We start from the raw sequence: 355,632 nt of genomic DNA, 5'->3' as shown, positions 1-355,632 counted from the left end.
ATCTGCAGCGCCCTGACATCGTTTCAACTGTTCTGGACCCCGCTAAGCGGAGCGAATCTCAGGCCAGTGCCTTCACGCGTGCGGACAGACGCGAGATTTTGCGGGAAGCGGTGTTTTTGTGATACACGCCCTTGGTGACGCCGCGCATCAGTTCGGGCTGAGCTGCGCGCAGAGCGGCAGTTGCAGCATCCTTGTCGCCGGAGGCGATAGCTTCTTCAACTTTACGCAGGTAAGTGCGGATGCGCGAACGACGGGCTTTGTTGACGGAAAAGCGCTTTTCGTTCTGACGTGCGCGCTTCTTGGCCTGGGGCGAATTTGCCATGGTGTTTGACCTTATCTCGGGTTCTGTTTCAATCGGACGCAATGCCAGCCGAACCCGGGTCACTAAACCGGTGTGATTCTAGCCAGAGCGGGCTGCACGCGCATGTATGGGGCGGCTGATACCCAACCCGGCGAAGAATTGCAAGGGCGCCAGCCCGGATAGAAAGGCGGCGGGCCTATCTGCCCGCCGCTTCGTCACTCTAATCCCCTGCTAGCCTCACTTGTCCCGGAACTGCGCTTCGCGCTTTTCCAGGAAGGCTGCCATGCCTTCTTTCTGGTCTTCGGTGGCGAACATCGAGTGGAATACACGGCGCTCAAACAACAGCCCCTCGCTCAGCGGCAGCTCGTAAGAGCGGTTCACAGTTTCCTTCACTGCCATCGCTGTCAGCAGCGATTTTTCGGCAATCTTCTGCGCTGCTGCGGTGGCTTCCTCGATCAGCTTCTTGGCCGGCACCACGCGCGACACCAAGCCGGCGCGTTCGGCTTCCTCGGCGTTCATGAAGCGGCCGGTGAGGTTCATGTCCATCGATTTCGACTTGCCCACAAACCGGGTCAGACGCTGTGTCCCGCCGATTCCCGCGACGACGCCAAGATTGATCTCAGGCTGTCCGAACTTGGCGGTTTCCGCTGCGATGATGAAATCGCACAGCATTGCCAGCTCGCAGCCGCCGCCCAGCGCATATCCCGCGACCGCCGCGATCACCGGTTTGCGGATTGCGGAAATGCGGTCGTTGGCATCGGCGAACAGGTTGGTGGAGAACACTTCGGTGAAGCTCATCTCCGACATCTCCTTGATGTCGGCGCCGGCGGCAAAAGCCTTTTCCGAGCCGGTGAGAACGATGCAGCGCACCTTGTCGCTGGCATCGGCCTCTTCCAAAGCGGCGCACAGCTCGCCGATAAGTTCCTTGTTGAGCGCGTTCATCGCCTCTGGGCGGTTCAGTTTTATGAGGCAAACGTGGTCCTGCACATCGACGTTGATCGTCTCGTAGGCCATGATTTCTCTTTCGGTTGTTCCGTTCAAATCCGAGTCCTTACCAAAAGGGGCACTCTGATCAAGCTATCTTTGGCACTTTACACAATAGAAGGTAGAGCGTCCTGACTGAGTGATTCTGACAATTGACCCGTCGCAACCCGCGCGGCGGCAGGGTTCGCCTTCGCGCCCATAGGCATCGAAACTGTGTTGGAAATATCCAAGTTCACCAGAGGCTTGCCGAAAATCCTTGAGAGAAGAACCCCCGGCGCGGATGGCATCTTGCAGCACTTGGCGGATGATCGGCACCAGCGCGGCAACCCGGTGCGCAGCAATCTGCCCAGCCTTGCGGCGTGGCGAAATTCCCGCACGGAACAACGCTTCACAGACATAGATGTTACCAAGACCCGCAATGATTCCCTGATCCAGTAATGCGGATTTCACCGGCGTGTTACGGCCCTGGAAAGCGGCTACCAGGTGATCTTCGTGGAAATCATTGCCCAACGGCTCCGGGCCCAGCGCCGCCAGCAGTTTGTGATTCCCGGCTGTCGCAGTATCCAGCAAATCCATCGCCCCGAACCGGCGCGGATCGTTGAAGGTGATGCGGGCATCGTTGTCCATGTCGAACACCACATGGTCGTGTTTTTCCGCCTGCGGGTGCTCATGCGCGAACTGCCCCAGCGGATCACCCGACACCGTCATCCGCCCGGACATGCCCAGATGGATCAGCAAGGTCTCATCCGTGTCGAGGTCGGCAAGAATGTATTTCGACCGCCGCCGTAAACCATTCACCCGCGCGCCGGTAAGCCGCTCGGCCATCCGCTCTGGAAACGGCCAGCGCAGACCAGGCCGGTTCACAGACGCTTTTATGATCACCGCCCCCTCCATGGCCGGCGCCAATCCGCGTTTCACCGTCTCGACCTCGGGCAATTCTGGCATTACACCCCTCCTGAACCAACGGGCCGCATTGTGCCTGCCCCACAGCGCCTTATAACAAGGGCGGAAATCAGCAAACGGCAAGCCTCATGAGCGATAGCAGCGACAATACCACCCATTTCGGGTTCGAAACCGTCCGCGAGGCGGAGAAGGCGGGCCGCGTGCAGGGGGTCTTCAACTCGGTCGCTTCGAAATACGACATCATGAACGATGTGATGAGCGTTGGCATCCACCGGGTCTGGAAAGACGCGATGATGGATTGGCTGGCGCCGCGCCCCGGCCAACGGCTGCTGGATGTGGCGGGCGGCACCGGCGACATTTCATTCCGCTTCCTGAAACGCGCAGGCCACGGCCATTCCACCGTGCTGGATCTGACCCGCCCGATGCTGGAGGAAGGCCGCAAGCGCGCCGAAGCCGAACAGATGGCCGGCAGCCTCGACTGGGTCACCGGCGACGCTATGAAGCTGCCGTTCAAGGACAACACTTTCGACGTCTACACCATTTCCTTCGGCATCCGGAACGTGACCCGGCCGCAGGAAGCGCTGAACGAGGCCTACCGGGTACTGCGCCCCGGCGGGCGGCTGATGGTGCTGGAATTCTCACAGCTGCCGAACGACGGGCTGCAGAAACTTTATGATCTTTATTCCTTCAACGTGATCCCGCGGATGGGGCAAATGATTGCCGGCGATTACGACAGCTACCAGTATCTGGTAGAATCGATCCGCAACTTCCCGGATCAGGAGACCTTCCTGGGCATGGTCAAACAGGCGGGTTTTGAGAACGCCAAGTACCGCAACCTGTCGCTGGGCATCGCCTGCTTGCATTCCGGCTGGAAAATCTGACCCATGCGCGGCCCTCATAATATTTTGCGCCTGATCCGCACAGGCGCCACTTTCGAGCGCACCGGTGCCATGCATTCGGTGCTGGAAGCGTTCGAGGCGCCCAAGCCGCTGCGCATTCTCGCCCGGACCCTGGGCTGGCCGTTCAAATGGCTGGGCTACAAGGGCGATCCATCAATGCCGCCCGAGACCCGGGCGCTGAACGCCCTGGGGCCAGCCTACATCAAGTTCGGGCAAGTGCTCTCGACCAGGCCGGATGTGGTGGGCAAGGACCTAGCCCGCCAGTTGCGCGTTTTGCAGGACAAACTGCCGCCGTTCTCCCGCGCTGAGGCCCTGGCCGAAGTGGAAAAGGAATTGGGCCGCCCCGTCTCCGAGATATTTTCGGACTTCAGTGACCCGATTGCCGCCGCCTCCATCGCCCAGGTGCACCGCGCAACGCTGGCCGAAACCGGAGAGGAAGTTGCCGTAAAGGTGCTGCGCCCGGGTATCGAGCGCGCTTTCAACAAGGACGTGGACGCCTTCTATTTCGCCGCCCGCATCGTGGACTTGTTTGCGCCCGGCGCCCGGCGCCTGAAACCGATGGACGTGATCGAACATTTCGACGGCGTGGTGCAAGGGGAATTAGACCTGCGGCTTGAGAGCGCCGCCGCGTCGGAATTTGCCGCCAATACGGTGAATGACGAGGGCTTTCAGCTGCCTGAAATCCGCTGGGGCTATTCCGCCCGCCGGGTGATGACGATGGGCTGGGCGGACGGCGTCGCGCTCGGCGACAATGACGCGCTGGATGCCGCCGGGCACGACCGCCGGGTGCTGGCCGACCGAGTGCTGTCGCTGTTTTTGCGCCATGCGCTGCGCGACGGTTTTTTCCACGCCGACATGCATCAGGGCAACCTGAAGGTCGCCGCCAATGGTGACATCATCGCCTATGACTTCGGCATCATGGGCCATATTGATGAGTACACGCGCCGGGTCTATGCCGAGATCCTCTACGGCTTCATCAAACGTGATTACAAACGCGTCGCCGAGGTGCATTTCGAAGCCGGTTATGTATCCGCATCCCACGATGTAGACGAATTCGCCCGCGCCCTGCGCGCGGTGGGAGAGCCAATATTCGGCATGGATGCCTCGCAGATCTCCATGGGGCGGCTGCTGAACTATCTGTTTGAAGTGACAGAGCGTTTCGGAATGGAAACCCGCACGGAGCTGATCCTGCTGCAGCGCACCATGGTGGTGGTCGAAGGCGTTGCCCGCTCGCTGGATCCGCATATCAACATCTGGGAGGCCGCCCGCCCAGTGGTCGAGGGTTACATCAAGAAATCCATCGGTCCGCGCGCGGTGGTAAGCGACCTTCTGGACACCGCCAAAGTGATGGCCCGGTTTGGCCCCCGGCTGCCCGCGTTGGTGGAACAGGCGCTGATCGCGCAAGCGGCGCAGAACGGCACACAAAAGCGCAGCGTGAAAAGCTGGGTAACACCGGCTGTTCTGGGGGCAGCCGGCGGAATAAGCCTCTATGCGGTGATTGCCTTGCTGCTTTGACCACGCATAGGCCCCAATGGCCATGGTTTTCTTTCTGGTCTGAAATACTCCAGGGGTGAGTGCCGCAGGGCGCGAGGGGGCAGCGCCTCCCTCCCTTTCAATTACAGCCGCTCGATTGCCAATGCGATGCCCTGGCCACCGCCGATGCACATGGTGATCAGCCCCTTAGACCCGCCGGATCTCTCCAATTCATAAAGCGTTTTCAAGGTGATGATAGCGCCTGTTGCTCCCACAGGATGGCCCAGGGCGATCGCTCCGCCGTTCGGGTTCACCTTCGCGGGATCCAGCCCCAGTTCCTTGTTCACCGCCAGCGCCTGCGACGCAAAGGCCTCATTCGATTCGATCACATCAAAATCACTGGGGGACAGGCCGGTTTTCTCCAGCAGGCTCTGCACCGCGGGCACCGGGCCGATGCCCATTACTTCCGGGCGCACTCCGGCATGGGCATAGCCCAGGATCCGTGCCTTGGGTTTCAAACCTGCCCTCTCTGCAGCGGAGGCCGTAGCCAGCACCACCGCCGCAGCGCCGTCATTGATTCCGCTGGCATTGCCAGCGGTTACCCGGCCGTCTTTCCGGAACACCGCCTTCAGCCCGGCCAGCACATCCAGGGTGGTGGCCTTGGGGTGCTCGTCCACCTCAAAAGGCACCAGGTCGCGTTTGACCTTCACGTCAACCGGGGTGATCTGCGTTTTGAAATGCCCGGCTTCGATCGCCGCGGCGGCGCGGGTCTGGCTGATGACGGCGAACTCATCCATCTGGGCGCGCGTGATGCCGTGCTCATCGGCGACGTTTTCGGCTGTTACCCCCATGTGGCCGGTGCCGAACGGGCAGTTCAACGCCCCCAGCATCATGTCCAGCGATTTCACATCGCCCATCTTGGCGCCCCAGCGGCTTTGCTGGTTAATGTAGGGGCTGCGGGACATGTTTTCGGCGCCGCCGGCCAGTGCGAATTCCGCATCGCCCATGGCAAGTGATTGGACGGCCGAGATTATTGCTTGCACGCCAGATCCGCATAACCGGTTCACGTTCATCGCCGGCACCGCATCAGGCACCCCCGCCTGCATCGCCGCAACCCGGCTCAGGTACATGTCCCGCGGCTCGGTGTTGATGATGTGTCCGAACACCACATGACCGATTTGGCCGCCATCCACTCCCGAGCGCTGCAGGGCAGCCTTGGACACGGTGGTTGCCAGATCAATCGGAGCGGTGCCCGCCAAAGCACCGCCAAAAGTACCGATGGCGGTACGGGCGCCGTCCAGGATCACGATATCAGTCATTGTCTTTCTCCTCACTCCTGCGTTGCCGTCATTATGCGCCTGCAGCATGGTCCTGTCTGCCGGGACGTGCCGTCATGAAAATGCCACGTCACGCTCTGTGCACTCCCCATGCCTCCCTTGCGCACCGCCGCGGTTCAGCATTCCGGATGACAGGAAGGTTTGACAAATCCGGTCTGACGGCGCAGAGAATCCGTCATGACGGAAAACACAGACGATATTCTGACCTTGCTGCCCGCCCGCCTGAAAGAGGCCCGCCGCACCCAAGGGCTGAGCCTGGAAGCGGTGGCGAATCTCTCCGGCGTCAGCCGCTCCATGGTAAGCCAGATCGAACGCGGCGAAAGCTCGCCCACCATCGCAACGCTGTGGAATCTCACCCGTGCGCTGCAGGTAGATTTTGCCGGGTTGCTGGAAACAGGTGACATGAAGGACCGGATTGAGGTTCTGCGCGCAACAGATGTGCCCAAGATCGAGAACATGGGCCAAGGCTGCCGGATCCGCATTTTGTCGCCGCCGGAGGAAGCCGGCGGGCATGAGGTCTATGATATCCGTTTCGACATGGGCGGCGCATTGGTCAGCCAACCCCACACCCGCGGCACAGTGGAACAACTAACTGTTCTGGAGGGGGAAATTGCACTTTCCTCAGGCAATGCCAACGACTTGCTGCAAACAGGCGACACCGCCCGCTATGCCGCTGATGTCGCGCATTCGGTCACCGCACCGAAGGGTTCGGCGCGGGTATTTCTGATTGTGAAAACGGCTTGAGGTTGGCGTTCAATCCCGGTCCTGCTCCTCCTCTCGAAATTAGTGCAGGCATTAGCAGACCTTCCGAACAGGCGGGAAGCTTCAAGTTTAAGCCAGTTCTTTTCCACTAAACCTGCGTGAACGAACCGGCAAGAAAGCCCCTCTTACCACCTTTCCAGAACAAACCCCTTGAAAGACTCACGGCATCGGACCATATGTGGATCGCTAACGTTATTCTTGTCGATCCACTGTCTCCCGCTTTGCGGCGTTTTCAGTCTCTCGATCCAGACCGACTACGCCAGGCTGCCGCACTTCCGCGGGCAGCATTTACTAGGAGACTACGGATATGGCCACCGGCACCGTAAAATGGTTCAACACCACCAAAGGCTTCGGCTTCATCGCACCCGACGGCGGCAGCAAAGATGTGTTCGTGCACATTTCCGCTGTTGAGCGTTCGGGCCTGACCGGCCTGGCGGACAACCAGAAAGTCACTTTCGACATCGAGCCCGGCCGTGACGGCCGCGAGTCGGCTGTGAACCTGGCGCTGGCATAAGCTTTTCAGCTTTTCAGTTCTGAAACGCGGTCCCTGCAAAGGGGCCGCGTTTTTTTGTGACTGCTACTAAGGCAGTCAGGGGCGGTCAGCCCATGTTGTGTCACCCCACAGTTTCGGCTCGCACAGCTCCACCTTGTTGTCCTCAGGATCCATGATCCAGGCAAAACGGCGGTTCTTATGGACTTCCGGTCCCTGCTGAATGGGAATGCCCGCCCTGGTCAGCTGTGCAATCAAACCGTCCATGTCATCAACCCGGTAGTTGATCATGAGGCTGGAAGCACTGGCGGCGAACCAAGTTCCGTCCGGATCGGCAGTGGCCCGGACGTTGAGGCCGCCGTCTTCGGCCCTATGCTGCTGCCAATTGAGGATGGCGCCGCCGAAATCCTCCAGCTCCAGCCCTAAGCGGCCGCGGTACCACTCTGCCAGCGCTTTGGCATCACCACGCGCCTTGATGAACACCCCGCCGATACCCATGATGGGTGCCATGGCGTTTCCCCCGTTTCAGGATCAGATAGTCCGGCCTGGCCAAACTCCCGCCTCAAATCCGGTTTTGCGGAAAATTTTCCGTGATACTGAAATCCCGTATTTCGGAAACACATCCGCTATGCTAGACACGCGACTCGAGGCACCCAGGGAGTTAGCTCATGTCCAACGCATTTCTGACCGACATCTCCAGCACGCTGGCCCAGATCGAGGCTGAGGGGCTGTACAAGCGTGAGCGAATGATCACCTCTCCCCAAGGGGGCGAGATTACGGTCGGCGGCCGTGAGGTGATCAACCTTTGCGCCAACAATTATCTGGGGCTGGCCGATCACCCCGCCCTGATCAAAGCCGCCAAGGACGCGATGGAGCCGAAAGGGTTCGGCATGGCGAGCGTGCGGTTCATTTGCGGGACGCAAGACATTCACCGGGAGCTGGAGAGCCGTCTGGCCAAGTTCCTTGGCAAGGATGACGCGATCCTGTTTGCCGCCTGCTTCGACGCCAATGGCGGGTTGTTCGAGCCGCTGCTAGGACCGGAGGATGCGATCATTTCGGACAGCCTGAACCATGCGTCAATCATCGACGGCGTGCGCCTGTGCAAGGCCAAGCGCTACCGTTACCTGAACAGTGACATGAACGATCTGGAGGCCTGGCTGAAACAGGCCCGCGAGGACGGCGCGCGCCATATCATGATCGCCACCGACGGCGTGTTCTCGATGGATGGCTATCTGGCCAAACTGCCGGAGATCCGGGCGCTGGCCGACAAATATGATGCGGTGGTGATGGTCGATGACTGCCACGCCACAGGTTTCATGGGCGCTACGGGCGCCGGCACGCCGGAGCATTTCGGGGTGGACGCGGATATCGTCACCGGGACATTGGGCAAGGCACTTGGGGGGGCCATCGGCGGTTATATCGCCGGGCCGCAGCCAGTGATCGACCTGCTGCGGCAGCGGGCGCGGCCCTATCTGTTCTCCAACTCGCTGCCGCCATCGATTGTTGCCGCCGGGCTGGAGGCGATCCGGCTGGTGGAAAAAGGGGACGGTTTGCGGGCGCAGCTGTTCGAAAATGCGAAGTACTGGCGCGCGGGGCTGGAAAGCCTGGGCTTTGACCTTTTGCCCGGTGAGCATCCGATTATCCCGGTGATGCTGGGCGAGGCGCAGCTGGCGCAGGATATGGCGTCGCGGTTGTTCGACGAGGGCGTTTATGTCTCTGGCTTTTTCTTCCCGGTGGTGCCGCGCGGCCAGGCGCGGATCCGGACGCAGATGAATGCAGCGCTGACACGGGATGAGCTGGACCGTGCGCTGGCCGCATTCGGTAAAGTTGGCAAGGAACTGGGGGTAATTTCATGAGCCTGCCCAACACGATGAAGGCACTGGAGAAATCGCATCCCAAAGAAGGCCTGTGGGTGGTGCAGGCACCGGTGCCGGAAATCGGCCCGGATGAGGTGCTGATCAAGGTTAAAAAGACCGGCATTTGCGGGACCGATATACATATCTGGAATTGGGATGACTGGGCCGCGCACACCGTGCCGGTGCCGATGATCACCGGGCACGAATTTGCTGGCGAGATCGTTGAAATCGGCCGCAACGTGAAAGACCTGACAGTGGGCCAGCGGTGCTCCGGCGAGGGGCACCTGATCAAGACGGATTCGCGCCAGTCGCGGGCCGGCAAGTTCCACCTGGACCCCGGCACCCGCGGCATCGGGGTGAATGAGCAGGGCGCCTTTGCACAATATCTGAAACTGCCCGCCTTCAATGTGGTGCCGCTGCCGGATGACATCCCGGACGAGATCGGCGCCATTCTCGACCCGCTGGGCAATGCGGTGCATACCGCTTTGAGCTTTGATCTGCTGGGGGAGGATGTGCTGATCACCGGGGCCGGCCCCATTGGCATCATGGCGGCGGCGGTGGCGAAACATGCCGGCGCGCGGCATGTGGTGATCACCGACATCAATCCGGACCGGTTGAAGCTGGCCGCGCATGTTGTGCCGGCGGTGCGTACTGTGGATGTGTCCAGGGAAGAGCTAAGTGATGTGATCCAGGAGCTGGGCATGAAACAGGGCTTTGACGTCGGGCTGGAGATGTCCGGCTCGCAAGCGGCCCTGGATCAGATGGTCGAGGCGCTGGTGATGGGCGGGAAGATTGCGCTGCTGGGCATTCCGCCGGGCAAATCACCGGTGGATTGGAGCCGCATCGTGTTCAAGGCAATCACCCTCAAGGGCGTCTACGGCCGTGAGATGTTCGAGACCTGGTACAAGATGATCGCCATGCTGCAAAACGGGCTGGATGTGAGCCGGGTGATCACCCATCGCTTTGCAATGGAGGATTTTGCAGAAGGGTTCGCGGCAATGAAATCCGGGTCAAGCGGCAAGGTGGTGCTGGACTGGAGCTGAGTGCGGATTGAGAGGGCGTTGCCCACTTGGCCTTGCGGCCGCAGCCCCAGAATACTTGCAACCAGAACGAGGCCGCGGTTCAGGGTGTCAGCGGCTGGCGCCCGTTCTCAGCAAGCAGCCAGCAGCTGCGGCCTTCGAACACGGCCGTGCTAAGTGGGCGGCCGTAACCCGCACCGCTGTCGAGATTGATGCGGTTGCCGTAATGACTGGGCCTGTCCACCGGCGTGTGGCCATGCACAATCAGTTTCGGATGCGCACCGGTGTGGTCGTGGAACAGCTGCCGGATCCAGACCAGATCATCCTCTTTCTGCCGGGCCAGCGGTACACCGGGCACGATTCCGGCGTGCACAAAGGCCAGCTCCGGCGTCTCGTGAAGGGGCGTGAGGCTGCGCAGGAATTCAGCATGCCGCGGGGGAATCACCTCTTTGGCTTCTGCATGCAGATCGTCGAGCCGGGTACGGTCCTTGAATGTCAGCCCGTAGCTGGCCAGGGTTTCAGTGCCGCCGATCCGCTCATGCAGCCAGTGGTATCCGATCAGAAGATGCGGGTCATGGCGCGGTATGTCCTCCATAAACCATTCAAACATCCGGTCGTGGTTGCCCTTGAGGCAGATCCAGTCCCGGCCCTCCTCCTGGGCTGCGATCAACCGCTCGATTACTCCGCGGCTGTCGGGACCACGGTCGGTGTAGTCGCCCAGGAAAACGATGCGGGCCTCGGGGCCGCCATCAACCTCGATCCGGGCCAGCGCCTGCTCCAGCATCTCCAGCTGGCCGTGGATGTCACCGATGGCGTAGAGGGGGGCGGTCATAACAGCTCCTTTGCGCGGTTTTGGCGATTTGATGGTGTATTACGGCAAGGGGTTCAACCCCCGGGACGTCTGCCCTCCGACTGGCAATCCGGTTTCACCGCACCAAGTTACCGGGGAAGTTGTCTTATGAACAAACTGAACCGGGAGGACTGAAAATGGAAGGAATTGCGCGGTGGTTCATGCTGGCGGCGGTGGCATCGGCGCTTGGCGGCATGGTCTGGGGAATCCAGATGTCGGCAAGCCAGGACCACCTTCTGTCGCCGGCCCACGGGCATCTGAATCTGCTTGGCTGGGTCAGTTGTGCGATCTATGCGTTTTATTACCACCTGCTGCCGCAGGCCGCCGGGGGCCTTTTGCCACGGCTGCACCTGGGAACCGCTTTACTGGCGCTGGCGCTGCTGGTGCCGGGCATCCCGCTGGCCATTCAGGAAAGCACCGACCTGCTGGCGCAGGCGGGATCGCTGGTGGCGCTGCTGTCGATGCTGATCTTCGCGGCGGTGGTACTGCGCAGCCGGCCGGAAAAGTCAGTCTTCGTGCAGCAAAGGTGATGTAAACCTGACAAGGAAAAAGCCCCCGCAGAGCAAGCGGGGGCTTTTCCAGTTATTCACCAGACCGGTCAGGCAACGTCGAATGCCAACGGCTTGATCTGGTTGAACAGTCCGGTGTCGGCCAGCTTGGCGCGGACCCTGGCGGGCACTTCGTCATCCACATAGAGCAGTGCGATGGCTTCGCCGCCGGCTTCGGAACGGCCCAGGGTGAAGTTGGCAATGTTCACATCGCTTTCGCCCAGGGTGTGACCCAGGGTGCCGATGATGCCGGGCACGTCCTCGTTGGTGGTATAAAGCATGTGGGCGCCGACCTCGGCCTCAATATTGATGCCTTTGATCTGGATGAAACGCGGCTTGCCGTCGGAAAACACGGTGCCCGCCACCGAGCGCTCGCGCTTGGAGGTCACGGCAGTCACCTTGACATAACCGTCGAATGTGCCGGATTTGTCCTGGTTTGTGGTCGAAATCTGGATGCCGCGCTCCTTGGCGACCACCGGGGCGGAAACCATGTTCACCTCGGGGTTGACGCGCTTCATGATACCGGCAATCACCGCACAGTTCAGGGCGTCCAGGTTCATCTCCGAAGCAACGCCATCATAGAGGATGTTGATTGCCTTGATCGGCTCATCCGTCATCTGACCCACAAAGCTGCCCAGGTGATCGGCCAATTTGATCCAGGGGCCCATGATCTTGGCTTCCTCGGCAGTCACCGAGGGCATGTTGAGCGCATTTTCCACGGCGCCGGTCAACAGGTAGTTGGACATCTGTTCGGCCACCTGCAGGGCGACGTTTTCCTGCGCCTCAGTGGTGGCGGCACCGAGGTGCGGGGTGCAGACCACGTTGGGCAGGCCGAAGAGGGCGTTGTCCTTGGCCGGCTCCACCGAGAACACGTCGAATGCAGCACCTGCTACATGGCCGGAGGTCAAGAGTTCCGCCAGCGCACCTTCGTCAACCAAACCGCCGCGGGCACAGTTGATGATGCGCACGCCCTTCTTGGTCTTCTCCAGGTTTTCCTTGGACAGGATGTTGCGGGTCTGATCGGTCAGCGGCACATGCAGGGTAATGAAGTCGGCACGGGCCAGAAGTTCATCCAGCTCAACCTTTTCGACGCCCATCTGATCAGCCTTATCAGTGCTAAGATAAGGGTCATAAGCCACTACCTTCATCTTGAGGCCGCGGGCGCGGTCGCAGACGATGCCGCCGATGTTGCCGGCACCGATCACGCCCAGGGTTTTGGCGGTCAGTTCGGTGCCCATGAACTTGGACTTCTCCCATTTGCCGGCATGGGTGGAGGCGGACGCCTCTGGCAGCTGGCGCGCGGTTGCAAACATCATGGCGATAGCATGTTCAGCAGTGGTGATCATGTTGCCGTAGGGCGTGTTCATCACAATGACGCCGCGCTTGGAAGCGGCTTCCTTGTCGATGTTGTCGGTGCCGATGCCGGCGCGGCCGATCACCTTGAGGTTTGCGGCGTTCTCCAGAATCTTTTCGGTCACCTTGGTGGCGGAGCGGATGGCGAGGCCGTCGTACTGGCCGATGATTTCCGCCAGCTTATCCTTGTCCTTGCCGACATCGGGAAGAAAATCGACGTCGATGCCGCGATCGCGGAAGATCTGTACGGCGGCTTCAGAGAGCTTGTCAGAGATGAGGACTTTGGGAGCCATTTTTGTGGTCCTTTTTCAAACGGGGGCCTGTGCGGCCTGATATGGTGAGGGATCCCTCGGAGGGAGGAGCCGGGGCCGGAGCCCCGGAACAGGGCCTGGGTCAGGCCGCTTCGGCCTGGGTGGCGATCTCGGCCTCAAAAGCCCATTTGATCCAAGGCATCAGCGCCGCCACGTCAGTGGCTTCAACCGTGCCGCCGCACCAGATGCGCAGGCCTGCTGGCGCGTCGCGGTAGGCGCCGATGTCATAGGCCACGCCTTCGCTTTCCAGCCGCTTGGCCACGGCCTTGGCAAAACCGGCGCCGTCCTGGATGCGCGCATCGGTGAACTTGAGGCAGACCGAGGTGTTCGAGCGGTATTCCGGCTGATCCGCCAGAAAGGCGATCCACGGGTTGTCCTGCACAAAGCTCTGGACCGCGGCAAGGTTGGCATTGGCGCGATCGCGCAGGCCTTCCAGCCCGCCGACCGAGCGCGCCCAATCCAGTGCCAGCAGGTAGTCCTCCACCGCCAGCATCGAGGGCGTGTTGATGGTCGCGCCCTGGAAAATGCCGTCGATCAGCTTGCCGCCCTTGGTCAGGCGGAAGATCTTGGGCAGCGGCCAGGCGGGTGTGTAGCTTTCCAGCCGTTCGACCGCGCGGGGGGACAGGATGATCATACCGTGCGCCGCTTCACCGCCCAGCACCTTCTGCCAGGAGAAGGTGGTCACATCCAGCTTGTCCCAAGGCAGGCGCTGCGCAAATGCGGCCGAGGTGGCATCGCAGATGGTCAGCCCCGCACGGTCGGCCGGGATCCAGTTGCCGTTGGGAACCCGCACGCCCGAAGTGGTGCCGTTCCAGGTGAAGACAACATCATTGCTGAAATCAACAGTGCCAAGATCGACGATCTGGCCGTAATCCGCGGTTTTGACCCTGGCGTCCAGTTTCAGTTGTTGCACCACGTCAGTGACCCAGCCGGAACCAAAGCTTTCCCAGGCCAGCATCTCAACCCCGCGGGCACCCAGAAGGTTCCACATCGCCATTTCCATCGCACCGGTGTCGGAGGCGGGCACGATGCCGATCTTGTAATCAGCAGGGATGTTCAGGATCTCACGTGTGCCTTCGATCGCAGCCTTAAGCTTCTCTTTGCCCACCGCAGCGCGGTGCGATCGGCCCAGCGGCGCGCCGGACAATTTGGCCAGGTCAAAAACAGGGGGTTTGGCGCAAGGGCCAGAAGAAAAACGCGGATTTGCCGGCCGCGATGCCGGTTGTGCAATAGCCATTAATGCTACCCTTCCAGATAAGCGCCCCTCGTTGGGGAGGGGTGTCCCGCCATCAGAGCTAGGCTGCTGCAGCGCGGCATGCAACAGGGAATGCGGAAAAATACGGCCATTCCACCTTTTTTTGCGACACGTTTTTCTATCATCGGAAACAGCCGCCCGAAATACTCCCGGAAGGCCGGGCCTTATAATACCCCCTTAAATCTGCGGCGCGCCGCAGGCTGGCCGTTCCCGCGGCGGGCCGCTATGACAGGATAAACCCGATGGAACGGAGCCCGCCGATGTTTGTTGCCACCCTGCTTTGCAACCCCGCCAATCCTGTGCTGGAGCCCGCGCTGCCGGAATCGCTGCGCAATGCCTGGGGCGGAGGGGAGGCTGACTGGCTGGCACCGGGTGTGGCGGCTGAGTTTTCGCTGGCGCAGATGCCCGGAAACCGCTGGGATGTTTGGGCGGATCTGCAGAAAATGGGGGTTGATCTGGTCATTCAGCACAGCGCCGGACGGAAGAAGAAGATGCTGCTGGCTGATATGGACTCCACCATGATCCAGCAGGAATGTATTGATGAGCTGGCCGAAGAAGCGGGCGTTGGCGCCCGGGTCAAGCAGATCACCGCCCGGGCGATGAACGGCGAGCTGGATTTTGAGGGGGCGTTGACCGAACGGGTCGGGTTGCTGAAGGATCTTCCGGCAGCGGTGATCGGCAAGGTGCTGGCCGAACGTATCACTTTCATGCCCGGCGGCAGTCAGCTGCTGGCCACGATGAAGGCAGAGGGCGCCTATGCGGCGCTGGTCTCGGGCGGGTTCACTGCCTTCACCGCACAGGTGGCGGCACATCTGGGGTTTGACGAAAACCGCGCCAATACCTTGGAGGTGGCAGACGGCAAGCTGACCGGAAAGGCCGGCAGGCCAATATTGGGCCAGAAAGCCAAGGTGGAGGCACTGGAGCAGATCACCGCCCGGCTGGGGATCGATGAAACGGATGTAATTGCGGTCGGCGACGGCGCCAATGATCTTGGGATGCTGAAACGCGCAGGGGCCGGTGTGGCGCTGCACGCCAAACCCTCGGTCGCAGCGGAATGCGATATCCGTATCAATCACGGCGACTTGACCGCGCTCCTCTATATCCAAGGCTACGGCCAGAATGCATTCAAAGGCTGACCAGTCTGATCTTTGAAGCGGTGATAGCGACCCTGCTTCTTTTGCTGGCAGCAGGTTTGCCGCGGGTTGCATCGACGCGTTTGCAGGCGACGGCGGACTGGCCGCATTTCCTGTTCTGCAGCTGGCGGTTGCCAGCCCGGTAACGGCACTGGCGACTCGCAAACTGCGGTGCCGTTCGGGGCCGCTACTGCGGCGGCCGCCTTTGGCTCCGACCTCCAAGCGCGCGTTTTTTGTGTCCGCAGACAGGGATGCTTTGTGGCCAGCTTTATTACTGGACGGATATTTTTAACTTACCACTTAATTAACAAAAGTGATAAAAAGAACCATGGCACCGATTCTGAAATCCTTTGCCGCGCTGTCGGATGAAACCCGCATGTCGATCGTGGACCAGCTGATTGCAAAAGGCGAACTGCCTGCAGGCGATCTGGCACCGGGCGCGGGCATCTCGGCCCCTGCGATCTCGCGCCATCTGAAGGTGCTGCGCGAGGCCGGGCTGGTCACACAGCGCGCCGATGGCACCAAGCGGCTGTATTCAGCCCGGCCCGAAGGCCTGCGGATGATTGCCGAGTGGACCCAGTCCCGGCGTGCCTTCTGGGAAGGCGGCCTGGACCGGCTGGAGACGGCCTTGATGGAGGATGACACCTGATGGAGGGAACGGCATGAGTGATCTGCAGCTGAAAAGGGTATTCCCGGTCAGCCCGGAAAAGTTGTTCGCTTGGGTGACAACGCCAGACAAGCTGCTGAAATGGTGGGGGCCGGAAGGCGTGCATATCCCGGAACATAATCTAAACCTCAGCCGTACCGGCCCTTGGTATTCCATCATGCAGAACCGCGACGGCCAGCGGTTTCATGTCTCGGGCCAAGTGACCCATGTGGATGGACCGATATCCGTCGGCTTCACCTGGGCCTGGCATGATGAGGTCGGCACCCGCGGCGCCGAAAGCCATGTGACATTCACAATTGCTGCCACCGAAGACGGCGCCATGCTGCTGATTGATCACCGGGATCTGGACGGCAGCGACACTGCTGCACGCCACGAACAGGGCTGGACCTCAACCCTGCGCAAGCTGGAAGCGCAACTGGCCGAACTAACCTGAACTACATACACCGCAACCAAGGGAGAAGACCAATGCCACAGTTCATTTTTGCCTATCACGGCGGCAAGACACCGGAGAGCGAGGAGGAAGGCGCCAAGGTCATGGACGCCTGGAAGAACTGGATGGGTTCCATGGGCGAAGCGCTGAAGATTCCCGGAGCGCCGGTGGGCATGTCCAAGACAGTCAGCGCCGGCGGGATTGCTGACAATGGCGGCGCCAATCCGGTCTCCGGCTACACTGTGGTGGAGGCTGCCGATCAGGACGCAGCCTGCGAGATGGCCAAGGGCTGCCCGATGGTGGTGGATGGCAGCGGTTCGGTGGAAGTGGCCGAAGTCATTGAAATGGGGATGTAAAGTGAATGCCCCGGCCAGAGACCGGGGCATTCATCTTTAGAACAGCAGCTCGGCTGCAGGGCGGATCGCCCCGCACTCCAGCCCCCGGCGGCTGTACAGTGTCTTGTTCATGTACTTGCGGGTGGCGGGATGCTCGGCCTCCAGCACACCGAGGCTGACCATCAGCGCGGCAATTGCACATTCACTGGCGCGGGTTGCCCCATCGGTGATTTTCACGGCCACGCCCATTTGCTGCTCGGGCAGGATGGCGATGAACACCGCCTCGGCGCCAGTCTTGATCGCTACTTTTCCGCCCATGGCGCGCATCAGATTGGTGCAGGCGCGGGTCTCGCCTGCCACCAGCTCGGGGTGCGCGGTCATTGCCGCAACCAGTTGCTGTGCAGCTTGCGATGCGCGGTCAGAGCGGTCGCCGGCGCTGGCAAACCAAGCCATAGAACGCGCCAGCCCGGTGACCGTGGTGGCAAAATTCGGCGCCGAGCAGCCGTCGATGCCATAGCCGGGGCTGTCCTGGCCGGTGGTTTCCTCAAACGCAGCCAGACACGCCTGTTGCACCGGGTGATCGACTTCGATGTATTCCGTCCCCGCCCCAAGGTACTGCGTCAGGGTCAGAAAGCCCGCGTGTTTACCGGAACAGTTATTATGGACTTGGCAGGGGCTGTTGTCGGATTTGATCAGCTCGATGCGGGCCGGAATGTCATCCGGCAGCTGCGGACCGCAGCGGAAATCGTCATCGCCAAGACCTAGCTGATCCAGCCAGGAATTCACCCGCACCGTGTGGATATGCGCGCCATTGTGGGAGGCGCAGGCGAGCGCCAGCTGTTCGGACGTCAGCCCATAGCGCGCGGCGGCGCCGGAGGTGATCAGCGGCAGTGCCTGGATCATTTTAACCGAGCTGCGCGGATAGATCACCGCATCCGGGTCACCCCAGCTGCGCACCACTTGACCGGAGGCGTCGCAGATGACGGCATGGCCCAAATGCAGGCTCTCCAGCAGCGGGCCGCGCCAGACTTCGGCCATGGGCACAGGTTTCGCCATGATGTCTCCCCTTATGTTTTCTTGGCGAAATCCTGCCAAAACGCACTTTCGCCCGTGGTGCTAGTTACGTTAGTGTGCTTGTGTAGCGCAAGCGAGGGGATCGGGACCAGACGGCGGTTGAAACGCTGCAGGCCCTTTGCTTGGTATTTGAGGTTTAGAGAACAGTCTTGGAGTCGGGACAAATGGCATTGAAACTTGCCCGCGTGGTTGCGGGCCTGTGTCTGGCAGCATTGGCATCCACCGCAACAGCGCAAGCAACCTCCAACAACCGGGTTGCGGCCAAGGTGGACTGGAGCGTCTTTGAGGGCGACAACCCCAACGAGTGCTGGGGGGTTTCCGCACCAAAGGAAACTGTGAACACCCGCGACGGCCGCGTCGTGGCAGTGCGCCGCAGCGAGATCCAGCTGTTTGTCACTTTCCGCAGCAGCGATGCCCCCAAAGGCGAAGTCAGCTTTACCGGCGGGTATCCGTTTGCGCCGGGATCCACCGTGAACATGGCCATTGGCGAATCCGAGTTTGAATTGTTCACTGAGGGCGAATGGGCCTGGCCGGCAACTCCTGCGGATGATGCCAAGATCGTCACAGCCATGAAACGCGGTACCAATGCGGTGCTGACCGCGCGGTCGGCCCGGGGCACCCAAACCAAGGACAGCTTTTCGCTGCTGGGCTTCACGGCTGCCTTGGAAGATGCGGAAAAGCGCTGCAGCAAGTAACCTCTGCCGCCTAGCGGAAACATACCAAGCCCCGGCCTGTGCCGGGGTTTTCTTGTTTGAAGGCTGCAAGCGGCGTAGCATGACAGGCAGGAGGTGCTTGCCATGCCGGACTCAGCCAGTCTCCCGTGCGCTTGCCTCGCAGTTGCGTTGCTTTTGCCACCCGCTTTTGCCAATCCAGCGCTGGAATGCGGTGCGGGCAGCCAAGAGGAAATCGGCACCTGCGTGGCTGAAGATGAAGAGGGTGTTGAAGCTGCACTGTTCAACGCGCTGGAAGCCGCAATGGTTACCGCTGCGGAACGCGACAATACCAAGGGCGGGACAGAGATGGAGGCTGCGCTGATGGCGAGCCAAACCGCATGGGAAGCGTTCAGGAGTGCGCATTGCGCCTTTGCCGGCCAAGCCCATGCGGTGCGCGAAGACGCAGGAATTGCAACGCGGGCCTGCTGGACGACCTTAGGGCGTGCCCGCGTGGAGGAACTGGTGCGGTTTTCCAATTAGGCACTGGACAGTGCTGCGGCCTGAAACTTGTTTTCAAGGATTCCTTTTGATCTTCCGCGGGAATCCTATATAGAGCCGCATCCGCCCACCAGCACCGAGGCTAAAGCCAATGACCGCCAGCGCGCCGATCACCCAAGACGTATTGACCCTGCCCCGCAAGGATCCCGAGGGCGGCAAGGTCAATCTTGTCGGCCTCACCCGCGAGCGCATGCGCGAGGTTCTGATCGAACATGGCACCCCGGAAAAACAGGCCAAGATGCGGGTCGGCCAGATCTGGCAGTGGATCTACCAGTGGGGCAAACGCGATTTCGCGGATATGACCAATCTGGCCAAAGCTTATCGCGCGGAACTGGCGGATATATTCGAAGTCCGCATCCCCGAAGTGGTAAGCAAACAGGTTTCCACCGACGGCACCCGCAAGTATCTGGTGCGGATCAATGGCGGCCATGAGGTCGAGGTCGTCTACATCCCCGAAGACGGCCGCGGAACGCTGTGTATTTCATCCCAGGTGGGATGCACCCTGACCTGCACCTTCTGCCATACCGGCACCCAGAAGCTGGTGCGCAACCTGACCCCGGCCGAGATTGTCGGCCAGGTGATGATGGCGCGCGACGATCTGGAGGAATGGCCGGTGCCGGGTGCGCCCAAAGACGAAACCCGCCTGCTCTCGAACATCGTGCTGATGGGCATGGGCGAACCGCTGTACAATTTCGACAACGTGCGCGATGCGATGAAGATTGCGATGGACCCCGAGGGCATCTCATTGAGCCGCCGCCGGATTACGCTTTCGACCTCCGGCGTTGTTCCCGAGATTGCCCGCACGGCAGAGGAAATCGGCTGCCTGCTGGCGATTTCCTTCCATGCGACCACTAATGAGACCCGCGATGTGCTGGTGCCGATCAACAAGCGCTGGAACATCGACACGCTTCTGCAGGCGCTGGCCGACTACCCGAAGGTCTCGAACTCCGAACGGATCACCTTCGAATATGTGATGCTGGACGGGGTCAACGACACTGACGAGGACGCGCACCGGCTGATCGACCACATCAAGCGCTACAATATTCCGGCCAAGATCAACCTGATCCCGTTCAACGAATGGCCCGGCAGCCCGTACAAGCGGTCCTCGAACAACCGCATCCACGCCTTTGCCAATATTGTCTATCAGGCCGGCTATGCCTCGCCGATCCGCAAAACCCGCGGCGATGACATCATGGCTGCCTGCGGCCAGCTGAAATCGGCGACCGAGCGCGCCCGCAAAAGCCGCAAACAGATTGAGGCCGAAGCCGGGTTGAAGTAACCCCGGCTCCGGCCCCGGCCCGGCAGGGTCCCCGGCTGCCGTATCAGGTAAACAGGAAGTGGTCCTCAGTAAGCGTGCCCGTGTAGCCGGTCAGCTCGATATTGAAACTGCCGTAATAGTCGATCAGCGTGTTGCCATTTACTTGCGTGATAGTCAGATCGCTGAAATCGTCTATTGAGGTGTCCAAGAACTCGATCCGGTCATCGCCCTTGCCAAAATCTTTTATGACTTGGTCATCCCAATAATCGGCAGACACGAACACAAAGACATCCGCATGTTTGCCGCCCGTCAGGACGTCAGCCCCTTCGCCGCCGACAAGGCGGTCTTTACCGTGGCCACCGATCAGCCTGTCATCCCCCTGACCGCCGTAAAGCGTGTCCCTGCCGCCATTTCCTTTCAAAATATCGTCTTCACCGTTGTCGCCAGAATAATCGGTCTCATCCAAGCCGCCGATCAGAATATCCGAGCCCTTGCCGCCCGCTAGCCTGTCTTCGCCATAGCCGCCGATAAGACTGTCAGCGCCGCCGCCGCCGAACAGGCGGTCATCCGCTTCGCGTCCGATGACGGTATCTTCGCCGCCCTTGGCATAAATATTGGTATCCTGCCCGGTCGCCAACACAGTTTCTGCGCGGCTGCTGGCCTTGATCACCACGTCGCCCGCCGAATTGGCGTAAGCTCTCCATCCAGCGGTTCCGCCGGTATCGCCGTAAAGATGGGTCAGAGCTTGCACGTCAAAAGTCCCCAGCTCCGTGACGCTATAGCCGGCATAGTTGTAGGTCATCACGGTATGTTCCTGGTCGTCCAGGTGGTCGGCCAGCGTCTCTTCACCGTCATGCGGATGCTCCAGACCGAGTGCATGACCGATCTCATGCAGCACCGTTTCATATCCATAGGAGCCCGGCGCCATGCTGCTTCCCTCGATCGCCAGCTCTCCCTCATTGGTGGAGTAGGAGCTGGACCAGGCAAGATCCGCCCAGCCTGCAGCAGAGCCGCCGTTGTACCCAAAGGCGTTGATCATAGCCGGTCCGTCCATTTCGACAAACAGCAATCCGCATGCGTCCTCATACTCCGCGAGGGCCTGGCGGAAATAGTCGCGCTGCGTGCTGTTGAAGGACCAATAGCTGGTGGCATTATAAGGGTCGTCTGCCACATTCCCAAGGTCGCCGCTTTCAACAAAGCGGTATGTCACCACAGTTTGTGTCCCGAGATCAGTCAGGCTGTTCCAGCGGATTCTGAAGTCCGATGTATATGCTAAAAGAGCCGTGTAATCTGTAACTTCGGACATCAGCTGCCTCCACTATTCTGTCACCGGTAAGTTTTTGTTTGCAAATGTGGCCGAGTTTGGCCCGCTTTTAGCTTCAAGCCGAGCGAAGAATGACAATTTGCGGCAAATGGCAACTTACTGCATGAAATCTGCCTGCTGACTTCTGCTTTCCCGCCGGTTCTCCGGCCGACATTATCACGGCGTCTCGATGTCTGATGTCAGGCACACCATGAATTTTCCGAAATTCACACTATCTGTTTTCCGGGTTGAAGAATGAGCCATAAAATAAAGGGCGGAGCACAATGCTCCGCCCTTTGTCGTTCGGACGCTGACTTTGGCCTTAGCTTTTTGGGGACAGTACTTTCTCACGCAGGTAGAGGTTGCCAAAGTCCGCTCCATCCGGCGAGAACGGCTCGATCGCCCTTGCTCGAACTTCGGCGCTCACGCCTTTCCAGCTGCGCCCTAGGTCCTTGGCCAATGTACGCGGTGTCAGACTCTTGCGGTGGAAGGCGTCAATGTTCTCTGACGTGGAGGAAAATAGTTCGGCATTTGTCCTTGGGGTTTTCATTTTGGTTGCAGGCGTGTGCCCGTTGATCACTAGGCGTCGCATCCGGCTTGGCCGGCTCACGCCACCCCATTTTGCGAAAACTTCAATGGGCTTGCCTGGAGAGGAATTTTTGCCCAGCACTCCCGAAACCTCGGCGTGATCCACAAAGACGGCGGCGTAGCCTTCGAAACCTGTGTGGTTACCGGTACGTATGAGACGGCCATCCCGGATCGCGGATATGATCTCATCAGGCCGGATCTTCAATTTTTGGGCAGACCGGGAAATGTGAATCCAATTGCTTGGCGCGTTCCGCAGTGGGACATCCGTGGTGAGCAGACTCTCAACGAAAGCCTGCCCGTCTGCTGGTAGTCAGACCGTTTTAACATTTGTGCCAGTCAGAAGGGGGTCCAATACCCGGTCGTCGACGAGAATATCGAACTGCGACCGGGATGCCCCAATGAGGCTGGCGAACGCGTGGGCTTGAACAAGTGCGATCAACTCTTCTAGAATAGGCTTTGCTGCATCTGCATCAAAGACCTCCCATGCATCTGGCAAGCCTTTGCCTTGATCAGGAACCAGTCCCGCATCGGAGATGCGTTTTACGCAGCCCTTTCCGGTCAACGCGTGTTGCACGGCATGCCGTGCTGATGGAATGCAGGCGACGCTTCGAAACTGGCTCTCCCGTAAGCTCTTCACCTTTGCCGATCGCCCAAGTTTACTGCGTGTGAGCGCAGAGTATTTCTCGAAAAGGCGCGAAGTCGGGGTTGCCGCGACATTGGTACCAGAGCCGTTCATACAGCAAAGGGAAGGTTCGCTTGGGGCCGAAGCGTGGAGGACATGCGGTCATCTGGTGGGTCTGAAGGGCATCGCGGATTGCCTGCTCCCCCCCTACGCTACTTCATATCCCTTCTGGTAGAGGAACCTTCGATTTCTCATATTGCGGTCGATTGGGGCACTTTCATCATGTGGTACAGGCGTGTTGCCCAGAAGAAAACAAAAGGTCGCGGTCGCATGGAGCGGCATTCCGTCGAGCCAGTTGCCAGATGTAATGTCCAACAATCTGTCGTCCAGCCAAAAGTCGAAAGTGGTGGTAGGACGGCGGTCCCCGTCCAAAGATCCTGACTATACATCATTTACTATCCTAGCGGGCGATCCTCCCCCACTGGAGTGGTCTGCCGCTTTCGTTAGGAAAGGGAGGATCAAAGATGGGAGACAAACGGCAAAAACCGGAAGAGATTGTCACGAAGTTACGGCAGGTTGAGGTGCTGTGCGGCCAGGGAATGCCGCGCGTTGATGCAATTCGACAGGTGCAGATTACAGAGCAGCCCTTCTATCGCTGGCGTAAGCAGTATGGCCACATGGGAACAGACCAACTGAAGGAACTAAAGCGGCTTCAGAAGGAGAATGACCGGCTGCGTCGAGCGGTGTCTGACCTGACGCTGGACAAGCTTATCCTGCCGGGACCCGCCCAGGAAGGAGAGGTTGTGGCTGAACGGCGGCTCATGCGTTCGTTTGCGGCCAGAGTATGGCGACCCTGTTTGGCCGCACGGCTTCGTGCATCACCGGACAGATGATGGCAGGGCGTTCAGGACATTGAACATTCTGGATGAACACAGCCGGGATTGCCTGGCCATCCGTGTGAAGCAGAAGCTGAACCCGACCGAGTTTATCGGCGCGTTGACGGAGCTGATGATCCTTCGCAGGGTTCCGGCCCGCATCCGGTCAGACGACGGCCCTGAGTTCATTGCCCAGGCCGTCCAAGATCGGATCGCTGCCGCCGGGGCCAAGACCGCCTGCATCGAGCCGGGATCGCCATGGGAAAACGGCTATTGTGAAAGCTTCAACGCTCGGTTCAGGGATGAACTGCTGAACGGCGAGGTCTTCTACGCGCTACGGGAAGCACAAATTATCATCGAAAGCTGTAGGAAATACTACACCACCAAACGTCCGCACAGTGCCTTGGGCTATCGCCCGCCGGCCCCGGAAACCATCATCCCGATGGAACCCAGGCCGGTCATGCACTAACATTCAAACTGGACCACTCAGGTGGGGCTGATCAGGCTGACACCTGAGAGGTGTTGCGCAAGAGCCGCCCTCCGGTGCGCAGGTCAGCCCGACGCATTCTTTCCACAATGCAGCTTAAATTCCGCCGCCTGCAGGCAACAGCTTCCTACACGCGGACAATCCACTTTCAGAAGGGCTCAACAATGGCTCCGATGGAACGCAAGACTGCCCCGATCGACCCCAGCGTGCTGGACTTTATCTGCAGCGAACGGGAAAAGGCTCTTAGTCCGCGCGAATAGAAATTCCGCCTGCGCGGTTACGGCTATTCCGTAAAAACCATTGAAGGCGCCCAGATCCTCACCCCGCTCAACACCGGTGACGAGATCGGCAGACTGCCGCCGGAATTCGCCTGATCCTGGCAGCAGCTGCATTGCAGACGGCGCTTAGCGGTCGCGCCCGGGCAGGCTATCGCGCGGCGGCGCGGGCTCCCAGTTGTCGATAATCTCCACCGCTTGTTGGGCGGTGTCGACCACGCGGAACAGGTCCAGATCCTGATCCGAAATGGTGCCGGCATCGGCCAGCGCTTCCCAATTAATGATTTTGTCCCAGAACGCCTTGCCAAACAGCAGGAACGGAACCCGTTCCATCCGGCCGGTCTGGATCAGCGTCAGGCTCTCGAACAGCTCATCCAAGGTGCCAAAACCGCCAGGGAACACGGTTATAGCCCGCGCCCGCATCAGGAAATGCATCTTACGGATCGCGAAGTAGTGAAAATTAAAGCTGAGGTCCGGCGTCACGTACCCGTTGGGCGCCTGCTCATGCGGCAGCACGATTGACAGGCCAATGGACTGGCCGCCTGCTTCTAATGCACCGCGATTGCCCGCCTCCATCACACCAGGACCGCCGCCGGTTACGATCACATTCTGGCGGCCGCCGCTTTGCTTTGACTTCTCAGTCATCAGCCGGGCGAACTCGCGCGCCTCATCATAGAAATGCGACAGATCCGCCAGCGTTTGGGTCCGCGCCTGATCCTTGTGCTCGGGATCCGGAATGCGGGCGCCGCCGAACATCACGATGGTGCTTTCAATGCCATGCTCGTTCAGCATCAACTCCGCCTTCAGCAACTCCAGCTGCAGCCGCACCGGGCGCAGTTCCTTGCGGCACAGAAATTCTTCATCGGCAAAGGCAAGCCGGTAGGCAGGCGCCTGGGTCTGCGGCGTGGCAGGCACATGTTCGGCTTGGTCCCGGTCGGAATGGGCATCGCGGAAACGGCTGTGGCGGTCTTCGGTCATAGAAAATCCCAAATTAATAGACAGGACTCCCTTTGTAGCCGCCATTAGCCGTTAGCGCCAATCAAGAATACAGGAAATGCTACTGCCCGCTTGCACCCGGCGGCCGCGCGGCTAAGGTTCCACCGCGGCACACAAGGAGCACGGAAAATGGACTGGCAGGTAGAAATCAGGGACGCGGCAGAACGCATTAGCCCCTATGTGCAGCAGACCCCGGTGATGCAGACGCAGGGCTTCGGATTGGGTTTCCCAGTGGCGCTGAAGCTGGAGCACTTGCAGCATACCGGCAGCTTCAAGGCGCGCGGAGCCTTCAACACATTGCTAAGCCAGCCAGTGCCCCCGGCCGGATTGGTGGCAGCTTCCGGCGGCAACCACGGCGCCGCGGCGGCCTTTGCCGCGCATCAGCTGGGCCACAAGGCCCGGGTCTATGTGCCCGAAATGGCCGGCCCTGCAAAAATTTCCCTGATCGAAAGCAACGGCGCCGATCTGCAGGTCGTGCCTGGCGCCTATGCCAACGCATTGGAGCAAGCGCAGTCCTACGAAGCTGCAACCGGCGCAATGCAAGTCCATGCCTATGATGCACCCGCCACCGTTGCGGGCCAGGGCACCTGCTTTGCCGAATGGCAGGCCCAAGGCCTTGAGGCGGATACCCTCCTGATCGCGGTGGGCGGCGGCGGGCTGATTGCCGGCGCGCTGGCTTGGTTCCGTGGCACAAAGAAGATCGTTGCGGTAGAGCCCGGAACCTCCTGCGCGCTGCATGCGGCATTGCAGGCCCGCCAACCGGTGGATGTGGATGTCTCCGGCATTGCGGCCAACGCCCTTGGCGCAAAACGCATCGGCGCCATCTGTTTCGAGCTTGCATCGGCACAAGACCTGACATCGGTGACCGTACCGGACAGCGCCATCGTCAAGGCCCAGACCGCACTGTGGCGCGAACGGCGCATCCTGGCCGAACCCGCAGGCGCCACCGCTCTGGCTGCGCTGATGTGCGGCGCCTACCGCCCTGCGCCCGGCGAGCGTGTGGCAGTGCTGATCTGCGGCGGCAATATAGCCCCGGACCCCTTGGGATAACCCTTGCGGGCAGGAAGCGGCCCCGGTATCGCCAATACATGTCCGAAACCATTGCCGACACGATTTATCAAAGCTTGAGCGAGCGCATTATTACGGGCGGCCTCCCTGCCGGCGAAAGGCTGCGCCAGGACCATATCGCACGCGAGTTTGAGGCAAGCCATGTGCCCGTGCGCGAGGCCTTGCTGCGGCTGGAGGCGCATGGGCTCGCCAAATCCGAACCCCGCCGCGGCACCCGTGTCAGCGCCCTGGACCCTTCCGAAATCCGCGAAGTAATCGCGATGCGGGTCGCGCTGGAGGTCCTGGCCCTCACACACGCATTCGCCCGCCTCACACCCGAGGACATCGAAGCCGCCGAGTCCGCCCGCCTGGCCTGTGATGCGGCTGAGGATATGGCCAGTTGGGAGCGGTTAAACCGCGCCTTTCACAAGGTGATACTGACCCCCTGTGCAATGCCGCGGCTGCTGGCCTCGATCGACGATCTGCACATCGCTGCCGCCCGCCATCTGTTTGCCAACTGGCAGCACCGATGGACCCGCCGGGTGGACAGCGACCATGCCGCAATCGTGCAGGCTATGGTCCGCCGCGACGCCGCCGGAGCCTGCGAAATCCTGCGCCGCCACTTGCGCCGGGTGCGCTGACAGCAGGCAAAACGCCGTGCAGAGAGGCAATTTGGACGCAATCCGGACATGACCTGCGGGCAGATTGCCGTTATGTAACCCCGAATCTAACGGATGCCGGAGGAACCCCCATGTCCAACGCCCAGCTGGAAGCAGCAATCGAAGCCGCCTGGGAGGCGCGCGACACCATCACCCCGGCCACCACCGGCGAGACCCGTGAAGCCATTGAAGACACCCTGAACGCGCTGGATTCCGGGTCCCTGCGGGTGGCCGAGAAGCTGGACAGCGGCGACTGGCACGTGAACCAATGGGCCAAGAAGGCAGTGTTGCTGGGCTTCCGCATCAAGGACATGGAAATCCACGAAGGCGGCCCGCAGGCCGGCGGCTGGTGGGACAAGGTCGACAGCAAGTTTGCCGGCTGGGGCGAGGACCAGTGGAAATCCGCTGGCTTCCGCGCAGTCCCCAACTGCGTCGTCCGCAAATCCGCCTATGTCGCGCCTGGTGCTGTGCTGATGCCCTCCTTCGTGAACCTCGGCGCCTATGTCGGCGAAGGCACAATGGTTGACACCTGGGCCACCGTCGGCTCCTGCGCGCAGATCGGCAAGAACGTGCACCTTTCCGGCGGCGTCGGTATCGGCGGCGTGCTGGAGCCGATGCAGGCCGGCCCGACCATCATCGAGGACAACTGTTTCATCGGCGCCCGTTCCGAAGTAGTCGAGGGCTGCATTGTGCGCGAAGGATCGGTTCTGGGCATGGGCGTGTTCATCGGCAAGTCGACCAAAATCGTCGACCGCGAGACCGGCGAAGTGACCTATGGTGAAGTGCCGCCCTATTCGGTTGTGGTGGCAGGCTCGATGCCCTCCAAGAACAACATCAGCCTCTACTGCGCGGTGATCGTGAAGCGGGTTGATGAGAAAACCCGCTCCAAGACCGGCATCAACGAACTGCTGCGCGACTGACCCGCGCCACAGTTCAGACCTCATAGAACGCGCCCCTCACCGGGCGCGTTTTTCGTTTCAGCAGATGCACCAGATTCATTCTGGTTGCCAATACTCCGGGCTGAGGCCGCCAGGCCGAGGGGCAGCGCCCCTCCTGCGCAATACTCTTGCAGCACATTAAACATGCCGCTATTAATATTATATCTACACATAAGAGGGTCTCATGCAGACGATATTCGCCCAGCACGCCCGCCTGCCCCAGGGGTGGGCAGAGAACCTCCGGCTGACGGTTGACAACGGCCGGATTTCCTCCCTGGAAACCAATGCCCAGGCGCAGCCAGGCGACACACTGGCAGATGTGCTGCTGCCGTCGCTGGGTAACCTGCATTCCCACACCTTCCAGCGCGCAATGGCCGGTATGACCGAATACCGTGCTGCCGGAAAGGACAGCTTCTGGACCTGGCGCGAGCTGATGTACCGCTTCATGGACCGCATCACGCCTGAGCAGTATGAGGCCATTGCCGCGCTGGTCTTCATGGAGATGCTGGAGGCAGGCTATGCCTCCGTGGGTGAATTCCACTATGTCCATCACCAACCGGGCGGCGCCCATTTTGCTTCACTGACCGAGCTCAGCGAGCGGGTCTTTGCCGCTGCCAGCCAGACCGGTATCGGCCTTACCCATCTGCCGGTGCTCTATACCTACGGCGGAGCCGGAAAACAGGCTTTGAATGGTGGTCAGCAGCGGTTTGGCAGTTCTGTGGCTGAGTTTGCTGATCTCGTCGCCCGCGCCCGTGATATTGCGGCACGGGATCTGCCGCAGGACGCCTGCGTCGGTATCGCACCGCATTCCCTGCGCGCCACATGCCCCGAGGATCTGGCCGAGGTCCTGCAGATCCAGGGCAGCCTGCCGGTGCATATCCATATTTCTGAGCAACCCAAGGAAGTGGCCGACATCAGCGATTGGCTGGGCGCGCGGCCGGTCGAATGGCTGCTGGGCAATGCTCCGGTTGATGGCAAATGGTGCCTGATCCACGCGACTCACATGACCAGTGCCGAAACCATCAGCATGGCACAATCCGGCGCCGTGGCCGGCCTGTGCCCGATCACCGAGGCAAACCTGGGCGACGGGCCGTTCAATGGGGTGGAATACCTGGCGCATGATGGCGTTTTCGGGGTCGGATCAGACTCTAACGTGCGGATTTCGCTGCCGGAGGAGCTGCGCACGCTGGAGTATTCCCAGCGCCTGCGGGATCTGGCACGCAATGTGCTGGTGCCCGGCGAAGGCTCGGTGGGCGAGACGCTGTACTTGGGCGCAGCCAAGGGCGGTGCGCAGGCCCTGGGCCGCGATGCCGGCCGGATCGAAGAAGGTGCATTGGCGGATCTGGTGGCCCTTGACAGCGGCGTGCCCGCGCTGTGCGCACTGAAGCCGGAGCAGATGCTGGACGGGCTGTGTTTTGCGGCGGGTGACGACACCGTGACCGATGTCTGGAGCGGCGGCCGCCATGTGGTGCAGCAGGGCCGCCACATCGCCCGCGACAGCGTGGTTGCCGGCTACCGCAGCGCAATCAAGGAGCTGCTGAACAGTCTCTAAACTGGCAAAAACTGCACTTGGATGATCGCGCCGCCATCGGAAACCACTCCGCTGGCGGCGTTCTCCATTACGATCCCCTCACCCGGGGTAAAATGCCCCTTGCCTGCTATTTCCAGCCTGCCGGCAACAACAAACAGCACGTGGCGGTTCCCAACGGCAGGCAGCGCGCCATCCTTCAAAATCCCGGCGTCTGCCGTGACCCTTGCCGGATCGTAGATCACGTTGAACGCCTTGCTGGGCCCGTCGCGCAGGCGGCATTCCAGTTCCAGCCCGCCGTCAAACGGCAATGGTTGCAGCGGGCGGGCTTCCAGCCGCGTCCCGCTGTTCGACAGGATGTGACCGGCCCCCTCGACGATGCAATGGATGCGGGAAAGGCCCGGAAAGGCGGAAAACGGGCCGTCGCGCGAAATATCCGCCAGGCTGAGGCGCCAGACCATTGTGCCGTTTTCTTCGTGCACGGCCAGCTCACGGGTCACGCCGCCGCCGTTTTTCCAAGCCACCGGCCGGGCCTTAAAAGCGGAGATGAGCATCGGCGTGTCCTCTTGGTAAGCGAATAAGCATAGACATAATATACGGCCCCCAGCCGCCGCAACCCATCTGTTCGCTCAGGCACCAAGCCCCGCAGCCGCTATTTGATTGACCATCCCCCTGCCCCGGCGCTATGGCGGCGGCATGGAAAAGAAGAAACCCTCCCGCCAGCAAGTTTATACCCTGCTTGTCCAGATCGGGCGCAAGGACGGCGACGGCCTGCCAGACGGTGCCACCGGTGCGGCGCTGATGATCTATGCCTCCGGCGTGGATGAGGCTGAGGCGGTGCGCGAAACCGTGGCGATCCTCAAGCAGGCCGATACCGCGCCGCTCGATGTCACCGGCTATGGCACCCTGGAAGAACGCGAAGCCGAAGGCCATGAGATCGGTGACGAGGAACGCGCGCTGATGCAGCGGGCGCTGGAAGAAAACGCGGTGATCGTCGCCCAGATGACGCCGTTCTTCGACGGCGAGGAGCCGGTCTTTCACTAACCGCGGGCGTCAGTTCCGGCCGCCGAACCATTCGCGGTAAAGGGCGTCATAGCTGCCGTCCTCCTGCAATGCCAGCAGCGCCCGGTTGACCTCTTCCACCAGCGGTGAGCCAGCCGGAAACACCAGCCCGTAATTCTCGCGCAGAAAGGGCTGTCCAATAGTATGGCCGTACTGATGGCCGCCCTGCCGGACGTAGAAGTTCAGCACCGGCGCATCAAAAACCAGCGCCTTCACCTCGCCGGTTTCAAAACCGGTCAGCATTTCCTCCAGCCCGGCATAGGCGGAATAGTCGATCTCACGACGGTCAAGGAATCCCGCAGCGGTCGATCCGCCAATGGTTCCTACGGATCTTCCATAAAGGTCGTTCACCGAGTTCACTGAGCCGCTGATCGCCTCCACCGTCATCACAGCGGTGATCTTGGCGACAAAGACCGAAACGATGAACAGCGAAGACACGACCAGAACCACGCCGAACATCCGGCCCACCGGCGTGCGCGGCACCCGTTCCTCAAATCCGCCGTTCACCACCAGGTTCAGCGCCCACCAGAAGGAAGGGAACCAGGCCTCTTTCAAGGGGCGGTCGAAATAGGGCTGGGCGCGGCGCTCGACGGCCCACATCAGCATGCCGCCGCCGAACAGCAGCAAGAAGGCGATGCCGATGGCCGCGGCCAGGTCCCAGGACAGCAGCGCCCGCATCAGCGACGGCTGACGGACTTCATCAGCCTGGACCATGATCTGCAGGCCGCTTTCGAAAATGGGGTGGCTGAAGTCCATCACCACTTCGCGCGCGGCAGTGATGGAGATATTGGCAGCGGCCAGATCCGCCTCGCCTCTTCGCACCCCGTCCAGCATCTCCGCAAAGCTGTTTTTGCGGTTGACTTGATAGTCCCACTCCAGCCGCTCCGCCAGAATTTTCAGGAGTTCCATGGAAAAGCCGGTGTCGCGCCCTTCCTCTACCATCGAAAACGGCGGCCGGGTGACCGTGTTGACCGTCAGCACCTGCGCAGACAGCAATTGCCCCCATATCAGGAACAGGGCTGCGATTGTCAGGCGAAGATACAGCACGGGAACGCTCGGGGCAGGCCTCTGGGACGGTTTTAACGTCCTTATGCGGTTCCCCTTTTTCACGCAAGCACATTGGCGGCAAAGGCCGGAGTCGAAGCTGCGGCCGTATCAGACCGTCCGCCGTACGGCCGGCACCGCCGCACCGCTGCTGGTCAGAACCAGATCGCCTTGCTGCAATCCGCTCAGCTTACGGTAGCCTTCGGACGTGGCAACAGGGGGGAAGGCAGCAGCGCCGGGGCCGGACCCGCGGGCTCGATACCGCTGGAGAGCGCCAGATACTCCGCCGCCGATGACCGCAATCCAGCCCACATGTGCAGGCCCCCTGGATCGCCGCCTGCAACCGCCCTTCATAGGCTTTAAGCGCAGGCCGCGCCCCGGCGCTGCAGCCCGCGCCGGTTTCCGGGTCCAGCTCGGGGAACAGCGCGCAGATCTCCACTGCCACCGGCCGGTTAAACAGGTTGACGATCTGCGGGCCAGGCAGGAAGGTTTCAGTGGCATGACCTTCGGAATAGCTCACCTGATGACGGTCGAACATCAGATGCACATAGGTAACCTCGCCGCCCGGACAGCGTGCCACGCTGCGCCCGTTGACCAGATCTTTGGCCGCCACCAGCACCTCTTCCCCGCCAAAGAACAACTCGGCATGGGCCCCGCGCACCAACACCCGGTGCTGCGGCGATACCATCAGTTCGCCATGCCGGCCAAACCTATCCGCGGCAATGCGAATCGGTGCAAAACCACTTTCCGCCGTCACGGGTTTCCACCAGATCGCCAGGCGCCAGATCTTCCAACGGCACCTCGCCATAGGGGGGCCGGATCCGGGTACCCGCCACAAAACAGGGGATCGAGCTGGCGTTGACAAAGCCGTGTCGGAATTGACGCCATTGCTTACCTGATTGGTAAAGACGAAATCCTCGACATCGCCGTTCCCCGCCAGGGTCAGCGTGCCATCTGCATTCAGCTGCACTTCCTGCCCGCTGTTGAGCGTCACCACTGACCCGGCCTCCACCTCGGTTCCGTTAATATGGGTGACCGTCAGGGTGCCCCGGACTTGTTCACATCATTGGCCAGCCCATCGATGGTCTTGCTGCTGTCCGGCGCCCCATAGACATCGCCGGTCATTGCCACCAGATCGGTCTGCACCGTGTCTGCGGCGATCAGCAGGTTGCTGTCGTGGCGGCTGTCACCCACATCGGCGATGCCGATGCGGGTGTCGTTCAGCTCACCGGGGTTGACGCGCAGCGCCAGCGTCATGGTCAGAGTAGGCCGGTCCATCTCGGTGTTGAAATCGTCGCCGGCATTGTCGAGATACAGATTCTCGTTGATAGAGGAACTGATATTGCTGGGATTGGCCTGGCCGTTCCCGGCCGCCATCAGAACCTGCTCGCCGTTGACCCAGACCGCGACCACGCCCTGATAAACCGAATTCTGGAAATCCGGGAATTCCTCGGAGGACAAGTCGAATTGCATCGTCATCAGGTCCGGATCGGGAATGAAGCTCACATCCAGGTAGGAGGCATCCTAGGTATTGGTGCCGGCAGCTGCATTGAAGTCGGGATTGTTGTTTTCGCCGGGCGTATCGGCCGACGTCTGAGTGGAGCGATTGGGGTCGCCACCGGAGCGGGTGAAGTGACTGGCCGCCCGGTGGACAGGATCACGCCGGTTTCGCTGGGCGTGGCGCCGGGTGCCCGGGCGTCCCCCTTTGAATAGATCGCCGAGGACTGGCTCCACCCCGAATAGCAAGCGCCGGCAACAGTGGCCCCGTCCCCGAATATGGTCTACGCATCTGCTCTGCAGTGGCGTTGGTCTGATAAGTAAGCTCGCGTGCCTTGACCATAGTTCCGGCTGCTCCCGCATTCCGGGCAAGCCACCCCGCAGACAGGCTGGCCTGCTGCCTGGCCAGCAGTTCCGCCGCCAGTCAATTGCGCGCCCCGCTGTTACGGTGGTGCTGCTCTCGGAATACCTTGCCTCGGGTCAATTGCGATTAACAGGTTATCAACACTACTGGAGGTGCCGGCAGGGCGTGTGCGCGATCATCCGTGAAACCGCTGCTTTTGCGCCACATTTTCTAAACGCTCTGTGAATTGCACCGCGCCCCGTTCCACGCTAGGCCTGTGCCAACCGGAAAGTGAGGAGCCCGTCCATGCCGCAAACCGATCCCGCCCGCCTGACCGCCGATTTGATCCGCTGCCCGTCAGTGACGCCCGAAGAAGGCGGCGCGCTGGTGCTGCTGGAGAAACTGCTGAGCGAAGCTGGTTTTCAGTGCACCCGGACAGACCGCGGCAATGTCAGCAACCTGTTTGCCCGCTGGGGTGCCAAAGGCCACGCCAAAACCTTCGGCTTCAACGGCCATACTGATGTCGTGCCGCTGGGGGATAAGGCTGCCTGGACCATGCCGCCCTTCGGCGCCGAAGAAAAAGACGGGTTTATGTACGGGCGCGGATCCACCGACATGAAATCGGGGGTTGCCGCTTTCGCCGCCGCCGCCATTGATTTTGTGAAGGACACCCCTCCGGACGGCGCCATCATCCTGACCATCACCGGCGACGAGGAAGGCGATGCTGTGGACGGCACCACCGCGCTGCTGGACTACATGGAGCGCACGGGTGAACAGATGTCCGTCTGCCTGGTGGGTGAACCTACTTGTCCCGACGAGATGGGTGAAATGATCAAGATCGGCCGCCGCGGTTCGCTGACCGCCTGGTTCACGGTGACTGGAGTGCAGGGGCATTCGGCCTACCCGCACCGGGCCAACAACCCGCTGAACGCGATGGTGCGGCTGATGGATCGGCTGGCCAGCCATAAACTGGACCAGGGCACCGATCATTTTGATGCCTCGACGCTGGCGGTCGTTACCATTGACACCGGCAACCCGGCCACCAACGTGATCCCGACGCAGGCGGCCTCAACCGTCAACATCCGTTTCAATGACTCCCACAGCGGCGCCAGCCTGACAGAGTGGCTGCAAGGCGAGGCTGGCAAAGTGGCGGCGGAGTTCGGCGTTGAAATCGGGATCGATGTGCAGGTCTCCGGCGAAAGCTTTATCACCCCGCCAGGAGCGCTGTCAGATCTGGTTTCAGCATCGGTCGAGGCGGAAACCGGCCGCAAGCCCGAACTGTCGACCACCGGCGGCACCTCCGATGCGCGCTTCGTCAAGAATCACTGCCCGGTGGTGGAATTCGGCCTGGTCGGCAAAACCATGCATCAGGTGGATGAACGGGTGGAAGTGGCCCAGATCCACCAGCTGAAATCTATCTACACCCGGATCCTGCAGGATTATTTTGCATGAACCTGAACATCGCTGTCACGGACGATCTTGAAACCTGCTTTTCCCTGCGCCACCAGGTGTTCGTGGTGGAGCAAGGCGTGCCGGCGGACATGGAACAGGACGCGCTGGATGACGCTGCGACGCATCTGCTGGCGGTTCAGGACGGCATCCCCGTTGGGGCCGCGCGGATTGTCTTCAACGGTGACACTGCCAAGATCGGCCGGGTCTGCGTGCTGCCGTCCACCCGCGGCACCGGCCTCGGTGCCAAGCTGATCGAGGCGGCGGTTGAAACGGCTCAGGCCCGCCCCCGCACTGCCAAAGCCAAACTGGGCGCGCAGCTCCATGCCATCGGGTTTTACGAGAAGCTCGGCTTCACCGCCTTCGGTCCGGTCTATGACGATGCCGGCATCGATCACCGGGACATGGTGCTTGATTTCACGTGAAACGCACCCTGATCATCATGGTTAAGGAACCACGGCCTGGCCGGGTGAAAACCCGGCTGGCCCGGGACATCGGCGTGATCCCGGCAACCTGGTGGTTCCGCCACCAATCCGCCCGGCTGATGCGGCGATTACGCGATCCGCGCTGGCAGATTGTGCTGGCGGCAGCTCCCGACATCGCGGTGAATTCAAAGGTCTGGCCTGCTGATCTGCCCCGCTTGCCGCAAGGCGGCGGCGACCTGGGACAGCGGATGAAACGGATGCTGCAATCTGTCCCCGGCCCTGCCTGCCTGATTGGCGCCGACATCCCCGGCATCACCCGCGCCCACATCGCCCGGGCCTTCACGGCCCTTGGCGGTCACGACGCCGCCTTTGGCCCCGCGGACGACGGAGGCTACTGGCTGGTTGGTGCAAAACATCCTGCCCGACTGCCGCACAGACTGTTCGAAAACACCCGCTGGTCCAGCGAACACGCGCTGGCAGACACGTTGCAAACCCTGCCCGGCTGGCGCATCGCGCTGACCGATACCCTGCGCGACGTCGACACGGCCGCGGATCTGCCGCAGCGCTGACGGCACGCTTTTCACCATGACGCCGCCCGCCCGCCGTGCTAGGGCGGAACACATGAGCCGTATTCCCTCCAAGGCCGAAATCCTCGACTGGATCTCCGCCAACCCGACCCATACCTCCAAGCGCGACATCGCCAAGGCCTTTGGCATCAAGGGCGCCGACCGCATCGACCTCAAGCGCATCCTCAAGGAGCTGGAGGCCGAGGGCCACTTGCAAAAGCGCAAGAAGACCTACCGCGACCCGGACCAGCTGCCGCCTGTGACCGTGCTGCAGGTCAAGGCACCGGACGCGGATGGCGATCTCTACGGGCGCCCCCTGGAATGGCATGGCGAGGGCGTGGAGCCAATCATTCTGATCCTCCCCCGCGCCTCGGATCCGGCTCTGGGTGAAGGCGACAAGATCCTGGTCAAGCTGCAGCAGGTGCCGGATCAGGACCACAACTACGAAGCCCGGCTGATCCGCCGCATCGGCAGCAACCCGAAACGGGTGCTGGGCATCTTCCGCGCAGGCTCCGAAGGCGGGCGGATTGTACCGATCGACAAGGCCGCGTCCAGCGAATGGATGGTGGCACCGGACGCCATCAAAGGCGCCAAGGACGGCGAGCTGGTCGAAGCCGAACAGGCTGGTCCCAAGGGCCGCATGGGTCTGCCGCGCGCACGGATCGTGGAACGGCTGGGCGACCCGGCAGCACCAAAGGCGGTGTCGCTGATTGCCATTCACCAGCATGGTATCCCTGACCATTTCCCCGATCCGGTCATGGCCGAGGCTGATGCAGCCAAGCCGATGGGCCTCAAAGGCCGCGAAGACCTGCGCGAACTGCCCTTGGTCACCATCGACCCGGCGGATGCCCGCGACCATGACGACGCCTGCTATGCCCATGCCGACGACGACCCGGAAAACCCGGGCGGCCATGTGATCTGGGTGGCGATTGCCGATGTGGCCGCTTATGTGCGTCCCGGCTCTGCACTGGACCGCGAAGCCCGCAAACGCGGCAACTCAAGCTATTTTCCGGACCGGGTTGTGCCGATGCTGCCGGATCGGCTGTCAGGCGACCTCTGCTCACTGCATGAAGGGGTACCGCGTGCCTGTATCGCGGTGCGTATGCAGGTGGACACCGAGGGCAACAAGATCGGGCACCGGTTTGTGCGCGGGCTGATGCGCTCGGCCGCCTCGCTGCATTACGCCGAGGTGCAAGACGCGCAGGACGGCAATGCAAATGAAAAAACCGCGCCCTTACTGGAAGATGTGATCAAGCCGCTCTATGCTGCGTATGAGGCTCTAAAAAGGGCAAGAGCCGTGCGTGAGCCGCTGGACCTGGACCTGCCGGAACGCAAAATCATACTGGATGACGCCGGCACTGTAACCTCGGTTGCCTTCCGCGACCGGCTGGATGCGCACAAGCTGATCGAGGAGTTCATGATCCTCGCCAATGTCGCCGCGGCAGAGACTCTGATCAAGAAACGCTCGCCGCTGCTGTTCCGGGTGCATGAAGAACCGGCACAGGAAAAGCTGGAAGCACTGCGTGAAACCGCCCGCGCGGCGGGGTTGAACCTGGCCAAGGGCCAAGTGCTGCAGACCCGGCATCTGAACGCGCTGCTGAACCACGCGGCGGGAACCGATGAGGCGGAGCTGATCAACATTTCCACACTTCGGTCGATGCAGCAGGCCTATTACAACCCGGAAAACTTTGGCCATTTCGGCCTGGCACTCAAGAACTACGCGCATTTCACCTCGCCGATCCGGCGCTATGCTGACCTGATCGTGCACCGCTCGCTGGTCTCCTCGCACGGCTGGGGCGACGATGGGCTGGATGCGGCCCAGATCGAACGGCTGGAGGAGACCGCCACCCACATCTCCGACACCGAGCGGCGGTCGATGATTGCGGAACGCGATACCACGGACCGTTATCTGGCCTCATATCTCAGTGAACGCGTGGGGAGTGAATTCGAGGGGCGGATCAGCGGCATTGCCCGCTTCGGGGCCTTTGTGAAACTGGACGAGACCGGCGCCGATGGTCTGGTTCCGGTCCGCTCGATCGGGCGGGAGTTCTTCCATTTCGACGCCCAGGCCGGCACGCTGATGGGGGCCGATACCGGCATGACCCTGGCCATCGGCCAGCGGGTAACCGTGCGGCTGGTTCAGGCGGCCCCGGTGACCGGCGGGCTGGAGCTGGAGCTGCTTGCGATCGAAAACCTGGAACTGCCCAAAGGCGGCGGATCCCGTAAAGGCGGACGGCGCAGCCCGGCAGGCCGGACCGTGAAGCGCAAAGCAGCAAAATCCAAGCACAAGGCCGCCAAAGTCAAACGCAAGGTAGAGCGCAAGCGGCGGGAATAAGCAGCTGTCCCCGCGGGGACAGCCGGGCATTGTGTCAGGCCGGCACCTCCAGCGGCGGCCGGATACGGTACGTCAAAGCGCGCTTAATCAGCCAGCCATGACGAATGGGTTCGACCTCGGCAGGATCATCGAACAGAACTGCACGGGTGCCCTCAAACCGGTCCCAGGCCGGGAAGACCGCGGCAAACTCCGGGATCAGCCGGCTTTGGCAATGCACAAACAGCGCAAAACGCGCGCCCTTCGGAACCCCCAGCCTGATGGCGGAACCCGTCTTGGTTTCTGGCGTTATGAAGGATGGCTGCCCCCAGCGCAGAACTTCTTCCACCCGCCCGGCTTCTGGTGTTTCGGCGGCTGTTCTAAATATCAGTTGCCGGAGCCGCAGCAGCCCCTCCCGCGCAAGCGGGTCAAAGACCGCAAACGCGGCCTCAATCTCCGGGGAGGAATAGGCAGGTTTCATGGCAAGGGCACCATTTCGAACACACGGCTCAAATAGGCGCACAGAACCTTGTCCTCTCGCAAGCGTTTGCTGACCGCCGAAGCCTCAGAGGTGTGCAGCATGGAGATCAGAAACGGCGCTACGCTTAAATCTGCCGAGGTGATCTTGCCGCTCATCAGAAATCCGCGTCTGGCGGCAAGCGCGGCGATGGCCTTCAGATCCTGTTCAAGTCGGCGCAACCGCTCCGCATTGCTAAACCGGGCGACGCCCTGCCAGTGCAGCCCGTCCTGGACTCCTTTTCTGATCGGGGCGCTAATCTCTTCCCGCATGGGTTCGGGAACCGACTGGAAGATCTGATCACGCACTTCCGGCCAGACTGTGTCGTCGTTCCAACGCATCTGCAGCAGATGCAGGCCCAGATGATATTCTGCCAGCCGCACCCAAGCGCGCGCCTGGGCGCAGGACGCCGCATCCAGCCCTGTGTCGAAATCGGCACCCTGCGCTTCCAGCCAGTCGCGGATGCCGTCGCTGTCGGCAATTTGGCCTTCCGGGGTTTCCAGTACCGGCAGTTTCCGGTGTGGCATTTCAGTGGGATCGAGGAGGTCGCTGCGCTGCCATGGCTGTCCGGACAGTTCCAGCATCATCGCGGACTTAATGCAGAAAGGGCTGATGCTGAACAAACCGAAGCCGGTCGGGAATGTGAGGAGGGAAAGCATTGCTGAAAACCTGTTCGTTGCGTTTATAAGGCCTTTCTCTAAACCTTGCTGATGACAATTAATGTCACTAGTCCATAGAATGATCACACATGTCCCGTACCCATCGACTCTTTCAGCTGATGCAGGCCCTGCGCCTGGGCCCCGGCCCGCATACCGCGGCGCGGCTGGGCGGTGAATTAGGGGTATCCGCCCGCAGCATCCATCGTGATATTGCCACCCTGCGCGAAATGGGCGCGGTGATTGATGGCGCCGCGGGCTATGGGTTCACCCTGATCGAGGACAACGCCCTGCCGCCGATGGGGTTTCGCGATACGGAACTGGAAGCGCTGGTGCTGGGCCTGCGCGAAGTCGAGCAGATCGGCGATCCGGAACTGGCCACCGCGGCTTCGGAAGCGCTGCGCAAGCTGCAGGCGCGGCTGCCGCAGCGGCAGGCGCACCGGTTGCGCCACGCGGTGCTGGCACCCTACCGGTTTGACCGGCCTATCCCGCCCGCAATTTCAGCGCAGGAGTTGCGCCAGGCCACCTGGGACGAGGTGGAGGTGCGCTTTGGCTATACTGACGGGCATGGCGCGGTGACCGAGCGGCAGGTAAAACCGCTGAGTGTCGTCTATTTCGACCGCTCAACCGTGCTGATTGCCTGGTGCTGCCTGCGTGAAGCCATCCGTGTGTTCCGGCTGGACCGAATGCAGGGGTTGCAGATCACAGAGCAAAGCTTCCGTCCGCACCGGGTGCCGATGCTGCGGGACGCGCTGGAGCAGTTCCGCCACGAACACCGGCAGGCGGCCCGCCGCACATGCAAGGACTGACCTCTTTACCAGAACCGCACCTCGGTTAGACTGAAAGGGAGCAGTGATAATGAGGTGCATCATGCGCAGATGGCTTGCAGCGTCCCTGGTAGCAGGCGGCGCAATGGCGGCAGAAGCCGCACCGGACAGTTCCCTGAGACCCGCCCAGCGTCCTGTGCTTTTTGATCATGGGGGGCAAGGTGAAGGCATTCAATTGGCTGTGGCCACTGCCCTGAGACCCGCAGCAAGGCCAGCGGTTCCTCCCCCCCTGGAGCCGGAGCTTGCCGCTGCGGACCTGAACTTTCAAGGCTGGATCAAGGCGTTCCGTGACCGGGCAATTTCGCAGGGGGTCAGCGCGCCGGTGCTGGACAGTGCGTTTTCCGGGGTCAGCTATGATGCTGAGGTAATCCGCCGCGACCGCAACCAGTCGGAGTTCACCAAGACGATCTGGGACTACCTGGACAGCGCCGTCTCGGACCTGCGGGTTAAAAACGGCAAGGCGGCGATGCAGGCACAGCGTGCCCGGCTGGATCAGATCGAATCGGCATATGGCGTCGAAAAAGAGATCGTGGTGGCGATCTGGGGGCTGGAAAGCAGCTATGGCACGTTCCGTGGCAAGATGGATGTGGTTCGGTCCCTGGCGACGCTGGCCTTCGACGGGCGGCGCGGGGCATTCTTCGAGGGCCAGCTGGTCGCGGCGCTGAAGATCCTGCAGGCCGGCGATGTCGCCGCCCGCAAGATGACCGGCAGCTGGGCCGGCGCCATGGGGCACACCCAGTTCATCCCGACGTCCTACCTGGATTACGCCGTGGATTTCACCGGCGATGGCAAGCGCGATATCTGGTCGGACAACCCGGCTGATGCGCTGGCCTCAACCGCGGCTTATCTTAAGAAGTTCGGCTGGGTGAAGGGGCAGCCCTGGGGTGTGGAAGTCTCCCTGCCCGAAGGATTTGACTACACACTGGCGGATCGGGAAATCGAGAAGCCGCCTTCGGAGTGGGCCGCGCTTGGCATCAAGGGACTGGACGGGCGCCCGGTGGCAGATCATGGTCCCGCAGCGATCCTGCTGCCCGCCGGCAGTGCCGGGGCTGCCTTTATGATCTTTGGAAATTTCGCCGTTCTGGAACGCTACAACACGGCGGATGCCTATGTGATCGGTGTCGGTCACCTGGCGGACCGGATCAAGGGCGGCGCTCCGATCCACGGCAGCTGGCCGCGCGGCGACCGGGCTCTGACCCTGTCCGAGCGGGAAGAAATGCAGCAGCGGCTGACCCAGGCGGGTTTCGACACTGATGGCATTGATGGCAAAATCGGACCAAAGACCATCGGCGCCGTGCGCGCCTTTCAGGTTGCCAAAGGATTGACCCCGGACGGCTATGCGTCCCTGCAGCTGTTGCAAAAGCTGCGGTGACAACGTTTTGAGGCGGCCGCCCCGCCACTTTGGCCTTACGGCCAAATCACCCCTGGAGTATTCCCGGAAAGAAAAAAGGCCCCGGATCGGGGCCTTTTTTATTTAGTTTTCTGCGGATTGATCAGCTGGGCGACATGCCGCGCAAACGCTCTGAGCGGCGGCGCAGCATTTCCACCGTAGCCAGCAGCATGATGGAGATCGCCACCAGCAGCGTCGCCACAGCCAGAATGGTTGGCGAAATCTGCTCCCGCAAGCCGATGAACATCTGCCAAGGCAACGTCTTCTGCCCGGCAGAACCAACAAAGAGCACGACGACGACCTCGTCAAAAGAGGTGATGAAGGCAAACAGGCCGCCCGAAATCACCCCGGGCAGGATCAGCGGCATCTGCACCCTGAAGAAGGTGGTGACCGGATCCGCGCCCATGTTGGCCGCAGCCCGGGTGAGCGACCGGTCAAAGCCGACCAAGGTTGCTGTCACCGTGATGATCACGAAGGGGATGCCCAGCGCCGCATGTGCCAGCACCACGCCGATGTATGTGCCCTGCAAGCCAATACGGCTGTAGAAGAAGTACATGCCGGCTGCAGAGATGATCAGCGGCACAATCATTGGCGAGATCAGAATCGCCATGATCGCCCGGCGGAAGGGGACATGCGGCTGGCTGAGTCCGATCGCTGCCAATGTTCCGAAGGTCACCGAAACAATAGTCGCCATCGGCGCGATCTTCAGCGAGTTCCACATCGCGGACTGCCAGGAGTCATTGCTGAAGAAGTCGCGGTAGTGCTTCAGCGAGTATCCTTCGGGATCCAGCCGCAGCATTTCAGGCGTGAAGGTGAAGAAGTCCTGCGCGTTGAAGCTGAGCGGAATGATCACCACGATCGGCGCGATCAGAAAGAAGAACACCAATCCGCAGATGACCCGGAAGGAATAGTACCAAGCACGCTGGCCGGTGGTTGCATAAGGAGGAAGTGCACTCATGTCCGTTACCCCAGCTTCACGTTGTCGATGCCGACGATCTTGTCGTAGACCCAGTAAAGGGCCAGAACCACCGCCAGAAGGATTGCGCCCAGTGCCGCGCCCAAACCCCAGTTGCCCGAAGTCGAGATGTGGTAGGCGATAAGGTTCGAGATAAAGGTGCCCTTGGTGCCGCCAACCAGGGCCGGGGTGATGTAGTAGCCCACAGCCAGGATGAAGACGAGGATCGACCCGGCGCCGATTCCCGGCACGGTTTGCGGAAAGTAGACGCGCCAGAACGCCGTCCAGTCCGTGGCCCCCAAGGATTTGGCGGCGCGGAGATATGTCGGGTTGATGGTCTGCATCACCGAGTACATCGGCAGGATCATGAAGGGCAGCAGGATATGGGTCATCGCAATAATGGTGCCCAGCTCGTTGTTGATGAGAACCAATCGGTTGGCGTCATCCACAAGCCCGATCCAGACCAGTGTATCGTTGATAACCCCCTGCTGCTGCAACAGGATTTTCCACGCAGAGGTCCGCACCAGAAGCGATGTCCAGAACGGCAGCAGCACCAGGATCATCAGCAGGTTTGCCTTTCGGGCCGGCAGGTTCGCCAGGATCCAGGCAACCGGATACCCCAAAAGGATGCAGCTGAAGGTGATGATCAGAGACATCCGCATGGTCCGGATCAGCATGGTATTGTAGATCCGTTCATTTTCCGGCCGGATCTCGGGGCCATCAGCCCCCAGCCGCATATCGACGGCGTTCAGGAAGTAGCCGGACGTGAAGCTGCTGGAATAAGTCTTGATCGTCCGCCAAAGCTCGACATCGCCCCAGCCGTCGTTGAGATCGATCAGTTTTTCGCGGAAGGGGCCGTCGTTTGCGATATCCCAATTCTTGACCTTGCGGCCGGACTTGCGGAATACAGATGAGAGACCCGGGTTTTCATAGTTAAGACGCTTGGCAACTTTGGTGTGGGTTTTCACATTAGCCGCGTCTTTAAGGTCGGCGGCCAAAGCGGCAAAAGCTGCCTCCTCCGGCAGTTGACCCGATGCAGGGTCCCAGTCAGCCAGTACCTCAACCGTGCGTGGTAATGTATCCTGGACAATCCGGTTCTCTACCGACCGGAACAGCATGTCCGCCACCGGGAGGATGAATGTCACTAGGATGAACAGCAAGAGCGGCGCGATCAGCAGCAGTGCGCGCAGCTTCTGCATGCGCAGTGCACGCGCCAGACTGCGCTTGAGCGGCCTGCCGTCGGCGGCCAGCACCGGGCCGGATTGGGTAATATCACTCATTGGGTTCCCGTCGGGTCTTATTTTTTTGTGGGCGGGGGGCCCGGTCAAGTCAGGCCCCCCGCAGCATCAGGTGTCGGTCAGATTACTTAGCCAGCCATGCCTGGAACTTTGCGTTCAGGTCATCGCGGTTGTCTGCCCACCATTCGTAGTCATAGACATGCACGTTGCCTGCATTAGCCGGGTCAGTCGGCATATGCGGGGCCATATCGATGCCCAGTTCAGCGTGCTTGCCAACCAGCGGTGCCGAGGATGCACGGGCCGGGCCATAGGAGATGTAAGCGGCCTGATCAGCCAGACGCTGAGTGTCGGTCGCAAACTTCAGGAAGTCCATCACGCGCGCCTTGCGGTCTGCAGGCAGACCGGCCGGAACGACCCAGCCATCCAGATCAAAGGACTGCATGTCCCAGAGCATACCGATCGGCTGGTCCTGTTCGGCAATTGCCGAGAACAGACGGCCGTTGTAGGTCGAGCCCATCACCACTTCGCCGTCCGCCAGCAGCTGCGGGGTTTCCGCGCCGGCAGTCCACCAGACGACCTGATCCTTGATGCTGCCGAGTTTGGCCAGCGCACGCTCCACACCTTCGTCGGTGCCGAGAACATCGTAGATTTCATCCTTCGCCACGCCGTCGCAATAGAGCGCCCATTCCAAGTTGTCGATCGGGCGTTTCTGCAGCGAGCGCTTGCCCGGATACTTTTCGGTATCGAAGATGGCGCAGACAGTTTCCGGCTTGTCGATCAGATCGGTGCGGTAGCCGAATGTGGTCGAATAGACGATCTGCGGCACAAAGCAGTCGCTGACGATCAGATCGCCGAAGTCTTCGGAGGCCGGGGTGCCATCGGGCGCGGCGGCCAAATCTTCGTCATGGTTGATTTCTTCGGCCAGGCCTTCATCGCACAAGCGCATCGAGTCGGAGGCCACAGCGTCTACCAGGTCCCAGGTCACATTGCCGGCTTCGTTCATGGCGCGGATCTTGGCCACAGCCTCAGCAGAGCTTTCGTCCCAGATCACCTTAACGCCGGGATTTTGGGCCAGATAGGGTTCCACATAGGCTTTCTGCTGGCTGGCCTGATAGGCACCGCCCCAGGATACCAGTGTCAGCTCATTGGCCATTTCTTCGGCAAAGGCCGAAGGGGCGCAAAGCGCAGTGGTCACCGCCAGTGCAGACAGTTTGCTGATTTTCATAGAGTGTCTCTCCTTGTTGAAATTCACAGACGTGAGAATCCCCCGGTCATTCGTCCGCCGGGGGTTTTGCGCGTGCGGATCAGGCGTCCAGCGCGCGGCAGTCTTCCGGCAGCCAGCCGATTTCAATCTGCTGACCGGGCTGAAGACGGACTTGGTCCGGGGCATTCCGGGTTTTGATGATGAACTCATCATTGCCGGCCACCCGCAGACGGGTGCGGAAGATGTCGCCCATATAGATGAACTCCAGAACTTCCGCCTTAAGCGTATGAACACCTTCCTGCAGGCGTTCCTTGTTGTATTCCACCCGTTCGGGGCGGATCGACACACGGGTGCGCTCGCCGGGGCGGGACACGTTGACCGGCTTGCAGTCAATCAGTCCGCCATCGTCAAGCTGCACCAGGGCGATACCGTTGTTGATTTCCTTGACGGTGCCTTCCAGCGTGTTGTTTTCACCGATGAACTGGGCAACAAAGCTGTTTTCCGGGCTTTCATACAGCTGGTCCGGCGGAGCAATCTGCTGGATCCGGCCATCGTCAAACACAGCGACACGGTCCGACATCGTCAGCGCTTCAGTCTGGTCGTGGGTCACGTAGACCACAGTAATCCCCAGGCTGTGCGCCAGATGGGTGATTTCGAACTGCATCTTTTCGCGCAGCTGCTTATCAAGCGCGCCCAGCGGCTCGTCCATCAGAACCAGTTCCGGTTCAAACACCAGCGCGCGGGCCAGGGCGACCCGCTGCTGCTGGCCGCCAGACAACTGCGACGGGCGGCGGCCGCCAAAGGCGCCCATTTCAACCATGTCCAGCGCCCGCTTCACCTTGGCTTCACGCTCGGACTTGCCCATTTTGCGGACTTCCAGCGGGAACGACAGGTTTTCCGCAATCGTCATATGCGGAAACAGCGCATAGTTCTGGAACACCATACCGATGCCACGCTTGTGCGGCGGGATGTTGTTGATCGACGTTCCGCCAAGGCGAATGTCGCCATGGGTGGCGGTTTCAAATCCTGCCAGCATCATCAGGCAGGTGGTTTTGCCCGAACCGGACGGGCCGAGCATAGTCAGAAACTCGCCCCTGGGCATTGTGAGGTTGAGGTCTTTGACAACGAGATTTTCGCCGTCATAGCTCTTTTGGACGCGTTCGAATTCAACGAACGCATCGACGTTTGACGCATCAGCCAAAGCAGGCTCCCCGTAGTTTTGTCATTCTGGCAGATTTTCTCTGCGCTTATTCGAAGTTAAACACACCAAAGCCACCAAGCGCTAGGTATGAAAAAATATTCTTTCCTTGGCGAGAGTGCGAAGTTCCTGCTTCGGCCGCTCCCCAAAAGGAAATGAGCATCCTTAGGGAAGCCTAGACCCGTTCCGGCCGGCAGCATCGGACTTTTTGCGACGTCGCTTGGGCATATTGCGACACCTCCTGCAAGGCGACATCCTGAAAACGACACTTTCATCCTCTCCACCGAAAAAACAGCCCGGCAACAATGTTGCCGGGCTGGGATGAGTCGCTGACGGGAACAGCACTGTTGCGCTGCCCGGGAGAAGAATCAGGCGCTGTGCAACAAGTCTTGCTTCTTCAGCTCGGCATAACACTCATCCAGGGATTTGGAGGCGCGTTCGATCATCACGTCGATTTCCGCAGGAGTGATCACAAGCGGCGGCGAAATGATCATCCGGTCCCCGACGTGACGCATCACCAGGTTGTTGGCAAAGCAGCGCTCGCGGCAGATATAACCAACCGTGCCCGCCTCCGCGGCAAAGACCGCGCGGGTCTCCTTGTTCGGCGTCAGTGCAATGGATCCCATCATGCCGGCGATCCGGGCCTCTCCCACCAGCGGATGATCCGCCAGCGCTTCCCATTTTTCTTTCAAGTACGGCGCGGCGACATCGCGCACATGGCCGAGAATGTTCTCCTCTTCCATGATGCGCAGGTTCTCCAGCGCAACAGCCGCCGCCACCGGATGGCCGGAATAGGTGTAGCCGTGGTTGAATTCATCCCCGGCAATCACCGAGGCGACCTCGTCGCTGACAATCGAACCGCCGATCGGCGCGTAGCCCGAGCTGAGCCCCTTGGCGATGGTCATGATGTCAGGACGGATGTTCAGGGTCTCGCTGCCAAACCAGTTGCCGGTGCGCCCGAACCCGCAGATGACTTCATCAGCAATCAGCAGGATTTCATACTTGTCGCATATACGCTGGATTTCCGGCCAGTAGCTGTCCGGCGGCACGATCACCCCGCCCGCCCCCTGCACCGGCTCCGCAATAAAGGCGGCAATGCGGTCTTCGCCAAATTCCAGGATTGCCTCTTCCAACTCGCGCGCGCGCTGGAGGCCGAAATCCTCCGGCGGCATGTCGCCGCCTTCGGACCACCAATGCGGCTGGTTGATGTGGTGGATGTCCGGGATCGGCAACCCGCCCTGGGCGTGCATTCCGCTCATCCCGCCCAACGAGCCGCTGCCGACCGAGGAGCCGTGATAGGCGTTCTTCCGGCTGATAATGACAGTTTTCGCGGGCTTGCCTTTCAGCGCCCAGTAATGGCGTACCATGCGGATGTTGGTGTCATTGGCCTCGGAGCCGGAACCGGCAAAGAACACATTGTTCAGATCACCCGGTGCCAGCTCGGCAATCTTGGCGGCCAGGGCGATGGCCGGAACATGCGTGGTCTGAAAGAAGGTGTTGTAGTACGGCAGCTCGCGCATCTGGCGCGCGGCCACCTCGGCCAGTTCATCCCGGCCATAGCCGATGTTGACGCACCACAGGCCCGCCATTGCATCAAGGATCCGGTTCCCCTCGCTGTCGGTCAGATGCACGCCGTCGGCGCGGGTAATTATGCGCGCACCCTTCTGCGACAGCTCGCCATTGGCGGTGAACGGGTGCATGTGATGGGCAGCGTCCAGCGCCTGCAACTCGGCCGTTGGCATGTGGTTGGTGATAACGGTCATGGGACTCGCTCCTGAGAATGACTGATTGGCACAAGAATATGATCAAATTCTCAGGTGTCAATCGAATCAGTTCGCGGCCTGCAGCCCCTGAACCACATGCTCCATACCCTCGAAGACGTCCCGCTCCATCGCCAAAGCAGCCATTTCCGGGTCCTGCCGCCGCAGTGCCTCCAGGATATCCTTGTGACGGTCGGGGAAGCTCTGAGTGCCGAGCCGCCCGCTGACCACCCGCAGCGAGGGGCCGAAGCGCAGCCACAGCCGATCCGCAATGTCGCTGAGAATGGGCGCATCCGCATGGGAATAAAGCTCGGTGTGAAAGCTGTAGTTTTGGACCAGGTACCCCGCCACATCACCTGTCGATATGGCCTTGTCCAGCGCATTGTCGATGATAACCAGCTGCTCGATATGCGCTGTGGAAACGCGCAGTGTTGCACGGCGCGCAAGCTCGCATTCTATTGTTTTTCTTGCAAAAATAAGTTCTTCTAGATCACCTGGGCCCAACAAGGGCACCGAAACGCGGCGGTTGCCCTGGAACACCAGCGCCCCGTCCGAAATCAACCGCCGGATTGCCTCGCGGACCGGTGTCATGCCGGCCCCCAGCGTCTCCACCAGCCCCTGGATTGTCACCGCTTGGCCGGGCACCAGTTCGCCGAACAGAATCTGCGACCTGAGCGTCTGATAAACGATCTCATGCGCGGGCAGTTTTGCCGGGCTGTCTTGTGCAGCAACGGGTGGTGAAGTGGTCTCAGTCACCTGGTGTTTTCCTCCTCAATTTCGGCCAGCTTGCACCATCCTGAGCCAAGTGAAAACACAAAGAGTCTTGCCGAACGCGACAAAACTTGATCAAATCCTTCCACAGCCGGACCCGGAAGCCGGCATGCACAGGGAGAAATTCATGACACTGAAAACGATGACCATGACCGCCGTCGTTGCCCTTGGCACGGCCGCCGCCGCTACTGCGGAGGAGGTGCGCGTCTACAATTGGTCGGACTACATTGATGAGAGCCTGCTGGAAAAGTTCGAGCAGGAAACCGGCATCGACCTGATCTATGACGTATTCGACAGCAACGAGGTTCTGGAAACCAAGATGCTGGCAGGCGGCTCAGGCTACGATGTGGTGGTGCCCACCGGCTCCTTCCTGGCGCGCCAGATCCAGGCAGGCGCTTTCCAGCAGCTCGACTTCTCCAAGCTGCCCAATTCGGAAAACCTGTGGGATGCGATCCAGGAGCGGACCGCCCGTTATGATCCCGGGAACGCCTATTCAGTCAACTACATGTGGGGCACCACCGGCATCGGCGTGAATGTCAGCAAGGTCAAGGAAGTGCTGGGAGAAGATGCCCCGATCGACTCTCTGGAACTGGTTTTCAACCCGGAAAACATGGAAAAATTGGCCCGCTGCGGTGTGCATTTCCTGGACGCACCGGACGAAATGATCCCGGCGGCCTTGCAGTACATCGGTGAAGATCCCAACAGCGCGGACCCGGACGTTGTGGCTAAAGCCGAGCCGGTGCTTCTGGGCGTCCGGCCCCATATCACCAAGTTCCACAGCTCCGAGTACATCAATGCGCTCGCAAATGGCGATATCTGCGTGGCCTTCGGCTGGTCCGGCGACATTCTGCAGGCCCGTGACCGTGCGGCCGAAGCGGACAATGGCGTTGAGATCGAATTCAACGCTCCCAAGGAAGGCGCGCTGATGTGGTTCGACCAGATGGCAATTCCGGTCGACGCCCCGAACCCCGAAGGTGCCCATAAATTCCTGAATTTCATCATGGACGCGCACAACATGGCGGCGGCATCCAACTATGTCTATTACGCCAACGGCAACAAGGCGAGCCAGGAGTTCCTGGAACAGGATGTGATCGGCGATCCGGCAATCTATCCCGGCGCCGAGACCGTTAAGAACCTGTATATCAAGGAAGGCTACCCGCCGAAAGTGCAGCGCAAAGCCACCCGCATGTGGACCAAAATCAAATCCGGCACCTGACCAGCTGGACCTGACTTGCGGGGCGCATCCGACGCCCCGCAATTCCTGACGCGCCTGGGCGGTCCCGCGCGCGCCCCCACCCATACATCCGTGCGAGCATTCGCAGAAGAGGCCCGGCTTGACTGCTTCCGTATTCGAACCTTGGAATGATCCCGAGGCGAAGCCCTTGATCCACTTTCAGAACGTCACCAAACGTTATGGCGATTTCACCGCCATCGACGATTTGACCATCGGCATCTACGAAAAAGAGTTCTATGCCCTGCTGGGCCCGTCGGGCTGCGGCAAGACCACGCTGATGCGCATGCTGGCCGGGTTTGAAACCCCGTCTGAGGGCACCATCCTTCTGGCCGGGCAGGATATTGCGCCGGTGCCGCCGAACAAACGCGCCGTGAACATGATGTTCCAGTCCTACGCGCTGTTCCCGCATCTTTCGGTCTGGGAAAACATCGCCTTTGGCCTGAAGCGCGAGAAAATGCCCAAGCACGACATCAACGACCGCGTCGACGAGATGCTGCGGCTGACACGCCTGGAGAAATTTGCCCGCCGCAAACCGCATCAAATCTCCGGCGGCCAGCGGCAGAGGGTCGCCTTGGCGCGGTCGCTGGCGAAACATCCGAAACTTCTTCTGCTCGATGAGCCGCTGGGGGCGCTGGACAAGAAATTGCGTCAGGAAACCCAGTTTGAGCTGATGGATATTCAGGAGAAGACCGGCACCACCTTTGTGATCGTGACCCACGACCAGGAGGAGGCCATGACAGTCGCCTCCCGCGTGGCGGTGATGGATCACGGCAAGATCATTCAGGTGGCCACGCCAGACCGGATCTATGAAACCCCGAATTCCGTCTATGTGGCTGATTTCATTGGCGACGTGAACCTGATCGCAGGCACGGCCAAACTCACTGGCAGCGACACCTACGCGATGTCCTGGCACGAAGGCCATGCGCCGCTGACCGTGCAGTCCCCCAATGCTCTGTCCGATGGGCAGAATTGTCAGCTGGCAATTCGGCCGGAGAAGGTCGCGATCAGCGCCGAAAAACCCGAACAGGCGGACAATGCCGTTCAAGGCCGCATCCTGGATATCGCTTATCTGGGCAATATCTCCACCTACCATGTGGAACTGCCGACCGGCGCGGTGATCAAGGCCCAAACCGCCAACACCCGCCGAATCGCCCGCCGCGCCTTTACCTGGGAAGACACTGTCTGGCTGTCATGGACCGCCACGGCAGGCGTTCTGCTGGCAGACTGATGCGCCGCTTTGTTCTGATCGCCATTCCTTATGTCTGGCTCTTGGCGCTGTTCCTGGTGCCTTTTGCCATCGTCTTTAAAATCTCCCTGTCGGATTACGCGGTTTCGATCCCGCCCTATGTACCGAAATTTGATCCGGAAAACGGTCTCAGGGCCCTGATCGCGGCGCTCGATTTTGAAAATTTCATCTGGCTGACCGAAGATGACCTGTACTGGAAGGCCTATCTCAGCTCGCTGAAAATCGCGCTTATCTCAACCTTTTTCACCCTGCTGGCGGGGTACCCGATCGCCTATGCCATGGCGCGCGCGCCAGCGGAATGGCGGCCGACCCTGATGATGCTGGTGATCCTGCCGTTCTGGACGTCGTTTCTGATCCGCGTCTATGCGTGGATGGGGATCCTGTCGAACGAAGGGTTTCTCAATCAGTTCCTTATGTGGACCGGGGTGATCTCCGAACCGCTGACAATCCTCAATACCAACTCCGCCGTCTATATCGGTATCGTCTACACTTATCTGCCCTTCATGATCCTGCCGGTTTATTCGGCGCTGGAACGGCTGGACGGCTCATTGATCGAAGCCGCCGAAGATCTCGGCTGTTCGCGTCTGTCGGCGTTCTGGCTGGTGACCATTCCCTTGTCCAAGACCGGCATCATTGCCGGCTGCTTTCTGGTTTTTATCCCGGTGCTGGGCGAATTCGTCATTCCCTCGCTTCTGGGCGGCTCGGACACGCTGATGATCGGCAAGGTTCTGTGGGAGGAGTTCTTCTCCAACCGCGACTGGCCGGTGGCCTCAGCTGTGGCGGTGGTTCTGCTGCTGCTACTTGTGATCCCGATTGTGCTGTTCCAGCGCAACCAGCAGAAACAGCAGGAGGCAGGCCAATGAAGCGCCTAAGCTGGTTTAACGCCGTATCACTGACCCTTGGCTTTGCTTTCCTCTACATCCCGATGGTGATCCTGGTCATCTTCAGCTTTAACGAAAGCAAACTGGTCACCGTCTGGGCCGGGTTCTCGACCAAGTGGTACGGCGAGTTGTTTCAGAACGAGGCGTTCCTGAACGCCGCCTGGGTCACCATCAAGGTGGCGGTTTTCTCCTCCACCATGGCCACCGTGCTGGGCACCATCGCCGCCTATGTGATGGTGCGCGGCGGGCGGTTCATGGGGCGGACGCTGTTCTCGGGGATGATCTATGCGCCGCTGGTGATGCCCGAAGTCATCACCGGCCTGTCGCTGCTCTTGCTGTTCATCGGCATCGGGCTAGACCGCGGCGTGCTGACAATCGTGCTGGCCCATACCACATTCTCGATGTGCTATGTCTCGGTAGTGGTGTCGTCACGTTTGGTGACTTTTGACCGGTCGCTGGAGGAAGCTGCGCTGGATTTGGGCTGCTCCCCGGCGGAAGCGTTCCGGCTGGTGACCCTGCCAATCATCGCGCCCGCAGTGATTTCCGGCTGGCTCTTGGCCTTCACCCTGTCGCTGGATGATCTGGTGATTGCCTCATTCACCTCCGGCCCCTCGGCAACTACCCTGCCGATCAAGATTTTCTCGGCCGTGCGCCTGGGCGTCAGCCCGGAGATCAACGCGCTGTCGACAATCATGATCGCAATCGTAACCGTGGGGGTGATCACTGCTTCGCTGGTGACCAAGCATCAGATGGTCCGCCAGAAGCGAGAGGAACAGGCTGCGGAGCGCGCCTGATGCGCAGGATTTTCTCCAGCTACGCCTACGGACCCGGCCCCCGCACGAACTGCTGGTGGGACGAGACCATTGCAGCACCGGACTGGCCGGTGCTGCAGGGCGGGAAATCCGCCGACGTTGCTGTCATCGGCGGCGGATTCACCGGCATGTCAGCCGCTCTGCATCTGGCAGAAAGCGGCCTGTCCGTTGCGGTGCTGGAGGCAGAAACGCCGGGTTGGGGCGCGTCGGGGCGCAATGGCGGCTTCTGCTGTTTGGGCGGTTCAAAGCTGTCAGGCGGCACGATGCGGCGGGTCTTTGGCAAATCTGCGGCTGATACGTATCACGCCGGCGAGGAGGCCGCGGTGCATCTAGTCCGCGGCCTGCTGCAGTCCCATGGTATCGATGCCGACACCCATTCAAATGGCGAAACCCAGTTGGCGCATACAGAAAAGGCGGCGCGCCGCCTGCAGGCAGAAGCCGAGAAACTCCGCCGGGCTGGAGGAGAACCGGATTTCCTGACCCGCGATCAGCTTGCCGGCAAGGGGCTGAATGGCCGTTTTCATGCAGCGTTGACAACACCTGTAGGTTTTGCGCTTAACCCGCGCAAATACCTGTTCGGGCTTGCCAAGGCCGCGCAGAATGCTGGTGCCCGGTTGTACCAGCGCAGCGCGGCGCAGTCGGTACAGCAGGCAGGCAGGGGTTATGTAATAGAGACTGACCAAGGGATTCTAAGCGCAGCCAAAGTCATTATCGCGACCAATGGATATTCCTCGGAGGACCTGCCGGGCTGGCTCGCAGGGCGTTACATGCCTGCGCAATCCACTGTTATGGTGACCCGGCCGCTGACCCGGGCGGAACTGGACGCGCAGGGCTGGTTTTCGCATCAGATGGCCTATGACACCCGCAATCTGCTGCACTATTTCCGGCTGATGCCGGACAACCGGTTCCTGTTCGGAATGCGCGGCGGGCTGCTGGCCTCCCCCCGGGCCGAAGCGGGGATACGCCGTAAGCTGCGGCAGGACTTTGAGGCGATATTCCCGGCCTGGCATGATGTGGAAACCACTCATTTCTGGTCAGGCATGGTTTGCCTGTCGCGCAACCTTGTCCCCTTCATTGGCCCGGTACCGGAGCGCCCCGGCATGTTTGCGGGACTGTGCTATCACGGCAATGGTGTGGCGATGGGCAGTTATGCCGGACGGCTGCTAAGTGATCTTGTACAGGGGCGTGGGCCGACGCTGCCCTACTCACCCATAGTGCAGAAAATGTCACGCTTTCCTTTTGGCCGTGCCCGCCGGATGCTGATGCCGCCGGCCTATGCGGTTCTGGGCCTGATGGACTGAAGCGCCGAGCGTTCCAGCCGCAAGGCCTGCTGGTCCTGCGTTCCGCCGCGTTCGGCCCGCCACTGGCAATAGGCTGCCATGCGCCAATGGAACCAGGGCTTCAGCGCCAATGCCCTTCCCGCGATCCGCGGATCCGGATAGGCTCGCAGAAAGGCGTCTTCTTCAGCCTTGGACAGTGGCGCGCCCCGGTACATCAGCTGCATCGCAGGCGACAGGAACAAAGCCAGATCCTCTGCCGGGTCGCCGATTTGCGGGCATTGCCAATCAATCAGCGTCAGAGTGCCGTCATGCGCCAGCAGGTTGCCAGGCACAGGATCGCCGTGAATAAGCACCAGCTGAGGCAGCGGCGGGATCCGGCCCAGCGGGCGGAGCGCCGCCAGCCGATTGCGATCGCGGCAGTTTTTCAGAATTTCAACGGTTTGCTGTTCCAGCGCCGCGCTGCCATTCACGCCAAAAGGCAGGCCCGGCGGGGGCGCCAGATCATGCAATCGCCCCAACAGCTGCGCCACATGGCCGGTGTCCTGCCTCCATGGACTGCCGTTAACATGCGCATAGCCCAGCCACTTCCTGCCTTCAAACTCACCAGTCTGGACCAGCGGCGGCACCATACCGGTGCCGGACAACGCCGTCAGAACAGCAACCTCGCGGGCCGGATCATTGGCAAACAACGGGTTGGCGCCCTCGGCTGAAAAAAGCTTGATCACCAGCGCGCCGGCCCGCCAGACATGATTGGACCGCCCGCCAGCCAGCCGCCGGGGACCAGGCACATGCAGCCCTAAGGCCGACAAATGCGCAAAAAAGCGGGGTTCGAACTGATCAGAAAGCGGTTGCAGGGCGGTCTCCGGTGTTATGCCGCCCTGTTCTTAGACAGTTTTTCCGCCTGCGCATACCTCAGGATCAGGCATCAGGGTCGCGAAGCGCGTTCACCGTCGAGGCCAGAACCACGGAACCGCCTTCAGTGATCAATCCCACTTCGCCGCCCTGCATCCGGGTTTCGTTCACCTTGAAATAGATTTCGGCATACTCCTGCAGCACCAGCTCGTCGCCTTTCCTGCTTTCGATCACAAAGGCGTATTCCCCCGCCTCAATTGGGTTGCCGTCATCATCCAGACCGGTCCACTGATAGGGCTCAGCCGAGACCGGCAGGGCAACGCGCTGCACTTCGGTGCCGTTTTCGTTCTGCACGACCAGCGTCACAGAATCCGCGGCAGCAGCCGGGTTAGGCGAAACAGTAATTTGATTGCTGCCATCAAAGTAGCCGGGGGCCACGGCCCGGACTTCCATACCGACCCAGCCTGAAAGTGCAGCCATATTGGCCAAGCCAAGCTGTGATTGCAGCCCTTCCAGCAGGTTGTTGCTCTTGGTCTGTTGCTCGACCATCGAGAATTGCGCGAGCTGAGCCGCATATTCTGTCGAATCCATCGGTTCCAGAGGATCCTGATGCCTTGCCTGCGCGGTCAGCATCTTCACGAAAGTTTCAAAGTCGGATGTCAGGCCGGAAGCTCTCTGCGACGATGGCGTCAGCGGATTGGATTGCCCTGCGGCGGCACCTGCGGATGTAACTGCTGTTGTCATGTGATCAGACCCTCATATCCACGCCGGCTGCTCCGAGCCGGAGGTTTTGTGTTGCTGCGTCGCCGGCGTCCGTTGCATCAGAACCGCGCGTCTCTGCTGTTCCGCCGGACAGGCCGGAACCGCCGTCTGCATCGTCTCCGGGATGACCGGCACCGGCCTGTCCGCCGCTGAATTCAAAGGAGATGTCTTCATATCCCATCCGGCGGAACTCCTCCGCCAGTTCATGGATGTGCCGGCGCATCAAATCTCCGGTTTCCGGACGTTCCGTCTGGATGATCATGGTGATTCCCGTTTCGCTGGCCACCACGCGCATTTTCACTTGGCCTAACTCCTGAGGGTTCAAACTCACCTCAACCTTTTGCTCGCCTTTGGCTGCAAAGGCCTCGGCCATCTGGGCCGCAATCATGCGCGGTGCTTCGGGCCGGTGCGCCCCGTGTGTGCCGATCGAGGCTTCGGTAAGGAGTTGCGTCAAACCGGGCGTTTCGCTGGTTAAGCCCAATGTGCCGGCCAGCGCTTCATCGGTTCCAGACAACAGCTCTGCCGCCGTTTTTCCGGCGGTCATCCCGCCGGCCAGCAAAGGCTGCAGCTGAGCAGCTGCCGTCTGAAGGGGCTGCGGCGCTGCAGGCAATGCAACCGTCCGGGCCTCACTGCCTCTAAAGGGGTCCGCTAAGGGGCTCGCAATTCCGGCTGGGTCCGCTTTCACCTGCATTCCATTTCCGTTCAAAACGGATGAAGAACTCTGGTCGCTTTTCAGCCCGGGCGATTTAACAGCAGCCTGGCTGACTGTAATGCCAGGACTTCCTCCTTGCGAAACCGGATGGCCCGCCTTTGCTGTGCCGTCAGATTTTCCGCCAACAGATTGAAGCGCCGCATGGATGCTTGAACCAGTTTCGGAAGATCTGGATTGCGCCGCGCTGATTGATTTTCCGTTATTGCTTTGGTCAGAGTTGTCGCTGGCCTGTGCCCGTTCAACCTGAACCTTTTCAACGGCTGGCAAAGCCGCTTGAGCGGCAGTTTCAGACGATGCGCGGGCAGTATTTGGGCGCCGATCGCCGGCGACCCTGACATCAGCCATGCGGGCCCCGTGTTCAATATCCCCCTCCTGCAGCTTTGTGGCTGCGTTCCCTGGCACAGCTGCCGACCTGTCTGCAGCTGCCTGTGCTGGCGTTTGTATCGTAGACGACGTTTTCTCTGCGCTTCCAGCACGCCCGGCCTTCTCAGAAAGTTGCAGGTTGCCTGCAACTCCCGGGCCCTGGCGAACCGCTTCCCCCGCTTTGCCGCCCGCAACCTGTTCAGTGGGATTTGCAATGGGGTCCGCCTTTGACTTAGCATTTGGCTGCTCGGTTTCGTCGCCAGGTGTCGCGGCTTCGGTTTTAACACCTGTGTCCGCGCCAGAATCCCCCGCAACCGGCAGTCCACTCCACTGCTCTGCAGCCTGTGCCTCAATCCCCTCTCCGGTTGCGGACCTGCCGCTGTGGCGGGAAATATCATTGCCCCCCGCGGCACCGCCCTGTTCTGCGGCCGTATCTCCAGCTTTCTGCAACCTGGAAGCTATTTCCGCATCGGTTTTCTGAAATTCAGAAGCCGCTTCCGCTTCGGGTTTTTGAAACTCGGGCGCTATTTCCACATCGGTTTTCTGAAACCCAGAAGCCGCTTCCGCTTCGGGTTTTTGAAACCCGAAAGCTATTTCCGCATCGGTTTTCTGAAACCCAGAAGCCGCTTCCGCTTCGGGTTTTTGAAACTCGGAAGCTATTTCCGCATCGGTTTTCTGAAACCCAGAAGCCGCTTCCGCTTCGGGTTTTTGAAACTCGGGCGCTATTTCCGCATCGGTTTTCTGAAACCCAGAAGCCGCTTCCGCTTCGGATTTTTGAAACCCGGAAGCTATTTCCGCATCGGTCTTCTGAAACCCAGAAACCGCTTGCGCTTCGGTTTTTTGGAACCCGGAAGCCATTTCGGCTCCGGAAACTACCATTTTTGCCCCAGAGGTTTCCGATGATGGTACACTTTGAATTCGCTCATCGGAGGCGTACTGGCTGTTCTGCGCAAATGCATCCGGCTCCGGTTCAATGGGTGTGCCCAGGCTTGCCTGAAGCGGTACGCCCCGGCTTTTTTCAGCGGGTCCATTCTGCCCCGTCTCCACGCGTGTGCCTGGGATTTTCTTGCCGTCCTCAACCATACTCTCCCGCAACCGGGGATCAACTTCGGCCTCAGCTGATTCGCTCTCGGCTGATGGCCGTTCCTCCACCGGTTCACCAGGGTCGGATTGAGCAGACATAAAGTCTGAGAAGTCTTTGGAAGTGTTGGATTTCTTAGCCCCATCCGGAGAGGCGGATGGGGGCTTACCGGCAGAGCCGGCTTCCAATCCAAGAAGCAAGTTCATATTCATGATCGTTTTCCAGACATTCTATCTCGACCCGGACAGATATACCCCAAAGCGGTTACGGCAATTTTAACCGGTTCCTGCGCAGTCTTAGAAAAATCGATGGAATGCGACTTTCAACCGGAGAACCGGACATGTCAGATCTTTTGCCAAACCCGCTTCAGGCCATACCTGCAGCCACTCCGGTGCGTCCAGCAATCAGCGATCCCCTTCGCGAGGCCGCAATTGAGCTCGAAGCCTCCTTCCTTGCAGAAATGCTGAAGTCCGCAGGGCTCGGTGAAGCCAGCGAAGGCTTCGGCGGCGGCGCAGGAGAAGAACAGTTTTCCAGTTTTCTGATCCGCGAACAGGCAACGCAGATCGCCCGCTCTGGCGGGATCGGTTTGGCTGAATCACTTTATCACGCATTAAAGGAGACCCAAGATGAGTGAACCGAAACCTCAGCAGCTCATTGATGAGCTTGATCAGATACTGGACCGCGAGCGCAAGGCGCTGATGTCCGGCGACCTTGGCAAGCTGGAAGATCTTCTTGCCAGGAAAGAGAAAGTCATCGGCAAGCTGAATTCCGTGTCAGAGCTTGAACGTGAGTCGCTCGAGCAAGTGCAGGCCAAGGTGTCGCGGAACCAGCAGCTTCTGGACAGCGCCATGGACGGTATACGTGCCGTCGCCGCCCGAATGGCGGAGACCCGCCGCATCCGCAAGGGATTGGATGTCTACGACCAGGCCGGCAAGCGGGCCCGTTATGACGCCCGTGGCAGCGGCAAACTGGAGAAGCGGGCCTGAGTGCAATTTGGGGAAAATTCTAGGAAATCAAATTCCAGCATTAGCACTCCCTTAGCAACTTCTGCGCCAATGTCGCCTTGCACCTCATGAAGGGTGGCGCGGAAGCCGGACAGCGGAACGCACAGTCAGAAAGACGTCACACAGCGCCCCTCGGGGCAAGTAATATTGGGGCCAAAGCGCCCTCAGCTAAAGGAAAAAGCTATGACCAGCATTCTGACCAACAACGGCGCAATGGTTGCTCTGCAGACTCTGCGTTCGGTGAATGACAACCTGGAAGAAACCCAGAACCAGATCTCGACCGGTAAGGAAGTCGGCTCTGCCAGAGACAACTCTGCAGTGTGGTCGATCTCCAAAAGCCTGGAATCTGACGTGCAGGCTTACGAAGCCGTGTCTGACAATCTGGCCTTTGGCGAAGCCACTGTCAGCGTAGGTGCTTCCGCAGCAGAACAGATCGTTGAAAAGCTCAAGGAAGTTAAAGAGCTGATCATCGGGGGGACTTCTGAGACTGCTGACCACGCTGCGATTCAGGATGACATCGGCCACAAGATGGACCAGATCGAAGCAATTATCGAGACCGCTGAGTTCAATGGTGCCAATTTGCTCAAGGCAACTATCGACGGCACTGCGACCAGCCTGACCATTGCCGCGTCGGAAGACGGCTCTACCACCATTTCGGTAGATCGAATCGACTTCGAAACCGCCACATTCGACTCTCAGCTGACCGACATCACTGATGCAACCACTGCAGCAACCGCACTTGGCGAAATCGACGGTCTAATCGACGATGGTGTCACTGCTGCAGCTGCGCTGGGCTCGTCTTTGGCACGAATCTCGGACCAGAGCGAATTTGTCAGCAAGCTGACCGACTCGCTGAAAAATGGTATCAGTGCAATGACCGATACCAACATGGAAGAGGCATCCGCCCGCCTAAAGGCGCTGCAGACCCAGCAGCAGCTGGCCGTGCAGTCGCTGACCATTGCGAACCAGTCGCCGTCGACCCTGCAGCAGCTGTTCCGTTAACAGCCTGATCCGGGGCGCCCTGCGCGCCCCGGTCTTTCCTCTCAGAGAATCTGAAGAATAATACGTTAGGAAAACACGTGAATGCCCTTCTAAAGGCGAAGAGTGCCTATTCGGCGGCACAGGCCCCGACCCGGACAGCTAAGAACCTAGAATACGAAGCTATAGCCCGTGTCACTCGGCAATTGGTTCTGACCGCGCAAAAAGGCCGGGACGGGTTTCCGGAGCTAACGAGCGCGCTGACAAAGAACCGAAAGCTCTGGACGATTTTTGTGAGCGATCTGGCCTCAAAGGACAATCCACTGCCCGCCGATTTGAAGGAAAACCTGTTTTACCTCGCAGAATTCACACGACAGCACACCAGCAAAGTGCTTCAGCGCAAGGCCGATGTCCGGCCGCTGGTGGAAATTAACACGGCCATTATGCGTGGCCTCCGTGGCGGAGCTTCCTGAATATGACCGGACTTGTCCTGAAACTTGCCCCCAAGGAGCGTGTCCTTGTAAATGGCGCGGTGATTGAAAACGGCGACCGCCGCAGCCGCCTGTCCATTGTCACCCCCGATGCCAACATCCTGCGGCTGCGCGATGCGATCCATCCGGAAGAAGCCAATACGCCGGTGCGCCGGGTGTGCTATGCCGCGCAGCTGATTCTGTCCGGTGACGCCGATCCCGAAGAAGAGCGCCTGCCAATGCTGCGCCGGATCGAAGAGCTGAGCCAGGTCTTTACCGATCCGGACAGCCGCGCCTCCATTGCCGAGGCAACAGAGGCACTGATCAGCAATAACCACTACCGCTGCCTGAAGGCGCTGCGCACCCTGCTGCCGCGCGAGGACAGGCTGTTTGCGGTCAGACCGTCCTAGTCGCATCCAGCTTCTCCAGCCTGCCTCACGACTTGCGGGCTGGAAGTTCCGTCAGGCTGTACCTGAAAAGCAGCTCGAAGCATTATACGGGACGCAAGCGGCTTTGTTGCATAAATCGGGTTCTGATCGCAGATGCGCTTTCCCCGGACGGATATCTCCACCGCCTCTGTGACAGGCATTCCAGGTGCGGTGTAGCGGCAGAGCACGGCAAAGCGGAGGTGAATTTCCGCAACCTGCCGATCACAGTCTCTTGCCATGAGACTTGCCCCAGAAGCTTCACACAATGCATCTTCGTTTCGACAGGGCTTCGGCGCTGGTATCCCCTCCATCGCTGCCGCAAGGCTTGTCCAAGGCATTCCGAGACATAAACCGCCTCGTTGTGGGCGATGGCGCCCGGACTTGCCGCCTACCAGGGCTTGGCGTTATTGCGCGGCGGAATGACGGCATGGGCGCTACGAGACACGACCGCGCCGAGGCATTTTCGGGTGCCATAGGCCCCGTCCACTGCCCGGCAGTGCAAGTTTACATGCACGAGAGGGGGCGTCACTGATCCGATGTTTTGGCCGGGTGGGATTTGGCCCAGCAGCTCTGGCAGCATGGGAGCTTCAGCGGCATTGCTGGCCGTGGCTTCGATCGCGCACGCCTCCAGCGTTTCCTCGTCGATCCCTATATGTGTATTGCGCCAAATGCGGCGTTTGGGGCCGCCATGCTTGCGCGTTCACCGGGAAACAGCACCCTGTGCTGTTTGCTTATCCGCCTCACTCCATTCGCCTTCGCCCTCGGATTTTATGCCTGTGCTATCAATAAGAAGGGGCAACAGGACGGTGCCGCCACGATACAGAAGGTTCACGTTCAACGTTCTTTGGCCTCTCTCGGCAGATTTGCCATGCAGATCGCCTGCCTGGCCGCGGGACGGCACAGCGTGCTGAAATCCGGCACCGCCTAATCCCGCCCGGCCAGCTGCAACAGGCCTTCGGCGAACCTGGCTCTCTCGCGCAATGGCATGCCGATCAGGACTTTCATAGTCAGACGGGTCTGCATCGCTGATCTGCTGCGGTCGACCGCGCTGGCAGGTCGGCTGTGGCTGCCATGTCATCCCGGGATCAAACCAGATCGCCAACGATCCACGCCGGTTCAGCCCATCATTGCAAGCCGGCCAGTGCGCAGTCTTGTATTTCGCCGGGATCCAACTGCTCATCCCTCGCGGCTATCATACTGAATACTTCCAGTGATTTCCCGCCAGAGGTTGTGCAACAAAGTCACCCCGAAGAAGCCTGTTTTGTTCTTGTATTCTTGAAAATTACCGGGTCACCGTCCGGCCTTGGCGCGACGCAGCAAAAGAAGCAGCCGGTTGAAACTGCTGGTGATCCCTTCCGGATCTTCGCGGCCAAAGAAGCCGTCCAGCTCTGGCCAAAGTTTCACAGCCTTGTCCAGCACCGCATCATTCCCCTCGGCATAGAGACCGGCCCTGATCATCACTTCCGACTGTTCATAAGCGCCCAAAAACTTGCGCACATCCTGAATTGCCGCGTTTTCATCGTCTGTGGCCGCAGCAGGCAGGCTGCGTGATACTGAGCGTGAAACGTCAATCGCCGGGAATCTGCCGCGTTCGGCGATTTCCCGGTTCAGCACAATATGACCATCCAGAACACCGCGAAGAATATCCGCAATCGGTTCGTCCATGTCTGAACCAGCCACCAGAACGCTGAACACGGCGGTGATATCTCCCTGCCCGTCTGCACCAGGCCCAGCCCGTTCGCACAGACCGGTGATCAGCGGCGTTACGGATGGTGGATATCCGCGCAGTGCAGGCGCTTCGCCCGAGGCCGCCGAAATTTCCCGGTGCGCCTCGGCGAAGCGGGTAACCGAATCGGCCAGGAACAGAACATTCTTGCCTTGATCGCGGAAATGCTCGGCCACTGTCATGGCGGCCCAGGCGCAGCGGCGCCGGACCAGCGCGGACTGATCCGACGTGGCCGCCACCACAACCGCCCGGCGCATGCCATCGGGGCCCAGGACCTGTTCGACAAAGTGGTTCACCTCCCGGCCGCGTTCCCCGATCAGCGCCATGACCACTACATCCGCTTCCATGCTTTTGGCCAGCTTTGCCAGCAGCGACGATTTTCCGACGCCGGAGCCCGCGAAAAGACCCACCCTTTGGCCGCGCACAATAGGGAGAATCGTGTTCAATACGGCCTGTCCCGTCGCCAATCGCTCCCCCATCGGCCGCCTGCCGGCGGCTTTGGGCGGAGACGCCATCAGATCCCGGGGCACGGCCCCCGGCAGCATCGGGCGGCCATCCAGCGGCTCGCCGAAAGGATCGATCACCCTGCCGATCCAATGATCGCTGGGCAAAAACTCCGGCGAAGGGCGCAGCACCACCGGGTCGCCAACCGCGGCACCATCAGGTGCCCTGTCAGGCAACATACTGATATTAGTTCCATTAATTTTCAGAACCTCGCCATGCAACTCATCCTGCGGGCCGCGCCGCAGCACCAGCCGGTCACCGATCCGCGCGGCAGCAGCCAACCCGCTGACTTCGATTTCCCCGCCAGAGATCGCGGTCACCCTGCCCATCTGCGTTGCCAGTCGTTTTCCGGCTATTTGACGGGTCAGTGCTTGCAGCTCTGCTTTCATTGCAGCGGCCTCCATTTATGTCCTGCAAACAATTTCTAAAGGAATCGGGGTTAAGCCTTGATTGAAATCGATCAAGGGAGAAGCCCTGGTGTTCACAGAACTGAACGTATTCAAAATTGCTCATTCCATGGCGGTCCATGCCGGCAAGCGCCAGGCATTGGTGTCCCAGAATATCGCCAACGCCGATACGCCCGGTTACCACGCCAAGGATATCAAGCCATTCAAGGACGTCTTTGCTGCCGGGGCCCGCCCGAGCAGCATGATGGCAACCCGCGCCAGCCATCTGAACGGCACCGCCGATGGTGGAATGGACTGGGCTGTCACCTCAAGCGAGGACGGCAGCGATCCTAATGACAACTCAGTGTCTGTCGAAACAGAACTGCTGAAAGGTGTCGAAGTTTCCCGGCAGCACAAGCGGGCCCTGGCCATCTACAAATCCTCGATGAACATCCTGCGCGCAAGCCTTGGCAAAGCTTAAGGAGGATGAGAGATGAGTGAATTTTCCAGAGCCCTTTCCGTCACTGCCAGCGGTCTCAAGGCGCAAGCCTCGCGCCTGCGCCATGTGTCCGAAAACATCTCCAACGCTGATACACCGGGGTACCGGCGCAAGACCGTGCCGTTTGAAGCTGTGCGCGAGCTGCAGACGGACGTGGAGCATGTGCGCACCGGCCGGGTCACACTGGACCGCAGCGATCTGGAGGAAGTTTACGACCCTTCGCACCCGATGGCTGATGAAAGCGGGCATTACGACGGTTCCAATGTCGATCTGATGATCGAGATTGCGGACGCCCGTGAAGCCCAGCGCAGCTATGAAGCCAACCTGAAGATGTTCGAGCAGACACGCACGATGTCCGCTTCACTCATGGACCTATTAAGACGTTAACCAAAACATTTGGAGATCCAGAATGGATATTCGCAGTCTTTCCGCCGCAACCGGCTATGCCGCTGCCCGTCCTGCCACCAAAGCCGATCCCGAACATGCAGGACCCGGCGCAGGCGGCCGCCTGAAAGAGAGCTTCGAGAATTTCGCGGCGACTCTGCAGCAAAGTGAACAGGTCTCAATGCAGGCGATGACCTCAAACGCCGACCCGCACGCTTTGGTGCAGGCCCTGGCGCAGACCGAACTGGCAGTCGAAACCGCAGTGACGGTGCGAAACAAAGTCGTCGAAGCTTACCAGGAAATCCTGAGGATGCCGGTTTAAGCCATGATGAGCGAAAGCCTCTTCTATGACACGCTGCGCCAGGCACTGTGGGCCGCCGTCACCATGTCGACGCCGATCCTGGTTGTCGCACTGGTTGTCGGTCTGGCCATCGGCCTGTTTCAGGCTCTGACGTCGGTGCAGGAAATGACCCTGACCTTCGTGCCCAAGCTGACAGCAATCCTGGTCGTGTTCTGGATGACAATGGGCTTCATGACACAAACGCTGGTGGCCTTCTTCCACGGCCACGTTATTCCGATGATTGCCGGAGGCTCATAATGGAAAATGCAGGCTACGCAACTTTGTCACGCCAAACGGGCCTGATGCGGGAGATGCGCGTCATTGCCAACAATATCGCGAACTCGGCCACCACCGGTTACCGCCAGGAGGGCCTGATCTTCTCGGAATTTGTGCAGTCCTCGCCCGGCCAGCAGTCGCTGTCGATGTCGCGTGCGAATATCTTCAATACCTCGATGGAGCAGGGCCAGCTGACCAAAACCGGCGGCACTTTCGACTTTGCGATCGAGGGCGACGCCTTCTTCATGGTGGAAACACCGCAAGGCGAACGGCTGACCCGATCCGGCGCCTTTTCTCCCAATGCCGATGGCGACCTTGTGACCATGGACGGATACCGGGTGCTGGATGCCGGCCGCGCGCCGGTCTTTGTTCCGCCGGATGCCGGCAAGATCGAAGTCGGGGCGGATGGCTCGCTCAGCGCAAACGGGCGGCTGCTGGGACAGCTTGGTCTGTTCAAACCGATGGAGCAGCACACGCTGGTGCGTGAGGACGGTGTGATGTTCCGCGTCGACGGCGAGATTGAGGACAATTTTGACGCGAAGGTGCTGCAAGGCTTTCTCGAAGGTTCCAACGTGAATGCGATTTCCGAAGTGACCCGGATGATCGAAGTCCAGCGCGCCTATGAAATGGGCCAAAACTTTCTGCAGGCGGAAGACGAACGCATCCGCAATGCCATCAAAAACCTGATCAAGACCTAGGAGAATCCAGATGCGTGCCTTGAAAATCGCAGCGACCGGCATGAGCGCTCAGCAATTGCGGGTGGAGACTATCTCCAACAACCTCGCCAATATGAACACCACTGCCTACAACGCCCGGCGCGCCGAGTTTGCCGATCTGCACTATCAGCAGATCTCGCGGGCCGGCACCGTCAACGCGTCGGATGGCACTGTGCTGCCGACCGGGGTCCAGGTGGGTCTGGGTGTGCGCCCCGCCGCCGTCTCGGTGCATCTGGCGCAAGGTGCGCTGCAGCAGACCAACAATGACTTGGATCTCGCCATCGACGGCAAGGGCTATCTTGAAGTCACACTGCCGTCTGGCCAGACCGCCTATACCCGCGACGGCGCGTTGAAACGCTCGGCAGAGGGGCTGATCGTGACATCGGACGGTTTCGCGGTGTCGCCGGAAGTGACCATTCCCGATGATGCCACCAGCATCTCCATCAACGCTGAGGGCGAAGTTTACGGCTACTTTGCTGAAACCTCGGCAGGTCAGCTGCTGGGACAGTTCACTCTGGCGGGTTTTACCAACCCCAAGGGCCTGGAAGCGATCGGCAGCAATCTGTTCACCGAGACGGAAGCTTCAGGCGCTGCCACTGTGTCCACGGCCGGCGAAGACGGGCTCGGCACCCTGCGTCAGGGCTATTTGGAAGCCAGTTCGGTGGACGCGGTGCGCGAGGTCACTGAATTGATCGAAGCCCAGCGCGGCTATGAAATGAATGCCAAGGTCATCTCGGCTGTCGACCAGATGATGGGTGCAACGACACAGGTGCGCTGATGAAACTTGCTCTTGCCTGTCTGACCGCCGCCGCCCTGTGCGCACCGCCTGTCTGGGCGGAATATCTGATCCCGCTGCGCACCATCCGCGCAAAGGCGATCGTCAATGCCGAAGACCTGGCCCTGAAGAAAGGCGAGATCCTTGGCGCACTGTCAAACCCGGCAGCGGTTGTCGGTCAAGAGGCGCGCGTCGCCTTGTACGCTGGTCGGCCCTTGCGGGCCGGCGATATCGGCCCGCCGGCCATTATAGAACGCAACGATCTGGTCACTTTGACCTTCCGCCAGGGGGGGCTGACCATAGCGGCCGAAGGCCGCGCCCTGGGGCGCGGTGCCGCTGGTGAGGCCGTCCGGGTCATGAATCTTAATTCCCGCACCACCGTCACCGGGCGGATCGCGGCAGACGGTTCCGTTGAGGTAAACTGATGAACAAGAAACTTTTCCCCGTCAAACCGCTGCTCTTCGGGCTTGCTCTGCTGGGTGCCTGCGGCCGGATGGATCATATGGGCAAGCCTCCCTCCTTCACCCCGTCCAATGAAAGCTCCGAACATGTTGCGATGCTGTACCAAGGGCTGCCTGCGCAGACACAGAACCGGCGCACTGTTGACGGCGCATCGCTGTGGAGCGGCTCGCAGCAATCGCTGCTGGGCGACCGCCGCGCGATCAAGCGCGGCGATATTCTGACCGTGGTGATCGAGATCGATGAAGAGGCAGAGATTTCCAACGACACCCAGCGCTCACGTTCGGGGTCCGAAAGCCTGAACATGCCGCAACTTCTGGGCCTGCCGCAGCGTCTGGACAGAAAACTGCCGGAAGGCGCCAGCTCTGCCGAAGCCGTGGAACTGGGCAGCTCCAGCTCTGCGGGTGGCAAGGGATCCGTCAAGCGCAGCGAAAAGCTGGAACTGCGGGTTGCGGCGACTGTTGTCGACGTTCTGCCCAACGGCGTTCTGGCAATCAGCGGCACCCAGGAACTGCGGGTGAATTTCGAACTGCGCGAGCTCTTGGTGACCGGCTATGTCCGGCCGCAGGACATCAGCCGCCAGAACGAGATCACCTATGACAAGATCGCCTCGGCCCGTGTGTCCTATGGCGGCCGTGGCCAGATCACCGATGTTCAGCAGCCGCGTTACGGCCAGCAGCTGCTCGACGCCATTCTGCCGTTCTGAGGGTTGATATGTTTTCCAAACTCCTTCCAGTCATCCTGCTGATCATCGGGACCGGGGGCGGCATTGGCGCCGGCATCATGCTGGCGCCTCCGCCTGAGGAACATAAAGCTGCTGCCGACGGCAAGGCCGTCCCAGCCCCGAAAGAGGCCAAAGTGGAAACCGCCGCCGAAGAAAGCGAAGAGAACCAGCGCGAATACATCAAAGTCGGCGACCAGTTTGTGGTCCCGATTGTGGAACGCGACCAGATGACATCCTTGGTGGTGATCTCGCTCAGCCTTGAGGTCAAGAAAGACATTGCCGAAAAGGTGCATTCCTACGCACCCAAGTTGCGGGATGTTTTCCTGCAAGTTCTCTTCGACCATGCCAATATGGGCGGTTTCCGCGGGGCGTTCACCCGCTCAGATGTGCTGGAGCCCCTGCGTACAGCGCTGCGCGAAGCGGCAAAGAAACATCTCGGCAAAGGCGTCTATGACGTTTTGATCATGGAAATATCGCGGCAGGACGTCTGACCGGCATACAGCAGATCCAGCAAAGGTAAGGCCGCTCCTGCACGGGAGCGGCCTTTTTGTTTGCGCCGTGCTCAGGTTTTCTCAGCCGTCCAGAAGCCGCTCCATAAAGGCCTTTGCCTGATCCGCCTTGCGCCGCTTGCGTTCGGACCCTGCCATGGTTTCCACCGCGTGTTTGCGCCCAAAAGCTTTGCGCAGCTGATCCATCATCCGCAACTTTTGCGCCGTGGCCTGCGCCAGCTCCAGGTTCAACTGGCGCCTGGTGCGGCTATGCCAGCCTTGCCACAACAGATCTGCTCCTAAGGCCTTCATTGTGTGATCGCCGTCCGCCTGTGCCCGGGCGGCCTGCACCTGGCTGTTCAGCTTGGCCAGCTGGCCGCGGAGCTGCGCCTCCCTGGCCAGCGCCGGCTGTATCTTCGCATGTTCCTGCATATACTGCGCGGCGGTCACAGCCGCCATCTGATCCAGCATTTTCTGCTTCATGTGATTTTTCCTTTTGCACGCTTGCGCATCTCTTCGGCAAACCGGATGGCCGCCGCCACCGGTGCGTAATGCTCCTCCAGAATTTCACCGCCGATCTCAATCGTGGCATGCATAGCCCGCGCCGTTGGCGGATCACTGTGAATCGGGACACCGTTTTCATTGGCAACACGCCGGATTGCCGCGGCCACTTCATCAACGCCCTTGGCAACGCAGACCGGCGCGGATCCCTTCTCACGGCTCCATTGCAGCGCCACTGCATAGTGTGTCGGGTTGACGACCACGACGTCGGCCTTGGGCACATCAGCCATCATCTGCCCCATCGCGATCTGCTGGCCGCGCTGACGGCGCTGGCCTTTCATATGGGGATCGCCTTCCGATTCTTTCATTTCGTCCTGGATTTCTTTCCGGGACATCATGTTCTTGCGGTGGTGCTCAGCATGTTGAAACGCGGCGTCCACAACACCAATGGCCAGCGCGATGACTAGCGCTAGAAACAGAAACTCCATCGCCAGCTGCGTCAGCATCAGGACAACTGATTGCGGACCGGTACCGGAAGAAGCGATCATCTCCGGCAACCGGAAAGACAGGTAGACGCCCAGGCAGACCGAATAGAGCACCAGCTTCACAAAGCTTTTAAAGAACTCGAACAGACCGGATCTGCCGAATTTGTTCTTGGCCCCCGAGATGAAAGAAATACGGGACAGCTTCGGCTCCAGCTTGCTGGGCGCAAAAACCAGCGCACGCTGGCCGACGATCGACAGCAGCACCAGCCCAAAGGGAACCAGAAACCACGGCAGAACAGGGCGGATGGAACTTCCGATAAAACCACCGACAGGTGCTGCGGCGGGCCCATCGAAGAACAGCGGCGCTAGCTTGTCCGGCTGGTCCAGAAAGGCCATCAGAGCGGTGCCGATCCCCTCGACGCTGCTGCTGCCGGCAGCATGGGCTGCGATGATCAGGCCCAGATATGCTGCGGCTACGGACAGATCCGTGGATTTGGCAACTTCGCCTTTCTCCCGGGCCTTGCGGAGCTTCTGTTCCGTCGGCTCGAATGACTTGTCTGAATCGTCGTCCTGACCGCTCATGGCATTCCGCCTCCAGGGTTCGACATAAAGGTCATCAGAGCCGCAGACCAAACATCCAGAATCATCGGACTGCCAACCATCAGGATGAACAGACCGCCGAAGGTGATAGCCGGCGCACCGACCATTGCCACCATCAGCTGCGGCATGGCCCGGTTAATCACACCCAAGGCTAAATTGTAGATGACAGCTGTAATGACAAAGGGCGCCGCCAGGGTAAACGCCAGGGAAAAGCTTTGCGAAACCCGGTACACACCCCATTCCGTCAACCCAGACGCTGCGGGGAACTGACCAGCGGGAAACAGCTGGTAAGAGCCGATAAGCAGTTCCGCCGCCCGGATATGCAGCCCCATCATGACAGCAAGGGTCACGCCGGAAATCATCAGAACGGCACCCAGAGCCGGCATCGGTTCTGCTCCGATGCCGCCCAGAACCTGTGACAACGACGTGCTTTGCGCCGCCATTGTGCCAGCCGTCTGCAATGCCAGAACAAAGATCCGGACGCCAATGCCCAGAGCCAGGCCAATGATCGCTTCGGCGGCAGCAAACCGGGCAAAGTCTACAGCGCCATCCGGTTCAGGGAGAGCCGGAAGAGCAGGCGCCACCACAAAAGTAAAAGCCGCAGAAACTGCAAGCTTGACCCGGGTGGGGACATATAACTCCCCCACCGCAGGCAGCACCGATACCATGGCCGACACCCTCAGAAAAACAAGTGCAGCATGCCAGAACCCTGCCCCCAGCAGCGCAACAAGCTCCGGCGGCAGAAAGTCCAGGTTCATGCCTGCACCATGCCAACCAGGGCAGGCCGCGCCTCAAGACCGATTTCTTCGAAGGAGAGGACCGGGTTGGTGATGCCCCGCGATTTCAGAATGGTCTTCAGATAACGGCGGCGGCGGGTCGAGGTCACTACGGCGGCAAACACACCTTGGTCGGTGATTGCCGACAGCTTTTCGGTCAGCCCGTCCGCAAGCATATTGAACAAGTCGGGCGGCAAGGCAATGTCCAGCCCGGCACCCTGCGAGTCCACTTGATACGTCGAAAATTTATCTTCCCATTCCGGCGCCAGCTGAATCAACGGAATGGTCCCGTCCTCGCGTTTCATCTCGGCCACCAGCTGGAAACCCAGCCGCTGGCGCACATGTTCACAGATCAGTTCAGGCTGGTTGGTGTGCAGCCGGGCTTCGGCGATCGCTTCCAAAATCAGCGGCATATTGCGGATGGAAACCCGCTCCTCCAGCAGCAGACGCAACACTGAATGAAGTGTATCCATCGGAACCTTGTCCGGCACGAGCGCATCCAGAAGCTTGCGGTTTGCCTCAGCCCGGAAGCCATCGGAAAGCTGCGTCATTTCATCCAACAGGCGGCGCAGCGACTTGAGAGTCAGAAGGCGGGAGAAATTCTGCTTGATGATCTCCAGCAGATGGGTCGCCAGGATTTCCGGCGGGGTGACCACGGTAGCCCCGGCCAAGGCAGCCTGCTCCTGCGCCTTGGCAGAAATCCAGCGGGCCGGCGCGCCGTATACCGGCTCGGTCACATCGGTGCCGGGCGGCAGCGCGTCATGATTGTCGGGCATCAAGGCCAAAACCATGTCTGGATGCAGAGTGCCGCGCACCTGCTCAACCCCCTGCACCTTGACCACATAGGTGCCTCTTTCCAGATCGTGCTGGTCGGTCAGCCGGATTTCCGGCAGGATCAGGCCAAAGGTGGTGGCAATATGGGACCGCATGTTGGCAATCCGCGCATCCAACCCGGTTCCGGTATCAAGTACCATGCTGACCAGATCCGGGGAAAACTCCAGATGCAGGTCATCCAGATCCAGAATATCTCCGAGCGGCCGGCTTGCATTGGGATCTGCAGCTTCTTCGATCTTTTCCTCGATCTCCGCCTCTGCGTCATCCTGCTTTTTCTTCGCCATTCGGAAAGCTGCGTACCCCAGCACGCTGCCACCCGTCACGAAGGGCAGAAACGGCAGACCCGGAACCAGTGCAAACAGGATCATCAGCACGGCAACAGTTGTCAGCGCGGCGGGATGGCGTCCGAATTGCTCGAACAGGGCGGTATCGGTGGCGCCGGTGGTGCCGCCGCGCGCCAGCAGCAGAGCCGCAGCAATAGAAATGATCACAGATGGGATCTGCGACACCAGTCCGTCGCCCACGGTCAGGATGGCATAGGTTTCAAACGCGCTGCCAACAGGCATGCCATGGACCAGAACGCCCATGATCAGCCCCATGACCAAGTTCAGCAAGGTGATCAGAAGCCCGGCAATAGCGTCGCCTTTGACAAACTTCGAAGCACCGTCAAGCGAGCCGAAGAAAGTGGTTTCCTGCTGATCACGCTCACGGCGTTCCTTGGCGGTCTGGTGATCGATGGCACCGGCCGACATGTCGGCGTCAATCGCCAGCTGCTTGCCGGGCATTCCGTCCAGTGCAAACCGGGCGCCCACTTCGGCCATCCTGGCGGCCCCCTTGGTGATCACCATGAAATTGACGATCAACAGAACCCCGAACACCACCAGACCCAGGAATACGCTGCCCCCCATCACAAACTGGGCGAAACCTTCGATCACATTGCCGGCCGCGTCGGTGCCGGAATGCCCCTGGCCGATGATTAGCTTGGTAGAGGATATATTCAACGACAGCCGAAGCATCAGCGAGGCCAGAAGAACCGTCGGGAAGGAGGAGAAATCCAGCGGCCGCTCGATGAACAGGGTGATGGTAAAGATCAGGATGGCAAGCCCAAAGGAGGCCGCCAGACCAACATCAAGAACCCAGGCCGGCATCGGCAGGATCATCATCACAATGATTGCCATCAGCGCCAGCGCAAGCAGGACGGTCGGACTGAAAAGTTGTTCGGTGGTGAGCTTAGGCACAGTTCAGGCCCCGCAAATTGCTGGTTACCGATTGATGGAATGGCTGGATCGCTGCCCAAGGAACCAATTTGAGGCGCATATGCGTTGTCCGGGGCGCTGTCATCGCCAGCGAGTGCCGCCCAGACAGCGGCCGGTCAGCCAGCCGATGCAGACGATCAGGCGTTGCAATACCAGCTGCCGGCAGTCGGCGCCTGTCACTCTCAATGAACTGAGGTTTCTGAACGGCACTCGTCACTGAGCCCGCCGTGAATTCTGCGACCGTTGCGCGCAGAAACAGCCCCTTCGGGCAAAGTCTTAAATAGTATTCCGGCATTCTGCCCATTCCAAATCAGGATTCACCCGATCATCACGTTACCGGCGGCCAGTTGACAAAGTGTTATCAGCCCAAACAGGGGCCGCCTTTGATCGAGGCAGCCCCTGTTTGTGTAAATGGTCTCGCAGACCGCCGGAAACCCTATGGGCGCGCCAAGTCGGTGCCAACTTTGGTCAACAGATCAGCAATGCCGCCGCGGGTGCCCTCGCTGCTTTCGACCAAGGCCCGTGCATGCGCCAGCGGAGACAGACCTTCCGGATCTTGCGCAGTTTCGCCAATTTGCGTGGTGACGGAGGCAACCGCGCCGAATTGCGCGTCATCTCCCGCCTCCATTGCTTCTATGGCTCCCAGGTTTTCTGAATGCCAGAACCCCCGGGCAGCTGCATCGGCCTCATCTTCGGCAAGAAGGTACTCTCCAGCCCGGCCGTATTCACCATTGCGCCACAAAGCTTTCGCACGCATCCGGTTGGCTTCGGAACCGTCCAGCCCCATCAGCTCGACAAGGGCCCGATGCGGTTTGTCCAATTCCAATGCGGCCTCGGCCATCATCAGGCGCCTGGCTTCGTTTTCCGGCTCCAGCGCGAGCTTGGTCAGCAGGCTCTGCGCTTGTTCGGCAAATCCAAGGTCCAGCAGCCGCCGGGCGACGGCCGGTGCTACCGGCGCAGCTTCCGGTGCGCTTGCCTGACCCGAGAAAATCAGTGCGTACTGCAAGAATGTCACGTCATCCGCACGTTCCGCCAACAGCAGCATCAACGGTTTCAGCGCTGCCGACCTCGCATTCGGGCCGTCCTGCTCAGACAGGCTATTCAGTTCTTCAAATGCATTCTGAAACTGCCCCATCAAGGCCAGCGAAGCGACCTGCGCCTGACGCAACTCTGCCCCAAGCTCAGTGCTGCGGTTTTCAAGTTCATAAGAGGCAATCAAATCTGGCACATCAGGAGACAGCGCCTTGCGCTCCTTTACGCTGAGGGCAACCAGATCAATCAATGCCGCCGGTGCATTTCCGGTCCGTTCCGCAACCTCGCTGGTCAGCTCTTCGGCCATCTTTTCGGTATTGCCCGCCAATTCTGCGATGGCCGCCTCAGCCAAATTGATTTCCGGAACGTCCTCGACCCCGGTACGGTCAACCGCTCTCAGCACCGACTCGGCGATGTGATGATCTCCGGCTTCGGCAAACATCTTGCTGATCCGCGGCCCCAGGTGCACCCGCAGGTGGGCCGGCATTTTGGAAAAAGCTTGCTGTATGGCATCGGTATTGGCGCTTTTCTTGACCATACCATCCGCCAGGGCGCCCCACAGGGCACTGTCGCCTCCGCAGGCTTGCTGTCCTGAGAACGGATGATTCACCGGCAGAACGGCCCCATCCATCAGCTCCGCCATTGCATCAAGGAACGCAATATCCGGCGCATCCTGATCTTCCGGCGGGAGAATCGTCAGAATGGAGCGGGCTTCTGCGCCAAAACCGAAATAGAGATACATCCGTGCAAGCGCAAATACACTTGCTGGATTCACATCATCAAATTCCCGGACCAAGGCGCTGCGCACCGGTGCCAGCTGATCCGCAAACGGGCTTTCATTGCCCCAAGCATGGATTGCAACACTACGGTCTTGCAAACAATGCTCTGCTTCACCGCTGCCATCAGCCAGGGCAGCCATCAGCCCGGTTTCCCGATCGATTGCGGAGGTGACGGAGATGTGATCCAACGGGTTCAATGGCCTGTCTGTACGGCCCAAGGGATCCAATCCAACGGCGCGGTCCCCATTTGGAAACCCATTTGCTGCCACATTCAAAAGACCTTGGTTTGCGGCCCGTCCGATCTGTTGCAGCAGCCGCTGCTCGGAATCCTTGACCGCTGCCGCGCGCTCGGTCTCTTCCATGTTGAGCAGCATTCCGGTCTCAGGCAGCCCGGATGCCGAATTGGCTTTCGCGGTTTCTGTCTGAACCGGGACGCTGTTGCGATCCAGCGGCAAAGCAACGTCCCCAGCTTCTTCTTGCTGTTCGGCGGCGCCCGGATCCGGCGCGTCTTCGGTATCTTGCGGCCGGACCGATTGCGCCGGATCCGCCCGTCCGGCAACAGCCGCTGCCAGTTCCAGCGCCATCCGCGCGTCGGCCGCGGCCGATTGAGAGAAACTGAACCTGTAGCCAGTTTGCGCGGCCCGCGGGGTGAGCGGCAGAATACTCCCCGCAGCAGAGTACTGGGGCTGTGTTTCCGGCTTCCCTCCGTTACGGATATCGAGCACCAGGTAGCCATTCTCCTGCACATAGGAAGTGACTGTGCAATCGCAGCCCAGCTGCATCCGCAGCGGCTGACCGGGCCCGTTCTGCACCAGCGATTGCAGGCGGGTGCGAGGGATCAGGTCGAAGACCCGCGATGTATCGAAAACGGCCTCCGGCGCGTCAAGGTTCACGGTCGCCGTGGTGCCGCTTTGCGCCAGCGACCAATCCGCGCCATCCGGCAAGCGCATCACCAGGCGGGTGAAACCATTGTGCTCACCTGAACGGGTCACAATTGTCTGCGCCTGGACAGTGCCGGCCGTCAGAAGCGCGGCCGCTGTGGCAAGTGCTCGCCAAATCATGCTGCGTCCTGTTTCACCGATTTAAGGGCTTCTTCAAGCTCCGCAAAGCCGGGACGGAAATGCGAAGGTGTGTTCTGGCGGCCCACCTCAATGCAGATTGCCGCTGCGTGGTTATGCAGATTGGCTACCAGAACCTCACGGATAAGCTGGTAAAAATGCGCGTCTTCTTCGGTTACCGCTTTCACCTTGGTCGCAAAGGGGCCCACGAGGCCATAGGCCAGAAACACGCCAAGAAAGGTACCGACCAGAGCGCCGCCAATCAGCTTGCCCAGAACTTCCGGGGGCTGATCAATGGAGCCCATGGTTTTGATGATGCCAAGCACCGCCGCAACAATCCCCAGCGCCGGCAGCCCGTCTGCCAAGGTTTGCAAGGCATGGCTGGAGTGCATTGCATGGTGCAGGTTGGCCTCCATCCGCTTTTCCAGAACTTCTTCCACCTGGTGCGGATCGTCATAGTTCATCGAGGCCGACCGCATGGTGTCGCAAATCAGGTTCACGGTTTCCTTGTCGGCCAGAATCTTGGGGTATTTATTGAAGACAGAGGAGTTTTCCGGATCTTCGATGTGCTGCTCCACTTCGACCGGGTTGGCCCGCGCGATCCGGATCAGGGCAAACAGCAGGCACAGCAGGTCGCGGTAGTCATCCGGCTTCCACTTCGGTCCCTTGAAGACCTTACCGATGTCCTTCAGCGTATGCTTGATACCGCCCATGTCATTGCCGATCAGAAAAGCACCAGCTCCAGCACCACCGATCATCATCAGCTCAAAGGGCATGGCTTTAATAATGATCGCCATCTTGCCGCCGGCCAGGAGATAGCCGCCGAAAACCATGACAAAGATCACCACAATGCCTACAATCCCGATCATGGGTCCACTCCGAATTCCATTTATTTTTATTAGCTTAGGTGAGTCTTCCTAAGGAAAGACTAAGCGGCGGCGCCAAATCATTCCTTCGGCACGGCGCCGTTACGGCCAGCCAGGACAACACTGATGGTATAGGCGGCTTCCGGGCTCAGACCTGCCATGATTCCCGCCGCAGCCTCGGGCTGCATCCGGGCGAGGAAACCGGCCGCAAAGGCAGGGTCCATTTCCTCAAACAGGGCCGCGGCCTCTTTGGGTTTCATCTGTTCATAGACCGACGTCAGACGCGTCACATCCGCTTCGGTGGCACCATCCGCTAACGCGAGGGTTGCCCGTAAATTTTCTTCTGCCTGTTCCAGCGCAGCCAATTTCCTGTCGATCGCCTGATCAGCAATTTCCAGGGCTTTCATCCGGTCCTGAATTTCGGCTTCGCGGGTGGCCAATATCTGTTCCCGCTCCTTAAAGGCTGCCAGCATCGTTTGCAGCTCTGCAGAAGTGGGCATCGAGTCGCGCTGCGGTTCCCCCTTGTGAGGCTGCATTTCGCCGCCAGGTTCTTGCAGGCTGGCCACTTCGCGGGCAATAGCAGGCCCCGCTTCAAGAGCCAGCCGCACAGCGGCAGAGCCCATCAGCAGCACCGCCAGCATCATCAATGTGCCGCTGCGCCGGAACCGCCTGGTTTTCTTTGCTGCCTTTGCCATTACGCCACCCGGTTCTGGCTGCGGTTATGACGGACGAACATCAAGCCGGAAGGCTTTGCCTCGTCCTGTTCTTCAGCAGACGGCTGCGAATCGGCTTCATAGGCGGCAGCCATCGCTTCGTCCTCGGCAGGGGGGCTGGCTGCCGGAGCAGCAGTTCCGGCCTCGGGGATGTCATGCATGGATGCCATCATCAGCTCCAGCCGTTGGGCCACCGATTCGGCCCGCCCTGTCAATTGCTGCAGCGCCTTGCTGGAGCCATCGGACACCTGTTGCGCCGATTGCAGTGACTTGTTCAGATCATCGACCTGGGCAGACAGCACGGCAACTGCACCGCCCACGCCTTTTTCCAGGTCATTGAACCGCTTCAGCCTGCGCGACAGCACCAGACAATAGAATCCGGCACCCAGCGCACCAGCCGCAAGCAGGATATCAGCAATAATCTCCATCCTGTCCTCCTAGTTAAGTACGAAATCCATAATCAGCAGATCACGCACCCGGCCCTGGCCGGTTGCAATATTGATCCGCCGCAGCATCTGCGCCCTCAGTTTCGGCAGCGCCATCGGATCGGTCAGATCCTCCAGCTCCAGTGCTCTCAGATAGCTGTTCAGAACATCGATAACCCGCGGCAGGATTTTCTCGACCTCAGCCTGATGAGCCAGGTCGACTTCTAGTTGCGCGCGGAACCGCAAGTGTTTGATACCGCTGCCTTTGCGCAGGGTAATCACAATCGGGTCCATTTCGATAAAGGCGAGATTGGCGATATCCTCCGCCGTCTCACCACTGTCCACGCCTTCTGGCGCCACTTCGGCCACATGCACCGGTTCCGGCGCTGCTTTCTGACCAAAGGGAAGAAGGCCTGACTGAACGGCAAAGAATCCTCCGCCTGCCCCTGCCAATGCCAGCACCACCCCGATGATCAGGGGCATTTTGCTTTTCTTGGTCCGGGCTTCTGCTTCCGTATCTACTGCAGCGTCTGTCATGGCTATCCCTAAAACGTCGTGCAGCATCTTCATAGCCTGCGAGGAACTAACCGAATGTTAAGGCCGATCCGTCAAAAGGGTTGCACGCCGGAGAGAACGCCGGTGCGACGGAGGTTAATGTGCAGCAGATCAAGAATGTCTGGGCTGAAATGGACATGCGAAAGCGTCTGATTGCCGTGGGTGCCACGGCAATCATGATTCTCAGCGTGATCGCGATGTCCCATGTGGCAAGCAAGCCAACAATGACACTGCTCTATGCCGGGCTGGAAAGCGGTTCGGCAGGAGATGTGGTGCGGGCGCTGGAACAGCGCGGCGCCAAATACGAAGTGCGTGGCAGCTCAATCTACGTGCCGTCAACGCAGCGTGACGAACTTCGGATGACACTGGCCAGCGAAGGCCTGCCCGCCAACGGCGGCAAAGGGTACGAGCTGCTCGATTCGCTCAGCGGTTTCGGCACCACTTCGCAGATGTTCGACGCTGCTTACTGGCGCGCAAAGGAAGGCGAGCTGGCCCGCACTATTGTTGCCGGCCCGCATGTGAGCCAGGCACGGGTGCATATTGCCAATACCGGCTCGAATCCCTTTCAGCGCACCGTGGAACCCACCGCATCGGTTTCGGTCGTGCCGATGGGATCCCCCATAACACCTGCGCAGGCCAACGCCATCCGCTTTCTCATTTCGTCAGCGGTGACCGGTCTTGCCGTTGAAAACGTTGCAGTGATTGATGCCAACGGCGCGTTGATCGGGTCTTCGGATGCCACCGCAGCGGCCGGAGCCGGGACGGACGACCGCTCCCAGACGCTTCGCGACCGGGTGATGCGCCTGGTTGAGGCGCGCGTCGGCCATGGCAATGCGGTGGTCGAAGTGAGTGTCGCGACCGTCACCGATACCGAATCAATCCGGGAAAAGCGGGTGGACCCGAAAAGCCGTGTCGCCGTCAGCACTGACGTCGAAGAGCGCGCCGACTCCTCTACCAACCAATCCGGAGAGGTCACGGTCGCCTCCAATATTCCCGACGGCGACGCAGCCTCTGGCCAAGGTTCAAAAGCCAATACCAGTGCCACCCGGGAGCGAATCAACTATGAAATCTCGGAAACCGAGAAAGAGATCCTTCGCGGCCCCGGGGCCATCAAGCGCCTGACCGTCGCGGTGCTGGTCAATGGCTCTGCAGTGACGAATGACGCTGGTGAAACTGTCTTCCAGCCCCGGCCGGAGGATGAACTGGCCGCTTTGCGGGAGCTGATTTCCGCCGCTGTCGGTTTTGACGCCGACCGCGGGGATGTGATCACCCTCAAATCCATGGAACTGCCGGCGGTGGAGCCGCAGGGTTCCGTGGCCACCGCGTCCTTTATGGATAACTTCTACTTTGATGCGATGTCGCTGATCCAGATCGCGGCACTGGCCCTTGTCAGCCTGATCCTGGGCTTGTTCGTTGTACGCCCGATCCTGTCGAATCAGGCAGTTCCGGTGGCAGCGCTGCCTGGTCCGGACGGTGGCGGGCTGCCCGGGCTGCCAGGTGTCGGCGGCGGCGGCTTCATGACCGCGCCGGATCTTGGTGCGGGACTCGCACTTGAGGGCGAAATTGAAAACAACGAAACCGGACAGTTCGAACCGTTGGGCGAGCTGCCGGCAATGGGTACCGGCGGCGACATGATGGGAGCGGCCGGCTTTCCGGCACTGGGCGGCAGCATGGATGACCCGGTCGACCGTCTGCGCAACCTGATTGGAGAGCGGCAGGAAGAAACCGTCCAGATCCTCCGCGGCTGGCTGGAAGAAAACAAGGAGCAAGCCTGATGACGATTGCACATTTGCTCGAAGACTTCGGCATGAACACCTCTGCAGAGCCGGCCCTGCCGGCAGTTTCCGAGGAACTCATAGAAGAACAGCGGCTGGCGTCATTTGAGAACGGCTACAGCGCCGGTTGGGATGATGCCGTGACGGCGAAAGACCAGGAAAGCAACCGGGTTTCGGCCGAGCTGGCCAATTCGCTGGAAGATCTCAGCTTTACCTATCACGAAGCGCAAAATCAGCTGCTCGATTCGCTGGACCCGATGTTCAAGGTGCTGACCAGTGCGGTTCTGCCGGATGCGATGGCCGCGTCGTTCGGGCATCATATTGTTGATCAGCTTTCTGATATGGCCAAGGGCCAGACCGACCAGCCGATGCAGATCGTGGTCTCTCCCGGCGAGGCGGCACCGGTGCGCAGCCTGCTGCCGGACAATTTCTCCGTTCCGGTCACCGTGCAGGAAGACAGTGTGCTGTCTCCCGGCCAGGCCTATCTGCGCATTGGCAGCACCGAATGCGAAATCAATTGCGACGCCCTTCTAGAATCGATCCAGGACTCGATAGAGGCCTTCACATATCACGCAAAAGAGGACAGCCAGTATGGATGATGCTGCCGACCTGAACATGAAATCCGCTGATGCAAACAATCCCTTTGTCTCGGTTCCCGTCGAAGTTGTTGTCTCAGTCGGCAAAGCCCGGCCGCTGATCCGTGATCTGGTCAACCTTGGCGAAAATGCAATTCTGACTTTGGACAAGCGTGTCGAAGACCCGGTGGACCTTTATGTCGGAGACCGGCTGGTCGCTCGCGGCCAGCTCGAAGAGCTGGAGGGAGATCAGGCTGGCCAGCTGGCCGTGCGCCTGACAGAAATTGCTGATCTTCAAAGCGGTTTGGGATGACACAAAAGACTTTTGTGCGGGCGGCCCTGGCTGCAGCAATCCTGCTGGCCATGCCGCACACCGCCCTGGCTCAAGAACTGAGCCTTTCGCTGGCAGACGGCGAATCGATCTCCGCCCGCTCGATCCAGCTGATCCTGCTGATTACCGTGCTCAGCCTGGCTCCTGGCCTGCTGATCATGATCACCTGTTTTCCGTTCCTGGTGACGGTGCTATCGATCCTGCGCCAGGGTATCGGGCTGCAGCAGGCACCGCCCAACATGCTGATCATCAGCCTTGCGCTGTTCCTGACCTATTTCGTGATGGAACCCGTGTTTACCGAGGCCTGGACCACTGGCATCAATCCGCTGCTGGAAGAACGGCTGGAACCGGGAGCAGCCATCACCCGCAGCTTGGAACCTTTCCGTGCTTTTATGGCCAACCGGCTGGATCCGGACACGTTTTACGCAATTGCGGACCTCAGGCCGGAAACCCAAGGCATGGACCCGGTGCCCGAAGCGCCGCTGTCGGCGCTCGTCCCCAGTTTCCTGCTGTCGGAAATATCGCGCGCCTTTCAAATCGGTTTTCTCGTCTTCCTGCCATTCCTGGTCATTGATCTGGTTGTTGCGGCAGTCCTGATGTCCATGGGGATGATGATGGTGCCGCCTGCCATCGTGTCTCTGCCCTTTAAACTGGCATTTTTTGTTGTCGCAGATGGCTGGAGCCTGATCGCCACCGCTTTGGTACGCAGCTACTATCCCTGAACCCTGCCAATGATCCGGGAAAAGCCCAGGCACCTGTATGCTGGCCGGGCTTTCCCCGGATCGCAGTCACTGCAGACAGGCCTTCAAATTTGGGTCTGAAGCAGATCCGCTGCAGCTCCGACATGCCAAACACTATATTTCGGCAGGCTTTGCCGCAGGCTGCCGGTGGCCTCACAGTTTTCACGGCGGGTTGTTCTGCGGCAGCTCACAAGGCCGCTCAGGCCGAACGTGTTAGAATCACCTTCCGGATCCACTCGCGTTCCACCAAACCAGCAGCGGCGTGTCCGCGCTGCGGCACGGTTTCATACCGTGGTCACAGCAAATACCGCCGACAGCCAGCCAACCTTCCCGCGCAGCATCCGAAACATGGTGGAAACCGCCTGCAGCGAACTCGGCGCCGTTGCCACTGGCGACTGGACATAACACGCAGGACAGCGCTACTGGCGCGGCTCGGCCATGTTCACCAGCCAGCTGCTCGTCTCGGCCTGGCAGGGCGTAGCCGGAGGACCCACAGACGCCAATGCGATCCTCGGCTGCATAGTCCACAACACCTGCCGCATCAAACTTCAGGGACAGTCCATGCGTAAAACCATCGCCGAGAAGGATGACGAAACGCTCCGGCCTAGGGTTCTGAAACTTGTGCCTCACGGCACTGCGTCAAAGGTGGGCAAAACGCCGGGAACAGGCCGGTGCCTGCTGCCGGAATGAGCAGGCGGATGCTCCGGAATACGCACGGCCTTTGCCGGTGTTCCTGAAGTATATGATTCTTGGCAACCTGGCATTTCCATATGGACTGGCCCGCTGATCGTCTTTCGCCAAACCGCCGAAGACCGGCCCCTGCTGTGCCAAAAGGGCTTGGGCATCCTTCGCCACTACCAACAAGAAACAGGACAGGTCAAAATGCGGATCCGTTGAACGCCAGTGTAAAGCCCTGCGAACCCATGCAACGCTGCCCCTTGGATCCCTGAAGAGGATCAAAGTATTACCGGGTTTTCAGTGGATATAGGGAAGGAAGTGGTGAGCCGTGCAGGATTCGAACCTGCGACCCACTGATTAAAAGTCAGTTGCTCTACCAACTGAGCTAACGGCCCACTTCTTCGTCGCTGTCTAAGTGTTTTTCCCAGAAGGATCAAGCACTTATTTCGCTTCGGAACTGCCTGGCAGCCTGTGTCTTGCTGTCCCGATAGGCGGCGTATCTAGGGCCAGTGCGGCGGGGGGTCAACCCCTTTTTTCAACTTTTCCTGCCGAAGGCTGGATTCATCTGCAGCACAGGTCTATATGCCCGGAATGAACACCCAAGCAGATACCGCTCTCCCCTTCATGAAGATGCACGGGCTAGGCAACGACTTCGTTGTTGTCGACGCGCGCGCGCAGGACATTGCCATCACTCCGGCTATGGCAAAGGGAATCGCCCACCGCCAGTTCGGCGTCGGGTTCGACCAGCTGACCGTGATTTCGAACGGTCCGGGTGATGCGCATCTGACCTTCTACAATGCCGATGGCTCCACCTCCGGAGCCTGCGGCAATGCCACCCGCTGCGTGGCGCGCCACCTGATCCTGGAAAGCGGCAAGTCCGGGCTGCATCTGACCACGGACCGCGGCGACCTATATGCCCGCGACGCCGGCAATGGCCTTACTTCGGTCAATATGGGACAGCCGCAGCTGGACTGGCAGGATATCCCGCTGGCCGAGGAAGCGGACACGTTGGAACTGCCGATTGAAGGCGGCCCAACCGCCACCGGCATGGGCAACCCGCATTGCACATTCTTTGTCGAAGATGCCGAGCTGATCCCGCTGGAAGAATTCGGGCCCCGCTACGAACACCATCCGCTTTACCCGCAACGCACCAATGTGCAGGTCGCCCAGGTGACCGGCCCTGACCGCATCCGCATGCGCGTGTGGGAGCGCGGCGTGGGGGTGACACTCGCCTCCGGCTCCTCCTCTTGCGCCACCGCTGTTGCCGCCGCCCGGCGCGGACTGACGGGCCGCAAGGTGCAGGTTGATCTGGATGGCGGAACTCTGTGGATCAACTGGGCGGAAGACGGCGTCTGGATGACGGGCGAGACGATGCATGTGTTCGATGGCACCTTCACGCGACAATTCCTGGAGAGCCTGAAATGACCGCGCCCAAGTTCACCACCCTGGGCTGCCGCCTGAACGCTTATGAGACCGAGGCAATGAAGGAGCTGAGCCAGCAGGCCGGGCTGACCGATGCTGTGGTGGTGAACACTTGCGCGGTGACGGCAGAGGCGGTGCGCAAGGCACGCCAGGAAATCCGCAAACTGCGGCGCGAAAACCCGGAGGCGCCAATCATCGTCACCGGCTGCGCGGCCCAGACCGAACCGGAGACCTTTGCCGCGATGGAGGAGGTCACCCGCGTTATCGGCAACACCGAGAAGATGCAGGCAGACACATGGCAGCAAATTGCCAAAGGGCCTGATTTCATCGGCACCACGGAAAAGGTTCAGGTCGACGACATCATGTCGGTGACCGAGACTGCCGGCCATCTGATTGACGGCTTCGGCACCCGCTCCCGCGCCTACGTGCAGGTGCAGAACGGCTGCGACCACCGCTGCACCTTCTGCATCATCCCCTATGGCCGCGGCAACTCACGCTCGGTGCCTGCGGGCGTGGTCATCGACCAGATCAAGCGGCTGGTGGACAGAGGCTATAACGAAGTGGTGCTGACCGGGGTGGACCTGACCTCCTGGGGGGCCGATCTGCCCGCCACGCCGCGGCTGGGGGATCTGGTGATGCGGATCCTCAAGCTGGTGCCGGACCTGCTGCGGCTGCGGATTTCCTCGATCGATTCGATCGAAGCGGATGACAATCTGATGCAGGCCATTGCCACCGAACCGCGGCTGATGCCGCATCTGCACCTGTCCTTGCAGCATGGCGATGACCTGATTCTGAAGCGCATGGCGCGCCGCCACCTGCGTGACGACGCGATCCGCTTCTGTGAAGATGCCCGCAAACTGCGCCCGGAGATGACCTTTGGCGCGGACATCATCGCGGGCTTTCCGACGGAGACCGACGCCCATTTCGAAAATTCGCTGAAGCTGGTGACCGACTGCGACCTGACCTGGCTGCACGTCTTCCCCTACTCAAAACGGGACGGCACACCCGCCGCAAAGATCCCCAACAAGGTGAACGGCACAGTCATCAAGGAGCGCGCAGCCCGGCTGCGCGCAGCTGGCGACGCCCAGGTCGCCCGCCACCTGGCTGAACAGATCGGCCGGACTCACCGCATCCTGATGGAAAACCCGCATATGGGCCGCACCGAGCAGTTCACCGAGGTGGCCTTTGCCGCCCCGCAGGCAGAGGGCAGCATCGTCTCTGCCGCCATCACTGGCGTCGCAGGCTCCCAGCTTTTGGCCTGATACCGATACTAACAGCATTAGCGCCCACGCATGCGGCCCTTCATTGCTGCCTTCACTGTCTTTGGTTCCAGGACATAGAAAACGCACAGCATCAGGATGGTGGCCAGCATGAATGTTAGCATACCTAACACGGCCATTCCGGGCAGCCCTGCCACACGCGTTTCGGCAAATGCAGCCTCGCCTGCGGTAGTATAGCGCCACAAAGTGTGCTCTACGGCTGCCGGGAACAGAGTTAATGCCGCTGCTGCCATCCCGCTCAGCGCGGTTCGGTCTTTGCCAAAGCGCAACAGCCAGTACCCATCGCGCAACAACAGGTACACGACAAGCAAAACAGCCAGACACAGCAGCACCGCCATGCCCATGACCAGCTCAAACAGGGCTGCCGCTTGCAGCTGGTCGGCCTGGCAATCTGCCAGTCCGGGACCGGCCCCGGCACAGACACTTTGAGCGGCAAGAAGTCTGTTCCAATCGATCAGGACAAAGCCGAAAGCGTGAAAAAATAGTTGGCACCTGCCAGCAATGCCATCCAAAGGCCTACAGTTCGCGTTCTTGTAGTGACTGTCTTCATCAGCTCATTCCACAAACTAGCTCAGCCATCAGCCGATCCCGTCAAATGCCCCGGCGCTTTCAGCTTCTTTCCGGTCCAAAATACTCCAGGGTGAATGCCCGCAGGGCAGAGGGGCAGCGCCCCTGAGCCCCTGAGCCCCTGGCAACGAAAAACCCCCGCAAGCGGCACTTGCGGGGGTTTGATGTATCTTGCTGTCAGTCAGACAAGGGTCAATCTTTGCCCTTGTGCGGCGCCCACAGCTTCTTGTTGGTCAGATACAGCAGAACCGACAGGACGGTCAGGAACAGCACGCCGACAAAGCCAGCCTGCTTACGTGCCATCATCTTGGGTTCGGCGGTCCACATCAGGAAGGCCGCGACGTCCTGCGACATGGCTTCGACGTCGTTGGCATGGCCGTCAGCAAACTCCACCTGCTCATCCGACAGCGGCGGTGCCATCGAGATCCAGCCGCCTGGGAAGGCAGTGTTTTCATAGAAGGTGGTGCCCGCTTCTTCCTTGCTTTCGCCGGTGTAACCGGCCAGCAGCGAGGCGATGTACTCGGCGCCGCCCATGCCCTTGAACAGCTGGTTCAGACCCGAGCCGTAGGGGCCGTGGAAACCCGCACGCGCCTTGGCCATCATGCTGAGGTCCGGGGCGCCGGCGTTGTTGTTCTCCGGGAAGTGGTCGACCGGCTTGGCCGGGCGGTCCTCATCCAGTTCCGCATCATAAACGCTGAAGTTGTCAGCCGCGTAGGCACGCACCTGATCTTCCGGCAGCTGCGGGCCGCCCTCGTCGCTTAGGGTGCGCAGCGGCACCAGCTTCAGCCCGTGGCAGGCTGAGCAAACCTCGGTGTAGATCTGCAGACCGCGCTGCAGCTGGTTGCGGTCATAGGTTCCGAACGGGCCTTCAAACGAGAAGGCGTAGTCGGTGATGTGCTGCTCGCCGCCGCCTGCTGCGTATGACGCAGCAGGGATCATGGCCAGAGCGAAGGCGGCACCGGTTGCCAGTTTCTTGAACATTGTCAGGTGTTCCTTCTTCTTACTCGGCAGGAGTGGCTTCAGCAGAAGTTTTCTTGCCGTAGTGGGCGTCGAAATCCTCTTCGATGGTGGCAGGCTGAGCCGTCGGTTTTTCGATCACACCAAGCAGCGGCAGGATCACCAGGAAGTAGCCGAACCAATAGGCCGATGCGATCAGCGAGAACGATGCATAGGGCTCTTCCGCCGGCATCGCACCCAGCCACATCAGGGCAAAGAAGTCGACAACCAGCAGGGCAAACCACCATTTGAACATCGGACGGTAACGGCCCGAACGGACCCGCGAGGTGTCCAGCCAGGGCACCAGCGCCATCACGGCAATCGCACCGAACATCGCCAGAACACCAAAGAACTTGGCGTCAACAATGCCGCCGGTCACGAAGGAGGCGAACTGAACGACCCAGACTTCCGAGGTAAAGGCCCGCAGGATCGCGTAGAACGGCAGGAAGTACCATTCCGGAACGATATGCGCAGGTGTCACCAGCGGGTTGGCTTCGATGTAGTTGTCCGGGTGGCCCAGGTAATTAGGCATGAAGCCGACGATCGCCCAGAAGATCACCAGAACCACGGCCAGACCCAGGAAGTCCTTGATCACGAAGTACGGCCAGAACGGCAGGGTGTCTTTTTCGGCTTCGGCTTTGGACCCTTTGCGGACGTCAACACCGGTGGGGTTGTTGTTGCCGGTGGTGTGGAAGGCCCAGATGTGCACGATCACCAGCGCCGCAATCACGAAGGGCAGCAGGTAGTGCAGCGAGAAGAAGCGGTTCAGCGTGGCGTTGTCCACGGCCGGTCCGCCCAGCAGCCAGGTCTGGATCGGCTCGCCGATGAACGGAATCGCGCCGAACAGACCGGTGATCACGGTGGCGCCCCAGAAGGACATCTGCCCCCAAGGCAGCACGTAGCCCATGAAGGCCGTGCCCATCATCATCAGATAGATCAGCATGCCGACAATCCATGTGATCTCGCGGGGCGCCTTGTAGGAGCCGTAGAACAGACCGCGGAAGATATGGATGTAGACAGCAACAAAGAACAGCGAGGCGCCGTTCATATGCAGGTAACGCAGCATATGGCCGCCGTTGACGTCGCGCATGATGTGCTCGATCGAGGCAAAGGCCAGGTCGGCGTGCGGCGTGTAATGCATCACCAGGACGATGCCGGTGACAATTTGCAGCGCCAGGCAGAAGGCGAGAACGATGCCCCAGATCCACCACCAGTTCAGGTTCTTGGGGGTGGGGATCATGATTGTGTCGTACAGGAGACCGACGATGGGCAGGCGGCTGTGCAGCCACTTTTCTGCGCCTGTCTTCGGCTCGTAATGGTCGTGCGGAATACCGGACATGAGCGCGTTTCCTTATCCCAGCTTGATGGTGTTGGCGTCGGTGAACTCAGCCACCGGCACATGCAGGTTCTCAGGCGCCGGGCCTTTGCGGATGCGGCCTGCGGTGTCGTAGTGCGAACCGTGGCAGGGGCAGAACCAGCCCTGGAAATCCCCAGCGCCATCGCCCAGCGGCACACAGCCCAGGTGGGTGCAAACACCCATCATGACCAGCCATTCGCCGGCCTCGTCCATGGTCCGGTTGGTGTCAGCCGCGTCGGTGCCCGGCTTATTCGGGTTTTCCGACCGCGGGTCGATCAGCTCGGACAGCTCCACGGCACGGGCTGCCTCGATCTCTTCCGGGGTGCGGCGGCGGATAAACACCGGCTTACCAAGGAACATGACCGAGATCTGCGTGCCTACTTCCACGCCGCTGACATCGACCAGGATCGAGGACAGCGCTTTCACGTCGGCGGAGGGGTTCATCTGGTTGACCAGGGGCCATACGGCGGCACCCGCGGTCACTGCCCCGGCGCCGGCAGTGGCGTAGTAGAGGAAATCTCTCCGGGTTCCTTCGTGGTCTTCTGCGTGGGACACGAGGTTTTCTCCAATTCCAGCGCCCGTTTAGGGCAAACATGCGCATGCACCGCGATCGCTCGCAGTGACTCTGGCGCGTGTCTAGCGGGGAGAAGGGCATTCGTCCAGCGGTCATAGGCGCGCAGAAAGCCCCAAGGGGTCATTTCTGTTACGCCTGTGTGACAGTGCCGCACCGATATCGGTGCGGCACTGGCCGGTTTCAAGGTCCGGCCTCAGGCTGCCGGTGGTTTTGTCGCTTGCATCGAGGGCCGCGATTCGAACCCTGCAAGCCACCCTGCCAGCGCTTCGTTGCCCTGACGCCAGCCCGCATCCGGATGGCGGTAGTCCACATAGCCCAGCGCGCAGGCGACCGCGATCTGGCCAATATCAAGCGGCCCCTGCAGATGGCTCATCCAGCGCGCATTCAGCGCGGCACAGCCGCCCAGCACCTTGCTGCGCTGCGCTTCAATCCAACCGTCCCACTGCTTATCCTCTGGGCGCAGCCGCCTTTCATAGGCCATCAGCACTGCCGCATCCATGATCCCGTCGGCGGTGGCTTCCAGCACCTTGCTGTCCCAGCCGCCGCCATAGAGCTTGCTGCCGGCCCGGTCGTCAAGATAGGCGCAGATCACCCGGCTGTCGTACAGCGCAGGTCCGTCATTGCGCTCCAGCGCCGGGATCTTGGCCAGGGGATTGCTGGCCTTCACTTCTGAGCTGGGGTTGAGAGGGGTGGTTGTGACATCCTGGATTTCAATATCATCCAACTGCCCGGTTTCATGCAGCAGCACCATAACCTTGCGGGCAAAAGGCGACGTCGGTGAATATGTTAGCTTCATGGAAAATCCTCCTTTGTTTTGCAGCAGACTACTGCAAGTCCAGCCGGGTGGAAGGGCCAATCACAGCCCTGTGCTATGCTGGGCCCGCGTCACCAGTGAAGGGAGGGACCCCAAATGATCATGCGGGTATTCCAGGTTGTCATCCGGCCCGGCAAGGAAGCCGAGTTCAGCAAGTTCTTCCATGAAACCGCCATTCCGTTGATGAAAGGCACCGCTGGCATCGTTTCCGTCCTGCCCGGCGCGCCGCGCGCCGAAACCCCGCGGGAGTTCAGCTTTGTGATGGTGTGGAATGACCTGGCATCGCTCAAGGCCTTTGCCGGCGAGGATTACACCAGTCCGCACATCGACCCCGCCGAGGCTGAACTGGTCGAGTCGCGCACCATAAGACACTATGATCTGGTGGAAACCTGACCTGCCCCGCAATTCCCGCTTGCAGGAATCTTCTCCGCTTGGCACAGTCCCGCCGTTCTCAGGGCGGGGCGGAATTCCCCACCGGCGGTAAGCGGGCCAAGCCCCGCAAGCCCGCGAGCGGCTTCCGGAAACCGGAAGTGTCAGCAGATCTGGTGCAACTCCAGAGCCGACGGTCACAGTCCGGATGGAAGAGAACGTGCGTCAGGACCGTTTCGGGCTGCCCAGCCCCGCGCGTGCCTGCCGTTCGTGATCGCCTTGGGTGACGTGTCAGAGCCAAAGGAGATTACGACATGACACACACCCGCTATGCCTTCATCAAGGCGCAATGGCACGCCGATATTGTGGACCGTGCGCTGGAAGGATTTCAGCAACTGATTCCGGCGGATCAGATTGATGTTTTCGATGTGCCCGGTGCCTTTGAAATGCCGCTGCTGGCGCAGGAACTGGCCAAAACCGGCAAATACGCCGCCGTGGCCTGCGCCGCCTTTGTGGTGGATGGCGGCATCTACCGGCATGATTTCGTGGCGCAAGCGGTGGTCGACGGCCTGATGCGCGCCGGAATGGACACCGGTGTGCCGGTGCTGTCGGTGTCGCTGACACCGCATCAGTATCAGGAAACCGAGCATCACAACGCGATCTACCGCGCGCATTTCGTGGACAAGGGCCGCGAAGCTGCCAATGCTGCACTGATGATCGGTAATACGCGGGCTGCGGTGCAGGCCGCTTAGCCCAAATACGCCTTTAGCGCGGGCGGCGGATTGTCCAGCAATTCCGCCGTCCCCTGCGGCGGATGCGCCTTGCCATCCGCCACAATCACCACTTGGCCCGCAATCCGGCGCGCGTCATTCGGGTCGTGGCTGACCATCAGCACGGTCGCCCCGCTTTCGCGCGCCAGTTCCGCCACCAGATCCAGCATCCCGGCCTTCAAAGCCGGGCCAAGTGCTGCAAAAGGTTCATCCAGCAGCAGAATATCGCGGCCCTGCACCAGCACCCGCGCCAGGGCCACCCGGCTTTGCTGCCCGCCGGACAGCGCCGCTGGTTTTCGCCCCCCCATGCCGCCAAGGCCAACCCGGATCAGCGCTGCGTCAATCGTTTGCCACTCCGCCTGATTGAGCCGCAGGTTCGCATGCAGCCCCAGGCCGACGTTCTGCGCCACGGTCAGATGCGGAAACAGATTGCCGTCCTGAAACAGCATGGCGACCGGCCGCTTGCCTGGCGCCCTGCTGGTCAGGTCCGAGCCGTTCCAGGAAATGCGCCCGCGGGTGACGGGCAGGAAGCCGGCCACCGCCTCCACCAGCGTGGACTTCCCGGCACCCGAAGGCCCGATCACCGCGACGCAGGCACCCGGCGCAATCTCCAGATCCGCCTCCACCGCATAGCCGCCGTTCATGATACGGCAATTCTCAAGCTTCAGCATGCCAGCGCCCTCCGCGGTCCAAAATCCAGAACGCCCCCATCGAGAGCACCAGCAAGAGGAGCGCTGCCCCTGCCGCCGCTTCCATCCGGTATGCCCCCATCAGCCGGTAGATTTGCAAGGGCAGAGTGGCGAAATCTGGATCGGCAAACAACGCCACCACACCCAGATCCCCCATCGACAGGGCCGCGGCCAAACCCGCGGCAAATCCGGTCTGTGCGCGCATCCGGGGCAGATAGACCCGGCGCACAAAGGCCCAGCCCTGCATATCCAGCGACAGCGACAACCGGCCATAGCGGCCCAGCACCTCCCGCGCCCGCGGGACCAGGATACGCATGGCAAAAGGCAGCGCCATCACCGCATTGACCAATGCGGTGACCGGCAGCGCCAGGGCAAAGGGGTCTGCAACCGGGTAGATCAGAATGAACAGCCCGGTACCGATCACCAAAGGGGAAGCCGCAAGGCCAAGTATGCCCGACAATTCGGTCAGGCTGTTCCGGCCAGCCGCAGTGGCAGCCGCCATTGGCAAAGCCAACCCCAAAAGGATCACAGTGCTGATTGCAGCCACCAGGATGGAATTTCCCGCGGCCCGCCATACCGTGCTGTTCAAATCAGCAAGGCCGGGCAGTCCAGACAGCACAATCGCTGCCAGCGGCAGCAACAGGAAACCGGCTGAAAGAGCGATCCAGGCGGCGTCAAGACAGCGCGCCGCAGCCCCCTGCCCGTCCCAGCGCCGCACCGCGCGGTCAAGGCCGGCGCCGAAACCTTCGCCTGCCGACACCCGCAGCGCCGCCAGTGCCGCAGCGCCGGTCAGCAGCAACTGCACCCCCGACAAAAGCGCGGCGCGGCCCAGATCGAAATCAAATCGGAATGCCTGGTAGATCGCGAGCTCGATCGTGGTCGCCCTGGGGCCGCCGCCAAGGGTCAGCGCAACCGCAAAGCTGGAAAGGCAGATGGCAAAAACGACAGCCAAAGCACCCGGCGCCACCCGCCTCAGCATGGGTCCTTCCAGCAACCGCCACATCGCCAACGGCCCGGCCTTCAATTGCGCTGCCAACCGGAAGCGTTCAGCCGGTATTTCCTGCCAGCCCTGCAGGATCAGCCGAGTGGCCAGCGGCAGATTGAAGAAGACATGCGCCAGGACCACCCCGTGCAGGCCGTAAATTTGCACCGGCTCCAGCCCGAGCAGGCCGAAAAAGCTGCTCAGCCAGCCAGCCCGGCCAAACACCGCCAGCAGGCCCAGAATGGCGACGATCACTGGCAGGATGAAGGGGGCGCCGAGCAGGGCAATCAGCAGAGCCCGCCCCGGAAACCGCCGCCGCGCCAGTGCGCGGGCCACGGGAACCGCCAGACCGACGCTCAGCAGCGCCGACAGGCTGGCCTGAGCGAGCGTGAACCGCAACGCCGCCCAGTCGCTGGCACCCAATCCGGTTCCGGCCTCGGCCCTGAGTGCCACAGCACCCAAGGTTCCCAAGATCAGCGCGACGACAAGCAGTGCCGCGCTGATTCCAGGAAAGGCGCTTACTGGCTGAGCGTGTCCAGCCATTCGCCCAGCGCCGCATCCCGCAATTCTGCCGCTTCAGTCTCGCTCAGCAGCAGCGATTTCTCCGGCGCGATCAGCGTCTCAAAACCCTCCGGCAGACCCGCTGCCGGTGTCACGGCAGGATACATCCAGTTGGTAGTCGGAATGATCGACTGAAAGGCGTCGGACACCATGAAGGCCAGGAACTGATCGGCCAGCTCAGGCTGATCGGTGTTTGCCAGCTTGCCCGCAACTTCGACCTGCATGTAATGGCCTTCGTCGAAAGCGGCTGCTGATTTGGAACCGTCTTCCTCGGCGATCAGGTGATAGGCGGGCGAGGTGGTGTAGGAGAGCACCATGTCGGCCTCGCCTTCGAGAAACATACCGTATGCCTCGGACCAGCCCTTGGTCACGGTCACGATGTTGTCTGACAGGCCCGTCCAGATTTCCGGCGCCTCGTCGCCATAAGCGGCCTTGACCCACATGAGCAAACCCAGACCGGGGGTTGATGAGCGCGGGTCCTGGATGACGATTTTTTTGTCGCTGGCGGCCAGTGCCCTGAAGTCCGCGGGCGCCGCTGCATCAGCGTTATGGACAAAGGCGAAATAGCCCCAGTCATACGGCACGAATGTCGCGTCGTTCCATTCGACCGGCAGCGCATATTCGGCACTGACCGCATGCTCGGCAAACAGGCCGGTTTGCTTGGCTGCGGCGGTCAGGTTGGTGTCGAGCCCCAGCACCACATCGGCGTCGGACCGTTCACCTTCCAGCTTCACCCGCGCCAAGAGCGCGGCGCCGTCGCCCGCACCGACCAGCTTCAAATCGCAGCCGCAGACCGCTTCGAACGCTTTTTCGACTGCCGGGCCGGGGCCCCAGTCGGAGACAAAGCTGTCGTATGTATAAACGGTGAGTTCGGGCGTTTCGGCAAAAGCTGCCGAGGCGCCAAGCAGTCCCGCTGCAAATGCAAGATGTTTCATGCCATCCTCCTTTGCGGCTTTGGGCAAGGGTGGAGGCTGTCCAGTACCTTCCCTCCGCCGGTGTGATCCGGTTCAGGTTCAACGGGTGTCATCTCAGCGCTGCCGCGCACCCCGAGGTCGCGCGGACCTTAGAGTTTAGTGCAAGGAAAGACAAGCAGAAGGCCCGTCTGACCTTGGTGTTCAGGGCGTCCGGACTGCCCTGCGGCACCCCAATAATAGGTCATCAATACTGACCAAATGTTTCGCGCGCGAAACATTTGGTGTGACTCGCTGTCCTTTCTGCCCTGTTAACCCTTGAGCCTGTGCGCGGCCTTGTTTGCAAGGGATGTTCGCGGGCGTCTGCTGACAGACAGCGCCGCTGCGGCAACGGATGCCCCTTGAGGCGTTGCGCCGGGACGGGTAAGCACGTCCCGCAAAGGAGACCGCGCTTCATGTCGATGAACAGCTTTGGACACCTCTTCCGTGTCACCACCTGGGGCGAAAGCCACGGGCCTGCGCTTGGCGCCACCGTGGACGGCTGTCCGCCGAATGTGCCGCTGGAACCGGAAATGCTGCAGCAGTGGCTCGACAAACGCCGTCCCGGCCAGAACAAGAACACCACCCAGCGGAATGAACCGGATGCGGTGAAGATCCTGTCCGGCGTGTTCGACGGCATGTCCACCGGCACGCCGATCCAGCTGATGATCGAAAACACCGACCAGCGGTCCAAGGATTACGGTGAAATTTCCCAGACCTTCCGTCCGGGCCATGCCGACATCACCTATTTCCAGAAATACGGCAACCGCGACTACCGCGGCGGCGGGCGGTCTTCGGCACGCGAAACCGCGGCGCGGGTTGCGGCCGGCGGTGTTGCACGTGAAGCAATCAAGGCGCTAGCGCCGGGGCTGGAGATCAAGGGCTATATGACCCGAATGGGTGAGCTGGAAATCGATCGCAGCCGGTTCGACTGGGACGCGATCGAACAGAATGATTTCTGGATCCCCGACGCTGGTGCGGTGCAGGAGTGGGAGGACTATCTGCAGTCCCTTCGCAAGGCGCATGACTCGGTTGGCGCTGTGGTTGAGGTTGTCGCCCGGGGTATCCCTGCAGGGATCGGCGCGCCGGTTTATGGCAAGCTTGACACCGACCTGGCGGCCGCAATGATGTCAATCAACGCTGTGAAGGGCGTGGAGATCGGCGAGGGCATGAATGCGGCCCGGCTCAAGGGTTCGGAAAACGCCGATGAGATCTTCATGGGAAAAAACGGTCCTGAGTATTCCTCCAACCACGCCGGCGGCATTCTGGGCGGGATTTCTACCGGGCAGGACGTGGTTGTGCGCTTTGCGGTGAAGCCGACATCGTCGATTCTCACCCCGCGCCAGTCGATCCGTAAGGACGGCTCGGCCGTGGAAGTCATCACCAAGGGCCGTCACGACCCCTGCGTCGGCATCCGCGCGGTGCCGGTGGCCGAAGCGATGATGGCTTGCGTGATTCTGGACCACCTGCTGCTGCATCGCGGCCAGATTGGCGAGAATCAGGGCCACATCGGCTGAAAACAGGCACTAAATAGGCTGAATGCCCGCATGCCTGCGCAGGCTAGTCGTGATTTGTGGCGCATTGGCTGTGATCGCCGAGCGCGGTCAGCACCTTGCAGCAGCCGCCGTTGCCGCCGTCGCAGAGGTGGCTGATCCGCTCCAGCTCCGAGGCCAGCTGTTCCAGTTTGCGGATGCGGTCGCGGATATTGGCAAGCTGGCTGCGGGCGATGCGGTCTGCCGCGGCGCAGTCGTCGCCCAGTTGGCCGTCCAGCCCCATCAGCAGCTTGATGTCCTCCAGTGAAAACCCAAGGTCGCGGGCGTGCTTGATGAACCCCAGCGCATCCATCCCGTCCTGCCCGTAACGCCGCTGGTTGCCGGCATTGCGGCCCGGCGATGGCAGCAGGCCGATTTCCTCGTAGTAGCGGATGGTGGGCACCTTCACGCCGGTGGCCTTGGACAGCTGGCCGATGGAAAACATCGCAAAACCTCTTGAAGCTCTAGTGACTAGAGCCCTTAGGTTGATCCCGAATCAGAATTGAGGACAAGTGAAATGGCAGGCTGCTGCAACCATGAAGCAAAATTCGACGGGGTATCTGCGGACTACAAACGCAGGCTTTGGCTGGTGATCGCCATCAACGCCGGGATGTTCGCGGTGGAAATGGGGGCTGGCCAGCTGTCCGGCAGCCAGGCGCTGAAAGCAGACGCGCTGGATTTTCTGGGCGACGCGCTGACCTATGGCATTTCTCTGGCGGTGATCGGGGCAACCCTGCGCACCCGGGCGCTGGCGGCACTGGGCAAGGGGATCAGCCTGTTGCTGATGGGGGCCTGGGTGTTCGGCTCCACGGTGTATCAGGTGTTTTATGTCGGTGTGCCGCAAGCGCATATCATGGGTGTAATCGGATTTATGGCGCTGGCGGCGAACTTGATTTCGGTGATGTTACTGGCGCGCTACAAGGACGGCGACGCCAATGTGCGCTCGGTCTGGCTGTGTTCGCGCAATGATGCGATCGGCAATGTCGCGGTGATGATTGCGGCGCTGGGAGTCTGGGGGACAGCCACTGGCTGGCCGGACCTGATTGTGGCGGGGATCATGGCCGGTCTATTCCTCAGTTCGGCCTTCCAGATCCTGGTGCAGGCGCTCCGCGAACGGCGCGAGGAAGAGGCCCACGCAGAGGCGCATCTGCAGTAGACGGCTGTGCCGCCTTCGGCACGGGTTGCACCCGCGGACACCGGTACTGGCCGTTGCCGCTTACCCAAACAGCCCTGCGCATTGGTCGCGCAGGGCTTTCTTTTGCACCTTGCCCATGGTGTTGCGCGGCAGGGCGTCCAGCAGAATGATTTCCTTGGGCTGCTTGAACTTGGCCAAGCGGCCGGCCAGCGACGCCATGATGGCCTCCGCGCTGGTCCCCTCATTTTCCAGCACCACAACAGCCACCACGGCCTCGCCAAAGTCGGGATGCGGAGCGCCGATCACCGCGCTTTCCAGCACGCCGGGCAGATCGTCGATCAGGCTCTCCACCTCCTTGGGATAGACGTTGAACCCGCCGGTGATGATCAGATCCTTCTCGCGGCCAACGATTGTTACATAGCCATCGGCGTCAATCCTGGCCAAGTCGCCGGTGATGAACCAGCCGTCCGCCTGCAGTTCCTCGGCGGTTTTCTCCGGCATCTGCCAATAGCCCTGGAACACGTTCGGCCCGCGCACTTCCAGACCCCCGATGTTTCCGGCCGGCACTTCGGTGCCGTCCTGCATCACCCGCGCTTCGACCCCGGGTAACGGGAAACCAACGGTGCCGGCCCTGCGCTCTCCGTTATAGGGGTTCGAGGTGCTCATATTGGTTTCGGTCATCCCGTAGCGTTCCAGAATGCGGTGGCCGGTGCGGGCCTCCCATTGCTCGTGGGTGTCTACCAGCAAAGGCGCGGAACCGGAAATGAACAGACGCATGTTCGCGGCCCGCTCTTTCGTAAGGCGCTCATCCGCCAGCAAGCGGGTGTAAAAGGTCGGCACCCCCATCAGCGCCGTGGCGGAGGGCATTGCCTGCAGGATCGCATCGGCATCGAACATAGGCAGGAACACCACCTGGGCCCCCGAAAACAGCGCCACATTGGTCGCCACAAACAGCCCGTGAGTGTGGAAAATCGGCAAGGCGTGGATCAGCACGTCTTCTTTGGTGAACTGCCAATAATCCCTAAGGGTCAGCGAGTTGGACGCCAGGTTTTCATGGCTCAGCATCGCGCCTTTGGAGCGGCCGGTGGTGCCGGAGGTGTAGAGGATCGCTGCCAGATCATCCGGTTCGCGGGCAACGGGGTCAAACCCGGGCTGCCCGTCCGCCAGATCGCGCAAAGATCCCTGCCCCGCCGCATCCAGCGTCAGAACCTGCGCCGCCCCGCAGATAGTGCGGATCTCCTTCAGCCGCGCGGGATCGCAGATCACGACGCGCGGCGTTGTGTCGCCCACGAAATAGGCCACCTCAGGCCCGGTGTAGGCAGTGTTCAAAGGCAGGAAGATGCCGCCGGCCATGACGGTGCCGAGGTACAGTTCGATCGCTTGAATGGTTTTCTGCACCTGCACTGCCACCCGGTCCCCGGGCCGCACGCCCTGCGCCGCCAATGCCGCCGCCATCCGCTCCGCACCCGCAAACAGCGCCCCGAAAGTGACCGTGCCGCCATCCGGCTGCCGGGCAAAAACATCATCGTCGCGCCCCAGCGACGACTGGCGCAGCAGGCGGATCAGGTGATTGGCATCATACATCGGCGGCTCCCGTCTAAACCGGCGCCATTTGCGCCTTCTCCCCGCCCGAAATCAAGCCATTGATCTTTGCGGCGCTTGGGCGCAGGGTCGCGCCATGGCAAACTCCTTAACATCGCATCGGCCTGCGCTGGCAGTCCTGTTGAAAGTAACCGCCATTGCGCTGTTCACTGCGCTGTCCGGGATCATCAAGGCAACATCTGAAACTGTGCCGGCAGGGGAAGCGGTGTTCTTTCGCTCCTTTTTTGCGATTCCGGTAATTGTCGCATGGCTGGCCGCGCGCGGCGAGCTGCGGCACGGGCTGATCACCACAAAGCCGATGTTTCACGTGTGGCGCGGGCTGGTCGGAACCTCGGCGATGGGGTTGACCTTTATGGGGCTGGCGCTGCTGCCGCTGCCGGAGGTCACCGCCATCGGCTATGCCACCCCGATTTTCACCCTGATCCTGGCGGCGCTGTTCCTCGGCGAAACCATCCGCCTGGTGCGGATCAGCGCCGTTGCGATTGGCCTGCTTGGCGTGCTGATCATGATCTGGCCGCGGCTGGGCGGCGATCTGGAGGATGGCGCTATGCTGGGCGTGCTGCTGGTGGTCGGCGCCACGGTGGCCCGCGGTTTTGTACAGATTCACATCCGCCGGATGGTGCAGTCGGAACACACCGCGGCGATCGTGTTCTATTTCTCACTGACCGCCTCGGGCCTGGCGCTGCTGACCGCACCCTTTGGCTGGGTGATCCCGGACCCGCAAACAACCGCGCTGCTGATCAGCGCCGGGCTGGTCGGCGGGGTGGCACAGATCCTAGTTACCTCTTCTTATCGCTTTGCGCCTGCGTCGATGCTGGCGCCCTATGACTATGCCTCTATGATTTTTGCAATCGTCATTGGCTATGTCTGGTTCGAGGAATGGCCGACGCTGGTGATGCTGGCCGGGGCAGCGCTGGTCATTTCCGGCAATGTTCTGGTGATCTGGCGCGAACACCGGCTGGGCCTGCAGCGCGGCAAGGCCAAGCCGATGATCGACCCCAAGGGCGGATAACAGGCTCTAACTGGACCAGATGCCGGAAATCATCGCGCCAAGCGCCACAAGGTGGATCAGCATGATCGCCCGGTCGTTCCACAGCACGCCAACCAGGAACCAACCCGTGAGACCAGCCAGGAACAGATAGATGTTCCAGGGGTGCAAGCCCCACGCGGTGGCAGAGTATCCAAGGATCTGCACGATGGACGCGGCCCATTTCAGAACAAATGCCGGGTTGAGCGTGGTTGCTTTTGGCAAGGCCTGAGCGTCAGACGGCACGGGTCAGCCCCCCGTCGACGCGTATGTTCTGGCCAGTTGTGTAAGCGGCTTCTTCCGAGGCCAGATAAGCAATCAGCGCAGAAATCTCACGCGAGGTGCCGTATCGGCCCATAGGAATGCGGGCTTTGCGGTCCTCGGTTTCGGGCAGGCTGTCGATGAAACCCGGCAGCACGTTGTTCATCCGCACGCCCCGGGCCGCGAATTTGTCCGCAAAAAGCTTGGTAAAGCTCGCCAGCCCGGCCCGGAACACGCCGGACGTGGGGAAAAGCGGATCCGGCTCAAACGCTGCAAACGTCGAGATGTTGATGATCGAGCCTTGCCCCTGCGCTGCCATGATCGGGGCCGCCAGCCGGACCGGTCGGATCACGTTCATCAGGTAGTATTCCATCCCCAGATGCCAGTCGTCATCGCTGATTTCCATAATGTCGCCCTTGGGCCCGTGACCTGCGGAATTGACCAGAACGTCGATCCGTCCCCAGCGGTCCATCGCCTTGTCCACCAGCGCCTGCAGGACCTTTTGCCCAAGGTTAGAGCCGGTATGCCCCACCCCGCCCAGTTCCTGCGCCAGGGCCTCGCCCTTGCCAGAGGAAGAGAGAATGGCAACCTCATACCCCAGTTCGTGAAGATGGCGGGCGGCCTCGGCGCCCATGCCGCTGCCTGCGGCGGTGAAGAGAGCAACTTTGGTCATGTCCATACTCCTTTGCTTGTTCTCAAGATGGAGGTTGGCGGCGCGCTTGACCAATCATGTCTCATCGCGCGAGACTGCAGAAAAACTACTGCCTTGGATCTGATGCGCTTGCCCAACCTCAACGCCCTGCGGATGTTTGACGCTGCTGCCCGCCACCTGAACTTCGGCCGTGCGGCCGAGGAGCTGCATCTGACCCAAGGTGCCGTTGCCCAGCAGGTGCGCAGGCTGGAGGCGGATCTGGGACATAAGCTGTTCCACCGCCATGCACGCGGGCTGACGCTGACGGATACCGGGCGCAGTTACCACGCGCCGGTGAGTCAGGCTCTGACGCTGGTTCGCGACGCGACGGACAAGCTGTCGCCGGCGGTGCAGCGGGTGATACTGTCAGTGCCGCCTTCCTTTGCGTCAAAATGGCTGGTGCCGCGGCTGCCGGAGTTCGAAGCAACGCATCCGGATATTGAATTGCGGGTGGTGGCCGAGGAAAGCCTGACTGATTTCAAACGCGATGGGATCGGCATTGCTATCCGTCAGGGCCGCAAGCCGCAGGAGAGAGGTTTGAATTCCGCCCTTCTTTCGCTTGTCGATCTGGTCGCCGTGGGACGGCCGGATATGGCTCTGACTTTGGGAAAAACTCCAGATCTCGCTGACTTGGCGCAGTACACGTTGATCCAGGACGGGCACCGGCATTGGGATCTGCTGCTGCGTCACGAGGGGCTTAGTGCAACCGGACGGGTCCTGCAATTCAACCAGACCGCTCTGGCGATGGATGCGGCCATCAACGGCCAGGGCATCGCACTGGTGCCGCGGATATTTCTTGGCAGTCAGCCGCTGGAGGTCCTGTGGCAAGCACCCCGTCTGGGGGACCAGGGATTTTATGTGCTGTGGCCTAGCGCAAAAGGCCGGGCCAAGGCAGTGGTGGACTGGCTGCTGCGCCAGTAGGGCTCTGGCAAAGGCAGCCGCGTGCTGCTGCCGGCAGGCTGCAGACGACATACCGACCTGTTTGCGGAACACCCGTGAACAGGCCGCCTCGGACGCTTAGCCGGCAATTTCCGCGGCATCGGCCACTGTCAGCCCCTGTTCCGTCAACCCCTGGCCGGCGATCTGCAGCCGCCGGCCGGTCAGGTATTGCATCGGTGTCACCTCCATCTTGGCGGCAAACTCCTGAGCGAAGGCAGTGTGCGACATGCATCTCTGATCCGATTATCCGCAGGGTCGCCTCAATCCAGGCTCCGGCCTCCTTGCCATGGTTCTTGATCACAATGAAGGGCGGCAGCGGGTCGATCAGCATATGCCCGGTGCCGCGCTGACCCGGCATGCCCGCGAACGAAAAATGGCCGCAGATCAGCTGCGTATCGCGCCCTTGGCCTGCACCGCCGTAAACCAGCACCCCGCCACCGTCATAACCTGCCTCTTCACGCGGCGGCTTGGCTGTCTCGCACTGCATGGTCAGTCACGGACATCCGGCCGGTCCTCCCGGCCGCGGTTGCTCATCAACCGGCTCAGGGCCAGAATGCCGGCGGCGAGCAGCGCCAGCAGCACCGCATGAACATAATAGCCTAGCCCCGAGGCCATGCCGACACCCCCGGCCGCCCAAAGGCTGGCCGCCGTCGCCATCCCTCCGACCCGCTCATCGCCATGTATGATCGCACCGGCGCCTAGAAAGCCTATCGCTCCGACAATCCCCTGCATGATGCGAGTCGGGTCAGTTCCCATTTCAAGGGTCTGCGCCTCCATCGCCAATTCCATGGTGATCAAGGTAAAACCCGCCGCCCCAAGCGAGACAATCATATAGGTCCGCATGCCCACCTTGCGATGCCGCAGTTCCCGGTCGAGGCCCAACAGCGCCCCGGCAGCAGCAGCGCAGATCAGGCGCAGACACAGCTCCCAATAGCTCACATAAGCAATACTCAGGTCCATCGCGTTCCCGTTCCTCCGTGGCGGGCAGCAGCACGCAGCGAGCCCCGGAATGATTTTTCATCAATATGCCCGACTATGGCACAGTACCGGAATGAGTGCAGAAAAATGGCTTTGGCCGCTATGAACCGTGAAAGGCAGTCCGGCGCCGCAAAGAAAAAACCCCGCACGCAGGCGGGGTTTTCCGTGCCGTATTGGCGTGCGCTTACGCGCGGACCAGTTTTTCGTAGTCCTCAGCGATCTCACGGGTCAGCGCGCCGACCTCGAATTTGTAGGGTCCGATCTCGCCAACCGGTGTAACTTCGGCGGCGGTGCCAGTCAGCCAGCACTGCTCGAAGCCTTCCATTTCCTCCGGCTTGATACGGCGCTCATGCACAGTGATGCCCTTGTCTTTCAGCATCTGGATCACGGTCTGGCGGGTGATGCCATTGAGGAAGCAATCCGCCAGCGGGGTGTGCACCTCGCCATCCTTCACGAAGAAAATGTTGGCGCCGGTCGCCTCGGCCACATACCCGCGCCAGTCCATGAACAGCGCGTCCGAGCAGCCCTGCGCGGTCGCTTTGTGCTTGGATATGGTGCAGATCATGTAAAGGCCTGCCGCCTTGGCATGGACCGGGATGGTCTCCGGCGACGGGCGTTTCCATTCGGCAATCGCCAGCTTGGCGCCCTGCATTTTGGCGTCGCCATAGTAGGCGCCCCAGCCCCAGACCGCGATTGCCATCCGCACCGGGTTGGCAGCCGAGGCCACGCCCATATCATCACCGGACCCGCGCCAGACCAGCGCCCGCACATAGGCATCCTGCAGGCCGGAAGCCTTCAGCGCCTCATCCTTGGCCGCCTCGATCTGATCGACCGTGTAAGGCATCGGCATGTCCAGCGCCTCGGCCGATGCGATCAGGCGTTCGGAATGCTCGCGGCTCTTGAAGATCTTGCCGTTATAGGCGCGCTCGCCTTCGAACACGGAGGAGGCATAATGCATGGCATGGGTCAGAATATGCACCTTGGCATCCCGCCACTCGACCAATTCCCCATCCATCCAGATAACACCGTCGCGGTCGTCATAACCTGCCATGCCGCACCCTCCTAAAACTCTGCGGGATTTCCATTTATTGCGCTAGTTGTGACCGAACCGGACACAATCTTGCGTCAAAGCTGAGATTCGATACATCTTCACCCTTGGAATGTCAACAACACTGACATAAACTGGCCGGCAATACAGACGAGGGGGCACCGAATGCCTGAAGGCCGGACAGGGCAGGGATACGGCGGCGAAAGCCTGCTGTTTCTGACGGATGAGCAGCTGCGCCAGGGGATCGAGGCAATGTTTTTTGCCTACCGCGGCTTTACGGCCGATCCGGACCGGATTCTGGCAGAATTGTCCTATGGCCGGGCGCATCACAGGGCGGTCCACTTTATCAACCGTTCGCCCGGCACGACAGTGAACAACCTTCTCAGCATACTGGGTGTCACCAAACAATCGCTGAACCGGGTGCTGCGCACATTGATCGGCGACGGCCTGGTGATCAGCAAGGTGGGTGAGCTGGATAAGCGCGAGCGGCATCTGTACCTGACCGATCAGGGCGCGGCTCTGGAGGCCACGCTGTCGGATGCCCAGCGCTCCCGGATGCGCGCCGCCTTCAAGGATGCAGGCCCCGAGGCAGTACAAGGCTTCAAGAAAGTGCTTGAGGCAATGATGGATGCGGATATGCGCCGTGCCTATGCCAAGCTGCGGGATTGAGCCACATGAGCATGAATGACGCCCATCTGCTGATCGTCGACGACGACGAGCGCATCCGCAGCCTTCTGAAAAAATTTCTGATGCGGTCCGGCTTTCTGGTAACGGCAGCGCGGGATGCGGCCCATGCCCGGCGGGTGCTGGCGGGGCTGGATTTTGACCTGATCGTCATGGATGTGATGATGCCCGGCGAGGACGGTATCTCGCTGACTAAATCGCTGCGTGAGACCATGGCCACACCGATCCTGCTGCTGACTGCCAAGGGCGAAACCGAAGACCGCATCGCTGGCCTGGAGGCCGGTGCAGATGACTACCTGCCCAAACCCTTTGAGCCGAAGGAGCTGCTGCTGCGGGTGAACGCGATCCTGCGGCGGATGCCGGACACGGTGGCACAGGAAAGCGCCCTCAAAGTGCTGCACCTGGGCGCCATCCGCTATGACATTGAACGCGGCGAGATGTGGCAGGGCGACGAGCTGATCCGCCTCACCGGCACCGAAAGCCAGCTGATGAAGATCTTCTCGGCCCAACCCGGCGAGCCAGTGTCCCGCACCAAGCTGGTCGAAGATCTGGGCCGCGACCGCGGTCAGGCGCAGGAACGCGCGGTGGACGTGCAGATCACCCGCCTGCGCCGCAAGATCGAGCCGAACCCGAAACAGCCGCAATATCTGCAGACGGTGCGCGGCGCGGGCTATATGCTGGCACCCGACTAGGACCCGGCCGGCCATTTCCTCATGTCCGAAACATCCCGGGGTCCGGAGCAGAGCTCTGGGATTCCCCTTGCAGCACAGCGCCGCCGCCCCCTAGGGTCGCGCCAAGACCCGCTGCAGGAGGAAACCGCCATGACCACCGCCCTGATCACCCATGCCGACTGCCTGAACCACATCACCCCTGACGGTCATCCGGAACAGGTCGCACGGCTGGAGCACATCCTGCACGCGCTGGACCCCTTGGAGCTGAAACGCGTCACCGCGCCGATGGCCGCCGAAGACGATATTCTGCGCATCCACCCGGCGTCCTACCTCTCGGACTTGCGTAAAGCCTCCCCTGCGGAGGGCTGGGCACAGATAGACGGCGACACGTTCATGTCCCCCGGATCTCTGGATGCGGCCTTCCGCGCAGCGGGCGCGGCGGTGCGCGGTGTCGATATGGTGCTGGGCGGCGAGGTGCAGAACGCTTTTGCCGCCGTGCGCCCGCCGGGACACCACGCGGAGACCGGTACTGCCATGGGATTCTGCCTGTTCGGCAATGCCGCGCTGGCCGCCAAACACGCGCTGGACCATCACGGCCTCAGCCGGGTCGCGGTGGTGGATTTCGACGTGCACCACGGCAACGGCACCCAGGATCTCTTGTGGGACGAACCGCGCGCTCTGGTGATCACCAGCCAGCAGATGCCGCTCTGGCCCGGCTCCGGCCGCCCGGATGAGGACGGCGCCCATGGCACTATCCTGAACATGCCGCTGGCGCCGGGCTCCGGCCGGGCGGAGATGCAGGCGGCCTATGAGGGTCAGGCCTTCCCGCGCCTGCGCGCGTTCAAACCGGAGCTGATCCTCATCTCGGCCGGCTTTGACGCCCACCAGGACGATCCCCTTGCCAGCCTCAACTGGGCCACAGCCGATTTCGCCTGGATCACCGCCGAGCTTTGCAAACTCGCCAGTGATCTCTGCCAGGGCCGTATCGTCTCGACTTTGGAAGGCGGATATGATCTGAACGCGCTGGCCGCCGCAACGCGCGCGCATGTGGAAGAATTGATAAAGGCACCGGCATGACTGAGACCCCCGTAGACCAGATGAGCTTTGAACAGGCGATGCGCGAGCTGGAAGGTGTGGTGGACCAGCTTGAGCGCGGGGACGTGGCGCTGGATGCCTCGATCGACCTCTATACCCGGGGCGCCGCGCTGAAGAAGCGCTGCGAGGACGAGCTGAAACGCGCCGAGGAAAAGGTCGCCGCCATCACGCTGGACGCGAACGGCACTCCCAAGGGCACCCAGCCGCTGGACGCCGGCTAAGCGATGACCGCCGCAGCAGACACCCAAACGCGCCCCTTTGCACAAGCGCTGAAGGACGCACAGGCCCGCATCGCCGCACATATGGAACTGCGGCTGGCGGGCCGTGACGAGCTGCACGCCGCCATGCGCTACGCCGTCACCGGCGGCAAGATGCTGCGCGGATTTCTGGTACTGGAAAGCGCCAGTCTGCATGGGGTTTCAATGGAGGCCGCAATCGAGGCAGCCCTCGCCATCGAATGCATCCATGCCTACTCGCTGGTGCATGACGACTTGCCCTGCATGGACGACGATGATCTGCGCCGCGGCCAGCCCACCGTGCACCGCAAATGGGACGAGTCAATGGCGGTGCTGGCAGGCGACAGCCTGCAAAGCTTTGCCTTTGAACTGCTGGCGGACCGCAAGGTTGGCCCCCATGCGCTGACCCTGATCCGCGGCCTGGCGCAAGCTTCCGGCAAGGACGGCATGGTCTCGGGCCAGATGCTGGATATTGCAGCGGAAACCGCGGCCGGGCCACTGACGCTGGAGCAGATCACCCGGCTGCAGGGCCGCAAGACCGGCTGCCTGATCGAATGGTCCGCCTCCGCCGGCGCTGTGCTGGCGGGCGACGACACGGCACCGCTACGGCAATACGCACGCGCCCTGGGCCTTGCTTTCCAGATCGCAGACGACATTTTGGATGTCGAGGGTGATGCCGCCAAGGTCGGCAAGGCCGTGCGCAAGGATGCCGACGCCGGCAAGGCAACCTTTGTCTCGTTGCTGGGCCTGACAGAAGCCAAAGCACGTGCAAGGGAACTGTGCGAGGAGGCCTGTGCCGCCCTTTCCCCCTATGGCGCGGCCGCCGGAACCTTGAAGGAAGCCGCGCGCTTCGTTATTGCGCGCGACAGCTAACCCCGTGCCACGCCCCGGCATCCTGCCTGGCGCAGCCCAAGGAGACATCATGTCCGACCGGCCGAACACTCCGCTTTTGGACCAGATCGCGCGCCCCGCGGATCTGAAGGGTCTGTCTGACACACAGTTGGCTCAGGTCGCCCACGAGCTGCGGCAGGAAACCATTGCGGCGGTTTCTGTCACCGGTGGCCATCTGGGCGCGGGTCTCGGTGTGGTCGAGCTGACCACTGCATTGCACGCCGTCTTTGACACCCCGCGGGACAAGGTGATCTGGGACGTCTCCCACCAGTGCTATCCGCATAAGATCCTGACCGGGCGCCGCGACCGCATCCGCACCCTGCGCATGAAGGACGGTCTCAGCGGTTTCACCAAACGTTCCGAATCCTCATATGACCCCTTTGGCGCCGCCCACAGTTCCACCTCGATCAGCGCCGCGCTGGGTTTTGCAGTAGCACGCGACCTCGGCGGCGTGATCCCCGAGGGCATCGGCGACGCCATCGCGGTGATCGGCGACGGGTCAATGTCGGCAGGCATGGCGTTTGAAGCGATGAACAACGCAGGCCATCTGGGCAAGCGGCTGATCGTCATCCTGAACGACAACGAGATGTCGATTGCACCGCCGGTGGGCGCGCTGTCCTCCTATTTGTCGCGGCTCTATGCGGGCGAGCCTTTCCAGGAGCTGAAAGCCGCCGCCAAAGGTGCGGTCTCGCTGCTGCCCGAGCCCTTCCGCGAAGGTGCTAAACGCGCAAAGGATATGCTTAAGGGCATGGCCGTCGGCGGCACAATGTTCGAGGCACTCGGCTTCTCCTACCTTGGACCAATCGACGGCCACGACATGGACCAGCTGCTGCCTGTGCTGCGCACGGTCAAAGCCCGCGCCACTGGCCCGATTCTGGTCCATGTCCTCACCAAAAAGGGCAAAGGCTACGCCCCGGCGGAAGCCGCTCGCGACAAAGGCCACGCTACCGCCAAATTCGACATGGTGACGGGTGAGCAGACAAAAGCGCCCTCCAACGCGCCTTCCTACACTTCGGTCTTCGGCAATGAACTGGTGAAGCTGGCCGCCAAGGACGACAAGATCTGCGCCGTTACTGCGGCCATGCCCGACGGCACCGGGCTGAACCTGATGGCAGAGCGCTACCCCTCGCGCACCTTCGACGTCGGTATTGCCGAACAGCACGGCGTGACCTTTGCCGCGGCGCTGGCAGCCGGCGGCATGAAGCCGTTCTGCGCGATGTATTCCACTTTCCTGCAGCGCGGTTACGACCAGGTGGTGCACGATGTGGCGATCCAACGCTTGCCGGTCCGCTTTGCCATCGACCGCGCCGGGCTGGTAGGTGCGGATGGCGCCACCCATGCCGGCAGCTTCGACATCGGTTTCATGGCCAACTTGCCGGGCATGGTGGTGATGGCCGCCGCCGACGAGGCTGAACTGGCCCGTATGGTCGCCACTGCCGCCGCCCATGACGACGGCCCCATCGCCTTCCGCTATCCGCGCGGCGAAGGCGAAGGCGTCGAGATGCCGGAGACCCCCGAAGTGCTGAAAATCGGCAAGGGGCGGATGATCCAGCAGGGCAAACGCGTCGCGCTGCTGTCCTTTGGCACACGCCTGGGTGAAGTCAAAAATGCTGCCGAGGCGCTCGCCGCCAAGGGCATCACCCCCTCAATCGCTGACGCCCGATTTGCGAAACCTCTGGACCGGGACCTGATCCTGCAGCTGGCTGCAGACCACGAGGCGTTGATCACCATCGAGGAAGGTGCGGTGGGCGGCTTCGGATCCCATGTGGCGCAGCTTCTGGCCGAGGAAGGCGTTTTTGACAGCGGCCTCAAGTTCCGCTCGATGGTTCTGCCTGATACCTTCATCGACCAGGCCAGCCCCGCGGACATGTATGAGACTGCAGCGATGAACGCACCGCAGATCGAAGCCAAAGTGCTGCAAGTGCTGGGCGTCGCAACGATTGGCGAAAAGCGGGCTTAACTTATCCCTGCACCAATCCTGGGCGGCCGCAAATGCGCCTATCCGATTTGGCAGCGGCAAACCGCCGGATTGACGGGCCGGCAGGCGCCGGCCGGGACATTGGCGCCCCGGCAATCTGCTTCAAACGCCCGGCGGCTCCGCAGGCGGCACGAAACTCTCCATATCCTCGGCTTCCAGCACCGCCCGCAACCCCTCGCGGTAGGTGGGATAGAGCAGTTCCACCCCCAGCTCAGCTTTGATTCGACGGTTCCGGACCCGCTTGTTCTCGCCGTAAAAACTGCGCGCCATCGGCGTCATGCCCGCCTCGTCAAAGGGCACTTCGGCCGGCACCGGCAAGCCCAGCAGCTCCGCCGCATAACCCAGCACATCCTGCGGCGGGGCCGGGTCGTTGTCGCAGACATTGTAAATGCCACCGGGCTCGGGCCTCGCGATGGAGGCCGCCAGCACCTGGGCGATGTCCTCGACGTGGATGCGGGAAAATACCTGCCCCGGCTTTATGATCCGCCGCGCTTTACCTGCCATCAGCTTGGCAAAGGGACCGCGGCCGGGGCCGTAGATCCCGGCCAGGCGGAAGATATGCAGCGGTAACTCCGGGATTGCCTGCCATTGTGCTTCTGCCTTGGCCCGCCAGTAGCCGCGCTGACTGGAGGGAGCGACCGGCGTGTCTTCATCCACCCAGGCGCCGTCGTGATGGCCATAGACCGCCGTTGTGGACAGATAGCCAACCCACTCCAGATCAGTGGCAGCGGTGATCTGATCACCCAGCGCAGCAAGCACCGGATCGCCCTCTGCGTTCGGCCCGATCGAGTTCAGAATGTGGGTTACACCATCCAGCGGCACGTCCTGCCCGGGCCAGGTGATCATCTCCACACCATCGGCCGCCACAGTCTCGCGGGAGGTGCCTATGACCCGCCATCCCTGCGCCAGGAGGCGCGGCGCAAGCGCCCGCGCGGTATAGCCAAATCCAAGACAAAGCAGTGTTTTCCTCATGGCTCCTAGATGCGTTGGCCGGACCCGGGGCGCAAGGGTTGATTCGAATCCCGATCCGCCTTTTCATGGCGTTCATGGACAAACAGAAGCCGGGACTTTCAGACGCCTATGCCGTGCAGACGCCTGCCGATTCCAAACGCCTTTACGGCGACTGGGCCAGCACATACGATCAGGATTTCGCCGCCAGGCAGGGATATCTTCTGCCCGGGTTGACGGCCAAGGCTTTTGCCGCCGCCGGGGGAATGGGTCCGGTGCTGGACGCGGGCGCTGGCACCGGCCTCTGCGGCCAGGCGCTGCAGCTGCTTGGAGTCGGCCCCATCGACGCCACCGACTTGAGCGCCGCCATGCTGGCCGAAGCCTTGCGCAAGGACGTCTACCGCGACGTGATCGAGGCCGATCTTCTGGAAGGTATCCCAGTGCCGCGCAACAGCTATCGCGGCGTAGTGTCGTCCGGCACTTTCACCCATGGCCACCTCGGCCCCGAGGTTCTGCCCGCCTTGTTGCGGGTGGCCGCACCTGATGCCTGGTTTGCGCTGTCTGTGAATGCCAGATTCTACAAAAAGGCGGGGTTTGCTGAAGCCTTCGACCGGCTGCTGCGCGGGCAATGGATCAAGGGTCTGACTCTGCCTGAACTGTGCATCTATGGCCCAGGAGCATCGGGCGCACACAAGGACGACACCGCCCTGATTGCGCTGTTTCAAAAGGTATAGCGCTCCTGTGCCATTTCGCCTTTGAACGGGCGGAGCCCCAAACGCCGCGCAAAGCGCGGCATTTGGGTGCAACTGAGCCGGGACAACTTCAGGTATTCCAGAAGCAGGCGGGGGCGCCCGCGCTTTTGCGCGGCATCTGCGATGCCATCCGCAGCCTTAGGCCTGGCAGCGCAGCTGACGGCGCGCTGCGTCAGCGCCCCTTCCAGACCGGATCGCGCTTTTCAGCAAAGGCGCGGGCGCCTTCCAGATTGTCCTCGGACCCATAGAGAACATCCACCGTCGGCAGCTGCCGCCGGGTGATCCGGTTCATGGCGTCCTGGAATTTAGAATCCTCAGCGTCGCGCACCACCTCCTTGATCGCAGCATAGACCAGCGGCGGACCGGAGGCGAGCAGCCGCGCCAGCTCCCAGACCCGGTCCATCAGCTGATCCGCCGCCACGATCTCATTCACCAGACCCCAGCGGTTCGCCTCTTCAGCATCAAACCATCGGCCCGTAAGCAGCAGCTCCATCGCAATGTGATAAGGAATACGCTTGGGCAACTTCACACTCGCCGCATCCGCGACGGTGCCGGAGCGGATTTCCGGCAATGCAAAGGTGGCGTGACCGGCAGCGACGATCAAATCCGCCGACAGCGCCAGCTCGAGCCCGCCGCCGCAAGCGATTCCATTCACAGCGGCAATCACCGGCTTGTTCATATCGCGCAGCTCCTGCAGCCCGCCAAATCCGCCGACGCCGTAGTCGCCGTCCACAGCATCCCCGTCAGCTGCGGCTTTCAGATCCCAGCCAGGGCAGAAGAATTTCTCTCCGCCACCGGTCAGGATCGCGACCCGCAGTTCCGGATCATCCCGGAAATCACGGAACACCTCACCCATGACCCGGCTGGTCTGAAGGTCGATGGCATTGGCCTTAGGCCGGTCCAAGGTCACTTCCAGAATGGCGCCGTCGCGGCGGGTTTTCACGGGGCTCTCGATCATCTCAATTCCTCCTGGCACGGGCAGTGCCGTTCATGTTTGCGGCCGAAGCCTTAGTATTTCCGCCTCATCAGCGCGTCTGCCGCAACGGCGTCAGACGGCGTGCAGAGAAGCGGGTTGATTTCGATCTCTTCCAGACCCAGTGCGTTTTCCGTCACATAGGCCTCCACCGCACGGATCGCCCGCAGAACTGCTTCACGGTCCGCCGCCGGGGCGCCCCGGTAGCCATCCAGCAGCCTGGAGATTCGCAGAGCGTTGAGCGCCGCGTTGATCTCCGCATCCGAAGCCGGCAGCAGGAAGGAGGCGCTGTCCTCCATCAGCTCGGTCAGAGTGCCGCCTGCGGCCAGCGTCATGACAAAGCCATGCGCCGGGTCCTTGACCACACCGATCAGCAGTTCCGCAACTGCACCAATGACCATTTCTTCAACGAGGAACCGCGATGCCGGCATGTTGAAGGCCGCATCGCTTACCTCCTGACCAGTTGTCAAATTCAGCGCGACCGCACCGGCTTCTGTCTTATGGGCAACGCCCTCGCCTTTCAGAACAACGGGGAAGCCGACATCCACCGCCACCGCCCGCGCATTGGTCGCCGAGGCAGCGCGTTTCGAGCGCGGTATACGCAACCCATAATCCGCAAGCTGCCGTTTGGCTTCCGCTTCGGGCACCAAATCGGGTTCCACCACGGGCGTCGGCAGCAGCAACGGCGCCGGGGCTGGCAGCTGCGGCAGGCTCGCGGCCTCACATGCCGAAATCGCCTCACTGAGTCCGCAAAAGGGGACCACACCCGCTGCCATCAGCCGGGCCGCTACATCCTCGGGCATCAGCTCCGGTAAAGTCGCCACCAAACCGACATTGGCGCCGGTCCGCTCGCGCGAGCCAATGGCCGCCTGAATGGCGCATTCCCAGTCGGATGCATCACAGCGGTCTTCGCGCGGGAAATCCACGATCAGCATCGTCATTGCCAGCTGCGGGTCCATCATCGCGGAAAACGCCCGGGTCATCGCCTCGGCATCCCGCCAGATATAGGTGTGGTAGTCGAGCGGATTCGCCAGGGCCACCATCGGCCCAAGCGCCTCACGCAGGTCGGTCTTCTGCCGTTCGCTCAGCGCCGGGAACTCGACATTGCGCGCATGTCCGGTATCTGCGGCCAGGCTTGCTTCGCCCCCTGAGCAGCTGATGGTTGCAATCCGGTTCGAAGGCAGCCGACCCGTCACATGCAGTAGTTTCAGCGTCTCCAGAAAGGACGGCAGATCATCCAGACGCGGGATGCCGAGGCGGGAGAGCAAAGCCCCGGCCCCCGCGTCACCGCCTGCAAGCGAGGCGGTATGAGAAACAGTTGCGGCCCGGGCCTCGGCTGATTTGCCCACCTTCAGCGCCACCACCGGCTTTCCCAGTTCACGGGCGCGTGCTGCCAAAGCCTCCAGCGCGCGCAAATCTCCGAACCCTTCAATGTGCAAGCCAAGTGCGGTGACACGGTCATCTTCCAGCAGGGCTTCGCCAATCGCGGCGATGCCGGATTGCGCCTGATTGCCTGCGGTCACCGCATAGGCCAGGGGCAGCCCGCGTTTCTGCATGGTCAGGTTGATGGCAATGTTGGAGCTTTGGGTGACCAGCGCCACGCCTTTCTCCACCCGCGCGCCCCCATGCTGGTCCGGCCACAACAGCGCACCGTCCAGATAATTGATGAAACCATAGCAGTTGGGGCCGAGAAAGGGCATTTCCCCTGCCGCGTCCAGGAGGAGCGCCTGCAGATCTGCGCCTTCCGCATCCTCTGCAGCAGCCTCCAGGAAACCGGAGGCAAAGCACACCGCGCCACCAGCGCCGCGTGCCGACAACGCCCGCACCACCTCAATGGTGGCAAAGCGGTTCACCCCGATGAAGGCAGCATCGGGCGCCTCCGGCAGGCTGTCCACATCCTTGAAGGCAGGCAGGGCCGCGACCTCGTCTGCCTTGGGGTGAACGGGCCAGATGGTGCCCTCAAAACCCATCTTCTGGCATTGCTCGATCACCAGACGGCACCATGCGCCGCCGCCAATCACAGCAATGGATTTTGGGCGGAAAAGCCTGTTTAGAGACTGCATTTGATCTTATTCACCGGTCTTGCCACGGTCCAGATGGCCGAGGTCTTGTTCAGGATTGATCCGGTCGCGCACGCGGGTCTTCAGCTCTTTCACATCAGGAAAGCCGCCGTCCTGTTTGCGTTCCCAGATCAGCTCCTTATCAACATGGATCTCAAAGATCCCGCCTAAATCTCCAGGAACCAGAGTTACCCCGCCCAACTGATCCTGGAAGGTTTGCAGCAGCTCCTGCGCCATCCAGCCCGCCCGCAACAGCCAGTTGCAGCCGATGCAATAAGTAATTGTGACGGTGGGTTTCCCGGATGGGGTCATGGATCAGCCTCCGACGGCGCGCAGCATCTCGCGGCTGATGATGTGCCGCTGGATTTCACTGGTGCCTTCCCAGATACGCTCGACCCGCGCGTCCCGCCAGATGCGTTCCAGCGGCAGTTCGTCCATCAGGCCCATGCCGCCGTGAATCTGGATCGCCTCATCCGCGACCATGGCCAGCATTTCGGTCGCTTTCAGCTTGGCCATCGACATGTCGCTTTCGGTGACAGTGCCTTGATCAAACTTCCAACCGGCTTCCCAGGTCAGAAGATTCGCCGCCTTTAACTCCAATGCCATATCGGCGAGTTTGAAGGAGATGCCCTGGAACTTGCCGATCTGCTGACCGAACTGCTTGCGCTCGGCGGCGTATTCAACCGAATGCCGCAACGCGCGTTCCGCCCGGCCCAGGCAAGTGGCGGCCACCTGCAGCCGGGTGGCGCCCAGCCAGGTGTTGGCAACCTCGAACCCCTTGTCGACTTCACCCAGAATCGCGGAGGACGGCAGGCGGCAGTCGTCGAACTCCAGCACCGCGTTGGTGTAGCCGCGGTGGCTGACATTGCCGTAACCGTCGCGCACCTCGAAGCCCGGCGTGCCCTTGTCGACAAAGAACGCGGTGATCTTTTTCTTCGGCCCGCGCGGGGTATCTTCAACGCCGGTCGCCATGAAGCAGATGGCAAAATCGGCAATATCGGCGTGGCTGATGAAATGCTTGGTGCCGTTCAGGATCCAGTCACCGCCGTCCTTGCGCGCCGTCGCCTTCATGCCGCGCAGATCCGATCCTGCATCCGGCTCGGTCATTGCCAGGCAATCCCATTTCTCACCCTTCATGCAAGGGAACAGGTACTTTTCCTTCTGCTCCTCCGTACCCGCCAGCAGAATGTTCGACGGCCGCGCCACCCCGGTCCAGTGCAGCGCGTAATTTGCGCGGCCCAGTTCCTTTTCATACAGCAGCCAGGTCAGAGTATCGAGGCCGGCGCCGCCGGCTTCCTCAGGCATATTGGCCGCATAGAGGCCCGCTTCCATCGCTTTCTTCTGCACATCGCGGATCACGTCCATATCCAAATGGCCGCTGCGCTCGATCTCCGCCTCATGCGGATACAGCTCCTTTTCCACAAAGGCGCGGGTGGTCTCGACGATCATCGATTGTTCTTCGGTCATCCCGAACTGCATGGCGGTCTTCCTTTGCAAATCTGTTGCGGATCAGGTTAAGCGGCTTGCGCGCATGTATCATGCAAAGTTAGAGTTTTTCATGCGAAGTTGGATAAATCATGACGCTGCGGCGCAGCAACTGGATGTGCTGCTGTTCGATGCCTTCTCGGCCCATTGCCTGGCCAATACGGTGGAGCCTCTGCGCGCCGCCAACACATTCGCCGGGCGGCAGGTCTATGCCTGGCGGTTCCTGACTCTCGACGGCGGTCCGGCAGTCTCTTCATCGGGGATGGAAGTGCGGGCGCATGGACGGCTGGCAGATTGTAGCGGCGACCTGCTGATTGCCATGCCGTCCTACGATTTCCTGCGCCATGCTACGGTTGCCACCGCCCGCGCGCTGAAGTCTGCCGCCCTGCGCTACAAAGCTTTGGCCGGCTTCGATACCGGCGCCTGGCTGCTGGCGCAGGCCGGTCTTCTGGAGGCGCGGCGCGCGACCATTCACTGGGAAGAGCTCGGCCGTTTCACCGAGGCCTTCCCGGACGTGCAGGCGGAACGCGCACGGCAAGTCTGGGACGGCAACCGCATCACTTGCACCGGCGCTCTGGCGGCCTTTGACACCATGATGGAACTGATCGGGGATCAGCATGGTGCCGCACTTCGGCTGGAGGTGGCCACGCTGTTCATGGCGCCCGAGGCAACAGAAACTCAGGACCCGATCCTTGTGCGCGGCAAATCCGTGGCCCGCGCAGTTGCGGTGATGCAGGCCAATCTGGAGACGCCTTTGCCGATTGCTGCCGTGGCCAGAAAGGCAGGCCGCAGCCAAAAGGATCTAGAGGCGCGAATGAAGGCCGAACTGGGCGCGACACCGCAGGCGGTCTACCGGCGGCTAAGGCTGATACACGCCAGAAAGCTTGTGTTAGAAACTGTTTTGAGTGTCTCAGAAATTGCCCTGCGCTGCGGCTATGACGACCCTAGCGCGCTGACCAGGGCCTTCAAAGCCGAGTTTGGAACCACCCCGCGTGCCTTGCGCTCTAGTAACTAGGCCTGCGTGACGGCCATCCACTGGTTCAGCCGCCAAAGCCCCCAGGCCAACGGGATCGCCGCCAGCCCGCCAACCACATAGGCCAGCGGCTCATCAGCAAAGGATTCGAACATCTGCGTGTAGGCATGGATCGCGGCAAAGGTCAGCGCTGCATTGAACAGCCCGCGCTGGTGACGCTGGGCCGCCCAGAAGATCACCGCCGCCAGCACCGCCGCCCAAAGCACCGAATAGACGCCTTCGGAGATGAACAGCGCACTGTCGCGGAAGGCATCACGAGCAGTGGCATAGGCATCCCAATCCGCATAACCATCGCTGTAACGGCCCGGCCCCCAGACGGTTTCGCCCACCACATCGCCCCACAGCGAGCCGACGAGAGCACAAAGATTGGCCACAACAAACCCCAGGATCGCCAGAACACGCAAATGCCGCGCGTCACGCTCAGCCAGCCGCGCTGCGCCCCAGACGCACAGCAGAATCAGCAGGACCATCTGCAGAATCGTCAGCGTCGATTCCGGCGAATAGAACACATAAGCCGCGTGAAAATAGCCGGTGCCGGTCTCCAGCATCTGGGCAAATGGCGCAATCGCCAGAGCAGTGACAAAGCGCACATCCACCTGCCAGCCTGCCAGACCAAGTGCCAAAGTGTAATAGAGCAGCACGATATTCCGGATTGGCGAGCCTATTTCATACTGCTGCAGCAGCAGTTCGATTCCGGCCAGATGCATCGCCAGCCCCATCAGCAGGATCGTCCCCAGGACAAATCCAGTGGACCAGGCCCCGCTCCGCCAGCGCCAGACGCAGATCGCTGCCACCAGTGCGCCGGCAGGCAGCATCACCCAGCCGGCAAAGTCCTCGTATTTGTCTGCCAGCTCAATGCCGGCGCCGCCCATCAGCATCCCGGCGCCGATCAGGGTGGCGGAATTGCCGAACATCCGCAGAATCTCCTTGCCGCGCGCCAGCACCGCCAGACCGCCGCCCAGCATGAGTATACCGGTGACAGCTACGGCTAGCGGATCTGCCAGCCAGAAGATGAACCCCGCCGTGGTCGCGATGATGCCGAAAAACAGAACCGCATTGACTGCCAGCAACACCATCACCTCGCGCGAGCGTCCCTCGATTTCGCGGGCCTGATCCGGTGTCAGGATGCCCTCCTCAACCAAGGCATTCGTATCGGCAATAGCGTGCATCAGCGGTCCTTCGCAAATTTGCTGCGGTTCCGCCCAGCATGGACCGGAGACCGCCCCGACGGAAAGGGAGGACTTCCCGCCGCTTACCCCTTGGGCCGGCTTGGCACCCCGGCATAACCGTTTTCACTCAGGATATACGCTTCCCGCAGACCGTGCGGCTTATCCGCAGGCAGTTGAAGGACGGTATGGCCCAAAGCCTCAGCCCGAGCCGCAGTGTGATCCTGGTCGCTGTCATACAGCAGGATCTCCACCCCGGCGCCGCGCGGCGGGTTTTCCGGCAAAAGAGTCAGCAGTGGATTTTCGGCATAGGTGCCGTCGCTGTGCAGTTGAAACATCTGTCCGCCGTAGGTGACGATGGCAAAATCCTTGCTCACTTGATGGCGCCTCATAGAAAAGGCGGTCTCTAAAAAAGAAATTTCAGCTGGAACATCCCGCACCGGCAGGTTCAGCCCGATCCCGCGCAGGGACCGACCGAAACTGTCTGCATCTGCATTCTCATAGTCCATAGGCCAATGTTTCCCGGAAACTGCAGGTCCAGCGATTCCAAAAGCGTCAGGCTTCGGCGCCTTTGCACCTGAAAAGATGAAGGTTTGGTGGCAATCGCCCCACCCCCCTTGCCTTCCCGGCTGTAATCAGAACAATTGGATCATGTCAGAGCAGAATTTCCCTAGCTGGCCCGAAACCGCCCCGAAACTGATCGATGTTGCCGCAGGACGTGCGCCTGCCGATACGGTGATCCGTCAGGGCATCTGGGTCAATGTGCACACCCGCGAGCTGCTGCCGGACCATGATATTGCCATCGTGGCCGGCCGTTTCGCTTACGTCGGGCCGGATGCTTCTTATTGCATCGGACCCGAAACACAGATCATCGAGGCCAAGGGCCGCTACATGATCCCAGGCCTGTGCGATGCGCACATGCATATTGAATCCGGCATGCTGACGCCGGCGGAATTTGCCCGCGCAGTGATCCCGCATGGCACCACCAGCATGTTCACCGACCCGCATGAGATCGCTAACGTGCTGGGACTGGACGGTGTGCGCTATATGCATGACGAGGCGCTGATGCAGCCCGTCAATATCTTTACCCAAATGCCCTCCTGCGCGCCCTCTGCGCCAGGGTTGGAAACAACAGGGCATGAGATTTCGCCCGAAGACGTGGAAGAGGCGATGAACTGGCCCGGCATCATTGGTCTGGGCGAGATGATGAACTTCCCCGGCGTGGCCAATGGCGACCCCAAGATGCTGGCCGAAATCGCCGCCACCCAGCGCGCGGGCAAAACCGTTGGCGGCCATTATGCCTCCCCTGATCTCGGCCCTGACTTCGCGGCTTATGTGGCAGGCGGCCCGGCGGATGATCACGAGGGCACCTGCGAAGCCGACGCCATCGCCCGTGTCCGCCAGGGGATGCGGTCGATGATGCGGCTGGGCTCCGCCTGGTACGACGTCGAAAGCCAGATTACCGCTGTGACAGAAAAGGGCCTCGATCCGCGCAATTTCATCCTTTGCACCGACGATTGCCACTCCGGCACCCTTGTCAATGACGGCCATATGAACCGGGTGGTGCGCCACGCCATTGCCTGCGGCTGCGATCCCGTCATCGCACTGCAGATGGCCACGATCAACACCGCCACCCATTTCGGGCTGGAGCGCGAGATCGGTTCTATCACCCCTGGCCGCCGCGCCGATCTGATCCTGACTTCCAGCCTTGCCGAACTGCCCATCGAAGTTGTGGTCGCGCGCGGCCGGATCGTCGCGGAAACAGGCGCTATTAAGGTCGAATGCCCGCATTACGACTGGCCTGCCAGCGCCCGTGGCACCGTGCATCTGGGTCACAAACTTACGGCAAAAGACTTTGAACTTGCCGCACCCGAAGGCGCCAATGCGGTCACCGCCAATGTGATCGGCGTGGTGGAAAACCAGGCTCCGACCAAGGCGCTGCAGGCGGAACTTCCGGTGCGCAACGGACTGGTCGAAGGCACTGGCGATATCTGCCAGATCGCGCTGGTCGAGCGCCACCGCGCCACCGGCGGCGTCACCAACGCCTTTGTCTCGGGCTTTGGCTACGCCGGCAGAATGGCGATGGCTTCAACCGTGGCGCATGACAGCCACCATATGATCGTGGTCGGCACCGACCGCGAACAGATGGCGTTGGCGGCCAACCGCTTGGCCCAAGTGGGTGGCGGCATCACCCTTTACAAGGACGGCAACGAACTGGCCCTGGTTGAGCTGCCGATTGCCGGCCTGATGTCCGACAGCCCAGCAACTGAAGTGGCTGCCAGGGCGCAAGTCATGATGGAGGCGATGGCGGCCTGCGGCTGCAGCCTGAACAACGCCTATATGCAGCACTCGTTGCTGGCCCTGGTGGTGATTCCGGAGCTCAGGATTTCCGACCTTGGTCTAGTCGACGTGCGCACTTTCCAGAAAATCCCGGTGATCGAGCCTGCTCAATGATAACAACAAAACACCCCGGCCACCCGCCAACCGAAACATTCAACGACGCAACCGAAGCGGTGGACCGGTTGGAGTTGCTGTACAATCAGGCCACCGGCTTCATCTGTGATGAGTTCACCAGGGCGATGGCCGACGGGGCACCAGACAACCAGCGCATCCGCGCCTACTACCCGGAAATCCGCATCACCACCTCTTCCTTTGCGCAGGTGGACAGCCGGCTCAGCTTTGGCCATGTGTCCGCCCCTGGCACCTACGCCACCACAGTGACCCGGCCGGACCTGTTCCGCAATTACCTGATCCAGCAGATCAACCTGCTCATCCGCAACCACGGCCAGCCGGTGACAATCGATGTCTCCGACACTCCGATTCCAGTGCATTTTGCAGTCGCCTCGCGCCCAGAGTTGACAGTGCCGCAGGACGGTGCTGCCGGGTTCACCCTGCGCGACGTCTTTGACGTGCCGGATCTCTCCACCACCAATGATGACATCGTCAACGGCACCTACCAGCCCGCCAACGGCACTGGCCCGCTGGCGTTGTTCACCGCCCAGCGCATTGACTACTCTCTGGCCCGGCTTAGCCACTACACAGCCACCAGCGCCGAGCATTTCCAGAACCACGTGCTATTCACCAACTACCAGTTCTATGTCGCCGAGTTTGAAGCATATGCCCGCTCCCAGCTGGCGGATCCGGGCACTGGCTACACCAGCTTTGTCAGTACCGGCGATCACGAGATCACCGACCACACCACCCCCATTCCCGCCGTGGGCAAGTTGCCGCAGATGCCGACCTACCACCTGAAAAGGCCGGACGGCGGCGGCATCACCCTGGTCAATATCGGCGTCGGCCCCTCAAACGCGAAAACCGCAACCGACCACATCGCGGTCCTGCGCCCGCATGCCTGGCTGATGGTGGGCCATTGCGCCGGCCTGCGGAACACCCAGGCACTGGGTGACTTTGTGCTGGCGCACGGATATCTGCGTGAAGACCATGTGCTTGATGACGACCTGCCGGTCTGGACCCCAATTCCGGCACTGGCGGAAATCCAGGTCGCGCTCGAAGAGGCTGTGGCCGAAATCACAGAGTACGAAGGTTTTGACCTCAAACGGATCATGCGCACCGGAACCGTCGCCACCATCGACAACCGCAACTGGGAATTGCGCGACCAGTCCGGCCCGGTGCAGCGCCTGTCCCAATCCCGCGCCGTCGCGCTGGACATGGAAAGCGCCACCATAGCCGCCAACGGCTACCGCTTCCGGGTGCCTTATGGCACGCTTCTGTGCGTCTCCGACAAACCGCTGCATGGGGAGCTCAAACTGCCGGGCATGGCCTCGGACTTTTACCAGACACAGGTTGCGCGGCATCTGCAAATCGGCATAAGAGCGATGGAACGCCTGCGCGGAATGCCTCTGGAGCGGTTGCACAGCCGGAAATTGCGCTCGTTCGATGAAACGGCCTTTCTCTAAGGCTGTTTTTTGCAGTTTTCCTAGAAAAAATGCCCATTTTTACCGGCCCGGCACGCACAATAAGTTGTGTTATCATACAACATAACGATAATATCCGGCGATGAGGCCCTAGAGTTCGGGCAGTTTAAGGAGACGAAGAATGTCCAAACCGATGACCAAAACCCAGCTTGTCGCCGCTCTGGCGGAAGAAATGGGCAGCGACAAAAAAGTCGCAGGTTCCGCCCTGGAAGCGGTCTGCTCGCTGATCACCCGCGAAGTGTCGGGCGGCGGTGCCGTGACTCTGCCGGGCGTCGGCAAGATCTACTGCCGCGAGCGCCCCGAGCGCGAAGTGCGCAACCCGGCCACCGGCGAGAAGTTCACCAAAGAAGCCGACAAAGTGGTGAAAATGACCATTGCAAAGGCGCTGAAAGACAGTGTGAACGGCTGATACCAGCTAACAGCCGGACGGTTTCAGGGCTGCCCTTTGCGGGCGGCCCTTTTCTTTTGCCCGGGTGCTTTCCGGCAGCGGAAAAGCTTCGCCCGCGGTCGCAGCGTTGATGCTTGCCAATGCCTTCTCTCACGCGCACCCTGCCGTCACGCCGGAGGAGGGCTGCCGCATGACTGATGTAAACCTGACCCTGATCCTTGGCGCGGCGTTTCTGGGCGCCGCCAGCCCTGGGCCCGCCACGCTCACCATTGCAGGCACCGCGATGCAGCATGGCCGCAAACCGGGGCTGGCATTGGCCGCTGGAGTTTGCTCCGGCTCATTGATCTGGTCTGTTTCTGCCGCTTTTGGCCTTGGTGCAGTGATGCTGGCCAATGCCTGGTTTATTGAAGCCGTCCGGTACATCGGGGCCGGATACCTGATGTATCTCGCAGTTCGGTCAGCCCGCTCCGCCCTGTGTCCCGGAACTCCAGTACTGCGCGCGGCACCAACACCCGCATTGCGCGTCGCTTATGCCAAGGGGCTGGCGCTGCACCTGACCAACCCAAAGGCGGCGCTGTTTTTTGGGTCGCTTTACGCCATCGGTATCCCGCCGGGAACCCAACCATCGGAGCTGCTGACCGTCATGGGGGCTATTGCAGTTCAAAGCGCGCTGATCTTCCATGGTTACGCACTGCTATTCTCCAGTCCCGCGGCCGCCCGGATCTATCTGCGCCTGAGCCGAGGATTCGAGGCGGCCTTTGCCGCCGCCTTTGCCACCGCCAGCTGGCAGATTTTTGCGGCCAGGCTGAACTGACATGCCTTGACCCTCTGGCACAATTTCCGGAGTGTCCGCAGCAACAGAGAGGAATTCACGATGGATGGACGCGCCATTGCCATGGGGCTGGCTTTTGCCCTGATGTGGTCTTCGGCCTTCACGTCAGCACGGATCATCGTGCAGGATGCCTCACCGCTGTTCTCGCTTGCTGTCCGGTTCCTGATTTCCGGCCTGATCGGCGTCGCCATTGCCCGTGCCATCGGTCAAAGCTGGCGGCTGACCCCGGGCCAGTGGCGCGCCACGGTAATCTTCGGCATCTGCCAGAACGCCCTGTACTTGGGCCTGAACTTCGTTGCCATGCAGTGGATTGAGGCCTCGCTGGCCGCGATCATCGCCTCCACCATGCCGTTGCTGGTCGCGCTGGCGGGCTGGGCGCTGTTCGGTGAACGCCTGCGCCCCCTGGGTTACGCCGGACTGGCGGCAGGCATCCTCGGCGTGGCAATGATCATGGGCACCCGTCTTGGTGCCGGCGTCGACATGTTCGGGGTATTCCTCTGCGTCATAGGCGTACTGGCGCTGACCGCGGCGACGCTTGCCTTGCGCGGCGCCACGTCAGGCGGCAATTTCATGATGGTGGTGGGGCTGCAGATGCTAATCGGCTCTGCCATCCTGTTTGCGGCCGCCCCGCTGACCGAGGAGATCTTTGTGCGCCCCACCCTGCGGCTGGCGCTGGCCTTTACATATACCACAGTGGTGCCGGGCCTGATGGCCACCCTCATCTGGGTGATGCTGCTGAACCGCATCGGCGCGGTGCGGGCCGCCACTTTCCACTTCCTCAACCCGGTTTTTGGCGTCGCTGTGGCCAGTATATTGCTGGGTGAAAAACTCGGTCCGATGGATGTGCTGGGCGTGGCCATTGTCACTGCTGGTATTCTCGCTGTTCAGCTTGCCCGCCAGCCCGCCGAGCCGCCAACGGCGCTGTCCCGCGAAGCAAAACCGGGCTGATGCCGGTGTATGCCGGCTGGGCCCGGCACGCCTGACGGCGCCCGGACCGTTGCAACCTTCCGCGCTTCCGCTTTACTCTGATCCGCAGAAACCCAGCAGGAGGACGCGGCATGAGCGCGCAATTGACCAAAGTGCTTGCGGCCATCGACGCCGCCAACACCCAGGACCCCAACCAGGAAGACGGGCAGCCTGCCGCACTGCTTTACGGCCAACGTATGAGCGAACAGCAGCTGCGCCTGTTTCCCGATGCTCCTGACGCACTGCAGATCGCCGCCCGCGGCCAGCATGTGGAGCGCTGGAAGCTGCAACGCAGCAGCTTCCCTGAAGGCCGCGCCGGCTATCTCGCCTGGCGCAAGGCCGAGGCCGAACACCATGCTCGGGTGGTCACTGACCTGATGCAAGAGGCAGGCTATGGCGCAGACGATACAGACGCCGCCGCCAGGATGCTGCGCAAGGAGGGCATTAAGCGCGACGACCAGGTGCAGGCACTGGAGGACATCATTTGCTTTGTCTTCCTGAAGTGGTATTTTGCCCCCTTCGCCGCCAAACACCCCGCGGAGAAGGTGCAGCGCATCGTCAAAAAAACCGCCCGCAAAATGTCGCCGGAGGCCCGCGCACGGGTGCTGACAGAGTTCGACCTGCCCGGGGATCTGGCCGGCGCCTTTGCCGCCTGACCAGACCCGCCCCCCGGCACACGGCTTTGCGAGCCGCCTGTAACAGGGCTTTGCATTTGCACCCGCACACCCCATGTTCTGCAGCAACGCGAACAGGCGGGAGGACACCATGACAAAATACACCAAGACCCCGGACGCCATTGCCGCCCTTTCGGAGGAAGCATATTATGTGACCCAGAATGCGGGCACCGAGCGCCCCGGTACCGGCAAGCTGCTGCATAACAAAGCGCCGGGCATCTATGTGGACATCGTATCGGGCGAACCGCTGTTTGCCTCCTCGGACAAATACGAGAGCGGCTGCGGCTGGCCCAGCTTCACCAAACCTATTGAGACCGCGCATGTTCAGGAGCTGGAGGACCGCACCCTCGGCATGATCCGCACCGAAGTCCGCTCCACCCATGGCGACAGCCACCTCGGCCATGTCTTCCCCGACGGGCCGATGGACCGCGGCGGCCTGCGCTACTGCATCAACTCGGCGTCGCTGCGCTTTGTCCACCTGGACGATATGGAAGCAGAGGGCTATGGCGCCTACATCAATCAAGTGGAGGCCGGAAAATGAGCACAACTGAACGCGCCGTCCTGGCAGGCGGCTGTTTCTGGGGCATGCAGGAACTGATCCGCAAGCGTCCCGGCGTCATCAGCACCCGCGTCGGTTATACTGGCGGGGATGTGCCCAACGCCACTTACAAGAACCACGGCACCCATGCCGAAGGCATTGAGATCATCTTCGACCCCGCCGTCACATCATACCGGGAGATACTGGAGTTCTTTTTCCAGATCCACGACCCGACCACGCTGAACCGTCAAGGCAATGATCTGGGTGCCAGCTACCGCTCGGCGATCTATTATACGGATGCGGCCCAAAAGGCTGTGGCAGAGGACACGATAGCCGATGTCGATGCCTCCGGTATCTGGCCCGGCAAGGTTGTCACCGAATTGGAACCCGAGGGCGATTTCTGGGAAGCCGAGCCCGAGCACCAGGACTACCTGCAGCGGCTGCCGAGCGGTTACACCTGCCATTTCGCGCGCCCCGATTGGGTGCTGCCTAAACGGGGTGCTGCTGCGGAATAGAGCCACACATAGGCATCTTCAACCCCGCCCGCACCGGCGGGGCTTTTTCCTGCGCGGCATCCGCCCCGGCCAGCCACTTCTTTCCGGTCAAAAATATTCCCGCCGGAGGCAGCGGATTCTCCCTCAAACCCGCTTCACTCTAACCAGCTTCAACCGTGCGCCACCCGCGGGCGTCCGCTGGCTTCTACTGTCAGCGTGCCTTCGACAAACACCTCCCGCGCCTCCACCTGCGCCGTGCGGATATCACGCTCCACATGCACATGGATGTCTTTCGCGCCGGCCTCTTCCGCCGCGCCCCGCGCTTCCTCGGCAAGGGCGGCCTCCAGCACCTTCAGCGCCTCGCCGGATGCTTGATAATCCACCGGCCCGCTTTCGAGATGGACGCGGAATTTGCCCTCAGCGGGGACCGTCACGGTTCCGCTGCGCCGCATAGTGATCCTGCCGACTACGGCGCCAATCGCATTGGCAACCCCCGCATGCTGGGGAAGGATCATGTTGCAGTGAAGCCGCTCGCCCACCGCCGGGTAGTAACTGTGCGCCGAGGCGCCTAGCCCCACCACATCCACATTCACCGATGCTTCCATCGCAACCAATCCGCGGTGACCCGCCAGCGCGCGCTGCATCAACACATGCCGCGCCAACTCGTTTTCCGGCAGGCCGAAGCTTTCAGCTTCCTCGGCAAAAGCAGACTCTAACAAAGTCAAAGCGGTTTGTTCCGTGAGCTGATCGATGATCATCTGCGCCAGCCCCGCGGCATCCTTTGCCACCATGTCGCCGCTGCCCACCCGACGGCGGGCGAAAACCGTCAGCGCCTTCTCGGCCGCCTCCCGGTCCCAGGCATCAGCCCGGCCCAGCACATGGCTGGCATCCGACGGCGTCACCCCCGACACCTGCACCAGCCCGCGATCCACCAGCCGGTTCAACGAGCCATGCTCCATCCGGGTGCGCAAGATTTGCCCCAGAGGATGCACATGCATCCCGATCCGCGCCAGCAGTCCCGCCTCGCGCTCGCTGAGGCCCGCGACCGGCACGCCCGGCACCGCGCGAACAAATCGCCCGTCATGCTCGCCGATGGTACTGGCACGCAATTGCGCGTCCAGCGCTGCATGCACCACTTCCGGTGCTTCCGAGGCGATCAGCGAGACCGGAACCACGCGGCGCGGGCCAAGCGTCAAACCTCCCGCGAGGCCGCTGGTGGTCAGATGCACTTGGCTGTCACCACCAAGACCTGTGGTGCGCATCGCCACCGCCTCTACCATGGTGCGGAACGCGCCGACCCGCGCGCCTGCCGGATCAATCGCCGGCTTGCCATCCTTGATCAGCGCCACATCGGTGGTGGTGCCGCCTATGTCGCTGACCAGCGCATGCTCAACACCAGTCATCCAGCGCGCGCCCACGATCGATGCCGCAGGCCCTGACAGGATCGTTTCAATCGGCCGCTCCCGCGCCTGTTCGCCGCTCATCAGCGCCCCGTCGCCGCGCACCACCATCATCGGGGCCTCGATGCCCAAATCCCGCAGCGTGTCCTGCGCCCGGCCGATCAGCCGGTCGATCATCCCGATCAGCCGCGCATTCAGCACCGCTGTCACCGCCCGCTTGGGCCCATTCAGCTTGGCCGACAACTGGTGCGAACAGGTCACTGGCGCGCCAGTCATCTCATGGATAATACGCGCTGCCTCAATCTCATGCGCCGGATTGCGGGTGGCAAAAACACCAGCCACCGCGAACCCCGTCACCCCCGGCCCTTCGGTTTGCAAGAACGCTTCCAGCGCCACAGCATCCAGCGGCGCCGCCTCGCTGCCCGCATAGGTGTGGCCGCCGGCCAGCACCAGCGCCGGGTCGCCCTTCAGGGCATCCTTCAGCCCGTGCCGGTCCAGGTCGTTGTCGGAAAACCCAATATAGATCAGTGCCACCCGGCCGCCCTGGCCCTCAACCAGCGCATTGGTGGCCAGCGTGGTGGAGAGTGCGGCCAGCGATACCTGCTCCGGCGTCACGCCGGACTGGTCCAGCACGGCGCGGATCGCGCCGCCCACGCCGATTGCCAGATCCTGGCGCGTTGTCAGCGATTTGGCGGTGGCGATCACCTCCTTTTCGTCGCGGATCAGCACCGCATCTGTATAGGTTCCGCCTGTATCCACACCCAGCAAAAGCGCCATGCCCGGTCCTTTCCGCCTCTGTTCGCCGGAACGGGTCTAACGCCTATTTTCGCCGCGTCCATCCTGTTTGCGTCACGAAAGCCTTTGAACCGCCCAAGCCGCCGCATCTGCCACCGCAGCATCCGGATCCTGCGTCAGGCCCCGCGCCACCTTTCGCAGTTCCGGCAAGCCAGAATTGCCAATCGCATACAAGACATTGCGCACAAACCGGTTGCGCCCGATCCGCTTGATGGGAGAACCAGCAAACATCGCCCGGAATTCCGCATCATCCAAGGCGGCCAGTTCCGCTAGTTTCGGCGCCTTAAGCTCGTCCCGCGCAGCATAGCGCATGTCACTTGCTGCAACGGCAAACTTGTTCCAGGGGCAGGCCGCCAGACAATCATCGCAGCCATAGATCCGGTTGCCCAGTTTGGCGCGCAGTTCTTCCTCCACCGGCCCCTTGTGCTCGATGGTGAGGTAGGAAATACAGCGCCGGGCATCGACTTGGTAAGGGGCCGGGAAGGCATCCGTCGGGCAGCTGTCCAGACAAGCCCGGCACGACCCGCAGCGGTCCGGCTCAGCCGCATCCGCAGGCAACTCTAGCGTAGTAAAAACAGAGCCTAAAAAGGCCCAGTTGCCCCAATCCCTACTAACCAGATTGCTATGCTTTCCCTGCCAGCCCAGGCCCGCCGCCATGCCCAGCGCTTTTTCCGGTACTGGCGCGGTATCCACAAATACCTTCACTTCGCAAGGCTCTGCCGCCACTGCAATCAGCCAGCGCGCCAGCCGCTTCAGCCGTTTCTTGACCAGATCGTGATAGTCCTTGTTGCGAGCGTAAACCGAAACTGCGCCGCGGTCAGATTGCCCCACAACCGCCATCGGGTCCTCTTCAGGCGTATAGCTTTCCGCCAGCATGATCACCGACTGCGCTTCGGGCCACAGCTGTGCCGGATCGCTACGCCATGCGGTCCGTTCTGCCATCCAGCCCATCTGCCCGTGGTATCCAGCGTCCAGAAACGCCTGCAGCCGCGCAGGAACTTGCGGCACATCCCACGGGCGGCATATTCTGCAAGAGACAAACCCCTCCGCCAGCGCCTGGGACACCAGCCGTTCTTTCAACGCAGCACTCATCTTCTTTCTGGTCCCAAATACTCCGGGGTGAATTGGGCCAAAGGCCCAAGAGGGGCAGCGCCCCTGTTCCGTCCTATCAGAAATCCAAGTCGGTGTAATGCGGCGGCGGCCGGAACCCAGGCACCTGATCCGCCAGGATCGACCGGAACGCAGGCCGAGACTTGATCTTGGCGTACCAGTCTTTGACCACTGCCGAGCGGTTCCAGTCCACATCCGAGATGTAGTCCAGAGACGACAGATGCGCCGCCGCTGCAAAATCCGCCAGTGTCATCATGTCCCCTGCCAGCCAGCGCCGATGGTCCAGCAACCAGGCCATGTAATCCAGATGGTACTTGATCGCCTTGGCGCCGGCCTTCACATTGCGGCTGTCAGGATAGCCTTCGCCGGTAATTTTCTTGTTCACCCGCTCATACAGCAGCTTCGAGGTCACCTCGCTGTGGAACTTGTCGTCGAACCAGCTGACCAGCCGGCGCATTTCATAGCGGCCCTCAGCATCGCGGGGCATCAAGCATGGCTCAGGCCGGGTTTCTTCCAGATATTCGCAGATCGCCGCGCTTTCGGACATCATCTTGCCATCTAGGCGGATCACCGGGATCTTTGCCGCCGGGTTGCGGCGCAGAAAATCAGCATCCTGCTCCCAATAGCGCTCCTCGACCAGTTCCACCTCGATTTTCTTTTCCGCCAGTGACAGCCGCACCTTGCGGCAAAACGGGGACAGGGGAACGTGATAAAGGCGCGCCATGGCTACAGAGGATCTCCAAAAAATACAGCGGATGGCCCAGCAATGCCTCGGCCAGAAGAAAGATTCAATCCTCGAAACAGGCGGCCCGGCCATCTGCGCGAATGGTGGCCGCCCCATCCGCGATCTGTGCGGCACGGCGCTGGACAAATCTGCTGGGGCGGCGGGCGGAGCGGTCCTTGGGATCGGGCAGCACAGCAGCGATCAACGCCGCCTGCCGGGCGCTGAGTTCGTTGGGGCCAACTCCGAAATACTTGCGCGCCGCAGCCTCGGCGCCAAATACGCCCTCATCCATTTCGGCCACGTTCAAATAAACCTCAAGGATGCGCTTCTTGCTCCAGACGGCCTCGACCGCCGGGGTCAGCAGCGTTTCCAGCACTTTGCGCGGCCAGCTGCGGCCCTGCCACAGGAACACATTCTTGACCACCTGCTGTGAAATGGTCGAACCGCCGCGGGCGCCGCCCGCCTCAATCGCTGCCTGAATGGCGCGGGCATCAAAACCCCAGTGGCGGCAGAACTGCGCATCCTCGGCGGCCACCACCGAGCGCGTCAGCACCGGGGCGATTTCCTCAAGCGGCACCCACATCCGGTCGACCTCACCCAAACGGCGCTGCTCAGCCCAGATCGTATGGGTGACCGGCGGGTTCACCACCGAAAACAGCAGGATAAGGAAAAGAAACACCGCCGCCACGGCCAGAAGCGTCCGCACTAGCCAGCGCCGAAGCCAGCGCAGGGGCTGAACCTTCAGCCTTGCCGCCTTCTTACTGCTCTTGGCTCTCTTCTTATTTGCAACAGCCTTTGCCATACCCCTCTATAGGCCAGCATGCCCCGGGTAACCAACCGCCAAAAAGCAAACCCCGCAAGCAATTGCCTGCGGGGTCTGTGTTCAAGTCTTTAGCTTGGCTTATTCTGCCGGAACAGCCGCCTGTTCCTGCATCACAGGATGCGCGAGTTTGTCGAGCATCTCCTTCGGACAGACCTGCAGGAAATTAGCCTTCTCGATGTCCCAGTGCTGTAGGATGTCTGCGGCCTTCTGGCTGCCGGTTTCCTCCAGGTGGCGGGCAATCAGGGTTTTCAGCTCCGCTTCCCAATGCGCCACGGTCAACGGACAGGTGACCAGAGATTCCATGTTCATCATGGTCTCCGCCTTGCCGTCGGGATCGTAAAGATACGCCATTCCGCCGGTCATGCCCGCGCCGAAATTGGCGCCGATCGAACCCAGAATCACCGCCACACCGCCGGTCATGTACTCACAGCCGCAGGCACCGCAGCCTTCGATTACAACCGTGGCACCCGAGTTGCGCACGCCGAACCGCTCGCCTGCGCGGCCTGCCGCGAAAAGATAACCGTCCGTCGCACCGTACAGTACAGTATTGCCAATGATGGTGTTCTCAGACGCTTTCAGCGGGCTCACCTGCGGCGGACGCACCACAATGGTGCCGCCCGACAGGCCCTTGCCGACATAGTCATTTGCATCGCCCGACACTTCCAGCTTCAACCCCGGTGCTGCAAATGCGCCCAGCGACTGCCCGGCGGACCCTTGCAGCTTCACCGTCAGGTGATCCGGCTGGAACGAATTCCGCATACCGAAGTTGCGCACGATATGGCTGGAAGTGCGGGTGCCTACGGTGCGGTGGGTGTTCTGCACCGCATAAGACAGCTGCATCTTCTCGCCGTCCTGCAGGAAGCGGGCGGCATCGCGCACGATCTCCGCATCCAGCGTGTCCGGCACCGCATTGCGGTCCTTGTCGCGGTTATAGACGATGTTGGCAGAACCATCGACGGTGATCAGCAGCGGGTTCAGATCCAGATCATCCAGGTGCGCGGATCCGCGCGACACCTGCGCCAGCAGGTCGGCGCGGCCGATCACCTCGTCAAGCGAGCGGGCACCGATGGAGGCAAGGATCTCCCGCACTTCCTGCGCATAGAAGGTGATCAAGTTCACCACCTTGTCCGCATTTCCGGTGAACTTGCCGCGCAGCGCTTCGTCCTGGGTGCAGACGCCAACCGGGCAGGTGTTGGACTGGCACTGGCGCACCATGATGCAGCCCATGGCGATTAGCGCCGCGGTGCCAATGCCGTATTCCTCGGCGCCCAGCATTGCGGCCATGACAATATCGCGGCCGGTGCGCAGGCCGCCGTCGGTACGCAAGGTCACCCGCTCGCGCAGGTTGTTCATCGCCAGCACCTGATGCGCTTCCGTCAGGCCCATCTCCCACGGCAGGCCCGCATATTTGATCGAGGTAGCAGGCGACGCCCCGGTGCCGCCATTGTGGCCCGAAATCAGGATTACGTCGGCTTTTGCCTTGGCCACGCCGGCCGCAATGGTACCAACGCCGGAAGACGCCACCAGCTTTACCGTCACCTTGCAGCGCGGGTTGATCTGCTTGAGGTCATAGATCAGCTGGGCCAGATCCTCGATCGAGTAGATATCGTGATGCGGCGGCGGCGAGATCAGGGTAACACCCTTGGTCGAGTGGCGCAGTCGGGCAATCAGGTCGGTGACCTTCATCCCCGGCAGCTGTCCGCCCTCGCCGGGCTTGGCGCCCTGCGCCACCTTGATTTCCAGCTCTTCACACTGGTTCAGGTATTCTGCGGTTACACCAAAACGGCCCGAAGCGACCTGCTTGATCTTCGCAGACGGGTTATCACCGTTCGGTTCCGGCACGAAATGTGCTGGATCTTCACCACCCTCGCCCGAATCGGATTTGGCCCCGATCCTGTTCATCGCCACATTCAGCGTCTTGTGCGCCTCGGGGCTCAGCGCGCCCAAGGACATACCCGGGGTCACAAACCGCTTGCGGATCGAGGTGATCGATTCCACTTCCTCAATCGGCACAGCGTTGCCCATTGGCTTGATCTGCAACAGGTCGCGTAGGTGGATCGGCGGGTTCGACTGCATCTTGGCTGAATACTGCTTCCACAGCTCGTAAGACGCGCGGTTGCAGGCCATCTGCATCATATGCATCGAGGTCGCTTCCCAGGCGTGGGTCTCGCCCGATTTGCGCGCCTTGTAGAAACCGCCGATCGGAAGGATCCCTTCCTGCGTCTTCCAGGCCTTGGCATGGATCTCCTCCGCCTTGGTCTGGATACCGGTCACACCGATGCCGGAAATGCGGCTGGTCATGCCCGGAAAATACTCGGCGCACATGGCGCGGGACAGGCCCACGGCCTCAAAGTTCAGTCCGCCGCGATAGGAGGACACAACCGAGATCCCCATTTTGGCCATGATCTTCAACAGACCCTGGTCGATAGCCTCGCGGTAGCGGGCGACATTTTCGGTAAGGCTGCCGTCCAGCAGCCCGCGATCAATGCGGTCGGCCAACGAATCCTCGGCCAGGTAGGCGTTCACCACGGTGGCGCCGCAGCCGATCAGCACTGCAAAGTAATGCGGATCGACGCACTCGGCGGAGCGCACGTTCAGCGAACAGAAGGTCCGCAACCCTTTGCGGGTCAGATGCGAATGCACGGCGGAGGTCGCCAGAATCATCGGCATCGCCACTTTGCCCGCATCCGAGTACTGATCGGTCAGCACGATGTGGCCCGCACCTGAGCGCACCGCTTCCTCAGCCTCTCCCCGGATCCGCTCCAGCGCTGCGCTCAGCGATCCGCGGCCCGGTGCAAAGCTGCAATTGATCTCGGCCAGCGGCGCGTTGAACTGCTGGACCAGCTTGTCCCACTGGGCATTGCCCACAAATGGGCTTTCCAGCACGATGATCTCGGTCTGCGAGCTGTCCTCGTCCAGAACGTTCTTCAGGTTACCGAACCGGGTCTTCAGCGACATCACCCGGTATTCACGCAATGAGTCGATCGGCGGGTTAGTCACCTGGCTGAAGTTCTGGCGGAAGAAGTGGCTCAGCGGGCGGTACATCTTGGAGAGCACCGCAGAGGGCGTGTCGTCGCCCATCGAGGCCAGAGATTCCTTGCCGTCCTCTGCCATCGGCGCCAGGATCTGCTCCAGTTCCTCAATGGTATACCCGGCAGCAACCTGACGGCGGCGCAGCTCTTCACCGGTGAACAGCGGCTGCTCGGGCGCGCTGGCCAGGGTGGTGTCCAGATCGTTGATCCGCTTGACCCAATCGCCAAACGGCAACGCCCGGGACAGTTTGTCTTTGATCTGCTGGTCGTTGAACAGTTTGCCCTTCTGCATGTCGACTGCCAGCATCTGACCCGGCCCCAAGGCGCCCTTTTCAATCACAGATGCCTCGTCAATCGGCACCATGCCGGCCTCGGAACCCGCAATCAACAGCCCGTCGCCGGTCACCACATAGCGCATCGGACGCAGACCATTTCGGTCCAGGCCCGCACAGACCCAGCGGCCGTCGGTCATTGCCAGCGCAGCGGGGCCGTCCCAGGGCTCCATCACCGAATTGCAGTAGGAATACATGTCACGCCAGGCCTGCGGCAGCTCCACGGCCTGCTTGGACCAGCTTTCCGGCACCAGCATGGTTTTCGCCATCGGCGCGGAGCGGCCCGCGCGCACCAGCACCTCAAACACGCCGTCCAGCGCCGCCGAATCCGATGCACCGCCCGGCACGATCGGCTTGATGTCTTCGGCATGGTCGCCAAAGGTCGCCGACGCCATGCGGATCTCATGGCTCTTCATCCAGTTCAGATTGCCCTTCAGCGTGTTGATCTCACCGTTGTGGGCCAGCATGCGGAACGGCTGCGCCAGCCACCATTGCGGGAAGGTGTTGGTGGAATACCGCTGGTGATAGATCGCAAAGGCGCTTTCGAACCGCGCGTCCATCAGGTCCGGATAGAACACTGCAACCTGCTCGGCCAGCATCATCCCTTTGTAAATGATCGAGCGGCAGCTGAGCGATGCAATATAAAGGCCCGAGATCGCCGCGGCATTAGCCGCCTTCTCGATCCGGCGGCGGATCACATACAGTTCACGCTCGAATGTTTCCTCATCCACGCCCTTGGCGTTGGAAATCAGGATCTGCTCGATCTCCGGTCGGGTCGCATTGGCCTTCTCACCCAGGCAGGCTACATCCACCGGCACATGGCGCCAGCCATAGATGGAATAACCCATACGCAGAACTTCGGTTTCCACGATGGTCCGGCAACGTTCCTGCGCACCAAAGTCAGTGCGTGGCAGGAACACCTGCCCAACGGCCATCAGCTCATCCTGGCGCGGCTCGTGGCCGGTGCGGCGGATCTGGTCATAAAAGAAGGGAACCGGGATCTGCACATGGATTCCCGCGCCATCACCGGTCTTGCCGTCAGCATCCACCGCGCCGCGGTGCCAGATCGCCTTCAGCGCATCAATGCCGGCCTCAACCACCTTGCGGCTTTTCTTGCCGTCAACCGAGACCACCAGGCCCACGCCGCAGGAGGAATGCTCTTCCTCTTCCGCATACAAGCCATTTTCAGCCATCCACTTGCGCTTGGCTTCCTCGGCGCGCACCCAATCGGCATCATATTTGGTCATTGGCTGTTTCCTTCTACGGAGGGGGCAAACATCTCGATCACGTCAGCTCCGGTCAGCTTCCGGCTGCTGCTTTCGAATCCGTAGCCCTCTGGCTTTTTGTCTATGTAAAGTTCCAGGCGCAATTCATTGCCGCCTGCGTTTTCAAACAGGCCAGCCGACATCTGTGTCTGACCCTTATGTTCTCCTGCGGTCATCCTGTACCAAAGCGCCGATCCGCATTTGCCGCAGAACGCACGCTCGGCCCAGCCGGAGGATTCATATGTATGCACCGGCCCCAACGCCGCATAGCCGCTGGCCGCCTGAAAGCTCAGGTAAGGACCGCTGGCCCAGCGCTGGCACATCTCGCAATGGCAGGCGGAAATGGAGGCGCGCGCAGGCGTGGCGGTGACGGTCACCGCGCCGCACATGCATTGTCCCTGCAATTCACTCATGTCCATCTACCTTCTGCTGGCTGGGTCAGAATTAGTGACCTTGCTGCGGTTTATTATTGCTCTGCCGGCGCACAGGCGGTGTAAGGCAGGCCGCCGACCTATTCCGCCGCCAATGCTGTCTTTCTGTTGAAGGTCTCAAGGATCGCCTCGGCGCAGTCGCGGCCATCCTTGATCGCCCAAACCACCAGCGAGGCGCCGCGCACGATGTCACCCACCGCATAGACGCCGTCCAGATCGGTCGCGCCGGTCTTGAAAGCTGCCTTGACGGTTCCCCAGCGCGTCACCGGCAGCTCCGGCTGGTTCCACAGCGCGGGCAGCTGTTCCGGTTCAAATCCAAGGGCCTTGATGACCAAGTCGGCCTCTTCGACGTAGTCCGCGCCTTCGATCACTTCCGGCGCCTGGCGGCCCGAAGCATCCGGCTGACCAAGGCGCATTTTCTGCACCATCACACCGGCAACTTTGCCGCCCTCATCGGTAAAGCCCTTGGGCGCTGACAGCCATTCGAAGACCACGCCTTCTTCCTCGGCGTTCTGAGTTTCCCGCTGCGATCCCGGCATGTTGGCACGGTCGCGGCGGTACAGGCATTTGACCGATGTTGCGCCCTGACGGATTGAGGTCCGCACGCAGTCCATCGCGGTATCACCGCCGCCGATCACCACAACCTTCTTGCCTTCGGCGTTCAGGCTGCCATTGTCGAACTCGGCAACCTCGTCGCCAAAACTTTTCTTGTTCGACGCGCACAGGAAGTCGATCGCCTTAACGATCCCCTCCGAACCGCTGCCCGGCATTGCCAGATCGCGCGATTTATAGACGCCGGTGGCAATGATAACTGCGTTATGCTTGCTGCGGATCTCCTCAAACGTGATGTCCTCGCCGACGTTGCAGTTCAGCTTGAATGTCACCCCGCCATCGGCCAGCAGCTTGTTACGGCGCTCGACCACATCCTTTTCGAGCTTAAAGCTGGGGATGCCATACATCAGCAGCCCGCCTGCCCTGTCGTAACGGTCATAGACGGTGACTTGCACGCCGGCCTTGCGAAGCATGTCTGCTGCTGCGAGGCCGCCAGGGCCGCCGCCGATGATGCCGACGCTCTCGCTGCGCTCGGCCAGTGGCGCTGCGGGTTTCACCCAACCGTTTTCCCAGGCGGTGTCGGTGATGTATTTTTCAACCGAGCCGATGGTGACAGTGCCATGGCCTGACTGCTCGATCACGCAATTGCCTTCGCACAGGCGGTCTTGCGGGCAGATGCGGCCGCAGATCTCGGGAAAGGTATTGGTAGCCTGGCTGGCGGCATAGGCCTCTTCCAAACGGCCGGTTGCAGTCAGGCGGAGCCAATCCGGGATGTTGTTGTGCAGCGGGCAGTGGCTTTGGCAATAAGGCACACCGCACTGGCTGCAGCGGCTGGCCTGTTCCTCGGCCTTGGCAGCAGCGTACTCTGCGTAGATCTCATTGAAGTCTTCCTTGCGTACACTTGCGTCACGCTTTTGAGGCATGTCGCGTTCGATCTGCACGAATTTCAGCATCGGTTGCTTGGCCACGGGCTGGACTCCATCGTTTGTCTGGCTGCGCAGGCACCATTGCAGGTACCAATACGCTTTTATGTCAACTTTGCTGACCTATTTTGCCAGCGCTTGATTTCTGATACCCTGTTTTTCAGAAATGTACAGAATTTTTAAGACCGAACCGGACCTTAATATCCGCTTTCCAAACCGGAGCCGGGATTTATACAGAGTCACGACAGTTTACGGCCCGCCCGCGGCCAGTGAGGGATGATTTCAGGATGCCGCTTTTCCAACTGGTCCTGGTTGCGCTTATCCAAGGTATTACCGAATTCCTGCCAGTTTCCTCCTCCGGCCATCTGATTCTGCTGCCCGGATTGACTGGGCTCAAGGATCAAGGACAGGTGATTGATGTTGCTGTGCATGTCGGCACCCTGGCCGCAGTACTGATCTACTTCTGGAGCGATGTGCGTGAGGGCCTTGCGGGTCTGCCCCGCGCCCTGACCGGTCGGCTGGACACCCCCGGATCCAAACTTGCAATGGGTCTGATTATCGCCACCATCCCCACTGTCCTGTTCGGAGCGATACTGCATTTCACCGGCCTCAGCCATTCTTTGCGGTCAATGGCAGTGATCGGCTGGACCATGCTGGGCTTCGGGCTGGTTCTGTATTGGGCCGATCAGAAAGGCGCTGAGGTGAAACAGTCCAGCGACTGGGGCATCCGCGATGCCCTGATCATGGGCCTTTGGCAGATGTTGTCACTGATCCCCGGCACTTCGCGCTCGGGCATTACCATCACCGGTGCGCGGCAACTGGGCTATACCCGTGAGGACGGCGCCCGCATTGCCATGCTGATGTCGATCCCGACCATCATCGCCTCCGGCGTTCTGCTGGGCACCGAAGCCGCACTGGAAGCCAATACCGCGCTGATGCGGGACGCAGGGATTGCTGCGGCTCTGGCGATGTTGTCGGCGCTGGCCGCGCTTAGCCTGATGATGCGGCTGCTGCGCTCGGTCAGTTTCACGCCTTATGTGATCTACCGGGTGATCCTGGGCATTATTCTTCTATCCATCGCTTACGGCAGCTAAAGCTGAAACGAAAAAGCGCGGGGAGATCCCCGCGCAATCAAACCCTTGAACCGGCAGAAATATCAGGCGCCGTTACGCAGATTCCGAGCCGACTTGGTCATCTCGTCATACTGGCCGGAGGGGCGGAATTTCCACAGGTAATCCGGCAGAACCGACCCTAGTGTCATTGGGTTGATACCTAGTTCTCCAAATCCCTTGGCGCCTTCCGACACCACATTATCCGCCTTCAGACTCCGCAACTGGTCACGTGTCAGCACCTTGTTCTCAATCAGTTGGAAGCTGGCCGCCTGCAGCATGTCAAACCCGAAGGCCACCAGCCACGCGGCAGGGCGCGGCAGCGACAGGATCAAGCGGCGGCGGTGGATCACCTCCAGCATCTGCGCCATCAGCGTGCGGAAGCTTTTAACCTCGGGACCGCCAAGTTCGTAGATGCCGCCTGCAGCCTCTCCCAGTGCCGCCTTGGCGGCGGCTTTGGCCACATCATCAACAAATACCGGCTGGAAATTGGTGGAGCCCGCCGCAATCGGCAGGATCGGCGACAGCCGGGTCATGCCGGCAAAGCGGTTAAAAAATTCGTCCTCGTTCCCGAAGATTACCGAGGGGCGCAAAATCACCGCACCAGGAAAGCTCTGCAGCACCGCGGCTTCTCCTGCGGCTTTGGTTTTGGCATATTCACTGGGGCCATTGGCATCGGCGCCTATCGCCGAGATATGCACCAGGCTGGACACGCCCTGCTGCGACGCGATCCGCGCGATACGGCCCGCGCCTTCGGAATGGATAGTGCTAAAGGTGTTCTTTCCAAGTTCATTCAGGACACCGACGCAGTTCACAACCGCATCCGCGCCCTGCATCACCCTGGCCACAGAATTGTCATCGCGGATGTTGCAGAACACTGGCTCAACCTGGCCCGGAACGCCGTAAGGCTTCACATGTATGGCTTCGTTGGGACGACGCACAGCCACCCGCACGCGCCAGCCTTCCTTGGCCATGCGCCGCGTAATGTAGCGGCCCACGAAACCGGATCCGCCATAGATCGTGACCAGTTTGGACATCATTTGGCTCCTGAACTTAGCTGCCCCTAAGCTCTAGCGCCGCAAGGGTCGCCGAACAAGGAGCAAAACAGGAGCTGCGGCCGCAATGGGGGCGAAAACTGCAGGAGCCGTTAACAGCTTCCAATGAATTCGCCGGGTTGGTTAATCCCGCTTTCAACCCTTAACTGTCAGAATGAAGCGATGCAGCGAAAACACCTCTGTTTCTCAACCTGTTCAGGGGGTCGGTTCCAGTGGTAAGCGAGCAAGGCAAAGAACTGATCCGGCAGTGCTTTGAAAGCGAGCGGATGAATATCGAAGCCTTTGTGCCGCCATTCTACTCAGAACTCTTTGCCGTCTGCCCGGATATCCAGAGCCTGTTTCCTGACGATCTAACCCAGTAAGAGGAAAAACTGCTCGCCTCGCTGCCCCATATCTCCGAAGCGCTGGTTGATTTCGAGCGGCTGGATTCGCTCCTCCAGCAGCAGGGTGAGAAGCACCGCTAACTTGAGGTGTCAGACGCCCATTTCCATGGTTTCATAGGCAGCTTCACTGGTGCTCTCGCCGACACACTGGGCCCGGATTGGAACAACGTAAAACAGCAGGCCTGGCCAACTTCCCTGCCCCATGTTGCGTTTAAGATGGGCTTTCCCACTTAGCGTTGAGGTGAACGGGACCGGCATTCAGGCCCAAGCTGGAATTTAGATGGTTTTCCGTTTGACGCCTCTAACGAACCATCTTATACGCCGGTCTCACGACACCTGCCCAGGTGGCGGAATTGGTAGACGCGCTAGCTTCAGGTGCTAGTGTTCGTAAGGACGTGGAGGTTCGAGTCCTCTCCTGGGCACCATATCCCTGATATTCTTGCGCGCTTCTGTTCTGGATCGGTATCTACCGGCTCCCGCAAACTGTTTGCCCTTTTCCTCAGAGCGCGGACAGAGCGGCAAGAGTACTGCCGCTCTGTGTTATCAAACCAGCGTCAGCTCGTCTCTTTGACCGGGTTCTGTGGAGCCTGCTCCTGATCAGGCTCCAGAATCTCAGCCTCTTCCACCGTTTCTGATGCCTTATCTTCCAGCGCACCAGTAATCAGCGGCAACATATGTGCTGCTGCAAGACTGGCCACTTCCGGAGTTTCCGGCCGTTTCCAGGACAGAGTGTCAAAACTGGCGCAATGCTCGCAAACCGGTGCCCATTCCGCGTGGATGTGATTGCAGCTGTCGCAGCCCCACTGCGGCCCGCGCGGGGCAGTCAAAGCCTTGGCCAGCCAGCCCTGAACAATCTTGTCACTGGCACCTTCGCCGCGCTCGATTGCAGCCATCAGCGTCAATCCGCGGGCGTCGGGCGCGCGGACGGCAAGGTCATTCAGCCACCGGCGGGCTTCAGGGAAGTCTTCGGCGACGATGTTAAGCTCAGCCATCACCAGCCGGGTCTCGTCATCCTGCGGTTTGAGGCGGGCCAACTGCTCAAAGCGCTTGACGCGCTCCGCGGCGCTTTCCTCCGGCTCAATTTCGGCAAAAGCATGGGCCAGATCCGGATGCGGCTGGCTCTCCCAGGTCTTCCTCAGCAGCCGGGCTGCGGGGCGTTTTTTGCCCTTGGAGATATAGGCACGGGCGGCCATAGCCGCGGCCGGCACAAGGTCAGGCGACAACCGGTTGGCCTCGATTGCCTGTTCCTGCTGCTCAACCGTTGCGCCTTCATCCAAGACTCCCTTGGAAGCCGAAAGCGCCAGCACCGCATCGCGGCGCTTGAAGACATCGCGCGGCAGGGTGCCAGTCTTGAGCTTTGTGGAGAGTGTCTTTCGGGCACCAGCCCAATCCTCGGCCTGCGCCTGCAGGCGCAACAAAGTGTCCTGCACTTCTTCATGTTTGGGACGCAGAGACAGCGCTTTCTCGGCCAGCTGTAGGGCTGTCTCTGTATCGCCTTCGGACAGTTTCTGCTTCATGATTCCACGCACACCGACAAAACGAGTGGGCTGGTTCGACAGCAGCCGCTTGTAGGCTTCAGCTGCCTTGCGGGTGTCGCCGCTCATCTCTGCAGCCTGTGCCACCAGCAGATCGGTCAGGTCCGGCTTTTGCAGGTATTTCTCGGCCCGCGCCGCCTTGGCCAGGGCCAAACGCCCCTCGCCGGAGGCCAGCGCCATCAGACCATCGGCCAGCGCTTGATAACCTTTGCGCTCGCGCCCCTTGTCCCAGTACCGCGACAAGGCGGTCTCATCGCCGTTCAAGAAGTGCAGCGTGGCAACCAGCAGCGACAGCAGCTTGAGGAACAGCCAGACACCAAAGACCAGCACACCCAGCGCAATGACCGACTGCAGCGCACCCAGAGTATATTCAGTGCCGGCAACGGTGATCTGCACCCCGCCGCCAGTGTCCATTAGCAGATCCGCGCCAAATGCCAGAAGCGCGACAATCGCGACGAAAACGAGGATCTTCAACAACGACCAGAGCATGGCGGCTTCCTTATTTGGCTTGCAGGCTTTGGGCCAGATCAGTGGCAGCATTCACCGCTGCCACCCGCTCACTTGCAGCGGCTTCCCAGCTGGACAGGGCAGTTCGGGCAGAAGCCGGCAGGGCAGATAACTCTGCCAGTGCGTCCTGCAGCTTGCCCGCTGCCACGGCCGCTTCGGCACGGGACAGAACTGCATCCGCGTCGTCCCCTTCGCGCGGGGTGACAGAGCGGGCACCCAGATGGCGGTTCACGTAATCAAGCAGGCCACTGCCTGGCTTTGTGTCCTCCCGGGCGGAGGCCAGTGCCTCGCGTGCTGCCGGAACAAATCTGTCCCGCAATGCAGATAGCGAAGCAACTCCGCTCTCTGCCGGTCCGGACAAGGCCTCCGGAACATCAACACCCAGACCCTCAAGCTCCTGAACGCTGGCGGCATAACTGTTTCCGTTATCCAAGGCCGAGCGCAGCTGCGCCAGTTGCGTCTGTGCGCTCGCAATCCGAGCGGCCTCGGCACTCGCTGCATCCATCGCCTGAGCGTCGGCCAGCATCTGTTCGACCTCCGAACGCTGCGCCGCAAGGCTGTCCCGCAGCTTGCCCAGCTCTGTTTCAAATGCAGTCACAGCTTCAGGAGAGGCACCTTCCGGCGGCCGGGTTTCCAACGCTGCAACACGGGCGGCCAATGCCTCCAGATCTTCACGTATCGCCGTATCCTGTGCCTGTGCCTGTGCGGATTTCAGCGGCTCTATGTCTGCGGCAAGGGCTTCGATCTGCGCAGCAAGGGGCGACAGGTCCGAGGGCTGGCTGGCCTCAACCTGCTGCTTCAATGCGGCCAGAGACACCCGCAGGTCCGACTGGCCGGCTTCCAGAGCCGTCAGGTCTGTGCCCTGATTTTGCAGCGAAGCCGGCAGAACGCTGTCAAGCCAGCTGCCCTGGCCGGCAATAAACCCAATGACCGCAGCCACGGCGCCGCCCAGCACGGCTGAACCGAAGCCGCCGCGCTTCTCCACCACCCGTTCGATTTCGCGGGGCGGCTCTGCGTGAGCACCTGGTTCCACCGGTTCAACGGCAGCATTCTCTTCCGCAGCCGCCTCCCAATCAGAAGTCTCGGTCTCGGTCTCGGTCTCGGTCTCGGTCTCGGTCTCGGTCTCGGTCTCGGTCTCGGTCTCGGTCTCGGTCTCGGAAACTGGCGACTCAACGTCCTTAGACCCGTCAACCGCCCCCGCGGCGCTATCGTCAGGCACATCCTGTTCATGCGCCTCCGCAGTGTTCTCAACCCGCTGGGTGTCACCGGGGCCAGGCTCAATCACGTCTTCCGGATTTTTCTTGTCAGCCACGCCGGCCACCCCCTCGATTCCTAAAATGCATTTCTGCGAACACGCCGGACCCTACTCTGCGCGCCCCTTGCCCTCAAGCCGCGACAGCTGTGCTGCGGCATCAAGAACCGCCTCCGCCATGGCTCCGGCACTTGGCTCCTTACTTACGCGCAACACCTTGCAATTCAAGCTTTTCAAAGGCTCAGCAACATCCCCGCTCAGCGCAATCAGATGCAAATACGCAGCATCCCTGCACAGACTGGCAAAATGACACGCTGTTCTGGGTGAGAAAAGCGGCACGATCACATCCATTTGCGCAGAAAGCACAGCTTGCGCCTCCTCTGACAACGGTAGAAGAACCTGATCGTACACAATTTGCGCACTGCAGGGGATACCGCCATCGGTAAGCCGTTGCGCAATCCCGCCCCGGGCATGGGCGCCCCGAAGATGCAACAGCGGTGCTTTCGGCGGCTTTTGCAGCAGCCTCCCGACCAATTCATCCGCGCATTGCCCAAGGCTGAGCACCTGCCAGCCGGCGTTCACCGCAGCCACGGCGGTGCGCTCGCCGACACAAAAAGCCGGCAGGCGGACTGCAGTTTCACGTGAAGCGGCTTCCACCCCGTTGGCCGAAGTGAATATCACGCCTTTCACGCCGTCCAGGCTGACCATTGCCTGTATCGGCCGGATCTGCATCAGCGGTGCATAGATCACTTGCAGCCCAGCACGTGCCCCTTGAGGCAGTCCGGCCACAAACCGCTCTGCCGCTGCCAGCGGGCGAGTCATCAGCAAAGGCACCATCAAGGGGCTCCCGGGATTGTTTGCAAGCCGCTTAGGTGGTAGCCCCGGCGGCAACGCGATGCAACGGTAAGGCCATGACAAAGACTCTGACCATTCTAGGCCTGGAGAGCAGCTGTGACGACACCGCCGCCGCCGTGGTTCGGCAACCGGAGGGCGCGCGGCCTGAAATTCTGTCATCAGTCGTGTTCGGCCAGACCGAGCTGCACAGCGCCTTTGGCGGCGTGGTGCCTGAGATCGCCGCCCGCGCCCATGCCGAGAAACTGGATATTTGCGTGCGTGATGCGCTGGCTGATTCTGGGCTGGCCTTGAAAGACATGGATGCAGTTGCGGTCACCGCAGGTCCCGGGCTGATCGGCGGGGTGATGTCAGGCGTCATGTGCGCCAAGGGGATTGCCGCCGCCACCGGCCTGCCGCTCGTGGGCGTGAACCACCTGGCCGGCCACGCGCTTACGCCGCGGCTGACCGACGGGACCGCCTACCCTTACCTGATGCTGCTGGTCTCTGGCGGTCACTGCCAATACTTGCTGGTGCGCGGACCTGAGGATTTCACCCGCCTCGGTGGTACCATCGACGACGCTCCGGGCGAAGCGTTTGACAAAACCGCCCGCCTTCTGGGCCTTCCGCAACCAGGCGGACCCGCGGTGCAGGCGGAGGCTGAAAGCGGCGATCCCGAGCGGTTCCGCTTTCCGCGGCCGCTGCTGGACCGGCCGGATTGCAACCTGTCATTCTCCGGCCTGAAGACCGCACTGATGCGGATGCGGGATCAGATCGCGGCAGAAAAAGGCGGCCTCACCCGCCAGGACCGCGCCGATCTCTGTGCCGGGTTCCAGGCCGCCGTGGTTGATACGCTGGCCGAGAAAACCCGCCGGGCAATCCGCTTGTATTTGGAGGAGCAGCCAGCCCGGCCAACTGTGGCTGTCGCCGGCGGGGTGGCGGCAAATACTGCTATTCGCACCGCGTTAGAGATTGTTTGTGCCGAGGCTGGAGCGGCTTTCACTGCCCCTCCGTTGCGGCTCTGCACAGATAATGCGGCGATGATCGCCTATGCCGGTCTGGAGCGTTTCAAGTCAGGCGCGCGCGATGAACTTGACCTGACCGCCCGCCCCCGCTGGCCGCTGGATCAAAGCAGCCCTGCGTTGATCGGATCGGGCCGCAAGGGGGCTAAAGCATGAGCATTTCGGTGTTGGGATCCGGCGCCTTTGGCACCGCTTTGGCCATTTCCCTGGCAGGCAACGGACCGGTGACCCTGTGGGCACGCAATGCCGTAAAGGCTCAGGCGATGCAGGACAGCCGCCGCAACGGGACCCGCCTGCCTGGTGTGGCGCTGCCGGACAACCTCTCCGTCACTGCGGATATTGCCGAAGCCTGCGATTCCCGCGTGCTGCTGTTGGCTGTTCCCATGCAAACGCTGCGTCGCGCGCTGCAAGAGCATAAGGATCACTTGGCCGGAAAGACGCTTGTTGCCTGCTGCAAGGGCATCGAACTGGACACCGGCCTAGGACCCATTGCCGTCATTCAGGAGGTCCTCCCCCAAGCCGCTGCGGCATTGCTGACAGGACCGAGCTTTGCTGCGGACATAGCCCGCGGCCTGCCGACCGCCCTGACCTTGGCCTGCGGCGAGGCGGATCGGGGCAAGGAGCTTCAGGAACAACTAACGACAGCCAACCTGCGCCTTTACCGCACCACGGACACCATCGGAGCCGAGATTGGCGGCGCTTTGAAGAACGTGATGGCGATCGCCTGCGGCGCGGTGATCGGCGCCGGACTGGGTGACAGTGCCCGCGCGGCACTGATGACCCGAGGCTATGCCGAAATGCAGCGGATGGCGCTGGCCTGCGGTGCAAAAGCAGAGACGTTGGCCGGGCTGTCCGGCTTTGGTGATCTGGCGCTGACCTGCAGTTCCGACCTATCCCGCAACTACCGTCTTGGGCTTTCCATCGGTCGGGGGGAAGAGTTTGATTCCAGCATCACGGTGGAAGGCGCGGCCACAGCGCGGGCCGTCGCAGAACAGTCCCGAAGGATGAATTTGGACATGCCGGTCACAATCACGGTAACCAATTTGCTCGATCAGCGCTTGACGATTGGCGAAGCGGCGGCACATTTGCTTAAAAGGCCGTTAAAAGAGGAATAAAATGCTCATCGCATTAATCGCCCGCGACAAACCAGATCACCTGCAAACCCGCCTCGATAACCGGGACGCGCATTTGGCTTATATCAACGACACCGGCGCCGTGGCACAGGCGGGTCCGCTGCTGGATCAGGATGGCAATATGGCCGGTTCCCTGGTTATCCTGGACGTCGAAGACATGGCAGCCGGCGAAGCCTGGGCAGAAAATGATCCCTACAACAAGGCGGGCCTGTTTGAAGCTGTCGAATTGATCACTTGGAAGAAGGTCATCGGCTGATGCGTTACTGGCTGTTCAAATCCGAACCCTCGACTTGGAGCTGGGACGACCAGCAGGCCAAGGGCGAAGCAGGCGAGGAATGGGACGGCGTGCGCAATTACCAGGCGCGCAACTTCATGCGCGACATGAAGATCGGCGACCGCGGCTTCTTCTATCATTCGCAGAAGGAAAAATCGGTGGTCGGCATCGTCGAGGTCTGCGCCGAGGCGCATCCGGACAGCACCAGCGAGGACGACCGCTGGGAATGCGTCGACATCAAGGCGGTGCGCAGCTTCGTGACCCCCGTCAGTCTGGACCAGATCAAAGCGGACCCGCAGCTGGAGGAGATGGTGCTGGTCAGGAATTCCCGCCTCTCGGTGCAGCCGGTGAGCGAACTGGAGTGGACCGCCATCTGCGCGCTGGGGCAGACAGATCCCGGCTGAGCTGCCATTCTGCTCCCTTAGCAGCTGTAAGCAGTGAGGAGAGCAGCATGGAATTTCTGAGTGTGGTCGTGGCGGCTGCGGCGGCTTTTGCGCTGGGGGCCGGGTATTACAGCGCCCTCGCCAAACCGTGGACTGAAGCTGCCGGTGTCGAATGTAATAAAGACGGTAAGCCGAAAGGCGGTCAAAGCCCGGCGATCTTTGCGTTGGCTTTTGTGCTGCAACTGATCGTTGTTGGCATGATGCGCCATGTTTTCACTCTGTCCGGCGTTGAGACCCTTGGCGCGGGCCTGGTTGGCGGCGCCGGCATCGGCTTGTTTTTCATCAGCCCTTGGATTGCGTTGAACAACATGTATGGAATGCGGCCAATGAAGCTGACGCTGATTGATGGCGGCTATGCGACACTGGCTTGCGCAGTTTCTGGCCTGGTGCTGAGCCTGTTCTGAATTGAAAAAGGGAAGGACCTGAGGACAATCAGGACCTTCCCTTCCACCCCGCGTGCTCCACTATCCACCACACGCGTTTGAAAATCTGGTACCTGGCCGTCCTGGCCGGTATCTTAGGTGTAGGCTGCACTGGGATGATTCCGCAAAGCATTTACTCAGACAATGCAAGCTAATTTAAAAGCACCCGCGCTCGGGTGATGCGGTCTTAGATAGCAAATGCTCCAAACTACCGACTGGATTGACGGCTTCGTGCCGGTTCCAATATCGGCATGACGGAATCGTTGATCATCCAAACGCTGACACAGAAACGCACCGAGAAACTTGCCCGGAGCAAGGCGCATGAGGCGCAGATCGCACAAGCCAAGCATAATCTTGCCCATTTCAATGCGACGATGGAAGCGTTCGCCGCTCCAGAACGGCAGCGGGCCCGCTACTTGGTCAGCCACGGGTTCTTCAAGAAGGGTGAAATCGCCGAAATTTGCGCCCGCCATCTCGATGTTTATGGGGAGTTGGCGGAGCGTATCATGGCCGAACGCGGACACGACAACTCTGACAACGCGTTGCGCAACTCAGTGGTGTTCAAGGTGGTTCAGCCGTTGCGGCACGCCCAACGCCAAAAACTTGCCTGCATTGCGAGGAAACGCGTGGGCATCTGTGTCTGAGCTGCGGGCGACGCCCTCACGCTGCGCGTCGTTGCCATTACCCCTTCCACGCCCTGCTGAATGGCGTGGCAAGCACCCTGCCGATCAGGCGATCTGATAGGCGGCCATTGCTTTGCGCCCGTTGATCCTCAAGCCACGCGGCATGGGCAGCATAAGTGCCGGGATACCTTTTCTCCACTTTTCAGCCGGTCATCCGTCTAAGCAGCTATCATCCGTGTAAGCAGCTAGAAGACGCTCTCGGCAGGATTGATATGAGTTCCATTCAAACTGTATCCCTTTGAATGAATAATTCTTTGTAAGTCGAAGTCCGCCTCCATAAGGTCCCAATGGGCAGCCTCATCGGCCGGGATGACGGAGCCGGGAGCAATCCTCCCCTACGAGAAATCCACGCCTTGGACTTCTTTCAGGAAGGGTCGAGTCACTGTCCGGCCGCCGCGCTTGAGAAGCACGACCCCGACGCGGCGCTTTCCGCTGCGATTAGGTTCCTCATTCACTTCCAAATCAAGCCTTGGTTCATTTGCTACCTAAGACCGGGATGATCGCCAATTTATCCTTATACGTGTCTCCGTTCACGACCGGCTTCAGCGGCACAGAACCTGATCTCGGCTGCGGGAAGGGGCGCCTCACCAAGAGACGCCCCCACAGTTTCTTTACATGTAGTCACCGAGAACGACTTCGCTCTTCACCGGTTCAATTGCGCTTTCGTCAATTTCCGGCATCGCTTTCAACTGTGCTTCGGACTGCGCGGTCAGCCGCAGCTGGCCGTTTTTGGTCACCTCGAAATCGGACAGGGGAATAGCAACCGAATGTTCCCCCAAGCCAAGAAATCCGCCGACTCCGACCACGCCGGAAAGCTTGTTGTCGTGAACGACCACATAGTCGATTTCACCAACGTCAGCGTCAGATGCGCTCAGCACATTCTTGCCGACAAGATCGCCAACGGTCATGGCGCGCAGCTTCATTTCACCTTCGGCTGCGGGAAGCGACGGAGAGTTGGTTGATTCTGCGGTCTCGCTGATATTCGTGCCAGCGACCGGCTCAGTGCCTTCGCCCCCGTCACGCGACGGCGACTGATCAACCCCGGCGGATGCGCCAGCGGGATCACCATCGCTGGTTTCCGTGACAGTCTCGGCGTCGCCCACCTCTTCAAGGACGGTGCCGTCCCCTTCGTTTCCGCGGGACGGAGACGTATCGACACCGGCAGATGCGCCAACAGAACTGTCGTCATTGGCCGCAATGACCATCTCCGCTTCAACGCCTGAAGAAACACCGCTGCCGGCCGCGTGCCCGGCGCCTGCAATGAGCGCAGCAGCAGCGGCGGTCAACATCATACGGGCGCTCGACTTCATTTCGGTCTTCATGGGAATATCTCCTCAGCATTAAGTTGTTGATGCTGGAACAACGCAGCCTTCCCGAAATCCGTTCCGTCACAAACGAGATTTCTCGAAACATTCACGTGTATAAATTTGATCGTCTGACAGTTCTCCTGACGCTTGGAAGGCCGGGTCCCTGTGCAGGCAAACCTGAAATGGAAAAAGGCCCCGCCATTTGGCGAGGCCGTTCAATCTAATGCGGTAACCGGATTTAGTAGCGGTAGTGTTCCGGCTTGAACGGGCCTTCCGGCTTAACGCCGATATAGGCGGCCTGCTCAGCGCTCAGCTCCGTCAGCTTGACACCGATGCGGCCCAGGTGCAGGCGGGCGACTTTCTCGTCCAGATGCTTGGGCAGGATGTAGACGTCATTGTTGTAGTGATCACCCCGGGTCCACAGTTCGATCTGGGCCAGCACCTGGTTGGTGAAGGAGGCCGACATCACAAACGATGGGTGGCCGGTGGCGTTGCCGAGGTTCAACAGGCGGCCTTCGGACAGCAGAATCATGCGGTTGCCCGAAGGCATCTCGATCATGTCCACCTGTTCTTTGATGTTGGTCCACTTGTGGTTCTTCAGCGCAGCAACCTGGATCTCGTTGTCGAAGTGGCCGATGTTACCAACGATGGCCATGTCCTTCATCTCGCGCATATGCTCGATGCGGATCACGTCCTTGTTGCCGGTGGTGGTTATGAAAATGTCAGCGGAGGAAACTTCGTCCTCCAAGAGCACCACTTCAAAGCCGTCCATGGCGGCCTGCAGAGCGCAAATGGGATCAGCCTCGGTGACCTTCACCCGGGCGCCGGCACCACGCAGGGAGGCGGCAGAGCCTTTGCCAACATCGCCGTAACCGCAGACCACGGCCACCTTGCCGGCCATCATTGTGTCGGTGGCGCGGCGGATGCCGTCGACCAGAGATTCCTTGCAGCCGTATTTGTTGTCGAACTTCGACTTGGTGACCGAGTCGTTGACGTTGATCGCCGGGAACGGCAGCTGGCCGTTCTTTTGCAGATCATACAGGCGATGCACGCCGGTGGTGGTTTCCTCGGAGACGCCCACGATCGCATCACGGGTCTTGGTGAACCAGCCGGGCGAGGCTTCCATGCGCTTCTGGATCTGCGCCTTGATAACGGCTTCTTCCTCGGACTGCGGCACCGGAATGATGTCCTCGCCGGCCTCAGCGCGCGCACCCAGCAGCACATAGAGGGTGGCATCGCCACCATCGTCGAGGATCAGGTTCGGACCTTCCGGGAACATGAAGGATTTATCGAGGTAATCCCAATGTTCCTCAAGGCTTTGGCCCTTGATGGCAAAGACCGGGATACCGGCCTCGGCAATCGCGGCGGCGGCATGATCCTGGGTCGAAAAAATGTTGCAGGAGGCCCAGCGCACATCGGCGCCCAGCGCCACCAGCGTTTCGATCAGCACTGCGGTCTGGATGGTCATATGCAGCGAGCCGACAATACGCGCGCCTTTTAGCGGTTTGCTTTCGCCGTATTCCGCGCGCAGAGACATCAGCCCCGGCATTTCGGTTTCGGCGATATCCAGCTCTTTGCGGCCGAATTCGGCCAGAGCGATGTCCTTGACGATATAATCCCCGGCCATAGTCAGCTCCATTCCGGTTACGAGTACAGTTGCAGCAGGGCCTAGCACTGCAATTGTTGATATTCAACGAAGATAGCCGTGGCCGGAGCCTGTGGCTCTGGCTTTTCAGGGTGGAGCAGGCTGTGGGGGGAGCCCGTCAGACGGCCAATGTCAGCTTGGCGTGCCTGGGTCCGGCACATTTTCCGAAATGTGGAAGAATGAGGAGCCGGTTGCAACAACGCAGCTGACCCCATTCGCATGTGTGACCAGAACCGTAAAAGTTCCGGTTTCATCCGACGACCAGACCTCGATCACAGTGGCCTCGGGACGGCTTTTCTGCAATCCGCCGGCGGTCAGCCGTTCAGAGTATCCGCTAGCCAGCTTCTGGGTCATGACCTCGCGGTCGCCACAACTGGCTGCCAATGCCGGCGGCGCCGTCGCCGCCATGCCGAAAAGCAGAGAAATACCAAGGAGACGCTTAAACATGACAAACTCCTTTCCATTGCGTGTCACGTCAGGAAAAGGGGTTGCCCCAGAGAGGGGGCGGTGCCCCTTGTCTTCCTATAATATTGGGCCGCGCGGTGCCCGTTTCAAATTCACAAGGCATAAACACTCCGTTTTTGCTTGTGTTCAGACATCCGGCAGCCAAACCCGGCCAGCATTGCCCGGTTGCCGCACAGCGGGTAGTCAAAGGGGAGAGTGCAGCGACAGGAAAGCCCTATGCCCGCCAAACCCGCCCGAGCCTGGCAGCGTATGCTGTCCGGCCGCCGCCTTGATCTGCTGGACCCCACACCGGTGGATATCGAAATTGAAGACATCGCCCATGGACTGGCATTCGTTGCCCGCTGGAATGGTCAGACAATGGGCGACTTTGCCTATTCCGTGGCCGAGCATTCGCTGCTGGTCGAGGACCTTTTCACCCGGATGAACCCCAAGGCGCCGGTGAAATGGCGGCTGGCGGCGCTGCTGCATGATGCGCCTGAATACGTGATCGGAGATATGATTTCTCCAGTCAAAGCTGCGGTGGGGCCAGGGTATGGCGAACTGGACTCGCGGCTGACGGCCGCGATTCACCTGCGGTTTGGTCTGCCCGCTGCTCTGCCCAAGACTGTCAAGGCGCACATCAAACGGGCAGACAAGATCAGCGCCTGGATGGAAGCGGTGCAGATCGCCGGGTTTTCAGAGACAGAGGCCAGCAGCTTCTTTGGGCGTCCGAAGCCAGAAGTCACCGACGGTCTGAACATTGTGCTGCGGCCGCCGCTGGAAACCCGCATGGCGTTTCTGGGCCGCCATACGGAATTGATGGGTCAGCTTTAAGGCTCAGCGCGGGCTGCGCTTGGCCAGGATCCGCTGCAGGGTGCGGCGGTGCATGTTCAACCGCCTTGCAGTTTCCGAAACATTGCGGTCGCACAGTTCATAAATCCGCTGGATATGCTCCCAGCGCACCCGGTCGGCGCTCATCGGGTTTTCCGGCGGCGGCGGCAGCACATCCTCGTTGGCCAGCAATGCGTTCATAATATCGGTGGCATCGGCCGGCTTGGACAGATAATCCGTCGCGCCGATTTTGACCGCCGCAACCGCCGTGGCAATTGCGCCATAGCCGGTCAGAACTACAATCCGGCTGTCCGGCCGCTTCTCCCGCAGCACCTCGACTACATCCAGACCATTGCCGTCTTCCAGCCGCAGGTCAACAACCGCAAAGGCCGGCGGGCGCGCCGTTGCAATGGCACTGCCTGCGGCAACCGACCCTGCGGTCTCCACCGTGAAGCCGCGTTTTTCCATTGCCTTGGCCAGACGCCGCAGAAACGGCTCGTCGTCATCGACCAGCAGCAGTGTCTTGTCGGGTCCAATGTCCTGCAGAGCAGTTTCGGCCATGCCCGGTCCTCCGCGAAGTTATTATCTGTTCGCGCAAGAATATGTCCGGGCAGGGGAAAAGGTCAAACAGCTATCCTGCCTCAGATTTTTTCGATGAAACAGGCGGTCTTGTCGGCCATCTGCTGTGCCGATTCATCGCGGCGGAAGAATTCCACAAAGCCGTCCTCCGGCAGTACAAGATAGGAGAAGGTCGAATGGTCGACGAGGTAGTAATCCTCGTCTCCTTCGTTCTTCTTGAAGTAGGTCTTGTAGGCCTTGCTGGCAGCTTTCACCTGATCCAAGGACCCGGTCAGCCCGATCATCTTTTCATGCAGATTTTCAGCGAAATCGCCAACCGCTTCAGGGGTATCGCGGTCCGGGTCGATTGAAATAAACACCGGCGTCACACTGATGCCGCGCTCTGCCAGCACATCTACCGCATCCGCGTTGCGGGCCGAATCCATCGGGCAGACATCCGGACAGAAGGTGTAACCGAAGTAAACAATAGACGGTTCGGTGATCACATCCTTGTCGGTGACCGTCTCGCCCTTGGCATTGACCAGTTCGAATGCCCCGCCGATGGTATCGGTGCCGCCGGCAATCTGGCTGCTGCGGCACTGTGCGAATTTGTCGCCGCTGCCGCCCCCGCGGGTCATAAACCAGGCACCGCCCACAAGGGCAGCAACAAAAGCAGCAGCAAGAAGAGCATAGGCGCGGGTCATGAGATCACACTTTTCGTCAGGGAAGGGTTGTTGATCGTTTGCGGTGCCAGACCTATCAAGAATTACAGCCGATGCAACTGGCGCACGGCGTCACATCTGCGGGAGCAATGAACCTTATGAGCGATCGCATCTTCAAGCTGATGAAGGGCCAGGAACACAGCCATTGGATCCGCCTGCGGACCCTGATCCTGCTGCGCTGGGTGGCCATTGCCGGGCAAATCACCGCCATTGCCGTGGCGCAGCACCGATTTAACCTGCAGTTGGAGCTGGGTCTTTGTTACTTGGCCATCGGCATTTCAGCCGCCGGCAATCTGATCGCCATCTTCGCTTTCCCGGAAAACAAACGCCTGACCGAGTTCGAGAACTTTCTGATGGTGCTGTTCGATCTGCTGCAGCTGGCTTTCCTCGTGTATCTGACCGGCGGGCTGAACAACCCGTTTGCCTTGCTGGTGCTGGGGCCGGTGACCATTTCCGCCGCCGTCATGGGGCTGCGCTCCACGCTGATCATTGGCGCCACCGCTGTCATTCTCGTTACCCTGATGGCGGAGTTCCACCTGCCGCTGCGCACTGAACAAGGTTTTATCCTGCGCATTCCCGATGTGTTCATCTTCGGCAATTGGATCGCCATCGTGATCGCCATTCTGTTCATCGGCGCCTATTCCTTCCGGGTCAGCAACGAAATGCGCTCTATGTCGGATGCGCTGAGCGCTACCCAGCTGGCGCTGTCGCGCGAGCAAAAGCTGACCGATCTGGGCGGCGTGGTGGCGGCGGCGGCGCATGAGCTGGGCACACCGCTCGCCACTATCAAACTCGCTAGTGCCGAGCTGATCGAGGAGTTGGACGACCGCCCCGAACTGCGCGAAGATGCCGCGCTGATACGGGACCAAGCCGACCGCTGCCGCGATATCCTGCGCAGCATGGGCCGGGCCGGAAATGACGATTTGCATTTACGGCAAGCGCCCTTTTCAACCCTGGTTACCGAAGCCGCAGAGCCGCATATGAACCGCGGAAAATCCGTCATCTACCATGAGGAACCGCTGGAGGGAGGTGACTTCCAGCAGCCGACGGTGATGCGCAAGCCCGAGATCATCCACGGGCTGCGCAATCTGGTGCAGAATGCAGTGGATTTCTCCCACTCCACAGTCTGGATCGATGCCGCTTGGAACCACGACTGGATCATTCTGAGGATCTGCGATGATGGCCAAGGATTCCCTCCGCATCTGCTGGGTCGAATCGGCGATCCGTTTGTGCGCCGCCGCCGGGGCGAAAGCGAGCTGAAGCAGCGGCCCGAATACGAAGGCATGGGCTTGGGTCTGTTTATTGCCAAGACGCTGCTGCAGCGCACCGGCGCACAGCTGAGATTCGCTAATGGCGCGGACCCCTTCCAGACCCTCAGCCCCTACCGAGAACGGCGCGGCGCCGTGGTCGAAGTCGCATGGCCGCGACGAAAAATCGACGCCATGGCGGACGGCGGCCCTGTCATTGGGAAAAATAAACCTTTAGAAATTTAATTATTCACTTTTGGGCAACCAATTAAACTTCACTTAACTATTATTAGGGAACCATGCGGGTAAACGAGAGCTGAACTGGGCAGGACGACATGCAGGACTTCGCTTCGATCGAATGGTTTGTACTGGCAGCGCTTTGCGCTGCAACCGCGGCTGCGGCGGTCTGGTGGCTGTCACCCGATCCGCGCCGCAATGGCATGGAACATGATCTGCTGGCCGGCGACGGCCGCACTGATGCCGTGTTCCTGTTTGACGAGAACAGCTTGATCGGCTGGTCTTCGGGCGCACGCAAATTCATTGGAGACCAAGCGGAGAACTTTGACTGGGGCATGCTGCGCGACCAGTTGGCCCGCAACTACCCGGGCCTGCCGCAATCTCCGAGTTTCCTCAAGGATGTCGGTCCGCTGGTGCTTTCAGGCACCGCCTCCGCCGAAAGCCGCGAGGCGCATTGCGAATGGATCGACGGGGTCACCCGCGTGCAGCTGCGCCGCAGCACCCTGGAAGAGCAGAACAAATCCCTCGACCAGGAGCTGACTACCCTGCGCGCCGCCGTGCATCAGGCGCCCTACCCGGTCTGGCTGCAATCAGAGGAAGGCAACGTTACTTGGTCCAACCTTGCTTATGACGACCTTAGCCAGAAGATCCGCGGCCGCAATGCTGATTTTGCCGAGCCTCTATTCACTGACCTCCACGATCCGATGACCAGCGGCAAGCCGGAACGGATCTATATTCCGCTGCCGGAAAGCAAAAAGAAGCTGTGGTATAACGTTTCCACCACAGAAACCGAGGCCGGCTGGCTGTGCCATGCGGTGGATGTAAACGCCGTGGTCGATGCCGAAGTTGCCCAGAGAAATTTTGTGCAGACCCTGGCCAAGACATTTGCCCAGCTGTCGATTGGCCTGGCGATCTTTGACCGCAACCGCCAGCTGGTGTTGTTCAACCCCGTGCTGATCGACCTCACCGCCCTGCCCGCCAATTTCCTCAGCTCGCGGCCCAACCTGCTGACCTTCTTTGACCGGCTGCGCGACCAGCGGATGATGCCGGAACCCAAAAGCTACTCCAGCTGGCGTCACCAGATGGCCGACCTGCTGGAGGCCGCTGCCGAAGGCCGCTATCAGGAAACCTGGTCGCTGCCGTCGGGGTCCGTCTACAAGGTTTCGGGCCGGCCGCACCCGGATGGCGCCATTGCCTTCCTGTTCGAAGACATCACTGCCGAGGTCACTCTCACCCGCCAGTTCCGCTCGGAGCTTGAGATGGGCCAGTCGATCATGGACCAGATGGACGAGGCGATTGCAGTCTTTGCCAGCGATGGCAGCATGACCTTCTCCAACAGTGCCTATGGCAGCCTCTGGCAGATGGATCCGGAGGCCAGCTTTGCGAAAGTGTCGATCATGGATGCCAACCGGGTCTGGCAGGACACCTGCGCGCCGACCCCGGTTTGGGGCGAGATCCGCGATTTTGTCGCCGGCGGCGATGGGCGCGAACCCTGGTGGTCGCGTGTACAATTGCGTGACGGCACGCGCATGATCTGCAAAGTTTCCGCGATCCAGAACGGCGCCACGATGGTCAGTTTCCGGGCACCGGAAACCGTCGCCTTGCCGGAAAGCCAGCAGCGCTTCCCCGCTATCAGCCAGGCCTGAGCCCGGAAACCGGCTTGCAGCAGACCGGCGGCGGCGCCATTCTAGCGCCATGACAACAGATACCGCGTCCTGCACGCTGAACTCACCGGACGATACGGCCCGATTGGCCGCACAGATCGCCGGGGCCCTGCGCCCCGGCGATTGCCTGTTGCTGGAGGGGGTAATCGGCGCCGGCAAAACCCATTTCGCCCGCCATTTGATTCAGTCTCTGATGCAGTGTCCAGAAGACGTCCCCTCGCCCACTTTCACACTGGTGCAAACATATGACGTGCCCGCCGGCGAGCTGTGGCACACTGACCTCTACCGGCTGTCCTCCCTGGACGAGATGGAAGAGCTGGGACTGACTGACGCTTTTGAGACCGCCATCTGCCTGGTGGAATGGCCCGACCGGCTGGCGGAGCTGACACCGCCTCATGCCCTGCGCCTCACGCTGGCGCTGGACCCGGAACACGAAGACCGCCGCCATCTGACGCTCAGCTGGAGCGATGCGAAATGGCAGCCCCTGATGGAGCGCATCTGCGCATGACTGACCGAAATTCCCGATGCCAGGCGTTTCTAGCGGCAACGTCTTATGCCGGATGGCTGCGCGGTCCGTTGGCCGGCGATGCATCAAACCGGCGCTATGAACGGCTGACCGCCGGTGATGGCAAAACCATTGTGATGATGGACGCACCGCCGGAAAAGGGCGAGGATGTCCGCCCTTTCATCCGTATTGCCAATTATCTGCGTCACCAGGGCCTCAGCGCCCCGGAGATTCTGGCGCAGGATGTTGAGAATGGCTTTCTGCTGCTGGAAGACCTGGGCGATGATCTTTTTGCCCGTGCCATCCTGCGGCAACCGTCGCTGGAGCAGGAACTTTATGAGGCGGCCACTGAGGCCCTGGTTTTTTTGCACCAGGCCCCGATGCCGGATCTGGAACCATATGGCCCGAGAATTATGGCGGAAATGGCCGGCCTGGCAATGCTGAAATACCGGGACGGCATCCTCGGCGGCCATGACCCGGATCTGCAAACCCGGTTCGAGGATCAGTTCGAAGACATCCTGCGTGAATCTGTCAAAGGCGATCCTGTTCTGGTACAGCGTGACTATCACGCCGAAAACTTGCTGTGGTTGCCGGACCGCGAAGGAGTGGCGCGCGTAGGTCTGCTGGATTTCCAGGACGCCCGCGCCGGCCACTGCGCGTACGACCTGGTGTCGCTGCTGCAGGATGCCCGCCGCGACGTGCCGCCCGCCGTCGAAATGCAAATGGTCAGCCGCTATATCTCTGCCGCCGGGGTGGATGAATCCGGCTTCCGCACCGCCTATACTGTACTGGGCGTGCAGCGGAATCTGCGTATCCTTGGCGTATTTGCCCGGCTCAGCCTGGAATACGGAAAACCCCATTACGTGGACCTGATCCCGCGGGTTTGGGATCATTTCATCCGCGGGCTGGAGCACCCTGCGCTGGCCCCAGTTGCGGGGCTGCTGCGTGAAAACCTGCCCCCCCCGTCTCCGGAAAACCTGGACAAGCTGAGGCCCTGATGCAGCGCTCCCCCGATGCCGTCATGCTGTTTGCCGCCGGGTTCGGCACCCGTATGCGGGAACTTACCCTAGACAAGCCGAAACCGATGATCGAAGTTTCGGGCCGGCCGCTTATCGCCCATGCGCTGGAATTGGCCCAAACCATCCGGCCGGCCCGGATCGTGGCAAATCTGCATTACAAGCCAGAGCCGCTAAAAGCTCTATTAGAGCCTGAAAAGGTACTCATCAGTCTCGAAACGCCCGAGATTCTCGACACCGGCGGCGGGCTGCGCCAGGCTTTACCACTGCTGGGGGACGGGCCGGTTTTCACTATGAACACTGACGCAATATGGAAGGGTCCGAACCCGCTGAAATTGGCGCAGGATGCTTGGGATCCTGATCGGATGGACGCGCTGCTGGTCTGCGTGCCGCTGGAGCATGCGGTGGGCCGCACAGGCGGCGGGGATTTCGCGGCCGATGCTGAAGGCCGCATCAACCGCGGCGGAAACCTGGTCTTTGGCGGAGTACAAATCATCAAAACTGACGGTTTGCATCAGGTAGACGAGCAAGTGTTCTCGCTGAATCTCCTATGGAACCAGATGGCCGCACGCGGCCGGCTGTTTGCCATGGAATATCCCGGCCGCTGGTGCGATGTGGGCCATCCTGAGGGAATCACACTGGCCGAGGATCTGATAGCCGCAGATGATGTTTGAACCTACTTCCAAACCGCGCGTCTTCGCTCTTCCCTGTGGTGTCGACTTCCCGCGTGCTCTGACCGATGGGATGCGCGTCCGCAGTCAGAACCAGCCGCCCGAGGCGCTGGCGAGGGCTGAACTGATCGTCAACACCTCCCGTATGGCGCGGCGTGTCCGCACCCTGTTTGACACTGGCCCCGCCATGCTGCTGCCGCGTATGCTGTTGCTGACCGATCTGGCACAGCGCGCCACGCTGGACGGGCTGCCGCCCGCTTTGCCCCCGCTGCGGCGGCGGCTGGAATTATCACAGCTGATCGCAAAACTATTGGATGCACAGCCCGATCTCGCCTCCAGGGCGTCGCTGTATGACTTGTCCGACAGCCTGGCCGCGCTGATTGACGAGATGCAGGGCGAAGGTGTCAGCACCGATGCGATCCGCGATCTGGATGTTTCCGACATGTCCGGTCACTGGGCCCGCGCGCAGGCCTTTATCGGGATCGCCGACCAGTTCACCGGTCTGCACGAGGGTGCAATAGATTCCCAGGCGCGGCAGCGGCAGGTGGTGCTGAACCTCATAGACCAATGGCAGGAGAACCCACCGCAGCATCCAGTGATCCTGGCCGGCTCCACCGGCTCGCGCGGGACAACGCTGATGCTGATGCAGGCCATCGCCCGGCTGCCGCAAGGCGCGGTGGTGCTGCCCGGCTTCGATTTTGATCAGCCTGAAATCGTCTGGGCCGGGCTGGATGATCCGATGATCTCGGAAGATCACCCGCAATACCGGTTCCACAGGCTGCTGAAGGATCTCGAGCTCTCACCCAGCGATGTTCAGTGCTGGACGGAGACCCAGCCCGCAGCCCCCGCCCGTAACCGGTTGGTGTCGTTGGCCCTGCGCCCTGCCCCGGTAACCGATGCCTGGATGAGCGAAGGCCCGCATCTGACAGGTTTGGACACAGCCACGGAAAACGTGACCCTGGTCGAGGCCCCCACCCCCCGCGCCGAAGCGCTCGCCATTGCACTGCGTCTGCGCCAGGCCGCAGAGGACGGGCAGACCGCCGCGCTGATCACCCCGGACCGGATGCTGACCCGCCAGGTCTCAGCTGCTCTGGACCGCTGGGAGATCCTGCCGGACGATTCCGCCGGCCAGCCCTTGCAGCTGTCACCTCCGGGCCGCTTCCTGCGCCATGTGGCAGGGCTGTTCTGCAAACCGCTGGCCTGCGACAGTCTGCTGACGCTGCTGAAGCACCCGCTGACCCACGATGGTGCGGACCGCGGCAGCCACCTTCGCCAGACCCGCGAGCTGGAGCTTTCCCTGCGCCGCAACGGCCCGCCGTTCCCAGATGCTGCAGCCTTTGCAGGGTTTGAAAACGGCCGGGAGCTGACACCCGGGTGGGTGGAATGGCTGACCGCCTGTTTCGCGGATAAGGAAATCACCGGCACCCTGCCTTTGGTAGACTGGGTTCAGCGCCTGCGGGAACTGGCCCAACACATCGCTGCAGGCAGCCAGGCAGATGGCTCGGGCACCCTCTGGGACAAGAAGGCCGGGCAGGCCGCGCTTGCCTGCATCGAAAACCTCGAGGCTGAATCCCCCTATGGCGGCGACATGTCCGCGCGCGATTTTGCCGATCTCCTGGGCGCACTGCTGAGCCAGGGCGAGGTACGCGACCGCGATGCGCCTTATGGCTCAATAATGATATGGGGCACGCTGGAAGCCCGGGTGCAGGGCGCCGATCTGGTGATCCTCGGCGGTCTGAATGAAGGCAGCTGGCCGGAGGCCGCCAGCCCCGATCCCTGGCTGAACCGACAGTTGCGCAACCAGGCCGGCCTGTTGCTGCCTGAACGCCGCATCGGCCTGTCAGCGCATGATTTCCAGCAGGCTATCGCCGCACCCGAGGTCTGGCTGACCCGCGCCGAACGGTCAGAGGAAGCCGACACTGTGCCCTCACGCTGGCTGAACCGGCTGACCAACCTGTTGTCCGGCCTGCCCGATCAGGGAGGCCGTGAAGCGCTGGACGCGATGCGTGCCAAAGGCCGCCAGTGGCTCGGCTGGGCGGATGCGCTGGAGGAGCCGGCCCCTGCCCCGCAGATGCCGCGTCCTTCACCGCGTCCGCCGGTTTCCGCGCGGCCGCGGCGCCTGACGATTACGGAGATTCCCCGGCTGATCCGCGACCCCTATGCGATATATGCCAAGCATGTTCTGCGGCTGAAGCCCCTGACCCCTTTGGTTCAAGAACCGGACGCGCTGCTGCGCGGCATTGTGGTGCATGAGGTGTTTGAACGGTTCATCAAGGAATCCCAAACAGATCCTTCCCTGCTAACCGCCGGTCACCTGATCGACAAAACCCGCGAATTGCTGGAAAGCCACGTCCCCTGGCCAGTCGCGCGCATTCTGTGGCACAGCCGCATCCGCCGGATCGCCAGTGATTTTGTGCTGGCAGAGCAGGAACGCCAGTCGCGAGCTAAACCGGTCGCTTTTGAAGCCAAAGGCAGCGCGCGGCTGGAGCCGCTGGATTTCACCATCGCCTGCCGCGCCGACCGTATCGACATGGACGACCGCGGTTTTCTGCATCTGTATGACTACAAAACCGGTGCCCCCCCCAGCGAAGCACAGCAGAAGAAGTTCGAAAAACAATTGCTGATCGAGGCCGCCATGGCCGAGCAAGGCGCCTTTGACGGCCTGGGCCCGGCAGAAGTGGCCCGCGCCCTGTTCATCGGGCTGGGGTCCAGCATGAAGGAAGTACGTGCACCGCTGGAAGCGGAACCTCCGGCCAAGATCTGGGACGAGCTGCACACTCTGATCGGGGCCTATTTCGAGCCTGAACAAGGCTATTCGAGCCGCCGCATGGTGTATCGTGACGATATCGCCGGCGACTATGACCACCTTGCGCGCTATGGTGAATGGGACCGCAGCGCCACACCGCAGCCGGAGGATCTGTCATGACCATCCGTGATGCCGCCTCCGAGGCGCAATTCCGTGCCGCCCGGCCTGATGCCTCTACATGGCTGGCCGCCAATGCCGGGTCAGGCAAGACCAAAGTGCTGACTGACCGGGTTGCGCGGCTGTTGCTGAAAGGCGTGCAGCCGCAGCACATCCTGTGCCTGACCTACACCAAGGCCGCCGCCAGCGAGATGCAGAACCGGCTGTTCAAGCGGCTGGGCGAATGGGCGATGCTGGGAGATCCAGTGCTGATCACTGCCTTGACCGAACTGGGAGAGCTCAGCACCGGACCCAACGACCTGGCTCAGGCCAGAACCCTGTTTGCCCGCGCGATTGAAACGCCGGGCGGGTTGAAAATCCAGACCATTCACTCCTTCTGTTCGTCGCTGCTGCGCCGTTTCCCGCTGGAGGCCGGCGTCAGCCCGCAGTTTTCCGAAATGGATGACCGCGCAGGCCAGATGCTGCGCGCTGAAATCATGGAAGACTTTGCCCAAGGCACCGAGGCACCGCTTGTGGAGGCCTTGGCACGCCATGTCAGCGACAGCGATTTCGAAACCCTGACAGCAGCCGTGTGTCAGCGCCGCGCCGATTTCTCCAGGCCGCTGGAATGGAACAGCTTACTGGACCTGTTTGAGCTCCCGCCAGATTTTGATGAAACCGCGCTGGAAGCCCTGGTGTTTTTGGGCGGCGAGGAAGAGCTGCTGCAGCGCACCCGCGATATGCTCGGGCAGGGCGGCAGCACCGATCAGAAAGCCGCGGATAAGCTCGCCGGCATCACCAAACCCACACGCGCCGACCTTGGCACACTGGAGAACGTTTTCCTGACTGGTCCCGGGGCCAAGGAACCTTTTACGGCGAAACTGGACAAGTTCCCAACCAAAAAGCTGCGCGAATCGCATCTTTCGCTGATGGATCAGCTGGAGCCGCTGATGCGGCGGGTCGAGGATGCGCGCACCAAGCGCATCGCCCTAACCGCTGCCCGGAAAAGCCACGATCTGCACCGTTTTGCTGCCGCCTTCCTGCCCGAGTATGAGCGCCGCAAGCAGTTGCGCGGCTGGCTCGATTTCGACGACCTGATCCTGAAGGCCCGGCAACTGCTGAATGATCCCGGCGTTGCGGCCTGGGTGCTGTACCGGCTGGACGGCGGCATCGACCACATCCTGGTGGACGAAGCGCAGGATACCAGCCCGGTGCAATGGGACGTGATCGAGAAGCTGGCGCAGGAATTCACTGCCGGCGAGGGCGCGCGCTCGGATGTCGAACGCACGATATTCGTGGTCGGCGACAAGAAGCAGTCGATCTATTCCTTCCAAGGCGCCGATCCGGATGCCTTTGACCGGATGCAGCTGGAATTCGGGAACAGGCTGTCGGAAACCGGGGCAGGACTGCAAGATGCCTCGCTCGATTTCTCCTTCCGCTCCTCTGCCGCGATCCTGAAACTGGTGGACTTGGTGTTCCGCGACAGCCCCCGCGCTGGTTTTCGAAAAGACGCGCTGCACCGCGCTTTCAAGTCCGATCTGCCGGGCCGGGTAGACCTTTGGCCGGTGGTCGGGAAGGTCGAGGATGACGAGGATCCCGATTGGACCAGCCCCGTCGACCGGCCCAGCAGCCGGCATCACACAGTGATCCTGGCCGAACGCATTGCCCAATCGATCAAGGGAATGATCGAGACCGGCACCACCATCCCAGAGGACGGCTCTGAGCGCGGCACCTTCCAGCGCCGCCCGGTGCAGGCCGGTGATTTCCTGATCCTGGTGCAGCGCCGGTCCGATCTGTTCTCGGAGATCATACGTGCCTGCAAAAAGGCAGAACTGCCGATCGCCGGCGCCGACCGCCTGAAGGTGGGCGCCGAACTGGCGGTCAAGGACATCGCAGCACTGTTGCGGTTCCTGGCCTTGCCGGAAGACTCTTTGTCACTGGCGGAGGCTCTGAAATCACCACTGTTCGGCTGGAGCGAGCAAGCGCTGTTCGATCTGGCGCACCGGCGGGAGGCGATGTACCTGTGGCCGGCATTGCGCGACCGGGCAGGGGCGTTTCCCGAAACCATGGCCGTGCTGAATGATCTGCGCGCCAATGCCGACTTCCTGCGCCCCTATGACCTGATTGAGCGCATTCTGACCCGTCACGGCGGCCGTCAGAAACTGCTGGGCAGGCTGGGACCGGAAGCTGAGGACGGTGTCAACGCGCTGCTGTCGCAGGCACTGGCCTATGAACGCACTGATGTGCCCAGCCTCACCGGGTTTCTGGTCTGGATGCAGACCGATGATCTGGAGATCAAACGCCAGATGGGTGCAGCAGGCAATATGATCCGGGTGATGTCGGTGCATGGCTCGAAAGGTCTGGAGGCCCCGATCGTGATCCTTCCGGACACCGCCAAGCGCCAGGCGCCGCGCGATGCCGAAATCATGCTGGCAGATGGCACTCCGGTCTGGAAACTGCCCAAGGACCAGATGCCAGCCGCGATGCTGTCTGCCCGAGAAGCCGCGCAGGAGAAACTGCAAAATGAACGGCTGCGCCTTTTGTATGTGGCTCTAACCCGAGCGGAAAAATGGTTAATCGTCGCCGCAGCCGGCGACGTCGGTGAGATGAACGACAGCTGGTACCGTATGGCGGAACGCGCCTTGCGGGACGGCGGGGCGGTGGAGCTTGATATCGAAGGCGGCACCGGTCTTCGCCTGCAGCACGGTGATTGGGACGGGCTTCCTCTGGTTGAAAAGCCTGGTCAAAGCGTTGAGAAACACATTCTGCCGGAGGTGTTTACCCGTCCGGCAGGACCTTATGCTGCGCCGGCGCCGGCGCTCAGCCCATCGGATCTGGGCGGACCCAAGGCCTTGCCAGGGGATCAGGGTCTGGACGAGGAGGCGGCCAAGGCGCGCGGCTCCCGGCTGCACCTGCTGTTGGAGCATCTGCCCGGCCGCCCCCAGGAGGAATGGCCCCTATTGGCTCAAAATCTATTGCTGAATGCAAATGACAGCGCGGAGCTGCTGGTTGAGGCCTCGGGCGTACTTCAGAACGCTGCCCTCTCTCATATTTTCCAGACAGACACATTGGCGGAGGTCCCCGTTACCGCTGATTTGTACGGATCGCGCTTGCATGGCATCATAGACCGGCTGGTTGTAACACCGGAAAAAGTCCTGGCGGTGGATTTTAAATCCAACGTGACTGTACCCGAAACACCCCAGCAATGCCCGGAAGGCCTGCTGCGGCAGATGGGGGCCTATGCCCATGCGCTGGCACAGATTTATCCGGACCGCGCCATCGAAACCGCATTGCTTTGGACCCGCAATGCCACCCTAATGCCGCTGCCGCAAAAGCTTGTGGCAAAGGCACTGCAGCGTCGGATGGAACCTTGACGATCGGTTAAGCCGTACCTAGGTTCCAACTCCAGTTGCCACACACTCATGGAGACATGCATATGTCCACCGTAGCCGTCACCGACGCCACTTTTGACGCAGAAGTCAAGAACTCCGATATCCCCGTTGTGGTGGATTTCTGGGCTGAGTGGTGCGGTCCCTGTAAGCAGATCGGTCCCGCTCTGGAAGAGCTGGCCGCGGAATTCGGCGGCAAGGTGAAAATTGCCAAGGTCGATGTTGACAACAACCCGAATGCGGCCGCCGCCATGGGCGTGCGCGGTATTCCGGCGCTGTTTATTTTCAAGGACGGCCAAGTGGTTTCGAACCGTGCCGGCGCCGCTCCCAAAGCAGCGCTGCAAAGCTGGATCGAAGAGTCGATCTGACTTTGATTCCTGTTGCGGATTTCAAAGGGCTGTCCCCGCGGGGACAGCCCTTTTTCTTTTGCCCGCAAACGCTGGTGCGCCTGCGGACGGCAAACTGGCTCTTTCCTTTGCGCCCATTGCCTGCAACCGTCCCGCCCAGAACAGGTACAGGAGGCACTATGGCCAAGACACGGGTATTGGTGGAATTCGGCATGGGCACATCGCTCCGGCGTGAAGATTACACCGAAGCCGCCCGCCGCGCGATCAAGGACGCGCTGTGGCACAATTCCGTAAACATGTCGGAACTATTTGATTTTCATAAAGAAGATATGATTATCGACGCTGAGATCGGGGTTCAGAAGCCCGAATCCGTGGACAAGAATGCGCTGTTGGAGATTTTCCCTTACGGCCAGCCCAGCATCCGTGTTGTGGAAGGGGGGCTCAATATCGACAAGCCCCACAGCGGGTGCACGGTGATCGCCAATGCGGCCGTAGTTGTGTCCTTTGACATGGAGGCGGCAGAATGAATGAAAAACGCATCATCCTGGAAATGGGCACCGGCAATGACCTGTATGGCCAAAACTATACAAAAGCAGCCCGCCGTGCAGTGCAGGACGCATTGCACCATTCGTCGATCACTCTGTTTTCCAAGCTCGGGATTGATCACAGAGAAATGCGGGTGGACGTGACGGTTGCCGTGCAGCAACCGGAAGCAGTGGATTGCGATCTAGTGGCCCAGGATTTGCCGCGGGGCCGGGCCAGCGTGCGAGCAGTGAAAGGCGGGCTGGACGTAGAGGATGCAGAAGCCGGAACGCGCCATGTGGTCGCCACCGCTGCAATTGAGGCCTGGCTTCCGGATCAGGCTGGCAAGTATAAAACCAGCGTCCGGAAATGAACAAAGCCGCCCGATTGCGGGCGGCTCATTCAAAACTGTGGATCATCGGGGATCAGATTTTGGAGATATCAGCGCGTTTCATGCCGATGTCTTCCAGCTGAGCGTCCGACAACTGTGCCAGAGCCTTGCGGGTTTCACGGGTCTCGTTCCATTCCACGAGAGCAGTTTTCACGTTGATCAATGCGTCGACCACGCGGAGAACGGTGACTGCTCCGAGCGGCGCATAGATGTTTGCGGTAGTCATAGCGCTAGTCCTTCTGAGAAACAGCCGACCCTGTGCCGGTTGTGAGCCCCATGTAGGATGTGCGGCTGAGTCTCACAATTGCCGGTTCAACAGCCCCGATTTGCATTTACTGCATAGCAATGGACAGCCATACAGCTGCTGCCCGGCAGTGGACTTTGCGCGTTCTCTTGTGCCGGCGGTGGGATGATTCCATATAGAGGGCAATAAAGCGGAGGCACATATGGCAGACGATCAATTCCCCGGCTGGCACGGCACCACCATCATCGGTGTGAAGAAGGATGGCCAGGTTGTCATCGCCGGCGACGGCCAGGTGTCGCTGGGGCAGACGGTGATCAAAGGCACGGCCCGCAAGGTGCGCCGCCTGTCACCGGGCGGATTTGACGTGGTGGCGGGTTTTGCCGGCTCGACAGCCGACGCCTTCACTCTGCTGGAGCGGCTGGAAACCAAGCTTGAAGCGACTCCTGGCCAGCTCGCACGGGCCAGTGTCGAGCTGGCCAAGGACTGGCGCACCGATAAATACCTGCAGAAACTTGAGGCCATGCTGATCGTCACCGATGGTGCAGACATGTTTGTCATCACCGGTGCCGGCGACGTGCTGGAGCCTGAGCACAATGTAGCCGCTATCGGCTCGGGCGGAAATTTCGCACTGGCGGCCGCCCGCGGCATGATGGACAGCGGAAAATCCGCCGAAAAAGTGGCCCGTGATGCCATGGCCATCGCTGCCGATATCTGCGTCTACACCAATGGCAACCTCACAGTTGAAAGCATAGGCCAGGAAAGCTGACGTGACCCAGGTTGATCAAAATGATCTGCGGGCTGCTGTAGGATCCGGGTTGTTGACCGAGGCCCAGGCCGCCACGCTTCTGGCCATGGCATACAGCCGCAAAGGCGCACGCGAGAACCTGGCACCAGGGGATGAACCCTTTGAGCTGTTCAAAGGGTTCAATGAAATCTTTATTGTGATCGGGCTTGTGATCCTGGCATCCGGCTGGATGGCTTTCACAGCCGTTGATCTGGCTCGGTCAATCGGCGGCTACCAGGACAAGGCCATATATTCAGCCATCGCCGGCGCTGCCGTGCTATGGATACTGTCTGAATACTTCATCCGCCGCCGCCGCATGGTGGCACCAGCGATTGCTCTTTCCCTTCTATGGGCCGGCAACGCCGGCGCCGGTTTCTCGGCAGCTTTTTCCCAGCCATTCATGCTTGCGCAAAACGACTATTCAAGCCTGCCGCTGCCATTTGCGATGGCAACAGCCGCCGTCACTCTGTTTTGGCTGCGCTTTCGCGTTCCTTTTGCCATGGCGCTGATCGCTTTGGGTGTCTTTGTCCTCGCCCTGTTGTCGGGATCGATACAGGCAGGCACCCCCGCCGGGGTGAGCGACCTGTTTCTGCTGTCAGCCAGCGGGCCGTTTGCCTGGATCACACTGGCCGTAGGGTTCGCCGTATTTGCCGTAGCCATGGCGTTTGATCTCAGCGATCCCCACCGTGTGACCCGACGCTCGGCCCAAGGTTTCTGGCTGCACGTCGTTGCAGCCCCGGCCTTGGTGAATACAATTGCGCTCAGCCTGCTGAACGCCGGTACTTCTGGTTCCAACATGCTGCTGATCGGCGTCCTGCTGGTGTTTGCCCTGATTGCAATCATCATTGACCGGCGCTCGTTCCTGATTGCCGCAATCGGCTACAGTGTCACCCTCGCAGGAACTGTCTTCAGCGGCGAAGGCACCGCCATTACGATCCTGGCGCTTGGCATGTTCCTGGTGGCATTGGGGGCCTTTTGGAGCCATATCCGGGCTGTGCTGCTCTCACTCTTGTCTGGCGTGCTGCCGCTTGGCCGGCTGCCGCCATCCCATTGAAACGGAAGTATCCATGACTGATCTGACCCCTCGCGAAATCGTCTCTGAACTGGATCGTTTCATCATCGGCCAGAAAGAAGCCAAACGTGCTGTGGCCGTGGCGTTGCGCAGCCGCTGGCGGCGCAAGCAGCTTTCCGATGACCTGCGTGATGAAGTGTATCCGAAGAACATCCTGATGATCGGCCCCACAGGTGTCGGCAAGACGGAGATTTCCCGCCGGCTGGCAAAACTGGCGCGCGCGCCCTTCATCAAGGTTGAGGCGACAAAGTTCACAGAAGTCGGTTATGTCGGGCGCGATGTGGAGCAGATCATCCGGGATCTCGCTGACAGCGCTATTGCCCAGACCCGCGAATTCATGCGCGAGGATGTGAAGGCTAAAGCTCAAAAATCTGCCGAGAACCGGGTTCTGGAAGCTATCGCCGGCGCGGACGCGCGTGAAACAACCCGCGAGATGTTCCGCAAGAAGCTGAAATCAGGCGAACTGGACGACACCCTGATCGAACTGGATGTCGCAGACACCTCCAACCCGATGGGCAATATGTTCGAAATCCCAGGCCAGCCCGGCGGCAACATGGGCGCTCTGAACCTGGGCGACCTGTTCGGCAAGGCGATGGGCGGCCGCACCACCCGCAAGAAGATGACCGTGTCTGAAAGCTATGAGGTGCTGATCAGCGAAGAGGCTGACAAACTGCTGGATGATGAGACCGTGACCCGCACCGCGCTGGAGTCTGTAGAGCAGAACGGCATCGTCTTCCTGGACGAGATCGACAAAGTCTGCGCGCGCCAGGAAACCCGAGGCGGCGACGTCAGCCGCGAGGGTGTGCAGCGGGATCTGCTGCCGCTGATCGAGGGCACCACCGTCAGCACCAAACACGGCCCGGTCAAGACCGACCACATCCTGTTCATCGCCTCCGGCGCGTTCCATATTGCCAAACCCTCGGACCTGCTGCCGGAACTGCAGGGCCGTCTGCCGATCCGGGTGAGCCTGCGGGCGCTGACCGAGGCGGATTTCGTGCGTATCCTGACCGAGACCGACAATGCTTTGACACTCCAGTACACTGCATTGATGGGCACGGAAGACGTCGAAGTGACCTTTACCGACGACGGTATCGCCGCCTTGGCCAAAATCGCCGCCGAAGTGAACCAGGCTGTGGAAAACATAGGCGCACGGCGGCTTTACACAGTGATGGAGCGGGTGTTTGAGGAGCTCTCCTTTACTGCGCCGGACCGGTCGGGCGACGCGGTCATTGTGGACGAAAGTTTTGTGAAGAAAAACCTGGGTGAACTGGGCCGGTCAGCCGATGTCAGCCGTTACGTGCTGTAAAACACCAGACCAAATTCCAGCCTCTGGACTTTGGCGGCAGGTGCAGTAGCCTGCCGCCAATTGATTGAGGTAGACAAAATGCACGGGCTGCGCCTGATTTCCGGTGTGATCATGGTCCTTCTGGCGGCCTGTACTGACAGATCTTTTACCCCAACAGTTCCAGAAGCGCTGGAGCTGGGCACGCCTAAGACCATTTTTGCCGCCACAAACCGAGAACCGCTGCCTGATGGCACCTTTGGGCCCACCCGCACCGACGCAGTCAGCCTGCTTGAACTCACGGTTTCAATTCCGCCGGATCATAAACCCGGCTCGCTGAAGTTCGGCTACGCGAAACCGGACCCCATCACTGAATTCACCATGGCAGGACGGAAGACATTCAAAACCGAGGCCGCCTTTTCCGCCCGGCTGCAGCAAGAACTGGCAAGGTTTCCCCGAAAGGAGCGCGAAGTTACGGTTTTTGTGCACGGCTTCAATTCCACCCAGGCCGAGACCGCTTTCCGGGCTGCCCAGCTTTCTCATGACATCAACCTTCCCGGGGCAACGGTTATCTATTCCTGGCCAAGCAAGGGCCGTCCGCTTGGCTATGCTTACGATGGCGACAGTGTGCTGTTTGCCCGTGACGGGCTGGAAGCTCTGCTGCGTAAACTGCGCGCTTCCGCGGCCGAGCGTATTGTGGTCGTTGCCCATTCCATGGGGGGGCTGCTGACTATGGAAACCCTGCGCCAGATGGAGATCAAAACTCCCGGCTGGACAACGCAGAACCTGGGCGGTGTCATCCTGATGTCACCAGATTTGGATGTCGACGTGTTTAAATCTCAGATTCGGAGATTCAAACAGGTGCCGCAACCGTTCCTGATTTTCGTGTCGCGAAAAGATAACGTCCTGACGCTGTCACAGCACCTGCGCGGCCTGAATGGCCGTGAAAGACTCGGGAATCTGGACAACCTTGACGCAGTCAGCGGTCTGCCGGTTAAAGTGATCGACACCACGGCCTTTGCAGATGAAGCGGAGTCGCAGCATTTTGTGGCAGCCTCCTCGCCGGCGCTGATTGCATTGCTAAACGGTGCTCGGGAAACCGCAGACTCGTTTACGCATAGCCAGGACCTGCTGCGAAAGATTCTGCCGGGTCAGATTGTCATTCAAGACAGAACCATCAAGGTTGCACTGGAAAGCACGCCCGCGGACAACAGATAGGCCGGGTCAACGGCTGCGTCTGAGATAGACGTAATAGGCGCCTTCACCGCCATGGCTGATGTGGGCAGGGGTGACCTGCATCACCGCTTGCGCCAGCGGCGGCAATGACAGCCATTGCGGCACCTTGTGGCGCAGCACTCCGCGCGGGACCGGCATCGGACCTGGTTCGTCTCGGTGCTTTCCTTTGCCGGTGATCACCAGAACCAGCCGTTTTCCGGTAGCTTGGGCAGACAGGATAAACCGGGTGAGAGCAGGATGAGCCGAGTCGGTCCGCATGCCGTGCAGGTCCAGCTTGCCTTCTGGCTTAAGCTTGCCGCGCTTCATGCGGCGGAAAGATTTTTCATCCATCTGCACCGGATCGTTGGCCAGGCTGCGGGCAAGAGACGGTTTCAAATCGTGTTTCAGCGGTTTCGGCTTGGCGCGGCTCCCAATCTCAAACGGATCCAGTCCCGGCTCAGGGGGCTTAACCGGTTTGGGTTTCAGCAGCGGCGGGGCAGGCGGCTTGGAATGCGCGCCAGGATGCATGCGTTCCGCATGTTTCACGACCTTGTGCCAGAGGTCGATCTCGTCTCCTGTCAGTTTCCGCCGCGTCATTCAAAGGTCTTCCGGCAGCATCGCATAAGCCCGCTGGATCGGCAGCAGAACCACCATCCGCCCCGGGTCTTTCATCGTTCCAGCGGTCTCGCCGGCGGCATCGCCTGTACCGACAAAAATATCAGCCCTCTGCGCGCCCTTTATTGCGGATCCTGTATCCTGCGCCACCATCAGGCGGCGCAGGGGCACATGTCCATCCTTCTCCACCCAGACCGGCGCACCCAGCGGAGTGTATGCAGGGTCGGCGGCAATAGTGCGCATCGGCGTGACCGAGCGGTTCATGGCGCCAAGCGGCCCTTTGGACGCTGATACTTCGCTTACTTCGCGGAAGAACACATAAGACGGATTGTGGAACAGCAGCTCCTTGCCGTCCGACGGGTTGCGCCGGACCCAGGATTTGATCACTTGGGCGCTGACCTGATGGGCGTTGTAGACGCCGCGGCGCACCAGTTCCTTGCCAATGGATTTATAAGTGTGGCCATTAGCACCGCCGTAGCCAACCCGGATCATTGAGCCGTCCGGCAAGCGGATCCTTCCAGAACCCTGAATTTGCAGAAAGAACAGCTCCACCGGGTCGTCCACCCAGGCAATCTCCAGCCCGCGGTCAGCCAATACACCGCTGGTCAGAATGTCCCGCCGGGGCAGCCACAAATCGGTAGAACGGGCCTCGGGTGGCATCTTGTAGACCGGGTAACGGAAGCGATCTGTCGGATAGCGGGAACCGCTCAGCTCAGGTTCGAAATAACCGGTGAACAGAGCTGGATTGCCATCCTCGATCAGAACCGGGCGGAAGAACAGTTCGAAAAACGCTCTTGCCCCTTCGGGTGTCTGTGATTGCGCCGCCTTGCACAAAGCAGCCCAGTCGGGATCCCTCAGGTCCTTGCAGGTTCCTAGAAAAACCTGCAGCGCATGGGCATGATCGTCCTTGGCCCAGCCGTCCAATTGAGCAAAATCCAAGATTCTGGACACGGTTTCAGAATGCGCCCCTGAGGCGGTCATCGCGGCACCTGCGAATGCAGCTGCCCCAAATACCCCCCGAAGCGCCGCAATCATGCGTCCGTCGCTACCAGCTGCCAATTGGGATCATCGGCGCCCATGTTGCGGGCAAAGACCCAGGTGTCTTTCTGACGCTTCACAGCCTTGGGGTCGCCTTCGACGATGTCGCCACCGCGGTCGCGGACAACGGACGTCATTTCACCAACAAACCGCATGGTGATCTCGGCCCGGCCTGTCTGTGTGTCGAAAGTTGCATCTGCCACGGTGGTTTCACGCACACCGATAAACTCGGCCTCGATCTTGAAGCCCTGATCCTCTCGCTGCGCAACGGCATCCACGAAGCTTTCGAACACGTCCTCGGCCAGGAACGGCTGGATGTCGTCCAGGTTGCCATGCTCAAAGCCCATCAGGATCATTTCATATGCACCGCGCGCGCCCTGCACAAATTCCTGCACTTGAAAACACGGTTCAGCCCGCTTCATCTCAGCCAGGGCCAGAGCCTGCGGACTGCCATCAGCCACATAATCGGTAATGTCACGATCCGGGCCGCCTTCGATCACTTCCAGATCGGGCCGGCGGCTCCGCGCTTCGGATTGCGGCAGCGGTGGCTTTTCAAAACCTTCCCGTGTCCCAAGTACGCTTTTCAAGCGCAGGATCAGAAACACGGCAATACCGGCCAGAACCAAAAGCTGAATCACAGGCGACTCCATGGATACCTCATGCTAGGCGTTCGTGCTTTGTTTGAAACCAAAGCGATCAGACCTTATGTAGGTGACGGGCGGGGGCAAGTCTACCGCCCCGGCGTATGATCGTAAGGAAACTCCATGTATATCTTCCTGGCCTTTCTAATGGTTCCAATCATTGAAATTGCCCTGTTTATTCAAATCGGCGGCGCAATCGGGCTATGGCCGACCTTGGCCATCGTGGTTCTGACTGCGGTGCTGGGCACCTGGCTGGTGAAAACGCAGGGACGCATGGCAATGGGGCAACTGCGCTCGTCTTTCCAGCAAATGTCCGACCCGGCCGAGCCTTTGGCCCATGGCGCTATGATCCTTTTCGCCGGCGCGCTGCTGCTGACTCCGGGGTTCTTTACAGATGCTTTTGGATTTGCCCTTCTGATGCCGCCGGTGCGGCTGGCGGTTTTCCGCTATCTTCGGGCCCGTGTCACAGTGGCGCAGTTCCAAATGGGACCCGGCAGCATGCAGGGCCGTCATTATCCTGGGGCCGCCGGCAGGCCGGATGATACCATCGACGGAGATTTCGAAGATGTGACTCCCGGTGACCGTCCAAGCGGCCCATCAGGCTGGGTCGACGGCCCCCGTTGAGCTACCCGGACCAAGCTGCTAAGCACGGTCAAAAGAATTTTTCAGGAGTATCCCGATGGCCGAAAACGGCGAAGCCCAGCAGCAGCCGCAAGTCAAGATGAACATTTTGGGCCAGTTCATTCGCGACATGTCGTTTGAAAACGTGATGGCGCAAAAAGGCACCGGCGGCGACGTGCAGCCGGATGTCAGTGTGCAGGTGAACCTGGATGCAAAAAAACGCTCGGCTGAAAACCAGTATGAAGTTGTCACCAAGCTGACTGTCGAATCAAAGAACAAGGAAGGCGGCGAAGTCCTGTTCGTACTGGAACTGGAATATGTCGGCGTTTTCAACATCGCAGGCGTGCCGGAAGACCAGTTGCACCCGTTCCTGCTGATCGAATGCCCGCGCATGACCTTCCCGTTCCTGCGCCGCATCGTGTCGGACGTCACCCGCGACGGCGGCTTCCCGCCGCTGAACTTGGACAACATTGATTTTGTGGCGATCTACCGCAACGAACTGGCCCGACGTCAGACCGAAGCGGCGGCAGCAGCTCCTACTCAGTAAAGTTTCCGACCCTCCTAACCAAAAACGCCGCTGAGATTCAGCGGCGTTTTTCATTTTCTAATTCGTCCCCGGGTCAGGAAACATTCCACAAAGCCTCTTCCCCCAGGTTGGCCACGAATTTTTCATGAGCTGCCAGTTCCTCTGCGGTGATCCGCTGGGGCAAAGCCGATGGACGGGGGGCAGGGCGCCAGTCATCTTCCACCCGGGTTATCTCTGAAGATGATTGGGCAGACAGGCCAAAGTCCGGCTGACGGCCGCCGATCAGCTCCAGATAAACATCAGCCAGGATTTCAGAGTCAAGCAGTGCCCCGTGCAGGGTCCGGTTGGCGTTGTCGATGTTGAAGCGCCTGCACAGCGCGTCCAGCGTAGCCGGCGAACCGGGAAATCGCTTGCGCGCTATCGCCAGCGTGTCGAGCGCCTGATCCATCGGCAGCTTGGGCAGGCCCATCCAGTCCAGTTCAGCGTTCAGGAACTTCATGTCAAAGCTGGCATTGTGAATCACCAGTTTGGAGTCCTGCACGAAATCGAGGAAACTCTGCCCGACTTTGGCAAATACCGGTTTGTCCCGCAGCGTCACCGCGCCGGGTTGCGGTTTTTGCGGCGGCTCAAGCAAGTCAGGACCGATGCCGTGGACCGAAAACGCCTCGGCAGGCATCGAGCGTTCCGGGTTGATATATTCGTGGTACGTCTTGCCAGTGGGCATGTGGTTGTACAGCTCTACCGCACCGATTTCAACAATCCGGTCGCCGGAGAACGGATCAAAACCGGTGGTCTCGGTATCAAGAACGATTTCACGCATCGGCCAGTTTCCTCCTGATGTCTGCGAGGATCGCTGTCACCTGCTCCGCTGCGTGCTCAAGCGTGTCCGTCTCGATCGCATAATCGGCACGGGTGCGTTTTTCCTCAATCGGCATCTGCTTTTGCAGGATATGCTTGAATTGCTCAACCGTCATCGTGCCGCGGGCAAGAACCCGCTCTTTCTGTGTCTCTGCATCCGCGAACACGCAAGCCACTGCGTCCATTTCAGAATCACTGCCCGTTTCAAACAGCAGCGGGATGTCAAAGACCAGTATATCGCGTTCCGCTTGTGTCCGGAACGCAGCCCGATCCTGTGCGACAAGCGGATGCACGATAGCTTCGATATGTTTCAATGCATCAGGATTTTCACTGATGATACGCTTTAATGCAGCACGGTTTACCACGCCATCCTCGATAGCATCAGGGAAGGCCGCTCTCATTGGCTGAACCGCAGCCCCTCCCGCGCTGTAAAGCCGGTGCACGGCGGCATCTGCATCCCAAACCGCACACCCCTTGGCGGCGAACAGTTTGGCGGTCGTGCTCTTGCCCATTCCGATGGAGCCGGTAAGGCCAAGGCTGAAACTCATCTGAGAGCCGCCGACCGCGTTGCGTCATCCACATCAGGGCGGTGTCCGAACCAGCGTTCGAACCCTGGCACCGCCTGATGCAACAACATACCCAGCCCATCGACCACCGTGCAGCCAGCATCCTCAGCCGTCTGCAACAAATCGGTTTTCAAGGGCGCATAGATAAGGTCGGTCACAACCGCATCGGGCTGCAACCCATCCAGCGGAACCCGCAGACGCGGCTTACCCACCATTCCCAAAGAAGTGGTGTTCACAATCAGCGCACCTTCTTCGATGACATTGCCGGCCTGGACCCATTCGACCACCCGGACCCGGTTGCCGAAGTCCGCATGCAGCTGATCGGCCCGGCAGCGGGTACGGTTGGTCAGCAGGATCTCCGGCACTCCGGCCTCCAGCAATGAGGCAACAACCGCACGGCAGGCACCGCCGGCGCCCAATAGAACTGCCGGGCCGGATTCCGGGTCCCAGTCCGGCGCTCCCTGGTGCAGGTTGGTGATGAAGCCGTAGCCGTCCGTATTGTCGGCTAGGATTGTTCCGTCGCTTCGGAAAATCAGCGTATTGGCGGCGCCAATGAGTTTGGCCCGGTCGGTGACCTTATCCGCAATCTCCATAACCGCTTCTTTGTGCGGTATGGTGACATTAGCCCCGACAAAACCCATTTTCGGCATCATCCGGACCGTGTCGGCCAGATCTTCAGGTTCCACATGCATCGGCACATAGTAACCTGAAATGCCATAAGCGTTCAGCCAGTGACGGTGGAGCTGCGGAGATTTGGAATGTGCAACCGGACAGCCGATCACGCCGGCGAGCGGGATTTTTGCTACTGTCATTGCTCGATTACCCCTTGCAAACCCAAGTAACTGATAAGCTCCATCAACGGCAATCCCAATACATTAAAGTAGCTGCCTTCGATGCTGGCAAACAGCCGTACACCTTCTTCCTCCAGCTTGTAAGCACCTACCGCATGGCGGATGCTGGGCCAGTTCCGGGCCACATAATCCTCGAGAAATGCATCAGTGCTGTTCCGCATGAGCAGGCGGACTTGTCCTACATGGCGCCAGATCGGTTCACCGTCGCGGTAAATCACGGCTGCAGACAACAGCATGTGCCGTTTGCCACGCATGCCCTTCAGTTGAGACAACGCATCCTCGGTGCTGGTGGGTTTCGAAAGAAGGTTCCCTTCTAAATCGAGCACCTGGTCACACCCCAGCACCAGTTTTTCCGGATGTTTTCCGCTGATTTTACGCGCCTTCGCCTCAGCCAACGCATCGGCGATATCGCGCGGAAGAGCCTCTTCGGCCAAGAGCGCAGATTTGATCGCCTGCTCGTCCAGGCGCGGCACATCGATTTCAAATTCTATCCCGGCCTGACGCAGCAGTTGCGCCCGGATTCCGGAACCAGAAGCCAGCACTATGTGGGCAGTCATGTGGAAAACCCCGTGGGAAAGAAGTAAATGGTTTCAGAACGTTTTGTATGGTTTTCCGCGGTTAAGTAAAGACTCACGGGGTTGACGCTCATCCCGGGATTCAGTTCGCTGAGTCGCCCTTTGTGGGTCAGGATAACTTTGCTTTAGTGGATATGCCGGCTCTCCCCGGTTCATCCCCCTCTTATCCCCAAGCAGGAATGGTGATACGCGGCGTTAACGCACCTTATTTCTAGGGCCTTAAGAAGAATCTTATGGCTTCTTTCCCGTCCAGTCTGGAATCTTATCCCTGCTGGGGATAAGCGATGGAGGATTCACTTATCCACCGGAATCCATGCACACTACAAAAACATCATCCTTCTAATATATCTTTAATTATTAGGGTGATCAGATCTGACCGGGGAGACTTGCCTATGGACCCGAGTGACCTGATGTTCACACTCTACCCGTATGCCAAATCACTGCACATCATGGCTGTACTCAGCTGGATGGCAGGGCTTTTCTATCTTCCCCGTCTGTTCGTGTATCACGTGGAACAAGCAGAGAAGGTTCAGGATACAGTTCCGATCTTTCTGCAAATGGAAGATAAGCTCCTCCGGGTTATCATGCGCCCTGCAATGTATGTGTCGTGGGCCGCTGGAATATTCATTGTGCTGACGCCGGGGGTCGTAGACTGGAGTTCTGTCTGGCCCTGGACTAAGGGCGTGTCAGTAATCGCCATGACGTGGTTCCATCATTGGCTGGTGTTCCGATTTCGCGACTTTTCCACTGGCGGGAACAAACTGTCAGGCCGGCAGTTCCGGTTGATGAACGAAGTGCCAACCGTTCTGATGGTGGTGATTGTCGTCTCGGTGATCTTCAAGTTCTAGCGCAGAGGCGCAGAAAGGGGCCTTGCAGGCCCGGAACGACTGCAGCCGGCGTTTGACTCATCTGAAACGAGTCCCTATGTATGGCACCCAACGGGTCCGTCCGGGCCACCGTGTTTTCCAATCCTGTCGTGTGACCAACCCCTGGATGAGCGGGGGAGTAGAGGCCGTATCTATATGACCGTGCAATCCCTGAATCTGTCCGATCTCCAGGCTAAAAGTCCTAAATCTCTGCTGGCAATGGCCGAAGAGCTGGAGATCGAAAACGCCTCGACCATGCGCAAGGGCGAGATGATGTTTCAGATCCTGCGTGAACGTGCGGATGAGGGCTGGGACATCAGCGGCGACGGCGTGCTTGAAGTGTTGCAGGACGGTTTTGGATTCCTGCGTTCGCCTGAAGCTAACTATTTGCCGGGTCCAGACGATATCTATGTCTCGCCCGACATGATCCGTCAGTATTCCCTGCGGACTGGCGATACTGTTGACGGCCAGATCAAGGCTCCGCTGGAGACCGAACGCTACTTCGCGCTGACCAATGTCACCTTGATCAATTTTGAAGAGCCGGAGAAGGCCCGCCATAAGATCGCGTTTGACAACCTCACACCGCTCTATCCTGATGAACGGTTGAAGATGGAAGTCGAGGACCCCACCATCAAAGACCGCTCGGCGCGGGTGATTGACCTGGTGGCGCCGATCGGCAAAGGCCAGCGGTCTCTGATCGTTGCACCGCCACGTACAGGTAAGACGGTAATCCTGCAGAACATCGCGCACTCCATCGAAAAGAACCATCCTGAGTGCTATCTGATCGTTCTGCTGATCGATGAACGCCCGGAAGAAGTGACTGACATGCAGCGTTCAGTGAAGGGCGAGGTTGTCTCTTCTACCTTTGACGAGCCGGCGACACGCCACGTCGCAGTCTCGGAAATGGTCATTGAAAAGGCCAAGCGGCTGGTTGAGCATAAACGAGATGTTGTGATTCTTCTGGACTCCATTACAAGACTTGGTAGGGCCTTTAACACCGTAGTGCCATCGTCGGGCAAAGTTCTGACCGGGGGTGTTGACGCAAACGCCTTGCAGCGGCCCAAGAGGTTCTTTGGAGCAGCTCGGAACATCGAAGAGGGCGGTTCGCTGACCATCATTGCCACGGCGCTGATCGATACCGGCTCGCGTATGGACGAAGTGATCTTTGAAGAGTTCAAAGGTACCGGTAACTCGGAAATCGTACTGGACCGCAAAATTGCAGATAAGCGGGTGTTCCCAGCCATCGACATACTCAAATCCGGCACCCGCAAAGAGGATTTGCTGATCGACAAGGTTGATCTTGCCAAGACTTTTGTGCTGCGCCGGATTTTGAATCCGATGGGTACAACTGATGCGATTGAGTTCCTGCTGTCTAAGCTAAAGCAGACGAAGTCGAACACCGAGTTCTTCGATTCGATGAACACCTAATCAGGACGGTCTGGAAAAGAAGGGCCATCCCATGGACACGATCTTTGCGCTGGCTTCCGCACAAGGGAAGGCCGGGGTCGCGGTAGTCCGCGTCTCGGGGCCTTTGGCGCATGAAGCCGGCGCGCAACTTTGCGGCGGAGTGTTGCCGGCGCGGGGCAAAAGCCTGCGAATCCTGCAAGACCAATCAGGAGAGCGCCTTGATGAGGCATTGGTGCTGAGCTTTACGGCTCCCAAAAGCTTCACAGGTGAAAATACTATTGAGTTTCAAGTACATGGAAGCACAGCTGTTGTTTCAGCCGTGCTTGAAACCCTGGGTGGCATCACCGGTTTGCGGATGGCTGAGCCAGGTGAATTTACCCGTCGCGCCTTGGAAAACGGCAACCTGGACTTGGCTCAGGTTGAAGGGCTCGCGGATTTAATTGACGCGGAAACCGAAGCGCAACGCAAGCAGGCCCAGGTAATTCTTGCCGGCGGATTGGGGAAGTTGGCTGAATCCTGGCGCGCAAGTTTAATCCGTGCGGCATCCTTGATTGAAGTAACGATTGATTTCGCTGATGAAGAAGTCCCAGTAGATGTAACTCCGGAAGTTTCCGCTCTATTGGCCGAAGTTCAAGCCGGCCTTGTAAGAGAGACAGATGGAGTGAAAATTGCGGAACGGATCCGTAGCGGGTTCGAAGTGGCCATCATTGGGGCTCCGAATGTCGGAAAATCAACACTATTGAATGCGCTGGCCGGCCGCGAGGCAGCCATTACGTCTGAATTTGCCGGCACCACCCGGGATGTTATCGAAGTGCGGATGGATCTGGCGGGCCTGCCAGTGACTTTGCTGGATACTGCGGGTTTGCGGGATACCGACGACCACGTCGAAGGCATTGGTATCGCTTTAGCACGGAAACGCGCGGAAGATGCAGATTTACGTGTCTTCTTGGCGGAAGATACTGACATTCTTGATGTCCCGATGGAGAATGGAGATGTCCGTCTTCGACCAAAGGCGGACCTTCGCGGCGATGCGGTGAATGCAATCTCAGGAAAATCCGGGCAGGGTATAGACAGACTTGTCGAACACATCTCGATGATTCTGCAAAATCGCTCGGCTCAAGCCGGCATTGCTACGCGCGCTCGGCACCGGGATGCGATGTTATCTGCTTTGGCAAGTTTAAACGAAGCACAGGATATTCTATCGCGCGGCTCTGGATTTTATGATATCGCCGCCGAGGAGATGCGCTCGGCCATACGGGCGCTGGAAACGCTAGTGGGCCGGATCGGAGTGGAGAATCTCCTAGATGAGATTTTCTCGAGCTTCTGCCTGGGGAAGTGAAGGAGTGTTTCACGTGAAACATCCCAAGTATGATGTGATTGTTGTAGGTGGCGGCCATGCCGGAACTGAGGCGGCCCACGCAGCGGCACGTATGGGTGCAGATACGGTTCTGATTACTCTGGATCGAAACGGCATCGGTGTGATGTCGTGCAACCCTGCCATCGGCGGATTAGGTAAGGGACACCTTGTTCGGGAAATCGATGCCCTTGATGGTGTGATGGGGCATGTTGCTGACCTTGCAGGAATACAATTCCGGCTCCTGAATCGTCGAAAAGGGCCAGCGGTCCAAGGGCCAAGAGCTCAATCTGACCGAGCAATCTATCGTCAGGAGATGCTGAGGCTAACCGAGGCACAACCAAACCTTGATATTCTGGAAGGTGAGGTGACGGACTTTCTCATGTCGGGGGAAGCCGTTTCTGGCGTTATGTTGGCCGACGGCAGTGAGGTTCCAGCCAAGGCAGTCATTCTGACCTCCGGAACATTTCTGCGCGGGGTCATACATATCGGTGAAGCTTCCAGGCCGGGAGGGCGGATTGGCGATAAGCCTTCTGTAAAGCTAGCGGAACGCCTGGACAGTTTTGAGCTGCCTTTAGGCCGGCTGAAGACCGGGACACCGCCCCGGCTGGACGGGCGCACAATTGATTGGGATGGTCTGGAAACACAGCCCGGAGACGAGGATCCGGTATTCTTTTCATTTATGTCTAAGGCGTTGAGCAGCAAGCAAGTTTCCTGCGGGATAACACATACCAACGCGCAGACTCATGATATCATCCGAAAAAACCTGGGCCGGTCAGCAATGTATGGCGGCCACATTGAAGGTGTCGGGCCGCGTTACTGCCCGTCAATAGAAGATAAAATCGTTCGATTCTCCGAAAAGGACTCGCACCAGATCTTCTTGGAACCGGAGGGCGTTTCAGATCATACGGTCTACCCGAATGGTATCTCTACGAGCTTACCACTGAACGTCCAGGAGGCGTATGTCCGCTCTATTAAGGGGCTTGAGAAGGCTGATATTCTTCAGCCAGGCTATGCAATTGAATATGACTATGTAGACCCCAGGGTTCTGAAGCTGGATCTGTCGCTGAAGGACGTGCCGGGATTGTATCTTGCCGGCCAGATAAATGGCACAACCGGATATGAAGAGGCCGCTGCGCAAGGCATGGTCGCCGGCTTGAACGCAGCGCGCAGAGCTCAGGGGGAAGACCCTGTAACTTTTGGCCGCTCAAACAGCTACATTGGCGTGATGATCGACGATCTCACTACTAATGGTGTCACTGAACCCTACCGTATGTTCACGTCGCGAGCAGAATTCCGGCTGTCCTTGCGGGCAGATAACGCGGATCAAAGGCTAACGCCTTTAGCAATCGAACTTGGCTGTGCCGGAGTGGACCGGAGAATTGCGTTCTTGGAAAAGAATGAACGCTTGGCGACAGGGCGGGATATTCTGAAATCGAAAACGTTCACACCAAAGCAGGTATCCTCGGCTGGTATACGGATTAATCAAGATGGAACCCGTCGCAACGGCTTTGATATTCTAGCATTTCCAGATGTCACTTTTGAGGACATTATTCCGTTGCTGCCTGATTTGGAAGGTGTAGAGAATGAGGTTCGCCGTCAACTAGAGCGGGATGCTCTCTACGCCAATTACATCGCACGCCAACAACGGGAAGTCACAGCGATGAAGAGGGATGAGGGCTATCGCTTTCCTGAGGATTTTTCATTCAATGGAATTGAAGGTCTATCCAAGGAATTGCAAAGTAAGCTATCCCTGTCCCGCCCTGAAACCCTGGCACAGGCTGCGCGTATTGATGGCATGACGCCGGCTGCGCTTGCGCTTCTTCTGGCACGCTTGCGCCGTGACCTGCCGAGAAAAGGGAAATTCGCGTGAACTGCGCGGCGCTTCTGGAAAGGTTTGATGTTTCACGTGAAACATTGCAACGCCTTGAGGTTTTTGAACAGGTTATACGTAAGTGGAACCCAAAAATAAATCTGGTTTCAAAGTCCAGCTTGGAAGATCTATGGGTGCGTCACATTGTTGATTCTGTACAGGTGTTTCGGTGTACTGATCCGGTTGAGCACTGGGTTGATATCGGTAGCGGAGGAGGTTTCCCTGGACTGATTGTGGCTCTTCTTGCTGCAGATGAAGCACCTGGCATGAGGGTGACCTTAATTGAAAGCGATCAGAGGAAATCGGCATTTCTTAGGACTGCCGCACGGGAATGCGATGCTAAAGTGGCTATTTTAACGGATAGAATTGAGCGGGTTGAGCCTCAAAGAGCGGACGTTCTTTCTGCGCGGGCGCTGGCTGATTTATCAACGTTGCTGGGATTTTCAGAACGCCATCTTTCACCTACAGGAGTGGCGTTGTTCCCTAAGGGTGAAAGCTGGAAAAAAGAAGTGGATAACGCGAGGCAGCAATGGCAGTTCGATGCGGAACCCGTTAAAAGTCTGACAGAACAAGAAGCAGTAATCCTGAAAGTAAGGGAAGTGACACGTGTCTGATTACTCCCGCCCCGAGGGGCCTCGTATTATCGCGGTGGCAAATCAGAAAGGCGGAGTTGGCAAGACAACAACAGCCATCAACCTTGCGGCCGCGTTGGTGGAAACCGGATTACGCGTTCTTGTCGTCGATTTGGATCCGCAAGGGAATGCCTCAACCGGACTGGGTATTGAACCGTCTGACCGGGATCTGACTACCTATGATCTTTTGGTTGAAGACTCATTGCTGAGTGACGTCATTCAGAGAACTGAGATTGAGGATCTGTGTATTATACCGGCTACTGTCGATCTAAGTTCGGCTGATATCGAACTCTTTACCAATGAAAAACGCAGTTTCCTGCTGCACGATGCTCTACGCCAAACTGCGATGGACGAATATAATTGGGACTACGTCCTGATTGATTGCCCACCCTCTCTGAACCTCCTGACAGTCAATGCAATGGTGGCAGCGCACTCGGTTCTGATTCCGTTGCAAAGCGAATTCTTTGCTCTGGAAGGGGTGACCCAGCTTATGCTGACAATTAGGGAAGTTCGGCAATCAGCTAATCCAAACCTGCGGATCGAAGGGATTGTCCTGACCATGTTTGATCGCCGCAATAATTTGTCGCAGCAAGTAGAACAGGACGCGCGGGACAATCTGGGTGACCTGGTGTTTCAAACAAAAATTCCGCGCAATGTCCGGGTGAGCGAGGCACCTTCCTACGCGCAGCCGGTGCTGAACTATGACACGAATTCTCTGGGCGCACAGGCATACCGTGCATTGGCAGAAGAAATCCTGAATAAACATCACAAGATAGCGGCATAAATGAAGAATACCTACCGGAGGCAATCATGGCAGACAAGAAAACAAAACCACGCGGGCTCGGCCGGGGATTGTCAGCGTTGATGGCAGATGTGAACCCTGCGCCGGTGAGCACGCAGGCTGAGGCGCCGCGGAATGCGGAAGTTCTGGTTCCGATTGAAAATGTCATTGCCAACCCGAACCAGCCGCGTCGTCAGTTCCTGCAGGAAGATTTGGATGATCTGACTGCGTCGATCAAGGAAAAGGGCGTTCTGCAGCCGCTGATAGTGCGGCCGCGGCCGGGCGGAATGTACGAAATCGTGGCCGGCGAACGCCGGTGGCGGGCATCTCAGGCTGCGCAACTGCATGAAGTGCCTGTCCTGATCCGGGATTACTCAGATGTTGAGATGATGGAAGTGGCCATTATCGAAAACATTCAACGCGCGGACCTGAATGCGTTGGAAGAGGCGCAGAGCTACAAGCAATTGATGGAGAAATTCGGCCATACGCAAGAACGGATGGCCGAAGCACTTGGTAAAAGCCGTAGCCATATTGCAAATCTTGTGCGCCTTCTGCACCTGCCGGAAGATGTTCAGATTCTGGTGCAGGAACGGAAGTTGTCGGCTGGACACGCTCGCGCGCTGATCACTTCTGACAACGCTTCTGATCTCGCTGCAAAGATTGTCAAGGGAGGGCTGTCGGTTCGCGCAACGGAAGCGCTGGTCAAGAAAGATGCCGCAGGTGCACAGACCTCCGTTGGGAAAAAGCCGAAAAAGATGCCGGAAAAGGATGCAGATACCCGGGCTCTTGAAGGGGATTTGTCGGCTGTACTGAGAATGAAAGTGTCCATTGATCACAAGCCTGGCGGCGAGGCCGGCGCTGTAGTAATCAGTTACGATAACCTGGATCAGCTGGACGAACTGTGCAACTTGCTCAGCCGCTAGGCCGAGTCCAGATGAACAGCAGAACGGCAGAGAGGACGACGGTTTGGATCCCCAAAATGTGACTGGGAACACCAAGCATCAGCGATAGTCCGAAAACGGAGGCAATCGAGACGGTTGCCGCCTTTTTTGCACCTGATCGGATGGCGCCACGGTCGCGCCAATCAAGGATCATTGGGCCAAAAATATTGTGATCTACAATCCAGTTATGCAGACGCTCAGATGAGTTCGCAAAAAAGAACGCAGCGAGGAGAAGGAAGGGAACAGTTGGCAGCAAGGGCAGAACAATACCTATGACGGCCAAGGCAACACAGAACAGTCCAAGGCCGGCATAAATAAAACGCATTGCTTCAATCCATTAACAGTTCGCGGAGGACCGCATTCAATAGGGCGCGTCCCTGTTCCGTCGTACAAAGCCTCTGGTCAGAGATAGTTACCATGCCCATCTGGACAAGGTCTGCTAACCGGTTCTCAGGAAGATCAGCGCCTGAAAGTCCGGCGAAACGCACCATATCCAGACCTTCAGAGAGGCGCATCCCCATCATAATGTATTCCACCGCAGCTTCTTCCGGGGAAAGACGGTCACGAAGGGATTCTCCGTTGCCGTTCCTGACCGCTTCCAGCCAGGCTCCTGGGGCCAGATGGGTTTCCGTGGCATACCGGGAACCGTTCAAAGTTAAACGGCCATGGGCGCCGGGGCCGATCCCGGCATAGTCGCCGTAGCGCCAGTAGATCAGATTGTGACGAGATTCCGAACCTGGCTTGGCGTGGTTGGAAACTTCATAACCGCCCATACCATAAGACGCACAGATTTCCTGGGTCGCTTGGTACATATCCGCGGCGGTGTCGTCAGGCGGCAAGCCACGCAGTTTGCCTCGGGCATAGCGGTCACCGAAAGCTGTGCCGTCCTCAATAGTCAGCTGGTAGAGCGACAGGTGGTCAATAGCCATGGAGAGCGCTTCACGCAGTTCAGCTTCCCAGCCTTTCAGTGTCTGACCCTGGCGGGCATAAATCAGATCGAAGCTGACCCGGTCAAAGCAATTGCGGGCGATGTCGAAAGCGGCTTTGGCCTCGGAGACACTGTGAATACGTCCCAGCCGGTGCAGATCCTCGTCATTCAGAGCCTGAATGCCCATCGAGACCCTGTTGACCCCGGCATCCCTGTAACCGGCAAAGCGACCAGCCTCGACAGAGCCTGGATTTGCTTCAAGAGAGATTTCTATGTCATTGGCAAAGGGCCAGATTTCACGTGCTTTCTCAATGACTGCAGCTACGGTTTCAGGCCGCATCAACGAAGGTGTGCCGCCACCAAAGAATATTGAGTTGAGGACGCGGCCGGAAAGCTGCTCTGACAGTCTGTCCAATTCATTCAGATAGGCCCTAACCCAAAGGTTTTGGTCTATATTTTTGGAGACATGACTGTTGAAGTCGCAATAAGGGCATTTGGCCTGGCAGAAGGGCCAATGCACATAGAGACCAAAGCCCGCATTGCGCCAATCATCCACCGAAACAGCCCTGGACGAACTGGGCAACCGCCTTACCGCGGTGGCTGATCTTGTTTTTTTCTGCGGGGTTCATTTCGGCGCAGGTGATGTCGTAACCGTCTGGCTGGAACATCGGGTCATAACCAAAGCCATGCTCACCGCGGATCGGCCATATCAGTTGGCCGGGCATCACGCCTTCGAACACTTCGTCGTGGCCGTCAGGCCACGCAATAACCAGAGTACAGCGGAACTGGGCGGTGCGGGGGGCTTCGGCGCCAACGGCATTCAGCTCGTCATTGGCGCGGGCCATCGCCCTCTGAAAATCACGGCCATTAGGGGTTTCTGCCCAGTCGGCGGTATAGACACCCGGGGCACCATTCAGCGCATCAATAGTGATACCGGAATCATCGGACAGGGCTGGCAGGCCGGTTGCCTTGGCAGCTGCGTGGGCCTTGATCCGGGCATTGCCGACAAAGGTGTCCTCAGTTTCTTCCGGCTCCGGCAGGTTCATTTCGCCGGCGCCGGCAACGCTAACGCCATAGGGGGCGAGTATCTCGGTGATCTCTTTCAGCTTGCCTTTGTTGTGGGTGGCGACAAGCAGCTTGCCGCCTTCCAGTTTGCGGGTCATTTGCAGGCAGCCTTTTGCATCTCTGCGAGTTCTGCGGTGCCTTTGGCGGCCAGATCCATCAGCTGGTTCATCTGGTCCCGGGAGAACAGGGAGCCTTCGGCAGACATCTGCACTTCGATCAGTTTGCCCGAACCGGTCATGATAAAGTTACCGTCGACGCCGGCCTCTGAGTCTTCCGGATAATCCAGATCCAGCACCGGCTGGCCTGCGTAGATGCCGCAGGATACTGCCGAGACCGGATCCGTCAGTGGGTCGATATGCACGTCGCCTGTTTTCATCAGTTTGTTGATTGCCAGGCGCAGAGCCACCCAGCCGCCAGTGATCGAAGCGCAGCGGGTGCCGCCATCGGCTTGCAGCACGTCACAGTCGATAGTGATCTGTCGTTCGCCCAGGGCGACGCGGTCAACACCGGCGCGCAGGGCCCGCCCGATCAGACGCTGGATTTCTACAGTGCGGCCGCCTTGCTTGCCCGATGCTGCTTCGCGGCGCATGCGGGTGTTGGTGGCGCGCGGCAGCATTCCGTATTCTGCAGTGACCCAGCCAAGACCGGTTCCCTTGATAAAGGGCGGCACGCGGTCTTCGATGGTGGCGGTGCACAGGACGTGGGTATCGCCGGCCTTGATCAGGCAGGAGCCTTCAGCGTGCTTGGTGAAGCCGGTCTCAATCGACACGGCGCGCATTTCATTCAGTTCTCTTCCTGAGGGTCGCATGACACATCCTTTATTTGCTGGCTTGGGGATATCCCTCTGACGACAGGCGATGCAAGCCCGATTGACCTTTTCGCGCGCTGCTCTTTAATGACATCCGGGCTTTGGGTTCCTATGTTGAATCCGCAAGAAACGCTGGAAGACGGATGAGCGAAGCGAACAATATTCTTCAAGACCTGAATGACCGCTCTCGGGAAGTTTTCCGGACGGTGGTTGAAAGCTATTTGGAGAGCGGCGATCCAGTTGGAAGCCGCACGCTGACACGTTCACTGAGCGAAAAGGTAAGCGCCGCCACAGTTCGCAATGTAATGCAGGACCTGGAATATCTTGGCCTTCTGGACAGTCCGCATGTCAGCGCTGGCAGGGTGCCCACCCAAATGGGTTTGCGGATGTTTGTCGATGGGCTGCTGGAGGTTGGTGACCTCAATGCAAACGACCGCCAGAAAATCGACGCAACGCTGGGCAAGAAAGCCGGTGATGTGGGTGGCATGCTGGACAGGGTCGGCGCGGCACTGTCCGGTGTCACGCAAGGCGCCTCGCTGGTGCTGACACCCAAGCATGAGGCGGAAATCCGGCATATCGAATTTGTTTCGCTGGCGCATGACCGGGCGCTGGTGGTTCTGGTGTTCTCTGACGGTCATGTGGAGAACCGCCTCTTCAAGCCGCCGCCGGGCCAGACACCGAGCTCAATGCGGGAAGCGGCGAATTTCCTGAATGCGCTGATTGAGGGGCGGACGCTGAGTGAGGTGCAGCGGGAAATCCAAAAAGAGATATCGGCACGGCGGCAGGAAATCGACAGCCTGGCCCACGCTATGATCGAAAGCGGGCTGGCGGTATGGGAGGACGAGGGCAGCGACCAGGCCCGGCTGATTGTGCGCGGCCGGGCGAATCTGCTGGCCGAAACCGGCGCGGCCGAGGAGTTGGAGCGGATCCGGACCCTGTTTGACGACCTGGAGCGCAAGCGTGATATCGCCGAATTTCTGGAACTGACCGAAGACGGCGATGGCGTGCGCATTTTTATCGGTTCGGAGAACAAACTTTTCTCACTTTCGGGTTCCTCTTTGGTGGTGTCTCCCTATATGAACGCGGATCGAAAGATCATCGGTGCGGTAGGGGTGATTGGCCCGACGCGCCTGAATTACGGACGGATCGTGCCGATAGTAGACTATACGGCGCAACTGGTCGGCAAACTGCTGTCTGACCGGAGTTAGAGGTGAAACATGGCAGAGCTCAAGGACGAAGACTTTCTGGATGACATCGCTGCCGCCGAGGCTGAAGAGCTGGCGGGGCAGACCGAGGAATTTGATGATGCCTCGCTGGAAATCGATGCGCTCCGGGCGGAACGGGATGAGCTGAAGGACCGGTTCATGCGGGCGCTGGCGGATGCCGAAAACGCCCGTAAGCGCGGTGACAAGGCGCGCCGGGAAGCGGAGAATTATGGTGGCTCGAAACTGGCCCGTGACATGCTGCCGGTTTACGACAACATGAAGCGTGCGATCGAGGCGGCGACCAGCGAGCAGCGCGAAGTTGCGGCGGCGCTGATCGAAGGTGTGGAGCTGACCATGCGCTCGCTGCTGGGCGTGTTTGAAAAGCACGGCATCCGGGTTGTATCGCCAGAGGTTGGCGACAAGTTTGATCCGCAGGTGCATGAGGCGATGTTCGAAGCACCGGTGCCGGGCACCAAGGCTGGTGACATTATCCAGGTGTCCGCCGAAGGCTTCATGCTGCACGACCGTTTGCTGCGTGCGGCGCAGGTCGGGGTGTCTTCTACGCCGGCTGGTTAAAGGGAAGCAGGCCCTCTGGGGCCTGCGCCTCCGTCGGAAGCCTATTGGAAATGAAGGAAAGGCGGAGCCGTTTGGCACCGCCTTTCTGTTTTACGTAGCTGCCTCTTTCAGCTTGTAGAGGATCTCCAGCGCTTCCCGCGGCGAGAGCTCGTCCGGGTGTATGCTTGCGAGGAATTCCTCAGCAGGCGAGGGGGCAACCGGAGCCTTTGGCTCTGGCGGCGGTGCGGCGGCGAAGAGTGGAAGATCGTCAATCTGGACTTTCGTTCCGCCTTCACGGCTGCCTTTCTCGAGCATGTCGAGTACATCTCGAGCACGCGCAACAACCGATGCCGGAAGGCCGGCCAGCTGCGCCACTTGCACGCCATAGGACCGGTCAGCAGCGCCTTTGTGCACTTCATGCAGGAAGATCACTTCGCCTTCCCATTCCTTGACCGCCACTGTGGCGTTGTCGACGCCTTCCAATTTGGCGGCAAGCTGAGTCAGTTCATGGTAATGGGTCGCAAACAGCGCGCGCGAGCGGTTAACCTCATGCAGGTGTTCCAGAGTGGCCCAGGCGATGGAGAGGCCATCATAGGTGGCAGTGCCGCGGCCGATCTCATCCAGAATTACCAGAGCCCGGTCGTCGGCCTGATTTAGAATGGCTGCGGTTTCGACCATTTCCACCATGAAGGTGGAGCGGCCGCGCGCGAGGTCGTCTGATGCACCGACCCTGCTGAAAAGCTGGCTAACGACGCCGATATGGGCACCTTCCGCGGGAACGTAGCTTCCCATTTGGGCAAGCAGAGCGATCAGAGCGTTTTGGCGCAGGAACGTTGACTTACCGGCCATGTTCGGACCGGTAAGCAGCCAGACCGCCGCGCCGTCCTGGGCTGACAGATCGCAATCATTGGCCACAAAAGTCTCACCGCCTTGCCGCCTCAGGGCTTGTTCCACCACCGGGTGGCGGCCGCCTTCCACGTGGAACGCGCGGCTGCCGTCAACCTTGGGACGGGTCCAGTTTTCGCCACGTGCCAGATCGGCCAGCCCGGTCAGAAGATCCAGCTCGGCCAGCCCGCGGGCGGCAGTGTTGAGGCGGGCGGCAGTCTCCAGAATTGCTCCGGAAAGCTTTGCATAGAGCCGCTTTTCAACTTCAAGTGCCAGGTTACCGGCATTCAGGATGCGGGTTTCGATTTCGCTCAGTTCCACAGTCGTGAAACGGACCTGATTGGCGGTTGTCTGGCGGTGGATATAGGATTCGTTCAGTGGCGGCGACATCATTTTATCCGCGTGGGTCGCGGTGGTTTCGATGAAATAGCCCAGCACATTGTTGTGCTTGATCTTCAGTGACGTGATGCCGGTATGTTCCGCGTATTTCTGCTGCATGGAAGCAATCACCGAGCGGCCTTCGTCGCGCAGGGTGCGGGCTTCGTCCAGTTCCGCGTCGTAGCCGGTTGCGATGTAACCGCCGTCCCGCGCCAGCAGTGGCGGTTCGGCCACCAGGGCCGCTTCAAGGAGCGCCAGAAGATCGTCGAACCCTTGAAGATCTGACATGGCACCGGCCATCAGCGCAGGCAGTTCCAGGCCGGCGCAGAATCCGGCAATTGCTTCGGCCTGCGACAACCCGTTGCGGATGGCAGCCAGGTCGCGCGGGCCGCCGCGCTCCAGGGCCAGGCGGGAGAGCGCACGGTCTAAGTCCGGTGTTTTGCGCAAAGCCGCGCGCAGGTCTTCGGCAATCTGTGCGTGATCAACAGTGAAATCCAATGCGGCAAGGCGCTGGTGGATGACATCCAAATTGCGGGACGGGCTGGACAGCCGTTGTTCCAGCAGTCGGGCGCCACCGGGGGTAACTGTCCGGTCGACAACAGCCAACAGCGAGCCGGTGCGGCCGCCGGAAAGCGAGCGGGTCAGTTCCAAGTTGCGGCGGGTGGCTGCATCAATCTGCACCACCCGGTCCTGCGCCTCCTGCTGCGGGGGCTGCAACAGCGGCAGTTTGCCCTTTTGGGTGATTTCCAGATAGTCGACCAGCGCGCCCATGGCTGAGACCTCGGCGCGGGTGAAAGTGCCAAAACCATCCAGGGCACTGACGTTGAACAGGGTGCAGACGCGCCTTTCCGCAGCGGTGCTGTCAAAGCTCGCCTTGCCTAGCGGTGTGAGCGGGATCTTATATTCATCGGCCAGAGGGCGGGCAGCGTCATAGGCCGGGCCATCCGCAACGATAAGTTCCGAAGGCGCCAGACGGGCCAGTTCGGGCGACAAGCGGACCCGCGCAACCGGCATCACGTGGAACGCGCCGGTGGAAATGTCCGCCCAAGCCAGTGCGGCTTCGTCCCGCAATTCAGAGTAGGAAACCAAGAAATTGTGGCGCCGGGCTTCCAACAGAGACTCCTCGGTCAGCGTGCCAGGGGTCACGAGCCGCACCACATCCCGTTTCACCACCGATTTGGAACCGCGTTTTTTGGCCTCAGCCGGGCTTTCCAGCTGTTCGCCCACGGCTACGCGAAAGCCCTTGCGGATCAAGGTAAGCAGATAGCCTTCGGCAGCATGGACAGGCACGCCGCACATCGGAATGTCCTCGCCATTGTGCTTGCCGCGTTTGGTCAACGCGATATCCAAGGCTTCTGCGGCGTTGACTGCGTCCTCAAAGAACATCTCGTAAAAGTCGCCCATCCGGTAAAAAAGCAACGCATCCGCATGCGCTGCCTTTATCTCGAGATACTGCGCCATCATGGGCGTTACGGTCATGAAAATTCCCCCGGGTCGTCTTTGTAAGACGTGTACAATGGGGGCGGTCCGAGGAAAACCCGGATGTGGCTGCCGTCAGTATCCTCAGCGGCAGCCTGCTGTCAGTGGAGATTGTGCAGCGTGTCGGGCATCGCATTACCGATGGACAGCGTGACTGAACTCAGCTGCTGCTGTGCCTGCAGCGCCAGAAGTTTTGCCGCCGCCTCCTCCATGCTGGTGTCGATCATCGAACTGACCCCTCGGGTGATCGCATCCGACAACTTTCCGGCAAACTGGTACTGTTCGGCAATGCCGCTGGCGCTAGCGCCTAAAGCAGCGGAGCTGCCGATCGCATAAGCCAGGAACCCCTCGATTTCGCCTAGGGCGGTCAGCGCACTGGCGCTGTCGGTGATGGCAGTCCGGTGGCCGATGTCAAACTGCGGGCTGCCTTCGAAGTCCACACTATCGACGCTGAGCGTGATCAGGCCTCCGGCCGCGGACAATGCAGACGGGACAGTCAGCGCTTTGCCGCCATTGCCGTCCACGTCGGTCTTCAGCAGGTTCAAGCCATTGAAACTGGATGACGAGATAATCGAATTGATCTGCTCGGTCTTCTGCGACAGAGCAGCTTCGAATTTTCTGTTATCCTCCATCCCGCTTGCCGATATAGCTGTCAGAGACCTCATTTCGGTCAAAATATCCGTGATCTGTTCCGCTCTGGCGGAAGCAACCGCCACGGTGGATTCACCCAATGACAATGAGTCCAAGACAGAGCGTAATCCGGAGACATCCGAATCCATCAGCTCGGAGATCGCCCAAAGGGCGGCGTTATCCTGCGCCGTGTTGACTTCTTTGCCGGTGGACATGCTGGTTTGCACGGTGTCGAGCTGGCTACTGACGCCGCCCGGAGTCTGCAAGGCAACCATCGCTCCGGAATTGTTCTGCAAGTTTATTATCCCTCATTATGCCTTCGATCCTAGGCCCGTGTTCCGGGCATACAAATGCCATAGTGACACGTGCTTCTCAGGCTCATGAGTTCGAGCGCGAAGCGCCACCTGCGTACCGGTGCGTGTTAATACCTATTAATAAACTACAGCGGGTGGAGATCTACTATAAGGTGAAATTTTGACGGCATCTATCGTCCTTTAGTCGTATTTATTTCAGTTCTGGCTATACAGATTCTTGAAAGCCCGGATTGAGGGGCGCGGTTGGCTGGGCTAAGACGGACTGCGACGAGGAGAGGATACGAGATTAAATGCCCAAAACAAAGATCACCGACGCAGAAGCCCTGGCGTTTCACCTGGAGCCGTCTCCAGGCAAATGGGAGATCAATGCCACTGTCCCGATGACAACCCAGCGGGATCTGTCGCTGGCGTACTCTCCCGGCGTTGCGGTGCCTTGCGAAGCGATCGCGGAGAATCCCGAAACTGCCTATGATTACACCAATAAGGGTAACCTGGTTGCGGTGATTTCTAACGGCACGGCGGTCTTGGGTCTGGGCAATCTGGGGGCTTTGGGCTCCAAGCCGGTGATGGAGGGCAAATCTGTCCTGTTCAAACGCTTCGCCGACGTGAATTCGATCGACATCGAGCTGGATACCGAGGATCCGGACAAGTTCATCGAAGCGGTCAAGCTGATGGGGCCGACTTTTGGCGGCATCAACCTGGAGGACATCAAGGCGCCCGAGTGTTTCATCATTGAGCAGAAGCTCAAGGAAGAGATGGACATTCCTGTCTTTCACGACGACCAGCATGGAACCGCGGTGATCTGCGCGGCCGGCCTGATCAATGCGCTGCATTTGTCGGGCAAGAAAATTGAGGATGTGAAGATCGTCCTGAATGGGGCAGGGGCAGCCGGCATTGCCTGTATCGAGCTGCTGAAAGCGATGGGCGCACGGCATGAAAACTGCATTGCCTGTGACACTAAGGGCGTGATTTACCAGGGCCGCACTGAAGGCATGAACCAGTGGAAATCGGCCCATGCGATCCAGACCGACCTGCGCACTCTGGAAGAGGCGATGCGCGGCGCGGATGTGTTCCTGGGCGTCTCGGTCAAGGGTGCAGTGACTCAAGAAATGGTCGCCTCGATGGCGGACAATCCGGTGATCTTCGCCATGGCCAACCCGGATCCGGAGATCACTCCGGAGGAGGCGCATGAGGTGCGTGTCGATGCCATTGTCGCGACCGGCCGGTCGGACTACCCGAACCAGGTCAACAACGTGCTGGGCTTCCCATATCTGTTCCGCGGCGCGCTGGATATCCACGCCCGCGCCATCAACGACGAGATGAAGATTGCCTGCGCCCATGCCTTGGCCGCCCTTGCGCGCGAGGATGTGCCGGACGAAGTGGCGCTGGCCTATGGCAAGTCTCTGTCCTTTGGCCGCGATTACATCATTCCTACCCCCTTTGATCCCCGGCTTATCCACCGGATTCCGCTGGCGGTTGCCAGGGCCGGCATGGATACCGGCGCCGCCCGCCGCCCGATAGTGGACATGGACGCCTATGAGGTGGGTTTGAAATCCCGCATGGATCCGACCGCTTCTATCCTGCGCGGGTTGAATGCCCGTGCCCGTTCCGCCCAGTCCCGGATGATCTTTGCCGAAGGTGACGATCCCCGTGCGCTGCGTGCTGCGGTGATGTACCAGCGTTCCGGCTTCGGGAAATCATTGGTTGTGGGCCGGCAGGAGGATGTGCGGACCAAACTGGAAAAGGCCGGGCTTGGCGATGCCGTGCGTGAACTGGAAATTGTCAATGCAGCCAACACGCCGAATTTTGATAATTACAAGGACTTCCTGTATAACCGCCTGCAGCGTAAAGGCTTTGATCACAAGGATATTCACCGGCTGGTAGGACGTGATCGGCACGTGTTTGCCAGCCTGATGCTGGCGCATGGGCATGGCGACGGCCTGGTCACTGGCGCGACCCGGAAATCAGCCCATGTTCTGGAGCGGATCAACCATGTGTTTGATGCTGATGCCGACCATGGGGCCGCCGGCGTGACGGCGCTGCTGCACAAAGGACGGATCGTGCTGATCGGGGACACTCTGGTGCATGAGTGGCCGGATGAGAACCACCTGGCAAACATCGCTGAACGTGCCGTGGGCGTTGCCCGCCATATGGGACTTGAACCGCGGGTGGCTTTTGTCAGCTTCTCCACCTTTGGTTACCCAGTGTCAGAACGCGCTGAAAAAATGCATGTCGCGCCCGCTGTGCTGGATAAACGCGGTGTCGATTTCGAATACGAAGGTGAGATGACCGTTGATGTGGCGCTCAACGAGCGGGCTCAGCGGTATTACCCGTTCCAGCGCCTGAGCGGCCCGGCTAACATCCTGATCGTGCCGGCCCGCCACTCGGCCTCGATCTCGGTCAAGCTGATGCAGGAAATGGGCGGCGCCACGGTGATCGGCCCAATCCTGTCCGGTATCGACAAGCCGATCCAGATTTGCTCGACCACCTCCACCACAAATGACATTTTGAACATGGCGGTACTGGCAGCCTGCAACATCGGGTGATCTTATATGGCAATCTGGAACCTCGGCTCAATCAATGCGGATATGGTTTATACTATGCCGCATCTGCCGGCGGCGGGGGAAACCCTTGCCGCCCGGCACCTTGACCGGTTTCTTGGCGGCAAGGGGGCGAATATGTCCGTGGCCGCGGTTCGGGCAGGCAGCCAGGTGCATCACATCGGTGCGGCGGGCCCTGACGGGGCCTGGGCGGTTGAGCGGTTGAAGCGCTATGGAGTTGGAATTCGCGATATTAACGAGGTGGACACCCCGACGGGCCACGCCATCATTGCGGTGGAACCAAAGGGTGAAAATCAGATCATTCTGTTTCCGGGCGCTAACCGTGCGCTGACCTGGGACCAGCTGGATCAAGCGCTTTCGCGGGCAAGTGCAGGCGACATTCTGGTGATGCAGAATGAAACCAACATGCAGGCGGAAGCTGCTTGTGCGGGCCGCGATCGCGGGTTGCGGGTCTGCTACGCCGCCGCCCCTTTTAACGCGGACGCAGTGCAGGCGGTTCTGCCGTTTCTCGACTTCCTGATCTTGAATGAGGTGGAAGCCGGACAGTTGAAAGAGGCGTCTGGAAAGTCGCCCGATGAGCTTGGCGTCAAAGATGTGATCATCACTCTCGGCGCCAAAGGCGCACGGCATATAAACGGCGAAACCGGTGTGATACTGGATGTTTCCGCTCTTCCGGTCACACCAGTGGATACGACGGGGGCAGGGGACACTTTCACTGGATATGTTCTTTCGGGTCTGGATCGGGGTTTGCCGTTGGCAGAGGCAATGTCACTGGCCACGAAGGCTGCGGCGCTGATGGTCACGCGCCATGGCACAGCGGACGTGATCCCTGAACTGAAAGAAGTGCAGGCGGCTTGCTTTTAATCTGAGGCGGTCTGCCTCTTTCCGGTCAAAATATTCCGGGGGAATTGGCCGTCAGGCCAAGGGGCAGCGTCCCCGCTTTAGTGCCCTTCGGTGAAGGGTGCGGCATCGCCCCACAACTGAGCCACCCGATCATCGCGCCCGCAGGCCTGGCGGTATCGTTTATAGGCCGCAGCCTGACGTTTGGGGCCAAAGCGGGTGAACACCAGGCTTTCTCCCTTATAATAGTCCTGGTGATAGTCTTCTGCTTCATAGAAGGTCTTTGCCGAAAGAACAGGCGTTACAATTTTCGTTCCCAAGGCATCCTGAGCTTCGGCTAAGACCCGCTTGGCTAGGGCCTCCTCAGTCTCGTTAGAGACAAATACCGCGGTGCGGTAACTTTCTCCGCGATCGCAGAACTGGCCGCCTGCGTCGGTCGGATCAACGGAGCGGAAGAACAGTTCCAGCAATTGCCTGCGCGAGACTTTTGCCGGATTGAAGATGATTTGCACCGCCTCATAATGACCGCTGCCGCCACGGCTGACGTCTTTGTAAGTCGGGTTTTCAGTCTTGCCGCCGGTATAGCCTGACACGGCTTCGATCACCCCGGGGACGCTTTCAAAATCGCTTTCCACACACCAGAAACACCCCCCGGCCACGGTCAGCACGCCAGTCGTCTGCGCCTGCACCGGATTGGCATGAGCAACCGTACCGATCGCAATAAGGCCCATCAAAGTCAAAGGTCTCAGTCTGTCCAGTAAACGCATTCTGGCCCTCCATTCTGCTTAGTTGCCACCCTGCCGGCTATTGCTGCGCCTCTCAACCCGGCGGCGCCGGATTTCACGGACAGGTGACAGCAAGTTACCGCTTGAAAATTGGATCAATATTACCAACGTGTCGACGGAGGAGCATCACATGAGCAAAAGGTGAGCACACAAGGCTGAAGAAGATCAGCGAAACGTAGAAATTCTGATCTATCTGAACGGCAAGATCGTTCCTAAGGCTGAAGCAAGATGAGCGTTTACGACAGCGGTTTATGCTTGGCGACGGCGTGTGGAAAAGTTTGCGGCTGTAGTATGGAACCTGGGCCTTCTCATAGACGAACACTCGGACCGGCTGTTCGAGGCTGTCAAGGTGATCGACCAGGATGTTGGGTTGGACACTGAAGGTGTGAAAACCGCCGTGTTAGAGACCCAGAGGGCCAATGGCATGACCTCGGATGCCCATGCCTGGTTGATGGTCACACGCGGTGTGAAAACGCGTCCCTTCCCACCCCAACCTTCCAAGCCCGATAGAGCTGGCCACAGTGCCGCATATCCGCGGTCTGCGATGACGCAGGACCCCGAACTGAACTCCCATTCCAAGCTGAACGGCATTACACGGCAGAAAGTGATTGACCTGTACCGCTCCACTGAAATTCCGCTTCACAAGCGGAACTACTCTTTGGTTGATGCATACGGGTTGGCCGAGTCTTGCTCCGTCGTTTACAAACTGACCTGGCCGATGGGCGGACACAAGAACGATGGCGTGTGGGCGGCGCATTGATATGGTGCAGTCTGGAACTTAACAGGCTTTGCCGACCCGGAAGGCCCGCTGCCGGAAGGGCCGGAGGATCTCCAGCCGGTGCTGCAGGCGGCGCTGCCTTACTAGGAGCAGATGAAGGCAGTGAAAATCTGAGGTGCGAGGCGGCCTTGTCATCTCCTCGCGCCTGCGGCGCTCATCCCGAGGATATTTTCAAGAAAATGAAGAGGCTTAACCGAGCAGCTTGCCCAGTTGCATGGCAACACCCATGTCGCCGGAGATCTTGATTTTCCCCATCATTACAGCTGTCATCGGGTTTAGCTTACCGGTGAGCAATTTCTTCAAGTTCTCTTTGGATAGCTGCAGCGTGCAGTCGGTGCCACAGTCATCTGTGCTGGCACTGCCTTCTGCGAGCACGATGACGCCGTCTTTGCCGCAATCGAATTTCAGTGAGCCGTCAAAAGTTTTTCCGGCCAGACCTGTTCGGATTTCCCCAGCGATGTCTTGCAATGCCATTTGACCTTCCCTTGCCTGCGGCGAGGATTAGGTACGTAAGGGATGGCGAGCAACATTGACCTCAGGTGAAGGCGCCGGGTTACGTTCGGGTAAGGGCTGCCTTGGTCAGCGGGCAGGGCTGGCCGCCATAGAAGGCATCAAGCACCTGCCGGAAGTCCGCCGGCGCACCGGGGACAGCTGCAAACAGTGTCATTGAAGAGCGAAGTTTCTTTGCGTCGATATCGCCGAGGATTTGCGCTGGATCCGTTCCCTTATGCTGCAGCATCAGCTGGCTGGCGTTCACCAGGCGGTTGCGCAGTTTTTCGTGGTTCAGATAGGCGGTGGCTTCAGTCAGGTCCTCGATCCCGTAAAGCTGCGCCATATGGGATTGGCCCAGTTCGGCCAATTGGGGAAAGACGAACCACATCCAGTGGCTCGTCTTTTGACCCTCAGAGAGTTCAGTCAGAACAGCCGCCCAAACGGTGTCCTGAGCTTCGACGAACATTTCCAGCTCTTCTGCGAAATCGTCCTCGAAACCGCCGTCTATATCGTCGTAATTACTCACTTTTTGATGCGGCGTTCGCGGGCGGCCAGCAGCTTGAGGCGCAGGGCGTTCAACTGAATGAAACCTGCAGCATCGGTCTGGTCATAGGCGCCTGCGTCTTCCTCGAAGGTTACATGCGCTTCGGAGTACAGCGAATGATCCGACCAGCGGCCCACACAGGCTGCGGAACCTTTATAAAGCTTCAGGCGCACGGTTCCGGTGACATGTTCCTGGCTCTTGTCGATGGCTGCCTGCAGCATTTCTCGCTCAGGCGAATACCAGAAGCCATTGTAGATAAGTTCAGCGTATTTCGGCATCAGCTCATCTTTAAGATGCATTGCGCCGCGGTCCATCGTGATCGATTCGATTCCGCGGTGGGCTTCCAGAAGCAGGGTGCCGCCCGGCGTTTCATAAATGCCGCGGGATTTCATGCCGACAAAGCGGCCTTCGACCAAATCGAGACGGCCGCAGCCATGCTTGCCGCCCAATTCGTTCAGCTTGGTCAACAGGTCTGCCGGGCTCAGCGTTTCACCGTTGATACTGACAGCATCGCCTTTTTCAAAACCGACTTCGATAAACTCTGGTTCGTTCGGCGCGTCCTCGGGGTGCACAGTGCGCTGGTAGACATAGTCGGGCGCCATCACCGCCGGATCTTCCAGCACTTTGCCTTCGGATGAGGTGTGCAGCAGGTTGGCGTCAACGGAGAAGGGGGCTTCGCCACGCTTGTCCTTGGCGACTGGGATCTGGTTGGCTTCGGCAAATTCCAGCAGACGGGTGCGCGAGGTCAGATCCCATTCCCGCCAGGGCGCGATCACCTTGATGTCCGGGTTCAGCGCATAGGCGGCCAGTTCAAACCGGACCTGATCGTTGCCCTTGCCGGTGGCGCCATGGGCCACCGCGTCGGCACCGGTGGCTTCGGCGATTTCAACCAGCCGCTTGGAGATCAGCGGACGGGCAATCGAGGTGCCCAGAAGGTAGAGACCTTCGTAAACCGCATTGGCACGGAACATTGGAAAGACAAAGTCGCGGACAAATTCCTCTCGCACATCTTCGATGAAGATGTTTTCCGGCTTGATGCCTAGCATTTCTGCCTTCTTGCGGGCCGGCTCCAGTTCCTCACCCTGGCCGAGATCGGCGGTGAAGGTGACAACTTCGCAGCCGTATTCGGTCTGCAGCCATTTCAGGATGATCGAGGTGTCGAGGCCGCCGGAATAGGCGAGCACAACTTTCTTGGGCGCGGACATGGAATTCCCTCTCAGGTCAGAACGGGAGCGGGGTATCGGGTTTTGGCCGGAAGGGCAAGGTTTTCCAGGGTTTCGCGCAGCGGGCGCAGTAACTAAGGCCTGCGCCAAATGCGATATTCGGACTGGAGCGGATTTTTACTGAAACCTTGGGTGCTGTTCCGTATCCGCTCTCTGGAGTAAACCCTCCGGCTTCCAGCCGGATCCGCTTTAGCGTGAAAGACTCCTGTTCTGTCCTTACCCTCCGGAAAGTGAGCCGCAGCCGGGTCGAAAGCTCATTTTCCGGAGGATAAGGACATGCAAAAAAATACCGGCAAACACTGCGTTTCTATCAGCGCTATCCCATCGTGTGGTCTGCCAAATACCGCTACAAGGGCTGCGCGGGGGATTAGCTTGCGGGTGCATGACATCTTCCGCCAGGTCTGCGCTGAGAACGGTGTCGCTATCTTGCGCGGTGTGCTGCCGAGCGATCATGTCCATATGTTCGTCTCGGCGCCGCCCAAGCTGGCGGTCAGCGATCTGGTGCGCAAGATGAACGGCCGTTCGTCTTTCCGGGTGCAACGGGAATTGCCCGCGATCCGCAGGCGCTTTTGGGGCTGCCGGTGATGGCGCCGCGGGTATTCTTCAACCACCAACGGCGCCATCACCGAAAACATCGTACTTCTTTGGTTGCCGTCCGTGATGCAAGAAGTTTCGAATCTTGCCGGTGAGTGATCGAATGCGGTCTTCTTTCAGGCCTTCCGTAACAGGGGGGGGCAGTCAAGACGAATTTTTCAACAAAACCGCCCCGCGAAACTTCTCGATTGCGGGGTCAGTTTCGAGCTGGAAGTATAGGCGGCTCGTATGTTTAAAGGTCAATTTGCAGCGGCCATGCTGATTGCTTGCCGTCACCGAGTGAACTCCCACACCGGGATGATGCTTCCGTCCGTGGTCAGCGCGCAGGCTGCCGCATTATGCCAAGTCCAAGATCGGTTCCCGTGTGCCTATCTCAAAAGCGTCCTCAGACAGATCGTCTGGCAACCAGGCCTGACCCGGCATCATCGGGGACCGGGTCCCGGGTTGGGACCGCGGTGAACCAGCGCCATCGGGCGCGGCCAAGTCTCCTTCCTTCCGGGTTTATCCACGAGGGTGCCTCTGGAAGCAGGGCCTATACTGCCGCGACTGCCGCAGCGTCTTCGCGGGTGAAGCGGAAGCCGGTGCCGTCTTTCCACATAGCGTGCGGAACAACCCCGCTCCGCCGGGCGAGCGCCGCGGTGGCGCGTTTCTTCCCCCGCCGCGTGGCAACGTTCAGCGCCCATGCGGTCAGCCAGTTGTTACGGCCGCGGTGCAGCATCACCGTCGCCGCCTGATACAGCGCCGTGCGCAGCCCGACAGCGCCGGCCCGAGAGATCTGACCAACGATGTCGCGCTCACCCGACTGCTCACGTCTTGAGATCAACCCAACCCAGGGACCAATATCCTTGGACAACCGGAACCGCTCCGGGTCATCAATGGCTGCCTTGACGGTCAGGGCCACGACGGCTCCGACCCCAGGCATCGTCATGAGCTTGCGGCAGATCGGATCCTCCCGGGCGTGATCGCGCAAAGCTTTCTCTAGGCCGGCCAGCTCCTGTCGCAGCACCCGCCGTGCGGTGAGGATCGGGTTCGCAGCCGCCTCCAGCATGGAATTGCCCTCGGCCAGCTCTTGCACGCGCGCCTCAAAGCGGCCCTTCACAACACGTCCCATCTTCAGCCCAAAATTGCGCAGCACACCGCGGATCGACAGTTCCAGACTGATTGCGGCTTGCTGGACAATCTTGCGCGCCGAAAGAAATGCGCGCATCTCCTGTGCCGATATCGGTTTACAATGGACGGGTCGGTACCAACCCTTCTGCAGCAGCCGCGCAATCCCCTCGGCATCCCGCCGGTCAGTCTTAATGGGCATCGCCTTCAGCGCGCCCTTCACCTGACGCGTTTCCATCAGGACAGTGGCAAAACCAGCATCGGTCAGAAATTGGTAAAGCCACTGCGAGAGGAGGCCTGCTTCTAAGCCCACCGCGACAACGTCACCCCGCATAGCCTTCAATGCCGTAACGAGGTCCTCCGGTCCGCTGGCAGCGGTCGTTTCCTTGAGGATCCTGCCCTGGGCAGATCGCGGTGCTTGCGAGCGAGACGTCCAGTCCGATATACACATCCATGCCGTTTTCCTTCTTTGTCAGAGATCTTAGGGCGCGCCTAACCGCACGACCCCGTGGACACGCAGCACAGCGTGCCAAGAGCAACGACACATCACATCAAACCGTCGTGCAACTCACCACGGAGAAATCCGGGTCGTGCCCTGTTACGGCATCTCGATGGGGGGCGCTTTTCAAACGCCGCGGGCCGGCGTGGAGATCAGCGGATCAGGTCCAAATCTTCAGTACGAGCTTGCGGCTCCAAGTAAGAATATGGTTGTACCGATCCGGATCTGTTCGATCATTGCGCACTTTCAGGCCATTTCTTTCCTACACTCCCTTCGCACCGGAACTGGCTGTTCACGCCATGATGATCATGCCGCAACTGCCAACCCCGGGTTCCTGTAATCCTCTCCTTTCGTCAACATCGCCCAGATTGGTCGCACCATCGTGTTGGCCAGCGCAATCCTCGCCAGCATCTTCGGCTTGCGCACGAGTATTCGCACTGCTCAACGTCAGCCTTCTGACTGCATTTTATGGTCACTACGTCGAAGACCGCCCCGGCTGATCATCAGTATTCCTAAGTATTCTTTTATACCCGCCTCTTGCCTTGCGGGCGGGCTTGCGCCACTGAATGAGCCATGAGCGATTTTAAGTCCCAGGCCCGCGCCGCTGAACAGGCGATGCGCGATGTGTTTCCCGCAACGCCGCTGCAGCGCAATGTGCATCTGTCCGAGCGTTTCGGCGCTGACATCTACCTCAAGCGCGAGGATCTGAGCCCGGTTCGCTCCTACAAGATCCGCGGTGCGATGAACGCGATGCGCAAACAGCCGGATCAAGAGTTGTTTGTTTGCGCCTCGGCCGGCAACCACGCGCAGGGCGTTGCTTTCATGTGCCGCCACATGGGCAAGCGCGGGGTGATCTTCATGCCGGTCACCACGCCGCAGCAGAAGATCCAGAAAACCCGGATATTCGGTGGCGGTAATATCGAGATCCATCTGGTGGGCGATTATTTCGACATCTGCCTTGCCGCAGCGCAGGAGTGGTGCGCCAAGGAGGGCGGGCATTTTCTGTCGCCCTTTGATGATGCTGATGTGATTGAAGGCCAAGCCTCCATCGCAGTGGAGATTGAGGCGCAGCTTGAGAAAGCTCCGGACCATGTCCTGCTGCCAGTCGGCGGCGGCGGCATGTCGGCTGGGGTGTCCTCTTGGTTTGGTGAAGAGGTGCACAGCCTGTTTGTCGAGCCAGACGGCGGCGCTTGTCTGCGGGCAGCGCTTGCTGCTGGTAAGCCGGTCGCGTTGGATCATGTCGACACCTTCGTCGATGGTGCAGCGGTCGGGCGGATCGGCGCGCTGCCCTTTGAAATTCTGAAGGGCGTGCCGCTGCCGGATGTCCTGGCGATCTCCGAGGACCGGATCTGTGCCACCATCATCGAGATGCTGAACGTGGAAGGCATCGTGCTGGAGCCGGCCGGCGCGCTGTCGGTTGAGGCGCTGCAGGATGTGCGCTCCTGGATCCGGGGCAAGACCGTGGTTTGCGTCACTTCCGGAGGCAACTTCGATTTTGAACGTCTGCCCGAGGTCAAAGAACGGGCGCAGCGCTATTCCGGAGTGAAGAAATATTTCATCTTGCGCCTGCCACAGCGTCCAGGTGCGCTGAAGGAGTTTCTCGGGATCTTAGGCCCAGAGGACGATATCGCCCGCTTTGAGTATATGAAAAAGTCCGCTCGTAATTTCGGTTCGGTGCTGATCGGGATCGAAACCAAACGGCCGGAAAATTTCGAGCAACTGTTTGCGCGGCTGGATGCGGCGGGGATGACCTTCACGGACATCACCCAAGACGAGACTTTGGCGCAGTTTGTTATCTGACGCTGGGAGAAGGGTCAGAAATTTTCGGACATTCCGGTCAGGAAAGCTGACTTGGATGTTTGGAATATGGTGATGATGGCGGGGACATCGACATCGTCTGCTTCGCCTTGTGCGGACTTCCGCTCGCCGTCCAGGCACAGCTCCGAAAATTCATCAAATCCGAGGTTGAGCGCACTGCCTTTCAGGAAATGCAGGTCCTGCTCAAGCTGACTGCGGTCGCCGTCCTGCAGCTTGCTGATAACTTCCTCGACCTCTTCGAGGAAAATTTCAACGACTTCCTCGAAATCCTCGGCGCCAACTTCCTCGCGCAACTCAGTCACTCGCGGCCAGTCAATCATGTCATATTTTCCTAAGATCAGTCGCCATGCGCAATTTCGTAAGTTGATTGCAGTAATAATATAGTGAATTAAAGACGGAAGCTCAAATTTTAGGTTTCACAGCCTGTTAAATTTCTGGACCGATAGTATCACAAGATTGTCTGATTTTGCCATTTGTGAGGTGCCTTCGGTGCTGCCAGAAAGTTCGATGGACAACGAGGACCACACAGTGGCCGGATCAATACGCCGTGTGCTGGTTGTCGATGACAGCCGACTGCAAAGACGCATCCTTGTGGCCTCTCTCAAAAAGTGGGGATTTGAGGTTGTTGAGGCCGAGAGCGGCGAGGCCGCTATGGAGATCTGTCAGGCGGAAACGCCAGACCTGATCCTCAGCGACTGGATGATGCCGGGCATGAACGGGCTGGAATTCTGCCGCGCCTTCCGCGCCCGCTCCAGCGAGGATTATGCCTATTTCATCCTGCTGACATCAAAAAGCGAAAAGAACGAGGTTGCAGAAGGGCTTGACGCAGGTGCCGACGATTTCCTGACCAAGCCGGTCAGTTCGGATGAGCTGCGGGCGCGGATTTCTGCGGGTGAGCGGATCCTGAGAATGCAGCGGGAACTGTCCGAGAAGAACCGTATCGTGTCCGAAACGCTGGGGGAGTTGCAGCGTGTTTATGATGCAATCGACAAGGACCTGATCCAAGCTCGCAAGATTCAGGAATCACTGGTGCCGGAACTGTCCAAGGATTTTGGATCCTCCACCGTCAGTCTCCTGCTGAAACCCTGCGGCCATATTGGCGGTGATCTCGTGGGAATGATTTCTCCAGGTGTGAACAGAATCGGTTTTTATTCTATCGACGTGTCCGGTCATGGCATTACTTCGGCAATGATGACAGCACGTCTGGGCGGCTATCTCTCCTCGAATTACTTCGATCAGAATGTCGGGATGGAGAAACGCTTCAACCGGTTTTATGCACTGCGCCAGCCGGAGGAAGTCGCCAGCCTGCTGAATGCACGGCTGATCGCTGATACAGGGATCGAAGAGTACTTCACCATGGCCTATTGCATCGCTGATTTGCGCAGCGGTGTCGTCAAGATAGTGCAAGCCGGGCACCCGCATCCGTTACTGCTGCGCAAAAACGGTGACCTGGAGTTCATCGGCAAGGGCGGCGTGCCGGTGGGTTTGGTCCCCGATATCGGCTACAGCCAGGAAGAATTCGTTATGGAACGCGGCGACCGTCTGCTGCTGTTCTCTGACGGCTTTACGGAGGCGCGGCTGGAAGACGGTTCCATGCTTGAGCCGGAGGGTCTGCTGGAGCTGGTGCAAAAATGCGGGTCAGAGCAAAGCAGCAAGGAATTCCTGGATGATCTTTACTGGCATCTGACGCAAGTCATGAGCAAGGAACACGGGCTTGAGGATGACGTCTCGGCCACATTGTTCGAGTATCAGGGGCCGTAGATCAGTCAGATTTTCTAGATGATGTTGTCCTGGCTGCGGCTGGGATTTTTGTCTTTTCGGCTGTCAGTTTCGCAGGCCGCTACAACCGGGCTGCCAGTTGGGCTGCGAAATGCCGGTCGCCAGCATTGCCCAGCCGCATGGCGGCTTCCTGCGGGTCGATCCACAGCGCTTCATGCCCGTCTTCTGCAGGCGGGCCGATTCGTCGCAATGGGCGGGCGATATAGATATGGCAGATCTTTTCAGCCCAAAGGCCGTATTCCGGCATAAAGGCGAAGCGCCGGAACACGCCCATTTTTCGTGGCTTGGCGATCTTCCAGCCGGTTTCTTCATAAACCTCTCGGTGCAGTGCGGGAATGGGTGATTCGCCCGGATCGATACCACCACCTGGCAGTTGCAGGTCTGGTTGAGGCGCAAACTGGCAGGTGATCAGCAGCTTGCCGTTCCGCGGTAGCAAAGCATAGGCGCCCGGGCGCATCCGGTACCGCTGGCCGTTCTCTGGTGTCCTACCAAATCGCCTGATCACACGTCGGCCCCTTCACTCCAGTGTCAATTCTCCTATATAGCCCCGGTATGCCAATCCCCGGCGCGTAAGGAAACCCCATGACACTTGGTTCGAAAATCGCGTGGGACGATACCGTCCTGCCCTTCCAGCTTGATGCATCGGACATGCGCGGCCGCGTTGCGCGGCTGGACGGCGTGCTGGACGGTATCCTGAGACAACACGACTACCCGCCGGTGGTCGAGGCGCTGGTTGCCGAGATGGCGCTGTTGACGGCACTGATCGGGCAGACGATTTCCCTGCGCTGGAAGCTGTCGTTGCAGGTGCAGTCCAAGGGTGCTGTGCGGATGATCGCGACCGACTATTACGCACCGCAAAAAGAAGGCGAAATCGGACGGATCCGCGCCTATGCAAGTTTCGACCGTGACCGGATTACGGATAGCAACCCGTTTGATCAAGTAGGGGAAGGGTATTTTGCCATTATGATCGATCAGGGCAAAGGCACCAAGCCCTACCAAGGTATCACCCCGTTGTCTGGCGGGTCGCTGCGGGCCTGTGCCGAGGCTTATTTTGCCCAATCCGAACAGCTGCCGACCATGTTCAAGATGAGCTTTGGTAAATCATCCGAGCCTGGAGTTGACGAACATTGGCGCGCGGGCGGCATTATGTTGCAGAGTATGCCCAAGGCTTCGCCTTTTGCTGCAAACAGCGAAGGATCGGGTGAAATCCTGCAAGCCAGCGATCTGGTGTCTGGTGATCAGGAAGAGAACTGGAACCGGGCCACGATGCTGCTAAACACAGTCGAGGCATTGGAGCTGATCGGGCCATCAGTTTCCCCGACCGATCTGCTGATACGATTGTTTCACGAGGAACAACCGCGGGTCTTTGATGTCCAGCCCGTCCGTTTCGGCTGCACTTGCTCCGAAGACCGGGTGCGTCAAAGCCTGTCGATCTATTCCGCCAAAGACATCGGCACCATGACAAACGAGGATGGCCGGGTCACAGCAGATTGCCAGTTCTGCAGCGCGCATTATGATTTGGACCCGGCAAGCGTTGGGTTCGAAGCGGAAAACTCGCCCAGTGAGTGAGGCCGCGCAGAACCTTGCCAACAGAATTGCTGCCGCGCTGAAACACCAGGGCGGCGACTCTTCCGACTTTGATCTCAACCCCGGCACCGTGCTGCCAGAGGGACGTAAGCTGCGGCCAGCCGGCGTGCTGGTGCCTATCTCTGTCGCCGGCAGAGTACCACGGCTTATTTTAACCAAACGCTCCTCTGCGTTGAAGCATCATCCGGGGCAGATCGCCTTTCCCGGCGGAAAAGTTGAGGCTGGTGACACGGACGCCTGCGCTGCAGCGTTGCGCGAAGCTTGGGAAGAAATCGGTCTGCCGCAGGAGCTTCCGCAGATCATCGGCTGCCTGCCTAAGCATGAGACGGTAACCGGATTTTCTGTGACACCGGTTGTAGCGCTGATCGGTGAGGAGTTTTCAGTGTACCCGGAAGCAGGTGAAGTGGCTGAAGTCTTTTCAGTCCCGCTGGCCCATGTGCTGCAGCCAGACAATTACATTATTGAGTCCCGCCGCTGGCGCGGCGCCCGCCGCCGCTACTATACCGTTCCATACGGCTCTTATTACATATGGGGCGCCACCGCGCGGATGCTGCGCGGATTTGCGGCACGGATGGAGAAATAATGCGGATTGACCAACCCTGGTTGAAGGATCCTGCCACCCAAGCAGTTTGCAAGGCGGTCATGGGAGATGGTGCGCAGGTTCTGTTTGTCGGCGGGTGCGTTCGCAACGCGCTGCTGGGGGAGGCGGTTTCCGATATGGACATTGCTACTGACGCACTGCCGGGGCAGGTGGTGGCGCTGGCAGGTCGAGCCGGCATCAAGGCGGTTCCTACCGGTATTGACCATGGTACAGTGACGTTGATCAAGAACGGCATTCCGCATGAGATCACCACCTTCCGTAAGGATGTGGCTACCGATGGCCGCCGGGCTGTCGTGGCGTATTCAACCGAAATCACTGAGGACGCCCGCCGGCGCGATTTCACCATGAACGCGATTTATGCCCGTCCGGATGGAGAGATTGTCGATCCTTTGGGCGGCATGGCTGATTTGCAGAAACGCCGGATCCGGTTCATCGGCACAGCAGAGAACCGCATCCGCGAGGATTACTTGCGTTCGTTACGCTATTTTCGCTTTCACGCTTGGTACGGCGATCACACGTTGGGCTTTGACCCGAATGCGCTGGCGGCGATTGCGGCCAACCTTGAGGGGTTGGCTACACTGTCTAAGGAACGTGTCGGTGCCGAGATAATGAAGCTTTTGGCGGCGCCTGACCCTGCACCAGCGGTCGCCGCCATGCGTCAGGCAGGCGTGTTGGCGCAGATCCTCCCGGGATCGGATGACCGCGCGCTGGCGCCACTGATACACTTGGAAGCAAACCGTCCGGCATCCGCGCTCCGCCGGTTGGGTGCGCTAGGGGGTCATGGTCTGAAGGACGCCCTGCGGCTAAGTAAAGCGCAGGCCTCTCATCTTGAGACAGTCCGGGAGGCCGCGGCAGGCGCGGCCGGGGCGGGAGAACTGGGTTACCGGATAGGGGCGGAACAGGCACTGGATGCCATGCTGTTGCGCACTGCCATGCTGGAACAGCCAGTTTCCCCCACCTTAGAGACTGATATTGCTTTGGGTGCAGGAATGGTCTTTCCAGTGAAAGCCCGCGATCTTCTGCCCGATCTCAAGGGTCCGGCGCTGGGTTCTGCATTAAAGAAAATGGAGACGGAATGGGTTGCCTCTGGGTTCTCCCTGAGCCGCGAGCAGCTGCTGGACTCCCTCCGCTGACACAGTTTGACAGCAGAGTCACAACCTCGGGGAGTGACAAAACTGCAAATCTTGCGTACCCATAAGACCGCCACCACATGACGGAGGAATGCTGATGTATTACGGGATCTGGTTTCCTTAACGCCTGAGACCTTGCCCTGTTAGACGTGGGCCTTGGGTGGCCCGCCGTCTTCATCTGTATTCCAAATCAATGCTCGAGCGCTTGGAGCACCCGCATGTTTCGTTTCTTTGAAAACCTCATTGACCCTTATTGCGCCCACCCTGAGACCAACACGCCGCCAACCCGGCTGTGGCCGTTCCTGCGCGATTTTTCCAAGCCGTTCAAAACTGTCTTTATCCTGACCGCGCTGATGTCGGTGCTGGTCGCCGGTATAGAAGTGGGGCTGATCTACTACATGGGCCGGATTGTCGACCTGATGTCCGGCACGCCCAGTCAGGTTTGGGAGGCTTATGGAACCGAGCTGATCCTGGTTGCTCTGTTCATTCTGCTGCTGCGGCCATTGATCCAGCTTCTGGATGTGATGCTGTTGAATAATGCGATCCTGCCGAACTTCGGCACCCTGATCCGCTGGCGGGCCCATAAACACGTGTTGCGTCAGTCGGTGGGCTGGTTCGAGAATGACTTTGCAGGCCGGATTGCCAACCGGATCATGCAAACCCCTCCAGCCGCGGGGGAGGTGATTTTTCAGGTCTTTGATGCCATCACCTTCTCGCTGGCCTATCTTGTCGGTGCAGCCGTTCTGCTGTGGGTAGCGGACGTGCGGCTGATGCTGCCGCTGGCCATCTGGTTTGCGCTTTATGCGATGCTGGTGATGTGGACCGTCAAGCGGGTCGGCCCGGCCAGCCAGGCATCGTCTGATGCGCGCTCTACCGTGACAGGGCGTGTGGTCGACAGCTATTCCAACATCCATTCGGTTAAGATGTTCGCACATCACGACAACGAGCTGACCTATGCCCGCGATGCGATCGAGAACACCCGTAGGACGTTTCAGGCGGAGATGCGTATCTTCACCGTTATGGATGCCGCACTGGTTACGCTGAACGGGCTGCTGATTGTTGGCGTGGTCGGCTGGGCGGTTATGCTGTGGTCGCAGGGAACCGCCTCGGTGGGCCTGGTGGCGGCGGCCACGGCGCTGACGCTGCGGCTCAACGCAATGACCGGCTGGATCATGTGGGCATTGACCTCCTTTTTCCGCCAGCTGGGTGTTGTGGCTGAAGGAATGGAAACCATCGCTCAGCCTATCGACCTGGTGGATGCCGCCAATGCAGAACCGCTGCAGCTAGCCAATGGGAAGATCGAACTGCGCAACCTTTCGCACCATTACGGACGTGAGGCAGGCGGTCTGGACCGGATCAGCCTGACCATCCGGCCGGGCGAGAAAATCGGCCTGATCGGTCGCTCCGGCGCCGGCAAGTCGACTCTGGTGAAGCTGCTTTTACGGTTTTATGACGCCGAAATCGGCCAGATTCTGATCGACGGTCAGGACATCCGCGCGGTGACGCAGGACTCGTTGCGCTGCCGCATCGGTATGGTGCAGCAGGACAGTGCGCTGATGCACCGGTCTGTGCGGGACAATCTTCTGTACGGTCGTCCTGACGCCACCGAAGAGGAGATGATCGCCGCCGCCAAACAAGCGCAGGCGCATGCGTTCATTCTGGATCTGGAGGATCCGCAGGGACGCGAGGGCTATGATGCCCATGTGGGCGAGCGCGGGGTTAAATTGTCGGGCGGCCAGCGCCAGCGGGTGACGCTGGCCCGGGTGATCCTTAAGGACGCGCCGATCCTGGTTCTGGACGAGGCTACCTCGGCGCTGGATTCCGAGGTCGAGGCGGCGATTCAGGAAACGCTGTACGGCATGATGCAGGGCAAGACGGTAATCGCCATAGCACATAGGCTATCCACCATTGCGCAGATGGACCGTATTTTGGTGATGGATCAGGGCCGTATAGTTGAAGAAGGGTCGCATGAGACGCTCTTGCAGGCGCAGGGGCTTTATGCACAGCTTTGGGCGCGCCAGTCCGGCGGCTTCTTGAACATCGAGGCAGCAGAATGAACATAGGCAATCTTATCGACGCCTTCCGTCCGGCCGATGGCCCGCCGCCGCAGCGGCTGGGGGCCTTCCTGCGCTGGTGCCTTGCCGGCGCGTGGCCGATGCTGTTTCTGGCGGCAGCGTTTTCGGCTCTGGCCGGTGGGATGGAGGCGGGCACCGCCTATATCCTAGGCATGGTAATCGATACTGCAATCGCCAGCGGGCCGGAACAGTTCTTCTCAGGCCGGAACATGGCGGTGATCGCGCTGGCGCTGGGCTTCTTCATGTTTGTGCGCCCGGTGCTGTTCGGCCTGTCTGCGGCCTCCAACGCCATCGTGGTGCAGCCCAATGTGAACCCGCTGGTTCTGTCCCGCCTCAACCGCTGGACGCTGGGTCAGTCGGTCCGGTTCTTCGACGACGATTTTGCTGGCCGCATCGCCCAGAAACAGATGCAAACGGCGACGGCTGTCACCTCGGTCGCCAGCGAGATGATCAACGTGGTTGCCTTTGCGCTGGCCTCTTTAGCGGGCTCTTTGGCCTTGTTGGGCTCTATCGACTGGCGCATTACCGGGGTGTTTCTGGTCTGGCTTATTGCCTATTTCGCGCTGATCCGCTGGTTTTTGCCGCGTGTCCGCAAGCGGTCTGGCGCGCGGGCCGGTGCGCGGGCGATGGTGACGGGCCAAGTGGTGGACTCGATCACCAACATCAAGACGGTGAAACTGTTTGCACATGCCGACCATGAGGAGCGCACCGCCCAGGACGCCATGGTCTCCTTCCGGGAAAAGTCTCTGCATTTCGGCTATCTCGCGGCCAGCTTCCGGTTCTGCCTGATGTGCCTGGCCGGCGTGCTGCCTGTGCTGATGATCGGCGCGACACTGTTCCTGTGGCAGTCGGGCACGGCGACTGAGGGCGACATCGTAGCCGCTGGGGCGGTCTCGATCCGCATTGCCCAGATGACCGGCTGGGTCAGCTTCACGTTGATGGCGATCTATTCCAATGTGGGCGAGATCGAGAACGGCATGAAGACCCTCTCGGTCCGTGCCAGGGTCGAAGACCGGCCCGATGCCAAACCGCTGCAGGTCAGCGAAGGCGGGATCGTCTTTGACCAGGTGGAATTTGCCTATGGCCGTGATGTGGGCGGGGTCCAGGGCATCAGCCTGACCATTCAACCAGGTGAAAAACTGGGCATTGTCGGCGCTTCGGGTGCCGGGAAATCGACTCTCGTTTCCCTTCTTCTCAGGCTCTATGACGGGGAAATGGGCCAGATTCTGATCGACGGCCAGAACATCGCCGACGTCACTCAGAACTCGCTGCGCAGCCGGATCGGCATGGTCACCCAGGAGACCGCAATGTTCAACCGCTCGGCGCGGGAGAACATACTTTACGGCCGACCGGATGCCTCCGAAGCAGACCTGATCGCCGCGGCAGAAAAGGCCGAGGCGCATGAGTTCATCACCGAGTTGGAGGATGGGCAGGGCCACAAAGGCTATGACGCTTTTCTGGGCGAGCGCGGTGTGAAACTCTCGGGCGGGCAGCGGCAGCGGATTGCTCTGGCCCGGGCTATCCTGAAGGACGCGCCCATTTTAGTCTTGGACGAGGCAACCTCAGCGCTGGATTCCGAAGTGGAGGCGGCCATTCAGGCCGCACTGCACCGGGTAATGGAGGGTAAGACGGTACTGGCGATCGCGCATCGTTTGTCGACCCTGAGCGAGATGGATCGGATCATAGTAATGGAGAAAGGGCGGATCGCTGAAAGCGGCAGCCATGAAGAGCTGCTGGCCAAGGCCGGGCTCTATGCAGCATTTTGGGCGCGCCAGTCCGGTGGCTTCATTTGTACAGATGAGAACAAGGCTGCGGCTGAATAGAAATTCCAGCGCATTTTGCTTTTGCTGCACCGCTTCCCGCTGTAATGAGCGGCCATGACAGACACAGCCAGAACCAAAGCGACGATCAGCCGGCTGGGCCATCAGGGCGATGGCGTGGCCGATGGACCGTTATTTGCCCCGCGCACCCTGCCGGGAGAAACCGTCTCAGGTTTCGCAGAAGGCAGCCGCCTGACCAATATCCGGATCGAAACCCCTTCCGAGCACCGCGTGCAGCCAGCCTGCCGCCATTACAAATCCTGCGGCGGTTGCCAGCTGCAGCATGCAAGTGACGGATTTGTGGCTGAATGGAAAACGGAAGTCGTGCGCACCGCGTTGACGGCACAAGGGCTGGAGACCGAGTTTCGCCCGATCCACACCTCGCCGCCCCTTTCCCGCCGCCGCGCGACGCTGGCAGTACGGCGCACCAAGAAGGGTGCAATGGCCGGTTTCCATGGTCAGGCGTCTGATGTGATCACTGAAATTCCCGATTGCCAGCTGCTGGAACCTGCATTGATGGCCGCCATTCCAGTTGCAGAGGCGCTGGCGATGGCCGGGGCTAGCCGGAAGACACCGCTGGCCGTGACGATTACGACCTCGGTTGCCGGGCTGGACATCCTGGTCAGGAATGGCAAGCCGCTGGACGGGCCACTGCGTATTAAACTGGCGCAGCTGGCAGATCAGTACCGGATTGCCCGATTGACCTGGGAGGATGAACCGGTTGCGATGGAACAACCGCCGGTGCAATCCTTTGGTTCGGCGCGCGTTTGCCCGCCGCCCGGGGCCTTCCTGCAGGCCACACTCGACGGTGAGGCGGCGTTGCTGGCGGCGGTTCAGGAAGTGACAATCGGTGCCAAGCGGATCATCGATTTATTTGCTGGCTGCGGCACGTTTGCCCTGCCTTTGGCGCAGACCGCCGAAGTGCATGCGGTGGAAGGTGAGCGTTCAATGCTGGAAGCATTGGACGCAGGCTGGCGCAGGGCGGCAGGACTGAAGAAAGTCACCACCGAGGTCCGCGACTTGTTCCGCAATCCGTTGCTGCCCGAGGATTTGAACCCGTTTGGTGCTGCCTTTGATGCAGCTGTGATTGATCCGCCCCGTGCAGGCGCCGAGGCGCAGACTGCGCAACTGGCCATAGCCCGGACACCTGTGATCGCCTATGTGTCCTGCAATCCGGTAAGTTTTGCCCGCGACGCTAAAGCGTTGGTTGCGGCGGGCTACAGCCTTGACTGGGTGCAGGTTGTTGACCAGTTCCGCTGGTCGGCCCACACCGAACTGGTTGCGCGATTCACCGTGAAAGACTGAGATGACTGGTACCCAAGCGTTCACCCCGACACGCCGCCTTGCAGCGATTCTGGACAGTGACCGGTTCGGCCGGTTTATTACCGCTGTCATCCTGGTCAATGCAGTCACTCTGGGGCTGGAGACTGCGCCATCTGTCATGGCCAAGGTTGGCGGTCTGATTCACTTGATCGACTACATCTGCTTGTCGATTTTTGTGGTGGAGATTCTGGCCAAACTTTTTGTACGCAGGTTGCGGTTTTTCCTGAGCGGCTGGAATGTGTTCGATTTTGTGATCGTCGGCATTGCGCTGGCACCAGGGGCGCAAGGGCTGTCAGTTCTGCGGGCGCTGCGTATCTTGCGGGTGCTTCGGGTTATTTCGGTTGCACCGCGCCTGCGCCGGGTGGTTGAGGGTTTCATCACCGCGCTGCCGGGGATGGGCTCGGTGTTCCTGCTGATGGCAATTATTTTCTACATCGGGTCTGTGATTGCTACCAAGCTGTTCGGCCAGGACTTCCCGGAATGGTTCGGCGACTTGGGCCGCAGCGCCTATTCGTTGTTTCAGATCATGACGCTGGAAAGCTGGTCGATGGGGATCGTGCGACCGGTAATGGAAGTGCATCCGCACGCCTGGGCGTTCTTCGTGCCGTTCATCATGGTGACGACTTTTGCTGTGGTGAACCTTCTCGTCGGTCTGATCGTGAACTCCATGCAGGATGCCCATGGGGAAGAAGAGGTGGAACGCACAGATGCCTATAGGGACGAAGTGCTGAGCCGGCTGGAAGCGATTGAACAGAGGCTAAGCAGTCAAACAGCCCCGGACAGAAAATTGTGAATTTTCTTTACAGGCAATTCGCGGTACAGGCTGAATAGAGGCAAAAAAGAAATACAGGCTTTGACAATGGACAGAAGGGCATTTGGTTTCGGTGCAGCCGCGAGCCTTGCGCTGGCCGGTTGCAGCATTTCCAGCGGCACAGTGAGCCGCTTTCAGTCATATGACGGACCGCAAGTGACTTCGATCGTGATCAACAAGGGTACGCGTAAGCTTTACCTGATGCACAACGAAGAAATTCTGCGCGAGTATGAGGTCGACCTGGGGTTTGCACCGCTGGGGCATAAGGCTTTCGAGGGCGACGGAAAGACACCTGAGGGCACCTATGTTATTGACCGGCGCAATCCCAACAGCCGCTATCATCTGTCGGTGGGAATCTCTTACCCGAACCGGCAGGACCGGGCCAATGCGCATGCTCAAGGCAAGCGGCCAGGCGGTGAGATCTTCATCCACGGAGAGCCGAACAACCACAAGGAGCGCAAGCGCGCAGCCCGGGTGGATGACTGGACTGCCGGGTGTATCGCAGTATCAAATGAAGAAATCGAAGAGATCTACGCCATGGTGCAGGACGGTACGGTTATTGCATTGAGACCCTGAGTTTCAATCAGGATTCCCGTACCTGCGGATGCGCCGCCAGTACTTCATTGCCGGCTTTGGCCCGGCGCGGTGCTAATGCACGGCGCGGCGGCTCAGCTGCCCATAACCATCGTCCACCAGATTTTGCCGTTTGGCTCCTGAAACCAGGAGAACCCCATGTTCAAGGCTTTTGGGTCGAGAATCACCGCGCGCGTGGCCGGGCGTTCCAGCCAAGCAGACAGGGTTTGCTGTTCATTCTCGTAAGTTTCTGAGATGTTTTCTCCCAGAAGCGAGCCGGTGTAACCCGCACGTGACACCCGATCCAGCGGCGAGGAGCCGTCGGATCCAAAATGCCAGGGCCGGTTTTGCACTGACATGTCCCGGGAATGGGTCGCGGCGGCCGCGGTCAGCTCGGCATTCAGCTGAACGGCTTGTGCTCCAGCCGCCTCGCGCAGCGCGTTGACAGAATCGAGCATTCGGATCTGCACTTTATCTGCATTCCTAATACGGTAGGTGCTGCCAGATTCTGTTACGGGCGTACATGCCGCCGCTACAGTTATCAATGCAGCAGCCATCAGCAGAAAAACACGTTTCATATTGCTCTCTCGCTCCGTCGGTTGCTGATGCATTTATCCTTCCTGCGGCAGAGGTGCAAACGGACCGGCAGAAATATGCAGGCCTGCTTGTCGGATTGATTTGCGACTGCGGCTTTCGGGCCATAAAATGGCGCAACCATTGATCCTGATTGCGCAAGTTGGAAAGAGTGATGCCCAAAAACCCCTTTGATACCCTCAGCAGGCGGCATTTTCTTGCCGGCAGCGTTGCATTGATTTCCTCGTCAGCCATGGCGCAAGAGACCAGCGACGAGGCGCAGCAGGCTTTTGATCCATTGCGCCCGCCGCCTGAGCCGGAACCGTCTGTCCAGCGCAACATCTCTGCCTTCCGGGCCAAATCCTGGAGGCCATACTTTGATAACCTGCGGAATGGAGCGATTCTGGTCGATATCGACAGCCGGGCTCTGCACTACTGGTCTGAGGATGAAAGGGTTTACAAACTGTTCCCGTCTTCCGTACCGCTGTCCGACGACCTGACCCGCCGTGGCCGGACTAAGGTTGTCCGCAAGGTTGAAGGTCCAGGCTGGGCTCCAACCCCGAATATGCGCAAGCGCAACCCTGAGTGGCCTGCTTTCATACCGCCGGGACCGGACAACCCGCTTGGCACTCATGCGCTTTATCTTGGCTGGAAGTACTACCGCATCCATGGAACCCACGATACGCGAAAAATTGGCCGAAAATCGTCCAATGGCTGCATCGGACTCTACAATGAGCATATCGCCGATTTGTTCAGCCTAACCAAAGTCGGCACACAGGTGTTGCTAATTTGACGACACGAGGCGGGGCGCTGAGCTGTTAACTATAACAAGCAATTGCAATCCCGAGGATTTGCTGGTTAGAAAAAAATACGAGATAAGTCTTGGGTGCGTGGTTCAGTTGTATGATCCGTGCGAATTCTGGAGGTTAACATGAAAAAACTCGTTATCGCTGCTGCGCTGACTGCTGCCGCTTCGACCGCCACTGCTGGCAACCTGTCCGAGCCGGTTGTAGAACCGCCGGTCATCGTGGAAGAAGCTCAGGGTTCTTCCAGCGGCATCCTGCTGCCGCTGCTGCTGCTGGTTCTGGTCGGCGCAGCTGTTGCATCGAACTAAGTTCGGTACAAGGTTATGGAAAAGGCGGTGGTTCTCCACCGCCTTTTTTGTTGCCTGATCTGCGGCTCAAGAGGGGCTGTCAGGCCGCCTCCACTTCGCGCAGGATACCATCCAGGATATGGACGATCATATCTGCGTCTTCTGCATCTATGGTCAGCGGCGGGCGGATTTTCAGGATGTTGTCCTTTGGGCCTTCGCTGCCGATCAGGATCCGTTGATCGCGCATCCTGTTCTTGACGTACGAGCAGATTCCGGTGGCTTCGGAGCCATCCGGGGCGATCAGTTCCAGTCCCAGGAACAGGCCCATTCCACGCACATCGCCAACGCAGGCGTATTTCCGTTCCAGACCCCGCAGCCCTTCGACCAGCCGGGTGCCTATCAGCCGGGCGTTGTCCTGCAGGCCTTCATCGTCAACTATATCCAGCACTTCCTTGCCGGTCCGGCAAGACAGGGTAGAGCCGCCGAAGGTCGAGAAGAACTCGATCCCGTTGTCAAAGTTTTCGGCGATTGCTTTGGTTGTCACAAGCACGCCCAGCGGGTGGCCGTTGCCGATGGGTTTGCCCATCACAACGATGTCCGGCAGGGCGCCCTGGTGTTCGAAGCCGAAGTAATAATCCCCGAGCCGGCCCAGCCCGGTTTGCACTTCATCAGCGATGCAGACACCGCCCGCGGCGCGGATCTTTTCGTAGACTGCAGGCAGATAACCTTTGGGCGGAATGATTTGGCCGCCAACAGAAGGGAAGGTTTCAGCGATGAAGCCGGCGATGCCGTGGCCTCTTTGCTGCAGGTTCCTGATCGCCGGATCCACCAGATCCGCGAACTTCTGCGCCCGGTCCGGATCGTCCCGCCGGAAGGAGCCGCGGTAATCGTCGGCGACTTCCACCAGTTCCACCCAGTCCGCCTGGCCTGCGCCGCCGGGCTTGTTGAACTTGTAGGCGGAGATCGCGATCGCGCCGGTGGTGTTGCCGTGATAGCCGTGATCGGGCGTCACCATCCCCGTGGCGCCGGTATGCGCGCGGGCCAGCCGCAGCGCCAGCTCATTGGCCTCGGTGCCGGAGTTCACAAAGAAGCAAACCTCGAAATGTCCGGGCAGCTTTGACAGCACCTTGTCTGCAAAGGCGGTTTGCGCCGGGTGCAGGTAACGGGTGTTGGAGTTCATCCGTTTCAGTTGGTCCGCTGCCACTGCTTGGATCCGCGGGTGGGCGTGGCCCACATGCGGCACATTGTTGTAAGCATCCAGATAGGGGCGGCCCCATTCATCAAACAGGTGATGCTTCCAGCCGCGTACCGGCATCACCGGATCGGAATAGGTTAGGCTGAGGTTGCCACCGAAATGCGCGCGGCGGCCTGCTAAAACTTCATTCTTGTCGGTGGGGTGAAAGCGGACCTTTCCATCCGGCAGGTTCAGCAGGGCCGCAGGGTTGGGGCAGACTGCGCGCCAGAGATACATCTCATCAGGGCCGGCGGCACCGGGCCAATCAGCCTCCATTCCTTCGGTGGTCAGTGCCAGCTGGAAATGAACATGCGGCGCCCAGCCGCCGTTCTGACTGGGATCGCCCAGGTGGCAGAATTGCTCACCCTTTTCCACCGCATCACCCGGCTTCAGGCGATTCAGGAATTCCGGGTCAAGATGGCCGTATAGAGTGTAGAACGGATCGCCCTCAGGCGTTTCATGGCGTAGAATGATCACACCGCCGTAATCCAGATGCCCGTCCCGGTATTCGGCCGCAAAGACCTCACCGCGCAGCGGAGCAAACATCGGTGTGCCCGCCGTGGTAAAGGCATCCACGGCCAGATGCACCGTGCGGCGGTCACTGGCTTTCCATGGGCCTTTTCGGAATGCGGGATCGGTATATACCAGCCGCGGCTCGTGGTAATAGCCGAGCCAGATGCGGCCGTTGTCTTCGAATTCTTCACCAACCTTTGCGGCTTCCTCGGCTGGCATGTGGAATGGGTTCTGCGGCCAAGTGGAGTTTTCCACTGATAGAGATCCCATGGGCGCATCAACTAGATTCTGACCCATCAGTGGAGCGAAGTTTCCGCGTTCCTGCTCCAGCCAGGCCATCACACGGTCTGCACCTTCCACCACCGGCAGACCGCAGGCGGCGCGCAGCCGGGCGGACAGCGGTCCGAGGTGCAGCGAATTGCCCTCCAGGAACCGCCAGGCTGGCGCCTGTGAAATGGTGACATAGGGATCATCCGGATCTTCCGCCGCCATCAGGGTGGAGTTCACCACGCTGACCGCCAGCCGCGCGCGCAAGAGCGGCCAGACCAAATCAACCTCAGCAGGCGTCAGCGGCCAGACGCTGTGATAGCCGGCCACCAGCGCCGCTAGGGCGGCCTCGGGCGCGGAATGGTCCAGCACGATATAGGCCGCGGCAATAGCCAGATCGCAGACCCGTGGCGCGGCGCACATGTCGCCCAGATCAATCAGGCCGGAAACATGGCGGGGATCCCCGAGTTCACCTGCAACCATGATGTTGTAATCGTTTGCATCGTTGTGAATGGCCTGCTTGGGCAGCTTTGCCAGAACAGGCGCTAACTTAGCAAACTCCCAAGCAATCTCATTTAGGATCGCCCGTCGGGCCGGGTCGGTGATGCAGGGCAGCTGATCCGTGATCCATCCTGCCCGCATCAGATCCCATTTGAAGTCGCGCTCCAGCCCCTCGTGCTTGAAATCTGCCAGCGCCTTGGCTGAGCCGCCCAATACCTGTCCAATCTCATGGATCAACGCATCGCTTTTCGGTTCCGCCTTGGCATAGCAGCGCCCCGGCAGCCGGTTAAGCAACCAGACCAGTCGGCTTTGGCCGTCTTCATCCGGAAGGTTCAGCAGCGACTGGCCATTTGCAGAGGCAATTACCCGCGGGCAGGGCAGATCCGGCTGGCGCGCGGCGATATGCTCAAACGCCTTCACTTGCATCTCGACCAGCCAGGTCTCGCAGCCGGGGCGCATGGCTTTAAGTATATAACCCTTGCCATCTCTCCCTTTGGCCAGGAAGTTCAGGTCATACTCCCCATCGAGACGGCTCAATTCCGCCTCTATTCCCCAATGCCGTTCAAGGGCGGCAGCCCAATGCGCAAGCGTCATCTAAACTCTCCCCGGTCTGGCGGCGTGCTCAGCGATCTAACATTGGATCCTATTTGGACCGGGACAGAGATTTAGTCCAGCCAGCCTAGCAGATTCTGCTCGATAACCCCGGCCAGTGCCGCAACGTGATCGTTATCATCGTTAAGGCAGGGAATATAAAGAAAGTCTTCGCCGCCGGCGTGCATAAAGCTTTCACGGATCTCTTCGTTGATTTCTTCCAGCGTCTCGATGCAATCGGCCGAGAAGGCCGGCGCGATCACCGCGATATTCTTCTTGCCTTCCTTGGCAAGCGTTGCGACGTGATCCACGGTGTAAGGCTTCAACCATTCCTCGGGTCCAAATACAGACTGGAAGGTAGTTGTGATCCAAGTGTCCTCCCAGCCTAGCCGCTCCTTCAGCAGGCGTGTCGTCTTTTGGCACTGGCAATGGTACGGGTCGCCCTGAATCAGGTAGCGCTTTGGCATACCATGATAGGAAACCACCAGGATATCCGGGCGCCTTTCCGCTTTGGCATAGGCTTCTTCCACCGATCGCGCCAAAGCGTCGATGTAGGAAGTCTGGTCGAAATAGGGCGCGATCGTGCGGGCGGCAGGCTGCCAAGGTTCATCCATAAGGGCGCGGAAGAACTGGTCGTTGGCAGTGCCAGAGGTGGCGCCGGCGTATTGCGGGTAGAGCGGTACAAACAGGATCTTTTGGCAGCCGGCCGCAACCATTTCCCGCACTTTGGATTTGGTCGAGGGGTTGCCATAGCGCATGCAGAAATCGACCATCACCTGATCGCCATAGCGTGCTTTCATCGCCGCCGCCATCTTGCCGGTTTGGTCTTTGGTGATGGTCATCAAAGGGCTTTCACCCTTGTCGTGGTTCCAGATCGATTTATAGGCAGCGCCCGAGGAGAACGGACGTTTGGTCAGGATGATCAGCTGCAGCAGCGGTTGCCATTTCCAAGACGGGTAGTCGATCACCCTTTTGTCGGACAGGAACTCGTTCAAGTACCGGCGCATCGGCCAGTACGAATAATCATCCGGCGTGCCGAGGTTGGCCAGAAGGATCCCGACCTTTTCCACCGGAAGCTTAGGGTGATCGGCAGGGGCGTGGGCAGGGCATTTAGCGGTCCGGGCGGCGTCCAGCATGGGCAGGTCCTGTGGGGCTGAGAAATTGGTGGTTGGCGGGAAATTACTGTCTTTACGCACAGAAGGCCAATTGGATCACATTGGTGCAGCCATAGCGAACATTTATCAGGGCTTGAGTTTGGTTTCCGGTACTCTCAACGCATCGGCGAGGCGCATCCGTGCAGAGCCGGGGCGCAAGGGCTTCTGCTGGTTGTCCGACGGCGACCAGCCGGTCAGGCAGACCAATTCGAACGTTGCGGGCAGCCGGCCTTCTAGGTTGGCAAAATGTTTCTGATAGATATGATCGGCGAGCTCAAACAGGGCGCGAGGCGCCGGGTTTTTCAGCCGTTGGGCAAGGGCGTTGGTCTCTCCCATACCGCGCAGGTCGTGGATCAGATGGGTGAGGTTGCGGTATTCGGCGGTCAGCGGTACCAGGTCTGCTACCGGCAGAGCAAAACCCGCCCGCTGCAGTAAACCGCCCAGGTCGCGGATTTCCCCCATCGGCGCAACGCGCGGTGAAAGGCCTCCCATCACCACGGTCTCTGCTTCGGCCATGGCTGCGCGCAATTCTTGCAAGGTATGGCCGCCAAGCATGACAACCAGCAGCAGACCGTCCTCTTTTAGCGCACGACGGCACTGGATCAGCTGGCCTACCGGGTCATTGGCCCAATGCAGGCACATGGCGTGGATCAACACATCATGCGCGCCTTCTTCCAGCGTCAGCACATCGTCATCAGGAACCACTGCGGCACCGGGTAGAAATCCCTCCCAGACCTCCGGGAAGGGGCAGACAACGGCGGGCGTTGTAAAGCGTCTATTAACCATGCTCAGGCGATCCTCGGCCTCATCCCGCGCCATCTGGTGCAGAAACAGGGCGTCCGGACGCCGGCGTGCGCGGCGGGCCGCCAGGGTGCGACGGTCGAAAAGCTGTGCAGGTGCTTGTGTCATGGGAGCTATTTAGATGCTGTTGGGTGGGATTCAAACCGCAGTTTCATTGATATACCCGCCGCAATGCATGAGCTGCGGAGGGCTGGTTGGCAGCGACTTTGGCCTGTGCGGTTCCTGCTGGGCCGAGATGTATTTCATTAGCGGCACGGTCTGCGAGGGCTGCGGCGCCCCATTGCCGGGCGAGGCGGACGGCTTCCGCTTGGAATGCGACAGCTGCCTGCGCTATCCACGTCCTTGGAGCCGAGGGCGATCCGCGCTGCTTTATGAGGGGCAGGGCCGCAAGCTGGTTCTGGCACTAAAACATGGCGACAGGACGGAAATTGCGTACATGGCCGCTGCATGGATGGAGCGGGCTGTGCAGCCGTTGCTGGGGGATAATCCTCTGATATGCCCAGTACCGCTGCATTGGACCCGGCTGCTGAAGCGTAAGTACAATCAATCCGCCTTGCTAGCTGGTTCAGTGGCGAAGCGCACGGAACTGGAACATTGCCCGGACTTGCTGAGCAGGTTCCGGCGGACCCCCGCACTCGAAGGCAAGACGCGGGACCAGCGTTTTAAGCATTTGTGCGCTGCAATTGCAGCGCACCCGAGCCGGAAAGAGCGGATCAAAGGGCGCACGGTTCTGATCGTGGATGACGTGATGACCTCCGGCGCCACCCTCAGCGCTTGTACTGATGCATGCCTGCAAGCCGGAGCATCAGAAGTGCGTGTTGCGGTGCTGGCCCGTGTCACGCAAGCGTGAAGCGGCCCGCCCGCCTCTGGCAATTGTTGCAATGAATGCCCAATTCCTCCACAACCTTCCAAATCTGATCATGGGGTCCTGAATGAAAACCGTTGAAATCTACACCTCGCCGCTGTGCGGATTTTGCCACGCGGCCAAGCGTCTGCTGAACCAGAAGGGTGTTACCTTTTCGGAAATCAACGTTCTGGCGCAGCCGGATCGCAAGGCAGAGATGATTCAGCGCGCCAATGGCGGTCGCACGGTTCCGCAGATTTTTATCGGCGAAACCCATATCGGCGGCTGTGATGAGCTTTATGCGCTGGAGCAGGCGGGCAAGCTCGACCCGCTGTTGGCGGCCTGAACTGGGAGAGACAGAATGCGTGCAGCTCTGATTCAGATGACGTCCACCGACATCCCGGCTGAAAACCTGGAAACGGTGAAAACGATGATGGCTGAGGCTGTGCGCGGCGGGGCAGGGTTCGTGCTTACGCCGGAGGTCACCAATTGCCTTTCCGGCAGCCGGACGCACCAGAATGCTATGCTTTGCCATGAAGAAGACGACACGATCCTCGCAACCTTGCGTAACGAGGCCGCGAAACATGGGGTGTGGCTGCTGCTGGGTTCGCTGGGGATCAAGACCCACGATGAGGACGGGCGTTTCGCCAACCGGCAATTTCTGATTTCCCCAAAAGGTGAAATAAAAGCCCGCTATGATAAGATCCACATGTTCGACGTGGAGGTCACCCCCGAGGAAACTTACCGCGAATCCGATGGCTACCGCCCGGGTACAAAGGCGATTGTGGCAGAAACACCTTTCGCCAGTATCGGCATGACGATCTGTTATGACGTACGCTTTCCGCATCTGCACCGGGCCTTGGCCAAGGGAGGTGCGCAGATTCTCACAGCGCCGGCAGCGTTTTCCTATGTTACGGGCGCGGCGCATTGGCATTCGCTGCTGCGTGCGCGGGCGATCGAAACCGGCTGCTTCGTGCTGGCCCCGGCGCAGACCGGCCAGCACCCGGCCTCCCGCGGGCCCAGCCGTAAGACCTATGGCCATTCGTTGGCTGTGGCCCCTTGGGGCGAGGTGCTGGCCGATGCGGGCCAAGAGCCCGGCGTGACTTTCGTTGATCTCGATCTTCAAAAAGTGGCAGAAGCGCGCAAACGCGTGCCGTCCTTGACACACGACCGGGAGTTTGACGAACCCTGATGGATGAAACCCATTCCCTGGCGGTATCGCTGTTCAGCGAAATTCTTATGGCTGACCAGCTGGCGCGGTCACGTCTCAGCAAAGTGCTGCCCAAAGGGATGGAACTGTCGCATTTCTCGGTGCTGAACCACTTGGCTCGGGCCGGGCTGGAACGCTCGCCCGCGCAGCTGGCCAAAGCGTTTCACGTGACCCGCGGGGCGATGACAAACACGCTGAGCAAGCTGGAAGTTGCGGGATACATCCATGTCCGCCCCGATTGGGACGATGCACGGCGCAAAATGGTGGCGATCAGCCCGGCTGGCAAGCAGGCCCGTGACGCGGCGCTGGCCGGGATCATACCGGTGATCTCGGAAGTTGTGGGTGAATTAGGGAGCGATCGTGTCCGGGCGACCTTGCCTATTTTGCGCGAACTGCGCGGCAAGCTGGAAGAAAGCGGCTGAATCCAAGCCGTCATTTTCTCGGCGTAAAAAAGGGACGCCTGCAAACAGACGCCCCTCTTCCCCATCATGCCGTGAATGGCGATCGTACAACCAATGGGCAGCCCCCTTCAGCGACGCCCGCAAGCATCCGATAGGTTTTTAGCTTGTGCCCAATCGCGGCTAAGAAAAATACTCCAAGTCCGCTCGTTACAAATACCAAGCGAGGCGCGATGGCTAAAGAGAGCATAAGGATTACCACCTATCCTTTAGGATAAGCGGCAGCTGAAACCGGCCGGCGAGGGCACCCTCAGCCCGGTTTTACGCTGGCGGTCACATAGTTTACCGACAAATCGCGTTCGGAGATGGACCAGTTCCAAGTGATCGGATTGAACACGAACCCCTTGCGGTCCACCGGCTTCAGCCCGGCTTTGCGCAGCAGCTCGAACAGCTCGTCCGGGGTAATGAACTTAGACCATTCATGGGTGCCACGCGGCAGCCAGCGCATGATCACCTCAGCCCCGATAATGGCCATGGCAAAGCTTTTGGGGTTGCGGTTGAGGGTCGAGCAGATCTCCAGCCCGCCGGGTTTCAGCAGCAGCTGCGTCGCCGTCAGATAGCTGACCGGGTCGGCAACATGTTCCACCACTTCCATGTTGAGCACCACGTCGAATTGCTCACCGGCCTCGGCCAGCGCTTCGGCGGTGGTGTGGCGGTAGTCAATCTCCAGCCCGGACTGTTCGGCATGAATGCGGGCGACCGGCAGGTTGCCTTCTGCGGCATCGGCGCCAACAACTGTTGCACCCAACCGCGCCATGGGCTCGCTAAGCAGCCCGCCGCCACATCCGATATCCAGCAGCCGCAGCCCCTTGAACGGGTGCTGTGACGTCAGGTCGCGGGCGAATTGCCCGGCGATCTGACGGGTAATATAATCAAGTCGGCACGGGTTCAGCATGTGCAAAGGCTTGAACTTGCCGTTCGGATCCCACCACTCTGCCGCCATCGCTTCGAATTTTGCGATTTCGGCAGGGTCGACCGTGGATTGAGGCGCTTGCATTCCTGTCTCCGTGTGCTCTTTTGTAGTCTGACGTTTCACTAAGGTCAGTAATGGATAGATACCCGGACCAAAAGCGCGCTGTGCATTATCTTTATCCGCCGGTCGAGCCCTTTGACCAGCGCATGATCGACGCGGGCCAGGGCCACCGAATATATGCCGAGCAAACCGGCAATCCTAATGGTATTCCCGTGATCGTGTGCCATGGCGGCCCTGGCGGCGGCAGCAGTCCGGCGATGCGGCGGTATTTTGATCCGCTTGTGTACCGAATCATCCTGTTCGACCAGCGCGGCTGCGGCCGCTCGCGCCCCTATGCGTCCTGTGAGGACAACACCACCTGGCATCTGGTTGCCGATATGGAACTGATTCGAAGTCAGCTCGGCATCGAGTCCTGGATCCTGTTCGGCGGCAGCTGGGGGGCGACACTGGCGCTGATATACGCTCAGACCCACCCCGGCCGGGTCCAGCAAATCATCCTGCGCGGCGTGTTCCTGATGACCAGGGCTGAGCTGGATTGGTTCTATGGCGGCGGCGCTGGCAAATTCTGGCCCGAAACCTGGGCCAAATTCGTTTCTCTGATCCCGGATGCGGAGCGCAGCGACATGATCGCCGCCTATCACAAGCGGTTGTTTTCCGGCGATCTGGAAGAGGAAGTGCGTTACGGCCGCTCCTGGTCCGCATGGGAGAACGCGCTGGCTTCGGTGCATTCCAACGGCCAGAGCGGAGAAAGCCCCGGAGATTACGCCCGTGCGTTTGCCCGGCTGGAGAACCACTATTTCATCAATGGCGGTTTCCTCGATTACGATGGCCAGATCTTCGCTAATATGGGCCGGATCTCTCATATTCCCGGGGTCATCGTGCAGGGCCGTTACGATATGATCTGCCCGCCGTCTTCTGCCTGGCGCCTGAATGAGCTGTGGCCGAATGCGGAGTTGAAGATGGTGCGCAATGCCGGCCATGCTTTGTCAGAACCGGGAATCAGCGCTGAGCTGGTCCGGGCGATGGACCGGATTGCAGGAGAACTTGTGCCATGACGCGCATAGACCGCCGCGCGCTGTTCACATCGGGTGCAGCTGCTGCTTTGCTGGCGGCAGCAGGCGGATCGGTCAATGCATCTCCGAAGGCCGGCGGCGTTTTGCGCCTTGCCGTTCCGCGCGAAGGCGGGATGCTGGAACAGGCCGTCCGCGGTGCAGTCTATGACACGCTGACTGAAATCGCCTCCGATGGACTGCTGCGCGGTGAACTGGCCACAGGCTGGCATTCGACGCAGGATGCGAAGACCTGGACCTTCGATTTGCGCGCGGGGGTGACGTTTCATGACGGTACGCTTTTCGCGGCAGAGGATGCGGCAGCCTCGCTTGCAACACAGGGTATTGCCGGTGCTGAGGTACAAGCGATCACCGCGCTGGGCAGTCGTCAGCTGCTGATTGAGCTGACCCAAACCAATCCGCATTTGCCTTATCTGCTCGCCGGCGCCGATCAGATTGTTGCACCTGGCGGAGAACTGCCTGTGCCGTTGTCCGATGCGATTGGCACTGGATGCTACAAAGTGGAACGCGCCCAGGAAGGCCGTCATTTCCGAGCTTGCAGCGTTGAGCATCACTATAAGTCTGGCACAGCAGGCTGGGCGCAGACCGTGGAGATCATTGTGATCCCTGATGCGGAAATCCGGGCCGAGGCCCTGCGCGACGGTTATGTTGATGTGGCTGCGCTCCCGGAACCGCGCGGGCTGCTGAAGCGCGGCGCGTTCTTGTATCACCCCTCTTCCAGCGACATGGCCCTGGCCGCTCGGCGAAATGTCGGTATTCCGCGTACTGTAGGACGGCGCGGACCACTGGATGACGGGCGCATTGCCGAGCGCTGGTGGTTGACCTGACCGGCTATCCTCAATTCTGACGTTGCAGCTATCTTGAAGCATGCAGGCAATAACGCTTTGGATACGCTATCTTTTCTTCAGCCACTGCAATTCATGCGGTTGCCGCGCGCCGCTCTCTTGGAATGTGATGGAAAGGAAGCGAGCTGGTTTTCGTATTGGGGTAGGCTGGCATTCTATGAGGTGCCGAAATACTTGAACCCATCTGCCGCGGAGCAACCAGTGCCGATGATGCCAGTTGGCTGGGACGGGTAGACACGGAAACGAAAACTTATGCTCGTCAGGTGTTTTCTAAGGTAGACGAGTTGCCTGACAGTCAGCGGCTCACAGCTCTGCGCCTGTATGACCGGGACTTTGCCTGAAAGGAGGTGGAGGAAGCCCTGAATATCGCCATTGGCATGGTGATGAGCAGACTGGCGGCCGCCCGCAGGTAGATTGCCGGAAAGTTGGCGGAAACGGAGATGGGAAGATGAAACAAGCGCAATTGGCATTCACCGATGTAGAGCTGATGGCCTGCATGGACGGAGAGGCGGACACTGCCCTTCTCAGCCGGGTCATGGTTGCGCTGAACTAGGATGCGGCTTTGGCGCAGTGTTCACAGATACTGACAATTCGGTGGCTGCGTTGCGGGCCGTCTTATCCGCCGCGGCACTGGGTGCCTCGCCGATGGCGTAAGGCTGATTCTCTCATCCCGCCCCGTCTGTGCCTTGCGGCAGCTGGTTGCCGGAAAGGGGATGGCTGCCGGCCGGGGAGTTCTTTCCAATTACATACTGCAGGGGACCCCAGCCGCAAAAGGCGCCGGACTGGGAGGCGGTCGTGGTTTTCCACCAGTCGTTCTGCATCATTTACGCAGTGGTGAATGCCGGGCAGTCGACCGGAGTGACGGCCGAAGTTCTGGCCGGATTTTCCAGCGGCCAGAGCGTCGACCCGTCTCCTGCACAATCTGCCAAGAGGCTGGAATTCAAATGCGCCCAGCTGCTCGGTTTCAATGGCAAACCCCTATTGCAAATGGCATATCTAGACCCGGACGGCGTACCGGTCGCCTTTTGCGTCACCTGTTCCGCCGGCGCCGGCAAGGCGGTGCAAGCGAGGTTCTGGCTGGCATGGCCGCTGCCACTTGGGTCAGTGAAGGCATTGTTTATCTGGTGATTAGCAGCCAGGATTAGGGGGTCGTGGTTGGGGTTGCGGCTGATCTTCAGGGCAAGCTGGGGTAGCAGTCCGACGGTCAGCCGTTTTGCGTACTGCACGATCCTCTTGCAGTTTTGGGCGAACCGTCCTATATGCCTTTGACAACAGCGGCGCGTTGAACCTCTGGTTTAAGGCTCCACCGGGAATTTCAACGGGCCGCGCGCCCGTTTTTTTGTGCCCGCAGGCCATTGCCTGCAAGCCCCAAGTGGAGGTCTGATGACCAACGACCTGATTGCCAAAGCTGCCATCGACCGGCGCCTGGCCGAGATCATCACCCCGGTGATCGAGGACTTGGGTTATGAGCTGGTGCGGATCCGGCTGATGTCTGGTAAGGCAACCACATTGCAGATCATGGCCGATAAGCCGGATGGCGGTATCGAAGTTGATGACTGCGCTGATATCTCCAATGCGGTAAGCGCCGTGCTGGACGTTGAGGATCCGCTTATCGACGCTTATGCGCTGGAAGTGTCGAGCCCCGGCATCGACCGCCCGCTGACGCGGATGAAGGACTTCGAGATGTTCGAAGGCTACGAGGCCAAGCTGGAAACCGCCGAGATGGTTGGCGGCCGCCGCCGCTTTAAGGGCGAGCTGGCGGGAACTGAAGGGGACGAAGTTCTGATCAACATTGAAGATCAGGGCGAGACCGTGACAATCGGATTGAAGTTTGACTGGCTGAGCGACGCCAAGCTTGTTCTGACCGATGATCTGATCAAGGAAATGCTGCGCCAGCGCAAAGAGGCCGGCACGCTCAAAGAAGACGCATTCGACGAAATCGAGACCGAAGAGTCCGAAGAGGAGAAAAAGTAATGGCTATCACCTCTGCAAACCAGCTGGAGCTGTTGCAAACCGCCGAGGCCGTGGCGCGCGAAAAGATGATCGATCCAGGTCTGGTCATCGAGGCGATGGAAGAGAGCCTCGCCCGTGCGGCCAAAAGCCGCTACGGCGCTGAAATGGATATTCGGGTGTCTATCGACCGCAAGACCGGCCGGGCAAAATTCACCCGCGTTCGCACCGTGGTGGCGGAAGAAGAGCTGGAAAACTACCAGGCCGAGATGACGGTCGACCAGGCACGCCAGTACATGGCCAACCCAGAAGTAGGCCAGACCTATGTCGAGGAAGTGCCGCCGGTTGAGATGGGCCGGATCGCCGCGCAGTCGGCCAAGCAGGTGATCCTGCAGAAAGTCCGCGAAGCCGAGCGCGACCGCCAGTACGAAGAATTCAAGGACCGTGCCGGCACCATTATCAACGGTCTGGTCAAGCGCGAGGAATACGGCAACGTCATCGTCGATGTGGGCGCCGGCGAGGCGATCTTGCGCCGCAACGAGAAGATCGGCCGCGAAAGCTATCGTCCCAACGACCGTGTGCGCTGCTACATCAAGGATGTGCGCCGCGAGCCGCGCGGCCCGCAGATCTTCCTGTCGCGCACCGCGCCGGAATTCATGGCTGAGCTGTTCAAGATGGAAGTGCCGGAAATCTATGACGGTATCATCGACATTAAGGCCGTTGCCCGTGATCCCGGCTCGCGCGCCAAGATCGCTGTTATCTCTTACGACGGCTCGATCGATCCGGTCGGCGCCTGTGTGGGTATGCGCGGCTCCCGCGTACAGGCCGTGGTGAACGAGTTGCAGGGTGAGAAAATCGACATCATCCCCTGGAATGAGGACCAGCCGACTTTCCTGGTGAATGCGCTGCAGCCGGCCGAAGTGACCAAGGTTGTGCTTGATGAAGAAGCAGGCAAGATCGAAGTTGTCGTTCCTGAGGAACAGTTGAGCCTGGCCATTGGCCGCCGCGGCCAAAACGTGCGCCTGGCATCGCAGTTGACCAATCTCGACATCGACATCATGACTGAAGAGGAAGAATCGGCCCGCCGCCAGAAGGAATTCGAAGCGCGCACCAAGCTGTTCATGGAAACCCTGGATCTGGACGAATTTTTTGCCCAGCTGCTGGTTTCCGAAGGCTTTACGAATCTCGAAGAGGTCGCCTATGTCGAACTGGATGAACTTCTGGTTATCGACGGTGTCGACGAAGGAACCGCAGGGGAACTGCAGGCCCGTGCCCGCGACTACCTGGAAGCCAAGGCCAAAGCGGCGCTGGATGCCGCCCGTGAATTGGGTGCCGAAGACAGCCTGATTCAGTTCGAAGGCCTGACCCCGCAGATGGTAGAGGCACTGGCCAAGGACGACGTGAAGTCGCTGGAAGATTTCGCTACCTGTGCGGATTGGGAACTGGCTGGCGGCTGGACCAACGATGGTGGGGAACGGGTCAAGGACGATGGTATCCTGGAACCTTTCGGCATGACGCTGGAACAGGCGCAGGATCGGGTGATGACTGCCCGTATCATGCTAGGCTGGGTTGATCCGGCTGAGCTGGAAGAAGACGCAGTTGAAGGCGAAGACGCTGACGAAGAGGAAGGCGAAGCCTGAATTCAGGCTTTGCAAAGGAGAACTGCATGACACGCGGCGGCGCCACAAAAGACCGGACCGACGGGAGCGAACGCAAATGCATCGCAACCGGCGAGACCCAGCCCAAACAGGGCCTCATCCGATTTGTGATGGGTCCTGACGGGCAAGTTGTGCCTGATGTTATGGGCAAGCTGCCCGGCCGCGGTGTCTATGTGGCGTCCAGCCGGGCGGCATTGGAAACCGCGGTCAAAAAGAAGCTGTTTGCCCGCAGCTTCAAGGCCCAGGTTCAGGTGCCGGACGATTTGGTTCAGGAGGTTGAGCGGCAGGTTGCCCGCCGGCTTGTCGAGCTGATCAGTCTGGCGCGCAAGTCGGGCGATGCTGTGTCCGGCTTTGAACGGGTGAAAGACTGGCTGTACAAAGAGGACGCCCGGGTGCTGATCCAGGCTTCTGACGGGTCGGGGCGCGGAAAGTCGAAGCTGAGCACCCCCTACAAGGGCAAATTCATCGGCTGCCTCACGGCGGACGAGCTGGGACTGGCATTTGGGCGCCAAACTGCAATACATGCCGCCCTCGCCTCTGGCGGACTCAGCAAACGTGTTGTAGATGAGGCGCAACGACTGCAAGGTTTGCGCGAAATGGTGGGCGGCGACGGCCGCACGGAAGGATAAGAAGCTTTATGAGCGATAGTGACGGCAAAAAGACACTGGGTCTGCGTGGGAGTTCCCGTCCGGGGAACGTGAAACAGAGTTTCAGCCATGGACGGACCAAGAATGTCGTAGTGGAAACCAAGCGCAAGCGCGTTGTGGTTCCCAAGCCGGGTGCGGCCAAGGGGGGCAGCGGTGCTGCACCGTCCACATCCGGATCGCGCCGGCCTGCCGGCATCAGTGACGCAGAGATGGAGCGCCGCCTGAAGGCGCTGCAGGCCGCCAAAGCACGTGAGGCTGAAGAAACGGCAGCCCGGGCTGCTGAAGAAAAAGCGCGTGAAGAAGAGCGGAACCGCCGCCGCGCCGAAGCGGAAGCGAAGGAACGCGAGCAGCGCGAAGCCGAGGACCGTGCCAAGGCTAAGCAGGAAGAAGAAGAGCGCAAGAAGCGTGAAGCTGAAGTGGCAAAAGAACGTGCCGCTGCTGCCGCCGCTGCTCCTGCTGCCGACACGCCCAGAGCGGCGCGCCCGGCGCCGAATAAACCCGCGCCTGCTGCCGCGCCGCGTAAAGCAGATCGTGAACGCGAACAGCGTCAGAACCGCGGCAAGGGCCAGGACGATGGCCGCCGTTCGGGCAAACTGACTTTGGGTCAGGCCACTGGCGGCGGCGGCAATCGCCACCGGTCGATGGCGTCGATGAAGCGCAAGCAAGAGCGTGCCCGGCAAAAAGCTATGGGCGGCCAGGTCGAGCGTGAAAAGGTCATCCGTGACGTTCAGCTGCCCGAAGCGATCGTGGTATCTGAACTGGCCAACCGGATGGCGGAGCGCGTTGGCGAAGTTGTCAAATCGCTGATGAACATGGGCATGATGGTCACGCAGAACCAGACCATCGATGCCGATACCGCAGAACTGATCATCGAAGAGTTCGGCCACAAGGTGGTCCGGGTGTCTGCCTCCGACGTTGAAGACGTGATTAAGGAGATTGAGGACAAGGAAGACGATCTGAAACCGCGTCCGCCCGTCATCACCATCATGGGCCACGTCGACCACGGCAAGACCTCGCTGCTGGATGCAATCCGGGATGCCCGGGTTGTGGCTGGCGAAGCCGGCGGCATCACCCAGCACATCGGCGCTTATCAGGTGAAAACCGAAAGCGGCACTGTGCTGAGCTTCCTCGATACGCCCGGCCATGCGGCCTTTACCTCGATGCGCTCGCGTGGCGCTCAGGTGACGGATATCGTGGTTCTGGTTGTTGCCGCAGATGATGCGGTGATGCCGCAGACCATCGAAGCCATCAACCACGCCAAGGCGGCGCAGGTTCCGATGATTGTGGCGATCAACAAGATCGACAAGCCAGCCGCTGACCCGACAAAGGTTCGTACTGACTTGCTGCAGCACGAAGTAGTCGTGGAAGCGATGTCCGGTGACGTGCAGGACGTTGAGGTGTCCGCGGTTACCGGCCAGGGTCTCGACGAGCTGCTGGAAGCCATTGCACTGCAGTCGGAAATTCTGGAACTGAAGGCTAACCCCGATCGCGCCGCTCAAGGCGCCGTCATCGAGGCACAGCTGGATGTGGGCCGCGGCCCCGTGGCAACCGTTCTGGTTCAGAACGGGACCCTGCGCCAGGGCGATATCTTTGTTGTGGGTGAGCAATACGGCAAGGTCCGTGCGCTGATCAACGACAAGGGCGAGCGCGTCCAGGAAGCCGGCCCGTCCGTTCCGGTCGAGGTTCTTGGCCTCAACGGTACCCCGGAAGCAGGCGACGTGCTGAACGTGACCGACACCGAAGCGCAGGCGCGTGAGATCGCAGAATACCGTGAGCAGGCCGCGAAGGATAAGCGCGCCGCTGCTGGTGCTGCGACCACGCTGGAACAGCTGATGCAAAAGGCCAAGGATGACGAAAGCGTCTCCGAATTGCCGATCTTGCTCAAAGCTGACGTGCAAGGTTCCGCTGAAGCCATCGTTCAGGCGATGGAAAAGATCGGCAATGACGAGGTGCGCGTTCGCGTGCTGCATTCGGGCGTCGGTGCGATCACCGAAACCGATGTCGGCCTCGCTGAAGCCTCCGGTGCGCCGATCATGGGCTTCAACGTCCGTGCTAACGCTTCGGCCCGCAACACCGCCAACCAGAAAAGCGTCGAGATCCGTTATTATTCGGTGATCTATGATCTGGTGGATGATGTGAAAGCGGCGGCCTCCGGCCTGCTGTCTGCCGAAATCCGCGAGAATTTCATCGGATACGCGCAGATCAAGGAAGTCTTCAAGGTTACCGGGATTGGCAAGGTTGCCGGCTGTCTGGTCACCGAGGGAGTCGCCCGCCGCTCGGCTGGTGTGCGTCTGCTGCGCGACAACGTGGTGATCCACGAAGGCACGCTGAAGACCCTAAAACGCTTCAAGGACGAAGTGTCCGAGGTCCAGTCCGGCCAGGAATGCGGCATGGCGTTCGAAAACTACGATGATGTCCGTCCGAACGACGTGATTGAGATCTTCGAACGCGAAGAAGTCACCCGTACCCTTGACTGATCGTTGCTAAAGTCAGATTGAAGCGCAGGCCCTGGCACCTTTGCCGGGGCCTGTTTGTTTCTGCAAGGTTTCTTAGGCGGTTTCCAATGTTACGTGCCGCAGGGGCTGAAGCGCTTCTAAAGGCTACGCTAACTAAGTTCGCCGAGCCGGGAGATCAGGTTTACCGTTCGGCCCTGCCATTTTGCGCACGCCTCGGAGTCCAGCACGTTCTCCCGGTCTACGATGTTGACGAACTGCCTGCGCTGGCTGTCTCGGAAGCAGGCTTTGGCAATGCTGACCGCAAGGTGTGTTTTCTGGTTCCGGTGCCGCCGACGCGCCCGGCCCGTGCGCTGATGCAGTAATCAAACGATGAGCGAGCGGTCACGCGGCGCTGTATGACCCTCGAAATCGTCGCCGTCATCGGCAACACAGCCCGGATGGGCCCGGCGACAGCCGCCGCGCTGCAACTGAGGCCGGGCCGAGGATGAAGAACGAAGTCACTCCAGGCCCCGGGACTCTATAATAAATCCGATCTATAACTGCGGAAAACCGAGTAAATTCACCATTGGGAAAGTCTGGAACCGCCGTGGTGCAGCTACCTGCGCTTTACAGCCAGTCCCGAAGAATCGGAATTAGCGGGATATCGGCCGGTGGCATTGGATATTCCCGCAAATCCTGCGGCCGCACCCAAGTCAGGGTCTGCCCCTCTTTGGCTTGCGGGATGCCGTCCCATTTACGGCAGGCAAAAAGCGGCATCAGCAGGTGGAAATCCTCGTAGGAGTGACTGGCGAAGGTCAGCGGCGCAAGGCAGGACGCCCAGGTGTCAATGCCCAGTTCCTCCTGCAATTCACGGACCAGGGCTGCCTCCGGTGTTTCACCTGGCTCAATCTTGCCGCCCGGGAACTCCCACAAACCGGCCATGGATTTGCCTTGGGGGCGCTGTGCCAGGAGCACGCGCCCATCCGCGTCGATGAGCGCGACAGCAGAAACAAGGACCACCTTCATGACCGGTAATCCGCGTTGATCGAGATATACTGATGGGTCAAATCGCAGGTCCATACCGTGGCCTTACCCGCACCCAGTCCCAGGTCGACTTTTATGGTGATCTCCTGTTTTTTCATCTCCGCAGCGCCGAGATCTTCCTTGTAGTCCGGTGCGACCCAGCCCTTCTCGGCGACTCGCACGTCGCCAAATGCGATTGACAACAGATCCCGGTCGGCTGCAGCGCCGGATTTTCCAATTGCCATTACCACCCGGCCCCAGTTCGGGTCCTCGCCCGCAATCGCGGTTTTAACCAGCGGCGAGTTGGCGATGGCCAGGCCATGAACCTTCGCATCCGCATCCGAGGCTGCGCCGGTTACCTGGACTTCCACGAATTTGGTGGCGCCTTCCCCATCGCGCACCACCTGGTGCGACAGGTCAAGCATTACCCGCTCCAGGCCGGCTGCAAACTCCGCGTTTCCAGTTGCGTCGACGCCCGAAGCACCGGTGGCGCACAGCATCAGGCTGTCAGAGGTCGAGGTGTCGCTGTCCACGGTGATGCAATTGAACGTGCGGTTGCAGATTTCCTCCAACTGCGCCTGCAGGTCAGCTTGTCCGACCTTTGCATCGGTGAAAATGTAGACCAGCATCGTTGCCATATCCGGAGCAATCATACCTGAGCCCTTGGCGATGCCGGCGATCTTAACCGTCTGGCCACCGATCCCCACCGTGGCGCTGGAACCTTTGGCAAAAGTATCGGTGGTCATGATCGCCTTGGCGGCGCCTTGCAGCGCGTTTTCGCTTAAACTCCCGTTCAGTTCGCCGATCTTTGCCAAAATTCGATCATGCGGCAGCGGCTCGCCAATGACGCCGGTGGAGGCAGTAAAGACGCGTCCAGCGGGCAGGCCGGTTGCATCCGCAACGGCAGTAGTGATCTCTGCCACCGAGCTTTGCCCGTAATGGCCAGTGAACGCATTGGAATTTCCGGAATTGACCAGGATTGCGGCACCGGCGTCAGCATTGCCGCCCAGTTTGGCCTGGCAGTCCAGAACAGGCGCAGAGCGGGTCGTGGACTGGGTGAACACCCCGGCAACCGCAGTGCCCGGGTCCATCACCGCCAGCATCACATCGGTCCGGCCCTGATATTTGACCCCGGCCGCGGCTGATGCAAAACGAACGCCCTGGATCACCGGAAGGTCGGGGAAGCTGGCTGGAGCCAGCGGCGAGACGGGCAGGGGGGCTCCCATGATCAGTTCCTTACCAGGCTAAGGTCTTTGAGAACTGCAGGATCCAGATCCTCGATCTCTGGCCGTTCGATTTCTGCGGACGCGGTCAGTTCATTCACGCGCTCTTCCACTGCCCGTTGACGCAATTCCTCGGCCAGCTGAGCCCGCACCTCTTCAAACTCGGGGGCTTCAGTTTTGCGGCGTTCATGCAGCAGGATCACATGCCAGCCGAACTGGGTTTTTACCGGGGCGGAGATCTCACCTGACTGAAGCTTCAGAACAGCGTCTTCGAATTCCGGCACCATACGGCCGGTGGTGAACCAGCCCAGATCGCCGCCGCTGGGGCCAGAGGGGCCGGTAGATTTTTCCTTGGCAAGCGTGGCGAAATCGGCACCGGCGTCCAGTTCCTTTTTGACGTCCTGCGCGTTCTCCTCACTCTCAACAAGGATATGGGCGGCGTGAAACTCGTCACCACCGTCACCGGACGAGTATTTCACGTCATAGGCGGCGCGCAGCGCGTCCTCGCCGCTGGCCTTTTCAATGACCATATCGATCACATTGGCGGCCAGCATGGCGCGTTCTTCGTTCTCGACAGACAGCTCGACGTAGCGAGGCACGTCGCTATGCAGCTGCTGTTTCAGCAAGGTTTGCTGAACCAGCTGATCCAGAATGGCCTTGTAGAGCACGTCATCAGGCAGCTCTTTGTACTGCGCAGGCAGGTTTTCCCGGGCCATTACCATATGGCCGATGGTGATCTCCTCGCCATTGACCGAGGCAACAACCGTGTTTGCATGGGGTGCAGCGACCGCGGCCAGCGGCAGTGCAGCACAGGCCGCCACCGCAGCGCCACGCAGAAAAGTGAGACCTTTACGCATTGAAAACTTCCTATTCCTAGGCCGTATAAGGGCCTGCCGTTGACACTCAATACCCCGCCGCTTACATCGCCTTGAGGCCATTGGCAGGATCGTCTTACCACCATTGTTTATGGGTTGCGGACACGGCGGGCAAGCCTGCCCGATGCAAAGGCCGGACATAGGATCGCTGGAGAAAACATGCTGGGTTTCGGAACACTCGCCAAAAAGGTTTTCGGCACACCGAATGACCGTAAAATTAAGGCGACACGGCCGCTGATTTCACAAATCAACGGACTGGAGGACACGTTCGCGAAGCTCAGTGATGACGGGCTTAAGGACAAGACCGAAGAGCTGCGCAAGCGCGCATTGGGCGGTGAGAGCCTGGACGCGCTTCTGCCCGAAGCCTTTGCCAACGTGCGCGAAGCGGCCAAGCGGGCGCTTGGCTTGCGAGCCTTTGACACCCAGCTGATGGGCGGCATTTTCCTGCATCAGGGTAACATCTCCGAGATGAAGACCGGGGAGGGCAAGACCCTGGTGGCGACATTCCCCGCCTACCTGAATGCGCTGACCGGCAAGGGCGTGCATGTGGTAACCGTGAACGAATACCTGGCCACACGCGACAGTGAATGGATGGGGAAGGTGTTTGCGCAGCTGGGCATGACCACCGGTGTGATCTGGTCGGGGCAGGCCGACGCTGAAAAAATGGCCGCCTATAACAGCGACGTCACCTATACCACCAACAACGAGCTGGGTTTCGACTATCTGCGCGACAACATGAAACCGTCGCTGGATCAGGTGTTCCAAAAACAGCACAACTTTGCCATCGTTGATGAAGTCGACTCGATCCTGATCGACGAGGCCCGCACCCCTTTGATCATTTCCGGCCCGGCTGAAGACAGGTCCGAGCTTTATTCAACCATTGATAAAGTGATCCCGCTTCTGTCCGGAGATCACTATGAGATGGACGAGAAAACCCGTGGTGTGACCTTTACTGAGGACGGCAACGAATTCCTGGAACAGACGCTGCGCGAGCACGGGCTGCTGGAGGAGGATGCCTCGCTTTACGATCCTGAAAGCACCTCCGTTGTCCACCACGTGAACCAGGCTCTGCGCGCGCACAAATTGTTCCAGCGGGACAAGGATTATATTGTCCGCAACGGCGAAGTTGTCTTGATTGATGAATTCACAGGTCGCATGATGCCGGGCCGCCGCTTGTCCGAAGGGCTGCATCAAGCCATTGAGGCTAAGGAAGAGGTCAATATCCAGCCGGAGAACACCACTCTGGCCTCGGTGACCTTCCAGAACTATTTCCGACTTTACGACAAGCTATCAGGCATGACCGGCACCGCGATGACCGAGGCGGAGGAATTTGCCGAGATCTACAGCTTGGGCGTGGTAGAAGTGCCGACCAACCGCCCGATTGCGCGGGTGGATGAGGACGATCAGGTCTACCGCACCGCCCGCGAGAAATACGAGGCGATGATCAAGGAAGCCAAGGTCGCGCATGAAAAGGGCCAGCCGGTATTGCTGGGCACCACTTCGATCGAGAAATCCGAACTGCTGAGCCAGATGCTGCAGCAGGACGGCATCCCGCACAACGTTCTGAACGCCCGCCACCACGAGCAGGAAGCGCAGATCGTTGCCGACGCCGGCCGGTTGGGCGCGGTGACCATCGCCACCAACATGGCCGGCCGCGGCACCGACATTCAGCTGGGCGGCAACGTCGAGTTGAAGGTGCTGGAGGCGCTGGCCGCAAACCCGGAAGCCGATCCGGCAGAACTGCGCGCGGCCGAGGAAGCCAAGCACGCCGAGGAAAAGCAGAAGGTTCTGGATGCGGGCGGTCTGTTCGTGATGGCCTCGGAGCGTCACGAAAGCCGCCGCATCGACAATCAGCTGCGCGGCCGTTCCGGCCGTCAGGGCGATCCCGGCCGCACCCGCTTTTACCTCAGCCTCGAAGACGATCTGATGCGCATCTTTGGCTCCGAACGGCTGGACAAGCTGTTGTCGTCGCTGGGCATGAAGGAAGGCGAAGCCATCATTCACCCTTGGGTGAACAAGTCGCTGGAACGTGCGCAGGCCAAGGTCGAGGGCCGCAACTTCGACATGCGCAAGAACGTGCTGAAATTCGACGACGTGATGAACGACCAGCGTAAGGTGATCTTCAACCAGCGCCGCGAGATCATGGCCGCCGAGGACCTCTCGGAGATTGTCGATGACATGCGTCACGAGGTTATCGACGACCTGCTCGATACCCATATGCCGCCCAAAACCTACGCCGACCAATGGGACACCGCAGGCCTGCAGGAACAGGTGCGAGAGATGCTGTCCATCGACGCGCCTGTGGCCGAATGGGCCGCCGAGGAAGGCGTCGATGACGAGCAGATCCGCGAACGTCTGGTCGCGGCCTCCGACAAGATGATGGCGGAAAAGGCCGCGGCCTTTGGCCCGGAAAACATGCGCAACATCGAAAAGCAGGTGCTGCTGCAGACCATTGACAAGAAGTGGCGCGAACACCTGCTGACGCTGGAGCACCTGCGCTCGGTTGTTGGCTTCCGCGGCTACGCTCAGCGTGATCCGCTGAATGAGTACAAGAACGAAAGCTTCCAGCTGTTCGAAACCATGCTCGATTCTCTGCGGGAGGAAGTCTCGCAGCAGCTTAGCCGTGTGCGTCCGATGACCGAGGAAGAGCAGCAGCAGATGCTGAAGGAAATGGCTGCCCGCCAGGCCGCAATGCAGCAAATGGCGGTGCCGCAGCCGACGGCTGCCGAAGCGCCTGCAGAGGAATCGGCACCGGGTTTTGCGGAGGATGATCCTGCGACTTGGGGAAACCCTTCGCGCAATGACAAATGCCCTTGCGGGTCGGGCAAGAAGTTCAAGCACTGCCACGGCAGTCTGACCTGAGATCCGGGGAAAGCGCGCAGGCTCTTTCTTAAAGCTGCGCCCGGCGGCGTGTGGGTGATTTCCCGCACGTCGCTGGCCTTTTGGAAAAGATTGCTTCCCTTGTGCATGGCGCTGCGCAAGGTACAGCGCGCTAGGCCGCTAGAGAAACTCTGGCAATGCCAAAGAACGGGGAGCAGACATGGGTCTGTTTCCCAGCGCGAGACAAAGATGGCGAAATTGCCGTATTTTCCTGAATCTCTCCTGCCGGCCGCCACAAACCGGCCGGAATTTTCAGGCAAGCTTTCTTAGCCGAACAGGTTCAGGAGGATCTCATGCTAAGCAAACAGGTGATGCTGACAAGCGCGTTGACGCTGGCTTGCGCCTTGGGCATCGGATTCTTCATGCAGTCCTCCGGCACGGGCTTGGCGGTCAGTATGGCTGGCCGGACCGCTGCGGCTGATCCTGAACTGCCAGGGGAGCCCGATGCTGCTCAGCTTCGAATCGAAAAGATAACGCTAACGTCGGTGCCGGCTGCTGCAAACGAGTTGGAAGCGGGCAGCCAGCCAGCCGAACCTTTGCATACAGTGTCCTGCCAAATGACGGCCGCGGCTGAAGCAGCCCCGATCGCAATGGTTAGGCTTTCGGTTGAGGCGGCATGCAGGCCAAACGAGCGCTTAACCGTGCATCACAGCGGCATGACCTTTACTGCTTCGTTAGACCAGTCCGGCCGGTTCAGCGCACAGGTGCCGGCTTTGGCCGGGACGGCCGTCTTCATCGCGGAGACCGCGAGCGGTAGCGGAGCTGTCGCCGTCGCGGAGGTAGATGGACTTGACGCTATTGAGCGGATTGTTCTGCAGTGGACCGGTAACAGCGGTTTCGAAATCCACGCTCGCGAGTTTGGTGCCGCCTATGGCAGCGCTGGCCATGTCTGGCGCGGCGCGGCTGGGGCCGGGCAAGTGGTCCGCCTGGGCGACGACAGCCAATTGGCACCGCGTATTGCCGAGATCTACAGCCTGCCACGCACCACAAGTGAATCCGGTACCGTGTCTCTGACTGCTGAGGCCGAAGTTACGGAATACAATTGCGGCAGGGATATTTCTGCTCAGGCGCTGCAATTGCTTGGTGGACAGCTCACCAGCCGGGATTTGGTGATGGCAATGCCGGATTGCGATGCAAAGGGCAGCTTTCTGGTGTTGAATAATCTGGTAGAAGATCTGAAAATCGCAACAAACTGATTTGCGGTAACTTCAGGTATCCATATGATCTTCTTTCGTGCGGCCGTTTGCGCCGCACTTTTTCTGACATTCTTTGCGCGCGGTCTTGCAGCCCAGGATGTCACCCTTTCTTCCCCCGATGGCGCGGTTGAACTCACTGGTACGTTGCTGGGGTTCGATGGCGAGTTCTACCGGGTACAGACCCAGTTCGGCGAACTCACCGTCGACGGCTCAGGTGTGGCTTGCGATGGACCAGGCTGCCCCAGCCTGTCAGGATTCGTTTCGGAAATCACTCTGGCTGGCTCCTCAGCCATGTCTGAGGTGCTGCTGCCCGCGCTGATCGAAGGCTTCGCCTTGCGGAACGGTTATCAGACGCAGTTGGAAGCATTGCCGGAGGGAAATTTTAGCCATGTTTTGCTGCGCGGGCAAACGCCGGCTGCACGCTTCACTTTCCTTTCCAGCAATACCGACGGGGGATTTGCGGCTCTTATCGCGGACGAAGCGGATGTGACGATGGCGCTGCGGGAGATACGCCCGCTTGAACAGAAGGCAGCCCTCGCCGCTGGACTGGGTGATCTGACCGGGCCGGGCCGCAGCCGGGTACTGGCGCTGGACGCTTTTGTGCCGGTGGTGGCGCCCAGCAATCCGGTGCGTGAGATTTCCTTGCCGCAGCTGGCTGGTATATTTTCCGGTCAGATCACCAATTGGGAAACGGTTGGCGGTCCTGATGCGCCGATTTCGCTGCATATGCCGGTTTCCGGATCAGGCCTTACCCAGGCGGTGGAGGATCGGCTGATGGCGCCTTCCGGAGCGGGTTTCACACAACGCATCCGCCGCCATGACAGCAGCAGTACACTTGCCAGACGGGTTCTGGTCGATCCCTTTGCTATAGGTATCGCCAGCTTTGCCGAGAAAGGCGCGACGCGGATGCTGACGTTGACGGGCCCCTGCGGGTTCTCTTTGCAGGCCAGCCGCAGGGCAGTAAAGACTGAAGACTATCCGCTGACGGTTCCTATGTTCCTTTACCTGCCGTCCCGCCGTCTGCCCAAGGTTGCTCGGGATTTCCTGGCGTATGTACGCGGCCCTGCGGCGCAGGCAGTTATCCGTCGGGCGGGATTTGTCGATCAGGCGCCGGAGCTGATCCCGGTCAGCCGACAGGGCAGCCGTCTGGCAAATGCGATCCTGGCTGCAAAAGAGGAACCCGGGTTAGAGGAGCTTCAGCGGCTGGTGACCCTGCTGGGCGGCATGCGCCGGTTAACAATCTCATTCAGGTTCGAGCCTGGATCGGCGCGTCCAGATGCGCAATCCCGCAGTAATGTCGAACAACTGGCCCGCGCGCTGGAGGCAGGAGAGTTTGACGGAAAAGAGCTTGTATTCGCCGGGTTTTCTGATGGGATCGGGCCAGCTGAAGGCAATCGGAAAATTGCTCTGCAGCGGGCCGAAGCCGTGCAGGAGGCGGTGATGAAAGCTGCGGAGACGGCAGATGCAGGCCGGGTGCAGATCAGTACTCATGGCTTTGGAGAAGCGCTGCCGATGGCCTGTGATGACAGCGAATGGGGCCGCCAGATCAACCGGCGGGTTGAGGTCTGGGTACGCTGACGCACATCCCCAGGCAGGTGCTGAAGTGCTTTTCGGGTCAGCCAGGGTTCCCAGTAAACCCCCGGGGCCGGGCATCGCGCTGAGCAGTTAGAGATAGCCTTGGGCGCGAAAACTTAGTTCGGTGGATTTACCGATGATCAGGTGATCGTGCAGGGTGATGCCAAGCGCAGAGAGAGCGGCCTGAACTTGAGTGGTCATACTGAGGTCACTGTCTGAAGGCGTTGGATCTCCGGACGGGTGATTGTGCACTAAAATCAATGCGCTGGCATTGATCTCAAGAGCCCTTTTGGCAACCTCCCGGGGGTAAACCGGGACATGGTCCACGGTGCCGCGGGCCTGTTCTTCGTCGGCGATCAGTACGTTCTTGCGGTCCAGAAACAGGATCCGGAACTGCTCTGTTTCCAGATGCGTCATGGTGGTGTGGCAGTAGTCAAGCAGCGCATCCCAGCTGGAAATCACCTGCCGCTGCATGACGCGGGCTCGGGCCATGCGGTGAGCAGCAGCCTCGAGCACTTTGAGGTCGGTTATCACAGCATCACCAATGCCTTTGACAGCCGCCAGCCGTTCGGGGGAGGCGGACACGACGCGGTTGAAATCTCCAAATCTATCAAGCAGCTGCCGAGCCACTGGTTTCACATCCCGGCGTGGAATAGAGCGGAAAAGAACCAGTTCCAGCAACTCGTAATCCGGCATTGCCGCAGCACCGCCCTTCATGAAACGGTCGCGCAGGCGGGCGCGGTGATCCTTGATATATGAGGGCAGGTAGCCAGAGGAGAGGGGGGGCGATGAGGCCTCGCCGCTGCCTGGGAACAACGGCAGGGAGACGTCCTTAAATGACGGGTCCTGTGCCATGGCGCCATGGTGCGGTCATCATAGTTGATAAAGTGTTAAGGCGACCCGCGATGCGGCGGCAGCCGGGGGCATGCGTGCATCCCTTGTGCACCGTTCCAGGGGGAAAAAAAGGGATGCCGCGCACCGCAAGCCTGGCGGGCTTTCCGCCGGCGTCTTCGGTCTCAGTCCAGGCCGCAAATAAAAAGAAAAGCGCCCCGGCGGGGGCGCTTTTGATTGGCTCGCTTTCCGGCAAAGGCCCGGGGTCCGCACGTTCCCAAGCCTTTGCAGGGTGTTTGCTCAGCCTTTCATCCCGTCCCAGAAGCTTTTCACCGAAGAGAAGAAGCTGCGGGATTCGGGGTTGGTGTTGTCCTCGGACATTTCCTCAAACTCGCGCAAAAGCTCTTTCTGGCGGGCGGTGAGGTTGACCGGTGTTTCCACAGCCAGTTCGATGAACATGTCGCCGGTGGCACCGCCGCGTAGCGCCGGCATGCCTTTGCCGCGCAGGCGCATCTGGCGGCCTGACTGACTGCCCTCGGGGATCTGCACCCTGCCGCGGCCGCCGTCGATAGTCGGCACCTCGATGGAGCCGCCAAGGGCTGCCTTGGCCATGCTGACCGGAACCCGGCAGTAGAGGTTGTTACCGTCGCGTTCGAACAGGCTGTGCGGAGCAACTTCGACAAAGATGTAGAGATCGCCTGGCGGGCCGCCGCGCAGGCCGGCTTCGCCTTCGCCTGCGAGGCGGATGCGGGTACCGGTTTCGACCCCTGCGGGGATGTTCACTGACAGCGAGCGGTCCTTTTCCACCCGGCCGTGGCCGTGGCAGGACTTGCACGGGTTCTTGATGATCTGACCCAAGCCCGAACAGGTCGGGCAAGTGCGCTCAACGGTGAAAAATCCCTGCTGGGCGCGGACCTTGCCCATGCCGGAGCAGGTCGGGCAGGTGGTCGGTTCCACACCGCCCTCGGCGCCGGTGCCCTCGCAGGAGGTACAAGAGACCGAAGTGGGCACTTTGATGGTTTTGTGCAAGCCGCCAAAGGCGTCCTCAAGCGAGACCCGAAGGTTGTAGCGCAGGTCAGCTCCGCGGGAGGCCCGCTGCCGTCCGCCGCCGCCGCCGCGCTGGCCGCCCATGAAGTCGCCGAACAGATCATCGAAGACGTCAGAGAAGGCAGAGGAAAAGTCGCCGCCGCCAAAGCCCTGGCCCTGTCCGCCGCGCTGTCCGCCGCCCATACCGTTTTCAAAGGCTGCATGGCCAAAGCGGTCATAAGCTGCCTTTTTCTCGGCGTCCTTCAGGACGTCGTAAGCCTCGTTGGCTTCCTTGAACTGCGATTCGGCGTCCGGATTATCAGAATTCCGGTCGGGGTGCAGTTCCTTGGCCTTCTTGCGAAAGCCTTTTTTGATTTCGTCTGCGGTGGCGCCTTTGGCCACGCCCAGAACGTCGTAATAGTCGCGTTTTGACATCGGATAACCCCATCTGCCTCAACGAAAATGGGCCGGTCCGGGGTCCGGACCGGCCCGCTATGGCCTGTGTATCAGGCGTTAGCGCTTGTCGTTGTCCAGGTCTTCGAATTCCGCGTCAACAATGTCGTCATCCGCCGGGCTTGCAGCCTCGTCCGCCGCGGCCGGCTCTTCTTCGCCGTCCGCTTCAGCCTGTGCTTTGTAGATCGCCTCGCCCAGTTTCATCGCAGCTTCGGTGACGTTCTGGATGCCGGATTTGATCTTCTCGGCGGTCGCTTTTTCGTTTTCCAGTTCGTCTTTCAGCGCAGCCACGGCCAGCTCGATCACCTCGACGGTGGACGGATCAACTTTTTCACCATGCTCTTCCACCGATTTCTCGGTCGAGTGGATCAGCGATTCGGCTTGGTTTTTGGCTTCGATCAGCTCGCGGCGCTCCTTGTCCGCCTCGGCGTTCTCCTCGGCGTCCTTGACCATCTTTTCGATGTCGTCGTCGGACAGGCCGCCCGATGCCTGGATGGTGATCTGCTGTTCTTTGCCAGTCGCCTTGTCCTTGGCGCCGACCGATACGATGCCGTTGGCGTCGATGTCAAAGGTCACTTCGATCTGCGGCATGCCGCGTGGTGCCGGCGGGATTTCCTCGAGGTTGAACTGGCCGAGCATCTTGTTGTCGGCGGCCATTTCACGCTCGCCCTGGAAGCAGCGGATGGTCACGGCGTTCTGGTTGTCTTCCGCGGTCGAGAATACTTGGCTTTTCTTGGTCGGGATGGTGGTGTTGCGGTCGATCAGGCGGGTGAAGACACCGCCCAGGGTTTCGATGCCCAGGGACAGCGGGGTCACGTCGAGCAGCACCACGTCCTTGACGTCGCCCTGCAAAACGCCGGCCTGGATGGCCGCGCCCATGGCAACCACTTCGTCAGGGTTGACACCTTTGTGCGGTTCCTTGCCGAAGAATTTGGTCACTTCTTCGATGACACGCGGCATACGGGTCATACCGCCGACCAGAACCACTTCGTCAATGTCGGAAGCGGACAGGCCAGCGTCCTTCAGGGCCGCCTTGCACGGGTCCATCGAACGCTTAATCAGGTCGGAGACCAGGCTTTCCAGCTTGGCGCGGGTCAGCTTCATCACCATGTGCAGCGGCTGGCCCGAGGAGGGGTCCATCGAGATGAACGGCTGGTTGATCTCGGTCTGCGAGGTGGAGGAGAGTTCGATCTTGGCTTTCTCAGCGGCCTCTTTCAGGCGCTGCAGGGCCATCTTGTCCTTGGACAGATCGACACCGTTTTCCTTTTTGAACTGGTCCGCCAGGTAGTTGACGATACGCATGTCAAAATCTTCGCCGCCCAGGAAGGTGTCACCATTGGTCGACTTCACTTCGAACAGGCCATCGTCGATTTCCAGGATGGTCACGTCGAAGGTGCCGCCGCCGAGGTCATAAACCGCGATGGTCTGGGTATCTTCCTTGTCGAGGCCGTAGGCCAGCGCAGCCGCGGTCGGCTCGTTGATGATACGCAGTACCTCGAGGCCTGCGATCTTGCCGGCGTCTTTGGTAGCCTGGCGCTGTGCGTCGTTGAAATAGGCCGGGACAGTGATCACCGCCTGGGTGACTTCCTCGCCCAGGTAGGATTCCGCGGTCTCTTTCATCTTGCCCAGGGTGAAGGCTGAGATTTGCGAAGGGGAGTATTTCTCACCCTTGGCTTCCACCCATGCGTCGCCATTGCCGCCGTTGATAATGGAAAACGGCACCATCTTCTTGTCTTTGGCGACTGCGGCGTCGTCGAACCGGCGGCCGATCAGGCGCTTAACGCCGAACACGGTGTTGTCGGGGTTGGTGACAGCCTGGCGTTTGGCCGGCTGGCCGACCAGGCGTTCGTCGTCGGTGAAGGCAACAATTGACGGGGTTGTGCGTGCGCCCTCGGCGTTTTCAATCACGCGGGGCTGGGAGCCATCCATGATGGCCACGCAGGAGTTGGTGGTACCCAGGTCGATGCCGATAACTTTGCTCATTTGCGATCCCTTTTTACTACTCAAGGCGATTACCCGAGGCCTGAACCCGTTGCGGCATCCTGGCCCCGATGGAAGTTGCGGTTTGGTCTGCACCTTGCCGCGTCCCGGCGTATATAGGGACGTGAAAACGGCCCTGCAAGCGCTCAGGCACGCCCGGAGGCGTGAATCAATACGCTTTTTTGCAAGGGCTATGGTTAAGGATGGATGAACGGCAATGACCTTGCTGCGTGTGCGCGATTTCGATGTCTACAAGGGGTTCCTTGGTCCGGACCGGCAAGCGGCGTTGATAGACGCGTTGCGGCCGGTGCTGAAAGCGGCGCCGCTGATTTCCCCCAAGGTGCGGGGCGGCGGGCAGATGTCGGTACGGATGACGTCGGCGGGGCAGTTCGGCTGGTATTCTGACGCCTCCGGTTACCGCTATGCGGAACAGCAGCCCTCCGGGCGCAAGTGGCCGGATATCCCGGAGGCGGTACTGGAGATCTGGCACGCGCTGACCGGACTGGAACGTGAGCCGGAGTGCTGCCTGCTGAACTACTATGGCGAGGGCGCCCGGATGGGGCTGCATCAGGACAAGGATGAGGCGGATTTCTCTTACCCTGTCGTGTCAATCAGCTTGGGAGATGATGCGCTGTTCCGGATCGGCAACCGCAGCCGCGGCGGCAAGACGGAATCGATCTGGCTCAGCTCTGGCGATGCGGTGGTCATGGGCGGCGAGGCGCGGCTGACCTATCATGGGATAGACCGGATCCGGTTCAAATCCTCACGGCTGCTGCCCAAGGGCGGGCGGATCAACTTAACACTCAGAATGGTCACGTGATGCCAGTGCAGCGCAATGGTGTCGTGGCTATCTTTTGCTAAGCCTTTTGAAAAAAAACCTGGACCGGTTTTGCGGTTACCGCCGCGCGCCCCAGCTGATGGAGACCTGGCGGCGGGTGTAGAATTCGCCCATCAGGCCAATCACGATCAGCACCAGCGCTACCCAGGCTGCATACTGCCAGGAGCTGAAATGCGGGTTGTAGTTGATAAAGACAAAGCCGCGGGCCTGGTCGATGCAGTGAAACAGCGGGTTCCAGTCGAACATGGCAAGCATGAAGCTGGGCAGCGTGTTGGCCAGGAACATCTTGCCCGAGGCGATCATATTGGCCCGTTGATAGATCATCGTCAGAATACTCACCAGCCCAGGCGCCCAAGGTTTCAGCACCAGGAACACCAGCCCGACTGAGGCGCCAGTGGTCCAGGCCAGCAAAATCATGCCAAAGGCAGGTATAGGCTCTTCAATATGCACCGGTGTGAATGCGACGTGGTAGACAAACAGGATGATGAACAGTGAAAAGACTTGAATGTACAGCGCGCCGATGGCGGCGGATAGAATGGCAACCATCGTGTTCATCGGCGCATGCTGCATCATCGGGCTGCTCGGGCCCTCGGCGCTGGCAACGGCACCGACGGTCTTGGTGTGGACCATGAACAGGAACACACCGGATATAACATAGAGCAGGAAGTCGCCGCGAATGGCGGAGCCGCGCAGGCCTAGCAGCGCAAACATGGCAAAAAAAGCTGCAACGAAGAGGACGGCCTGCAGGATGTTCAGTGCCAGGGCCGCAAAAGCATTGTTGTGCTTGGATCGGACACTGCGCACGACCGAATGGAAGACCACCTCGCTTAGTGTGAGGAGCCCGGACACCGAGGATTGCTGCGTGCGCTGTTGAAACATGAGACCTGTATTCTCTGCTCGAATTCAATGCGGCTGCTTGCCGTTCTGGTATCTGCGCATCATAAGGGGCAAGAGGCAAATTTTCAATTAAACCCGTGCTAGGGAGATCCGCGTGACATATGAAGACCTGGTGCCCGTGATCCGCCGGCTGGCAATTGAGGCCGGCGCAAAGATCATGGAAATCTACAATTCCGACGATTTCGACGTGAAGGTGAAATCCGACGAAAGCCCGGTAACGGCGGCGGATGAAGCTGCAGATGCGCTGATCTCTGAAGGTCTGCGGGCGGCCTTCCCGGACATGATGCTGGTCACCGAAGAACAATCCGACTCGCACAAAGAGCGCGGCGATACCTTTCTGATCGTCGATCCTTTGGATGGTACCAAGGAATTCATTCACCGGCGCGGCGATTTCACCGTGAATATCGCGTTGGTGGAAAAGGGCGTGCCGACCCGCGGTGTGGTCTATGCTCCTGCCAAGGAACGGATGTTCTTCACGCTGGCGGATGGCAGCGCTGTGGAGGAGACCGGCGCGTTTGATCCGGACACTATCGGTGAAACAAATCCGATCCGGGTCGCCAGCAGTGACAATGCCGCATTGATGGTGGTGGCGTCGAAATCGCACCGCGATCAGGCAACTGACGATTATATCGGCAAGTACAATGTGAGAGACAGCAAGAGCGCCGGCTCTTCGCTGAAGTTCTGCCTGGTGGCCACCGGTGAGGCGGATCTGTATCCGCGTGTCGGCCGCACCATGGAATGGGACACAGCTGCCGGTCATGCGGTGCTCGCAGGAGCTGGCGGAAAAGTCGTGCGTTTTGACGATCACTCCCCGCTTGTTTACGGCAAGGAAGGCTATGCGAACCCGTTTTTCATCGCCTATGCACCGGCTGTGGAGCTGAAGAAAGCCTGATGTCTGTTCTGATCGTCATCCCCGCCCGCTACGCTTCGACCCGCTATCCCGGCAAGCCGCTGGTGCCGCTCACCGGCGCCACCGGCGAGGCCCGTTCGCTGGTGGAACGGTCCTGGCGTGCAGCCTGTTCGGTGCAAGGAGCGGACCGGGTGGTTGTGGCGACGGATGATGATCGCATCAAGCGGGCAGCCGAGGCTTTCGGCGCCGAGGTGGTGATGACTTCGGAAACTTGCGGCAATGGTACCGAGCGCTGTGCCGAGGCGCATGCAGCGTTGGGCGGCGAGTATGAGGTTGTGGTGAACCTGCAGGGCGACGCCCCGCTGACACCGCACTGGTTTGTCGAGGATCTGGTGGCGGGGCTGCGCGCCTCCCCCGGCATGGGGCTGGCGACGCCGGTGCTGCGCTGCAATGGCGGGATGCTGAACAGTCTTCTGGCCGATCGCCAGGCCGGCCGGGTCGGCGGCACCACCGCAGTATTTGCCGAAGACCGCAGTGCGCTCTATTTCTCTAAAGAAGTGGTTCCGTATTGCGCGCAGGCCTTTGGGGATGGCGAAGTTACGCCGGTCTTTCATCATGTCGGTGTCTATGCCTACCGCCCGGACGCCTTGTCGGCGTATTCTGGCTGGACGGCGGGGCCGCTGGAGAATCTGGAAGGGCTGGAACAGCTGCGCTTCCTGGAAAACGGCCGCAAAGTTCTGTGTGTCGAAGTCGATTCCCGAGGGCGCGAGTTTTGGGAACTTAATAACCCGGAAGACGTGCCGCGGCTGGAAGCGATGATGAAGAAGATGGGTCACGAGTAGGCGGAGAATGGTAGTAGGTACTGACACAGGTAAATACACACTATAGAGATGCAGCCAGGGGCCGATGGCAGCGGCATCGCAAAATGTTGGGGACAGCCAGGTCTCGCGGAGTTTCACCCTTCCCCGAGGGAGTGTGAAAGCGGTAACCGGCCTGGAATTTTAGTATTGAGAGAGCGCCATGCGTAAAAAGGTAACTAAGGCAATTTTTCCCGTCGCAGGTATGGGAACCCGATTCCTTCCCGCAACCAAATCCGTTCCGAAGGAAATCATGACTCTGGTCGACCGGCCGCTGGTGCAATACGCCATCGATGAGGCGCGTGCAGCCGGGATCAAAGAGTTCATTTTCGTCACCTCGCGCGGCAAAGGTGCGCTGGAAGACTATTTTGACCATTCGCCGGTTCTGGAGCAGGAGTTGCGAAAAAAGGGCAAACAAGACCTGCTGGACTTGCTGCAAGGCACCAATATGGAATCAGGTGCTATTGCCTATATCCGCCAGCACAAGGCGCTGGGCCTGGGTCATGCTGTCTGGTGCGCGCGTCGGCTGATCGCCAATGAGCCCTTTGCGGTGATCTTGCCGGATGACGTGATCGCAGCGGAAAAACCGTGCCTGCAGCAGATGGTCGAAGCCTATGAGGAAACCGGCGGCAATATGGTCGCAGCGATGGAGGTCCCGCCTGAAAAGACGTCCTCTTACGGGGTCCTTGATGTGAAGGACGACATGGGGCAGGTGGTTGCGGCAAATGGTATGGTGGAAAAACCTAGTGCAGGCGAAGCGCCTTCGAACCTGGCGGTGATCGGCCGCTATATCCTGTCGCCTTCGGTTTTGAAGAACCTCAACAAGATGAAGTCGGGTGCGGGCGGCGAGATCCAACTGACCGACGCCATCGCCGAGGACATTGCGCAGGACGTGCCGGTTTACGGCTACCGGTTCCGCGGCCAGCGGTTTGACTGCGGCTCCAAGGCGGGCTTTTTGCAGGCAACCGTGGCCTTTGCACTGGCACGCGAAGAGCTGCGTGACGATCTGATGAACTATATTTCCGAGATCGCGCAGGTTGGCAAAGCCGCGCAATAACCACTCTGGCCGCCTCACAGGGCGGCCCTGCATGGGGCAGAGACAGTGACACATATACTTGTAACCGGTGGTGCCGGCTATATCGGTTCGCATGCCTGCAAAGCGCTGAAAGCGGCGGGCTATATTCCGGTAACCTACGACAACCTGGTAACCGGCTGGCAGGATGCGGTGAAATTCGGTCCGTTTGAAAAGGGCGATCTGAGCGACCGGATGCGGCTGGATGAGGTGTTTGCCAAGTATCAGCCGGCTGCTGTGATGCATTTCGCGGCGCTCAGCCAAGTGGGCGAAGCGATGAGTGAGCCGGGCCGCTATTGGGCCAATAACACCGGCGGGTCGCTCAATCTGATTGAGGCCGCAGTAGCGGCAGGCTGCCTGGACTTCGTGTTCTCCTCGACCTGTGCCACCTATGGTGAGCATGACAATGTGGTGCTGGACGAAAACACGCCGCAGCTGCCGCTGAATGCCTATGGGGCCTCCAAGCGCGCGGTTGAGGATATTCTCAAAGATTTCGGGGCTGCGAACGGGCTGCGTTCGGTGATCTTCCGTTATTTCAACGTGGCGGGTGCTGACCCTGAGGCAGAGGTGGGCGAGTTCCACCGCCCGGAGACCCATCTGGTGCCGCTGGTGCTGGATGCGGTTGCGGGCAAACGCGCTGCGCTGACCATCTTCGGCACCGATTACGATACTCCGGACGGCACCTGCATCCGCGATTATGTGCATGTCTGCGATCTGGTGGACGCGCATGTCTTGGGGTTGAAGTGGCTGGAGGCGGGCAAGGGCAGCCAGGTGTTCAACCTTGGCACCGGTTCTGGCTTTTCCGTGCGCGAAGTGATGGACAAGGCTGAGGCGGTGACCGGTCAGAAGGTGCCTTGCAACACAGGTGAGCGCCGCGCGGGGGATTGCACCAAGCTGGTGTCGGGTTCGACCCGTGCGGTCACCGATTTGGGCTGGGAGCCGTGCCGCTCCACTCTGGAGGTGATGATCGCTGACGCCTGGGAGTGGCATAAGACAGGTCACTACGAGGCCTGAGCATGACGCGCTCCGCCGCCCCTGACATGCCGCCTCTGGGCCTCGCCGGGGCCTACCGGATGCGGTGGAAGCGGCGGCGGATGCTGTGGCGGGCGTTGCGGGCCCGTCGCCAGATGCGCAAAATGGCTGGCAGTTCAGACCGGATCCCCGGAAACGGGGTTCTGGTCTTTATCGTTTTGCGCAACGAGATTACCCGGCTGCCCTATTTCCTGGAGTATTACCGGCGGCTGGGCGCTGTGCATTTCCTGGTTGTCGATAACGACAGTGATGACGGGAGCACTGAATATCTGGCCCAGCAGTGCGATGTTTCCGTTTGGCAGACCGCTGCCAGCTACCGGGAGGCGCGCTTTGGGCTCAACTGGCTGGGTTGGCTGCTGATCCGCTACGGGCATGGGCGCTGGTGTCTGACGGTGGATGCGGATGAGCTGCTGGTCTATTCCGGTATGGAAAAGCGCGGGCTGGACGACTTGACACAAAGTCTGGAACAGCAAGGGCGCCGGGGTTTTGGCGCTTTGATGCTCGATCTCTATCCTAAGGGGGCGCTGGGCGCGCAAAGCTATGCTCCGGGACAGGACCCGTGTGAAATTCTGCAATGGTTTGACGCGGGTCCATACCGGGCTGTGCGGCAGCAGCCGATGGGCAACCTTTGGGTCCAGGGCGGCGCCCGCGAAAGAGTTTTTTTCCAGGAGCAGCCAGAACGTTCGCCGACATTAAACAAACTGCCGCTGATCCGTTGGAACCGGCGCTATTCCTACATGAACTCAACCCATTCGCTTCTGCCTCCACAGATGAATGCGCTCTATGACGGGCCGGGAGGGCCGGATCCCTCAGGAGTACTGCTGCACACCAAGTTCCTGCCTGAGATTGTTTTAAAGTCAGCAACAGAAAAGCAGCGGCAGCAGCACTTTCATACGCCGCTTCAGTTTGACGGTTACTATGACGAAATCTCGGGAACTCCGGACTTGTGGCATTCTGGATCGGTTCGGTACCGGGGTCCGGAGCAGCTGGCAAACTCCGGGTTGATGACGCCGATCATCTGGTGACTTGCCGAACAGCCACAGTACTGTTGCAGCAAGGCCGTGCGGATGCGTAACTGTTTCTAAATTCGTTGTTAATACAATATGCTCGTGACATATTGTGCGGAAACTTGAGGCAGGTTCTGTTAGACCTGTACGGGTGAGCGCGCTCCCTGGATATTAGTTTGGAGTGAACGTGGGGCTTTGGGATTCTTACCGGATGCGGTTGCGGCGCAAGCGGCGTTTGATCCGTGCGGTGCGCAAATCCAGTGAGCTAACGACTGTGCAGGACAAGACCAAGGCAATCCGGCCGGGGGATATCCTGCTGGTCTGCACCATGCGCAACGAGCAGATCCGGCTGCCCTATTTCTTGCAGTATTACCGCGGCATGGGAATTAATCATTTCCTGTTTATTGACAATGGCTCCACCGATGGCAGCGCGGACTATCTGCGCGGCATGGACGATGTTTCTCTGTGGCACACGACAGCGAGCTACAAGCGTTCCGGCTTCGGCATTGACTGGATGAACGGCCTCAAACGCAAATATGCGGATGGGCATTGGGTTCTGGTGGTGGATCCGGATGAATTCTTTATCTACCCGTTCTGCGATACCCGGCCGATCCGCGCTTTGACAGATTGGCTGGACAATTCGGCGATCCGCAGTTTTTCGGCCATGCTGATCGATGTCTATCCCAAGGGAAGAATTGGCGAGGTTCCGTACCAGCCGGGGCAGAACCCGCTGGAGATTGCCCATTGGTTCGACAGCGGCAACTACACGATCCGCCGCAACCCGGAATACGGCAATTTGTGGATCCAAGGCGGGCCGCGGTCGCGGGTGTTTTTTGCAGACCAGCCCCAGCGGGCGCCGGCGCTGAACAAGATCCCGCTGGTCAAATGGCACCGCCGCTATGCCTATGCCAGCTCTACCCACGCGCTGTTGCCGCGGGGATTGAACCAGGTCTATGAGGCTGATGGCGGCGAGAAGGCAAGCGGGGCGCTCTTGCATACTAAATTCCTCGATACCTTCACTGTTAAGGCGCAGGAGGAGCTGGTCCGCGGGCAGCATTATGCTGGCTCCGCAGAGTACAAGGCCTATGCAGGAAGGCTGGAGGATCAACCCGAGCTGTGGTGCAAATGGAGTGAAAAATACATCAACTGGCGCCAGCTTGAGATTTTGGGGATGATGTCCAAAGGAAACTGGGCATGAGCGCGGTCGGGGTCGTCATGCTGGTGCACACCGCGTTGGAGCGGGCGGCGCAGGTGGTACGGCACTGGACAGCCAGCGGCTGCCCGGTGGTGCTGCATGTTGACCGCAACGTGGGGAAACAGGCGTTCACGCGTTTCAAAGACGCGCTGGCGGATGACCCGCTGGTCAGGTTTTCCGCCCGCCATCGGTGCGAATGGGGCACCTGGGGAATTGTTGCGGCTTCGCAATCGGCGTCCGAAGTGATGCTGGCGGAGTTTCCGCAAGTGCGCCATGTCTATCTGGCTTCAGGGTCGTGCCTGCCGCTCCGGCCGGTGCAGGAGCTGATCGATTACCTGGCAGCCCGCCCGCGCACCGATTTTATTGAAAGCGCCACCACTGCGGATGTGCCGTGGATTGTCGGCGGGCTAAGCCATGAGCGTTTCACGCTTAGGTTCCCATTTTCCTGGAAGAAACACCGTTATCTGTTTGACCGTTACGTGGATCTGCAGCGCAAACTGCGTTTCATGCGCCGGATCCCGCCCGGTCTTGTCCCGCATATGGGCAGCCAATGGTGGTGCCTGACCCGCCATACCCTGTCGGCGATCCTTGAGGATCCGGAACGTCCGGTTTATGATACCTTTTTCCGCAAGGTCTGGATTCCGGATGAGAGTTATTTCCAGACTCTAGTGCGGCAGTATTCCTGTAATATCGAAAGCCGCTCTCTGACGCTGTCGAAGTTCGATTTTCAGGGTAAGCCGCATATCTTCTACGATGATCATTTGCAGCTTCTGCGCCGGTCCGATTGCTTTGTTGCCCGCAAGATCTGGCCTCATGCTGAACGCCTGTATCAGGCGTTTCTGACCGACCCTGCTGGTGCGATGAAACGGACTGAGCCGAACCCGGGAAAGATCGACCGGATTTTTGCTAAGGCGGTAGAGCGGCGCACCCGCGGCAGGCCCGGTTTATACATGCAAAGCCGGTTTCCCGACCAAGGCTCGGAGAATGGCATTACATCCAGCCCCTATTCGGTGTTCCAAGGCTTTACGGAACTGTTCGACGATTTTGAGGGCTGGCTGGCCCGAACCACGGGCGCGCGTGTTCATGGGCACATATTCGCACCGCAAGGGGCGGCGTTCTCTGAAGGGCAGAGCTTGATCAATGGCTGCCTCAACAGCCATGCTAAGATCCGCGACTATAATCCGGAAAGCTTTCTGACCAGCCTGATTTGGAACACCCGCGGCGAACGCCAGTGTTTTCAGTTCGGACCCGGCGACAATCAGGCAGTGAACTGGTTGATGGCGCGGGATGCCAATGTGCAGATTTCTGTCATCAGCGGTGCCTGGGCGGTGCCGTTGTTCAAGTCCAACTGCAATTTCTCAGAACTCCGGCAGAAAGCGGCAAAACTGCAGCAGACAGAGGCTGAGCAGCTGCAGATCCTGCGCTCGCAATGGACCAAGGCACGGGTGCGGATCTGGAGCATGGCTGAGTTTGTGGAGGCACCGATGGAGCCGCTGCAGACGATCATTGACGAAATCGGCCCTCTGGCAGCACGTCATCTGAGCGAGGCGCCCAAGATGACGAACCTTGAGGGCTTTGGGCAGTTCCTGCAGAATCTCAAAAACCAGGGCATGCATCCCTATTTGATGGGAGATTTTCCAGTTGAGAAAAGCCCAGTCAGCCTCTCCAAGCCGCAGCGCAAACCCTATCTGGTGCGATAAAATCTAATGTCTGCTTCTTTGTTCGATTATTTTGTTGTCTTTGCAGAAATGCGGACGGGCTCCAATTTTCTGGAGACCAACCTGAATGCTTTTGACGGGCTTACCTGCCACGGCGAAGCCTTCAATCCGCATTTCATCGGCTATCCTAATAAAAGCGATATTCTGGGGGTGACCCAGGCCATGCGGGAGGCGGATCCGGTCCGGTTGATTCAACAGATCAAATCAGATCCAAAGGCGCTGGGCGGCTGCCGTTATTTCCATGACCATGATCCGCGGGTTCTGGATCTGATGCTAGAAGATCCGCGCTGTGCCAAGATCATCCTGACCCGCAACCCGCTGGACAGCTATGTGTCCTGGAAGATTGCCAAGGCAACCGGGCAATGGAAGCTAACCGATGTAAAACGCCGCAAGGAAGCCAAGGCGCAGTTTGATGCGTTGGAATTTTCCGCTCATGTGGAGGCACTGCAAGATTTCCAGGTCACGCTGCTGAACCGGTTGCAGGCGCTGGGGCAGACGGCGTTCTACGTGGCTTACGAGGACCTGCAAAGCGTTGAAGTGATGAACGGGCTGGCGCGCTGGCTGGGCGTTTCGCAACAGCTGGAGGCACTGGATGGGAGCCTCAAGCGGCAGAACCCTGCGCCGGTGCTGGCCAAGGTGGCAAACCCTGAGGCAATGCAAGAGGCGCTGTCGGGCTTGGACCGCTTCAACCTCACCCGCACCCCCAATTTCGAGCCGCGCCGCGGCCCGGCGGTCCCTGGTTATGTGGCGGGAGTGGTGACGCCGCTTTTGTACATGCCCATCAAGGGCGGACCGGATAAGGAAGTTGTGCAATGGATGGGCGGGCTGGATCACGTGGCGCCAGACGGGCTGATCCAGGGCATGAACCAGAAACAGCTGCGCCAGTGGAAGCGCGGCAATAAGGGGTTCCGCAGTTTTACCGTTTTGCGTCACCCCGCGATGCGGGCCCACGCGGTGTTCTGCCACCGGATCTTGAATGCCGGCGAAGGCAGCTACCGTGCCATCCGCAATACGCTGCGGCGGCAGTTCGGGCTGATTTTGCCCGAAGAGGGACCGGATGAGAGTTATACTCGGGCGCAGCACCGGGACGCTTTTACCGGTTTTCTGAAATTCGTCCGGGCCAATCTGTCAGGGCAGACTTCGATCCGGGTGGATGCGGAGTGGATCAGCCAAAGCCAGACGCTGGCCGGGTTCGCTGAACTTGGGCCGCCGGATTTGCTGATCCGCGAGGCGGAGATGAGTGAAGATCTGCCCGAACTGGCCCGCAGGCAGGGCCGGTTGGAGCCAGGCGAAGTTCCGGCTGTTGCACCCCAGGCGCCCTTTGGGCTGGATGATATATACGACGCGGATCTGGAGGCGCTTATCGCTTCGGTGTACCAGCGCGATTATCTGGCGTTTGGCTTTGGTCCCTGGCGTGCAGGCTGATCCGCCTGCGTTAAAACAGGTGCCGTGCTCCCGCACCCGCCGGAGGTTTGGCTTGGGCCACCTCCAGGGCGGCTTTGGGCCTGGCGCCGCATTTGGGGCGGAACTTTTCAAATCAGGGCAACATCCGGCTATCGGAGGCTGCTGCACGGACCGATGCGAAGAGTGCCGTGAAATGGCGGCCGATGGCTGGCGGGAGAGTGTGTGGAAAAGAACCCGGGGAGAGGTGGCTTCTGACCGAAGGAACGCAGGCTGAAAAGCCCGCAAAATCAGGGGGCGGCAGACATAGCGCAGAATTCAGGCCGCTTGGACGGACTGATCTTCTGTCAGTATGGTGTATAGCGTAGCCGGGTCGTGGTTGGCGCGCAGTTTGGTGCAGAAGCTTTGTTCGCGCAGGGTGCGTGACACCAGCGCCAAGGCCTTCAAATGCTCGACGCCGGCATCTTCCGGAGCAAACAGGGCAAAGGCAATATCCACAGGCTGGCGGTCAACCGCTCCGAAATCCAGCGGCTTTTCCAGGATCAGGAAGATGCCGCGAACCTCGCTGACCGTGTCGAGCCTGGCGTGCGGCAGTGCGACGCCATGGCCAACACCGGTAGGGCCGAGGCTTTCGCGGTCCAGCAAGGCCTCGACCGCCGCTTGGGCATCCTGCCCGTATGCAAGTTGAGCGATGTCTGCGATTTCCTGGAACAAGCGCTTCTTGCTTGAGGCCGCACCGATTACCCGGACGGCCTCTGGCTTGAGGATGCTGGAAATCTGCATATGTCTGCTCCGTTCCGGCGCCCCCTCTGGGGCGCCGATGCCTTAGGTGTGATTACGGATCAATCCAGCCGATGTTGCCGTCTTCGCGGCGGTAGACCACATTCAACCCGTCTTTGCCTTCGTTGCGGAAGACCAGAACCGGTGCCCCTGCCAGCTCCATCTGCATCACCGCCTCGCCGACCGACAGCGACGGTATGCGGGTTTCCATTTCGGCGACGATGATCGGCTGCAGCGAGTCCGGTTCGGAATCCGCTTCCTCTGAGGCGAGGATATACGAATTGGCGCCCAGATGTTCAACCGGTTCGCTGCGATCCTTGTGGTGATCCTTCAGCCGGCGCTTGTAACGGCGCAATTGCTTTTCCATTTTTTCGCAGCAGGCATCGAATGCGGCGTAGATTTCGGTTTCGTGCGCCTTGGCCTGAGCGCTCAATCCGGTCGACAGATGGACGGTGGCTTCACACACATATTCATGCGCCGAACGGGAAAAGACCACGGTCGCGTCGGTTGGCCGTTCGGCGTATTTTTGAACGGCCGAACCCAGCTCGTTCTGCACATGTGTCTGCAGAGCTTCGCCGATGTCGATCTGTTTACCGCTTATTTTGTAACGCATGTGATCTCCTTTACGAATTATTGCGGCCGGGCCCGCCGCCAAGGCAATCCTTGGCGCTGTCACGTCAGGTCCGGAACCGGGGGGCAGGCCAGCCGTCCGGGTGCATCCATCCGGGCCTTGTTGCCAAGGCTATTAAGCGGATTGCATCGGACTGCGCGTATGCCATGAGTCAATTCGACGGCAAGTCAGCGGGAGAGTCAATGGATATCCCGGAAAAAAGAACCAAGGCTTTTCAGGCAGAATTCCCGGTGGTTCGCCACCAGCGCGAGGGTTAGGAAATGCGGAAATTGTCGCCCAGGTAAACCCGGCGGACGTTTTCATTTTCAACCACTTCCCCGGGGCTTCCGGACATCAGCACCTGGCCGTCGTGCAGGATATAAGCGCGGTCTACAATCTCCAGCGTCTCGCGTACATTGTGGTCAGTGATCAGCACCCCGATACCGCGCTTCTTGAGGTCGGCAACCAAGTGGCGGATATCGCCGACCGAGATCGGATCAACACCTGCGAAAGGTTCGTCAAGCAACAGATACTTCGGATCTGCAGCCAGGCAGCGGGCAATTTCGACCCGGCGCCGTTCACCGCCAGACAGCGCAAGCGCCGGAGCCCGACGCAGATGTTCGATCGAGAAATCCGACAGCAGCTCTTCCAAGCGCTCGCGGCGCTTGTGCTCGTGCTTTTGCGAGATATCCAGCACGGCAGAGATATTGTCCTCGACCGACAGGCCGCGGAAGATCGACATTTCCTGTGGCAGGTAGCCGATTCCAAGCCGTGCGCGGCGGTACATAGGAAGGCCGGTCACGTTCTGGCCGTCGATGCTGACGGTGCCAGCTTCGGGGAAAACCAGACCTGCAATGGTGTAAAAACTAGTGGTTTTGCCTGACCCGTTGGGACCCAGAAGTGCCACCACCTCGCCCCGGTTCAGCGACATCGATACGTCTCGGATCACCACCCGTTTGCGGTAGGATTTACGCAGTTTCTCAATGCGCAGCCCGGAGGAGCCTTCAGTGACGGTCAGACCAGGTTTCGCCATCAGTTTCTGCCGCCGTCCGGGTTTAGGATCGTTTTCACGCGGCCAGCCATTTTGGCGGTGCCCGTGGTCAGGTTCACTTCAAGCCGGTTGGAGGCCAGTGTGCCGCCTTTCTGGTTCAGCAGCACATTGCCGGTCATCACGATGGTGCCTTGATCAATAGTGTATTCGGCGCGTTGGGCCTCGGCAGCGTCCGGACCGCTGACCAGAACCACATTGCCGGTGGCTTCCAGCCGTTCGATGCCGGCCTTGGCTTCAGTTTCGCCAGCGGTTTTGTAGATCACCAGAACCTTGTCAGCGGACAGCCGCATGATGCCCTGTACAATGAGCACGCTGCCGGTAAACTCTGCCGAGCCGTTGGCTTGGTTTACCGCCAGATTGTCGGCGGTGACTTCAACCGGCTGACTGGGATCGGCTTTGACCGCGCCAAAAGCAACGGATGCTGTTTGCGCTGCCGCGAGGCCGGGAAAGACCGCGAGCGGCAGGCAAAAAATCAATGCGCGCAAATAGGACACAGTTTATCTTTCCGGTTGCTGGGGATCGTATAGCAGCTTCACCCCGTTTTTGAACAGTATATGGACCGGTCCGCCCCCGGTTTTCGCTTCGATCCGCATATTACCTGCGGTCAGTTCGCCGATTGGGCCTGTCGCACGGACCGAACCGGGGCTGTTGGCTTCCAGCCCGCTTAACGCTGTGTTCAGTTCCTCGGTCTCGACAATCAGCCCGTCTGCTGAGGTGATAGTCACATTGCCGCTAAAGCGCGCCATATTCTGGCCAGGATGGATTGCGCCGCTTTCCGACTTAAGCGTGATCCTGCCGCCCTCAGCCAAATTGAATTCGGCGGAAAGATCGCTGGCGACGGCAGGTGTGCCGTCACCGCCCGGACGGGCCAGTGCAGCGGTAACCATGATCTCGTCGCCCTGTGCGGTGGTGCCGGAAAAGAAGGGGGCAGTGACCTGCTGGCCTTTCATCCGGTCTTCGATTTCCTTTTGGGCAAAAGGGATCACCGCGTCAGTGTTCACTCCGCGGGAGATCAGGAACATGGTGGACATCAGAACCAATGCTGCCAGCGGCAGCAGCACCTTGAGATAGGCAACGGCTCTGGAATAACTGTCCATGCTTTTACTCACCTGGCCCTGCGTCAACCCAGGCCTGCGCGCAGGCAGTCGTGGATATGCAAGAGACCTTCGGCCTTGCCGCCATTGTCCGGATCAACCACGAACAGGCAGGTGATCTTGCGCTGGTTCATAACGGCGACGGCCTCCTGGGCCATGGCGCCGGGAGCAATTGAGGCGGGGCTTGCGGTCATGACTTCGGCAGCGCTCTTGTCCAGCAAACCGTCCATATGGCGGCGCAGGTCGCCGTCGGTGATTATACCGGCCAGCGCTCCATCTGCGGAGGTCACGCCTGCCACTCCAAATCCCTTCTGGCTGATCTCGATCAGCGCATCGGACATCGGGGTGTCCTCAGTGACAAGCGGTAGGGCATCTCGGGCGTGCATCAGGTCGCGCACCTTGCTGAGCTGCGCGCCCAGTTTGCCGCCAGGGTGGAAGTCGCGGAAGTTCTCCGGGCGGAAATCCCGGTGTTTCATCAACGCTATCGCCAGCGCATCGCCTATTGCCAGTGTCAGCGTGGTGGAAATTGAAGGCACCATGCCAAAACCGCAGGCCTCGCCCAGTGAGGGGATCTGCAGATGCACATCCGCTTGCTTCATCAGGGTGCTGTCCATCTTGCTGGACAGCCCGATCAGCGGAATCCCGAAACGGCGGGTGAAAATCAGTAGATTGGCCAGTTCCGGCGCCTCTCCCGAATTAGAGATTGCCAGCACAACATCGCCTTCGGACAGCATCCCCAGGTCGCCATGGCTGGCCTCGGCCGGATGCACGAAATAGGCCGGCGTGCCGGTGGAGGCCAGGGTCGCGGCGATCTTGTGGCCGATGTGGCCGGATTTGCCGATGCCGCTGATGATGATGCGGCCCTTGGCCTGCAGAATCAGCTGCACCGCATCAGCAAAGCGCCCATCCAGACTTTCAGCCAAGGTGTTCAGCGCGCTGGCTTCATCGGTGATCACCTGCCGCGCGGTCACGAGAAATTTTTCAGTGTCGGTCATGAGTGAGCAAAAATGTCGATTTCGGGCCAGCCGGCCAGGTCCAGCTTGGCACGCATGGGGAGAAAATCAAAGCAGGCTTGCGCCATTTCGGTACGGCCTTCGCGGGCGAGGCGCTTGTCCAGCGCTTTACGCAGCTTGTGGAGGTGGAGCACGTCGGAGGCAGCATAGTCGAGCTGTGCTTCGGTCAGTTCTTCAGCACCCCAATCGCTCATCTGCTGCTGTTTGGATATGTCGATGGCCAAGAGTTCCTGGGTCAGGTTCTTGAGACCATGACGGTCGGTGTAAGTGCGGACCAGGCGGCTGGCGATCTTGGTGCAATAAACCGGGGCCGCGAGGGCGCCGAATGCGTGGTGCATGGCGGCAATGTCGAAGCGGCCAAAGTGGAATAATTTCAGCACATTTGGGTCTTCCAGCATCCGGCATAGGTTGGGTGCTTCGGTCTGGCCTTTTTCGACCTGGACGATATGGGCATTTCCGTCACCGCCTGACATCTGGATCACGCAAAGCCGGTCACGGTGCGGGTTCAGGCCCATGGTCTCGCAATCGATGGCGACAACGGGGCCGAGGTCCAGCCCGTCGGGCAGATCGTTCTTGTACAGGTGGTTGGCCACTGGAATTCCCTTTTGCTGATCATCGCGCCGACATGTGCTGGAGTGGAGATAGGCGCTTTGGCGGTCAAACTCAACTGCGGCAGGGCAAGCTGGTTTACGCGGGCGGAAGCAATCTTCCACACACAACATGGAGAAAATGCTGAACTCACTTGTTTGGGGAATGGTGCCCAGGAGAGGACTCGAACCTCCACGTCCATACGGACACTAGCACCTGAAGCTAGCGCGTCTACCAATTCCGCCACCTGGGCAGGTGTCGTGGGATCGGCGTATAAGCGGAGTCGCAGGCAGCGTCAAACGAAAATGGCCCGGCCCGCGTTGCAAATATTTGCGCTCAAAAAACACGGCTGTAACGAACGCAAACTATGGTGAGGTGGCTGTAGGAAGTCGGGCCAGTGCTCAAGCCGGATTGGTTTGCGGGCATGGTGGTCAGCGATAGCTAAGGGAGAAAACCTTACTGCTTGACGCTTTGCCAAAGCTGCGCATGAAGCGGCCCGCAAGGGGCGGGCGGAGGAGCATAGAATAGACCACCCGGAAAAGACCGTTCGACAGTAAGAACAATTGCTGTCGCTGGCACAGTCGAGCCCTTGTAAGGCGTACGCAGGTGGGAGCGAAACGAACCTGATGTTCAAGCAGTGACCGGAGGCAGTCCCTGCAGGAGCCCGGTATGGCCTCCGCCAGCCTCCCGGGGCATCGCATTACCCTCACCGATGTCATCCCCAAAGTCAGTGATCACGATTTTGCGTTCAGTGAGCTTGATGAGTTCTGCCAGATGTCTCCGGCGGCGGCGGACGTTCTTCAGCATCTCCGGCGTAACGTCCTCCCAGAAAGCGTCGGTCTGGATTTCAAGGATCAGCTCCAGCTCTTTCGAGACAAGCGGCACGTTGGAAAGCTCTTAAAGCTCTTCAAGCCTGCGGGGGCTTCCCCGCGCGTGCGCGCGTCAGCGCTGTCAAAAGAGGACAGGAGGACGAGAGGCCGACCAGAATCGAACTGGCGCACAGAGGGTGGAAACCTCATGCTCTACCACTGAGCTACGGCCGCATTTGGGCTAGTGTTTCATGCGCGACGAAGCCAACAAATCCCGACGTGCAGAGCTAGCGGAGTGGCAGCCCTGGCGAACGGGTTACGTCTTTTTACCGTCGCACCAGAAACTGCCGGAGTGGGCGGTCTCTGCATGCGCCTTGCCAGCCCTCATTCAATGCAAAACAGAAACGGAACCCCGGATCAAGACGCAGCGCTGGCAGGGCCTGCCGCCACTTTCATGGCGGTTTCCGCAGCGGCCCAAAAAACAATGGCCGTCCGAAGAAGGGTTGCAGGAGCGAACCAGGGTCCTTGACCAGATCCAACCGCCTTTTGGCTCGAAAGGTACGAACGCAGGTTTACAGCAGTCTATGAAACCTATTTCTGGACCGGAAAGGTCGGAAACCGGTAAGCCTGCGCCAAAGTCCTCCTGCGGCGGATGCAGCAAATGGCACGGGACTAGGCGTAGGGGCGCGGGGCCGCTATAGCAGTCCCAGCGCAGTGGCCTTTATCGAGCCAGTTGTAAGCCATGCCCGCTTAGACGAAAAAAAGTGGTCGCCGCCCAGAAGTTTTTCCACAGTCGTATTCTCGACAGTGATTTCGACGTTGCGGAAGCTCACGGCCGCATCGTCGCCTTGCTGCTCGAAATGGAGCTGCCCCAATCGCGACGCTCCGTGACCAATTTCGATCAGGTCGATACCAAGCTCAAAATCGGTGATGGTGTCATTGCCGTCGTCCCGGTTGAATACAAAGGTGTCACGGCCGCGCTCTCCTGTAAGAACATCGTCGCCCTTCTGGCCTTGCAGCAAATCGTGACCAGAGCTGCCGACAAGCCTATCATCCCCAGTGCCTGATTTGAGTGTGTCGTTCCCTCGGCCGCCAAGCAGGCGGTCTCTTGCGGCGCCGCCTTCAAGGAGATCGTCACCATCCGCTCCATAGAGCACATCCCGGCCGCCATGCCCTTTCAGCACATCGTCGCCACCCTGACCGCGCAAACGGTCACCACCCGCTAGGCCCAAGAATGTGTCGTCTCCAACTCCACCGGTCATCCGATCACGTCCAGCAGTACCAGCTTCAAAGGCTCCCAGCTGCACCAGTCCCCAGTTTGCGCCACCGGGGAGATCTGCGGTACCAATTAGGGTTCCGCTCCCGTCAATGGCTGATGCGAATTCCTGGCCTTCGACGCGATGAGAAACGTAGACCACCCCGTCGACCACGCTTAGAATCCGGATCGTGTATCCCGACATGAGTTCGATTGTTCCACCGGGGGTTCCATCGGTGGCCCAAAGCACATTTTCTCCTGTTTCGTTGTTATGGGAGGTCAAGAGAACGCTGCCGTCAGGAGCATGAAATTCTGAGGTCGCGCCCATTTCATACTGGGGAAAGTGCTGTAAGCCAATTGCCGGGGAATACATCCAAGTAGTACAGACGTTTTCTTCAGAAAAGAACACCAGGTCCCCTCTGCTCTGAAGCGAGTTAATGGGCATACTACTGGGCTGCGAAATTGCGACAGTAAGGACCGCCGCTCCATTATGGAACATCCGCAGTGCCCTCCCGAAGTTGAGGCCATCGTGGAAGCCTACGATGCGGCCAAGTCTGAAGCCTCGGAAGCCCGCAAGGCCGAGCGGGCTGCGGAGCGCGAGAAAAAGGAGCGCGCGAAGTTCGAGGAACTACGGCGAAAATTCGAGATCGGCAAAGCGAGCGCCGAAAACACCGCCGCCGCGGAATGACCCTCTGCAATTCGGCAATCACCACGTAACGGTCGTTTCCGTTCAGCGGCCTGCCGAACGTCAATTGGCTGCTAGGGGATTGCGGCTATGACGCTGAGTGGTTCAGAGAAGCGTTGCAGGACAAGGGGATACGAGCCTGCAGCCCCGGCCGAAAGCAGCGGAAGACGCAGTTCAAGTACGACAAGAGCCGTTACAAGCGGCGAACCGGCCTCGAGATCATGTTCAGCAGGTTCAAGGACTGGAGGCGCGTGGCCACCCGATAGAACAGATATCCGAAAGTCTTCCTCTCGGCCGTCGAGCCCACGCCAACCGTCATCTACTGGTTCTGAATCCTGGCCCTACCGCGAGATCAAGCGAAATCGCTTCGAAGACCGTGATCTGCCGTATCTGCGCGGCTACAACTGTGTGACTACGCAACGGGCTGCGGCTGCCAGACGCGCGCGCCGCCACAAGCTGGTGCGATTTAAAGAGGTGCTCAACACGGTGGTCACCCAGTCGAAAGAAAGGGGGGGCACCAGAGCAGATTGTCGGCCGCCTTTGGTTGGAAGGCCAGCCGATGCGCGTGCGCCGCGAGACCATTCAGGCGGGGCGATGACAGCGGCCACCGCGGAGATTTGACGGGCGAATCCCGGCCTGCCACGAGAACCAACGTGTCGTGACCCTAGCCAGGACGGCGATGCGCCAATAGAGTGGCTGCAACACAGTTAGTTGGAGATCCACCCAATATGACACCTTTTGCAATTGCTGGTGTTCAAATGCATGTCGCCGCGCTGCACTCGAATGTCGAGGCCATGCGGCACCGAATCGAAATTCTCATGGCCCGGTTTCCCTGGACGCAGATGGTCCTGTTTTCCGAACTTGCGCCGTTCGGGCCGCTGGACCGCTTCGCACTGCCGTTCCCGAACGATGCCTTGCAGCAGTTTCAGGAGGATGCCCGTCGCTTCGGCATCTGGCTGATCCCAGGCTCCATGTTTGAAAAAACCGAAGACGGCCAGATCTTCAACAGCTCGGTCGTGATCAACCCGGCAGGTGAGATCGTCGCCAAGTATTCCAAGATGTTTCCCTTCCGCCCCTATGAGGCGGGAATATCGGCGGGCACCGACTTCTGCGTGTTCGACGTTCCCGAGGTTGGCCGCTTCGGACTGTCGATCTGCTATGACATCTGGTTCCCGGAAACCACGCGCCAGCTGACCAGCCAGGGGGTGGAGGTGCTGTTGCATCCGGTGCTGACCGGCACCACCGACCGGGAAGCGGAACTGGCCATCGCCCGCGCGACGGCGGCCCAGTTCCAGTGTTACGTCATCGACGTGAACGGGCTGGGTGCCGGCGGTGTCGGCCGCTCCATCGTCGTCGACCCCTCGGCCACGGTGCTGCATCAGTCGGCAGGCCAGGAGGATATGTTCCCAATCGAAATTGACCTCGACCAGGTCCGGCGCCAGCGCGAAACCGGCCTCAAGGGGCTGGGTCAAGTGTTGAAGAGCTTCCGCGACCGAGAGGCCGAATTCACCGTCTACGACCGCACCAGCGGTGCTGATGCCTACCTCAAGACGCTCGGCCCGCTGGAGACACCCGGGCAAGGCTCGCTGCGCGGGCTGCAGGCGCCGGATCCCAGAACCTCGCTGGAAGAGGCCGACCACTCAATACTCACGCCGCACTACTACACTGCCTTTCCCGGAAAGGCGGGCTCAGGTTAATCGGACCGGATAGCGGCTCTGGTCCGGACGCGTCAGAAAGGGGGGCAGGTATTGAACTTGCAATTGAAGAAGAAATTCCCATCGATCCGAGACTATTACAGCGCGACACAGCTGCGCGCTGACCGTTGGAGCGCATTGCGGGAGGCCGCTGAAGGTCTCTCGCGGCACCGCGCTGACAGCCGGCAAGGCAAGAAGCTGATGACCACAGCCGAGCATCTCTTCGAGGTGCTGGCCCCGATCGAACGGTACTGGGCGTTTCCCGGCATCCATGCCTTCGAGCACCTGCGGCGACTGTTGCAGCTGGGCAATACCGGCGATCTTTCCACCGCGGTCCGACGCATCGCACGGGCGTTGACATCGGGCGCCTACCGACGGCGGTCGATTCCGCTGTCGTCCGACGAAATCGACAACGAGGATTACGAAGACGAAGCCTCGCTTGCGCCAGAGGCCCGCGCCCTGGGGCGACCCTATTTCGAGGTTCTGATTGTCGATGATGTGTCGGAATCGCAGGAACGGTTTTTGCGGCAGAACCTGCTGAGGATGCGCCGCGTCGAGGATCCGTTCATTTACGAACCCGTCATCGTGCCCTCGCTGGAGGATGCGCTGATTGGCGTGCTGTTCAATTACAATGTGCAGGCCGTGGTGGTGCGCCCCGGGCTTTCGCTGAAATCCAAGATCGAGCTGCCGATCCTCAGCCAGTACCTGACCCGCGTGAGTGAAGCGGAAGAGGTCGATGCGATCGAGCCGCATGAATACGGGCCGGTATCCTGTCGACTGATCGAAAAGATCCGGCCGGAGCTGGACGCCTATCTGGTCACCGACCGCTCGGCCGAGGAGATCGCCGGCCTGGACCTGGGCCGCTGCCGCCGCGTGTTTTACAACCAGGAAGATTTCCAGGAGCTGCATCTCAATGTCCTCCGGGGCGTCGACCGGCGGTACAAGTCACCGTTTTTCACAGCCTTGAAGGAATATTCGAAACAGCCGACGGGCGTTTTTCACGCAATGCCGATCAGCCGCGGCAAGTCGATCAGCCGCTCGCACTGGATCCAGGACATGGGGGCGTTTTACGGCTCCAACATCTTTCTGGCCGAAACCTCAGCCACCTCCGGCGGGCTCGACAGTCTGCTGGAGCCGCGCGGGCCCATTAAGGAAGCGCAGGACATGGCGGCGCGGGCGTTCGGGGCGAAACACACGTTCTTTGCCACCAACGGAACCTCGACCTGCAACAAGATCGTGGTGCAATCGGTGGTGCGGCCCGGCGATATCGTTCTGGTCGACCGCGATTGCCACAAGTCGCACCACTACGGGATGGTGCTGGCGGGCGCGAGCGTCGTCTACATGGACAGCTACCCGCTGCACGAGCACTCGATGTATGGCGCGGTGCCCCTGCGCGAAATCAAGCACACCCTGTTGCAGCTCTTGGCGGCCGGCAAGCTGGACCGGGTCCGCATGGTGCTGCTGACCAACTGCACCTTCGATGGCATCGTCTACAACGTGCAGCGGGTGATGGAGGAGTGTCTCGCGATCAAGAAAGACCTGATCTTTCTGTGGGACGAGGCCTGGTTCGCGTTCGCGCGCTTTGACCCAACCTACCGGCAGCGCACGGCCATGGGGGTCGCCAACACGCTGCGGCAGACACTGCGCACCCCGGAAGCCAAAGCCGCGTGGGAGGCACAGCAGGAGGCGCTGAAAGACGCGGATGAGGCCAAGTGGCTGGATACGCGGCTAGTGCCGCCTCCGGACGCACGGGTGCGCGCCTATGCCACCCAGTCGACCCACAAAACCCTGACGTCGCTGCGCCAGGGCTCAATGATCCACGTCAACGACCAGGACTTCAAAGGCGAGGTCGAACAGGCCTTCCACGAAGCCTACATGACGCACACCTCGACCTCGCCCAACTACCAGATCATCGCCTCGCTCGACGTCGGGCGGCGCCAGGTGGAACTGGAGGGGTTCGAATTTGTGCAAAAGCAGATCGAAAGCGCGATGTCGATCCGTCGGGCCATTTCCGACAACCCGCTTTTGCAGAAGTACTTCCGCGTCCTGACCGCCGGCGACATGATCCCCGAGCCGTTTCGCGAAAGCGGGGTCGACGCCTATTACGACCCGGATCACGGCTGGGCGGATACCTGGCACATGTGGCGGGAGGACGAGTTCGTTCTGGACCCGACCCGCGTTACCCTCGCGGTGGGCGGCACCGGCTGGGACGGCGACACCTTCAAGACCAAGATCCTGATGGACAAATACGGGATCCAGATCAACAAGACATCCCGCAATACCGTTTTGTTCATGACCAACATCGGCACCACCAGGTCCTCAGTCGCCTATCTGATCGAAGTGCTGGTGGAGATTGCCAACGAATTGGACGAACTTTTGGACGACGCCTCCAAAATGGAGCGCCGATCCTTTGATAACAGGGTGTCGGCGCTGATCGAACATGTGCCGCCGCTTCCCGATTTCAGCCGGTTCCACGATGCCTTCCGGGCGGGCGCGGAGACGCCAGAGGGCGACATCCGCACCGCGTTCTTCCTTGCCTACAACGAGGACTACTGCGACTACATCCCTGCCGATGACGCACTGATGCAGCGGCTGGAGGCGGGTGAGGAGCTGGTCTCAACAAGCTTCATCATTCCCTACCCGCCCGGCTTTCCTATCCTGGTGCCCGGGCAGGTCATCAGTCCGGAAATAATGTCCTTCATGCGGGCGCTCGATGTCAGCGAGATCCACGGGTACCGCGAGGATCTGGGACTGCGTGTTTTCACCAAAGAGGCTTTGCAGTCCGTCCAAAAATAAATTTCACAGGGGAGAAGATATATGCCGAAGAAAGTTCTGAAAAACCTCTCGGAGATCCGCCGCTATTTCCACACCAATGCGGACCCGGTCTATTTTGTTTCAGCGACGAACTTTAACCTTCTTGGGCTTGATGAATGGGTGAAGAACTTCAAGTACATCTGCTACATGGACTGCTTCGACGGCCGCCACCCGAACGTGCTGGTGCCGTCCGAACTGCCGCATGACGAGTTCCAGTCGATCGAGGACATCAACAACTACCTGCTGCAGCACAAGGAGGTGCGGGACTACATCAAGGCGCGCGGCGGCAAGCCGAAGTTCGTGTTTCTGATGTTCGATGAAAAGACCGAGGAACTGGTTGAGGAACTCGGCGGTGAACTGTGGTTCCCCAAGGCAGAACTGCGCACCAGGATGGACAACAAGATCGAAACCGTCCGCGTCGGCAACAAGGCGGGCGTGCCCTCGGTGCCAAACACGCTGTCCGAAGTGGAAAGCTACAAGCACCTAAAAGAAATTTGCCAGAAGGCGGACCTCGGCAATGATCTGGTGCTGCAAAGCGCCTTCGGAGATTCCGGCCACACGACGTTCTTCGTCAAGTCCGAGGCCGATTTTCGCAAGCACGAGCACGAGATCGTCGGCGAGGGCGAGATCAAGATCATGAAGCGGATCGATTGCCGCGGCTCCGCGATTGAGGCTTGCGCCACCTCCCAAGGCACCATCGTCGGGCCGCTGATGACCGAGCTTGTCGGCTTCAACGAGCTGACCCCTTACCGCGGCGGCTGGTGCGGCAACGAGATTTTCGCTACTGCCTTCCCGCCCAAGACCCGCGAACGGGCGCGGGAGCTGACCTTCAAGTTCGGCGAACAGCTGCGCAAGGAAGGCTACCGCGGCTATTTCGAGTTGGACTTCCTGATCGACAAGAAAACCGGAGAGATCTGGCTGGGCGAGCTGAACCCGCGCATCACCGGAGCGTCATCGATGACCAACCACGCAGCCTTTGCCCATGCTGACGCGCCCCTTTTCCTGTTCCATTTGCTGGAGTTCTCGAAAAAGCCGTTCAAGTTGGACGTTGGGGAACTGAACGACCGCTGGGCCGACCCAAACATGATCGACTCCTGGTCGCAGATGGTCATCAAACACACCGACGACACCGTCGACATCGTGACTTCGGCACCGCAATCCGGCATCTACCGGATGCAGCCGGATGGCCAGGTGGTGTTTGACCGGTTTGACTACCACCGCCGAGCGGTCGAGAGCGAGGACGAGGCGTTCTTTCTGCGCATCTCCAACGTCGGCGACTACCGCTACGAAGGTGCCGACCTTGGCATTCTGGTCACCCGCGGCCGGTCGATGACCAAGGGCTTCCAGTTGACCGAAAAGTCCAAGCGCTGGATCGACGGAATTAAGTCCGCCTATGCCGCGAGCCCGCTTCCTTCTGCCGAGGCCTTTGAAGATCCGGCATTCAAGATTATGTAGGGGAAATGAAACTCACGTTCCGTGCCCTTCAGGAAAACGAGCCGGGACAGGTGCTCGCCCGGCTCTTTTCCGAGTACCGCACCGCCTATCTGGACTGGTGGGCGAGCGAGGGCCTATGTGGCCGCCCTACCTATGCCGAATGTAGGCGCGCGCTGAAGACGCACATGCCCGAGCTCGTTGGGATTTACGATCAGCTCTGCGCGGCGGTGGGCGGTGGCGACATGGAATCCCGCTTCCTCAGTTTTTATTGCCCGCCGCGCTATCTGGCCGGTTGCAGCCAGGCCATCTGGCCTAGCCGAGAGCCACTCTTGGTACGCAACTACGACTACAACCCCGCGGCCTTCGACGCGGTGTTCCTGAAGACCGGCTGGAACGGATGTCAGGTCATGGGCACGTCGGACGGGCTGTTCGGCCTGCTTGACGGGATGAACGATGCCGGGCTGACCGTCTCGCTGACCTTCGGCGGGCGCCGCGCGGTCGGGGAGGGCTTTGGCGTGCCGCTCATCCTCAGGTACATTCTGCAGGTCTGTACCACGCTCGTTGAGGCTCAGGAGGTGCTGCGGCGGGTGCCCTGCCACATGAGCTACAACGTGACAGTGATGGACCGCAGCCGGGGCTTTTTCACCGCATACCTCGCACCGGACCGCCCCACCGTCATTACCCGTGCGTCCGTTGCCACGAACCATCAGGAACGCGTCGAGTGGACCAGTCACGCGCGCCTGACAGCCTCCGTCGAGCGGGAGCGCTTTCTGCTTCAGCGGCTGACACTGCATGAGGAGCCACAGGAGAAGTTCGTCGGTGCCTTCCTGAAGCCACCCCTGTATTCTCTCGCCTTCGACAGGGGCTTCGGCACTCTCTATACCGCAGCCTATCACCCCGCCGAACGCTTTGTGGATTTGCTCTGGCCGGGCCGGGTCTGGCGGAAAGAACTTGACCAGTTCGAAGCTGGTCACCTTGGAATCGAGTACCCTGTCCATCAAAATCGACTCGCGGTGAGTCCATAAATGACCACCTGACAGGCGGGGCAACGCCTCCCAAGGCGCGTCTGGTGCAGGCTTCATCACACCAGACAGCACGTCAGCTTCTTGAATAGGCCCGTGTTTCTTAGCAACTGTATGTCTCACGCATTCTGAGAAGACCAATTTCGCTCGGATTTGCACAATTCGTGGACGATAGTGACGGGTTTTCGAACAACTGCGGTAATAACAACCTTGTGTGGTTTTCCAGCGACGCGCAGCCTTGGCTGTTCCACGGCCCGAAACAAGGGCGCTACGGTCTGCACCGACGACGAACGAGATCCTAGAGAAGGCTAGCGCTTATTTAGCCCAGGCGAGGCTCGACCGCCCGTTCCGCAAATGCCTGCCTCCTCTGACGAAGTCCGGGAGGTGGTCGGAGTTGAGCCGATCTGCCGCGCGCTGCCGACGGCCCTCTCGACCTAAGGTCGCAAAGAGCGTTCATTAAAAAGCTTTTTGGGCGGGTCGGGAGGAAACAGTCATGTGATCTCGCTCATCTCCCAGTCCGGGAAACATAGCGAAAAACTCCAGATCTACACGATCCAGTCTTCAGGGGGGAGGCAGCCAAAGGTTTAGTTGCTGCACTGCACCCTCGAAGCTAGAGGCCGGAAAGACGTGGACACCGCTGGCTCGCAGCTGTTTCAGGTCGTGCCGGTCGTCTGCGTCCAGGCCGTTTTGCGGTACCTTTAGCAGTACGGCCGAGACCCGGCCAGGATGGCGTTGGACGGCGTCGCGATAGATGGACGCATCCTTCTGCCCGGTGTCGCCGACCAGCACCGCGGGCAGCGTCGGATGCGCCTTGAGAAGCGCGTCGACGCTGCTCCCCTTGTGGCTGCCGTGACCGGCAGAAATGAACTGGGTTTCGCTCAGCCCCAGGTCCCGCAGGAACATCGGGCCGCGGACCAGCCCGGCCTGGCTGAATACCTGCGTGAGAAAGCCATGCATATTCCAGGGTGAGGAGCTGACGTAAAACACCGGATTGCGGCCATTCTCCGAGAGGCTTTGTAGCAGGGCAGCGGAATCCGGGTAGATGCGCCGCGTCAGAGCGTTTCCGCTGAAGGTCGTCCAGAGGTTTCGCAGCAACGAATACGCGGATGTGTGCAGCACGGTGTCGTCGATATCGGAGATGACCAGGAAGCGAGCGTCCGGGCGGGGCACAAACACCGGGCAGGCTGAGGCGGTCCCGCCATTGGCGATCGTTACCTTGATATCATGCCAGCCGGGCGGCCGCCCGACCGGGAGCAAAAGCTGAAAATAGCCTTCATCGTCCGTGACAGCCGTGGCGCGGCCGTGGGCCACGGTGACCCCGGCGACCTCATCGGTGAGAAACAACGAAACCATTTGCCAGACGTTCCGCAACACACCTTGCTCATGGCGCGCGGTGCTGCCCCGCAGCCCTCTCAAGACGCGGCCACGCACAATGACGTGCTCTGCGGTGCTGTAGCCGATGTGCGGGTCAATTACCAAATCCGCGCCGCTGCGATTTCGCCGCGGCGGAACGCGGTCCAGCAAACGTTCGGCACCCAAAGCGATCCGGTGCAAGGCTTTCTTCAGCATCCCATGGCTCCCACGCAGCTACGCAACACGTTCTTTTGGGTCCGGAGGGAGCGCGATGAAGAGATTGCCAATGCGGAAGATACGAGACGTACTGCTACGTAAAGCCTGAACTGCTGCCGGGAAAAACATCCCGGACCAAAGATGCCGAACCCGTATCAAGGTCCAGCAAATGTGGCTCATACCCAGTTTCTGGCTGAACGCCCGCAAATAAAAAGTAGGCATTGTCCTCTAAACTCCTTTCAGGTGTAAGAAGTGTTTCCTCCCTGAAGCGTACGCTTTCTAGTTGTCAACGGTGACGTACCTTCCAGCGACCAGTTTCCAACCTGTAGGGCGTACAAATCGGTGCGAGTAGCCAATGACATAGCCGCAGACTTGTCCATTAATTTGAAGTTTACCGGGCTTCCGGCACGCTCCCCGCCAGAAATGGCTGGGGGAAGTTGCCGGCCTGACTGCCAGAAACCCAGCATCTAAGAGTGCGCAATATTCTGTACGCGGACCGGAGCTGTACCATGCGCGAAAACAGAGACTTAGAATTCCCGCAAGAGCCGCCTCGCCCAGCGCGGCGGCTTTTCATTCCTGGGCCGCGATTCCGCCGCCCTCAAACGGTGATAGGATCACCCCGTAATGTTGCGGAATGCCAAGGTATCGAAAATTGAAAATGGGGCGCTCAGTAGGTCCGCAAGAACCGCACTTCGGCTAACATTCTGTTTTATATATGTATTTATGAAATAAATGGTGCCGGTGATAGGACTCGAACCTACGACCCCATCATTACGAATGACGTGCTCTACCAGCTGAGCTACACCGGCGCTGTTTTTCGCTTGCCGCGGAAAACAATGCTGCCCGTTTAACCACTGCTTGACTCCCGCGCAAGTGCGGATCCTGAGGATTTTTCCGGTTTCCCTGGTGCAGCGCAGGTGGTGCTGGGCAGCTCACCAAGCCGAGTGCGGTAGAGCTGAGAAAACCGGCCTGGGTGAGAAAGGCCTCAGTGATATGCAATGCTGTGGGCGGGCGTCTCGGCGGGCCGGAGCAGTAGAAGACAACGAGCCAGACAAAGCCGCAGACCAGGCAGATGCACCAGCGGCGCCAAGTCAAAGATCTGACGGAAACCGGTTTGCAGGGTGCAGTTACTGCATCCTGCCTCGGCGGTTAAATCTCGGATGATTAACGGGTTCCTGCATGTGATTGGATAAAGTCGTGTGCACGGCGGATCTGATGGCTACTGCTAGCCGGTGTTCGCGGTACCAGAGGATGGCAGTTGTTGCTTTGCTGATGGGTCAGGAGCCCCAGGGTCAGCTGTGCTTCGATCATTTTCTTCTGCAGGGGGGGGCCGCCGAGCAGGGCGGCTGACCTGCTGCGCCCGCCTTAAGGCCCCGCCACAGGCTGGCAGCCCACAACAGGCAATAACAATCCGCATCGGCAGGGGGGGGTGGGGGGGGGGGGGGGGGGGGCTCCAGGTGCCGGACCCCGCCCGCGTGTGGCCGCTGACCGGTGTCTGCACAAGATAGAAATCCTGCGGCTCGCCGGAGTCGATCAGCTCCGTGCGCCCCTAGTTGAAAAATTTAAGGGGAGGGCTGCCCTCGGACATGGTTGTGGCGGGTGGAGGGGCAACATCCAGATGGTGCTTGATTGGCGCCGCAAGGAACAGCCAGCCGCGCAGATTTATGGCGACCTGTGCTGGGCAGCTTTCCATTTCACGCATTTCGATGAATTTCTGATGGAAACGGGGGCGACGGAGTGGACGCGTTCGAACCCGTTAGTTGAGCAATTTGCACCACCGGGAGCCCGTGCTTATGGCCGGTATCTGGCGACGGCCCCGCAACACATCGCGGCCTCATATTTGCCTTTGTGCCCGCTGGAAGCGGCGCGCGTATCAACGCTTCAGCGGATGGTTATCACCTGCTGCGAAGTGCTGAATTCACATATTCGGGGGAATGGTGCCCAGGAGAGGACTCGAACCTCCACGTCCATACGGACACTAGCACCTGAAGCTAGCGCGTCTACCAATTCCGCCACCTGGGCAGGTGTCGTGAGATCGGCGTATAAGATGGTTCGTTGCGAGCGTCAAACGGAAAATGCACGCAGACGTCGAATTTCCTTAAGTTTCTTAGGGGCGCAGTTTTTACACATTAAATCAGTGTGTTGAGGGAATTGAATCTGACATCTCAACAGGCGTCGAAATGACTTCGGGTTTGATCCTGCGCAAAGAGGATGAGCTGGAACAGAGGCATACCAAAGTCATGAAACAAATTGACCGCCTCCAAGCCCTTGGGCTGTTCGACAGCCGGGTGCCCCGCTACACATCTTACCCAACCGCGCCGGCATTTAATGCAGCCGTCGGTGCAGCGGATCAGGCCCGCGAATTGCAGGGGCTGGATCCGGATGTGCCGGTTTCTGTCTACCTGCATATCCCGTTTTGCGAGCGTCTGTGCTGGTTCTGCGCCTGCCGCACGCAAGGTACTCAGACGCTAAGCCCGGTGGAGAGCTATATTGGCACGCTGGAGCAGGAACTGAAGCTGGTGGCACCGCTTTTGCCCAAAGGCTTACGGATGGGGCGGATGCATTGGGGCGGCGGCACTCCGACCATTCTTCCGCCTGTGTTGATCCACCGGCTGGCGCAGGCGGTAAAGACGGTGTTTCCTCAGACCGAAGACTGGGAGTTCTCAGTGGAAATCGACCCCACCATGGTCGACCGCGACAAGATCGCGGCGCTGGCAGAAGAAGGCATGAACCGCGCCAGCATCGGCATCCAGGATTTCGACCCTCTGGTGCAGCAATCCATTGGCCGGGAACAGCCGTTTGACGTGACCAAGGCCTGTGCTGAGGATCTGCGGGCGGCGGGTGTCAGCTCGTTGAACGCTGATCTGGTCTACGGCCTGCCGCACCAGACACCTGAGCGTATGGAGGACACGGTGGAGAAAGTACTGACTTTGGATCCGGACCGGCTTGCGCTGTTTGGGTATGCGCATGTGCCTTGGGTGGCAAAGCGGCAGAAACTGATTAACGAGGAGACATTGCCGGATGATCGGGCGCGCTATTATCTGGCCGGGCTGGCAGCCGAAAAATTTGTCGCGGCGGGCTTTTCCGCCATTGGAATCGACCATTTCGCCAAGCCTGGTGATGGGTTGGAGACGGCGGTCCGCAGCGGGCATCTGCGCCGCAACTTTCAGGGCTACACCGATGACACCTGCCCAACGCTGATCGGATTCGGCGCGTCGTCGATTTCCCGCTTTGCCGGGGGTTACATCCAGAACGCGCCGTCTACGCCTGCATATGTGCAGAGGGTCGAGGGAGGCCATCTGGCCGGTGCTCGGGGTCATGTGATGAGTGATGAAGATCTGCTGCGTGGCCGCGCCATCGAGATGCTTATGTGCGAGTTCCGGCTGAACCGGGCAGGGCTCAAACAGCGTTTTGGCACTTTGACGGCAGCTCTGGATGCAGACTTGGCGCAAATCACCGCCTGGTTCGGTGATCTGGTGCAATTGGATGATGAAGCGCTGGCAATCCTGCCGAATGGCCGGCCGCTGACCCGGATCATCGCCAGCTGCTTTGATGCGCTTGCGCCTGAAGGGGTGCGCTACAGCCGGGCCTCTTGATTTAAAGGCTTGGCGCTCCCGCCTGTCCCGGGGCATCCTCCTGATACCCTTCACCATTGGGCATCGCGCTGAGCAAGGGCTCAGCGCTGCCGCTTGCATTGCTCTCTTTTACTTTCCTGCACCGGGTCGAGATGGCTGTTCAGGGCAGGTTTCCCTTAAACAGCTATCTCAGCGGCCAGGCCCAAAGCTGCCAAGGTGCCCCGGCACAGCCGGGCCCGTGCGGGCTCAGGAGCTTTCCGCTTTCGTTTGCGTCGGCCGTCTTTCAGCAGTCGGAACCCCAGGTTATCCGGCGGCAGTCCGACTGCGCATCCGCTACGAAGGCGGCATTTTCGGCATGAGAACCCTGATGTTTCATTATCTCGAATGCCGCCGCCTGCCGCATCTGCTCCGGCGGCCCCCCGCTTTTGCCGCCCTGGTGGAAATTGCCAATCGGCGGTGGCGGATGAGGGCTGCGGCAATGGCGGCGGTTTCGGTCCGCACCACCGCCCAAGGCGCCGGTGGCTGCGTTGACGTCGATGTTGTGCTTTAGCAAGTTCTCCGGTGGGTTGATCACGGTCAGCTTAACATAGTCGCCCTCGTGCACCACCATCATTGCACCCGGAATGGAGCCGTTAAAGGTCATGCGCTGAGGATAGGCGCCCTGGTCGATCTCGATTTCCTTCTCGACGGTCTTCATCCCGAACTCGACGATGCGCGGTTCGCCCGGTGCAGCCAGCCCGTGCTCATGCACGAAGGGCGGGGCAACCAGTCCGCGCTTAAGGCGCTTGAGGCTGGACAGGTCCGCCGGTGCTGTGGATTCGTGGACCGTAGTGCTTTTAGTCTTGGCGGCCTTGGCAAGTATAGCAAGCGGCTTCTACGCCGGCTGGCCCCGTCAGTGCGGCCCTGCGGGTCAGCATGATGTACTCTTTTCAGCGTCCCATATGCCGTGTTGATGAGACACTGGAGACCGGCCCGGTTGCTCTGGTTGTTTTTGATCAGCCTGCGATAAGACAATTCGATGCCGAGATAAGTGGATTTCAAGATTCAGCATTTACCTGCGGGGCATCGGCGCCGGTCCGCCGCGGGCAACTGCCTTGCGGAGGCTCGAACTGCCGGCAAGTTTAATTGTTAAGCCCAGTTTAACGCGCCGCCTGTTATCCTGGAGATGGGTGAAAATAGTGGTGGTGGATATGAGCGCACAAAGCAATGTGGCGCCCATTATCATCAAGAAGAAAAAATCAGGTGGTGGCGATGGCCATCACGGCGGCGCGTGGAAAGTGGCTTATGCCGACTTCGTGACCGCGATGATGGCCTTCTTTATGCTGATGTGGCTGCTGAACGCGACGACGGAAAAACAACGCAAGGGTCTGGCGGATTACTTCTCGCCATCAATTCCGCTAAGCCGGGTCTCCGGCGGGGGCAATGGTGCGTTTCAGGGTGACAGCATGTTCACCGAGGAAATTCAGCCGCAATCCGGCACCGGGGCAACGGATATAAATCCGATGGACGCTCAGCAGGCGCAAGGAGAAACCGGCGTTGAAACTGACGAGCAGCGCGAGGATGAAGACACCAAGTTCCGCGCCATCGAAGAACAGTTGTCTGGGCGTGGCGGCGAGAGCATGGTGACGGTTGCGATGGCCCGCCATATTGTGACCAGGGTCACTGACGAAGGGCTAATCATCGAACTTTTTGCCACAGAAGACACACCTCTGTTTGATGAGGGTGCGGATGAGCCGACACCGTTGTTCAGGGATCTGGTCAGGATGATTGCGCGGGTGTCGGAGAGTGTTACCAGCAATGTAGCCATCGGCGGCCACATTCGTTCCCATCCGGTTGTGCTGGCAAAGAATCCGGTTTGGGAGCTGTCCCATGACAGAGCCGACAAAACACGCACGCTGCTCGAATCGGGCGGTCTGGCCGCAGGCCGGATTCACCGGGTGACCGGCCATGCCGACCGAAAGTTGGCGGCCGGAAACCCGATGGCCGCCCGTAATGACCGGATTGAAATCATCCTATTGCGCGAATAAGTCATTGAAAACATTGCGGCATGCGGCTAGCAGGTAAGTCATATTTTTTCTGTTAGCCGCCCGTTAATCGCTCCTACGCTAGCTGTTGTATCCAGAATGATTAGATGCAGCAGAAAGGCGCGCTATGACCATTTCTTCGTCGCTGAACGCGGGTGTTTCAGGATTGAGCGCCAACGCCAGCCGGTTGGCCTCCATCTCGGATAACATCGCCAACTCCTCGACCCGCGGGTACAAGCGGGTGCAAACGGATTTCCATTCCATGGTCAACGCCGGTTCCGGCGGGACATACGCCGCGGGCGGTGTGCGCACGACAAATGTGCGCCTGATCGATGAGCGTGGGCCGCTGGTTACCACCAGCAACGCCACGGACCTTGCGGTGCGCGGTCGCGGCATGCTGCCGGTGGCCTCGGTCGCTGATATTGAAGCGGGCCTAAGCCCGACGATGATGTTGACCACCACAGGCTCGTTCCGGACTGACTCCAGCGGCTACCTGACTAGCGAGTCGGGATTGGCGCTGATGGGGTGGCCGGCCAATGCCGATGGCAGCGTGACGCACGCTGCCCGCGACAGCAGTGATTCGCTGGAGCCGGTCCTGATTGATCTGAACCGGTTGTCGGCAGAACCGACAACCGAGATCAGCCTGACCGCGAACCTGCCTGCCTCGGCCACCGATGTCGGCGCTGCCGGCACGCCGGAGGAACAGGTGGTGCGCTACTATGACAGCATGGGCCGCGCCGAAGAGCTGACGATCACCTACACCCCGACCGTTGCAACCGCGCCGGCGACAACCGGCAGCAACGAATGGAACATGCAGATCGTCGATTCTGCCAGCGGTGCAACGGTAATCGGTGAATACACGCTGACCTTTGACGACAGCGCCACCTCGGCCGGCACCCTGCAGAGCGTGGCCACCACGACCGGCGGCGCCTATGACGCGACAGCCGGGTCGGTGACCATCAACGTGGCTGGCGGGCCGATCGAGATCAGTGTCGGTGTGCTCGGCGAGCAAAACGGCATGAGCCAGCTGGGAGAGGAGTTCGTCCCGGGCACCACCGAAAAAGACGGTACACCGGTTGGCTCCTTCGTGTCCGTCGAAGTCAATGAAACCGGGGAAGTCATTGCCAAGTATGATTCCGGCGACACCAGGGTGATCTACAAAGTGCCGCTGGCGGATGTTTCGAACATCAACGGCATGCAGGCGCTGGATTCGCAGACCTATGTGCCGACCGACGAGGCAGGCGATTTCTACCTTTGGGATGCGGGCGACGGGCCAACCGGCGAAATCCTGAGCTATGCTCTGGAAGAATCCGCCGTCGACGTGGCGACTGAGTTGACGAACATGATCCAGACCCAGCGGGCCTATTCGTCGAACGCCAAGGTTATCCAGACCGTCGACGAAATGTTGCAGGAAACCACCAACATCAAGCGCTAACGCGCTTGATGTCCCCTGACATTGGTTTCACGAAAGCAGGCTGAACATGTCTATTTATTCCGCCCTTAACAGCGCGATGAGCGGTTTGACCGCGGCCAGCCGGTCCTCGCAAGTGGTTTCGGACAATCTGGCCAATGCTCTGACACCTGGCTATACGCGCCGGGTGCTGGATCTGAACAGCCCTAGTGCAGGCATTCGCGGCGTTCGGGTCGGGAATGTACAGCGTATCAATGACCCGGTTCTGATCACCAACCGCAGAGTGGCCGAGGCAGACTACAGTGCGTCCAAGATCCAGTCCGATTTCTACGGCCGGATGTCCAGTTTGGCTGGCACGGTTGACGACGAGATGTCACTGGCTTCGAATCTATCGTTTTTCGAGTCTTCTTTGATTGAGGCGGTCTCTCGCCCGGACTCACTGCCGAGGCTGAATGATCTTTCCGTGAAAGCGAATTCTCTTGCCGACTCGATTTCCCGTACGGCGGAAGGACTGAGGAAACTGAGGATCGGTGCGGATAGTGCGATCGGCTCTCAGGTTGAAACCGTGAATCAGGCGTTGAAGGACGTCGAAAAACTGAATGCCCGCATTATGGTCGTAGAAGCCGGTGGCATGGATGCCGCAGCGATGCATGACCAGCGGGATCAACTGATTGATCAGGTCAACGAAATCATTCCAGTCAATGTTGTCCGGCGCGATAATGGCCAGGTGTCGCTCTACTCGACCGGCGGGATCATGCTGTTGGACGGCAAGGCGTCCGAGCTGAGCTTTACTCCGTCGCGGGATATCATGCCGCACATGACGCTGGGCAATGCATTAATTTCCGGCCTCGAGGTCAACGGGAAGGTGATTGACACCAGCCCGGACGGACCACTTCGGGGCGGCAAGCTCACGGCCCAGTTCGAAATCCGAGATGTAACTGCGGTGGAAGCCCAGGAGGATCTTGATACAATGGCTGCCGATCTGATCGAGCGGTTTCAGGATCCCGCACTGGATGCCTCCATTGGCGTCACCGACGCCGGCATCTTTACTGATGATGGCGGATTCTATGATCCGGCAAACTTCATCGGTATCTCCAACCGGATCGAATTGAATGACCTGGTCGCCTTGGACGGTACCGGAGAGACATGGCGGTTCCGAGACGGCCTTTATGCAGCAGGTCTGGGTGATCCAGGTGATTCCAGGTTGTTGCAGGCATACTCCGATACGCTGAACACCACCCGGACAGTATCTTCGGCCGGGCTGGGCACAGCAAACATGACAGCCTCGACGCTGAGTGCGAACCTGTTGTCGCGGTTTGCACAGGACAATGAAACAGCGTCACGCGCATCGACCTTTGCTGCTGCCAGTTTCAATGAATTGAGCCAAGCGGAATTGGGGCTTGGAGTGGATACAGATGCTGAACTGCAAAACCTGATGCTGGTGGAAAAATACTACCAGGCCAATGCTCGGGTGATCACCGTTGTCGACGAACTTATGGACACACTACTGAGGATCTGACGCATGATATTGAATTCCTATGGTGATATGGCGCAGCACCTCTTTCTCCGCAGCCGTAATGCAGAATTGCAGCAGAATATAACCACGCTTTCCGAAGAGTTTGCTACCGGCAAGTTGTCTAACCTGACCGAGCGGCTGGGCGGTGACTTCACCTATCTGGCAGATCTCGAAAACACCTTAAACCGGCTGGACAGCTACATGGTCGCTAATAGCGAAGTGCAGTTGTTTGCCACTACGACCCAAGGCAGCCTTGATAAGGTCCAGAGCCAGGTCCAAGCGATGCGGAATGACATCCTGACACTGTCACCTGCCATTGATGTGGCAAACGCAGAGCAGTTCGGAAGCCAGGCCAAGCAAAGAATATCCAGTGCAATCAGCCTGTTGAATGCATCTGTTGGCGGGCGGACAATCTTTTCGGGCACCGCGACGGATACCAAGCCGCTTAATGACACAGGCACCCTCATGAGTTCCATCCTCACTGAGGTCTCCGGATTGACCACAAGCAATGACATCATTCAAGCCGTGAAGGACTGGTTTGATGATCCAGCTGGGTTCGACACTGTCATGTACAACGGTTCCACCACTTCTCTGCAGCCTGTCACCGTAGGCGAGGGTGAACAGGTTACGCTGGGCATCCGTGCTGATGACGACAATCTCAAACATGCGTTGCAGAGTTACGTCATTACAGCATTGGCAGATGAACCCAGTCTCGGTTTGACGGGCGATGTGAAAGTCGACATTGTCCGCCAAGCCAGCAGCGAGCTCACAGACAGCGTGGACAGGCTGATCGAGTTGCAAGCGGATGTCGGCTTTATCGAAGGCCAGCTTGAAGCGGTGAACACCCGCAATGAGGCGTCGAAAACCAGCCTGAGCATTGTCAAAAACAACCTGGTTTCAGCCGATCCTTATGAAACCTATACACGGCTGGAAGAAGCGCAAACGCAGCTTGAAGGTCTTTATACGATCACATCGCGCAGCTCGAAGCTCTCACTGTTGAATTATCTCTGATGCTGGTATTCCTGCGCCTTCTTTTCGCCTGCCTGTTCCTGCTGCCCGCAGTGGCGCAGGCAAATACTATCCGTCTCAAGGACTTGGTTGAATTTGATGGCGTCCGAGGCAACGACCTAGTCGGTTACGGCCTGGTCGTCGGCTTGGACGGCACCGGTGACGGGCTCCGGAATTCGCCGTTTACCGAAGAAATCATGTCCAATATTTTGGAGCGGCTTGGTGTCAATGTGACCGGTGAGCAGTTCCGGCCAAAAAACGTTGCTGCGGTCTTTGTAACCGCCACGCTGCCGCCCTTTGCCCGGGTCGGTAGCACCATTGATGTAACGGTGTCAGCCATTGGAGATTCCAAGAGCCTTTTGGGCGGCACCCTGATCATGACACCGCTGAATGCTGCGGATGGCCAGATCTATGCGGTTTCACAAGGTACAATCCTGGCTGGCGGAGCGGTTGCTGAAGGCGACGCAGCCAGGGTAACCCAGGGGGTTCCAACCGCAGGTGTGATCCCCTCGGGTGCCCGGGTCGAACGTGAGATCGGTTTTGATCTGTCCTCGCTCAGTTCCATGCGTCTGGCCTTACGGGAACCGGACTTCACCACGGCTGGCCGGATTGAACGGGCGATCAACGATGAGTTCGGCCGCAATGTTGCCCTGATGAAGGATTCCGGTACTGTTGAGGTTGATGTCAAGCGCACAAACACCCGCTCGACGGCACACGCGGTGGGCCGGATCGAGAACATCCTGGTTGAACCTCAGCGCAAGGCACGGGTCGTTGTGGATCAGCGTTCCGGTACGATTGTTATGGGCAGCGACGTGCGGATTTCACGCGTTGCCGTGGCCCAAGGGAACCTCACTCTGCGGATTGAAGAAACACCGCTGGTGGTTCAGCCTAACCCCTTTGCTAATGGTGAAACGGTTGTCGTTCCGCGCACCGGTGCAGCAATTGAGGAAGAAGAAGGCGTCCAGCTTGCTGAGGTGCCGGAGACAACTTCGCTGTCCGAAGTCGTGGCAGGTTTAAATGCCTTGGGCGTGTCGCCGCGGGACATGATCGATATCCTCAAAAGCCTGAAAGCGGCCGGTGCACTGCATGCAGAGTTTGTCGTCCGTTAAGTCAGCATGAGCAGACGTGGAAGAGAGCCCTGGCCCTGTTTGCAGCACCCAAGGCCTTTTCTGTTAAAAACTATACGTTGGATGACGTTTTTTTCTAAAAATTGCGCCTTGCTCTTGTACTGTATCGTTCGGGTGGAGATGTTCTTGCATCCGCTTGAATTTTAAGGCTGGTGCGACATGACCGTTGCAAATACTGCAGAAAAGTCTGGCATTGTCCTCTTGACGTCGCCGAAAACGAGGTTGGCTGTGACGATGGCTGAGAATCGCTCACAAAATTGCTGATCAGGTGAAACAGCGGCGGCCCGCGGGTCTGGGCGAAGAACAGGTACACCGAACCGATACGGCTCACCCCAGACGTTCTTTGTGCCCATCGGCCCGGAATATGCAAGCAGGTAAGTGCTGAGCCTAAGCCTCCAGAAAGAGCCTCCGGGCTTGAGGAAAGAACTGTCATAACGGTTCAGTGCGTTTGGCGAACTGCGCAATTGTTTCTCTGGCAGGCCATGGGAACGGCCATTCAAATCCTTTCACGCGTCAAGCGGGGTTTACAGGGGCATAGATTGCGGCTCTGACGTGTAGGGGCAGAATGCGGCAGCAAAGTTGTGAGGGATTCTTGGATGGGTGAGCTTTTGTTCAATTTACCGGAAGCGCCGGCGGTTCCGGTGGCCGGAGAATCCTCTGGATACCCGATAGGGAGGATATTCTGCGTCGGGCGCAATTACGCAGCTCATGCTGCCGAAATGGGTAACGAGGTGGATCGGGAGTCGCCCTTCTACTTCACCAAGGCGGCTGCCAATGCGGTGCTGACAGGCGCAGTTGTGCCTTATCCGCCTGGGACCGAAAACTTTCACTACGAGATGGAGTTGGCGGTGGCGATTGGCGCGCCGGTATTCCGGGCAGCCGCAGAAGAGGCGCAGGCTGCTGTCTTTGGCTATGGATGCGCGCTGGATATGACCCGGCGCGATCTGCAGATCCGCGAGCGGCAGAAGCAGCGCCCTTGGGATCTGGGCAAGGATTTGGAAAATGGCACGGTGTTCGCGCCGCTGACCCGGGTGTCAGACTGGGGCAATCCGTCTGGCCGGCGGATCTGGCTGGAGGTGAACGGGGAGGTCCGGCAGGACGCTGCTCTGGAGGATATGATCTGGTCCATTGAAGAGATTATCTGCCATCTTTCCGGCTTTTATCACTTGCGGCCCGGGGATGTGATTCTGACCGGCACGCCGGCCGGTGTGGGGCCCGTTCAGGCAGGTGACCGGATGCACGGTGGGGTTGATGGGCTGCCACCCGTTGACCTGACGCTGGTTGCTGCGGAACGATACTAGGCGGTGCTCAGCCATGATTGTTGTTGCCATGCGGTCATCTCGATATGTATCAATTTGAGTGTGAGTGCGGGGGCTTCGTAACACATCAGGTGGCTAATTTGTCTGTGATCAAAAATCACAGGCAGATTTCATGAGTAAATAATGCATAATCCACTGTTGATAGTTACAAACGCACCTAATAGCAGGGATGCAACTGGTTCGTTAAACGAACTCTGCGCGGGGCCTTGGCAGCGGAAACGGAAAGAATTCCGCCGTCCGCCGCAGTAATGTTGCCTGAGCGGCGGGCCCGGTAAATGATTTGATCTAAGGGAGGATAGACATGACTACTCGGAGAAAGCTTTTGGGGGCAGCGGGGGGCGCAGCCTTGGCAATGTTCGGCGCAATGCCGGCACTTGCTCAGGAGGTGACCCTGAAACTGCATCAGTTCCTGCCAGCACAGGCAAACGTGCCGAAACTGATCCTGGATGTCTGGGCGGACAACGTCGAGGAATCCTCGGGCGGGCGCATCAAGATTGACCGCTTCCCGTCGATGCAGCTGGGCGGCAAGCCGCCTGAGCTGATGGACCAAGCCATCGATGGCGTGGCGGATATCGTCTGGACCGTGGTGGGCTATACCCCGGGCCGCTACCCGTCGACCGAAGTGTTTGAGCTGCCGTTCATGATGACCAATGCGCGCGCTGTGTCGCACGCTTATTGGGAAATGTTCGACAAGCACATGAAGGACACCGAGTTCAAAGATGTCCACATCCTGGGCACCTGGGTGCATGGGCCTGGACTGATCCACACTTCGGATCCTGTAGAGACGCCCGAAGATCTGGAAGGCATGAAAATCCGCGGCGGCGGCCGGTCGGTCAACGCGCTGCTGACTGAACTGGGGGCAACCCCGGTGGGGATGCCGGTTCCGGCGATACCCGAAGGCCTGTCTAAGGGCGTGATCGACGGCACCACCATTCCGTGGGAAGTGACTGCGGCCCTGAAGGTTCCCGAACTGGTGGAAAACCACACCGAGTTCACCGGCAAAGCGCTGTACACGCTGACCTTTGTCCTGGCGATGAACAAGGAAAAGTACGAGAGCCTGCCGGATGACCTGAAGAAGGCGATCGACGACAATTCCGGCTTGGAGTTCTCAGTCTTTGCCGGCGGCACCCAGGCGGATTCTGATGGCCCCTCGCGCGAGATGGCGCTGGACCTCGGCAACACCGTGATCACTTTGGACGAGGAACAGACCGCCATTTGGCGTGAGCGCGCGCAGCCGATCTATGACAAGTGGATCGCCGACATGGCCGAAAAGGGCGTCGACGGCGCCGCTCTGATCGAAGAAGCCAGCGGGCTGATCGAGAAATACACGCCGCAGTACCAGTAAAGCGTTTAGACTGATAAAGGTGAAGGGCCGCACGGCATTGGCACTGCGGCCCTTTGCATACCGGAATAAGGCAACTGAACGATGCACAAGCTCATGATGCGGCTGGCCAAATCCATGGCCTACCTGGGCGGTGCGGTCCTCACTCTTCTGATCATTCTGACATGTATTTCGATCGCTGGGCGTTTGCTCAACGGTGTATTCCATGGCGATTTGATGGAGCGGATTGCGCCGGGGTTCTCAAAGTGGATGACGGGCTGGGTCGGGCCGGTCAACGGCGACTTTGAACTGGTCGAGGCCGGCGTGGCCTTTGCCATCTTCGCCTTTCTGCCGCTGTGTCAGATCACCGCGGGCCATGCCTCGGTTGACGTGGTAGCGAATGCATTCCCACGCGGTGTGAACCGGTTCTTGCGCATGGTTACCGAAGTTGTATTTGCAGCGGTTCTGGTACTGATCGCCTGGCGGCTGGGCGCAGGGCTTGCAAGCAAGTATTCCAATGGCGAGACCTCCTTCCTGCTCGAATTTCCAGTCTGGTGGGCCTACGGCATCAGCATGATAGCGTCGGTTGTGGCAGCCATTGTAGGCATCTACATGGGCGCGGTTCGCACCATAGAATTCTTTACCGGCCGGATCCTGATCTGGGACGGCGTGGAGGGCGAAAAGTGACGGCTCTTGAAATTGGCATTGCCTCCTTCCCGGTTCTGATGCTGCTGATCTTTCTGCGGGTTCCTATCGGCCTTTCTATGTTTCTTGTCGGCCTTGGCGGCCTGATCTGGGTCACGGACGGCACACAGGTGGCGTTTGGCCGGCTGAAAAGCGAGACCTATTCGACCTTCTCTTCCTATTCGCTGACCATCGTGCCGATGTTCCTGCTTATGGGTCATTTCGCGACCCTGGGCGGCATGTCCACCGCCTTATTCAAAGCGGCTGAAGGGTTCCTGGGCCACCGAAAAGGCGGGGTTGCGATGGCCGCCATCGGTGCCTGTGCAGGCTTTGGCGCGATCTGCGGTTCGTCCTTGGCTACCGCTGCGACGATGGGCCGGGTCGCGCTGCCCGAGTTGAAGCAATACGGTTACGCCGGCGGGTTTTCGACCGCGACGCTCGCGGCGGGCGGCACGCTGGGCATCTTGATCCCGCCCTCCGTGGTGCTGGTGATCTATGCCATCCTGACAGAGCAGAACATCGCCAAACTGTTTCTGTCGGCCTTTATCCCCGGCTTGCTGGCAGCATTGGGCTATTTGATAGCGATCTCGATCTATGTGCGCCTGTTCCCGGAAAGTGCCGGCACCCGTCCGCCGGTGCCAATGCGCGAGCGGTTTACAGCACTGGTGCACGTCTGGCCGGTGCTGCTGGTGTTTGGCCTTGTGGTGGGCGGCATTTATCTCGGCTGGTTCACTCCGACCGAGGGCGCGGCCGTGGGCGCATTCGGCACTGGCTTCATAGCCTGGACCAATGGGGGGCTGACCCGCGAGACGCTGGCAGACAGCTTCCTGGTGACCGCGCGCTCCACTGCAATGATCTTCTTCATTGTGCTAGGTGCTGGCTTTTACAATGGGTTCCTGGCGCTCACAAAAGTACCGCAAGAGCTGGCTGATTTCGTTGTCAGTCAGGGACTCAGCCCTTGGGTCGTGCTGGCGCTGATCCTGGGATTCTACTTGGTTTTCGGCTGCCTGATGGACTCGCTGTCGATGATCTTGCTGACAATCCCGATTTTCTTTCCGGTAATCTCGGCGATGGATTTCGGTCTGCTGTCGCTGCCCGCGATGCAGGCGGATGCAGCGATGGAGGTGCTGAAGGCTGGAGTGCCTGAGGGTATGGGGGCAGAGATGCTCGCCTCAATCAAGGAAGCCATTGCTGCCGGAGCAGAGCTTACCCGCGAGCAGATGAAGGAACTTGGTATCCGCATAACCGAAGGCCGGGTTAACCGGATCGAGGCGGAATATGTCGCCATCTGGTTCGGGATTCTGGTGCTGATCGTGGTCGAGGTTGGCCTGATTACCCCGCCGGTGGGGATGAACCTGTTCATCATCAATGCGATGGACCGTAAGACCCGGATGATCGACACCTACAAGGCGGTGATGTTCTTTGTTGCCTCCGATATTATCCGAGTGATCATTCTGGTGGCCTTTCCGGTCATAACCCTGCTGCCCCTGATGGTGATGCAATGAGGGCGCTGGCATGACAGAACATAACTCCACTTTGGTGCAGCAGGGATTTACCCATGAAATCCGCGTGGGCTGGGGCGACTGCGACCCGGCCCGGATAGCCTATACCGGGCGGCTCCCGGCCTTTGCGCTGGAGGCGATCGACGCCTGGTGGGAGCACCACTTGGGCGGTGATGGCTGGTACCAGATGGAGCTGGACCGCGGCACCGGCACACCGTTTGTGCATATGAGCATCGATTTCCGCTCTCCGGTTACCCCGCGGCACCGGCTGATCTGCGAGGTCTGGCCCTCCGCTCTGGGCAGTAAGTCGGTGACCTTCCGTGTGAACGCGCGGCAGAATGAAGAGCTGTGTTTTGAAGGCAGGTTTGTTTGCGTTTTCATTTCACCGGAGAGCTTCACAGCAAAACCCGCGCCGAAAGATTATCGGCAAGTGATCGAAGCGAACCTGGGGCCGGAGTAGTTTCGGTCAGCGCAGCCAGCCGTCTGTGAAGCACACCCTGCAGAGGCCTGCAAAGCGAGCAACCCGGTCCAGTTCTGCCTCCAGCCGCTTGGCGCGGGCCGGTGACCATTTCACATCCTGCTCGGGCCAGACGGCGGTGACGCGCAGACATTCTGCGTCCCGGTCCGCCTTCATATCGATGCGGCCAACCAGACGTGTGCCTTCCAGTAGCGGAAAAACGTAATAGCCGTACTGGCGCTTGGGCGCGGGGGTGAAAACCTCGATTCTATAGTGGAAACCGAACAGCCGTTCCGTTCGTTTGCGGTCGCGCAGGACGGGGTCAAAGGGGCTAAGCACCCGCATCCTGCCTGGTGCCGGACCCAATTCCGCGGCGGCGTCCACGGTGCCTGGACGGGTGAACGTTTTGCGCGGCTTGCCGTCGGCCTGTTCGAATTCAATTTCTTCCAGTTCTCCCAGACGCATCTGTTCGGCGCACCAGCCCTTGGCTTCCGCCGGAGAGGCGGTGTCCCAGAATGCGGCGAGCTCGCCGGAGGTGGCAAAGCCCAAGCGGTCCAGCGCGGCGGAACAAAGCCAGTTAATGGTCGCGGTCTCGTCGCAGGAGGGGCCAGGGCGCAGATGCTCTTCGATCACCCGCTCGGTCAGGTCATATTGTTTCTGAAACCCGTCGCGGCCCACCACAGTCAGCGCGCCGGAACGCCAAAGATACTCCAGCGCGGTTTTGGACGGGTGCCAGTCCCACCAGCCGCCAGAGCCTTTTTTCTCGTCCTTGCCCACGTCAGAAGAGCTGACTGGCCCGTGATCCCGCACGTGGTTCAGGATTTTTCCGAACCGCTCTTCAAACCCATCGCGCCGCCAATTGCGCCAGCGCCTGCGCAGCAGTTCGGTGTCACGGTGGAACCGCAAGTGCCAATGCGGGTAGAACGTCATCGGGATCATCGCGGCATCATGGGTCCAGTGTTCAAATAACCCCCGGTCGCGTTCGTATAACTGTTTCAAATACTTGGCGCGGTATCCCGGCCGACGTGAATAAAGGATCATGTCATGCGCCCGCGCCACGGTGCTGATGCTGTCGAGCTGAACGAAACCCAGCCGCTGTATCAGCGCCAGAAGGTCTGCCCCCCTGGCCGGTCCCGCTGGCTGCTCCAGCAGGGCGTGACGGTCCAGGAACAACCGCCGCGCGCTTTGATTGGTCAGCCGAGTCAACGCCGTTTCAGGGTGTCACCAAAGGATATCGTGGGAGTCAGCGTGACATGCTTTTCGATCTCTGCGTCGGGATCTTCCAACTGGGCCGCGATGATCTCGGCCGCTTTGCGTCCGATGTCCAGGCGGCAGGCATCCATCGTGGCCAGCTTGCGGGGCAGACCCTGCAGCAGCTCCACTCCATTGAAACCTGCAAGACCGATTTGACCGGGAACACTGATGCCCTGATCCTGCAGGTACAGCAAGCCGCCTGCGCCGATCATATCGTTGGAATAGTAAAGAAAATCAAGCTCAGGTGAGCGTTCCAGCATGGCCTGGGTCATCTCGCGGCCTTTTGCGAGCGCCGAGCCGCCGGAATAAAACTCGCGGTCTTCAATTTCCACGCCTTCCTTGGCCAGCGCTTCGGTGAAACCTTCGAACCGCTTCCGGGCACGGTGGTCCAAGGGCATCTTGGTGCCCATGAAGCCAATGTGCCGGTAACCGGCTTTGAGGATCGCCTTGGCCATTTCCCGGCCTGCGCGGCGGTGGGAAATACCGACCATCGCATCCACCGGCTTGCCATCGGTATCCATGATTTCCACCACCGGGATGCCGGCGCTGTTCAGCATCGCGCGAGCGGCCTCGGTATGTTCCAATCCGGCGATGATCACGCCGGAGGGACGCCACGAGAGCATCTCGTAGAGCACTTTTTCCTCTTTCTCGGGCTGGTAGTCGGTGACACCGACCACCGGCTGCAGTTCGGTGTTTTCCAGCACCTTGTTGACGCCGGTCAGCACCTCGGGGAAAACCATGTTCGACAGCGATGGGATGATCACCGCCACCAGGTTCACGCGGTTCGAGGCCAGCGCGCCGGCGATCTTGTTGGGCACATAGCCCAGTTCCTTGGCGGCGCTCAGCACCTTGGTGCGGGTTTTCTCCGACACGTCGCCGCGGTTGCGCAGCACGCGGCTCACGGTCATTTCGGAGACACCGGTTGCTTCGGATACATCGCGGAGGGTGAGAGGGCGCTTGCTGTCCGTGGTCACGTTCCTGAGCCTCTTGTTATTGCTGTGTGCAACGTTAGCGCAGTCATCGGTCGCTGCACAATGGAAACTGCGCGCGGCAAATCGGCAACTGACCGCGCCCATCCCATTGTGATCGCAGGAGGGATTTGTTATCGCGTAGACAGGCACGGCCCCGTGGCTCAACTGGATAGAGCAGCCCCCTCCTAAGGGGCAGGTTGCAGGTTCGAATCCTGCCGGGGTCGCCAGTGTTCAAATGTGTTGCAAGGTCACGGTGTGTTTCACTCCTGCTGACAGTCTCTTTCGTTGCTTTGTTGTGAGAGGTTATCCGCGCGCGGAGTCCAGTTGCTCGCCATCATGTTCAACTGCGCGTGCTTTTTGATAGCTTTCAATCAGAAGCTGGTACTCGGGGAAGATCCGGGTATAGATCTCTGCCCATTTCCCGGCGTCATCGCGATGCCAGGTGCGCTGAATTTCTGATGCAACAGCCGCGGTGTCCATAGGAACAGCACCCGCCTGAACAACCCGGGCAAGCGTGATCTCCTGGGCCATTTTCGAATAGGTGCCGGACGCGTCCACCACCACAAAAACCTTGTACCCGTCCGCAATCGCGCTGATTGCCGGAAAGGCCATGCAGACGCTGGTAATCGTGCCAGCGATGATCAGTGTCTTCCGGCCTGTTTCCTCGACGGCTTTGACAAACTCGGGATTGTGCCAAGCATTGATCTCGCCGCGGCGTGCCACGTACTTCGCATGGGGGGCGTTCTCGTGGATCTCGTGGATAAGCGGGCCATTCGGTCCTTGAGGGACGGAAGCCGTTGTGATCACAGGGATTTCCGCCAGGGTCGCCATAGAGGCCAACGCCCCGGCATGACGGCGCAGAGCAGTCATCGGCATGTCATTTACGGTCTGGAACAGGCCGCTTTGGTGGTCGATCAGCAGCATCACAGCGTCATCGGGGTCGATTACCGGGAGAGAGTTCTCAAAGTTTGCGGGGGTGCTCATTCTCGTTCCTCCCAGGGGAAGTTTTTCTGTGCGCGGATCAGCGCCGGGATACGCTCTGTACCGATGCCCGATCAGGTGCGGCTTTTATTATATCGACGCTCATCTGACCCTGCGTTCGTCTTTTCCGAACACCGCGTATCAAGGCGATGCTGTTGACGTTTCGAGGTAACCTAGGACTCTAAGCCAATGTGGCAACGTTTCTTGCTCGGTGTTGATATTGTATTCCTGAGGGTGGAAAATGAGGAAACTTACTATTGCGATGGGCGCGTGCGCGCTCGCCTCATATCACGACTTGGTATGGCCGTGTGCGGGCTTGGTCGCCGGCGTGAACTCCTTTCCGAAGGCCGGCCGGGGTATCAAGGGATTGCACAGCAGCATTGCCAGCGCCGGGAGCTTTCACGCGATACCGGATATGCTAGCAAGGAGCGCAGAAGCGGAGAGGGCGATGGCTCGCGGGGCCGGTAAGTGACGACGGGAATCCATCACGTCACAGCGCTTACCCGGAATGTTCAGCGCAACGTGGACTTCTACGCCGGTTTCCTGGGGCTGCGTCTGGTCAAACAGACCGGCGGCTATGAAGACGGCGAACAGCTCCATCTGTTTTACGGTGACAATCTAGGCACTCCAGGCTCAATCATCACTTTCCTGGTCTGGCAGGAAGGCGCGTCCGGCCGCGTGGGACTGGGGCAAGTCAGCGAGATTGCTTTCGCCGTGCCGCCCGCAAGTATCGGAGACTGGCTGCAGCGGGCGATAACGGCGGGCGTGCCGGTCTCAGGGCCTGAACGGGAATTGGGCGAGACCGTGCTCCGGTTGCGCGATCCGGACGGAATCATTGTCAAGCTCGTGGCCGTCGATCTGCCCACCGCAGCGCCGCTGGAAAATCCGCTGGCTCCGACACGTATCCGGTCAGTTACGATACTGACCGGCGATGCCCGTGCCACAGCAGCGTTTGCCGAGCGGTTCGGGTATCGTGAGGCAATGCGTGACGGGCCATACACGCGCTTGGCCTCGGACACGGATGTGATCGACCTGCGGCAGTCGGCCGGATTCGTGACGGGCGGGCCGGGAACGGGCACGTTCGATCACGTCGCCTTCCGCGCCCCAGACGCCAAAGCAGTGCGCCAGATGCGCCTTGACCTGAAAGATCATAATGGTCTGACCAACGTGCATGACCGTAAGTATTTCCTTTCATTGTACGTTCGTGAACCGGCGGGCACACTTTTTGAGTATGCCACCGATGCCCCAGGATTCACGGTGGACGAGGCCGCGGAGCATCTGGGGGACACTCTCCTGATCCCGGCCCATGATGCTTCCCGTGCTTTGGACCTTCGCGTGACGCTGCCGCAATTCGCACGGCCGGGCGAAGAGAGGCGGCCGATGCGCGACCTGCCCTTTGTTCATAGGTTTTATACTCCAGAGGATCCCGACGGTTCCGTTTATGTGCTGTTGCATGGAACAGGCGGCAACGAGTCTGATCTGATGCCTTTGGCGGCGCGAATAAACCCGCGCGCCACGCTCCTGGGGGTGCGAGGCCGGTCGACCGAAGAGGGCACTCAACGCTGGTTCCGGCGCTTCGAGCCCGAACGCTTCGACCAGGACGATATAAATTCCGAAGCCGCCGCGTTTATCTTTTTTGTTGGTGAGGTGATTAAAAGCTATGGGCTCGATCACGCGCAAATGACCTTTCTTGGCTATTCCAATGGTGCGAACTTCCTGGGGGCGCTGATGCGCTTGCATCCGGGAACCATTCAACGTGCCATCCTGCTGCGGGGAGGGGAGGTTCTGGAAAAAACGCCGTCCGCTGACTTAGGAAGTGTGCAGGTTCTCCAGTTGACCGGAACGCAGGATCCATTCGGGCGCCATGGCAATAGACTTGAGACCGCGCTGGCGGAGAGTGGCGCGGCAGTAACCGTTAAGCATATCGAGGCTGGTCACGACCTTTCGCCCGAGGACCCGCTCTTCGTCAGTGAATGGCTGACCAACCTATAGGGCAAGAACGGGTTTAACGCCCCGACCTGTCGCCTGGTGAAGATTAGCAAACTCGCTTTCTGTCACCTGTGTATCAGGACTCGTCATCCAAAATCCGGATCGCTTCTCACGCGCTCAAGAAGCAGCGGAATGACGATCTCTTCCTTATCGCCGAGATGCTGTCGCAACAGCGGTGCAGTGTGTTTTATTAAGGCGAGCAACTCGTCCAGGGCGAAACGTTGATCACTGGTCATCACGCCCTCAGTTCGGCCGAGGCGCTCCAAACATTTGTGCGTAGCAGAAGCCAGCTTACCGAGGGCATCGTGGATTATGCGGTGATCTCTGTCGGGTATTTCGACCCCCTGCATGAGACTTGGCTCAGCGCGTTGGAACATAGGAAAATAGTGGTGGTCCTCGACATTGTGGTGTCCCTCCAAGCCGCCGAGCAGGCTGCCGGTGCGACGGCGCAGGGACGGGCCGCTATCATACGTCGTTTGACCGGATTCACATAGGCCCAAAAGGTCTTCATAGAACTTGTAGGTTGCTGCCCGGAAAGCATCGTGATTGGCCAGCCAGGTTTCCCCGGCGCCCGCCAGCGCTGACTGGGCCTGCCAGCTTCGTGCGGGTGTTTGCGAAAAGAAACCGCAACCCCTCGGAAAGACCTTTTCGGGTTCCGAGTCTTAGACCATGGTCCATTGTGCCCCCTCCTGAACAATGCGGGCGGCAGGAGAGCCCGCCGCCCATTATTGATGCGCAATGTCGGCCCGTGGATTTAGAGCTGACCGAAACGGCCGGAGTTAAACTCCTCAATCGCCTTACGGATTTCGCCCTCGGTGTTCATCACAAAGGGCCCGTAGGCGGCGACAGGCTCGTCAATGGGCTCACCTGCCAGGATCAGCAGCTTGGCGTCACTTGCCGCTGCAATTTCCACCTTGCCACCCTCACGCGAAAGCCGTGCAGTTGCAGGACCGGACAGCTGTGCTTCGGCATTGACCGTGACATCGCCCGAAAGCGCAACGACGATTACGTTGTATCCCTCGACGGGGTCGAGTGTGACGGTCTTGCCGGCGTTCAGTCTGAGATCCCACACGTCGAGCGGGGTGAAAGTATTCGTTGGCCCCTTAACACCGTCGTATTGCCCGGCGATGACCCGCACACGGCCGGCACCTTCGGCCAGGTCGATGGCTGGAATTTGCGCGTCGGTGATCCCCTGATAGCCGGGATCGGCCGATTTATGTTTGGCTGGCAGATTCACCCAGAGCTGAACCATCTCGAACGTCCCGCCCTTGGCGGTGAAGTCGTGACTGTGGAATTCTTTGTGCAGGATACCGCTGCCTGCCGTCATCCACTGCACATCGCCTTTGCGGATTACACCGCCCCGCCCGGTGCTGTCGCCGTGCTCGACTTCGCCTTCATAGACGATTGTCACAGTTTCAAACCCTTTGTGCGGATGCACATCGACACCGCGTGGCTTGGATGCCGGCCCGAATTCATAGGGGCCGCCGTAGTCCAGCATCAGGAACGGCGTGTTCTCATTGTCACCTGACATATGCGAGAACAGCGACCGTACGGGGAAACCGTCACCAACCCAGTGACCGCTCGGTGCAATGGTCGTCGAAAGAATCTTGCGCATCGGAACCTCCATTCAACACAGGGCGGCATCGCCGCTGTTGCTGAATAGATGGTCGGCATCATAGACTAGGCAAGTGCTTCCGCGTTCTGCATTGCCGAACGCTGGGTTTTGCAAACTGAGATAGGATGACCGGGCGCTGCAGCGGTAAAGTAATCCTACGGCGGGCGGCATAACAGTCAGCCACTCTAATCTTTACCGGCGCCAGGGAGGCTAACGGTGCGCGAAGGGGATCGTCAGACGCGTCCGGGTTACGGGCCAGAGCCGTAAACGGCGTCCCGATGCTATCCAGTCTGGTCTGCTTGGACGTTGTTGCAATTATCGCTGAAGGGGACTCACCGTGTGAAGCCTGACGGTTAAGTCAGGCACATGCCGGAACCTTCTCCGCCCCGCTGCCGCACGACCAACTGGTCCAGCCGCACCGCCGCGCTGCGCAATCGAGGCGCGTTGGCAGTCTGGTCCGACCCTGATATGGTCCGGCAGGCCTCAAAGTCCGGCAAGCGCGGACGTCCCGAGACTTTCTCCGATGCCGCTATCCAAACATGTCTTAGGCTGGAAATGCTATCCGGTCTCCCGCTGCGCCAGGCGGCCGGACGGGCCGGGAGCCTGATCCGGATGGCGGGGCGCGACTGGCCGGTGCCGGATTTTCCAGCGGTATGCCGGCGCCAGGCGCGGATCGCGGTGCAGATCCCGTACCGCGGATCCGGGCAGCCGCTGAACCTCCTGATCGCCTTCCGGGACATTGTTGCGCAATGCCCTGCCGAGCTACGGATGGCGCCTATGACACGCGGAGTTGCCTTGGCGCAATCGTCGGCCGAGGCGCTGAGGCGGTAATCCCGATCCGCCGCAATGGTTGCGCCTGGAAAGAAGACTGCCCCGCTGCCATCTCTCAAAACGAGATCCTGCGGGCAACCCTATGTCTGTATCCGTCTTCCCCGTCCCATTGAATTTCTTCGGAAGCGCGGGTTGATTTTCCCCTGGCCGGGCGCGTGCGAACTTGTCAAGGAGACCCTGGTGAACTCAGTTCTGCTGGAATGGAGGCGGCTTAGGCCCAGAGCTTTTGGGACGATCTATGGTTGAATCTGGTGTTTGGGCGGTTTGAAAGCTGGCGGTGCATCTGGTTGGTTTGATGCCGCCAAACAAACCACCAACCATCGAACACGCACCACCATGGATGACGCTACCATCATCGAATTTGCCGGTCGAGACACCGTGCCGGACCCGCTGACGGATCTTCTGCGCAAGGGCGCGCCGGAGCTTCTGCAAACGGCTGTCGAGAGGGAGTGGAACGCCTTCCTGGCCGAGTTTGCAAAACATCGCACCCCGGAGGTCCGGGCCGCGGTTGTTCGGAACGGACACCACCCCGAACGCGCCGTGCAGACCGGGATCGGCCCGGTCACGGTCCGGATCTCGAAGGTGCGCTCCAAGACTGGCGCGCCGGCGACGTTCCGCTCGGCGCTGGTCCCGCCTGGGGCTCAAAAGCCGGGGCCTCAACGCTCCGCAACTGGCCGTGGGCCCCTTTCATGGTTTGCAGGCAAACTACTGCCGGGCAATGGATGCGTCCATGGGATTTTGGGTTGCTCTGCAAGAGATATTCCCAGCCACTCGCCAGCAACGGTGCTGGATGCACAAAACCGGCAACGTTTTGAATTATCTGCCAAGGCGCAGTCAGCCCAAGGCAAAGAAGGTGCTGCACGGCATCTGGCAGGCCGAGACCCGTGAAGATGCCCGCAAGGAGTTTGACTTGTTCGTCGGCACCTGCGAGGCGAAATACCCCAAGGCCGTCGAATGCCTGGTCAAGGACAGCGGCGAACTGCTTACCTTCTATGACTTATCCGCCCAACACTGGCTGAGCATCAGGACGTCAATTCCCATCGTGAGCGCGTTCGCCACCATCCGCCACCGCACGAAACGCACCAAGGAATGCCTGAGCAGGGTCGGGATGCTCCCCGTGATGTTCAAGCTCGGCCAATGCGCTGTGAAAAGCTGGCGCAAGCTGCGCGGCTTCGCTCATCTCGGGGACGTCATCGAAGGCGTCCATTTCATCAACGGCATCAAGCCATCAACACAAGATCAGGCCGCCGCGCGATGACCACCCAAACACCAGATTTGACAATAGCTCGTCGCCATCGGAACGGTCTGCAGGATCTTCGCGTCCAGGTCGCGGTGCTTCAGCAGCTGGTAGCGCAGGCGGGAGGCCGGGTTCCGGGAAAAACTGACCAGCCCAGGAACCGGAATACTGCCTATTCCCGGCAGATGCGTTTCGACATGATCTGCGAAGCGAACGGGATCGAACACCGCCAGACCAAGCCCAACCATCCTTGGAGTTCCGAGGATCAGAAAACAGTCCGGGGGACTGCTTTCCCGAGGGGCGGCCAGGTTGAGCGGATGAACCGTACGATCAAGGAGGCCACCGTTAAGCGCTTCCACTACGGCAACCACGAGCAGCTTCGCACGCACCTCGGCGACTTCACCGCAGCTTACAACTTTGCGCGCAGGCTAAAGACCCTCAGCGGCCTCATGCCTTACGAATACATCTGCAAAATCCTGACATCCGAGCCAGGTCGATTCATCTTAAATCCGATCCACTAGGTGCCGGGACTGAACACCCAAGCAGTTCCGACCTTCGGTAAAGGTGCCGGTACCACACTATCTTTGCCACCTTGCCAATTCTTGCGCCGGAGACGATGTTGAGACATCGACGTTTCGGGCCGGTAATCAATGAAGAAGCTGGGTGTTGTGGTTTGACTATACGCTATTCTCTTGATGAGATTGAAACCTTCCTGACGGTAATGGAGCTTGGCACCGTCACCGCCACGGCCGCACGACTCAATCTTTCCAAATCGGTCATTAGCAAGCGGATTTCGGATTTCGAACTCTCGGTTGGAGCCGCTCTGTTCCGCCGCAATGCAGGACGGATCACCGCGACGGAATCCGCGTTGCAACTTGCAGAACGGCTTCGGCCAGCCCTTACAGAATTGGTTGCGGCGGCCGAAAGCGCTGCATCCGAGAACGCAATAAACACCTCCTTGCAAGGGTCCCTTGCCATTACAGCGCCAATGTCGTTTGGCACTATGTTCCTGTCTGAGATCCTTGCCGATTTTGCCCGTACTCATCCCGGTCTCGACCTGCGCATTGACTATGATGACCGCGCCCGCGACCTCCTGCGCGAAGGATACGATATAGGCATCCGCATCGGAGATGCCAGGGATGCGCACTTGATGCAGCGAAAGCTCTGCGAGGACAGGCAGATAGTGGTTGCAAGCGCAGACTACCTTGCGAGGCATGGAAACCCGGAAACCCTTGCGGATTTGCGAAATCATCAGGTTCTGAGCTACGCGCATCTCTCTGATGCAATGCTTTGGCAGTTCTCGGAGAACGGGCGCACCGTTTCACCGCAAGTGGCCGGGCGGATAACGTTAAACAACGGCGAGGCCATGCGCGAAATGGCCATTGGCGGGGTGGGGTTGGCAATACTGCCGGGATTTGTCGTTTCCTCAGCTATAAGGGAAGGCAAGCTTCAACGGGTGTTACCGGATTGCGCGGCAAGAACTCTGCCAGTTTTAGCGGTTTGGCCGCCAATCTCGCCCATGCCCGCAAAGCTGCGCGTTTTGATTGATCACATGGTTTCGTGCTTGTCAGAGCAACGCCCTTGGGACGCGAGTCCCGACTTTGATCGTCAGGGCGGTATGAAATAATCTGGAAAAGGGTGCCCTTGGCGGCTGCAAACCCCGCCAAGGGCGCGCGTGGCAATTACTCAGAACATGGCGAGCCTATGACGTGACGGGCGTCGCGTTGTAGCTGCTGATCAGATTGCGGTAGTCCGGGATGTGGTTGGAGAACAGTGCACCCAAACCTTCGATATCGTTCCGCCAGTCACGATGCAGCTCGCAGGCCAGGCCGAACCATGACATCAGCTGGGCTCCCGCGGCGGACATTCGATCCCAGGCGGCGTCTCTGGTCAGCGGGTTGAAGGTGCCCGACGCGTCCGTCACCACAAAGACATCATAGCCTTCTTCGATCGCCGACAAGACTGGAAATGCCACGCAAACTTCGGTGACGACACCGGCAACAATCAGCTGCTTCTTGCCTGTGGCCTTCACGGCAGCAACAAAGTCTTCGTTGTCCCAGGCGTTAATCTGCCCGGGGCGGGCGATGTAAGGGGCCTCTGGGAATAGCTCCTTCAATTCAGGGACCAGCGGCCCGTTGGGGCCGTCCTCAAAACTGGTGGTCAGAATTGTTGGCAGGCCGAAGTATTTAGCAGAATCAGCCAGAGCCAAAACATTGTTCTTGAACTTGTCGGGATCGATATCCCGCACCAGAGACAATAGCCCGGCCTGGTGGTCGACCATCAGAACAGCGGCATCATCTTTATTGAGGCGTTTGTAAGGAGTTGTCATATGCGTTTCCTTTCTTTTGTTGCCGCAAGAGGAAGAGGGATCAAGTGTGTGCTTGGCGTCTCAAATCACCTTCACAAAAGTTCAGTGAAGGCAAATCCCGCCACATGCGGCGGAGTAGACATAACATCTTTCTCCATAGGTTTCGCGACCGGACTGGTGGAATGCCGTGTTCGGATAAAGCGAACACCTTCCGGCCCGCTTCCAGCTGCAACCAGCCTCCTGTTTCACTCGGGACTGTCGCCACGAACTCACAACTGCAAGCCAGTGAGCAAATCCGGCCAAGACGCCAAGCTGTTGCAGTTGCCGGTTATGGTGCCAGCTTAACGCGACGACCTGGAGCCGTCGTCGATAGGCCGTGGGCCCGGATAGTGCGACGGCAGCAGCCAGAACCCATCTCCAAGGTCAACAAGCGGCCTGGACGCGCTTCCAGGCTTTGTGCCGGTGCGCAGGGCCAAGACTATGTCTGATAGGACGGCAGGGTTTCTTCTGAAGTAGGTATGGCTGTTGCTGCTATCGCCATTCTCCACCCTGATAAAATAGACCAAGGCATCCCGCAGAAGAGAATTGAATTCAGCCGGAGCCAAGTCCTCGCGCTGCAGTTTTCCGAACCTGACGGTGCGGGTCAAAATCGCAGAGAGCCAAAGGGCAAAGTCATTTGGGTTGATGTAGAAATTCAGTTGCTCGAAGGCTTCCTCGACACGCTCTGTTGCGAGGCGCTGACGCACCACCCCGACATCAAGGTCGGCGGCGGCTAAAATCAGCGTTCCTGTTTTCATCGCGCGCCTTGGAATTAACCCGGCGGCACGATGCTGAATAACAAGCTCGCGGATTCCGTCCATCGCAACATCCGACCCATGGGAATGCGCAACGATGTCGATACGCTTTACCTCTGGCACTTCCGCCAGCAGCCGCAAAAGCTCCTTGAAATGGAACACGCTGAAGTCGCCTGCGGCGCTGTCGCGGAAGTACCCTAATATTCCCGGGTTTCCTGCGGGCCATGAAAATACCAGCGGCAGGCTCTTGCGCCCGGAGAAGTGCCACAAATTCGCAAGTGTCGAGAGGCTTTCGTCGAACGTGTTATTCACGCCGTGAATATAAAGCAGAACACTGTCCTGCTTCTGACTTGAAAGTTTCTTGCTCAGGGCTTGCTTGAAGGCACGGCCCTGTTTTTGGTAGGTCAACAGGGGGGCAGTTTGGAACTCTACCGTATCTCCCCTCCTGTCTACCGGCAGCGGGAATGGCAGGAAGTGGACGACTTCCTTGACATCGCCGATAGTAAGAGGCGTCCAATTGCGGTTTTCTTCACCGGTGGTCCTTCGCAACAGGGTGTCCCAATCGGCGACGTCAAATTTTACTGTTGCCTCTCCAAAGAACATGGAATCAGATCTTTGTTTGCCAAAGAAACCTCGTTGCCCACCGCTGCCCGCAGGCTGGCGGTTGGTTACGAAGAATAACTTCGGATCAATGCTGCGCAGCGGTTCCGGAATTTCGCCAGCAGGGTACTCCTCTCCATTGAGGTAAATATTGGGTGGAGGCGACAATTGCGTCTGTTTGGGAGCGCAGCCCATTGTCGCAACTATCATCGCTATCAAGACGCGCCTCATCACTTTATCGCCTGCCTTTCTGACCAACCAGCGGCCAAGCTGCACTCTGTCAGCCGATACAATACAGATAGAAATGCCATCAGGCCCGGATGGAACTGTGTCTCCACGCTCCACGGCAAGACCTTCGGGTGGCCAGCCAGTTGCCAGAGCGCACACAAGCGCTTCGGTCTTAACTAACCTTACACAGGGTGGTGCCTTTTACATTGGCCCGCGCGTCCTTTGCTGACAAGACATAGCTCTGGACGCTGGACTCAACCTTGCAGGAAAAATTTCAGCCCGTCGAGAATGCGTTGCCAAGTGTGAACGTCACAAGCCTGACCCGCCGCCAAGCCTCACTTGCCACCGTGGAAAGCAAATTGACCAGTTCGTGGAATCGGAATGTGCTTCATGGCGCTCAAGGCACTGTTTAAGAGGATCAGATTGCGCGAATGTCCACATTTCAAGCTGGATGGGGTCCGCGAGTTGTTTGTTGCCCTTGGCAAGTGCTGCCTTCAAGAGATTCTCAACCTCCTGAGGCGAGCACAGTCTCCTCAGGTCGCCCTTGGAAGCCCTATGGCCTTTCCAAAGGCCGGCAGCGGCGTCGCTTTCTGGTCTGCGGGATGAGTCAGATGCTCTCCAACTTGCGGTCGACAGTCTGGCGGGCTTCATCCGTGGTCTTTCTTAGTTTCCGGTGCAGCAGTCCTTCCAGGTTTTCACGCTCGCCTTTGACCTTCTCCAGCCCGTCGTCTGTCAGATCTCGAAAGCCTGCACGCGGGCGCCCTTGAGTTCCGTCCAATTGCCAGCGAAACGGTTGAAGTCTGGCTCATATGCATTTTGGGAACTCAGACGAAAATCGCAAGTAGGCCGCGGCGGCGTGCTCGTTTGGAACACGCCGCCGCGGCTGCGATGTTCCACGGTCAGGCCGCGTTTTCGGCCTCGCGCAGGATGGCCTGCTCGATCTCGTCCAGCGGGTGGTTGGTCAGCACCTTCGGCACGTCCAGCATTAGCTTCTCGGTCACTTCGGGGTGCATTTCATTACGCAGTGCGCTGAGCACCGGGCGGCTGGCAGCTATCAGAAGCGTATCGAACTTTCCCGCATGGGCTGCTTTATACAGGTCTTCCGCCACTGTTTTGGCAAAGCGGGCCTTTTCCAACTGGTGCCAGTCGGTGTCATCGACTGCGGAGCGCTGCACACCGGGGCCGTCATTGAAACGGCCGGGGCGGCTTGCGGCCCAGTCCTGCGCCTTTGGATTGTCCTGCTCTTCCTTGCGTCGCACGGTGAGGTGTATGTTCTGTTCATCGCCCTGGTTAACAAGGTACAATGCCTTCTCGCCGTCAGCGATGAGCACCCAAGCTCCGGATGGAATTCCCTTAACTGCCATCACCACTGCCCTCCTGTTCCTTGGACTTGGTAACGCGGGTTGCCCCGGCTGGTCTCTCCTGGGCACGCTTCAACTCGTCTTCGGTGCCGATGTCGCGGGCCAGACGGCCGCCGGTGCGGCCCTGGTGGGCTACGCCGCCCTGTTTTCCCAACACTTCGTCGGTTTCCTTGCGTCCGTCTTTGGATCTGTGACGTTCAGCCATAACGTTCTCCTTTTATTTGAGATGGCGGTGGAAGCGGAAGGAAAAGGGCCGTAAGGCACGACCATTTGCCCATTCCGCATCGGCAGCGGCGCTCGACAAAATGGGAGCAACCATGCATCGAGTCCAACCCGGACTTGGACTGGCCAACCGCCTTGAATGCGGAGTAGAAGGCCAAGCTAAGGCTGGCACATGCGGCGATGCCGAGCGTCGTTCTGTCCGCCGCCAGCACCTGGCGCAATTTCTCGAACGGGATGGAACCGGCTTCTTTCGGCACCACTCCTGTAAGTATTTGGGAGTCCTCTAACATCACGCTGGGGGACAGCGTGATACATGCCAAAGCCACCCCGGCGGTGGTGGAAGGGAACAGGAAAACAAGTGTGCGCAAGGCGATACTTGGAGTGAGAACACCTGAGCTTGCTGCTTTTTGGCACACCCAGGTGTGGCGTAAGAGGCTGATGCTTCCGGGTGCCGGTTCGCGTGTCTCCTGCATCGCCATTGGCATCCTCCTGCGCTGTGGGTTCACAAGCTCAACGCGCGGGATGGGGAAGTTGTTCCGCCTTGATGCGTTCAGAAGAAAAAGACCATCCGCAACCTTCCAAGTTCAACGCTGAGTTTCATTAGCTGTCGCAAGGCATATTTTTCCAGAGGAGCGCGCCAGGGATCTGGTCCCCGCGGACCTTCAGGTAATTTTGGGCGCTTGATGGCAGATGTGCACCTCGTCTCATGGTGCACCGTGCGGGTGCCGCAAGGCGTGTTCAAAGCAGGGATTCTGCTTTATGTCCTTTGTATGATGGCCAGTCCGCCTGCAGAGCAGCTGCGCGCAACGGTATTGGATTTGATCGTGAGGATGCGGAATTGACCTGTAGAGTGACTTACACCCGGCAGCACCTGAAAGGCATCCTGACACTAGGACCGAGGCTGAAGTCGCTTCTGCATTGCGTGGTTGTTACTGCTGCACTTTGCCTGGGGGGCGGCAGCGGTAAAGCCCAGACTGCGGCTGATCCGGTGCAGACCGACAGTCTGATCGAAGTCGGCGATGCGGCAGTGCGCGATGGTGCGATTCTAAGCAGGATAGAGAAACTGCTCGCTGAAATTGACGGATATAGTGCCGTGAAGGTGTCGGTGTCCGAAGGGGTCGTCCGTGCCACCGGCCCAGTGATTGACAATGCGGCCCAGGACCGGCTGACGCAGATCATCAACCGTGTGGCCGGTGTCGTCGCAATAGAGAATGAAACCGAAATCAGCGGCACCCTCGAGGAAAGGCTGGCACCAGCGGTGGACCGGATTGCAGCACGCACACGGAACCTGCTGGCGAACGGTCCCATCTTCCTGGTCGCGGTGACGTCTTTCTTGCTGGTGGCGGCAGGGGGCTGGCTTCTGACCACGCGCATCGGCATCTGGACCCGGCTGGCGCCCAACCCTTTCATTGCAGACGTTTACCGCGCGGTGGCGCGTATCCTGTTCATTCTGACTGGACTGGTTCTGGCACTGGATATCATGAACGCAACAGCCTTGATCGGAGCGGTGCTCGGGGCGGCAGGTGTGGTTGGCCTCGCGCTTGGTTTTGCCGTGCGTGACACGGTGGAGAATTTCATCGCCTCCATCCTGCTCAGCTTGCGCCAGCCGTTTCGGCCGAATGATTATGTGGACATCCAGGGCGACCAGGGAACGGTGGCGCGGCTGACTTCGCGGGCGACCATCCTGATTTCTCCTGAGGGCAATCATATCCGAATACCCAATGCCACCGTTTTTAAAGGGCGGATCGTGAATTTCACCCGCGATCCCCATCGCCGCTTCGGCTTCGATTTGGGGGTGGATGCCGATGCTGATCTGGCGGCGGCGTTGTCCACCGCCGTAGCCGCACTCGAGGAGCAGCCGTTTGTACTCGAGGATCCCGAAGTCGGTGCCTGGGTCAGCGAGGTCGGGGATTCCAACGTTATTCTGACTTTTACCGGCTGGGTGGATCAGACACAGGTGGATTTCGCCAAGGCGCGCGGCGAGGCGATCCGAGCCGCAAAATTGGCGCTGGAAGGCGCAGGTTTCGGTCTCCCCGAGCCTATCTACCGGGTTCGGTTGGACGGGGCACAGGACCAGACAGCTGCCGCCCCGGCGAAACGTATTGGCACCCGGCAGTCCGGCCTGGCGGCCAGCAGTTCCGATCTGCCAGAGGCCGCTGATCCAGCACGTGCTGAGCTACCCTCTGAAGGAGCAGCAGAGCGTGAACGTGAAGGGTTGGATGGCGGGGAAAATCTGCTGGATGCGCAGCAGCAGGCTGAGTGAGGCCTGGCAGCCGCCAATACTTCCGGAGCGGCGGGGGGCCGTTCTTCAGAGGATCTTCTCCAGCGGGTCGTCCACCTGCTTCTCCGGCAAACTGTGGCGTGGATCCAGCATCACACCCAGCCACAGCAGAAGCGGGAGCGCCACAATGGCGCCGATCGGTCCCCACAGCCAGAGCCCGAAGATGATGGCAAGGAAGACCAGCAGCGGATTCATTGCCATGCGGTTGCCAACCATCAGCGGGGTAACGATATTTGCCTCAGTCAGGTTAATGAACAGGAACAATATCGGCGGCAGAACCGCATACAGGCCGTGAAACTGCAGTGCTCCGGCAATCGCCAGTCCGATCATTATCAACAGCGGACCGAGGTACAAAACGTAGTTCAGCAAGGACGCTGCAAGCCCCCATAGCACGGCGTACTCCACCCCTGCGGCCATAAGAACCGCAGCCGTCATCACTCCCAGACCGGCATTCACTACGGTTATGGCGGCAAAATAGCGGGCGACAGCCTTATCGGCATGCTTGAGGCGGCCATACATTGCACCGGTTAGGCGATAGAGGTCGTCCCGGGTCAGTGTGAAGAAAAACAATGTGCCTACGAAGATGAAGACCTGAGAGAGAAAGCTGGGCGCCAGCCATAGGGCGTTTCCCACCGAAGGGATGGCAGCCTGGGGTTCGACCGAGTCAGCGCCAACAGTGTTTTCAATTTCCTCGCTGATCGTCTCGATCCCGCGCAGCAAAGAAGAAGCTTGGTCGACTAGGGAAGATATGACGGACTTGATGCGCGGAAGCTCCTCGATCAGGGCGTTCACGACGGGTTCGATAAGCAGTATTGCGGTGGCTACAAACAGCGTGCAGGCCAGCAGAAGGGACAGGGCAACCGCCAGCCGTGGCACGCCAAAGCGCGCAAGTTTGTCTGCAAGCGGTGACACAACAATGCCTAGCACCAGAGCAAAGCTCATCGGTGCCAGGACCTGCTGGGCATGCTGCAATGCAGCTGTGATGCTGATGACCGTTAGGATCATCAGCATCACCCGCACCCCTCGGCCGCTGAGCGTGGTTTTCAGGATCCTTGGCATTCCCGTCAGCCAGCGGCTGTGTGCGGTGCCGGGCGGGATGGCCGCGTGTCAAGACTGGCGCTGGCAGTGCGGTGCAATTTGTCCATTTCCTCCCGCAAGGCGGCCTCGGCTTTGGCGGCCAGCGCATCACGGCGCGCGCCAAGCATCTCGTCTTCCTGACGGGTGGAGGGCAGCAATGCTCCGATCAGCGCGCCCAGACCCAGCGCTATAGCCCCGGCGGCCAGTGGGTTCTGATCGTAAAACGTCCGCGAGCGTGCCCCAGCCTTTGCGGCATGGGACTCGACCTTCTCCTGCGCCTGCAGGGCAGCAGTGCGCGCCTTCAGCACGCGCTTGCGGGCGGCGGCAGGCAGGACGTCCAGGCCTGCATTCAATGTCTCGCGCATCTTCCCAGCGCGGAGGTTTTCTTCACTCATACCGGTCATCTCCTCTTTGATGGCAGCATCAGCTGCGGCGACACGCGCGTCGAAACCGGCAAAGGCGGCCTCGGGGGGAACGGCAGCGGGGGGCGGCGGAGCAGTGCGCGGGCGGCTGCTGCCGTTCCCGGTGAACAGAAGGGCCAACCCGGCCCCTGCAAGCACCAGGGCTGCGGGATTACGCTTAGCTGCAGTGATGGCCTGGCGCCCCAGTTCGCCGCCATAGCCGTTTGCCGCCGCCGAGAGCTGTTCGGCCACCGATTGCGGGGCAACGGTGCCAGACAGGCCGGACAAGGTTTCGGCCAGCCGGCGGCGGTTTGCGTCCACGCGTTGTTCGATATCTTCAGTAGCGGGCATTTGCGGCCTCCCTGATGCTTGCGGCATCCTGCTTGACACTGCGGATGGTGCGGTTTGGCAAAAGCGCCTTGCTGCTAAGCCGCGATTTGCCGGCCAATACCAGGCCCATTGCAACCGCCATCAGCCCGCCGCCGACGATCAGCGCGGCCCACCCGGCCGACAGGCCCGAGGATGCAATCCAGGCGACCAGCGCCGCCGCCAGAACATGCATGCCTGCCAGCGCCATTAGCGCGGCGATGGCGAAACAGGTTAGCCCGGTTCCGGCGCGGGCGGCGTTCTCCTTAAGCTCACTCTTGGCAAGCTCTGCTTCACTGCGCAGCAACGCTGCGAAATGCTGGAGAGCTTCCGAGAACAATTCTGGCACTTGGCGCAGATCATGACGTGCCATAACCGGCCTCCCGGGTCATTTGTGTGCGGTCGGTGTCAAGGCTGCCCTGTTCGCTTGCTTTGAGGAAACGGGTGGCGGCAAATCCGGCCAGTGCGGCACCGCCGAGAAACAGCAGCGGGTTGCGGCGCGCAAAGGCGCTGACATCCCGCAAGCTTTGTTCGACATCCAAGGCACGAACCCGGTGGGCGGCGTCCTCAAGGTGGCCGGCAACGACCTGTGCGGCCTGCGCTTGCATGGTGCCTGGTTCAAATGCTTCGGCCGCGGCGCCAACAGCATCGGCTGTTGATTGCACTTCGCGGGCGGCCTGCGACTGCGCAGCATCAGCAGTGTCGCGGACTTTGTCCGCAACTGCGACTTTGGCCTTGCGGCTCAGATCGGCAGCTTGGGCACGGGCCTGCGTTTCCAAATCAGACGGAACGGTCATATCATCTGCCTCCTTGTTATCAGTGTTCAATGGGGAAACGCGCGCTCGCGCTATTTGTTCCCCGCATCGAAAGAAAACGGCCCGGCGTCCGAACGCCAGGCCGCGTCATGTTGGCTGCAGACCTGTCAAATGTTTGCAGCAGAGGATTTGGGACCTGCGATCAACCAGATGATGAAGCCCAGTACTGGCAGAATGAGAATAACGAGTGTCCACACGATCTTGGCAGCGGTGGAGGCACCCGAGGACAGGATTTGAATGATTGCGTAGATATCTGCAGCCAGTACGAGCAGGCCAATAATTCCATATTCCATAATTCGCTCCCTTGAGTCTGTTGCTCTGAGAAGGGAACGCGGGCCTAGGAAGATTGTTCCCGGTTCGGGACAAATTGCAGTTACTGGTACCCGCTGAAATTGGTGTGAGCCGTTCGCTTAATAAGCCAAAGCCGCGCTAAACGGCGCGGCTTTGGTTGGTTGCGAGGTAGGGGGTACAGGTCAGAAACGACTGCGCATTGCTAATCCGAGCAGGACACCAGCCCCCAAGGCCCCGGCAACAGCAAGGCCCGGATTTTTTTTCACAAATTCCTGACCCTCTTTGGCAAAGCGCTGCATCTCACCGGAACTGTACTGCAACCCGGCGTCGATTTGCTCCTGCGCCTGCTGAACCGTTTGCGCGGCCTGCTCCTTCACGCGCCCGGTAAGGTTGCCGGAGGCGTTGCCTGCGGCGGAGCCGGTGCTGCCTTTGGTTTGCTGCTGAGTTTCGGCTGAGTTGGTCATGTGTCTGACTCCTTGTGTTAGCTGCCATTCTGCTGTGCGCAGTTGGCGGGGCGGGTCAGCCTTTGAAGAGGCGGACAACGATCGAGAGAACGAAAAGTGCGAGGAAAATCACAAAGAGGATCTGTGCGATCCCAGCGGAAGCGCCTGCGATGCCGCTGAATCCAAGAACTGCGGCGACGAGTGCCACAATAAGAAACGTGATTGCCCAACCAAGCATGGCTCTTTTCCTTCGATGTTTGCGCGCTGCGATAAGCGTCACCTGGCAAGTCAACGGTTGAGCGGGAGAATGGTTCCAGAAGTGCCTCAAGGGTTGGTGTTTTTTCTGCACTATGTGGCGGCGAGCGAAGCGTTCGCGCAGAGAAGCAAGACCCGCGCGGGTCGATCGGCGGACGGGTTGTTCTTCGGTTAATGCCTGGTTTGTCGGCCTGACGTTGACCGGGGAGAACGGCCTTGACCATGGATAGCAATTTGAAGACTGCGGCCGAGCCGGGGCCGAAGAACGCCTTGAAACAAAGGCCCGGGGCGCGATCATGGTTGCGGACTCCGCTCGTCATGACGGCAAAGTTGCGGATGCTGCGCAATAAAAAAGCGCAGCGGCCTGCGCTGCGCTCTAAAAAGCCGGGACGACCTATTAGCCGTCGTTGTTAGCGTCTTCTTCAGGGCTTTGGATATCGATGGTGGGGACGGTCACGGTTACTTCCTCAGTGCCGGCTTCGATGTCGCCAACCTCGGCGTTGAATTCCGGCAGCTGACCGCCTTCGACGGAGACATCCACATCAGGGAGACGGGTCTCCTGGGTCTGGTCGACGTCAATCATGTAGATACCAAAAACCAGCACAAGGATGCCAGCGACTGCGGCAAAGATAATCGGGGCTTTCATGGTACTGTCCTTTCGGGTTGCTTCGCTGAGTTAACGTACCGTGGCTGGAAAGGTTTCGGTAAAAGCCATCCGATGCCCTGAAAATTACGTGTCTAAGAAAGTCACAACGCGTTGAGTAAAAAGGAAAATGACCCCCGCCGGGGGGGACGGGCGGGGGTCTAGTGATCGGCCCGATTGGGGACAGGGCCGGCAGCGTTTTGAGGCTGCTACCTTTAAAAGACGCACAGCTCGAGGAATTGTTCCCTGGAAATCCTCGGAACGCATAATTCTGCGGCTCTTGGCCGTTACAACTTCCTCACCGTTGGAAACGTAGTTCTGTTATCGCGGTGCAAGCAGCTGCCGAATTCGCCGGTGCACATTTTGTCACCTGGCCCGGCCGCGGGGAAGGAAACGGCGCAGAACAAATCCGCGTTTCTGACAATGGGCAGCACCTTTATAAGGCCCAGGCCGGACACTCAGGCCGCAGGATGGTTGGATAGAATTCCGGCCGTTACACTGTCAGTCAGCTCCAGCGTTTCACCATCTTTCAGATGCAGTAGATGCACCAGCGCAGCGCGGGCGCGCCCAACGCGGCTTTTGATCGTGCCGACCGCGACACCGCAAGTTTCGGCGGCTTCTTCATACGAAAACCCCCCCGCACCCACCAGGGTCAACGCCTCTCGCTGGCTGTCCGGCAGCTGGTCGAAGGCTTGCATGAAGTCGCGCATATTCAGTCGGCCGTCGTGATCGGGTTTGGAGGCCAGTGCCAAAGCCAGTGAACCGTCAGCATCTTCGACCTCACGCTTGCGCTTGCGGCGCAGCGAATAGAAAGTGTTGCGCAGAATGGTGAAGAGCCAAGCCCGCATGTTGGAGCCTGGTTTAAACTTTTCGATATTGGTCCAGGCCTTGATCAGCGTATCCTGCACCAAGTCATCCGCGGCTGCGGAATTCCGGGTAAGGCTGAGCGCAAAGGCGCGCAGCGCACCAAGATGCTCGGTCAACTCTTCGCGTGGGTCAGCGGTCATTGCATGTCCTTCTTTTGAAGGTCAGCCTTACGCAACTGGTCAAGCAGAACGGTGAACCGGTCCGGCAGCGGTTCCGTGGCCAGCTCCTGAAAGGCTCTCTTCAAGTTGCGGTCAATTTGATCCGCGGTTAGGCGCGCTTGATGGTTGTGTTCTAGCTTTGACATTCTTCCCTCTGCTCAACGCTCACCAGAGGCTAACGCGTGAAGATGGGAATGGTTCCAGCCGGAGCCCTCGTAACCGTTGTGGGATGCCCCCCCCCTTCAATCTCCGCGGATGCCACTCTGCAAGTTGAGGTCCAATGTCTCGCCCGTGTCCGAGCCCTTTGCCCAGAGGATACCGTGCCCCGATTTTGAATGCGCAGTTGCATGGCGCGCGTGGAAGCGCGTGTTCGTACCCTAGCGCGGGCAGCTGCACTCAGCTTGATGTTCTAAGGAAGAAAATAAATGAGCAACTGATCTGCTGCAGGTATCTCCAATAAATTCAGGAACCTTTCGAGAAACCCGGGCGTTTCTATGCTGCATCCCCAACAGGGGCAGAAATAGAAGGAGCATTCAAACATGACTCATCTGATCCGCACCACTGCTCTGGTGACGGCGATTGCGACGGCCGCTGTTGCTGGCTCTAAAGTCTCCGAAATCGACGTGACGGCCGATCTGAGCGCGATCGAGAATTACCCGGCGGCTGCGGTTTGGACCAGCCTTGAAACCGATTTGGAAACTGCCCTGGCCGAGCGCCTTGCCGGCCAAATTGCGGGTAAAGACGCGGGTGAAGCGGCAGAGATTCATGTCGAGATCGATTCTGTTATGCTGGCCAGCAATTTCGAACAGGCGCTGGGCGTTGGAGAATGGATGCTGAAAGGCGATGTGGACATCGATATGCCTGACGCGTCCAAGGATATGCGTTATGACCTGACTGTCTCTGCGGACCAGCTGAGTGCCTATTACCCCGAAGGCACTGACCCTGCCACCGCCACCGTTGACAGCGAAATGTTCTACACCGCCGTCATCGATGCCTTCGCAGGCAACATTGCGTCGAAACTGAAGTAAGGAGACCATAATGCGTATCTTTCTCGCAATTTTCGCACTGGCCGGCCTGGCAGCTTGTGAAACAACCGAAGGCTTCGGCAGGGACGTGTCGAATCTTGGTAATGAAATCACTGAAGAGTCCCAGGAAGCCCAGTAACGCTTTGCTGCGTCGCAGCTGCACATAGGCCCGGCGTTTTAACAGCGCCGGGCCTTTTGCGCCGCCTGCGTTGACATGCCAGGCAACGCGCGCTGCCAACGGCTCAGACGATGTCTTCGGTCGCGCCAGGCAAAGGCTGCTGAAGCTCTGCCATCCTGTCCGGGTCATGCGGTACCAGAAGCCCGCGGCGCGCCTCCGGGCGGCGGATCTTGTTACGGCGGATCTCCTGCTGCCACCATGCGGCTGCACAGACCGGGTCCAGTGCTTCGGCCGGAAGGTCTTCTTGCCACCAATGCCGCGCCAGCGCATGCCACAGCTGCCCGATCCTGTCTTGCTGCGTGATCCGCAGGGCGGCCTCAGTATCCCATCGCATCGAGCGCCCGTTCAGATTGGCCGAGCCCACCATGGCAAAATTCTGGTCGGCAAGCAGAACCTTGCTGTGCAGATAGATCATCGGAGATCCCGCCAGAACCGAGGGCGATACACGAGCTGCCATGCGCCGCTGCACCGGGCTGGCAATACAGGCGCGGCCCCCGAAGGCGGCGCTTACCTCCTGCAGCGCTTCAGCCTGCAACGCCATGCCGTAGCGCGCATCCAGCCCGCAGTCTTCATTAAAGGCGACCTCTTCAGGCAGTGCCGGAAGGATCAGGATCAGTGATAAATCCGGGTTGCGGCGTGCGGCATCGGCCAGCCCGCGGGCTATGGGGCTGGAACGAAAGTACTGGGTTTCCAAGTAAATCAGGTGCCGCGCCTGTCCGAAGGCCTCAAGGTGGTCTTCTTCGATTTCCTTCAGAACAGTCCGCGGCGACAGAGCCCAAAAACCGCCGCGGCGCGGTACAGACAGGGTGCGGCGTATATGCTTGCCTTGGGGCGGCCGCCTGCGCAGCGCGGTTTCGTCCTGGAACCGCTCCAGATGGCTTGCAGCCTCCTCGGCTTCTGGGCCGCGCAGCATCAATTGGACATCAGCCCAGGTCTCATGCGCTGGCTGGTCATGGGCTTGGGTGTCAAAGCGGCGCCGGTTCAGATCCAGGCCGCCGATATAAAGAACCTCGCGGTCGATCACTGCAATTTTTTGATGTTGCGAAACCGGACAGAGCTGCGGCAGCCGTTGACGGCTGGCCGCAGCGGGCCGCAATCGCTTGGGGAGTTTGCGCAGCTTGCGCAAAACAAAGGGTGAAAAGGCAAGCCGCGGCAATAGCCCCGCCCGCGCTGGATGCAACGCGGCGGAGACTGATAACAGCGCAACCTGTTCCGGGCTGAGCTGTGCCGCGATCTCTTGCGCCTGCTCAAGGGTCTTTTGTGCGGCGGCATGCAGGGGCGCTGCCATGACCGGATCAAAGTCGCTTACAACCAGGCGGACCCGCACCCCGCGACGCAGCGCATCCGTAATCAGATCGGCCCAGTTTCCGCCGGTTTTCTGCGCCTCGGGGCTCAGCAGGCGGGTGGCGAAATCGAACAGGCGGAAGCTGGCAATGATCTCGCGACGGGCATCCAGCACCGCGCGTTCAAAGGCAGGCCAGGCTTGCTCCGCTGTGATCAGCACTGCGAATTCCCCGCAGCGGTGTTCTTCAGGCGGCAGGCTCTGTTGCATCTTGTTTCTGTTCCTGCGTATCGGCTTCTGGAGGAGCGGCCCCGGCAACGGCGGGGAAGCCGAGCCGGTACGTATACGTGTCTTCTGTCTCCTGAGTGACGCCTTTTCCGTCGAGCTGCGTCGCAAAAGCCGTCATCAGCCGTGCGCCGATTCCAGATCCGCCGACGTCCTCCTCCGGATCCAGCAGGGGCTGCCCTTTGGTGTTGGTCAATTCCAGCTCCAGCCAGTTCTTGGCTGTTTCGCGCAGGCTGACTTTGATTTCCGGCCGCCCCCCTTCAGGCACACCGATATATTTCACGGCATTGGTCATCGCCTCTGATACCAGCATTGACAGGGTTACTCCCTGATCCTGGCTGAGCGGCACCTGAGCGAGATCCGTTTCGATCACCACATCCTGTCCGGTACCGGCGTTCATCGAACCGATCTCCGCGATCAGTTCGTTGATCAGTTCGCGGCTGTCCACTGTGGAAACGTCGGGATTGGTATTCAGGCTGCGGTGGATTGTAGCCAGCCCGCGCACCCGCCGCTGCAGCTGTGACAGCATACGCCGGGCTTCGGGAGTCTGCGCGTTCCGCCCCTGCATGTTCATGATGGACGCCACAAGCTGGAGGTTGTTTTTCACCCGGTGATGAACTTCGCGCAGCAGCATGGTCTTTTCATCAAGGTCAAGCTCGCGCCGTCTCTCTGCTTCGCTGAGGATTGCCACCATGCGGTTAAAGGACAGCCGGGCCTCATCGAATTCGCGCGGGGGGCTTTTCAGATTGAGATTCGGGTCATCCCGCTCTCCCAGCGCATACCGTCGCATTGCCCGGCGCAATGCGCTTAAGTGGCGGATCACCATCTGCTGCAAGCCGAGAACAGCAACGGAAATGCCGGCAAGCCACATCAGGACCGGAAATGCCAGCGTCATCCATGAGGTCGGGCTTGCGCTCACCGACATGGCGTTTTCCACCGGCCAACTGCCGACGACGGCAACCTGGCCGGGGAGAATTTCACTGACCGCAAAGAAACGCTCTTGGCCGGACCGCGCATCTTCAAAAAATGTGCCGCCGGCGCGGAGCAGCAGTTCGCGGCGAGGTACCGAAACCGGAAGTGACTGTGCGGCCTGCTCCTGCGGCACGCTGGCGGAGAGAATCTCCCCTTGCGCGTCCAAGGTGACAAACCGGATGCCCTGTTCGGCCCATTTTGTGCCCGCCAGTGAATTGGTCAATTGGTGCGGGACCGCGATGGAGACATAGCCAAGCAGGATACCGTCGCGCTGCACCGGGCTGGTTGCCACCAGTTGAGGGCCACCTTTGCCCAATATGCCCTGGCCTGCTGCAAACGAAAGGCGGGAGGCTTGCTGGGCCTTTAGAAACAGCCACTTTTCGGAAATATCCCCGATGCTGCCGTCCGAGGTGCATTCCATCTGACCGTCGGGCGTGATGAAGGCTGCAAAAGTGAACGGGTTTTGCCCCTGCGTAAACGCTTTCATGAGGTCTGCACAATCTCCGCCACTGCCGAATACCGGCAGGATCGCGGCGGCCAGCCCTTCGGTGGCGCCGCCGGCCCGCTGCAACAGTTCCCGCTCCCTGGCAGCGGCCTGCTGGGTATGGGCCAGCAATGATGCATGCGACAGCCGGTTGGCTTCCGCAACTACAGCGTTGGTTTGATACAGAGCGATCAGGCCCAGCGGCAGCAGCGCAAATGTCATCAGCGCAGCCAAACGTACCAGCAAGCTGCCGGCTTGCAGCCGCGGAATTTTGATCATGCGGCGCTTTGCTGAGCAACGATCCCAGCCGTGACCGTATCAGTCAGTTCCATCTTGCTGTTATCATCCAGTTCCATCAGCTCAGCCAGTCGGGCACGGGCGCGGTTCACCCGGCTCTTGATAGTGCCGGTTTTCACGCCGCACATCTTTGCGGCCTCATCGTAGGAGAATCCGCCCGCGCCGACCAGCACCAGCGCTTCACGCTGCTCGTCGTTCAATAGCGCAAAGGCCGCGTTGAAATCGCGCATGTGCAGCCGCCCGTCGTGATCGGGCTTTTGCGCCAGGGTGCCGGACAATACGCCATCCGAATCCTCCACCTCGCGCTTGCGCTTGCGGCGCAAAGAGTAATAGGTATTGCGCAAAATAGTGAACAGCCAGGCCCGCATGTTCGACCCGGGATTGAACTTGTCGATATTGGTCCAGGCCTTGACCAGCGTATCCTGCACCAGATCATCGGCAGTGGCGCCGTTGCGGGCAAGGCTGAGGGCAAAGGCGCGCAGGGCCCCCAAGTGATTGACCAGGTCTTCCCTTGGATCTCGCGCGGGGTCAGTCATCGGAGCGGTTCTCCTCCGGTTGGTCCTGGGCGCGGGTCTTTCCCGCCTCCTTTTCCTTCAGCCGCTTCAGCAGATCGGTAAAACGGTCGGGCACAGGCTCGCTCGCAATCTGATCGAAGGCCCGCTTGAGATTTTCGTCTATTTCGCGGTCGGCCTGTTCGTTGCGCGGCCGGGCGCGTTGTCGCTGTGTCATGCAATCCATCGGTTTTTTGCGCAGTTTCTGGAACCAAACGCTTTTAAGCGCGTATAGTTCCATATGTATTGCAAAAAAGGGGACGACGCAAAATGACCGCTCAATCGGGAGACTTGATCGCCAGCCAGATTGGCGCAACCCTGCCCTACCTGCGCCGCTACGCCCGGGCACTGACCGGCAGCCAGAGCAGCGGCGACAAATATGCGCTGGCTTCGCTGGAGGCCATTCTCTCCGGCGAAAGTGACTATGACAGCAGGCTTTCCCCCAAAGTCGCACTTTTCCGCGTCTTTCATGCGATCTGGTCCTCTTCCGGCGCACCCGCCGGAGAAGATGAAGACGGAACAAGCCTGGCGGCCAAGGCTCAGAAGCATTTGCGGCGGCTTACTCCGAACACCCGTGAAGCGCTTTTGCTGCACACAATTGAAGAATTCAGTGCAGCGGATACCGGCATCATCATGGGGGTAAGCAAAAGCGAAGCCTCCGAGTTGATCTCGATCGCTTACGACGAAATGTCGCGCGCCACCTCAGGCCAGATCATGATCATCGAGGACGAAGCGATCATCTCAATGGATCTCGAGGCCATCGTTTCTGGAATGGGCCACAGCGTGACTGGCATTGCCCGAACCGAAGCCCGCGCACTGGAGCTGGCAGCCGAGACCCAGGCCGATTTGATCCTGTCGGACATCCAGCTGGCAGATAACTCCAGCGGTATCGACGCTGTCAATAATATCCTGGCCAAGCACGGTGATCGCCCGGTGATCTTCATCACGGCCTACCCCGAACGCCTGTTAACCGGCGAGGGGCCGGAACCGGCCTTCCTTATCTCAAAGCCATATACTGAAGAACAGGTTCGTTCAGCAGTGAGCCAAGCGATGTTCTTTTCCTCGACCGAAACGCTGAAAGTCTAACCAGTGTCAGCAAGGATATGGAATGCAAAACCCGGGCCGGGCTCCGGCCCGGGCCGGATGCAGCGCTGATTTCAGAAACCGTAAGGGTTAGCGGGACGCACCGCGAAGAACCCTAACTATCAGTGCCAGAGCAAACAGGGCGAGGAAAATAAAGAACAGGATTTTTGCTATCCCAGCGGAGGCCGAAGCGATGCCGCCAAATCCGAAAATGCCGGCAATTATGGCAACGGCCAAGAAAAAGAGAGCCCAGTAGAGCATACCGTGTCCTTTCGGTTGCGAGTTGCTGCTAGGAAAACCCCTCAGACCGCCGAAAGTTCCTGGTAGCGGTTTGAGACCTTTTAGGCCGCCGGTAGTCTTCTTGGGCACGCCAGTGCGAATTCACAGATCAGGCGCCGGAACTGGAGCCTTCATTACCCTGCCCACCGATTTTGGACACGGGGGGGGGGCGGACACAAGGGAGAAGCCCAGTCAGGGCAGGGCACATGCCTATCTGATCATTTGCGATATAATCCCGGACTTCGATCCAATGGCCGAGATCAGCGTGCAAGCGTGGTATGAAAGCGCGCTGATGCAGATCACGCAATGCTGGCGGATTGTGGTGGCTTTTATCCAGGCGGGATCCGATCAGGCTACCAGTTTTATAGTCGATCAGGAAGTTCAAGGCCGCGGCGGACGGCTTGTCCTGTTGGGCGATGCTGCCGAGGAATACTGACATTGGCACGAGTGCCGCCAGGAGCGGCTGCCCACCCACAAGCCCAGTTGCAATACCGAGAATGGGTAAGGCAAGCGGCTAGACTCAATTCTGATAATCCCTTGAAAGGAATATTGCAAGTTATCGAGAAACTTCATCAGTTTATGTTCTATCAATTCCGACGGACTCACTGGCATCGAAATGCCTTAAGCTGATGTGAGAAAACGGACTGATTTGGCCGCGTATCATTCCGATTTGGAATGATACAAGTAGGCAATCTCATTGGCCTTGGGGACGCGCTCGCGGATAAATGCACCCAGAGTTTACGCCAAGGAGGCCGCATGGACCGCGCCCAGATCGTGCATAAGAATTTCCTGGACCGGGTTAATGCCGCGGACTTCCCAGCAGGTGCGGCGCCTTCGGGGCCGCTTGCCGCATCAGAAGCCGTCGGCACCTTCCATGCACAGGTGCTGAGCCGGGCGCTGGACCTGACCAGCCGGGCAATGCAAAAAGCGGGAGAGGGGTTTTATACAATCGGATCCTCGGGGCATGAAGGGATGGCAGCGGTGGCGCGGGCGCTGCGTCCGACCGACATGGCATTCCTGCACTACCGTGATGCGGCGTTCCAGATTGCCCGGGCGGAACAGGTTCCGGGGCAGCGGATTTCCTGGGATATGCTGCTATCCTTTGCCTGTTCCAGCGAAGACCCCACCTCAGGCGGACGGCACAAGGTTCTGGGTTCCAGGGCGCTGATGATTCCGCCGCAGACTTCTACCATTGCCTCGCATCTGCCAAAGGCGGTGGGCGCGGCTTATTCCATCGGCGCGGCCAAGCGGCACCAGCCGGAGCATCAGGTGATGCCGGAAGACGCCATTGTCATGTGCTCTTTCGGAGACGCTTCGGCCAACCATTCGACCGCGCAGGGGGCAATCAACACCGCGGGCTGGAGCTCGGTGCAGTCGACGCCGCTGCCGTTGCTGTTTGTTTGCGAGGACAACGGTATCGGCATTTCCGTGAAAACGCCGAAGGGGTGGATCGAAGCCTCGATGGCGCAGCGGCCGGGCATCAAGTATTTCAAGGCAGACGGGCTGGATATCTACAACGCCTTTGCGGTGGCGCGAGAGGCAGCGGAGTATGTTCGGACCCGCAAGAAGCCGGCATTCCTGCATCTGCGTACCGTGCGGCTGTACGGCCATGCCGGGGCGGATGTCCCGACCACCTATCTCAGCAAGGCCGAGGTCGAGGCGGATGAAGCCAATGATCCGCTGCTGCATTCGGTGCGGCTGCTGAATGAAGCCGGGGCGCTGCCTCCCAGGGAGGCGCTGAAGGTTTACACGGATACTTGCGCGCGGGTAGAGCGGATCCGGGCCGAAGCGGTAACACGGCCGCATCTGAAAACGGCAGAAGATGTAGCTGTCAGCCTGATCCCCCCAAAGCGGGATTGTTCGCCCACCAATGGCCCGCGCTTAGAGGAGCGGGCGGCGGCGTTCGGCAGCGACATGCGGGCGATGGAGGAGCCGCAGCCGATGTCGCGGCTGATCAACTGGGCTTTGACCGATTTGATGCTGGAGCATGGCGAGATCATTATGATGGGGGAGGATGTAGGCCGCAAGGGCGGCGTCTATGGTGTCTCCCAAAAATTGCAGCAGCGGTTCGGACCGGACCGGGTGATCGACACGCTGCTGGATGAGCAGTCGATCCTGGGGCTGGCGATCGGTATGGGCCACAATGGGTTTGTGCCCATTCCTGAGATCCAATTCCTGGCCTATCTGCACAATGCCGAGGACCAGTTGCGCGGCGAGGCAGCGACGCTGCCGTTTTTCTCGAACGGGCAGTTTACCAACCCGATGGTTCTGAGGATTGCGGGCCTCGGCTACCAGAAAGGCTTTGGCGGGCACTTCCACAATGACAACTCGTTGGCGGTGCTGCGGGATATTCCCGGAATTGTGATTGCCTGTCCGTCAGACGGGGCCGAGGCTGCAATGATGATGCGCGAGGCGGTGCGGCTGGCGCGCGAGGAACAGCGGGTGGTGGTCTTTGTCGAGCCGATCGCTCTGTATCCGATGCGGGATCTGCATGCGGAGAAAGATGGCGGCTGGATGCGGACCTACCCTTCACCGGACCGGCGGATCGCTTTAGGTGAAACGGGTGTGCATGGGGAAGGCACCGATCTGGCCATCGTGACCTATGGCAATGGACGGTATCTCTCGGCCCAGGCGCAGGCGGAGCTGGCGGTCCGGGGTGTGAACGCGCGGATTGTGGATCTGCGCTGGCTGGCGCCCTTGCCGGAGGCAGCGCTGCTGGAGGCGGTGAAAGGCTGCAAACATGTGCTGATTGTCGACGAATGCCGGATCACCGGCAGCCAGTCGGAGGCGCTGATGGCGCTGTTTGCGGAACAAGGCGATGCTCCAACGGCGCGGATTACAGCCAGCGATTGCTTTATTGCAACGGGGCCTGCCTATGGCGCGACGCTGCCGTCGAAGGACAGTATTGTCGAGGCCGCATTGAAGCTGGCAGGAGCAAAGTCATGACCCGGACGGCCGTTCTTATCTGCCCGGGGCGGGGTACCTATAACAAGGCGGAACTGGGCTATTTGCACCGTCATCACGCGGACAAGGCAGCTCTGCTCGCCGGATTTGACGCGCAGCGCCTTGCCGCCGGGCAGGAAGAACTCACAGCGCTGGATGGTGCCACGCGGTTCTCGGTGTCGAAGTATTCACGCGGGGATATTGCGTCGCCATTGATTTATGCCTCAACGCTGGCAGATGCGCAGTCGCTCGCCAAGGGCATCGAAATTGTCGCGGTTACCGGCAACTCCATGGGCTGGTACACCGCGCTGGCGGCGGCCGGGGCGCTGAGCGCGGCGGATGGGTTCAAGGTGGTGAACACCATGGGCACGCTGATGCAGCAGCAGCTGATCGGCGGCCAGCTGGTCTATCCCTTTGCCGGACCAGATTGGCAGGATAACCCGCGCCGCAAGACTGAGCTGCTGACCTTGGCGGCAGAGCTTAATACACGCGAAGACCATGATCTAGCGCTGTCGATTGATTTGGGCGGGATGCTGGTGCTGGCCGGAAACGAGGCCGGATTGACAGCGTTCGAGGCCGCGGTGCCGGTGCTGGACGACCGCTTTCCCATGCGGCTGGCCAACCACGCCGCGTTCCATACTGCCCTGCAGGCGCCGGTGGCGGCTGAGGGGCGCAGCCGGCTGAGTGCCGAGATGTTCACCCAGCCGGATGTGCCGCTGATCGACGGCCGCGGGCAGATTTGGTGGCCGGGAGGCACGGATAAACAGGCGCTGTGGGATTACACGCTGGGGCATCAGGTGGTGGAGACCTATGACTTCACCCGTGCGGTGCAGAATGCAGCATGTGAGTTTGCGCCGGACCTGTTCATCGTGACCGGCCCCGGAACCACCCTGGGCGGCGCCGTGGCCCAGTCCCTGGCGCAAATAAATTGGAAAGGGGTGGCCGGAAAGGCGGACTTTAAAGTGCGGCAGGCGGAGGCTCCGCTGCTGATCTCAATGGGGGATGACGCACAACGGTCATCGGTGACCGGCTGATCCAGCAGCCTCCCGCGCCTTTTGCCTGCATCACAGATGCAGGCGAAACAGCCTTGGGCATGGCACTGCCCTGCGGGCAGTGCTGTGAAGGCATTCAGGGGCAGGGTTTCCCTGAAAGCCCGTGTGCATCGAGAATGTGCATTCCCGCCTCTAGGATAAACCCCGCAAAGCGCGGCGGCTGGCGCTGCCCTCGATCCGGGGATGAACCCGTGGGGCAAGGTTATTCGGCTGCAGCTTGCGGTTCGGTTTTGGCCGGGATAGCAAAACAGGTCACCGGCTGGGACACGTTGTGCAGGGTGACCGCCCCCAGCGAAACGCCTTGTGACGGATCGCTCAGGATGTCACGGCTGACGACGACCGGGTAATTGACTGTCTTGCCGTAGTCGCCCAGCCGGGCGGCGATATTGGCAGCCTGGCCGATCACCGTGAAATCCAGCCGTTCGCGGGAGCCGACATTGCCGTAGGTCACGCGCCCATAGGCGATGCCGATGGCGGCTTCGCAGCGGTGGCCGTTCTCCTCGGTGGCGATTTCTTCTAGCCGGGCCACGATGGTGCGGGCGCTGTTAAGGGCCTGGGTGCGGGCCTTTTCAGGATCGCTGCCGGCCGGGAAAACCGCCAGCACAGCGTCGCCGATGAATTTCAGCACCTCGCCGCCATGATCATGCACGATGGTCGAGGCGGTTTCGAAGAACTGATTCAGGAGCGCGATATAATCCTGGCGGCCCAGCTGCTCTTCCAGCCGGGTCGAGCCGCGCAGATCGCAGAACATAATGGCGGCGTCGATTTCATCTCCGTCGCCGCGCCGGATTTCGCCGCCCAGCACCCGGGCACCGGTACGCTTGCCGACATAGGTTTCCAGCAGCGACTGTGCGTTTTCGCGCTGCATGTAGATTTCATAGTAACGGGCGATCACATCCGAGCATTCGAAGATCAGCCCGAGATTGGCGGTGGAGAAACCGTTCGGGTGGTCGCTGGTGAGGGTTAGTACATTCATGCGCCCGTCGGAAAACCGCAGCGGCATGGCGACATAATCAGTGGCGCCTTCTTTGCGCAGGTCCTCAAGAATCGGGAATGCATCCGTGGACCGGCAGCAGCCGAGCCGGTGACGCACACCGCCCAAGCCATTGGAAACGTGGCGTAACGGGCTGTTCTGATAGGCTGGGTGGTCGTGGATTTCGTAAGATGGCGCGTAGGTGGTGACCTTGCCGGTTCTCTTCTGCCAAATGTAGTTCTTGCCTGCGATCATCGGGTGCAGCGACCATGCCATGACGGATAGGCGGGACAAGCAGATGCCTTGCTCCACGAATTTTTCTGCGAGAGCGGCTGTAAGGTCATCGGGGGTCGGAATCAGGGCGGCGTCCCGCAGCAGCCAATCGATCACCGGGCCGGATATATTGCCGTAGTCCGGCATCTCGATGCTGTTGCTGCCCAGGTCGAATTCGGCTTTGGCGCCAGGCATAAATCCGATATAGTCCGAGATGGCCGCGGCCTCCGGCATCGCCTCCTCATAAGACCAGACACCGTTCTCTACACCTCCGCCTGTCAACAATAAGTCGCGGTAGCTGGCCGTGCCCTTGAAGGGGCAGAAGGTCTGCAAGGGGGTGTTGGGCGATAGCGGAGTTGCCACATCTTCCAAGGGAAAATAAATCGCCGGGGGGAGCCGGGTTTCATACATCACCTTGGCGCGGGAGCTTTGCGCCAAAAGGATGCCATTGCGCCGGGCCGTGACCAAGCCTTGAAGCGGCTCGATAACAATGCCGTAGCCTCGCTGCGGTGCGTGTACCTGTGCATCCATCCCTGAGGTCCTTGTCATTTGCTCCGGAGACGTGCTGAAAATCAGGACCGGCCGGCGTGGGCCGGTCCTGGACTATCTGGGGTTCTGGGACAGGAATTCCAGAGTCGAACACATGATGTTGAGCACAGCGGAGCCAAACTGTTCAGACCATACGGATCACGTCTCTGCTGATGGCCAGAACATAGCCGCGCTTAGCAATGTTCTTGACCAGCAGTTCGCTCACCATCTGATTGCCGAGAGTGTCCCGCAGGCGTTTGATCCGGGTGGCGCCGGCGGCTTCCTCGCAATCTTCGGAGGTGCGGCCCGAAATCACCGCTTCGATCTCGGCGCCTGACAGAACGTCATCGTCGAGCCGGGCCTCTGCCAGAACCGCCAAAGTTTCCATCGCGGCCGGCGTCAGTTTGAACCCCATGTTGTTCAGGTAGACAGTGTTTTCATCGCGGCTGATCAGAAGTTCGTTCACCTGTATGCCGGAGCGTTCGATCTGCGCCATGCGGCGGTTGAGCATCACCAGCATGCCAAGCACCGTCAGTGCAGCCACCATCATCGCAGTGGCGAACAGCAGCAAGACAAAGATAACCATCCGGTAACTGGTCAGCGTGTCGGCAAAGGCGGTGCCGGACTGGGCCAGGATTTCCAGCAGTTTGATCTCGGCTTGGGCTGTCAGGTCATTTTCGACAAACAGCTGCTCAACCCGCGCATTAAAGGCATTGGCATCAGGCAGCGTCAGCAAGAGAACAGTGCCGGCAATCACCAGAAGCGCAACAATGGCGGCTATGCCGAGTGCGATTACCCTGCTGCCAGCCGCGCGGGCCTCAGAAACGGAGATAATAGGATCCGGCATTGGCCTTCCTTTGCTGCAGGCCTTCGGGGCCGAATACGGACAGGACATTTAAAAGCTTCCAGCCGCCGGGCGCAATACGGGCCTGGATCTCGCCCCGCGCGGCCTGTTTCTTGCAGGGGCCGGAGAGCTGGATCACACCGTAGTGCAGGCGCAGCGGGTTGTCCTGCTTGGCCTTGTAATCGGCATAGCAATCAGCCGCTTGGGCTGGCGTGGACAGCGCCAGAAGGGCAGCTGCAAGTGCGGGGATCAGGAGGTTCTGTTTCATACGGGCATCCTGCGGCGGCGGACCTTGAAATTCAATAACCGCAGGGAGTTGAGACCGCTGATATCCGATAACAAGCGGCCGATATTGCCTGTCTGAAGGGGCTGGGGACAGGTTGGAGACATCCAAGCGCACAGGCTGCGCATCCGGCAATCAATAGAAAGGTCCCGCAATGGCCCAGACACAAGGTTCCCAGCCGCACCGCAAATTCATCGCACTTATTGTGGCAGCCTCAATCGCCATTACCGGTTTCTCGGCAGCGCCTGCCCGCGCAGACGAGGATGTCGCCAAGTTCATTGCAGGCATGGCCCTGCTTGGGATCCTTGGCGCTGCAATCAATGATGCGAGGAAAGACGACGACCACACAGTAACCCGGACCTACAATCCGCCGCGCGGCCATGGGCATGGCGATCACAGGCACAATTCGCACAAACGTTATGGCGGGCATGTGAAGCCGCTGCCGCCGCGGCTGCACCGCTATGACTTGCCAGCGCAGTGTGTCCGGTACTTCCCGCGCTACAGCCGTAACTATCCGCTGGCCGGCAAAGGCTGTCTCGACCGTAATTACGGGTACACACAGAATCTGCCGCGGGCCTGCAAGGTGACCTTCTGGAACGGCAACCGCAACCACACGGGTTACAAACCCCGCTGTCTGAACCAGCATGGCTACCGGATGGTCAACCGCTAACGACACTCCGCTTTCGGGCAGCAGCAACTTGGGGGCTTTGGCCCCCTTTTTTTGGCGGGTTGAAATTCGGCCCTGAATTGGCTTTCTCATTGGCATGACAAAACCTGACTACAGCCTGGAAGATGCCGCCCTTGCCCAAGGATTCCTGAGAATAGCCGGAGTGGACGAGGTGGGACGCGGCCCGCTGGCCGGGCCGGTCACCGCCGCAGCGGTGGTGCTGGACATCTCAGCCATTCCAGAGGGGCTCAACGATTCCAAAAAACTCAGTTTGCGAAAACGCGAAGAGCTGGAAGGAAAAATTCTGACCGCTGGTCAGGTGTCCGTCGCGCATGCATCGGTCGAAGAGATTGATACCCTGAACATTTTACGTGCCTCGCATCTGGCGATGGAACGCGCGGTGGCCGCACTTGATCCGGCGCCTGATTATCTGCTGATTGATGGCAACCTGATCCCAAAAGGATTGAGCCTGCCTGCAGAGGCAGTGGTCAAGGGAGATGCCAAATCAGTCTCCATTGCGGCGGCGTCGATCATCGCCAAACAAGTGCGTGACAGGGTCATGGTGGATTTGGCGCAACAGTTTCCGGGATATGGCTGGGAGAAAAATGCAGGCTACCCCTCGAAACAGCACCGCGAGGCGCTAGTTGATCTAGGCGTGACCCCACATCATCGGCGGTCCTTCAAACCCGTACACAACATCTTGTATCAAGAGTGAACCGTAGGGTGTTGTTCTAATAAACAAATTGACCTCGAATCCGCGATGACTCATCCTGTGGACAACCTAATGAGCGCAAAAATGCGCCGCGGTTATGAGGCAGAGCAATGAATAAAACCATGACAAAGGGCGCGGCAGCGCTCCCTTTAAACACGATTATGGGCGGGGACTGCATCGAGGCGATGAACAGTCTTCCAGCCAATTCGGTCGATCTGATCTTTGCGGATCCGCCGTATAACCTGCAGCTGAAAGGCCAGCTGCACCGCCCCGACAATTCCAAAGTCGATGCCGTGGATGATCACTGGGACCAGTTTTCCAGTTTTGCGGTCTACGACCAGTTCACCCGCGAGTGGCTGAAGGCGGCGCGCCGGGTGCTGAAGCCGAACGGTTCGATCTGGGTGATCGGCTCTTACCACAATATCTTCCGTGTCGGATCTGCGCTGCAGGACGCAGGCTATTGGGTGCTGAACGATGTGGTTTGGCGCAAATCGAACCCGATGCCGAACTTCCGTGGCAAGCGGTTCACCAATGCCCATGAAACGATGATCTGGGCCTCCAAGTCGGAAGGTGCAAAATACACCTTCAACTATGAAGCCCTGAAAGCGCTGAACGAAGGTATTCAGATGCGCAGCGACTGGGTGCTGCCGATTTGCACCGGGCATGAGCGGCTGAAGGACGAAAACGGCGACAAGGCGCATCCGACCCAAAAGCCGGAATCGCTGCTGCACCGGATCCTGGTCGGCTCGACCAATCCGGGTGATGTGGTGCTGGATCCGTTTTTCGGGACCGGAACCACTGGTGCTGTTGCCAAGATGCTAGGACGCGAATTCATCGGCATCGAGCGCGAGGAAGCCTACCGTAAGGTGGCGGAGAAGCGCATCAAGGCCGTCCGTAAGTTCGACCGCGAGGCACTGGAAGTGTCCGCCAGCAAACGCGCGGCACCGCGGGTTCCCTTCGGCCAGCTGGTTGAGCGCGGCATGCTGCGACCGGGCGAGGAGCTGTATTCGATGAACCGCCGCCACAAGGCCAAGGTGCGTGCCGATGGCACTTTGATTGGCGACAACATTAAAGGTTCGATCCATCAGGTGGGCGCGCATCTGGAAAACGCGCCGTCCTGCAACGGCTGGACTTACTGGTGCTTCAAGCGCGAGGGCAAGACAGTGCCGATCGACGTGCTGCGCCAACAGATCCGGGCTGAGATGCAAAACTGAGTCTCAGGGCTTTTCTGAACGTGAAACCTATTGCAGGTGCCTGTGTATGTTGCACGGGTGCACACCTTGCCCCGCCTGAAACAGGCGGGGTTTTTTGCTATTGCGGCCTGATGCGCTAATCCCTGCTAGAGGCGCAGCACTAATCTGGAGTTCGTTAGCCGCGGCATCCAGCGGAAAGGGAAAACCATGACCGATACCGCGTTAGTACCCGGGCGACATGCGCCCCAGGCGGCAGCAAGCAAAGGCCGCAGATTTCTGAAACGGAATACAGATTTGCAGAGGCTGCGCTGGATGCGCACAAACGGCGGGGGCTGCAGCTGGCGGTAAGGGCCCGGTGGATTGCATTGCCCCTGATCGCGGTTTTCATCGTCTTCCTGAACCCGCATTGGAGCGTTCTCTACTATCACGGCCTTCTGGCGCTGTTGTGCCTCAATGGCTGGTTCATTAGCCGCACTGGCAAAGTCGGCCGGTCACGCCTGGAACTATTCCTTATCTTTCTTGACCTTGCGATCATGACCTTTGCGCTGGTCGTGCCCAACCCATTTGACGCCCGCGAAATGCCGGTGGCGATGCTGTACCGATTCGATAACTTTCAATATTTCTTTATCATCCTGGCCGCAGGCACGATGGCTTATTCTTGGCGCACAGTGATTGCGATCGGCAATTGGATGGCTGCAATGTGGCTCAGTGCGCTGGCGCTCGCTTGGTGGTTTTCCGCCCCGGTTTCCGGCCTTTCGGAAGCTGTGGCCGAAGTGCTTGACTTGGATCCAGAGCTGGCGGAATTTTTTGACCCCAATAATTTTGTGATTCAGTTGCGGGTGCAAGAGGCCGTGGTCTTCGTGCTGGTGGCGGTGACGCTGGGCTTTTCGGTGCGCCGGTTCAACGCGCTGCTGAGGAGCAACGCCAGCCTGGAGCGGGAACGGGCCAATCTGTCGCGCTATTTCTCGCCTAATGTGGTGGACCAGCTGTCACAGAACGACGAGCCTGCTGAAGCAGGTACGCAGCGAGAATGTGGCGGTGCTGTTCACCGATATTGTTGGCTTTACCAGGCTGTCTTCAGGGATGAACCCGCGATTGGTGATTGACCTCCTGCGGGAATTTCACGTCCGGATGGAGCGGGAGGTGTTCCGTCATCACGGCACGCTGGACAAATACCTGGGCGACGGGCTGATGGCGACTTTTGGAACGCCGGTTGCTGGCCGGCAAGATGCCACCAATGCACTGGCCTGTGCCCATTCGATGCGCGACTCGCTGATGGCATGGAACGGGGAACGCGCCCGCCAGGGCAAACTGGAGATCCGCGCCGGGATCGGCGTTCACTGTGGCGAAGCGCTGCTGGGCGACATTGGTTCCAACCGGCTGGAGTTTGCGGTGCTGGGTATGACGGTGAACATCGCCGCCCGTCTGGAAAACCTGACCCGCAAGCTGCAGGCCGGGATTGTGATCAGCGAAGCGCTGGCCGCGCAAGTGAGGACGGAGCAGGCAGGCCTGGATCTGCTGGACGGCAACGTCCGGCACCCGGATCAGGAGGTGCGCGGACTAGATCAGCCGATGACGGTTCTGGCCTGGACTTAAGGTTATCGGGGCACCGGATTCTGCGCTTTGTTGTAGGCGTGCCAATCAGTGATCTCGGGGTAATACGTCTGCCGCCAGCGCCGCACCCGCGGGTTCATCACCCGGCGCCACAAGGGCGGGATCATCGCAGCGACAGTCATCACCGGGTAGCCATAAGGCAGCTGCGGCGCGTCAGCTTCAGTATAGTTCTGCAGCAGTGGAAAGCGGCGGTTCGGTTTGTAATGATGATCCGAATGGCGTTGCAGGTTGATCAGAAGCCAGTTCGATGCCTTATGCGCTGCATTCCAGGAATGGCGCGGCTGCACGGGTTCGTATTTTCCATCGCCAAGATGCTTGCGGGTCAGTCCGTAGTGTTCGACATAGTTGACCACCTCCAGCTGCCAGATTGCGACGCCGGCCTGCACCAAGAACAGCAAGGCGCCGGTCAGCCCGCCCAGCATCAGCGCCAGCAACAGCATGGCTGCCTGCAGCGCCCAATACCGGAAGAACGGATTCGAACGGTCGGTCCAGGGGCGGTTCTTCTTCTCCAGCTTCTGCCGTTCGGCGCGGAACGCGGACTGCCAGCATTGCCGCAACACCCGCGGGTAAAACCGGAAGAACCCCTCATTATAGCGGGCTGTCACCGGATCGCGCGGGGTGCCGACATAGCGATGATGCACCAGCAGGTGTTCGGACCGGAAATGGGAGTACATCACCATCGCCAGCAGAACGTCGCCCAGCCAGCGCTCAACCCGGCTGGACTGGTGCATCAGCTCATGGCTGTAATTGATGCCAACGGCCCCTGTTACCACGCCAACGCCAAAGAAGGCTGCGAATTTTTCGAAGGCACTGAGGTGTTCCGCGCTGCTGACATACCAGATCAGCCAGAACAGCGTGACGAATTGCAGCGGTACCCAAGCAGCGGTCAGTGCCTTGTACCATTTCAACTCGCTGTCCGGCGTTTCCGGGTCGGCGTTTTCCAGGTTCAACCCGAATGCCCCGTCCAGCACTGCAAACATATGCCAGGTTACCAACGGCGGCAGGATCAGTGCCCAGCCGCCTTGAAGAGCAGCAATCCAAACCAGCGGCAGCAGCAAAAAAGACATCCAGAACGGCAGGACACTCTGCCATCGGGCAAGGGTTTCGGGGGCGATCATGCCTGTGTCTCCCAATTCAATCAGCGCGCGTTTGCGCCGACACTATGACCTAACATCTGAAAACCCAAGCGCGGCGCCGGGTTCCTCAGCGGCCTTGAAAAAGCTCGAAGGCCTTGCGCATTACCGTTGGCAGGCTGGAGGGGCGGAAGTCGCGGCTTGGTATCAGTTCCTGTGCTGCGTTCTGGTTGAAACCTGCTGGCAATTCGGCCGTCATCACCCGCAGCATCAAGTGGAAATGGGTAAAAGTGTGGCGCACTTCCCCCTCCGTCTCTTGCCAATCCGCTTCAAAAGGCGGGTTCGGACACGGGGCGTCACTCCACTCCGAGCCGGGCCAGCCAAGCATGCCGCCTAGCAGCCCCTTGTCTGGCCGCCGTTCCAGCAACCATGTGCCGTCGGCAGATTTCGCCAGGTAAACGATGCCACTTCGGGTGGGTTTTGGTTTTTTCGGCGTCTTCTTCGGCAGTTCAGCCGCAGTGCCCGCGTTCTGCGCAGCACAGTGTTCGCGCCAAGGACAGATGCCGCAGGCAGGGTTGCGGGGTGTGCAGATGGTGGCGCCAAGATCCATCACCGCCTGGGCGTAGTCACCGGGGCGCAGGGACGGGGTCAGTTCTGCCGCGTGCGCTTTTAGCACCGGTTTCACACCTGGAAGCGGCTCGTGTATGTCATGCAGCCGGGCCATCACCCGCTCCACATTGCCATCCAGAACGGTCTCTGGGCGGTTAAACGCAATCGAGGCGATGGCGGCTGCGGTGTAGGGGCCGATACCAGGCAGCTTCAGCAGGTCATCGTAATTGTCCGGGAACGCTCCACCGAAACCGACTGCGACCAAACGGGCGCACTTCAGAAGGTTGCGGGCGCGGGCATAGTAGCCAAGGCCGGCCCATTCGGCCATGACTTCGGCGTCCGCCGCGGCGGCAAGATCGGACACAGTCGGCCAACGGCTGGTAAAGCGGAGGAAATAGTCCCGCACTGCGGCCACCGTGGTCTGCTGCAGCATCACTTCGCTAAGCCAAACCTTGTATGGATCGGGGCGGTTGCCTGCTGTACATTCCGCGGGCCCCACCCGCCAGGGCATCCCGCGGGCATGGACGTCGTACCACGCAAGCAGGTCTCCGCTCATCGCGGCGGAATTGCTGTTCAAGTCACGCATTCGTTATTCCCTGGCTCGAGGTTTGGCTGGCGCCTGCATTCCGGCTCTTTACAATAGGGCAGGCAGTCGAGCAAAAGCTAGATCATGGCATTCAGGCGCAGTACCACACGCGGGTTCGCACGAACCTCCAAGCTCCTTAACGAGCAGATCCGCAGGGCAGGGGAAAGCCGCGGTTTTGCGGTGTCGCGGCTGCTGACCCATTGGGAAGAGATCGCCGGGCCGGATATCGCTGCAATGGCGCGTCCGGTGAACGTTGGCTACGGGCGCGGTTCCTTTGGGGCGACGCTGACGGTGCTGACGACCGGAGCCAATGCGCCAATGCTTGAAATGCAAAAAGAACGCCTTCGTGAGCGGGTGAATGCGGTTTATGGCTTCAACGCCATCTCCAAGGTGCGGATCACGCAAACGGCACCGACGGGATTTTCCGACGGCCGCGTGGAATTCAAATATGCCCCCAAAGTCCAAGCGCCGCGACAGCCCGACCCGCAGGATACAGCGGCTGCCAGCCAAGCGGCGGCCGGTGTGGAAAACGATGATCTGCGCGCGGCCTTGGAACGCCTGGGGCAGAACGTGCTGACAAAACAGAAAACGCAAAGAAAGGGGTTTAAATGACCCGTCTGATGTCTGGTGTCTTTGCCGCGGTTGCGGTTGTAGCGGGCGGTTATGCCCTGTCCGGGTTCAACACTCAGAACAATCTGCCGCAGAGCCCGTTGGTAGGCGCAGCCTTTGCACAGGAAGCCGAAGTCGACACAACCACCGTTGCTGAAATGACTCTGGGGGCGGAGGACGCTCCGGTCACTCTGATCGAATACGCCTCCTACACATGTCCGCATTGCGCTAATTTCCACAACGAGACCTTTAAGAAACTGAAGGCCGATTACATTGACACCGGCAAGGTGAAGTTCATTTACCGCGAAGTCTATTTCGACCGTTACGGGCTGTGGGCCTCGATGATCGCGCGCTGCAGCGGGCCGGATAAGTTTTTTGGTATCTCCGATCTGATCTACAAGGGCCAGTCCGAATGGGCGCGGGCCGGCGGCGCAACCGAGATTGTAGATGAGCTGCGCAAGATCGGCCGCCTGGCGGGGATCGGGAACGAGCAGTTGGAAGCTTGCCTGCAGGATGGCGAGAAAGCGCAAACCCTGGTGGCCTGGTACCAGGAAAACGCCACCGAGCACGGGATCGAGTCAACGCCGTCGTTTATTTTGAACGGAGAGAAGATTTCTAACCAGTCTTATGCAGACTTTAAGGCGCTGTTGGACGCAGAACTGGAAGGCTGAACTGTTTCCTGCGGAAAAGATTTTAAGCCTCGGTGGTGAGCCCGGGCTTATTTTTAGGCAGAGAATGCCGGGCAGGCGCTCTTCTGGCGGCCTCGGCTGGAGCTGAGGGTCAGGGGGCAGGCGCCGCCTTCTTCAGCAGTTCCTTCAACGCTTCATCTCCAGCAACCTGCAGCCGCACAGGCAAGGTGATGACCTTGGAACGGAAGCTATCCGGCAGTCGGACGGCGTCTTTTTCTGTTGTGACCAGCTGGGCGTTCAGCAGCTTGGATTCGTTCTCCAGCCGGGTCATCAGCGCCGGTGAAAGCGGCTGGTGATCGTCCAGCGCTTCGGCGCGGGCAATGTCGGCACCAAGGCCGCGCAGAGTGTTGAAAAACTTCTGCGGGTGGCCAATGCCGGCAAAGGCAAGAACGCGTGTACCGTTCCAGGGCATCCCTGTTTGCAAAGGCCGCAGCGCACCAGTGAAATGCGGCAAGCCCTGCAGATGGCTTGCCCAGCCCGTCGCAAAAGTTTTCTGAGCCTCCGGCGGCCCAAGCGAAAGCACGGCGTCAGCCCGCTTCAATCCAGTGGCAACCGGCTCGCGCAGCGGGCCGGCCGGCAGGCAGCGGCCATTGCCGAAGCCCTGCTGCGCGTCCACCACGATCAGGGACAGGTCCTTGGCCACCGCGGGGTTCTGAAATCCGTCATCCAGTACGATGACGGTTGCCCCTGCGTCTGCTGCGGCGCGTGCGCCGGCGGCACGGTCCTTGGCAACCCATACATCGGCAAAGGCTGCCAGAAGTAGCGGTTCATCCCCCGTCTGCGCGGCTTTGTGGCGGCCAGGGAAGACTTGCACTGGCCCTTCCAGCGTGCCGCCATAGCCGCGGGTCACAACATGCGGTTCATGCCCTTGGTTTCGCAACGTTTCCAGCAGCCAGATCACAGTGGGCGTCTTGCCGGTGCCGCCGGCATTCAGATTGCCAACGCAGATCACCGGGACACCAGCCCGCACCGGGCCGCCTTTGGCTATCCGGGAAGCGGTGGCGCGTGCATAGACCCAGCCAAGCGGCGCCAGCAAAGCTGACCGGAAGTCAAAATCACCCGGCGGTTTGTTCCAGAATTCAGGTGCCCGCATCGGTCTCCTCGCGCTGGTCCAGCATGGTCTGGGCCTTTTCCAATAACATGTCGGCTGTGGCGGCGCTTTCGGTGACGCTTTGCCAGCCGGCCAGTGCCATTTCGGCGGCCTTGTCCGGGGCGGAAAGCGCAACGACTGTATCGGCCAGTTCCGATTGAGACAGCACCGGCTGGGCAGCGCCCGCCGCGGCCAGTCTTTCATAAAGGTCGCGGTGAGCATGGATGCCCGGCCCGTGAAGCAGGGCCGAGCCTAAGGCTGCGGCGTCCAATGGCGATTGGCCCTGCGCCCCAGGGTCCAGGCTGCTGGCGATCAGCGCGGCTGGAGACAGGCGGTACCACAGGCCCAAATCCTCGCTGCCCGCCAACAGCACCTGGGTGAGGTCCTCGGGTTCACCGCCGTCTTCCCAATCGGCAAAGGACAGCCCGCTGTCCTGCAGCAGGCGGCGGGCTGCTGAAAGATCTGCGCTGTTTTCCAGCGCGACCACAAGCAGCAGGCGGTGCAGCAGCCGCAAGGCGGTGCGATGCGCGTCCAGGATACGGGGAAGTTCGCTGAGCTTGGTATGGGCGGCCAGCCAGACCGGGCGGCTGCCCAGGGTTTGCTGCATCGCGGCAAGTTCCTCATCATTGCATCCGGGCGGAACTGCCGACACCCGCAGCTTGCTGGCCAGTTGCACCCGCTCCGCAGGAAATCCGATCCGGATCAACCGGGCCTGTACAGCCTTGGAGGGGGTCAGGATGCAGGTCAGCCCGTCCAGCAGCCGCCGCCGCTGGTCCGGCAGCCAGCGGCTGGCGCGGTTGGGCATTTCATCCTCAAGCAGATCCGCCAGCAGCACCCCGGTGCCGTTTTCGCGCAATTGCCGAAGCAGCACCCGCCGTGCCGGCGGGCCGGTCCAGATGCAAGCGTCGGGTTGCCAATGGTTCAGAAACCCGCGGGCCTCGGCCATGGTGTCTTCAGGCAGCGGGCCAATCGGAATATCGCAGCCAACTGTACCAGTAAGCCGCAGTCCGGGCTCCCAGCTCGCCAGCACTGACAAGTCCGGGCGCAGGGATTTGAGGCGGCGGCCGATATCGCACAGCGCGTGATACCGTTCAGAAGTGGTTGCGTGCACCCACAGCAGCTCTCCTTTGGGGCGGGGCTGCAGAACGGAGGAGGAGTTGGGAGCTGTGGTTCGCCGTTGCATCTGGCTCGATCTGAAATTTCCGGCCCAAGGTATCTGCAACATGCGGGTTTGTCTGTGATAAATTTGCGCGTGACGATGGCGCTGCTGCTGCCGCTTAAGGCCGCTCAGGTTAGATGTCCAGCGGTTCCAGGGCCGATCGGGTCCAGCGCCGCCAGCAGCGAAGCCTGCAGCGCCGAATTACCGGCGATCACACCGTTCAGATGCGGATGCGGATTGTTAAACCGCAGGGGTCTGCCGGCTCGGTCCGTAAGGATGCCGCCGGCCTCACGTATCAGCAGATCGCCAGCCGCGATGTCCCATTCCCAACTGGGACGCAGAGTCAGCATGGCGCCGAAACGGCCGTCCGCCACCTTGGCCAGCCGGTAGGCAAGCGAGGGCCGGTAGCTGCAGATAAATGCGGGCGGGCTGCCGCCAAGCCAGTGATGGGCCTGCAGGTTGGGTTTGGCGGCAAGCACTTCAGTACGGGAGAGATCCGTGGCGCGGGACACATGAATCGGGCCGCCGTTGCAATCCGCCCCCTGTCCCTTGGCGGCTGTGTACATCAGCTCCCGCTGCGGCAGGTAGATCACGGCGGCGGTCACCTCGCCGTGTTCAGCGACGGCAATGGAATGCGCCCAGGTGCGGGAGCCTTCGGCAAAGCTGCGGGTGCCGTCGATGGGGTCGATGATGAAGACCTTTTCGCGCAGCAGCCGCGCGTCATTGTCTTCGCTTTCCTCAGACAGCCAGCCATAGCCGGGCCGCGCGCGCTGCAGCAGGTCTTCGAGCATAGCATTGACTTCCAGGTCGGCTTCGGTCACGGGACCAGCGCCGCCCGGCTTGTCCCAGCGCTTGGCTGCGGGGCCAGAAAAACGGCAGGCAATATCGCCGGCCTGTTCCGCCGCTTTTACAAGCAGAGAAAGGTCAGTTGCCGGCAAGGGTCATTCCTTCGATCAGCAGTGACGGCACTACGGTCGAGAGGTGCCGGCGCGCGTCATTGGCGGGAACGATCCGGCGCAGCATATCCAGCAGGTTGCCCGCGATGGTGCATTCATTGACCGGGTAGGCGATCTCGCCGTTTTCCACCCAGAAACCCGAGGCCCCGCGGGAATAATCACCGGTGTTGGGATTGATGGTGGATCCGATCATCGAAGTCACCAGGAGGCCAGTGCCCATCTGCCCAAGGAGATCCTCGCGGCTGGCTTCTCCTTCAGTCAGCGCAAGGTTCCAGGTCGCGGGCGAGGGCACCCCGCCGATACCCCGGGCGGCGTTGCCGGTGCTTTCCAGTCCTAGTTTTCGGGCCGAGGCGAGGTCCAGCGTCCAGCCGGTCAGCACGCCGTTGTCGACCACGGTGCGCTTGCGGGTGGGCAGCCCTTCTCCGTCAAAGGGGCGGGAACCGGAAATGCGCGGCCGGTGCGGATCTTCAATAATGGACAGGGTGTCGGGCAAAACCTGTTCACCCAGTGAATCCTTCAGCCAAGAGGAGCCGCGGGCGATCGCGGCACCATTGGCCGCAGACAGCAAGTGGCCGATCAGAGACGAAGATATACGCTCGTCAAACAACACCGGAAAACTGCCGGTCTTGGGCTTGCGGGCGCCCAGCCGGGCAACGGCGCGTTCACCGGCGGTGCGGCCAATGTCCCGGGCGCTGCGCAGATCGGCCTGAAAGGTGCGGGAATCCCCGTCGTGGTCACGCTCCATGCCTGAGCCGCTGCCTGCGATACCGGTGCAGGAAAGTGACCGGCCGGTACGATGGTAGCCGCCGGAAAAACCATTGGTCGCGGCCATATGCACAACGTGGCGGCCATAACCCGCCGCTGCGGATTGCACTTGGGTTATACCGTCGATTTCCTGACAGGCGGCTTCGGCCGCCAGTGCGTCAGACTGGAGGGCAGAGGGTTCCGGCTCTCCACTGGGGTCTTCCAGTTCCAGCGCCGCCAGATTCCAGTTCTTGGCCAGCTGCGACGGTTCGGCAAGGCCTGCATAAGGGTCCTCGGGTGCTTCCTTGGCCATGGCAGCTGCGCGCTCGGCCATCGCCGTGATGGTTTCCGGGCGCATGTCCGATGAAGAAACCAGCGCCTGCCGCTTGCCCACAAATACACGCAGGCCCAGATCGGTGCCCTCGGAGCGCTCTGCGTGCTCCAGCTTGCCGGTCCGGACTTCGATGCTGAGAGAACTGCCCTCTGCCGCCATGGCATCGGCGGCATCCGCGCCTGCCTTGCGGGCGGCATCAATCAGGGCGTGGCAAAGCGCTTCGGGGGACTGGGTCATGGGCACCTTCTGTTCTGCTCCCTTAAAGAGCTATCCAGTGATGCGGCTTGCCGCAAGGGCGGGCAGCAAAAAAGGGACCGCCCGCGGCGGCCCCTTTGCAATAGCTGTCAGAAATTTGGCGGCTATTTGATGCGCTGGCCATTGGCGTGGATCTGGCCGTCCTCGGAGATCGCAATCTTCGAAGTCAGGGTGTCCTCACCCTCGCCTGGCACGGCCAGCATGCCCATCATCATCCGCGCGCCCATGGCGTCGCTATCAGACATCAGGCCCATCCCGATCAGCTTGTCGATCAGGGTGTTGGCGCCGGTCAGTTTAAGGTCAGCCTCACCCGACGGGGCAGGCATGCCGTCAAAGCTGACGAGGTCCTCGTTGTTGAAGGTGAAGCTGCCGGTGCCGGTCAGCTCGGCGCCCGCTGCGGAGACCTGCAGCTGCTTCACGGTCAGTGCATTCAGCTCACCCGGCTGCTCATCACCCGATTCCACGGCTTCCATGGCTTCCGGGTCGAACAGGTCGAACAGCACTTTGCCTTTGCCGGCAAGGTCCAGCACCACAGTGGCCGGATCATGCGGCAACTGGCCGGTCGGGTCGACCATGCCCCATAGCATGTCCGGAACCGCAAAGTCGCGCAGGGTAATGCCGAGGGCAAAATCCTGCTCTTCCTCGGATTTAGCGAGCGGCATCATCAGTTTAAAACCGGTCTCGGCCATGCTCAGCGCCAGCGGGAAGGGGATCTCGGATCCGGAGATATTCACATTGGTGCCGATCTGGGACACATCATAGGTCATATGCTGCCTGTCCATCGCCACCGCGATCGACCCGCCTTGGGAATTGCTCTCCATGGCGAAGTTCTCGCTGCCGTCCGCACCGGATACTGCACCGTTGCCGCCGGTGAAGGAGAAGGTGCCGTCAAATGCAAAACCGGCCCGCAGAAGCGCCGCCATGTCGGGGCCTTCCAGGTTGGCGGGCACGGTGCTGGTGCCTGTAAAGCTCAGACCTTGCAGGGCGCCCTTGAAAGAGCCTGTGCCGTTGCTTTCCGGATCGTTGAAACCCATGTCATAGCTGAGGCTGGAGGCAGTCAGCGCCTGGTCATAGTTGCGCGCGCCAGCGATCTTCATAACGGTTTGTGTGGCAACGTCGTTCATGACGATCTCAACATTCGCCACGTCCGCGGGCACAGCCTCACCATCTGCAGTCAGCTCGTCCAGAGTCATGGTGACCTTGGAGGAGGTGTAATCATATTTCATGCTTTCGGCGTCGCCCGACACCTTCATCGGAGCGCCGTCATGGGCGTAAATCAGTTTGCCCGCAAAGCTCTCGCCTTCGCCTGAAAATTTGAAGCCCAAAGGAAATTCCGCAGGCAGCAGCACATTGACAGTGCCATCGCCGTTTTCCACAAACTGGATCTCCGGGAAGCTCACCGTGCCGGAACCGTCCTCTTCGGGGATCGGCATGACCATCGAGACATCGGAGACGGTCAGGGTACTGCCTGAAACAGCTTCAGTGCCGGAAACGGTGTAACCGGTGCTGGTCAGATACGCCTTCCAGTCAGCCCAGACGTCCTGGGCACTCAGATCGGCCAGGGCACCTTGGGCGGATACAACAAAAATTGCTGCTGCAACGCCGCTGCGTGCAATAATAACGGACATATGAGAACCTTTCTCAGTGAGATAATTGAAATCATCGTCGGCCCGGCGGACGGTGTCGTCAAGGGGGCCTTGGGCTGGACCGTTCCCCTTAACCGCTTTACCACTTGGGTCAGGAGCCACTTGGAGGGACGGCGGATGGATTTCAATGGAAAAACAGTTGCAATTACAGGCGCCAGCCGCGGGATCGGGGCAGATACCGCCCGGGTTTTTGCCGCTGCCGGAGCCAACCTGGCCTTGTTGGCAAGGAGCGGGGAGGCGCTGCGGGAGCTAGCGGAGGAGATCGGCGGAAATACGCTGACCTTTACCTGCGATGTATCAGACTATGCGGCGGTGGAGGACGCGTTGGTCAAGGCGCATCAGCACTTCGGCAGCCTGGATATATTGATCAATAACGCTGGTGTGATCGAGCCTATTGCGCGATTGGCAGAGGCGGAGCCCGGCGACTGGAGCAAGCTGATTGATATCAATCTGACCGGGGTGTTCAACGGAATGCGGGCGGCGCTGCCGCTGATGAAGGCGGCGGGCGGCGGCACCATAATCACCGTCAGTTCGGGCGCGGCGCACCATGCGCTGGAGGGCTGGAGCGCATACTGTTCGTCAAAAGCAGGCGCGGCAATGCTGACCAAAGCACTGGACCTGGAAGAGCGCGCCAACGGTATCCGCGCCATGGGACTGTCGCCGGGCACGGTCGCAACTCGGATGCAGCGCGACATCAAGACCAGCGGCATCAACCCGGTGAGTGAGCTGGAATGGGAAGACCATATCCCTGCCGAATGGCCCGCGCGGACGCTGATGTGGATGTGCACGGATGATGCGGACGATTGCATCGGCTTGGAAGTTTCTCTGCGCGAGGACAGCATCCGCCAGCGGGTTGGCCTGGCATGATTGATCTGGAGATTGCGCAGAACGGCCTGTGGACCATCACCATCAACCGCCCTGACAAGGCGAATTCGCTGACCGAAGCGATGCTGACCGAACTGGCTGAAATCGCCGAACGCGCGCAGCAGGCCCGCGGATTGATCCTGACCGGAACCGGCAAGGTGTTCAGCGCGGGTGCTGACTTGGACGAGGCGCGGGCGGGCCTGGCGACCTCGCCGGTGTGGGAGCGGTTGTCGAATGCGATGGCTTCAATTCCCTGTCTGAAAGTTGCGGCGCTGAATGGCACTTTGGCTGGCGGTGCCAATGGCATGGTACTGGCTTGCGATATTCGCATTGCAGTGGCCTCGGCCAAATTTTTCTACCCGGTGATGAAGCTTGGCTACTTGCCGCAGCCCTCGGATGCCGGGCGCATGGCGGCGCTGATCGGACCTGCCCGCACCAAGATGATCCTGGCGGCCGGGCAGAAAATCTCCGCGCAGGAAGCCTGCAACTATGGCCTGGTCGACCGGATCGTGGAACCAGACGCGCTGATGGATACGGCGCAGGATCTGCTGGCGCATTCCTTGGAGGCCCGACCGGAGATTGCGGCCGGGATATTGAGGATGTGCCGGTGAAACGGCTGTCCGGCTTGCGGCTGCGGGTGCAGAACCCTGAGCGGCTCGCTGGGTTCTACGCGGATGTGTTCGGCATGGAGGTTCAGGCTGAAGGCGAGGCCTGGCGTGCAGGTTATGCAGGTCAGGATGCAGACCTGATCCTGCTGCCCGGCGGTGTCCAGGTTCCGCACAAGCGGGATGAGCGGTATTGGAAGATCGGGATCTGTCTGCCCGATTTGGACACCGCCTGCGAACAGCTGCGGCGTAAAGGAGTTGAGGTCCCCGCCCCGCATCAGTTCCGCGATATCGGCTATATGGCGCACCTGCATGATCCCGAAGGATATGCGATTGAGCTGCTGCAGCATGATTTTGCCGGCAGCCGGCCTGACGGGGCAGGCGATGCAGCGCTGCCGCTAGGCGGCGGGGCGCATATCGGCCAAATCACCTTGCGCACCGGGGACATCGCCGCCGAAATTCCGGCACATTCTGATATGAAGCTGTTGTCGGTGCAGGATGTTACGGAATTCGGGTTCGACCTGCATTTTCTGGCCTTCACAGACGAAACGCCGCCGGACCCGGATTTGCGGGCCGTGGCGAACCGCGAATGGCTGTGGCGGCGTCCTTATACCACTTTGGAATTTCAGCATATTGCCGGTGCGCAGTTGCGGCAAAGCCCCGCGTTCCTGGGTTTGGAAATCTCCTAGCGCAGGCGCCGTTTCCCAGGCACGCCCAACCCGGATGCCGCTGGCCGGGATGGGTGGCGCGGGAAAGGCGCCTGGTGTCAGAAGATTGCAGACGGCAGCCAGGTCGCCAGGCCGGGAATCAGCCAGACCAGAAGCACCCCCAGCGCCTGCAGGCCGATAAACGGCACCACGCCCTTGTAAATGTGGCGGGTGGTGACCTCCTTGGGCGCCGCGCCGCGCAGATAAAACAGCGAGAAACCGAACGGCGGCGTCAGGAACGATGTTTGCAGGTTGATCGCGATCAGGATGCCCAGCCAGACCGGGTCATGCCCCATCAGGATCAGGGCCGGCGTCACCAGCGGCAGCACGATGACCGAGATCTCGACGAAATCGAGAAAGAAGCCCAGCACGAAGATGAACAGCATGCAAAAGATCAGGGCGCCGGTCGGGCCGCCCGGCATGTTGCCGAGGATATGGGCGACCCGCTCCTCGCCGCCAAGGCCGATGAACACCAGCGAGAACATGCCCGCGGCCAGGATGGTGGCAAAGATCATCGCCGTCATCGTGGTGGTTGAGGTCACTGCCTCGTGCAGGATCCGCTTTTTCAACCCGCTGCGCAGCGCCGCCGCAATCGCAACCGCGCCGGCCGCAGCCAGCAGCGCATAGAATAGCCCCGCCGCAAAATCGCCGCTGCTGAGGTCGCCGCGCTGCAGGCGGACCGGATGCAGGCCGGACAGGATGCCCAGCAGGATCAGCGCCGCCGCGCCCAGCAGGATCAGCCGGGCCGGGCCGCCTGCGCGCACCCCCGCCATCAGCAGGGCGCCGATGCCGCCCACCGACGCCGCCTCGGTCGGGGTGGCAATGCCGCCCAGGATGGCGCCAAGCACCGCAAAGATCAGCAGGATCGGCGGCACCACCGCGCGCACCACCTGGCCGCGGCTGGGCCGCGCCATCCCTGCCGGAGCCGAGGGCATGTCCTGCGGGCGCAGGAGGCCGCGAACCAGGATGTACAGAAGATACAGCAGTACCAGCACCAGCCCGGGGATCAGGGCGGCGGCAAAGAATTGCCCCACCGACAGTGCCTCGACCGAGAATTTGCCCTGCTCGTACTGCGCCTGCTGATAGGCATTCGACATCACATCGGCGAGGATGATCAGCAGCGTCGAGGGAGGAATGATCTGCCCCAGGGTGCCGGCCGTGCAGACGATGCCCGAGGCGACCCGCGGGTCGTAGCCTGCCCGCAGCATGGCGGGCAGGGCGATCATGCCCATCGCCACAACCGTGGCGCCGACAATGCCGGTTGAGGCCGCAAGAAGTGCCCCCACCAGCACAACCGAGATGCCAAGACCGCCCTTGAGCTGGCCGAACAGCCGCCCCATAGTGTCCAAAAGCTCTTCGGCGATGCGGCTTTTCTCCAGGATCGCGCCCATCAGCACGAACAGCGGAATGGCGATCAGCACCTCGTTGCTGATGAGGCCAAAGGCCCGCTGGCCGAGCGCGCCCAGCAACGTGATGTCCATCACCCCCAGAGCCCAGCCGAGATAGGCAAACAGAATGGCGATGCCCGCGATCGAGAAGGCCACCGGAAACCCCATGAGGATCGCTGCCATCAGGGCCGCGAACATGATCAGGTCGAGATATTCGGTCATTGGGGGGCTCTCTCCGAAAACAGGCGGATCAGAAGGGATACAGATTGCAGCATAACCAGCACGCAGAAGGCGGGGATCAGCGATTTCAGCAGGAACACGGCTTCGATGCCGCCAACGGCAATTGGGCCCTCGAAGATGGCCCAGGAGTTGCGTACCGAGGGCCAGGACCAATAGGTCAGCGCCGCCATCGACGGCAGCAGCAGGAACAAATGGCCGAAGATGTCGATGCGCCGTTTCGTGCGCGGCGCGGCCGACGCATAGAACACGTCGACGCGGACGTGCTTGTCGGCCAGCAGCGTATAGCCGGCCGCCAGCATGAACAGAGTGGAATGCATGTACAGCACGCTTTCCTGCGCGGCGATCGAATTCACCCCGAACACATAGCGCCCGACCACAATGGCAAACTGCACCAGCACCATGATCAGCGCCAGCCAGCGTATCACATGCGCCAGCCCCCGGTTGATGCCGTCCAGCGTATCCGAAACCCGTAACATGCTGCTCTCTCCCCATCAAAAAGCCGGCGCCCGGTTTCCCCAGGCGCCGGCAGGTGTTTTTCAGATCAGTAGCCCATCACCGAGGCGCGGGCATTCATCTGGCCATTGTCGGCATAGGTCATGTAACCGCCGACGCTGTCGCGGTAGGCGATGAAGCTTTCGGTGATGCGGCGGACCAGTTCATCCTCATCTTCCTGCAGCTCGGCAAGCACTTCCTTGGCGGCAGCGCCCATAGCGGTGATCACGTCTTCGGGGAACATCTTCACCTGCACCCCATGCTCGTCGACCATCGTCTTCAACGCCAGCGCGTGCTTTGTGGTGTATTCGGTCCACACCGGGTTGTAGAGGCTCTCGCAGGCCATCTTCACCACCTGCTGCAGGTCTTCCGGCAGCTCAGCGAACACGTCGGCGTTGACACCGCATTCCTCGGCCGAGGAAGGCTCGCCCACGCCGGGCCAGTAGTAGTTCTTGGCCACTTGGTAATATCCCAGCGCGCTGTCAGTCCAGGGGCCGATGAATTCACCCGCGTCCAGTGCCCCGGTCTGCAACCCCTGAAACATCGCCGGGCCGCTGGTGGCCTCGGCCGCCATGCCCAGTTTCGATGCCATCTCCGATGCCAGACCTGTTGTTCGGAACTTCAGCCCCTTCAGGTCCTCGGCAGAGTTGATCTCGGTCTTGAACCAGCCGCCCCACTGCGGCCCGGAATTGCCGCACAGGAACGGTTTGATGCCGAAACGGCCGTACATCTCGTCATAAAGGGTCTGGCCGCCGCCGTGGTACATCCAGCCGATTTGCTCGTCCGCGCGCAGACCGAAAGGCTGCGAGCCGAATAGCAGGATACCTTTGGATTTCGAGCCCCAATAGGCCGGCACGGCGTGATACAGCTCGGCAGTGCCTTCGGAAACCGCGTCAAACGCACCCCGGCCCGGAACCAGCTCACCGGCGGCGAAAAGCTTAACCTCGATCCGGCCGCCCGACAGGGTGGTGATCCGGTCGGCCAGCATCTGTGCCGCCACACCGGGGCCAGGCAGGTTTTTCGGCCAGGCGGTGACCATTTTCCATTGCATCTTGCCCTGGGCAATGGCGGGGCTGGCCAGCGTTGCTGCCGCTGCGCCCAATGCGCCGGTTTTCAAAAACGCGCGTCTTTCCATGTTTCCATTCCTCCGTCTGTCGGTGCATCTGCGATGGGCGAATGCCGGCAGCGCAGACTTTGCCATGTTTTGTAGGCGCTTTACATTAATATGTAGATACATATTGATGTCAATCACAGTTGCGCGGATCAAGTTCGCCTTTCTTCGCAGACTGCAATATGGAGCGGCGGCAAATGTTTTCCGGTTTGATCTGGGGGAATGAGTATTGACGGACAAGCCACGGCATTCCTGGGTAACTATCCGGGATAGAATCCGGGAGATGATTCTGAACTCCACCTACGGGCCGGGAGACAAGCTGCCGCGGGATGAGGAATTCGCCGGCCGGTTTGGCTGCGCCCGCTCCACCGTTCACCGGGCAATGCAGGATCTGGCCCAAAACGGGCTGGTGCAGCGGCGCCGCAAGGGCGGCACAACGGTGCAGCGCGATCCTGTGACCCGCGCAACCCTAAACATCCCGATCACAAGGCTTGAGGTCGAACAGAAAGGCAGCGTGTACCGCTACCAGTTGATCCGGCAGTCGATGCAGCCACCCAGCGCTGCCATACTGGCCAATTTCGGCCTGCATGAAGCCCGCCCGATGCTGCGGGTTGAAGCATTGCATCTTGCCGACAGCCGCCCCTATATCTTCGAAGACCGTTGGATCTGCTTGGAAACCGTGCCGGAGATAAAGGATGTAGACCTGACCCGCGAAAGCGCAAATGAATGGCTTGTCCGCAACCGCCCCTACAGCAGGTGCGATTTGCGCCTGTATGCGCGCCGCGGAACCAAAAGCGACAGCGAAATACTCCAGAGTGACGTCGGCAACGCGCTGTTTGTTATGGAACGCACAACCTGGATCGGCGACGCTCCGATCACCAGCCTGCGCGCCGTTGCCCATCCCGGCTACCAGTTGTTCACCCAGGGTTGACGGGACGTGTAAAGCACGGGAATGACTGGCCGCTATTCGGGCAGACAGGACTGAATATACACGGGCGGCATGGGGTCCGTGCAGTGAAGTGGAGCGCTGCCGCCGGGCGCTGGCAAGGGGATGGCATGACGGAAACTTGGGATGCAGTGGTGGTCGGAGCCGGGCCTGCAGGGCTTATGGCGGCCGAGGAGCTGGGCCGCGCCGGGTACCGCGTGCTGGTGGCCGAGGCCAAGCCGTCGGCGGCCCGCAAGTTCCTGATGGCGGGCAAATCCGGATTGAATCTGACCAAGGACGAACCGTTCGAGCAGTTGATTGCCCGCTATGGAGAGGCCGCAGACTGGCTGACACCAATAATCCGCCTCTGTGATGCACAGGCCGTTCAGGATTGGGCGCGGGGACTGGGGAGCGAGCTGTTCACCGGCTCAACGGGCCGGGTGTTTCCGGCGGTCATGAAAGCTTCACCGCTGCTGCGCGCCTGGCTTGCACGCCTTGATGGCTTCGGCGCACAGGTCCGCACGCGCTGGCGCTGGACTGGCTGGGAGGGCAGCGTGCTCGCTTTTGAAACCCCGGACGGGGCGAAACGGATTGAAGCCAGGGCGGTGGTTCTGGCACTGGGCGGCGCCAGCTGGGCGCGGCTTGGTTCGGACGGAGGCTGGGTCCCTCTGCTGGGCAGAGAAGCTGTAGAAATTGCACCGTTCAAGCCTGCAAATGCAGGGCTCCTGGTGGCTTGGTCCGGTTTCATGGCGCCGCAGTTCGGGCAGCCTCTGAAGGGAATCGCATTGCAGGCCGGCCCTTTGTCTTCCCGCGGGGAAGCCGTGATATCGGAGCGCGGGCTGGAAGGCGGCGGCATTTATTCTGTCTGCGCCGCCGTGCGGGAGGGAGAGACGCTGCAGATGGATTTGCTTCCGGACCTGGACATGGCAGAAATTGTCCGCCGCCTGTCCCGTCCGCGCGGCAAGACGAGCCATACTAATCATTTGCGAAAGGTGCTGAAGCTGGGAGCTGCCCGGGCAGCAGTACTGCAAGAGTTCGGACGGCCTTTGCCGCAGGATATCCAGGCCCTGGCCCGGTTGATCAAAGCGCTGCCAGTCAATCACTCAGGCCTGCGGCCGATGGACGAGGCGATTTCCACCGCTGGCGGCGTATGCCGGGATGCGCTGGACGAGGGGCTGATGCTGGAACAGATCCCCGGCACGTTCTGCGCCGGGGAAATGCTGGATTGGGAAGCGCCGACAGGCGGCTACCTGCTGACCGCCTGCCTGGCAACCGGGCGCTGGGCAGGGCAGGCTGCGGCAGCTTACTTGGCGAGCGCCGCAACCCGCTGATAAGCCTCGCGGTCCCGCATCCGCTTGCCGTAGTCCTGCAGCTTTTCGCCTTCGACAGGGAATTTCGCGCTGCGGGCCCAATTCAGGCAGTGGGTGCAGATGATGTCCGCGATGGTGAATTCCTCTCCCATCAGGAAGGGGCCGGCCATCTTGCCTTCGAGCCGCGACAGATTGTGGGAAAATTCCCATTTCAGGCTGCCTTTCACTTCCGGCACCCGCTGTTCCTCAGGCAGGATGAAGCTGTGGCGGGCGGCGGCCCAGAGCACGGCATCGACTTCGTCCAGCAATAGATGGGTGATGGCGTCCTGCTTGGCGCGGGCTACGGTGCCGGCCGGGGCGGTCAGCGCGCCATGCTTGTCGGCCAGGTAAGTGAGGATGGCGGTCGAATCGGTGATGGTTTCCCCATCCGCCTGAAGCACCGGCACCTTGCCCGAAACATTCAGCGCCTGAACTTCCGGGCTGCGCGGCCCGTGCTGTTTCAGTTCGTAAGGTTCCCCAAGCTCTTCAAGCGCCCAAAGCACCCGGAAGGTGCGGGTGAGCGGGATGCCGGTGACGGTATACATCGTCTCTCTCCTGTTGTGCCCTGCTAAGATGGGCAGCCAAGGGGAGCGGATCAAGCCAAGGGGCTGTGATGATCAGCGCGCACGGCCCAGCATGGCAAGCCTGATCAGGGCACGTTCCATCAGCGCCAGCGCCGGGGCGGTCTGACCTGCAGAGCGCAGTGCCAGGTCGGTGTCGGTAATGATCGTCAGCGCGGTTTCCAGCCGGTTCGCCCCCCAGTTCTGGGCCTGGCGCAGCATCCGGTCGCGGCGCTTGCCATATAGCGGCGGGCGCAGCTGGCCGATGCCCTGGGCCGGGCCGCCGGGTGCGGCGGCAATGGTGTAAAGCGTGCGGAAATGGCGGGTGGCGCCGATGCAAAGCGTCACGGCATTGGTGCCTTGCGCCTGCAGGCGGCGGATCAGCGGGCCGATTTCGGCGCTGCGGGCCTCGGCCACCACGTTCAGAACGTCGTCCAGCGCGGCTTCGGTCGATTGCGGGGCAACGGCGCTGATGTCGTCCAGTGAGAGCGAGCTGCTGTCGCCGTGTTTATAAAGCGCCAGCTTTTCGATCATGCGGGAGAAGTCGCCGGGGCCGGTATCATTGGCGATATCCGTCAGCGCCGACATGCTGTCGCCCGGGACGTCGCGGATACCGGCCTCACTCAGGATCCGCTCGATCTCGGCGCGCGAGGGCGGGTCGTCGTAGATGCCCACAGCATAAGCATTTTTGTGGCTTTCAAACGCTTTGCGCAGTTTGGACGTTGCTTTGAGCTGTCCAGCCGTAACCACGATCTGCGCGTCGCCGGGCTGCCATTCCTCCAGTGCGGCCGCTATCGCAGGGGCTGCGGTGTCATTGGCACCCTCGACAAAAACCGCCCGGACGCCGGGGAAAAACCCGACCGCCTTCACCGCATCCAGCACCTGCGCCGGGTCTTTGCGCAGGTCGCTGGCGGGCATCCGGTTCAGCCGCATTTCTTCTTCGGCGCCGGGGCCGAGCAGGGCAGCCAGAACCTGCTGCCGTTTCAGCGACACGCGCATCGCATCGGCACCATAGATCAGAATACCGGTCTTGCCCGGATCGGGCTTGGCAAAATAGCCGTCAGCTTCGCGCGGGGAGAGCTTCATTCCGCAGGCGCGGAAAGATCCGCGGTTGCCAGGATCTGCGCGGTAATCTGGTCGGCCAGGATCACCATCAGCCGCTCATGCGCGTCGCGCTCGCCTGCCAGCGTCTCCACGGTCGAACCAGTAGCGGAATAGCCGGTGAAGTTTCGCACCGTTCCGCTGGATGCCACCTTGCCGTCCGACAGGCGGGTAAGCGAATAGCCTGCACTACCGATCACCGAATAACGGGTGATCTCATTGCCTGCAGTAATCGCCTGGCCTTCTTCCGTGGTGCTAAGCGTCAGGTCCAGCTTGTAGGCAGTGCTGCCGCCGCGGCCCAGGCGCTGCTCCAGGTTCTGCACCAGGAAATAGGCGTCGGTGCCGCTGGCCGCCTTGATCTCCTCCGGTGCTTGCACCGCGACCCGGCCGTAAAGAGCTGCCCCGGTGCCGCCAGGGGCGTGCACCGGTGTAAAGCCGCAGGCCGCCGCCAGCAGGGGCAGGGCCAGCAACAGGGTTCGATGGTTAAGCAACGACATTCACAATCCGGCCCGGCACCACGATTACCTTTTTCGGGGCGGCGCCATTCAGCGCCTTTTGCACAGCTTCATGCGCCAGAGCGCGTTTTTCAACCTCTGCCTTGTCTAGATCCTTGGCGACTTCGATCTCACCGCGGCGCTTGCCGTTGATCTGGATCGGCAGGGTCATGGTGTCCTCGACCAGCATCGCCTCATCGGCGACCGGCCAGGGCGCCGTGGCCACCAGCCCTTCGCCGCCCTGATGGTTCCAGATGTCCTCTGCCAGGTGCGGGGTCATCGGCGACATCAGCTGGGCCAGCGTCATGATCGCCTGCTTTTGCACCTTGGCGCTGGCCTTGGATTTGGCCAGCGTGTTGGTAAAGGCATAGAGCTTGGCAATCGCCGCGTTGAAACCAAAGGAGTCCACGCCAAGGGTCACGTCGCGGATCGCCTTGTGCATCTCGCGCAGCAGATCCTCATCGCCCTGACCTGTTGTTTCGGGGTCCATCTCCGCAATACGGCCGCAGAGGTTCCAGACGCGGTTCAGGTGTTTGTAAGCCGCTTCCGCACCGGAGGCAGTCCATTCCACGTCCCGTTCGGGCGGCGAATCGGACAGCACGAACCAGCGCGCGGTGTCGGCGCCAAAGGACGAAATGATGTGCAGCGGGTCCACCACGTTGTTTTTGGACTTGGACATCTTGGCGGAGGGGATGATTTCCACCTCGGTGCCGTCTTTCAGAAAGCCTTTGCCGTCGCGCAGCTCAACTTCTTCGGGGTAGTGGTAGACAGGGCGATGATTGCCGCCGGTGGTCTTGTAGATCGCGTGGGTCACCATGCCTTGGGTGAACAGCGCATCGAACGGCTCCTTCGACTTCTCCGGCAGGTGGCCGCAGATCTGCATCGCGCGGGCAAAGAAGCGAGAATACAGCAGATGCAGAATCGCGTGCTCGATGCCGCCGATATACTGGTCGACGTTCATCCAGTATTCGGCCTCGGCCATATCCGTCGGGGTGTCCGCACGCGGGGCGGTGAAGCGGGCGAAGTACCAGCTTGAATCGACAAAGGTGTCCATGGTGTCGGTTTCACGCTGGGCCGGTTTGCCGCAGGACGGGCATGCGCAGTCGCGCCAGGTCGGATGGCGGTCAAGCGGGTTGCCCGGCACCGAGAAGTCGATCGGCTTGCCGCCCTCGTCATAGGGCAGGGCAATCGGCAGGTTCTCTTTCTTCTCCGGCACCACGCCGCAGTCTTCGCAATGCACCACGGGAATCGGGCAGCCCCAATAGCGCTGACGGCTAAGGCCCCAGTCGCGCAAACGGTATTTGGTGACGCCCTGGCCCCAGCCGGCCTTTTCCGCAAAATCGACAGTGGCGTTTATTGCGTCCTCGCCAGTGGCCTCGGTCAGCCCGGCAAAGTGATCGACCCAGCGTACTTTTTCGGTTTTCGCGGGCACGAAGGCTTCGCTCGCAACCGGGGTATCATCATCCAGCGCAAAGAAAGTATCCACCACCGGCAAGTCATACTTGCGGCAGAAATCCAGGTCGCGCTGGTCATGCGCCGGGCAGGCAAAGATCGCACCGGTGCCGTAGTCCATCAGGATGAAGTTGGCGATCCAGACCGGCAGTTCCCAGTCGGGGTTCAGCGGGTGCTTGACGCGGATGCCGGTGTCGTAACCCAGCTTCTCGGCGGTTTCGATGGCTTCCTCGGTGGTGCCGCCCTTGCGGCATTCGGCAACGAACTCCGCGACCTCTTCCGATTCTGCCTCCAGCCCTTTGGCGATCGGGTGGTCGGGCGATATGCCGACAAAGGACGCGCCCATCAGCGTATCGGGGCGGGTGGTGTAGACCTCAATCGGCTCACCGCCGTCGGTGCGCTCAAACGAGAACTGCAGGCCGCGAGACTTGCCGATCCAGTTCTCCTGCATCAGCCGCACCTTGGCGGGCCAGTTTTCCAGATCGTCCAGCGACGCTAGCAGTTCTTCCGAGAAATCGGAGATCTTGAAGAACCATTGCGTCAGCTCGCGCCGTTCCACCAGCGCACCGGAACGCCAGCCGCGGCCGTTTTCGACCTGCTCATTGGCCAGCACGGTCATGTCGATGGGGTCCCAGTTCACCACCGCGTTCTTGCGGTAGACCAGACCCTTTTCCAGGAAATCAAGGAACAGCGCTTGCTGCTGGCCGTAATATTCCGGGTCGCAGGTGGCGAACATCCGGCTCCAGTCCAGCGACAGACCCAGCGGTTTCATCTGTTCGACCATGGTGTCGATGTTCGAATAGGTCCAATCCTTGGGGTGGCCGCCGCTCGCCATCGCGGCGTTCTCAGCCGGCATGCCAAAGGCGTCGAACCCCATCGGGTGCAGCACGTTATGGCCGGTCGACAGCTTGTAGCGCGCGATCACATCGCCCATCGTGTAATTGCGCACATGGCCCATGTGCAGCTTGCCCGACGGATAGGGGAACATCTCCAGCACATAATACTTCGGCTTGCCGCCGCTGCGTGTGGCCTGAAAGATCCCGGCCTTGTCCCAGGCTTCCTGCCATTTTGCTTCGATTTCCGTGGCGGAGTAACGCGACATCAGAGCGGTCCTTTGCATAAAAACGCCGGGCAAGTGGCCCGGCGCTTCTGATAATGGGGTTTGACTGGTGTTTCCAGAGCGCAGCGGATCAGAGTTTCTTGTCTGCGATCCGCAGCTGCCGGGCGCGGGACAGAATCGCGTCCTCGACTGCGCGGGAGGTGCTGGCGCTGACCGGACCGCCCTTGGACTGCAGCGCAACATTCAGAGAACGCGCGTCCAGTGCAGGATCCTTTATATGGACAGTGGCCCGGTAGCTGCGGCCGCCGCCAGGCGGGGTGCCATAGCCGGTGACGATAACTCCGGTGAATGGATCGACCGATTGCACCGGCAGGAAGCTCAGTATATCCAGGCTGGCAGCCCAGAGATAGCGGTTGACCTGCACGGTCTGGTCCGGCTTTGCATTCAGGAAATCAAAGACCGAGGACTTGGTCGCGGCGCCCTGGATTTCTTCTTTATGGCTGGTTGTCCGCGCCGTGCTCGCCGGCGGTTTTCCGCCCTTGTTCCCACCGCCGCAGGCCGCAAGGCCAAGGCAGATCGCGCCGATCACTGTTACCCGCAGGGTCTTTCCGTATTTCATAACCGCTCCCGGAGCCATTTTCTGCGCGAACACCTAACGCAAGCCGCGCCGGCGGAGCAAGGCCTTAGCGTCTATCGTGCTGCTCCACTGTGCGTTTCCGGGAAATTCAGGCCTTGAAATGGGTAAAGGTTCCTCAGGACGGGCGCCGCGGAAGCGGGACTGTGGCAAAGCTGCACCATCCCGCGGCACATCGTTTCGCCTGACTTTCCCAACACTTGCCAAAACGGGGGTGAAAGAGCGAAACCCCTTGGCATACCCACGCCGGATTCCCCGGTTTGGGCTGTGGAATTGAAAACCGAGGGAAAAACATGAAAAAGGTTCTCTTCGCGACTACCGCGCTGATCGCCACCGCAGGCATGGCCGCGGCAGAAGTCAAAATCTCCGGCTACGGCCGTTTTGGTCTGGACTACAACGAAGCCAACAAAACTGTTGTTGGCCGTTCGGACACCAACATCACCAGCCGTTTCCGCCTGACCTTTGACGCGTCGACCGAAACCGATGGCGGCGTCACCGTTGGCGGCCGTATCCGCGCACAGGCAGAAAACCGTGACGGCGGCCAAGGCGCAGCCACCTTCTCCAGCCCGCAGTTCCACGTCGCATACGGCGGCCTGCGTGTGAACGTTGGCAACATCTGGGGCGCGATCGATTCCGCACCGGGCCTGTACCTGAACACCACCTCGGTTGGCACCGGCATCGACGGCATGGGCTTCAACTCCCTGGCCATCAAAGGCGCTGGCTTTGACACCTTCACCTCCGCAGGTGCTGGTGTTGGCGGTATCGAAGCCATCTACTCCGCTGGCGGCTTCACCGGCCACATCTCCTTCTCGCAGCAGAACGGCGGCGCTGTCGCTGGTTCCGCTGATGGCCTGCAGCGCACCGCCATCATGCTGAACTACTCGTTCGGCGACTACTTCGTGACCGGTGCATACCAGTCCGCGGACAACGGCCGTACCATCACCAAAGGTGGTGTTGCAGGTGTTGAAGCAGACGACGATCTGATGTTCTTCGCTGCTGGCGCAGACTTCGGTCAGTTCGGCGCGACTCTGCAGTACGCTCAGACTGAAGAAGCTGACAGCGTGACCCTGGCGGGCGAAGCCGAAATCGGCGCCGCATCGACTCTGATCGGCTGGGTGAACTCCACCGACATCGACAACACCGTGACCGTTGGTCAGACTGTAACCGACGGCACCGCCTTCGGCATCAACTACGAGTATGACCTGGGTGGCGGCGTGACTTTCGTTGCTGGCTATGTTCAGACCGCAGCTGCAACCAACGAAAACTCCGTTCAGGCAGGTCTGCACTTCAGCTTCTAAGCTGAAGCACGCCTAGCGTGAATTCGGGGCGGGTTCCTTCGGGGGCCCGCCCTTTTCTTTTGGCTCTTAACATTTGCAGGCAAACAGTGTTTTTTGCGGCCAAACAGATACGAGGCCAAATCCATGCCGCTTGAAGAGATCAGATCCCGAATCGCCAAAGCTGAAGACCAGGCTGGCCGCGCGCCGGGCTGCGTGCAGCTGATTGCTGTTTCCAAGGTGCAGCCGGATGAACGGGTCGAGGCCGTTCTGCAGCAGGGCCATCGCTGTTTCGGTGAAAACAAGGTGCAGGAGGCCGCTGGAAAGTGGCCGGGATTCGCCGAGCAGTTTGACGGTATCGATCTGCATTTGATCGGCCCGTTGCAGACCAACAAGGCCCGCCAGGCGATGGAGTTGTTTGACAGCATCCATTCAGTCGACCGGCCCAAGCTGGCCAGCACGCTGGCCCGGCTGGCGCAGGAATTGGGCAAGTGCCCGGAATTGTTCATTCAGGTGAATACTGGCGAGGAGCAGCAAAAAGCAGGCGTGATGCCGTCCGATGCAGATGCTTTCATCGCAGACTGCCGCCAGCTCGATCTGCCGATCAAAGGGCTGATGTGCATCCCGCCGGTGGAGGAGGAAGCCAGCCTGCATTTCGCGCTGCTGGCCAAGATTGCCGCGCGCAACGGGCTGAAGGGACTATCAATGGGAATGAGCGGCGATTTCGAGAAAGCCATTGCGCTTGGCGCCACCCATGTTCGCGTCGGATCTGCCATTTTCGGTGCCCGGACCTACTAGGGCGGATAAGTATCAGGAAATCTTCGGCCGGGACTTTGCTAGAAAGTCTTCGCCGCGTCAGGCGCGCGCCAGAGGCGGTATAATGATCCGGGATCCAGGTTGAACCCGGTCAGCTAGCCAATGGAGATCAGCGCGCGAGAAAGCGATGCAGCCTTCGGTGGGGTATCCAGGGCGGCGCCATTGGTGAATGAAGATTGCGGAGCCGCTTCCCGGAGATGCGGTTGGCCAGTTCCAATCGGTGACCAAAACCAGATCATACAACGGATCGCTGCGCCGCAGCCTTTCGTGGCTGAACGGATAGGGCGCCCGCACATGGCGGTTGTAATTTGCATCCCCCGAATCATCCGACCACAGATCCTGCGGACCAATTGGTTTGGCCCAGAAGGCAGGGCGGGGCAGCCTGTCAGGGCGGTAAAGCATTCCTGCAATGCGGTGCACTCCGACGGGTGTCGCACCATCCCCTTCGCGTTTGTTCCGGGACAATCCGCCTTGGCCGATTGTGCAGGGCAGCACCCGTCCCAGGAAACGCACCCCGCGGGGCGTCAGGACCAGATCGGCGGGTGATGTCACAGCATATGCCCGGATTTCCGGGCCTTGGTGGCCAGGTAATGCTGGTTGTGGGCGTTTTCCCCCACTTTCAGCGCCACCCGTTCCGCGACGTGCACGCCGGTCTTCTCCATCATCGCGATCTTGTTCGGATTGTTGGTCAGAAGCCGTACCTGGGAAAAGCCCATCTTCTTCAAAATGGCGGCCCCCAGACGAAAATCGCGCTCGTCATCCTCGAACCCAAGCCTGTGGTTGGCCTCCACCGTGTCGAAGCCCTGGTCCTGCAGGGAATAGGCCCGCATCTTGTTGGCAAGGCCGATGCCGCGGCCTTCCTGGTTGAGGTACAGCAGCACACCTGCGCCTTCCTCGCCCATCTGCGCCAGCGCACCGCGCAGCTGCGGGCCGCAATCGCACTTCAGCGAGCCCAGCACGTCGCCGGTAAAACAGGCGGAATGCAGCCGCGCCAGAACCGGTCTGGAGCGGTCGGGGCGGCCGATTTCCACCGCGTAATGTTCCTCGGCGCCGTCCTCGGGCCGAAAGATGTGCAGCCGCCCGGCTTCGGCTGCGTCCATCGGCAGGCGCGCCGCAGCAACAGGGTGCAAGGGCGAGCTTTCGCTGAGCAG

At 60.1% G+C, this 355,632-nt stretch carries 348 protein-coding genes, 7 tRNA genes, 16 pseudogenes, 2 riboswitches and 1 other annotated feature (1 of these 374 running past the window's edge); of the genes and pseudogenes, 195 read left to right on the top strand and 176 right to left on the bottom strand.

Annotated features, from left to right (window positions below):
- Positions 1–58: 58 nt before the first annotated feature.
- The 3 genes from rpsT to mutM all read right to left on the bottom strand — a co-directional run bounded on the left by rpsT (position 59) and on the right by mutM (position 2,230).
- The gene (gene rpsT, locus METH_RS20190) at positions 59–322 is read right to left on the bottom strand and encodes a 30S ribosomal protein S20 (RefSeq protein ID WP_024092334.1); all 264 of its coding nucleotides are present in this window, start codon (positions 320–322) and stop codon (positions 59–61) included.
- Positions 323–538: 216 nt separating this feature from the next.
- On the bottom strand, positions 539–1,315 hold the full coding sequence (locus METH_RS20185; protein ID WP_024092333.1) for an enoyl-CoA hydratase: 777 nt from the start codon (positions 1,313–1,315) through the stop codon (positions 539–541).
- Between the two features lie 63 nt (positions 1,316–1,378).
- Complete coding sequence (gene mutM / locus METH_RS20180) at positions 1,379–2,230, bottom strand: bifunctional DNA-formamidopyrimidine glycosylase/DNA-(apurinic or apyrimidinic site) lyase (protein WP_024092332.1); 852 nt, start codon at positions 2,228–2,230, stop codon at positions 1,379–1,381.
- 86 nt (positions 2,231–2,316) lie between these two features.
- Between mutM and ubiE the strand changes: the two genes are divergently transcribed.
- Both ubiE and ubiB read left to right on the top strand, forming a co-directional pair.
- Positions 2,317–3,069: a bifunctional demethylmenaquinone methyltransferase/2-methoxy-6-polyprenyl-1,4-benzoquinol methylase UbiE gene (gene ubiE, locus METH_RS20175; RefSeq protein ID WP_024092331.1), complete on the top strand. Its 753-nt coding sequence runs from the start codon at positions 2,317–2,319 to the stop codon at positions 3,067–3,069.
- Positions 3,070–3,072: 3 nt separating this feature from the next.
- Positions 3,073–4,602, top strand: coding sequence for a 2-polyprenylphenol 6-hydroxylase (ubiB, locus tag METH_RS20170; RefSeq protein WP_024092330.1), 1,530 nt, complete (start codon positions 3,073–3,075; stop codon positions 4,600–4,602).
- Positions 4,603–4,703: 101 nt separating this feature from the next.
- Here ubiB and METH_RS20165 read toward each other — a convergent pair whose 3' ends face one another.
- Positions 4,704–5,879: an acetyl-CoA C-acyltransferase family protein gene (locus tag METH_RS20165; protein WP_024092329.1), complete on the bottom strand. Its 1,176-nt coding sequence runs from the start codon at positions 5,877–5,879 to the stop codon at positions 4,704–4,706.
- Positions 5,880–6,074: 195 nt separating this feature from the next.
- Here METH_RS20165 and METH_RS20160 point away from each other — a divergent pair, with 195 nt between their 5' ends.
- The gene (locus METH_RS20160; protein ID WP_024092328.1) at positions 6,075–6,641 is read left to right on the top strand and encodes a helix-turn-helix domain-containing protein; all 567 of its coding nucleotides are present in this window, start codon (positions 6,075–6,077) and stop codon (positions 6,639–6,641) included.
- A gap of 325 nt (positions 6,642–6,966) precedes the next feature.
- On the top strand, positions 6,967–7,173 hold the full coding sequence (locus tag METH_RS20155; protein ID WP_024092327.1) for a cold-shock protein: 207 nt from the start codon (positions 6,967–6,969) through the stop codon (positions 7,171–7,173).
- 75 nt (positions 7,174–7,248) lie between these two features.
- Here the strand turns inward: METH_RS20155 and METH_RS20150 are convergent, their stop codons facing one another.
- Complete coding sequence (locus tag METH_RS20150; protein ID WP_024092326.1) at positions 7,249–7,659, bottom strand: VOC family protein; 411 nt, start codon at positions 7,657–7,659, stop codon at positions 7,249–7,251.
- A 158-nt stretch (positions 7,660–7,817) separates the two neighbouring features.
- Here METH_RS20150 and METH_RS20145 point away from each other — a divergent pair, with 158 nt between their 5' ends.
- Positions 7,818–9,005, top strand: a complete 1,188-nt coding sequence (locus METH_RS20145) for a glycine C-acetyltransferase (protein ID WP_024092325.1) — start codon at positions 7,818–7,820, stop codon at positions 9,003–9,005.
- A gap of 14 nt (positions 9,006–9,019) precedes the next feature.
- Positions 9,020–10,048, top strand: a complete 1,029-nt coding sequence (gene tdh / locus METH_RS20140; RefSeq protein WP_024092324.1) for an L-threonine 3-dehydrogenase — start codon at positions 9,020–9,022, stop codon at positions 10,046–10,048.
- Positions 10,049–10,127: 79 nt separating this feature from the next.
- Here the strand turns inward: tdh and METH_RS20135 are convergent, their stop codons facing one another.
- Complete coding sequence (locus METH_RS20135; protein ID WP_024092323.1) at positions 10,128–10,856, bottom strand: metallophosphoesterase family protein; 729 nt, start codon at positions 10,854–10,856, stop codon at positions 10,128–10,130.
- 155 nt (positions 10,857–11,011) lie between these two features.
- On the opposite strand from METH_RS20135, the gene METH_RS20130 reads away from it, so the two are divergent.
- On the top strand, positions 11,012–11,404 hold the full coding sequence (locus METH_RS20130) for a hypothetical protein (RefSeq protein ID WP_024092322.1): 393 nt from the start codon (positions 11,012–11,014) through the stop codon (positions 11,402–11,404).
- Positions 11,405–11,472: 68 nt separating this feature from the next.
- On the opposite strand, the gene serA is transcribed toward METH_RS20130, so the two are convergent.
- Together serA and METH_RS20120 are read right to left on the bottom strand one after the other, a co-directional pair.
- Positions 11,473–13,068 (bottom strand): phosphoglycerate dehydrogenase, encoded by a 1,596-nt coding sequence (serA, locus tag METH_RS20125; protein WP_024092321.1) that lies wholly within the window; start codon positions 13,066–13,068, stop codon positions 11,473–11,475.
- A 100-nt stretch (positions 13,069–13,168) separates the two neighbouring features.
- Positions 13,169–14,323, bottom strand: a complete 1,155-nt coding sequence (locus METH_RS20120) for a phosphoserine transaminase (RefSeq protein WP_024092320.1) — start codon at positions 14,321–14,323, stop codon at positions 13,169–13,171.
- A 278-nt stretch (positions 14,324–14,601) separates the two neighbouring features.
- On the opposite strand from METH_RS20120, the gene serB reads away from it, so the two are divergent.
- The 4 genes from serB to METH_RS20100 all read left to right on the top strand — a co-directional run bounded on the left by serB (position 14,602) and on the right by METH_RS20100 (position 16,927).
- Entirely contained in the window at positions 14,602–15,477 is an 876-nt protein-coding gene (gene serB, locus METH_RS20115) for a phosphoserine phosphatase SerB (protein WP_024092319.1), read from the top strand.
- A gap of 325 nt (positions 15,478–15,802) precedes the next feature.
- Complete coding sequence (locus METH_RS20110) at positions 15,803–16,123, top strand: ArsR/SmtB family transcription factor (protein WP_024092318.1); 321 nt, start codon at positions 15,803–15,805, stop codon at positions 16,121–16,123.
- Between the two features lie 13 nt (positions 16,124–16,136).
- Positions 16,137–16,574 carry an SRPBCC family protein gene (locus METH_RS20105; protein WP_024092317.1) on the top strand — a complete coding sequence of 146 codons (438 nt, stop codon included), beginning with the start codon at positions 16,137–16,139 and terminating at the stop codon, positions 16,572–16,574.
- Positions 16,575–16,606: 32 nt separating this feature from the next.
- On the top strand, positions 16,607–16,927 hold the full coding sequence (locus METH_RS20100; protein WP_024092316.1) for a YciI family protein: 321 nt from the start codon (positions 16,607–16,609) through the stop codon (positions 16,925–16,927).
- Positions 16,928–16,963: 36 nt separating this feature from the next.
- On the opposite strand, the gene METH_RS20095 is transcribed toward METH_RS20100, so the two are convergent.
- Positions 16,964–17,962: an asparaginase gene (locus METH_RS20095; RefSeq protein ID WP_024092315.1), complete on the bottom strand. Its 999-nt coding sequence runs from the start codon at positions 17,960–17,962 to the stop codon at positions 16,964–16,966.
- 182 nt (positions 17,963–18,144) lie between these two features.
- On the opposite strand from METH_RS20095, the gene METH_RS20090 reads away from it, so the two are divergent.
- The 3 genes from METH_RS20090 to rlmN all read left to right on the top strand — a co-directional run bounded on the left by METH_RS20090 (position 18,145) and on the right by rlmN (position 20,470).
- On the top strand, positions 18,145–18,675 hold the full coding sequence (locus METH_RS20090; RefSeq protein WP_024092314.1) for an invasion associated locus B family protein: 531 nt from the start codon (positions 18,145–18,147) through the stop codon (positions 18,673–18,675).
- Between the two features lie 147 nt (positions 18,676–18,822).
- Positions 18,823–19,173 (top strand): lysozyme inhibitor LprI family protein, encoded by a 351-nt coding sequence (locus tag METH_RS20085; protein WP_024092313.1) that lies wholly within the window; start codon positions 18,823–18,825, stop codon positions 19,171–19,173.
- A 109-nt stretch (positions 19,174–19,282) separates the two neighbouring features.
- Positions 19,283–20,470: a dual-specificity RNA methyltransferase RlmN gene (gene rlmN / locus METH_RS20080; protein ID WP_024092312.1), complete on the top strand. Its 1,188-nt coding sequence runs from the start codon at positions 19,283–19,285 to the stop codon at positions 20,468–20,470.
- Between the two features lie 43 nt (positions 20,471–20,513).
- Here rlmN and METH_RS20075 read toward each other — a convergent pair whose 3' ends face one another.
- From METH_RS20075 to METH_RS24585, 3 genes are all read right to left on the bottom strand, one after another.
- Positions 20,514–21,659 (bottom strand): zinc-dependent metalloprotease family protein, encoded by a 1,146-nt coding sequence (locus tag METH_RS20075; protein ID WP_245602932.1) that lies wholly within the window; start codon positions 21,657–21,659, stop codon positions 20,514–20,516.
- A gap of 415 nt (positions 21,660–22,074) precedes the next feature.
- Complete coding sequence (locus tag METH_RS20070; protein ID WP_052348751.1) at positions 22,075–22,545, bottom strand: hypothetical protein; 471 nt, start codon at positions 22,543–22,545, stop codon at positions 22,075–22,077.
- A 105-nt stretch (positions 22,546–22,650) separates the two neighbouring features.
- A complete protein-coding gene (locus METH_RS24585; protein WP_044008505.1) occupies positions 22,651–22,914 on the bottom strand; it encodes a hypothetical protein in 264 nt (87 codons plus the stop codon).
- 572 nt (positions 22,915–23,486) lie between these two features.
- Between METH_RS24585 and METH_RS20055 the strand changes: the two are divergent.
- Positions 23,487–24,306 (top strand): annotated as a pseudogene (locus tag METH_RS20055) (integrase core domain-containing protein).
- Positions 24,307–24,728: 422 nt separating this feature from the next.
- Here METH_RS20055 and METH_RS20050 read toward each other — a convergent pair.
- Entirely contained in the window at positions 24,729–25,577 is an 849-nt protein-coding gene (locus METH_RS20050) for an LOG family protein (protein ID WP_024092306.1), read from the bottom strand.
- 147 nt (positions 25,578–25,724) lie between these two features.
- Here METH_RS20050 and METH_RS20045 point away from each other — a divergent pair, with 147 nt between their 5' ends.
- The 4 genes from METH_RS20045 to METH_RS20030 all read left to right on the top strand — a co-directional run bounded on the left by METH_RS20045 (position 25,725) and on the right by METH_RS20030 (position 29,791).
- A complete protein-coding gene (locus METH_RS20045) occupies positions 25,725–26,645 on the top strand; it encodes a threonine/serine dehydratase (RefSeq protein WP_024092305.1) in 921 nt (306 codons plus the stop codon).
- Positions 26,646–26,683: 38 nt separating this feature from the next.
- On the top strand, positions 26,684–27,283 hold the full coding sequence (locus tag METH_RS20040; protein ID WP_024092304.1) for a GntR family transcriptional regulator: 600 nt from the start codon (positions 26,684–26,686) through the stop codon (positions 27,281–27,283).
- Positions 27,284–27,393: 110 nt separating this feature from the next.
- Positions 27,394–28,221, top strand: a complete 828-nt coding sequence (dapD, locus tag METH_RS20035; protein ID WP_024092303.1) for a 2,3,4,5-tetrahydropyridine-2,6-dicarboxylate N-succinyltransferase — start codon at positions 27,394–27,396, stop codon at positions 28,219–28,221.
- A gap of 202 nt (positions 28,222–28,423) precedes the next feature.
- Positions 28,424–29,791, top strand: a complete 1,368-nt coding sequence (locus METH_RS20030) for a formimidoylglutamate deiminase (RefSeq protein WP_024092302.1) — start codon at positions 28,424–28,426, stop codon at positions 29,789–29,791.
- Here METH_RS20030 and METH_RS20025 read toward each other — a convergent pair.
- Positions 29,788–30,321 carry a HutD/Ves family protein gene (locus METH_RS20025; protein ID WP_024092301.1) on the bottom strand — a complete coding sequence of 178 codons (534 nt, stop codon included), beginning with the start codon at positions 30,319–30,321 and terminating at the stop codon, positions 29,788–29,790. The two genes, METH_RS20030 and METH_RS20025, sit on opposite strands and share 4 nt — an antisense overlap.
- Before the next feature lie 142 nt (positions 30,322–30,463).
- Between METH_RS20025 and METH_RS20020 the strand changes: the two genes are divergently transcribed.
- Positions 30,464–30,811, top strand: a complete 348-nt coding sequence (locus METH_RS20020; RefSeq protein ID WP_024092300.1) for a hypothetical protein — start codon at positions 30,464–30,466, stop codon at positions 30,809–30,811.
- A 9-nt stretch (positions 30,812–30,820) separates the two neighbouring features.
- Here the strand turns inward: METH_RS20020 and METH_RS20015 are convergent, their stop codons facing one another.
- From METH_RS20015 to METH_RS25010, 3 genes and pseudogenes are all read right to left on the bottom strand, one after another.
- Positions 30,821–31,876: a transporter substrate-binding domain-containing protein gene (locus METH_RS20015; protein ID WP_024092299.1), complete on the bottom strand. Its 1,056-nt coding sequence runs from the start codon at positions 31,874–31,876 to the stop codon at positions 30,821–30,823.
- A gap of 187 nt (positions 31,877–32,063) precedes the next feature.
- Positions 32,064–32,673: pseudogene (locus METH_RS25015) on the bottom strand (Hint domain-containing protein).
- Between the two features lie 238 nt (positions 32,674–32,911).
- Complete coding sequence (locus tag METH_RS25010) at positions 32,912–33,379, bottom strand: choice-of-anchor L domain-containing protein (protein WP_024092297.1); 468 nt, start codon at positions 33,377–33,379, stop codon at positions 32,912–32,914.
- Between the two features lie 640 nt (positions 33,380–34,019).
- Here METH_RS25010 and dapE point away from each other — a divergent pair.
- Genes dapE through rnr form a run of 4 tightly spaced genes read left to right on the top strand, consistent with a single transcriptional unit; the run spans position 34,020 to position 38,488 of the window.
- Positions 34,020–35,165 carry a succinyl-diaminopimelate desuccinylase gene (gene dapE / locus METH_RS20005; RefSeq protein ID WP_024092296.1) on the top strand — a complete coding sequence of 382 codons (1,146 nt, stop codon included), beginning with the start codon at positions 34,020–34,022 and terminating at the stop codon, positions 35,163–35,165.
- Positions 35,162–35,587: a GNAT family N-acetyltransferase gene (locus METH_RS20000; protein WP_024092295.1), complete on the top strand. Its 426-nt coding sequence runs from the start codon at positions 35,162–35,164 to the stop codon at positions 35,585–35,587. The genes dapE and METH_RS20000 overlap by 4 nt, the downstream gene beginning before the upstream one ends.
- Complete coding sequence (locus METH_RS19995) at positions 35,584–36,156, top strand: TIGR04282 family arsenosugar biosynthesis glycosyltransferase (protein WP_024092294.1); 573 nt, start codon at positions 35,584–35,586, stop codon at positions 36,154–36,156. Before METH_RS20000 ends, METH_RS19995 begins: the two co-directional genes overlap by 4 nt.
- Positions 36,157–36,208: 52 nt before the next feature.
- Positions 36,209–38,488 carry a ribonuclease R gene (gene rnr, locus METH_RS19990; protein WP_024092293.1) on the top strand — a complete coding sequence of 760 codons (2,280 nt, stop codon included), beginning with the start codon at positions 36,209–36,211 and terminating at the stop codon, positions 38,486–38,488.
- Between the two features lie 34 nt (positions 38,489–38,522).
- Here the strand turns inward: rnr and METH_RS19985 are convergent, their stop codons facing one another.
- Complete coding sequence (locus METH_RS19985) at positions 38,523–38,945, bottom strand: DUF1801 domain-containing protein (RefSeq protein WP_024092292.1); 423 nt, start codon at positions 38,943–38,945, stop codon at positions 38,523–38,525.
- A complete protein-coding gene (locus tag METH_RS19980; protein ID WP_245602930.1) occupies positions 38,942–39,727 on the bottom strand; it encodes a glutathione S-transferase family protein in 786 nt (261 codons plus the stop codon). Before METH_RS19980 ends, METH_RS19985 begins: the two co-directional genes overlap by 4 nt.
- A 2-nt stretch (positions 39,728–39,729) precedes the next feature.
- On the opposite strand from METH_RS19980, the gene METH_RS19975 reads away from it, so the two are divergent.
- Both METH_RS19975 and METH_RS19970 read left to right on the top strand, forming a co-directional pair.
- Positions 39,730–40,446 (top strand): helix-turn-helix transcriptional regulator, encoded by a 717-nt coding sequence (locus METH_RS19975; RefSeq protein ID WP_024092290.1) that lies wholly within the window; start codon positions 39,730–39,732, stop codon positions 40,444–40,446.
- A gap of 61 nt (positions 40,447–40,507) precedes the next feature.
- Complete coding sequence (locus tag METH_RS19970) at positions 40,508–41,836, top strand: lytic murein transglycosylase (RefSeq protein ID WP_245602929.1); 1,329 nt, start codon at positions 40,508–40,510, stop codon at positions 41,834–41,836.
- A 121-nt stretch (positions 41,837–41,957) separates the two neighbouring features.
- On the opposite strand, the pseudogene METH_RS19965 reads toward METH_RS19970, so the two are convergent.
- From METH_RS19965 to METH_RS19940, 6 genes and pseudogenes are all read right to left on the bottom strand, one after another.
- A pseudogene (locus tag METH_RS19965) lies at positions 41,958–42,803 on the bottom strand (ABC transporter permease); the annotation flags it as partial.
- A gap of 14 nt (positions 42,804–42,817) precedes the next feature.
- A complete protein-coding gene (locus tag METH_RS19960; RefSeq protein ID WP_024092287.1) occupies positions 42,818–44,089 on the bottom strand; it encodes an ABC transporter permease in 1,272 nt (423 codons plus the stop codon).
- A gap of 82 nt (positions 44,090–44,171) precedes the next feature.
- A complete protein-coding gene (locus METH_RS19955) occupies positions 44,172–45,272 on the bottom strand; it encodes an extracellular solute-binding protein (RefSeq protein WP_024092286.1) in 1,101 nt (366 codons plus the stop codon).
- A 79-nt stretch (positions 45,273–45,351) separates the two neighbouring features.
- Complete coding sequence (locus METH_RS19950; RefSeq protein ID WP_024092285.1) at positions 45,352–46,452, bottom strand: ABC transporter ATP-binding protein; 1,101 nt, start codon at positions 46,450–46,452, stop codon at positions 45,352–45,354.
- A 365-nt stretch (positions 46,453–46,817) separates the two neighbouring features.
- Positions 46,818–48,212, bottom strand: coding sequence for an aspartate aminotransferase family protein (locus METH_RS19945; protein WP_024092284.1), 1,395 nt, complete (start codon positions 48,210–48,212; stop codon positions 46,818–46,820).
- Between the two features lie 66 nt (positions 48,213–48,278).
- On the bottom strand, positions 48,279–48,965 hold the full coding sequence (locus tag METH_RS19940; protein ID WP_024092283.1) for a GntR family transcriptional regulator: 687 nt from the start codon (positions 48,963–48,965) through the stop codon (positions 48,279–48,281).
- Positions 48,966–49,107: 142 nt separating this feature from the next.
- Here METH_RS19940 and METH_RS19935 point away from each other — a divergent pair, with 142 nt between their 5' ends.
- The 5 genes from METH_RS19935 to METH_RS19915 all read left to right on the top strand — a co-directional run bounded on the left by METH_RS19935 (position 49,108) and on the right by METH_RS19915 (position 54,454).
- Complete coding sequence (locus tag METH_RS19935; RefSeq protein WP_024092282.1) at positions 49,108–50,196, top strand: polyamine ABC transporter substrate-binding protein; 1,089 nt, start codon at positions 49,108–49,110, stop codon at positions 50,194–50,196.
- Between the two features lie 118 nt (positions 50,197–50,314).
- On the top strand, positions 50,315–51,442 hold the full coding sequence (locus tag METH_RS19930) for an ABC transporter ATP-binding protein (RefSeq protein ID WP_024092281.1): 1,128 nt from the start codon (positions 50,315–50,317) through the stop codon (positions 51,440–51,442).
- Positions 51,442–52,323, top strand: a complete 882-nt coding sequence (locus tag METH_RS19925; protein ID WP_024092280.1) for an ABC transporter permease subunit — start codon at positions 51,442–51,444, stop codon at positions 52,321–52,323. The genes METH_RS19930 and METH_RS19925 overlap by 1 nt, the downstream gene beginning before the upstream one ends.
- The gene (locus METH_RS19920) at positions 52,320–53,135 is read left to right on the top strand and encodes an ABC transporter permease (protein ID WP_024092279.1); all 816 of its coding nucleotides are present in this window, start codon (positions 52,320–52,322) and stop codon (positions 53,133–53,135) included. Before METH_RS19925 ends, METH_RS19920 begins: the two co-directional genes overlap by 4 nt.
- The gene (locus METH_RS19915) at positions 53,135–54,454 is read left to right on the top strand and encodes an NAD(P)/FAD-dependent oxidoreductase (protein WP_024092278.1); all 1,320 of its coding nucleotides are present in this window, start codon (positions 53,135–53,137) and stop codon (positions 54,452–54,454) included. The genes METH_RS19920 and METH_RS19915 overlap by 1 nt, the downstream gene beginning before the upstream one ends.
- Here METH_RS19915 and METH_RS19910 read toward each other — a convergent pair.
- The 3 genes from METH_RS19910 to fliK form a co-directional block, all read right to left on the bottom strand.
- Positions 54,427–55,221, bottom strand: coding sequence for a phosphotransferase (locus METH_RS19910; RefSeq protein WP_245602928.1), 795 nt, complete (start codon positions 55,219–55,221; stop codon positions 54,427–54,429). The two genes, METH_RS19915 and METH_RS19910, sit on opposite strands and share 28 nt — an antisense overlap.
- Before the next feature lie 130 nt (positions 55,222–55,351).
- Positions 55,352–56,029 carry a flagellar hook capping FlgD N-terminal domain-containing protein gene (locus METH_RS19905; protein WP_024092276.1) on the bottom strand — a complete coding sequence of 226 codons (678 nt, stop codon included), beginning with the start codon at positions 56,027–56,029 and terminating at the stop codon, positions 55,352–55,354.
- Positions 56,030–56,033: 4 nt separating this feature from the next.
- Positions 56,034–58,415 carry a flagellar hook-length control protein FliK gene (gene fliK, locus METH_RS23515; protein WP_084013842.1) on the bottom strand — a complete coding sequence of 794 codons (2,382 nt, stop codon included), beginning with the start codon at positions 58,413–58,415 and terminating at the stop codon, positions 56,034–56,036.
- 128 nt (positions 58,416–58,543) lie between these two features.
- On the opposite strand from fliK, the gene METH_RS19885 reads away from it, so the two are divergent.
- From METH_RS19885 to flbT, 5 genes are all read left to right on the top strand, one after another.
- Complete coding sequence (locus METH_RS19885; protein WP_024092272.1) at positions 58,544–58,837, top strand: rod-binding protein; 294 nt, start codon at positions 58,544–58,546, stop codon at positions 58,835–58,837.
- Positions 58,830–59,189, top strand: coding sequence for a FlgN-like protein (locus METH_RS19880; RefSeq protein WP_024092271.1), 360 nt, complete (start codon positions 58,830–58,832; stop codon positions 59,187–59,189). The genes METH_RS19885 and METH_RS19880 overlap by 8 nt, the downstream gene beginning before the upstream one ends.
- A gap of 201 nt (positions 59,190–59,390) precedes the next feature.
- Positions 59,391–60,209: a flagellin N-terminal helical domain-containing protein gene (locus METH_RS19875; RefSeq protein WP_024092270.1), complete on the top strand. Its 819-nt coding sequence runs from the start codon at positions 59,391–59,393 to the stop codon at positions 60,207–60,209.
- A gap of 77 nt (positions 60,210–60,286) precedes the next feature.
- Positions 60,287–60,658, top strand: coding sequence for a flagellar biosynthesis regulator FlaF (flaF, locus tag METH_RS19870; RefSeq protein ID WP_024092269.1), 372 nt, complete (start codon positions 60,287–60,289; stop codon positions 60,656–60,658).
- Between the two features lie 2 nt (positions 60,659–60,660).
- Positions 60,661–61,065, top strand: a complete 405-nt coding sequence (gene flbT / locus METH_RS19865; protein ID WP_024092268.1) for a flagellar biosynthesis repressor FlbT — start codon at positions 60,661–60,663, stop codon at positions 61,063–61,065.
- Between the two features lie 155 nt (positions 61,066–61,220).
- Here flbT and METH_RS23510 read toward each other — a convergent pair.
- Together METH_RS23510 and METH_RS19855 are read right to left on the bottom strand one after the other, a co-directional pair.
- Positions 61,221–62,263, bottom strand: a pseudogene (locus METH_RS23510) (IS5 family transposase); the annotation flags it as partial.
- Positions 62,264–62,373: 110 nt separating this feature from the next.
- Complete coding sequence (locus METH_RS19855; protein WP_024092265.1) at positions 62,374–63,702, bottom strand: FliI/YscN family ATPase; 1,329 nt, start codon at positions 63,700–63,702, stop codon at positions 62,374–62,376.
- Positions 63,703–63,790: 88 nt separating this feature from the next.
- Between METH_RS19855 and METH_RS19850 the strand changes: the two genes are divergently transcribed.
- Genes METH_RS19850 through METH_RS19810 form a run of 9 tightly spaced genes read left to right on the top strand, consistent with a single transcriptional unit; the run spans position 63,791 to position 68,363 of the window.
- Positions 63,791–64,180: a FlgB family protein gene (locus tag METH_RS19850; protein ID WP_024092264.1), complete on the top strand. Its 390-nt coding sequence runs from the start codon at positions 63,791–63,793 to the stop codon at positions 64,178–64,180.
- A gap of 12 nt (positions 64,181–64,192) precedes the next feature.
- Positions 64,193–64,585 carry a flagellar basal body rod protein FlgC gene (gene flgC, locus METH_RS19845; RefSeq protein WP_024092263.1) on the top strand — a complete coding sequence of 131 codons (393 nt, stop codon included), beginning with the start codon at positions 64,193–64,195 and terminating at the stop codon, positions 64,583–64,585.
- Positions 64,586–64,607: 22 nt separating this feature from the next.
- Positions 64,608–64,904, top strand: a complete 297-nt coding sequence (fliE, locus tag METH_RS19840; RefSeq protein ID WP_024092262.1) for a flagellar hook-basal body complex protein FliE — start codon at positions 64,608–64,610, stop codon at positions 64,902–64,904.
- 3 nt (positions 64,905–64,907) lie between these two features.
- Positions 64,908–65,180, top strand: coding sequence for a flagellar biosynthetic protein FliQ (locus tag METH_RS19835; RefSeq protein ID WP_024092261.1), 273 nt, complete (start codon positions 64,908–64,910; stop codon positions 65,178–65,180).
- Positions 65,180–65,896, top strand: a complete 717-nt coding sequence (locus METH_RS19830) for a flagellar hook-basal body complex protein (protein ID WP_024092260.1) — start codon at positions 65,180–65,182, stop codon at positions 65,894–65,896. The genes METH_RS19835 and METH_RS19830 overlap by 1 nt, the downstream gene beginning before the upstream one ends.
- Positions 65,897–65,906: 10 nt before the next feature.
- Positions 65,907–66,692, top strand: a complete 786-nt coding sequence (gene flgG / locus METH_RS19825; RefSeq protein ID WP_024092259.1) for a flagellar basal-body rod protein FlgG — start codon at positions 65,907–65,909, stop codon at positions 66,690–66,692.
- On the top strand, positions 66,692–67,114 hold the full coding sequence (gene flgA / locus METH_RS19820) for a flagellar basal body P-ring formation chaperone FlgA (RefSeq protein ID WP_024092258.1): 423 nt from the start codon (positions 66,692–66,694) through the stop codon (positions 67,112–67,114). The genes flgG and flgA overlap by 1 nt, the downstream gene beginning before the upstream one ends.
- Positions 67,114–67,854 carry a flagellar basal body L-ring protein FlgH gene (gene flgH, locus METH_RS19815; RefSeq protein WP_024092257.1) on the top strand — a complete coding sequence of 247 codons (741 nt, stop codon included), beginning with the start codon at positions 67,114–67,116 and terminating at the stop codon, positions 67,852–67,854. The genes flgA and flgH overlap by 1 nt, the downstream gene beginning before the upstream one ends.
- 8 nt (positions 67,855–67,862) lie before the next feature.
- Entirely contained in the window at positions 67,863–68,363 is a 501-nt protein-coding gene (locus tag METH_RS19810) for a flagellar basal body-associated FliL family protein (protein WP_024092256.1), read from the top strand.
- An 81-nt stretch (positions 68,364–68,444) separates the two neighbouring features.
- On the opposite strand, the gene METH_RS19805 is transcribed toward METH_RS19810, so the two are convergent.
- From METH_RS19805 to METH_RS19765, 9 genes are all read right to left on the bottom strand, one after another.
- Positions 68,445–68,843, bottom strand: a complete 399-nt coding sequence (locus METH_RS19805) for a hypothetical protein (protein WP_024092255.1) — start codon at positions 68,841–68,843, stop codon at positions 68,445–68,447.
- Positions 68,840–69,928 (bottom strand): EscU/YscU/HrcU family type III secretion system export apparatus switch protein, encoded by a 1,089-nt coding sequence (locus tag METH_RS19800; protein ID WP_024092254.1) that lies wholly within the window; start codon positions 69,926–69,928, stop codon positions 68,840–68,842. The genes METH_RS19805 and METH_RS19800 overlap by 4 nt, the downstream gene beginning before the upstream one ends.
- Positions 69,925–70,704, bottom strand: coding sequence for a flagellar biosynthetic protein FliR (locus METH_RS19795; RefSeq protein ID WP_024092253.1), 780 nt, complete (start codon positions 70,702–70,704; stop codon positions 69,925–69,927). Before METH_RS19795 ends, METH_RS19800 begins: the two co-directional genes overlap by 4 nt.
- A complete protein-coding gene (gene flhA / locus METH_RS19790; protein ID WP_425412314.1) occupies positions 70,701–72,734 on the bottom strand; it encodes a flagellar biosynthesis protein FlhA in 2,034 nt (677 codons plus the stop codon). Before flhA ends, METH_RS19795 begins: the two co-directional genes overlap by 4 nt.
- 514 nt (positions 72,735–73,248) lie before the next feature.
- Positions 73,249–75,684, bottom strand: a complete 2,436-nt coding sequence (locus tag METH_RS19785; RefSeq protein WP_024092251.1) for a hypothetical protein — start codon at positions 75,682–75,684, stop codon at positions 73,249–73,251.
- Positions 75,681–76,550 (bottom strand): flagellar motor stator protein MotA, encoded by an 870-nt coding sequence (motA, locus tag METH_RS19780; RefSeq protein WP_024092250.1) that lies wholly within the window; start codon positions 76,548–76,550, stop codon positions 75,681–75,683. The genes METH_RS19785 and motA overlap by 4 nt, the downstream gene beginning before the upstream one ends.
- A gap of 77 nt (positions 76,551–76,627) precedes the next feature.
- Entirely contained in the window at positions 76,628–77,242 is a 615-nt protein-coding gene (locus tag METH_RS19775; RefSeq protein WP_024092249.1) for a MotE family protein, read from the bottom strand.
- On the bottom strand, positions 77,242–77,688 hold the full coding sequence (locus METH_RS19770) for a hypothetical protein (RefSeq protein ID WP_024092248.1): 447 nt from the start codon (positions 77,686–77,688) through the stop codon (positions 77,242–77,244). The genes METH_RS19775 and METH_RS19770 overlap by 1 nt, the downstream gene beginning before the upstream one ends.
- A gap of 9 nt (positions 77,689–77,697) precedes the next feature.
- On the bottom strand, positions 77,698–78,222 hold the full coding sequence (locus METH_RS19765; protein ID WP_024092247.1) for a flagellar basal body-associated FliL family protein: 525 nt from the start codon (positions 78,220–78,222) through the stop codon (positions 77,698–77,700).
- 119 nt (positions 78,223–78,341) lie between these two features.
- Between METH_RS19765 and fliF the strand changes: the two genes are divergently transcribed.
- From fliF to METH_RS19740, 5 genes and pseudogenes are all read left to right on the top strand, one after another.
- A complete protein-coding gene (gene fliF, locus METH_RS19760) occupies positions 78,342–80,015 on the top strand; it encodes a flagellar basal-body MS-ring/collar protein FliF (protein ID WP_024092246.1) in 1,674 nt (557 codons plus the stop codon).
- Positions 80,015–80,614, top strand: coding sequence for a FliH/SctL family protein (locus tag METH_RS19755; protein ID WP_024092245.1), 600 nt, complete (start codon positions 80,015–80,017; stop codon positions 80,612–80,614). The genes fliF and METH_RS19755 overlap by 1 nt, the downstream gene beginning before the upstream one ends.
- Positions 80,607–80,903, top strand: a complete 297-nt coding sequence (locus METH_RS19750; protein ID WP_024092244.1) for a FliM/FliN family flagellar motor switch protein — start codon at positions 80,607–80,609, stop codon at positions 80,901–80,903. Before METH_RS19755 ends, METH_RS19750 begins: the two co-directional genes overlap by 8 nt.
- A complete protein-coding gene (fliP, locus tag METH_RS19745; RefSeq protein ID WP_024092243.1) occupies positions 80,900–81,643 on the top strand; it encodes a flagellar type III secretion system pore protein FliP in 744 nt (247 codons plus the stop codon). The genes METH_RS19750 and fliP overlap by 4 nt, the downstream gene beginning before the upstream one ends.
- Before the next feature lie 444 nt (positions 81,644–82,087).
- A pseudogene (locus tag METH_RS19740) lies at positions 82,088–82,351 on the top strand (hypothetical protein); the annotation flags it as partial.
- Positions 82,352–82,658: 307 nt separating this feature from the next.
- Here the strand turns inward: METH_RS19740 and METH_RS19735 are convergent.
- A tRNA-Lys gene (locus METH_RS19735) sits at positions 82,659–82,734 on the bottom strand.
- 187 nt (positions 82,735–82,921) lie between these two features.
- Here METH_RS19735 and dapF point away from each other — a divergent pair.
- Positions 82,922–83,764 (top strand): diaminopimelate epimerase, encoded by an 843-nt coding sequence (gene dapF, locus METH_RS19730; RefSeq protein ID WP_024092241.1) that lies wholly within the window; start codon positions 82,922–82,924, stop codon positions 83,762–83,764.
- Complete coding sequence (gene mtaB, locus METH_RS19725; RefSeq protein WP_024092240.1) at positions 83,761–85,023, top strand: tRNA (N(6)-L-threonylcarbamoyladenosine(37)-C(2))-methylthiotransferase MtaB; 1,263 nt, start codon at positions 83,761–83,763, stop codon at positions 85,021–85,023. The genes dapF and mtaB overlap by 4 nt, the downstream gene beginning before the upstream one ends.
- 17 nt (positions 85,024–85,040) lie before the next feature.
- On the opposite strand, the gene METH_RS19720 is transcribed toward mtaB, so the two are convergent.
- The 5 genes from METH_RS19720 to METH_RS19700 form a co-directional block, all read right to left on the bottom strand.
- Positions 85,041–85,553: a hypothetical protein gene (locus METH_RS19720; RefSeq protein ID WP_024092239.1), complete on the bottom strand. Its 513-nt coding sequence runs from the start codon at positions 85,551–85,553 to the stop codon at positions 85,041–85,043.
- 247 nt (positions 85,554–85,800) lie between these two features.
- Positions 85,801–86,589 carry a cytochrome c1 gene (locus METH_RS19715; protein WP_024092238.1) on the bottom strand — a complete coding sequence of 263 codons (789 nt, stop codon included), beginning with the start codon at positions 86,587–86,589 and terminating at the stop codon, positions 85,801–85,803.
- Between the two features lie 19 nt (positions 86,590–86,608).
- Positions 86,609–87,943 carry a cytochrome b gene (petB, locus tag METH_RS19710; RefSeq protein WP_024092237.1) on the bottom strand — a complete coding sequence of 445 codons (1,335 nt, stop codon included), beginning with the start codon at positions 87,941–87,943 and terminating at the stop codon, positions 86,609–86,611.
- 12 nt (positions 87,944–87,955) lie between these two features.
- Positions 87,956–88,516: a ubiquinol-cytochrome c reductase iron-sulfur subunit gene (gene petA / locus METH_RS19705; RefSeq protein WP_024092236.1), complete on the bottom strand. Its 561-nt coding sequence runs from the start codon at positions 88,514–88,516 to the stop codon at positions 87,956–87,958.
- A 212-nt stretch (positions 88,517–88,728) separates the two neighbouring features.
- Positions 88,729–89,331 (bottom strand): glutathione S-transferase, encoded by a 603-nt coding sequence (locus tag METH_RS19700; RefSeq protein WP_024092235.1) that lies wholly within the window; start codon positions 89,329–89,331, stop codon positions 88,729–88,731.
- 114 nt (positions 89,332–89,445) lie between these two features.
- Here METH_RS19700 and METH_RS19695 point away from each other — a divergent pair, with 114 nt between their 5' ends.
- Complete coding sequence (locus tag METH_RS19695; RefSeq protein ID WP_024092234.1) at positions 89,446–89,742, top strand: hypothetical protein; 297 nt, start codon at positions 89,446–89,448, stop codon at positions 89,740–89,742.
- A 50-nt stretch (positions 89,743–89,792) separates the two neighbouring features.
- Positions 89,793–89,942: riboswitch (FMN riboswitch) on the top strand.
- Positions 89,943–90,032: 90 nt separating this feature from the next.
- Positions 90,033–90,470, top strand: coding sequence for a 6,7-dimethyl-8-ribityllumazine synthase (locus METH_RS19690; RefSeq protein ID WP_024092233.1), 438 nt, complete (start codon positions 90,033–90,035; stop codon positions 90,468–90,470).
- On the opposite strand, the gene METH_RS19685 is transcribed toward METH_RS19690, so the two are convergent.
- Genes METH_RS19685 through thiB form a run of 3 tightly spaced genes read right to left on the bottom strand, consistent with a single transcriptional unit; the run spans position 90,467 to position 93,655 of the window.
- On the bottom strand, positions 90,467–91,159 hold the full coding sequence (locus METH_RS19685) for a thiamine ABC transporter ATP-binding protein (RefSeq protein WP_024092337.1): 693 nt from the start codon (positions 91,157–91,159) through the stop codon (positions 90,467–90,469). The two genes, METH_RS19690 and METH_RS19685, sit on opposite strands and share 4 nt — an antisense overlap.
- Entirely contained in the window at positions 91,146–92,702 is a 1,557-nt protein-coding gene (locus METH_RS19680; RefSeq protein WP_024092232.1) for a thiamine/thiamine pyrophosphate ABC transporter permease ThiP, read from the bottom strand. The genes METH_RS19685 and METH_RS19680 overlap by 14 nt, the downstream gene beginning before the upstream one ends.
- Positions 92,678–93,655, bottom strand: coding sequence for a thiamine ABC transporter substrate binding subunit (gene thiB, locus METH_RS19675; protein ID WP_024092231.1), 978 nt, complete (start codon positions 93,653–93,655; stop codon positions 92,678–92,680). The genes METH_RS19680 and thiB overlap by 25 nt, the downstream gene beginning before the upstream one ends.
- A gap of 32 nt (positions 93,656–93,687) precedes the next feature.
- Positions 93,688–93,779: riboswitch (TPP riboswitch) on the bottom strand.
- Between the two features lie 307 nt (positions 93,780–94,086).
- Here thiB and aroC point away from each other — a divergent pair.
- A complete protein-coding gene (aroC, locus tag METH_RS19665) occupies positions 94,087–95,187 on the top strand; it encodes a chorismate synthase (RefSeq protein WP_024092230.1) in 1,101 nt (366 codons plus the stop codon).
- Positions 95,188–95,230: 43 nt separating this feature from the next.
- Here the strand turns inward: aroC and METH_RS19660 are convergent, their stop codons facing one another.
- Positions 95,231–95,647 (bottom strand): MerR family transcriptional regulator, encoded by a 417-nt coding sequence (locus METH_RS19660; protein ID WP_024092229.1) that lies wholly within the window; start codon positions 95,645–95,647, stop codon positions 95,231–95,233.
- Positions 95,648–95,719: 72 nt separating this feature from the next.
- Between METH_RS19660 and METH_RS19655 the strand changes: the two genes are divergently transcribed.
- Positions 95,720–96,358: a cation efflux transmembrane domain-containing protein gene (locus METH_RS19655; protein WP_024092228.1), complete on the top strand. Its 639-nt coding sequence runs from the start codon at positions 95,720–95,722 to the stop codon at positions 96,356–96,358.
- Positions 96,359–96,418: 60 nt separating this feature from the next.
- Here the strand turns inward: METH_RS19655 and METH_RS19650 are convergent, their stop codons facing one another.
- Positions 96,419–97,921 (bottom strand): malonate--CoA ligase, encoded by a 1,503-nt coding sequence (locus tag METH_RS19650; RefSeq protein ID WP_024092227.1) that lies wholly within the window; start codon positions 97,919–97,921, stop codon positions 96,419–96,421.
- Between the two features lie 94 nt (positions 97,922–98,015).
- Here METH_RS19650 and METH_RS19645 point away from each other — a divergent pair, with 94 nt between their 5' ends.
- Positions 98,016–98,951: a DMT family transporter gene (locus METH_RS19645; RefSeq protein ID WP_024092226.1), complete on the top strand. Its 936-nt coding sequence runs from the start codon at positions 98,016–98,018 to the stop codon at positions 98,949–98,951.
- Between the two features lie 6 nt (positions 98,952–98,957).
- Here the strand turns inward: METH_RS19645 and METH_RS19640 are convergent, their stop codons facing one another.
- The gene (locus tag METH_RS19640) at positions 98,958–99,212 is read right to left on the bottom strand and encodes a DUF6552 family protein (protein ID WP_024092225.1); all 255 of its coding nucleotides are present in this window, start codon (positions 99,210–99,212) and stop codon (positions 98,958–98,960) included.
- A complete protein-coding gene (locus METH_RS19635; RefSeq protein ID WP_024092224.1) occupies positions 99,202–99,906 on the bottom strand; it encodes an SDR family oxidoreductase in 705 nt (234 codons plus the stop codon). Before METH_RS19635 ends, METH_RS19640 begins: the two co-directional genes overlap by 11 nt.
- Before the next feature lie 96 nt (positions 99,907–100,002).
- Between METH_RS19635 and METH_RS19630 the strand changes: the two genes are divergently transcribed.
- On the top strand, positions 100,003–100,839 hold the full coding sequence (locus tag METH_RS19630; RefSeq protein ID WP_044008761.1) for a LysR substrate-binding domain-containing protein: 837 nt from the start codon (positions 100,003–100,005) through the stop codon (positions 100,837–100,839).
- 96 nt (positions 100,840–100,935) lie between these two features.
- On the opposite strand, the gene METH_RS25005 is transcribed toward METH_RS19630, so the two are convergent.
- The 4 genes and pseudogenes from METH_RS25005 to METH_RS19615 all read right to left on the bottom strand — a co-directional run bounded on the left by METH_RS25005 (position 100,936) and on the right by METH_RS19615 (position 102,886).
- Positions 100,936–101,085: a helix-turn-helix transcriptional regulator gene (locus tag METH_RS25005; RefSeq protein WP_024092222.1), complete on the bottom strand. Its 150-nt coding sequence runs from the start codon at positions 101,083–101,085 to the stop codon at positions 100,936–100,938.
- Positions 101,086–101,134: 49 nt separating this feature from the next.
- Positions 101,135–101,344: pseudogene (locus METH_RS25000) on the bottom strand (AraC family transcriptional regulator); the annotation flags it as partial.
- Between the two features lie 2 nt (positions 101,345–101,346).
- Positions 101,347–101,817: an MgtC/SapB family protein gene (locus tag METH_RS19620; protein WP_024092221.1), complete on the bottom strand. Its 471-nt coding sequence runs from the start codon at positions 101,815–101,817 to the stop codon at positions 101,347–101,349.
- A 202-nt stretch (positions 101,818–102,019) separates the two neighbouring features.
- Positions 102,020–102,886, bottom strand: coding sequence for a branched-chain amino acid aminotransferase (locus METH_RS19615; protein WP_024092220.1), 867 nt, complete (start codon positions 102,884–102,886; stop codon positions 102,020–102,022).
- Positions 102,887–103,048: 162 nt separating this feature from the next.
- On the opposite strand from METH_RS19615, the gene METH_RS19610 reads away from it, so the two are divergent.
- From METH_RS19610 to dxs, 6 genes are all read left to right on the top strand, one after another.
- The gene (locus METH_RS19610; RefSeq protein ID WP_024092219.1) at positions 103,049–103,552 is read left to right on the top strand and encodes a MarR family winged helix-turn-helix transcriptional regulator; all 504 of its coding nucleotides are present in this window, start codon (positions 103,049–103,051) and stop codon (positions 103,550–103,552) included.
- Between the two features lie 5 nt (positions 103,553–103,557).
- Positions 103,558–104,259, top strand: a complete 702-nt coding sequence (locus tag METH_RS19605; protein WP_024092218.1) for a response regulator — start codon at positions 103,558–103,560, stop codon at positions 104,257–104,259.
- 129 nt (positions 104,260–104,388) lie between these two features.
- On the top strand, positions 104,389–105,315 hold the full coding sequence (locus METH_RS19600; protein WP_024092217.1) for a histone deacetylase family protein: 927 nt from the start codon (positions 104,389–104,391) through the stop codon (positions 105,313–105,315).
- Positions 105,312–105,554, top strand: a complete 243-nt coding sequence (locus tag METH_RS19595) for an exodeoxyribonuclease VII small subunit (RefSeq protein WP_008554789.1) — start codon at positions 105,312–105,314, stop codon at positions 105,552–105,554. Before METH_RS19600 ends, METH_RS19595 begins: the two co-directional genes overlap by 4 nt.
- Before the next feature lie 3 nt (positions 105,555–105,557).
- Complete coding sequence (locus METH_RS19590; RefSeq protein ID WP_024092216.1) at positions 105,558–106,442, top strand: polyprenyl synthetase family protein; 885 nt, start codon at positions 105,558–105,560, stop codon at positions 106,440–106,442.
- Between the two features lie 49 nt (positions 106,443–106,491).
- Positions 106,492–108,420, top strand: coding sequence for a 1-deoxy-D-xylulose-5-phosphate synthase (gene dxs / locus METH_RS19585; protein ID WP_024092215.1), 1,929 nt, complete (start codon positions 106,492–106,494; stop codon positions 108,418–108,420).
- A gap of 120 nt (positions 108,421–108,540) precedes the next feature.
- Here the strand turns inward: dxs and METH_RS19580 are convergent, their stop codons facing one another.
- Positions 108,541–109,410: an SDR family oxidoreductase gene (locus METH_RS19580; RefSeq protein WP_024092214.1), complete on the bottom strand. Its 870-nt coding sequence runs from the start codon at positions 109,408–109,410 to the stop codon at positions 108,541–108,543.
- A 74-nt stretch (positions 109,411–109,484) separates the two neighbouring features.
- Between METH_RS19580 and METH_RS19575 the strand changes: the two genes are divergently transcribed.
- Positions 109,485–110,120: a class I SAM-dependent DNA methyltransferase gene (locus tag METH_RS19575; RefSeq protein ID WP_024092213.1), complete on the top strand. Its 636-nt coding sequence runs from the start codon at positions 109,485–109,487 to the stop codon at positions 110,118–110,120.
- Positions 110,121–110,310: 190 nt separating this feature from the next.
- Here the strand turns inward: METH_RS19575 and METH_RS19570 are convergent, their stop codons facing one another.
- Genes METH_RS19570 through METH_RS19555 form a run of 4 tightly spaced genes read right to left on the bottom strand, consistent with a single transcriptional unit; the run spans position 110,311 to position 114,650 of the window.
- Complete coding sequence (locus METH_RS19570) at positions 110,311–111,096, bottom strand: carnitinyl-CoA dehydratase (protein WP_024092212.1); 786 nt, start codon at positions 111,094–111,096, stop codon at positions 110,311–110,313.
- A gap of 50 nt (positions 111,097–111,146) precedes the next feature.
- Positions 111,147–113,174, bottom strand: a complete 2,028-nt coding sequence (locus METH_RS19565; protein WP_024092211.1) for an acetate--CoA ligase family protein — start codon at positions 113,172–113,174, stop codon at positions 111,147–111,149.
- Between the two features lie 6 nt (positions 113,175–113,180).
- Positions 113,181–113,483 (bottom strand): Rdx family protein, encoded by a 303-nt coding sequence (locus METH_RS19560; RefSeq protein WP_024092210.1) that lies wholly within the window; start codon positions 113,481–113,483, stop codon positions 113,181–113,183.
- A gap of 3 nt (positions 113,484–113,486) precedes the next feature.
- The gene (locus tag METH_RS19555) at positions 113,487–114,650 is read right to left on the bottom strand and encodes an acyl-CoA dehydrogenase family protein (protein ID WP_024092209.1); all 1,164 of its coding nucleotides are present in this window, start codon (positions 114,648–114,650) and stop codon (positions 113,487–113,489) included.
- A gap of 79 nt (positions 114,651–114,729) precedes the next feature.
- Between METH_RS19555 and METH_RS19550 the strand changes: the two genes are divergently transcribed.
- A complete protein-coding gene (locus tag METH_RS19550; RefSeq protein WP_024092208.1) occupies positions 114,730–115,671 on the top strand; it encodes a GlxA family transcriptional regulator in 942 nt (313 codons plus the stop codon).
- On the opposite strand, the gene METH_RS19545 is transcribed toward METH_RS19550, so the two are convergent.
- Together METH_RS19545 and METH_RS19540 are read right to left on the bottom strand one after the other, a co-directional pair.
- A complete protein-coding gene (locus METH_RS19545) occupies positions 115,668–116,858 on the bottom strand; it encodes a hypothetical protein (protein WP_024092207.1) in 1,191 nt (396 codons plus the stop codon). The two genes, METH_RS19550 and METH_RS19545, sit on opposite strands and share 4 nt — an antisense overlap.
- Positions 116,859–116,941: 83 nt before the next feature.
- Positions 116,942–117,364, bottom strand: coding sequence for a VOC family protein (locus METH_RS19540; protein WP_024092206.1), 423 nt, complete (start codon positions 117,362–117,364; stop codon positions 116,942–116,944).
- Positions 117,365–117,506: 142 nt separating this feature from the next.
- On the opposite strand from METH_RS19540, the gene ade reads away from it, so the two are divergent.
- The 8 genes from ade (at position 117,507) to msrA (METH_RS19500) (ending at position 124,703) form a co-directional block, all read left to right on the top strand.
- Positions 117,507–119,309, top strand: coding sequence for an adenine deaminase (gene ade / locus METH_RS19535; RefSeq protein ID WP_024092205.1), 1,803 nt, complete (start codon positions 117,507–117,509; stop codon positions 119,307–119,309).
- On the top strand, positions 119,306–120,772 hold the full coding sequence (locus tag METH_RS19530; protein ID WP_024092204.1) for an AMP nucleosidase: 1,467 nt from the start codon (positions 119,306–119,308) through the stop codon (positions 120,770–120,772). The genes ade and METH_RS19530 overlap by 4 nt, the downstream gene beginning before the upstream one ends.
- Positions 120,773–120,911: 139 nt before the next feature.
- On the top strand, positions 120,912–121,199 hold the full coding sequence (locus METH_RS19525; RefSeq protein WP_019297532.1) for an HU family DNA-binding protein: 288 nt from the start codon (positions 120,912–120,914) through the stop codon (positions 121,197–121,199).
- Between the two features lie 169 nt (positions 121,200–121,368).
- On the top strand, positions 121,369–121,992 hold the full coding sequence (locus METH_RS19520) for a LysE family translocator (RefSeq protein WP_024092202.1): 624 nt from the start codon (positions 121,369–121,371) through the stop codon (positions 121,990–121,992).
- Between the two features lie 60 nt (positions 121,993–122,052).
- Positions 122,053–122,958: a DMT family transporter gene (locus METH_RS19515; protein WP_024092201.1), complete on the top strand. Its 906-nt coding sequence runs from the start codon at positions 122,053–122,055 to the stop codon at positions 122,956–122,958.
- A gap of 110 nt (positions 122,959–123,068) precedes the next feature.
- Positions 123,069–123,632, top strand: coding sequence for a DUF4202 domain-containing protein (locus METH_RS19510; protein WP_024092200.1), 564 nt, complete (start codon positions 123,069–123,071; stop codon positions 123,630–123,632).
- 109 nt (positions 123,633–123,741) lie between these two features.
- Positions 123,742–124,191 carry a peptide-methionine (R)-S-oxide reductase MsrB gene (gene msrB, locus METH_RS19505; RefSeq protein WP_024092199.1) on the top strand — a complete coding sequence of 150 codons (450 nt, stop codon included), beginning with the start codon at positions 123,742–123,744 and terminating at the stop codon, positions 124,189–124,191.
- Positions 124,188–124,703 (top strand): peptide-methionine (S)-S-oxide reductase MsrA, encoded by a 516-nt coding sequence (msrA, locus tag METH_RS19500; RefSeq protein WP_024092198.1) that lies wholly within the window; start codon positions 124,188–124,190, stop codon positions 124,701–124,703. Before msrB ends, msrA (METH_RS19500) begins: the two co-directional genes overlap by 4 nt.
- A 149-nt stretch (positions 124,704–124,852) precedes the next feature.
- Here the strand turns inward: msrA (METH_RS19500) and METH_RS19495 are convergent, their stop codons facing one another.
- From METH_RS19495 to METH_RS24995, 8 genes are all read right to left on the bottom strand, one after another.
- Positions 124,853–126,859 carry a hydantoinase/oxoprolinase N-terminal domain-containing protein gene (locus METH_RS19495; RefSeq protein ID WP_024092197.1) on the bottom strand — a complete coding sequence of 669 codons (2,007 nt, stop codon included), beginning with the start codon at positions 126,857–126,859 and terminating at the stop codon, positions 124,853–124,855.
- Between the two features lie 72 nt (positions 126,860–126,931).
- Complete coding sequence (queG, locus tag METH_RS19490) at positions 126,932–127,969, bottom strand: tRNA epoxyqueuosine(34) reductase QueG (RefSeq protein ID WP_024092196.1); 1,038 nt, start codon at positions 127,967–127,969, stop codon at positions 126,932–126,934.
- Positions 127,970–128,045: 76 nt separating this feature from the next.
- Positions 128,046–128,711 carry an FtsZ-binding protein FzlA gene (gene fzlA, locus METH_RS19485; protein WP_024092195.1) on the bottom strand — a complete coding sequence of 222 codons (666 nt, stop codon included), beginning with the start codon at positions 128,709–128,711 and terminating at the stop codon, positions 128,046–128,048.
- A gap of 64 nt (positions 128,712–128,775) precedes the next feature.
- A complete protein-coding gene (gene mtgA / locus METH_RS19480; RefSeq protein ID WP_024092194.1) occupies positions 128,776–129,513 on the bottom strand; it encodes a monofunctional biosynthetic peptidoglycan transglycosylase in 738 nt (245 codons plus the stop codon).
- 99 nt (positions 129,514–129,612) lie between these two features.
- Positions 129,613–134,145 carry a glutamate synthase large subunit gene (gltB, locus tag METH_RS19475; protein WP_024092193.1) on the bottom strand — a complete coding sequence of 1,511 codons (4,533 nt, stop codon included), beginning with the start codon at positions 134,143–134,145 and terminating at the stop codon, positions 129,613–129,615.
- Positions 134,142–134,576: a GFA family protein gene (locus tag METH_RS19470; protein WP_024092192.1), complete on the bottom strand. Its 435-nt coding sequence runs from the start codon at positions 134,574–134,576 to the stop codon at positions 134,142–134,144. Before METH_RS19470 ends, gltB begins: the two co-directional genes overlap by 4 nt.
- A gap of 98 nt (positions 134,577–134,674) precedes the next feature.
- Complete coding sequence (locus METH_RS19465) at positions 134,675–136,114, bottom strand: NAD(P)-dependent oxidoreductase (protein WP_024092191.1); 1,440 nt, start codon at positions 136,112–136,114, stop codon at positions 134,675–134,677.
- A 194-nt stretch (positions 136,115–136,308) separates the two neighbouring features.
- On the bottom strand, positions 136,309–136,500 hold the full coding sequence (locus METH_RS24995) for a hypothetical protein (protein WP_245603005.1): 192 nt from the start codon (positions 136,498–136,500) through the stop codon (positions 136,309–136,311).
- Between METH_RS24995 and METH_RS19460 the strand changes: the two genes are divergently transcribed.
- Entirely contained in the window at positions 136,411–137,163 is a 753-nt protein-coding gene (locus METH_RS19460; protein ID WP_245603003.1) for an undecaprenyl-diphosphate phosphatase, read from the top strand. The genes METH_RS24995 and METH_RS19460 overlap by 90 nt on opposite strands.
- Before the next feature lie 62 nt (positions 137,164–137,225).
- Here METH_RS19460 and METH_RS19455 read toward each other — a convergent pair whose 3' ends face one another.
- Positions 137,226–138,215 (bottom strand): complex I NDUFA9 subunit family protein, encoded by a 990-nt coding sequence (locus METH_RS19455; protein WP_024092189.1) that lies wholly within the window; start codon positions 138,213–138,215, stop codon positions 137,226–137,228.
- 230 nt (positions 138,216–138,445) lie between these two features.
- Between METH_RS19455 and METH_RS24990 the strand changes: the two genes are divergently transcribed.
- Both METH_RS24990 and METH_RS19445 read left to right on the top strand, forming a co-directional pair.
- Complete coding sequence (locus tag METH_RS24990; protein WP_024092188.1) at positions 138,446–138,595, top strand: globin family protein; 150 nt, start codon at positions 138,446–138,448, stop codon at positions 138,593–138,595.
- Positions 138,596–138,954: 359 nt separating this feature from the next.
- Positions 138,955–139,041 (top strand) — tRNA-Leu (locus METH_RS19445).
- Positions 139,042–139,170: 129 nt separating this feature from the next.
- Here METH_RS19445 and METH_RS19440 read toward each other — a convergent pair.
- From METH_RS19440 to METH_RS19430, 3 genes are read right to left on the bottom strand one after another with little or no spacing between them, the layout of a single operon-like run.
- Positions 139,171–140,640, bottom strand: coding sequence for a heme biosynthesis protein HemY (locus METH_RS19440; RefSeq protein ID WP_024092185.1), 1,470 nt, complete (start codon positions 140,638–140,640; stop codon positions 139,171–139,173).
- Between the two features lie 10 nt (positions 140,641–140,650).
- Complete coding sequence (locus METH_RS19435) at positions 140,651–141,970, bottom strand: COG4223 family protein (RefSeq protein WP_024092184.1); 1,320 nt, start codon at positions 141,968–141,970, stop codon at positions 140,651–140,653.
- Between the two features lie 51 nt (positions 141,971–142,021).
- A complete protein-coding gene (locus METH_RS19430; RefSeq protein WP_342667104.1) occupies positions 142,022–142,732 on the bottom strand; it encodes a uroporphyrinogen-III synthase in 711 nt (236 codons plus the stop codon).
- A gap of 89 nt (positions 142,733–142,821) precedes the next feature.
- Between METH_RS19430 and tsaD the strand changes: the two genes are divergently transcribed.
- The 6 genes from tsaD to METH_RS19400 all read left to right on the top strand — a co-directional run bounded on the left by tsaD (position 142,822) and on the right by METH_RS19400 (position 146,679).
- Positions 142,822–143,919 (top strand): tRNA (adenosine(37)-N6)-threonylcarbamoyltransferase complex transferase subunit TsaD, encoded by a 1,098-nt coding sequence (tsaD, locus tag METH_RS19425; RefSeq protein ID WP_024092182.1) that lies wholly within the window; start codon positions 142,822–142,824, stop codon positions 143,917–143,919.
- Positions 143,916–144,878, top strand: coding sequence for an NAD(P)H-dependent glycerol-3-phosphate dehydrogenase (locus METH_RS19420; protein ID WP_024092181.1), 963 nt, complete (start codon positions 143,916–143,918; stop codon positions 144,876–144,878). Before tsaD ends, METH_RS19420 begins: the two co-directional genes overlap by 4 nt.
- A gap of 1 nt (position 144,879) precedes the next feature.
- Positions 144,880–145,152, top strand: coding sequence for a YciI family protein (locus tag METH_RS19415; RefSeq protein WP_024092180.1), 273 nt, complete (start codon positions 144,880–144,882; stop codon positions 145,150–145,152).
- Complete coding sequence (locus METH_RS19410) at positions 145,152–145,574, top strand: EVE domain-containing protein (protein WP_024092179.1); 423 nt, start codon at positions 145,152–145,154, stop codon at positions 145,572–145,574. The genes METH_RS19415 and METH_RS19410 overlap by 1 nt, the downstream gene beginning before the upstream one ends.
- Positions 145,575–145,621: 47 nt before the next feature.
- Positions 145,622–146,017, top strand: coding sequence for a DUF1761 domain-containing protein (locus tag METH_RS19405; RefSeq protein ID WP_024092178.1), 396 nt, complete (start codon positions 145,622–145,624; stop codon positions 146,015–146,017).
- Between the two features lie 269 nt (positions 146,018–146,286).
- Complete coding sequence (locus tag METH_RS19400) at positions 146,287–146,679, top strand: hypothetical protein (RefSeq protein WP_024092177.1); 393 nt, start codon at positions 146,287–146,289, stop codon at positions 146,677–146,679.
- Positions 146,680–146,903: 224 nt separating this feature from the next.
- On the opposite strand, the gene METH_RS25485 is transcribed toward METH_RS19400, so the two are convergent.
- From METH_RS25485 to METH_RS19380, 4 genes are all read right to left on the bottom strand, one after another.
- Positions 146,904–147,047: a transposase gene (locus METH_RS25485; protein ID WP_156927549.1), complete on the bottom strand. Its 144-nt coding sequence runs from the start codon at positions 147,045–147,047 to the stop codon at positions 146,904–146,906.
- A 282-nt stretch (positions 147,048–147,329) separates the two neighbouring features.
- A complete protein-coding gene (locus METH_RS19390) occupies positions 147,330–148,040 on the bottom strand; it encodes a PRC-barrel domain-containing protein (protein ID WP_024092175.1) in 711 nt (236 codons plus the stop codon).
- A gap of 223 nt (positions 148,041–148,263) precedes the next feature.
- On the bottom strand, positions 148,264–149,652 hold the full coding sequence (ahcY, locus tag METH_RS19385) for an adenosylhomocysteinase (protein ID WP_024092174.1): 1,389 nt from the start codon (positions 149,650–149,652) through the stop codon (positions 148,264–148,266).
- A gap of 150 nt (positions 149,653–149,802) precedes the next feature.
- Positions 149,803–150,117: a hypothetical protein gene (locus tag METH_RS19380; RefSeq protein WP_024092173.1), complete on the bottom strand. Its 315-nt coding sequence runs from the start codon at positions 150,115–150,117 to the stop codon at positions 149,803–149,805.
- 234 nt (positions 150,118–150,351) lie between these two features.
- On the opposite strand from METH_RS19380, the gene METH_RS19375 reads away from it, so the two are divergent.
- The gene (locus METH_RS19375; protein ID WP_024092172.1) at positions 150,352–150,948 is read left to right on the top strand and encodes an HD domain-containing protein; all 597 of its coding nucleotides are present in this window, start codon (positions 150,352–150,354) and stop codon (positions 150,946–150,948) included.
- Between the two features lie 3 nt (positions 150,949–150,951).
- Here the strand turns inward: METH_RS19375 and METH_RS19370 are convergent, their stop codons facing one another.
- A complete protein-coding gene (locus METH_RS19370; RefSeq protein WP_024092171.1) occupies positions 150,952–151,506 on the bottom strand; it encodes an ActR/PrrA/RegA family redox response regulator transcription factor in 555 nt (184 codons plus the stop codon).
- Between the two features lie 80 nt (positions 151,507–151,586).
- Positions 151,587–152,207: an SCO family protein gene (locus METH_RS19365; RefSeq protein ID WP_024092170.1), complete on the bottom strand. Its 621-nt coding sequence runs from the start codon at positions 152,205–152,207 to the stop codon at positions 151,587–151,589.
- Between the two features lie 116 nt (positions 152,208–152,323).
- Here METH_RS19365 and regB point away from each other — a divergent pair, with 116 nt between their 5' ends.
- The 10 genes from regB to METH_RS19315 all read left to right on the top strand — a co-directional run bounded on the left by regB (position 152,324) and on the right by METH_RS19315 (position 165,098).
- Positions 152,324–153,718 carry a sensor histidine kinase RegB gene (gene regB, locus METH_RS19360; RefSeq protein WP_024092169.1) on the top strand — a complete coding sequence of 465 codons (1,395 nt, stop codon included), beginning with the start codon at positions 152,324–152,326 and terminating at the stop codon, positions 153,716–153,718.
- An 89-nt stretch (positions 153,719–153,807) separates the two neighbouring features.
- Complete coding sequence (locus METH_RS19355; RefSeq protein ID WP_024092168.1) at positions 153,808–155,355, top strand: PAS-domain containing protein; 1,548 nt, start codon at positions 153,808–153,810, stop codon at positions 155,353–155,355.
- Positions 155,356–155,404: 49 nt separating this feature from the next.
- Complete coding sequence (gene tsaE / locus METH_RS19350) at positions 155,405–155,881, top strand: tRNA (adenosine(37)-N6)-threonylcarbamoyltransferase complex ATPase subunit type 1 TsaE (protein WP_024092167.1); 477 nt, start codon at positions 155,405–155,407, stop codon at positions 155,879–155,881.
- Positions 155,878–156,876: an aminoglycoside phosphotransferase family protein gene (locus tag METH_RS19345; protein ID WP_024092166.1), complete on the top strand. Its 999-nt coding sequence runs from the start codon at positions 155,878–155,880 to the stop codon at positions 156,874–156,876. Before tsaE ends, METH_RS19345 begins: the two co-directional genes overlap by 4 nt.
- A gap of 23 nt (positions 156,877–156,899) precedes the next feature.
- Positions 156,900–157,568, top strand: coding sequence for a nucleotidyltransferase family protein (locus METH_RS19340; protein ID WP_044008760.1), 669 nt, complete (start codon positions 156,900–156,902; stop codon positions 157,566–157,568).
- The gene (gene addB / locus METH_RS19335; RefSeq protein ID WP_024092164.1) at positions 157,558–160,491 is read left to right on the top strand and encodes a double-strand break repair protein AddB; all 2,934 of its coding nucleotides are present in this window, start codon (positions 157,558–157,560) and stop codon (positions 160,489–160,491) included. The genes METH_RS19340 and addB overlap by 11 nt, the downstream gene beginning before the upstream one ends.
- Positions 160,488–163,841, top strand: a complete 3,354-nt coding sequence (gene addA, locus METH_RS19330; RefSeq protein ID WP_024092163.1) for a double-strand break repair helicase AddA — start codon at positions 160,488–160,490, stop codon at positions 163,839–163,841. The genes addB and addA overlap by 4 nt, the downstream gene beginning before the upstream one ends.
- 62 nt (positions 163,842–163,903) lie before the next feature.
- Positions 163,904–164,224, top strand: coding sequence for a thioredoxin (trxA, locus tag METH_RS19325; protein WP_024092162.1), 321 nt, complete (start codon positions 163,904–163,906; stop codon positions 164,222–164,224).
- 158 nt (positions 164,225–164,382) lie between these two features.
- Positions 164,383–164,730: a Lin0512 family protein gene (locus METH_RS19320; protein WP_024092161.1), complete on the top strand. Its 348-nt coding sequence runs from the start codon at positions 164,383–164,385 to the stop codon at positions 164,728–164,730.
- Positions 164,727–165,098 (top strand): Lin0512 family protein, encoded by a 372-nt coding sequence (locus METH_RS19315; RefSeq protein ID WP_024092160.1) that lies wholly within the window; start codon positions 164,727–164,729, stop codon positions 165,096–165,098. The genes METH_RS19320 and METH_RS19315 overlap by 4 nt, the downstream gene beginning before the upstream one ends.
- A gap of 52 nt (positions 165,099–165,150) precedes the next feature.
- Here METH_RS19315 and METH_RS19310 read toward each other — a convergent pair whose 3' ends face one another.
- Entirely contained in the window at positions 165,151–165,342 is a 192-nt protein-coding gene (locus METH_RS19310) for a DUF1127 domain-containing protein (protein WP_024092159.1), read from the bottom strand.
- 220 nt (positions 165,343–165,562) lie between these two features.
- Between METH_RS19310 and hslV the strand changes: the two genes are divergently transcribed.
- The 4 genes from hslV (at position 165,563) to METH_RS19290 (ending at position 169,716) form a co-directional block, all read left to right on the top strand.
- Complete coding sequence (hslV, locus tag METH_RS19305; RefSeq protein ID WP_024092158.1) at positions 165,563–166,126, top strand: ATP-dependent protease subunit HslV; 564 nt, start codon at positions 165,563–165,565, stop codon at positions 166,124–166,126.
- A gap of 1 nt (position 166,127) precedes the next feature.
- Entirely contained in the window at positions 166,128–167,198 is a 1,071-nt protein-coding gene (locus METH_RS19300) for a hypothetical protein (protein ID WP_024092157.1), read from the top strand.
- Between the two features lie 13 nt (positions 167,199–167,211).
- Positions 167,212–168,522, top strand: coding sequence for an ATP-dependent protease ATPase subunit HslU (gene hslU / locus METH_RS19295; RefSeq protein ID WP_024092156.1), 1,311 nt, complete (start codon positions 167,212–167,214; stop codon positions 168,520–168,522).
- A 78-nt stretch (positions 168,523–168,600) separates the two neighbouring features.
- The gene (locus tag METH_RS19290; RefSeq protein WP_024092155.1) at positions 168,601–169,716 is read left to right on the top strand and encodes an alpha/beta hydrolase; all 1,116 of its coding nucleotides are present in this window, start codon (positions 168,601–168,603) and stop codon (positions 169,714–169,716) included.
- A 6-nt stretch (positions 169,717–169,722) separates the two neighbouring features.
- On the opposite strand, the gene METH_RS19285 is transcribed toward METH_RS19290, so the two are convergent.
- The 3 genes from METH_RS19285 to METH_RS19275 are packed head-to-tail and all read right to left on the bottom strand — an operon-like array spanning position 169,723 to position 172,016.
- Positions 169,723–170,310 carry a Smr/MutS family protein gene (locus tag METH_RS19285; protein WP_024092154.1) on the bottom strand — a complete coding sequence of 196 codons (588 nt, stop codon included), beginning with the start codon at positions 170,308–170,310 and terminating at the stop codon, positions 169,723–169,725.
- On the bottom strand, positions 170,311–171,363 hold the full coding sequence (gene mltA, locus METH_RS19280) for a murein transglycosylase A (protein ID WP_024092153.1): 1,053 nt from the start codon (positions 171,361–171,363) through the stop codon (positions 170,311–170,313).
- A complete protein-coding gene (locus METH_RS19275; RefSeq protein WP_024092152.1) occupies positions 171,360–172,016 on the bottom strand; it encodes a Tim44/TimA family putative adaptor protein in 657 nt (218 codons plus the stop codon). Before METH_RS19275 ends, mltA begins: the two co-directional genes overlap by 4 nt.
- Positions 172,017–172,130: 114 nt before the next feature.
- On the opposite strand from METH_RS19275, the gene METH_RS19270 reads away from it, so the two are divergent.
- On the top strand, positions 172,131–172,631 hold the full coding sequence (locus tag METH_RS19270; protein ID WP_024092151.1) for an FxsA family protein: 501 nt from the start codon (positions 172,131–172,133) through the stop codon (positions 172,629–172,631).
- Positions 172,632–172,686: 55 nt separating this feature from the next.
- A complete protein-coding gene (gene secB / locus METH_RS19265; protein ID WP_024092150.1) occupies positions 172,687–173,175 on the top strand; it encodes a protein-export chaperone SecB in 489 nt (162 codons plus the stop codon).
- Positions 173,176–173,248: 73 nt separating this feature from the next.
- On the opposite strand, the gene dnaQ is transcribed toward secB, so the two are convergent.
- Genes dnaQ through METH_RS19245 form a run of 4 tightly spaced genes read right to left on the bottom strand, consistent with a single transcriptional unit; the run spans position 173,249 to position 175,986 of the window.
- The gene (gene dnaQ, locus METH_RS19260; RefSeq protein ID WP_024092149.1) at positions 173,249–173,974 is read right to left on the bottom strand and encodes a DNA polymerase III subunit epsilon; all 726 of its coding nucleotides are present in this window, start codon (positions 173,972–173,974) and stop codon (positions 173,249–173,251) included.
- Complete coding sequence (gene coaE, locus METH_RS19255) at positions 173,967–174,560, bottom strand: dephospho-CoA kinase (RefSeq protein ID WP_024092148.1); 594 nt, start codon at positions 174,558–174,560, stop codon at positions 173,967–173,969. Before coaE ends, dnaQ begins: the two co-directional genes overlap by 8 nt.
- Positions 174,557–175,390 (bottom strand): shikimate dehydrogenase, encoded by an 834-nt coding sequence (locus tag METH_RS19250; protein WP_024092147.1) that lies wholly within the window; start codon positions 175,388–175,390, stop codon positions 174,557–174,559. The genes coaE and METH_RS19250 overlap by 4 nt, the downstream gene beginning before the upstream one ends.
- Positions 175,387–175,986: a Maf family protein gene (locus METH_RS19245; RefSeq protein WP_024092146.1), complete on the bottom strand. Its 600-nt coding sequence runs from the start codon at positions 175,984–175,986 to the stop codon at positions 175,387–175,389. The genes METH_RS19250 and METH_RS19245 overlap by 4 nt, the downstream gene beginning before the upstream one ends.
- Positions 175,987–176,396: 410 nt before the next feature.
- Here METH_RS19245 and METH_RS19240 point away from each other — a divergent pair, with 410 nt between their 5' ends.
- The 7 genes from METH_RS19240 (at position 176,397) to METH_RS19215 (ending at position 183,840) form a co-directional block, all read left to right on the top strand.
- A complete protein-coding gene (locus METH_RS19240; protein WP_024092145.1) occupies positions 176,397–176,852 on the top strand; it encodes a CopD family protein in 456 nt (151 codons plus the stop codon).
- Positions 176,853–177,026: 174 nt separating this feature from the next.
- Positions 177,027–178,298, top strand: coding sequence for a transcription termination factor Rho (gene rho, locus METH_RS19235; RefSeq protein WP_024092144.1), 1,272 nt, complete (start codon positions 177,027–177,029; stop codon positions 178,296–178,298).
- Between the two features lie 31 nt (positions 178,299–178,329).
- Positions 178,330–179,616, top strand: a complete 1,287-nt coding sequence (mnmE, locus tag METH_RS19230) for a tRNA uridine-5-carboxymethylaminomethyl(34) synthesis GTPase MnmE (protein WP_024092143.1) — start codon at positions 178,330–178,332, stop codon at positions 179,614–179,616.
- A 13-nt stretch (positions 179,617–179,629) separates the two neighbouring features.
- Entirely contained in the window at positions 179,630–181,504 is a 1,875-nt protein-coding gene (gene mnmG, locus METH_RS19225) for a tRNA uridine-5-carboxymethylaminomethyl(34) synthesis enzyme MnmG (RefSeq protein ID WP_024092142.1), read from the top strand.
- The gene (gene rsmG / locus METH_RS23500) at positions 181,501–182,118 is read left to right on the top strand and encodes a 16S rRNA (guanine(527)-N(7))-methyltransferase RsmG (RefSeq protein WP_084013839.1); all 618 of its coding nucleotides are present in this window, start codon (positions 181,501–181,503) and stop codon (positions 182,116–182,118) included. Before mnmG ends, rsmG begins: the two co-directional genes overlap by 4 nt.
- A complete protein-coding gene (locus METH_RS19220) occupies positions 182,111–182,920 on the top strand; it encodes a ParA family protein (RefSeq protein ID WP_024092141.1) in 810 nt (269 codons plus the stop codon). The genes rsmG and METH_RS19220 overlap by 8 nt, the downstream gene beginning before the upstream one ends.
- A 26-nt stretch (positions 182,921–182,946) precedes the next feature.
- A complete protein-coding gene (locus METH_RS19215) occupies positions 182,947–183,840 on the top strand; it encodes a ParB/RepB/Spo0J family partition protein (RefSeq protein WP_024092140.1) in 894 nt (297 codons plus the stop codon).
- Here the strand turns inward: METH_RS19215 and METH_RS19210 are convergent.
- Genes METH_RS19210 through rph form a run of 4 tightly spaced genes read right to left on the bottom strand, consistent with a single transcriptional unit; the run spans position 183,830 to position 186,659 of the window.
- The gene (locus tag METH_RS19210) at positions 183,830–184,183 is read right to left on the bottom strand and encodes a YbaN family protein (protein WP_024092139.1); all 354 of its coding nucleotides are present in this window, start codon (positions 184,181–184,183) and stop codon (positions 183,830–183,832) included. The genes METH_RS19215 and METH_RS19210 overlap by 11 nt on opposite strands.
- Positions 184,184–184,187: 4 nt before the next feature.
- Positions 184,188–185,342 carry a radical SAM family heme chaperone HemW gene (gene hemW / locus METH_RS19205; RefSeq protein WP_024092138.1) on the bottom strand — a complete coding sequence of 385 codons (1,155 nt, stop codon included), beginning with the start codon at positions 185,340–185,342 and terminating at the stop codon, positions 184,188–184,190.
- Positions 185,335–185,949, bottom strand: coding sequence for an RdgB/HAM1 family non-canonical purine NTP pyrophosphatase (rdgB, locus tag METH_RS19200; protein WP_024092137.1), 615 nt, complete (start codon positions 185,947–185,949; stop codon positions 185,335–185,337). Before rdgB ends, hemW begins: the two co-directional genes overlap by 8 nt.
- Positions 185,946–186,659, bottom strand: a complete 714-nt coding sequence (rph, locus tag METH_RS19195) for a ribonuclease PH (RefSeq protein WP_024092136.1) — start codon at positions 186,657–186,659, stop codon at positions 185,946–185,948. Before rph ends, rdgB begins: the two co-directional genes overlap by 4 nt.
- A gap of 143 nt (positions 186,660–186,802) precedes the next feature.
- Between rph and hrcA the strand changes: the two genes are divergently transcribed.
- Both hrcA and METH_RS19185 read left to right on the top strand, forming a co-directional pair.
- Positions 186,803–187,867 carry a heat-inducible transcriptional repressor HrcA gene (gene hrcA / locus METH_RS19190; protein ID WP_024092135.1) on the top strand — a complete coding sequence of 355 codons (1,065 nt, stop codon included), beginning with the start codon at positions 186,803–186,805 and terminating at the stop codon, positions 187,865–187,867.
- Between the two features lie 9 nt (positions 187,868–187,876).
- Complete coding sequence (locus METH_RS19185) at positions 187,877–188,440, top strand: nucleotide exchange factor GrpE (protein WP_024092134.1); 564 nt, start codon at positions 187,877–187,879, stop codon at positions 188,438–188,440.
- Between the two features lie 90 nt (positions 188,441–188,530).
- Here the strand turns inward: METH_RS19185 and mutS are convergent, their stop codons facing one another.
- Both mutS and METH_RS19175 read right to left on the bottom strand, forming a co-directional pair.
- Positions 188,531–191,161: a DNA mismatch repair protein MutS gene (gene mutS / locus METH_RS19180; RefSeq protein WP_024092133.1), complete on the bottom strand. Its 2,631-nt coding sequence runs from the start codon at positions 191,159–191,161 to the stop codon at positions 188,531–188,533.
- 101 nt (positions 191,162–191,262) lie between these two features.
- Positions 191,263–192,087, bottom strand: a complete 825-nt coding sequence (locus METH_RS19175; RefSeq protein WP_342667058.1) for a flagellin N-terminal helical domain-containing protein — start codon at positions 192,085–192,087, stop codon at positions 191,263–191,265.
- Between the two features lie 308 nt (positions 192,088–192,395).
- Here METH_RS19175 and METH_RS19170 point away from each other — a divergent pair, with 308 nt between their 5' ends.
- Both METH_RS19170 and METH_RS19165 read left to right on the top strand, forming a co-directional pair.
- Complete coding sequence (locus METH_RS19170) at positions 192,396–194,651, top strand: NADP-dependent malic enzyme (protein ID WP_024092131.1); 2,256 nt, start codon at positions 192,396–192,398, stop codon at positions 194,649–194,651.
- Between the two features lie 6 nt (positions 194,652–194,657).
- On the top strand, positions 194,658–195,530 hold the full coding sequence (locus METH_RS19165; protein WP_024092130.1) for a ribokinase: 873 nt from the start codon (positions 194,658–194,660) through the stop codon (positions 195,528–195,530).
- A 77-nt stretch (positions 195,531–195,607) separates the two neighbouring features.
- Here the strand turns inward: METH_RS19165 and msrA (METH_RS19160) are convergent, their stop codons facing one another.
- Entirely contained in the window at positions 195,608–196,273 is a 666-nt protein-coding gene (gene msrA / locus METH_RS19160; RefSeq protein ID WP_024092129.1) for a peptide-methionine (S)-S-oxide reductase MsrA, read from the bottom strand.
- Positions 196,274–196,472: 199 nt separating this feature from the next.
- Between msrA (METH_RS19160) and METH_RS19155 the strand changes: the two are divergent.
- Positions 196,473–196,979, top strand: a pseudogene (locus METH_RS19155) (aminotransferase class IV); the annotation flags it as partial.
- A 279-nt stretch (positions 196,980–197,258) separates the two neighbouring features.
- Here METH_RS19155 and METH_RS19150 read toward each other — a convergent pair.
- The 3 genes from METH_RS19150 to METH_RS19140 all read right to left on the bottom strand — a co-directional run bounded on the left by METH_RS19150 (position 197,259) and on the right by METH_RS19140 (position 199,310).
- The gene (locus METH_RS19150; RefSeq protein WP_024092128.1) at positions 197,259–197,543 is read right to left on the bottom strand and encodes an SCP2 sterol-binding domain-containing protein; all 285 of its coding nucleotides are present in this window, start codon (positions 197,541–197,543) and stop codon (positions 197,259–197,261) included.
- A 79-nt stretch (positions 197,544–197,622) separates the two neighbouring features.
- On the bottom strand, positions 197,623–198,087 hold the full coding sequence (locus METH_RS19145) for a DUF1810 domain-containing protein (protein ID WP_024092127.1): 465 nt from the start codon (positions 198,085–198,087) through the stop codon (positions 197,623–197,625).
- Positions 198,084–199,310 (bottom strand): argininosuccinate synthase, encoded by a 1,227-nt coding sequence (locus METH_RS19140; RefSeq protein WP_024092126.1) that lies wholly within the window; start codon positions 199,308–199,310, stop codon positions 198,084–198,086. Before METH_RS19140 ends, METH_RS19145 begins: the two co-directional genes overlap by 4 nt.
- Before the next feature lie 294 nt (positions 199,311–199,604).
- Between METH_RS19140 and tnpA the strand changes: the two are divergent.
- A pseudogene (gene tnpA / locus METH_RS19135) lies at positions 199,605–200,021 on the top strand (IS200/IS605 family transposase).
- Between the two features lie 433 nt (positions 200,022–200,454).
- Here the strand turns inward: tnpA and METH_RS19130 are convergent.
- Together METH_RS19130 and METH_RS25480 are read right to left on the bottom strand one after the other, a co-directional pair.
- Positions 200,455–201,484: pseudogene (locus METH_RS19130) on the bottom strand (IS110 family RNA-guided transposase).
- Positions 201,485–201,834: 350 nt separating this feature from the next.
- Positions 201,835–201,963: pseudogene (locus METH_RS25480) on the bottom strand (IS110 family RNA-guided transposase); the annotation flags it as partial.
- 138 nt (positions 201,964–202,101) lie between these two features.
- On the opposite strand from METH_RS25480, the gene ilvA reads away from it, so the two are divergent.
- Entirely contained in the window at positions 202,102–203,328 is a 1,227-nt protein-coding gene (gene ilvA / locus METH_RS19125; RefSeq protein WP_024092125.1) for a threonine ammonia-lyase IlvA, read from the top strand.
- A 14-nt stretch (positions 203,329–203,342) separates the two neighbouring features.
- Here the strand turns inward: ilvA and METH_RS19120 are convergent, their stop codons facing one another.
- Complete coding sequence (locus METH_RS19120; RefSeq protein WP_024092124.1) at positions 203,343–203,666, bottom strand: Hpt domain-containing protein; 324 nt, start codon at positions 203,664–203,666, stop codon at positions 203,343–203,345.
- Between the two features lie 187 nt (positions 203,667–203,853).
- Between METH_RS19120 and METH_RS19115 the strand changes: the two genes are divergently transcribed.
- A complete protein-coding gene (locus METH_RS19115; protein WP_156927548.1) occupies positions 203,854–205,107 on the top strand; it encodes a PP2C family protein-serine/threonine phosphatase in 1,254 nt (417 codons plus the stop codon).
- A gap of 79 nt (positions 205,108–205,186) precedes the next feature.
- On the opposite strand, the gene METH_RS19110 is transcribed toward METH_RS19115, so the two are convergent.
- Entirely contained in the window at positions 205,187–205,630 is a 444-nt protein-coding gene (locus tag METH_RS19110) for an NUDIX hydrolase (RefSeq protein WP_024092122.1), read from the bottom strand.
- Between the two features lie 77 nt (positions 205,631–205,707).
- Between METH_RS19110 and hslO the strand changes: the two genes are divergently transcribed.
- The 8 genes from hslO to METH_RS19070 all read left to right on the top strand — a co-directional run bounded on the left by hslO (position 205,708) and on the right by METH_RS19070 (position 215,048).
- The gene (hslO, locus tag METH_RS19105; protein WP_024092121.1) at positions 205,708–206,694 is read left to right on the top strand and encodes an Hsp33 family molecular chaperone HslO; all 987 of its coding nucleotides are present in this window, start codon (positions 205,708–205,710) and stop codon (positions 206,692–206,694) included.
- A complete protein-coding gene (locus tag METH_RS19100) occupies positions 206,687–207,295 on the top strand; it encodes a CoA pyrophosphatase (RefSeq protein ID WP_024092120.1) in 609 nt (202 codons plus the stop codon). The genes hslO and METH_RS19100 overlap by 8 nt, the downstream gene beginning before the upstream one ends.
- A complete protein-coding gene (locus METH_RS19095) occupies positions 207,295–208,446 on the top strand; it encodes a CCA tRNA nucleotidyltransferase (RefSeq protein WP_024092119.1) in 1,152 nt (383 codons plus the stop codon). The genes METH_RS19100 and METH_RS19095 overlap by 1 nt, the downstream gene beginning before the upstream one ends.
- Before the next feature lie 215 nt (positions 208,447–208,661).
- Entirely contained in the window at positions 208,662–210,500 is a 1,839-nt protein-coding gene (locus METH_RS19090; protein ID WP_024092118.1) for an ABC transporter ATP-binding protein, read from the top strand.
- On the top strand, positions 210,497–212,341 hold the full coding sequence (locus METH_RS19085; RefSeq protein WP_024092117.1) for an ABC transporter ATP-binding protein: 1,845 nt from the start codon (positions 210,497–210,499) through the stop codon (positions 212,339–212,341). The genes METH_RS19090 and METH_RS19085 overlap by 4 nt, the downstream gene beginning before the upstream one ends.
- A 54-nt stretch (positions 212,342–212,395) precedes the next feature.
- Positions 212,396–213,643 carry a class I SAM-dependent RNA methyltransferase gene (locus METH_RS19080; protein WP_024092116.1) on the top strand — a complete coding sequence of 416 codons (1,248 nt, stop codon included), beginning with the start codon at positions 212,396–212,398 and terminating at the stop codon, positions 213,641–213,643.
- Position 213,644: 1 nt separating this feature from the next.
- Positions 213,645–214,454 (top strand): ion transporter, encoded by an 810-nt coding sequence (locus METH_RS19075; RefSeq protein WP_024092115.1) that lies wholly within the window; start codon positions 213,645–213,647, stop codon positions 214,452–214,454.
- Positions 214,455–214,520: 66 nt separating this feature from the next.
- The gene (locus METH_RS19070; RefSeq protein WP_024092114.1) at positions 214,521–215,048 is read left to right on the top strand and encodes a L,D-transpeptidase family protein; all 528 of its coding nucleotides are present in this window, start codon (positions 214,521–214,523) and stop codon (positions 215,046–215,048) included.
- Between the two features lie 92 nt (positions 215,049–215,140).
- On the opposite strand, the gene dalA is transcribed toward METH_RS19070, so the two are convergent.
- Positions 215,141–215,623, bottom strand: coding sequence for a divisome-associated lipoprotein DalA (dalA, locus tag METH_RS19065; RefSeq protein ID WP_024092113.1), 483 nt, complete (start codon positions 215,621–215,623; stop codon positions 215,141–215,143).
- Between the two features lie 170 nt (positions 215,624–215,793).
- On the opposite strand from dalA, the gene METH_RS19060 reads away from it, so the two are divergent.
- Together METH_RS19060 and METH_RS19055 are read left to right on the top strand one after the other, a co-directional pair.
- Positions 215,794–216,411: a L,D-transpeptidase gene (locus METH_RS19060; RefSeq protein ID WP_024092112.1), complete on the top strand. Its 618-nt coding sequence runs from the start codon at positions 215,794–215,796 to the stop codon at positions 216,409–216,411.
- Between the two features lie 138 nt (positions 216,412–216,549).
- Complete coding sequence (locus METH_RS19055) at positions 216,550–216,732, top strand: hypothetical protein (protein ID WP_024092111.1); 183 nt, start codon at positions 216,550–216,552, stop codon at positions 216,730–216,732.
- Positions 216,733–216,811: 79 nt separating this feature from the next.
- On the opposite strand, the gene METH_RS19050 is transcribed toward METH_RS19055, so the two are convergent.
- From METH_RS19050 to METH_RS19040, 3 genes are all read right to left on the bottom strand, one after another.
- A complete protein-coding gene (locus METH_RS19050) occupies positions 216,812–219,820 on the bottom strand; it encodes an aminotransferase class III-fold pyridoxal phosphate-dependent enzyme (protein ID WP_024092110.1) in 3,009 nt (1,002 codons plus the stop codon).
- Between the two features lie 71 nt (positions 219,821–219,891).
- A complete protein-coding gene (gene hemH, locus METH_RS19045; protein WP_024092109.1) occupies positions 219,892–220,953 on the bottom strand; it encodes a ferrochelatase in 1,062 nt (353 codons plus the stop codon).
- 105 nt (positions 220,954–221,058) lie between these two features.
- Positions 221,059–221,880, bottom strand: coding sequence for a methyltransferase domain-containing protein (locus METH_RS19040; RefSeq protein WP_024092108.1), 822 nt, complete (start codon positions 221,878–221,880; stop codon positions 221,059–221,061).
- Between the two features lie 13 nt (positions 221,881–221,893).
- Here METH_RS19040 and METH_RS19035 point away from each other — a divergent pair, with 13 nt between their 5' ends.
- The 4 genes from METH_RS19035 to METH_RS19020 all read left to right on the top strand — a co-directional run bounded on the left by METH_RS19035 (position 221,894) and on the right by METH_RS19020 (position 224,248).
- The gene (locus tag METH_RS19035; RefSeq protein WP_024092107.1) at positions 221,894–222,622 is read left to right on the top strand and encodes a ComF family protein; all 729 of its coding nucleotides are present in this window, start codon (positions 221,894–221,896) and stop codon (positions 222,620–222,622) included.
- An 82-nt stretch (positions 222,623–222,704) separates the two neighbouring features.
- Positions 222,705–222,962 carry a glutaredoxin 3 gene (gene grxC / locus METH_RS19030; protein WP_024092106.1) on the top strand — a complete coding sequence of 86 codons (258 nt, stop codon included), beginning with the start codon at positions 222,705–222,707 and terminating at the stop codon, positions 222,960–222,962.
- Between the two features lie 15 nt (positions 222,963–222,977).
- Positions 222,978–223,808, top strand: coding sequence for a carbon-nitrogen hydrolase family protein (locus METH_RS19025; RefSeq protein WP_024092105.1), 831 nt, complete (start codon positions 222,978–222,980; stop codon positions 223,806–223,808).
- Complete coding sequence (locus tag METH_RS19020; RefSeq protein ID WP_024092104.1) at positions 223,808–224,248, top strand: MarR family winged helix-turn-helix transcriptional regulator; 441 nt, start codon at positions 223,808–223,810, stop codon at positions 224,246–224,248. The genes METH_RS19025 and METH_RS19020 overlap by 1 nt, the downstream gene beginning before the upstream one ends.
- A gap of 286 nt (positions 224,249–224,534) precedes the next feature.
- Here the strand turns inward: METH_RS19020 and ubiG are convergent, their stop codons facing one another.
- Positions 224,535–225,281: a bifunctional 2-polyprenyl-6-hydroxyphenol methylase/3-demethylubiquinol 3-O-methyltransferase UbiG gene (ubiG, locus tag METH_RS19015; RefSeq protein ID WP_024092103.1), complete on the bottom strand. Its 747-nt coding sequence runs from the start codon at positions 225,279–225,281 to the stop codon at positions 224,535–224,537.
- 50 nt (positions 225,282–225,331) lie between these two features.
- Between ubiG and pip the strand changes: the two genes are divergently transcribed.
- From pip to METH_RS18975, 8 genes are all read left to right on the top strand, one after another.
- Positions 225,332–226,312, top strand: a complete 981-nt coding sequence (pip, locus tag METH_RS19010; protein WP_024092102.1) for a prolyl aminopeptidase — start codon at positions 225,332–225,334, stop codon at positions 226,310–226,312.
- Entirely contained in the window at positions 226,309–227,154 is an 846-nt protein-coding gene (locus METH_RS19005; protein WP_024092101.1) for an ABC transporter substrate-binding protein, read from the top strand. Before pip ends, METH_RS19005 begins: the two co-directional genes overlap by 4 nt.
- An 813-nt stretch (positions 227,155–227,967) precedes the next feature.
- Complete coding sequence (locus METH_RS19000; protein ID WP_024092099.1) at positions 227,968–228,300, top strand: hypothetical protein; 333 nt, start codon at positions 227,968–227,970, stop codon at positions 228,298–228,300.
- 255 nt (positions 228,301–228,555) lie between these two features.
- Entirely contained in the window at positions 228,556–229,146 is a 591-nt protein-coding gene (gene rimP / locus METH_RS18995; RefSeq protein WP_024092098.1) for a ribosome maturation factor RimP, read from the top strand.
- Positions 229,146–230,762 carry a transcription termination factor NusA gene (nusA, locus tag METH_RS18990; RefSeq protein WP_024092097.1) on the top strand — a complete coding sequence of 539 codons (1,617 nt, stop codon included), beginning with the start codon at positions 229,146–229,148 and terminating at the stop codon, positions 230,760–230,762. Before rimP ends, nusA begins: the two co-directional genes overlap by 1 nt.
- Positions 230,763–230,788: 26 nt before the next feature.
- Positions 230,789–231,409 (top strand): RNA-binding protein, encoded by a 621-nt coding sequence (locus tag METH_RS18985; RefSeq protein ID WP_024092096.1) that lies wholly within the window; start codon positions 230,789–230,791, stop codon positions 231,407–231,409.
- Positions 231,410–231,417: 8 nt separating this feature from the next.
- Positions 231,418–233,904: a translation initiation factor IF-2 gene (gene infB, locus METH_RS18980; protein ID WP_024092095.1), complete on the top strand. Its 2,487-nt coding sequence runs from the start codon at positions 231,418–231,420 to the stop codon at positions 233,902–233,904.
- An 86-nt stretch (positions 233,905–233,990) separates the two neighbouring features.
- A complete protein-coding gene (locus tag METH_RS18975; RefSeq protein ID WP_024092094.1) occupies positions 233,991–234,245 on the top strand; it encodes a hypothetical protein in 255 nt (84 codons plus the stop codon).
- A gap of 244 nt (positions 234,246–234,489) precedes the next feature.
- Here the strand turns inward: METH_RS18975 and mutT are convergent, their stop codons facing one another.
- From mutT to METH_RS18960, 3 genes are read right to left on the bottom strand one after another with little or no spacing between them, the layout of a single operon-like run.
- A complete protein-coding gene (gene mutT / locus METH_RS18970) occupies positions 234,490–234,888 on the bottom strand; it encodes an 8-oxo-dGTP diphosphatase MutT (RefSeq protein ID WP_024092093.1) in 399 nt (132 codons plus the stop codon).
- Positions 234,885–236,111, bottom strand: coding sequence for a bifunctional glutamate N-acetyltransferase/amino-acid acetyltransferase ArgJ (gene argJ / locus METH_RS18965; protein WP_024092092.1), 1,227 nt, complete (start codon positions 236,109–236,111; stop codon positions 234,885–234,887). The genes mutT and argJ overlap by 4 nt, the downstream gene beginning before the upstream one ends.
- Before the next feature lie 2 nt (positions 236,112–236,113).
- Positions 236,114–236,965 (bottom strand): peptidylprolyl isomerase, encoded by an 852-nt coding sequence (locus METH_RS18960; protein ID WP_024092091.1) that lies wholly within the window; start codon positions 236,963–236,965, stop codon positions 236,114–236,116.
- Positions 236,966–237,142: 177 nt separating this feature from the next.
- Between METH_RS18960 and secA the strand changes: the two genes are divergently transcribed.
- The 3 genes from secA (at position 237,143) to METH_RS18945 (ending at position 242,637) form a co-directional block, all read left to right on the top strand.
- Positions 237,143–239,845, top strand: a complete 2,703-nt coding sequence (gene secA / locus METH_RS18955) for a preprotein translocase subunit SecA (RefSeq protein ID WP_024092090.1) — start codon at positions 237,143–237,145, stop codon at positions 239,843–239,845.
- A 311-nt stretch (positions 239,846–240,156) separates the two neighbouring features.
- Entirely contained in the window at positions 240,157–241,059 is a 903-nt protein-coding gene (locus METH_RS18950) for a hypothetical protein (RefSeq protein WP_024092089.1), read from the top strand.
- A gap of 24 nt (positions 241,060–241,083) precedes the next feature.
- Positions 241,084–242,637: a phosphate ABC transporter substrate-binding/OmpA family protein gene (locus METH_RS18945; RefSeq protein ID WP_024092088.1), complete on the top strand. Its 1,554-nt coding sequence runs from the start codon at positions 241,084–241,086 to the stop codon at positions 242,635–242,637.
- Positions 242,638–242,724: 87 nt separating this feature from the next.
- Here the strand turns inward: METH_RS18945 and radC are convergent, their stop codons facing one another.
- The 3 genes from radC to dnaK form a co-directional block, all read right to left on the bottom strand.
- Positions 242,725–243,489, bottom strand: a complete 765-nt coding sequence (radC, locus tag METH_RS18940; protein ID WP_024092087.1) for a RadC family protein — start codon at positions 243,487–243,489, stop codon at positions 242,725–242,727.
- A gap of 276 nt (positions 243,490–243,765) precedes the next feature.
- Positions 243,766–244,926 (bottom strand): molecular chaperone DnaJ, encoded by a 1,161-nt coding sequence (dnaJ, locus tag METH_RS18935; protein ID WP_024092086.1) that lies wholly within the window; start codon positions 244,924–244,926, stop codon positions 243,766–243,768.
- 78 nt (positions 244,927–245,004) lie between these two features.
- Positions 245,005–246,951, bottom strand: coding sequence for a molecular chaperone DnaK (dnaK, locus tag METH_RS18930; protein WP_281173403.1), 1,947 nt, complete (start codon positions 246,949–246,951; stop codon positions 245,005–245,007).
- Positions 246,952–247,141: 190 nt separating this feature from the next.
- On the opposite strand from dnaK, the gene METH_RS18925 reads away from it, so the two are divergent.
- Positions 247,142–247,744 (top strand): alpha-ketoglutarate-dependent dioxygenase AlkB family protein, encoded by a 603-nt coding sequence (locus METH_RS18925; protein ID WP_024092084.1) that lies wholly within the window; start codon positions 247,142–247,144, stop codon positions 247,742–247,744.
- Positions 247,745–247,819: 75 nt separating this feature from the next.
- Here METH_RS18925 and METH_RS18920 read toward each other — a convergent pair whose 3' ends face one another.
- Positions 247,820–248,641, bottom strand: a complete 822-nt coding sequence (locus METH_RS18920; protein WP_024092083.1) for an ABC transporter permease — start codon at positions 248,639–248,641, stop codon at positions 247,820–247,822.
- A gap of 112 nt (positions 248,642–248,753) precedes the next feature.
- Here METH_RS18920 and cysQ point away from each other — a divergent pair, with 112 nt between their 5' ends.
- The 8 genes from cysQ (at position 248,754) to METH_RS18880 (ending at position 257,815) form a co-directional block, all read left to right on the top strand.
- Positions 248,754–249,551: a 3'(2'),5'-bisphosphate nucleotidase CysQ gene (cysQ, locus tag METH_RS18915; protein WP_024092082.1), complete on the top strand. Its 798-nt coding sequence runs from the start codon at positions 248,754–248,756 to the stop codon at positions 249,549–249,551.
- Entirely contained in the window at positions 249,551–250,351 is an 801-nt protein-coding gene (locus tag METH_RS18910; protein ID WP_024092081.1) for a 3-deoxy-manno-octulosonate cytidylyltransferase, read from the top strand. Before cysQ ends, METH_RS18910 begins: the two co-directional genes overlap by 1 nt.
- Positions 250,352–250,529: 178 nt before the next feature.
- On the top strand, positions 250,530–251,423 hold the full coding sequence (gene galU / locus METH_RS18905) for a UTP--glucose-1-phosphate uridylyltransferase GalU (RefSeq protein WP_024092080.1): 894 nt from the start codon (positions 250,530–250,532) through the stop codon (positions 251,421–251,423).
- Positions 251,424–251,468: 45 nt separating this feature from the next.
- Positions 251,469–252,452 (top strand): UDP-glucose 4-epimerase GalE, encoded by a 984-nt coding sequence (galE, locus tag METH_RS18900; protein WP_024092079.1) that lies wholly within the window; start codon positions 251,469–251,471, stop codon positions 252,450–252,452.
- A gap of 2 nt (positions 252,453–252,454) precedes the next feature.
- Positions 252,455–253,495, top strand: coding sequence for a glycosyltransferase family 2 protein (locus METH_RS18895; protein WP_024092078.1), 1,041 nt, complete (start codon positions 252,455–252,457; stop codon positions 253,493–253,495).
- Between the two features lie 193 nt (positions 253,496–253,688).
- On the top strand, positions 253,689–254,675 hold the full coding sequence (locus METH_RS18890) for a glycosyltransferase family 2 protein (RefSeq protein ID WP_024092077.1): 987 nt from the start codon (positions 253,689–253,691) through the stop codon (positions 254,673–254,675).
- Entirely contained in the window at positions 254,672–256,372 is a 1,701-nt protein-coding gene (locus METH_RS18885) for a DUF5927 domain-containing protein (protein WP_024092076.1), read from the top strand. The genes METH_RS18890 and METH_RS18885 overlap by 4 nt, the downstream gene beginning before the upstream one ends.
- 6 nt (positions 256,373–256,378) lie before the next feature.
- The gene (locus METH_RS18880; RefSeq protein ID WP_024092075.1) at positions 256,379–257,815 is read left to right on the top strand and encodes a nodulation protein NodH; all 1,437 of its coding nucleotides are present in this window, start codon (positions 256,379–256,381) and stop codon (positions 257,813–257,815) included.
- A 294-nt stretch (positions 257,816–258,109) separates the two neighbouring features.
- On the opposite strand, the gene METH_RS18875 is transcribed toward METH_RS18880, so the two are convergent.
- From METH_RS18875 to METH_RS22830, 11 genes are all read right to left on the bottom strand, one after another.
- A complete protein-coding gene (locus tag METH_RS18875) occupies positions 258,110–258,574 on the bottom strand; it encodes a PTS sugar transporter subunit IIA (RefSeq protein ID WP_024092074.1) in 465 nt (154 codons plus the stop codon).
- A gap of 52 nt (positions 258,575–258,626) precedes the next feature.
- Positions 258,627–259,184 carry a ribosome hibernation-promoting factor, HPF/YfiA family gene (gene hpf, locus METH_RS18870; protein WP_024092073.1) on the bottom strand — a complete coding sequence of 186 codons (558 nt, stop codon included), beginning with the start codon at positions 259,182–259,184 and terminating at the stop codon, positions 258,627–258,629.
- 271 nt (positions 259,185–259,455) lie between these two features.
- Complete coding sequence (gene lptB / locus METH_RS18860) at positions 259,456–260,214, bottom strand: LPS export ABC transporter ATP-binding protein (protein WP_024092072.1); 759 nt, start codon at positions 260,212–260,214, stop codon at positions 259,456–259,458.
- Positions 260,214–260,726, bottom strand: coding sequence for a lipopolysaccharide transport periplasmic protein LptA (gene lptA, locus METH_RS18855; protein ID WP_024092071.1), 513 nt, complete (start codon positions 260,724–260,726; stop codon positions 260,214–260,216). Before lptA ends, lptB begins: the two co-directional genes overlap by 1 nt.
- Positions 260,727–260,729: 3 nt before the next feature.
- Positions 260,730–261,329, bottom strand: coding sequence for an LPS export ABC transporter periplasmic protein LptC (lptC, locus tag METH_RS18850; RefSeq protein ID WP_024092070.1), 600 nt, complete (start codon positions 261,327–261,329; stop codon positions 260,730–260,732).
- A gap of 23 nt (positions 261,330–261,352) precedes the next feature.
- Complete coding sequence (locus METH_RS18845; RefSeq protein WP_024092069.1) at positions 261,353–262,321, bottom strand: KpsF/GutQ family sugar-phosphate isomerase; 969 nt, start codon at positions 262,319–262,321, stop codon at positions 261,353–261,355.
- Complete coding sequence (locus METH_RS18840) at positions 262,318–262,932, bottom strand: ribonuclease D (protein WP_024092068.1); 615 nt, start codon at positions 262,930–262,932, stop codon at positions 262,318–262,320. Before METH_RS18840 ends, METH_RS18845 begins: the two co-directional genes overlap by 4 nt.
- A 161-nt stretch (positions 262,933–263,093) precedes the next feature.
- Positions 263,094–263,180: transfer RNA gene (locus tag METH_RS18835), tRNA-Leu, on the bottom strand.
- A gap of 377 nt (positions 263,181–263,557) precedes the next feature.
- Entirely contained in the window at positions 263,558–263,812 is a 255-nt protein-coding gene (locus METH_RS18830) for a hypothetical protein (RefSeq protein ID WP_024092067.1), read from the bottom strand.
- Between the two features lie 87 nt (positions 263,813–263,899).
- Positions 263,900–263,970, bottom strand: a tRNA-Gly gene (locus tag METH_RS18825).
- Positions 263,971–264,431: 461 nt separating this feature from the next.
- The gene (locus tag METH_RS22830) at positions 264,432–265,436 is read right to left on the bottom strand and encodes a calcium-binding protein (RefSeq protein ID WP_052348748.1); all 1,005 of its coding nucleotides are present in this window, start codon (positions 265,434–265,436) and stop codon (positions 264,432–264,434) included.
- Between the two features lie 45 nt (positions 265,437–265,481).
- Here METH_RS22830 and METH_RS18815 point away from each other — a divergent pair, with 45 nt between their 5' ends.
- The 7 genes and pseudogenes from METH_RS18815 to METH_RS24980 all read left to right on the top strand — a co-directional run.
- Positions 265,482–265,679: a hypothetical protein gene (locus tag METH_RS18815; RefSeq protein WP_024092065.1), complete on the top strand. Its 198-nt coding sequence runs from the start codon at positions 265,482–265,484 to the stop codon at positions 265,677–265,679.
- A gap of 44 nt (positions 265,680–265,723) precedes the next feature.
- Positions 265,724–266,008 (top strand): annotated as a pseudogene (locus METH_RS18810) (transposase); the annotation flags it as partial.
- Positions 266,009–266,404: 396 nt separating this feature from the next.
- Positions 266,405–267,373: a carbon-nitrogen hydrolase family protein gene (locus METH_RS18805; protein ID WP_024092063.1), complete on the top strand. Its 969-nt coding sequence runs from the start codon at positions 266,405–266,407 to the stop codon at positions 267,371–267,373.
- Positions 267,374–267,424: 51 nt separating this feature from the next.
- Positions 267,425–270,166: an aminotransferase class I/II-fold pyridoxal phosphate-dependent enzyme gene (locus METH_RS18800; protein WP_024092062.1), complete on the top strand. Its 2,742-nt coding sequence runs from the start codon at positions 267,425–267,427 to the stop codon at positions 270,164–270,166.
- A gap of 21 nt (positions 270,167–270,187) precedes the next feature.
- A complete protein-coding gene (locus tag METH_RS18795) occupies positions 270,188–271,639 on the top strand; it encodes a biotin carboxylase (protein ID WP_024092061.1) in 1,452 nt (483 codons plus the stop codon).
- Positions 271,640–271,644: 5 nt separating this feature from the next.
- Complete coding sequence (locus METH_RS18790; RefSeq protein WP_024092060.1) at positions 271,645–272,643, top strand: C45 family autoproteolytic acyltransferase/hydrolase; 999 nt, start codon at positions 271,645–271,647, stop codon at positions 272,641–272,643.
- 253 nt (positions 272,644–272,896) lie between these two features.
- Positions 272,897–273,075: pseudogene (locus tag METH_RS24980) on the top strand (IS3 family transposase); the annotation flags it as partial.
- Positions 272,953–273,068 (top strand) — a sequence feature (AL1L pseudoknot). Its footprint overlaps the pseudogene before it by 116 nt.
- Positions 273,076–273,201: 126 nt before the next feature.
- Here the strand turns inward: METH_RS24980 and METH_RS18785 are convergent.
- The 3 genes from METH_RS18785 to METH_RS18775 form a co-directional block, all read right to left on the bottom strand.
- On the bottom strand, positions 273,202–274,209 hold the full coding sequence (locus tag METH_RS18785) for an App1 family protein phosphatidate phosphatase (RefSeq protein WP_024092059.1): 1,008 nt from the start codon (positions 274,207–274,209) through the stop codon (positions 273,202–273,204).
- Between the two features lie 733 nt (positions 274,210–274,942).
- Positions 274,943–275,018: transfer RNA gene (locus tag METH_RS18780), tRNA-Thr, on the bottom strand.
- Positions 275,019–276,144: 1,126 nt separating this feature from the next.
- A tRNA-Leu gene (locus METH_RS18775) sits at positions 276,145–276,231 on the bottom strand.
- A 218-nt stretch (positions 276,232–276,449) separates the two neighbouring features.
- On the opposite strand from METH_RS18775, the gene hemN reads away from it, so the two are divergent.
- Positions 276,450–277,805 (top strand): oxygen-independent coproporphyrinogen III oxidase, encoded by a 1,356-nt coding sequence (gene hemN / locus METH_RS18770; RefSeq protein WP_024092056.1) that lies wholly within the window; start codon positions 276,450–276,452, stop codon positions 277,803–277,805.
- Positions 277,806–278,067: 262 nt separating this feature from the next.
- On the opposite strand, the gene METH_RS24975 is transcribed toward hemN, so the two are convergent.
- Positions 278,068–278,535, bottom strand: coding sequence for a copper-containing nitrite reductase (locus METH_RS24975; RefSeq protein WP_024092055.1), 468 nt, complete (start codon positions 278,533–278,535; stop codon positions 278,068–278,070).
- 439 nt (positions 278,536–278,974) lie between these two features.
- On the opposite strand from METH_RS24975, the gene METH_RS18760 reads away from it, so the two are divergent.
- The 10 genes from METH_RS18760 (at position 278,975) to METH_RS18715 (ending at position 290,156) form a co-directional block, all read left to right on the top strand.
- On the top strand, positions 278,975–279,811 hold the full coding sequence (locus METH_RS18760; protein ID WP_024092054.1) for a flagellar motor protein MotB: 837 nt from the start codon (positions 278,975–278,977) through the stop codon (positions 279,809–279,811).
- Positions 279,812–279,935: 124 nt separating this feature from the next.
- The gene (locus METH_RS18755) at positions 279,936–281,243 is read left to right on the top strand and encodes a flagellar hook protein FlgE (RefSeq protein WP_024092053.1); all 1,308 of its coding nucleotides are present in this window, start codon (positions 279,936–279,938) and stop codon (positions 281,241–281,243) included.
- A 46-nt stretch (positions 281,244–281,289) separates the two neighbouring features.
- The gene (gene flgK / locus METH_RS18750) at positions 281,290–282,738 is read left to right on the top strand and encodes a flagellar hook-associated protein FlgK (protein WP_024092052.1); all 1,449 of its coding nucleotides are present in this window, start codon (positions 281,290–281,292) and stop codon (positions 282,736–282,738) included.
- A 3-nt stretch (positions 282,739–282,741) separates the two neighbouring features.
- Positions 282,742–283,746 (top strand): flagellin, encoded by a 1,005-nt coding sequence (locus METH_RS18745; RefSeq protein ID WP_024092051.1) that lies wholly within the window; start codon positions 282,742–282,744, stop codon positions 283,744–283,746.
- Positions 283,746–284,852, top strand: coding sequence for a flagellar basal body P-ring protein FlgI (locus tag METH_RS18740; protein WP_024092050.1), 1,107 nt, complete (start codon positions 283,746–283,748; stop codon positions 284,850–284,852). The genes METH_RS18745 and METH_RS18740 overlap by 1 nt, the downstream gene beginning before the upstream one ends.
- A gap of 614 nt (positions 284,853–285,466) precedes the next feature.
- Positions 285,467–286,171, top strand: a complete 705-nt coding sequence (locus tag METH_RS18735) for a fumarylacetoacetate hydrolase family protein (RefSeq protein WP_024092049.1) — start codon at positions 285,467–285,469, stop codon at positions 286,169–286,171.
- A gap of 319 nt (positions 286,172–286,490) precedes the next feature.
- Positions 286,491–287,534 (top strand): TRAP transporter substrate-binding protein, encoded by a 1,044-nt coding sequence (locus METH_RS18730; protein ID WP_024092048.1) that lies wholly within the window; start codon positions 286,491–286,493, stop codon positions 287,532–287,534.
- Positions 287,535–287,615: 81 nt separating this feature from the next.
- A complete protein-coding gene (locus METH_RS18725) occupies positions 287,616–288,197 on the top strand; it encodes a TRAP transporter small permease (protein WP_024092047.1) in 582 nt (193 codons plus the stop codon).
- Entirely contained in the window at positions 288,194–289,699 is a 1,506-nt protein-coding gene (locus tag METH_RS18720) for a TRAP transporter large permease (RefSeq protein ID WP_024092046.1), read from the top strand. The genes METH_RS18725 and METH_RS18720 overlap by 4 nt, the downstream gene beginning before the upstream one ends.
- A 10-nt stretch (positions 289,700–289,709) precedes the next feature.
- Positions 289,710–290,156, top strand: coding sequence for an acyl-CoA thioesterase (locus METH_RS18715; RefSeq protein ID WP_024092045.1), 447 nt, complete (start codon positions 289,710–289,712; stop codon positions 290,154–290,156).
- Positions 290,157–290,162: 6 nt separating this feature from the next.
- On the opposite strand, the gene METH_RS18710 is transcribed toward METH_RS18715, so the two are convergent.
- Both METH_RS18710 and METH_RS18705 read right to left on the bottom strand, forming a co-directional pair.
- Entirely contained in the window at positions 290,163–291,359 is a 1,197-nt protein-coding gene (locus METH_RS18710; protein WP_024092044.1) for a winged helix-turn-helix domain-containing protein, read from the bottom strand.
- Positions 291,356–292,381 carry a LacI family DNA-binding transcriptional regulator gene (locus METH_RS18705; protein WP_024092043.1) on the bottom strand — a complete coding sequence of 342 codons (1,026 nt, stop codon included), beginning with the start codon at positions 292,379–292,381 and terminating at the stop codon, positions 291,356–291,358. Before METH_RS18705 ends, METH_RS18710 begins: the two co-directional genes overlap by 4 nt.
- A 147-nt stretch (positions 292,382–292,528) precedes the next feature.
- Between METH_RS18705 and METH_RS18700 the strand changes: the two genes are divergently transcribed.
- Positions 292,529–292,605, top strand: a tRNA-Arg gene (locus tag METH_RS18700).
- A gap of 76 nt (positions 292,606–292,681) precedes the next feature.
- On the opposite strand, the gene METH_RS18695 is transcribed toward METH_RS18700, so the two are convergent.
- On the bottom strand, positions 292,682–293,302 hold the full coding sequence (locus tag METH_RS18695; RefSeq protein WP_197538811.1) for a hydrolase: 621 nt from the start codon (positions 293,300–293,302) through the stop codon (positions 292,682–292,684).
- Between the two features lie 525 nt (positions 293,303–293,827).
- On the opposite strand from METH_RS18695, the gene METH_RS18685 reads away from it, so the two are divergent.
- Positions 293,828–295,351, top strand: coding sequence for a VOC family protein (locus METH_RS18685; RefSeq protein ID WP_024092042.1), 1,524 nt, complete (start codon positions 293,828–293,830; stop codon positions 295,349–295,351).
- Positions 295,352–295,434: 83 nt separating this feature from the next.
- On the opposite strand, the gene METH_RS23480 is transcribed toward METH_RS18685, so the two are convergent.
- Positions 295,435–295,902, bottom strand: coding sequence for a hemerythrin domain-containing protein (locus METH_RS23480; protein WP_245603001.1), 468 nt, complete (start codon positions 295,900–295,902; stop codon positions 295,435–295,437).
- A 200-nt stretch (positions 295,903–296,102) separates the two neighbouring features.
- Positions 296,103–296,963, bottom strand: coding sequence for a pirin family protein (locus METH_RS18675; protein ID WP_024092040.1), 861 nt, complete (start codon positions 296,961–296,963; stop codon positions 296,103–296,105).
- 366 nt (positions 296,964–297,329) lie between these two features.
- Between METH_RS18675 and METH_RS23475 the strand changes: the two are divergent.
- The 5 genes and pseudogenes from METH_RS23475 to METH_RS18655 form a co-directional block, all read left to right on the top strand.
- Positions 297,330–297,689 (top strand): annotated as a pseudogene (locus METH_RS23475) (transposase); the annotation flags it as partial.
- Positions 297,690–297,727: 38 nt separating this feature from the next.
- Positions 297,728–297,874: pseudogene (locus tag METH_RS25475) on the top strand (IS5/IS1182 family transposase); the annotation flags it as partial.
- A gap of 256 nt (positions 297,875–298,130) precedes the next feature.
- Positions 298,131–299,052 (top strand): annotated as a pseudogene (locus METH_RS23470) (transposase).
- Positions 299,053–299,222: 170 nt separating this feature from the next.
- Positions 299,223–299,552 (top strand): annotated as a pseudogene (locus METH_RS18660) (hypothetical protein); the annotation flags it as partial.
- A 98-nt stretch (positions 299,553–299,650) separates the two neighbouring features.
- Entirely contained in the window at positions 299,651–300,658 is a 1,008-nt protein-coding gene (locus METH_RS18655; protein WP_281173402.1) for a LysR family transcriptional regulator, read from the top strand.
- Between the two features lie 75 nt (positions 300,659–300,733).
- On the opposite strand, the gene ycaC is transcribed toward METH_RS18655, so the two are convergent.
- From ycaC to METH_RS24135, 6 genes are all read right to left on the bottom strand, one after another.
- A complete protein-coding gene (gene ycaC / locus METH_RS18650; RefSeq protein WP_024092035.1) occupies positions 300,734–301,360 on the bottom strand; it encodes an isochorismate family cysteine hydrolase YcaC in 627 nt (208 codons plus the stop codon).
- Between the two features lie 320 nt (positions 301,361–301,680).
- On the bottom strand, positions 301,681–303,009 hold the full coding sequence (locus tag METH_RS18645; RefSeq protein WP_245602926.1) for an alpha/beta hydrolase: 1,329 nt from the start codon (positions 303,007–303,009) through the stop codon (positions 301,681–301,683).
- Between the two features lie 559 nt (positions 303,010–303,568).
- A complete protein-coding gene (locus tag METH_RS18635; RefSeq protein ID WP_245602925.1) occupies positions 303,569–303,739 on the bottom strand; it encodes a CsbD family protein in 171 nt (56 codons plus the stop codon).
- A 121-nt stretch (positions 303,740–303,860) separates the two neighbouring features.
- The gene (locus METH_RS18630; protein WP_024092032.1) at positions 303,861–304,325 is read right to left on the bottom strand and encodes a baeRF12 domain-containing protein; all 465 of its coding nucleotides are present in this window, start codon (positions 304,323–304,325) and stop codon (positions 303,861–303,863) included.
- Positions 304,315–304,527, bottom strand: coding sequence for a hypothetical protein (locus METH_RS18625; protein ID WP_024092031.1), 213 nt, complete (start codon positions 304,525–304,527; stop codon positions 304,315–304,317). Before METH_RS18625 ends, METH_RS18630 begins: the two co-directional genes overlap by 11 nt.
- On the bottom strand, positions 304,520–305,023 hold the full coding sequence (locus METH_RS24135) for a hypothetical protein (RefSeq protein WP_024092030.1): 504 nt from the start codon (positions 305,021–305,023) through the stop codon (positions 304,520–304,522). Before METH_RS24135 ends, METH_RS18625 begins: the two co-directional genes overlap by 8 nt.
- Before the next feature lie 287 nt (positions 305,024–305,310).
- Here METH_RS24135 and METH_RS18620 point away from each other — a divergent pair, with 287 nt between their 5' ends.
- On the top strand, positions 305,311–306,807 hold the full coding sequence (locus METH_RS18620; protein WP_245602924.1) for a mechanosensitive ion channel domain-containing protein: 1,497 nt from the start codon (positions 305,311–305,313) through the stop codon (positions 306,805–306,807).
- 45 nt (positions 306,808–306,852) lie between these two features.
- Here the strand turns inward: METH_RS18620 and METH_RS18615 are convergent, their stop codons facing one another.
- The 10 genes from METH_RS18615 to METH_RS24395 form a co-directional block, all read right to left on the bottom strand.
- Positions 306,853–307,836, bottom strand: coding sequence for an AI-2E family transporter (locus METH_RS18615; RefSeq protein WP_245602923.1), 984 nt, complete (start codon positions 307,834–307,836; stop codon positions 306,853–306,855).
- Between the two features lie 53 nt (positions 307,837–307,889).
- Entirely contained in the window at positions 307,890–308,654 is a 765-nt protein-coding gene (locus METH_RS18610; protein ID WP_024092027.1) for a hypothetical protein, read from the bottom strand.
- Positions 308,641–309,042, bottom strand: a complete 402-nt coding sequence (locus METH_RS18605; protein ID WP_024092026.1) for a phage holin family protein — start codon at positions 309,040–309,042, stop codon at positions 308,641–308,643. Before METH_RS18605 ends, METH_RS18610 begins: the two co-directional genes overlap by 14 nt.
- Complete coding sequence (locus tag METH_RS18600; RefSeq protein WP_156927526.1) at positions 309,029–309,466, bottom strand: hypothetical protein; 438 nt, start codon at positions 309,464–309,466, stop codon at positions 309,029–309,031. The genes METH_RS18605 and METH_RS18600 overlap by 14 nt, the downstream gene beginning before the upstream one ends.
- 125 nt (positions 309,467–309,591) lie before the next feature.
- Complete coding sequence (locus METH_RS18595) at positions 309,592–309,777, bottom strand: PLD nuclease N-terminal domain-containing protein (RefSeq protein WP_024092024.1); 186 nt, start codon at positions 309,775–309,777, stop codon at positions 309,592–309,594.
- Between the two features lie 180 nt (positions 309,778–309,957).
- Positions 309,958–310,239 carry a hypothetical protein gene (locus METH_RS18590; RefSeq protein WP_024092023.1) on the bottom strand — a complete coding sequence of 94 codons (282 nt, stop codon included), beginning with the start codon at positions 310,237–310,239 and terminating at the stop codon, positions 309,958–309,960.
- 55 nt (positions 310,240–310,294) lie between these two features.
- A complete protein-coding gene (locus tag METH_RS23460) occupies positions 310,295–310,456 on the bottom strand; it encodes a DUF1328 domain-containing protein (protein WP_024092022.1) in 162 nt (53 codons plus the stop codon).
- A gap of 414 nt (positions 310,457–310,870) precedes the next feature.
- Positions 310,871–311,119, bottom strand: coding sequence for a hypothetical protein (locus METH_RS18580; protein WP_024092021.1), 249 nt, complete (start codon positions 311,117–311,119; stop codon positions 310,871–310,873).
- 455 nt (positions 311,120–311,574) lie between these two features.
- On the bottom strand, positions 311,575–312,123 hold the full coding sequence (locus tag METH_RS18575; RefSeq protein ID WP_024092020.1) for an RNA polymerase sigma factor: 549 nt from the start codon (positions 312,121–312,123) through the stop codon (positions 311,575–311,577).
- Entirely contained in the window at positions 312,120–312,287 is a 168-nt protein-coding gene (locus METH_RS24395) for a NepR family anti-sigma factor (RefSeq protein WP_169731253.1), read from the bottom strand. Before METH_RS24395 ends, METH_RS18575 begins: the two co-directional genes overlap by 4 nt.
- Positions 312,288–312,680: 393 nt before the next feature.
- Here METH_RS24395 and METH_RS18570 point away from each other — a divergent pair, with 393 nt between their 5' ends.
- Both METH_RS18570 and METH_RS18565 read left to right on the top strand, forming a co-directional pair.
- Positions 312,681–313,169 carry a hypothetical protein gene (locus METH_RS18570; RefSeq protein WP_024092018.1) on the top strand — a complete coding sequence of 163 codons (489 nt, stop codon included), beginning with the start codon at positions 312,681–312,683 and terminating at the stop codon, positions 313,167–313,169.
- 10 nt (positions 313,170–313,179) lie between these two features.
- Complete coding sequence (locus METH_RS18565; RefSeq protein ID WP_024092017.1) at positions 313,180–313,305, top strand: entericidin A/B family lipoprotein; 126 nt, start codon at positions 313,180–313,182, stop codon at positions 313,303–313,305.
- A 103-nt stretch (positions 313,306–313,408) separates the two neighbouring features.
- Here the strand turns inward: METH_RS18565 and METH_RS18560 are convergent, their stop codons facing one another.
- From METH_RS18560 to METH_RS18545, 4 genes are read right to left on the bottom strand one after another with little or no spacing between them, the layout of a single operon-like run.
- Complete coding sequence (locus METH_RS18560; RefSeq protein WP_024092016.1) at positions 313,409–314,896, bottom strand: phospholipase D-like domain-containing protein; 1,488 nt, start codon at positions 314,894–314,896, stop codon at positions 313,409–313,411.
- Positions 314,874–316,646 carry a sensor histidine kinase gene (locus METH_RS18555; protein WP_024092015.1) on the bottom strand — a complete coding sequence of 591 codons (1,773 nt, stop codon included), beginning with the start codon at positions 316,644–316,646 and terminating at the stop codon, positions 314,874–314,876. The genes METH_RS18560 and METH_RS18555 overlap by 23 nt, the downstream gene beginning before the upstream one ends.
- Positions 316,643–317,200 (bottom strand): RNA polymerase sigma factor, encoded by a 558-nt coding sequence (locus METH_RS18550; protein ID WP_024092014.1) that lies wholly within the window; start codon positions 317,198–317,200, stop codon positions 316,643–316,645. The genes METH_RS18555 and METH_RS18550 overlap by 4 nt, the downstream gene beginning before the upstream one ends.
- Complete coding sequence (locus METH_RS18545) at positions 317,193–317,393, bottom strand: NepR family anti-sigma factor (protein WP_024092013.1); 201 nt, start codon at positions 317,391–317,393, stop codon at positions 317,193–317,195. Before METH_RS18545 ends, METH_RS18550 begins: the two co-directional genes overlap by 8 nt.
- A 92-nt stretch (positions 317,394–317,485) precedes the next feature.
- On the opposite strand from METH_RS18545, the gene METH_RS18540 reads away from it, so the two are divergent.
- The gene (locus tag METH_RS18540; protein WP_024092012.1) at positions 317,486–318,301 is read left to right on the top strand and encodes a response regulator; all 816 of its coding nucleotides are present in this window, start codon (positions 317,486–317,488) and stop codon (positions 318,299–318,301) included.
- A gap of 87 nt (positions 318,302–318,388) precedes the next feature.
- Here the strand turns inward: METH_RS18540 and METH_RS23455 are convergent, their stop codons facing one another.
- Positions 318,389–318,559, bottom strand: a complete 171-nt coding sequence (locus METH_RS23455; protein WP_024092011.1) for a DUF1328 domain-containing protein — start codon at positions 318,557–318,559, stop codon at positions 318,389–318,391.
- 268 nt (positions 318,560–318,827) lie between these two features.
- Between METH_RS23455 and METH_RS18530 the strand changes: the two genes are divergently transcribed.
- The 3 genes from METH_RS18530 (at position 318,828) to METH_RS18520 (ending at position 322,554) form a co-directional block, all read left to right on the top strand.
- A complete protein-coding gene (locus METH_RS18530; RefSeq protein ID WP_024092010.1) occupies positions 318,828–319,013 on the top strand; it encodes a hypothetical protein in 186 nt (61 codons plus the stop codon).
- Between the two features lie 320 nt (positions 319,014–319,333).
- Entirely contained in the window at positions 319,334–321,523 is a 2,190-nt protein-coding gene (locus METH_RS18525; RefSeq protein ID WP_024092009.1) for a dehydrogenase E1 component subunit alpha/beta, read from the top strand.
- A complete protein-coding gene (locus tag METH_RS18520; RefSeq protein WP_024092008.1) occupies positions 321,520–322,554 on the top strand; it encodes an acyl carrier protein in 1,035 nt (344 codons plus the stop codon). The genes METH_RS18525 and METH_RS18520 overlap by 4 nt, the downstream gene beginning before the upstream one ends.
- A 220-nt stretch (positions 322,555–322,774) precedes the next feature.
- On the opposite strand, the gene METH_RS18515 is transcribed toward METH_RS18520, so the two are convergent.
- The 3 genes from METH_RS18515 to METH_RS18505 all read right to left on the bottom strand — a co-directional run bounded on the left by METH_RS18515 (position 322,775) and on the right by METH_RS18505 (position 325,458).
- Positions 322,775–324,349 carry a DUF427 domain-containing protein gene (locus METH_RS18515; RefSeq protein ID WP_024092007.1) on the bottom strand — a complete coding sequence of 525 codons (1,575 nt, stop codon included), beginning with the start codon at positions 324,347–324,349 and terminating at the stop codon, positions 322,775–322,777.
- A gap of 142 nt (positions 324,350–324,491) precedes the next feature.
- The gene (locus METH_RS18510) at positions 324,492–325,193 is read right to left on the bottom strand and encodes a winged helix-turn-helix domain-containing protein (RefSeq protein ID WP_024092006.1); all 702 of its coding nucleotides are present in this window, start codon (positions 325,191–325,193) and stop codon (positions 324,492–324,494) included.
- Positions 325,165–325,458, bottom strand: coding sequence for a hypothetical protein (locus METH_RS18505; protein ID WP_024092005.1), 294 nt, complete (start codon positions 325,456–325,458; stop codon positions 325,165–325,167). The genes METH_RS18510 and METH_RS18505 overlap by 29 nt, the downstream gene beginning before the upstream one ends.
- Positions 325,459–325,627: 169 nt before the next feature.
- On the opposite strand from METH_RS18505, the gene METH_RS18500 reads away from it, so the two are divergent.
- From METH_RS18500 to METH_RS25465, 5 genes are all read left to right on the top strand, one after another.
- Complete coding sequence (locus METH_RS18500; RefSeq protein WP_024092004.1) at positions 325,628–326,143, top strand: hypothetical protein; 516 nt, start codon at positions 325,628–325,630, stop codon at positions 326,141–326,143.
- A 94-nt stretch (positions 326,144–326,237) separates the two neighbouring features.
- On the top strand, positions 326,238–326,855 hold the full coding sequence (locus METH_RS18495; protein ID WP_024092003.1) for a ribonuclease HII: 618 nt from the start codon (positions 326,238–326,240) through the stop codon (positions 326,853–326,855).
- Between the two features lie 107 nt (positions 326,856–326,962).
- On the top strand, positions 326,963–328,066 hold the full coding sequence (locus tag METH_RS18490; RefSeq protein WP_024092002.1) for a site-specific DNA-methyltransferase: 1,104 nt from the start codon (positions 326,963–326,965) through the stop codon (positions 328,064–328,066).
- Between the two features lie 344 nt (positions 328,067–328,410).
- Entirely contained in the window at positions 328,411–329,151 is a 741-nt protein-coding gene (locus tag METH_RS25470; protein WP_425412312.1) for a hypothetical protein, read from the top strand.
- Positions 329,078–329,641: an adenylate/guanylate cyclase domain-containing protein gene (locus METH_RS25465; protein ID WP_425412311.1), complete on the top strand. Its 564-nt coding sequence runs from the start codon at positions 329,078–329,080 to the stop codon at positions 329,639–329,641. The genes METH_RS25470 and METH_RS25465 overlap by 74 nt, the downstream gene beginning before the upstream one ends.
- A 2-nt stretch (positions 329,642–329,643) precedes the next feature.
- On the opposite strand, the gene METH_RS18480 is transcribed toward METH_RS25465, so the two are convergent.
- Together METH_RS18480 and mutY are read right to left on the bottom strand one after the other, a co-directional pair.
- Positions 329,644–330,777 carry an alkane 1-monooxygenase gene (locus METH_RS18480; RefSeq protein WP_024092001.1) on the bottom strand — a complete coding sequence of 378 codons (1,134 nt, stop codon included), beginning with the start codon at positions 330,775–330,777 and terminating at the stop codon, positions 329,644–329,646.
- 85 nt (positions 330,778–330,862) lie between these two features.
- Positions 330,863–331,927 (bottom strand): A/G-specific adenine glycosylase, encoded by a 1,065-nt coding sequence (gene mutY / locus METH_RS18475; RefSeq protein ID WP_024092000.1) that lies wholly within the window; start codon positions 331,925–331,927, stop codon positions 330,863–330,865.
- 84 nt (positions 331,928–332,011) lie between these two features.
- Between mutY and METH_RS18470 the strand changes: the two genes are divergently transcribed.
- Positions 332,012–332,539, top strand: coding sequence for a DUF721 domain-containing protein (locus METH_RS18470; RefSeq protein ID WP_024091999.1), 528 nt, complete (start codon positions 332,012–332,014; stop codon positions 332,537–332,539).
- Positions 332,536–333,207 (top strand): DsbA family protein, encoded by a 672-nt coding sequence (locus tag METH_RS18465; protein WP_024091998.1) that lies wholly within the window; start codon positions 332,536–332,538, stop codon positions 333,205–333,207. The genes METH_RS18470 and METH_RS18465 overlap by 4 nt, the downstream gene beginning before the upstream one ends.
- Positions 333,208–333,316: 109 nt before the next feature.
- On the opposite strand, the gene lpxK is transcribed toward METH_RS18465, so the two are convergent.
- From lpxK to METH_RS18440, 5 genes are all read right to left on the bottom strand, one after another.
- A complete protein-coding gene (lpxK, locus tag METH_RS18460) occupies positions 333,317–334,318 on the bottom strand; it encodes a tetraacyldisaccharide 4'-kinase (protein ID WP_024091997.1) in 1,002 nt (333 codons plus the stop codon).
- A complete protein-coding gene (locus tag METH_RS18455; RefSeq protein ID WP_024091996.1) occupies positions 334,305–335,498 on the bottom strand; it encodes a 3-deoxy-D-manno-octulosonic acid transferase in 1,194 nt (397 codons plus the stop codon). Before METH_RS18455 ends, lpxK begins: the two co-directional genes overlap by 14 nt.
- Positions 335,499–335,602: 104 nt before the next feature.
- Entirely contained in the window at positions 335,603–336,412 is an 810-nt protein-coding gene (locus METH_RS18450) for an inositol monophosphatase family protein (RefSeq protein WP_024091995.1), read from the bottom strand.
- The gene (locus tag METH_RS18445) at positions 336,399–337,745 is read right to left on the bottom strand and encodes a TldD/PmbA family protein (RefSeq protein ID WP_024091994.1); all 1,347 of its coding nucleotides are present in this window, start codon (positions 337,743–337,745) and stop codon (positions 336,399–336,401) included. Before METH_RS18445 ends, METH_RS18450 begins: the two co-directional genes overlap by 14 nt.
- A gap of 122 nt (positions 337,746–337,867) precedes the next feature.
- Positions 337,868–339,391 carry a DUF2125 domain-containing protein gene (locus tag METH_RS18440; protein WP_024091993.1) on the bottom strand — a complete coding sequence of 508 codons (1,524 nt, stop codon included), beginning with the start codon at positions 339,389–339,391 and terminating at the stop codon, positions 337,868–337,870.
- A gap of 135 nt (positions 339,392–339,526) precedes the next feature.
- Here METH_RS18440 and METH_RS18435 point away from each other — a divergent pair, with 135 nt between their 5' ends.
- From METH_RS18435 to METH_RS18425, 3 genes are read left to right on the top strand one after another with little or no spacing between them, the layout of a single operon-like run.
- Complete coding sequence (locus METH_RS18435; RefSeq protein ID WP_024091992.1) at positions 339,527–340,276, top strand: SDR family oxidoreductase; 750 nt, start codon at positions 339,527–339,529, stop codon at positions 340,274–340,276.
- Positions 340,273–340,884, top strand: a complete 612-nt coding sequence (locus METH_RS18430) for an enoyl-CoA hydratase/isomerase family protein (protein ID WP_024091991.1) — start codon at positions 340,273–340,275, stop codon at positions 340,882–340,884. Before METH_RS18435 ends, METH_RS18430 begins: the two co-directional genes overlap by 4 nt.
- Positions 340,881–341,567: a VOC family protein gene (locus METH_RS18425; protein ID WP_024091990.1), complete on the top strand. Its 687-nt coding sequence runs from the start codon at positions 340,881–340,883 to the stop codon at positions 341,565–341,567. Before METH_RS18430 ends, METH_RS18425 begins: the two co-directional genes overlap by 4 nt.
- A gap of 77 nt (positions 341,568–341,644) precedes the next feature.
- Here METH_RS18425 and METH_RS18420 read toward each other — a convergent pair whose 3' ends face one another.
- The 3 genes from METH_RS18420 to METH_RS18410 all read right to left on the bottom strand — a co-directional run bounded on the left by METH_RS18420 (position 341,645) and on the right by METH_RS18410 (position 344,840).
- The gene (locus METH_RS18420) at positions 341,645–343,195 is read right to left on the bottom strand and encodes a TRAP transporter large permease (RefSeq protein WP_024091989.1); all 1,551 of its coding nucleotides are present in this window, start codon (positions 343,193–343,195) and stop codon (positions 341,645–341,647) included.
- Positions 343,192–343,689: a TRAP transporter small permease subunit gene (locus tag METH_RS18415; protein WP_024091988.1), complete on the bottom strand. Its 498-nt coding sequence runs from the start codon at positions 343,687–343,689 to the stop codon at positions 343,192–343,194. Before METH_RS18415 ends, METH_RS18420 begins: the two co-directional genes overlap by 4 nt.
- Before the next feature lie 65 nt (positions 343,690–343,754).
- Positions 343,755–344,840 (bottom strand): TRAP transporter substrate-binding protein, encoded by a 1,086-nt coding sequence (locus tag METH_RS18410; RefSeq protein WP_024091987.1) that lies wholly within the window; start codon positions 344,838–344,840, stop codon positions 343,755–343,757.
- 205 nt (positions 344,841–345,045) lie between these two features.
- On the opposite strand from METH_RS18410, the gene METH_RS18405 reads away from it, so the two are divergent.
- On the top strand, positions 345,046–345,747 hold the full coding sequence (locus METH_RS18405; protein WP_024091986.1) for a GntR family transcriptional regulator: 702 nt from the start codon (positions 345,046–345,048) through the stop codon (positions 345,745–345,747).
- 125 nt (positions 345,748–345,872) lie between these two features.
- A complete protein-coding gene (locus METH_RS18400) occupies positions 345,873–347,072 on the top strand; it encodes a TIGR03862 family flavoprotein (RefSeq protein WP_024091985.1) in 1,200 nt (399 codons plus the stop codon).
- On the opposite strand, the gene METH_RS18395 is transcribed toward METH_RS18400, so the two are convergent.
- The 5 genes from METH_RS18395 to METH_RS18375 all read right to left on the bottom strand — a co-directional run bounded on the left by METH_RS18395 (position 347,045) and on the right by METH_RS18375 (position 352,376).
- Entirely contained in the window at positions 347,045–347,635 is a 591-nt protein-coding gene (locus METH_RS18395) for a glutathione S-transferase family protein (protein ID WP_024091984.1), read from the bottom strand. The two genes, METH_RS18400 and METH_RS18395, sit on opposite strands and share 28 nt — an antisense overlap.
- Before the next feature lie 72 nt (positions 347,636–347,707).
- Positions 347,708–348,736 carry a DNA polymerase III subunit delta gene (gene holA, locus METH_RS18390; protein ID WP_024091983.1) on the bottom strand — a complete coding sequence of 343 codons (1,029 nt, stop codon included), beginning with the start codon at positions 348,734–348,736 and terminating at the stop codon, positions 347,708–347,710.
- Positions 348,733–349,248: an LPS assembly lipoprotein LptE gene (lptE, locus tag METH_RS18385; protein WP_024091982.1), complete on the bottom strand. Its 516-nt coding sequence runs from the start codon at positions 349,246–349,248 to the stop codon at positions 348,733–348,735. The genes holA and lptE overlap by 4 nt, the downstream gene beginning before the upstream one ends.
- Positions 349,235–351,799, bottom strand: coding sequence for a leucine--tRNA ligase (leuS, locus tag METH_RS18380; RefSeq protein ID WP_024091981.1), 2,565 nt, complete (start codon positions 351,797–351,799; stop codon positions 349,235–349,237). Before leuS ends, lptE begins: the two co-directional genes overlap by 14 nt.
- A gap of 88 nt (positions 351,800–351,887) precedes the next feature.
- On the bottom strand, positions 351,888–352,376 hold the full coding sequence (locus tag METH_RS18375) for a DUF3576 domain-containing protein (RefSeq protein ID WP_024091980.1): 489 nt from the start codon (positions 352,374–352,376) through the stop codon (positions 351,888–351,890).
- Positions 352,377–352,684: 308 nt separating this feature from the next.
- Here METH_RS18375 and METH_RS18370 point away from each other — a divergent pair, with 308 nt between their 5' ends.
- Positions 352,685–353,689 (top strand): porin, encoded by a 1,005-nt coding sequence (locus METH_RS18370; RefSeq protein WP_024091979.1) that lies wholly within the window; start codon positions 352,685–352,687, stop codon positions 353,687–353,689.
- Positions 353,690–353,812: 123 nt separating this feature from the next.
- Positions 353,813–354,463 carry a YggS family pyridoxal phosphate-dependent enzyme gene (locus METH_RS18365; protein ID WP_024091978.1) on the top strand — a complete coding sequence of 217 codons (651 nt, stop codon included), beginning with the start codon at positions 353,813–353,815 and terminating at the stop codon, positions 354,461–354,463.
- A 57-nt stretch (positions 354,464–354,520) separates the two neighbouring features.
- Here METH_RS18365 and METH_RS18360 read toward each other — a convergent pair whose 3' ends face one another.
- Together METH_RS18360 and ribA are read right to left on the bottom strand one after the other, a co-directional pair.
- Entirely contained in the window at positions 354,521–355,015 is a 495-nt protein-coding gene (locus METH_RS18360; RefSeq protein WP_044008749.1) for a L,D-transpeptidase family protein, read from the bottom strand.
- A 14-nt stretch (positions 355,016–355,029) separates the two neighbouring features.
- Positions 355,030–355,632: the 3' portion of a GTP cyclohydrolase II gene (gene ribA / locus METH_RS18355; protein ID WP_024091976.1), read on the bottom strand. 486 nt of this gene lie beyond the right edge of the window; the window shows 603 of its 1,089 coding nt (coding positions 487–1,089); its start codon lies beyond the right edge, outside the window; its stop codon occupies positions 355,030–355,032.

Origin of the sequence: Leisingera methylohalidivorans DSM 14336, from assembly GCF_000511355.1 — a bacterium.
GTDB classification, from domain to species: domain Bacteria; phylum Pseudomonadota; class Alphaproteobacteria; order Rhodobacterales; family Rhodobacteraceae; genus Leisingera; species Leisingera methylohalidivorans.
The sequence above is the reverse complement of the archived record's forward strand: the minus strand, read 5'-3'. Positions and strand labels throughout refer to the sequence as shown.

What these genes read in the sequence shown, in the direction of transcription:
- rpsT (WP_024092334.1), bottom strand. Translation starts at nt 322, where the DNA reads ATGGCAAATTCGCCCCAGGCCAAGAAGCGCGCACGTCAGAACGAAAAG.
- METH_RS20185 (WP_024092333.1), bottom strand. Translation starts at nt 1,315, where the DNA reads ATGGCCTACGAGACGATCAACGTCGATGTGCAGGACCACGTTTGCCTC.
- mutM (WP_024092332.1), bottom strand. Translation starts at nt 2,230, where the DNA reads ATGCCAGAATTGCCCGAGGTCGAGACGGTGAAACGCGGATTGGCGCCG.
- ubiE (WP_024092331.1), top strand. Translation starts at nt 2,317, where the DNA reads ATGAGCGATAGCAGCGACAATACCACCCATTTCGGGTTCGAAACCGTC.
- ubiB (WP_024092330.1), top strand. Translation starts at nt 3,073, where the DNA reads ATGCGCGGCCCTCATAATATTTTGCGCCTGATCCGCACAGGCGCCACT.
- METH_RS20165 (WP_024092329.1), bottom strand. Translation starts at nt 5,879, where the DNA reads ATGACTGATATCGTGATCCTGGACGGCGCCCGTACCGCCATCGGTACT.
- METH_RS20160 (WP_024092328.1), top strand. Translation starts at nt 6,075, where the DNA reads ATGACGGAAAACACAGACGATATTCTGACCTTGCTGCCCGCCCGCCTG.
- METH_RS20155 (WP_024092327.1), top strand. Translation starts at nt 6,967, where the DNA reads ATGGCCACCGGCACCGTAAAATGGTTCAACACCACCAAAGGCTTCGGC.
- METH_RS20150 (WP_024092326.1), bottom strand. Translation starts at nt 7,659, where the DNA reads ATGGCACCCATCATGGGTATCGGCGGGGTGTTCATCAAGGCGCGTGGT.
- METH_RS20145 (WP_024092325.1), top strand. Translation starts at nt 7,818, where the DNA reads ATGTCCAACGCATTTCTGACCGACATCTCCAGCACGCTGGCCCAGATC.
- tdh (WP_024092324.1), top strand. Translation starts at nt 9,020, where the DNA reads ATGAAGGCACTGGAGAAATCGCATCCCAAAGAAGGCCTGTGGGTGGTG.
- METH_RS20135 (WP_024092323.1), bottom strand. Translation starts at nt 10,856, where the DNA reads ATGACCGCCCCCCTCTACGCCATCGGTGACATCCACGGCCAGCTGGAG.
- METH_RS20130 (WP_024092322.1), top strand. Translation starts at nt 11,012, where the DNA reads ATGGAAGGAATTGCGCGGTGGTTCATGCTGGCGGCGGTGGCATCGGCG.
- serA (WP_024092321.1), bottom strand. Translation starts at nt 13,068, where the DNA reads ATGGCTCCCAAAGTCCTCATCTCTGACAAGCTCTCTGAAGCCGCCGTA.
- METH_RS20120 (WP_024092320.1), bottom strand. Translation starts at nt 14,323, where the DNA reads ATGGCTATTGCACAACCGGCATCGCGGCCGGCAAATCCGCGTTTTTCT.
- serB (WP_024092319.1), top strand. Translation starts at nt 14,602, where the DNA reads ATGTTTGTTGCCACCCTGCTTTGCAACCCCGCCAATCCTGTGCTGGAG.
- METH_RS20110 (WP_024092318.1), top strand. Translation starts at nt 15,803, where the DNA reads ATGGCACCGATTCTGAAATCCTTTGCCGCGCTGTCGGATGAAACCCGC.
- METH_RS20105 (WP_024092317.1), top strand. Translation starts at nt 16,137, where the DNA reads ATGAGTGATCTGCAGCTGAAAAGGGTATTCCCGGTCAGCCCGGAAAAG.
- METH_RS20100 (WP_024092316.1), top strand. Translation starts at nt 16,607, where the DNA reads ATGCCACAGTTCATTTTTGCCTATCACGGCGGCAAGACACCGGAGAGC.
- METH_RS20095 (WP_024092315.1), bottom strand. Translation starts at nt 17,962, where the DNA reads ATGGCGAAACCTGTGCCCATGGCCGAAGTCTGGCGCGGCCCGCTGCTG.
- METH_RS20090 (WP_024092314.1), top strand. Translation starts at nt 18,145, where the DNA reads ATGGCATTGAAACTTGCCCGCGTGGTTGCGGGCCTGTGTCTGGCAGCA.
- rlmN (WP_024092312.1), top strand. Translation starts at nt 19,283, where the DNA reads ATGACCGCCAGCGCGCCGATCACCCAAGACGTATTGACCCTGCCCCGC.
- METH_RS20050 (WP_024092306.1), bottom strand. Translation starts at nt 25,577, where the DNA reads ATGACCGAAGACCGCCACAGCCGTTTCCGCGATGCCCATTCCGACCGG.
- METH_RS20045 (WP_024092305.1), top strand. Translation starts at nt 25,725, where the DNA reads ATGGACTGGCAGGTAGAAATCAGGGACGCGGCAGAACGCATTAGCCCC.
- METH_RS20040 (WP_024092304.1), top strand. Translation starts at nt 26,684, where the DNA reads ATGTCCGAAACCATTGCCGACACGATTTATCAAAGCTTGAGCGAGCGC.
- dapD (WP_024092303.1), top strand. Translation starts at nt 27,394, where the DNA reads ATGTCCAACGCCCAGCTGGAAGCAGCAATCGAAGCCGCCTGGGAGGCG.
- METH_RS20030 (WP_024092302.1), top strand. Translation starts at nt 28,424, where the DNA reads ATGCAGACGATATTCGCCCAGCACGCCCGCCTGCCCCAGGGGTGGGCA.
- METH_RS20025 (WP_024092301.1), bottom strand. Translation starts at nt 30,321, where the DNA reads ATGCTCATCTCCGCTTTTAAGGCCCGGCCGGTGGCTTGGAAAAACGGC.
- METH_RS20020 (WP_024092300.1), top strand. Translation starts at nt 30,464, where the DNA reads ATGGAAAAGAAGAAACCCTCCCGCCAGCAAGTTTATACCCTGCTTGTC.
- dapE (WP_024092296.1), top strand. Translation starts at nt 34,020, where the DNA reads ATGCCGCAAACCGATCCCGCCCGCCTGACCGCCGATTTGATCCGCTGC.
- METH_RS20000 (WP_024092295.1), top strand. Translation starts at nt 35,162, where the DNA reads ATGAACCTGAACATCGCTGTCACGGACGATCTTGAAACCTGCTTTTCC.
- rnr (WP_024092293.1), top strand. Translation starts at nt 36,209, where the DNA reads ATGAGCCGTATTCCCTCCAAGGCCGAAATCCTCGACTGGATCTCCGCC.
- METH_RS19985 (WP_024092292.1), bottom strand. Translation starts at nt 38,945, where the DNA reads ATGAAACCTGCCTATTCCTCCCCGGAGATTGAGGCCGCGTTTGCGGTC.
- METH_RS19975 (WP_024092290.1), top strand. Translation starts at nt 39,730, where the DNA reads ATGTCCCGTACCCATCGACTCTTTCAGCTGATGCAGGCCCTGCGCCTG.
- METH_RS19970 (WP_245602929.1), top strand. Translation starts at nt 40,508, where the DNA reads ATGCGCAGATGGCTTGCAGCGTCCCTGGTAGCAGGCGGCGCAATGGCG.
- METH_RS19960 (WP_024092287.1), bottom strand. Translation starts at nt 44,089, where the DNA reads ATGAGTGATATTACCCAATCCGGCCCGGTGCTGGCCGCCGACGGCAGG.
- METH_RS19955 (WP_024092286.1), bottom strand. Translation starts at nt 45,272, where the DNA reads ATGAAAATCAGCAAACTGTCTGCACTGGCGGTGACCACTGCGCTTTGC.
- METH_RS19945 (WP_024092284.1), bottom strand. Translation starts at nt 48,212, where the DNA reads ATGACCGTTATCACCAACCACATGCCAACGGCCGAGTTGCAGGCGCTG.
- METH_RS19935 (WP_024092282.1), top strand. Translation starts at nt 49,108, where the DNA reads ATGACACTGAAAACGATGACCATGACCGCCGTCGTTGCCCTTGGCACG.
- METH_RS19925 (WP_024092280.1), top strand. Translation starts at nt 51,442, where the DNA reads ATGCGCCGCTTTGTTCTGATCGCCATTCCTTATGTCTGGCTCTTGGCG.
- METH_RS19920 (WP_024092279.1), top strand. Translation starts at nt 52,320, where the DNA reads ATGAAGCGCCTAAGCTGGTTTAACGCCGTATCACTGACCCTTGGCTTT.
- METH_RS19915 (WP_024092278.1), top strand. Translation starts at nt 53,135, where the DNA reads ATGCGCAGGATTTTCTCCAGCTACGCCTACGGACCCGGCCCCCGCACG.
- METH_RS19905 (WP_024092276.1), bottom strand. Translation starts at nt 56,029, where the DNA reads ATGACAACAGCAGTTACATCCGCAGGTGCCGCCGCAGGGCAATCCAAT.
- fliK (WP_084013842.1), bottom strand. Translation starts at nt 58,415, where the DNA reads ATGAATATGAACTTGCTTCTTGGATTGGAAGCCGGCTCTGCCGGTAAG.
- METH_RS19885 (WP_024092272.1), top strand. Translation starts at nt 58,544, where the DNA reads ATGTCAGATCTTTTGCCAAACCCGCTTCAGGCCATACCTGCAGCCACT.
- METH_RS19880 (WP_024092271.1), top strand. Translation starts at nt 58,830, where the DNA reads ATGAGTGAACCGAAACCTCAGCAGCTCATTGATGAGCTTGATCAGATA.
- METH_RS19875 (WP_024092270.1), top strand. Translation starts at nt 59,391, where the DNA reads ATGACCAGCATTCTGACCAACAACGGCGCAATGGTTGCTCTGCAGACT.
- flbT (WP_024092268.1), top strand. Translation starts at nt 60,661, where the DNA reads ATGACCGGACTTGTCCTGAAACTTGCCCCCAAGGAGCGTGTCCTTGTA.
- METH_RS19855 (WP_024092265.1), bottom strand. Translation starts at nt 63,702, where the DNA reads ATGAAAGCAGAGCTGCAAGCACTGACCCGTCAAATAGCCGGAAAACGA.
- flgC (WP_024092263.1), top strand. Translation starts at nt 64,193, where the DNA reads ATGAGTGAATTTTCCAGAGCCCTTTCCGTCACTGCCAGCGGTCTCAAG.
- fliE (WP_024092262.1), top strand. Translation starts at nt 64,608, where the DNA reads ATGGATATTCGCAGTCTTTCCGCCGCAACCGGCTATGCCGCTGCCCGT.
- METH_RS19835 (WP_024092261.1), top strand. Translation starts at nt 64,908, where the DNA reads ATGATGAGCGAAAGCCTCTTCTATGACACGCTGCGCCAGGCACTGTGG.
- METH_RS19830 (WP_024092260.1), top strand. Translation starts at nt 65,180, where the DNA reads ATGGAAAATGCAGGCTACGCAACTTTGTCACGCCAAACGGGCCTGATG.
- flgG (WP_024092259.1), top strand. Translation starts at nt 65,907, where the DNA reads ATGCGTGCCTTGAAAATCGCAGCGACCGGCATGAGCGCTCAGCAATTG.
- flgA (WP_024092258.1), top strand. Translation starts at nt 66,692, where the DNA reads ATGAAACTTGCTCTTGCCTGTCTGACCGCCGCCGCCCTGTGCGCACCG.
- flgH (WP_024092257.1), top strand. Translation starts at nt 67,114, where the DNA reads ATGAACAAGAAACTTTTCCCCGTCAAACCGCTGCTCTTCGGGCTTGCT.
- METH_RS19810 (WP_024092256.1), top strand. Translation starts at nt 67,863, where the DNA reads ATGTTTTCCAAACTCCTTCCAGTCATCCTGCTGATCATCGGGACCGGG.
- METH_RS19805 (WP_024092255.1), bottom strand. Translation starts at nt 68,843, where the DNA reads ATGAAGCAGAAAATGCTGGATCAGATGGCGGCTGTGACCGCCGCGCAG.
- METH_RS19800 (WP_024092254.1), bottom strand. Translation starts at nt 69,928, where the DNA reads ATGAGCGGTCAGGACGACGATTCAGACAAGTCATTCGAGCCGACGGAA.
- METH_RS19795 (WP_024092253.1), bottom strand. Translation starts at nt 70,704, where the DNA reads ATGAACCTGGACTTTCTGCCGCCGGAGCTTGTTGCGCTGCTGGGGGCA.
- flhA (WP_425412314.1), bottom strand. Translation starts at nt 72,734, where the DNA reads ATGGCAATCATTGTGATGATGATCCTGCCGATGCCGGCCTGGGTTCTT.
- METH_RS19785 (WP_024092251.1), bottom strand. Translation starts at nt 75,684, where the DNA reads ATGATTTGGCGAGCACTTGCCACAGCGGCCGCGCTTCTGACGGCCGGC.
- motA (WP_024092250.1), bottom strand. Translation starts at nt 76,550, where the DNA reads ATGATCGGGATTGTAGGCATTGTGGTGATCTTTGTCATGGTTTTCGGC.
- METH_RS19775 (WP_024092249.1), bottom strand. Translation starts at nt 77,242, where the DNA reads ATGGCAAAGGCAGCAAAGAAAACCAGGCGGTTCCGGCGCAGCGGCACA.
- METH_RS19770 (WP_024092248.1), bottom strand. Translation starts at nt 77,688, where the DNA reads ATGGAGATTATTGCTGATATCCTGCTTGCGGCTGGTGCGCTGGGTGCC.
- METH_RS19765 (WP_024092247.1), bottom strand. Translation starts at nt 78,222, where the DNA reads ATGACAGACGCTGCAGTAGATACGGAAGCAGAAGCCCGGACCAAGAAA.
- METH_RS19755 (WP_024092245.1), top strand. Translation starts at nt 80,015, where the DNA reads ATGACGATTGCACATTTGCTCGAAGACTTCGGCATGAACACCTCTGCA.
- METH_RS19750 (WP_024092244.1), top strand. Translation starts at nt 80,607, where the DNA reads ATGGATGATGCTGCCGACCTGAACATGAAATCCGCTGATGCAAACAAT.
- fliP (WP_024092243.1), top strand. Translation starts at nt 80,900, where the DNA reads ATGACACAAAAGACTTTTGTGCGGGCGGCCCTGGCTGCAGCAATCCTG.
- dapF (WP_024092241.1), top strand. Translation starts at nt 82,922, where the DNA reads ATGCCCGGAATGAACACCCAAGCAGATACCGCTCTCCCCTTCATGAAG.
- mtaB (WP_024092240.1), top strand. Translation starts at nt 83,761, where the DNA reads ATGACCGCGCCCAAGTTCACCACCCTGGGCTGCCGCCTGAACGCTTAT.
- METH_RS19715 (WP_024092238.1), bottom strand. Translation starts at nt 86,589, where the DNA reads ATGTTCAAGAAACTGGCAACCGGTGCCGCCTTCGCTCTGGCCATGATC.
- petB (WP_024092237.1), bottom strand. Translation starts at nt 87,943, where the DNA reads ATGTCCGGTATTCCGCACGACCATTACGAGCCGAAGACAGGCGCAGAA.
- METH_RS19700 (WP_024092235.1), bottom strand. Translation starts at nt 89,331, where the DNA reads ATGAAGCTAACATATTCACCGACGTCGCCTTTTGCCCGCAAGGTTATG.
- METH_RS19695 (WP_024092234.1), top strand. Translation starts at nt 89,446, where the DNA reads ATGATCATGCGGGTATTCCAGGTTGTCATCCGGCCCGGCAAGGAAGCC.
- METH_RS19690 (WP_024092233.1), top strand. Translation starts at nt 90,033, where the DNA reads ATGACACACACCCGCTATGCCTTCATCAAGGCGCAATGGCACGCCGAT.
- METH_RS19685 (WP_024092337.1), bottom strand. Translation starts at nt 91,159, where the DNA reads ATGCTGAAGCTTGAGAATTGCCGTATCATGAACGGCGGCTATGCGGTG.
- METH_RS19680 (WP_024092232.1), bottom strand. Translation starts at nt 92,702, where the DNA reads ATGGCTGGACACGCTCAGCCAGTAAGCGCCTTTCCTGGAATCAGCGCG.
- thiB (WP_024092231.1), bottom strand. Translation starts at nt 93,655, where the DNA reads ATGAAACATCTTGCATTTGCAGCGGGACTGCTTGGCGCCTCGGCAGCT.
- aroC (WP_024092230.1), top strand. Translation starts at nt 94,087, where the DNA reads ATGTCGATGAACAGCTTTGGACACCTCTTCCGTGTCACCACCTGGGGC.
- METH_RS19660 (WP_024092229.1), bottom strand. Translation starts at nt 95,647, where the DNA reads ATGTTTTCCATCGGCCAGCTGTCCAAGGCCACCGGCGTGAAGGTGCCC.
- METH_RS19655 (WP_024092228.1), top strand. Translation starts at nt 95,720, where the DNA reads ATGGCAGGCTGCTGCAACCATGAAGCAAAATTCGACGGGGTATCTGCG.
- METH_RS19650 (WP_024092227.1), bottom strand. Translation starts at nt 97,921, where the DNA reads ATGTATGATGCCAATCACCTGATCCGCCTGCTGCGCCAGTCGTCGCTG.
- METH_RS19645 (WP_024092226.1), top strand. Translation starts at nt 98,016, where the DNA reads ATGGCAAACTCCTTAACATCGCATCGGCCTGCGCTGGCAGTCCTGTTG.
- METH_RS19635 (WP_024092224.1), bottom strand. Translation starts at nt 99,906, where the DNA reads ATGGACATGACCAAAGTTGCTCTCTTCACCGCCGCAGGCAGCGGCATG.
- METH_RS19630 (WP_044008761.1), top strand. Translation starts at nt 100,003, where the DNA reads ATGCGCTTGCCCAACCTCAACGCCCTGCGGATGTTTGACGCTGCTGCC.
- METH_RS25005 (WP_024092222.1), bottom strand. Translation starts at nt 101,085, where the DNA reads ATGTCGCACACTGCCTTCGCTCAGGAGTTTGCCGCCAAGATGGAGGTG.
- METH_RS19620 (WP_024092221.1), bottom strand. Translation starts at nt 101,817, where the DNA reads ATGGACCTGAGTATTGCTTATGTGAGCTATTGGGAGCTGTGTCTGCGC.
- METH_RS19615 (WP_024092220.1), bottom strand. Translation starts at nt 102,886, where the DNA reads ATGGCAGGTTATGACGACCGCGACGGTGTTATCTGGATGGATGGGGAA.
- METH_RS19610 (WP_024092219.1), top strand. Translation starts at nt 103,049, where the DNA reads ATGCCTGAAGGCCGGACAGGGCAGGGATACGGCGGCGAAAGCCTGCTG.
- METH_RS19605 (WP_024092218.1), top strand. Translation starts at nt 103,558, where the DNA reads ATGAGCATGAATGACGCCCATCTGCTGATCGTCGACGACGACGAGCGC.
- METH_RS19600 (WP_024092217.1), top strand. Translation starts at nt 104,389, where the DNA reads ATGACCACCGCCCTGATCACCCATGCCGACTGCCTGAACCACATCACC.
- METH_RS19595 (WP_008554789.1), top strand. Translation starts at nt 105,312, where the DNA reads ATGACTGAGACCCCCGTAGACCAGATGAGCTTTGAACAGGCGATGCGC.
- METH_RS19590 (WP_024092216.1), top strand. Translation starts at nt 105,558, where the DNA reads ATGACCGCCGCAGCAGACACCCAAACGCGCCCCTTTGCACAAGCGCTG.
- dxs (WP_024092215.1), top strand. Translation starts at nt 106,492, where the DNA reads ATGTCCGACCGGCCGAACACTCCGCTTTTGGACCAGATCGCGCGCCCC.
- METH_RS19580 (WP_024092214.1), bottom strand. Translation starts at nt 109,410, where the DNA reads ATGAGGAAAACACTGCTTTGTCTTGGATTTGGCTATACCGCGCGGGCG.
- METH_RS19575 (WP_024092213.1), top strand. Translation starts at nt 109,485, where the DNA reads ATGGACAAACAGAAGCCGGGACTTTCAGACGCCTATGCCGTGCAGACG.
- METH_RS19570 (WP_024092212.1), bottom strand. Translation starts at nt 111,096, where the DNA reads ATGATCGAGAGCCCCGTGAAAACCCGCCGCGACGGCGCCATTCTGGAA.
- METH_RS19565 (WP_024092211.1), bottom strand. Translation starts at nt 113,174, where the DNA reads ATGCAGTCTCTAAACAGGCTTTTCCGCCCAAAATCCATTGCTGTGATT.
- METH_RS19560 (WP_024092210.1), bottom strand. Translation starts at nt 113,483, where the DNA reads ATGACCCCATCCGGGAAACCCACCGTCACAATTACTTATTGCATCGGC.
- METH_RS19555 (WP_024092209.1), bottom strand. Translation starts at nt 114,650, where the DNA reads ATGCAGTTCGGGATGACCGAAGAACAATCGATGATCGTCGAGACCACC.
- METH_RS19550 (WP_024092208.1), top strand. Translation starts at nt 114,730, where the DNA reads ATGCGAAGTTGGATAAATCATGACGCTGCGGCGCAGCAACTGGATGTG.
- METH_RS19545 (WP_024092207.1), bottom strand. Translation starts at nt 116,858, where the DNA reads ATGCACGCTATTGCCGATACGAATGCCTTGGTTGAGGAGGGCATCCTG.
- METH_RS19540 (WP_024092206.1), bottom strand. Translation starts at nt 117,364, where the DNA reads ATGGACTATGAGAATGCAGATGCAGACAGTTTCGGTCGGTCCCTGCGC.
- ade (WP_024092205.1), top strand. Translation starts at nt 117,507, where the DNA reads ATGTCAGAGCAGAATTTCCCTAGCTGGCCCGAAACCGCCCCGAAACTG.
- METH_RS19530 (WP_024092204.1), top strand. Translation starts at nt 119,306, where the DNA reads ATGATAACAACAAAACACCCCGGCCACCCGCCAACCGAAACATTCAAC.
- METH_RS19525 (WP_019297532.1), top strand. Translation starts at nt 120,912, where the DNA reads ATGTCCAAACCGATGACCAAAACCCAGCTTGTCGCCGCTCTGGCGGAA.
- METH_RS19520 (WP_024092202.1), top strand. Translation starts at nt 121,369, where the DNA reads ATGACTGATGTAAACCTGACCCTGATCCTTGGCGCGGCGTTTCTGGGC.
- METH_RS19515 (WP_024092201.1), top strand. Translation starts at nt 122,053, where the DNA reads ATGGATGGACGCGCCATTGCCATGGGGCTGGCTTTTGCCCTGATGTGG.
- METH_RS19510 (WP_024092200.1), top strand. Translation starts at nt 123,069, where the DNA reads ATGAGCGCGCAATTGACCAAAGTGCTTGCGGCCATCGACGCCGCCAAC.
- msrB (WP_024092199.1), top strand. Translation starts at nt 123,742, where the DNA reads ATGACAAAATACACCAAGACCCCGGACGCCATTGCCGCCCTTTCGGAG.
- msrA (WP_024092198.1), top strand. Translation starts at nt 124,188, where the DNA reads ATGAGCACAACTGAACGCGCCGTCCTGGCAGGCGGCTGTTTCTGGGGC.
- METH_RS19495 (WP_024092197.1), bottom strand. Translation starts at nt 126,859, where the DNA reads ATGGCGCTTTTGCTGGGTGTGGATACAGGCGGAACCTATACAGATGCG.
- queG (WP_024092196.1), bottom strand. Translation starts at nt 127,969, where the DNA reads ATGAGTGCTGCGTTGAAAGAACGGCTGGTGTCCCAGGCGCTGGCGGAG.
- fzlA (WP_024092195.1), bottom strand. Translation starts at nt 128,711, where the DNA reads ATGGCGCGCCTTTATCACGTTCCCCTGTCCCCGTTTTGCCGCAAGGTG.
- mtgA (WP_024092194.1), bottom strand. Translation starts at nt 129,513, where the DNA reads ATGGCAAAGGCTGTTGCAAATAAGAAGAGAGCCAAGAGCAGTAAGAAG.
- gltB (WP_024092193.1), bottom strand. Translation starts at nt 134,145, where the DNA reads ATGACCAAATATGATGCCGATTGGGTGCGCGCCGAGGAAGCCAAGCGC.
- METH_RS19470 (WP_024092192.1), bottom strand. Translation starts at nt 134,576, where the DNA reads ATGAGTGAATTGCAGGGACAATGCATGTGCGGCGCGGTGACCGTCACC.
- METH_RS24995 (WP_245603005.1), bottom strand. Translation starts at nt 136,500, where the DNA reads ATGCACAGCAACATCAATCACCTGTCCTTGATCCTTGAGCCCAGTCAA.
- METH_RS19455 (WP_024092189.1), bottom strand. Translation starts at nt 138,215, where the DNA reads ATGTCCAAACTGGTCACGATCTATGGCGGATCCGGTTTCGTGGGCCGC.
- METH_RS19440 (WP_024092185.1), bottom strand. Translation starts at nt 140,640, where the DNA reads ATGCTCTGGTCGTTGTTGAAGATCCTCGTTTTCGTCGCGATTGTCGCG.
- METH_RS19430 (WP_342667104.1), bottom strand. Translation starts at nt 142,732, where the DNA reads ATGACTCGCCCGCTGGCAGCGGCAGAGCGGTTTGTGGCCGGACTGCCT.
- tsaD (WP_024092182.1), top strand. Translation starts at nt 142,822, where the DNA reads ATGACAAAGACTCTGACCATTCTAGGCCTGGAGAGCAGCTGTGACGAC.
- METH_RS19420 (WP_024092181.1), top strand. Translation starts at nt 143,916, where the DNA reads ATGAGCATTTCGGTGTTGGGATCCGGCGCCTTTGGCACCGCTTTGGCC.
- METH_RS19415 (WP_024092180.1), top strand. Translation starts at nt 144,880, where the DNA reads ATGCTCATCGCATTAATCGCCCGCGACAAACCAGATCACCTGCAAACC.
- METH_RS19410 (WP_024092179.1), top strand. Translation starts at nt 145,152, where the DNA reads ATGCGTTACTGGCTGTTCAAATCCGAACCCTCGACTTGGAGCTGGGAC.
- METH_RS19405 (WP_024092178.1), top strand. Translation starts at nt 145,622, where the DNA reads ATGGAATTTCTGAGTGTGGTCGTGGCGGCTGCGGCGGCTTTTGCGCTG.
- METH_RS19400 (WP_024092177.1), top strand. Translation starts at nt 146,287, where the DNA reads ATGACGGAATCGTTGATCATCCAAACGCTGACACAGAAACGCACCGAG.
- METH_RS19390 (WP_024092175.1), bottom strand. Translation starts at nt 148,040, where the DNA reads ATGAAGACCGAAATGAAGTCGAGCGCCCGTATGATGTTGACCGCCGCT.
- ahcY (WP_024092174.1), bottom strand. Translation starts at nt 149,652, where the DNA reads ATGGCCGGGGATTATATCGTCAAGGACATCGCTCTGGCCGAATTCGGC.
- METH_RS19380 (WP_024092173.1), bottom strand. Translation starts at nt 150,117, where the DNA reads ATGTTTAAGCGTCTCCTTGGTATTTCTCTGCTTTTCGGCATGGCGGCG.
- METH_RS19375 (WP_024092172.1), top strand. Translation starts at nt 150,352, where the DNA reads ATGCCCGCCAAACCCGCCCGAGCCTGGCAGCGTATGCTGTCCGGCCGC.
- METH_RS19370 (WP_024092171.1), bottom strand. Translation starts at nt 151,506, where the DNA reads ATGGCCGAAACTGCTCTGCAGGACATTGGACCCGACAAGACACTGCTG.
- METH_RS19365 (WP_024092170.1), bottom strand. Translation starts at nt 152,207, where the DNA reads ATGACCCGCGCCTATGCTCTTCTTGCTGCTGCTTTTGTTGCTGCCCTT.
- regB (WP_024092169.1), top strand. Translation starts at nt 152,324, where the DNA reads ATGAGCGATCGCATCTTCAAGCTGATGAAGGGCCAGGAACACAGCCAT.
- METH_RS19355 (WP_024092168.1), top strand. Translation starts at nt 153,808, where the DNA reads ATGCAGGACTTCGCTTCGATCGAATGGTTTGTACTGGCAGCGCTTTGC.
- tsaE (WP_024092167.1), top strand. Translation starts at nt 155,405, where the DNA reads ATGACAACAGATACCGCGTCCTGCACGCTGAACTCACCGGACGATACG.
- METH_RS19345 (WP_024092166.1), top strand. Translation starts at nt 155,878, where the DNA reads ATGACTGACCGAAATTCCCGATGCCAGGCGTTTCTAGCGGCAACGTCT.
- METH_RS19340 (WP_044008760.1), top strand. Translation starts at nt 156,900, where the DNA reads ATGCTGTTTGCCGCCGGGTTCGGCACCCGTATGCGGGAACTTACCCTA.
- addB (WP_024092164.1), top strand. Translation starts at nt 157,558, where the DNA reads ATGATGTTTGAACCTACTTCCAAACCGCGCGTCTTCGCTCTTCCCTGT.
- addA (WP_024092163.1), top strand. Translation starts at nt 160,488, where the DNA reads ATGACCATCCGTGATGCCGCCTCCGAGGCGCAATTCCGTGCCGCCCGG.
- trxA (WP_024092162.1), top strand. Translation starts at nt 163,904, where the DNA reads ATGTCCACCGTAGCCGTCACCGACGCCACTTTTGACGCAGAAGTCAAG.
- METH_RS19320 (WP_024092161.1), top strand. Translation starts at nt 164,383, where the DNA reads ATGGCCAAGACACGGGTATTGGTGGAATTCGGCATGGGCACATCGCTC.
- METH_RS19315 (WP_024092160.1), top strand. Translation starts at nt 164,727, where the DNA reads ATGAATGAAAAACGCATCATCCTGGAAATGGGCACCGGCAATGACCTG.
- METH_RS19310 (WP_024092159.1), bottom strand. Translation starts at nt 165,342, where the DNA reads ATGACTACCGCAAACATCTATGCGCCGCTCGGAGCAGTCACCGTTCTC.
- hslV (WP_024092158.1), top strand. Translation starts at nt 165,563, where the DNA reads ATGGCAGACGATCAATTCCCCGGCTGGCACGGCACCACCATCATCGGT.
- hslU (WP_024092156.1), top strand. Translation starts at nt 167,212, where the DNA reads ATGACTGATCTGACCCCTCGCGAAATCGTCTCTGAACTGGATCGTTTC.
- METH_RS19290 (WP_024092155.1), top strand. Translation starts at nt 168,601, where the DNA reads ATGCACGGGCTGCGCCTGATTTCCGGTGTGATCATGGTCCTTCTGGCG.
- METH_RS19285 (WP_024092154.1), bottom strand. Translation starts at nt 170,310, where the DNA reads ATGACGCGGCGGAAACTGACAGGAGACGAGATCGACCTCTGGCACAAG.
- mltA (WP_024092153.1), bottom strand. Translation starts at nt 171,363, where the DNA reads ATGATTGCGGCGCTTCGGGGGGTATTTGGGGCAGCTGCATTCGCAGGT.
- METH_RS19275 (WP_024092152.1), bottom strand. Translation starts at nt 172,016, where the DNA reads ATGGAGTCGCCTGTGATTCAGCTTTTGGTTCTGGCCGGTATTGCCGTG.
- METH_RS19270 (WP_024092151.1), top strand. Translation starts at nt 172,131, where the DNA reads ATGTATATCTTCCTGGCCTTTCTAATGGTTCCAATCATTGAAATTGCC.
- secB (WP_024092150.1), top strand. Translation starts at nt 172,687, where the DNA reads ATGGCCGAAAACGGCGAAGCCCAGCAGCAGCCGCAAGTCAAGATGAAC.
- dnaQ (WP_024092149.1), bottom strand. Translation starts at nt 173,974, where the DNA reads ATGCGTGAAATCGTTCTTGATACCGAGACCACCGGTTTTGATCCGTTC.
- coaE (WP_024092148.1), bottom strand. Translation starts at nt 174,560, where the DNA reads ATGAGTTTCAGCCTTGGCCTTACCGGCTCCATCGGAATGGGCAAGAGC.
- METH_RS19250 (WP_024092147.1), bottom strand. Translation starts at nt 175,390, where the DNA reads ATGACAGTAGCAAAAATCCCGCTCGCCGGCGTGATCGGCTGTCCGGTT.
- METH_RS19245 (WP_024092146.1), bottom strand. Translation starts at nt 175,986, where the DNA reads ATGACTGCCCACATAGTGCTGGCTTCTGGTTCCGGAATCCGGGCGCAA.
- METH_RS19240 (WP_024092145.1), top strand. Translation starts at nt 176,397, where the DNA reads ATGGACCCGAGTGACCTGATGTTCACACTCTACCCGTATGCCAAATCA.
- rho (WP_024092144.1), top strand. Translation starts at nt 177,027, where the DNA reads ATGACCGTGCAATCCCTGAATCTGTCCGATCTCCAGGCTAAAAGTCCT.
- mnmE (WP_024092143.1), top strand. Translation starts at nt 178,330, where the DNA reads ATGGACACGATCTTTGCGCTGGCTTCCGCACAAGGGAAGGCCGGGGTC.
- METH_RS19215 (WP_024092140.1), top strand. Translation starts at nt 182,947, where the DNA reads ATGGCAGACAAGAAAACAAAACCACGCGGGCTCGGCCGGGGATTGTCA.
- METH_RS19210 (WP_024092139.1), bottom strand. Translation starts at nt 184,183, where the DNA reads ATGCGTTTTATTTATGCCGGCCTTGGACTGTTCTGTGTTGCCTTGGCC.
- rdgB (WP_024092137.1), bottom strand. Translation starts at nt 185,949, where the DNA reads ATGACCCGCAAACTGGAAGGCGGCAAGCTGCTTGTCGCCACCCACAAC.
- rph (WP_024092136.1), bottom strand. Translation starts at nt 186,659, where the DNA reads ATGCGACCCTCAGGAAGAGAACTGAATGAAATGCGCGCCGTGTCGATT.
- hrcA (WP_024092135.1), top strand. Translation starts at nt 186,803, where the DNA reads ATGAGCGAAGCGAACAATATTCTTCAAGACCTGAATGACCGCTCTCGG.
- METH_RS19185 (WP_024092134.1), top strand. Translation starts at nt 187,877, where the DNA reads ATGGCAGAGCTCAAGGACGAAGACTTTCTGGATGACATCGCTGCCGCC.
- mutS (WP_024092133.1), bottom strand. Translation starts at nt 191,161, where the DNA reads ATGACCGTAACGCCCATGATGGCGCAGTATCTCGAGATAAAGGCAGCG.
- METH_RS19170 (WP_024092131.1), top strand. Translation starts at nt 192,396, where the DNA reads ATGCCCAAAACAAAGATCACCGACGCAGAAGCCCTGGCGTTTCACCTG.
- METH_RS19165 (WP_024092130.1), top strand. Translation starts at nt 194,658, where the DNA reads ATGGCAATCTGGAACCTCGGCTCAATCAATGCGGATATGGTTTATACT.
- msrA (WP_024092129.1), bottom strand. Translation starts at nt 196,273, where the DNA reads ATGCGTTTACTGGACAGACTGAGACCTTTGACTTTGATGGGCCTTATT.
- METH_RS19150 (WP_024092128.1), bottom strand. Translation starts at nt 197,543, where the DNA reads ATGGCATTGCAAGACATCGCTGGGGAAATCCGAACAGGTCTGGCCGGA.
- METH_RS19140 (WP_024092126.1), bottom strand. Translation starts at nt 199,310, where the DNA reads ATGTCCGCGCCCAAGAAAGTTGTGCTCGCCTATTCCGGCGGCCTCGAC.
- ilvA (WP_024092125.1), top strand. Translation starts at nt 202,102, where the DNA reads ATGAGCGATTTTAAGTCCCAGGCCCGCGCCGCTGAACAGGCGATGCGC.
- METH_RS19120 (WP_024092124.1), bottom strand. Translation starts at nt 203,666, where the DNA reads ATGATTGACTGGCCGCGAGTGACTGAGTTGCGCGAGGAAGTTGGCGCC.
- METH_RS19115 (WP_156927548.1), top strand. Translation starts at nt 203,854, where the DNA reads ATGGACAACGAGGACCACACAGTGGCCGGATCAATACGCCGTGTGCTG.
- hslO (WP_024092121.1), top strand. Translation starts at nt 205,708, where the DNA reads ATGACACTTGGTTCGAAAATCGCGTGGGACGATACCGTCCTGCCCTTC.
- METH_RS19095 (WP_024092119.1), top strand. Translation starts at nt 207,295, where the DNA reads ATGCGGATTGACCAACCCTGGTTGAAGGATCCTGCCACCCAAGCAGTT.
- METH_RS19090 (WP_024092118.1), top strand. Translation starts at nt 208,662, where the DNA reads ATGTTTCGTTTCTTTGAAAACCTCATTGACCCTTATTGCGCCCACCCT.
- METH_RS19085 (WP_024092117.1), top strand. Translation starts at nt 210,497, where the DNA reads ATGAACATAGGCAATCTTATCGACGCCTTCCGTCCGGCCGATGGCCCG.
- METH_RS19080 (WP_024092116.1), top strand. Translation starts at nt 212,396, where the DNA reads ATGACAGACACAGCCAGAACCAAAGCGACGATCAGCCGGCTGGGCCAT.
- METH_RS19075 (WP_024092115.1), top strand. Translation starts at nt 213,645, where the DNA reads ATGACTGGTACCCAAGCGTTCACCCCGACACGCCGCCTTGCAGCGATT.
- METH_RS19070 (WP_024092114.1), top strand. Translation starts at nt 214,521, where the DNA reads ATGGACAGAAGGGCATTTGGTTTCGGTGCAGCCGCGAGCCTTGCGCTG.
- dalA (WP_024092113.1), bottom strand. Translation starts at nt 215,623, where the DNA reads ATGAAACGTGTTTTTCTGCTGATGGCTGCTGCATTGATAACTGTAGCG.
- METH_RS19060 (WP_024092112.1), top strand. Translation starts at nt 215,794, where the DNA reads ATGCCCAAAAACCCCTTTGATACCCTCAGCAGGCGGCATTTTCTTGCC.
- METH_RS19055 (WP_024092111.1), top strand. Translation starts at nt 216,550, where the DNA reads ATGAAAAAACTCGTTATCGCTGCTGCGCTGACTGCTGCCGCTTCGACC.
- METH_RS19050 (WP_024092110.1), bottom strand. Translation starts at nt 219,820, where the DNA reads ATGACGCTTGCGCATTGGGCTGCCGCCCTTGAACGGCATTGGGGAATA.
- hemH (WP_024092109.1), bottom strand. Translation starts at nt 220,953, where the DNA reads ATGCTGGACGCCGCCCGGACCGCTAAATGCCCTGCCCACGCCCCTGCC.
- METH_RS19040 (WP_024092108.1), bottom strand. Translation starts at nt 221,880, where the DNA reads ATGACACAAGCACCTGCACAGCTTTTCGACCGTCGCACCCTGGCGGCC.
- METH_RS19035 (WP_024092107.1), top strand. Translation starts at nt 221,894, where the DNA reads ATGCTGTTGGGTGGGATTCAAACCGCAGTTTCATTGATATACCCGCCG.
- grxC (WP_024092106.1), top strand. Translation starts at nt 222,705, where the DNA reads ATGAAAACCGTTGAAATCTACACCTCGCCGCTGTGCGGATTTTGCCAC.
- METH_RS19025 (WP_024092105.1), top strand. Translation starts at nt 222,978, where the DNA reads ATGCGTGCAGCTCTGATTCAGATGACGTCCACCGACATCCCGGCTGAA.
- METH_RS19020 (WP_024092104.1), top strand. Translation starts at nt 223,808, where the DNA reads ATGGATGAAACCCATTCCCTGGCGGTATCGCTGTTCAGCGAAATTCTT.
- ubiG (WP_024092103.1), bottom strand. Translation starts at nt 225,281, where the DNA reads ATGCAAGCGCCTCAATCCACGGTCGACCCTGCCGAAATCGCAAAATTC.
- pip (WP_024092102.1), top strand. Translation starts at nt 225,332, where the DNA reads ATGGATAGATACCCGGACCAAAAGCGCGCTGTGCATTATCTTTATCCG.
- METH_RS19005 (WP_024092101.1), top strand. Translation starts at nt 226,309, where the DNA reads ATGACGCGCATAGACCGCCGCGCGCTGTTCACATCGGGTGCAGCTGCT.
- rimP (WP_024092098.1), top strand. Translation starts at nt 228,556, where the DNA reads ATGACCAACGACCTGATTGCCAAAGCTGCCATCGACCGGCGCCTGGCC.
- nusA (WP_024092097.1), top strand. Translation starts at nt 229,146, where the DNA reads ATGGCTATCACCTCTGCAAACCAGCTGGAGCTGTTGCAAACCGCCGAG.
- METH_RS18985 (WP_024092096.1), top strand. Translation starts at nt 230,789, where the DNA reads ATGACACGCGGCGGCGCCACAAAAGACCGGACCGACGGGAGCGAACGC.
- infB (WP_024092095.1), top strand. Translation starts at nt 231,418, where the DNA reads ATGAGCGATAGTGACGGCAAAAAGACACTGGGTCTGCGTGGGAGTTCC.
- METH_RS18975 (WP_024092094.1), top strand. Translation starts at nt 233,991, where the DNA reads ATGTTACGTGCCGCAGGGGCTGAAGCGCTTCTAAAGGCTACGCTAACT.
- mutT (WP_024092093.1), bottom strand. Translation starts at nt 234,888, where the DNA reads ATGAAGGTGGTCCTTGTTTCTGCTGTCGCGCTCATCGACGCGGATGGG.
- argJ (WP_024092092.1), bottom strand. Translation starts at nt 236,111, where the DNA reads ATGGGAGCCCCCCTGCCCGTCTCGCCGCTGGCTCCAGCCAGCTTCCCC.
- METH_RS18960 (WP_024092091.1), bottom strand. Translation starts at nt 236,965, where the DNA reads ATGCGTAAAGGTCTCACTTTTCTGCGTGGCGCTGCGGTGGCGGCCTGT.
- secA (WP_024092090.1), top strand. Translation starts at nt 237,143, where the DNA reads ATGCTGGGTTTCGGAACACTCGCCAAAAAGGTTTTCGGCACACCGAAT.
- METH_RS18950 (WP_024092089.1), top strand. Translation starts at nt 240,157, where the DNA reads ATGCTAAGCAAACAGGTGATGCTGACAAGCGCGTTGACGCTGGCTTGC.
- METH_RS18945 (WP_024092088.1), top strand. Translation starts at nt 241,084, where the DNA reads ATGATCTTCTTTCGTGCGGCCGTTTGCGCCGCACTTTTTCTGACATTC.
- radC (WP_024092087.1), bottom strand. Translation starts at nt 243,489, where the DNA reads ATGGCACAGGACCCGTCATTTAAGGACGTCTCCCTGCCGTTGTTCCCA.
- dnaJ (WP_024092086.1), bottom strand. Translation starts at nt 244,926, where the DNA reads ATGTCAAAACGCGACTATTACGACGTTCTGGGCGTGGCCAAAGGCGCC.
- METH_RS18925 (WP_024092084.1), top strand. Translation starts at nt 247,142, where the DNA reads ATGACCTTGCTGCGTGTGCGCGATTTCGATGTCTACAAGGGGTTCCTT.
- METH_RS18920 (WP_024092083.1), bottom strand. Translation starts at nt 248,641, where the DNA reads ATGTTTCAACAGCGCACGCAGCAATCCTCGGTGTCCGGGCTCCTCACA.
- METH_RS18910 (WP_024092081.1), top strand. Translation starts at nt 249,551, where the DNA reads ATGTCTGTTCTGATCGTCATCCCCGCCCGCTACGCTTCGACCCGCTAT.
- galU (WP_024092080.1), top strand. Translation starts at nt 250,530, where the DNA reads ATGCGTAAAAAGGTAACTAAGGCAATTTTTCCCGTCGCAGGTATGGGA.
- METH_RS18895 (WP_024092078.1), top strand. Translation starts at nt 252,455, where the DNA reads ATGACGCGCTCCGCCGCCCCTGACATGCCGCCTCTGGGCCTCGCCGGG.
- METH_RS18890 (WP_024092077.1), top strand. Translation starts at nt 253,689, where the DNA reads ATGCGGTTGCGGCGCAAGCGGCGTTTGATCCGTGCGGTGCGCAAATCC.
- METH_RS18885 (WP_024092076.1), top strand. Translation starts at nt 254,672, where the DNA reads ATGAGCGCGGTCGGGGTCGTCATGCTGGTGCACACCGCGTTGGAGCGG.
- METH_RS18880 (WP_024092075.1), top strand. Translation starts at nt 256,379, where the DNA reads ATGTCTGCTTCTTTGTTCGATTATTTTGTTGTCTTTGCAGAAATGCGG.
- METH_RS18875 (WP_024092074.1), bottom strand. Translation starts at nt 258,574, where the DNA reads ATGCAGATTTCCAGCATCCTCAAGCCAGAGGCCGTCCGGGTAATCGGT.
- hpf (WP_024092073.1), bottom strand. Translation starts at nt 259,184, where the DNA reads ATGCGTTACAAAATAAGCGGTAAACAGATCGACATCGGCGAAGCTCTG.
- lptB (WP_024092072.1), bottom strand. Translation starts at nt 260,214, where the DNA reads ATGGCGAAACCTGGTCTGACCGTCACTGAAGGCTCCTCCGGGCTGCGC.
- lptC (WP_024092070.1), bottom strand. Translation starts at nt 261,329, where the DNA reads ATGGACAGTTATTCCAGAGCCGTTGCCTATCTCAAGGTGCTGCTGCCG.
- METH_RS18845 (WP_024092069.1), bottom strand. Translation starts at nt 262,321, where the DNA reads ATGACCGACACTGAAAAATTTCTCGTGACCGCGCGGCAGGTGATCACC.
- METH_RS22830 (WP_052348748.1), bottom strand. Translation starts at nt 265,436, where the DNA reads ATGCCCATTAACTCGCTTCAGAGCAGAGGGGACCTGGTGTTCTTTTCT.
- METH_RS18815 (WP_024092065.1), top strand. Translation starts at nt 265,482, where the DNA reads ATGGAACATCCGCAGTGCCCTCCCGAAGTTGAGGCCATCGTGGAAGCC.
- METH_RS18805 (WP_024092063.1), top strand. Translation starts at nt 266,405, where the DNA reads ATGACACCTTTTGCAATTGCTGGTGTTCAAATGCATGTCGCCGCGCTG.
- METH_RS18795 (WP_024092061.1), top strand. Translation starts at nt 270,188, where the DNA reads ATGCCGAAGAAAGTTCTGAAAAACCTCTCGGAGATCCGCCGCTATTTC.
- METH_RS18790 (WP_024092060.1), top strand. Translation starts at nt 271,645, where the DNA reads ATGAAACTCACGTTCCGTGCCCTTCAGGAAAACGAGCCGGGACAGGTG.
- METH_RS18785 (WP_024092059.1), bottom strand. Translation starts at nt 274,209, where the DNA reads ATGCTGAAGAAAGCCTTGCACCGGATCGCTTTGGGTGCCGAACGTTTG.
- hemN (WP_024092056.1), top strand. Translation starts at nt 276,450, where the DNA reads ATGAAACAAATTGACCGCCTCCAAGCCCTTGGGCTGTTCGACAGCCGG.
- METH_RS18760 (WP_024092054.1), top strand. Translation starts at nt 278,975, where the DNA reads ATGAGCGCACAAAGCAATGTGGCGCCCATTATCATCAAGAAGAAAAAA.
- METH_RS18755 (WP_024092053.1), top strand. Translation starts at nt 279,936, where the DNA reads ATGACCATTTCTTCGTCGCTGAACGCGGGTGTTTCAGGATTGAGCGCC.
- flgK (WP_024092052.1), top strand. Translation starts at nt 281,290, where the DNA reads ATGTCTATTTATTCCGCCCTTAACAGCGCGATGAGCGGTTTGACCGCG.
- METH_RS18745 (WP_024092051.1), top strand. Translation starts at nt 282,742, where the DNA reads ATGATATTGAATTCCTATGGTGATATGGCGCAGCACCTCTTTCTCCGC.
- METH_RS18740 (WP_024092050.1), top strand. Translation starts at nt 283,746, where the DNA reads ATGCTGGTATTCCTGCGCCTTCTTTTCGCCTGCCTGTTCCTGCTGCCC.
- METH_RS18735 (WP_024092049.1), top strand. Translation starts at nt 285,467, where the DNA reads ATGGGTGAGCTTTTGTTCAATTTACCGGAAGCGCCGGCGGTTCCGGTG.
- METH_RS18730 (WP_024092048.1), top strand. Translation starts at nt 286,491, where the DNA reads ATGACTACTCGGAGAAAGCTTTTGGGGGCAGCGGGGGGCGCAGCCTTG.
- METH_RS18725 (WP_024092047.1), top strand. Translation starts at nt 287,616, where the DNA reads ATGCACAAGCTCATGATGCGGCTGGCCAAATCCATGGCCTACCTGGGC.
- METH_RS18715 (WP_024092045.1), top strand. Translation starts at nt 289,710, where the DNA reads ATGACAGAACATAACTCCACTTTGGTGCAGCAGGGATTTACCCATGAA.
- METH_RS18695 (WP_197538811.1), bottom strand. Translation starts at nt 293,302, where the DNA reads ATGCTGCTGATCGACCACCAAAGCGGCCTGTTCCAGACCGTAAATGAC.
- METH_RS18675 (WP_024092040.1), bottom strand. Translation starts at nt 296,963, where the DNA reads ATGCGCAAGATTCTTTCGACGACCATTGCACCGAGCGGTCACTGGGTT.
- ycaC (WP_024092035.1), bottom strand. Translation starts at nt 301,360, where the DNA reads ATGACAACTCCTTACAAACGCCTCAATAAAGATGATGCCGCTGTTCTG.
- METH_RS18630 (WP_024092032.1), bottom strand. Translation starts at nt 304,325, where the DNA reads ATGGCAGTTAAGGGAATTCCATCCGGAGCTTGGGTGCTCATCGCTGAC.
- METH_RS18625 (WP_024092031.1), bottom strand. Translation starts at nt 304,527, where the DNA reads ATGGCTGAACGTCACAGATCCAAAGACGGACGCAAGGAAACCGACGAA.
- METH_RS24135 (WP_024092030.1), bottom strand. Translation starts at nt 305,023, where the DNA reads ATGGCGATGCAGGAGACACGCGAACCGGCACCCGGAAGCATCAGCCTC.
- METH_RS18615 (WP_245602923.1), bottom strand. Translation starts at nt 307,836, where the DNA reads ATGCTGATGATCCTAACGGTCATCAGCATCACAGCTGCATTGCAGCAT.
- METH_RS18610 (WP_024092027.1), bottom strand. Translation starts at nt 308,654, where the DNA reads ATGCCCGCTACTGAAGATATCGAACAACGCGTGGACGCAAACCGCCGC.
- METH_RS18605 (WP_024092026.1), bottom strand. Translation starts at nt 309,042, where the DNA reads ATGGCACGTCATGATCTGCGCCAAGTGCCAGAATTGTTCTCGGAAGCT.
- METH_RS18600 (WP_156927526.1), bottom strand. Translation starts at nt 309,466, where the DNA reads ATGACCGTTCCGTCTGATTTGGAAACGCAGGCCCGTGCCCAAGCTGCC.
- METH_RS18595 (WP_024092024.1), bottom strand. Translation starts at nt 309,777, where the DNA reads ATGGAATATGGAATTATTGGCCTGCTCGTACTGGCTGCAGATATCTAC.
- METH_RS18590 (WP_024092023.1), bottom strand. Translation starts at nt 310,239, where the DNA reads ATGACCAACTCAGCCGAAACTCAGCAGCAAACCAAAGGCAGCACCGGC.
- METH_RS23460 (WP_024092022.1), bottom strand. Translation starts at nt 310,456, where the DNA reads ATGCTTGGTTGGGCAATCACGTTTCTTATTGTGGCACTCGTCGCCGCA.
- METH_RS18580 (WP_024092021.1), bottom strand. Translation starts at nt 311,119, where the DNA reads ATGAAAGCCCCGATTATCTTTGCCGCAGTCGCTGGCATCCTTGTGCTG.
- METH_RS18575 (WP_024092020.1), bottom strand. Translation starts at nt 312,123, where the DNA reads ATGACCGCTGACCCACGCGAAGAGTTGACCGAGCATCTTGGTGCGCTG.
- METH_RS24395 (WP_169731253.1), bottom strand. Translation starts at nt 312,287, where the DNA reads ATGTCAAAGCTAGAACACAACCATCAAGCGCGCCTAACCGCGGATCAA.
- METH_RS18570 (WP_024092018.1), top strand. Translation starts at nt 312,681, where the DNA reads ATGACTCATCTGATCCGCACCACTGCTCTGGTGACGGCGATTGCGACG.
- METH_RS18565 (WP_024092017.1), top strand. Translation starts at nt 313,180, where the DNA reads ATGCGTATCTTTCTCGCAATTTTCGCACTGGCCGGCCTGGCAGCTTGT.
- METH_RS18560 (WP_024092016.1), bottom strand. Translation starts at nt 314,896, where the DNA reads ATGCAACAGAGCCTGCCGCCTGAAGAACACCGCTGCGGGGAATTCGCA.
- METH_RS18555 (WP_024092015.1), bottom strand. Translation starts at nt 316,646, where the DNA reads ATGATCAAAATTCCGCGGCTGCAAGCCGGCAGCTTGCTGGTACGTTTG.
- METH_RS18550 (WP_024092014.1), bottom strand. Translation starts at nt 317,200, where the DNA reads ATGACTGACCCCGCGCGAGATCCAAGGGAAGACCTGGTCAATCACTTG.
- METH_RS18545 (WP_024092013.1), bottom strand. Translation starts at nt 317,393, where the DNA reads ATGACACAGCGACAACGCGCCCGGCCGCGCAACGAACAGGCCGACCGC.
- METH_RS18540 (WP_024092012.1), top strand. Translation starts at nt 317,486, where the DNA reads ATGACCGCTCAATCGGGAGACTTGATCGCCAGCCAGATTGGCGCAACC.
- METH_RS23455 (WP_024092011.1), bottom strand. Translation starts at nt 318,559, where the DNA reads ATGCTCTACTGGGCTCTCTTTTTCTTGGCCGTTGCCATAATTGCCGGC.
- METH_RS18530 (WP_024092010.1), top strand. Translation starts at nt 318,828, where the DNA reads ATGGCCGAGATCAGCGTGCAAGCGTGGTATGAAAGCGCGCTGATGCAG.
- METH_RS18525 (WP_024092009.1), top strand. Translation starts at nt 319,334, where the DNA reads ATGGACCGCGCCCAGATCGTGCATAAGAATTTCCTGGACCGGGTTAAT.
- METH_RS18520 (WP_024092008.1), top strand. Translation starts at nt 321,520, where the DNA reads ATGACCCGGACGGCCGTTCTTATCTGCCCGGGGCGGGGTACCTATAAC.
- METH_RS18515 (WP_024092007.1), bottom strand. Translation starts at nt 324,349, where the DNA reads ATGGATGCACAGGTACACGCACCGCAGCGAGGCTACGGCATTGTTATC.
- METH_RS18510 (WP_024092006.1), bottom strand. Translation starts at nt 325,193, where the DNA reads ATGCCGGATCCTATTATCTCCGTTTCTGAGGCCCGCGCGGCTGGCAGC.
- METH_RS18505 (WP_024092005.1), bottom strand. Translation starts at nt 325,458, where the DNA reads ATGAAACAGAACCTCCTGATCCCCGCACTTGCAGCTGCCCTTCTGGCG.
- METH_RS18500 (WP_024092004.1), top strand. Translation starts at nt 325,628, where the DNA reads ATGGCCCAGACACAAGGTTCCCAGCCGCACCGCAAATTCATCGCACTT.
- METH_RS18495 (WP_024092003.1), top strand. Translation starts at nt 326,238, where the DNA reads ATGACAAAACCTGACTACAGCCTGGAAGATGCCGCCCTTGCCCAAGGA.
- METH_RS18490 (WP_024092002.1), top strand. Translation starts at nt 326,963, where the DNA reads ATGAATAAAACCATGACAAAGGGCGCGGCAGCGCTCCCTTTAAACACG.
- METH_RS18480 (WP_024092001.1), bottom strand. Translation starts at nt 330,777, where the DNA reads ATGATCGCCCCCGAAACCCTTGCCCGATGGCAGAGTGTCCTGCCGTTC.
- mutY (WP_024092000.1), bottom strand. Translation starts at nt 331,927, where the DNA reads ATGCGTGACTTGAACAGCAATTCCGCCGCGATGAGCGGAGACCTGCTT.
- METH_RS18470 (WP_024091999.1), top strand. Translation starts at nt 332,012, where the DNA reads ATGGCATTCAGGCGCAGTACCACACGCGGGTTCGCACGAACCTCCAAG.
- METH_RS18465 (WP_024091998.1), top strand. Translation starts at nt 332,536, where the DNA reads ATGACCCGTCTGATGTCTGGTGTCTTTGCCGCGGTTGCGGTTGTAGCG.
- lpxK (WP_024091997.1), bottom strand. Translation starts at nt 334,318, where the DNA reads ATGCGGGCACCTGAATTCTGGAACAAACCGCCGGGTGATTTTGACTTC.
- METH_RS18455 (WP_024091996.1), bottom strand. Translation starts at nt 335,498, where the DNA reads ATGCAACGGCGAACCACAGCTCCCAACTCCTCCTCCGTTCTGCAGCCC.
- METH_RS18445 (WP_024091994.1), bottom strand. Translation starts at nt 337,745, where the DNA reads ATGACCCAGTCCCCCGAAGCGCTTTGCCACGCCCTGATTGATGCCGCC.
- METH_RS18440 (WP_024091993.1), bottom strand. Translation starts at nt 339,391, where the DNA reads ATGTCCGTTATTATTGCACGCAGCGGCGTTGCAGCAGCAATTTTTGTT.
- METH_RS18435 (WP_024091992.1), top strand. Translation starts at nt 339,527, where the DNA reads ATGGATTTCAATGGAAAAACAGTTGCAATTACAGGCGCCAGCCGCGGG.
- METH_RS18430 (WP_024091991.1), top strand. Translation starts at nt 340,273, where the DNA reads ATGATTGATCTGGAGATTGCGCAGAACGGCCTGTGGACCATCACCATC.
- METH_RS18420 (WP_024091989.1), bottom strand. Translation starts at nt 343,195, where the DNA reads ATGACCGAATATCTCGACCTGATCATGTTCGCGGCCCTGATGGCAGCG.
- METH_RS18415 (WP_024091988.1), bottom strand. Translation starts at nt 343,689, where the DNA reads ATGTTACGGGTTTCGGATACGCTGGACGGCATCAACCGGGGGCTGGCG.
- METH_RS18410 (WP_024091987.1), bottom strand. Translation starts at nt 344,840, where the DNA reads ATGGAAAGACGCGCGTTTTTGAAAACCGGCGCATTGGGCGCAGCGGCA.
- METH_RS18400 (WP_024091985.1), top strand. Translation starts at nt 345,873, where the DNA reads ATGACGGAAACTTGGGATGCAGTGGTGGTCGGAGCCGGGCCTGCAGGG.
- METH_RS18395 (WP_024091984.1), bottom strand. Translation starts at nt 347,635, where the DNA reads ATGTATACCGTCACCGGCATCCCGCTCACCCGCACCTTCCGGGTGCTT.
- holA (WP_024091983.1), bottom strand. Translation starts at nt 348,736, where the DNA reads ATGAAGCTCTCCCCGCGCGAAGCTGACGGCTATTTTGCCAAGCCCGAT.
- lptE (WP_024091982.1), bottom strand. Translation starts at nt 349,248, where the DNA reads ATGTCGTTGCTTAACCATCGAACCCTGTTGCTGGCCCTGCCCCTGCTG.
- leuS (WP_024091981.1), bottom strand. Translation starts at nt 351,799, where the DNA reads ATGTCGCGTTACTCCGCCACGGAAATCGAAGCAAAATGGCAGGAAGCC.
- METH_RS18375 (WP_024091980.1), bottom strand. Translation starts at nt 352,376, where the DNA reads ATGAAATACGGAAAGACCCTGCGGGTAACAGTGATCGGCGCGATCTGC.
- METH_RS18370 (WP_024091979.1), top strand. Translation starts at nt 352,685, where the DNA reads ATGAAAAAGGTTCTCTTCGCGACTACCGCGCTGATCGCCACCGCAGGC.
- METH_RS18365 (WP_024091978.1), top strand. Translation starts at nt 353,813, where the DNA reads ATGCCGCTTGAAGAGATCAGATCCCGAATCGCCAAAGCTGAAGACCAG.